The 361096-nt window shown below is 62.1% G+C and carries 330 protein-coding genes and 2 pseudogenes (1 of these 332 cut by a window edge); 168 read left to right on the top strand and 164 right to left on the bottom strand.

Annotation, left to right across the window (positions count from 1 at the left end):
• Positions 1-450: 450 nt before the first annotated feature.
• Positions 451-1671 carry a CaiB/BaiF CoA-transferase family protein gene (locus tag M5C56_RS08280; RefSeq protein ID WP_103496305.1) on the bottom strand — a complete coding sequence of 407 codons (1221 nt, stop codon included), beginning with the start codon at positions 1669-1671 and terminating at the stop codon, positions 451-453.
• Positions 1672-1688: 17 nt separating this feature from the next.
• A complete protein-coding gene (locus M5C56_RS08275) occupies positions 1689-2870 on the bottom strand; it encodes an acyl-CoA dehydrogenase (RefSeq protein WP_103496304.1) in 1182 nt (393 codons plus the stop codon).
• Between the two features lie 158 nt (positions 2871-3028).
• On the opposite strand from M5C56_RS08275, the gene M5C56_RS08270 reads away from it, so the two are divergent.
• From M5C56_RS08270 to M5C56_RS08165, 22 genes and pseudogenes are all read left to right on the top strand, one after another.
• Entirely contained in the window at positions 3029-3949 is a 921-nt protein-coding gene (locus M5C56_RS08270; RefSeq protein ID WP_103496303.1) for a LysR family transcriptional regulator, read from the top strand.
• Positions 3950-4366: 417 nt separating this feature from the next.
• Positions 4367-5488, top strand: coding sequence for a Re/Si-specific NAD(P)(+) transhydrogenase subunit alpha (locus M5C56_RS08265; protein WP_103496302.1), 1122 nt, complete (start codon positions 4367-4369; stop codon positions 5486-5488).
• A gap of 15 nt (positions 5489-5503) precedes the next feature.
• Positions 5504-5827, top strand: a complete 324-nt coding sequence (locus M5C56_RS08260; RefSeq protein ID WP_003187010.1) for an NAD(P) transhydrogenase subunit alpha — start codon at positions 5504-5506, stop codon at positions 5825-5827.
• Positions 5827-7260: an NAD(P)(+) transhydrogenase (Re/Si-specific) subunit beta gene (locus tag M5C56_RS08255; protein ID WP_103496301.1), complete on the top strand. Its 1434-nt coding sequence runs from the start codon at positions 5827-5829 to the stop codon at positions 7258-7260. The genes M5C56_RS08260 and M5C56_RS08255 overlap by 1 nt, the downstream gene beginning before the upstream one ends.
• A gap of 181 nt (positions 7261-7441) precedes the next feature.
• Positions 7442-8935 carry an acetyl-CoA hydrolase/transferase family protein gene (locus tag M5C56_RS08250; protein ID WP_103496300.1) on the top strand — a complete coding sequence of 498 codons (1494 nt, stop codon included), beginning with the start codon at positions 7442-7444 and terminating at the stop codon, positions 8933-8935.
• Positions 8936-9254: 319 nt separating this feature from the next.
• Positions 9255-9470 (top strand): DUF1127 domain-containing protein, encoded by a 216-nt coding sequence (locus tag M5C56_RS08245; protein ID WP_100940038.1) that lies wholly within the window; start codon positions 9255-9257, stop codon positions 9468-9470.
• A 380-nt stretch (positions 9471-9850) separates the two neighbouring features.
• Positions 9851-10168 carry a DUF2388 domain-containing protein gene (locus tag M5C56_RS08240; RefSeq protein ID WP_103496299.1) on the top strand — a complete coding sequence of 106 codons (318 nt, stop codon included), beginning with the start codon at positions 9851-9853 and terminating at the stop codon, positions 10166-10168.
• A 65-nt stretch (positions 10169-10233) separates the two neighbouring features.
• The gene (locus M5C56_RS08235) at positions 10234-10527 is read left to right on the top strand and encodes a DUF2388 domain-containing protein (RefSeq protein ID WP_103496298.1); all 294 of its coding nucleotides are present in this window, start codon (positions 10234-10236) and stop codon (positions 10525-10527) included.
• A 27-nt stretch (positions 10528-10554) separates the two neighbouring features.
• Positions 10555-10875 carry a DUF2388 domain-containing protein gene (locus M5C56_RS08230; RefSeq protein WP_103496297.1) on the top strand — a complete coding sequence of 107 codons (321 nt, stop codon included), beginning with the start codon at positions 10555-10557 and terminating at the stop codon, positions 10873-10875.
• Complete coding sequence (locus M5C56_RS08225; protein ID WP_103496296.1) at positions 10872-12839, top strand: DUF4105 domain-containing protein; 1968 nt, start codon at positions 10872-10874, stop codon at positions 12837-12839. The genes M5C56_RS08230 and M5C56_RS08225 overlap by 4 nt, the downstream gene beginning before the upstream one ends.
• A 500-nt stretch (positions 12840-13339) precedes the next feature.
• On the top strand, positions 13340-14218 hold the full coding sequence (locus tag M5C56_RS08220) for a hypothetical protein (protein WP_247263087.1): 879 nt from the start codon (positions 13340-13342) through the stop codon (positions 14216-14218).
• 59 nt (positions 14219-14277) lie between these two features.
• A pseudogene (locus M5C56_RS08215) lies at positions 14278-14436 on the top strand (IS1380 family transposase); the annotation flags it as partial.
• Positions 14437-14703: 267 nt separating this feature from the next.
• Positions 14704-14997, top strand: coding sequence for a DUF3077 domain-containing protein (locus M5C56_RS08210; RefSeq protein ID WP_103496294.1), 294 nt, complete (start codon positions 14704-14706; stop codon positions 14995-14997).
• 307 nt (positions 14998-15304) lie between these two features.
• Positions 15305-16612 (top strand): CitMHS family transporter, encoded by a 1308-nt coding sequence (locus tag M5C56_RS08205; protein WP_103496293.1) that lies wholly within the window; start codon positions 15305-15307, stop codon positions 16610-16612.
• A gap of 90 nt (positions 16613-16702) precedes the next feature.
• Entirely contained in the window at positions 16703-17470 is a 768-nt protein-coding gene (locus M5C56_RS08200; protein ID WP_103496292.1) for a TerC family protein, read from the top strand.
• Between the two features lie 204 nt (positions 17471-17674).
• A complete protein-coding gene (locus M5C56_RS08195) occupies positions 17675-19333 on the top strand; it encodes a Na/Pi cotransporter family protein (RefSeq protein WP_103496291.1) in 1659 nt (552 codons plus the stop codon).
• Between the two features lie 55 nt (positions 19334-19388).
• Complete coding sequence (locus tag M5C56_RS08190; protein WP_103496290.1) at positions 19389-20765, top strand: pitrilysin family protein; 1377 nt, start codon at positions 19389-19391, stop codon at positions 20763-20765.
• Positions 20766-20937: 172 nt separating this feature from the next.
• Positions 20938-21945 carry a DUF5924 family protein gene (locus tag M5C56_RS08185; RefSeq protein ID WP_103496289.1) on the top strand — a complete coding sequence of 336 codons (1008 nt, stop codon included), beginning with the start codon at positions 20938-20940 and terminating at the stop codon, positions 21943-21945.
• 66 nt (positions 21946-22011) lie between these two features.
• Positions 22012-23157 (top strand): ABC transporter permease, encoded by a 1146-nt coding sequence (locus M5C56_RS08180; protein ID WP_103496288.1) that lies wholly within the window; start codon positions 22012-22014, stop codon positions 23155-23157.
• A complete protein-coding gene (locus tag M5C56_RS08175; RefSeq protein ID WP_103496287.1) occupies positions 23154-23957 on the top strand; it encodes an ABC transporter ATP-binding protein in 804 nt (267 codons plus the stop codon). The genes M5C56_RS08180 and M5C56_RS08175 overlap by 4 nt, the downstream gene beginning before the upstream one ends.
• A 1-nt stretch (position 23958) precedes the next feature.
• On the top strand, positions 23959-24897 hold the full coding sequence (locus M5C56_RS08170) for an MlaD family protein (RefSeq protein WP_103496286.1): 939 nt from the start codon (positions 23959-23961) through the stop codon (positions 24895-24897).
• Positions 24894-25526, top strand: coding sequence for an ABC-type transport auxiliary lipoprotein family protein (locus M5C56_RS08165; RefSeq protein WP_103496285.1), 633 nt, complete (start codon positions 24894-24896; stop codon positions 25524-25526). The genes M5C56_RS08170 and M5C56_RS08165 overlap by 4 nt, the downstream gene beginning before the upstream one ends.
• Here M5C56_RS08165 and M5C56_RS08160 read toward each other — a convergent pair whose 3' ends face one another.
• From M5C56_RS08160 to M5C56_RS08145, 4 genes are all read right to left on the bottom strand, one after another.
• Positions 25527-26756: a spore maturation protein gene (locus tag M5C56_RS08160; protein ID WP_152736521.1), complete on the bottom strand. Its 1230-nt coding sequence runs from the start codon at positions 26754-26756 to the stop codon at positions 25527-25529.
• A 175-nt stretch (positions 26757-26931) separates the two neighbouring features.
• Complete coding sequence (gene gltP / locus M5C56_RS08155) at positions 26932-28263, bottom strand: glutamate/aspartate:proton symporter GltP (protein ID WP_103496283.1); 1332 nt, start codon at positions 28261-28263, stop codon at positions 26932-26934.
• Between the two features lie 528 nt (positions 28264-28791).
• Positions 28792-28956, bottom strand: a complete 165-nt coding sequence (locus M5C56_RS08150; protein ID WP_100940022.1) for a DUF1328 domain-containing protein — start codon at positions 28954-28956, stop codon at positions 28792-28794.
• Positions 28957-29046: 90 nt separating this feature from the next.
• A complete protein-coding gene (locus tag M5C56_RS08145; RefSeq protein WP_103496282.1) occupies positions 29047-29328 on the bottom strand; it encodes a hypothetical protein in 282 nt (93 codons plus the stop codon).
• Positions 29329-29777: 449 nt separating this feature from the next.
• Here M5C56_RS08145 and algB point away from each other — a divergent pair, with 449 nt between their 5' ends.
• A complete protein-coding gene (gene algB, locus M5C56_RS08140; RefSeq protein ID WP_103496281.1) occupies positions 29778-31124 on the top strand; it encodes a sigma-54-dependent response regulator transcription factor AlgB in 1347 nt (448 codons plus the stop codon).
• 10 nt (positions 31125-31134) lie between these two features.
• Positions 31135-32913, top strand: coding sequence for an ATP-binding protein (locus M5C56_RS08135; protein ID WP_103496280.1), 1779 nt, complete (start codon positions 31135-31137; stop codon positions 32911-32913).
• A gap of 12 nt (positions 32914-32925) precedes the next feature.
• On the opposite strand, the gene M5C56_RS08130 is transcribed toward M5C56_RS08135, so the two are convergent.
• The 7 genes from M5C56_RS08130 to M5C56_RS08100 all read right to left on the bottom strand — a co-directional run bounded on the left by M5C56_RS08130 (position 32926) and on the right by M5C56_RS08100 (position 40499).
• A complete protein-coding gene (locus tag M5C56_RS08130) occupies positions 32926-34539 on the bottom strand; it encodes an EAL domain-containing protein (protein WP_103496279.1) in 1614 nt (537 codons plus the stop codon).
• A gap of 76 nt (positions 34540-34615) precedes the next feature.
• Positions 34616-35395, bottom strand: coding sequence for an N-acetylmuramoyl-L-alanine amidase (locus M5C56_RS08125; protein ID WP_103496308.1), 780 nt, complete (start codon positions 35393-35395; stop codon positions 34616-34618).
• A 221-nt stretch (positions 35396-35616) separates the two neighbouring features.
• Positions 35617-37815 carry a GGDEF domain-containing protein gene (locus M5C56_RS08120; RefSeq protein WP_103496278.1) on the bottom strand — a complete coding sequence of 733 codons (2199 nt, stop codon included), beginning with the start codon at positions 37813-37815 and terminating at the stop codon, positions 35617-35619.
• Positions 37816-37832: 17 nt separating this feature from the next.
• Positions 37833-38693 (bottom strand): endonuclease/exonuclease/phosphatase family protein, encoded by an 861-nt coding sequence (locus M5C56_RS08115; protein WP_177103892.1) that lies wholly within the window; start codon positions 38691-38693, stop codon positions 37833-37835.
• Positions 38694-38703: 10 nt separating this feature from the next.
• On the bottom strand, positions 38704-39351 hold the full coding sequence (locus M5C56_RS08110; RefSeq protein ID WP_103496277.1) for a thiol:disulfide interchange protein DsbA/DsbL: 648 nt from the start codon (positions 39349-39351) through the stop codon (positions 38704-38706).
• A 206-nt stretch (positions 39352-39557) separates the two neighbouring features.
• A complete protein-coding gene (locus M5C56_RS08105) occupies positions 39558-40163 on the bottom strand; it encodes a c-type cytochrome (protein WP_103496276.1) in 606 nt (201 codons plus the stop codon).
• A 45-nt stretch (positions 40164-40208) separates the two neighbouring features.
• On the bottom strand, positions 40209-40499 hold the full coding sequence (locus M5C56_RS08100; protein ID WP_103496275.1) for a c-type cytochrome: 291 nt from the start codon (positions 40497-40499) through the stop codon (positions 40209-40211).
• Between the two features lie 189 nt (positions 40500-40688).
• Here M5C56_RS08100 and yihA point away from each other — a divergent pair, with 189 nt between their 5' ends.
• Positions 40689-41333: a ribosome biogenesis GTP-binding protein YihA/YsxC gene (yihA, locus tag M5C56_RS08095; RefSeq protein WP_103496274.1), complete on the top strand. Its 645-nt coding sequence runs from the start codon at positions 40689-40691 to the stop codon at positions 41331-41333.
• 427 nt (positions 41334-41760) lie between these two features.
• On the opposite strand, the gene polA is transcribed toward yihA, so the two are convergent.
• The gene (polA, locus tag M5C56_RS08090; RefSeq protein ID WP_103496273.1) at positions 41761-44580 is read right to left on the bottom strand and encodes a DNA polymerase I; all 2820 of its coding nucleotides are present in this window, start codon (positions 44578-44580) and stop codon (positions 41761-41763) included.
• Between the two features lie 74 nt (positions 44581-44654).
• Between polA and M5C56_RS08085 the strand changes: the two genes are divergently transcribed.
• Positions 44655-44945, top strand: a complete 291-nt coding sequence (locus M5C56_RS08085; protein WP_103496272.1) for a DUF2782 domain-containing protein — start codon at positions 44655-44657, stop codon at positions 44943-44945.
• 56 nt (positions 44946-45001) lie between these two features.
• Positions 45002-45952 (top strand): homoserine kinase, encoded by a 951-nt coding sequence (locus tag M5C56_RS08080; RefSeq protein WP_103496271.1) that lies wholly within the window; start codon positions 45002-45004, stop codon positions 45950-45952.
• A gap of 90 nt (positions 45953-46042) precedes the next feature.
• On the opposite strand, the gene M5C56_RS08075 is transcribed toward M5C56_RS08080, so the two are convergent.
• Positions 46043-46963 (bottom strand): zinc ABC transporter substrate-binding protein, encoded by a 921-nt coding sequence (locus M5C56_RS08075; protein WP_103496270.1) that lies wholly within the window; start codon positions 46961-46963, stop codon positions 46043-46045.
• Between the two features lie 66 nt (positions 46964-47029).
• Here M5C56_RS08075 and zur point away from each other — a divergent pair, with 66 nt between their 5' ends.
• From zur to M5C56_RS08055, 4 genes are read left to right on the top strand one after another with little or no spacing between them, the layout of a single operon-like run.
• Positions 47030-47512, top strand: coding sequence for a zinc uptake transcriptional repressor Zur (gene zur, locus M5C56_RS08070; RefSeq protein WP_103496269.1), 483 nt, complete (start codon positions 47030-47032; stop codon positions 47510-47512).
• Entirely contained in the window at positions 47512-48300 is a 789-nt protein-coding gene (znuC, locus tag M5C56_RS08065; RefSeq protein WP_103496268.1) for a zinc ABC transporter ATP-binding protein ZnuC, read from the top strand. The genes zur and znuC overlap by 1 nt, the downstream gene beginning before the upstream one ends.
• Positions 48293-49081 carry a zinc ABC transporter permease subunit ZnuB gene (znuB, locus tag M5C56_RS08060; RefSeq protein WP_100940005.1) on the top strand — a complete coding sequence of 263 codons (789 nt, stop codon included), beginning with the start codon at positions 48293-48295 and terminating at the stop codon, positions 49079-49081. The genes znuC and znuB overlap by 8 nt, the downstream gene beginning before the upstream one ends.
• Positions 49082-49118: 37 nt before the next feature.
• Entirely contained in the window at positions 49119-49835 is a 717-nt protein-coding gene (locus M5C56_RS08055; RefSeq protein ID WP_103496267.1) for a PA5502 family lipoprotein, read from the top strand.
• Between the two features lie 58 nt (positions 49836-49893).
• Here the strand turns inward: M5C56_RS08055 and M5C56_RS32465 are convergent, their stop codons facing one another.
• Positions 49894-51915, bottom strand: coding sequence for a ricin-type beta-trefoil lectin domain protein (locus M5C56_RS32465; protein ID WP_103496266.1), 2022 nt, complete (start codon positions 51913-51915; stop codon positions 49894-49896).
• A 485-nt stretch (positions 51916-52400) separates the two neighbouring features.
• Here M5C56_RS32465 and M5C56_RS08045 point away from each other — a divergent pair, with 485 nt between their 5' ends.
• From M5C56_RS08045 to M5C56_RS08035, 3 genes are all read left to right on the top strand, one after another.
• Complete coding sequence (locus tag M5C56_RS08045) at positions 52401-53408, top strand: methionine ABC transporter ATP-binding protein (RefSeq protein WP_103496265.1); 1008 nt, start codon at positions 52401-52403, stop codon at positions 53406-53408.
• Complete coding sequence (locus tag M5C56_RS08040; protein WP_103496264.1) at positions 53408-54082, top strand: methionine ABC transporter permease; 675 nt, start codon at positions 53408-53410, stop codon at positions 54080-54082. Before M5C56_RS08045 ends, M5C56_RS08040 begins: the two co-directional genes overlap by 1 nt.
• A 67-nt stretch (positions 54083-54149) precedes the next feature.
• Positions 54150-54923: a MetQ/NlpA family ABC transporter substrate-binding protein gene (locus tag M5C56_RS08035; protein WP_103496263.1), complete on the top strand. Its 774-nt coding sequence runs from the start codon at positions 54150-54152 to the stop codon at positions 54921-54923.
• 134 nt (positions 54924-55057) lie between these two features.
• Here M5C56_RS08035 and M5C56_RS08030 read toward each other — a convergent pair whose 3' ends face one another.
• The gene (locus tag M5C56_RS08030) at positions 55058-55918 is read right to left on the bottom strand and encodes a LysR family transcriptional regulator (protein ID WP_103496262.1); all 861 of its coding nucleotides are present in this window, start codon (positions 55916-55918) and stop codon (positions 55058-55060) included.
• A gap of 105 nt (positions 55919-56023) precedes the next feature.
• Between M5C56_RS08030 and M5C56_RS08025 the strand changes: the two genes are divergently transcribed.
• Positions 56024-56449, top strand: coding sequence for a VOC family protein (locus M5C56_RS08025; protein WP_103496261.1), 426 nt, complete (start codon positions 56024-56026; stop codon positions 56447-56449).
• Positions 56450-56452: 3 nt separating this feature from the next.
• Here M5C56_RS08025 and M5C56_RS08020 read toward each other — a convergent pair whose 3' ends face one another.
• From M5C56_RS08020 to M5C56_RS08000, 5 genes are read right to left on the bottom strand one after another with little or no spacing between them, the layout of a single operon-like run.
• Positions 56453-57088 carry an SCO family protein gene (locus M5C56_RS08020; RefSeq protein WP_103496260.1) on the bottom strand — a complete coding sequence of 212 codons (636 nt, stop codon included), beginning with the start codon at positions 57086-57088 and terminating at the stop codon, positions 56453-56455.
• Positions 57085-57984, bottom strand: coding sequence for a heme o synthase (gene cyoE / locus M5C56_RS08015; protein ID WP_103496259.1), 900 nt, complete (start codon positions 57982-57984; stop codon positions 57085-57087). Before cyoE ends, M5C56_RS08020 begins: the two co-directional genes overlap by 4 nt.
• Positions 57972-59051, bottom strand: coding sequence for a COX15/CtaA family protein (locus M5C56_RS08010; protein ID WP_103496258.1), 1080 nt, complete (start codon positions 59049-59051; stop codon positions 57972-57974). The genes cyoE and M5C56_RS08010 overlap by 13 nt, the downstream gene beginning before the upstream one ends.
• A 10-nt stretch (positions 59052-59061) precedes the next feature.
• Complete coding sequence (locus M5C56_RS08005; protein ID WP_103496257.1) at positions 59062-59655, bottom strand: hypothetical protein; 594 nt, start codon at positions 59653-59655, stop codon at positions 59062-59064.
• A complete protein-coding gene (locus M5C56_RS08000) occupies positions 59621-60367 on the bottom strand; it encodes an SURF1 family protein (protein ID WP_103496256.1) in 747 nt (248 codons plus the stop codon). Before M5C56_RS08000 ends, M5C56_RS08005 begins: the two co-directional genes overlap by 35 nt.
• Positions 60368-60438: 71 nt before the next feature.
• On the opposite strand from M5C56_RS08000, the gene M5C56_RS07995 reads away from it, so the two are divergent.
• Entirely contained in the window at positions 60439-60642 is a 204-nt protein-coding gene (locus M5C56_RS07995) for a twin transmembrane helix small protein (protein ID WP_100939991.1), read from the top strand.
• 20 nt (positions 60643-60662) lie between these two features.
• Here the strand turns inward: M5C56_RS07995 and M5C56_RS07990 are convergent, their stop codons facing one another.
• The 4 genes from M5C56_RS07990 to coxB all read right to left on the bottom strand — a co-directional run bounded on the left by M5C56_RS07990 (position 60663) and on the right by coxB (position 64950).
• Positions 60663-61553 carry a cytochrome c oxidase subunit 3 gene (locus M5C56_RS07990; protein WP_103496255.1) on the bottom strand — a complete coding sequence of 297 codons (891 nt, stop codon included), beginning with the start codon at positions 61551-61553 and terminating at the stop codon, positions 60663-60665.
• Between the two features lie 33 nt (positions 61554-61586).
• Positions 61587-62135, bottom strand: coding sequence for a cytochrome c oxidase assembly protein (locus M5C56_RS07985; RefSeq protein ID WP_103496254.1), 549 nt, complete (start codon positions 62133-62135; stop codon positions 61587-61589).
• Positions 62136-62138: 3 nt separating this feature from the next.
• Positions 62139-63737, bottom strand: a complete 1599-nt coding sequence (gene ctaD, locus M5C56_RS07980) for a cytochrome c oxidase subunit I (protein WP_100939988.1) — start codon at positions 63735-63737, stop codon at positions 62139-62141.
• Positions 63738-63819: 82 nt separating this feature from the next.
• Positions 63820-64950: a cytochrome c oxidase subunit II gene (gene coxB, locus M5C56_RS07975; RefSeq protein WP_103496253.1), complete on the bottom strand. Its 1131-nt coding sequence runs from the start codon at positions 64948-64950 to the stop codon at positions 63820-63822.
• Positions 64951-65322: 372 nt separating this feature from the next.
• Here coxB and M5C56_RS07970 point away from each other — a divergent pair, with 372 nt between their 5' ends.
• Positions 65323-65973, top strand: a complete 651-nt coding sequence (locus M5C56_RS07970; protein WP_103496252.1) for a hypothetical protein — start codon at positions 65323-65325, stop codon at positions 65971-65973.
• Between the two features lie 209 nt (positions 65974-66182).
• Here the strand turns inward: M5C56_RS07970 and M5C56_RS07965 are convergent, their stop codons facing one another.
• From M5C56_RS07965 to M5C56_RS07940, 6 genes are all read right to left on the bottom strand, one after another.
• The gene (locus tag M5C56_RS07965; RefSeq protein WP_103496251.1) at positions 66183-67718 is read right to left on the bottom strand and encodes a SulP family inorganic anion transporter; all 1536 of its coding nucleotides are present in this window, start codon (positions 67716-67718) and stop codon (positions 66183-66185) included.
• A gap of 95 nt (positions 67719-67813) precedes the next feature.
• On the bottom strand, positions 67814-68545 hold the full coding sequence (locus M5C56_RS07960; protein ID WP_103496250.1) for a carbonic anhydrase: 732 nt from the start codon (positions 68543-68545) through the stop codon (positions 67814-67816).
• Positions 68546-68798: 253 nt separating this feature from the next.
• Positions 68799-69857, bottom strand: coding sequence for a PA0069 family radical SAM protein (locus M5C56_RS07955; protein ID WP_103496249.1), 1059 nt, complete (start codon positions 69855-69857; stop codon positions 68799-68801).
• Positions 69858-69936: 79 nt separating this feature from the next.
• Positions 69937-71211, bottom strand: coding sequence for a cytochrome c (locus M5C56_RS07950; protein WP_103496248.1), 1275 nt, complete (start codon positions 71209-71211; stop codon positions 69937-69939).
• A gap of 12 nt (positions 71212-71223) precedes the next feature.
• Positions 71224-73008, bottom strand: coding sequence for a GMC family oxidoreductase (locus tag M5C56_RS07945; protein WP_247263086.1), 1785 nt, complete (start codon positions 73006-73008; stop codon positions 71224-71226).
• Positions 73009-73010: 2 nt separating this feature from the next.
• On the bottom strand, positions 73011-73751 hold the full coding sequence (locus M5C56_RS07940; protein ID WP_103496246.1) for a gluconate 2-dehydrogenase subunit 3 family protein: 741 nt from the start codon (positions 73749-73751) through the stop codon (positions 73011-73013).
• 303 nt (positions 73752-74054) lie between these two features.
• Between M5C56_RS07940 and M5C56_RS07935 the strand changes: the two genes are divergently transcribed.
• Positions 74055-74729, top strand: coding sequence for a dual specificity protein phosphatase family protein (locus M5C56_RS07935; RefSeq protein WP_103496245.1), 675 nt, complete (start codon positions 74055-74057; stop codon positions 74727-74729).
• A gap of 11 nt (positions 74730-74740) precedes the next feature.
• Here M5C56_RS07935 and M5C56_RS07930 read toward each other — a convergent pair whose 3' ends face one another.
• Positions 74741-75028: a YheV family putative zinc ribbon protein gene (locus M5C56_RS07930; RefSeq protein ID WP_100939977.1), complete on the bottom strand. Its 288-nt coding sequence runs from the start codon at positions 75026-75028 to the stop codon at positions 74741-74743.
• Positions 75025-77103 (bottom strand): oligopeptidase A, encoded by a 2079-nt coding sequence (gene prlC / locus M5C56_RS07925; protein WP_247263085.1) that lies wholly within the window; start codon positions 77101-77103, stop codon positions 75025-75027. The genes M5C56_RS07930 and prlC overlap by 4 nt, the downstream gene beginning before the upstream one ends.
• Positions 77104-77165: 62 nt before the next feature.
• Between prlC and M5C56_RS07920 the strand changes: the two genes are divergently transcribed.
• The gene (locus M5C56_RS07920; protein ID WP_103496244.1) at positions 77166-77714 is read left to right on the top strand and encodes a gamma carbonic anhydrase family protein; all 549 of its coding nucleotides are present in this window, start codon (positions 77166-77168) and stop codon (positions 77712-77714) included.
• Between the two features lie 27 nt (positions 77715-77741).
• Positions 77742-78386 (top strand): HAD family hydrolase, encoded by a 645-nt coding sequence (locus tag M5C56_RS07915; protein ID WP_103496243.1) that lies wholly within the window; start codon positions 77742-77744, stop codon positions 78384-78386.
• 119 nt (positions 78387-78505) lie between these two features.
• On the opposite strand, the gene M5C56_RS07910 is transcribed toward M5C56_RS07915, so the two are convergent.
• Positions 78506-79555: an aminopeptidase gene (locus M5C56_RS07910; RefSeq protein ID WP_103496242.1), complete on the bottom strand. Its 1050-nt coding sequence runs from the start codon at positions 79553-79555 to the stop codon at positions 78506-78508.
• A gap of 176 nt (positions 79556-79731) precedes the next feature.
• Between M5C56_RS07910 and M5C56_RS07905 the strand changes: the two genes are divergently transcribed.
• Entirely contained in the window at positions 79732-80148 is a 417-nt protein-coding gene (locus M5C56_RS07905; RefSeq protein ID WP_103496241.1) for a hypothetical protein, read from the top strand.
• Between the two features lie 2 nt (positions 80149-80150).
• On the opposite strand, the gene M5C56_RS07900 is transcribed toward M5C56_RS07905, so the two are convergent.
• On the bottom strand, positions 80151-80384 hold the full coding sequence (locus tag M5C56_RS07900; RefSeq protein ID WP_103496240.1) for a DUF1161 domain-containing protein: 234 nt from the start codon (positions 80382-80384) through the stop codon (positions 80151-80153).
• Positions 80385-80512: 128 nt separating this feature from the next.
• Positions 80513-80944, bottom strand: coding sequence for an OsmC family protein (locus M5C56_RS07895; RefSeq protein WP_103496239.1), 432 nt, complete (start codon positions 80942-80944; stop codon positions 80513-80515).
• 220 nt (positions 80945-81164) lie between these two features.
• Between M5C56_RS07895 and M5C56_RS07890 the strand changes: the two genes are divergently transcribed.
• Positions 81165-82166, top strand: a complete 1002-nt coding sequence (locus M5C56_RS07890) for an LLM class flavin-dependent oxidoreductase (RefSeq protein WP_103496238.1) — start codon at positions 81165-81167, stop codon at positions 82164-82166.
• Between the two features lie 53 nt (positions 82167-82219).
• Here the strand turns inward: M5C56_RS07890 and M5C56_RS07885 are convergent, their stop codons facing one another.
• Together M5C56_RS07885 and M5C56_RS07880 are read right to left on the bottom strand one after the other, a co-directional pair.
• Positions 82220-82450: a DUF1161 domain-containing protein gene (locus M5C56_RS07885; RefSeq protein WP_103496237.1), complete on the bottom strand. Its 231-nt coding sequence runs from the start codon at positions 82448-82450 to the stop codon at positions 82220-82222.
• 134 nt (positions 82451-82584) lie between these two features.
• On the bottom strand, positions 82585-82800 hold the full coding sequence (locus M5C56_RS07880; RefSeq protein WP_100939968.1) for a dodecin: 216 nt from the start codon (positions 82798-82800) through the stop codon (positions 82585-82587).
• Positions 82801-82961: 161 nt separating this feature from the next.
• Here M5C56_RS07880 and M5C56_RS07875 point away from each other — a divergent pair, with 161 nt between their 5' ends.
• On the top strand, positions 82962-83288 hold the full coding sequence (locus M5C56_RS07875; protein WP_103496236.1) for a DUF883 family protein: 327 nt from the start codon (positions 82962-82964) through the stop codon (positions 83286-83288).
• Here the strand turns inward: M5C56_RS07875 and M5C56_RS07870 are convergent.
• On the bottom strand, positions 83285-84178 hold the full coding sequence (locus M5C56_RS07870; protein ID WP_103496235.1) for a LysR family transcriptional regulator: 894 nt from the start codon (positions 84176-84178) through the stop codon (positions 83285-83287). The genes M5C56_RS07875 and M5C56_RS07870 overlap by 4 nt on opposite strands.
• 112 nt (positions 84179-84290) lie before the next feature.
• Between M5C56_RS07870 and trpB the strand changes: the two genes are divergently transcribed.
• From trpB to M5C56_RS07850, 4 genes are all read left to right on the top strand, one after another.
• On the top strand, positions 84291-85511 hold the full coding sequence (gene trpB / locus M5C56_RS07865; RefSeq protein ID WP_100939965.1) for a tryptophan synthase subunit beta: 1221 nt from the start codon (positions 84291-84293) through the stop codon (positions 85509-85511).
• Positions 85511-86317, top strand: coding sequence for a tryptophan synthase subunit alpha (gene trpA, locus M5C56_RS07860; RefSeq protein ID WP_103496234.1), 807 nt, complete (start codon positions 85511-85513; stop codon positions 86315-86317). The genes trpB and trpA overlap by 1 nt, the downstream gene beginning before the upstream one ends.
• Before the next feature lie 192 nt (positions 86318-86509).
• The gene (locus M5C56_RS07855) at positions 86510-86791 is read left to right on the top strand and encodes a hypothetical protein (RefSeq protein ID WP_103496233.1); all 282 of its coding nucleotides are present in this window, start codon (positions 86510-86512) and stop codon (positions 86789-86791) included.
• Between the two features lie 143 nt (positions 86792-86934).
• On the top strand, positions 86935-87375 hold the full coding sequence (locus M5C56_RS07850) for an anti-virulence regulator CigR family protein (RefSeq protein WP_103496232.1): 441 nt from the start codon (positions 86935-86937) through the stop codon (positions 87373-87375).
• 4 nt (positions 87376-87379) lie between these two features.
• Here M5C56_RS07850 and M5C56_RS07845 read toward each other — a convergent pair whose 3' ends face one another.
• On the bottom strand, positions 87380-87706 hold the full coding sequence (locus tag M5C56_RS07845; protein ID WP_103496231.1) for a DOPA 4,5-dioxygenase family protein: 327 nt from the start codon (positions 87704-87706) through the stop codon (positions 87380-87382).
• A 35-nt stretch (positions 87707-87741) separates the two neighbouring features.
• On the bottom strand, positions 87742-88692 hold the full coding sequence (locus tag M5C56_RS07840; RefSeq protein ID WP_103496230.1) for a LysR family transcriptional regulator: 951 nt from the start codon (positions 88690-88692) through the stop codon (positions 87742-87744).
• Positions 88693-88806: 114 nt separating this feature from the next.
• On the opposite strand from M5C56_RS07840, the gene betC reads away from it, so the two are divergent.
• From betC to M5C56_RS07825, 3 genes are all read left to right on the top strand, one after another.
• Positions 88807-90321 carry a choline-sulfatase gene (betC, locus tag M5C56_RS07835; protein WP_103496229.1) on the top strand — a complete coding sequence of 505 codons (1515 nt, stop codon included), beginning with the start codon at positions 88807-88809 and terminating at the stop codon, positions 90319-90321.
• A 19-nt stretch (positions 90322-90340) separates the two neighbouring features.
• Positions 90341-91261 carry a choline ABC transporter substrate-binding protein gene (gene choX / locus M5C56_RS07830; protein WP_103496228.1) on the top strand — a complete coding sequence of 307 codons (921 nt, stop codon included), beginning with the start codon at positions 90341-90343 and terminating at the stop codon, positions 91259-91261.
• A gap of 301 nt (positions 91262-91562) precedes the next feature.
• Positions 91563-93131, top strand: a complete 1569-nt coding sequence (locus M5C56_RS07825) for a SulP family inorganic anion transporter (RefSeq protein ID WP_103496227.1) — start codon at positions 91563-91565, stop codon at positions 93129-93131.
• Between the two features lie 224 nt (positions 93132-93355).
• Here M5C56_RS07825 and aroE read toward each other — a convergent pair whose 3' ends face one another.
• Complete coding sequence (aroE, locus tag M5C56_RS07820) at positions 93356-94177, bottom strand: shikimate dehydrogenase (protein WP_103497202.1); 822 nt, start codon at positions 94175-94177, stop codon at positions 93356-93358.
• Positions 94177-95097, bottom strand: a complete 921-nt coding sequence (gene hemF / locus M5C56_RS07815; protein ID WP_103497201.1) for an oxygen-dependent coproporphyrinogen oxidase — start codon at positions 95095-95097, stop codon at positions 94177-94179. The genes aroE and hemF overlap by 1 nt, the downstream gene beginning before the upstream one ends.
• 179 nt (positions 95098-95276) lie before the next feature.
• Between hemF and M5C56_RS07810 the strand changes: the two genes are divergently transcribed.
• Complete coding sequence (locus M5C56_RS07810) at positions 95277-96254, top strand: quinone oxidoreductase (protein ID WP_103497200.1); 978 nt, start codon at positions 95277-95279, stop codon at positions 96252-96254.
• A 168-nt stretch (positions 96255-96422) separates the two neighbouring features.
• Here M5C56_RS07810 and M5C56_RS07805 read toward each other — a convergent pair whose 3' ends face one another.
• From M5C56_RS07805 to M5C56_RS07795, 3 genes are all read right to left on the bottom strand, one after another.
• On the bottom strand, positions 96423-96980 hold the full coding sequence (locus M5C56_RS07805; RefSeq protein WP_103497199.1) for an L-threonylcarbamoyladenylate synthase: 558 nt from the start codon (positions 96978-96980) through the stop codon (positions 96423-96425).
• Between the two features lie 47 nt (positions 96981-97027).
• Positions 97028-98128 carry a DNA-processing protein DprA gene (dprA, locus tag M5C56_RS07800; RefSeq protein ID WP_103497198.1) on the bottom strand — a complete coding sequence of 367 codons (1101 nt, stop codon included), beginning with the start codon at positions 98126-98128 and terminating at the stop codon, positions 97028-97030.
• A 113-nt stretch (positions 98129-98241) separates the two neighbouring features.
• On the bottom strand, positions 98242-99264 hold the full coding sequence (locus M5C56_RS07795) for a LysM peptidoglycan-binding domain-containing protein (protein WP_103497197.1): 1023 nt from the start codon (positions 99262-99264) through the stop codon (positions 98242-98244).
• A 152-nt stretch (positions 99265-99416) separates the two neighbouring features.
• Between M5C56_RS07795 and def the strand changes: the two genes are divergently transcribed.
• From def to M5C56_RS07770, 5 genes are all read left to right on the top strand, one after another.
• Complete coding sequence (gene def / locus M5C56_RS07790; protein ID WP_103497196.1) at positions 99417-99923, top strand: peptide deformylase; 507 nt, start codon at positions 99417-99419, stop codon at positions 99921-99923.
• 142 nt (positions 99924-100065) lie between these two features.
• Positions 100066-101010 (top strand): methionyl-tRNA formyltransferase, encoded by a 945-nt coding sequence (gene fmt / locus M5C56_RS07785; RefSeq protein WP_103497195.1) that lies wholly within the window; start codon positions 100066-100068, stop codon positions 101008-101010.
• The gene (gene rsmB / locus M5C56_RS07780; protein WP_103497194.1) at positions 101007-102317 is read left to right on the top strand and encodes a 16S rRNA (cytosine(967)-C(5))-methyltransferase RsmB; all 1311 of its coding nucleotides are present in this window, start codon (positions 101007-101009) and stop codon (positions 102315-102317) included. The genes fmt and rsmB overlap by 4 nt, the downstream gene beginning before the upstream one ends.
• 22 nt (positions 102318-102339) lie before the next feature.
• On the top strand, positions 102340-103713 hold the full coding sequence (trkA, locus tag M5C56_RS07775) for a Trk system potassium transporter TrkA (protein ID WP_103497193.1): 1374 nt from the start codon (positions 102340-102342) through the stop codon (positions 103711-103713).
• 18 nt (positions 103714-103731) lie between these two features.
• Positions 103732-104055, top strand: a complete 324-nt coding sequence (locus tag M5C56_RS07770) for a hypothetical protein (protein WP_103497192.1) — start codon at positions 103732-103734, stop codon at positions 104053-104055.
• Here the strand turns inward: M5C56_RS07770 and M5C56_RS07765 are convergent.
• The 3 genes from M5C56_RS07765 to M5C56_RS07755 all read right to left on the bottom strand — a co-directional run bounded on the left by M5C56_RS07765 (position 104042) and on the right by M5C56_RS07755 (position 105851).
• A complete protein-coding gene (locus tag M5C56_RS07765; protein WP_100939945.1) occupies positions 104042-104287 on the bottom strand; it encodes a PilZ domain-containing protein in 246 nt (81 codons plus the stop codon). The two genes, M5C56_RS07770 and M5C56_RS07765, sit on opposite strands and share 14 nt — an antisense overlap.
• A 74-nt stretch (positions 104288-104361) precedes the next feature.
• On the bottom strand, positions 104362-105249 hold the full coding sequence (locus M5C56_RS07760) for a lysophospholipid acyltransferase (RefSeq protein WP_103497191.1): 888 nt from the start codon (positions 105247-105249) through the stop codon (positions 104362-104364).
• Between the two features lie 38 nt (positions 105250-105287).
• Positions 105288-105851 (bottom strand): DNA-3-methyladenine glycosylase I, encoded by a 564-nt coding sequence (locus M5C56_RS07755; protein WP_103497190.1) that lies wholly within the window; start codon positions 105849-105851, stop codon positions 105288-105290.
• Between the two features lie 81 nt (positions 105852-105932).
• Here M5C56_RS07755 and glyQ point away from each other — a divergent pair, with 81 nt between their 5' ends.
• The 4 genes from glyQ to M5C56_RS07735 are packed head-to-tail and all read left to right on the top strand — an operon-like array spanning position 105933 to position 110332.
• Positions 105933-106886: a glycine--tRNA ligase subunit alpha gene (gene glyQ, locus M5C56_RS07750; protein ID WP_053253611.1), complete on the top strand. Its 954-nt coding sequence runs from the start codon at positions 105933-105935 to the stop codon at positions 106884-106886.
• A complete protein-coding gene (glyS, locus tag M5C56_RS07745) occupies positions 106883-108937 on the top strand; it encodes a glycine--tRNA ligase subunit beta (protein WP_103497189.1) in 2055 nt (684 codons plus the stop codon). Before glyQ ends, glyS begins: the two co-directional genes overlap by 4 nt.
• A 9-nt stretch (positions 108938-108946) precedes the next feature.
• Positions 108947-109480, top strand: coding sequence for a D-glycero-beta-D-manno-heptose 1,7-bisphosphate 7-phosphatase (gene gmhB, locus M5C56_RS07740; RefSeq protein WP_103497188.1), 534 nt, complete (start codon positions 108947-108949; stop codon positions 109478-109480).
• Positions 109481-109537: 57 nt separating this feature from the next.
• Entirely contained in the window at positions 109538-110332 is a 795-nt protein-coding gene (locus M5C56_RS07735) for a lysophospholipid acyltransferase family protein (protein WP_178129694.1), read from the top strand.
• Between the two features lie 334 nt (positions 110333-110666).
• On the opposite strand, the gene M5C56_RS07730 is transcribed toward M5C56_RS07735, so the two are convergent.
• Together M5C56_RS07730 and M5C56_RS07725 are read right to left on the bottom strand one after the other, a co-directional pair.
• Positions 110667-112289, bottom strand: coding sequence for an MFS transporter (locus M5C56_RS07730; RefSeq protein WP_103497186.1), 1623 nt, complete (start codon positions 112287-112289; stop codon positions 110667-110669).
• A gap of 101 nt (positions 112290-112390) precedes the next feature.
• Positions 112391-114040 (bottom strand): GMC family oxidoreductase N-terminal domain-containing protein, encoded by a 1650-nt coding sequence (locus M5C56_RS07725; RefSeq protein ID WP_103497185.1) that lies wholly within the window; start codon positions 114038-114040, stop codon positions 112391-112393.
• Between the two features lie 137 nt (positions 114041-114177).
• On the opposite strand from M5C56_RS07725, the gene M5C56_RS07720 reads away from it, so the two are divergent.
• Complete coding sequence (locus M5C56_RS07720) at positions 114178-115065, top strand: LysR family transcriptional regulator (protein WP_103497184.1); 888 nt, start codon at positions 114178-114180, stop codon at positions 115063-115065.
• Between the two features lie 12 nt (positions 115066-115077).
• Here M5C56_RS07720 and M5C56_RS07715 read toward each other — a convergent pair whose 3' ends face one another.
• From M5C56_RS07715 to M5C56_RS07655, 13 genes are all read right to left on the bottom strand, one after another.
• Positions 115078-116349: a TerC family protein gene (locus M5C56_RS07715; protein WP_103497183.1), complete on the bottom strand. Its 1272-nt coding sequence runs from the start codon at positions 116347-116349 to the stop codon at positions 115078-115080.
• A 25-nt stretch (positions 116350-116374) separates the two neighbouring features.
• The gene (locus M5C56_RS07710; protein ID WP_247263084.1) at positions 116375-117613 is read right to left on the bottom strand and encodes a divalent metal cation transporter; all 1239 of its coding nucleotides are present in this window, start codon (positions 117611-117613) and stop codon (positions 116375-116377) included.
• A gap of 71 nt (positions 117614-117684) precedes the next feature.
• Positions 117685-118566: a protease modulator HflC gene (locus M5C56_RS07705; RefSeq protein WP_103497181.1), complete on the bottom strand. Its 882-nt coding sequence runs from the start codon at positions 118564-118566 to the stop codon at positions 117685-117687.
• Positions 118563-119618, bottom strand: a complete 1056-nt coding sequence (gene hflK / locus M5C56_RS07700) for an FtsH protease activity modulator HflK (protein ID WP_177103984.1) — start codon at positions 119616-119618, stop codon at positions 118563-118565. The genes M5C56_RS07705 and hflK overlap by 4 nt, the downstream gene beginning before the upstream one ends.
• Before the next feature lie 187 nt (positions 119619-119805).
• Positions 119806-120873, bottom strand: a complete 1068-nt coding sequence (locus M5C56_RS07695) for a chemotaxis response regulator protein-glutamate methylesterase (protein WP_103497180.1) — start codon at positions 120871-120873, stop codon at positions 119806-119808.
• Positions 120842-121360: a chemotaxis protein CheD gene (locus M5C56_RS07690; protein WP_247263083.1), complete on the bottom strand. Its 519-nt coding sequence runs from the start codon at positions 121358-121360 to the stop codon at positions 120842-120844. Before M5C56_RS07690 ends, M5C56_RS07695 begins: the two co-directional genes overlap by 32 nt.
• Positions 121361-121374: 14 nt before the next feature.
• Positions 121375-122181, bottom strand: a complete 807-nt coding sequence (locus M5C56_RS07685; protein ID WP_103497178.1) for a protein-glutamate O-methyltransferase CheR — start codon at positions 122179-122181, stop codon at positions 121375-121377.
• A gap of 22 nt (positions 122182-122203) precedes the next feature.
• Positions 122204-122737, bottom strand: a complete 534-nt coding sequence (locus M5C56_RS07680) for a chemotaxis protein CheW (RefSeq protein WP_103497177.1) — start codon at positions 122735-122737, stop codon at positions 122204-122206.
• Positions 122738-122778: 41 nt separating this feature from the next.
• On the bottom strand, positions 122779-124440 hold the full coding sequence (locus tag M5C56_RS07675) for a methyl-accepting chemotaxis protein (RefSeq protein ID WP_103497176.1): 1662 nt from the start codon (positions 124438-124440) through the stop codon (positions 122779-122781).
• Positions 124437-126695, bottom strand: coding sequence for a chemotaxis protein CheA (locus tag M5C56_RS07670; RefSeq protein ID WP_103497175.1), 2259 nt, complete (start codon positions 126693-126695; stop codon positions 124437-124439). The genes M5C56_RS07675 and M5C56_RS07670 overlap by 4 nt, the downstream gene beginning before the upstream one ends.
• A gap of 58 nt (positions 126696-126753) precedes the next feature.
• On the bottom strand, positions 126754-127053 hold the full coding sequence (locus M5C56_RS07665) for an STAS domain-containing protein (RefSeq protein ID WP_103497174.1): 300 nt from the start codon (positions 127051-127053) through the stop codon (positions 126754-126756).
• 42 nt (positions 127054-127095) lie between these two features.
• Positions 127096-127464, bottom strand: a complete 369-nt coding sequence (locus M5C56_RS07660; protein WP_040071872.1) for a response regulator — start codon at positions 127462-127464, stop codon at positions 127096-127098.
• Between the two features lie 9 nt (positions 127465-127473).
• Complete coding sequence (locus tag M5C56_RS07655; RefSeq protein WP_103497173.1) at positions 127474-128685, bottom strand: methyl-accepting chemotaxis protein; 1212 nt, start codon at positions 128683-128685, stop codon at positions 127474-127476.
• Positions 128686-129090: 405 nt separating this feature from the next.
• On the opposite strand from M5C56_RS07655, the gene M5C56_RS07650 reads away from it, so the two are divergent.
• Positions 129091-129702: a hypothetical protein gene (locus tag M5C56_RS07650; protein ID WP_103497172.1), complete on the top strand. Its 612-nt coding sequence runs from the start codon at positions 129091-129093 to the stop codon at positions 129700-129702.
• A gap of 166 nt (positions 129703-129868) precedes the next feature.
• Here the strand turns inward: M5C56_RS07650 and gyrB are convergent, their stop codons facing one another.
• The 4 genes from gyrB to dnaA are packed head-to-tail and all read right to left on the bottom strand — an operon-like array spanning position 129869 to position 136092.
• Entirely contained in the window at positions 129869-132286 is a 2418-nt protein-coding gene (gene gyrB, locus M5C56_RS07645; protein ID WP_103497171.1) for a DNA topoisomerase (ATP-hydrolyzing) subunit B, read from the bottom strand.
• A gap of 4 nt (positions 132287-132290) precedes the next feature.
• Positions 132291-133394, bottom strand: coding sequence for a DNA replication/repair protein RecF (gene recF / locus M5C56_RS07640; RefSeq protein WP_100939924.1), 1104 nt, complete (start codon positions 133392-133394; stop codon positions 132291-132293).
• A gap of 35 nt (positions 133395-133429) precedes the next feature.
• Positions 133430-134533, bottom strand: coding sequence for a DNA polymerase III subunit beta (dnaN, locus tag M5C56_RS07635; protein WP_103497170.1), 1104 nt, complete (start codon positions 134531-134533; stop codon positions 133430-133432).
• A gap of 38 nt (positions 134534-134571) precedes the next feature.
• Complete coding sequence (gene dnaA, locus M5C56_RS07630; protein WP_103497169.1) at positions 134572-136092, bottom strand: chromosomal replication initiator protein DnaA; 1521 nt, start codon at positions 136090-136092, stop codon at positions 134572-134574.
• A 566-nt stretch (positions 136093-136658) separates the two neighbouring features.
• Between dnaA and rpmH the strand changes: the two genes are divergently transcribed.
• The 22 genes and pseudogenes from rpmH (at position 136659) to M5C56_RS07520 (ending at position 158082) form a co-directional block, all read left to right on the top strand.
• On the top strand, positions 136659-136793 hold the full coding sequence (gene rpmH / locus M5C56_RS07625) for a 50S ribosomal protein L34 (protein ID WP_003213577.1): 135 nt from the start codon (positions 136659-136661) through the stop codon (positions 136791-136793).
• 13 nt (positions 136794-136806) lie between these two features.
• Positions 136807-137214, top strand: a complete 408-nt coding sequence (gene rnpA / locus M5C56_RS07620) for a ribonuclease P protein component (protein WP_178129707.1) — start codon at positions 136807-136809, stop codon at positions 137212-137214.
• Positions 137207-137452 carry a membrane protein insertion efficiency factor YidD gene (yidD, locus tag M5C56_RS07615; RefSeq protein WP_100939920.1) on the top strand — a complete coding sequence of 82 codons (246 nt, stop codon included), beginning with the start codon at positions 137207-137209 and terminating at the stop codon, positions 137450-137452. The genes rnpA and yidD overlap by 8 nt, the downstream gene beginning before the upstream one ends.
• Positions 137453-137454: 2 nt before the next feature.
• On the top strand, positions 137455-139137 hold the full coding sequence (gene yidC / locus M5C56_RS07610) for a membrane protein insertase YidC (RefSeq protein WP_103497167.1): 1683 nt from the start codon (positions 137455-137457) through the stop codon (positions 139135-139137).
• Positions 139138-139219: 82 nt separating this feature from the next.
• Entirely contained in the window at positions 139220-140590 is a 1371-nt protein-coding gene (gene mnmE / locus M5C56_RS07605) for a tRNA uridine-5-carboxymethylaminomethyl(34) synthesis GTPase MnmE (RefSeq protein WP_103497166.1), read from the top strand.
• A gap of 668 nt (positions 140591-141258) precedes the next feature.
• Complete coding sequence (mnmG, locus tag M5C56_RS07600; RefSeq protein ID WP_100939917.1) at positions 141259-143151, top strand: tRNA uridine-5-carboxymethylaminomethyl(34) synthesis enzyme MnmG; 1893 nt, start codon at positions 141259-141261, stop codon at positions 143149-143151.
• Entirely contained in the window at positions 143148-143792 is a 645-nt protein-coding gene (gene rsmG, locus M5C56_RS07595; protein WP_103497165.1) for a 16S rRNA (guanine(527)-N(7))-methyltransferase RsmG, read from the top strand. Before mnmG ends, rsmG begins: the two co-directional genes overlap by 4 nt.
• 18 nt (positions 143793-143810) lie before the next feature.
• The gene (locus M5C56_RS07590) at positions 143811-144605 is read left to right on the top strand and encodes a ParA family protein (protein ID WP_103497164.1); all 795 of its coding nucleotides are present in this window, start codon (positions 143811-143813) and stop codon (positions 144603-144605) included.
• Positions 144606-144614: 9 nt separating this feature from the next.
• Positions 144615-145487, top strand: a complete 873-nt coding sequence (locus M5C56_RS07585) for a ParB/RepB/Spo0J family partition protein (RefSeq protein ID WP_103497163.1) — start codon at positions 144615-144617, stop codon at positions 145485-145487.
• A gap of 157 nt (positions 145488-145644) precedes the next feature.
• On the top strand, positions 145645-146052 hold the full coding sequence (locus M5C56_RS07580) for a F0F1 ATP synthase subunit I (protein WP_103497162.1): 408 nt from the start codon (positions 145645-145647) through the stop codon (positions 146050-146052).
• Between the two features lie 16 nt (positions 146053-146068).
• Positions 146069-146941 carry a F0F1 ATP synthase subunit A gene (atpB, locus tag M5C56_RS07575; protein ID WP_103497161.1) on the top strand — a complete coding sequence of 291 codons (873 nt, stop codon included), beginning with the start codon at positions 146069-146071 and terminating at the stop codon, positions 146939-146941.
• 133 nt (positions 146942-147074) lie between these two features.
• The gene (atpE, locus tag M5C56_RS07570) at positions 147075-147332 is read left to right on the top strand and encodes a F0F1 ATP synthase subunit C (protein WP_002555987.1); all 258 of its coding nucleotides are present in this window, start codon (positions 147075-147077) and stop codon (positions 147330-147332) included.
• Between the two features lie 58 nt (positions 147333-147390).
• Positions 147391-147861, top strand: coding sequence for a F0F1 ATP synthase subunit B (locus M5C56_RS07565; RefSeq protein WP_103497160.1), 471 nt, complete (start codon positions 147391-147393; stop codon positions 147859-147861).
• 12 nt (positions 147862-147873) lie between these two features.
• Positions 147874-148410 carry a F0F1 ATP synthase subunit delta gene (locus tag M5C56_RS07560; protein ID WP_103497159.1) on the top strand — a complete coding sequence of 179 codons (537 nt, stop codon included), beginning with the start codon at positions 147874-147876 and terminating at the stop codon, positions 148408-148410.
• A gap of 21 nt (positions 148411-148431) precedes the next feature.
• Positions 148432-149976 (top strand): F0F1 ATP synthase subunit alpha, encoded by a 1545-nt coding sequence (atpA, locus tag M5C56_RS07555; protein ID WP_100939909.1) that lies wholly within the window; start codon positions 148432-148434, stop codon positions 149974-149976.
• A gap of 50 nt (positions 149977-150026) precedes the next feature.
• Positions 150027-150887 (top strand): F0F1 ATP synthase subunit gamma, encoded by an 861-nt coding sequence (atpG, locus tag M5C56_RS07550; protein ID WP_040071850.1) that lies wholly within the window; start codon positions 150027-150029, stop codon positions 150885-150887.
• 27 nt (positions 150888-150914) lie between these two features.
• On the top strand, positions 150915-152291 hold the full coding sequence (gene atpD, locus M5C56_RS07545; RefSeq protein WP_100939907.1) for a F0F1 ATP synthase subunit beta: 1377 nt from the start codon (positions 150915-150917) through the stop codon (positions 152289-152291).
• Positions 152292-152336: 45 nt separating this feature from the next.
• The gene (locus M5C56_RS07540) at positions 152337-152762 is read left to right on the top strand and encodes a F0F1 ATP synthase subunit epsilon (RefSeq protein WP_040071848.1); all 426 of its coding nucleotides are present in this window, start codon (positions 152337-152339) and stop codon (positions 152760-152762) included.
• Positions 152763-152874: 112 nt separating this feature from the next.
• On the top strand, positions 152875-154242 hold the full coding sequence (gene glmU / locus M5C56_RS07535; protein ID WP_103497158.1) for a bifunctional UDP-N-acetylglucosamine diphosphorylase/glucosamine-1-phosphate N-acetyltransferase GlmU: 1368 nt from the start codon (positions 152875-152877) through the stop codon (positions 154240-154242).
• Between the two features lie 120 nt (positions 154243-154362).
• The gene (locus M5C56_RS07530; protein ID WP_103497205.1) at positions 154363-155139 is read left to right on the top strand and encodes a DeoR family transcriptional regulator; all 777 of its coding nucleotides are present in this window, start codon (positions 154363-154365) and stop codon (positions 155137-155139) included.
• Between the two features lie 3 nt (positions 155140-155142).
• Positions 155143-156978 (top strand): glutamine--fructose-6-phosphate transaminase (isomerizing), encoded by a 1836-nt coding sequence (gene glmS, locus M5C56_RS07525; protein ID WP_103497157.1) that lies wholly within the window; start codon positions 155143-155145, stop codon positions 156976-156978.
• Positions 156979-157177: 199 nt separating this feature from the next.
• Positions 157178-158082, top strand: a pseudogene (locus M5C56_RS07520) (LysR family transcriptional regulator).
• 18 nt (positions 158083-158100) lie between these two features.
• Here M5C56_RS07520 and M5C56_RS07515 read toward each other — a convergent pair.
• Entirely contained in the window at positions 158101-158850 is a 750-nt protein-coding gene (locus M5C56_RS07515; protein WP_103497156.1) for a glucose 1-dehydrogenase, read from the bottom strand.
• 253 nt (positions 158851-159103) lie between these two features.
• On the opposite strand from M5C56_RS07515, the gene M5C56_RS07510 reads away from it, so the two are divergent.
• The 4 genes from M5C56_RS07510 (at position 159104) to M5C56_RS07495 (ending at position 163719) form a co-directional block, all read left to right on the top strand.
• Positions 159104-159919 carry an alpha/beta fold hydrolase gene (locus M5C56_RS07510; protein ID WP_103497155.1) on the top strand — a complete coding sequence of 272 codons (816 nt, stop codon included), beginning with the start codon at positions 159104-159106 and terminating at the stop codon, positions 159917-159919.
• Positions 159920-159955: 36 nt separating this feature from the next.
• Entirely contained in the window at positions 159956-160858 is a 903-nt protein-coding gene (locus tag M5C56_RS07505) for a LysR family transcriptional regulator (RefSeq protein WP_103497154.1), read from the top strand.
• A 129-nt stretch (positions 160859-160987) separates the two neighbouring features.
• Positions 160988-161617 carry a glutathione S-transferase gene (locus M5C56_RS07500; RefSeq protein WP_103497153.1) on the top strand — a complete coding sequence of 210 codons (630 nt, stop codon included), beginning with the start codon at positions 160988-160990 and terminating at the stop codon, positions 161615-161617.
• Positions 161618-161673: 56 nt separating this feature from the next.
• Positions 161674-163719, top strand: a complete 2046-nt coding sequence (locus M5C56_RS07495; protein WP_103497152.1) for a pyridoxamine 5'-phosphate oxidase family protein — start codon at positions 161674-161676, stop codon at positions 163717-163719.
• 6 nt (positions 163720-163725) lie between these two features.
• On the opposite strand, the gene M5C56_RS07490 is transcribed toward M5C56_RS07495, so the two are convergent.
• The gene (locus M5C56_RS07490; RefSeq protein WP_103497151.1) at positions 163726-165228 is read right to left on the bottom strand and encodes an aldehyde dehydrogenase family protein; all 1503 of its coding nucleotides are present in this window, start codon (positions 165226-165228) and stop codon (positions 163726-163728) included.
• 94 nt (positions 165229-165322) lie between these two features.
• Positions 165323-165946, bottom strand: coding sequence for a LysE family translocator (locus M5C56_RS07485; RefSeq protein ID WP_103497150.1), 624 nt, complete (start codon positions 165944-165946; stop codon positions 165323-165325).
• Positions 165947-166090: 144 nt separating this feature from the next.
• On the opposite strand from M5C56_RS07485, the gene M5C56_RS07480 reads away from it, so the two are divergent.
• On the top strand, positions 166091-166564 hold the full coding sequence (locus M5C56_RS07480) for an Lrp/AsnC family transcriptional regulator (protein WP_100940052.1): 474 nt from the start codon (positions 166091-166093) through the stop codon (positions 166562-166564).
• A gap of 1 nt (position 166565) precedes the next feature.
• Here M5C56_RS07480 and lpdA read toward each other — a convergent pair whose 3' ends face one another.
• Both lpdA and M5C56_RS07470 read right to left on the bottom strand, forming a co-directional pair.
• Entirely contained in the window at positions 166566-167966 is a 1401-nt protein-coding gene (lpdA, locus tag M5C56_RS07475) for a dihydrolipoyl dehydrogenase (protein ID WP_103497149.1), read from the bottom strand.
• Between the two features lie 105 nt (positions 167967-168071).
• Positions 168072-168407, bottom strand: coding sequence for a hypothetical protein (locus tag M5C56_RS07470; protein WP_103497148.1), 336 nt, complete (start codon positions 168405-168407; stop codon positions 168072-168074).
• A gap of 682 nt (positions 168408-169089) precedes the next feature.
• Between M5C56_RS07470 and M5C56_RS07465 the strand changes: the two genes are divergently transcribed.
• From M5C56_RS07465 to cfaB, 4 genes are all read left to right on the top strand, one after another.
• The gene (locus tag M5C56_RS07465) at positions 169090-169341 is read left to right on the top strand and encodes a hypothetical protein (RefSeq protein WP_103497147.1); all 252 of its coding nucleotides are present in this window, start codon (positions 169090-169092) and stop codon (positions 169339-169341) included.
• Between the two features lie 69 nt (positions 169342-169410).
• On the top strand, positions 169411-170256 hold the full coding sequence (locus M5C56_RS07460; RefSeq protein ID WP_103497146.1) for a DUF692 domain-containing protein: 846 nt from the start codon (positions 169411-169413) through the stop codon (positions 170254-170256).
• Complete coding sequence (locus M5C56_RS07455) at positions 170247-171038, top strand: DNA-binding domain-containing protein (protein ID WP_103497145.1); 792 nt, start codon at positions 170247-170249, stop codon at positions 171036-171038. Before M5C56_RS07460 ends, M5C56_RS07455 begins: the two co-directional genes overlap by 10 nt.
• Positions 171039-171166: 128 nt before the next feature.
• Positions 171167-172351 carry a C17 cyclopropane fatty acid synthase CfaB gene (cfaB, locus tag M5C56_RS07450; protein ID WP_103497144.1) on the top strand — a complete coding sequence of 395 codons (1185 nt, stop codon included), beginning with the start codon at positions 171167-171169 and terminating at the stop codon, positions 172349-172351.
• A gap of 47 nt (positions 172352-172398) precedes the next feature.
• On the opposite strand, the gene cls is transcribed toward cfaB, so the two are convergent.
• A complete protein-coding gene (gene cls / locus M5C56_RS07445; RefSeq protein ID WP_103497143.1) occupies positions 172399-173838 on the bottom strand; it encodes a cardiolipin synthase in 1440 nt (479 codons plus the stop codon).
• Positions 173839-173970: 132 nt separating this feature from the next.
• Here cls and M5C56_RS07440 point away from each other — a divergent pair, with 132 nt between their 5' ends.
• The gene (locus M5C56_RS07440) at positions 173971-174486 is read left to right on the top strand and encodes a DUF3617 domain-containing protein (protein WP_103497142.1); all 516 of its coding nucleotides are present in this window, start codon (positions 173971-173973) and stop codon (positions 174484-174486) included.
• Between the two features lie 177 nt (positions 174487-174663).
• Here the strand turns inward: M5C56_RS07440 and thrS are convergent, their stop codons facing one another.
• Genes thrS through folE2 form a run of 8 tightly spaced genes read right to left on the bottom strand, consistent with a single transcriptional unit; the run spans position 174664 to position 182250 of the window.
• On the bottom strand, positions 174664-176556 hold the full coding sequence (gene thrS, locus M5C56_RS07435; protein WP_103497140.1) for a threonine--tRNA ligase: 1893 nt from the start codon (positions 176554-176556) through the stop codon (positions 174664-174666).
• A gap of 36 nt (positions 176557-176592) precedes the next feature.
• Positions 176593-177930, bottom strand: a complete 1338-nt coding sequence (locus tag M5C56_RS07430) for a dihydroorotase (RefSeq protein ID WP_103497139.1) — start codon at positions 177928-177930, stop codon at positions 176593-176595.
• Positions 177931-177932: 2 nt separating this feature from the next.
• Positions 177933-178493, bottom strand: a complete 561-nt coding sequence (locus M5C56_RS07425; RefSeq protein ID WP_103497138.1) for a carbonate dehydratase — start codon at positions 178491-178493, stop codon at positions 177933-177935.
• On the bottom strand, positions 178490-178924 hold the full coding sequence (gene hisI / locus M5C56_RS07420; RefSeq protein ID WP_103497137.1) for a phosphoribosyl-AMP cyclohydrolase: 435 nt from the start codon (positions 178922-178924) through the stop codon (positions 178490-178492). Before hisI ends, M5C56_RS07425 begins: the two co-directional genes overlap by 4 nt.
• A complete protein-coding gene (locus M5C56_RS07415; protein ID WP_103497136.1) occupies positions 178921-179808 on the bottom strand; it encodes a metal ABC transporter substrate-binding protein in 888 nt (295 codons plus the stop codon). The genes hisI and M5C56_RS07415 overlap by 4 nt, the downstream gene beginning before the upstream one ends.
• Before the next feature lie 11 nt (positions 179809-179819).
• Positions 179820-180686, bottom strand: a complete 867-nt coding sequence (locus tag M5C56_RS07410; protein ID WP_103497204.1) for a metal ABC transporter permease — start codon at positions 180684-180686, stop codon at positions 179820-179822.
• Between the two features lie 2 nt (positions 180687-180688).
• Positions 180689-181357, bottom strand: a complete 669-nt coding sequence (locus M5C56_RS07405) for an ATP-binding cassette domain-containing protein (RefSeq protein WP_100939870.1) — start codon at positions 181355-181357, stop codon at positions 180689-180691.
• Entirely contained in the window at positions 181354-182250 is an 897-nt protein-coding gene (gene folE2, locus M5C56_RS07400; protein WP_103497135.1) for a GTP cyclohydrolase FolE2, read from the bottom strand. Before folE2 ends, M5C56_RS07405 begins: the two co-directional genes overlap by 4 nt.
• A 127-nt stretch (positions 182251-182377) precedes the next feature.
• Between folE2 and M5C56_RS07395 the strand changes: the two genes are divergently transcribed.
• Positions 182378-183619: an N-acetylmuramoyl-L-alanine amidase gene (locus M5C56_RS07395; protein ID WP_103497134.1), complete on the top strand. Its 1242-nt coding sequence runs from the start codon at positions 182378-182380 to the stop codon at positions 183617-183619.
• 16 nt (positions 183620-183635) lie between these two features.
• On the opposite strand, the gene M5C56_RS07390 is transcribed toward M5C56_RS07395, so the two are convergent.
• On the bottom strand, positions 183636-184016 hold the full coding sequence (locus M5C56_RS07390; RefSeq protein ID WP_103497203.1) for a glutamine synthetase: 381 nt from the start codon (positions 184014-184016) through the stop codon (positions 183636-183638).
• A 122-nt stretch (positions 184017-184138) separates the two neighbouring features.
• On the opposite strand from M5C56_RS07390, the gene dksA reads away from it, so the two are divergent.
• Genes dksA through M5C56_RS07375 form a run of 3 tightly spaced genes read left to right on the top strand, consistent with a single transcriptional unit; the run spans position 184139 to position 186429 of the window.
• Positions 184139-184543: an RNA polymerase-binding protein DksA gene (gene dksA, locus M5C56_RS07385; protein WP_100939867.1), complete on the top strand. Its 405-nt coding sequence runs from the start codon at positions 184139-184141 to the stop codon at positions 184541-184543.
• Positions 184544-184570: 27 nt separating this feature from the next.
• Entirely contained in the window at positions 184571-185779 is a 1209-nt protein-coding gene (gene zigA / locus M5C56_RS07380; protein ID WP_103497133.1) for a zinc metallochaperone GTPase ZigA, read from the top strand.
• Complete coding sequence (locus M5C56_RS07375; RefSeq protein ID WP_103497132.1) at positions 185779-186429, top strand: DUF1826 domain-containing protein; 651 nt, start codon at positions 185779-185781, stop codon at positions 186427-186429. Before zigA ends, M5C56_RS07375 begins: the two co-directional genes overlap by 1 nt.
• 159 nt (positions 186430-186588) lie before the next feature.
• Here the strand turns inward: M5C56_RS07375 and M5C56_RS07370 are convergent, their stop codons facing one another.
• Entirely contained in the window at positions 186589-186939 is a 351-nt protein-coding gene (locus M5C56_RS07370; protein WP_247263091.1) for an NADH:ubiquinone oxidoreductase, read from the bottom strand.
• A gap of 34 nt (positions 186940-186973) precedes the next feature.
• On the opposite strand from M5C56_RS07370, the gene M5C56_RS07365 reads away from it, so the two are divergent.
• Positions 186974-187954 carry a CobW-like GTP-binding protein gene (locus tag M5C56_RS07365; protein ID WP_103497129.1) on the top strand — a complete coding sequence of 327 codons (981 nt, stop codon included), beginning with the start codon at positions 186974-186976 and terminating at the stop codon, positions 187952-187954.
• A 55-nt stretch (positions 187955-188009) separates the two neighbouring features.
• Here M5C56_RS07365 and M5C56_RS07360 read toward each other — a convergent pair whose 3' ends face one another.
• Positions 188010-188414, bottom strand: coding sequence for a DUF3301 domain-containing protein (locus tag M5C56_RS07360; RefSeq protein WP_100939862.1), 405 nt, complete (start codon positions 188412-188414; stop codon positions 188010-188012).
• 114 nt (positions 188415-188528) lie between these two features.
• On the opposite strand from M5C56_RS07360, the gene pdxY reads away from it, so the two are divergent.
• A complete protein-coding gene (gene pdxY, locus M5C56_RS07355; protein ID WP_103497128.1) occupies positions 188529-189401 on the top strand; it encodes a pyridoxal kinase PdxY in 873 nt (290 codons plus the stop codon).
• 17 nt (positions 189402-189418) lie between these two features.
• Here the strand turns inward: pdxY and M5C56_RS07350 are convergent, their stop codons facing one another.
• Positions 189419-189910: an acyl-CoA thioesterase gene (locus M5C56_RS07350; protein WP_100939860.1), complete on the bottom strand. Its 492-nt coding sequence runs from the start codon at positions 189908-189910 to the stop codon at positions 189419-189421.
• A 278-nt stretch (positions 189911-190188) separates the two neighbouring features.
• Between M5C56_RS07350 and M5C56_RS07345 the strand changes: the two genes are divergently transcribed.
• A complete protein-coding gene (locus M5C56_RS07345) occupies positions 190189-191952 on the top strand; it encodes a cation:proton antiporter (RefSeq protein WP_103497127.1) in 1764 nt (587 codons plus the stop codon).
• Between the two features lie 145 nt (positions 191953-192097).
• Here the strand turns inward: M5C56_RS07345 and M5C56_RS07340 are convergent, their stop codons facing one another.
• From M5C56_RS07340 to uvrD, 4 genes are all read right to left on the bottom strand, one after another.
• Positions 192098-192505, bottom strand: a complete 408-nt coding sequence (locus tag M5C56_RS07340) for an SMI1/KNR4 family protein (RefSeq protein ID WP_103498480.1) — start codon at positions 192503-192505, stop codon at positions 192098-192100.
• Between the two features lie 137 nt (positions 192506-192642).
• Complete coding sequence (locus tag M5C56_RS07335; RefSeq protein WP_103498479.1) at positions 192643-193512, bottom strand: Tim44 domain-containing protein; 870 nt, start codon at positions 193510-193512, stop codon at positions 192643-192645.
• Positions 193513-193703: 191 nt separating this feature from the next.
• Positions 193704-194144, bottom strand: coding sequence for an EamA family transporter (locus M5C56_RS07330; RefSeq protein WP_103498478.1), 441 nt, complete (start codon positions 194142-194144; stop codon positions 193704-193706).
• A gap of 102 nt (positions 194145-194246) precedes the next feature.
• Positions 194247-196430 (bottom strand): DNA helicase II, encoded by a 2184-nt coding sequence (gene uvrD, locus M5C56_RS07325; RefSeq protein ID WP_103498477.1) that lies wholly within the window; start codon positions 196428-196430, stop codon positions 194247-194249.
• Positions 196431-196705: 275 nt separating this feature from the next.
• Between uvrD and M5C56_RS07320 the strand changes: the two genes are divergently transcribed.
• From M5C56_RS07320 to M5C56_RS07310, 3 genes are all read left to right on the top strand, one after another.
• Complete coding sequence (locus M5C56_RS07320) at positions 196706-199573, top strand: GGDEF domain-containing phosphodiesterase (protein ID WP_103498476.1); 2868 nt, start codon at positions 196706-196708, stop codon at positions 199571-199573.
• 144 nt (positions 199574-199717) lie between these two features.
• The gene (gene hexR / locus M5C56_RS07315) at positions 199718-200584 is read left to right on the top strand and encodes a transcriptional regulator HexR (RefSeq protein ID WP_040071809.1); all 867 of its coding nucleotides are present in this window, start codon (positions 199718-199720) and stop codon (positions 200582-200584) included.
• A 94-nt stretch (positions 200585-200678) separates the two neighbouring features.
• Positions 200679-200870, top strand: coding sequence for a hypothetical protein (locus M5C56_RS07310; protein WP_083875491.1), 192 nt, complete (start codon positions 200679-200681; stop codon positions 200868-200870).
• On the opposite strand, the gene M5C56_RS07305 is transcribed toward M5C56_RS07310, so the two are convergent.
• Positions 200812-201774: a LysR family transcriptional regulator gene (locus M5C56_RS07305; RefSeq protein ID WP_103498475.1), complete on the bottom strand. Its 963-nt coding sequence runs from the start codon at positions 201772-201774 to the stop codon at positions 200812-200814. The genes M5C56_RS07310 and M5C56_RS07305 overlap by 59 nt on opposite strands.
• Before the next feature lie 200 nt (positions 201775-201974).
• On the opposite strand from M5C56_RS07305, the gene M5C56_RS07300 reads away from it, so the two are divergent.
• From M5C56_RS07300 to M5C56_RS07270, 7 genes are all read left to right on the top strand, one after another.
• Positions 201975-203390: an acetyl-CoA carboxylase biotin carboxylase subunit gene (locus M5C56_RS07300; RefSeq protein ID WP_103498474.1), complete on the top strand. Its 1416-nt coding sequence runs from the start codon at positions 201975-201977 to the stop codon at positions 203388-203390.
• Positions 203391-203401: 11 nt separating this feature from the next.
• Positions 203402-205216 carry a sodium-extruding oxaloacetate decarboxylase subunit alpha gene (gene oadA, locus M5C56_RS07295; RefSeq protein WP_103498473.1) on the top strand — a complete coding sequence of 605 codons (1815 nt, stop codon included), beginning with the start codon at positions 203402-203404 and terminating at the stop codon, positions 205214-205216.
• 192 nt (positions 205217-205408) lie between these two features.
• The gene (locus M5C56_RS07290; protein ID WP_103498472.1) at positions 205409-205948 is read left to right on the top strand and encodes a hypothetical protein; all 540 of its coding nucleotides are present in this window, start codon (positions 205409-205411) and stop codon (positions 205946-205948) included.
• Positions 205949-206070: 122 nt separating this feature from the next.
• Positions 206071-207807: a type I secretion system permease/ATPase gene (locus M5C56_RS07285; RefSeq protein WP_103498471.1), complete on the top strand. Its 1737-nt coding sequence runs from the start codon at positions 206071-206073 to the stop codon at positions 207805-207807.
• Positions 207804-209132, top strand: coding sequence for an HlyD family type I secretion periplasmic adaptor subunit (locus M5C56_RS07280; protein WP_103498470.1), 1329 nt, complete (start codon positions 207804-207806; stop codon positions 209130-209132). The genes M5C56_RS07285 and M5C56_RS07280 overlap by 4 nt, the downstream gene beginning before the upstream one ends.
• A gap of 17 nt (positions 209133-209149) precedes the next feature.
• Positions 209150-210493 carry a TolC family outer membrane protein gene (locus M5C56_RS07275; RefSeq protein WP_103498469.1) on the top strand — a complete coding sequence of 448 codons (1344 nt, stop codon included), beginning with the start codon at positions 209150-209152 and terminating at the stop codon, positions 210491-210493.
• Positions 210477-210749 (top strand): helix-turn-helix transcriptional regulator, encoded by a 273-nt coding sequence (locus M5C56_RS07270; RefSeq protein ID WP_103498468.1) that lies wholly within the window; start codon positions 210477-210479, stop codon positions 210747-210749. The genes M5C56_RS07275 and M5C56_RS07270 overlap by 17 nt, the downstream gene beginning before the upstream one ends.
• 55 nt (positions 210750-210804) lie before the next feature.
• Here M5C56_RS07270 and M5C56_RS07265 read toward each other — a convergent pair whose 3' ends face one another.
• The 7 genes from M5C56_RS07265 to M5C56_RS07235 all read right to left on the bottom strand — a co-directional run bounded on the left by M5C56_RS07265 (position 210805) and on the right by M5C56_RS07235 (position 218793).
• Complete coding sequence (locus M5C56_RS07265) at positions 210805-213288, bottom strand: autotransporter outer membrane beta-barrel domain-containing protein (protein WP_103498467.1); 2484 nt, start codon at positions 213286-213288, stop codon at positions 210805-210807.
• A gap of 178 nt (positions 213289-213466) precedes the next feature.
• Entirely contained in the window at positions 213467-214042 is a 576-nt protein-coding gene (locus tag M5C56_RS07260) for an autotransporter outer membrane beta-barrel domain-containing protein (protein ID WP_247263090.1), read from the bottom strand.
• Positions 213969-214628, bottom strand: a complete 660-nt coding sequence (locus M5C56_RS07255; protein ID WP_247263092.1) for a hypothetical protein — start codon at positions 214626-214628, stop codon at positions 213969-213971. The genes M5C56_RS07260 and M5C56_RS07255 overlap by 74 nt, the downstream gene beginning before the upstream one ends.
• Before the next feature lie 112 nt (positions 214629-214740).
• On the bottom strand, positions 214741-216357 hold the full coding sequence (locus M5C56_RS32460) for an autotransporter domain-containing protein (RefSeq protein WP_247263081.1): 1617 nt from the start codon (positions 216355-216357) through the stop codon (positions 214741-214743).
• 667 nt (positions 216358-217024) lie between these two features.
• Positions 217025-217696 carry a GNAT family protein gene (locus M5C56_RS07245; protein WP_103499202.1) on the bottom strand — a complete coding sequence of 224 codons (672 nt, stop codon included), beginning with the start codon at positions 217694-217696 and terminating at the stop codon, positions 217025-217027.
• 17 nt (positions 217697-217713) lie between these two features.
• A complete protein-coding gene (locus tag M5C56_RS07240; protein WP_103499203.1) occupies positions 217714-218160 on the bottom strand; it encodes a GNAT family N-acetyltransferase in 447 nt (148 codons plus the stop codon).
• 9 nt (positions 218161-218169) lie between these two features.
• The gene (locus tag M5C56_RS07235; RefSeq protein ID WP_103499204.1) at positions 218170-218793 is read right to left on the bottom strand and encodes an FMN-binding negative transcriptional regulator; all 624 of its coding nucleotides are present in this window, start codon (positions 218791-218793) and stop codon (positions 218170-218172) included.
• Between the two features lie 90 nt (positions 218794-218883).
• Between M5C56_RS07235 and M5C56_RS07230 the strand changes: the two genes are divergently transcribed.
• Positions 218884-220434, top strand: a complete 1551-nt coding sequence (locus tag M5C56_RS07230; RefSeq protein WP_103499205.1) for a PLP-dependent aminotransferase family protein — start codon at positions 218884-218886, stop codon at positions 220432-220434.
• Between the two features lie 86 nt (positions 220435-220520).
• The gene (locus M5C56_RS07225; protein WP_103499206.1) at positions 220521-223871 is read left to right on the top strand and encodes a DUF6543 domain-containing protein; all 3351 of its coding nucleotides are present in this window, start codon (positions 220521-220523) and stop codon (positions 223869-223871) included.
• Between the two features lie 38 nt (positions 223872-223909).
• Here the strand turns inward: M5C56_RS07225 and M5C56_RS07220 are convergent, their stop codons facing one another.
• Entirely contained in the window at positions 223910-225010 is a 1101-nt protein-coding gene (locus M5C56_RS07220) for a polyamine ABC transporter substrate-binding protein (protein ID WP_103499207.1), read from the bottom strand.
• A 12-nt stretch (positions 225011-225022) separates the two neighbouring features.
• Positions 225023-226054, bottom strand: a complete 1032-nt coding sequence (locus tag M5C56_RS07215) for a histone deacetylase family protein (RefSeq protein WP_103499208.1) — start codon at positions 226052-226054, stop codon at positions 225023-225025.
• A 300-nt stretch (positions 226055-226354) separates the two neighbouring features.
• Here M5C56_RS07215 and M5C56_RS07210 point away from each other — a divergent pair, with 300 nt between their 5' ends.
• Positions 226355-228889, top strand: a complete 2535-nt coding sequence (locus M5C56_RS07210; protein WP_103499209.1) for an autotransporter outer membrane beta-barrel domain-containing protein — start codon at positions 226355-226357, stop codon at positions 228887-228889.
• Between the two features lie 15 nt (positions 228890-228904).
• Here M5C56_RS07210 and M5C56_RS07205 read toward each other — a convergent pair whose 3' ends face one another.
• From M5C56_RS07205 to aspA, 5 genes are all read right to left on the bottom strand, one after another.
• Positions 228905-229897 (bottom strand): AraC family transcriptional regulator, encoded by a 993-nt coding sequence (locus M5C56_RS07205; RefSeq protein ID WP_103499210.1) that lies wholly within the window; start codon positions 229895-229897, stop codon positions 228905-228907.
• Between the two features lie 223 nt (positions 229898-230120).
• Positions 230121-230516, bottom strand: a complete 396-nt coding sequence (locus tag M5C56_RS07200; protein WP_103499211.1) for a hypothetical protein — start codon at positions 230514-230516, stop codon at positions 230121-230123.
• Positions 230517-231048: 532 nt separating this feature from the next.
• Entirely contained in the window at positions 231049-232044 is a 996-nt protein-coding gene (locus M5C56_RS07195; protein ID WP_103499212.1) for an asparaginase, read from the bottom strand.
• Positions 232045-232177: 133 nt separating this feature from the next.
• Positions 232178-233623 carry an alanine/glycine:cation symporter family protein gene (locus M5C56_RS07190; protein ID WP_103499213.1) on the bottom strand — a complete coding sequence of 482 codons (1446 nt, stop codon included), beginning with the start codon at positions 233621-233623 and terminating at the stop codon, positions 232178-232180.
• Between the two features lie 395 nt (positions 233624-234018).
• Positions 234019-235443, bottom strand: a complete 1425-nt coding sequence (aspA, locus tag M5C56_RS07185) for an aspartate ammonia-lyase (protein WP_103499214.1) — start codon at positions 235441-235443, stop codon at positions 234019-234021.
• 181 nt (positions 235444-235624) lie between these two features.
• Here aspA and M5C56_RS07180 point away from each other — a divergent pair, with 181 nt between their 5' ends.
• From M5C56_RS07180 to M5C56_RS07160, 5 genes are all read left to right on the top strand, one after another.
• Positions 235625-236542, top strand: a complete 918-nt coding sequence (locus M5C56_RS07180; protein ID WP_103499215.1) for a LysR substrate-binding domain-containing protein — start codon at positions 235625-235627, stop codon at positions 236540-236542.
• Between the two features lie 461 nt (positions 236543-237003).
• Positions 237004-237495 carry a 5-(carboxyamino)imidazole ribonucleotide mutase gene (purE, locus tag M5C56_RS07175; protein ID WP_040071792.1) on the top strand — a complete coding sequence of 164 codons (492 nt, stop codon included), beginning with the start codon at positions 237004-237006 and terminating at the stop codon, positions 237493-237495.
• 11 nt (positions 237496-237506) lie between these two features.
• Complete coding sequence (locus M5C56_RS07170; protein ID WP_103499414.1) at positions 237507-238589, top strand: 5-(carboxyamino)imidazole ribonucleotide synthase; 1083 nt, start codon at positions 237507-237509, stop codon at positions 238587-238589.
• A 106-nt stretch (positions 238590-238695) separates the two neighbouring features.
• The gene (locus M5C56_RS07165; RefSeq protein ID WP_103499413.1) at positions 238696-238941 is read left to right on the top strand and encodes a GlsB/YeaQ/YmgE family stress response membrane protein; all 246 of its coding nucleotides are present in this window, start codon (positions 238696-238698) and stop codon (positions 238939-238941) included.
• 80 nt (positions 238942-239021) lie between these two features.
• A complete protein-coding gene (locus M5C56_RS07160; RefSeq protein ID WP_103499412.1) occupies positions 239022-239558 on the top strand; it encodes a DUF3299 domain-containing protein in 537 nt (178 codons plus the stop codon).
• 136 nt (positions 239559-239694) lie between these two features.
• On the opposite strand, the gene M5C56_RS07155 is transcribed toward M5C56_RS07160, so the two are convergent.
• Positions 239695-240597 carry a D-hexose-6-phosphate mutarotase gene (locus tag M5C56_RS07155; protein ID WP_103499411.1) on the bottom strand — a complete coding sequence of 301 codons (903 nt, stop codon included), beginning with the start codon at positions 240595-240597 and terminating at the stop codon, positions 239695-239697.
• Positions 240598-240648: 51 nt separating this feature from the next.
• The gene (locus M5C56_RS07150) at positions 240649-241047 is read right to left on the bottom strand and encodes an acyl-CoA thioesterase (protein ID WP_040071787.1); all 399 of its coding nucleotides are present in this window, start codon (positions 241045-241047) and stop codon (positions 240649-240651) included.
• A 372-nt stretch (positions 241048-241419) separates the two neighbouring features.
• On the opposite strand from M5C56_RS07150, the gene M5C56_RS07145 reads away from it, so the two are divergent.
• The 10 genes from M5C56_RS07145 to M5C56_RS07100 all read left to right on the top strand — a co-directional run bounded on the left by M5C56_RS07145 (position 241420) and on the right by M5C56_RS07100 (position 252893).
• Positions 241420-242709: an MFS transporter gene (locus tag M5C56_RS07145; RefSeq protein ID WP_103499410.1), complete on the top strand. Its 1290-nt coding sequence runs from the start codon at positions 241420-241422 to the stop codon at positions 242707-242709.
• 258 nt (positions 242710-242967) lie between these two features.
• The gene (locus M5C56_RS07140; RefSeq protein WP_103499409.1) at positions 242968-243957 is read left to right on the top strand and encodes a phosphate ABC transporter substrate-binding protein PstS; all 990 of its coding nucleotides are present in this window, start codon (positions 242968-242970) and stop codon (positions 243955-243957) included.
• 416 nt (positions 243958-244373) lie between these two features.
• Positions 244374-246407, top strand: coding sequence for an ABC transporter permease subunit (locus M5C56_RS07135; protein WP_178129710.1), 2034 nt, complete (start codon positions 244374-244376; stop codon positions 246405-246407).
• A 15-nt stretch (positions 246408-246422) separates the two neighbouring features.
• Positions 246423-248093, top strand: coding sequence for a phosphate ABC transporter permease PstA (pstA, locus tag M5C56_RS07130; protein WP_103499407.1), 1671 nt, complete (start codon positions 246423-246425; stop codon positions 248091-248093).
• A 160-nt stretch (positions 248094-248253) separates the two neighbouring features.
• Complete coding sequence (pstB, locus tag M5C56_RS07125; protein ID WP_103499406.1) at positions 248254-249087, top strand: phosphate ABC transporter ATP-binding protein PstB; 834 nt, start codon at positions 248254-248256, stop codon at positions 249085-249087.
• A gap of 114 nt (positions 249088-249201) precedes the next feature.
• Complete coding sequence (gene phoU, locus M5C56_RS07120) at positions 249202-249963, top strand: phosphate signaling complex protein PhoU (RefSeq protein WP_100939820.1); 762 nt, start codon at positions 249202-249204, stop codon at positions 249961-249963.
• A gap of 160 nt (positions 249964-250123) precedes the next feature.
• The gene (locus tag M5C56_RS07115) at positions 250124-251053 is read left to right on the top strand and encodes a response regulator (RefSeq protein WP_103499405.1); all 930 of its coding nucleotides are present in this window, start codon (positions 250124-250126) and stop codon (positions 251051-251053) included.
• Between the two features lie 247 nt (positions 251054-251300).
• The gene (locus tag M5C56_RS07110; protein ID WP_103499404.1) at positions 251301-251633 is read left to right on the top strand and encodes a type II toxin-antitoxin system RelE/ParE family toxin; all 333 of its coding nucleotides are present in this window, start codon (positions 251301-251303) and stop codon (positions 251631-251633) included.
• Positions 251630-251935, top strand: a complete 306-nt coding sequence (locus M5C56_RS07105) for an XRE family transcriptional regulator (RefSeq protein ID WP_103499403.1) — start codon at positions 251630-251632, stop codon at positions 251933-251935. Before M5C56_RS07110 ends, M5C56_RS07105 begins: the two co-directional genes overlap by 4 nt.
• A 64-nt stretch (positions 251936-251999) precedes the next feature.
• Positions 252000-252893: a peptidoglycan DD-metalloendopeptidase family protein gene (locus tag M5C56_RS07100; RefSeq protein WP_103499402.1), complete on the top strand. Its 894-nt coding sequence runs from the start codon at positions 252000-252002 to the stop codon at positions 252891-252893.
• 6 nt (positions 252894-252899) lie between these two features.
• Here the strand turns inward: M5C56_RS07100 and M5C56_RS07095 are convergent, their stop codons facing one another.
• From M5C56_RS07095 to phoB, 3 genes are all read right to left on the bottom strand, one after another.
• Positions 252900-254243 (bottom strand): hemolysin family protein, encoded by a 1344-nt coding sequence (locus M5C56_RS07095; protein WP_103499401.1) that lies wholly within the window; start codon positions 254241-254243, stop codon positions 252900-252902.
• Between the two features lie 137 nt (positions 254244-254380).
• Complete coding sequence (gene phoR / locus M5C56_RS07090) at positions 254381-255703, bottom strand: phosphate regulon sensor histidine kinase PhoR (protein WP_103499400.1); 1323 nt, start codon at positions 255701-255703, stop codon at positions 254381-254383.
• A gap of 106 nt (positions 255704-255809) precedes the next feature.
• The gene (phoB, locus tag M5C56_RS07085) at positions 255810-256499 is read right to left on the bottom strand and encodes a phosphate regulon transcriptional regulator PhoB (RefSeq protein ID WP_003176964.1); all 690 of its coding nucleotides are present in this window, start codon (positions 256497-256499) and stop codon (positions 255810-255812) included.
• Between the two features lie 154 nt (positions 256500-256653).
• Here phoB and M5C56_RS07080 point away from each other — a divergent pair, with 154 nt between their 5' ends.
• Complete coding sequence (locus M5C56_RS07080) at positions 256654-257031, top strand: hypothetical protein (RefSeq protein WP_103499399.1); 378 nt, start codon at positions 256654-256656, stop codon at positions 257029-257031.
• Positions 257032-257170: 139 nt separating this feature from the next.
• Here the strand turns inward: M5C56_RS07080 and ubiA are convergent, their stop codons facing one another.
• The gene (gene ubiA / locus M5C56_RS07075; protein WP_103499398.1) at positions 257171-258061 is read right to left on the bottom strand and encodes a 4-hydroxybenzoate octaprenyltransferase; all 891 of its coding nucleotides are present in this window, start codon (positions 258059-258061) and stop codon (positions 257171-257173) included.
• Positions 258061-258624, bottom strand: a complete 564-nt coding sequence (locus M5C56_RS07070) for a chorismate lyase (protein ID WP_103499397.1) — start codon at positions 258622-258624, stop codon at positions 258061-258063. Before M5C56_RS07070 ends, ubiA begins: the two co-directional genes overlap by 1 nt.
• 203 nt (positions 258625-258827) lie before the next feature.
• On the opposite strand from M5C56_RS07070, the gene M5C56_RS07065 reads away from it, so the two are divergent.
• The 3 genes from M5C56_RS07065 to M5C56_RS07055 all read left to right on the top strand — a co-directional run bounded on the left by M5C56_RS07065 (position 258828) and on the right by M5C56_RS07055 (position 260651).
• Entirely contained in the window at positions 258828-258995 is a 168-nt protein-coding gene (locus M5C56_RS07065; protein ID WP_103499396.1) for a rubredoxin, read from the top strand.
• Between the two features lie 43 nt (positions 258996-259038).
• Positions 259039-260187: an FAD-dependent oxidoreductase gene (locus tag M5C56_RS07060; protein ID WP_103499395.1), complete on the top strand. Its 1149-nt coding sequence runs from the start codon at positions 259039-259041 to the stop codon at positions 260185-260187.
• A gap of 188 nt (positions 260188-260375) precedes the next feature.
• Positions 260376-260651, top strand: coding sequence for an HU family DNA-binding protein (locus tag M5C56_RS07055; RefSeq protein WP_040071769.1), 276 nt, complete (start codon positions 260376-260378; stop codon positions 260649-260651).
• Positions 260652-260906: 255 nt separating this feature from the next.
• On the opposite strand, the gene M5C56_RS07050 is transcribed toward M5C56_RS07055, so the two are convergent.
• From M5C56_RS07050 to M5C56_RS07035, 4 genes are all read right to left on the bottom strand, one after another.
• Positions 260907-261200, bottom strand: a complete 294-nt coding sequence (locus M5C56_RS07050; RefSeq protein ID WP_103499394.1) for a hypothetical protein — start codon at positions 261198-261200, stop codon at positions 260907-260909.
• A complete protein-coding gene (locus tag M5C56_RS07045; protein WP_103499393.1) occupies positions 261197-261466 on the bottom strand; it encodes a hypothetical protein in 270 nt (89 codons plus the stop codon). Before M5C56_RS07045 ends, M5C56_RS07050 begins: the two co-directional genes overlap by 4 nt.
• On the bottom strand, positions 261463-265905 hold the full coding sequence (locus M5C56_RS07040; RefSeq protein ID WP_247263080.1) for an RHS repeat-associated core domain-containing protein: 4443 nt from the start codon (positions 265903-265905) through the stop codon (positions 261463-261465). The genes M5C56_RS07045 and M5C56_RS07040 overlap by 4 nt, the downstream gene beginning before the upstream one ends.
• Before the next feature lie 262 nt (positions 265906-266167).
• Positions 266168-266506 (bottom strand): hypothetical protein, encoded by a 339-nt coding sequence (locus tag M5C56_RS07035; RefSeq protein ID WP_247263079.1) that lies wholly within the window; start codon positions 266504-266506, stop codon positions 266168-266170.
• 173 nt (positions 266507-266679) lie between these two features.
• Between M5C56_RS07035 and M5C56_RS07030 the strand changes: the two genes are divergently transcribed.
• Positions 266680-267147 carry a helix-turn-helix domain-containing protein gene (locus M5C56_RS07030; RefSeq protein WP_103499391.1) on the top strand — a complete coding sequence of 156 codons (468 nt, stop codon included), beginning with the start codon at positions 266680-266682 and terminating at the stop codon, positions 267145-267147.
• Positions 267148-267341: 194 nt separating this feature from the next.
• Here M5C56_RS07030 and M5C56_RS07025 read toward each other — a convergent pair whose 3' ends face one another.
• From M5C56_RS07025 to tssA, 15 genes are all read right to left on the bottom strand, one after another.
• Complete coding sequence (locus M5C56_RS07025) at positions 267342-267674, bottom strand: hypothetical protein (RefSeq protein ID WP_348648023.1); 333 nt, start codon at positions 267672-267674, stop codon at positions 267342-267344.
• Between the two features lie 337 nt (positions 267675-268011).
• Positions 268012-269160 (bottom strand): ankyrin repeat domain-containing protein, encoded by a 1149-nt coding sequence (locus tag M5C56_RS07020; protein ID WP_103499390.1) that lies wholly within the window; start codon positions 269158-269160, stop codon positions 268012-268014.
• 170 nt (positions 269161-269330) lie between these two features.
• Entirely contained in the window at positions 269331-269678 is a 348-nt protein-coding gene (locus tag M5C56_RS07015; RefSeq protein WP_247263077.1) for a hypothetical protein, read from the bottom strand.
• Between the two features lie 69 nt (positions 269679-269747).
• Positions 269748-270383, bottom strand: coding sequence for a hypothetical protein (locus M5C56_RS07010; protein ID WP_103499389.1), 636 nt, complete (start codon positions 270381-270383; stop codon positions 269748-269750).
• Entirely contained in the window at positions 270380-274798 is a 4419-nt protein-coding gene (locus M5C56_RS07005; protein WP_103499388.1) for an RHS repeat-associated core domain-containing protein, read from the bottom strand. Before M5C56_RS07005 ends, M5C56_RS07010 begins: the two co-directional genes overlap by 4 nt.
• Positions 274799-274810: 12 nt before the next feature.
• Positions 274811-275245: a DcrB-related protein gene (locus M5C56_RS07000; protein ID WP_100939801.1), complete on the bottom strand. Its 435-nt coding sequence runs from the start codon at positions 275243-275245 to the stop codon at positions 274811-274813.
• Between the two features lie 15 nt (positions 275246-275260).
• Positions 275261-277192: a type VI secretion system tip protein VgrG gene (locus tag M5C56_RS06995; protein ID WP_103499387.1), complete on the bottom strand. Its 1932-nt coding sequence runs from the start codon at positions 277190-277192 to the stop codon at positions 275261-275263.
• A 136-nt stretch (positions 277193-277328) separates the two neighbouring features.
• A complete protein-coding gene (gene tssH / locus M5C56_RS06990) occupies positions 277329-280004 on the bottom strand; it encodes a type VI secretion system ATPase TssH (RefSeq protein ID WP_103495525.1) in 2676 nt (891 codons plus the stop codon).
• The gene (tssG, locus tag M5C56_RS06985; protein WP_103495524.1) at positions 279997-281049 is read right to left on the bottom strand and encodes a type VI secretion system baseplate subunit TssG; all 1053 of its coding nucleotides are present in this window, start codon (positions 281047-281049) and stop codon (positions 279997-279999) included. Before tssG ends, tssH begins: the two co-directional genes overlap by 8 nt.
• Positions 281013-282872, bottom strand: a complete 1860-nt coding sequence (gene tssF, locus M5C56_RS06980; RefSeq protein WP_103495523.1) for a type VI secretion system baseplate subunit TssF — start codon at positions 282870-282872, stop codon at positions 281013-281015. The genes tssG and tssF overlap by 37 nt, the downstream gene beginning before the upstream one ends.
• A complete protein-coding gene (gene tssE, locus M5C56_RS06975) occupies positions 282869-283384 on the bottom strand; it encodes a type VI secretion system baseplate subunit TssE (protein WP_103495526.1) in 516 nt (171 codons plus the stop codon). Before tssE ends, tssF begins: the two co-directional genes overlap by 4 nt.
• Positions 283385-283539: 155 nt before the next feature.
• Entirely contained in the window at positions 283540-284028 is a 489-nt protein-coding gene (locus M5C56_RS06970; protein WP_103495522.1) for a type VI secretion system tube protein Hcp, read from the bottom strand.
• An 86-nt stretch (positions 284029-284114) separates the two neighbouring features.
• The gene (gene tssC / locus M5C56_RS06965; RefSeq protein WP_103495521.1) at positions 284115-285608 is read right to left on the bottom strand and encodes a type VI secretion system contractile sheath large subunit; all 1494 of its coding nucleotides are present in this window, start codon (positions 285606-285608) and stop codon (positions 284115-284117) included.
• A 15-nt stretch (positions 285609-285623) separates the two neighbouring features.
• Positions 285624-286139: a type VI secretion system contractile sheath small subunit gene (gene tssB / locus M5C56_RS06960; protein WP_103495520.1), complete on the bottom strand. Its 516-nt coding sequence runs from the start codon at positions 286137-286139 to the stop codon at positions 285624-285626.
• 81 nt (positions 286140-286220) lie between these two features.
• On the bottom strand, positions 286221-287249 hold the full coding sequence (gene tssA, locus M5C56_RS06955) for a type VI secretion system protein TssA (protein WP_247263076.1): 1029 nt from the start codon (positions 287247-287249) through the stop codon (positions 286221-286223).
• 392 nt (positions 287250-287641) lie between these two features.
• On the opposite strand from tssA, the gene tagH reads away from it, so the two are divergent.
• The 13 genes from tagH to M5C56_RS06890 all read left to right on the top strand — a co-directional run bounded on the left by tagH (position 287642) and on the right by M5C56_RS06890 (position 305581).
• Positions 287642-289039, top strand: a complete 1398-nt coding sequence (gene tagH, locus M5C56_RS06950) for a type VI secretion system-associated FHA domain protein TagH (protein WP_103495518.1) — start codon at positions 287642-287644, stop codon at positions 289037-289039.
• A gap of 218 nt (positions 289040-289257) precedes the next feature.
• A complete protein-coding gene (gene tssJ / locus M5C56_RS06945) occupies positions 289258-289767 on the top strand; it encodes a type VI secretion system lipoprotein TssJ (protein WP_103495517.1) in 510 nt (169 codons plus the stop codon).
• Positions 289768-289782: 15 nt separating this feature from the next.
• The gene (gene tssK, locus M5C56_RS06940; protein WP_103495516.1) at positions 289783-291117 is read left to right on the top strand and encodes a type VI secretion system baseplate subunit TssK; all 1335 of its coding nucleotides are present in this window, start codon (positions 289783-289785) and stop codon (positions 291115-291117) included.
• A gap of 6 nt (positions 291118-291123) precedes the next feature.
• Positions 291124-292443 carry a DotU family type VI secretion system protein gene (locus tag M5C56_RS06935; RefSeq protein WP_103495515.1) on the top strand — a complete coding sequence of 440 codons (1320 nt, stop codon included), beginning with the start codon at positions 291124-291126 and terminating at the stop codon, positions 292441-292443.
• Entirely contained in the window at positions 292440-295943 is a 3504-nt protein-coding gene (tssM, locus tag M5C56_RS06930) for a type VI secretion system membrane subunit TssM (protein ID WP_103495514.1), read from the top strand. The genes M5C56_RS06935 and tssM overlap by 4 nt, the downstream gene beginning before the upstream one ends.
• On the top strand, positions 295940-296593 hold the full coding sequence (gene tagF, locus M5C56_RS06925; protein WP_103495513.1) for a type VI secretion system-associated protein TagF: 654 nt from the start codon (positions 295940-295942) through the stop codon (positions 296591-296593). The genes tssM and tagF overlap by 4 nt, the downstream gene beginning before the upstream one ends.
• Entirely contained in the window at positions 296594-297322 is a 729-nt protein-coding gene (locus tag M5C56_RS06920) for a protein phosphatase 2C domain-containing protein (protein WP_103495512.1), read from the top strand.
• A gap of 14 nt (positions 297323-297336) precedes the next feature.
• A complete protein-coding gene (locus M5C56_RS06915) occupies positions 297337-300399 on the top strand; it encodes a serine/threonine-protein kinase (protein WP_103495511.1) in 3063 nt (1020 codons plus the stop codon).
• Positions 300399-301115, top strand: a complete 717-nt coding sequence (locus M5C56_RS06910; protein ID WP_103495510.1) for an ABC transporter ATP-binding protein — start codon at positions 300399-300401, stop codon at positions 301113-301115. Before M5C56_RS06915 ends, M5C56_RS06910 begins: the two co-directional genes overlap by 1 nt.
• On the top strand, positions 301112-302317 hold the full coding sequence (locus tag M5C56_RS06905) for a hypothetical protein (protein WP_103495509.1): 1206 nt from the start codon (positions 301112-301114) through the stop codon (positions 302315-302317). The genes M5C56_RS06910 and M5C56_RS06905 overlap by 4 nt, the downstream gene beginning before the upstream one ends.
• Positions 302310-304037 carry an SUMF1/EgtB/PvdO family nonheme iron enzyme gene (locus tag M5C56_RS06900; RefSeq protein WP_103495508.1) on the top strand — a complete coding sequence of 576 codons (1728 nt, stop codon included), beginning with the start codon at positions 302310-302312 and terminating at the stop codon, positions 304035-304037. Before M5C56_RS06905 ends, M5C56_RS06900 begins: the two co-directional genes overlap by 8 nt.
• Before the next feature lie 84 nt (positions 304038-304121).
• Entirely contained in the window at positions 304122-305063 is a 942-nt protein-coding gene (gene tagQ, locus M5C56_RS06895) for a type VI secretion system-associated lipoprotein TagQ (RefSeq protein ID WP_103495507.1), read from the top strand.
• A gap of 140 nt (positions 305064-305203) precedes the next feature.
• Complete coding sequence (locus M5C56_RS06890; protein WP_103495506.1) at positions 305204-305581, top strand: SCP2 sterol-binding domain-containing protein; 378 nt, start codon at positions 305204-305206, stop codon at positions 305579-305581.
• A gap of 218 nt (positions 305582-305799) precedes the next feature.
• Here M5C56_RS06890 and M5C56_RS06885 read toward each other — a convergent pair whose 3' ends face one another.
• The 6 genes from M5C56_RS06885 to exbB form a co-directional block, all read right to left on the bottom strand.
• A complete protein-coding gene (locus M5C56_RS06885) occupies positions 305800-307200 on the bottom strand; it encodes an aminoacyl-tRNA deacylase and HDOD domain-containing protein (RefSeq protein ID WP_103499763.1) in 1401 nt (466 codons plus the stop codon).
• A gap of 78 nt (positions 307201-307278) precedes the next feature.
• Positions 307279-309354, bottom strand: a complete 2076-nt coding sequence (recG, locus tag M5C56_RS06880; protein WP_103499765.1) for an ATP-dependent DNA helicase RecG — start codon at positions 309352-309354, stop codon at positions 307279-307281.
• Between the two features lie 5 nt (positions 309355-309359).
• Complete coding sequence (locus M5C56_RS06875) at positions 309360-310280, bottom strand: hydrogen peroxide-inducible genes activator (protein ID WP_103499764.1); 921 nt, start codon at positions 310278-310280, stop codon at positions 309360-309362.
• 334 nt (positions 310281-310614) lie between these two features.
• Positions 310615-311364, bottom strand: coding sequence for an energy transducer TonB (locus tag M5C56_RS06870; protein WP_103499216.1), 750 nt, complete (start codon positions 311362-311364; stop codon positions 310615-310617).
• Positions 311361-311786 (bottom strand): TonB system transport protein ExbD, encoded by a 426-nt coding sequence (exbD, locus tag M5C56_RS06865; protein ID WP_100942193.1) that lies wholly within the window; start codon positions 311784-311786, stop codon positions 311361-311363. Before exbD ends, M5C56_RS06870 begins: the two co-directional genes overlap by 4 nt.
• Positions 311787-311792: 6 nt before the next feature.
• Entirely contained in the window at positions 311793-312779 is a 987-nt protein-coding gene (gene exbB / locus M5C56_RS06860; protein WP_103499217.1) for a tonB-system energizer ExbB, read from the bottom strand.
• 192 nt (positions 312780-312971) lie between these two features.
• Here exbB and M5C56_RS06855 point away from each other — a divergent pair, with 192 nt between their 5' ends.
• Entirely contained in the window at positions 312972-313829 is an 858-nt protein-coding gene (locus M5C56_RS06855) for an NAD-dependent epimerase/dehydratase family protein (RefSeq protein ID WP_103499218.1), read from the top strand.
• Between the two features lie 2 nt (positions 313830-313831).
• Here M5C56_RS06855 and M5C56_RS06850 read toward each other — a convergent pair whose 3' ends face one another.
• The 6 genes from M5C56_RS06850 to M5C56_RS06825 all read right to left on the bottom strand — a co-directional run bounded on the left by M5C56_RS06850 (position 313832) and on the right by M5C56_RS06825 (position 319164).
• Entirely contained in the window at positions 313832-314566 is a 735-nt protein-coding gene (locus M5C56_RS06850) for a hypothetical protein (RefSeq protein WP_103499219.1), read from the bottom strand.
• Positions 314567-314652: 86 nt separating this feature from the next.
• A complete protein-coding gene (locus tag M5C56_RS06845; RefSeq protein WP_040071713.1) occupies positions 314653-315033 on the bottom strand; it encodes a RidA family protein in 381 nt (126 codons plus the stop codon).
• 37 nt (positions 315034-315070) lie between these two features.
• On the bottom strand, positions 315071-317176 hold the full coding sequence (gene spoT, locus M5C56_RS06840; protein ID WP_103499220.1) for a bifunctional GTP diphosphokinase/guanosine-3',5'-bis pyrophosphate 3'-pyrophosphohydrolase: 2106 nt from the start codon (positions 317174-317176) through the stop codon (positions 315071-315073).
• Positions 317177-317236: 60 nt separating this feature from the next.
• Complete coding sequence (gene rpoZ, locus M5C56_RS06835) at positions 317237-317500, bottom strand: DNA-directed RNA polymerase subunit omega (RefSeq protein WP_103499221.1); 264 nt, start codon at positions 317498-317500, stop codon at positions 317237-317239.
• Between the two features lie 167 nt (positions 317501-317667).
• Positions 317668-318288 (bottom strand): guanylate kinase, encoded by a 621-nt coding sequence (gene gmk, locus M5C56_RS06830; protein ID WP_103499222.1) that lies wholly within the window; start codon positions 318286-318288, stop codon positions 317668-317670.
• A gap of 12 nt (positions 318289-318300) precedes the next feature.
• Positions 318301-319164 (bottom strand): YicC/YloC family endoribonuclease, encoded by an 864-nt coding sequence (locus tag M5C56_RS06825; protein ID WP_103499223.1) that lies wholly within the window; start codon positions 319162-319164, stop codon positions 318301-318303.
• Positions 319165-319483: 319 nt separating this feature from the next.
• Between M5C56_RS06825 and rph the strand changes: the two genes are divergently transcribed.
• Complete coding sequence (gene rph, locus M5C56_RS06820; protein ID WP_103497884.1) at positions 319484-320206, top strand: ribonuclease PH; 723 nt, start codon at positions 319484-319486, stop codon at positions 320204-320206.
• Positions 320207-320240: 34 nt separating this feature from the next.
• Complete coding sequence (locus tag M5C56_RS06815) at positions 320241-320609, top strand: DUF4870 domain-containing protein (protein ID WP_103497885.1); 369 nt, start codon at positions 320241-320243, stop codon at positions 320607-320609.
• A 221-nt stretch (positions 320610-320830) separates the two neighbouring features.
• Here M5C56_RS06815 and M5C56_RS06810 read toward each other — a convergent pair whose 3' ends face one another.
• Positions 320831-321610 carry an exodeoxyribonuclease III gene (locus M5C56_RS06810; protein ID WP_003176915.1) on the bottom strand — a complete coding sequence of 260 codons (780 nt, stop codon included), beginning with the start codon at positions 321608-321610 and terminating at the stop codon, positions 320831-320833.
• A gap of 83 nt (positions 321611-321693) precedes the next feature.
• Here M5C56_RS06810 and pyrE point away from each other — a divergent pair, with 83 nt between their 5' ends.
• Together pyrE and M5C56_RS06800 are read left to right on the top strand one after the other, a co-directional pair.
• Positions 321694-322335 carry an orotate phosphoribosyltransferase gene (pyrE, locus tag M5C56_RS06805; RefSeq protein WP_103497887.1) on the top strand — a complete coding sequence of 214 codons (642 nt, stop codon included), beginning with the start codon at positions 321694-321696 and terminating at the stop codon, positions 322333-322335.
• 36 nt (positions 322336-322371) lie between these two features.
• Positions 322372-322929, top strand: a complete 558-nt coding sequence (locus M5C56_RS06800) for a DUF4124 domain-containing protein (protein WP_103497918.1) — start codon at positions 322372-322374, stop codon at positions 322927-322929.
• 135 nt (positions 322930-323064) lie between these two features.
• Here M5C56_RS06800 and argB read toward each other — a convergent pair whose 3' ends face one another.
• The 4 genes from argB to coaBC all read right to left on the bottom strand — a co-directional run bounded on the left by argB (position 323065) and on the right by coaBC (position 328369).
• Entirely contained in the window at positions 323065-323970 is a 906-nt protein-coding gene (gene argB / locus M5C56_RS06795) for an acetylglutamate kinase (protein ID WP_103497890.1), read from the bottom strand.
• Between the two features lie 64 nt (positions 323971-324034).
• Positions 324035-325432, bottom strand: a complete 1398-nt coding sequence (locus M5C56_RS06790) for a phosphomannomutase/phosphoglucomutase (RefSeq protein ID WP_247263089.1) — start codon at positions 325430-325432, stop codon at positions 324035-324037.
• Between the two features lie 1267 nt (positions 325433-326699).
• The gene (dut, locus tag M5C56_RS06785; protein WP_100942178.1) at positions 326700-327155 is read right to left on the bottom strand and encodes a dUTP diphosphatase; all 456 of its coding nucleotides are present in this window, start codon (positions 327153-327155) and stop codon (positions 326700-326702) included.
• 5 nt (positions 327156-327160) lie between these two features.
• Positions 327161-328369 carry a bifunctional phosphopantothenoylcysteine decarboxylase/phosphopantothenate--cysteine ligase CoaBC gene (gene coaBC, locus M5C56_RS06780; protein WP_103497893.1) on the bottom strand — a complete coding sequence of 403 codons (1209 nt, stop codon included), beginning with the start codon at positions 328367-328369 and terminating at the stop codon, positions 327161-327163.
• 134 nt (positions 328370-328503) lie between these two features.
• Here coaBC and radC point away from each other — a divergent pair, with 134 nt between their 5' ends.
• Positions 328504-329178 (top strand): DNA repair protein RadC, encoded by a 675-nt coding sequence (radC, locus tag M5C56_RS06775; RefSeq protein WP_100942176.1) that lies wholly within the window; start codon positions 328504-328506, stop codon positions 329176-329178.
• A gap of 62 nt (positions 329179-329240) precedes the next feature.
• Here radC and M5C56_RS06770 read toward each other — a convergent pair whose 3' ends face one another.
• Positions 329241-330830 carry an ABC transporter substrate-binding protein gene (locus M5C56_RS06770; RefSeq protein ID WP_103497894.1) on the bottom strand — a complete coding sequence of 530 codons (1590 nt, stop codon included), beginning with the start codon at positions 330828-330830 and terminating at the stop codon, positions 329241-329243.
• 450 nt (positions 330831-331280) lie between these two features.
• Here M5C56_RS06770 and rpmB point away from each other — a divergent pair, with 450 nt between their 5' ends.
• The 3 genes from rpmB (at position 331281) to M5C56_RS06755 (ending at position 333232) form a co-directional block, all read left to right on the top strand.
• Positions 331281-331514, top strand: coding sequence for a 50S ribosomal protein L28 (gene rpmB, locus M5C56_RS06765; RefSeq protein WP_007921114.1), 234 nt, complete (start codon positions 331281-331283; stop codon positions 331512-331514).
• Positions 331515-331526: 12 nt separating this feature from the next.
• Complete coding sequence (rpmG, locus tag M5C56_RS06760; RefSeq protein WP_003177274.1) at positions 331527-331682, top strand: 50S ribosomal protein L33; 156 nt, start codon at positions 331527-331529, stop codon at positions 331680-331682.
• 161 nt (positions 331683-331843) lie between these two features.
• Complete coding sequence (locus tag M5C56_RS06755) at positions 331844-333232, top strand: hypothetical protein (protein WP_103497896.1); 1389 nt, start codon at positions 331844-331846, stop codon at positions 333230-333232.
• Here M5C56_RS06755 and M5C56_RS06750 read toward each other — a convergent pair whose 3' ends face one another.
• Positions 333233-333595, bottom strand: a complete 363-nt coding sequence (locus M5C56_RS06750; RefSeq protein WP_103497897.1) for a cupin domain-containing protein — start codon at positions 333593-333595, stop codon at positions 333233-333235. It abuts the gene before it with no gap.
• 237 nt (positions 333596-333832) lie between these two features.
• On the opposite strand from M5C56_RS06750, the gene M5C56_RS06745 reads away from it, so the two are divergent.
• Together M5C56_RS06745 and M5C56_RS06740 are read left to right on the top strand one after the other, a co-directional pair.
• Positions 333833-335326 (top strand): aldehyde dehydrogenase, encoded by a 1494-nt coding sequence (locus tag M5C56_RS06745; RefSeq protein WP_103497899.1) that lies wholly within the window; start codon positions 333833-333835, stop codon positions 335324-335326.
• 237 nt (positions 335327-335563) lie between these two features.
• Positions 335564-336715 (top strand): MFS transporter, encoded by a 1152-nt coding sequence (locus M5C56_RS06740; RefSeq protein WP_103497900.1) that lies wholly within the window; start codon positions 335564-335566, stop codon positions 336713-336715.
• Positions 336716-336819: 104 nt separating this feature from the next.
• On the opposite strand, the gene M5C56_RS06735 is transcribed toward M5C56_RS06740, so the two are convergent.
• Positions 336820-338373 (bottom strand): phospholipase D family protein, encoded by a 1554-nt coding sequence (locus M5C56_RS06735; RefSeq protein ID WP_103497901.1) that lies wholly within the window; start codon positions 338371-338373, stop codon positions 336820-336822.
• Between the two features lie 58 nt (positions 338374-338431).
• Entirely contained in the window at positions 338432-339865 is a 1434-nt protein-coding gene (locus M5C56_RS06730; protein ID WP_103497903.1) for a PLP-dependent aminotransferase family protein, read from the bottom strand.
• 182 nt (positions 339866-340047) lie between these two features.
• Here M5C56_RS06730 and M5C56_RS06725 point away from each other — a divergent pair, with 182 nt between their 5' ends.
• Complete coding sequence (locus M5C56_RS06725) at positions 340048-340293, top strand: DUF1127 domain-containing protein (RefSeq protein WP_103497905.1); 246 nt, start codon at positions 340048-340050, stop codon at positions 340291-340293.
• Positions 340294-340463: 170 nt separating this feature from the next.
• Positions 340464-340817 carry a YkgJ family cysteine cluster protein gene (locus M5C56_RS06720; protein ID WP_103497907.1) on the top strand — a complete coding sequence of 118 codons (354 nt, stop codon included), beginning with the start codon at positions 340464-340466 and terminating at the stop codon, positions 340815-340817.
• A 2-nt stretch (positions 340818-340819) separates the two neighbouring features.
• Here M5C56_RS06720 and M5C56_RS06715 read toward each other — a convergent pair whose 3' ends face one another.
• A complete protein-coding gene (locus M5C56_RS06715) occupies positions 340820-341308 on the bottom strand; it encodes an Lrp/AsnC ligand binding domain-containing protein (RefSeq protein ID WP_017125528.1) in 489 nt (162 codons plus the stop codon).
• A 159-nt stretch (positions 341309-341467) separates the two neighbouring features.
• Here M5C56_RS06715 and dadA point away from each other — a divergent pair, with 159 nt between their 5' ends.
• The 6 genes from dadA to M5C56_RS06685 all read left to right on the top strand — a co-directional run bounded on the left by dadA (position 341468) and on the right by M5C56_RS06685 (position 347592).
• Entirely contained in the window at positions 341468-342772 is a 1305-nt protein-coding gene (dadA, locus tag M5C56_RS06710) for a D-amino acid dehydrogenase (RefSeq protein WP_103497908.1), read from the top strand.
• A complete protein-coding gene (locus M5C56_RS06705) occupies positions 342744-343097 on the top strand; it encodes a RidA family protein (protein WP_103497910.1) in 354 nt (117 codons plus the stop codon). The genes dadA and M5C56_RS06705 overlap by 29 nt, the downstream gene beginning before the upstream one ends.
• Positions 343098-343182: 85 nt before the next feature.
• On the top strand, positions 343183-344256 hold the full coding sequence (alr, locus tag M5C56_RS06700) for an alanine racemase (protein WP_103497919.1): 1074 nt from the start codon (positions 343183-343185) through the stop codon (positions 344254-344256).
• A gap of 128 nt (positions 344257-344384) precedes the next feature.
• A complete protein-coding gene (locus M5C56_RS06695) occupies positions 344385-344933 on the top strand; it encodes a cupin domain-containing protein (RefSeq protein ID WP_100942162.1) in 549 nt (182 codons plus the stop codon).
• Between the two features lie 183 nt (positions 344934-345116).
• The gene (locus M5C56_RS06690; RefSeq protein WP_103497912.1) at positions 345117-345536 is read left to right on the top strand and encodes a c-type cytochrome; all 420 of its coding nucleotides are present in this window, start codon (positions 345117-345119) and stop codon (positions 345534-345536) included.
• Positions 345537-345681: 145 nt separating this feature from the next.
• Positions 345682-347592, top strand: coding sequence for an acetyl-CoA hydrolase/transferase C-terminal domain-containing protein (locus tag M5C56_RS06685; protein ID WP_103497913.1), 1911 nt, complete (start codon positions 345682-345684; stop codon positions 347590-347592).
• 30 nt (positions 347593-347622) lie between these two features.
• Here the strand turns inward: M5C56_RS06685 and M5C56_RS06680 are convergent, their stop codons facing one another.
• The 7 genes from M5C56_RS06680 to M5C56_RS06650 form a co-directional block, all read right to left on the bottom strand.
• Positions 347623-348144, bottom strand: coding sequence for a fimbrial protein (locus M5C56_RS06680; protein WP_103497915.1), 522 nt, complete (start codon positions 348142-348144; stop codon positions 347623-347625).
• A 59-nt stretch (positions 348145-348203) separates the two neighbouring features.
• Complete coding sequence (locus M5C56_RS06675) at positions 348204-348737, bottom strand: fimbrial protein (protein WP_103497916.1); 534 nt, start codon at positions 348735-348737, stop codon at positions 348204-348206.
• 76 nt (positions 348738-348813) lie between these two features.
• Positions 348814-349758 carry a fimbrial protein gene (locus M5C56_RS06670; RefSeq protein ID WP_103497920.1) on the bottom strand — a complete coding sequence of 315 codons (945 nt, stop codon included), beginning with the start codon at positions 349756-349758 and terminating at the stop codon, positions 348814-348816.
• A gap of 74 nt (positions 349759-349832) precedes the next feature.
• Positions 349833-352433 carry a fimbria/pilus outer membrane usher protein gene (locus tag M5C56_RS06665; RefSeq protein ID WP_247263075.1) on the bottom strand — a complete coding sequence of 867 codons (2601 nt, stop codon included), beginning with the start codon at positions 352431-352433 and terminating at the stop codon, positions 349833-349835.
• 136 nt (positions 352434-352569) lie between these two features.
• Complete coding sequence (locus M5C56_RS06660) at positions 352570-353355, bottom strand: fimbria/pilus periplasmic chaperone (protein WP_103499762.1); 786 nt, start codon at positions 353353-353355, stop codon at positions 352570-352572.
• A gap of 19 nt (positions 353356-353374) precedes the next feature.
• Positions 353375-354145: a fimbria/pilus periplasmic chaperone gene (locus M5C56_RS06655; RefSeq protein WP_103499761.1), complete on the bottom strand. Its 771-nt coding sequence runs from the start codon at positions 354143-354145 to the stop codon at positions 353375-353377.
• Between the two features lie 61 nt (positions 354146-354206).
• Entirely contained in the window at positions 354207-354770 is a 564-nt protein-coding gene (locus M5C56_RS06650; RefSeq protein ID WP_103499760.1) for a fimbrial protein, read from the bottom strand.
• A 300-nt stretch (positions 354771-355070) separates the two neighbouring features.
• Between M5C56_RS06650 and M5C56_RS06645 the strand changes: the two genes are divergently transcribed.
• On the top strand, positions 355071-355739 hold the full coding sequence (locus M5C56_RS06645; RefSeq protein ID WP_103499759.1) for a response regulator transcription factor: 669 nt from the start codon (positions 355071-355073) through the stop codon (positions 355737-355739).
• Between the two features lie 14 nt (positions 355740-355753).
• Here M5C56_RS06645 and M5C56_RS06640 read toward each other — a convergent pair whose 3' ends face one another.
• Positions 355754-356323 (bottom strand): xanthine phosphoribosyltransferase, encoded by a 570-nt coding sequence (locus tag M5C56_RS06640; protein ID WP_103499758.1) that lies wholly within the window; start codon positions 356321-356323, stop codon positions 355754-355756.
• Positions 356324-356378: 55 nt separating this feature from the next.
• Entirely contained in the window at positions 356379-358388 is a 2010-nt protein-coding gene (gene rep / locus M5C56_RS06635) for a DNA helicase Rep (RefSeq protein ID WP_100942151.1), read from the bottom strand.
• A gap of 266 nt (positions 358389-358654) precedes the next feature.
• Here rep and M5C56_RS06630 point away from each other — a divergent pair, with 266 nt between their 5' ends.
• Positions 358655-360325, top strand: coding sequence for a bifunctional diguanylate cyclase/phosphodiesterase (locus tag M5C56_RS06630; RefSeq protein WP_103499757.1), 1671 nt, complete (start codon positions 358655-358657; stop codon positions 360323-360325).
• 24 nt (positions 360326-360349) lie between these two features.
• On the opposite strand, the gene M5C56_RS06625 is transcribed toward M5C56_RS06630, so the two are convergent.
• Positions 360350-361096, bottom strand: partial view of a NorM family multidrug efflux MATE transporter gene (locus M5C56_RS06625; protein ID WP_152736681.1) — the 3' portion only. It continues 657 nt past the right edge of the window; 747 of the gene's 1404 nt are visible here — the last part of the coding sequence; its start codon lies off the right edge, out of view; it ends in the stop codon at positions 360350-360352.

The following is a 361096-nucleotide window of genomic DNA, read 5'->3' as shown; positions in this document are numbered from 1 at the left end:
GAGAATCGAACCGCTGAAGAGGCGAAAACACACTGCCTTTTCAGCTACTTCCACACTTCGATGAATTGAAGCGAACCGCGCATCAAAACCCTCAAAACCTTTGTAACTCATTGAATCTCAAAGGCTTTTCCGTTTCGACTGCGCCGGAAGTGGGGCGAATTATAGAGCCGTGGAATTTCCCGTCAACGCTTATTTTCACTTTTCTGTCATAAGCGTGGAAAACGGTATGGAAACCCCAGGTTTTGCGGTGTTCGAACTGGCCTCTTCGCGGCGGTGCGGCGATCCGACAAGCCCTGCTCCTACAGTCCTCTGTCGTTCCCCAATTTTGTATACGACGCAAACCTGTAGGAGCAGGGCTTGCCCGCGAAGAGGCCCTTGAGCCTTGCACCACCTATACGGACGCCATCGCCAGAAATGGCGCTTCTATATAGATAGAAGGGAGCAGGGCGCCTAGAGGACGCCCGCTTCACGCAATGCCGCGACCGCCTCCGGCGCCAGGCCCAACACCCGCTGCAACACCTCCAGCGTGTGCTCACCCAACAGAGGAGGGGCGTTGCGATACTCCACCGGCGTCGCGGACAACCGGATCGGACTCGCCACCTGCGGCACCACTCCCGCCAGCGGATGCGGCAACTCTACCGCCAGGCCACGGGCCTGCACCTGGGGATCGGCGAACACCTGCGACAGATCGTTGATCGGCCCGCATGGCACACCCGCCTGCTCCAACTGCGTCACCCACTCAACAGTAGTCTTGAACACCGTCGCCTGGCGAATCAACGGAATCAGCACCGCCCGGTTGGCCACCCGCAGCGTATTGGTCTTAAACCGTGGATCGTCCGCCCACTGCGGCTGACCCGCCACCTCGGCAAACTTGCGGAACTGTCCGTCATTGCCCACCGTCAGGATGAAATCACCATCAGCCGTCGGGAAGTCCTGATACGGCACGATATTCGGATGGGCATTACCCAGACGCTTGGGCGCCACTCCGGTGGTCAGGTAGTTCATGGCCTGGTTCGCCAGGCACGCCACCTGCACATCCAGCAACGCCATATCGATATGCTGGCCGCCGCCACCCTGATCGCGATGGGCCAGGGCCGCCAGAATCGCCACCGTCGAATACAACCCGGTCAGAATATCGGTCAGCGCCACCCCCACCTTCACCGGCCCGGCACCTTCATCCCCCTCGGGCCGACCGGTCAGGCTCATCAACCCACCCAGCCCCTGGATCATGAAGTCATAGCCGGCACGCTTGGCATAGGGTCCGGTCTGACCGAAGCCGGTGATCGAGCAATAGATCAGCTTCGGGTTGAGCGCCTTGAGCGACCCATAATCCAACCCATAAGCCGCCAAGCCACCCACCTTGAAGTTCTCGATCAGGATATCGGACTTGGCCGCCAGCTCCCGCACCAGGTGCTGCCCCTCGGGCTGGGTGAAATCGATGGTCACCGACTGCTTGTTACGGTTGGCCGACAGGTAATAAGCCGCCTCCGTGGTGTTCTCGCCGTAGGCGTCCTTAAGGAAGGGCGGACCCCAGGCGCGGGTATCGTCGCCATTACCCGGCCGCTCGACCTTGATCACCTCCGCCCCAAGGTCCGCCAGAATCTGGCCGGACCAGGGCCCGGCCAATACTCGCGACAAATCCAGCACTCGCAGATGCGATAGCGCGCCCATGAGCCAAGCTCCTTCTATTAATAGAACGCCTGGAGGCCGGTCTGCGCGCGCCCGAGGATCAGCGCATGGACGTCATGGGTCCCTTCATAGGTATTCACCACTTCCAGGTTCACCAGATGACGGGCGATCCCGAACTCGTCGGAGATGCCGTTGCCACCGAGCATGTCACGAGCCATACGGGCGATATCCAGGGACTTGCCGCAGGAATTGCGCTTCATGATCGAAGTGATTTCCACCGCCGCGGTACCTTCATCCTTCATCCGCCCCAGACGCAGGCAGCCCTGGAGGGCGAGGGTGATCTCGGTCTGCATATCGGCCAGCTTCTTCTGGATCAGTTGGGTCGCCGCCAATGGCCGGCCGAACTGTTGACGGTCCAGGGTGTACTGGCGAGCGGTGTGCCAACAGAACTCGGCGGCGCCCAGTGCCCCCCAGGAAATGCCATAACGCGCGGAGTTGAGGCAAGTGAACGGGCCTTTCAAGCCACGCACTTCAGGGAAGATGTTCTCTTCAGGGACAAACACGTTATCCATGACGATCTCACCGGTGATCGATGCCCGCAGGCCGACCTTGCCGTGAATCGCCGGAGCACTCAGCCCCTTCCAGCCTTTCTCGAGCACGAAACCACGGATATCCCCGGCATCGTCTTTGGCCCAGACCACGAATACATCGGCGATCGGGCTGTTGGTGATCCACATCTTGCTGCCGGTCAGGCTGTAGCCGCCGTCGACCTTGCGTGCACGACAGATCATCGCGCCCGGGTCGGAACCATGGTTCGGCTCGGTCAGACCAAAACAGCCAATCCATTCGCCGGAGGCCAGCTTCGGCAGGTACTTCTGCTTTTGTGCCTCGGTGCCGAACTCATTGATCGGCACCATTACCAGGGAAGACTGCACACTCATCATCGAGCGATAGCCCGAATCGACACGCTCGACTTCCCGGGCGATCAGGCCGTAGCTGACATAGTTCAGCCCGCTGCCACCGTACTCCACGGGAATGGTCGCACCCAACAGGCCGACTTCGCCCATTTCACGGAAGATCGCCGGGTCGGTCTTTTCATGACGGAAGGCTTCGAGCACCCGTGGCGCCAACTTGTCCTGGGCGAATTGCTCGGCCGTGTCGCGGATCATGCGCTCTTCTTCAGTGAGCTGTTGATCCAGCAGCAGGGGATCGATCCAGTTGAAGCTTGCCTTGGCGCCCATGGGTGAGTCCTCGTGAAGTCAGTGAAAAAGGTCTGGACTGATCCTAGGCGCCACCCAGCCATCCGGCAAACGAGGATTTCGCATACTGTTGTGCTAATTTCTCACTCCGAGAAGCTTTCAACCGCTATTTAGCATCATCTTTAGTGAGGTTGCCGTACATGCGCCGCAAAATCCCCAGTACCACCGCGCTGATCAGCTTCGAAGCCGCGGCCCGTCACGAGAGTTTTACCAAGGCCGCCCAGGAGCTCTCCCTCACTCAAGGTGCCATTTGCCGACAGATCGCCAGCCTGGAGGAGTTTCTTGGCGTCGAACTGTTCCGACGCTCCCGACGCGGCGTAAAGCTGACCGAAGCAGGGCTTTCCTACAGTCGGCGGGTTGCCACGCAACTGGACGCAGTGGAGCGCGACACGCTGTCGGTCATGGGGCAGCAGGGCGCCAACGTCATCGAACTGGCCGTAGTCCCGACCTTCGGCACCCAATGGCTGCTGCCCAGGCTCAAGGACTTCCAGCAGCAGCACCCGGAAGTCACCGTCAACCTGACCAACCGCACCCGACCGTTTCTTTTCGCCGATACCGACTTCGACGCCGCGATCTACTTCGGCGATGCCGACTGGTCGGGTACCGAGTCCCATCGGCTGATGGGCGAGAACCCCATGCCGGTGTGCAGCCCCAGCCTGCTGGGCAGCCAGCAAAGCCTCAGCGCCACGCGGATCGCCGAACTGCCGCTGCTGCAACAGACCACCCGGCCCTATGCCTGGCGCCAGTGGTTCAACGCCCAGGAGCTGAATGTGCCCCGCGACATGACAGGGCCGCGCTACGAGCTATTCTCCATGTTGGCCCAGGCCGCCATGCACGAGATGGGCGTCGCGCTGATTCCACCCTTCCTGATCCAGCGGGAACTGGAAGAGCGGCGCCTGGTGATCGCCAACCCCAATGCGTTGTCCAGCATCAAGGCGTATTACCTGATGATTCCCGAGCGAAAGGTCGAATCGGCGTCCTTGCGCGCTTTTCGTGACTGGCTGATAAACCAGGCGCACGGCTATAGCCTCCTGTCTTCAAGGCCCACAGCAACTACCTGACCCTGTAGTCAATTACTCTTAACACCTACAGATATAACAATATGTCGCCTTTAGGCAGACTGTACCGATACCCGCAAATTTGGTACGAAAGTGCCTGCCAGCAAGGCTTGTAAGGCCTATTTCCGTCCAATACCGACTCATTCACGCCACCGATTCGAATTTTCTTCAATTCCATCCAGAATCCTTGTGAGCCCCCTGTATTATGGGCTCATGGCGTTTACCTGCGACATTTGGTCACAGCGTGACTTGTAGTTAATCTCGCGTCACCTTTCAGAATATCTTGAAGGGTGTGGTTTTCACCTGCAAAATGCCGCGCCCCGCCGACAAATCCGGCGGGATCGTGCTGATCGGCCGCTCCAGACGCACCATCCGCAGTGCGCTGGCCTCTTATAAAAAAGATCACGCAGGAGATTTGACGTGCACATTGGTGTTCCTCTCGAAACCCAGACGGGTGAAACCCGGGTTGCTGCAACCCCGGAAACCATCAAGAAGCTGATCGGCCAGGGTCATAAGGTCACTGTGCAAAGCGGCGCCGGGCTTAACGCCAGCGTTGTCGACAGTGCCTATGAAGCGGCGGGGGCGGCCATTGGCAACGCCAACGACGCCTTTGGCGCCGAGCTGATCCTCAAGGTGGTGGCGCCCAGCGACAGCGAACTGACGCTGATCAAGCGCGGCACCGTCCTGGTGGGCATGCTCAATCCGTTCAACAACGAAACCCTCGCCAAGCTCGCCGAACACGGCATCACCGCCTTTGCCCTGGAGGCCGCGCCACGCACCTCCCGCGCCCAGAGCCTGGATGTGCTGTCGTCCCAGGCCAACATTGCCGGCTACAAGGCAGTGTTGCTGGCGGCCCATCACTACCCGCGCTTCATGCCAATGCTGATGACCGCGGCGGGTACCGTGAAGGCCGCGCGCGTGCTGATCCTCGGGGCCGGTGTCGCCGGCTTGCAGGCCATCGCCACCGCCAAGCGCCTGGGTGCGGTGATCGAAGCCTCGGATGTGCGCCCTGCAGTGAAGGAACAGATCGAATCCCTCGGCGCCAAGTTCGTCGACGTGCCCTATGAGACCGATGAAGAACGCGAATGCGCGGTCGGCGTCGGCGGTTATGCCCGGCCGATGCCCGCCAGCTGGATGCAGCGCCAGGCCCTGGCGGTGCACGAGCGCGCCAAGCAGGCCGATATCGTCATCACCACCGCGCTGATCCCGGGTCGCAAGGCGCCAGTGCTGCTGAGCGCCGAGACCGTCGCGCAGATGAAGCCCGGCTCGGTGGTCATCGACCTCGCGGCAGCGCAAGGCGGCAACTGCCCGCTAACCGTGGCGGACCAGGTGGTGGTCGAAAATGGCGTGACCATTTGTGGCCCGACCAACCTGGCCGGCGCAGTCGCGGCGGATGCTTCGGCACTCTATGCGCGCAACCTGCTGGACTTCCTCAAGCTGGTCTTCAACAAGGAAGGCCAATTCGAAGTGAACCTCGAAGACGACATCGTCGCCGCGTGCCTGATGTGCCGCGACGGCCAAGTCATCCGCAAAAACGCCTAAGCAGGGATTCAGACGATGGAAGAGCTTATCTCCCCCGGTATCTACAACCTGATCATCTTCGTGCTGGCGATTTATGTCGGTTACCACGTGGTCTGGAACGTTACACCTGCGCTGCACACGCCCTTGATGGCGGTGACCAACGCGATCTCGGCGATCGTCATCGTCGGCGCCATGCTGGCCGCCGCCCTGACCGTGACCCCGCTGGGCAAGACCATGGGCACCCTGGCCGTCGCGCTGGCGGCGGTCAATGTGTTCGGTGGCTTCCTGGTGACCCGCCGCATGCTTGAGATGTTCAAGAAAAAAGCCCCGAAAGCGGTAAAAGAAGAGGCGCCCAAGTAATGAGCATGAATCTCGTCACGACGCTCTACCTGATCGCGTCGATCTGCTTTATCCAGGCCCTCAAGGGCTTGTCGCACCCGACCACGTCAAGGCGCGGCAATCTGTTCGGCATGCTCGGCATGGCCCTGGCGATCCTCACCACCATCGGCCTCATCTATAAGCTGGGTGCCGAGCTTGCCACGGCCGGCATCGGCTACGTCATCGTCGGCCTGCTGATCGGCGGCACCGCCGGTTCGATCATGGCCAAGCGGGTCGAGATGACCAAGATGCCGGAACTGGTCGCCTTCATGCACAGCATGATCGGCCTGGCGGCGGTGTTTATCGCCATCGCCGCGGTGGTCGAGCCGCAATCCCTGGGTATCGTCAAACAGCTGGGGGATTCGATCCCGCCGGGCAATCGCCTGGAGCTGTTCCTCGGTGCCGCGATCGGTGCTATTACCTTCTCCGGTTCCGTGATCGCCTTCGGCAAGCTGTCGGGCAAGTACAAGTTCCGCCTGTTCCAGGGCGCACCGGTACAGTTTGGCGGGCAGCATAAACTGAACCTGCTGCTGGGCCTGGCCACCCTCGGCCTCGGCCTGACCTTTATGCTCACCGGCAACCTCAATGCCTTCGCCCTGATGCTGGCCCTGGCCTTCGTCCTCGGCGTGCTGATCATCATCCCCATCGGCGGCGCCGACATGCCGGTGGTGGTGTCGATGCTCAACAGCTACTCCGGCTGGGCCGCGGCGGGGATCGGCTTCTCGCTGAACAACTCGATGCTGATCATCGCCGGCTCCCTGGTGGGCTCAAGCGGTGCGATCCTCTCGTACATCATGTGCAAGGCGATGAACCGTTCCTTCTTTAATGTACTGCTCGGCGGTTTCGGCAACACGGCCGACGCTGGCCCGGCTGGCGCGAAAGAAGCGCGTCCGGTGAAATCCGGTTCGGCTGACGACGCGACCTTCCTGCTGACCAACGCCGACACCGTGATCATCGTACCGGGTTACGGCTTGGCAGTAGCCCGCGCGCAGCATGCTTTGAAAGAGCTGACCGAGAAGCTGACCCACCGTGGCGTGACCGTGAAGTACGCGATTCACCCGGTGGCTGGTCGCATGCCTGGCCACATGAACGTCCTGCTCGCCGAGGCCGAAGTGCCTTACGACCAGGTGTTCGAGATGGAAGACATCAACTCCGAGTTCGGCCAGGCCGACGTGGTGCTGGTGCTCGGTGCCAACGACGTGGTCAACCCGGCGGCGAAGAACGATCCGAAATCGCCGATTGCCGGCATGCCGATTCTCGAGGCCTTCAAGGCCAAGACCATCATCGTCAACAAGCGCTCCATGGCCAGCGGTTATGCCGGTCTGGACAACGAACTGTTCTACCTCGACAAGACCATGATGGTCTTCGGCGATGCGAAGAAGGTCATCGAGGACATGGTCAAGGCTGTCGAGTAAAAGCTTGCGCTAACGCAATATCAAAAACCCCGGCCTCCCGTAGGCTGGGGTTTTTCTTTGTCCGCAAAAAACCGACCAAAGGCGCTGAATCCTCAATCGGCATTCGACCTTGGTCGCGCGGCGAAACTTTTTGAAACCTCTAGACTGCGCATCTTGCTTCCGTTGCCTGAGATAACACGCCATGTACCGTGATCGTATTCGCTTGCCTTCGTTGTTGGACAAGGTCATGGGCGCAGCCGACGCTGCCGCCCTGATTCAGGACGGCATGACCGTCGGCATGAGCGGCTTCACCCGCGCCGGTGAAGCCAAGGCCGTGCCCCATGCACTGGCCGAGCGCGCCAAGACGTCGCCGCTGAAAATCACCCTGATGACCGGTGCCAGCCTGGGCAACGACCTCGATAAACAGCTCACCGAAGCCGGCGTGCTGTCGCGCCGTATGCCATTCCAGGTGGACAGCACCCTGCGCAAGGCGATCAACGCCGGCGAAGTGATGTTTATCGACCAGCACCTGTCGGAAACCGTCGAGCAACTGCGCAACAAGCAGCTCAAGCTGCCGGACCTGGCGGTGATCGAAGCCGTGGCCATCACCGAAGAGGGGCATATCGTGCCGACCACTTCGGTGGGCAACTCGGCCAGCTTCGCGATCTTTGCCAAGCAGGTGATCGTCGAGATCAACCTGGCGCACAATCCGAACCTGGAAGGCCTGCACGACATCTATATCCCCAGCTACCGACCGACCCGCACGCCGATCCCGCTGGTAAAGGTCGACGACCGCATCGGTAGCACCGCGATCCCGATCGACCCGGCCAAGATCGTTGCCATCGTGATCACCAACCAGCCCGACTCGCCGTCCACCGTCACCCCGCCAGACGACGACACCCAGGCCATTGCCAGTCACCTGATCGCCTTCCTGAAGGAAGAAGTGGCCGACGGGCGCATGACCAACAAGCTCGGCCCGCTGCAGGCCGGGATCGGTAACATCGCCAACGCGGTGATGTGCGGGCTGATCGACTCGCCGTTCGAAGACCTGACCATGTACTCCGAAGTGCTGCAGGACTCGACCTTCGACCTGATCGACGCCGGCAAGCTGTCCTTCGCCTCCGGCAGCTCGATCACCTTGTCGAGCCGGCGCAACAGCGATGTGTTCGGCAACCTGGAACACTATAAAGACAAGCTGGTACTGCGCCCGCAGGAAATCTCCAACCACCCGGAAGTGGTGCGGCGCCTGGGCATCATCGCCATCAACACCGCCCTGGAGTTCGACCTGTACGGCAACGTCAACTCCACCCACGTCTGCGGTACGCGGATGATGAACGGCATCGGCGGCTCCGGCGACTTCGCCCGCAACGCGCACCTGGCGATCTTCGTCACCAAGTCCATTGCCAAGGGCGGGGCCATTTCCAGCGTGGTGCCCATGGTCAGCCACGTCGACCACACCGAGCATGACGTGGATATCCTCGTCACCGAAATCGGCCTGGCCGACCTGCGCGGCCTGGCGCCACGGGAACGGGCGAGGGTGGTGATCGACAACTGTGTGCATCCGGACTACCGCGAAGCCCTGAACAGTTACTTCAATCGTGCCTGTGCCCTGGGCGGTCACACCCCACACATCCTCCGTGAAGCACTGAGTTGGCACATCAACCTGGACGAAACCGGGAAGATGCTGCCGAGCTGATTGATACAGTTGGGCGCTGACGCAAACACAGTTTCGTCAGCCCCTCTGCATTTCTCGGCAATGTGAGAAAAACTGTACTGCTGTACCGGTCATTTCCCACCTTGAATCACCTCGGATCTCCCTCGGCCAGACGAAAATGCACCATTTAGAGGCAGACAGGTACAGTTGCCTCAGTTTCGAGCAGTACAGCACCCTTAAACAGTTAACTGAGCCCTCACAATACAGATGAACTGTATCTACAGAGACTAGGCAAAGAGGAGGATCATTGGCATCAGTTAAACCACTACCTAATCCCGCCACAAGCGGAAGGATGCTAATCATGGAACGTACACTCAGTTCCGACATGTTCTACGAAAACACCGCTACTGACGCTCAAGCTTCGATGCCTCTGCGCGTTCTCGCCAACCTGATGTTGTGGCAGCGCCGCATTGCCAGCCGCCATCAACTGGCTCGCCTGGATTCGCGTCTGCTGGCCGATGCCGGGATCAGCGAAGCACAGCGTTACGAAGAGTTGAGCAAGCCGTTCTGGCGCTAAGCAGCGCTCGCTGGCCCTGACCCACCGGGTCCACCGCCAGCACCCGAATTGAAAAAACAGAGCCCGTCGCGGGAAACCGCGACGGGCTTTGTCGTTTCCGGCAAGTGGATTTCAGGAAAAGGCGCGAGAAAACACCAGACAGGTACAGTTATATAGATATAAAAATATACCAGTACACTTTTGCTCAACCTGAACGAACGCCTCTAAACCGCGGATCAGCCGACGAAACTCGCTTTCAGCAGGCAGGGAACTCTGTCTAATATCGCGGTCTTAGGTAGCCAGCAGCGCGGAATGTGCGTCTGAGGTTTATCGTCCATTGTGTTCGAGTGGCGGCCTTTATCCGCTGCCACTGTTCCTCTTCATCCCCCTGGAGATTCACCATGTCCCGCCTTCGCCTGCTGAGTGCCGCCGCCCTGTTGACCCTGGCCAGCGCCGCCCATGCCAGCAGCTTTATTGTCACCACCGACTCGTTGGTCGGCGCCCTCAAGGCCACTTCCGACGCCTCGTCCGATGCCACCTCGTCGTTGCGCGACAACAAGATCGTGCGTGCGGCCCAGGATGACGCCGCCAGCTTCGTCGCCAGCAATGGCCAGATCCGCAGCGTGAAGCTGGAAAGCGCCTTCGACACCATCCGTCGCCAGGCCCCGCAATTGCAGGCCAGCGATGCACAGTTGGCCCAGGCGATCCTGGCCATCTGAAACCCTGGCGCATGGGCCGTGGATTCCGCTAGCCTGGGCGCTCGCTCAATAAGACATAGAGACCCATGCGCTCACTCACCTTATTGCTCATAGCGCTCGCCTGGATCAGCCAGGCCCAGGCCTTCGACCTGACCACCCAGACCCTGGTCGGCAGCGGTTATGTCACCAGCCAAGTGACCACCGCGCCCTTCGACCGTAAACTGATACTGGCCGCCCAGGATGACGCAGCCGCTTTTGTAGCCAGCGATGGCCAACTGCGCGGCGCGCAACTGGAGTCGGCCCTGGCGTACCTGCGCCGAACCCAGCCAAAACTTCATGCCAGCGACCTTGAACTGGCCCAGGCAATTCTCGTCCAATAGTCACTTTGCATTCCCGGAGACCTTTACATGCGTACCCCCCTGATCGCCGCCGCACTCGGCCTGCTGTTGCTGACCGACGTGGCTTCGGCGCACACCCTGGTGGCTACCAGCAATATGCTTGTACGGGCCACGGGCCGTACCCTCGACTTCACCTCGGACACCACCACCTCGATCCGCGACTCGAAAGTGGTCCGGGAAGCCCACGACGACGCCGCCAGTTTCGTCGCCAGCCAGGGCGATATCCGTGGGGCCCACCTGGAAGCCGCCTTTGCCGCCTTGCGTACTGAAGTGCCAGGCGCCCGTGACGCCAGCGATCAAGACCTCGCCGAAGCCATTCTCGCCCTGTGAGATTACTCACCGGCGGGCTGCTGGCCTGCGCCCTGTTGCTGTTCGGCAACGCGGCCCAGGCCAGCCTGCAATTGCACCTCAAGACCGAAGGTCTGAGCCCGGCCGAGCAACAGGCCAGCCAAGTGTTGATCGATGAGGCCATGGCCCATCTGCCGCCGCGTTTTATCGAACAGCTGGACCGCAGCATTGATTTTGTCTGGTCGACCCAGATGCCGGACAACGCCTACGGCGAGGCCTCATTGGTCTCCGAAGTGGACCTCAATCGCAGGCTGTTGCCCGGCCTGGTGGACGGTTCGGCCGCGACGAAAAAAACCAATCGGTCCCACGGCACCGTGCGCGAGGAAATGCTCGCCACCGTTCTTCACGAACTGACCCATATTTATGACCGCGCCCGCTTGTGGCCCGACGCCGAACGGACGCTGATCCAGCGCTGCACCCAGCGTGACAGCAATACCGGCCTGGTCGGCCTGCCCGATCAATGCCGGGGCCAGACCGGCCGACGCTTTACCCTCAGCGACGACCCGCGCCTGCTCGACCTCGCCGGCTGGCCACAAGTGGTCGGCACCCGTGGCCAGCGGGAACAGCGCAACAGCCAGGTCGTGCGCAGCCCGGATATCTACGAGACCACCAATCCCAAGGAGTTCGTCGCGGTCAATATGGAGTACTTCCTCCTCGACCCGGCCTACGCCTGTCGCCGTCCGGCACTGTATCGCTACTACCAGGAACGCTTCGGTTGGGCGCCACCGGCCAAGGACAGCTGCGACCGGGCGTTCCCGTTCCTCAACGCCGGCAATGACTTCGGCAAGACGCCCCTGGGCAAGATCGACCCCGAGCGGGTCTACGAAGTCGACTACCTGCTGGCCGAAGCCAACCAGAACTGGGTCAGCCGCTGGGGCCACAGCATGCTGCGCCTGGTGATCTGTGCCCCGGGCCGGCCACGGGGGCCGGATTGCCGGCTGGACCTGGACCAGCACCTGGTGCTGTCCTATCGCGCTTTCGTCAACGACGTCCAGCTTTCGACCTGGGGTGGGCTGAACGGGGCCTATCCGTCGCGGCTGTTCGTCTTGCCGCTGTCCCAGGTGATCGACGAATACACCAAGACCGAACTGCGCAGCCTGGCCTCGGTGCCGCTGAAGCTGTCGCGCAAGGAAATCGAGGAAGTGGTCGAGCACGCCGCCGAAATGCACTGGAGCTACGACGGCAACTACTACTTCATCAGCAACAACTGCGCGGTGGAGACCTTGAAGCTGTTGCGCAGCGGCAGCGACAACGCCCAGCTCAAGGGCCTGGACAGCATTGTCCCCAATGGTTTGCTGGAGGTACTCAAGGGCCGTGGCCTGGCCGACACCAGCGTGCTCGACGATCCCCGTGAGGCCTTGCGCCTGGGTTACCGCTTCGACTCCTACCGGGATCGCTACCAGGCCATGTTCGATGTCTTGAGAAAACAGTTGCCGATCAAGCAGGAAACCGTCGAGGACTGGTTGTCGCAGCCCGCCGAAGCGCGCCGCCCATGGTTTGCCCAGGCCAACCTGCGGGCCAGCGCGGCCATGCTGCTGCTGGAGCAGGCGAGCTTCCGGCGACAGTTGCTGCTGGCCCAGGACGAGGTGAAACAGAAGTACCTCGGTGCCCGCGACATCAAGCTCAAGGACAACGACATGGACAAGGCCAACCGTACCTTGCAGGAGATCCTCGCCAACAGCGGTTACCTCAGTCGTCCGGCGGAATTGCTCGGCAGCAGCGGCTATGGTTTGCCACAACCGTCCGAGTGGAAGCGCCTGGAAGCCGAGAGCAGCCAGCGCCAGCAGCAACTGCAGCGCCTGACCGGCGACCTCGACAAGGAGATCCGCAAGTTGCTGGACCCGGCCCGGGAAGCGCAGATCGAGGCCAGCGAAGCCAACCTGAAGATCGTCGGCGAACACCTGCGGGCGCTGCACAAGGCGGCGGGTGGGTTGGAACTGCCTTGAGGGTTAGGCCATCGTTACGCGATCAAACCAATATCGCGGGCTTTGATATCGTTAATGACAGATACCAACAATTCGATACTTATCCCAGCGCCAGCTTCACCTCCTGCTCGTAAAGCCTGACGGAAGGGAACTTGACAGCGTCAGGAGACAGCCTAGGCTCAACAGCATCGCTCTAGGTACGCCCTCCCACTGAAGGCGCATGAAGTAAACCACGAACGTTGAAAGCCCGGTGCGACCCAAGCACTTCCTTTCAATATCTGTGGATGCGGGATGTCTCGGCAAGAGAACGAGAGAGTCAGATCGGGCAGCAGTAATGACTTCCATATTCTGAGAGTTGGAGCTGCCCACAACAGTATTGATCTCATAGAGCGAAACAGGGCTGTTGATATCGCCAACGTAGGTGATATGCCAGTCCTTCTTGCAGAGGCTTGAGTTCAGTCAACGTATAATACGCGTCAAGAAACTCAGTGCCTCAATCGCCTACATTGAGGACACAAAAAATGAAAAAAGAAACTCCGGTTATTGCATCGGCCCAAATGCCATTTTCTATTGAGCATGAAGGTGATCTGCACCTTACACTCTCCCCGGTCTTGTATTTAAAAGCCGGACTGGGAGAACCCTTTGAGTACCGAAAAACAAACAGCACCAGTCTTAGCGGAGGGCGCTATTATACAGATGTCCGCACCAACGATTATGGGCAACAATATGGATACACCACCGCGTCTCATGAGTTACAGTTCAAGAGTTCATCTACTGACTATCACTTCAACGCATTCAAATTCGGAAATCAAGTAACTTACTCAACCACTTCTCCTGGCGCTGCCCTCAGAACTTTTCATTGGATCTTCGAAGATTTCCAAACCAGCATTGGTCTTGAGGTGCATGAACTGGAAACTCATGCGGATCACAAAAAAGAAGAAACCGATACTTGGTGCCGGGTACAGATTAATGATCAGGTCATTCAATATTCTTCTGCTGATACTCTACGCCCCGCCCCTAAAAAAAAGGTCTCACACGTAATTATTAGTGAAAAGGATAAATTCTCCATCCTGTCCAATGTTAATGTTTATTTTTCAGGTTGCGATGTATACAGAGCCCTTCCTTCTGGTCAAGTAATCATGGTTGACCGCCACGGTAATGGCTTCCCCAGTCTGGCCTCCGAATACTACCTCACACCTGGCAAAGGTTATCCTACCCGATTAACAACCCTGACAATCAAAGATGGCTTTTCGGATGCAACCGCTGTCATCGAGTTCGATTACGATGCCTCCAAAAAACAGGTGACCATGACGATAAAATCATTTACGAGCAGACTGTGTGATATCCGAGACGCTTCATACATTATTGATGCTCCCAATGCGATTTGTTTTGCGCTATAGAGCTGCCTGGACTTTTTATGATGTCGGCTGAAAGCCTTATGATTATTGTCTCTTCGGGGGGTGACAGTGGCTTTTGCCGGCATCGCATGTTCGATTGGTGTGATGGCCAGCAGACCGTTTATGTCGTAGGGCCGGCCCGCAATGCGGGCCTGCAACAACTGGCGGCACCGGCCATGCAAGTCGTGACCGGTGCCTACCAGCAAACCGGGCCAGAGCTGACTTGACCCTCCCCCCCTATCTCCATATCCTCGCAGCTGTCACGACACATTCGTGATCGGATTTGACGGTCCGGTTTCTAACGAGATACGACGCACCCCTTGTACCGCCGCGTGGGCACCTCCGTGCCTGTTGCATGGCTTTATGGCGGCTGTGCGTGGGGCATCTTCGGGTGCGCCGGGTTTTCTCGTTTCCGGTCCGTCAACCTACGCACAGTTGCCACCCGTTCGTTTGACGGCGTCTGGTGGTAGCCCAAAACGAGAATCTGAATGATGAAAAAGCCTACCAGCCACAAAGTCCCTTTCGGTCGCTACAACGAAACCAACGCAACACTTTTTAGTGTCAATGCCGACGTCCCCCTGATCCATCTGCTGGAAAACGCATCCATCGCCCTCGACTGCTCTTGCGCACTAAACGAAGAGTTGGCCTATGGGGACAATCCCCATCGTCGCTCCTTGCGATGGACTGCTCTTCAGCTGGACGAAATGGCCAAGGCCCTGATCGACGCCGCAGTGCTCGGGGTGCTTGCTGATCAATCCCCAGTGGTTGAACAAACGCACTGATTACCCGAGAAATCAGGAACAGGTCGTATTACGCCGATACGACCTGCCTGTCGTCCAATTTTCAGCAACGAAAGCTGGCTGAAAGCTTGCCCCTTTAGCATCACCTCACCGCCGGCACCAGACCGGTCGGCCGTGGCGCGTCTTGAACACGCCCCGTGGCCCAATCACAACAACAAGATGGTGATACCGATGTCCGCTAAGACCCGCCTGTTCGCTGCAACTCCGTTCGTCCCTTTCGCGCCGCTCGCCCAGCACTGACCCCAGTCGCTTCGCCCTTCCCCTGCCGCGTTACGCCCGGAGCCTCCCCATGCTGACTTTCCTTGGCTTTGCCATGGTCATTACCTTCATGTACCTGATCATGACCAAGCGCCTGTCCGCGCTGATCGCCCTGATCATCGTCCCCATCGTCTTCGCCCTGTTCGGCGGTTTTGCCGCAGGCATCGGCAAGATGATGATCGACGGCATCACCAAGCTCGCGCCCACCGGCGTGATGCTGATGTTCGCCATCCTGTATTTCGCCCTGATGATCGACTCCGGCCTGTTCGACCCGGCCGTGTGCAAGATCCTCAAGCTGGTCAAGGGCGATCCGCTGAAAGTCTCGGTGGGCACCGCCGTGCTGGCCCTGGTGGTGTCCCTCGATGGGGACGGAGCCACCACCTATATGATCTGCGTCGCCGCCATGCTGCCGCTGTACAGCCGCATCGGCATGAGCCCGCGGATCATGGCCGGGCTGATCATCCTCGCCGGCGGGGTGATGAACATGACCCCCTGGGGCGGACCGACCGCTCGTGCCGCCAGCGCGCTGCACGTCGATCCCTCGGATATCTTCGTGCCGATGATCCCGGCCATGCTCGCCGGGGTCCTGGCGATCCTGGTCATCGCCTATTTTTATGGCCTGCGCGAACGGGCACGCCTGGGCGAGCTGCATGTTGTCGGCGATGAAGTCGACCACAGCGAAATCAGCGTCTCGCAATACCCGGATGCCCGCCGGCCGAAACTGATCCTGTTCAACGGCGCCCTGACCATCGCCCTGATGGGCGCGCTGATCGCCGGCCTGCTGCCGTTGCCGGTGCTGTTCATGGTGGCGTTCAGTATTGCCATGATCGTCAACTACCCGTGCCTGCAACAGCAGAAGGAGCGCATCGCCGCCCACGCCGGCAGTGTGCTGGCAGTGGTCGGGCTGATCTTCGCCGCCGGGATCTTCACCGGTATCCTGTCCGGCACCGGCATGGTCGACGCCATGTCCAAGAGCCTGCTGGCGGTGATCCCGCCGGCGCTCGGCCCTTACCTGGCGCCGATTACCGCGCTGGTGAGCATGCCGTTCACCTTTTTCATGTCCAATGACGCCTTCTACTATGGCGTGCTGCCGGTACTGGCCGAAGCCGCCAGCCACTACGGCATCAGTGCGGTGGAAATGGCCCGTGCCTCGATCGTCGGCCAGCCCGTCCACCTGTTGAGCCCGCTGGTGCCCTCGACCTACCTGCTGGTGGCCCTGGCCGGTATCGAGTTCGGCGATCACCAGCGCTTCACCCTCAAGTGGGCGGTGCTGGTGTGCCTGTGCATATTGCTGGCCGCCTTGTTGCTGGGGACCTTTCCGTTGTACGGCAGTCTATAAGGCAATGATTCACTGTCGTGTCGGCGCACGGACTTCAGAAGCTGAAGCCTGGCGCCGATACGGCTCAAATACTCGTTCAAAGGAATAGATATGGATTGGCTGACCAACCCGGAAATCTGGGTGGCCTTTTTCACCCTGACCGCCCTGGAGATTGTCCTGGGCATCGACAACATCATCATGATCTCGATCCTGGTCAGCCGCATGCCCCGGCACATGCAGCAGCGCACACGGATCTTCGGCCTGGCCCTGGCGATGGTCACGCGGATCCTGCTGTTGCTGTCGATCACCTGGGTCATGCGCCTGACCGACGACCTGTTCGTGGTCTTCGGCCAGGGTATTTCCGGGCGTGACCTGATCCTGTTCTTCGGTGGCCTGTTCCTGCTGTGGAAAAGCTCCCAGGAGATCTACCACGGCATGGAAGGCGAGGAAGAAGCCGGCGAAGGGCCGAAAGGCAAGGGCGGCAACTTCCTCTACACCATCATCCAGATCGCCATTATCGACATCGTGTTCTCCCTCGACTCGGTGATTACCGCCGTGGGCATGGTTTCCCATGTGCCGGTGATGATCGCGGCGATCGTGGTGGCGGTACTGGTGATGATGCTGGCCTCGAAGACCATCGGCGACTTTATCGACAAGCACCCGTCGCTGAAGATGCTCGCGCTGTCGTTCCTGATCGTGGTCGGCACCGTGCTGATCGCCGAAGCCTTCGACGTGCATGTGCCCAAGGGCTATGTCTACTTCGCCATGGCCTTCTCCCTGGCGGTGGAAGCGATCAACATCAAGATGCGTACCGCTATGCAGAAAAAGAAGCAGGAACACGAAGCCGGGGAACGACACAAGGATGTGGCCGGTCAATAACCCTGAACGGTGGGGGCCGGCAACCGGTTCCCACGACGCCTTATGGAAATATGACATTTTTGTTTCAGGTCCGGCGCCGATCATGCGATGCTGGCGCTCGGCCAAATAGCCAACTACAGCTTAAGGACAAGTCGTAGAAAAAAGGCGAACCGTCACAATCCGAACTTGCCCCCATGGGGCACCCGTCATGCCAGGGGGCCGTCCATGCTGACCCTGCTCAATCTGCTTTCCGCCGTGACCCTGCTGATCTGGGGCACGCACATCGTCCGTACCGGCATCCTGCGGGTCTACGGTTCACACCTGCGCCACGTCATCGGCCGCAATATGTCCAGGCGCCCCCTGGCCTTTATCGCCGGGATCCTGGTCACCGCCATGGTCCAGAGCAGCAATGCCACCGCCATGCTGGTCACCTCCTTCGTCGGCCAGGGCCTGATGACGCTGACCCCGGCCCTGGCGGTGATGCTCGGCGCCGACGTCGGTACCGCGCTGATGGCCCGGGTGCTGACCTTCGACCTGTCCTGGCTGTCGCCGCTGCTGATCTTCCTCGGGGTGATCTTTTTCCTCTCGCGCAAGCAGACCCGCGCCGGCCAGCTCGGTCGCGTGGGCATCGGCCTGGGACTGATCATCCTCGCCCTGCAACTGATCGTCGAAGCCGCCGCGCCCATCACCCACGCCCAGGGGGTGAAGGTGATGTTCGCCTCCCTGACCGGCGATATCCTTCTCGATGCCCTGGTCGGCGCGCTGTTCGCGATGGTCTCCTATTCCAGTCTCGCCGCCGTGCTGCTGACCGCGACCCTGGCCGGCGCCGACGTGATCAGCCTGCCGGTGGCCATCGGCCTGGTGATCGGCGCGAACATCGGCAGCGGCGTGCTGGCCTTCCTCGGCACCAGCATGCAGAACGCCGCCGGCCGCCAGGTGGCCCTCGGCAGCCTGCTGTACAAGCTGATCGGCCTGCTGCTGATCATCCCGGCGCTGACCCCGCTGGCACACTGGCTCGACGGCCTCGAGTACAGCCCCCAGGAAATCGTGATCGGCTTCCACCTGCTCTACAACACCGCGCGCTGCGTCTTGCTGCTGCCCAGTGTCGGCCCGATGGCCCGGGTCTGTGCCTGGCTGCTGCCGGAACGGCCCGAGGTCAACGGCAAGGCCAAGCCCCGCCATCTCGACCCCGCGGCCCTCGACACACCGAGCCTGGCGCTGTCCAACGCCGTACGGGAAACCCTGCGCATCGGCGACCTGATCGACAGCATGCTCGACGCCATGCTCAATGTGCTCAACGGCAAGCAGACCGCCGTGGCCATCGAGATACGTCGTCTGTGCGACGACGTCGAGGTGCTTTGCAGCGCGGTCAAACTCTACCTGGCGCAGATGCCTCGGGAAGACCTCGGCGAACAGGACAGCCGGCGCTGGGCGGAAATCATTGAACTGGCGGTCAACCTGAAGCTGGCCGCCGACCTGATCGAGCAGATGCTGCGCAAGGTGCAGCGGCAGAAGACCTCGCAGCGCCGCTCGTTTTCCGAGGACGGCCTGGAGGAGCTCGCCGGGCTGCACCGGCAATTGATCGACAACCTGCGCCTGGGCCTCACGGTGTTCCTCGGTGCCGATCCTCAGACCGCCCGGCAACTGCTGCGGGAAAAGCGTCGTTTCCGCGCCCAGGAACGGCGCCTGGCCCACGCCCACGTCAGTCGCCTGCAGCGCGGCGTGGTGCAGAGCCTGGAAACCAGTTCGCTGCATCTGGAGCTGATTGCCGACATGAAACGCCTGAATTCGTTATTCTGCGGCAGCGCCTATGCGGTGCTGGAAACCACCGAGACCGGTGCCCTGGCCCCAGAAGAACTCGACGACATCAGCCAATCGTCTTGAACGTCCATGGTTGCACCGTTGTCTTTGCGTAGGACCCCGCCTTCGGAAAATGGTTATGCGTTGCCTGCTGTTCGCCTGCCTGCTGCTCAATACCCTGCACGCCGCCGCCCTCGATCGCTTCCAGGTCGAGGGTTATCAATTGCCCAACGGCCTGCAACTGCTGCTCAAACCCGGCAGCGAACGCGGCCACGTGGCGATCCGCCTGGTGGTGGGGGTCGGGTTCGACGATTTCTCCTGTGCCGACAAGGAACTGCCACACCTGCTCGAACACCTGTTGTTCAGTGGCGTCGACGCCAGCGGTGAAGGCGGCCTGGAAGAACGCATGCAGGCCCTGGGTGGCGAATGGAACGCCTACACCAGCAATGCCGACACCACCTTCGTGATCGAGGCCCCGGCCGCCAACCAGCGCAAGATTCTCGACCTGCTGCTGGAGATCCTCACCCGTACCGAGCTCAGCGACAACGCCATTGCCGCCGCCAAGCAGGTGGTGGAGCGCGAGGAGGGCGGCCATTACTCGCACTTGCAGCGCTGGCTGGACCACCAGGACTTCGGTCACAACGCCAGCAACCAGCTGGCGGTGGAGCTGGGACTCAAATGCGCCGAGCGCGCCGATGTCCAGCACCTGACCCGGGAGCAGTTGGAGGCCGTGCGCAAGAACTGGTACGCGCCGAACAATATGACCCTGATCATGGTCGGCGAGCTTGATCGCCTGCTCCCGGCCTACCTGGACCGGGCCTTCGGCGCCCTGGCGCCGATCGAGCCCAATGACCACCAGCCGCTGCCGGAAATCCATGACCAGGCCGCCGCCGCGCAACGCGACCTGCCACGCGGCTGGGTCGGCAACGGAGCGAAAATCCACTGGCTGTTTCCGGAGCCGGCCCTGGAAGGGCTGCCCGACGAAACCTTCGATCTGCTCAAGGACTATCTGGACTGGGCGCTGTATCGGCATTTGCGCCTGGACCACGGCCTGTCCTATGGGCCGTGGAGCGAACGCGAAGTGCTGGGCGGCGTCGGCTTCTTCAGCGTCAACGCCGATGTCGAACGCGATAATCTGGACGACGCCCGACAGGTGCTCGAAGCGCTCAGGGCCCGTCTGCTCAAGGACGGCCTCGACCCGGACACCTTCGCCCGCCTGCAACAAGCCGCCATTGCCCGCCAGGCCTGGGCGGTGCAGGGCAACAGTGCCCTGGCCGACTATTACTGGGGGGCGCTGGGCGACTACGAGGACGGCCATTTTGCCGACCCGGCCCAGGCCCTGCGGGCGGTGACGCTGGCGGATGCCAACCAGGCGCTGCGCCAGTTGTTCAAGCAGCCGGGCTACCTGCGGATCGAAAAACCGCTGCTCAGCGATGAACAGCTGATCGGCCTGGGCGCCGCCCTCGCGGGCTTGCTGCTGATCGGGCTGCTGGGTTGGCGGGCTTATCGACGCTAGACCGCGTTATCGTTCATCGCGAGCAAGCTTGCTCCTACAGGATTTGTGTCGTGCCCGGGCTTTGCGTACGACGCGAGTCCTGTAGGGGCATGGGGCCACCACAAACACGACTAATCGCGCCTGAAACGGTATTGTGTCGTGATCTTTCAACTGCCTGACTGTGAACTGCCGAATGCCGAACTGGACCCTGCATATCCAACGCCTCCTCGCACTGATGAAGCGTTATCCAGGGGTGATTGCGGCTTTCGGCTTCTGCTCCGGTATCGCCAGTTTCATCCTGGTTGATCGCCAGCAGAACTCCGCCAGCTGGATTGCGGTCATTCTGCTGGTGAGCTGGCTCTGGTTGATGCTGGAGAACGTCCTGACGCAGTTCTTCAGTCGCCTGTTCAAACACGATATCCCCGAGCCGCTGCTGCGCTATGCCACGCAGATGATCCACCAGCAAAGCCTGTCCTTTGTCCTGCCGTTCTTTTTCATTACCACCACCTGGAACAGCAGCCAGTTGCTGTTCACCGGGCTGCTCGGCGCGGCGGCGCTGGTCTCGATCATCGATCCGCTGTACTACAACTGGCTCTCGCCGAAACGCTGGCTGCTGCTGGGATTGCATACCCTGACGCTGTTCGCCGCGCTGCTCACCGCGCTGCCGATCATCCTGCACCTGACCACGCCCCAGAGCTACCAGCTGGCCCTGGGCATCGCCATGCTGTTGTCGATCCCGAGCCTGGCGGTGAGCCTGCCGCTGCGCAGCTTGCGCGGCTGGTTGATGCTGATCGGCGTGACCCTGGCGATTGGCGGCGCGGGCTGGTTCCTGCGCTCGTGGGTGCCGCCGGCGACCTTGTGGATGACCGAAGTCGCGGTGACCACCGAGCTACAGGACCGCACCCCGGGTGAGGGCCTGGAGCAAGTCAGCACCCAGCAGGTGCGCAAGGACGGGCTGTATGCCTACACCTCGATCAGTGCGCCGCGCGGGCTGGACGAGCGGATCTACCACGTCTGGCAGTTCAACGGCCGCGAAGTCGACCGCATCGCCCTGGATATCCATGGCGGGCGCAAGGAAGGTTATCGCGCCTGGTCGCACAAGCAGAACTTCCCGGCTGACCCCACCGGTGACTGGCAGGTGCGAGTACTGACCGAGGGCGGCCAGATGCTCGGCGTGCTGCGCTTCAAGGTGAGCGACTAGAGATCAGGGGCCAGATCGTGCTATTACAGAGGCCAGTATCAATGTCTGTTAAGCACGGAGCTTTCAATCATTAGCGCAACGGCCGGCACCGCCCACCTGGATACCTCGAGCAGTCCCGCGCGCCTGAGGATCAGTGGTGACTGGACGCTGGCCCATTACGCCAACCTGAAGCAGCGGGCCGCCCAATTGGTCGGCCAATACGACGCCAGCACCGATATCGACCTCAATGACCTCGGCGCCCTCGACACCGCCGGCGCGTCGTTGCTGGTGGAGCTGCTGGGGGCCGATCGCCTCGGACGTTCGGCCGAACACCCGGACTGCCGCATCAGTGCCGCCGACCGGGCCCTGCTGCACACCGTGTATTGCTCCCTGGCGGATTTCTGCGAACCGGTGCGCGAACCGGAAGAAGCGGCCGGCATCCAGTTGCTCGAACGCATTGGCAAAGCCGTCGATGCCGTCTGGCAAGACACCCTGCAACTGCTCGGGTTTGTCGGCCTGATCCTGGAGACCCTGGCGCGGGGGATTTTCAACCCACGGCGCTGGCGCATGACCGCGACCGTCGCCCATATCGAACAGACCGGCCTCGACGCCGCCCCGATCGTCGCCCTGCTGACCTTCCTGGTGGGCGCCGTGGTGGCCTTTCTCGGCGCCACGGTGCTGAAAAGCTTCGGCGCCAGTATCTTCACCGTCGACCTGGTGGCCTTCTCCTTCCTCCGTGAGTTCGGCGTACTGCTCACCGCCATCCTGATGGCCGGGCGCACCGCCAGCGCCTTTACCGCGCAGATCGGCTCGATGAAGGCCAACGAGGAGATCGACGCCATTCGCACCCTCGGCCTCGATCCCATGGAATTGCTGGTGCTGCCCCGGGTCCTGGCCCTGCTGATCGCCCTGCCGATGCTGACCTTCCTGGCGATGCTCTGCGGGATTGTCGGCGGCGGCGTGGTCTGCGCCTTGTCCCTGGGGATCTCGCCGGCGATGTTCCTGTCCCTGTTGCAGGCCGATATCGGCGTCCAGCATTTCCTCGTCGGCATGGTCAAGGCGCCGATCTTCGCCTTCCTGATCGCCGCCGTCGGTTGCCTGGAAGGTTTCAAGGTCAGCGGCAGTGCCGAGTCGGTCGGCGCCCACACCACCTCCAGCGTGGTCCAGTCGATCTTTATCGTGATCGTGCTGGATGCCGTTGCCGCGTTGTTCTTCATGGAGATGGGCTGGTGAGTCGACCGCCACGGGCGCCGAGCGAGGCGGTGATCGAAGTGCGCGGGCTGTGCAATCGCTTCGGCAGCCAGAGCGTCCACGAAAACCTTGACCTGGACCTCTACCGCGGCGAAATCCTCGCCGTGGTCGGCGGCTCCGGCAGTGGCAAGTCGGTGCTGCTGCGCAGTATCGTCGGCCTGCGCAAACCCAGCGAGGGCAGCGTACGGGTGTTCGGCCAGGACCTGCGCAGCCTCTCGGAACAGGCGCGTTCCCAGGTCGAACGGCGCTTCGGTGTGCTGTTCCAGAAAGGTGCGTTGTTTTCCTCCCTGACGGTCACCGAGAACGTCGCCCTGCCGCTGATCGAACACGCCGGCCTCAGTCGGCGCGATGCCGAACACCTGGCGGCGGTCAAGCTGGCCTTGGCCGGCCTGCCGCTGTCGGCCGCCAACAAATACCCGGCCTCGCTGTCCGGCGGCATGATCAAGCGCGCCGCCTTGGCCCGCGCCTTGGCGCTGGACCCGGACATCCTGTTTCTCGACGAACCCACCGCCGGCCTCGACCCCATCGGCGCGGCGGCCTTCGACCAACTGATCCTGACCCTGCGCGATGCCCTGGGCCTGAGTGTGTTCCTGGTCACCCACGACCTCGACACGCTCTACACCATCACCGACCGGGTCGCGGTGCTGGCGCAGAAACACGTACTGGTGGCCGATGCCATCGACCGGGTCGCCGAAACCGACGACCCGTGGATTCACGAATACTTCCATGGCCCGCGTGGCCGCGCCGCATTTGACGCGGTAACCCCGCACAAGGAGGGATGAGATGGAAACCCGTGCCCATCATGTGATGATCGGCCTGTTCAGTGTGCTGGTGGTCGTGGCCGCGTTGCTGTTCGGCCTGTGGCTGGCCAAGTCCAGTGTCGACACCGCGTTCAAGGACTATGAAGTGGTGTTCAACGAGGCGGTCAGCGGCCTGTCCAAGGGCAGCCCGGTGCAATACAGCGGGATCAAGGTCGGCGACGTGCTGCAACTGAGCCTCGACCCGAAAGACCCGCGCCGGGTGCTGGCACGCATCCGCCTGGCCGGCGACACGCCGATCAAGGAGGATACCCGCGCCAAGCTGGCCCTGACCGGCATCACCGGCACCTCGCTGATCCAGCTCAGCGACGGCACGCCGCAGAGTCCCGAGCTCAAGGGCAAGGATGGCAACCTGCCGCAGATCATCGCCTCGCCGTCGCCGATCTCACGCCTGCTCAACGACAGCAACGACCTGATGAGCGGGATCAACCTGCTGCTGCACAATGCCAACGAAATGTTCTCGCAGAAAAACGTCGCCCAGGTCAGCCAGACCCTGGACAACCTCCAGCAAGCCACCGGGGCGATTGCCGGCCAGCGCGACGATATCCGCCAGACCCTGAAACAGATGACCCTGGTCAGCAAGCAGGTCAGCGCGACCCTGGAACAGACCACCGCGCTGATGCACAACGCCAACGGCCTGCTCGACAACCAGGGCAAGCAGGCCCTTGGCAGCGCCGAACGGGCCATGCAATCCCTGGAGCAGAGCACCGCGACCATCAACACGCTGCTAAGCAAAAACCAGGACTCGGTCAACAGTGGATTACAGGGCTTGAATGAACTGGCCCCGGCGATCCGTGAACTGCGTGACACCCTCAGTTCCCTGCGCGCGATCTCCAAGCGCCTGGATGCCAACCCCAGCGGCTACTTGCTGGGCCGTGACAAGAACAAGGAATTCACCCCATGAGGCATGCCCCTCGTGTATTGAGCCAGCTTACCCTGGTTGTCGGCCTGGCCTTGAGCGGCGCCTGTTCGATCCTGCCCCAGGCGGACCCGGCGGATGTCTATCGCCTGCCGACGGCACAGAACAGTGTTCCGGCGCCCAACAGCCAGCCGGTCAACTGGTCGTTGCGCATTGCCAAGCCGATTGCCAGTGACGCCTTGAACAGCCCGAATATCGCCGTGGTGCCCCAGGGTGACCTGATCAGCCACTACAAGGCCTCACGCTGGAGCGATCCGGCACCGGTGTTGCTGCGCAACCGGATTCTCGACGCCTTCCAGCGCGACGGCCGGGTGCGTCTGCTGAGCACCGACGACAGCAACCTGCAGGCGGATTTCGAGCTGGGCGGCGAGTTGCAGGCCTTCCAGACCGAGTATCGGGGTCAGGGAGCCGAGGTGGTGATCCGCTTCGATGCGCGGCTGGTCCGTGGGATTGACCAGCGGATCCTCGCCAGCCGGCGCTTTGAAGTGCGCCAGCCGATCAATGACAAGCAGGTGCCCGGCGTGGTGGCCGGCTTCGGCCAGGCCGGCGACAAGCTGATGGCGCAGATGATCGGTTGGGCGGTGCAGCAAGGCGAGGATTCAGCCAAACGCTGATCAGCCGAAGAACCAATAGCACACCCCGATCGCCGCCAGCACCCCGGCCAGTTCCGCCAGCAAGGCGCAGCCCACCGCGTGTCGCGCCCGCTGGATATTCACCGCGCCGAAATACACCGCCAGCACATAGAAGGTGGTTTCGGTGCTGCCCTGGATCGTCGCCGCCACCAGCGCCGGGAAGCTGTCCACGCCCTGGGTCTTCATGGTCTCGATCAACATCGCCCGCGCCGCACTGCCGGAGAACGGCTTGACCATCGCTGTCGGCAACGCATCGACAAAGCGCGTATCCCAACCGGCCCACTGCACCAGGTGACGAATGCCGTCGAGGCCGAAGTCCAGCGCCCCGGAAGCCCGCAGCACACCAATCGCGCAGAGCATCGCCACCAGGTACGGCAACAGATTCCTGGCGACATCAAAGCCCTCTTTTGCCCCTTCGACAAAAGCCTCGTAGACCTTCACCTTGCGTAACGCGCCAATGACCAGGAACAGCATGATCAGGCCGAACAGCGTCAGGTTGCCGAGGATCGACGACAGGCTGGCCAACGCCGTGGCCGACAGCCCGGCCAGCACTGCCATGAAGCCGCCGAGCAGCAAAGCGCCGGGAATCAGGTAGGCCAGCACTACCGGGTCCCACAACCGCAGGCGCTGCATCACCGCCACCGAGAGCAGGCCGACCAGGCTTGAGGCGCAGGTGGCCAGCAGGATCGGCAGGAACACCAGGGTCGGGTCCGCCGCGCCTTGCTGGGCGCGGTACATGAAGATGGTCACCGGCAGCAGGGTCAGGGACGAGGCATTGAGCACCAGGAACAGGATCTGCGCGTTGCTCGCCACGGTCTGGCTCGGGTTGAGCTCCTGCAGGGAACGCATGGCCTTGAGGCCGATGGGCGTGGCGGCGTTGTCCAGGCCCAGGGCGTTGGCCGCAAAGTTGAGGGTGATCAGGCCGATGGCCGGATGGCCGCGCGGCACGTCCGGCATCAGGCGGCTGAACAGCGGCCCCAGGGCCTTGGCCAGCCAGTCGACGATCCCGGCCTTTTCGGCGATGCGCAGAAAGCCGAGCCAGAGGGTCAGGGTGCCGAACAGCAGGACCATGACATCCACCGAGAGCTTGGCCATGGCGAAGATGCTTTCCACCATCGCGGCGAAGATCGCGGGGTTGCCACCCACCAGCCATTGCGCCAGCGCCGAGACGGTCGCCACTACGAAAAAGCCAAGCCACAGGCCATTGAGCATCGGGAAAACTCCTTGAAGATGCGGCGAATGATAGCGGTCGGGCCAGAAACAACAAACCCCGGAAAGTCCGGGGTCTATCGATCAGCTTTGGCAGTACGCGGACCTGTAGGAGCAGAGCTTGCTCGCGAAGGGGCCAGCGAGAGCACTAGAGGCTTCGCCAGCAAGCGCCATTCAATCAGCCCTTGGAAGCCTCGCCCGCCGGCAGCGGCGCCTTGCTGCGCCAGTGCGGCAGGGAGTTCCAGTAGCGCTCGCCCTTGGCATCGTCGTACATGCCTTCCCAACGGGAAATCACCAGCACCGCCAGGGCATTGCCGATCACGTTCAGCGCGGTCCGCGCCATGTCCATGACCCGGTCGACACCGGCGATAAAGGCCAGGCCTTCCAGCGGAATACCGACGCTGCCCAGGGTCGCCAGCAACACCACGAAGGACACGCCCGGTACCCCGGCAATGCCCTTGGAGGTGACCATCAGGGTCAGCACCAGCAGCAATTGCTGGCTGATGGACAGGTCGATGCCATAAAGCTGGGCAATGAAGATCGCCGCGATGCTCTGGTACAGGGTCGAGCCGTCGAGGTTGAAGGAGTAACCGGTCGGCACCACAAAACTGCAAATGGCTTTCGGCGCGCCGTAGGCTTCCATCTTCTGGATCACCCGTGGCAACACGGTTTCGGAACTGGCGGTGGAGTAGGCCAGTACCAGTTCGTCCTTGAAGATGCGCATCAGCTTGATCACCGAGAAGCCGAACAAACGGGCCACCAGGCCGAGCACGGCAAAGGCGAAGAACAGGATGGCGGCGTAGACCAGCAGCACCAGCTTGGCCAGCGGCAGCAGGGAGGCGAAGCCGAAGCTGGCGACGGTCACCGCGATCAGGGCAAACACACCGATCGGCGCGTAGTTCATGATCATGTGGGTGACCTTGAACATGCTTTCCGAGACGCCCTGGAACATCTTCACCAGCGGGTCGCGCAACTCGGCCTGCAGGCTCGACAGGCCGAGGCCGAAGAGCACCGAGAAGAAGATGATCGGCAGCATTTCGCCGCGGGCCATGGCGGCAAAGATGTTCGAAGGAATCAGGTTGAGGATGGTTTCGATAAACGCATGCTCATGCTGCACTTCGGCGGCAGTGGCCTTGTACTTGGAGATGTCCACGGTGCCCAGGGTGCTCATGTCGATGCCCGAGCCCGGGTGGAACACGTTGGCCAGCAGCAGGCCGACCACAATGGCGATGGTGGTGACGATCTCGAAGTAGACGATGGTCTTGAGGCCGATGCGCCCCAGCTTCTTGGCATCGCCGACACCGGCAATGCCGACCACCAGCGAGGAAATGACAATCGGGATAACGATCATCTTGATCAGGCGGATAAAGATATCGCCTGCCGGTTGCAGGACGTTGCCGATCCACCAGGCCTTCTCGGCACTGAAATGGTTGAGCAGCGCGCCGACTGCAATCCCCAGTACCAGACCGATAAGGATCTGCCAGGCGAGGCTGAGCTTTGCCTTCTTCATGTCGTTACCCTTGCTTCAAGTGGAGTCGGACAGAAGCCCCTCACCGTTGCACTGATGCAGGTCAGGTGATGGCAACTGTCCCCCATGGAAGGTCATCGCCCACCGGCCTGATGGCTTTTTGGCAGGCGAAAAAAGGCGCAACTATTCCCATGCAAGGGGGGGACGTCTAATGCCGTAAACGCCTACCCCATGCCGAATCGGCATGACCTTTGTTCAGCAATACGACCGTTTTGTCCCCCATCAACAGGACATTTCAGCCGAAAAAAGTGCCGTAGACCGGCCATTTCAAAGCATTTTTTCCTCTACGGCACGGGAATGAAGCGAGGCCAAATAAGTAGAAAACTCCTACAAATTCAATCGTAAACGAGGGGTAATCAGAGGGGTGTTTCTAGACGTACGGTCACATCGGAAAAATGCACCCGCGGAAAAGGCCACTTAATGTCAGAACGACATAGGGTCAAAGCGGCAAACGCGGTCATGCAAAGACAGGAGCGGCCGCCCGTCAGCAGGGCGGCTGTGGCCTCATGGTCAGCCTCGACCACGGCGTCCGAACAGGAAGGAAACCACGAACATCACCAGGAATACGACAAAGAGGATCTTGGCGATACCCGTGGCTGTACCGGCGATGCCACCAAAGCCCAATACCGCGGCGACAATGGCAATGATCAGGAATGTGACTGCCCAGCTCAACATGGTGATTCTCCTCGACTTACAAGTGTTTGGATGCAGCCTTTACTGCTCCGGGTACTGCCCCGGGCTATCATCCGACAGCCCGGTTCTTGCCTAGAACACCCAGCGCTGCTGCAACGGCTCGTCAGGCACCTGGGCTTGATCGACCGACGTCAGGCGGTAGGCGGCGGGGTCGCTGATACTGGTAGCGGTCGCGCTGAAATGGGTTTGTTGCAGGGCATGCCCGGGCAGGCGCTGGACCTGGACACTGGCCTGGTTCCAGCGTTGGAACTGCTGGCCGGCAATCAGCGTGACCAGCAACGCCAACACGGCAAACAATCCTTGCTGCAAGTGCAGTGGCGAGAGATGGAGATGGGCGGCACGTGGGCGATTCATCCTGAAACTCCTCCGACTCAATGATGGGTGTTGCGGGGTCGGCAGAGATGAACCAGACCGACCACCGCGAATGTTCTTGAGAGGAACATTGCAGTCTGCATGCCAGCTTTTTTATTGAAAAAATATCAATAAAATCAATAAGTTATAAAATACACAAGATTGATCGACCAGCATCCTGCACGATGCCCGCCATACGGTCGTGCGTATTGCACGATGAATCCGTAGGAAATAGCCCTACCAAAAGAATAAATAGTAAGAAAATCAGTAGGAATTAGCTGAGAGCCCAACTGTCGGAAGCAAAGAGCCTAAAAAATTCCCCAAATCAGCGGGTTAGCAATCAGGGGCGCAGACCGTTACCCTGCTTGTCATAAGGTCAATCAGAAACAGCTCTCTAACGTGCCGGATATTTCCGGTAGAGACTGAAAACTTTTACTAAAGGAGCATGGGAGATGGAGTCCGCCACGGAACATCAAGGCCGTATTCTGCTGGTGGATGACGAGTCCGCCATCCTTCGCACCTTTCGCTATTGCCTGGAAGACGAGGGCTACAGCGTCGCCACGGCGAACAGCGCGGCCCAGGCCGAGGCCTTGCTGCAGCGCCAGGTTTTCGACCTGTGCTTCCTCGACCTGCGCCTTGGCGAAGACAACGGCCTCGATGTCCTGGCCCAGATGCGCATCCAGGCGCCCTGGATGCGCGTGGTGATAGTCACCGCCCACTCAGCCGTGGACACCGCGGTCGACGCCATCCAGGCCGGTGCCGCCGATTACCTGGTCAAGCCGTGCAGCCCGGACCAACTGCGCCTGGCCACGGCCAAACAGCTGGAAGTGCGGCAACTGTCGGCGCGCCTCGAGGCCCTGGAAGGCGAAGTGCGCAAGCCCAAGGACGGCCTCGACTCCCACAGCCCATCGATGATGGCGGTGCTGGAAACCGCGCGGCAGGTGGCCGGCACCGACGCGAACATCCTGATCCTCGGCGAGTCCGGGACCGGCAAGGGCGAACTGGCCCGGGCCATCCATGGCTGGAGCAAACGCGCGAAGAAATCCTGCGTGACCATCAACTGCCCGTCGCTGACCGCCGAGCTGATGGAAAGCGAGCTGTTCGGCCACAGCCGCGGGGCCTTCACCGGCGCCAGCGAAAGCACCCTGGGCCGGGTCAACCAGGCCGACGGCGGGACGCTGTTTCTCGACGAGATCGGCGATTTCCCCCTGACCCTGCAGCCCAAGCTGCTGCGCTTTATCCAGGACAAGGAATACGAACGGGTCGGCGATCCGGTGACACGACGGGCCGATGTGCGGATTCTCGCCGCGACCAACCTCAACCTCGAAGACATGGTCCGCGACGGGCGTTTTCGCGAGGACCTGCTCTATCGCCTGAACGTCATCACCCTGCACCTGCCGCCCCTGCGCGAGCGCAGTGAAGACATCCTGATGCTCGCCGATCGTTTCCTCGCCCGCTTCGTCAAGGAATACGCGCGACCAGCCCGCGGCTTCGGCGATGAGGCCCGCGAAGCCCTGCTCAACTACCGCTGGCCGGGCAATATCCGTGAGCTGCGCAACGTGGTCGAACGCGCCAGCATCATCTGTCCCCAGGAGCGCGTGGAGATCAGCCACCTGGGCATGGCCGAGCAACCGGCCAACAGCGCACCGCGCATCGGCGCCGCGCTGAGCCTGGACGAACTGGAGAAAGCCCATATCGGCGCGGTACTGGCCAACAGCGATACCCTTGACCAGGCCGCCAAGACACTGGGCATCGACGCCTCGACGCTGTACCGCAAACGCAAACAGTACAACCTGTGAGTAGCCCACCATGAAGCTCACGATGAAGCTGCGCACCCGGCTCTTCCTGAGTATTTCGGCACTGATCACCGTCGCCTTGCTGGGCCTGATGCTCGGCCTGGTCAGCGTGATGCAGATGGCCAAGACCCAGGAGTCGCTGGTCAGCGACAACTTCATCACCCTCGACCTGGGCCTCAAGCTGCGCCAGAGCCTGGGCGACCAGTTGCTTCTGATGCTCGGTGACAAGCCGGACCAGGCCGCGCTCGAGGCCTCGCGCGAACACTATCTGCAACTGCTCCACGAAGGCATCGAGCATGAGCAGAGCAACGACGTGCGCAGCGGCTTCGCCCAGGCCCGTATCGACTACGAACGGTTCTACCAGGCCTTCGCCCGTTCACGGGACGGCAGTGGCAGCATCGAGGAGCTCACCAACACTTTCAATATCCTGCGCAACGGCCTGATCGCCGAGCACAAGCAGGCGCTGGACAACATCAGCGCCACGGAAAACGATGCCCGCGAGCGGGCACTGCTGGTGGCCGGGCTGCTGGGGTTTGTCGGCCTGGCGGTGCTGATCATCGGCTTCATCACCGCCCACGGCATCGCCCGCCGTTTCGGTGCACCGATCGAGGCCCTGGCCGAGGCGGCGGACCATATCGGCCAGGGCAACTTCGACGTCACCCTGCCGATTTCCCCCGCGGTCGAGATGAACCTGCTGACCCGACGTTTCGGCCTTATGGCCGAGGCCCTGCGCCAGCATCAGGCAACCAACATCGACGAATTGCTCGCCGGCCAGCAACGCTTGCAGGCCGTGCTCGACAGCATCGACGACGGGCTGCTGATGATTGACCGTGAAGGCCGCCTGGAGCACCTCAACCCGGTGGCACAACGCCAGTTGGGCTGGGACGGCGATCGCCTCGGCCAAGGCCTTGGCGAGGCGCTGCAGCGGCCCGAACTGGACGAACAACTGCAATTGATCCTGCGCGGTGCCAGCCTGGAACGGGCACCGGAAGACCTCGAGGTCGAGGTCGAAGGGGAGTCCCGCCTGCTGACCTACAGCCTGACCCCGGTCAGTCATACCCAAGGCCATATTCTCGGCGCGGTGATGGTGCTCCACGACGTCACCGAACAGCGGGCCTTCGAGCGGGTGCGCAGCGAGTTCGTCCTGCGCGCCTCCCACGAACTGCGCACGCCGGTCACCGGCATGCACATGGCCTTCGGCCTGTTGCAGGAGCGCGTGCATTTCGACAGCGAATCGCGGGAAGCGGACCTGCTGAACACGGTCAACGAAGAAATGCAGCGGCTGATGCAATTGATCAACGACCTGCTGAATTTCTCCCGTTACCAGAACGGCCTGCAGAAACTGACCCTGCTGCCCTGCGATATCGAGACACTGCTCGAGGCCTGTCGCCTGCGCTTTGCCGAACAGGCCCTGAGCCAGGGCATCGACCTGCAGGTCGAGCTGCAGCCGCCCTTGCCGCGCCTGCCGGCCGATCAACCGCAACTGGAGCGCGTCCTCGACAACCTGCTGGACAACGCCCTGCGCCATACCGCCCGGGGCGGGCAGATTCGCTTGCAGGCCCGGCGCCATGGCGAGCGGGTCATCATCAGCGTCGAGGACAACGGCGAGGGTATTGCCTACGGGCAACAGGGACGCATCTTCGAACCTTTCGTCCAGGTCGGCCGCAAGAAAGGCGGCGCCGGCCTGGGCCTGGCCCTGTGCAAGGAGATCGTGCAACTGCACAGCGGGCGGATGGGCGTGTATTCACGGCCGGGGCAGGGCACGCAGTTCTATATGGCGCTGCCGCTCTAGCGGCCCCGCGACCTAGGCCTCGTCGTCTATTCGTCGCGAAGCCAGGCGTCGGCCGCGAGTGATCAATTCGACGAACTGCACCGCCGTCAGCGCCTGGGCAAACAACCAACCCTGACCGTAATTGACCCCTTCGCTGCTGAGCAGCAGGGCCTGGTGCTCGTACTCGATGCCCTCGGCGATCACCCGCAAGTGCAGCGCATGGGCCATGCGGATGATATGCGGCGCCACGCCACTGCTGGCGGCGTCATGGCCCAGGGCGTCGATAAAGGCCTTGTCGATCTTCAGGCAATCCACCGGCAGCGTTTGCAGATAGGCCAGACTGCAATAGCCGGTGCCGAAGTCGTCGATCAACACCTGGTGGCCGACATCCCGCAGGGCCTGCAAATTGTCCCGTGCCACCACCACGTCGATCAGACCACGCTCGGTGACTTCGAAGGCAATCTGCCGGGCACTGACCCGATGCCTGCGCAACAGGTCGGCAATCACCTCGCCGATACGCGGCACCATCACATCGCAAGCCGCCAGGTTCACCGAGATGTACAGCTGCGGATTGGCCCGCAGCAGGTGACCCAGCTGGTCCAGCAGCCGTTGCAGGACAAAATCGGTGATCTGGCGGATCTGCCCGGTATTTTCCGCCAGGGGAATGAACAGGTCGGGACTGGTCAGCGTGCCGTCCGGCCGGCGCCAGCGGATCAGGGCTTCGGCGCCCACGCACCGACGGCTGCCGAGGTCGAAGATCGGTTGATACAAGACCTGGAACTCGCCGCGCCGCAGCGCGCCTTGCAGTTCGCCGTTGAGCGATTGGCGCTGGCGGGCCAACTGCAAGGTCAGGCCGCCGATGCAGAAGGCAATCACCAGGCTCACCGAGAGCAGCCACCACCACAGCGGGTCGATGACCAGCGGCATGGCCGCGCGCGGCGCGACCATCACCAGCTGGTATTCCGGGGTGCGGGTGGGCATGCGGTAGATCAATTCATTTGGCGTGATCAGCAACGGGTCCTGGCCCTTCACCGGCCAGCCGGGGGGTGGCCAGTCCTGCTCCGGCCCGAGCACCGGAATCGCCCGCCGGCCACGGTCGACCACCACCAGCAGGCTGGCCCTCGGCGGCAGTTCCACCACATCGCTCAAATGGCCACGGGAAGTGGATACCCGGAAGTGACCGCGCCCCAACATCAGGGCGGCCAGGTTGTCATTGGGCTGGGCCGAGGTATTGAGCCAATAGCTGTAGGTCGGCCCGCGGATATCCGGCATCCCCAAGGTCACCTGGGCATCCTGGTTCGGCCAGTTGGAACAGGACCGGGTGGCGTCGACATAGAAGGCTTCGTAGATAAAGCGATAGTTGAAGCTCAGTTGCTGCAGGGTGCCGATCATGGCCGGGCTACAGTCCCGCAGGGGCTGGGCCTCCAATTGATCGAGCCCCTCGCGCAGTTGCCCGAAAAGCTGCTCCAGCCGCTCCAGGAAACGTTGCCCCTGGGCATTCATCTGTTCGCTTTCGTGCTGCCTGGCCTGGTGCATCACCACCCCCAGGCTGCCGGCCAATAACAGGGCGACACTGAACAGAGCCGCCAGCAATGCCAGCAACCAGGGACGATGGAACCAGGAGCGCAACGTCTGGCGAACCGGCATCAGCGAATATCCGAAGACTTACCAATGAGTTATAGCAACAGATTGGCGAATCGGCGCTGACCGTCCGGCGCTGACGTTATTTTGACTGGTTGAGCACCTGGAGGATCGCCGCACTTTGCGCATCCGGCAGGCCGTCGAAACGAGCCGGGCGGAAGTGCATCTGGAACGCCGCCAGGACATGACGCGTGGCAACATCCAGCTCGCCGGTCTGCGGCGTGGCATAGCCCAGGCGCATGAGCTGCTGCTGGAACCAGGTGATGCTCGGCAGTTGCGCGGTGTAGACGGTCTGCTGCCGGGCGACCGCCTGCTCGTCAGGCCATACGCCGAGGCCTTCCGCGGCCAGGCGCTTCCAGGGCAGCAACGGGCCCGGGTCCTGTTTGCGCAACGGCGCGATATCGCTATGGCCGATCACATTGCGTGGTTCGATGTGATTGCGTTTGACGATGTCCTTGAGCAGCACGATCAATGCCTGGATCTGCGCTTCGCTGTAGGGGTACCAGACGCGGCCGGTGGGTGTATCGCGGAAACCCGGATTGACGACTTCAATGCCAATGGAGCTGGAGTTCAGCCAGGTGCGTCCCAGCCACTCGCTTTCCCCGGCGTGCCAGGCGCGCTGGCTCTCATCCACCAGCTTGAAGACCGTGGCGCGGGGGTCGTCGCCGATCAGGTAATGGCTGCTGACCTGGCCATGGGTCAGCAACCGCAGTGAGTTCTCCATGTTTGCCGAGGTGTAGTGCAGGATCACGAACTGCACGCGATTGTCGTAGTTGACCGAAGGGTGGCTGGTGTCCATTCGCGGAGCGCTGGCGCAGCCCGCCAGCAGCAGGATCGAAAGAAGGAGAGGGAACAGTTTCATGGCAGCGGCAACAAATGAAGACAGTAATTTGACAGCATAACGTACTGGCAGGCACAGCAGCGCCAAATACACTGTTACCTGATGCAACCTGGAATACCCTCCTGACCCTGCCCCCACAACTTCGGGCAACGCGGTCACTTGTGGGAGCCGGCTTGCTGGCGATGAGGCCCGCAAGCCTTGTATTGGCCGTGCGCCATCGCCAGCAAGCCGGCCCCTACAACTCAGCCTTGTTCGATGCGGTTACGCCCGGCATTCTTGGCCCGGTAAAGCGCCTCATCGGCCCTTTTCAGCGCATGGTCGCTGCGCTCGCCGGTCTTGAACGCCGACAGCCCGACCGACACGGTGATGGTCACGCGCTCGCCCTTGAAGTGGAACGGACAGGCCTCGATGGCCGCGCGCAGGCTCTCGGTCAATTTGAGCCCCGCGGTGACCGAGGTATCGGGCACCAGCAGGACAAACTCCTCGCCGCCGAAACGGGCAATGAAGTCACCGGGACGCAGGCGCTTGCGCAACTCGCCGGCAATGATCTTCAGCACCTTGTCACCGGCCAGGTGGCCATAGTTGTCGTTGATCCGCTTGAAGTGATCGAGATCGAGCATGGCGATCAGCAGGGTGTTGCCATGCTGCTGCCACTGCGCCATTTCCTGCTCCAGGCGCTCGCTCCAGGCCGCACGATTGGGCAGGCCGGTCAGCGGGTCGACCAGGGCTTTCTGGCGTTGCTCCTCAAGGTGGTCACGATAACCCTGGGCCTCCTGCTCCATATGCGCCACGCGTTCGGCCAGGCTTTGCAGGCGCACGGCAACCTCCTGCTCGCGGATGGCCCGCTGTTGCTGGTGCTGGTCCATGGTGCCCAACAAACCTTCGAGGCGGTTTTCCAGGACATGCTTGAGGCTTTCCAGGTCCGCGGCATCCTGCACGCTGCTTTGCAGGCTATCGACATGCTCGCGCAACTGGCTGTGCAGCTCGTTCGCCGCCGTACGCCCTTCGGCATGCCCGGCACTGGCCGCCTGCAAGTTGCTCTGGAACGACTCCAGGCGTTCGTTGAGTTGCTTGAGGTAGATCTGGAAATCGTGTTGACCGCTGTCGTTGATCGCCAGCATCAACACCGCCAGATCATCGAGGATCGGCAGCAATTCGTACCAGTTCAACCCATGTTCGAGGCGGTGGCGCATGGCTTCGGCATGGGCCTGGTGACGTTCGGGCAGGGTCAGGTCATCGAGCAGGCCCAACAACGTCGACTCGATATGTTCGGCCACCGAGCTGTAGGACGGTTCCGGGGATTCGGGCAAGGCGAACAGCACATCCGGCTCGGGGTACTCCGGGTCGACGGCCGCCAGCGCTTCAGCCATCACCGGGGGCAGCGGCAGGCTGTCGATAAACACCGTAGGCGCGGGATGCGGCGCAGGGGCTGGCGCTTCAGCCGGGGCGGCCGCCTTGACGGCAGGCGTGGGCACCATGTTGGGCTCGACAGCCAGAATCGGCGGTTGCCCGGCCGAGCTCGCCATAGCCACGGATGGCACTTCGGGCACCGCCTCGGCGACAGCGGCAGACGGCTCCGGTTGCACCACCTGCGGCACATAGGCCACCGCATCGACGGGCTTGGCCGCGGGCACCAGCTCGGGCTCAGTAGCGGACGGCGATGCCGGCACAGGCACTTCGAGCTCGGCTGGCGCTGCGGCCTCAACTGGGGCAACAGGGGCCGGGGCGGGCGCCGCTGCCGGCTCGACGGCAGGGGCCGCTACGGGTACAGGTGGTGTGGGTGCGGGTGCATGAACAGCCTCCGGCACTTGAAGCTCGGGGTCACGCGCCACGGGTTCGACCGCGCGGGTCGGAACCTGTTCGGCCCCGGCGGGCTCGGCCGGCGACTGACCCGGGGCGGTTTCTGGCGGACTCTCCTTGCCACCGAACAACCGTTGCAACAGGCCGGGACGCCCTGGCTCGGCCGGCTGCTCAAGCTGCGTCAGTGCCTTGCCTTGCAAACCACTGAGCTCGCTGAGCAGCAACGGGATTTCCCGCGCCTGGCCGGCACGGCCCTCAAGCTGCTTGGCGAAGTTCTTCAGCGGCCGCCGGACTTCACGGGTCAGCGGCAAGGATTGCAGCTGGGTCACCAGCGAGGTCAACGCGGTGCTCACCTGCTCGGCGCGGGTCTCGCGACGCTGTTCGGAGTCGAGCACGGCTTTTTCCAAGCGAGGCAGCAGCGCCGCCAGGCCCGCGTCCATATCGTCACTGCGGATGATATCGCGCATTTCCTTCATGCACTGGTCGACCGCGCGGTCGGTCCCTTCCGCCGCCAGGGTGCTGCGCACCAGCCCACGGCGAAGCAGGTCCAGACGGGCGTCCCAACGACGCTCGAGCTTTTCCTGTTGTTCGATGCTTTTAAGGTATTTCTCTTTCCAGCGTTCGACTTCTTCGCTGCTCATGCCGGCGTCCGCGAGATTTAGCTACTCAAGGCCGGCAACGTATCAGAACCGATGGAGCCTGGCAGGCGAATTTCGACGGCCACCGGCAAATGATCGGAAATAGGTTGGGCCAGCACCTCGACTCGCTCCAGCGTCAGGCTGGGGCTAAGCAGAATGTGGTCCAGGCAACGTTGTGGACGCCAACTGGGAAACGTGGCTTCCACCTGCGGTGCGAGCAAACCGAGGTCGCGTAAAGGCGAGTGTAGCAGCAGGTCGCTGGCCTGGGTGTTCATGTCGCCCATGAGCACCAGGTGCCGAAAACCGCCGATCAGCTCGCGGATATAGGCCAGTTGCCGGGTACGCGCCCGCGCCCCCAGGGCCAGGTGCATCATCACCACCACCAAGGCTTCCGAGCCCTCGCCAAAGCGCACGAGAATGGCTCCGCGCCCGGCCGGCCCCGGCAAGGGATGATCCTCGATCGCCGAGGGCCGCAAACGGCTCAGCACGCCATTGCTGTGCTGGCCCAGGCGCCCGAGGTTGCGATTGAGTTGCTGGTACCAGTAGGGAAAGGCCCCGAGCTGGGCCAGGTGCTCGACCTGATTGATATAGCCTGAACGCAGGCTGCCACCGTCGGCCTCCTGGAGGGCCACCAGGTCGAAATCGGCGAGCAGGCCGCCGATCTTCTGCAGGTTGTCCGCCCGCCCGGTATGGGGCAGCAGGTGTTGCCAACCACGGGTCAGGTAATGTCGATAACGCTGGGTGCTGATGCCCACCTGGATATTGAAACTGAGCAGGCGCAGGCGGTTGTCCGCCGGCAGGCCGGTGCTCTCCAGGTGACGCTCGTTGACCTTGGGCTCATGCAGGCCAACGAGACGCTCCGTCCCCCAGCGCCCGATCACGGCGGCGGCCTTACTTGGCCGCCGTCATGGCGGCCCGCTCCTTGGCGATCAGCTGGTCGGCGACATTCAGTGCGGCTTCTGGACCACCAGCAGTGCCGAGGTCGAAGCGGTACTTGCCGTTGACGATCATGGTCGGTACGCCACTGACTTCATACTTCTTGGCCAGATCACGATACTGGGCCATCTTGCCCTTCACGGCGAAAGAGTTGAAGGTTTCCAGGAACTTGGTCTTGTCTACGCCTTGGGTGGCGACAAAGTCAGCCATGTCGTCAGGCTTGACCAGTTGCTTGTGTTCCTTCTGGATGGCATTGAACACCGCGGCGTGGACCTTATGCTCGACACCCATGGTGTCCAGGGTCACGAAGAGCTGGCCGTGGGCATCCCAGGGGCCTCCGAACAACGCCGGAATACGCACGAAATTCACATCGCTGGGCAGCTTCTCGACCCAAGGGTTGATGGTCGGCTCAAAAGCGTAGCAATGCGGGCAGCCGTACCAGAACAACTCGACCACTTCGATTTTGCCCGGCTCGGCAACCGGTACAGGGTTGCTCAGTTCCACGTAGGTCTTGCCGGCCTCAAGTGGCACATCGGCGGCCTGGGCCGTCATGCCGAACAGGCTGGCGGTGACGAGTGCGGCGCTGAGAATCAGATTACGCATGCTTTGCTCCTGGACATGGAAAGTGGCCCCAGACGCGACCTGTAACTCAGACAGACCGGTGCGGGCTCTAGTTCGATAATTAGTGTAACGGCAGCGGCCACAAAAAAGGGCGGCCAAGGCCACCCTTTTATCGTTGCAGCAGCGGATTAATCGATCATTAACGTTGCCAAAGATGACAATCCCCCGCGAACCTGACCGTCAGAGCCTCAGTGCAGGCCCTGTACGTAGTTGGAAACGGCTTCGATATCCTTGTTGCTCATCTTCGCGGCGATGCTGCGCATGATCATGGTATCGCCGTCGTTGCTGCGGTTGCCTTCGCGGAAGTCGGTCAACTGCTTGGCGATGTATTGCGCATGCTGGCCGCCCAGGTGCGGGAAACCGGCGGCGGCGTTGCCCGCGCCATTGGGCGAGTGGCAACCGATGCAGGAGGGCATGCCCTGGTCCAGCTTGCCGCCGCGGAACAGCTCTTCGCCGCGGGCCACGACCTTGGGATCGGCGGCGCCGACGCTGCCTTGCTGGCTGGAAAAGTAGGCGGCGATATCGGACAGGTCCTGATCGCTCAGGTTGGTCAGCAGGCCGGTCATTTCCAGCACCGTGCGCTTGCCCGACTTGATATCCTGCATCTGCTTGGTCAGGTAGCGCTCGCCCTGGCCGGCGAGTTTCGGAAAGTTGGGGGCCATGCTGTTGCCGTCGGGCCCATGGCAGGCTCCGCAGACAGCGGCCTTGGCCTGACCGGCCTTGGCATCGCCGGCGGCCTGGGCCAGGCCTGTGATCCCCAGGGTCAACAGCAGACTCACGATCAGTTTGTTCATCAGCTAATCCAACTACGGCTAAGGGTTAAGAGTTATGGACCGGGCTTACTCGCTCATCCACTGGATGATGCTTCGGTAATCCTCGGTACTGCAGTCCATGCACAAACCACGCGGCGGCATCGCCTTGAAACCCTGGGTCACGTGTTGCACCAGCGTCTCCATACCTTGCGCCAATCTTGGCTTCCAGGCCGCCTGGTCACCCTTTTGAGGGGCCATCGGCAGCTGTCCGGCATGGCAGGCACCACAAACACGGTTGTACACGGCTTCCGGATCCTGTGTAGCCTGCGCGCTGTAAAGCGGCATCAAGAGCCCGGCGGCCAGCAGCCATTGGGTCATCAATGACCTTCTCAGGGTTGGGAACGTACCGCGTTCTACTGCGCGGTCTAGGTCTATCGCCCCCGTGGGCCTTATCCTATGCAGGGACAAAGCACACACAAAATCTGCGGCATTATATACTGGCGCTACTGAAACGGAAATGACACTGCTGCCGCGTCCATCCCCGGCACCGCCCATATCGGAAATCCCATGCAACTCAAGAACCCCATTCTCGGCCTGTGCCAACAGTCCACCTTCATGCTCAGCGCCGCCAAAGTCGACCAGTGCCCGGACGACGAAGGTTTTGAAGTGGCCTTTGCCGGCCGTTCCAACGCCGGCAAATCCAGCGCCCTCAACACCCTGACCCATGCGAGCCTGGCGCGCACCTCGAAAACCCCGGGTCGCACACAGCTATTGAACTTCTTCAAGCTAGACGATGATCGGCGTCTGGTCGACCTGCCGGGCTACGGATATGCAAAAGTTCCTATTCCGCTGAAGCTGCACTGGCAGCGTCACCTGGAAGCCTACCTGGGTGGCCGGGAGAGTTTGAAGGGTCTGATCCTGATGATGGACATCCGCCATCCGATGACCGACTTCGACCTGTTGATGCTCGATTGGGCGGTGGCCAGCGGCATGCCGATGCACATCCTGCTGACCAAGGCCGACAAGCTGACCTACGGCGCGGCGAAGAACACCTTGCTCAAGGTCCAGGCGGAAATCCGCAAGGGCTGGGGTGACGCCATCAGTATCCAGCTGTTCTCGGCGCCCAAGCGCCAGGGCCTGGAAGAGGCCTACACTGTATTGGCGGACTGGATGGAACTGGCGGACAAGGGCGCAGAAGCGGCGGCGGAATAAGGCTCGCTTTTGAGGCCCGACAGACGGACACCAAACTGGCTGTGGTGCGCTCAGGCAAGGCAAAAGCGCGGCGTGAAAGGCGAAGTTTACTGGCTGTAAATGAGTCTTTCACGCCGCGCTTTTAACGCAGCATGAGCGTGCCACAGCCAGTTTGGGGGCAAAAAAAACCCCGGACTTCGTATGGGGAGGGGAAGTTCGGGGTCCAAGTTCCGAACCGCTAGGGCGGCGTCCGGAATATCTGCCAACACTTAACACAACATAGGAGCATCGAAGGGCTTCACCAGCCATTCAGTAACTCTGAGTGTCGTTTTGCCGATTTAGTTCCGAAAATCTTCAAAAACTATTTGGCATAAGTGCCGCCTATTTCTGAACTAATGGCCTTTCGATGGTGTTTTGCCGCGACGCCATGTCGCGGCAAATGTCGGACTCAGTGCGCCTCATCCCAGTTGTTGCCCACGCCCACATCCACCAGCAACGGCACATCCAGCTGCACCGCGCCGCTCATGTAGGCGCGAATCTTCTCGCTGACCTCTTCCACCAGATCCTCACGCACCTCCAGCACCAGTTCATCGTGCACCTGGAGGATGACCCGGGCATCCAGGCCGGATTCGCAGAGCCAGTTATCCACCGCCACCATGGCCTTCTTGATGATGTCCGCCGCCGTACCCTGCATCGGCGCGTTGATCGCCGTGCGCTCGGCGCCGGCACGCTCCTGGGGCCGGTTGGAGTGGATCTCCGGCAAGTACAGCCGACGCCCGAACAGGGTTTCGACATAACCCTGCTCCGAGGCCTGGCCGCGGGTGCGCTCCATGTATTCGCGAACCCCCGGGTAGCGAGCGAAATACACGTCGATGTAAGCCTTGGCGGTCTTGGTGTCGACGCCGATGTCCTTGCCCAGCTTCTGCGCGCCCATGCCATAGATCAGGCCGAAGTTGATGGCCTTGGCGCTGCGGCGCTGGTCGGACGTCACCGCGCCCAACTCGACCTTGAACACTTCCGCCGCCGTCGCCGTGTGCACGTCGAGGTTGTGGCGGAAGGCATTGAGCAGGCCTTCGTCCTTGGACAGGTGAGCCATGATCCGCAGTTCGATCTGCGAATAGTCTGCTGCCAGCAGCTTGTAGCCCTTCGGCGCGATGAACGCCTGGCGAATGCGCCGGCCCTCGGCGGTGCGCACCGGGATGTTCTGCAGGTTCGGATCGCTGGAGGACAAGCGTCCGGTGGCCGCCACCGCCTGGTGGTAGGAGGTGTGGATACGCCCGGTACGCGGATTGATCTGTTCCGGCAGGCGATCGGTGTAGGTGCTTTTCAGCTTGCTCATGGAGCGGTACTGCATCAGCACCTTGGGCAACGGATAGTCATCCTCGGCCAGCTTGGCCAGTACTTCTTCAGCCGTGGACGCCTGCCCCTTGCCGGTCTTCTTCAGCACCGGCAGGCCGAGTTTCTCGTAGAGGATCGCCCCCAACTGCTTGGGCGAGCCGAGATTGAACTCTTCGCCGGCGATCACGAACGCCTCGCGCTCCAGCTCCACCATCTTCTTGCCCAGCTCGATGCTCTGCACCCCGAGCAACTCGGCATCCACCAGCGCGCCCTGGCGCTCGATCCGCGCCAGCACCGGCACCAGCGGCATTTCGATATCGGTGAGCACACTGAGCAGGCTCGGCGTCGCCGCCAGTTGCTCATGCAAGGCCTGGTGCAGGCGCAAGGTCACGTCGGCGTCTTCGGCGGCATAGGGCCCGGCCTGTTCCAGGGCGATCTGGTCGAAGGTCAGTTGCTTGGCGCCCTTGCCGGCGATGTCCTGGAAGCTGACGGTGTCGTAGTCGAGGTACTTCTTCGCCAGGCTGTCCATATCGTGCCGGGTCGCCGTGGCATTGAGCACGTAGGACTCGAGCATGGTGTCGAAGGCGATGCCGCGCACCGTGATACCGCACGCCGGGTCGCCGCCGATGGCGCAATTGGCGAGGATATTCATGTCGAACTTGGCGTGCTGGCCGACCTTGAGCTTTTCCGGGTCTTCCAGCAGCGGCTTCAAGGCCCGCAACACGCTGTCGCGATCCAGTTGCTGCGGCGCATCGATGTAGGAATGGGTCAGCGGCACATAGGCCGCTTCATTGGCCTGTACGGCGAAGGAAACACCGACCAACTGCGCCTGCTGCGCGTCGAGCCCGGTGGTTTCGGTGTCGAAGGCAAAGAGCTTGGCGCCCTTGAGTTTCTCCAGCCAGGCATCGAAGCGGGCCTGGTCGAGGATGGTTTCGTATTGTGGCTCACTGGGAGCCTCGGCCACTGGCGGGGCAGCGTCCGCCGGCCCGGCGTCGAAGAGCCCGGCGTTGTCCGCCGCAGGCGCCGCCGCAGCGGCCAACTCAATGCGCTTGGCTTCACGCTGCAACTCGTCGATCCAGCTCTTGAATTCCAGCTCGGCATACAGCTCGGCGAGCTTTTCCCGATCCGGCTCGCCCAGGTGCAGGTCGTCCAGGCCGATCTCCAGCGGCACGTCGACCTTGATGGTCGCCAACTGGTAGGACAGGAACGCCATCTCCTTGTGCTCAAGCAACTTGGCCGGCAAGGTCTTGGCCCCGCGAATCGGCAGGTTCGGCACCTGGTCGAGCTGCTCGTAGAGTTCTTTCAAACCACCGTTGACCCCCACCAGCAAGGCCACGGCGGTTTTCTCGCCGACCCCCTTGACTCCGGGAATGTTGTCGGAAGAGTCGCCCATCAACGCCAGCAGATCGATGATCTGCTCGGGAGCGACGCCAAACTTCGCCTTTACGCCCTCCACATCCATCGAGGTTTCGTTCATGGTGTTGACCAGCGTAATGTGCCCGTCGACCAACTGCGCCATGTCCTTGTCACCGGTGGAGATCACCACCGGACGGTCAGCGGCCGCGCTACTGCGGGCCAGGGTGCCGATCACATCGTCGGCTTCCACGCCTTCCACGCACAGCAACGGGAACCCCATGGCACGCACGCTGGCGTGCAACGGCTCGATCTGCACGCGCATATCGTCGGGCATACTCGGGCGGTTGGCCTTGTAGTGGGCATACATTTCATCGCGAAAGGTCCCGCCCTTGGCGTCGAAAACTACCGCGAAGGGGCTTTGCGGATACTGTTTGCGCAGGCTTCTGAGCATGTTCAGCACGCCCTTGACCGCCCCGGTGGGCAACCCCTTGGACGTGGTGAGCGGCGGCATCGCGTGGAAGGCGCGATACAGGTAGGAAGAACCGTCCACCAGGACGAGAGGAGCTTGGTTCATGAGTACGATCAACCTTTTCGGCGGGTGCGGCGCTAGAATAGCCGGACCGTTGACGACAAAGGGACAAGGTTATCATGCGTAAACTCAATCGCCTGTTATTGGGCGGCTTGCTTGCGCTCGCGCCGCTGGCCGTCATGGCCGCGTCGGATGCGCCTTCAGCCGAACCAGAAGTGACGATTCACACGGAAGGTGACAAAACGATCCAGGAATACCGGGTAAATGGCTTTCTGTACGCCATCAAGGTCACCCCCAAAGGTGGCAAGCCCTACTTTCTGGTCCGTGCCGATGGTACTGATGCAAACTATATCCGCTCGGACCAGCCCGATATGCTGATTCCAGCGTGGAAGATCTTCGAGTGGAAGTAAGCCCTTAACTTTAATCGGCGCCGCCTTGAGCGGCGCCCGTACTGGCAGTTTTAACCATGTCTGTGTTCACCCCCCTGGCTCGGCCCGAGCTGGAAACCTTTCTCGCCCCTTATGGGCTCGGTCGTCTGCTCGATTTCCAGGGAATTGCCGCCGGCAGTGAAAACACCAATTTCTTCATCAGCCTGGAGAAGGGTGAATACGTCCTGACCCTGGTTGAACGCGGACCGGTGCAGGAAATGCCGTTCTTCATCGAACTGCTCGACGTGCTGCATGACGCCGACCTGCCGGTCCCCTATGCCTTGCGTACCACCGACGGCCAGGCCCTGCGCGAACTGGCCGGCAAGCCGGCGTTGCTGCAGCCGCGACTGGCCGGCAAGCACATCAAGGTCGCCAACGCCCAGCACTGCGCCCAGGTCGGCGAGCTGCTCGGTCATCTGCACCTGGCGACCCGTGACAGGATCATCGAGCGCAAGACCGATCGCGGCCTGGACTGGATGCTCGAAGAGGGCGAGAAGCTGAAGTCGCACCTGGACGAGGGGGCGCGCGGCTTGCTGCAAGCGGCGCTGGAGGAGATTGGCCGGTACAAGGCGCAGATCCTCGCGCTGCCAAGGGCCAACCTGCACGCCGACCTGTTCCGCGACAATGCGATGTTCGAAGGCACCCACCTGACCGGGTTGATCGACTTCTACAACGCCTGTTCCGGGCCGATGCTCTACGACGTGGCCATTGCCTTGAACGACTGGTGTTCGGATGACGCCGGGGTACTCGACGGGCAACGGGCCCGGGCACTGCTGGGCGCGTATGCCGGTCTGCGGCCGTTTACCGCGAGTGAAGCCGAGTTGTGGCCGGCCATGTTGCGGGTGGGCTGTGTACGTTTCTGGCTGTCGCGGCTGATTGCCGCCGAGTCCTTTGCCGGGCAGGACGTGCTGATCCATGACCCCATGGAGTTCCAGCGCCGCCTGGCCCAGCGCCAGCAGGTCAGCTGCTCGTTGCCGTTCGCAATGTAGGAGCGAGCTTGCTCGCGATGGTAGTCCAGGCGCCGCGGGGCATCAGGTTCCCCGCGTTATCGTTGACGGCCATCGCGAGCAAGCTCGCGCCTACAAGTGCTCCAGGCACCCCGCCAGGTCATTACCCAGCTTCTCCAACACCTGCTCATACCCATGGGCCGACGCCGGCGTGTAGCCACCCAGGGCATCCAGCTCGGCCAGCTTCACCGGCAAGCCGCTCACCAGGGTTTCCGCCAGGCGCGGACGCAACGGCGGCTCACTGAATACACAGGTCTTGCCCACTTCCTGCAAACGCGTGCGCATCGCCGCCACGTGCTGGGCGCCCGGCTGCACTTCGGCGGCCACGCTGAACACGCCGGTGTGCTTGAGCCCATAGGCATCCTCGAAGTAATCGAAGGCCTCATGGAAGACAAAGTACGGCTTGCCCACCACATCCGCCAGACGCGCCTTCAACCGCGCATCCAGGGCATCGAGCCGCGCATCGAAGGCCTTCACGTTGCCTTGATAGCGCTGCGCATTGGCCGGATCGGCCGCACTCAGGTCCGCGGCCATGCGCGCGGCAATCACCCGGGCATTCACTGTCGATAGCCACAGGTGCGCATCCAGCGTGCCCGGGCGATGATCGTGATCATGCTCGTCGGCATCTTCAGCGTGGGAGTGGCTATCTTCGGCGAACCGGCGCAATTTCATCCCCGCCAGGTCCTGCACCGCGACGGTTGGCAGGCTGCGGCCCTTGAGCACCCGGGGCAGGAAGCTTTCCATGTCCGGGCCGATCCAGTAGAGCAAATCCACCGACTGCACCTTGCGTACATCGGAAGGCCGCAACGCGTAGTTGTGCGGCGAAGCGCCCGGCGGCAGCAGTACTTCAGGGGTGTCGACGCCCTCCTGCACGGCGGCGGCAATCAACTGCAGGGGCTTGATGCTGGTCAGTACGCTGACTTGCGCCTGAACCGGGGAAATCACCAACAAACTGGCACTGATCGCGACAAAAAAGGCAAAAAGACGGGGCACGATGAACACTCAAGGCGGCAGGAACAGGTAACATAATAACGTCTCTCACAAACGCCGTCGCCGCTCATGCCCAAAACCCCTCTCGCCAGTCGTCCCCATGATCACTCTCACTGCGTGCACAGCGCGCTGTCCGACGCCGATGCCCTGTGCGCACGCCAGGGCCTGCGCCTGACCGCCCTGCGGCGGCGGGTGCTCGAGCTGGTCTGGCAGAGCCACAAGCCCCTGGGCGCCTATGACATCCTCGCGGTACTGAGCGAGCAGGACGGCCGCCGCGCCGCGCCGCCGACCGTCTACCGCGCCCTGGACTTCCTGCTGGACAACGGCCTGGTCCATCGCATCGCCTCGCTCAACGCCTTTGTCGGCTGCAACCATCCGGAACATGCCCACCAGGGCCAATTCCTGATCTGCCGCCAGTGCCACGCCGCCATCGAGCTGGAACAAAAAGCCATCAGCGACGCCATTATCGGCAGCGCCCGCGACGTCGGTTTCGCCGTCGAGGCCCAGACCGTCGAAGTGATCGGGCTCTGCTCGGGTTGCCAGGGGGCCTGATGAGCACTGCGCTGATTCGCCTCGAGCAGGTGGGCGTGACCTTTGCCGGGCAGAACGTGCTCGACAATATCCACCTGAGCGTCGAGCCCGGGCAGATCGTCACCCTGATCGGCCCCAACGGCGCCGGCAAGACCACCCTGGTGCGCGCCGTGCTCGGGCTGCTCAAGCCGGATCGCGGGACGGTCTGGCGCAAGCCGAAACTGCGGGTCGGCTATATGCCGCAGAAACTCCATGTCGACCCGACCCTGCCGCTGTCGGTGCTGCGCTTCCTGCGCCTGGTGCCGGGCGTCGACCGCGCGCGGGCCATGGCGGCCCTGGGCGAAGTCGGTGCCGAACAGGTGATCGACAGCCCGGTGCAAAGCATCTCCGGCGGCGAAATGCAGCGGGTGCTGCTGGCCCGCGCGCTGTTGCGCGAACCGCAACTGCTGGTGCTCGACGAACCCGTGCAAGGCGTCGATGTCGCCGGCCAGGCCGAGCTCTACAGCCTGATCACCCGCCTGCGCGACCGCCACGGCTGCGGCGTACTGATGGTCTCCCACGACTTGCACCTGGTGATGAGCACCACCGACCAGGTGGTCTGCCTCAATCGCCATGTCTGCTGCTCCGGCCATCCCGAGCAGGTCAGCGGCGACCCGGCCTTCGTCGAGCTGTTCGGGCAGAACGCCCAGAGCCTGGCGATCTATCACCACCACCATGACCACGCCCACGACCTGCATGGCGCCGTGGTCAGCGACGCGGCCCCGGCGGCCCACACCCACGTTCATGGAGAAAGCTGCAAGCATGGCTGATTTCCTGCTCTACGCCCTGCTTGCAGGCTTGGCCCTGGCGCTGGTGGCGGGCCCGTTGGGTTCGTTCGTGGTCTGGCGGCGCATGGCCTATTTCGGCGACACCTTGTCCCACGCAGCCCTGCTCGGCGTGGCCCTGGGCTTTCTGCTGGACGTCAGCCCGACCCTGGCGGTGACCGTCGGCTGCCTGCTGCTGGCGGTGTTGCTGGTGACCTTGCAACAACGCCAGCCCCTGGCCTCCGACACCCTGCTGGGGATTCTTGCACCGAGCACCTTGTCCCTCGGCCTGGTGGTACTAAGCTTCATGCATGAAGTGCGGATCGACCTGATGGGTTACCTGTTCGGCGACCTGCTGGCCATCAGCACCACTGACCTGTACTGGATCCTCGGTGGCAGCGCGGCGGTGCTGGTGCTGTTGATCAGCCTCTGGCGGCCGCTGCTGGCGATCACCGTGCATGAAGAACTCGCCACGGTGGAAGGCTTGCCGGTGGCGTCGTTGCGCATGGCGCTGATGCTGCTGATCGCGGTGGTGATTGCAGTGGCGATGAAGATCGTCGGCGTGCTGCTGATCACCTCTTTGCTGATCATCCCGGCCGCCGCCGCCCAGCGCCACGCCCGTTCGCCGGAGCAGATGGCCCTGGGTGCCAGCCTGCTCGGCATGCTCGCGGTGTGCGGTGGTCTGGCGCTCTCCTGGTTCAAGGACACCCCGGCGGGGCCGTCCATCGTGGTCACGGCCGCCGGCCTGTTTCTGCTGAGTTTTGTCCTGCCACGCAGAGGGGTGTAGACTTGCTCGTTTTTTGCGCAATTAGAGAGTCGCAGGAATGAAGCCGTTCGCCTCCCGTTATCTGCTCCTTGTCGCATTTTCCCTGCTGCTGGGCGCCTGCCAGAGCACCCCGCCGGTGGACACCTCGGTGCCCGACGCCCGGGTCGCGGCCATCGCCGCGCTGGAGCAGAGCATCAGCAGCAATGAACTGGCCACTGCCGAGGACCAATTGGGTGCCTTGCAGACGCAGTCGCCGGACGATCCCCAATGGGTGACCTACCAGCGGCAGCTGGCCGAAGCCTATTTGCAACGCAGCCAGATCGTCCTGCAAAAAGGCGACGTCAACGCCGCCGCCACGGCCCTGAGCCGTGCCCGGGCACTGATGCCCAAGGCACCGGCCCTGACCGGCGGGGTCAACGGTGCGATTGCCCAGGCACGCAAGGCCGAGCTGGAAAAGGCCGAGGCCGCGCTCAAGGCTGCCGAAGCCAAACCAGCAGCACGCTTGATTGATCCGAGCGCCGAGAGCAGCACCATTGCCCTGAACATCCAGGACATTGCGCAACTGCGCAAACAGATGGATGCGCTGGCGGCGGACGTGGTGAATTACCAGTGCACGGTGACCTTCCAGGTGCCGCGCACCCAGGATTACCCGTGGCTGGCGACCTTGCTGGAAAAACGTGTGAAGAAGCTCGATGCCGATTTTGCGCTGACGATCGACAAGCAGATCGACCGGCAGGTGAAGGCCCAGGTGGTCTTGAGCCCACGCAAGCCTTGAAGCCGGCGCCCGCCGCTTGCTCCTCAAGCGGCGGGTGAAACATTATCCGAGCCCGCGATTACAGCCCATCACGCAGTATCTCGATACGCCACCGCTGACGTGCATCGATAGGGTTTCTGTAGGTCGAAACCCAGTCCGGGCTGACCTGCGGCGAAACACCATTTTCGTTGGGCATCACGTCGCCCGCCGAAGGCGCTCCGGGATAACTGGCCCACGGGATATTGAAGCGGTTGAAGGCGTTGACCGGCACATCGTCGAAGGCCATCGAGCCGTCCGGCTTTGCCGAGGGTCGCGTCCCCTGGACAAACAGCCGCCAGTCCAGGTTATAGAGCGAATGAATCCGGTCGGCACGCCACTCCCATTGTTGGCGATTGTCGATACGGCAGGTTTCAGTCGACAGCGCACCCGAGCGCTCCTGCAACGCAAGGCACTTTCCAGACCCACGGTTTACATAACGACTTTCCGAGTCGAGTCCCCATAGATGGCTTTTTTGCTGGGCATTGCACGCGGCAAGCGTCACCGTGCTCCCCGACTCGACCAGGCATCTTCCGGCACCGTCCTGGGAGCGGATAAGCACCGACATCTCGCGAGTCAGGTAAGGACTTGATAAATCCAGGACAAACTCACTGTTATGGGCATAGTTGACCAATTCGCTCCTCTTCTTGATCTGGGTCCGATCCCGCCACCATTCATCCAGTTGGAGGTCATAGCCGGCACCGACTATCACTTTCGCATTGCCGCTGTAACTGCCCGGTAACTCCCAGACACTGTAGGTTTCCAGGCTGGCCTGGCGCATCATCGGCGTCATGCGACTCTCTGTCAGAATCGGCCCGTTGGCGGTGACCCTGTCAATCAACGCACTTCTGAGACGAGGTGCGATGGGGGCCACCCAATGCGCGCCGCGGTTATTTGACGATGCCAACAACGAGTAGTCCTTGAAGCTGGTCGCCAGGGTTTTGCTATTGGTGTGCTCATAACTGGCACCCAGACTGAAAGGGGATTTGGCCACGTAGGTGGCCTTATCCGTCGCTCCGGGTCCGAATTCGGCACCTACCGAGCCACCGATGGTGAAACCACGGGTCTGCGTCTCGTTGTAACTGAACTCCGTTCGGCCATCACTCGGGGGAGCAAATCTCACCAGGCCCGGACCGGCACCGGCGGCCTCGACCACATGGCTTACCCGGTACGTCTGGGGCAGATAGGAGGCCCAGAGATTCCTGACACCGGGTATCGGTGTGAGAATGCCATTTCTCTCCGATTTAATCGTCGTCGGATTACCCTTGATAATAATGAACTTCTTGTCTTGAGCGCGCAGGGCACTTCTGATGATCTCGATATTGGCCAATGTCGAGACTTCACCCCTGCGGCCCGTTTGAGACAAGTTGAATGTCAGGCTCGGCACCGCTGTAAAATCCGAAGAACTTACTTGCACCGGAGCACCGGCAGGTGGATATTCTGCCGATCCCTGTAATGTCGCGACGCCTTCTTCCGCCTCAGTGGCCGTATGCCCATCTTGCCCGGACTGCCACTTCAGCACTTGTTCTTCGAGTGCGGCAATCTGTTCCTGCGTGTTCAAATCATCGAAACCCTGGACCTCTACCTGGGCGTTATTTTTTCGGTAAAACAGCGTATAGCGCGAGGAACCGGCGATACCAAACAAAGCGGCAACCTGCCCCTTCAACTCGGCATTATCACCGTCCATTTTCAGCAAAACAGGTATCTGCTCGGCAAACAGCTGACCCACCTTGGCCTGAACGTCCTCATCTTGCGTAACGGCCGCGATATCCAGATAAGCCAAAGCAATACCTGCCCGCTGCCGCTCTATCTCCTCGGGCTCCAGGGCATCGGCCATCAGGCGTGGCCAGGCCTCAAACGTCTCCGGAAGCACCTGTGCGGAAGGGGGGCCGAACATCAGCAGTTTTTGAGAGGAGATAATATTCTGGGCGCTCGACGAACCCGTCGAACTATCACTGGCGGCTGCGATATTATGAATCGACAGGGCAAGCAAACCCATAACCATGGTCTTGAGTGGTTTCAATGCGATCACCTTATTTATTGTTTCCAAACTTATCGGAAACACGGAAATTCCGTGTCAAACAAATAAAACGACTAAGGCCATCCATTGCTTTCCGGCTAAACACTCAATTCACAAATTTCAATCAAGAAACTTGTAACACCCGAAGATAACACCCCACTTCGGGAGCCGGATTAGTTAAAAGCCTACTTGAACAAAAACAACAAGTCTCGGAAAAAGCCGATTCAAAATATTAACATCCAGAAGCCGAATTGGATCCACTCGCTACTATAAGACCCTGAACTTCACACAAAAGAAACCTCCTACACAACACAGCACAATCGATGTAAACCCGTTACCCGCTGATGGGGAGACTGCCAGCCAATACCGCCACTCGACGGCGCCCGGCGCGACGACCGCCGCTGATCGAGATATGCCCAAATTAAAGGTAGAATGCGAAATAAATGCTAAGACGACCTATACGGACAGGCTAAAATGCCCGCCCGGCTAACCGCTGACCTTTTTCCATTGCGCCCCACAAGGTTCGCTACGTGATCGAGTTTCATAACGTCCATAAAACCTACCGGGTCGCCGGTAAGGATATTCCCGCCCTGCACCCCACCAACCTGCGGGTTGAGAACGGCCAGGTCTTCGGCCTGATCGGTCATTCCGGCGCGGGAAAAAGTACCCTGCTGCGTCTGATCAATCGCCTGGAAGCCCCCAGCGGCGGCCAGATCATCGTCGACGACGAAGAGGTCACGGCGCTCGACGCCAATGGCCTGCGGCGTTTCCGCCAACAGGTCGGGATGATCTTCCAGCACTTCAACCTGCTGGCCTCCAAGACCGTGGCCGACAACGTCGCGCTGCCGCTGACCCTGGCCGGCGAGCTGTCCCGGCGTGAGATCGACCAGCGGGTCGCCGAACTCTTGCAACGGGTCGGCCTGTCCGACCACGCGAAGAAATACCCGGCCCAGTTGTCTGGCGGCCAGAAGCAGCGGGTCGGCATTGCCCGCGCCCTGGCGACCAAGCCGAAGATCCTGCTGTGCGACGAAGCCACCAGCGCCCTCGACCCGCAAACCACCGCGTCGGTCCTGCAACTGCTGGCCGAGATCAATCGCGAGCTGAAGCTGACCATCGTGCTGATCACCCATGAAATGGACGTGATCCGCCGGGTCTGCGACGTGGTCGGGGTGATGGATGCCGGCGTGATCGTCGAACAGGGTCCGGTGGCCGAGGTGTTCCTGCACCCCAAGCACCCGACCACTCGCCGCTTCGTCCAGGAAGACGAACAGATCGACGAAAGCGAGCAGCGTGACGACTTCGCCCATGTGCCGGGCCGTATAGTGCGTCTGACCTTCCAGGGCGAAGCCACCTACGCGCCGCTGCTGGGTACCGTCGCCCGTGAAACCGGCGTGGACTACAGCATCCTTGCCGGGCGCATCGACCGCATCAAGGACACCCCTTATGGGCAACTGACGCTCGCCGTCACCGGCGGCGACATGGAGGCCGCCTTCGCGCGCTTCACCGCCGCCGACGTCCATATGGAGGTACTGCGCTGATGGACCTGTTTCTGAATTTCTTCGCCAACGTCGACTGGGCGGATATCTGGGAAGCCACAGGCGATACCATGCTGATGCTCGGCACCTCGCTGGTGTTCACCATCCTGCTGGGCCTGCCCCTGGGGATCCTGTTGTTCCTCTGCAGCCCGCGTCAGTTGCTGGAGCAGAAGGCTACCTACGCGATCCTGGCCTTCGTGGTGAACGTGGTGCGCTCGCTGCCATTCATCATCCTGCTGATCGTGATGATTCCGTTCACCGTGCTTCTCACCGGCACCTCCCTGGGCGTGGCCGGGGCCATCCCGCCGCTGGTGATCGGCGCCGCGCCGTTCTTCGCGCGGCTGGTGGAAACCGCGCTGCGCGAAGTCGACCGGGGCATTATCGAAGCCACCCAGGCGATGGGCGCGACCACCCGCCAGATCATTCTCAATGCTCTGTTGCCGGAAGCCCGGCCGGGCATTCTCGCGGCGATTACCGTGACCGCCATTACCCTGGTGAGCTATACCGCCATGGCCGGTGTGGTCGGTGCCGGCGGCCTCGGCGACCTGGCGATCCGCTATGGTTACCAGCGTTTCCAGACCGATGTCATGGTGGTCACGGTGATCATGCTGATCGTCCTGGTGCAGGTGCTGCAGAGCATCGGCGACCGGCTGGTGGTGCACTTTTCCCGTAAGTAAAATCCGCCTTTTACACCTGAATAAGCCGGCCCCAGGCCGGCATGCGCCCCTCACATGGAGTCGTTCGATGAAAAAACTGATTGCTGCCTTTGCCGCCGTTGCCGCCCTCTCGGCCCACGCCGCCGAAACCCTGACCGTTGCCGCCTCGCCGGTCCCCCACGCGGAAATCCTCGAGTTCGTCAAACCGGCCCTGGCCAAGGAAGGCGTGGACCTGAAGGTCAAGGTCTTCACCGACTACGTGCAACCGAACGTGCAAGTGGCCGAGAAACGCCTGGACGCCAACTTCTTCCAGCACCAGCCGTACCTGGATGAGTTCAACAAGAGCAAGGGCACCCACCTGGTCAGCGTTGCCGGCGTGCATGTGGAGCCCCTGGGCGCCTACTCCAGCAAGTACAAGAAACTCGCCGACCTGCCAGGCGGCGCCAATGTGGTGATCCCGAACGACGCCACCAACGGCGGCCGCGCCCTGCTGCTGCTGCAGAAAGCCGGCCTGATCAAGCTGAAGGACGCCACCAACATCCTGTCGACGCCCAAAGACATCGTCGAGAACACCAAGGACCTGAAGATCCGCGAACTGGAAGCCGCCACCCTGCCGCGCGTGCTGACCCAGGTCGACCTGGCCCTGATCAACACCAACTACGCCCTGGAAGCCAAGCTGGACCCGGCCAAGGACGCACTGATCATCGAGGGTAGCGACTCGCCGTACGTGAACATCCTGGTGGCCCGCGAGGACGACAAGGATTCGGACGCGATGAAGAAGCTGGTCGCGGCGCTGCACAGCCCTGAAGTGAAAGCCTTCATCCTCGAGAAGTACAAGGGCGCGATCGTACCGGCGTTCTAAGCCACACAGTTAAGACCGAACACCGTTCCTGTAGGAGCAGGGCTTGCCCGCGAAGCTTTTAGTGGCCTTCAGGGCCGCGGGCAAGCCCTGCTCCTACAAGGGTTGGTGCCGTTTGCAAGGAATCGAACAGGCCGTTATACCGGCTGACGCAGACACTCCAGCAGACAATCCAGCGCCGGCTGCCGCTGGGCGCGACGCAACACCGCAATCAACTGCCGCTCGAAAGTCAGCTCGCCCAACCCGATCACCCGCAACTGATCCGCCCGCTGCAACCACAGTCCCGCCCGGGGCACCAGCGACACCCCCAGCCCGCACTCCACCATCCGCGCAATCGCTTCCAGCTCATCCAGCTCCAGCGCATCGCGTACCTGTATCCGCTGTTCCCGCAGAAACTGACTGACCAGCCGCCCGCCAAAGGATGCCCGGTCATACCGTACGAATGGCTGCTCGGCGAGCAATTGCAGCGGGTCATCCCCCGGCAGATGCAGCGACGCGATCAGCACAAAGGGCTCGCTGGCCAGGGGAATCTCCAGCAACTCCTTGGGCAGCTCGAACGGCGGCTTGATCAACAGCGCCAGGTCCAGCTCACCGGCATCCACCTGGCCCAGCAGATTGAGGGAAACGCCCGGCACCAGCTTCAACTCCACCCGTGGCGCCGCCTGGCGAAAGCGCGGCAAGGCCTGGGGCAACAAACCGGTCTGCACCGTGGCAATGGCGCCGATACGCAACTCCCCCTGCCACTCGGCGGCGCTCGTCGACAGGGCCATCTGCCCGTACAAGGCGAGGATCTGCTCGGCCAGGGGCAGCGCATGGCGACCCGCCGCATTCAGCACGGCGGCCCGCCCACTGCGATCGAACAGGCGCACCCCGAGGTTCTGCTCCAGCACGCGCATCTGCGCGCTGACCGCCGACTGGGTCAGCCCCACCTGCTGGCCGGCGGCGACAAAGGTGCCTTCGCGGGCAACGCGGATAAAGGTATTGAGTTCACGAAGCATGGCTTACTCAACAAAAATAGTCGGGCTCGGAAGCAAGAATATGCGCTTTTCAGCAAAATAATCATCGCTACACTGAAAGCTCCTTCCCCCAGCCTGGTATCCGACATGGCGCTTTCACCGTTCCACCTGGCAATCCCGGTCCATGACCTGGCCGCGGCCCGACATTTCTACGGCGATGTTTTTGCCTGCCCGGAAGGACGCAGCAGCGATCACTGGGTGGACTTCGACTTCTTCGGTCATCAGTTGGTGATTCACTACCAGGCCAAGACGGCGGCCCAGGAACAGGCGTTGAGCAACCCGGTGGACGGCCACGACGTGCCGGTACCGCATTTCGGCGTGGTGCTGGAATGGGAAACCTGGGAAGCGCTGGCCGAGCGCCTGAAAGAGAAGGGCACGCGGTTCGTGATCGAACCCTACGTGCGCTTCAAGGGGCAGGTGGGCGAACAGGCAACCATGTTCCTGTTCGACCCGTGCGGCAATGCCCTGGAGTTCAAGGCCTTCAAGGATATCGGGCAGATGTTTGCCAAGTAGCCGCTATTTGCGCGTGAGCAAATCCGGCAACTGCGCCACCAGCTTCTGGTTGTTCAACGGCGCGCGGATAAAGCCGCGCTGAGTACCGTCCGGCCCGACGATCGCCAAGTTGCCGCTATGGTCAACGGTGTAGTTGGGCTTGCTGGTGTCCGCCGGAATAAACGGAATGCTCAGCGCATTGGCGACCTTCTGCAGGTCGTCGATCGAACCCGCGGTCAGCCCACGGAACTCTGGATCGAAGTAACCCAGGTACTGCTTGAGCTGCTGCGGCGTATCGCGGTTCGGGTCGACGCTCACCAGGATCACCTGCAACTGGCCCACCGCGTCCTTGGGCAACTCGCTCTTGATCTGACGCAGTTGGGCAAGGGTGGTCGGGCAGATGTCCGGGCAGAAGGTGTAGCCGAAGAACAGCAGGCTCCACTTGCCCTTGAGCTCGTCGACCTGCACCGGCTGGCCGTTCTGGTCGGTCATCTTCACCCCGGGCAGCGAACGGCTCTGGGGCAGCAGGATGATCCCCGCATCGATCATCGCCGTGGGCTCGCCCTGGCGCTGGTTATGGATCACTTTGTTGACCGTCAGGCCCAGGACCAGGGCCACCACGGCGACAAGAATAAAAACGGTTTTCTGAACTCGAGTCATAGATTCAACAATAGGTAGTGATCGACAAGCAGCGCGATAAACAGCAGGAACAAGTAGTAGATAGAGTACTTGAAGGTGTTGATCGCCGCATGCGGCTGACTGCCACGGTACAGCACCCACGCCCAGTTCAGGAAGCGCGCGCCCAGGAGCGTGGCGCAGACCAGGTAGAGCAGGCCGCTCATGTGGATCACGAACGGCAGCAGGCTGACCGCCAGCAGGACACAGGTGTAGAGCAGGATATGCACCTTGGTGTAATGCTCGCCATGGGTCACCGGCAGCATCGGGATATCCGCCTTGGCGTACTCTTCCTTGCGGTGGATGGCCAGGGTCCAGAAGTGCGGCGGGGTCCAGGCGAAGATGATCAGCACCAGCAACAGCGGTTCGGCGCTGACATGGCCGGTGGCCGCGACCCAGCCGAGCAACGGCGGCGCCGCCCCGGCCAGGCCGCCGATCACGATATTCTGCGGCGTGGCGCGCTTGAGAAAGCCGGTGTAGATCACCGCGTAACCGAGCAGGGACGCCAGGGTCAGCCAGGCCGTCAGCGGGTTGGTGAAACTCAGCAACAAGGCCTGCCCGAGCACCGCGAGGACCAGCGCGAAACTCAGCGCCGCCGCCGGCGATACCCGGCCCTGGGCCAGCGGCCGCTTGTGGGTGCGGGCCATCAGCGCATCGATGCGCCGATCCACCACATGATTGACCACCGCCGCGCCGCCGGCACACAGGGCGATGCCCAGGTTGCCGAACACCAGCACGGTCCAGGGCACGCCGGCACGGGTCGCGAGAAACATGCCCACCAGCGAGGTGATCAGCATCAGCACCACCACCTTGGGTTTGGTCAGCTCCAGGTAGTCGCGCCAGAGCGCCTGGGCCTGGGCCTCACCGATTACAGTCGCCACGGCATTTCTCCCTTGATCGTGATGGGCGCATGGACCGCTTTGATCGGGCTCAGACGCCAGCGTGCCGGCGCTTGCGCGCGCACCCGGACCAGCGCGGTACGCGCGTGGTAGTTGACCAGCACCAGCGTCAGCAACAAGGCCGCGCCGCCGGCATTGTGCGCCACGGCCACCGGCAGCGGCAGATGAAAGTAGACATTGCTCAGGCCCAGGCAGATCTGCGCCGCCAGCGCCAGCAGCAGCAACCCGGCGAGCCGGGTCATGCCCACCGCCCGCAGTTGCCAGGCCAGGCCTAGCAGCACCAGGGTCACCAACAGGGCGCCGATGCGGTGGGTCAGGTGAATGGCCGTGCGCGCATCGCTGTCGAGCTGGCCGCCCAGGTAGTTGGGGCCGATATGCTGGGTCAGGTGGAAACCGTTGGCGAAATCCGCGTTCGGCCACCATTGCCCGTGACAGGTCGGCAGGTCGATACAGGCCACCGCCGCATAATTGGAACTGACCCAGCCGCCGAGGGCGATCTGCAGAATCACCAGCAGCAACCCGGCCGTGGCCCAGCGCTGCAAACGCCGTGGCACCGCCAGCGCCGGCAGCACGCCGGACAGGCGCAAGGTCAGCAGGAACAGCAGGCTCAAGGTGGCAAAACCGCCGAGCAGATGGGCCGTGACCACCTGGGGCCAGAGCTTGAGGGTGACCGTCCACATGCCGAAGGCCGCCTGGGCGAAGACCACTCCCAGCAGGAACAGCGGCAGCTTCAGTGGTTGCCCGTCACGCCGGCGTTCATGCCAGGAGCGTGCGGCCAGCAGCACGATCAGCAGCCCCAGGGTCCCGGCGAAGTAGCGATGGACCATCTCGTTCCAGCCCTTGTGGGCTTGCACCGGGGTATCGGGAAAATGCAATTCGGCATGGGCCAGCTGGGCTTCGCTCTGGGGCACGCTGATAAAGCCGTAGCAGCCCGGCCAGTCGGGACAGCCCAGGCCGGCGTGGGTCAGCCGGGTGTAGGCGCCCAGCAGGACGACAATCAGCGCCAGCAGCGTGGCGAACAGCGCGAGGCGAAATCCAGGTTTGGCCATGACGATGCCCTCATCCGATATTCGACAGTTTCAACAGTTGCACCAGGTCGTTGAGCAGGTCCTTGCCGTTGACCCCCGCGTCATAACGCAGCACCAGGTTGCCGTGGGGATCGACGATCCACAGTTGCGCCGCGCCGTTGCCCTTGGCCTCCCGGTTGTAGGCCGCAAGATCCAGCGGGTAGCGTTGCAACTGCGGGTATTCGCGCTTGAGCTTGGCGTCGTAGAACGTCTCCAGGGGTTGCGCCGTCGCCAGGGCATGGCTGGCCCGGGAAGCATCGCGGCCCAGGGCGATCTGGATCTGCCGCGCCAGGTAGACCAGTTGCTGGCAGTCCGCGGCACAGTCCCCCGGCGCGGTCACCAGCATCTGCCAGCGCTGCTCGTCGGTCTGCACGCCCAGGTCGGCACGGCTTTCGCCATTGCCGATCAACTCGCCGTGATAACTGCGGCTCTCCGGCACCCAGAACTGCAACTTGTACATCCCGGTGGCGAGGACCATCGGGCCGATCACCACCAACAGGATCATGATCAGTTGCCAGCGACCGCGGGCACGCCGTGGCGGGGTCGGGGCTTCAGCTGTGTTCAGTGGATTCATGGCCGCTCCCATGGTGTTTCTCCCTTGCGTTATGCCATCCGAGGTAGAGATAAAGGCCGAACAGCGCCAGTGCCATGGCGAACCACTGCACGGCATAGGCCACATGTTTTTCCGGCCCCATGCCTTCGGAGACCACCGGCCAGCCGGCCTCATAGGCCGCCGGGCCGGACTCCTGGCGCAGTTCGTAGTTGAAACCTGTGCGTCCCAGCTCCGCCCAGAGCTTGTCCGGGTCGATCGCGGTCACCAGCCGTGGCCAGCTCGCATTGGCCGGGTCGCTGCCCAGCTGGAAGGTCGCGCCAGGCGAGACATACACCCAGGCGCCGATTTCCAGCCGCTGCGCAGGGGTGCTGAACACCGGCGGCGTGCGCCGATCCGGCCAGGGCAACCAGCCCCGGTTGACCAGCAACCACAGGCCGCTGGCCTCGTCGTGGAACGGCTGCAACAGCTCGACGCCGACCCGGTCGTCGCGCATGCGGTTATCCAGCAGGTAACTGTGTTCGGCGTCGAACTGCCCGCTCAATCGCACCCGCCGAAAGGCCGGATCGGTCATGGCTTTCAACTGGTCGCTAGCCACCGGTTCGGAAGTGCGACGCTGGGCATGGTTTTCCAGCAGCACGCGTTTCTGCTCGCTGCGACTCAGCTGCCAGAACCCCAGGCAGACCAGCAACGGCAGCAGCACAAGCACCACCAGGGTCGGCGCGATGCCGGGCTGGAAGCGCCTCATGACCGCGCTCCGGCGGCCGTTATTCGACTCGCTATACTCAATTGCATGCGCATCTCCCCCGGAGTCTCACCATGTTGAAAGCGGCGATTGTCCTGATGCTGTTGGCCACGGTGGCCAGCCTGTTCAGCGGCCTGTTCTTCCTGGTGAAGGACGACGCGCACTCCAAGCGCCTGGTCCATGCCCTCACCGTGCGGGTCGGGCTTGCCGTGATCACCCTGGCCTTGATCACCTGGGGCTTTTTCAGCGGCCAACTGGTGTCCTCGGCGCCCTGGTAAAACCCAGGGCCCGGCAAGGCTCAAAGCACGTAGACGAACACGAACAGGCCGATCCAGACCACGTCGACGAAGTGCCAATACCAACTGGCCGCTTCAAAACCGAATTGATGCTCGGCATTGAAGTGCCCGCGCATGACCCGCATCAGCATCACGAACAGGATCAGGGTGCCGATGGTCACGTGGGCACCGTGGAAACCGGTGAGCATGAAGAAGGTCGCGCCGTAGATGCCCGAGCCCAGGGTCAGCCCCAACTCGTGATAGGCATGCATGTATTCCTTGGCCTGGAAGCTCAGGAACGCGATCCCCAGCAGCACGGTGATCGCCAGCCAGATCTTCAGCGCGCCGCGATGGCCGTTCTTCAGGGCATGGTGAGCGATGGTCACGGTGACGCTGGAACTGACCAGCAACACGGTATTGAGCAGCGGCAAGCCCCAGGGACTGATGGTTTCCCTGGGTCCGGGAAAGAGCTTCGGATCGGGGTTGTTCAGCAAGGGCCAGGCATTCTGGAAGTTCGGCCACAACAGGTGGGCGATCCCTTTCGCGCCACCGTCACCGGCCAGCCAGGGCACCGACAGATTGCGCACATAGAACAGCGCGCCGAAGAAGGCGATAAAGAACATCACCTCGGAAAAGATGAACCAGCTCATGCCCCAGCGGAACGAGCGGTCCATCTGCGGGCTGTAGAGCCCGGCGCGACTTTCCTTGATCACCGTGCCGAACCAGCCGAAAAGCATATAGGCCAGCAGCAGTCCGCCGACGAAGAAAATCAGCGGGCCGTGGGAATCCGGGCGCGCCGCCTTCAGGTCGTTGAACCAGGTGCCCAGACCGAACATCGTGGTCAGCATGCCCGCCGTGGCAATGATCGGCCACTTGCTCTGGGCCGGTACGTAGTAATGCTCATGAATCGCCATTTATTGTTCTCCTTATCGGGCACGCCAAATGTCCTAGCCGCCCGTACCCGCCACGGGCGGATTGCGGGCGGTGATGTCGAACAGCGTGTAGCCCAGTGTCAGTTGCTTCACATCCTTGGGCATGTCGCGGTCAACGATGAAACGTACCGGCATCTCGATGCGCTGCCCGGGCTGCAGGGTCTGCTGGGTGAAGCAGAAGCATTCGGTCTTGTGGAAATACACCGCCGCATTCGCCGGGGCGATGCTCGGGATGGCCTGGGCCTTCATCACATGGTCGGTGGGGTTGTAGGCCACGAAGAGCATCTCGTTGACGGCACCGGGGTGCACGGTCAACTGGTTGGCCTTGGGATAGAACTCCCAGACCATGTCGACGGCATTGGTCGAGAGAAACTGCACGCCGATCTTGCGTGACAGGTCGACCACCTGCTCACCTTCATACTGCCCGGCGGTCTTGCCGTTGATCCCGAAGGCCTTGCACATCACGTCGTAGAGCGGCACCAGGGCAAAACCGAAGGCGAACATCGCTACCACCACCAACAACAGGCGTGTGACCAGGCGCTTGAGCGAGATCGAGTCGGCCATGATCTATTTCACTTCCGGCGGCGTGGTGAAGGTGTGGTACGGCGCCGGTGACGGAATGCTCCACTCCAGGCCTTCCGCGCCATCCCAGGGCTTGGCCGGGGCCGGCGGGCCGCTGCGGATGCACTTGATGACGATAAACAGGAACAGCAGCTGGGTGACCCCGAACATGAAGCCACCGATCGAGGAGACCATGTTGAAGTTGGCGAACTGCAGGTTGTAGTCCGGCACCCGCCGTGGCATCCCCGCAAGGCCCACGAAATGCATCGGGAAGAAGGTCAGGTTCATGCCGATGAACGACAGCCAGAAGTGCAGCTTGCCGAGGGTTTCGTCGTACATGTGGCCGGTCCACTTCGGCAGCCAGTAGTAGGTGGACGCGAAGATCCCGAAGATCGCCCCCGGCACCAGCACGTAGTGGAAATGCGCCACCACGAAATAGGTGCCGTGGTACTGGAAGTCCGCCGGCGCCATCGCCAGCATCAGCCCGGAGAAGCCGCCGATGCTGAACAGGATGACAAAGGCCACCGCAAACAGCATGGGCGTCTCGAAGGTCAGCGAACCTTGCCACATGGTGCTGACCCAGTTGAACACCTTCACCCCGGTCGGCACCGCGATCAACATGGTCGCGTACATGTAGAACAGCTCGCCGACCAGGGGAATGCCGACCACGAACATATGGTGGCCCCAGACGATGAACGAGAGGAAGGCGATGCTCGCCGTGGCGTAGACCATCGAGGTGTAGCCGAACAGCGGCTTGCGGGAAAACGCCGGGATGATCGCACTGACCGCGCCGAACGCCGGCAGGATCATGATGTACACCTCGGGATGGCCGAAGAACCAGAACACGTGCTGGAACAGCACCGGATCACCGCCACCGGCGGCGCTGAAGAAGCTGGTGCCGAAATGGATATCCATCAGCATCATGGTCACGACACCCGCCAGCACCGGCATCACCGCGATCAGCAGGAACGCGGTGATCAGCCAGGTCCAGACGAACAGCGGCATCTTCATCAGGGTCATGCCCGGCGCACGCAGGTTGAGAATGGTCGAGATCACGTTGATCGCGCCCATGATCGAACTGATGCCCATCATGTGGATGGCGAAGATAAAGAAGGTCACGCTTTCGGGCGCGTAGGTGGTCGACAGCGGCGCATAGAAGGTCCAGCCGAAGTTCGGCCCGCCGCCGGGCATGAACAGGGTCGAGACCATCAGCGAGAAGGCCGCCGGCAACAGCCAGAAGCTGAAGTTGTTCATCCGCGGCAAGGCCATGTCCGGCGCGCCGATCATCAGCGGGATCATCCAGTTGGCCAGGCCGACGAAGGCCGGCATCACCGCGCCGAAGACCATCACCAGGCCGTGCATGGTGGTCATCTGGTTGAAGAACGCCGGCTCGACAATGTGCAGCCCCGGCTGGAACAACTCGGCGCGGATCACCATGGCGAAGGAGCCGCCGAGCAGGAACATGGCGAAGCTGAACCACAGGTACAGCGTGCCGATATCCTTGTGGTTGGTGGTCAGCACCCAGCGCATCAGGCCCTTGGCGGGACCGTGGGCGGCGTGCTCATCGTGGCCGCCATGGCCATGGTCATCGATCACTGCACTCATGTCCTGTCTCCTGCAAACGGGGGAACGGCTTGGCCCGGGAGCCTCGGCTCCGACCGGTTCAGCGAACACGCAACGGAGCTGTTCATTTGCTGCCCTCCGCCTGCTTCAGTGCCAGGACTTCCTTGGGCGTGACCATGTCGCCCTTGTTGTTGCCCCAGGCATTGCGTTCGTAGGTCACGACGGCGGCGATATCGACTTCCGACAACTGTTTGCCGAAGGCCGCCATGGCCGTGCCCGGCTTGCCGAAGAACACCCGGTGCAGGTGGTCTTCCTTGGGACCGGTGGCGATTTTCGAGCCCTTGAGTGACGGGAACATCGGCGGCAGGCCCTGGCCCTCGGCCTGGTGACAGGCCACGCAGGTGGTGTGGTAGACCTTGTCGCCGCGCTCCTTGAGCTCGTCGAGGGTCCACTCCTTGCTGGTCAGTTCCTTGAGCTTGGCGGACTCGGCCTTGCGATCGGCCAGCCAGCTGTCGTAGTCGGCCTTGGTGCGGACATCGACCACCACCGGCATGAAACCGTGGTCCTTGCCGCACAGTTCGGAACATTGCCCGCGGTAGAGGCCGGGCTTGTCGATCCGGGTCCAGGCTTCGTTGAAGAACCCCGGAATGGCATCGCGCTTGACCGCCAGGGCCGGCACCCACCAGGAATGGATCACGTCGGCGGAGGTCACCAGGAAACGCACCTTGGCGCCCACCGGCAAGACCAGCGGCTGGTCGACTTCCAGCAGGTAGTTTTCGCCCTTGGGCGCCTGGTTATGCATCTGTTCGGCGGGGGTGGACAGGTTGCTGAAGAACTCGACATCCTGGCCCAGGTATTTGTAGTGCCATTTCCACTGATAGCCGGTGATCTGGATATCGACGTCCGACTCACTGGTGTCATACATCTTGATCAGCGTGGCGGTCGCGGGAATCGCCATGACCACCAGGATCAGCAAGGGCACGATGGTCCAGAGGATTTCCACGGTGGTGCTTTCATGGAACTTGGCCGCCACCTGGCCGGTGGAGCGTCGGTGCATGATCATCGACCAGAACATCGCACCGAACACGATGATGCCGATCACCACACAGATCCAGAAAATGGTCATGTGCAGATCGAAGATCTCGTGACTGACTTCCGTCGCTCCTGGCGCCATATTCACGGTCCAGGCGGCATGCGCCTGACTGAATATCGACCACAACAGGAGGCCCATCCAGACTCGTGGATGTCGCATCATTGCGGGTTCCCCTTATCGTTCTTGTTATCCCGCCGGCTTTCACCTGCGGCCAAGGGAATGGTCGTACTGCGTAAGCGGACCATTCGGCCGGGCCTGCAACAGCTGCCGGGCGTCAACAGCTAACTCCCTACGAAATCGAGTATAGACAGCGACCGGGACAGCGCCATGCGATCTGGGAAATGAACTGAAGGCGACTTTGCATCAGGCTGGAGGCCACGAATTACCTGGGGCAGAGCAGAAATGACGGCAAACCGATATAACCCACGCATATAAGCATGAAATAATTATTACAAATGCGTCTGAACATCTTTTATAACCCAGCTACTTTGTACTCTCCCTATTTTCCCTTTGCCGTCCCCCCCTGGAGTTTTCATGAACACCGCCGCATTGCGCGAGCAGATTCAACGTGCCCATCAACACGAGGCCGGTAGTGGCCAGTTGACGCGTCAACTTGAAGTTCAATTGCCGCACCTTCACCCCGCTATTCAACTGCCGGATGTTGACGCCAAAGGTGTGCTGACCCGGTTTGTCAAAGCCTATATCGACCTGGTTCCCGATTTGCTGGATGCGGCCAATGAGGTGGCGCGCGAAGCCGGCATCGAATCGCAGATCAAGCCGGTGCTGACTATCGCCGAGCAGTTTTTCCTGCAACCCCCGGCGATCCTGGAAGGCCATGTCGGGCTCGACGGCCTGCTGGACGAAGCCTATCTGGCGCATCGCCTGGTGGAGGAGGTCAACGACCTGTACATCAAGCATTTCGGCCAGCCGCTGATTCCCTCGGACATTACCGTGGCCAACCTGATCGCCCACCAGTTGATCGGCGAGACATTCGCCAACCAGCTGGATGAAGCAGTGCATCACGCGGTCGATGAAATGCTCAACGAAGAAAGTTTTGCCCTGGAGTCGGTGGAAGCCTATCGCGAGCGCCTGTACAGCCCGGACACCGAGGCGGCGTGGAAGCGCTGGCCGTGCCTGTCGCGCCAATTGGGCGTGGGGCTGGAGCTGGAGCAGCCGGGCGCTTGAACCGACAACGCAATTGATCGCAACCGAACGCGATCCGCTGCCGACGCGCGCTCTTGTAGGAGTCGAGCTTGCTCGCGATCGGCTGCGCAGCAGTCGTAAAACCTGCGCATGCGGTGCATCTGGCACACCGAGTCAGCCGGACTGCGGTCGCTGCGCGCCCGATCGCGAGCAAGCTCGGCTCCTACAGGTTTTGTGGCGTTTTACCCTCGTCAGGCTGCGGCGGAACCGATACCGCTGGTGGTCCGCAACCGCCCTTCCAGGCGCCGTTTCAAGCCATGGGCCTCGATCACCAATCGCGAACCCTTGGCCCGGTTGGCGCGGTCCCACTCCTCCAGCAACTCCAGGCAAGAGTGGTCGATATAGCTCAGGTTGCCCAGCGGCACGTGCACCACCGTGCCCGTGGGAACCGTCGACAGCACCCGGGTCAGCGCAGGCACCTTGAGAAAGGTCGCCGCTCCCAGCAGGCGCAGCTCCATCTCACCCTCGGCAGGCAAGTCCACCAGGCTGATTTTCAGGCGCGAGGCTTTCCAGGCCAGCTTCGCCAGGGTCAGGCCGAAACCGATCAACACACCCGTCAACAGATCAGTGCAGACAATCGCCAGGGCCGTGGCCCCATAGGTCAGCATCGGCATGCGCCCGTAGCGCCCCAGGCCGCGAAAGACCTTGAGGTCCACCAGCTTGATGCCCGTATACACCAGCACACCCGCCAGGCTCGCCACCGGAATGCTTTGCAGCACGCTGGACAACAGCAGCACAAAGGCCAGCAGCCACAAGCCATGGAACATCGTCGACAGGCGGGTCCGGGCACCGGCCTGGACATTCGCCGAACTGCGCACGATCACCCCGGTCATGGGTAGCGCCCCGAGCAAGCCGCAGAGCATGTTGCCCACCCCCTGCGCCGACAGTTCGCGGTCGAAGTCCGAACGCTGGCCGTCGTGCATGCGGTCCACGGCGGCGGCTGAGAGCAGGGTTTCGGCGCTGGCGATAAAGGCCACGGCAAAAGCCGCGATCAGCAGGTTGGGATCGGCCAGGTTGAGCAGGTCGGCGGGCCGCAGCCAGTCGATGGCCTCGGCCAGGTTGGCGGGGACTTCCACGCGCTTGACCGACAGCGCCAGCAGCAGGCTCGCCAGGGTCGCCAGGCCCACGCCAAGCAACGCACCCGGGACAAAGCGCAGGACATGGGGTTTGCGCTTGTCCCAAAGCCACATCACCAGGATGGTTCCCAGGCCCAACGCACCGGCCTGCCAGCCGCTGCCTTCGCCGGAAAACGCCTGGCCCACAGCGGCGGGGAAGCCCAGCAGGTTGTCCAGCCCCGAGGGTAGGGGAGAGCCGTCGAGCATCACATGGACCTGGGACAGCACGATCAACACACCGATCCCGGCAAGCATGCCGTAGACCACCGCCGGGGCGGTCACCCGGAACCAGCAGCCCAGGCGCAGGCGGCCAGCCAGTAATTGCAACACGCCGGCCAGCAACAGGATCGGCCCGAGCATGGCCATGCCGTGCTCGCGCACCAGTTCGAACACCAGCACCGCCAGACCCGCGGCCGGACCGCTGACCTGCAACGGTGAACCCGCCAGCCAGCCCACCACCAATCCACCGATGATGCCGGTAATCAGCCCTTTGGCCGGTGGCATGCCGGACGCGATGGCGATCCCCATGCACAGCGGCAGGGCCACCAGGAATACCACCACGGAAGCCAATAGCTCCCGTGGCAAAACCGCTTTCAGTTGTGCTGCACGCATGATGAATCTCCCGAGGATTTCTTCAGGCATGGCCAAGCCCGACCGCTCGAACGTCGGTCGTGGCTGAACCCAATGGATGGAGGAGGCTTCAGGCGCTAGAAGCGGGCTTTGGGCGTCGCACTCGGGATCGGATGAGTGCCATCGAGGGGCAGGAAGCAGGCCCGATCGGCGTCATACGCTTTGATTTCGCTGGTTTCGATGTTGTAGATCCAACCATGGATAAACAGGTGACCGTTGGCCATGCGCGAGGCTACCGAAGGGTGCGTGCGCAAGTGCTGCAACTGGGCGATAACATTTTCTTCGGTCAGCACCTGCATGCTTTCACTTTCGTTGGCACAGTTGCAGTTTTCATGGACCATGGTCTTCGCCACTTCGGCATGGCGCAGCCAAGCCTTGACCGTGGGCATCTTTTCCAGGCTGTCGGGGTTGAGCACCGCACGCATGGCGCCGCAGTCCGAATGCCCGCAGACGATGATGTGCTGCACGCCGAGGGCCAGCACCGCATACTCGATGGCGGTCGAGACACCGCCGTTCATCTGCCCGTAGGGCGGCACCACGTTGCCGACATTGCGGGTCACGAACAGGTCGCCGGGCGAGCTATGGGTAATGAGTTCAGGCACGATCCGCGAATCCGCGCACGTGATGAACATCGCCCGGGGGCTCTGGGCCGTAGCGAGTTTCTTGAACAACTCTTCCTGCTGCGGAAAAATTTCATGATGAAAATGCAGGAAGCCATCGACGATATGCTGCAACGCCGCATCGGCGGTTTCGGCCCCGGGGAGCCCTGGTGCCGACGCAGCCGACGGCTGTTTATCCTTGTCACTCATGATTCATCCTCTTTTCTGACGGATTGAAGGGGATTTTCCTGATTTGGCTCGCTCGCGCCAGCACCCATCGGATCAATACGCCCGATTCCTTGAACGCACCTGTACACAACAGGCAGCTTCACCCTAGTCGCGAAAACTTAACTCAAGCTGAATCAGAGGCTCTAGGACGGACGTTCCAGAAGCTTCTTACGCGCTTACCCGAGAGTATAGGCGCAGGCCAAACGCCAGCAGACACCTTTGTCCGGATCATGGCTCAGAGTAACGACATTTGCCCTCCGGGAGGACAAAACGCCGTGCAATCGAGGTTGTAACCTTCGCGGCGGTTGAGGCCCAGACGCTTGATGGCCTTGGCAAAACGTTGCGCCAGCAGGTCGGCAAACGGCCCTTCGCCGCGCATCCGAGCACCGAATCGGCTGTCGTAGAGCTCGCCGCCACGGGTCTGGCGAATCAGGCTCAAGACATGGGCTGCCCGTTGCGGATAGTGGGCGGCGAGCCACTCCTCGAACAGCGGCGCTACCTCCAGGGGTAGGCGCAGCATCATGTAGGCGGCGCTCTGGGCACCGGCGTCGCGGGCCTCGGTGAGCAGGCTTTCCAGCTCGCTGTCGTTGATCATCGGAATCATCGGCGAACATAAAACGCCCACCGGGATACCTGCTTCACCCATGACCCGGATCGCCCGCAAGCGCGCCTTGGGCGCCGCCGCACGGGGCTCGAGGATGCGCTTGAGTTCGTCGTCGAGGCTGGTCAGGCTGATCATCACCGCCACCAGGCGCTGCCGTGCCAGTTCCGTGAGCAGGTCGAGGTCGCGCAGGATCAGCGAGCCCTTGGTGACGATGGTCACCGGATGCCGATAACGCAGCAACACCTCGAGGATCCGTCGGGTGAGCTGGTGCTCGCGTTCGATCGGCTGGTAGGGATCGGTGTTGGAGCCCAGGTTGATCGGGGCCACCCGATAGCCCGGCTTGGACAATTGCTGCTCCAGCACGGCGGCGGCGTTGGTCTTGGCGATCAGCCTGGTTTCGAAATCCAGGCCTGGGGACATATCCCAGTAGGCATGACTGGGGCGTGCGTAGCAGTAGATGCAACCGTGCTCGCAGCCGCGATAGGGATTGATGGAGCGGTCGAAGGGCAGGTCCGGCGAGGTGTTGCGGGTGATGATGGATTTCGCCGTCTCGATGCGCACCTCGGTGCCCTGGGTCAACGGGACTTCCTGGTACCAGCCGTCGTCCTCGGCCACCGAACGATGGGACGCGAAGCGGTTGTGCGGGTTGGTCGCGGTGCCACGGCCACGGGGTGGGAGCGGGGTGAACATTGGAAAGGCTCCATTACTGTATTTATATACAGTAATGGAGTCAGGCGAATCTGCCTAGCACCGTCTGGCAGGCGCCAGCCTACGGTTTGGCCGGCATATCCTCCTTGCGCAACGCCGCCACATCGCTGGCCTTTACTGCGCCGCCCTGATTACCCCAACTGCCGCGAATGAAACCGACCACGTCCGCCACTTCCTGGTCCGACAATCGCCAGGCAAACGCCGGCATGGTGAAGTTCGAAGGTGCGGTGTGGGTCGCCGGCAAGGTGCCGCCCTTGAGCACGATATGGATCAACGACGTCGGGTCCGCCGATTGCACCACCGGGTTACCGGCCAACGCCGGGAACACCCGGGTATAGCCGTGACCGTCGGTACGGTGGCAGGCCGCGCAGTTGTCGATATAGACCGACGCCCCCGGCTTGCTGTCATCACCTTTCCACAGGGCTTGTGCGACCTGCGGCTCATAGGCGTGAGGCGCGTCCTGCGGATCCACCGGCGGCAAGCTCTTGAGGTAGCGGGCAATCGCCGTCAGATCGTCATCGCTCATGTATTGCATGCTGTGCACCACCACATCGCTCATGCCGCCGAATACCGCGCTGCGATCGCTGCGACCGGTCTTGAGGAACTGCACCAGCTGCGCTTCGTTCCAACTGCCGAGGCCATCCTTATGGTCGCCGCGCAGGCTTTTCGCGATCCAGCCCTCGAGCGGCGCGCTGCCCGCCAGGAAGGCACTGCCGTCATTCGCGCTCAAGGCTTTTTCCTGCATGGTCAGGGCCCGTGGCGTATGGCAGGCACCGCAATGGCCGAGGCCTTCGACCAGATAGGCGCCACGGCTCACCACCGGGTCAGCGCCGCTGCCGGCCTGGTATTCGGCGACCTTGGGCGCAAACACCCAGCGCCAACCCGCCAACGGCCAGCGCATGCTCAGCGGCCAGGGGATATCGACGGCCTTGTTTTCCTGGGCCACCGGCGCCACGCCCTTCATGAAGTAGGCGTACAGCGCCTGCATATCGCTGTCGCTGACCCGGGCGTAGGACGGATAGGGCATCGCCGGGTAAAGCGTACTGCCGTTCTTGGCGACACCATGGCGGACCGCCTGGTCGAAATCTTCGAAGCTGTAGGCGCCGATCCCACTTTTATCCGGGGTGATATTGGTCGAATAGATCGTGCCGATGGGCGTCTGCATCGGCAGCCCGCCGGCGAACGGCTGGCCGCCCTTGGCCGTGTGACAGGCCACGCAGTCCCCGGCTCGCGCCAGGTATTCTCCCTGCTTGATCAGGGCCGACGGATCGGCCTCGGCGGCGCTGACCGCGCCATTGCCCAACAACGCCAGGGTGGCGATAACCAGTGCTTTCATGTTTATCGCTCCTTATGCCTGGACCAACGGGCCGGGATTTTTCAGGTACTGCTCGCGGATCGCCCGGGCCGACCAGTAGGTCAGCGCCGCCACCAGGCCGGTGGGGTTGTAGCCCAGACCCTGGGGGAAAGCCGAAGCGCCAGGGACAAAGACGTTGTGCACATCCCAGCATTGCAGGTAGCGGTTCAGGGCGCTGGTCTTCGGGTCGGTGCCCATGATCGCGCCACCGTTGAGGTGGGTGGTCTGGTAGGACGACGTGTTGAAGTGCTCACCGACCTGCTTGCCCAGCAGGGCAATGGACTTGGGGTTCATCGCCTCGGCGACCTTGCTCAGTTTGTCGACCATGAAGCGGTTCATCTTGATGTCGTTTTCCTGCCAGTCGAAGGTCATCCGCAACAGCGGCAAGCCGTAGGCATCACGGTAAACCGGGTCGAGATCCAGGTAGTTGCCCCGATAGGACTGGTGCGCACCGTGGGCATCCATCGACACCTGGTGGGTGTAGTAATCGGCCGTGGCACGTTTCCAGGCACTGCCCCAGGCTGGTGTGCCCGGCGGGTTCGAAGTCCCGGCAATCGGCCGGCTGCCGGCCTGGTTGACCCACATCGGCGACCCGCCGACAAAGCCATGGGGACCGTGGTCGAAGTTATCGGCGTTGAAATCGTCGATCGCCACACCGTTGCCGCCGGCACCGATAAAGTTGTTGGTGTACACGTCCTTGTCGAAGAAGGCCTTCACGGTGGCCATGTTCTGGTAGGCGAAGTTCTTGCCCACCACGCCTTCGCCGGTGATCGGGTCGTAGGGCTTGCCGATGCCGGACAGCAGCATCAGCCGCACGTTATGGAACTGGAAGGCGCCGAGAATCACCAGGTCGGCCTCTTGCTCCACCTCGCGGCCCTGGGCGTCGATATAGGTCACGCCGGTGGCCTTGCTTTTGGTGCTGTCGAGATTGACCCGCAGCACGTGGGAATTGGGCCGCAGTTCGAAGTTCGGCACCTGGCGCAACGCCGGCAGGATGTTCACGTTCGGCGAGGCCTTGGAATACATGTAGCAGACATAACCGCTGCAGAAGCCGCAGAAATTGCACGGGCCCATCTGCGCCCCGTAAGGGTTGGTGTAGGGCCCTGAAGTATTTGCCGATGGCAGATTGTAGGGCTTGTAGCCGACCTCGCTGGCGGCTTTCTGGAACAGCTGCGCGGAGTAGGTGTTCTTCTGCGACTCCAGCGGAAAGGGATTGGAGCGATCCGGCGCGTAAGGGTTGCCGCCCTTGCCCTGGCCGACCAACTGGCCCTTGACGGTCCAGGCCTGCCCCGAGGTGCCAAAGACCTTTTCGGCATGGTCGAAGAACGGTTCCAGCTCTTCGTAGCTGACGCCGAAATCCTGGATGGTCATGTCCTTGGGAATGAAGTGTTTGCCGTAGCGCTCTTCGTAGTGACTGCGGATGCGCAGCTCGATGGGATCGACCCGAAAGTGCACGCCAGACCAGTGCAGCCCCGCACCACCCACGCCATTGCCCGGCAGGAACGCGCCGAGCTGGCGGTTCGGCAGGGCGACGTCATTGACGCTATGGCGAATGGTGACGGTTTCCTTGGAGATATCCTGGAAGAGTTTCTTGCGCACGCTGTAGGTGAGCTCGTCGATCACCTGTGGGTAATTGCCGTCTGGGTAGGTGTCCTGCATGGGACCGCGTTCCAGGGCCACGACATTGAGCCCGGCTTCGGTCAGTTCCTTGGCCATGATCGCCCCGGTCCAGCCGAAACCGACGATTACCGCGTCGACCTTCTTCATTTGAATCGCCATGCTCATGCCCTCTCGCCGCGAATGGATACAGCCGGGAAGGGGTATTGCTCGTTGCGTTCAACCCAATCCATAAAATCGGCGCGGGCGCCGGGAAAGCCGATCATGGTCCAGCCGACCAGACCTTTGTTGCCGCCATGGATCGGGTCGCTGAAGAAACCTTCCTTGGTGTTTTGCAGCAGGAAGCTGAAGAAAATCTTCGGCGGGACACTGTCGAAATCGGCGTCTCCGACCTCCAGTCGCTTGAGCAAGGCATCCTGGGTAGCGCTGTCTTGCGCGACAAAGGTTGAACCCTGCAGCTTCTTGCACCAGGCCTCCGTAGCAGCGATGCCCAGCCGATAGATCTCGCGGGGCACCAGTTTGCTTTGCCAACCCATCTCCGGCGGCGCATCGGTGGCGAAGGGCCCCTGCATAAACCACAAGGCGCCACTGGCGTAAGGGGTGTTCATTTGCCGGTCGATAAATTCCGGCACACCGGCTTCCAGGGCACCCGGCCCCTGGGCGTCGGCCGGAATCAATCGGGCCACGGCGGCATTGAGAAAAGCCCATTCCTCGGCGGTGAAAAAGCTCGGCTCGTAATGCCCGCTGTTGACCGGAGCCTTGTCGGCGGCCGCTGGCGTCACTTGCGAGGCGGCTTGCAGGACACTGCTGCCCAACGCGCTGCTCGCCACGGTGACCACCGGGATCAAGGTCAGGGTTTTGCGCAGGAACTCACGCCGCGGGTTATCTCGATCTTGATCAGACATGGCGTTACCTCACTCATCTTGCACGCACGGATTAATCGGTCACTTCAATTGAGCAACCTGTCTTTTTCGGGCAGCGGTCTCTATCGAGACACCTCGGATTGAGAACACACTGGCAACCTTTAGTTACAAATGATAGCAGCCTAAGCATCAAGATAAATCGATTCAGCTAAAAATCTCGACCTTTTCCGGCCTTCATTCCGCCTCTCTCACAAATCTTTGACGCTCGACTCACGGGCTTTTGATCCGTAAAAATCAATGCTATAGGGCAATATCGAGTTTTCTTTTTCCGGGCGCCGTCCATCTATGTCGATCGTTCGCTGGTTTTCCCTCCTTGGCCTGATGCTGATCAGCGGCCTGGTGCTGCTCGCCGCCCAGGCCGGCGACAACAGCAACCAACGCCCGCCGCAATGGGCCACATCGGTGGGCAACCAGTACAACCTCAACCAGATGACCCCGACGCTCTATCGCAGCACCTTGCCCGACAGCAATGCCGTGCCGATCCTGGCCAGGCTGAACATCACCACGGTCATCAACTTCCAGCCGGAGGCCGACTCCAGCTGGCTGTCGGCCCCGAACATCAAGCAGGTGCATCTGCCCTACCGGATCGGCCATGTCGATGACGCCGACGTGTTGACCGTCTTGCGCGCGATCAAGGACGCCGAGGACCGGGGTTCGGTGCTGATCCACGACCGGAAGGGCACGGAACGCGCCGGCCTGATGGCGGCGATGTACCGCGTGGTGGTGCAGGGCTGGAGCAAGGAGGAAGCCCTGAGCGAAATGATGATGGGCGGATTCGGCGACAGCACGCACTTCAAGGACAGCATCCGCTACATGATGCAGGCGCCGGTCGACAAGCTACGCGAAGCCCTCGCCAGCGGCGCGTGCAGCACCAGTCCCTACGCCACCTGCGCGGTGCAGAGCTGGCTCAAGTCTGTGAGTGCCGAGGATGAGCCGGGCGTAACCCGGCTCAGCAAATAGCCCCTGGGCGGCTATTGGCCGTCGGGCTTTTTCAACTTGGGATTGGGGAAAAACTGCACGGTCTGGACCTTGTTGTCCTGCGGCGCCTTGACCGGTGCGGTATTGACCCGCGTACCCAGCTCCTTGGGCACCGACAAGCCCTGTTCATTCAGGGTATCGGCATAACCGCAAGCCACGCACTCACGGTGCGGAACGTCGTCTTCGCTCCACATCATCAGCTTGTCCTGCTCGCTGCACGCCGGGCAGACCGCCCCGGCGATAAAGCGCTTCTTGGTCTTGATCACGGGTGCCTCGCTCATGCCGCGGCATCCTCGCTCAGGCCGCTATGACGCAAGAGTGCGTCAATCGACGGCTCGCGGCCACGGAAGTCGACGAACAGCACCATCGGCGCCTGGGAGCCACCGCGGGCCAGGATCGCTTCACGGAAGGCACGACCGGTCTGTTCGTTCAGCACACCCTCTTCCTCGAACTTGGAGAAGGCGTCGGCCGACAGCACTTCCGCCCATTTGTAGCTGTAGTAGCCCGCCGCGTAACCGCCGGCGAAAATGTGCGCAAAGCTGTTGGGGAAGCGGTTGTAGGCCGGCGGACGCATCACCGAGACCTCGTCGCGCACGCCTTCGAGGACCTGTGCCACGCTGCGGCCGTCGCCGTGGGTGGCATGCAGTTCGAAGTCGAACAGCGAGAATTCCAGCTGGCGCACCATCATCAGCCCGGACTGGAAGTTCTTCGCCGCGAGCATTTTTTCCAGCAGATCCTGGGGCAACGGTTCGCCGCTTTCGTAGTGACCGGAGATCAACGCCAGGCCTTCAGGCTCCCAGCACCAGTTTTCCATGAACTGGCTCGGCAGCTCCACGGCATCCCAGGCCACGCCATTGATACCGGACACGCCGGCATGGTCGATACGGGTCAGCAGGTGATGCAGCCCATGGCCGAACTCGTGGAACAGGGTGGTGACTTCGTCATGGGTCAGCAGGGCCGGCTTGCCGCTGTCGGCCGGGGCGAAGTTGCACACCAGGTTGGCCACCGGGCTTTGCAGGACGCCATCAACCGTACGCCGACGATCACGGGCACCGTCCATCCAGGCCCCGCCACGCTTGTTGGCGCGGGCATAGAGGTCAAAGAAGAAACGCCCGACGTGCTGGCCGTTTTCCTTGATTTCGAACAGGCGGACATCCGGGTGCCAGGTGTCGAAACCGCTCTGCTCGGCAATCTCGATGCCGTACAGGCGCTGGACAATGGCGAACAGCCCGCCGAGCACCTTGTCGATCGGGAAGTAGGCGCGCAGGGCTTCCTGGGAAACGCTGTAGCGTTGCTCACGCAGCTTCTCGCCGTAGTAACCGCTGTCCCAGCTTTGCAGCTCGGCACAGCCTTGTTCGGCGGCGTAGGCCTTGAGTTGTTGCAGGTCCTGGGCGGCAAACGGCTTGCTGCGCTTGGCCAGGTCGCGCAGGAAGGTCAGCACCTGGTCGCTGGAGTCGGCCATCTTGGTCGCCAGGCTCAATTCCGAGAAGCTGGCGAAACCCAACAATTGCGCCAGTTCCTGGCGCAGGTCGAGGATTTCTTCCATCACCGGACCGTTGTCGTACTGGCCGGCATTCGGGCCCTGGTCCGAGGCCCGGGTGCAGTAGGCGGCGTACACCTCTTCGCGCAGGGCGCGGTCCTGGGCGTAGGTCATCACCGCGTAGTAGCTCGGGAATTCCAGGGTGATCAACCAGCCGTCCAGGCCCTTGGCCTGGGCCGCGGCGGCCATTTGCGCCTTGGAGGAGTCGCTCAGGCCGGCAAGACCGGCCTCGTCGGTGACGTGCCGGGTCCAGGCCTGGGTCGCGTCGAGCAACTGGTTGGAGAAGCGGCTGCCCAGTTCGGACAGCTTGCTCTGCACCTCCGCATAGCGCTTTTGCTGCTCGGGCGGCAGGTCGATACCCGACAGGCGGAAGTCGCGCAGGGAGTGTTCGAGAATGGTTTTCTGGCCGACGTCGAAGCTGGCGGCCTGCGGGCTGTTCGCCAGGGCTTCGAACGCCTGGAACAGTTCGCGGTTCTGGCCCAGCTCCGTGGAGTAGGCGCTCAAGGCCGGCAGGCAGGCCTCGTAGGCTTCGCGCAATTCAGCGCTGTTGCACACCGCATTCAGGTGGCTGACCGGACTCCAGGCGGCGCCCAGACGATCGTTGAGTTCATCCATCGCCAGGATCAGCCCGGCCCAGGTAGGCTGTTGGCCTTGGGTGGCGAGGATTTCGGCGATGGCCGCGCGGTTGTCCGCCAGGATCTGTTCGATGGCCGGCAGCACGTGTTCGGCGCGGATCGCCGAGAACGGCGGCAGGTCGTAGGACTGCAGAAGAGGGTTGTTCACGCTCACGGTTGGCACCTTGGCTGGAAGAAACATGGGCCCATCTTAATTACAATCGACGTCGACCGCAGCTATCAACCAAAGAGAGAGCGCCTATCGTGTCCCTTCGCACCTATCAGAATCTCACGCCGGCACTCGGTGAACGGGCCTTTGTCGACCGTTCGGCGGTGGTGATCGGCGACGTCGAAATCGGCGCCGACAGCTCCATCTGGCCGTTGACCGTGATCCGCGGCGACATGCACCGCATCCGCATCGGCCAACGCACCAGCGTGCAGGACGGCTGCGTGTTACATATCACCCACGCCGGGCCTTTCAACCCCGAGGGTTTCCCGCTGCTGATCGGCGACGACGTGACCATCGCCCACAAGGTCATGCTGCATGGCTGCACGGTGGGCAGCCGGATTCTGATCGGCATGGGCAGCATCGTCATGGATGGCGCGCTGATCGAGGACGAGGTGATCGTCGGCGCCGGCAGCCTGGTGCCGCCGGGCAAGGTCCTGGAAAGCGGCTTTCTCTATGTCGGCAGCCCGGTCAAGCAGGCGCGCGCGCTGACGGACAAGGAACGGGCGTTTTTCACCTACAGCGCGGCGAACTACGTGAAGCTCAAGGACCTGCACATGGCCGAAGGTTATCACCAGGCCGTTTGATTATTTTTTGTACAGCCAGGACATTCCATGCATTACCAGACGATTCTCTTCGACCTCGACGGCACCCTGACCGACCCGCGCGAGGGCATCACCCGTTCGATCCAGTACGCGCTGGGCAAACTGGGGATCGACGAGCCGGACCTCGGCAAGCTCGAACACTTTATCGGCCCGCCGTTGTTGCAGGCGTTCATGCAGTTCTACGGGTTTGACGAGGCCAAGGCCTGGGAGGCGGTGAACTTCTACCGGGAACGCTTCAAGGTGACCGGGCTGTATGAGAACCGGGTGTTCGAAGGGGTCATGCCGTTGCTGGAGCTGCTGGGCGGGCAGGGGCGCACCTTGTATATCGCCACGTCCAAGCCCTGGGTGTTTGCCCGGGAGATTGCCCGGCATTTCGATTTTGCCCGGCACTTCAAGATGATCTACGGCAGCGAGCTGGATGGCACGCGGACCGACAAGGTCGAGCTGATTGCCCACCTGATCGCCGAAGAAGGGTTGGAACCGAGCGATACGCTGATGATCGGCGACCGCAAGCACGACCTGATCGGCGCGCAACGCAATGGTCTGGATGCGGCGGCGGTGGGGTATGGGTTCGGCAGTTTCGAGGAGTTGAGTGCGCAGCAGCCGGCTTATCATTTCCAGACGCTGGCGCAGTTGCATCGGGCGTTTGTGTAAGACGTGAAACCGTGTCGCCTGCATCGCGAGCAAGCTTGCTCCTACAAGATATCGGTCGTCCGCAACTTATTGGCACGACACAAACATTGTAGGAGCAAGCTTGCTCGCGATGGCGCCCTTCAGCCAGGCATCAGCTTGCGCAACGCCGCCGTACGCTCGCCAACCGGCAAGCCCCCCAGCTTTTCCACAGCCTTGAAGAACACCGGCCAGTCGCCATTCACCTGCTTGAACAACGCCGCAAACGCCGGCACCCACTGGTCATACAGCCCGAAGGGCAGCAGCTTGGCGTTATTCAGCGGCCCGTTGATCCAGGCGTCATAACGCTTGTCACCCGCCCACTGACTCGCCTGCATCTGGTGGTACTCGTCCCGCAAGCGCTGGAACTCCTGCGCCTTGCGCTCACGCATCTGCTCGACCGGCAAGGCCTGCGCATACAACTGCTGCAAGCGCGCCCGGGTCTTCAGCACCAGCTCGATAAACTGATCCTTCTGCGCTACATCGTTGACCTTGGCCGGCGGCAAGCCTCGCGCCGCCCGCCATTGCCGCGTGCCTTCCTGCTCGACGAAGTTGGCATAGGACTCATTGAACTCGGTGTCGTCCTTTACATAAAAACGCTGGTGCGCCAGTTCATGAAAGATCAGCGTCGCCAGGCGCTCGTCGCCCCAGGTCAGCATCGAACTGATAATCGGATCGTCGAACCAGCCCAGCGTCGAGTAGGCCTCGACCCCGCCGATATACACGTCCATGCCCTGCTGCTTCTGCAGCGCCGCCTCACCCCGCGCCGCGCCCTGGTTGTAATAGCCGCGATAGGCCACGCAACCGGCAATCGGGAAACAATGCTGCTGCGGGGTCAGGGAAAATTCCGGCGTGGCAAAGACATTCCAGACCACATAAGGGCGTTTGATATCCGCATACAAGCGGTAACTGCGGTTGTCCGGCAGGTGCAGATGCTCGCTGGCAAAGGCCCGCGCCTGCTGGGACTGGGCCAGGTGTTCGCGCAGTTTCGGGTCCCGGGCCGGATCGGCAATCACCTCGGCCACCGGCTCCCGGGCGTGCAACAGGCTCAACTGGCCACCGGCCAGCTGGCTATAATAATTGAGACTGCTGCAACCACCGAGCAACAGCAGCAAGGCGCCTATCGAACCGCGTACCACGGGCCTGAACATCATGGGAATCACCTGCAGGGAGCAGACACAAGACTAGCGCGCGGGCTGAAGGCTTTTCCATGAAGATTATCGAGGTTGAGGTGTTCACCGCAGGGAGGCCCCACCACAAGCTTCACGCCCGGGCGTCCCGATACCCCTGAACGCAGGTATGCTGATCTCCTGAACAGAGTGGAAACATCATGCGCAAACATCTCCCCGTACTCTTCGCCCTGGCCAGCCTGGGCGGCTGTATCAGTCCGTTACCGGCGGTGAATCCGCAAATGGCCTGGGTCGACCTGGACACCCACACCGGTACGGTGATCATGGCCGAAAGCCTGGACAAGCAGCGTCTGCGCGACGGACGCTTTTTCCAGGTCACGCCGGGCAGCCATGACCTCCTGGCTCGTTTCGATTACGAGGTCTATATCGGCGGCATGGCGATGAACACCGACCCGCCGAACCGGCTGTGCTACCTGAGCGTGCACTACGACCACTTCGAAGCCGGCCGGCGCTACCGCCTGGAGGGTATAGCCCTGGGCTTCAACGCCAGCGCGCGGCTGTACAACGACAAGGGTGAAGTCGTGGCGGAGCAGAACAATGTGTTCTGCATTCCGTAGCTTCAGCGGTCGTTCTTCTGGTAGATGATTTTCTTGCTGCCGCCTTCACAACTGCCCACGACCATGTTCTGGTCGTGGACTTCATCCCTGGCAACGATCTCCAGGGTGTAGGAACTGACGCCGGCCGCCTGGATCTTGGTTTCGATCTCGGACTTGAGCTCTTCACACGGCTTGGTCGCGGCCAGGGCCGAGGTGGCCAGCACGCAACAGAAAATCCCCAGGGCAATACGTTTCATGGTCGAACTCCTTGACTACGGCAGCGCGTCGCCAGGGCGTACGCGCAAACTGCCACAGTTCATTCGACCACACTTGCGCCAGCCAAGTTCTGAGCCACCTCACATCCCTGGGTCTTGCCAGTGCGCAATCAGTGCACCAAGGTCCCGGTGAGGCTGATCTTCGCGTTCAACACCTTGGACACCGGACAACCTTCCTTGGCCTTTTTGCTCAGCTCATCGAACTGCTGCTGGCTGGCGCCGGGGATTTTCGCCTTGAGAATCAGGTGCACCGCGGTGATCGCAAAACCACCGTCAACCTGGTCCAGGGTCACTTCGGCCTGGGTGTCGATACTGTCGGCCTTGAGCCCGGCCTCGCCGAGAATCATCGAAAAGGCCATGGAGAAACACCCCGCGTGGGCGGCACCGATCAGTTCTTCCGGGTTGGTGCCCTTGCCGCCTTCGAAACGTGCCTTGAAACCGTAAGGCGCTTCACGCAACACCCCGGTTTCCGTGGAAATGGAACCAATACCGGTTTTCAGGTCGCCTGCCCAATGAGCCGATGCTTTCTTCGTGATACTCATAGCTGCCTCCTCAAAAGCCGGCGCGAAGGGTTCACGCCGGGGTCAAGGTTCTGAGGATAGACGCTGGATTAAAGTTCACCCCGTAAGACTCATCTGAAAAAAATGCAGGTTAAAAACAGCTCTCCTCTTGAAACTCGGGTATATGCCCACATTCCCTGGAGACCGGCAGGTTTTTCGACAGCAGACGAAGCCTGCGTACCCTCACAGGAGTAGCAGGCTCATGAAGCGACTGTCCGACGTCAAGTTTTCCACCCTCGACCTGGTGCCCGTGCGCCAGGACGGCAGCCCGGGCCAATCCCTGCGCAATTCGCTGGATCTGGCCCGTCATGTGGAGAAGTTCGGCTACCACCGCTTCTGGGTCGCCGAGCACCACAACATGGACGGGATCGCCAGTTCGGCGACGTCCGTGCTGCTGGGTTACCTGGCGGGCGGCACCTCGACCATTCGCGTCGGTTCCGGCGGCGTGATGCTGCCCAACCATGCGCCCCTGGTGATCGCCGAACAGTTCGGCACCCTGGAAAGTCTCTATCCCGGCCGTATCGACCTGGGCCTGGGCCGCGCCCCGGGTTCCGACCAGATGACCGCCCGGGCCCTGCGCCGCGAGCGTTCGGGCAGCGCCGACGACTTCCCCGAAGATGTCACTGAGCTGATGGGCTACCTCGGCCCGCGCACACCGGAACAACGGGTGATCGCCATGCCGGGCACCGGTACCCAGGTGCCGGTCTGGCTGCTGGGTTCGAGCCTGTTCAGCGCACAGCTGGCCGGGGAGCGGGGTTTGCCCTACGCTTTCGCCTCACATTTCGCACCGCGCTACATGCATGAGGCGATTCGCGTCTACCGCAATCACTTCAAGCCTTCGGCGGTGCTCGACAAACCCTACGTGATGCTCGGCGTACCGCTGGTGGCCGCGGATACCGATGAAAAGGCCGACTACCTGGCGACCTCGGTGTACCAGCGCATCCTTGCGCTGATGCGTGGCCAGAGCCTGGTGCAACGGCCGCCGGTGCAGACCATGGATGGCCTGTGGCTGCCCCACGAAAGAGAAGCGGTGGCGAGTTTCCTCGGCCTGGCGATGGTCGGCAGCCCCGAGAAGATCCGCGCCAAGCTGGAAGTCCTGATCGAGCAGACCCAGGCCGATGAGCTGATCTTCACCTGCGACCTGTATGAACATGCCGATCGACTGCATTCCTACGAGTTGCTGGCGCAGGTCATGAAGGGCTGACGGCCAGCCACAAAAAAGCCGGCGCCAGCGCCGGCTTTGATATCCACTTACGCTTATTTGCGCTTGTAGACGATTTCCTTCTTACCCGCATCGCAGGTGCCAATGGTCTTGCCATCGGTACCGCTATTGCCGGCTTTATCGACGATCTGCAGCGAATAACCATGAACGCCCTTGGCTTCAAGCTTGTCCTTGATGTCCTTCTCCACCACGTCGCATGGCTTGCCCGCCGCAAGGGCGGTTCCCGCCACACTCAACAACGCTACCGCCAGCACAAGCTTCTTCATCGATCATATTCCCTGGTCAGATCAAAAAAAGTGCGTCGGCTTTTGGGCGACGCACCTCGGGCTATTTAGCACCCTCTGTATAGCAATCAATATGGCAGTCGGCCAGCCTATAAGTTCAAAAGGCCAGTATTTGTTCAGCTATTGGCGATTCTGAAGCCGACTTTCAGGGTGACCTGGAAGTGCGCGGCCTTGTTGTCCTTGATATGCCCACGGGTATCAAGCACCTCGAACCACTCCAGATGCTTGATGCTTTTACCGGCTTCGGCCAGGGCATTGTTGATGGCGTCTTCGATACTGGTGGGGGAAGAACCTACCAGTTCGATTTTCTTGTAGGTGTGGTGGTCGCTCATGCTGTTCTCCTAAGTCCCGGGGGCTGTCCAGAGAGCCTAGCAGTGATTTTTCCCACAGCTCGGATCGATAGATCCTGAGATGCGATGCAGATTTTCTGCACTTTCACCGCGCGCTGGAGTCCCAATCTGCACACGCCACTCAACTGCGGGAGAACGCCGATATGGCCAGCAACGCACTACGCAAAGCCTCATTGCAAAGCATGGAAGCCGAAATCGAGAGCCTGCTCAAGTCCCTCGAAAGCCTCAAGGACGACGCCTCGGACGAGTCGCGCAAAACCCTCAAGGCCCTCAAGAGCAATGCCGAGAACGCACTCAAGCATTCACGTCACCTGCTCAGCGATGCCTATGAAGAGGTCAAGGTCAGAACCCGCGAAACCGGGATTGCGACCCGTGATTATGCCCAGGAACATCCGTGGACAACCGCCGGTGTCGCGGTGGGTGCGCTGGGGCTTTTGGCCGCTTACCTGTTGTGCAAACGCGGCGATTAAGCCCTGTGTTCCAACTCGGTCTTGAGCCATTGGGCCAACTGCTGGGCGCGTCCGTCCGTGGCGCGCCGGGGTAGCCACAAGGCCAGCCGCCCCGGGGTTTCATTGAAGCCCCAGGGCGCCACCAGCCGACCGCCACGCAAATCGTCCGCTACCAGCGGCTGCGGCGCGATCGCCACCCCCAAACCGGCCACCGCCGCTTCGAGCAGGTAGTACAGATGCTCGAAACCCTGTCCGTACTTCAACTGCGCCGCATCGATACCGTTCTGCCGCGCCCAGCTGGGCCAGGCCTGGGGTCGTGAGGTGGTGTGCAACAGCGCTTCACCCACCAGGCCACGGGCCGGGGCCCGCAGCAATGACTCGTAACGGGCAAAATGCGGACTCATGACCGGGCCGATGCGCTCGCTCGCCAGTTCTATAACCTGCATATCCGCCGGCCACGGCGGCTCGGCGAACAGCAGCAGGGCATCGAGCCCCGGCTTGCGCGGATCGAGATCGCCTTCACCCGCCGACAGGTGCAGGCGCAGGTCGGGCAAATCGGCATTCAGCCGCCCCAGTCGCGGAATAAACCAGCGCGCCAGCAGGCTCCCGGAACAGCCCAGCACAAAGGGCGCGTCCGCCGTGCTCTGGGTCAACTCGGCGCAGACCGCCCGCAGCCGCTCGAACGCCTCGAAACTGGCGTCGCGCAGGCGAACGCCCGCATCTGTGAGTTTCAGGCCGCGACCTTCCTTGGCGAACAGGCTCAGGCCCAGATGCTCCTCAAGCACTTTCAACTGCCGGCTGACCGCTCCATGGGTCACATGCAGCTGTTCGGCGGCCTGACTGACGCTGTTCAAGCGGGCGGTGGCCTCGAAGGCGCGCAAGGCATTGAGCGGGGGAAGGTCGCGGCTCATGGTATCTGTGAGTTTTCCTGACAGGTTGCGGCGATCTTATCGGTTTTCATCCGCGCCTGTCATGGTTAGAGTGAACCCCATCAAACATTCAATCGCCCACCTGGAGCCTCCCATGACCCAGTCCAACCTGCGCAACGGCCCCGACGCCAACGGCCTGTTCGGCGCATTCGGCGGCCGCTACGTGGCCGAAACCCTGATGCCGCTGATCCTCGACCTGAACCGCGAATACGAAGCCGCCAAGATCGATCCTGCGTTCATCGAGGAACTGGCCTACTTCCAGCGCGACTACGTCGGTCGTCCGAGCCCGCTGTACTTCGCCGAACGCCTGACCGAACACTGCGGCGGCGCGAAGATCTACCTCAAGCGCGAAGAGCTGAACCACACCGGCGCCCACAAGATCAACAACTGCATCGGCCAGATCCTGCTGGCGCGGCGCATGGGCAAGAAACGCATCATCGCCGAGACCGGCGCCGGCATGCACGGCGTGGCCACCGCCACCGTCGCCGCGCGCTTCGGCCTGGACTGCGTGATCTACATGGGCACCACCGACATCGAGCGCCAGCAGGCCAACGTGTTCCGCATGAAGCTGCTGGGCGCCGAAGTGATCCCGGTGGTCGCCGGCACCGGCACCCTGAAGGACGCGATGAACGAAGCCCTGCGCGACTGGGTGACCAACGTCGACAGCACCTTCTACCTGATCGGCACCGTCGCCGGCCCGCACCCGTATCCGGCCATGGTCCGCGACTTCCAGGCGGTGATCGGCAAGGAAACCCGCGACCAGTTGCAAGCCCAGGAAGGGCGCCTGCCCGACAGCCTGGTGGCGTGCATCGGTGGCGGCTCCAACGCCATGGGCCTGTTCCACCCGTTCCTCGATGACACCAGCGTCGAAATCATCGGCGTCGAAGCGGCCGGCCACGGTATCGAAACCGGCAAGCACGCCGCCAGCCTGAACGGCGGCGTCCCGGGCGTGCTGCACGGCAACCGGACCTTCCTGCTGCAGGACGACGACGGCCAGATCATCGATGCCCACTCGATTTCCGCCGGCCTCGACTACCCCGGCATCGGCCCGGAACACGCCTGGTTGCACGATATCGGTCGCGTCCAGTACACCTCGATCACCGATCACGAAGCCCTGGCCGCGTTCCACCAGTGCTGCCGTCTCGAAGGCATTATCCCGGCCCTGGAAAGTGCCCATGCCCTGGCCGAAGTGTTCAAGCGTGCGCCGACCCTGCCCAAGGATCACCTGATGGTGGTCAACCTGTCCGGTCGCGGTGACAAGGACATGCAAACCGTCATGCACCACATGCAACAGTCCCAGCAGGAGAAACACTGATGAGCCGCCTGCAAACCCGCTTTGCCGAGCTGAAAGAACAGAACCGCGCCGCCCTGGTGACCTTTATCACCGCCGGCGACCCGGGTTATGACACCTCCCTGGCGATCCTCAAGGGCCTGCCCAAGGCCGGTGCCGATGTGATCGAGCTGGGCATGCCCTTCACCGATCCGATGGCCGACGGCCCGGCGATCCAGCTGGCGAACATCCGTGCCCTGGGCGCCAAGCAGAACCTGGCAAAAACCCTGCAGATGGTTCGCGAGTTCCGCGCCGAGAACAACGACACCCCGTTGGTGCTGATGGGTTACTTCAACCCGATCCACCACTACGGCGTACCGCGTTTTATCGCCGATGCCAAGGCCGCCGGTGTCGACGGCCTGATCGTGGTCGACCTGCCGCCGGAACATAACGGCGAACTGTGCGACCCGGCCCAGGCCGCCGGCCTGGACTTTATCCGCCTGACCACGCCGACCACCGACGACGTGCGCCTGCCCACCGTGCTCAACGGCAGCTCCGGCTTCGTCTACTACGTGTCGGTTGCCGGTGTGACCGGTGCCGGCTCGGCGACCCTGGAACACGTCGAAGAAGCGGTGGCCCGCCTGCGTCGTCACACCGACCTGCCGATCAGCATCGGTTTCGGTATCCGCACCCCGGAGCAGGCCGCGGCCATCGCCCGGTTGGCGGATGGTGTGGTGGTCGGCTCGGCGCTGATCGATCACATCGCCAACGCCAGCAGCGATGAGCAGGCCATCGATGGCGTGCTGAGCCTCTGCGCGGCCCTCGCCGAAGGCGTACGTACCGCGCGCTGAACCACGCGGCACGGCACAGAGGGATCCAGGGCCACCACCTTGGGTCCCTTTTTCATGGGCACCAACCTGAGCGTTTATTGACAGAACTGCGCTGTCAAAGGGGTAATCATTACATGCTCTTTCCGGGAAATACTGGCAAGAGACGGCCGCGCAGGAGCGCTGGATCGTTACCCATGAACATGGATGCCCCCTATGACCCTCGCTGTCGCCTGTACCTTCCTCGATCACCTGTCCGTCACTGAAATCCCGCGCCCAAAGCGGCTCGGGTCGGTCACTTCGCTTCCACGCCAAACGCCGCCACCGCGACAAGACCTGTCCAGCCTGTTCGCGTTCGAAGCCCTGGCGCCCAGTGCCACGAGCCTGGCCTCCGATCCCGCAAGAACCGCCGGCGAGCCGGCAAACGACGCCTCCTTGCGCGAACGCCTCGAAGCCCTGCGACACGGCATGAGCGAACAGCATGATCGCTGGCGATAACGTCGGTGCCGGCCAAAGGTAAAGTTCCTGATACAAAGGAATCTAAACGCCACCATGCGGACTAATAAAGTATGACCCGGGGGTTTGAAGCCAAATCTTCACCCCTATTCGATGTATTGCCCGTGTGGTGAGGAATGCCCCCGATGAAAATGCCCAAACGCCTGATGGCCGGTCTTGGTCTGCTGGTACTGAGCGCCAGTCCGCTGCTGCATGCCGAGGATCAATGGCACGGCGAAGACCATGATCACGGTGGCTATGACCAACGGGGTCCCGACAGAGGCCCGGACAGGGGACATGACGAGCGCAATATGCACCGTCCGCCCCAGGACTTCGGCCCGGTCCGGCAGATCATTCATGATGACCGTGAACACTTCGGCCGTGGCGCGCCACCGCCACCGGGCTACCGTCTGGAACGTGGCCGGCCGCTGCCACGGGGCTACGAAGGCGAGCGCCTGGACGACCGGGCACTGAGCCGCCTGCCGAGGTATGAGGGTTACGAGTGGCGGCGCATGGGCAATGACGTGGTCCTGATTACCATCGGCACCGGGGTTGTCTACGAGATTCTCGACGGCGTGCTGAACTGACCGCCTAGAACAGCGACAGATCCAATGGCCTGACCGCCCCCATCCAGATCCCATGATCGCGATGGTCGGCCAGGTCATCGCCGGTCAGGGGATGGATGAACACCACCAGGCCCTTGCGGTGCAACGCCAGCCACGGCAAGACCACGCCGATATATTGCGCTTCGAACGCCAGTTGGCAGCTCCAGTCCGGATGAGGCCCCACCGGGCGCTCGTGCATCCGCCCCATCTGCAGTGGAAAGGTCGTCGCCGCCAGCTCACATAGCTCACGGGCCTGCTCCAGTGTCGAAGCATCGAAATAGATGTGGGCGTGATAACCCTTGATACGTTGCATGCCGCTCTCGTTCAGCGTCGGTTAATGGCCTAACGCTACACCGCAATCGAGGGCAAGCCCAGCCCCACCAGCGATTGCGCACTGTCGGCCTGCTCGGCCATCAACCAGTCGAAGAAACGCTGGATCAGCGCGCCACGCCGTTTACGCTGGGGCAAGACCACGTAATAGCCAAAAGTGGAAATCGCCGTCTGGCTGATCGGCCGGCATAACAATCCCTGCTCCAACAGATTATCCACCAGGTGACGCCAGCCGATGGCCACGCCCTGGCCGCCGATCGCCGCCTGGATCAGCAAGGTGTAGTTGTCGAAGCGCAATTGCCCCGGCGCCGGTGCCGTGGTCAGTCCCAGTTCGCGAAAAACCCCGCTCCAGTCGAACCAGTGGCTGCTGTTTTCGCCCTTGAGGTGCAGCAACGGAAACTCCAGCAAGGCCTCGGTGGGCAGCGGCAGCTCGCGGCCCTTGAGCAATTGCGGGCTGCACACCGGAAACACTTCCTCGCTGAACAGCCAATGACTCTCGCCCTGCTTGAAACGGCCCTTGCCGAACAACACCGCCACATCGATATCAGTGCGCAACATGTTGTGGCTACGCTCACTGGTCACCAGGCTGACATCGACCTGCGGATTGGCCGCATGAAAACGGTGCAGGCGCGGCATCAACCAATAGGCGGCAAAAGCAAAGTCGGTAGCGACCTGCAGCACCTCGTGCTGACGCTGGGCGGTGACCGCGCTCAAGCCACTGTCGATGCTCTGCAAACCGGCCTGCACCTGCTCGAACAGAATCGAGCCGGCTTCGGTCAACTCGATGCCCCGGTAGATGCGGTCGAACAGGCGGGTGGTCAACTGGTCTTCCAGGCGCTTGATCTGCTGGCTGATGGCCGGCTGAGTCGTGCCCAGCTCCACCGCCGCGGCGGTAAAGCTGTGATGACGGGCCGCCGCTTCAAAGGCCCGGAGCAGATCGAGGGACAGGTCACCCAGCGCTTCATACATAAGCTGTACTTATCCTAGTCATTGTTTGGTAGGGGCTTTACCACAGATTCCGTGGGCCACATGCTGGATCACAGCACTATCGCATAACAATTCACTATGGAATGCCGCGATTACATGAAGCGCAAGAACATTCTCTTCATCATGGCCGATCAAATGGCCGCGCCCCTGTTGCCGCTCTACGGTGCATCGCCCATCAAGCTTCCGAACCTGAGCCGCCTGGCCGCCGAAGGCGTGGTCTTCGATGCCGCCTACTGCAACAGCCCGCTCTGCGCGCCGTCACGTTTTACCCTGGTCAGTGGCCAGTTGCCGAGCAAGATCGGTGCCTACGACAACGCCGCCGATTTCCCCGCCGACGTACCGACCTATGCCCACTATCTGCGGCGCATGGGCTATCGCACCGCGCTGTCGGGCAAGATGCACTTCTGCGGGCCGGACCAGTTGCATGGCTACGAAGAGCGCCTGACCAGCGATATCTACCCGGCGGACTATGGCTGGGCGGTGAACTGGGACGAGCCCGACGTGCGGCCGACCTGGTACCACAACATGTCCTCGGTGCTGCAGGCCGGTCCCTGCGTGCGCACCAACCAGCTGGACTTCGATGAAGAGGTGGTCTTCAAGGCGCAGCAATACCTGTTCGACCATGTGCGCGAAGACGGCAACCAGCCGTTCTGCCTGACCGTGTCCATGACCCACCCCCACGATCCCTACACCATTCCCAAGGCCTTCTGGGACCTGTATCGCGACGAAGATATCCCGTTGCCGCAGACCCCGGCCCAGGACAGCCTCGATCCGCATTCCCAGCGTCTGCTCAAGGTCTACGACCTGTGGGACAAGCCGCTGCCTGTGGATAAGATCCGCGATGCCCGTCGTGCCTACTTCGGCGCATGCAGCTATATCGACAGCAACGTCGGCAAACTCCTGCAAACCCTGGAGGAAACCGGGCTGGCCGAGGACACGGTGATCGTGTTCTCCGGCGACCACGGCGACATGCTCGGCGAGCGTGGCCTCTGGTACAAAATGCACTGGTTCGAAATGTCCGCGCGGGTGCCGCTGCTGATCAGCGCCCCGGGTCAGTTCGCCGCCGGACGCGTCAGCGCCGCGGTCTCCACCGCCGACCTGCTGCCGACCCTGGTGGAACTGGCCGGCGGCACGCTGCAGGCCGAGCTGCCGCTGGACGGGCGCTCGCTGGTCCCGCACCTGAAAGGCGAGGGCGGCCACGACGAAGTGTTCGGCGAATACATGGCCGAAGGCACCATCAGCCCGCTGATGATGATTCGTCGCGGCGCCTACAAATTCATCTACAGCGAAGACGACCCCTGTCTGCTCTTCGATATCCACCATGACCCACGCGAGGAGGAAGAACTTAGCCAATCAGCGCCGCACCAAGCACTCTTCAACGACTTCCTGGCCGAAGCCCGGGCGAAATGGAACATCCCGGCGATCCACCAACAGGTGCTCGCCAGTCAGCGCCGACGGCGTTTCGTCGCCAGCGCATTGACCCAAGGAAAGCTGAAGAGCTGGGATCACCAGCCACTGGTGGACGCCAGTCAGCAATACATGCGCAACCATATCGACCTCGACGATCTGGAACGCAAAGCGCGTTATCCACAACCCTGCCAAAATCAATAACGAACGTAAGGGGAAGGCGATGAAGAAGTTATCCACAGCACTGACGGTAGGCCTCCTGGCCATGAGCAGCCTGAGTGCCTATGCCGAGCAGAGCTGCGACACGGTGAAAATGGCCGATCCGGGCTGGAGCGATATTGCCGCGACCAACGCCATCACCAGCCTGCTGCTGGATGGCCTGGGCTACAAGGCCAAGGTCGACACCCTGGCGGTGCCGATCACCTATGGCGGTCTCAAGGACGGCCAGGTGGATGCGTTCCTCGGCAACTGGATGCCGGCGCAGCAGGGTTTCTACGACAAGTTCGTGGCCAACGGCGATGTCACGCAACTGGCGAAGAACCTCGACGGCACCGAATTCACCCTGGCGGTCCCGGATTATGTCTGGGACGCGGGTGTGCATAACTTTGCCGACCTGAACAAGTTCGCCGACAAGTTCGACAAGAAGCTCTATGGCATCGGCTCCGGGGCCCCGGCCAATATCTCGCTGGGGGAGATCATCAAGAAGAACGAGTTCGACCTCGGCCAGTGGAAACTGGTGGAGTCCAGCGAGCAGGCGATGCTGGCTGAAGTGGCCCGTTCGGTGAAGAAGCAGAAGTTCGTGGTGTTCCTCGGCTGGACCCCGCACCCGATGAACGTGCAGATGAAGATGCACTATCTCAAGGGCGGCGAGAAATACTTCGGTGATACCGGTAGCGTCTATACCGTGACCCGCAAGGGTTATGCACAGGCCTGCCCGAACGTCGGCAAGTTGCTGAGCAACCTGAGCTTCACCCAGGACATGGAAAACAGCATCATGGCCGAAGTGGTGAACAAGAAGCTGACCAATGCCGACGCGGCCAAGGCCTGGATCAAGGCCAATCCGGCGGTGCTGGACAAGTGGCTGGACGGGGTCAAGACCGTGGATGGCCAGGATGGGTTGTCGGCGGTGAAGGCCAAGCTCTAACGGCCAACACACAATCCGACGTGTAGGAGCCGGCTTGCTGGCGATGGCGGCCTTGAGGGCTGTGCAACGTTCAAGGGCCTCTTCGCGAGCAAGCTCTGCTCCTACAGTTAGGCGGCGAGCACAGGCATTGTGCACGGCACAAAATCTGTAGGAGCCTGGCTTGCCAGCGAAGAGGCCCGTAAGCCTTGCATCGACCGTCTGGTCCATCGCCAGCAAGCCGGCTCCTGCAGGTCGGTGTTTCACCGCGAAAATCCCAGATATACCCCTCACCCTGACGCCGACTCATCCGACCGAGAGACCCATGGGCTGGACCAACCGCCACAAACTCCTGCCATTTCTCAGCTGGTTGCCCCGGCAAACCCGCGCCAGCGTCAGCCGTGACCTGATCGTCGGCCTGAGCGGCGCCATCCTGGCCCTGCCGCAATCGGTCGCCTACGCGCTGATCGCCGGCCTGCCACCCGAATACGGCCTCTACGCGGCCATCGTCCCGGTACTGATCGCCTGTCTCTGGGGCTCGTCCTGGCACCTGATCTGCGGGCCTACGGCCGCCATTTCGATTGTCCTGTTCGCCAGTGTCAGCCCCCTCGCGGTACCCGGCAGCCAGGACTACGTGACCCTGATCCTGTTGCTGACCTGCATCGCCGGGATCTTCCAGTGGCTGCTGGGCATGCTGCGCTTCGGCGCCTTGGTGAACTTCGTCTCGCATTCGGTGGTGCTGGGTTTCACCCTGGGCGCCGCCGTGGTCATCGCCCTCGGGCAGTTGCCGAACCTGCTGGGGCTCGATATCCCCAACCAGGCCACCGCCCTGAACAGCCTGCTGCAACTGAGCCAGCACCTCGGCGAACTGGACAAACCCTCGCTGCTGCTGGGGCTGGGCACCCTGATCCTCGGCTTTACCCTCAAATCCCTGCTGCCACGCTGGCCGACCCTGCTGATCACCCTGGTCCTGGCCAGCACGCTGGTCTGGCTGTGCCCGGGCCTGTTCGGGCATGTGCAACTGGTCAAGGGTTTTATCGGCCGGTTGCCGCCGTTCAGCGCCTTGCCGCTGGACCTGGAGACCATCCTGCGCCTGCTGCCCAGTGCCGTCGCGGTGGGCATGCTCGGGCTGGTGACCAGCCTGTCGATTGCCCGCTCGTTGTCCGCACGTTCGCAACAATTGCTCGATGCCAACCAGGAGGTCCGCGCCCAGGGCCTGTCGAACATGATCGGCAGCCTGTTTTCCGGCTACCTGTCCGCTGGCTCGTTCACCCGCGCCGCGCTGAGTTACGAGGCCGGGGCCTGCTCACCGCTGGCCGGGGTGTTTTCTGCGCTCTGGGTAGCGCTGTTTGCCGTGACCGGCTCGGCGCTCATTGCACACATCCCGATCCCGGCGATGGCCGGCAGTATCCTGCTGATCAGTTGGGGATTAGTGGACCGGCGGGGGATTCGGGCACTGTTCCGGGTCAGTCACGCCGAGTTCGCGGTGATGGCCCTGACCTGCGTGGCGACCTTGCTGCTGGAGTTGCAGACGGCAATTTACGCCGGGGTGCTGGCCTCGCTGTTTTTCTACCTCAAGCGCACCTCGCAGCCACGGGTGCAGCATTGGCGCGATGGCGACGAGGATGTGTTGCGGGTGGGGGGGTCGATCTTTTTCGGTGCCAGCCATTACCTGCAAGTGCAGTTGCAACGGTTGCACGGGGTGAAGGTGGTGATCGAGGCGCAGCAGATCAACTTTATCGACTACTCGGGGGTTGAGATGCTGCATCAGGAAGCCCGGCGGTTGATACGCGAAGGCCGTAGCCTGACCCTGAGACGGGCGCGGGCGCCGGTGGTGGAGGAGTTGGTGAAGCTGGAGGGTGTGGATAAGTGCCCGATCCTGTTTGAGGATTGATCGCCCGACGCGATCTTGTGGTCATCGCGGTCCCTTGCGGGAGCCTGGCTTGTCGGGACGCCGCATCGCAGCGAATGGGCCCTCAAGATCGCCAAAAGCTTCGCGGGCAAGCCCTGCTCCTACAGTATGTCGTCGTTCAGAGAGCGGGTGCACGCCACCAATTTGTAGGAGCAGGGCTTGCCCGCGAAGAGGCCCTGACAAACGACACAAGACTCAAGGGCCTCCTACAAAGCCAGCAACCGCCGCAATTCCGCCAGCACCGGCGCGGTATCAGGGCGCACGCCGCGCCACAGCAGGAAAGCTTCCGCCGCCTGCTCAGCCAACATGCCCAGGCCATCCATCGACACCGCCGCGCCATTCTCGCTCGCCCAGCGACAGAACGCCGTCGGCTCCTTGCTGTACATCATGTCGTAGCAGAAGGTCTTGCCCGGCTCGATCAGGCTCGGCGCAATCGGCGGCACATCCCCCGACAGGCTCGCTGAAGTGGCGTTGATGATCAGGTCCACCGGCTCCCGCAGCCAGTCAAACCCACTGGCGGACACCGGCCCCAGGTCGGCGAACAGCTCGGCCAGCAACTCGGCCTTCTCCACGGTCCGATTGGCGATGATCACCGAAGCCGGCTGCTCCGCCAGCAACGGTTCCAGCGCCCCACGTACCGCACCACCGGCACCCAGCAGCAGGATACGCTTGCCCTTCAGGCTGAATCCGGCATTCACCGTCAGATCGCGCACCAGCCCGGCGCCGTCGGTGTTATCGCCCAACAAACTGCCATCAGCCAGCTTGCTCAGGGTATTCACCGCCCCGGCCCGCTGCGCCCGGGCCGTCAGGCTGTTGGCCAGGCGATAGGCCTCCTCCTTGAACGGCACCGTCACATTGGCCCCGCGCCCTGCTTGGAAAAACGCCCGGGCACAGCCGGAAAAATCGTCAAGGGGCGCCAGCAGGGTGCTGTAAACCAACTGCTGGGCCGTCTGCTCGGCGAACAGACGGTGAATCAACGGCGACTTGCTATGGCCGATGGGATTGCCGAAGACGGCATAACGATCCATCAGACAGCCCCCTCCGCCAGCCAGTCGCGGTCCTGCAGGAAGTATTCGGTCAACCGCGCCTCTTCACTGCCCGGCTCGGCCTTCCAGTCGTAGCCCCAGCGCACTTGCGGCGGCAACGACATCAGGATCGACTCGGTGCGACCGCCCGATTGCAGGCCGAACAGGGTCCCACGGTCGTACACCAGGTTGAACTCCACGTAACGACCACGACGAAACTCCTGGAACTCGCGCTGCTGTTCGGTCCAGGCCTGGGCCTTGCGCCGCTGCACAATCGGCAGGTAAGCCTCGATATAGGCATCGCCGATCGCCCGCATGAAGGCAAAGCTGGTGTCGAAGTCCCACTCGTTCAGGTCATCGAAGAACAGGCCGCCGATACCGCGCGGCTCGTTGCGGTGCTTGATGTGGAAATAGCTGTCGCACCAGGCCTTGTAACGTGGGTAGACATCGGCGCCAAACGGCGCACAGGCGCGCTCGGCCACCCGGTGCCAGTGCACGCAGTCTTCTTCATTGCCGTAGTAGGGCGTCAGGTCGAAACCACCGCCGAACCACCAGACCGGTTCCTCGCCTTCCTTCTCGGCGATGAAAAACCGCACATTGGCGTGGGACGTCGGCACGTGGGGGTTATGCGGGTGAATCACCAGGGACACGCCCAGGGCCTCAAAACCACGCCCGGCCAGTTCCGGCCGATGGGCACTGGCCGACGGCGGCAGGCCGTTGCCGAAGACGTGGGAGAAGTTCACGCCGCCTTTCTCGATGACCTGGCCGTTGCCGATCACCCGGGTCCGACCGCCACCACCAGCGGGGCGGGTCCAGGCGTCTTCAACGAAACGCGCGCCACCGTCTTCGGCCTCCAGGGCGGCACAGATACGGTCTTGCAGGTCGAGCAGATAGGCTTTCACGGCCTCGGTGCGGGTAGTCATGGCTTCACCTTGATCGGGCAAAGCTACTCGGCACATCGGACGGCCGGTAGCAAAGAGGCGCGTAGCATAGCACCGCGTTTGTACTCATCGCAGTTGACGAAGGTCAAGCGAAGGAGTCCGATAGGGCCCTTGCATCGCGCTGCACGGCGCCCCTTTGTGAAATGTCCAAGGAGAGAAAGATGGCCAAACGTATCCTGTTTCGCGCCCATGGCGGCCCGGAAGTCCTTGAGTATGTCGACTACACCCCCGCCGAGCCGGGCCCGCAGCAGGTGCGGGTACGCAACCACGCCATCGGCCTGAACTTTATCGACACCTATCTGCGTAGCGGGCTGTATGCACCACCAGCCATGCCGTCGGGCCTGGGGGCCGAGGGGGCGGGCGTGGTCGAGGCGGTCGGCAGCGAGGTCAGCCAGTTCAAGGTCGGTGATCGCGTGGCCTATGGCAGCGGTCCACTGGGCGCCTACAGCGAAGTGCATGTGCTGCCGGAAGCCAACCTGGTCCATCTGCCGGACAGCATCAGCTTCGAACAGGCCGCCGCGGTGATGCTCAAGGGTCTGACGGTGCAGTACCTGTTGCGCCAGACCTATGAGTTGAAGGGCGGTGAAACCGTGCTGTTCCATGCGGCGGCCGGCGGTGTCGGCTTGCTTGCCTGCCAGTGGGCCAAGGCCCTGGGCGTGAAGCTGATCGGTACCGTCAGTTCGCCGGAAAAGGCGGCGTTGGCCAAGTCCCTCGGCGCCTGGGAAACCATCGACTACAGCCATGAAGATGTGGCCAAGCGGGTGCTGGAACTGACCGATGGCAAGAAAGTGCCGGTGGTGTATGACGGCGTGGGCAAGGACACCTGGCTGACTTCGCTGGACAGCCTGTCGCCCCGTGGGCTGATGGTCAGCTTCGGCAATGCCTCGGGCGCGGTGGATGGGGTCAATCTGGGGATTCTGGCGGCCAAGGGCTCGCTGTATGTGACCCGGCCGACACTGGCGACCTACGCCAACAACGCGGAAAACCTGCAGGTCATGGCGAAGGATCTGTTCGGGATGATCACCAGCGGCAAGCTGAAGATCGAGATCGGCGCGCGGTACAGCCTGGCGGAAGCGGCCAAGGCCCACACCGAACTGGCGGCACGGCGGACTACCGGGTCGACGGTGCTTTTGCCTTGATCGGGGTGGATGGCCGCTGCTGACGCAGCGGTTCGCCAGCAAGCTGGCTCCTACAGTATTTGTATCGTGGCACCTTTTTGTGATCGACACCGTCCCTGTAGGAGCCAGCTTGCTGGCGATGAACGATAACGCGGTCCCCTTGTGGGAGCTGTGCTTGTCGGGCCGAACTTACGCCGGACGCACCACCTTGCCGGTCGCCAGGTCGCGGATCAGGCTCGGGTTCTTGCGCCCGCCCAGGTTACCGCCCAGCACCAGGTCGATCTGCCCCCGGAAATACTGCTCCACGCGAATCCGCGTGCGCGCCGCCGGCCGCCCCTGGGGATTGGCCGAAGTGGAAATCAGCGGCCCCACCAACGAACACAGATCCCGTACCAACGGATGATCGCTGACCCGCAGGGCCACGGTGTCATGCACACCGGTGACCCACTCCGGCAGCAAGTCCTGATGCGGCACCAGCCAGGTATTGGGCCCCGGCCAGGTACTGGCCATGCGGTCGATCCAGTCTTCCGGGAAATCCTCGAAGAGAAAATCGAACTGGCGGATATTGTCGGCGATCAGGATCAAACCCTTGTCCACCGAACGATTCTTGATCGCCAGCAAGCGGTCCACCGCCTCTTCGTTCCAGGGATCGCAACCCAAACCCCAGACCGCCTCGGTTGGATAGGCAATCACCGCTCCTGCGCGAATTTCTCGTGCGGCTTCTTGCACACGCCAACTCTTGACCATTACTCGTTCTCCGGATTCAAAGCTGCTCGCAGTTTACTCAGGTAAACCTACCTCGCGCGAGCTAACCAGCGTCCGTTTTCATTGGCAACCCGGCCTTCAAGCTCCAGTTCGGTCAGCGCCGCCAAGACTCGCGGTAATGCCCAGCCACAGGCGTTGGCCAGGGCCTCACTGCTTTGCGGTGCGGCATGCAGCAAGCCTAGCAGCGGATGCTCGGGCACGGCGGGAATCGCGCTGGCGGTCACTCGTTGCCAACCGCGCAGGGGTTCGAGGATATGTTCGACGGTTTCCACCAGTACCGCACCGTCGCGGATCAACTGATGACAGCCCTTGGCACCGGGGTGATGGATCGAGCCGGGAATCGCATACACCTCGCGCCCCTGTTCCGCCGCCAGCCGGGCGGTGATCAGCGAGCCGCTGCCGACACTGGCCTCCACCACCAGCACCCCCAGGGACAAGCCGCTGATAATCCGATTGCGCCGGGGGAAGTTGCTCGGATGGGGCGGCGCCTCCAGTGGCAACTCGGAAACCACGGCGCTGCCATGGGCAATCATCGCTTCCGCCAACCGCCGATGACGCTGTGGATAAAGATTTTCCAGACCGGTGCCGAGTACGCCGATCGTTCGCCCGCCGACGTCCAGGGCCGCCTGATGGGCCGCCCCGTCGATCCCCAGCGCCAGCCCGCTGGTGATGACAAAACCGGCACCGGCCAGGCTCCGGGAAAAGGCCGCCGCCGTATCCATGCCCGGCTTGGAAGCACGCCGACTGCCAACCAACGCCAACTGCGGTTGTTCCAGAATGGCAGGATCGCCGGCCACGAACAGCAGCGGCGGGGCGTCGTCCAGTTCGGCGAGAAGGGCGGGGTAATCGGCCTGGTCCCACATCACCAGATGACAAGCCGGGCGCTCTAGCCAGCGCAATCCAGCGCTGGCAGCGTCCCGCACTTCAGGACTGCGGCGCGCCTCGGCACAGGCCGCCGGCAAGCCCAGCGCACGCCAGGCAGCGGCGGGTGCACCGAGGGCCGCCGAGGCCGAACCGAAGGCTTGAATCAGGGTTCGAAAGCGCCGCGGACCGAGTTCCGGCAGACGATGCAGACGCAGGCGGGCTTCCAGCTCCGCCGGGGACAGGGAGGTACAGTTGGACAACGACATCGGATCATCCTTGATCTGTGGCGGTCCTGGAACAGCTGGAACAAGCTGTGGATAACTCTGTGGGTAACCTGTTTAGCCTGCTAACGGAATCGGCCCTGCGTTATCGTCCGGCGCTACGGGTTGCGCACCTTGTCCATGACTGTCAGGGACCGCGTGGCAGTGAGTACTAAACCATAGCTGAGCTTTTCGTAGGTGCGGAACACCATCAGCAGGCCCGAACGCTCGTCGGGGACCTTCACCCGCTGCCCGGTGACCTGGTCGTGCACGGTCTCGCCGGTCTTCATCACCGCTAGAACGTTGCCTTCGACCAGGCCATCGCGTCGACCTTTATCGATCGTGACCACGTCCATGACGCCGATCTGTGTAACACCCCGTGGCACATCTATGATCGTGCCGCGGATCTGCGCTTGCGGCGCGCTGGGCATGAACGTCGAATTGACCGGGCGCTCTTCGCTGACGAACAGGCGGTCCCCCAGGCGAACTTCCTGGGTGGTGCGGCGCAGGTTCAGGGTGCCGATATCGCCTTCGGTCGCCACCAGCTCGCCGGTGCCGACGTCGTCGGCGTTGATCCCCAGGAACTCCTTGGTCTGCGCGTCGGTATAGACCTTGCCCTGGCGGAACAGGCCATACACCGAGTGCGCCGGGTCGAACACGCCACGGGCGTAGATCCGGTCGCCCATGCCGCTGAGCACCCGCTCATTGTTGCCGGCCAGGATATACGGGGCTTTCTGGAAGTCATTGGGGCTGTCGACAATGCGGTTGCTCAACAGGAACGCATTGATCTTTTCCAGCGGAATGCTCGGAATCGCCTCGGCCACCGGCGAGCGGCGCACCTGCGGCGACAGTTTCACGGTCCCCCGCGACACACCGCGATCCACGACCAATCGTGGCTGACCGTCGACGAATTGCAGCGTCAGCGTATCGCCGGGGTAGATCAGGTCCGGATTCGCCACCTGGGGATTCGCGTGCCAGATTTCCGGCCACTTCCACGGCTCACTGAGAAACTTGCCGGAAATGTCCCAAAGTGTGTCACCGCGCACCACCGTATAGCGCTGTGGATAACCGTCCTTGAGTTGCACTTGCGCCTGCACGACGCCGGTGACAGCCAGCAACAGGGCGAGTAGTGTTTTCCTCATGCAGTGAATCCCTTTATTATGTGCCTTCGCGTGAAACGCCAGAGCCCCCGCGGCTCGCTCCCAAGGAGAACGTTTTACAACGGTAGCCGATCCCACCGGGATATTTCGGCAACCGTCTCTGACTTTACCTCACAAGTGCAGCAAATACGCCTATGGCCATTTTAAACATCCTCGAATTTCCAGACCCGCGCCTGCGCACCATCGCCAAACCCGTGGCCGTGGTGGACGACCAGGTGCGGCAGCTGATCGATGACATGTTTGAAACAATGTATGAAGCCCCGGGTATCGGCCTGGCGGCGACCCAGGTCAATGTGCACCAGCGCATCGTGGTCATGGACCTGAGTGAAGATCGTAGCGAACCCCGGGTGTTCATCAACCCCGAGTTCGAAACCCTGACCACCGACGTCGACCAGTACCAGGAAGGCTGCCTGTCGGTGCCGGGTTTCTATGAGAACGTCGATCGCCCGACCCAACTGCGGGTCAAGGCCCTGGACCGCGACGGCAAGCCGTTCGAGCTGGAGGCCGAGGGCCTGCTGGCGGTGTGCATCCAGCATGAGTGCGATCACCTGAACGGCAAGCTGTTCGTCGATTACCTGTCTACGCTCAAGCGCGACCGGATCAAGAAGAAACTGGAAAAGCTGCACCGCCAGAACGCCTGATCCGCCCCTTCCTGTATCTCCTGTAGGAGCGAGCTCGCTCGCGATGGACGTCAACGATAACGCGGGGTACCTGATACCCCGCGCTGCCCCGGCCACCCTCGCGAGCAAGCTCGCTCCTACAGTATCCAAGCGAGCCCTTTTTATGTCTGAGCCACTGCGCATCGTCTTCGCCGGCACCCCCGAATTCGCCGCTGAACACCTCAAGGCCCTGCTCGACAGCCCTTACGAGATCGTTGCGGTCTACACCCAGCCGGATCGTCCGGCGGGCCGTGGGCAGAAGCTGATGCCAAGCCCGGTCAAGCAACTCGCCCTGGAGCACGGCATTGTCGTCCTGCAACCGCCGACCCTGCGCAGTGCCGAAGCCCAGGCCGAACTGGCAGCGCTCAAGCCGGACCTGCTGGTGGTGGTCGCCTACGGCCTGATCCTGCCGCAGGTGGTGCTGGATATCCCGCGCCTGGGCTGCATCAACAGCCACGCCTCGCTGTTGCCGCGCTGGCGCGGTGCCGCGCCGATCCAGCGCGCCGTGGAAGCCGGCGATAGCGAAAGCGGCGTAACCGTGATGCGCATGGAAGCCGGGCTCGACACCGGGCCGATGCTGCTCAAGAGCGTCACCCCGATCAGCGCCGAAGACACCGGCGGCACCTTGCACGACCGCCTGGCCGAACTCGGCCCGCCCGCCGTGCTGCAGGCCATCGCCGGTCTCGCCGCCGGGACCCTCGAAGGTGAAGTCCAGGACGACAGCCTTGCCACCTACGCCCACAAGCTGAACAAGGACGAGGCGCGCATCGACTGGAATCGTCCGGCGGTGGAGCTGGAGCGACTGATCCGCGCCTTCAACCCCTGGCCGATCAGCCACAGCACCCTCAGTGGCGAAGCCCTGAAAGTCCTCGCCGCCAGCGTCGCCGAAGGCCAGGGCGCGCCGGGTGAAATCCTCGCCGCCAGCAAGGACGGCCTGATCGTCGCCACCGGCACCGGTGCCCTGTGCCTGACCCGCCTGCAACTGCCCGGCGGCAAGGCGCTGAACTTCAGCGACCTGTTCAACAGCCGCCGCGAGAAATTCGCCCTCGGTACGGTGCTCGGCCAATGAACCCGCGTCTGGCCGCCGCCAAGGCACTCACCGCCGTCCTCAACGGCAAGGCTTCGCTCAACAGCTCGCTGCCGCTGCAACTGGACAAGGTCGAGGCCCGTGATCGCGGCCTGACCCAGGACCTGGCCTTCGGCACCGCGCGCTGGCAGCCACGCCTCTCGGCACTGGCGGCCAAGCTGCTGCAAAAACCCTTCAAGGCCGCCGACGCCGACGTCGAAGCCTTGCTGCTGGTCGGTCTCTATCAACTGCTCTACACCCGCGTGCCGGCCCATGCCGCCATCGGCGAAACCGTCGGTTGCGCCGACAAGCTGAAAAAGCCCTGGGCCAAGGCCTTGATCAATGCCGTGCTGCGCCGCGCCCAGCGGGAAGGCGAGGCGCTGCTGGCCGAGCTGGAACATGACCCGGTGGTCCGTACCGCCCACCCGCGCTGGCTGCAAAAATCCCTCAAGGCCTTCTGGCCGGAACAGTGGGAAGCCATCTGCGCGGCGAACAACGCCCATCCGCCGATGATCCTGCGGGTCAATCGCCGCCATCACTCGCGCGATGCCTACCTCAAGCTGCTGGGCGACGCCGGGGTCATCGCCCACGCGTGCGTCTACAGCCCGGACGGCATCGTGCTGGAAGAGGCCTGTGACGTACGCAACCTGCCCGGCTTCAATGAAGGCTGGATCAGCGTCCAGGACGAAGCCGCGCAACTGGCCGCCGACCTGCTGGACCTGGCCCCCGGCCAACGGGTGCTCGACGCCTGCTGCGCCCCCGGCGGCAAGACCTGCCATATCCTCGAAGTCCAGCCACAACTGGCCGGCGTGGTCGCCGTGGACCTGGAGGCCAAGCGCCTGGTGCGGGTACGCGAGAACCTCGCGCGCCTCGGCCTGGACGCCGAACTGATCGCCGCCGACGGCCGTGATGTCGCCACCTGGTGGGACGGCAAGCCGTTCCAGCGCATCCTGCTGGATGCCCCGTGCTCGGCCACCGGCGTGATCCGCCGCCATCCGGACATCAAGCTGACCCGCCAACCCGACGACATCGCCGCCCTGGCCGCCTTGCAAGGCGAGCTGCTGGACGCGATGTGGACGACCCTGGAAGTCGGCGGCATCCTGCTCTACGCCACCTGCTCGACCCTGCCGACCGAGAACACCGAAGTGATCGAGGCCTTCCTCGCCCGCACCTCAGGTGCCCGCGAACTGGATATCGCCGGGGACTTCGGCCTCAAGCAGCCCCACGGTCGCCAGTTGCTGGCCCAGCAAGGCGGGCACGACGGTTTCTACTACGCCAAGCTGATCAAGATCGCCGCCGCGCGCGGCTGAGCCGGGACAACGGAGCGACCCGATGAAAATCATCATCCTCGGTGCCGGCCAGGTCGGCGGCACCCTGGCCGAACACCTGGCCAGCGAAGCCAACGACATCACCGTGGTCGACACCGACGGCGAGCGCCTGCGCGACCTCGGCGACCGCCTGGACATCCGCACCGTGCAGGGCCGCGCCTCGTTTCCGACCATCCTGCGCCAGGCCGGCGCGGATGACGCCGACATGCTGGTGGCGGTGACCAACAGCGACGAAACCAATATGGTCGCCTGCCAGGTCGCCCACACCCTGTTCCACACCCCGACCAAGATCGCCCGGGTCCGCGAGGCGGCCTACCTGACCCGCGCCGGGCTGTTCGACAACGACGCGATTCCGGTGGATGTGCTGATCAGCCCGGAGCAGGTGGTCACCCACTACATCAAGCGCCTGATCGAACACCCGGGGGCCTTGCAGGTGATCGACTTCGCCGAAGGCAAGGCCCAGTTGGTGGCGGTCAAGGCCTACTACGGCGGGCCGCTGGTGGGGCAACAACTGCGCCAGTTGCGCGAACGCATGCCCAACGTCGACACCCGGGTGGCGGCGATCTTCCGCCGCGACCGGCCGATCATGCCCCGTGGCGACACGGTGATCGAAGCCGACGACGAAGTGTTTTTCATCGCCGCCAAGGCCCATATCCGCGCCGTGATGGGCGAAATGCGCCGTCTCGACGAGCGCTACAAGCGCATTGTTATCGCTGGCGGCGGGCAGATCGGCGAACGGCTGGCCGAAGCCATCGAAAGCCGTTACCAGGTCAAGATCATCGAGAAAAACCCGGCCCGTTGCCGCCACCTCTCGGACAGCCTGGACAGCACCGTGGTGCTGCAAGGCAGCGCCTCGGACCGCGACCTGCTGCTGGAAGAGAACATTGCCGACACCGATGTGTTCCTGGCCCTGACCAACGACGATGAGGCCAACATCATGTCGTCGCTGCTGGCCAAGCGTCTGGGGGCGAAGAAGGTCATGACTCTGATCAACAACCCGGCCTATGTCGACCTGGTCCAGGGCGGCGAGATCGATATCGCCATCAGCCCGCAACTGGCGACCATCGGCACGTTACTGGCCCATGTGCGCCGGGGCGATATCGTCAGCGTGCACTCGCTACGGCGAGGGGCGGCGGAGGCCATCGAGGCGATTGCCCATGGCGACGCGAAGTCGAGCAAGGTGGTGGGTCGGGCCATCGCCGATATCGCCTTGCCGCCAGGGGCGACCATCGGTGCGATCATTCGCGACGAAGAGGTACTGATCGCCCACGATGCGACGGTGATCCAGGCCGGCGACCATGTCATCCTGTTCCTTGTGGATAAAAAACAGATCCGCGATGTGGAAAAGCTGTTTCATGTCGGCCTGAGCTTTTTCTGACCCATACCGAGGATCACCATGCTCGAATCACTGGAAAAAATGCTCGCCAAGGGTGTGGATAACTCGCTGCTGCGCTTCGGCCTCGGCAAGGGTTACCTGGACCTTGGGGAAAACACCAAGGCCGCCGAACACCTGCAACGCTGCGTCGGTTTCGACCCGAAATACTCCGCCGCCTGGAAACTGCTGGGCAAGGCGCATCAGGCCGCGGGCGACAATGCCGCCGCCAGAGAGGCGTGGGAACAGGGACTGGAAGCTGCCCGCGCCCATGGCGACAAGCAGGCGGAAAAGGAAATGACGGTGTTTCTGAAAAAACTCGAAAAAGCCGCGCTCAAAGATCAATAAAGCGCAGGCCGATACCGTCGGCGTCGACCCGGACCACTTCCATCCGAATCCGCGGCGCCACCGCCGGCAGACCCTGCACCTGGCCATAGACCACCGCGCCGGTGGTCAGGCGCGACAAGCTCGGGTGCGTCACATACACACCTTTACTGGATAGATTGCGCGTGTGCCCCAGGCACTCGCCGATGCTGGGGTGTTGGATCTTGATGCGTAGAGAATTCTTGTTATTGGACATCTACTGCGTCCTGAAAATACATCTGTGGATAAATCCCCGTCGCTGACTTATCCACAGATCATGCCAATCCTGTTTCAATACCAGCGCTTCTCACCCGCCGGACGTCGGCGAAAGCGCTTCATGCTCCACATGTACTGGTCCGGATAAGCCCGCACATAACGCGCCACCACCTGGCTCATGGCGGCCACGGAGGTCTCTGTATCGGTGCTGTACATGGCTTCGGGCGCAGCTTCGAGGATCACCTTGAAACCCGAACCGTCAGGCAAGCGCAGCGCGTGGAGGAACACCCCCACCGCCTTGCCGCCGGCAAGCATATTGGGCACGAACTTGCTGGTCAGCGCCGTGGTGCCAAGGAAAGGCACGAATACCCCGGCGGATTCGGCCGGTTCCGGGTCAGCGGGAATGCCCACCGCACCACCTTTGCGCACTTCCTTGATCACGCTGAGGATGCCTTCCTTGGTGGAGGCGGCCACCCGGTTGCCCAACTGCACCCGCTGCTTGCGCAACAGTTCGTCCACCGCCTTGAGCTTGGGCGGACGGTAGAAAATGATCGGCTTGCACTGGCTGCAATAGAAGTGATTGAGCACTTCCCAGTTGCCCAGGTGGCTGGTGATGCCGACCACGCCCTTGCCCGAGGCCAGGGCCTCCTTGAGGATGTCCAGGCCTTCGACTTCACGGACCCGCTCCATCGAGCGATGGGCCGGCCAGATCCAGGCACAGGCGCTTTCGGTAAAGGACTTGCCGATGCCCATCAGGCTGCGACCGACCAACTGCTCGCGGGCCACCGGGTCGAGCTCCGGAAAACATTTCGCCAGGTTGATCCGCACCACGTCGCGGGAACGATTGGGCAGCTTCCACATCATCCAGCCGATGGCCGCACCCACCCGTTGCACAGCGCACCAGGGCAACAGGGCAAACAACCGCAACGCCCCCACCAGCATGGCGCCTTTAAACTTGTCCACAGGCCACTCCTGTCGTGATCGAGCTTGTTATCAGCCGGCTATTGTAACCGTGGCGTGGCCAATGTGGCGTAGCGATCACAATCGGTGGTGTGGTCCATGACCATGCCCGAGGCCTGCATGAAGGCGTAGCAGATGGTCGGGCCGACAAATTTGAAGCCGAGTTTCTTCAAGGCCTTGCTCATGGCCTCGGCCTCGGGCGTGACGGCCGGGACCTCGCCGCGCACCTGGAAATGATTGACTTTCTGCACCCCGCCGACAAAGGACCAGAGCAGCGCCACCGGGTCCTCCAGCGTCAGCCAGACCTGCGCATTGCGCCGCGCGGCATTGAGTTTCAGGCGGTTGCGGATGATCCCCGGATCGAGCATCAATTGCTCGATATCGGCGTCGCCCATGGCCGCGACTTTGTGCACATCGAAACCGAACAGCACCTTCCGATAGTGCTCGCGTTTCTTCAGGATGGTGATCCACGACAAACCGGCCTGGAACCCTTCGAGCAAAAGCAACTCGAACAGACGCTGCCCATCGCGCAGCGGCACGCCCCACTCCTGATCGTGATAGGCCATGTACAAAGGATCGTCGTTGCACCAAAAGCAGCGTGGCATAAGGCTCCAGGGGGCGTGCGCGTGGCCGAATCGGGTATACTCCCGCCTTTTGAATCGCAGCCCAAGTAACAGGTGAATTTCGTGAGCCAGCCTACGCCAGCCGTGCGTACCTTCCAAGACTTGATCCTCGCCCTCCAGCAATACTGGGCCGAGCAAGGTTGTGTGGTACTTCAGCCCTACGATATGGAAGTAGGCGCCGGCACCTTTCATACCGCCACGTTCCTGCGCGCCATCGGCCCGGAAACCTGGAACGCCGCCTACGTACAGCCCAGCCGCCGCCCGACTGACGGCCGCTACGGCGAAAACCCGAACCGCTTGCAGCACTACTACCAGTTCCAGGTGGTCCTCAAGCCGAACCCGGACAACTTCCAGGAACTGTACCTGGGCTCGCTCAAGCACGTGGGCCTCGACCCGCTGGTGCACGACATCCGTTTCGTCGAGGACAACTGGGAATCGCCGACCCTCGGCGCCTGGGGCCTGGGCTGGGAAGTCTGGCTCAACGGCATGGAAGTCACCCAGTTCACCTACTTCCAGCAGGCCGGCGGCATCGAGTGCTACCCGGTCACCGGTGAGATCACCTATGGTCTGGAACGCCTGGCGATGTACCTGCAGGGCGTCGATTCGGTCTACGACCTGGTCTGGGCCGACGGCCCGTTCGGCAAGGTGACCTATGGCGACGTGTTCCACCAGAACGAAGTGGAGCAGTCGACCTACAACTTCGAACACGCCAACGTCGAGAAGCTGTTCGAACTGTTCGATTTCTATGAAAGCGAAGCCAAGCGCCTGATCGAGCTGGACCAGCCGCTGCCGTTGCCGAGCTATGAAATGGTCCTCAAGGCCTCGCACACCTTCAACCTGCTGGATGCACGCCGGGCGATCTCGGTCACCGCGCGTCAGCAGTACATTCTGCGGGTCCGTACCCTGGCCCGTTCCGTGGCGCAGGCCTACCTGATGGCCCGGGCCAAACTGGGCTTCCCGATGGCGACCCCGGATTTGCGTGACGAAGTGTTGGCTAAGTTGGAGGCAGCACAATGAGTGCTCAAGATTTTCTGGTTGAACTGGGCACGGAAGAGCTGCCACCCAAGGCCCTCAATACCCTGGCCGAGGCCTTTCTCGCCGGTATCGAAAAGGGCCTGCAAAGCGCTGGCCTGAGCTTCGAAAGCAAGCAGGTCTATGCCGCGCCACGCCGCCTGGCGGTACTGCTGACCCAGCTGCAAACCCAGCAGCCGGACCGCAGCATCAACCTCGACGGGCCGCCACGCCAGGCCGCCTTCGACGCCGAAGGCAACCCGACCCAGGCCGCCCTGGGTTTTGCCAAGAAATGCGGCGTGGAACTGAGCGAAATCGACCAGAGCGGGCCGAAGCTGCGCTACACCCAGAGCATCCAGGGCAAGCCGACCGCCAGCCTGCTGCCGACCATCGTCGAGGATTCGCTGAATGACCTGCCGATTCCCAAGCGCATGCGCTGGGCCGCGCGCAAGGAAGAGTTCGTGCGTCCGACCCAATGGCTGGTGATGCTGCTCGGTGACCAGGTCATCGACTGCACCATCCTCGCCCAGAAAGCCGGTCGCGACTCCCGTGGTCACCGCTTCCATCACCCGCAAAGCGTGCGCATCACCTCGCCGGCCAACTACCTGAGCGACCTGCGCGCCGCTTATGTACTGGCCGACGCCAGCGAGCGTCGCGAGCTGATCAGCCAACGCACCACCGAGCTGGCGACCCAGCAGGAAGGCACGGCGATCATGCCGGCGGACCTGCTCGACGAAGTCAGCGCCCTGGTCGAATGGCCGGTTCCGCTGGTGTGCTCGTTCGAGGAACGCTTCCTCGACGTGCCGCAAGAAGCCCTGATCACCACCATGCAGGACAACCAGAAGTACTTCTGCCTGCTGGACGTCGACGGCAAGCTGCTGCCGCGCTTCATCACCGTCGCCAACATCGAGAGCAAGGACCCGCAACAGATCATCGCCGGTAACGAGAAAGTCGTTCGCCCGCGCCTGACCGACGCCGAGTTCTTCTTCAAGCAGGACAAGAAGCAGAAGCTCGAGCAGTTCAACCTGCGTCTGCAGAACGTGGTGTTCCAGGAAAAACTGGGCAGCGTCTACGACAAGGCCGAACGTGTCTCCAAGCTGGCCGCTTTCATCGCCCCACGTATCGGCGGCGACGCCCAGCGCGCGGCCCGTGCCGGCCTGCTGTCGAAATGCGACCTGGCCACCGAGATGGTCGGCGAGTTCCCGGAGATGCAAGGTGTCGCCGGTTACTACTACGCCCTCAATGACGGCGAGCCGCAAGACGTGGCCCTGGCCCTGAACGAACAGTACATGCCGCGCGGTGCTGGCGCCGAACTGCCGGGCACCCTGACCGGTGCGGCGGTGGCGATTGCCGACAAGCTCGACACCCTGGTCGGGATCTTCGGCATCGGCATGCTGCCCACCGGTAGCAAGGACCCCTATGCCCTGCGTCGCGCCGCCCTCGGCGTGCTGCGCATCCTGATCGACAAGAAGCTGGACCTCGACCTGATCGAGACCGTGGAATTCGCGGTCAAGGCCTTCGGTGCCCGGGTCAAGGCCGCCGGCCTGGCCGACCTGGTGCTGGAGTTCATCTTCGACCGTCTGCGCGCCCGTTACGAAGACGAAGGCGTGGACGTGGCGACCTACCTGTCGGTCCGTGCCCTCAAGCCGGGTTCGGCGCTGGACTTCGACCAACGCGTGCAAGCTGTGCAGAAATTCCGCCAGTTGCCGGAAGCGGCTGCCCTGGCAGCGGTGAACAAACGTGTATCGAACCTGCTGAGCAAGGCCGAAGGCAGCATCCCGAGCACCGTGGAAGCCAAGTACTTCGACAACGCCAACGAGTTCTCGCTGTACTCGGCGATCCAACAGGCGGACCAGGCGGTGCAACCGATGGCTGCGGCACGCCAGTACAACGAATCCCTGGCACGCCTGGCCGCCCTGCGCGAGCCGGTGGATGCGTTCTTCGAAGCGGTGATGGTCAATGCCGAGGACGCCAAGGTCCGCGCCAACCGTTATGCGCTGCTGGCGCGTCTGCGAGGCCTGTTCCTGGGTGTCGCCGATATTTCGCTGCTGGGCTGAGGGCACGTCTTGAAGCTGCTGATTCTCGATCGGGACGGGGTGATCAACCAGGACTCCGACGCCTACATCAAGTCGGTGGAGGAATGGATTCCGCTCCCCGGCGCGATCGAAGCCATTGCGCAGTTGAGCAGGGCCGGCTGGACGGTGGCGGTGGCCACCAACCAGTCCGGCATTGCTCGCGGCTACTACGACATTGCCACCCTGGAAGCCATGCACGAGCACCTGCGTTCGTTGGTGGCGCAACAGGGGGGTGAACTCGGGCTGGTGGTGTATTGCCCGCACGGGCCGGATGAGGGTTGCGCCTGTCGCAAACCCAAGCCCGGCATGTTGCGTACCATCGCCGAGCATTACGGGGTGTCGTTGGCTAGTCTATGGTTTGTCGGCGACACCCTCGGTGACTTGGAGGCGGCGCGGGCCGTCGACTGTCAGCCTGTTTTGGTAAAAACCGGTAAAGGCGAAAAGACACTGGGTAAAACCCTGCCGGTGGGCACCCTGGTTTTTGACGATCTGGCGGCGGTTGCCGCAGAACTTATCCACAACTGAAGCTCTTCTGACCTCCTGACCAAGGACTGTTCGGGAAGCGCTTTTTATAGGCGGGCAATGCCCGCAACGGTAAATGCCGCTATGTCGATCCTGCAGGCCATCAGAACCTTTTTCTTTTACCTGCTGCTGGGCACCAGTTCGCTGTTGTGGTGCTCCCTGAGCTTTTTTATCGCGCCGTTCCTGCCGTTCAAGGCACGTTATCGCTTTATCAATGTGTACTGGTGCCGTTGTGCCCTGTGGCTGACCAAGGTCTTCCTCGGCATCACGGTCGATATCAAAGGTGCGGAGAATGTGCCCGAGCGCCCTTGCGTGATTCTGTCGAATCACCAGAGCACTTGGGAAACCTTCTTCCTCTCGGCCTATTTCTCGCCATTGAGCCAGGTGCTCAAGCGTGAGTTGCTGTATGTGCCGTTCTTCGGCTGGGCCATGGCCATGCTGCGGCCGATCGCCATTGACCGGGACAACCCGAAGGCGGCGCTCAAGCATGTGGCGAAAAAGGGCGACGAGTTGCTCAAGGACAATGTCTGGGTGCTGATCTTCCCGGAAGGCACGCGTGTGCCGTTCGGAACGGTCGGCAAGTTCTCCCGGGGCGGTACGGCACTGGCGGTAAACGCCGATCTGCCGGTGCTGCCGATTGCCCACAACGCCGGCAAGTTCTGGCCGAAGACCGGCTGGCTGAAGAAACCCGGCACCATCACGGTGGTGATCGGCAAGCCTATGATGGCCGAGGGCAGCGGGCCACGGGCGATTGCCGAGCTCAATGACAGGGTCCAGGCCTGGAACGAGCAGACCCAGCGGGACATGGGCTCATTGCCGCCGGCGCCGGCGGTAGAGACGCCTGTCGCCATTTGATGGGACTGTGGATAACTTGTGCACAAGATTTTGATTTCTTTCAGAAATACGATGTAAGCATATGATTTTATTGCTTATTTCTCTGTATGACTTTCTGCTGTAAATCGTGCATAAGTTTTTTCGGGCGATAAAAAAACCGGCTTTGATGCCGGTTTTTCAAACTGAAATAGGGTCCACCGCTCGACGCTCGATTAGCGACGAAGAGGCCTTTGAGATCGCCACAACCCTGTAGGAGCCTGGCTTGCCAGCGAAGGGGCCCGCAAGGACGCTAAAAGCTTCGCGGGCAAGCCCTGCTCCTACAGGTTTCGTGGTGTCTGCAAAGTCGTCGGCAACCTCAGACCTTGTCCAGATCCACGCCCTTGGTTTCCTTCAGGCAGAACAACCCCACCACCAGGCTGACTCCGGTGACCAGCACCGGGTACCACAGCCCATAGAAGATATCCCCGGTGTAGACCACCAGCGCAAAGGACACCGTGGGCAGGAACCCGCCGAACCAGCCGTTGCCGATATGGTAGGGCAGCGACATGGAGGTGTAGCGGATGCGCGTCGGGAACAGCTCGACCATCACCGCCGCCAGCGGGCCATAGGTCATGGTGGCAATCAGAATCAGCAAGACGATCAGCAGCACCACCATCGGCTCATTCACTGACGCGCTATCGGCCTTGGCCGGATAACCCGCCGTGGTGATTGCCGAACGCATCGCCGCTTCGTCGTACCCGCTGATCTTCTGTTCTCCCACCGAGACCATCACATTCGTCCCCGGTGCCGCGGCTTGCGAGCTGTAGGGCAAGCCCTGCTTGACCAGGAAGGTCTTGACCTTGTCGCACGGGCTGTCGAAACGCGCCTTGCCCACCGGGTCGAACTGGAAGGTGCAGCTCGCCGGATCGGCCAGCACCACGATCGGTGCCTGGCGGCTGGCCGCGTCGATCTGCGGATTGGCGTAATGGCTCAAGGCTTTGAACAGCGGGAAATAACACACGGTCGCCAGCAACAGGCCGAACATCAGGATCGGCTTGCGACCGATCTTGTCCGACAGCCAGCCGAACAGCACAAAGAACGGCGCACCGATCACCACGCTGATGATCAGCAGGGTATTGGCCTGGGTCGGGTCCATCTTGAGCATCTGGGTCATGAAGAACAGCACGTAGAACTGCGCGGTGTAGAAGGTCACCGCCTGCCCGGCGTTGATGCTGAAGAGGGCGGTCAGGACGATCTTCAGATTCTGCCAGGAGCCGAAGGATTCACGGATCGGCGAGCGGCTGACCTTGCCCTGGGCCTTCATTTTCACGAAGGCCGGCGACTCATGCATGCTCAGGCGGATCCAGGTGGAAATCGCCAGCAGGAAGATCGACAGCAGGAACGGCAGGCGCCAGCCCCAGACTTCGAACTGATCGCCGCTGATATAACGGCTGGCGAGCACCACCAGCAGGGACAGCAGCAGGCCCAGGGTCGCGGTGGATTGAATCCAGCCGGTATACGAACCGCGTTTGCCGGTCGGCGCGTGCTCGGCCACATAAGTCGCGGCGCCACCGTATTCACCGCCGAGCGCCAGGCCCTGGAGCATGCGCAGCAGGACCAGGATGATCGGCGCGGCGATGCCGATGCTGGTGTAGGTCGGCAACAGGCCGACGGCAAAGGTGGAAAGGCCCATCAGGATGATGGTCATGAGGAAGGTGTATTTGCGCCCGATCATATCCCCCAGGCGCCCGAATACCAGGGCGCCGAAAGGCCGGACCAGGAAGCCCGCGGCAAAGGCCATGAGGGCGAAGATAAACGCCGTGGTGTCGTTGACCCCTGCAAAGAACTGCTTGCTGATCACCGCCGCCAGGGCGCCATAGAGAAAAAAGTCATACCACTCGAAAACCGTCCCGAGGGATGACGCAAAAATGATCTTTCGTTCTTCCCGGCCGGTGTTCGCGATAACGCGCACGGGCTGTTGCTCGATGTAGTCCGACATTTGCCATGTCCTCGGCCCTGGGGGCCACAGTGATTATTGTTGTTGTTCCACTGTGGATTCCGGCTGACCGCCACCGGAATCCGCTTTTTGCTGTATGGATGCTAGGTGCCCGCCGGGATCTGCGCTGCTTGAATATCAGAAATGGCCGAGACATCCGCCAGAATCATCTGCGCCGCCTTCTCGGCAATCATCACCGTCGGCGAACAGGTATTGCCGGAGACGATATTCGGGATGATCGACGCATCGGCAACCCGCAACCCCGGCACGCCGTGCACCCGCAGCCGGGCATCCACCACATCCAGTGCGCCATTGCCCATCCGGCAGGTGCCCACCGGGTGAAAGATCGTCGTACCGATCCGCGCGGCCGCCTCATGCAACTGTTCTTCGGTTTGCAGCGCCGCCCCGGGCAGGTATTCCTCGGGTTTGAAGCGCCGCAGGGCAGGGGAGTCGACAATGCGCCGGGTCAGCCGGATCGCCTCGGCCGCGACTTTCAGATCCTCGGGATCGCTCAGGTAATTCGGATCGATCAATGGCGCCACATCGGGATCAGCCGAACGAATATCGATCCGCCCCCGGCTCAAGGGGCGCAGGTTGCATACCGAAGCGGTGAAGGCCGGGAACCGATGCAGCGGTTCGCCGAAGCGCTCCAGCGACAAGGGCTGCACGTGGTACTGCAAATTGGCCGAGGCCCGCTCCGGCGAGGACTTCACGAACGCCCCCAACTGGCTGGGAGCCATGGCCAACGGACCACTGCGGTCGTAGATATAACGCAGGCCCATGCCGACTTTGCCCCACAGGCTATTGGCGACCTGATTGAGGGTGCGGGCATTGCTGAGTTTGTAGATCAGGCGCAGTTGCAGATGATCCTGCAGATTGCCGCCGACCCCCGGCAGTTCGTGGCGCACTGCGATGCCGAGGTTTTCCAGCAAGGGCCGCGGGCCGATGCCCGAACGCTGGAGAATGCCGGGAGAACCGACCGAACCGGCGCACAGGACAATCTCGCGCCGAACATTGAACACATGTTCCTCACCCTGCCAACGCGCGACGACGGCACAGGCGCGGCCGTTTTCCAGGTTCACCCGGTCAACCTGGACACCGGTCAGGATCGTCAGGTTGGGACGCTTGAGGATTGGCCGCAAAAAAGCTTTCGACGAATTCCAGCGCACACCGGAACGCTGGTTGACCTGAAAGTATCCACAGCCCTGATTATCGCCAGCATTGAAATCGCTGACGCTGGCAATGCCGTTTTCTGCGGCGGCATCGCGGAAGGCATCGAGGATAGGCCAGGAATAGCGCTGCTGTTCGACCCGCCACTCGCCCTGGTCGCTGTGGAATTCGCTGGCACCGCCAAAATGGTTTTCGCTGCGCTTGAACAACGGCAGGACATCGTTCCAGGCCCAGCCCGGATTACCTTGCGCGGCCCAGCGATCATAGTCGCCGGCCTGGCCACGCATATAGATCATGCCATTGATCGACGAGCTGCCGCCCAGCACCTTGCCGCGCGGGTAGCCGAGGCTGCGACCTTGCAGGCCGGGTTGCGCTTCGGTCTTGAAGCACCAGTCGGTACGGGGATTGCCGATGCAGTAGAGATACCCCACCGGCACATGAATCCAGGGGTAGTTATCCTGGCCGCCGGCTTCGAGCAGCAGGACATTTTTCTGCGGGTCGGCGGACAGCCGATTGGCCAGCACACAGCCAGCGGGCCCGGCACCGACTATCACGTAGTCATAGGGCAGGTGGGCGGATGACATAGGCAACCTCGCCTTTTTTATTGTTCTTGTCTCCCTTCATGTTATTGATTAGTTTCGAGATGAAAACCTTCGTTTTTGCGCAAGTACTGTGCGTTTTCAAGCAAGGCCGTGAACCCCGTGATTCACAAGGAAGCCCCATGTTCGACTGGAACGACCTGCGTTTTTTTCTCGAGCTGCAGCGCAGCGGACGTCTGCTGACCGCGGCCAAGCGCCTGAACACCACCCACAGCACCGTGGCCCGGCATATCGAGACCATCGAGCAGAGCCTGGGCACCGCACTGTTTGTCCAGCATGCCCAGGGCTACGAACTGACGCCCTCGGGCCAGGCCTTGCTCAAGCATGCCGAGGCCATGGAAAACGTTGCCTTGCTGGCCCAGGAGGAAATCACCCAGGCCATCGCGCCCCTGGGCAAGATTCGCCTGGGAGTGACCGAAGGGATCGGCATCATGTTTCTCACCCCGCGCATGGGCAGCCTGTACGAACGTTATCCGGGACTGGAAGTGGAACTGGTGGCAGTGCCGCGTTTCGTCAGCATCCTCAACCGCGAGGCGGAAATCAGCATCCACCTTGACCGACCGAATGCCGACCTGTTGATCACTCGCAAACTGACCGACTATCGCCTGGCGCTGTATGCCAGCCCGGACTACCTGGCCCGGGCGCCGGCCTTGCAGCACCGGGATGATCTGTCGCAGCACAACTGGATCGGCTATGTCGACGACCTGCTGTTCAGCGAGGAGCTGCTGTTCCTCAACAACTTCTGCCGCACACCGAATGTGATTTTTCGCAGCACCAGCGTCATAGCCCAGCAACAGGCGGCGCGGGCCGGGCTGGGCATTGCGGTGCTGCCCAACTACATGGCCAAGGGCGACCCGCAGCTGGTGCGCGTGCTCCCGGAGGAGACCATCCAGCGCAGCTACTGGATCAGCACCCGACGGGAATTGCATAAGTCCGTGCGCTTGCGGGTGGTGTGGGATTTTCTGCTGGCGTTGTGTGCGAGTGAGCAGGGTGTGTTGCTGGCACCGTGAAAATATCGACCCTCAGCTTTTCTTGAAACACTCCATCTGCGAAAAGCTCCCCCCATTGATGCGAATGGAGGTGGCATCGTCATTGGTGATTTCCTGGGGCGGCGTAAAGCCGAGCATCGAAGAGGCCCGGGTCGCGTTGATCCACTCCAGCCGGCCCTTGATCAGCGCGCCGTCGAGCGATCCGGCGCTGCTGTGGATACGCACGGTGTCCTTGCCATGCTGGTAGAAGAAGACGAACGGCCCGTTCAAACCAGGGCACTCGTAGCTGCTCAACAGCCTGGGCGTCGGCATATAGCCGCTGTTGATGATGCCGACATAGATCACCGAATAACCGATATACGCCAGCAGCGGAACCGCCGCCAACGCCCCGGCCCAGTACCATCGGCGCTTGCGGCTGGATTCGCCTGGCAAAGGCTCGACAGGAAAGTTATCCACAGGCGGCAAAGGCACCTCGGGAGGGAGTAACTCGGCGGCCATGGGTTCACGAACCCCGGGGATATCCTCTGCCGCCGCGACCACCCGAACCACACTGGCCGCCAACGGCTCGGCGAGCACAGGCTCATCCATGGGGGCATGGCGCAAAACCGGCTCGGGCCTGGGCAGCAAACGCAGGTTGCGCTGGATGATCCGGCTCTCCACCAACACAAAAATCGCACAGGCCAGCGGCATCGCCAACACCAGGCCCGGCGCCTGGGTCGCCACCCAATCGGCGATCAGCGGGTCGGACATGCCGATATCCCCGGCCACCCAGCCCAACAAGGCGCCGCCCGCCGGGATCAACCAGGGATAACGCTTGAACAACCCGGTCACAAACAAACTGCCGTACATCAACATCGGGATGCTCAGCAGCAACCCCAGCACCAGAATCCCGATGTTGTCCTGGGCGACGGCGGCCAGGGCCACCACATTGTCCAGGCTCATGGTCAGGTCGGCAAAGACGATAAGCCCGACCACCGACCAGAGCGTCGACCCCGAACGCTGTGGCAAGTGTTCGGCGTCTTCTTCCCCCACCAACAACTTGATGGCAATGACTACCAGCGCGACCATGCCTGCCAGTTTCAGGCAAGGCACCTTGAGCAACAGGCTGATCACCGAGGTGAACAGGATCCGCAACCCGACCGCCACGCCCATCCCGGCGAATAGCGCCTGGCGCATCTGCCGGGCCGGCAGGTGGCGGCAGGCCAGGGCGATGACCACGGCGTTATCGCCGCTCAGCAGCAGGTCGAGCAGGAACACCTGCAACGTCAGGTTGATCCCCTGCATACCGGTATCCAAGCCGATCATCTTGCCGCTCCCGCAACCATCGTCATCAATTCAACAAACCTCCTACACCACAGAACAGACCTGCCAGGGAGGCAAATCCGAATACCAGGCCCACCACCCACGCATACCAGCCCTGTAACCTGAACGCGCCGGCCAACTGCGTACGGGCCAGCCAATAGAGCAGGCCGAGTACCGCCGGCAGCAACAATGCGTTGACCACCCCGGTGAAGATCGACAGTTCGACCAGATTGACCCCGGAACCCACCAGCACCCCGGCCCCCAGCAACATGGCACCGAATGCCGCGTAGAACCAGGGGGCGTCGGCGGGACGCTGCTCCAGGGAATGCCGTCGGCCAGTGGCCTCGCCGACGCCCCAGGCCACGGTCAGGCAAACCACGATGGTGGCCACCAGCGCGCCCCCGGCCAGCCCCATTGCAAAAACCCCGCGCCCGACAGTCTGGCCCAGGGAAGCGGTAAAGGCATCGGCCAGTTGCGGCACGCTGGTCAAGGTGAAGGACGCGTCGGAGCGGTTGAAACACGCCGCCGCGGCAATCACCACGGCAGCCGTGAGAATCTGGCAGAGGGTCGCGCCGAGAAAGGTTTCGATGCGCGCCGCTTTCAGGTGCCGGGCGCCCAGGCCTTTGTCGATCAGCGCCGACTGTTGGTAGAACACCGTCCACGGCATGACGCTGGTACCCAGGTTGGCGGCCACCAGGTAAAGGTAGGAACTGTCGTGAAATGGCATCTGGTACCACTGCGCCGCGATTTGCCGAGGGTCAGGGTGAGCGTTCCAGGCCACGGCGATAAAGGCTACGCCGAACAGGCCCAGGCAAATCGCAATACGTTCGACACCCTGGTAGGAGCCGGTACAGACCATCGCGAAAATCAGCACCACCAACACGCCGATGGTTTCCCATAGCGGTACGCCGAACAGCTCGCCGACCCCGGCCAGTCCGCTCAATTCGGTGACCAGGGCACCGAAACAACTGAGCACCAGCGTTGCCAGGGACAACAACGCAATGCCACGACCGAACCGCAGGCGCACCAGTTCACCGAAGCCCTTGCCCGTTCCCAGCCCCAGGCGGATCGAGAGTTCCTGGGCGGTATACAGCAACGGAATAATGAGGAACTGCAGCAACAGCAGCCGATAGCCCCATTGCGCACCGCTCTGCGCGGCGGTGATCACGCTGCCGGCCTCGGTGTCCGCCAGCATCACCACCAGCCCCGGGCCGACGGCGGCGGCCATCAAGCGCAGCCGGCTCGAGCGGATTGAAATGCTTGGCATCATGTCTGTTCCCGGCTCATGGCGTGCGTCCGTAGATGGCAAAAAAACCGTTCATCAACCCTCGATGGGTGTCAGGGTCGGCTATTCACCTGCGGGCCGCTTTTGAAATCCTTGAGGAACGCCGTATCCGGTGACAGCACCAGCGTCGGCGCGGACTCGGACAAGGACTGCCGATAGGTCTGCAGACTGCGGTAGAGCTTGTAGAACTCGGGGTCCTTGTTGAACGCCTGGGACGAGATCTGGTTCGCCAGGGCATCGGCTTCACCATGGGTGATGCGGCTTTGCCGTTGCGCCTCGGAGATCAGCACCGCCCGTTCACGCTCGGCATTGGCCTGGATCTGTTGCGCCCACTCGAAGCCCTGGGCGCGAAGCTCCTTGGCCTCGCGCTGACGCTCGGACTTCATCCGGTCATAGATCGCCTGGCTGGTTTCGAACGGCAGGTCGGCGCGATGAAAACGCACTTCGGTGACCTCGATGCCCAGGGGCCTGGCCTTCTCCACCACCTCGCTCTGGATATGCTCGACAATCTTCGGCCGCTCGGCGGACAACAGCGACTTGAGCATCACCTGCCCCAGCTCGCGGCGCAGCGACGAGCTGACCAACTGGGCCAGTTGCGCATTGGCCTGGTCCACCGTACGCAGGGCCTGATAGAAACGCAGCGGGTCGACGATGCGATAACGCGCATAGGTTTCCACCTCCAGGCGTTTCTGGTCACCGAGGATCACCTGCTCGGAAGGCGGTGCCAGGGTCAGGATGCGGGTGTCGTAATAGATCACGGTGTCGATCAGCGGCACCTTGAGTTTCAGCCCCGGCGTACGCACCGGCGCGGTCGGCGCGCCGAGCCGGACCACCAGGGCCTGCTGGGCTTCATCGACGGTATACAGCGAGGCGCCGAGGGTCCACAGGACAACCAGTGCGAGGATCACCAGGGCCATACGAATCCGCGGTTTCATCGGGTCTGCTCCTTGGCCGGGCGCTTGTCCTGTTCCGACAGCGGCATATAGGGCACCACGCCCGAGACACCTTTGCCGGACGTATCGATGATCACCTTGGAGGCTTTTTTCAGCACTTCATCGGTGCTTTCCATATACAGGCGCCAGCTGGTCACCTCCTTGGCCTGTGCATAACTTTCGTACACCGCCAGGAAGCTTTTCGCGTCGCCTTCGGCCAGATTGACCGCCTGGGCCTTGTAGGCCTCGGCTTCCTGGTTGATATGGGACGCTTCGCCCCTGGCCCGCGGAAGAATGTCGTTGGCGTAGGACTCGGCCTCGTTGCGCGCGCGCTCCTGGTCGGCCCGGGCCCGCTGCACATCGTTGAACGCATCGATCACCGCCGGTGGCGGATCGACGCGCTGCAACTGGATCTGGGTGATCAGCACGCCGGCTTTTTCATCGTCGAGCAAGCCTTGCAACAAGGTCTTGGTTTCCTCGGCGATCTCCTGGCGCTTGTCCGACAGGGCCGCCTGGATCGGCGTACGCCCGATCACTTCACGCAGGGCACTCTCGGCGGCCAGCTTGATGGCGAATTCGGGCTTGTCCATGCTGAACAGAAACTGCCCGGCGTCCTTGATCCGCCAGAACACCGCGCAATCGGCCTCGACGATATTCTCGTCGCCGGTCAGCATCTGCTTGTCGCGGGACAGGCTGCTGTCGTTCAGGCCGAGCGCGGGAGCGTGGCCCAATTGCAGCTGGTTGACCGTGGTGACCTTGGGCAGCAACACCGTTTCGATAGGGAAGGGCAGGTGGTAATGCAAACCCGCCTCGGTGGTGTCGACCCATTTGCCGAAGCGCAGGACGATACCTTGCTCGTCGGGCTGGACCTTGTAGATGCCACCGACGATCCAGACAAACGCCAGCAACCCGACCACCAGTGCCAGACCTTTGCCTTGCAGTCCCGTGAGGGCAACGAAACGATTGGCTTTGAGGCCCATCGCGCGGGCTTGCTCGCCCAATGAGGCGGAAGACTTTTCCGGTTCCAGGGGAGTCAAGGGCTGCGGGTCGGACATGGTCTTATCCTGGAGGCGGCTGGCCGGGGAAACGGATCAAAGATTCTATTACTAAATATTGCGCAACATCATACAGCCGAGTCCTGAATGACTCCTGACTTGGCGCAATGATTGAAGCGCCTGGATTGCAAATGTGCTGATTGGGAAATATTCCCAGGAGAAGAGCTGGAACCGGAGTGAACCCAGGCTACTTGCCCAGCACCGCCAGATGCATGTCTTGCAAGGACAGGACACGTTTGGCGGCACCCAGCTTGATGGCTTCCCTGGGCATGCCGAACACCACGCAACTGGCCTCGTCCTGGGCCACGGTCGCGGCACCGGCATCGGCCATTTCCTTGAGGCCACGGGCACCATCGTCGCCCATGCCGGTCATGATGATGCCGGTGGCGTTCTTCCCGGCGAACTTGGCTACCGAGCGAAACAGCACATCCACCGACGGCCGATGGCGATTGACCAGCGGGCCGTCCGCCACCTGCACGTGGTAGTAGGCGCCGTTACGCACCAGCATCATGTGCTTGCCGCCCGGGGCGATCAGCGCCAGGCCGGGCAACACCCGATCATTGTTCTGCGCCTCGCGGACTTCAATCTGCGACAGTCCGTTGAGGCGCTGGGCAAAGGAGGCGGTGAATTTCTCCGGCATATGCTGAACGATGACGATCCCCGGGCAGACTCTGGGCAGCACGGTGAGCAGCGCCTCCAGTGCCTGGGTCCCACCCGTGGACGTGCCGATGGCGACAATGCGCTCGGTGGTCTGGGCCATCGCCTGGCTGCCGGCCGCCGACAACATCGCATCGGCGCTCAGCTTGCTGGCCACCTCAAGTCGTGGCGCCGCCGCGCGCGGGGCGAGGTTCCTGACATTGGCACCGGCCGCGCCACGAACGGCGCCGAGCAGATGGGCGGCGGACTCCAACAGGAAGTTCTTAACGCCGCCTTGTGGCTTGGTGATGATATCCACAGCCCCGGCCGCAAGCGCCTGCAAGGTGGTCTCGGCGCCGCGTTCGGTCAGCGAGGAGCAGATGACCACCGGGGTGGGGCGCTCGGCCATGATCTTTTTCAGAAAGGTGATGCCGTCCATGCGGGGCATTTCCACATCCAGCACAATCACGTCCGGCCAGGCCTTGGCCATTTTATCCATGGCGAAGATCGGGTCGGCGGCGACCGTCACTTCGATATCCGGGGCCTGGCCGAGAATCGCCATCAGCACCTGCCGAACCACGGCGGAATCATCGACCAGCAAAACGCTTATTTTTTTCATGACTGCCTTCCAGCGTTTGCAAAGAGAGATGCCGCACCCAGACAGCACCGCTCCAGGTATCGAAGACCAGGCTGCGGTGCCCGGTTCCTCCCAGGTCCATGGCACTGGGTGACAAGCGCAGGCGCTCGGCGATTTGGGTGACGGCCGCGCAGTTCAGGCCGGCGATATCACCGGCGGCATAGTCACGCGACTGTTGCGGAAACATCTCACCACCACCGAACAACTTCAGCTGATACTCGCGGGCCTCGCTCCGATAGCCCTGAATGTGCAGCATCAACCATTCGAAAGCTTCGTCGACATAACTACCGTCGAGGACCTCGCCGCGCTGTCGGCGGCCGGGCAGCAGGCAATGGGATATCCCGCCGAGCTTACGCACCGGATGCCAGAGGATCATGGAAACACACGACCCCAACAGGGTGTGGATACGGGTAGGGCTGTTGCGAAAGCACAGACTTCCGGGAGCCAGGTAGATTTCTTCGACGTCCATGGCAATAGCGGCCTTCATGGCTTTTGATAGATGGAGGGAGCCACCAGCTTGAACGCGTCACTGACGCCGTGCAGGCTTTCCGAATGGCTGATGATGAAATAACCGCCGCGCCGCAGAAACGGCAAGAGACGGTTGACCACTTTGCGCTTGGTCTCCTGATCGAAGTAGATCATTACGTTACGCAGGAAAATGACCTCGAACTCCCCCAGTTGCGGCAGGGTGTCGTTCAGATTGACCTGGATAAAGCTCACCCGCTGACGCAGGCTCTTGTCGATCAGGAAGGTGCCGCTCTGCTGACCAATGCCTTTGAGGCAATAGCGGCTCAGCAACGCGGACGGCAGGTTGCTCGCCCGCTCCATCGGGTAGTGCCCGCTGCGGGCCTTGGCCAATACCTGGGTGCTGATATCCGAGCCGATCACCTCCCACGGCGTACTGCCCAGGCCCTCGGCCAGGGTCATGGCCAGGCTGTAGGGTTCTTCGCCCGAGGAGCTGGCCGCGCTCCACACCCGGAAGGTCTTTCCCGGCGCGGCGCGGGGCAATACCTGTTGGCGCAGGAAGTCGAAGTGCTTGGGTTCGCGGAAGAAGTAGGTCTCGTTGGTGGTCAACAGGTCGAGGGCCACCTGCAGCTCACCAGCGTTCTCCTTGCCCATGATCAGTTTGAAATAGGCATCATAACTGTCCAGTTCGTGATGCTTGAGGCGCTTGAACAGACGCCCGGCGACCAGGGCCTTTTTCGCGGCCGACAAGCTGATCCCCGCCGCCCCGTAGAGCCAGGTCTGGAACTGGGTGAATTCTCGATCCTCGAGCTTGATGCCGTTCAACCTGACGCTCCTTCTTCACCACTCACGGCACCGGGTGTATGTGGCTACCACCGGCCTCCGCCAACTGCGACATCTCATCCACCGACAACACCCGGTCAACGTCCAGGACGATGACGAACTTGCCTTCGACCTTGGCCATGCCACTGATGAAATCGGCGCGAATGCGCGCACCGAAGCTCGGCGGCGGTTCGACCTCGGCCGCCGGAATTTCCAGCACCTCGGACACCGTGTCGACCAGCAAGCCGATATCCTGGGCCCGGCCGTCATCATCGCTGGCTTCGATAATCACCACGCAACTGCGCCGGGTCACGCTCGAACACTGCTGCCCGAAGCGCGCGCCCAGGTCAACCACCGGCACCACGGCACCCCGCAGGTTGATCACGCCACGGACGAAGGCGGGCATCATCGGCACTGGCGTGACATGGCCGTACTCGATGATTTCCTTGATTCCCAGGATGCCGATGGCGAACATCTCGCCGGCCAGCAGGAACGTCAGGTACTGCGCCTCCTGCGTTGGCACCGCCACCGCCTGGCGGGTAGTCATTAATGCACCCATGTTGCTCTCCTGCATGAAAAGGGTCCGCGTCCAGGCGTCGCTCAGAACCGGGTGAACTCGCTTTCGTCGGGGCCGACGGCCTGGGCGAAACTCTTGTGCAGGGCCGGTTGCGGTGCCCGTACGACCGATCGTGCCATGCCACCGGCCGCGCGCGATTTGCCTTGCGCAACGTTCACGCTCGCATTGGCCGCCTCCAGCGTGAAAAAGCTCATCGCCTGCTGCAACTGTTCAGCCTGGCTGCTCATCTCTTCGGCCGTGGCGGCCAGCTCTTCGCTGCTTGACGCATTTTGCTGAGTGACCTGGTTGAGCTGGTTCATCGCGGTATTGATCTGCGCCACGCCGGCAGCCTGTTCTTCGGAGGCGGCGGTAATTTCCTGGACCAGATCGGAGGTCTTGTTGATCGACGGCACCATCTCGTTCAACAAATGCCCGGCCCGTTCGGCCATTTCGACACTGCTGGTGGACAGCTCGCCGATCTCCTGCGCGGCCACCTGGCTGCGTTCGGCCAATTTGCGTACTTCCGCCGCCACCACCGCGAAGCCCTTGCCATGTTCTCCCGCCCGCGCCGCTTCAATGGCCGCGTTCAAGGCCAGCAGGTTGGTCTGGTAGGCAATGTCGTCGATGATGCTGATGCGCTGGGCGATTTTCTTCATCGCCTGGACGGTCTGCTGCACGGAGTCGCCGCCATCGGTGGCTTCCTTGGCCGCCTTGCTCGCCATGCCGTCGGTAACCTTGGCGTTCTCGGTGTTCTGGTTGATGCTGGCGCTCATCTGCTCGACGGAGGCACTGGTCTCCTCGACACTGGCCGCCTGCTCGCTGGTGGCCTGGCTCATGGACTGCGCGGTGGCGCTGACTTCCTCGGACGCGCTGGCCAGGTTGTCGGCGGCGGTGCGCACTTCGCCGATAATCTGCGAGAGCTTGCCGACCATGGTCTGCATCGCCGTAAGCACCTGACCGGTCTCGTCCTTGGAACCCGATGCAATGGTTACCGCCAGATTACCCTCGGCCAACTGGCCGGCAACACCGGCAGCGGCTTTTAGCGGGGTGGCAATGATCCGCGAAATGAACAACGCCAGGGCAATGCCAATGAGCAAGGCCACGATCACCGCGGCCATGATCGACATCCGTCCGTTGGCGTAGATCTCGTTACCCCGTTGATTGGCGGCCGTCGCCCCGGTGTCGTTGAGTTCGATTATTTTCAGCAGATCGGCGGATATCAATTCGAAGGTTCGCTTCGAGTCCCCCCTGAGAACAGCCATGGCTTGCTCGCGCCCACCCTCCTGACGGGACTCGGCGAGCATCTTCTTGCTGCTGGCCAGGTAGGTCTCCCAGTCGTTCTTGAACGTATCGAACAGCGCTTGTTCCGCGGGGCCGGAAATCAGGCCGTCCTTCTCATAGCGGACAATGCGGGTGTCGACCTCCTTGCGGGCATCGGTAGTCTCTTGTTCATACTGAGCTCGCTCCGTCGAATCTTCGGCCAGCAGATAACGAATCTCCTTGATCCGATAGTTGGCGACAAAAAACCGAATGCCCGAGGACAGCCGCACGGAGGGCAGCCAGTTGTCGCGCATGTCAGTGGCGGTCTGGTTGACCTGGCCCAGTTGAATGACAGCAAATGCTCCCATCAGCGCCATCAGGACCAACACCAGCAGAAACGAAGCGATGAGCTTGGTTGCTATTCTCAGATCGTAGAACCATTTCATTGAAGGGCCCCTCCATGTGCGGTGTGGTTGGCTGAGTTGCCAGATTTGCTATCGGTCAAGGAATAAGCAGCGGCTTGCCGGGTTTCACGCTGGACCAGCTCCCCCAGCAACGCCGGAACATCGAGAATCAGAGCGACCTCGCCGCTGCCCAGAATGGTGGAGCCACTGATGCCACGCAGTGCATTGAACAGCTTGCCGAGGGGTTTGATGACGGTCTGGAATTCCCCCAGCAGCTCATCGACCACCAGTCCGGCCTTTTGCTCGGCACAACGGACCACCACCACGTTCTCGCGGCGAAGACTGAGCCCGGCATGATCGAAGTGGTCGCGTAAGCGCACCAGCGGCAGGACTTCCCCGCGCAGGTCCAGGTAGTTGTTACCCGCCAGATTCTGACGCTGCCCGGCACTCAACTCGATGCACTCCTGGACCATTTCCAGCGGCACCACGTAGTGGATCTGGCCGATGCCCACGAGGAATCCGTTGATGATCGCCAGGGTCAGCGGCAGGCGGATACGAATGACCGTGCCTTGTCCGGGTTGGCTATCCAGATCCACCGTGCCACGCAAGAGGGTGATGTTGCGCTTGACCACATCCATGCCCACGCCGCGCCCGGACAGGTTGGTCACCGCTTCGGCGGTGGAAAACCCTGCTTCGAAAATCAGATTGTAGATTTCCTGGTCCGTCAGGTTCGCCCCGACAGGGACCAGGCCGCGCTCGACGGCTTTTTGCAGAATCCGGTCGCGGTTCAGCCCGGCGCCGTCGTCGGCGATTTCCAGGACAATGCTGCCCGAATCGTGAAAGGCGTTGAGCTGCAACCGGCCCTTGGCGGGCTTGCCGGCGGCCTCGCGCAGCGACGGGGATTCGATGCCGTGATCCATCGCATTACGCAGCAGGTGCATCAGCGGATCGCCGATTTTTTCCACCACGGTCTTGTCCAGCTCGGTATCGGCACCGCTGATCAGCAGTTCGATGTCCTTGCCCAGTTCCTGGCTGACATCCCGGACCACACGACGGAAACGGTTGAAGGTGTCGCCGATGGGGATCATCCGCAGGTGCAACGCGCCGTCGAGGATTTCCTCCACCAGTCCCGACACCACCGAAGTGGATTCCTGCAACGGCCCGTTCGAGCTGCCGCGCGCCAACAGGTTGGCCCCGGCGCTGGCGATGACCAGTTCGCCCACCAGATTGATCAGCTCGTCCAGCTTGTCGGCATTGACCCGGACAAAGCGAGCCTCGACCACCGTAGCCTGGGGGGGCTGCTCGCGCTGCCGGCCCTGTTTTTCCAGTGCGGACTGCACCACGGCCGGTTCGACCACCCGTTGTTCAATCAGGATTTCCCCCAGTGGCATGGCCGCTGTCCCGGCCGCCTCGGCATGCTCGCGCTGGGCGCGCAAACCGTCTTCCAGTTCCTTGGCCGTCAGTGCGCCACATCGGGTCAGGATTTCCCCCAGTCGAGCCGGTTCTTCAGGCAGTGCGTTGATAAGTCGCAGGTACTCTTCCATTCGACTGTGGGGCGCCAGGATATGGATCTGGCAGTCGTCACGCACGAAATCGAAGGCCTCGGCGATGGTTTCACGGCTGGCATCGGAATCCAGGTCGATCTCGAAGCCCAGGTGACAGCTCTCGGCATCGAACTGCTCCAGGGCGGGCAGGGTATCGGCGAGAGTGACGATATGGACGATCTCGCCCAGGGTATTCAGGTAGCGAAGAAAGGACAGCGGGTCCATGCCATTGCGAAACACATCCGCGCCGAAACGCAGGGAAATGTGCCAATAGCCGGAGCTGACCGAGTCCTGGCCGGGTACCGGCTGGGCCACCGGGATATCGATCAATGCCGGCACCACAGACGCCGCCCGGACGGCCTGGTAGTTCTGCAATCCCTGGCGCAGCGCCACCTCACGCTCCTGGGCGCTGTCGCTCATCGCCTCACCCGCGCCGGCCACGACCTCAACCAGCTCCAGCATATGGTCGGCACTTCTGAGCAGCAGGGCGATCAACTCGCCATCGACCTGGATGGCCCCGTCGCGCAAGCGATCGAGCACGTCTTCGACGATATGGGTAAACCCGACGATGGGGCTCAAGCCGAACAGTCCGGCGGACCCCTTGATGGTATGCGCCGCACGGAAGATCGCGCCGATGGCATCGTTGTCATCGGGTTCGGACTCCAGCTGCAACAACGATGACTCCATGTCCTGAAGCAGCTCGCGTGCTTCGACGATGAAAGTCTGCTGTGCCTGGTCGAGATTGATCGTCACGATAGAGTCCTTTTTATCGCCCCGGGGTCAGAGAACCGCGGAAGCTTGTAGCCCTGGATCACGGCTGCCCCAGCGTCCCGCCCAGGTCGCAGAGTTCGAATACCTCAAGCACTGCCGGGCTGTGTCCGCTCAGTTGCAGCGCAACGCCCGTACGCAAGGTTTCACGCTTGGCGAGCATCAACAGTTGCAGGCCCGCGCCATCGATTTCAGTGACCTGCGAGAGGTCGATCTCCAGGGGGCTGCCCAGCGTCAGGAATGGCGCCAGTTCCCCATAGAGTTCTGCGGCGGTATAGATGGTCATCTCGCCTTCGATCCCCAGGTGTGGAGTCGAAGTATCTGCTTGGCAAATGATCGGCATACGCGAATCTCCCTGTTTGCCCGGTCCTGGTAGTGCCCGGGCTCAGGGCAGGATCAGCTTGGATACGGCGGCGAGCATCTGCGCCGGCTGGAACGGCTTGACCACCCAGGCCCGTGCCCCCGCAGCCTGTCCCTCCTGCTTCTTGCTTTCCTGGGATTCGGTGGTGAGCATGATGATCGGGGTGAATTTGTAGCTGGGCAGCTTTTTCACCTCCTTGACGAAGGTGATGCCGTCCATGTTCGGCATGTTCACATCGCTGATGATCAGGTGAATTTTCTGCCCGGTCAGCTTGCCCAGGGCGTCCTTGCCGTCACTGGCTTCGATTACGTCGTATCCCGCGCTTTTGAGCGCGATGCTGACTACCTGACGAACACTGCTTGAATCGTCGACCACCATTACATTTTTTGCCATGACCGGCTCCTAAAAGAAGGTGATTTCCTGGGTACTCGTGGGTTTATTGACGTTGACCTTGCCCGTGCGGTGATTGCGCCGCTGTTCATCGGTGGCGTAGGTCAGCTCCATTTCCGCCAGCCAGGCGGGAGCATCGACCACCACCGTGGAACCCGGCACCTGGGCTTCGCGCAAGTGACGGAGCAGGGCTTCCATGTTGTTGCGGACCTGGGCGAGGATCTGGCTGACCCGGTCCTGGAATTGCAGGTTGACCAGCACTTCGGTGACCTCGTCGCGAATCCCCAGGCCTTCGCGTTGCAGCAGGGCCGCGGATTCGGAGAGTTGGCCGGTGATGCTCTTGAAGCGTTCCAGGACGCCCTGGATGCTGGCTTCCGACTCGGCCACCGAATCCTTGTCGTGATCGGTACTGCTGGCCGCGGCCTCCACCAGTTGGGTGATGGCGCCGTTGATGATGTCGACCTTGGCGGACATTTTCTGCCCGGTTTCGCTGGATTGGCTGGATAGGGTCCGCACCGCATCGGCCACCACGGCAAAGCCACGCCCGGCTTCCCCGGCGCGGGCGGCTTCAATGGCGGCGTTGAGCGCCAGCAGGTTGGTCTGCTGGGCGATGGCCGCCACTTCACCGGCCATGGCCCGCAGTTCGCCGGTGTAGCCGGTGAGGTTGCGGACCTGTACCAGCATCTCGTCGCGACTTTTCTGAATGGTTTTGAGCGACTCGATCACATGCAGCAACTCGGCATCGCTCTGGGCCAGGACCTCCAATGCACTGCCCTGGTTGTGGTCGGCCAGATCGCCCGCCGTCGCCTGGGAGTTATCAACGGTCTGTTGCAGATGTTCGGCGATGGCGCTGAAACGGCTGGTCAGTTCAATGATGGCGGTTTCGGTCTCGGTGCGAGAGCTCTCGATTTGCCGGGACCAGATGGGAATGGCTTCGAGGCAGACGGCCTCCAGGCCACCGGTTGGCGCCGTGTCGATGGTGCTCTGAACGGCTTGGGCGTCACTCAGTAGCCGGGCTGACAATTGCCGGTAATGACGCTGGTTCAAAAGTCCGGCGAGCCCCCCCACCACCAGCAGGCATGCCGACCAGGCCAGGTTGGCAGGGCGCCAGTCGCTCAATAGCAACACGCACACACCAAGGGCGGCGGGGATAAGGGGTATCCAGAAAAATGCGCTCGCCTGAGGAGCAGGCCGCGGTAGCTGCAGGTTGCCGGATGACGACATAGGTTCCTCCCTGAATCAGTTGAACAAAGCTCCACTGCACAACAAGGTTATCCGCCAACGGCCCGCTCCCTTGAGGGTGGTGCGGGGTCAGTCGTCGGATAGTGGTAAAACAGTTCAGTTTCCGGGTGAGGCACAATGCCACCTATGGGCATAGATCCTAGAGTGTAGACGGGCTTGTTGAATACAGAAGGGGGATTTTGCTTTTAAATCGTGAAGGGAGAATGCTATGAAATGCACACGTGTAGCCTCGATGGAGGGCCTTCAAGCTAATATTTTGCCCCGTCATCGAAAACCTCCCAGAAAAAGCGGACTAAGCTGAGGAGCACTCTTCGGCATTTCTCAAGGTTACGTAGCATTCTGGGCGACGAGAGCTGTTACTTACCGATTGAACGGGAGCACACCTCAATGAATGAAATCATCAAGTCGCTCAGCCACACTTACCCTAGTTTCACCGCGCTCATAACGGATGCCGCTTTCTTTATCTGCCTACTGTTAGCCCTTCTGCTGTGCTATGGGATGGGAGTACCGGGGCCCAATGGAAGCCCGTGGATAGCCGCCAACGCCTATATCCGCATCAACCGCTGCCTATTTCTACTGATAGGTCTTGTTGTTGGCTGTATTGCCGCCATCCTCTCGGCGCCCTTCAACGGGGTTGATGGCGCCGTCTATTCGTCGATTAGCGGCTCATTAGGCCTACTTTTTACCGGGTACACCGTCAGCAAGCTTGAGCCAATTGCACGAAGCGCACTATTGATACCAATTCCAGGCGCTCCTCCCCAGTTAGACAAAGTGGTACTTAGTTACGGCGCGTTGGCCCTAATCGGCGCAGCTCTGAGCGGAGTATTGGTCGTCACCAACCGAACAGAATGGATAGCCCAGGCGGCTCGCTGCAACCCGGAGCTTTATGGTTATGCGCTGTCCGATAAAGTACGAGACCATTTAACCCCTGATCCAGCAATCTGCACACGGTTAAACATCAGCGCTCCCGAACAGACGAAGCCGCCGACAGCAAAATAAGCCAGCTACTGCCACCGTATCGAGACGCTCTTTCGGCCAACCTTATCGCACGCCAAAAAAAGCCCGCTCGCGCGGGCCTCCTTTGAGCATGGTCAGCCAACCCCGAGGGGTTGGCCGATCCCTTTATTTGTGAAAATGCGCAACTATTCTGTGAACCTACACACCATCAGAAATCCAGGTTCGACACCGCCAACGCATTGCTCTCGATAAAGTCACGACGTGGCTCTACCGCATCCCCCATCAGCGTGTTGAAGATCTGGTCCGCACCGACGGCGTCTTCGATCGTCACTTTCAGCATCCGGCGAACCGCTGGGTCCATGGTGGTTTCCCACAACTGGTCCGGGTTCATTTCACCCAGCCCTTTGTATCGCTGGATGGTGTGGCGCTTGGTGCTTTCGGCCATCAACCAGTCCAGGGCTTCCTTGAACTCGGTCACGGCTTTCTTGCGTTCGCCACGCTGGATGTAGGCGCCGTCATCGAGCAAGGTGCTCAACTGCGCGCCTAGGGTCACAACGGTCTTGTAGTCGTTGCTGCCAAAGAAGTCGCGGTTGAAGGTGACGTAGTTGGACAGGCCGTGGGAGATCAGTTCGACCTCCGGCAGCCAGACGTTACGTTCACGGTCTTCACGCAGGCTGGCTTTGTAGACCAGGCCGGACTTCTCGTTCAGACGCAGACGGACTTCGTACTTGGCCAACCATTCCTGCATCGCGGCGTGATCGCCCAACTGCTCCAGGCTCACCGCCGGCAGGTAGATGAAGTGCTCGGTCAGTTCCTGTGGGTACAGGCGCGACAGACGCTTGAGGGTCTTCATCACCATGCGGAAGTCATTCACCAGACGTTCCAGCGCTTCACCGGAAATACCCGGTGCGTCTTCGTTCAGGTGCAGGCTCGCATCTTCCAGGGCCGACTGCGTCATGTACTCTTCCATGGCGTCGTCGTCTTTGATGTATTGCTCTTGCTTGCCTTTCTTGACCTTGTACAACGGCGGCTGGGCGATGTAGATGTAGCCACGCTCGATCAGCTCCGGCAACTGACGGAAGAAGAAGGTCAGCAGCAGGGTACGGATGTGCGAACCGTCGACGTCGGCATCGGTCATGATGATGATGTTGTGGTAACGCAGCTTCTCGATGTTGTACTCGTCGCGGCCGATACCGCAACCCAACGCAGTGATCAGCGTGCCCACTTCCTGGGACGAGATCATCTTGTCGAAACGGGCTTTTTCCACGTTGAGGATCTTGCCCTTCAACGGCAGGATCGCCTGGGTGCGACGGTTACGACCCTGCTTGGCGGAACCGCCAGCAGAGTCACCTTCCACCAGGTAGAGTTCGGAAAGGGCAGGGTCTTTTTCCTGGCAGTCCGCCAGTTTGCCCGGCAGGCCGGCAATATCCAGCGCACCTTTACGACGGGTCATCTCACGGGCTTTACGCGCCGCTTCACGGGCACGGGCGGCATCGATCATCTTGCCGACCACCAGCTTGGCTTCGTTCGGGTTTTCCAGCAGGAAGTCCGAGAAGTACTTGCCCATTTCCTGCTCGACCGCGGTCTTCACTTCGGAAGAGACCAGCTTGTCCTTGGTCTGGGAGCTGAACTTCGGATCCGGTACCTTGACCGAAATGATCGCGGTCAGGCCTTCGCGGGCATCGTCACCGGTGGTAGCGACCTTGTGCTTCTTCGCCAGGCCTTCCGCTTCGATGTAGGTGTTCAGGTTACGCGTCAGTGCGGAACGGAAACCCACCAGGTGAGTACCGCCATCGCGCTGCGGAATGTTGTTGGTGAAGCACAACAGGTTCTCGTTGAAGCTGTCGTTCCACTGCAGGGCGATTTCCACGCCGATGCCGTCTTCACGCTGGACGTTGAAGTGGAACACCTGGTTGACCGGGGTCTTGTTGGTGTTCAGGTATTCAACGAACGCCCGCAGGCCACCTTCGTACTTGAACAGCTCTTCCTTGCCGCTGCGCTCGTCCTTGAGGACGATGCCGACACCGGAGTTGAGGAAGGACAGTTCACGAATCCGCTTGGCCAGGATGTCCCAGCTGAAGTGGATGTTCTTGAAGGTTTCGGCGGAGGCCTTGAAGTGAATCTCGGTACCGGTGGTTTCGCTGTCGCCGACGGTTCGCATCGGTTCCTGTGGCACACCGTGGACGTAGGTCTGTTCCCAGATCTTGCCGCTGCGACGCACGGTCAGTACCAGCAATTCGGAGAGGGCGTTCACTACCGACACACCCACGCCGTGCAAACCGCCGGAGACTTTATAGGAGTTGTCGTCGAACTTACCGCCGGCGTGCAGCACGGTCATGATGACCTCGGCCGCGGAAACGCCTTCTTCTTTATGCACGTCTACCGGAATGCCGCGACCGTTGTCGCGTACGGTGATGGACTCATCCGGGTGGATGATGATGCTGATTTCGTCGCAATGGCCGGCGAGGGCTTCGTCGATGGAGTTGTCGACCACCTCGAACACCATGTGGTGCAGACCGCTACCATCATCGGTGTCGCCAATGTACATACCGGGACGTTTGCGTACGGCATCCAAACCTTTCAGCACCTTGATGCTGGTCGAGTCGTACGTATTTTCTTCGCTCATGCCTTCACTCCCGATGGTCGTGGGTCTGGGTGATACAGCCTTGTTCCACGTGGAACAAAGCGACTGGCGTTTCCGTCTGCCAGCCTTCCCTCAATAATTCGTGGTCTACACAGGTGATAAACACCTGGCAGCGTAAGTCTTCCAGCAAGCGACAGAGTGCACGACGGTGTTGCTCGTCCAGCTCGGACGGCAGGTCATCCACCAGATAAATACACTGACCGCGCCGGGCCTGACTGACCAGGTGCCCCTGAGCAATGCGCAAGGCACAGACCACCAGTTTCTGCTGACCCCGGGACAATATGTCCGCGGCATTGTGTGCGCCCAATCGAAGACGCAAATCAGCTCGCTGTGGTCCGGCTTGGGTGTGACCCATTTGCTGGTCCCGGTGCAGGGAAGAGGCGAGCACGGCGCTCAGTTCCTTCTCTTTGTCCCAACCACGGTAATAGCTCAGCGTTAAGCCCTCGAGTTCGACTAGCTCGCTCAAGGTTTGCTCAAAGACTGGTTTCAAGACTTTGATGTAAGCGCGGCGGTATTCATCGATTTCGGCGCTGGCCAGGCACAGTTCCCGGTCCCAGGCCGCTTGCGAAGCGGCGTCAAGTGTACCATGCCGCAGCCATGAGTTCCGCTGCCGCAGGGCCTTCTGCAAGCGCTGCCAGGTCGACATGAAACGAGGTTCCACGTGGAACACACCCCAGTCGAGGAACTGGCGGCGGATCTTCGGGGCCCCTTCAAGCAGGCGGAAGCTGTCCGGGTTGATCAGTTGCAGTGGCAGGATTTCCGCCAGTTGCGCCGCGCTCTTGGCGTTCTGCCCATCGATGCGGATCTGGAATTCGCCCTGGCGATCCCGTGATATCCCCAACGCGCTGTGCCCGCCCTCGGCCAACTCCACCTGACCGAAGACCGTGCAGGCGAGTTGTTCGTACTGGATCACCGGTAGCAGACGGGTACTGCGAAACGAGCGCGCGAGCCCGAGCAGATGCAGCGCTTCGAGCACGCTGGTTTTTCCGCTGCCGTTGGCGCCGTAAAGGATATTGATACGCGGGGAGGGGGAGAAGGTCACCGGCTGCAGGTTACGCACCGCGGTGACCGAAACACGACTGAGGGACATCTAGCGTTGGCTGGACATGGGCAGGCGCGACACCGTTACAGGCGCATCGGCATGACGACGTAGGCGGAGTCGTCGTTGTCGGACTCCTGCACCAGCGCGCTGCTGTTGGAGTCGGACAGGATCAGACGCACCTGCTCGGTGGTCATCACGCCCAGCACGTCCAGCAGGTAGCTGACGTTGAAGCCGATCTCCAGCGAACCGCCGTTGTAGTCGACGCTGATTTCTTCTTCCGCTTCTTCCTGCTCAGGGTTGTTGGCCTGGATCTTCAACTGACCGCTGGCCAGTTGCAGACGGATACCACGGTACTTCTCGTTGGACAGGATCGCGGTACGGCTGAAGGCTTCACGCAGTGCCTGGCGATCACCGAGGACCAGCTTGTCGCCGCCTTTTGGCAGAACACGCTCGTAGTCCGGGAACTTGCCGTCCACCAGTTTGGAGGTGAAGGTGAATTCGCCTGTGGTTGCACGGATGTGGTGCTGACCGAGAACGATGCTCACGTTGCCTTCCGGCTCGGTCAGCAGGCGGGCCAATTCTAGGATGCCTTTACGCGGCACGATCACCTGGTGGCGATCCGGCTGACCGATATCGGCCTGCATCGAGCACATGGCAAGACGGTGACCGTCGGTGGCCACGGCACGGATAATACCGGCCGATACTTCCAACAGCATACCGTTGAGGTAGTAACGCACGTCCTGTTGGGCCATGGCGAAGCTGGTGCGTTCGATCAAGCGACGCAGCTTGCTCTGGGCGAGCTGGCAAGTCAGCGAGCCCGGGCCTTCTTCCACTGTCGGGAAATCGTTCGCCGGCAGGGTGGACAGGGTGAAGCGGCTACGGCCGGCTTTCACCACCAGCTTCTGCTCGTCGACCTTGATGTCGATCAGGGCGTCGTTGGGCAGGCTCTTGCAGATGTCCATCAGCTTGCGCGCTGGCACGGTAATTTCACCCGGTTCCGCTGGCTCTTCGAGTTGGACGCGACCGACCAGCTCGACTTCCAGGTCGGTACCGGTCAGCGACAGTTGCTGGCCTTGGACGACCAGCAACACATTGGAGAGCACCGGCAAGGTCTGGCGGCGCTCGACGACGCCTGCGACCAGTTGCAGGGGTTTCAACAGGGCTTCGCGTTGAATAGTGAAATGCATGGTCTAGTCCCTTGCCTTAATAAGCTGCGCTGGTGTCATCAAGTGGTCAGTGTTCGCAGCAGGTTCTTGTAGTCCTCGCGGATGTCCGCGTCGGATTCCTTAAGTTCGTTGATCTTGCGGCATGCATGCAAGACCGTAGTATGGTCGCGCCCGCCGAAGACATCACCAATTTCAGGCAAGCTGTGGTTGGTGAGTTCCTTGGACAAGGCCATGGCGACCTGGCGTGGACGTGCCACCGAGCGCGAACGGCGCTTGGACAGCAGGTCGGAAATCTTGATCTTGTAGTATTCGGCCACCGTGCGCTGAATGTTATCCACAGACACCAGCTTGTCTTGCAGCGCCAGCAGGTCTTTCAGCGATTCGCGGATCAGCTCGATGGTGATGTCGCGGCCCATGAAGTGCGAGTGAGCGATCACCCGCTTCAGCGCGCCTTCGAGTTCACGGACGTTGGAACGAATACGTTGGGCAATGAAGAACGCCGCGTCATGGGGCAGGTCGACTTTCGCCTGGTCGGCCTTCTTCATCAGGATCGCGACCCGGGTCTCCAGCTCCGGCGGCTCTACCGCTACGGTCAGGCCCCAGCCGAAGCGCGACTTCAGGCGCTCTTCCAGGCCTTCGATCTCTTTCGGATAACGGTCGCTGGTCAGGATCACCTGCTGACCGCCTTCAAGCAAGGCGTTGAAGGTGTGGAAAAACTCTTCCTGGGACCGTTCCTTGCGGGCGAAGAATTGAATGTCGTCGATCAGCAAGGCATCCACCGAACGGTAGAAGCGCTTGAACTCGTTGATGGCGTTGAGCTGCAGAGCCTTGACCATGTCCGCGACGAAACGCTCCGAATGCAGGTAGACCACCTTGGCATTCGGGTTCTTCTTTAATAGGTGGTTACCCACAGCGTGCATCAAGTGGGTCTTACCCAGGCCGACGCCGCCATAAAGGAAGAGCGGGTTGTAGCCGTGCTTGGGGTTATCCGCCACCTGCCAGGCCGCGGCCCGGGCCAATTGGTTGGACTTACCCTCGACGAAGTTCTCAAAGGTAAAGGTGCGGTTCAGGTAGCTGGTGTGCTTGAGCGCGCCTTCTACCTGGACAGTGCGCTGTTCGGCACGCACCGGGGCCTGTTGCGAACTGGCGCCGGCCATCGGATCGAAGCTGTCGCGGGACGGTTCCTGGCTGACCTCGACCGCGGTCTTCGGGGTCGGTGCTGGCTGCGCGGTCGGCGTGGCAGTCACCACAACGGGCGCCGGAGCACTGGCGGCCATGGCCTGGGAAGCCGCGGCGGCCAACGGGGCATTGGGCGCGGCACGCGGAGCGGAACTGCGCTTGCTGCCTATTAATAAGGAAAGCGCAGGCGCCAGGCCGTTGCCATGCTCGTTCAACAGTTCGAGCAAACGTCCCAGGTACTTTTCGTTGACCCAGTCGAGCACAAAACGGTTCGGTGCATAGACACGCAACTCGTCGCCTTCGGCTTCGACCTGTAGTGGACGGATCCAGGTGTTGAATTGCTGGGCAGGCAGCTCATCACGCAGAAGCTCCACGCACTGCTGCCAAAGTTCCACTGACACGGATATCCCCTAAGTTGAAAGCCGGTGAGGCAAAAACAAGCGGCCATTGTACCGGCAGGCCGAGCACTTATCCACATGTAGGTTGCAGGGACAACCTGAAGAATCAACCGCTTATCGGTGGACAAAGCGACCAATGGTATGTGCATAAGCTCTGTGGATAACCGCCCCTGAGGGCGTTGCACAAGTGGGGGCGAAAGTCTGTGGGTAACTGGCCTGTGGATAACATGGCATTCCACACACAGCTTATCCGACAGCGCGGCACAGGCGGAGCACCGCTTACCCACCCAGTTGTCATCCTCTGTACAGTAGGTGTTTCATGGCCTCAAGGTACTTATCCACAGATAATGTCTTCCTAAGCTTCTATAAGCTTTACAGAAAAGCTTTAAATAATTCCCTTCTTTATTCTTATATCTAGGTCATGGTGGGTGCCAGGCAGATCGGGCCGAATATCTATATGAAGTAAAAGCTGGTTGGAAATTGACCTGCGGGCTTGCTTTCTCTAGAATCCCCGGTCTCTTAAAACGGGGGCCATTCCGGCCCGTTGTGACGAACCAGGTAGCAACGCCATGAAACGTACTTTCCAACCCAGCACTATCAAACGCGCCCGCACCCACGGCTTCCGTGCTCGCATGGCTACCAAAAACGGTCGTGCCGTCCTGTCGCGTCGCCGCGCCAAAGGCCGTGCTCGTCTGGCAGTTTGATAATCCGGCGCGGGTGGTGAGTCAGGACTTCAGTCGGGAAAAGCGTCTGCTTACTCCTCGGCATTTCAAGGCAGTCTTTGACTCCCCCACCGGCAAGGTTCCGGGGAAAAATCTCCTGCTCCTTGCGCGCAACAACGATCTGGATCATCCCCGTCTGGGGCTGGTTATCGGTAAAAAGAGCGTCAAGCTCTCCGTTGAGCGCAATCGCCTGAAACGTCTGATGCGCGAGTCGTTCCGACTGCACCAGGATTCACTGGTCGGCTGGGACATAGTTATCGTCGCGCGCAAAGGTCTGGGCGATATCGAAAACCCTGAATTGATCCAGCATTTCGGCAAACTCTGGAAACGCTTGGCCCGTACGGCGCCAGCGGTACCGGTAGTCAAAACCGAAACTGTGGGGGTAGACAGCCCAGATGCGTAAACTGGCCCTCGTTCCGATCCAGTTTTATCGCTATGCCATCAGTCCCTTGATGGCCAATCACTGTCGTTTCTACCCCAGTTGTTCTTGCTACGCGTATGAAGCCATCGAAACACATGGACTCCTGCGCGGTGGCTGGCTGACCGTTCGTCGCTTAGGTCGCTGTCATCCGTGGAATGCCGGTGGTTATGACCCGGTTCCACCAATCCCTACCTCCCGTTCTTCTTCGATGGCCGAGTAATCATGGATATCAAACGCACGATCCTGATCGTCGCCCTGGCAATCGTGACCTATGTCGGGGTCCTCAAATGGAACCAGGACTACGGTCAAGCTGCCCTGCCGACCCAGAATGTCGCTTCCAGCACCACCGTTCCCGGCTTGCCGGATTCGGTATCTGGCAACAAAACAAGCGCCAGTGATGACATTCCACGTGCAGCCAATGACACCAGTGCACCTGTTGAAGCACCGGTGGCTGCCAGCAACGACCTCATCCATATCAAAACGGATGTGCTCGACCTGGCTATCGATCCAAAAGGTGGGGATGTTGCCCAGCTGAAGCTGCCGCTTTATCCACGTCGTCAGGACCATCCGGAAATTCCTTTCCAGTTGTTCGACAACGGTGGCGAGCGTACCTACCTGGCACAGAGCGGCCTGATTGGCGCCAACGGCCCGGATGCAAGTTCGGCCGGTCGCCCGCTGTACGCTTCGGCACAGAAAAGTTATCAACTGGCTGACGGTCAGGACCAACTGTCCGTCGACCTGAAATTCAGCGAGAACGGTGTCAATTACATCAAGCGTTTCACCCTGAAACGCGGCCTGTATGACGTAACCGTGTCTTATCTGATCGACAACGAAAGCGCCCAGCCCTGGTCGGGTGCGATGTTTGCCCAGCTGAAACGTGACAACAGCGCCGATCCTTCCTCCAGCACCGCCACCGGCACCGCGACCTACCTGGGCGCCGCCCTGTGGACAAGTTCGGAGCCGTACAAAAAAGTGTCGATGAAAGATATCGACAAGGGCCAGCTGAAGGAAACCGTTCAAGGTGGCTGGGTTGCCTGGCTGCAACACTACTTCGTGACCGCCTGGATTCCGGCCAAGGGCGACAGCAATGTCGTGACCACCCGCAAGGATAGCCAAGGCAACTACATCATTGGCTACACCGGTCCTTCGCTGACCCTGGCCCCAGGCCAGAAAACCGAGACCAGCGCCATTCTGTACGCCGGCCCGAAAAGCCAGGCCGTGCTGAAACAGTTGTCCCCAGGCCTGGAATTGACGGTCGACTACGGCATCCTGTGGTTTATCGCCCAACCGATCTTCTGGTTGCTGCAACATATCCACAGCCTGCTGGGTAACTGGGGTTTCTCGATTATCGTTCTGACCATGCTGATCAAGGGTCTGTTCTTCCCATTGTCGGCGGCCAGCTACAAATCGATGGCGCGCATGCGTGCCGTGGCACCGAAACTGGCGGCACTGAAAGAGCAGCATGGCGACGACCGGCAGAAAATGTCGCAAGCCATGATGGAGCTGTACAAGAAAGAGAAGATCAATCCACTGGGCGGCTGCCTGCCGATCCTGGTGCAGATGCCGGTTTTCCTTTCCCTGTACTGGGTGTTGCTGGAAAGCGTTGAAATGCGCCAGGCACCGTTCATCCTGTGGATTACCGACCTGTCGATCAAGGATCCGTTCTTCATCCTGCCGATCATCATGGGCGCAACCATGTTTATCCAGCAGCGTCTGAACCCGACTCCGCCGGATCCGATGCAGGCCAAGGTGATGAAGCTGATGCCGATCATCTTCACCTTCTTCTTCCTGTGGTTCCCTGCAGGTCTGGTGCTGTACTGGGTTGTGAACAACTGCCTGTCCATCACCCAACAGTGGTACATCACACGTAAGATCGAAGCGGCTACCAAGAAAGCCACTGCGTAACCTACTCTGTGGATAACCACTCAAAACGCCCCCTAGTGGGGCGTTTTGCTATCTGCCATTTCCTAGTGTCGAGACCTGCGTCATGAGCATTCCTCGGGAAACCATCGCTGCCGTTGCCACTGCCCAGGGCCGTGGCGGGGTCGGTATTGTCCGAATTTCCGGGCCTTTGGCGCACACCGCGGCGCTGGCCATCGCCGGTCGCGAGTTGAAACCGCGCTATGCCCACTACGGCCCGTTCCTGGATGGCAGCGGTGATGTGCTCGATGAAGGCATCGCGCTGTATTTCCCGGGTCCGAACTCCTTTACCGGTGAAGATGTGCTCGAGCTGCAGGGCCACGGTGGTCCGGTGGTCCTGGATATGCTGCTGCAACGTTGCCTGCAGCTGGGCTGTCGGTTGGCCCGGCCAGGTGAATTCAGCGAGCGGGCCTTTCTCAATGACAAACTCGACCTGGCCCAGGCCGAGGCGATTGCCGATCTGATCGAGGCCAGTTCCGCACAGGCAGCCCGCAATGCCCTGCGTTCATTGCAAGGCGCCTTTTCCATGCGTGTGCATAACCTCACCGAGCAACTGATCGGCCTGCGGATCTATGTGGAAGCGGCCATCGACTTTCCCGAGGAAGAAATCGACTTCCTTGCCGACGGTCATGTGCTGGCCTTGCTCGATGCGGTGCGCAACGAGTTATCCACAGTGATGCGTGAAGCCGGGCAGGGTGCCTTGTTGCGCGACGGCATGACGGTGGTGATTGCCGGCCGGCCGAATGCCGGCAAGTCCAGCCTGCTCAATGCCCTGGCCGGACGCGAGGCGGCGATCGTCACCGAGATTGCCGGCACCACCCGCGATGTTCTGCGTGAACATATCCACATCGACGGCATGCCCCTGCACGTGGTGGATACCGCTGGTTTGCGGGATACCGACGACCAAGTGGAAAAAATTGGCGTGGAACGTGCGCTCAAGGCCATTGGCGAGGCCGATCGGGTGTTGCTGGTGGTAGATGCAACGGCGCCGGAGGCTGTGGATCCTTTTGCCTTGTGGCCGGAATTCCTCGAACAGCGGCCTGATCCGGCCAAGGTGACCTTGATCCGCAACAAGGCTGACCTGAGTGGCGAGGCCATGGCGATGGAAGTCAGCGAAGATGGCCATGTCACCATCAGCTTGAGCGCCAAGGTCGGTGGCGAGGGGTTGGAGCTGTTGCGCGAGCACCTCAAGGCCTGCATGGGTTATGAACAGACCTCCGAAAGCAGCTTCAGCGCCCGTCGCCGCCATCTGGAAGCCCTGCGGCATGCCAGCGCGGCCCTGGAGCACGGTCATGCACAGTTGACCTTGGCGGGTGCTGGCGAGCTGTTGGCCGAGGATCTGCGTCACGCTCAGCAGTTCCTCGGCGAGATTACTGGCGCATTCAGCTCGGATGACCTGTTGGGGCGGATCTTTTCCAGCTTCTGCATCGGTAAATAGTCTTACCTGCAGCAACCGTATCCCTTGTAGGAACAGGGCTTGCCCGCGAAAGCGTTCCTGAGATCGCTAAAAGCTTCGCTGGCAAGCCATGCTCCTACAGGTTTCGTTGTGTTCCCAAGATCGAATGCCGCTACGTCAGGTATTGCGGCGCCCTAAGATCGCTCTCACTCCTACATTTCTTTGCTGGCCGGATGATTCCAGATCGTTCCGGCGGCTTTTGGCTGCCTGGGATTTACCCCATCAGACGTTTTTCTGTGGATTAAGCCCTGTGAATAACCCTGCCTCAGCTCGGTTGATAACAGGGCCTGAAAACTGAGGATGAACCCGTCTGTGGATAACTACCTGTTTAATCCACAGGCTCAGGCCGGTTATCCCAAACCCTCGTGGCCAGATGACCACAGACTTTTGAATCTCTGTACACATTGATAAATAAGGCCTGTAGCACCTTATCCACAGAAATGGTGCCCGCTAAGAATAAACATAAAAACAAAGATCTTATAAATTTCTTTCTTTTTAATTTCTATTATCCGCCAGTCATCCACAGCTGGTTAAATTTTGTGCAAAGGGTTCTTTAGGAGGGGGGAAGTCCCTATACTTGACGACCTGGCTCAAAAAAGTGGGCCGACCCTATTCCTAATTACCTACTTGAAGCAGGCACGAGGTGCGTGGTGGATTTCCCTTCCCGTTTTGAAGTGATCGTCATCGGCGGCGGTCATGCCGGTACCGAGGCAGCACTGGCGTCCGCACGCATGGGGGCAAAAACCCTGCTGCTGACGCATAACGTGGAAACCCTCGGTGCCATGAGCTGCAACCCTGCGATCGGCGGGATTGGAAAAAGCCATCTGGTCAAGGAAATCGATGCCCTCGGCGGCGCGATGGCCATCGCCACCGATAAGGGCGGTATCCAGTTCCGTGTCTTGAACAGCCGCAAAGGCCCAGCCGTGCGCGCTACCCGCGCCCAGGCCGACCGCGTCCTGTACAAAGCGGCTGTACGCGAGATCCTGGAGAACCAGCCGAACCTGTGGATATTTCAACAGGCCGCTGACGACCTGATCGTCGAGCAGGACCAGGTTCGTGGTGTTGTCACCCAGATGGGCCTGCGTTTCTTCGCCGAATCCGTGGTTTTGACCACCGGGACCTTCCTCGGTGGACTTATCCACATCGGCATGCAGAACTATTCCGGCGGCCGTGCCGGCGACCCACCGTCGATTGCCCTGGCCCAACGTCTGCGGGAACTGCCATTGCGTGTCGGCCGCCTGAAAACCGGTACGCCACCGCGCATTGACGGTCGTTCCGTGGATTTCTCGGTGATGTCCGAACAACCTGGGGATACACCGATCCCGGTGATGTCGTTCATGGGCTCGAAAGAGCAGCACCCACGGCAGGTCAGTTGCTGGATTACCCACACCAACGCCCGCACCCATGAAATCATTGCTGCGAACCTCGATCGTTCGCCGATGTATTCCGGGGTGATCGAAGGCATCGGTCCGCGTTATTGCCCGTCCATCGAAGACAAGATCCATCGCTTTGCCGACAAGGAAAGCCATCAGGTCTTTATCGAACCCGAAGGCCTGACCACCCATGAGCTGTACCCGAACGGGATATCCACATCCCTGCCGTTCGACGTGCAGTTGCAGATCGTCCAATCGATCCGCGGCATGGAAAACGCCCATATCGTGCGTCCCGGTTATGCCATCGAATACGACTACTTCGATCCCCGTGACCTGAAGTACAGCCTGGAAACCAAGGTGATCGGCGGTCTGTTCTTCGCCGGGCAGATCAACGGCACCACCGGTTACGAAGAAGCCGGCGCCCAAGGTTTGCTCGCTGGGGCCAACGCCGCACTGCGCGCCCAGGGCAAGGACAGCTGGTGCCCGCGTCGCGACGAGGCGTATATCGGAGTGTTGGTCGACGACCTGATTACACTGGGTACCCAGGAACCGTATCGGATGTTTACCTCCCGCGCCGAATACCGGCTGATCCTGCGCGAAGACAACGCCGACCTGCGCCTGACCGAAAAAGGTCGCGAACTGGGTCTGGTGGATGACGTGCGCTGGGCGGCTTTCTGCAAGAAACGCGAAAGCATCGAGCTGGAAGAACAGCGCCTGAAAAGCACCTGGGTCCGCCCGGGCACCGAGCAGGGTGATGCCATTGCCGAGAAGTTCGGCACGCCGCTGACCCACGAATACAATTTGCTGAACCTGCTGAGCCGTCCGGAAATCGACTACGCTGGTCTGGTCGCCGTGACCGGGCAGGGCGCCGAGGATCCGCAAGTCGCCGAGCAGGTCGAGATCAAGACCAAATACGCCGGTTATATCGATCGCCAGCAGGACGAAATCGCTCGTCTGCGCGCCAGTGAAGACACCAAGCTGCCTGTGGATATCGAGTACACCGGTATTTCCGGGCTGTCCAAGGAGATCCAGAGCAAGCTCAGCGCAACCCGTCCGGAGACCCTGGGCCAGGCTTCGCGAATCCCCGGTGTGACGCCGGCGGCGATTTCCCTGTTGATGATTCACCTGAAAAAACGCGGCGCCGGCCGTCAGTTGGAGCAAAGCGCTTGAGTTCGTTGGTTACTTCGCAACACGCAGAAGAGTTATCCACAGGTGCCCGCCAGCTCGGCATCGAGTTGAGTGAAACCCAGCACGCCTTGCTGCTGGGTTATCTGGCCCTGTTGATCAAATGGAACCAGGCCTACAACCTCACCGCCGTTCGCGATCCTGACGAAATGGTCTCGCGCCATCTGCTCGACAGCCTGAGCGTGATGTCCTTCGTCGAAAACGGCCGCTGGCTCGATGTCGGCAGCGGCGGCGGGATGCCGGGGATACCCCTGGCGATCCTGTTTCCCGATTCACAAGTGACCTGCCTGGACAGCAACGGCAAGAAAACCCGTTTCCTGACCCAGGTCAAACTCGAACTCAAACTGGATAACCTGCAAGTTATCCACAGCCGGGTCGAAGCCTTCCAGCCGCCGCAGCCGTTCAACGGGATCATTTCCCGGGCCTTCAGCAGCATGGAGAACTTCACCGGCTGGACTCGCCACCTCGGCGACGCTGATACACGCTGGCTGGCAATGAAGGGCGTCCATCCCGCCGATGAGCTGGTAGCATTGCCGGCAGACTTCCACCTCGATAGCGAACACGCCTTGGCCGTACCCGGTTGCCAAGGCCAACGCCATCTGCTGATACTGCGCCGCACGGCATGATTGGGAACACAAGCAAGAATGGCTAAGGTATTCGCGATAGCGAACCAGAAAGGTGGCGTGGGCAAGACCACCACCTGCATCAACCTCGCAGCATCCCTGGTCGCCACCAAGCGTCGGGTGCTGCTGATCGACCTCGATCCACAGGGCAACGCCACCATGGGTAGCGGTGTGGATAAGCACGGCCTGGAAAACTCCATCTACGATGTGCTGATCGGCGAATGCGACCTGGCCCAGGCCATGCACTTCTCCGAGCACGGCGGTTATCAACTGCTGCCGGCCAACCGCGACCTGACGGCGGCCGAAGTGGTGCTGCTGGAAATGCAGATGAAGGAAAGCCGTCTGCGCAACGCCCTGGCGCCGATTCGCGAGAATTACGACTTCATCCTCATCGACTGCCCGCCGTCGCTGTCGATGCTGACCCTCAATGCGCTGGTGGCCGCCGATGGGGTAATTATCCCCATGCAGTGCGAATACTTTGCCCTGGAAGGACTCAGCGACCTTGTGGATAACATCAAGCGCATCGCCGAGTTGCTCAATCCGGAGCTGAAAGTCGAAGGCTTGCTGCGGACCATGTACGACCCGCGTCTGAGTTTGATGAACGACGTTTCCGCACAGCTCAAGGAACATTTCGGTGATCAGCTGTACGACACCGTGATCCCGCGCAACATCCGTCTGGCCGAAGCTCCCAGCTACGGCATGCCAGCGCTGGCATACGACAAACAATCCCGTGGCGCCGTGGCCTACCTGGCCCTGGCGGGCGAGATGGTTCGTCGTCAACGCCGCCCTTCACGCACCGCAGCTCCGGCAACTTAAGGAATCCCCATGGCCGTCAAGAAACGAGGTCTCGGACGTGGACTGGATGCACTGCTGAGTGGTCCGACTGTCAGTTCGCTGGAAGAACAGGCCGTCCAGGCCGATCAACGGGAGTTGCAGCACCTGCCGCTGGACCTGATCCAGCGCGGCAAGTACCAGCCGCGCCGCGACATGGACCCCCAGGCACTGGAAGAACTGGCGCAGTCGATCAAGGCCCAGGGCGTGATGCAGCCGATCGTGGTACGCCCCGTCGGCGGCGGTCGCTTTGAAATCATTGCCGGCGAACGCCGCTGGCGCGCCAGCCAGCAGGCCGGGCAGGAAACTATTCCGGCCATGGTCCGCGATGTGCCGGACGAAACCGCCATCGCCATGGCGCTGATCGAGAACATCCAGCGCGAAGACCTCAACCCGATCGAGGAAGCCGTGGCCCTGCAGCGCTTGCAGCAGGAATTCCAGCTGACCCAGCAACAGGTTGCCGAAGCCGTGGGCAAGTCCCGCGTAACCGTGGCCAACTTGCTGCGCCTGATCGCGTTGCCGGAAGTGATCAAGACCATGTTGTCCCACGGCGACCTGGAAATGGGTCATGCCCGGGCCTTGCTCGGTTTGCCGGATGACCGGCAGGTCGAAGGGGCGCGACATGTTGTCGCACGGGGGCTCACGGTGCGCCAAACCGAGGCACTGGTTCGCCAGTGGCTGAGCGGCAAACAGGAGCCTGTCGAGCCCGCCAAGGTCGACCCGGACATCAGTCGCCTGGAACAGCGCCTGGCAGAGCGGCTGGGCTCTTCGGTGCAGATTCGCCATGGCCAGAAAGGAAAAGGCCAACTGGTGATTCGCTATAACTCCCTGGATGAACTACAAGGGGTACTCGCCCATATCCGCTAAATCTGCTGAAACATTTCCTCATGTAGCGAGCAGTCGGAAATCACTACCCGACAGTTGAATAGGGGCTGAACCGCCCCTATACTCTGCGCGCATTTTGTCGGCACAATTTATGCCAAGTTATTGATGGTTGGCAGCCGACCCTTGAGGAGCGTGAGTGATGGAAACCCGCAGGCCAAACAGGTTGCCGTTCCATCGCTTGGCGGTATTTCCGGTTTTGTTGGCCCAGTTTGTCGTTTTGCTGGTGGCCGCTGTGGCGCTTTGGCAATGGCGCGGTGTCGTTGCCGGATACTCAGGACTCTGCGGAGGCCTGATAGCCTTGCTCCCCAATGTGTATTTTGCTCACAGGGCCTTTCGGTTTTCCGGCGCCCGAGCAGCCCAGTCCATCGTCCGGTCTTTTTATGCCGGCGAGGCGGGTAAATTGATTTTGACGGCAGTGCTGTTTGCACTGACGTTCGCAGGTGTGAAGCCATTGGCGCCGATAGCAGTCTTCGGTGTCTTCGTGCTGACCCAGTCGGTCAGCTGGTTCGCACCCGTGCTAATGAAAACAAGACTTTCGAGACCTTAGGGCGTTTGAGGCAACCATGTCAGCAGAAACAACCGCTTCGGGCTATATCCAGCACCACCTGCAGAACCTGACCTTCGGTCAGCTCCCTACTGGCGGCTGGGGCTTTGCCCATTCCGCAGCAGAGGCCAAGGCCATGGGCTTCTGGGCATTCCACCTGGATACTCTGGGCTGGTCTGTCGCACTGGGCCTGATCTTCATCCTTCTTTTCCGCATGGCGGCGAAGAAAGCCACCTCCGGTCAACCCGGCGCACTGCAGAACTTCGTCGAAGTCCTGGTCGAGTTCGTCGACGGCAGCGTGAAGGACAGCTTCCACGGCCGTAGCCCGGTGATTGCACCGCTGGCCCTGACCATCTTCGTCTGGGTGTTCCTGATGAACGCCGTCGACCTGATCCCGGTCGACTGGATTCCACACCTGGCGATGCTGATCACCGGTGACGAGCACATCCCGTTCCGCGCCGTGTCGACCACCGACCCGAACGCGACCCTGGGCATGGCCTTCTCGGTCTTCGCACTGATCATTTTCTACAGCATCAAGATCAAGGGCCTCGGCGGTTTCATCGGCGAACTGACCCTGCACCCGTTCGGCAGCAAGAACATCTTCGTTCAAGCCCTGCTGATCCCGGTGAACTTCCTGCTGGAATTCGTCACCCTGATCGCCAAGCCGATCTCCCTGGCCCTGCGACTGTTCGGCAACATGTATGCCGGCGAGCTGGTGTTCATCCTGATCGCCGTGATGTTCGGCAGCGGCCTGCTCTGGCTCAGCGGCCTGGGCGTGGTGCTGCAATGGGCGTGGGCGGTGTTCCACATCCTGATCATCACCCTGCAGGCGTTCATCTTCATGATGCTGACCATCGTCTACCTGTCGATGGCACACGAAGAAAACCATTAAGAGCCGTCCCGGCGGCTCTGATGTTCCCGGCGCCTCGGCGCGGGGTGGCCCCGCAAGGGGCCGCGAAACGATTTGTTTTACCGCTTTAAATTAAAAAAACCTAAACCATACGACGTAAAAGTCGGGAGGAAAGATGGAAACTGTAGTTGGTCTAACCGCTATCGCTGTTGCACTGTTGATCGGCCTGGGCGCACTGGGTACCGCAATTGGTTTCGGCCTGCTGGGCGGCAAGTTCCTGGAAGGCGCCGCGCGTCAGCCAGAAATGGTCCCAATGCTGCAAGTCAAAATGTTCATCGTTGCCGGTCTGCTCGACGCCGTGACCATGATCGGTGTCGGTATTGCTCTGTTCTTCACCTTCGCGAACCCCTTCGTCGGTCAACTCGCTGGCTGATCACTCGGATGTTTCGAGTTGATTGGTGTGATGGACAACGAACGAGCGAGGTGTTGGCGTGAACATTAATGCGACCCTGATTGGCCAGTCCGTTGCGTTCCTCATTTTTGTACTGTTTTGCATGAAGTTCGTGTGGCCTCCGGTCATTGCGGCACTGCACGAACGTCAGAAGAAGATCGCGGATGGACTGGACGCTGCCAGCCGAGCAGCTCGCGACCTGGAGTTGGCCCAAGAGAAAGCGGGTCATCAACTGCGCGATGCGAAAGCTCAGGCAGCCGAAATCATTGAGCAAGCCAAGAAACGCGGTAACCAGATCGTCGACGAGGCCCGTGAACAGGCTCGCGTCGAAGCTGACCGTGTGAAGGCTCAGGCTCAGGCCGAGATCGAACAGGAACTCAACAGTGTCAAAGACGCGCTGCGCACCCAATTGGGTAGCCTGGTCGTCGAAGGTGCTGGGAAGATTCTGGGCCAGACAATCGATCAAAACGCGCACGCAGAGCTGGTTAAACAACTGGCTACTGAAATCTAAGCGAGGGCGATCATGGCAGAACTGACCACGTTGGCCCGACCTTACGCTAAGGCGGCCTTCGAGCACGCTCAGGCCCACCAGCAACTGGCCAATTGGTCAGCCATGCTCGGCCTGGCAGCAGCGGTGTCGGAAGACGACACCATGCAGCGCGTGCTCAAGGCCCCGCGACTGACGAGCGCAGAAAAGGCCACCACGTTCATTGACGTGTGTGGCGACAAGTTCGATGTCAAGGCACAGAATTTCATCCATGTCGTTGCTGAAAACGACCGTCTCCTGCTGTTGCCGGAGATCGCCGCTCTGTTCGACCTGTACAAGGCCGAACAAGAGAAATCGGTAGACGTGGAAGTCACCAGTGCTTTTGCATTGAACCAAGAACAGCAAGACAAACTCGCCAAGGTTCTCAGTGCACGACTCAATCGGGAAGTGCGCCTGCAAGTTGCGGAGGACGCCGCCCTGATTGGTGGTGTCGTGATCCGCGCCGGCGACCTGGTTATCGATGGCTCGGTTCGCGGCAAACTCGCGAACCTGGCCGAAGCATTGAAATCTTGAGTTTGAAGGGGCAGCAGAGCAATGCAGCAACTCAATCCTTCCGAAATAAGTGAAATTATCAAGGGCCGCATCGACAAGCTCGATGTGACCTCCCAAGCCCGTAACGAAGGCACTGTCGTCAGCGTGTCTGACGGTATCGTGCGGATTCACGGTCTGGCCGACGTCATGTACGGCGAGATGATCGAGTTTCCGGGCGGCGTCTACGGTATGGCCCTCAACCTCGAGCAAGACTCCGTAGGTGCCGTGGTACTGGGCGCTTACACCAGTCTGGCTGAAGGCATGAGCGCCAAGTGCACCGGCCGCATCCTCGAAGTTCCGGTCGGTAAGGAACTGCTGGGTCGCGTTGTCGACGCACTGGGTAACCCAGTTGATGGCAAAGGTCCGCTGAACAACACCGAGACCGACGCGGTCGAGAAAGTTGCTCCAGGCGTGATCTGGCGTAAGTCGGTAGACCAGCCTGTACAGACTGGCTACAAGGCTGTCGATGCCATGATCCCGGTCGGCCGTGGCCAGCGTGAGCTGATCATCGGTGACCGTCAGATCGGTAAAACCGCTCTGGCGATCGACGCGATCATCAACCAGAAAGACAGCGGCATTTTCTGCGTCTACGTGGCTATCGGTCAGAAACAATCGACCATCGCCAACGTGGTTCGCAAGCTGGAAGAAAACGGCGCCCTGGCCAACACGATCATCGTGGCGGCCAGTGCTTCGGAATCTCCTGCGCTGCAGTTCCTGGCACCGTACTCCGGTTGCACCATGGGCGAATACTTCCGCGACCGCGGTGAAGACGCGCTGATCGTTTATGACGATCTGTCCAAGCAAGCAGTGGCCTACCGCCAGATTTCCCTGCTGCTGCGCCGTCCACCAGGCCGTGAAGCCTACCCAGGCGACGTGTTCTATCTCCACTCCCGTCTGCTGGAGCGCGCATCCCGCGTTTCGGAAGAGTACGTCGAGAAGTTCACCAAGGGCGCAGTGACTGGCAAGACCGGTTCCTTGACCGCGCTGCCGATCATCGAAACCCAGGCTGGCGACGTTTCCGCGTTCGTTCCGACCAACGTGATTTCCATCACCGACGGTCAGATCTTCCTGGAATCGGCCATGTTCAACTCCGGGATCCGTCCTGCTGTGAACGCCGGTGTTTCGGTATCCCGCGTAGGTGGTGCCGCTCAGACCAAGATCATCAAGAAGCTGTCCGGTGGTATCCGTACCGCCCTGGCTCAGTACCGTGAACTGGCGGCATTCGCCCAGTTCGCTTCTGACCTGGACGAAGCGACCCGCAAGCAACTTGAACACGGTCAGCGCGTTACCGAGCTGATGAAGCAGAAGCAATACGCGCCAATGTCGATTGCCGACATGTCGCTGTCGCTGTATGCCGCTGAGCGTGGGTTCCTGACTGACGTCGAAATCGCCAAGGTCGGTAGCTTCGAACAAGCGCTGATTGCTTACTTCAACCGCGATCATGCCGACTTGTTGGCCAAGATCAACGTGAAGGGTGACTTCAATGACGAGATCGACGCTGGCCTGAAGGCTGGTATCGAGAAGTTCAAGGCCACCCAAACCTGGTAAGCCGCAGCGGGAGCCGCAAGGCTCCCGCTTGCTAACCTGATAGGTGTTACATGGCAGGCGCAAAAGAGATTCGCAGTAAGATTGCGAGCATCAAAAGCACGCAAAAGATTACCAGCGCCATGGAAAAAGTGGCGGTCAGCAAAATGCGCAAGGCACAAATGCGCATGGCTGCTAGCCGTCCTTATGCGGAGCGTATCCGCCAGGTAATTGGGCATCTGGCCAACGCCAACCCGGAATACCGCCACCCGTTCATGATCGACCGCGCCGTCAAGCGCGTCGGCTATGTCGTGGTGAGCAGTGACCGTGGTCTGTGCGGCGGCTTGAACACCAACCTGTTCAAGGCCCTGGTCAAGGACATGGCGGTAAACCGCGAAAACGGCGTCGAGATTGATCTGTGTGTGGTCGGTAGCAAGGGTGCGGCATTCTTCCGCAACTTCGGCGGTAACGTCGTCGCCGCTATCAGCCACCTGGGTGAAGAGCCGTCGATCAACGATCTGATCGGCAGCGTCAAGGTGATGCTGGATGCCTACCTGGACGGCCGTATTGACCGCCTGTCCGTGGTGTCCAACAAGTTCATCAACACCATGACCCAGCAGCCTACAGTGGAGCAGTTGATTCCTCTGGTGGCGACCCCGGATCAAGAACTCAAGCACCACTGGGACTATCTCTACGAACCGGACGCCAAAGAGCTGCTTGACGGCCTGATGGTGCGTTACGTGGAGTCGCAGGTCTACCAGGCGGTGGTCGAGAACAACGCGGCTGAACAAGCGGCGCGGATGATCGCGATGAAGAACGCTACCGACAACGCCGGTGATTTGATCAGCGATTTGCAGCTGATCTACAACAAGGCGCGTCAGGCTGCGATCACCCAAGAGATCTCGGAAATCGTCGGCGGCGCTGCCGCGGTTTAACGGTTCAAATATTCAGAGGATCCAGCTATGAGTAGCGGACGTATCGTTCAAATCATCGGCGCCGTTATCGACGTGGAATTTCCACGCGACAGCGTACCGAGCATCTACAACGCGCTGAAAGTACAAGGCGCGGAAACCACCCTGGAAGTCCAGCAGCAGCTGGGCGACGGCGTGGTGCGTACCATTGCGATGGGTTCCACCGAAGGCCTGAAGCGCGGTCTGGACGTTGTCGACTCTGGCGCTGCCATCTCCGTACCGGTCGGTAAAGCGACCCTGGGCCGGATCATGGACGTCCTCGGCAACCCGATCGACGAAGCTGGCCCGATCGACACCGAAGAGCGCTGGGGCATTCACCGTCCTGCGCCTTCCTTCGCGGAACAAGCAGGCGGCAACGACCTGCTGGAAACCGGCATCAAGGTTATCGACCTGGTTTGCCCGTTCGCCAAGGGCGGTAAAGTCGGTCTGTTCGGTGGTGCCGGTGTCGGCAAGACCGTAAACATGATGGAACTGATCCGTAACATCGCCATCGAGCACAGCGGTTATTCCGTGTTCGCCGGTGTGGGTGAGCGTACCCGTGAGGGTAACGACTTCTACCACGAGATGAAGGACTCCAACGTTCTGGACAAAGTGGCACTGGTTTACGGTCAGATGAACGAGCCGCCGGGCAACCGTCTGCGCGTCGCGCTGACCGGCCTGACCATGGCCGAGAAGTTCCGTGACGAAGGTAACGACGTTCTGCTGTTCGTCGACAACATCTACCGTTACACCCTGGCCGGTACCGAAGTATCCGCACTGCTGGGCCGTATGCCTTCGGCAGTAGGTTACCAGCCGACCCTGGCTGAAGAGATGGGCGTGCTGCAAGAGCGCATCACTTCGACCAAGAACGGTTCGATTACCTCGATCCAGGCCGTCTACGTTCCCGCGGATGACTTGACCGACCCGTCGCCGGCGACCACCTTCGCCCACTTGGACGCCACCGTCGTACTGTCCCGTGACATCGCCTCCCTGGGTATCTACCCAGCGGTCGATCCACTGGACTCGACTTCGCGCCAGCTGGACCCGAACGTGATCGGCAACGAGCACTACGAAACCGCTCGCGGCGTTCAGTACGTGCTACAGCGTTACAAAGAGCTGAAGGACATCATCGCGATCCTGGGTATGGACGAACTGTCGGAGACCGACAAGCAGTTGGTATCCCGCGCTCGTAAGATCCAGCGCTTCCTGTCGCAGCCGTTCTTCGTGGCTGAAGTCTTCACCGGTGCCTCGGGTAAATACGTTTCCCTGAAAGACACCATTGCTGGCTTCAAAGGCATCCTCAACGGTGACTACGACCACCTGCCAGAACAAGCGTTCTACATGGTTGGCGGCATCGAAGAAGCGATCGAGAAAGCCAAGAAACTGTAATCCCGGCGCCCGGCAACGGGCGCTAATTTAGGTTGAGGCAATCAGATGGCTATGACAGTCCATTGCGATATCGTCAGTGCGGAAGGGGAGATCTTCTCCGGCCTGGTCGAGATGGTGATTGCGCACGGTGCACTGGGTGATCTTGGTATCGCCTTGGGTCACGCGCCGCTGATCACTAATCTGAAACCGGGTCCGATCCGCCTGATCAAGCAAGGCGGGGAAGCCGAGGTGTTCTACATCTCCGGTGGTTTCCTCGAGGTTCAGCCGAACATGGTCAAGGTGCTTGCCGATACCGTGCAACGCGCTGCCGACCTGGATGAAGCCTCCGCTCAGGAAGCCGTCAAGGCTGCCGAGAAGGCCCTGCATGAACGTGGCGCGGAGTTCGATTACGGTTCCGCCGCCGCACGTCTGGCCGAGGCGTCAGCTCAGCTGCGCACCGTCCAGCAGATCCGCAAGAAGTTCGGCGGTTAAGCCAGGGCTTGTTGTGTGATTGATTAAAAAGGGTAGCCTCGGCTACCCTTTTTTCTTTTTCGCGTTTATCACGTGGTCACAGTCGCTGACCACCCAGGATTGGTAGCCAGTCATGTCTCTCGAAATCGTTATCCTCGCCGCGGGTCAGGGCACCCGTATGCGTTCTTCGCTGCCTAAAGTGCTGCACCCGGTCGCGGGCAATTCGATGTTGGGACATGTTATCCACAGCGCCCGACAACTTGATCCACAGCGTATCCATGTGGTGATCGGCCATGGCGCCGACCTGGTGCGCGAGCGCCTGGCCGCCGATGACCTGAATTTTGTCCTCCAGGACCGGCAGCTCGGCACCGGCCATGCCGTGGCCCAGGCGGTGCCGTTTATCAGCGCCGACACTGTGCTGATCCTCTACGGCGACGTGCCCTTGATCGAAGTCGAGACCTTGCGCCGTCTGTTGGAACAGGCCGGCCCCGAGCAGCTTGGGCTCTTGACGGTCGAGCTGGACAACCCGACCGGTTATGGCCGGATCGTGCGCGATGCCGCCGGCAAGGTCGCCGCCATCGTCGAGCAGAAGGACGCCAGCGCGGAGGAACTGGCCATCACCGAAGGCAACACCGGGATTCTCGCCGTGCCGGCCAAGCGTCTGGGTGAGTGGATGAGCCGCCTGTCGAACAACAATGCCCAGGGCGAGTACTACCTGACCGACGTGATTGCCATGGCGGTGGGTGATGGCCTGGTGGTCGCCACCGAGCAACCCCAGAATGCGATGGAAGTGCAGGGCGCCAACGACCGCCAGCAGTTGGCCGAGTTGGAACGTAACTACCAGCTGCGCGCGGGACGGCGGCTGATGGCCCAGGGCGTGACCCTGCGCGATCCGTCGCGCTTCGATGTGCGCGGCGAGGTGACGGTCGGGCGTGATGTGCTGATCGATATCAATGTGATTCTCGAAGGGCGGGTGGTGATCGAGGACGATGTGGTTATCGGCCCGAACTGCGTGATCAGGAACAGCACCCTGCGCAAGGGCGTGACCATCAAGGCCAACAGCCATATCGACGGTGCGATCATGGGCGAGGGCAGCGATGCCGGTCCGTTCGCGCGCCTGCGTCCGGGGAGCGTGCTCGACGCCCGGGCCCATGTGGGTAACTTTGTCGAACTGAAGAATGCGCACCTGGGTGAAGACGCCAAGTGCGGGCACCTGACCTACCTCGGGGATGCCGAAGTCGGTGCGCGGACCAATATCGGCGCCGGCACCATCACCTGTAACTATGATGGCGCGAACAAGCACAAGACAGTGTTGGGCGAGGATGTCTTCATCGGATCCAACAACTCGCTGGTGGCACCTGTGGATATCTCTTCCGGCGCGAGCACGGCGGCGGGCTCGACTATCAACCAGAATGTCGGTGAAGGGCAGTTGGGCGTGGCCCGTTCCCGCCAGCGCAATATCGATGGCTGGAAGCGTCCGGTGAAGATCAACAAGCCCTGAGTTATCCACAGCGCCGGCGCAAGTTGATTTACCCACAGGCAATGATCATTTCACTTGACTAAGTTTCGATTCGAAGGTCTTATTGTCCCCGTTATCTTTCGAATCGAAACTTAAGTGACTATATCGAAACGCAACACCCCACAACGTCGCCACAATATCTTGGCCATGCTCAATGATCAGGGCGAAGTCAGTGTGGATGAATTGGCCAGGCGCTTCGAAACCTCCGAGGTGACGATTCGCAAGGACCTTGCGGCCCTGGAGAGCCACGGCCTGTTGATGCGCCGCTACGGCGGTGCGATCACCATTCCCCACGAACTATTCAGCGACCCGGCCCAGGCAATTTCCCGCTATAAGCAGGCGATTGCCCGCACTGCCGTGGGACGTATCCGTGAGCACGCGCGTATCATCATCGACAGCGGCAGCACCACCGCCGCGATGCTCCCGCAGCTGGGCCAGCAACCTGGCCTGGTGGTGATGACCAACTCCCTGCATGTCGCCCGTGCTCTCAGTGAACTGGAACACGAGCCGGTGCTGCTGATGACTGGCGGCACCTGGGACCCGCATTCCGAGTCTTTCCAGGGCCAGGTCGCCGAGCGCGTCCTGCGCTCCTACGACTTCGACCAACTGTTCATCGGCGCCGACGGCATCGATCTGGAGCGTGGCACCACCACCTTCCATGAACTGCTGGGGTTGAGCCGGGTGATGGCGGAAGTCGCCCGGGAAGTGGTGGTGATGGTCGAGTCCGACAAGATCGGCCGCAAAATACCCAATCTGGAGCTGCCCTGGAGCAGTATCCATACCCTTATTACCGATGATCGTTTGCCCAAAGAGGTACGCGAACAGATTCAGGCCCGTGGCATCACTGTCATTTGCGCGGTTGCCAGTCAGGAGAAATAGAGCATGTGTGGAATTGTCGGTGCAGTTGCTGAACGTAATATCACGGCCATCCTGGTCGAAGGCCTGAAGCGTCTGGAATACCGCGGCTACGACAGCGCCGGTGTCGCCGTTTTCAGCCATAACGGCACGCTGGAGCGCACCCGTCGCACCGGTAAGGTCAGCGAGTTGGAGCAAGCCTTGGCCGGCGCTCCCATGCCTGGTCGCCTGGGCATCGCCCACACCCGCTGGGCGACCCATGGCGCGCCGTGCGAACACAATGCCCACCCGCATTTCTCCGGCTCCGATATTGCCGTGGTGCACAACGGCATCATCGAGAACCACGAAGCCCTGCGTGAACAGCTCAAGGGCCTGGGTTACGTCTTTACCTCGGAAACCGACACCGAAGTCATCGCCCACCTGCTGAACCACAAGTTCAAGGACCTCGGCGACCTGACCAAGGCCTTGAAAGCCACGGTCAAGGAACTGCATGGCGCCTATGGCCTGGCGGTGATCAACGCACAGCAACCGGATCGCCTGCTGGCCGCCCGCAGTGGTAGCCCATTGGTGATCGGCCTGGGCCTGGGGGAAAACTTCCTCGCTTCCGACCAACTGGCACTGCGTCAGGTCACTGACCGCTTCATGTACCTGGAAGAGGGCGATATCGCCGAGATCCATCGCGACAGCGTGCAGATCTGGGACATCGACGGCCGTCAGGTCGAGCGCGAAGCCGTGCAGTACCGCGATGGCGCGGAAGCGGCCGAGAAGGGCGCGTTCCGCCACTTCATGCTCAAGGAAATCCACGAGCAACCGACCGTGGTCCAGCGCACCCTGGAAAACCGTCTCGGTCCGAACCAGGTCTTGGTACAGGCGTTCGGCCCCCAGGCGGCGGAGTTGTTCGCCAAAGTGCGCAATGTGCAGATCGTCGCCTGCGGCACCAGCTATCACGCCGGCATGGTTGCGCGGTACTGGCTCGAAGGTCTGGCGGGTATCCCGTGCCAGGTCGAAGTTGCCAGCGAGTTCCGCTACCGCAAGGTGGTGGTGCAGCCGGACACCTTGTTCGTCTCCATCTCCCAGTCCGGCGAAACCGCCGACACCCTGGCGGCCTTGCGCAATGCCAAGGAGCTGGGCTTCCTCGGCAGCCTGGCGATCTGCAACGTCAGCATCAGCTCGCTGGTGCGCGAATCGGACCTGACCCTGTTGACCCAGGCCGGTCGTGAAATCGGCGTGGCTTCGACCAAGGCCTTCACCACCCAACTGGTGAGCCTGCTGCTGCTGACCATGGCCCTGGGCCAGGTCCGTGGCACCTTGGCACCGGCTGTCGAAGCGGAACTGGTGGAAGAGCTGCGTCGCCTGCCGACTCGCCTGGGCGAGACCCTGGCCATGGACACCAAGGTCGAGAAAATCGCCGAGCTGTTCGCCGACAAGCACCACACCCTGTTTCTCGGCCGTGGCGCACAGTACCCGGTGGCAATGGAAGGCTCGCTCAAGCTCAAGGAAATCTCCTATATCCACGCCGAAGCCTATCCGGCGGGTGAGCTGAAGCACGGGCCGTTGGCCCTGGTGGACAACGACATGCCGATCGTGACCGTGGCGCCGAACAACGAATTGTTGGAGAAGCTCAAATCCAACCTGCAGGAAGTGCGCGCCCGCGGTGGTCAACTGATCGTCTTCGCCGACGAACACGCCGGGATGGTCAATGGTGAAGGCACCCACGTCATCACGATGCCGCATATCCACGACACCCTGGCGCCGATCCTCTACACCATCCCGCTGCAACTGCTGTCGTACTACGTGGCGGTGCTCAAGGGCACGGACGTCGACCAGCCGCGTAACCTGGCGAAGTCGGTGACGGTGGAGTAAGGCTGCGGGTTTGGCTGTTCTGTATAAAGCCGCCGATCAAGGCGGCTTTTTTTTCCCCGCGATTTATCACTGTGTCGTTCTCGTTGAAGTGCGCGGCCTTTCTTCCGAGGTCTGACGGCCGACAGAAAAATTTTGCACGCTCCCAGGCAATACCTGCAGACTGCTCGAAGTGACGTGAATCATTCCGGGGAAGAATAAGATGGATCGGTTGGCTGCGATGGAAACCTTCGTCTACGTCGTGGAGACAGGGTCCTTTTCCGCGGCAGGCAGACGTCTGAACGTCGGACAGCCTGCTGTTTCAAAAAGCATCGCGCAGCTTGAAGAGCACCTGGGGGTTCGCTTGCTGACCCGTTCGACGCGAGGGTTATCTCCGACCGAGGCCGGCACGCTCTTTTTTGAACGGGCGAAGAGGGTCATCGAGGAGGCCAATGAAGCCGAATTCGCCGCGCGCGGGGCGGGTGCCGGATTGACCGGGACATTACGCATTTCCACGACAGTGACCTTTTCCAGATTGCATATTCTTCCCCATTTGGGGGGATTCCTGGAGATGCACCCTCTGCTTGACGTTGACGTGCTGCTTGACGATCGATCGGTGAACCTTGTTGAAGAGGGGATCGATATCGCCTTGCGCATGGGCAACCTCAGCGATTCGAGTTTGACGGCCAGAAGGATTGCCCGATGCCGACGGTTGGTAATGGCTACGCCCGGTTATTTCAAACGACGCGGTGTGCCCGAGTCGCCCGCGGATTTGGCGGACCATGAAGCGGTGATCTATACCCTGGGCGGAGGGGGGCATCGTGGTTATTCAAAAAAGGCACGACCGAGGAGTCAGTCACCCTCAACGGCCGTGTACGAGTCACCGCTGCCGAGGGTATTCGGACAACGGTATTGTCAGGCTACGGCCTGACACTCTCCTCTGAGTGGATGTTCGCCCCTGAGCTGGCCAGCGGAGAGGTCGTGCCCGTTCTTCAGGACTGGGAGCTTCCCGAAATGGACCTTTGGGCCATCTTCCCGACCGGGCGCATGGCAAGTGCCAAGGCCCGTGCGTTTGTGGCCTATGTAGAACAGTTGATGGGAAACGTCACCTCAGTGGCAGTCATCTGATCCAGGGCGATGCCGGTCTCAGACTTGAGCCATGCCACCGTCGACGCACAGGTCAATGCCCGCAACGAAACTGCTGTCGTCCGAGGCCAGGAACAGCGCGGCTGAAGCAATTTCTTCCGGGCGGCCAAGGCGCCCCAGCGGAACGGCTTTGGCGAACGATGCTTTCAACTGATCGACCTGCTCCTGGGTGGACGCCTGGCTTTCCATGATCGGCGTATCAACCGGGCCCGGGCTCAGGCTGTTGACCCGAATGCCACGGTCTTGCAGCTCCAGTGTCCAGGTCCGTGCGAACGAGCGGACGGCCGCTTTGGTCGCGCTGTAGGTGCCGTAGCCGGGAATGCCTTTGGTGGCGGCGATTGAAGCGGTCAGGATGATCGAGCCGCCATCACGTATCAAGGGAAGTGCTTTTTGTACGGTGAACAACAGGCCCTTGACGTTGATATCGAACGTCCCGTCATAGTGTTCGACGCTGACGTCATTGAGGTAGGTGGGGTCCACGATGCCCGAGTTGGCGACGAGCACGTCAATGCAGCCTTTCTCGCGTTCAACGACCTCGTAGAGTCGGTTTAAATCTTCGGAGCTGGAGACGTCGCCCTGCACGGCTGTCACGTTGCGACCGATCAATGCGACGGCCTTGTCCAATTCGGCTTGGCGCCGGCCGGTGATAAAGACATAAGCACCTTCTTCAACGAAACGCTGGGCGGTCGCAAGACCGATGCCGCTGCTGCCACCGGTGATAACTGCAATCTTGCCTTGAAGCTTGTTCATGGTAATGCCCTCAGGAAGGTAGAACTGAGGGAGGGCCCAGGGTGGCCACTCGCCTCGTGGTGAGGGCCCAAGTGTCTGCTCCATGATTTAAACCGGGAACGCCGGTCACGGGCATAAAACCTATGCCTCATATGAATGAGCGCCCATACCTCTGGACATTTGAACGCGTGCAGGCAACGCTGTCCGATCTCTTGATTCCGAGTGCAGGGGGCCTGGGCACTCGTTGTTTCATCCATTAGCGAAGGATAATTCAATGCCGTTTGTGACGATCGATGGACAACCGCTGCACTTCCTCGACCAGGGCGCGGGCGAGGTGGTGGTGCTGGGCTCCAGCTACCTGTGGGACAGCGGCATGTGGGCACCGCAGATCGCGGCACTCTCGCAACACTACCGAGTGATCGTGCCCGAACTCTGGGGCCATGGGCAGTCCGGACAGCTGCCGGAGAACACTCGTAGCCTCGACGATCTGGCGAATCAGGTGCTGGCCTTGCTGGATCACTTGGAAGTTCAGCGTTTCACCCTGGTCGGCCTGTCGGTCGGCGGCATGTGGGGCGCGCGCCTGGCCCTGGCAGCACCCGAGCGCGTCCGTGGCCTGGTGTTGATGGATACCTATGCTGGCGAAGAACCTGCACCGACCCAGCAATATTATTTCTCGATGCTGAAGATGATCGAGGACGCCGGCAGTATTCCGCCGCCTTTACTCGATGCAATCACGCCGATTTTCTTCAAGGCAGGTGTCGACCCGCAGCTGCCGTACTATCAGGCGTTTCGCGCGTCCCTGACGACCTATTCGAGCGAGCGCCTGCGCGACAGCATCGTCCCATTGGGACGGCTGATCTTCGGACGCGAAGATCGTCTGGCCGAGCTGGCGACGCTGGATGCCAGTCGCACCCTGGTGATGTGCGGCGAGCAGGACAAGCCACGGCCACCGAGCGAGGCTCGGGAGATGGCCGAGTTGATCGGTTGCCAGTACATCGGGATACCGGAGGCCGGGCATATCTCCAGCATCGAAAACCCGACATTTGTGAACGATGCGCTGTTGGCATTCCTATCCGAGCTGCCTGCATAGTCAGCGCGATCCTCCGGAGTAGCGAGTAGCCAACCCATGGACAGATTCCAGGAAATGCAGGTGTTTATTGCCGTCGCCCAGGAGCAAGGCTTCGCGGCGGCGGCGCGGCGTCTGAGCCTCTCGGCACCGAGCGTTACCCGGGCGGTGGCGGCGCTGGAAAAACGCATCGGCGCCCAGTTGCTCGTGCGTACCACGCGCAACGTGCACCTGACCGAACCCGGGCAGCGTTATCTGGAAGACTGCCGACGCATCCTCGCCGCCATGGAGGAAGCCGAGGCCTCGGCCGCCGACAGTCACGCCCGCCCCAGCGGCCAACTGACCATGACCGCCCCGGTGCTGTTCGGCGAGTTGTATGTCACGCCGGTGATGGTGCGTTATCTGGAGCAGTATCCGGCGGTGGATATCAACGCGCTGCTGCTGGACCGCGTGGTCCCCATGGTCGAGGATGGGATCGATGTCGCGGTGCGGATTGGCGAGTTGCCCGACAGCGGTTACCACGCCATCAGGGTAGGGCAGGTCCGCCGGGTGGTCTGCGCTTCACCGGCCTATCTGGATAAACAGGGTCGTCCCCAACATCCGGACGAGTTACGTCAGGCGCAGATCGTCATGGCCGCCTCGGCTTCGCAGGTCAGGAGTTGGCAATTCCTCGAGGGCGACAAACCCTTGAGCATTCGCCTGGAACCACGATTGGCACTGACGGCGAATCGGGCGGCGATCCACGCGGCCTGCCTGGGCCTTGGCCTGACTCGGGTGCTGTCTTATCAAGTCGCCGACAAGCTGGCGGCCGGTGATCTGGAAATTGTGCTGGAAGATTTCGAGTTTCCGCCGCTGCCAATCCATGTGGTGTATCAAGGAGGCCGCACGGTTTCCGTACGGGTGCGCAGTTTTGTCGATTTCGTGGTCGCGGCCCTACGCGAACACCCGAACCTGAAAGGCTGATCGGTATTTCATTTTTTGAAAGAATGGATTGCCGTTTCTGGTGATTCTGTTGTTTTCGCTGAAGGAGCAAGATCACTCCATCAGCGCGAACCATCCCGGGTTGCGCTTCTGCCCCCGTGGAGTCCCGCCATGTCCCAGACCCCCATCAAGCTCTACAACTTTTCCCGCTCCGGCCACGCCCATCGCGCCGAACTGATGTTGTCCCTGCTCGGCCTGCCGGTGGAACTGATTCATGTGGACCTGCCCAGCGGTGCCCATAAGACCCCGGAATACCTGGCCCTGAATGCCTTCGGCCAGGTGCCGGTCATTGATGATCAAGGCCTGGTCCTCGCTGACTCCGCAGCGATTCTGGTGTACCTGGCGCTCAAGTATGGGCAAGGCCGCTGGTTGCCTACCGACCCGGTTGGCGCCGCCCATGTGCAACGCTGGCTGTCGGTAGCGGCGGGGCCGATTGCCTTCGGTCCGGCCCGGGCCAGGTTGATCACGGTCTTCGGTGCACCCTTTGACGCCGAGGACGCGATCAGTCGTTCCCATGCCTTGCTCAAGGTCGTCGAGCATGAACTGAACCAGTCGTCCTATCTGGTGGGTGACACACCGACCATCGCCGATGTCGCCGGCTACAGCTATATCGCCCATGCGCCGGAAGGCAATGTCTCGCTGGCGGACTACCCCAATGTACGGGCCTGGTTGGCGCGGATCGAAGCCTTGCCGGGCTTTGTGCCGATGCCGCGTGCCGTCGCCGGATTGCAGACCGCCTGAGATCGATGAAACCTCCCGGCCACTTCGGCCGAGAGGGTTTCCCGTGGAGAGTCGCGATGAACACATCCAGCGCATCACCCTGGCACGTCGGTGAACTGCAGATGCAGACCCAGGTCGGTGTCGCCGAACGGATGGCTGAACTCGGTCCGAGGGTGATCCGTGACTACATGCCGGACCAGCATCGTGACTTTTATCGCCAGTTGCCGTTCCTGCTGTTCGGCACCGTCGACGATCAGGGCAATCCCTGGGCGAGCCTGTTTGAGGGCGAGCCGGGCTTTGCCTTTTCTCCCGATCCCAAGTTGTTGCAGGTGGCGAGTTTTCCACAGGTTGCGGACCCGACCTATTCAGCCCTGCGAGCCGGCGCGGCCATCGGCTTGCTGGGAATGGAGCTGCATACCCGGCGACGCAACCGTATCAATGGGCGTGTGGCGGCGCTGACTGGAAAAAACCTGAGCGTGTCTGTGGAACATGCCTTCGGCAACTGTCCGCAGTACATCCAGTTGCGTCAGTTCGAACGAGTGCCCGCGCCGGACCCGGCCACGCAAGTGGTTCATCGCTCGCAAGGCCTGGACGCCGAGGCCGTGGCAATGATCCATGCCGCCGATACGTTCTTTGTCGCCAGTTATGTGGATATCGACGGCGCTCGCTCCGTGGATGTCTCCCATCGCGGCGGGCAAAGCGGCTTTGTCCGGGTCGAGGGCGACTGCCTGACCATCCCGGACTTCGCCGGTAACCTGCACTTCAACACCCTGGGCAATCTGCTGATCAATCCCCATGCGGGCCTGTTGTTTATCGATTTCAATACGGGTGACCTGCTGCAGCTCAGTGGGCGCACCGAAGTTATCCTCGACGGGCCGCTGGTGAAAGCCTTTCAGGGCGCCGAGCGTTTGTGGACGTTCCACGTGGAACATTGTGTGCGGCGTCCGGCGGCTTCGACCTTGCGCTGGAAGTTCGAGGGCTTTTCACCCAACAGCCTGATGACCGGCAATTGGGATCAGGCGGCTGCGCGCTTGCAAGCCGAAGCACTGGGCAACGCTTGGCGGCCTTTGCGGATCAGCCGGGTTGTCGAGGAAAGCAGCAACATTCGTTCGTTGTACCTGGAACCGACGGACGGGGCGGGGTTGCCGGTGTTTCAGGCCGGGCAGCATCTGCCGCTGCGTTTCGATCTGGGCGGGCAGACGCAGATTCGTACCTACAGTCTGTCGGGCGCTCCTTCGGATGCGTTCTGCCGAATCAGCGTCAAACGCGACGGGCGGGTGTCGTCCCATGTGCATGACCAGCTCAAGGTCGGTGATGTTCTTGAGGCGCGCGCGCCGCAGGGCCATTTCACTGTGGCGACCCATGAGCAGCGTCCGCTGGTATTACTGGCGGCGGGGGTAGGGATTACACCCCTGCTATCGATGTTGCGGGAGGTGGTGTATCAGGGCAAGCGTACCCGGCGGATGCGGCCCACGGTTTTGTTCCACAGTGCCCGGTCGTTGGCGGAGCTGCCGTTTCGGGCCGAGCTGGATAAACTGATGGAACGTGCGGGCGATACGGTTCAGGTGGTGCGCCTGCTGAGTCAACCGGAGCCTGAGGCAGTGCCGGGTGAGGATTATCATCTGCAAGGCCGACTGGATGTCGAGGTGTTGAAGGCCGTGCTGATGGTCGACGACTATGATTCAGTGGATTTTGTCCTGTGCGGCCCGGGTGGTTTTACCCAGGGGCTGTACGATCAACTGCGGGATATGGATATCCGCGATGAGCGTATTCATGCGGAGACTTTTGGCCCGTCGACATTGCGCCGTCGCCAGGATCCGGGGGTAGCGCAAATCGAGCAGCCGCCGGCGGCTACGCAGTCGGTGCCGGTGGTGTTCTATCGTTCGGGCAAGGAGGCGCGTTGGCGACCGGAAGGTGAGAGCCTGCTGGTCTTGGCGGAAAGCCGTGGCTTGCAGCCGGAGTTCAGTTGCCGGGGCGGGTCCTGTGGAACCTGTAGCACGCGCGTGATCAGCGGGCAGGTACATTATCCACAGCCGCCCGCGGAGTTGCCGGGCGAGGGGCAGGTGCTGATTTGTTGCGCGATTCCGGCGCAAAGCACGGAACCGCTGGTGTTGGATCTGTAACGGCTTTCAGCGTCGCAGGCTGGTATCGATCTGGCTCATCCGACTGCGCAAGGTAAACACTCCATCCCCGGAGAGGATCGCCCCACGGGCAAACAAGCGCCCGTTCTCCCAGTTCGAAAGCCCCAGTTCCGGCTTGTTCAGCGCGTACTGGCCATCGACCCAGCGAGTGAAGCCATCGCCGACAAAGGGGGCGTTGATGCTGTTGTAGAAGTAATCGTGGGCGCCACGGTCGGCGCTGATCAGCGATACGGTGAACTGCGGGCTGTAGCGATTGAACAGGGCAACCGCCTGATCCAGGTCGTCGACGATTTTCAGGCTGACTTCCGGCGTCTCTTCCCACTCCCATTCGCGGCCCAGCTGGTCTTCGGGCAACGACTCGGTTTGTGCTTCTTCCTCATACCCTTCGGCACGCTGGACCTGCACCCGCGCGTGCAACCACTCGGCCGGCAGCACGCTTTCATCGCCGCTGACGATATGCAGCTTGCAGCGCTGGCCGCGTGCTTCGCCGGCAGCCTTCAGCGCCTCAAGGAACAACGGCACCAGTTCGGCTGCGCGCTGGCGATGAATCACACAGACATTAAGCGTGTTGCAGACCTTGCGATCCAGGGAGTTGCGCACCACTTCGGCAAAGCGCTTGGCGTCCGCGTCCTGATGGGCCACCAGCCAGGCGCCGCCGGTGCCGTGCAGACTGACCACAGTGCCGGCCTGCTGGGCGATTCCGCCAAGCTGCTTTACGGCATGGCCCGAACCCCGGGCCACCGCCAGGGACAGGCGGCGGTCGGCGAACATCGCCCAGCCTGCTGCCCGATCGCTGCTTTCCACCAGGGACACCGCACCCGCCGGTAAACCGGCTTCGTGCAGCGCTGGATTGAGTGCATGGCGAACAATTGCCTGGGCCGTGCCGAGGGCATCGCTGCCGATCCGCAGCACGGCGGTATTACCCGTACGCAGAACGCCGGCAGCATCGGCAAACACATTCGGCCGACCTTCAAAGACAAATGCCACCACGCCCAGGGGCGCGACGACTTGCTCAACCTTCCAACCTTCATGTTCCACGGACTCACGGACCCGACCGCGAATCAGCGGCGCATCACGCCAGGCCCGTAGCCCGGCAATCATGTCGCGACGCATGGCCTCGCTTGCCAGCAGACGGGTGGTGGAGCGCCCACGGGCCTTGGCCTGGGCGATATCGGCCTGGTTCGCGGCCTCGATCAATGCCCAGGAAGCCGGTGCTTCCAGATGCTGGGCAAACAGGTCGAAGAACTGGCTGATGGCCTCGTCCGAGACTTGGGCCAGTGCGGTGAACGCAGTTTGTGCAGTGTCGATGGCCTGGGTCGCGATCTGTTGCACGGCATGGGGAATCAGCAGCAGTTCGCCGCTGGCCTGGTCCACCAGCAGATGATCGCCCGGCTGGAAACGCTCGGCCAATTCCGGCGGCACCGGGGAAACCCGGTTACCCGCGTAGAGAATTGGCGTGCCGGCGATAAGACGATCGAGCGTGCTGGTCATGGTTGGAACACTTGTCCGTGGGAGTAGGAGGCAAAATGTATAAGAAAAACGCCGTCGGCTCACCTGCTAACGGCGTTTCTTTTGCACAACGGCCTCAGGCTTGCTGGATAAACGCCAATCGGACGGCAAAACCGATCAACAGGCCGCCGAACAGCCATTGCTGCAGGCGTTGCGCCCGTGGGCTCTTGTCCAGCCATTGGCCGATCCAGGCACCGGCCAGGGCGTAACAGCTATCGAATAGCAGCCCGACCGCCACCAGGGTTACGCCGAGTCCGAGGAACTGCGCGGCCACCGGGCCGGCATGAGCGTCGATAAATTGCGGTAGCAGCACCGAACAGAACAGCAACGCCTTGGGGTTCAGCAGATTGGTGAGCAGTCCTTGTTGCAGGGCGCCGCGCCAGCTCAAGGTTTGTTGGGTACCCTGGTGATCCGCGTTCAGCAACGCCAGCGACCCGGGCCGCAGCATGCGCAGGCCGATCCACAACAGATAGGCGGCACCTGCCAGGCGTACGATATCGAAGGTCCACGGTGCTGCCTTGAACAGCGCCGCGAGGCCCAGGGCCGCCAGCGCCACATGGCAGGCGCGGGCGATGCCCAGGCCGAGGGCGGTGGTCAGGGCCTGGCTGCGGCCATGGCGGGCGCCGGTTTGCAGCAGGAGGATCATGTCGGGGCCGGGAAGCAGATAAACCATCGCCAGTGCGAACAGGTAGAGGAGCATCGTGCTGTTTCTCCAAGAGGGGATAACCGGAGAAAATTCTATGCCGGAAGGCCAGGGCAGGTGCTTGCGTATTCAACCCGTGAAAGGCTTAGACTTGGTACTTTCTGCCAATACAGTCGAAGCGGATAGTCGGATATGCCAAAAATAAAACTCGATGCCTACGACCGTAAAATCCTCGCGGCTTTGCAGCAGGACGGACGCCTGAGCAATGTCGAGCTGGCCGCACAGATCGGTCTCTCGGCGTCACCGTGCCTGCGTCGGGTTCGCATGCTCGAGGAGGCGGGGGTGATTCGTGGCTACCAGGTGAACCTGGACCGCGATGAAGTCGGGCTGGGTCTGACGGTGTTCGTCGGGGTCAAGGTCGAGCGGCACCACGAGGCCGAAGCCGAGGCCTTTCGCCTGGCGGTCATGGCCTTGCCCCAGGTGATCTCGGCATTCCTGGTGTCCGGCGAGTCGGACTTCCTGCTGCAAGTGGTGGTGCCCGACCTGCGGGCTTATGAACGCTTCCTCAATGGTCAACTGCTGCGCCTGCCCGGTGTACGTGATATCCGCAGCAACTTTGCGATCCAGGCGGTGAAGGCGCCCGGACCGCTGCCGTTGGATCATCTGCCCGATTGACTCAGATCTGCGTGGCCAGGCCTTCGACGTTCATCGCCGCCTGGCGCAGGGCTTCCGAGCGGGTCGGGTGCGGATGGCAGGTAAGGGCGATATCTTCGGCCGAGGCGGAAAACTCCATGGCCACGCAGTATTCGCCGATCATCTCGCTGACACTCGGGCCCACCAGATGCACGCCAAGGATCTCATCGGTGTGCTCGTCGGCCAGGACCTTGGCGAAACCCTCGGTCTCGTGGTTGATCTTGGCCCGGCTATTGGCGCTGAAGGGGAATTTCCCGACCTTGTAGGCGCGGCCCTCGGCCTTGAGCTGTTCTTCGGTCTTGCCGACACTGGCCAGTTCCGGCCGGGTGTAGATCACACTGGGGATCAGCGCGTAATTGACCTCGCCGGCCTTGCCGACGATCTGCTCGATGCAGGCCATGGCCTCGTCTTCGGCCTTGTGGGCGAGCATCGGGCCACTGGTGACGTCGCCAATCACCCAGACGCCCGCGGCTTCGGTGCGGTGGCCCTGGTTGGTCAGCATGCCGCGCTTGTCGGTGGACAGCCCCACGTTTTCCAGCCCAAGCCCTTGGGTGAAGGGGCGACGGCCGATGGCCACCAGCACGTAATCGGCCTCGATCAACTGCGCTTCGCCACCGGCCGCCGGTTCCACGCGCAACTGTACGCCGGTCGCGGAGCGGGTGGCGCTGGTGACCTTGGCGCCGAGCAGGAAGTTGATGCCTTGTTTGCTCAACGAGCGCTGCAAGGTCTTGCCGGCTTCCAGGTCGACGCCGGGGCAGATCCGGTCCAGGTATTCCACCACCGTGACCTGGCTACCGAGCCGCCGCCACACCGAGCCCAGTTCCAGGCCGATAACCCCGGCGCCGATCACCACCAGATGTTTGGGCACCTCCGGCAACGACAGCGCGCCGGTGGAGTCGAGGATGTGTTGGTTGTCGATTTCGACACCCGGCAGCGGCATCGGCTCGGAGCCGGTGGCGATCACGATATCCTTGGCCTGTAAGGTGGTTTCACTGCCGTCGGCGGCACTGACCAGCACCTTGCCAGGGCCGGCGATCCGCCCCCAGCCCTTGATCCACTCGACCTTGTTCTTGCGAAACAGGTATTCGATACCCTGGGTCAGCCCGGCCACGCTCTGATCTTTCTGTTTCATCATCTGCGCGAGGTTGAGGCTGGGCGTGACCTCGATCCCGAGGTTGGCGAACTCGCTGCCCACGGCCGCCTCATAGAGCTCGGACGCGTGGAGCAGGGCCTTGGACGGCATGCAGCCGACGTTCAGGCAGGTTCCGCCGAGGGTCGCGCGGCCCTCCACGCAGGCGACCTTCAAACCCAGCTGGCCGGCGCGAATGGCGGCGTTGTAGCCCCCGGGCCCGCCTCCGATGATGATGACGTCGTAGCTGCTCATGACTGTTCTCCTGGGAGACACCGCGTTGAGGAAGAAGGACAAAGGCAGGTGTCATAAAATATTATGATCATAATATTGTCCTTGTACGCAACATTGGTCAAGGCATTACCTGGAGGGCTTGCTGCCGCTGGTTCGAGCCGGATCTTCCAGAAAGGTGGTGTAGGGGTACGTCGACTCGGCGTGAAAATTGATCCTCCGGCCACGGACGGTGGTCAGTTGCGAGTCGGCCTTTATGCAGAGTGTCTGACCGCTTTTGAAGGTGAGCCGGTGAATCTGTTGATTGTCTTCGCGGCTGATCTCATGGCTGATCAAGTCCAGCAGGTTGCTCAGGCCCAGGGGCGAACCGGGTTGATTGATGGTCAGGCAACTGGAAGTCTCCGCACTCGGGGTCATCCCCAGCGGGCGTTGAAAATAATGGTATTCACTCAAGGTGTGGCTCATGGCGGCTCCGTCGCTCAAGTGTGCGCGCCGAGTGTTGGGCATGTTATTAGTCGGCAGCGCGCACAAAGGGTGTCAAGTGTTTTAAGGGTGAGGCATATAGTTATAAGTTATCTGGCCTCGTGGCGTTGGTGAGCGTACGAGGGGCAATAAGGGTTTTGGGTATCGGGCCTTCTATTCAAGGGGTTAGGCGTGGAGCGGAACCCTTGGCGAACGCTTTTCAATACGGAAAGTTACGAAATTTTTTAATGAACCGATAGGGCTATTTAAAGTCAGAAGGATGTTAGTCATTGCCAGGATACCAATCAAGTCACGCAGATGTTGAATTTTGTTACACGAGTAGCCGGTTAACCGGCGGTAATTTTTCTGGTTGTTTCGAACAGTGGGATTGCAGATAAATTAATGTCAGTGTTTTCCGTGTTGTTAGGTTAATTGATATACGGGTTACACTGTTCGGGTAATACTTTAATTATTACTTGTTAGGGAATTTCTGTTATGTAGTAACGCAATACTTATGCAGGTCATCCCTGGCAGGAGCGGCCGGTCGATGAGGGCGTCGAGGATTATTTTCAAAAAAATTTGCAAGGGGCTGTAACGGCTGGCGGCGACCGCTCTCTACTGCCATGTCGAGACTGAACATTCCGTTCGGACCGATACCCCTAACGCATTTTCGAGGATAAAAACCATGTCGATCAAAACCGCCGCTGCTGGTGCCGCTCTCGCTCTCGCTGCCGCCACGATGTTCGCCGGTGTCGTCACCCAGGCGTCGGCCGCCGATGCCCAGGTTCACTGCTATGGTGTCAACGCCTGCAAAGGCCAGAACGACTGCAAGACCAAGGATCACGCTTGCAAAGGCATGGGTTCCTGCAAAGGCCAGGGCTTCAAGGCCATGACCAAGTCGGCCTGTGAAAAAGCCGGTGGCAAAATCGGCGAATAAACGACGCCCGAGTGCTCCCGCAGCGGTCGGCCCTGATGCCGCTGCGGACACTTCAGCGAGGAGTCCAGTATGTCCGTTTCCCGTCCCTGCCTGGGTTATGGCCTGGGGTTGCGCAGTCACTATCACCAGGAAATCCTCGAGCAGTTGCCCGCGGTGGACTGGTTCGAGATCGTTTCCGAGAATTACCTGGTCCAGGGCGGCAAGGCGCTGTACTACCTGGATGCCATCGCCGAGCGCTATCCGCTGGTGATGCATGGCGTGTCGCTGTCCATCGGCGGGCCCCATGAGCTGGATATGAACTACCTCAAACAACTCAAGCAGCTGGCCGGGCGGGTCAATCCCGCGTGGATTTCCGACCATCTGTGCTGGAGCCGCGGCAACGCCCATCAGTTGCATGACCTGCTGCCGCTGCCCTACACCGAAGAAAGCCTGTACTACGTCGCGGCCCGGGTCCGTCAGGTGCAGGACGTGCTGCAGCAGCCGCTGGTGCTGGAGAATGTCTCCAGTTATGTGCGAGCTGCTTCCGATGAATTTTCCGAGTGGGAGTTTCTCGAAGCCCTCAGTCGCCTGAGCGACTGCGAGCTGTTGCTGGACGTGAACAATGTCTATGTCAGCGGGCGCAATCACGGTTTCGATCCCTGGACTTTTATCCACAGCCTGCCGGCAGGCAAGATCCGCCAATTGCACCTGGCCGGGCATGAGGACTATGGCGACTACGTGATCGATACCCATGATCACCCGGTCTGCGATCCGGTCTGGGAGCTCTATCAGCGGACCCTCGAACACCTGGGCCCGGTGGCGACCCTGCTGGAGCGCGACGATCATTTCCCGCCACTGGGTGAACTGGTGGACGAGCTGGACAAGGCCCGTGAGTTGGGCGCTACCGCCCTGGCCCGGAGGTCGTTATGCGCCTGAATGACTGGCAGCTGGCTTTTGAACGTTACCTGCTCGGGGAAAACGCCGTGGCCAGTGACGCCTTGGGCGCCAGCCTGATCGGCGGGCCGAGCCTGGATGTCGAAACCGGCCTGGCGATTTACCACAACGCCTACCGCGCCCGTTTGCAGGAAACCCTGCGCAGCGACTTTCCCACGGTGTGGAACTGGCTGGGTGACGAGGAGTTCGATGCGCTGACCGCGGCCTATTTGCGCGAATGCCCATCGTCCCATTACAGCCTGCGCTGGCTCGGTGCCGGCTTCGAGGCGTTTGTCCTGCGTCATCTGGTGCCGGAGCAGAGCGCGCCCCTGGCGGAACTGATTCGCCTGGAGTGGGCCTTTACCCTGGCCTTCGATGCTGTGCCGGGCGAGCCCCTGACCCTCGCGGCCATGGCCGGCCTGCCGGCCGAGGCCTGGCCGTCGTTGCAACTGGAGTTGTTGCCCAGCGTGCAATGGCTCAGTGGCCGGTTCAACAGCCTGGCGATGTGGCGGGCGGTGAAGGCCGAAACGGAGTTTCCCGACAGCCTCGAACTGGAACAACCCCAGGTCTGCCTGGTCTGGCGTGCCGACCTGGTCTGCCACTATCGCAGCCTGGAACCGGCGGAAGTTCAGGCCTTGGACGGCATGGTGAATGCCGGTTGGAGTTTCGCCGAATTGTGCGCCGAGCTGGCGGCCAGCCTGGGAGAGGGGGCGCCTTTGCAGGCGGTCAGCTGGCTCAAGCAATGGGTGAGCGACGGCCTGGTTGCTCAACGACACAGGCTTTGACGCTGCCATTCTTCCCGTGAAACGGTGTCGGGCAAAACCCATAGTTCGAGTCTATTATCTCGATAGGCTGACAGATCCCGTGAATGCGCTACCCTTAATTCAGACGTCTGAAACAAGGGGGATAACTCATGCTCGCGCAACTTCCACCGGCCTTACAGAATCTTCAGCTACCGCTTCGCCTGAGACTCTGGGACGGCCACGAAATCAATCTCGGGCCGACGCCCAGTGTCACCATCGTTGTGAAGGACCCACAACTGGTCGCGCAATTCACCCATCCCACGCTGGATTTGCTGGGCAGTGCCTTCGTTGAAGGCAAGCTGGAACTCGAAGGACCGATCAGCGAAGTCGTGCGGGTCTGCGACGAGTTGAGCCAGGCGCTGCTGGAGGATGAAGGGGACAACCCGCCACCGCGCCTGGCCCACGACAAGGCCACCGACGCCGCTTCCATCTCCTACCACTACGACCTCTCCAACGCCTTCTACCAGCTCTGGCTGGACCGCGAGATGGTCTATTCCTGCGCTTATTTCGAAAGCGCCGACGCGACCCTCGAAGAAGCCCAGCAAGCCAAGTTCCGCCACCTGTGCCGCAAGCTGCGCCTGCAACCGGGCGAGTACCTGCTGGATGTCGGCTGCGGTTGGGGCGGGCTGGCGCGTTATGCGGCGCGGGAGTTCGGGGTCAAGGTGTTCGGGATCACCCTGAGCAAGGAACAGTTGGCATTGGCGAGGGAGCGGGTGGCCGCCGAAGGTCTGCAGGACAAGGTCGACCTGCAACTGCTCGATTACCGTGACCTGCCCCAGGACGGTCGTTTCGACAAGGTGGTCAGCGTCGGTATGTTCGAACATGTCGGCCACGCCAACCTCAAGCAGTATTGCGAGGTCCTGTTCGGCGCCGTGCGCGAAGGCGGCCTGGTGATGAACCATGGCATTACCGCCAAGCACACCGACGGACGCCCGGTGGGACGCGGTGCCGGCGACTTTATCGATCGTTATGTGTTCCCCAATGGCGAGTTGCCACATCTGTCGATGATCTCTGCTGAAATCAGCGAGGCCGGTCTGGAAGTGGTCGACGTGGAGAGCCTGCGCCTGCACTACGCGCGGACCCTGGAGCAGTGGAGCCAGCGCCTGGAAAACAATCTGGAGGCGGCGGGGCGCGAGGTGCCGGAGCAAGCCCTGCGGATCTGGCGGCTGTACCTGGCCGGTTGCGCTTACGCCTTTGAAAAGGGCTGGATCAACCTGCACCAGATCCTGGCGGTGAAAGCCTTCTCCGACGGCAGCCACAACCTGCCCTGGACCCGCGACGATCTTTATCGCTGACCCCCGCGCGGGCGCGGCCTTAGGCGGCGCCTGCGCCGAGGTTCTCTCTAGAGGATCGGCGAGATCAAGCGTGCGACCCGCATGCCGAGCTGTTGCAGGCGATGGGTTTTGCGGCTTTCGTCCTTGGCCACTTCATGGGCCAGGGCAAAGTCCTGCTCGAGCATCTGTTCCACTTTCCGGGCGAAGGCTTCGTCCACGGTCAGTAACATCACTTCGAAATTCAGCCGGAACGAGCGGTTGTCCAGGTTCGCACTGCCGATGGCGCTGATTTCGTTGTCCACCAGCACCACCTTCTGATGCAGGAAACCGGGGCGGTAGCGGAACACCCGCACGCCAGCGCGCACGGCTTCGAAAGCGTAGAGGCTGGAGGCGGCGTAGACGATGCGGTGGTCCGGGCGTGACGGCAGCAGCAGGCGCACATCCACGCCGCGCAGCACCGCCAGGCGCAAGGCGGCGAACACCGCTTCGTCGGGGATGAAGTAGGGGCTGGTGATCCAGACCCGTTCCCGGGCCGCATGAATGGCTTCGACGAAGAACAGCGAACAGGTCTCCACCGGGTCGGCCGGGCCGCTGGCGAGCAACTGGCAGAGCACACCGCCGTCCGGGTAGGACTCCGGCAGGATCAGCGGCGGGAGTTTGCGCGAGGCCCAGAACCAGTCTTCGGCGAATGACTCCTGCAAGCAGGCAACCACCGGTCCGCTCACCTGCACATGGGTGTCGCGCCAGGGCGACAGCGGTGGTTTGGCCCCCATGTACTCGTCGCCGACGTTATGCCCGCCAACAAAACCGACCAGCCCGTCGACCACCACCACCTTGCGATGATTGCGGAAATTCACCTGGAAACGGTTCAACCAACCGCTGCGGGTGGCGAACGCGCGGATCTGCACACCGCCCTCGCGCAGGGCCTCGATGTAGGTGTGGGGCAGGGCATGGCTGCCGATACGGTCGTAGAGCACGTAGACCGCCACCCCTTCGGCGGCCTTTTCCAGGAGCTTTTTCTGCAACCGTCGGCCTAGCTGGTCGTCATGGATAATGAAAAATTGCACCAGCACTGCTTCGTGGGCCTGGTCGATGGCCTGGAAAATCGCCTCGAAGGTCGCGTCGCCGTTGATCAGCAGTTGCACCTGGTTGTTCGCCAGGCATGGCATGCGCCCCAGTTTCGGCATCGCCCGCAGCGAGGCATAGGCCTGGGAACTGCGCGCGGCCAGGGCCTCTTCGACCCAGGGGCGCCAGTTCAGATCGGCGATGGCCTTGCGCATTTCCACGTTGGCCTGGCGCCGGGCCTTGATGTAGGCGTCGAAGCTGCTGCGGCCGAAGACCAGGTAGGGAATCAGCGTCAGGTACGGGATGAACATCAGCGACAGGGCCCAGGCAATCGCGCCCTGGGCGGTGCGCACGGTCAATACGGCATGGATGGCGGCGATCAGGCCAAGGGAATGGATCAGGGCAATCAGGTAGGCGAAAAGGTGTGGGCCAAAAAAATCCATGGGCGCTCCTGCTCAGGCGTCTTCAATCTCTAACAGACCATGTTCCGGGGTTATTGTCGCTATTTAATTCTTGACGCAACCCTCGCATGATTCTGACGTCCAAGATGGACCCCATTCTCTAGGAGCTACTTGATGAACCTTCGTCTGCCGGGCCTGGCCCTTGTCCTTGGCTCAATGATTCCCGTTGCCCAGGCGCAGGTGCTGCAACCGGGCTTGTGGGAGCTGACCTCCAGCAATGTGCAGGTCGAGAACCAACAGCTGGATGTCGGCATGCTGATGGGTATGCTGAAACAGAACACCACCCCGGAGCAGCGCGCGGCGCTGGAGAAGCAGGGGGTCAACCTGGGCGGCGAGGGCGTGCGGGTGTGCCTGACCCCGCAACAGGTGGCGTCCGAGTCGATTCCGCTGACCGATCCGCAATCGGGTTGCCAGCAGCAGGTCACCGAGCGCAACGGCCCGGATTGGAAATTCCGTTTCAGTTGTCCGAAGGCCCAGGGTAGCGGCGTGGCGCATTTTGTCAGTGACCGCGAGTTCAGCACCAAGGTCAGCGGGACTTTCAATGCCACCGGCATCCAGCAGAACGGCAGCATGGAAACCCGGGCGGTGTGGATGGGGCAGGATTGCGGGCTGGTGAAACCGCGTACCTGATAAGGGGGCAGGGCTCGTTTAGTGGGTACTCAGCGGAACCTGTAGGAGCAGGGCTTGCCCGCGAAGGCGTCCTCAAGACCGCCAAAAGCTTCGCGGGCAAGCCCTGCTCCTACAGTCTTCTGTCGTTCGCTTATTTTGTGTACGACACCACACAGTTGCTACAGCAAGGCGGTGTGTTCATGAGGTCAGCCGCTGAAACGCCGCCTCCAGACTCATGACCCCCAGGTCTTCACCCTGCCGACTGCGCAGGCTGATTTGGCCCGCGGCCTTTTCCTTCTCGCCCACCACCAGCAGGTACGGCACTTTCTGCAGGCTGTGCTCGCGGATCTTGTAGCCGACCTTCTCGTTGCGCAGGTCCGCGCTGGCCCTCAGGCCGCGGATCTTCAAACCCTCGGCGACATCCCGGGCATATTCGGCCTGGCCCTCGCTGATGTTCAGCACCACCGCCTGCAACGGCGCCAGCCAGACCGGCAGCGCGCCGCTGTAATGCTCGATCAGAATGCCGATAAATCGCTCCAGTGAACCGAACAGCGCCCGGTGCAGCATCACCGGCCGTTGGCGCTCGCCACTTTCGCTGATATAGCCAATGTCGAAGCGTTCCGGCAGGTTGAGATCGACCTGCAAGGTGCCGCACTGCCAGTCGCGACCGATGGCATCACGCAGCACGAACTCCAGCTTCGGCCCATAGAACGCTCCTTCGCCGGGATTGATCCGGTATTCGATGCCCATCTGCCCGAGGGCACCGATCAGCGCGCCTTCCAATTGGTCCCAGGTGTCGTCGCTGCCGATCCGGTTGGCCGGGCGCGTGGAGAGCTTCACCACGATATCGTCGAAGCCGAACTCGCTGTAGATATCGAACACCAGGGCAATCGCCGTCTCGCATTCGGCCTGCATCTGCGCCGGGGTGCAGAAGATATGTGCATCGTCCTGGGTGAAATGGCGTACCCGCAACAGGCCGTGCAAGGCCCCGGACGGCTCGTAGCGATGGACCTTGCCGAACTCGGCGATGCGCAGCGGCAGGTCGCGATAGCTCTTGAGCCCGTGGCCGAAGATCGACACCGCGCCGGGGCAGTTCATCGGCTTGAGGGCGAACACCCGCTCGTCTTCGGTGGTGGTGGTGAACATATGGTCGCGGTAGTTCTGCCAATGCCCGGAGGTTTCCCACAGTCCGCGATCCATTACATCCGGGGTATTCACCTCGATATAGCCGGCCTGTTCCTGGCGCTTGCGCATATAGCCGATCAGTTGCTGGAACAGGGTCCAGCCCTTGGCGTGCCAGAACACCGAGCCCGGCGCGCAGTCATCGAAATGGAACAGGTCCAGTTGCGCGCCGAGCTTGCGGTGATCGCGCTTGCCGGCTTCTTCGAGACGGGTGAGGTAGGCCTTGAGGTCCTTGGCATTGGCCCAGCAGGTGCCGTAGATCCGTTGCAGCGGTGCGTTGTTGGCATCGCCGCGCCAATAGGCGCCCGCCACCTTGGTCAGCTTGAAGGCTTGCAACAGCCCGGTCGACGGTACATGGGGACCGCGACACAGGTCTTCGAAATCGTCCTGGCGATACAGCGACAGCACTTCACCTTCCGGGATCGCGCGAATCAACTCGGCCTTGTAGTGTTCGCCGCGTTCTTCGAAGCTGGCGATGGCTTCATCGCGCGGTAACTCACGGCGGCGCACCGAATGATTGGTTGCGGCCAGGGCCTGCATGCGCGCTTCGATCAGTTCCAGGTCCTTGGGCGTGAAGGCGCGCTCATAGGCGAAATCGTAGAAGAAGCCGTCTTCGATCACTGGCCCGATGGTGACCTGGGCCGAGGGGTACAACTGTTTCACCGCCATGGCCAGCAGGTGCGCGCAGGAGTGGCGCAGAATCTCCAGGCCCTCGGTGTCCCGTGGGGTGACGATGCTCACGGCCGCGTCCTGTTCGATCAAGGTGCCGCAGTCCACGAGGACGCCGTCGACCCGACCGGCCACAGCCGCCTTGGCCAGGCCGCTGCCGATGCTGGCGGCCACTTCGAACACCGTCAGCGGTTGGTCGTACTCGCGTTGCGAGCCGTCGGGGAGGGTAATGCGGATCATCGGTGCTGTCCTTGGTCGGTCGGGCGCTGGAACGGATTAACGGAGAAAGCGCAGGGGCTGGCCCTGGCAGGTGTCGTGGATTTTCCCGGCATGCCAGGCCACCTGGCCGGACACCACCGTGGTGCTGACCCAATGGCGAAAGCGCCGCTCGACGAAGGGCGTCCAGCCACATTGCGAGAGGAGCGGCTCGGCGCTCACCGGCCGCGACAGCGGTTCACGGTTTATCAGCACCAGGTCGGCCCAGTAGCCTTCGCGCAGGTAGCCGCGGTCGGGAATGGCGAACAGGTCGGCGACCCGATGGCTGGTCTTTTCCACCAGGGTGGTCAACGGCAGGACCCGCGCGGCCACCAGCTCCATCAGGGCCGGCAGCGCATGCTGGACCAGCGGCAAGCCGGACGGTGCCTCGCTGTAGGGCCGTTGTTTTTCTTCCCAGGTGTGCGGCGCGTGATCGCTGCCGATCACATCCAGGCGGTTGCTCAGCAAGGCTTCGCGCAGGGCATCGCGATCCGACTGGTGCTTGATGGCCGGATTGCATTTGATCAGGTTGCCCAGGCGCGGATAGTCGCGTTCGTCGAACAGCAAGTGATGCAGGCAGACCTCGGCGCTGATGTGTTTTTCACTCAGCGGCTTGTTCTCGAACAGCGAAAGTTCGCGCTCGGTGGTCAGGTGCAGGACATGCAGGCGCGTGCCATGGCGTCGGGCCAGGTCCACCGCCATTGACGATGAGCGATAGCAGGCCTCGGCATTGCGGATCAACGGGTGCGCGTCGGCGGGAATGGCACCGCCGAACAGCTCCCGCAGGTTTTCCTCACGGGCCTTGATGGTCGGCGTGTGTTCGCAGTGGGCGAGGAGGATCGTCGGCACTTCGGCGAACAGTCTCTCCAGTACTCGCGGATCGTCCACCAGCATATTGCCGGTGGACGCGCCCATGAACACCTTGACCCCGGCCACGCCGGTCGGATCGAGGGCGGCGATGGTGTCGAGGTTGTCGTTGCTGACCCCGAAGTGAAAGCCGTAGTTGGCCACCGAGTGCTGTGCGGCCTTGCGTTGCTTGTCGGCCAGGGCTTCGAGGGTCAGGGTCGCCGGCTGGGTGTTGGGCATGTCCATATAGCTGGTGATACCGCCGACCACCGCTGCCCGCGACTCGCTGTAGAGAGTGCCCTTGGCCGGCGCGCCGGGATCGCGGAAATGCACCTGGTCGTCGATCATCCCTGGGAGCAGCCATTGGCCCGCGGCGTCGATTTCCAGGTCGGCGCTGGCGTTGTGGATCTGGGTGGCGAGGGTCTCGATCCGGCCATTGATGACCCGGATATCGGCGTCGAATTCACGCCCCTCGTTCACCACGCGGGCGTTGCGGATCAGCAGGCTGCTCATGTTCAGAACTCGTTTTGCAGGGCCTTGTAGCCGCGCACCAGATCAACGTTGGTCCGTGCCACGTCTTCGGAAAACTCCGAGGCGCTGACGCTTACCGGCGGGAATTGCGACAGGTCGGTGCCCGGGCCGATGCGGGTGGTGGAGGGCACGTAGAAGTCCGGCGGCAGGTCGCGACCATCCACCACAGAGTTGTGCCGGACCACGCTGCCGTCACCCACCACGCAGTTGAACAGTACGCTGTTGAAGCCGATAAACACCCGGTCGCCGACGGTGCAGGGACCATGGACGATGGAGCGGTGGGCGATGGAGGTGAACTCGCCGATGGTCACCGCCGCGCCGGATTTGGAGTGGATCACCACGCCGTCCTGGATATTCGAATTGGCGCCGATGACGATGGGGTCCATCTCGCCTTGGGCGTTGACTTCGTCGGCGCGGATCACCGCGTAGGGGCCGACAAAGACGTTTTCACCGATCACCACCTTGCCGCAGATGATTGCCGTCTTGTCCACGTAAGCGGACTCGGCGATCACGGGCAGGTGGCCGGAAGGATTCTTGCGGATCATGAAGCGTTCTCCTGAGGGGCGCTGATGACGTGCACCTCGCCGTCACGAATCGCGTTGTAGAAACAATTGGGACGCCCGGTGTGGCAGGCCGGGCCTTGCTGGTCGACCCGCAGCAGCACCGCGTCGCCATCGCAATCCAGGCGTGCCTCGATCAGGTGCTGGCGGTGCCCGGAGGTTTCGCCCTTGCGCCACAGGCACTGGCGTGAGCGCGACCAGTAGCAGACCTGGCGGCTCTCGAGGGTTTCGCCGAGGGCCCGGCGGTTCATCCAGGCCAGCATCAGCACTTCGCCGCTGTCGTGTTGCTGGGTGATGGCGGCGATCAGTCCGTCCTCGTTCCACGGCAGTGCATCGAGCACCGCCGCGAGAGGCCAGCGGCTACCCAGGGCGGCGCTCTCCAGATCGAGCATCGACAAGGGCGGCCGCGCGGTCATTTGCTCAGTGCCGCGTGCAGGGTGTTCATGTTGTATTCGAACAGGCCGGTAAAGGTGCTGGCCGGACCTTCGGCGGCGAGGGCGTCGGAATACAGGGTGCCGCCGATCTGCGCGCCGCTTTCGTCGGCAATCTGCTGCAGCAGGCGGGCGTCCTTGATGTTTTCCATGAACACGGCCTTGACCTTGTCCTTGCGGATCTGGGTGATCAGCGCAGCAACTTCGGCGGCGGACGGCTCACGTTCGGTGGACAGGCCCTGTGGCGCCATGAACTGGATGCCGTAGGCCTGGCCCAGGTAACCGAAGGCGTCATGGGAGGTGACGATGCGACGGTTGCCGGCCGGCAGGTTGCCGAGCTTGACCTTGGCTTCGGCCAACAGGCTGTGGATCACTTTCAGGTAGGCCTGGCTGTTGCGGGTGTAGTCGTCCTTGTTCGCCGGGTCGACCTTGATCAGTGCCTTGGTGATGTTGTTCACATAGATTTCGGCGTTGGCCAGGTTGTGCCAGGCGTGCGGGTCGGGAATGGTTTCGCCGTCGTCGACCATGGTGTGGGAGATCACGCCCTTGCTGGCGGTGACCACCGGTGCCTTGGTCTCGGTGCTGGTCACCAGGCGGTCGAGCCACGGCTCGAAGCCCAGGCCGTTCTTGACGATCAGCTTGGCGTTGAGCAGGGCCTTGGCGTCATCCGGCGTCGGTTCGTAGGTGTGGGCATCGGCGTCCGGGCCGACCATGCCGATGACCGCGATATGGTCGCCGCCGATCTGCTGGGTGATATCTCGCAGGATACTGAAGCTGGCGACCACCGGGAGTTTGTCTGCGGCCTGGGCGGTGGACAGGTTCAGCGACAGGGCCAGCACGGAGCTGAACAGGACGAGTAGAGCGCGCATCGGGTGACACCTCATTGGGATGTAAGCAAGGGCGGGCGGCGCAGCAAACCGTGCACCGGACCGAAGACCACGGACAGCAGATAAAAGCCGCCTGCCACCAGCACAATGGCCGGGCCGCTGGGCAGCGAGTAGTAGAACGACAGCAGCAAACCGAGGGTGACCGAGACACAGCCGATCACTGCCGCAATCAGCATCAGCACCGGCAGGTTGCGGCTCCAGAAGCGCGAGGCGATCGCCGGCAACATCATCAGGCCGACCACCATCAGCGCGCCGATGGCCTGGAAACCGATCACCAGGTTCAGCACCACCAGGGTCAGGAACACCCCGTGGGCGAGGGGGCCGAGTCGGCTGACGGTTTGCAGGAACAGCGGGTCGAGGGTGTCCAGCAGCAGCGGGCGATAGATCAGCGCCATCACTATCAGGCTGATGCTGCAGACCCAGAGCATGCCGGTCAGGGTCGGACCGTCGACTGCCAGGGCCGAGCCGAACAGCAGGTGCAGCAGGTCCAGGCGTTTGCCGGCGATGCCGAGGATCAGCACGCCGCTGGCCAGGGAGATCGGGTAGATCGCCGCCAGGCTGGCGTCTTCGCGCAGGCCAGTGCGGCGGGTGATCCAGGCCGAGAGCCCGGCCATGCCCATGCCGGCGCCAAGGCCGCCGAGGGTCAGGGCCGGCAGGCTCAGGCCGGCGATCCAGAAGCCGATGGCGGCGCCCGGCAGAATGCCGTGGGCGACCGCGTCACCGATCAGGCTCATGCGCCGCAAAATCAGGAACACCCCAAGTGGCGCGGTACTGCAGGCCAGGACCAGCCCACCGATCAACGCTCGGCGCATGAACACGAAATCCTGGAACGGTTGCAACAGGTGGCTGGCGAACATCAACATCAGGCTACCTGCGTAATGGGTTGTTGGCGGATCAGCTCGGTGCTGGGCGCCAGGACGCAACCGCTGCTCTTGATCTGCAAGGCGTTGGGGATGTGCTGGCGCACGGCGGCGAGGTCATGGCAGACCACCACCAGGGTGCGACCTTCGGCGTGCCAGGCGTGGATATGTTTCCACAGCAGCGCCTGGCCATCTTCGTCGAGGGCGGCGTGGGGTTCGTCGAGCAACAGGACCGGCGCCGAGGCCAGGCTCATGCGGGCTAGCAGGGCGCGCTGCAATTCACCGCCGGACAAGGCCATCAGCGGGCGATGTTCCAGGCCGCCGAGGTGCCAGTCTTCGAGCACGGCTTGCAGGCGTTCGCTGCGCTGTTGCGGGGTTTGCTTGATGCCCCAGAACCCGGCGGCCACCAGCTCTTGCAGGCTGATGGGGAATTGCCGGTCCAGATGCTGTTGCTGCGGCAGGAACGACAGGCTGCCGCGCCGTGGAACATCCAGATGCACTTTGCCGGACAGCGGTTTTTGCAGCCCGGCGATGACTTTCAACAGACTGCTTTTTCCGGTGCCGTTGGCACCGATCACAGCGGTCAGGCTGCCGGCGGCGAGTTCGAAATCCACGGCAGGAGTGAGGGGCTGGCCCGGGGCGCCCCAGCGCAGGCCTTGGCAACGGATCATGCCTGCCTCCAATTCCAGCGGCTCTCAGCCACGGCGTCATGGGCATGCAGGCTTTCGGCGTGAACCACCCGCAAGTGGAAGCCGTTGACCGCGTCCGAGCGCTTGAGCGCCAGGTTGAGGCGGCGCGCCGCGTCTTCGCAGAACATCAGGTTCTGGCCATTGGCGAGGGCGAAGGCTTGTTCGTCCGCGCGTTTCACCGCGGTCTGCACGGCAGTGCCGAGGGCGGCCTCGGCGTCGTCGATCAGGGCCTCGAAGGGAAACCGATACGTTTTTTCATCTAAATGAATATGCAATTGTGCAATGCTGCGCTGACTGTGAGGTGTGGCGACGACGCCTTGCGGTCCGCCGAGCCAGCTGAGGACGTCACTGTGCTCCAGGGGCTTGTCGGCGAAGTCGTTGATGAATTGCTGTTGGATCAACTGCCGGGCGAGGGCGGCCGAGCACGGGCAGGTTGAGGAGTAGGCCACGTCAATTTTTAGTTCCACGTGGAACACTCCGTTTTTCAGTTCGGCCAAGACACTGACTGGATAGGTTTTCCAGCCGGCCAGCGGACTGACCAACGCCGGGCGTTTGAGCAGCAGATCGCTATGGATGCGTAGATAGGCGTTGCTGGAAAGTCCGTCGTGGCTGTCGAGAAATTGCTGCAATACTTCTCGTATCAGCGCGGGCGTCAGGTCTTCCTGTTCCAGTTGTTCCAGGGCCAGGTACAGACGTGACATATGAATGCCCCGCGCTTCGCCATCGTCGAGGCTGACACCCGCATCGGCTTTGGCGCTGAGGCGGTGGCCGTCAATCGAGACGGGCAGGGCAATGCCGCACATGCCCACCCACTCGAGGGGCAAGGCTTGCCGGGATGACTGCGCGGCGATATCCGGCAGCGTCAACGCATTCATGAGCAGGTCCATCGTCGGAGTTAAAATGACATGTTATATTATAACTATTCAGTCGACGATGCCTTTTTTGCTGGGGCTTTACACAGCGACAACGAGTACGGACGCTCCCTTATCCGCGGTACCTGTTATGCATAGACGTCAGTTGCTCAACTTTTTATTGGCCGGTGCGGTGGTTTTGCCGTTCGGTGTGTCGGCGGCGCAGATCCAGAATGCGCGGCTGTGGCGCGACGGCAACAAGCTGCGGCTGGTGTTGGACCTCAGTGGTCCGATTCAATACAAGACTTTTTCCCTGACCTCGCCCGAGCGGCTGATCATCGACCTGAGCGGCGCCAAGCTGACGGGCGATTTCCGACAGCTGGCGCTGGGCAATACGGTGATCCGTTCGATCCGCTCCGGGCATTTCGGCCAGGGCGATACGCGGATCGTCCTCGACCTGGCCAACCCGGTTCAGCTCAACAGTTTCCTGTTGCCGCCCGAGGGTACGCAGGGCCATCGCCTGGTGCTCGACCTGACCAGCAATGGCAGCGCCGGGGTGCCGGCGGCAGCCCTGGCGGCGGCACCGGCGGTCGTCGCGCCGCCGCCTGTGCGGCATGAAGAGGCGAGCGGCAACACCCATCGCAAGCGCGACATCATGGTGGTGGTCGACCCTGGCCATGGCGGCAAGGATCCGGGGGCGGTGGGTTCCAAGGGCGAGCGCGAGAAAGACGTGGTGTTGTCCATTGGCCGACTGTTGGCCAAGCGTCTCAAGCGTGAGAAGGGCTTCGATGTGCGCCTGGTGCGCAACGACGACTTCTTTGTGCCCCTGCGCAAGCGGGTGGAGTTCTCCCGCAAGAACAACGCCGACATGTTTATCTCGGTGCATGCCGATGCCGCGCCGCGGATTACGGCTTCGGGAGCTTCGGTGTTTGCCCTGTCGGAAGGCGGGGCGACGTCGACCACGGCGCGGTTTATGGCCCAGCGCGAAAACGGTGCCGACCTGTTGGGCGCGCAGAGTCTGCTCAATCTCAAGGACAAGGACCCGATGCTGGCCGGGGTGATTCTCGATATGTCGATGAACGCCACCATCGCTTCCAGCCTGCAGCTGGGGCACAGCGTGTTGGGCAGCCTGGAAGGCATCACCACCCTGCACCAGAAGCGTGTGGAACAGGCGGGGTTCGCGGTGCTGAAGTCGCCGGACGTGCCGTCGATCCTGGTGGAGACCGGTTTTATCTCCAATGCCCGCGACAGCCAGCGGTTGGTCACGGCGCGGCACCAGCAGGCGATTGCCGATGGGTTGTTCGAGGGTTTGAAGCGTTACTTCGAGAAGAACCCGCCGGCGGACAGCTATATCGCCTGGCAACAGCAGCAGGTGCAGGAAGGGTTGGTGTAGAGCGGCCCAGGGGTGCCTAGCACCCCACCATCCGGTCACAGACAAACTTCTTGCTCAACCCGCCTGAACTGGAAAAACGGTTCTGGGTGGTCCAGCCCACTCGCCGGCTGTAACCGACCCAGGCTTCACCGTCCGAAGCTATCCCGGTGAAGAACGTCAACTGCCCATAGCGGCTGCTGGTCTGCGCCCAGTAGCGCTTGCCGATCACTTCAAAGCCCTGCAAATAAATCGTCTTGCCCTCGGTCGCCACGCCATAGGCGTTGCCCAGCCCATCCTTGCACGCCAGCAGGTTGGCGCTGCGGGTGCAGTTCGTCTGGGTTGGGGCCGGCACTTGGGCCTCGGCGTTCGCCGCCACCAACAACAGGACCGGCAACAGATAGTTCAGGACAGGACGCATCGGCATTCTCGGCAACGGGATCGATACCAGCATTGCGCTCTTCGTCGCGGCGATCAAGCGGGGGATTGGATTATTTGCATTGTTATAATATAACATTAAATAAATCCCGGACCCGACCTGCCATGACCGAACACGAACTGCTCGCCCAGCCCGAGGCGGACTACATGAACGATGCCCAGCAGGGTTTTTTCCGCGAGCTGCTGCGCGGCCAGCGCCTTGAGCTGCAGGAACGCATCAGCGGTGAGTTCGACCAGTTGCGCGAGCAAGAGACCAGCAGCGACCCGGCGGATATCGGCAGTGCCGAGGAAACCCGGCAATGGCAACTGCGGGTGCTGGAGCGCGAGAAGAAGCTCCTGGACAAGATCGATGAATCCCTTGAGCGCCTGGCCCGCGGCGAATACGGCTGGTGCCGCGAAACCGGCGAACCGATCGGCCTCAAGCGCCTGCTGCTGCGGCCCACCGCGACCCTGTGCATTGAAGCCAAAGAACGTGAAGAGCTGCGCGAACGCCATAAACGGGCGCTTTGACCCGGCCGACCTGATGAGGAAAACCCCATGACCCAACGTCTACCCGTGACCGTGCTGTCCGGCTTTCTCGGTGCCGGTAAAAGTACCCTGCTCAACTACGTGCTGCGCAATCGCGAAAACCTGCGGGTGGCCGTGATCGTCAACGACATGAGCGAAATCAATATCGACGGCAGCGAAGTGCAGCGCGATGTCAGCCTCAATCGCGCCGAGGAAAAGCTCGTCGAGATGAGCAACGGCTGCATCTGCTGCACCTTGCGCGAAGACCTGCTGGAGGAAGTCGGCAAGCTGGCCCGCGACGGTCGTTTCGATTACCTGCTGATCGAATCCACCGGCATCTCCGAGCCGCTGCCGGTGGCCGAGACCTTTACCTTTCGTGATGAAAGCGGCCAGAGCCTGGCGGATGTCGCCCGGCTCGACACCATGGTCACGGTGGTCGACGGCATGAATTTCCTGCTCGATTACCAGGCTGCCGAAAGCCTCGCCTCCCGCGGTGAGACCCTGGGCGAAGAGGACGAGCGCTCGATCACCGACCTGCTGATCGAGCAGATCGAGTTTGCCGACGTGATCCTGATCAGCAAGATCGACTTGATCAGCAGCAGCGAACGTCTGGAGTTGATGGCGATTCTGCAGCGCCTGAACGCCCAGGCGGAAATCATTCCCATGGTGATGGGCGAGATCCCCCTGGCGAAGATCCTCAACACCGGCCGTTTCGACTTCGAGCGCGCGGCCCAGGCGCCGGGCTGGTTGCAGGAACTGCGCGGCGAGCATGTGCCGGAAACCGAGGAGTACGGCATTGCTTCCACGGCGTACCGGGCACGGCGGCCGTTTCATCCCGAGCGCTTTTTCGACTTTATCAACCGGCCCTGGGTGAACGGCAAGCTGCTGCGCTCCAAGGGCTTTTTCTGGCTGGCCAGCAAGTACCAGGAGGCCGGCAGCTGGTCCCAGGCCGGTGGCCTGATGCGCCATGGTTTTGCCGGGCGCTGGTGGCGCTTCGTGCCGAAACCGCAGTGGCCGCAGGATCAGGAAAGCGTCACGGCGATCATGCAGCACTGGACGCCGGAAACCGGCGATTGCCGCCAGGAACTGGTGTTTATCGGGCAGAACATCGACTTCGCGCAGCTGACCGCGCGGTTGGATAACTGCCTGTTGAACGATGAGGAAATGGCCCTTGGGGTCGAGGGTTGGAGCGTGCTGCCCGATCCGTTCGGCGCCTGGCATGAAGAGGAGGCCGCCTGATGCTGGCGCCACGTTGGAAGGCCTTGCCGACGATTCGGCAGGTGCAGGGCGAAGCGCCGACGGTGCTGGGCGAGATTCTCGACGAGGGGGTCAACCTGGCGGTCTGGCAGCGCCGGTTGCCGGGGCATATTGCCGATTTCGCGACCCTGTTGTTGTCGTTGAACGAGCCGTTGGCCGAATCCCTGAGCCTGGAGATGCCGGATGACGAGGCACGGCCGAATCTGCAAGGCCTGGCCTCGGGGTTTAGTGACCTGGAGGGTTATGAGGGGTTCTTGAGCGATGTGTCCTGGCTGGTCAGTGCTTATGCCTGCCTGCTCGGCGCGCGGCGGATCGGTCTGCGTTTGCGGGTGCTGGACAAGGCCATGTGCCCGCGTTTTCATGTCGATCATGTGCCGGTGCGCTTGATCACCACCTATGCGGGGGTGGGCAGCCAGTGGCTGGCGGAAGGGGCGATCGATCGTCGGCTGCTGGGCAATGCGGCGGCGGAGCCTGGTGAGCCGGCGCTGATCCAGCAGGTGGACAGCGGCGCGGTGGCGTTGCTCAAGGGCGAGCGCTGGCACGGGAATGAAGGTTTTGGCCTGGTGCACCGTTCGCCGCCGGTGCCGGAGGGTGGGAGGCGGTTGATCCTGACCTTGGATTGGTTGGCCTGATCCGGACTCTCAGAAGTTACTCATTCTGGTAAACACCGCCAAACCCTTGTGGGAGCGGAGCTTGCCCGCGAAGAACGATGACGCGGTGTATCTGAAAAAACGCGGCGCTCCCTTCGCGGGCAAGCTCCGCTCCCACATTGGGATCTGTGACTGTCGTGGTTATGGGGTTTGCCAGTGGCCCTGGCTTTGGCCCTCACAAAACGGCTTGAGATACGCCGCATCCGTCGCCACGCCGTAATAGTGGATATTCTGCCGATAAGGCATATTGGCCACTTGCGCGTTGCCGCACACGCCGAAGGAACCGCCCGGGCACTGTTCGACGTACTCGACCTCGACCTTCTGCCCCGGCAGGTTCGGCTGGCAGAAGCCGTCGCTGAACAGCTTGGCCGGGATATTGATGTTTTCCTGGCAGACTTTGACGTCCAGCCGCTGCCCATGGCTATGCACCATGCAGGCCTGGGCCAGCACCTGGCCCGAGCCGAACAGCAACGCCAGGCAGATCAGGCGCATCATTCTTTCATCTCTTTCAGATCATCGGCCCTATATGTTGCAGAACATTCCCACCCATGTCATCGCCGGCCCGCTGGGCGCGGGCAAGACCAGCCTGATTCGGCAACTGCTGGCGCAAAAGCCGGAAGGCGAGCGTTGGGCGGTGCTGATCAACGAGTTCGGTCAGATCGGCCTGGACGCCGCACTGCTGACCCAAGGTGACGATGGTATCGCACTGGGGGAAGTGGCAGGCGGCTGTGTCTGCTGCGTCAACGGCGCGCCGTTCCAGGTTGGATTGACCCGACTGTTGCGCAAGGCACGACCGGATCGGTTGTTGATCGAGCCCTCCGGGTTGGGGCATCCGGTGCAGATTCTCAGGCAACTGGCCGAGGCGCCCTGGCTGGGCGTCCTGGCGTTGCAACCTTGTGTGCTGGTGCTGGACGCCCGGGCCCTGGCGGCGGGCAAGCCGTTGCCGGACTCCCAGCAGGAAGCGCTGGGGCTGGCGGGGTTACGGGTGTTGAACAAGTCCGAAGGATTGGACGCGGTTGAACGGCAGCGGGTGCTGGCCCGCTTGCCTGAAGGACCTGTGCACTGGACGGAGCAGGGCGTGTTGGGGTTGGCCGAGTTGCTCGCCCTGGATAACGGTCATCGCGAGCAGGCTCACACCTACGCTGGTATCGCGCCCTCCGCAGGCGCACCGGTCAACGCCCCACTGGCGGCGATCTGGACCGACCCGGCCCAACCGATCTGCCTGGATCATGCCCAGGACGGCAACTGGAGTATCGGCTGGCGCTGGCACCCGAGCCAGCGCTTCGATACGGAAAAGCTCCAGCGCTGGTTGTCCGGGCTGGATTGGTTGCGGGCCAAACTGGTTATCCACAGCCCGGACGGCTGGGTTTTCGCCAACGCTGTGGATAACTCGGCGGTGCAGTGGCAGCCCAGCGAGTGGCGGCGGGATTCGCGTATTGAGCTGATTTTCGCTGAAAAGCAGGCTATCGAGCCGTTAAAGACGGGAATGGTGCATTGTCGTTTGTAGGGCGAGCGGCATTGCATCTTGCATCGCACTCACTGGCAAACCACCGCCGGGCCGTTCAACGACGCAAATTGTTATGGTCCTTGGCGTGATCCTGGCGCCATTGGCTCAATTCGATCACTTCGGCGCTGCGCACTTCCGGTTTGGCTTCGAACGGGTAGGGTGCCAGCTCGATATGGGCGCTGTGGGCGCCGAACTGGGTGATGGTCCCGGCGTGGCGCTGCTCACCGGTGACGGTGAACTCGAAATTGTAGATCCGCGCCAGACGCCGCCGACCATGGGCGTCACGGACAAAACCGATGCGTTTGAGGGCGACGGCGCCATCGAGCAGCTCGATGTCGAGCTTGGCGCAGTGCTGCTTGACCCGCTCCAGCGCCCGCTCGCGCAGGCCATGGTTGTGCCAGAGCCAGGCAGCGCCGGTCGCCAGCAACATCAGCACGAACATATTTCCGAGGGTCAGCATGAACGCCACTCCAACAAAGTCAGCTCAGCTTAACTGGCTCCCCGGCCTGTCGTACAGGCTCCGTTTAGTCGCATACTCAGCGGCTTGAATCCATTGGCCTTTCTGGAATACGGAATGAAACGCACTCCCCATTTGCTCGCCATTCAATCCCACGTGGTTTTCGGCCATGCCGGCAACAGTGCGGCGGTTTTCCCCATGCAGCGCGTCGGGGTCAATGTCTGGCCGCTGAACACCGTGCAGTTCTCCAACCACACCCAATACGGGCAGTGGGCGGGCGAAGTGCTGGCGCCGCAGCGGATTTCCGAGCTGGTCGAGGGGATCGCCGCCATCGGTGAACTGGGTAACTGCGATGCCGTGTTGTCCGGCTACCTTGGCAGTGCGGCCCAGGGCCGGGCGATCCTCGCCGGTGTGGCGCGGATCAAGGCGATCAACCCCAATGCCCTGTATCTCTGCGACCCGGTGATGGGCCATCCGGAGAAAGGCTGCAGCGTGCCGACCGAGGTCAGTGATTTCCTGCTGGAAGAAGCGGCGGCCATGGCCGATTTCCTCTGCCCCAATCAGCTTGAGCTCGATAGCTTCTGCGGGCGTACGCCGAGTTCCCTGTTCGATTGCCTGGCCATGGCCCGCAGCCTGCTGGCGCGGGGACCGAAGGCGGTGCTGGTCAAGCACCTGGCCTATCCGGGCAAGCTGGCCGACAGTTTCGAGATGCTCCTGGTCACTGCCGAGGGCAGCTGGCACCTGCGACGGCCCTTGCTGGCCTTCCCGAAGCAGCCGGTGGGCGTCGGCGACCTGACCTCGGGGCTTTTCCTGGCGCGGGTGCTGCTGGGCGACAGCCTGGTGGCGGCGTTCGAGTTCGCCGCCTCGGCGGTGCATGAGGTGTTGCTGGAAACCCAGGCCTGCGCCAGCTACGAGCTTGAGCTGGTGCGGGCCCAGGACCGCATCGTGCATCCGCGGGTGCGGTTCGAGGCGGAGTCGATCAGCCTGTAGGCCCTGTCTTCAGGGTTTCAGTCGCCTTCACCGTCGGCCTTGATTTCCTGGTAGCGCTTTTCCAGCTCCTGGCGAATCTGCCGACGCTGTTGCGCCTGCACGTAGCGACGCTTGTCCTCGCTGCTTTGCGGCTGCAACGGCGGCACGGCGGCCGGCTTGCGCTGGTCGTCGACCGCGACCATGGTGAAGAAGCAGCTATTGGTGTGGCGCACCGAACGCTCGCGGATATTCTCCGTCACCACCTTGATGCCCACCTCCATGGAGGTGTTGCCGGTGTAGTTGACCGAGGCCAGGAAGGTCACCAGTTCGCCGACATGGATCGGCTCGCGGAAAATCACCTGGTCCACCGACAGGGTCACCACATAACGCCCGGCATAACGGCTGGCGCAGGCGTAGGCCACTTCATCCAGGTACTTGAGCAAGGTGCCGCCGTGGACATTGCCAGAAAAGTTGGCCATGTCCGGGGTCATCAAAACAGTCATCGACAGCTGGGCATTTCCGGGTTCCATAGCACGCTCACGGTTGGGTAGGCAGGGATTGGCTCAGGCACCTCTACGGGCGCTTCCTTCATTTTCACAGACACTCGATAACGGGACGCCGTTGATGGGGGCATCGTCACGCTTCAAGGGATCTGTTTCTACATATTGCACCGGCTTTTTGTCGGAAGTCGCGGTGTTAACCTTCAGAAAGCCATGCCATAGAAAGTTCTCACACCAGGAACGGTGATTGCTGACGGCTCAAAAGGCTGTCCCATGGCCGCTTTCCCAACAGCAAGGAGCGCCACGTCATGCATGCCATCAGCTTTATCCAGGACCTGGCCGTGATCATGCTGGTGGCCGGTGTGGTGACCATCCTCTTCCACCGTTTCAAGCAACCGGTGGTGCTCGGCTATATCGTCGCCGGTTTTATCATCGGGCCGCACACGCCGCCGTTCGGCCTGATCCACGACGAAGACACCATCAAGACCCTGGCCGAGCTGGGGGTGATTTTCCTGATGTTCTGCCTGGGCCTGGAGTTCAGCCTGGGCAAGCTGTTCAAGGTCGGGGCCACGGCGTTTATCGCGGCGTTCCTGGAAATCGTGCTGATGATCTGGATCGGCTACGAAATCGGCCGCTGGTTCGACTGGAACACCATGGATTCGCTGTTCCTCGGCGCGATCCTGGCGATTTCCTCGACCACCATCATCGTCAAGGCGCTCAACGACCTGAAGATGAAGAACCAGCGCTTCGCCCAGCTGATCTTCGGCGTACTGATCGTCGAGGACATCCTCGGCATCGGCATCATCGCCTTGCTGTCGAGCATCGCGGTCAGCGGCACCGTAAGCTCGGGCGAGGTGTTCTCCACCGTGGGCAAGCTGTCGCTGTTCATGATCGTCGCCCTGGTGGTCGGCATCCTGCTGGTGCCGCGGCTGTTGGCTTACGTCGCCCGCTTCGAAAGCAACGAGATGCTGCTGATCACCGTGCTCGGCCTGTGTTTCGGTTTCTGCCTGTTGGTGGTCAAGCTGGAATACAGCATGGTCCTGGGGGCGTTCCTGATCGGTGCGATCATGGCCGAATCCCGTCAGCTGCTGAAAATTGAGCGCCTGATCGAACCGGTTCGCGACCTGTTCAGTGCGATTTTCTTTGTCGCCATCGGCTTGATGATCGACCCGGCGATCCTCCTCGATTACGCCTGGCCGATTGCCGTGATCACCGTCGCGGTGGTGCTGGGCAAGATGCTCTCCTGCGGACTGGGGGCGTTTATTGCCGGCAACGATGGCCGGACGTCGTTGCGGGTGGGGATGGGGCTGTCGCAGATCGGCGAGTTCTCTTTCATTATCGCGGCGCTGGGGATGACCTTGCAGGTCACCAGTGACTTTCTCTATCCGGTCGCGGTGGCGGTCTCGGTGATCACCACGCTGCTCACGCCCTATCTGATCCGCGCGGCGGACCCACTGTCGCTCAAGCTGGCGGCGGTGATGCCGCGACGCCTGGCACGGGTGTTCAGCCTCTACGGTGAATGGTTGCGCAGCATCCAGCCCCAGGGCGAGGGCGCGCTGCTGGCATCGATGATCCGGCGGATTCTGTTGCAGGTGGGGGTCAACCTGGCGCTGGTGATGGCGATCTTCTTTGCCGGGGGCTTCTTCGCGGCGCCGATTGCCGATTATCTGGCCGACTGGATCAATGAGCCGAGTTGGCACAACGGCCTGATCTGGGGTGGGGCGCTGCTGTTGTCGCTACCCTTCCTGATTGCGGCGTACCGCAAGCTCAAGGCGCTGTCGATGCTGCTGGCGGAGATGGGCGTGAAAGCCGAGGTGGCGGGACGGCACACCCAGCGGGTCAGAAGGGTGATCGCCGAGGTGATTCCGCTGCTGTCGCTGCTGGTGATTTTCCTGCTGCTGTCGGCGCTGTCGGCGAGCATTCTGCCCACCAGCGAGTTGCTGGTGCTGATCGCGGTGGTTGCGGCGGCGGTCGCGGCGGTGTTGTGGCGCTGGTTTGTGCGTGTGCATACGCGGATGCAGGTCGCCTTGCTGGAGACGCTGGAGCACAAGAGCGATTCGGCGGGGCACTGAGGTTCAGGCGCCGAACCCTTGTAGGAGCAGGGCTTGCCCGCGAAGGCGCCCTTGAGGCCGCCAAAAGCTTCGCGGGCAAGCCCTGCTCCTACAGGTCCGAGTCAACCCAAGGTAGCGTGATTGGAGCAGCATCGGACAGGGTCAATCAGCTTTCCAGCCACACATCCCGCGCCCAGTGCCATACCGATTCCCAGGACTCTTCGGTGATCAGCTCTTCTTCGCCGGACCACAGCACCACGGTGCCGTCTTCCTCGACGCAGTAGTAGTTGTCACCGTCCTGGCAGATCGGGATCAGGTCCCGTGGCACACCAGAATCCCAGGCATTGGCGGCTACATCGGGCAGGTAGGTGTGCGACTGCGGATCAGTCACCGTCACCGGTTCCAGGCTGCCAAACACCACGTCACTGACGGTCAGCAGGAATTCCTTGAAAACGAAGGGGATGTTGATGAACAACTCCTCTTCGACTTCGACCAACTGATCCTCGTCGGGCAACTCCAAAGGCACCGGTACGGGTTCGTTGGCTTCACGCAATTGTTCAATGACTTCTTCCACGGCCTCAATCCTCTTGCTTTATGGCGCGGTTCGTATCACGGGTCTTATACAGTAGCTTGCAAAAAGTACAATTGTGAAATGCAAAACCCCGGACGAGTCCGGGGTTTTTGTAGCTTTTTTCAACCGCGAGCCGTGGATCAGCCGTTCTGGCGGATACCGGCCACCAGCCAAGGCTGGTTGTCGCCTTGTGGACGCTCCATGTTCCAGCTTTCGCTGAAGGCTTCGCCCTGGTCGAAGCGCGAGTTCTTCGACACGCCGCTGAAGGTGAGGGTGGCGATGGTCTTGTCGGCGCGATCGTCCAGGCCGTCCAGCTGCACATGCAGGTTTTCGATATAGGTAGACTGGAAACCGTCGCCTTCGTTCGCCCGTTCCTGTTTCAGGAACTGCAGCATCTGCGGGGTGACGAATTCGGCGATCTTGTCCATCTCGTTGGCATCCCAGTGCTGCTGCAGCGCCTGGAAGTGGCTGCGGGCGGCTTCCAGGAAGCGCTCTTCGTTGAACCAGGCCGGTGCGTTGATCACGCGGCGTGGGGCGACGGGGGCGGAACCACCGAAGATCGCGTTCTGCGGCTGAGCCGGTTGCTCGAACACTTCACGCTGGAACGGCGCGCCGGCCGGGGCCATGTGCTCCTGCTGCTTGCGTCGACGGGCGGCAATGAAGCGGAAGATCACGAAAGCGATGACCGCCATGATCAGGATGTCGAAGAACTGCATGCCCTGGAAGCCGCCGCCCATGAACATGGAGGCGAGCAGGCCACCGGCGGCGATGCCGGCCAGAGGGCCGAGCCAGCGCGAAGCACCGCCGGCTTTGGCAGCAGCGCCCGCGGCACCGGCAGCACCGGCGGTTGCGGCAGCAGCGCCGGCACCCGCGGCTGGGGCCATTTGGCTGGTTTGATGGCTGGGTGCCGAACCCATGCTTTTGCCACCGCCGAAGCGCTTGGCGTTCGCGTCGAGGCTCATCGTCAGACCGATGCAGAGCGCCAAGACGATACTGAGAAAACGTTGCATAAGGGTATTCCCGTTTGTGGAGTGCACGCGCGCCATACTGCACAGGTGAAATGTTACTGGCTAGCGCGAGAGTGTTTCCGGCTTTTGCCTGATCCTCTCATGCCCCACCTGAAGGTTTCATGAAAGGCCATTGCGCCGATACCGTTTGTTTCGTAAGGCGAGTCGATAAACGTTGTGTGAAATGCCCCCGACTAACGTCGGAAAGCCAGCATGACCACGCCGGCGGTAATCAGGCCAATACCGCCCCATTGACGCAGGTCGAGCTTCTCGCCCAGCAGCAGCACGCTGATGACGGCGACGAACACCACGCTGAGCTTGTCCACCGGGGCCACCAGCGAGGCCGGGCCGACCTTCAGCGCGCGGAAGTAGCACAACCACGAGGCACCGGTCGCCAGGCCCGATAACAGCAGGAACAGATAGCTCTTGGCGGAAATCGAACTCAATGACTGATATTGGCCCGTTGCGTACAAAATCAAGGCCAGGCTGACCAATACCACGACGGTTCGCAGCAGGGTGGCGAAGTCCGAATTGACGTTGTCGATGCCGATCTTGGCGAAGATCGCCGTCAGGGCGGCGAAAGTCGCCGACAGCAGGGCCCAGAATGTCCACGAAGAAAAAAAGCCTGAACCCATGGTTATCGCGACCTCGGTTGAGTAATTAGACCGGCATGGCGTACTGTCGAGGTGGGCGGACAGCGTTTCCACACTGGGTGCGGAAACGCTTGAAGGTCGTGATCAGACCGCTTCCAGCTTGGCGTAGCCGAGCATCAGCCACTTGCTGCCTTCGCTGAAGTTCACCTGGACCCGGGCCTGGGCGCCGGCGCCTTCGAAGTTGAGGATCACGCCGTCGCCGAAGATGCTGTGGCGTACGGTCTGGCCGAGGCTGAAACCGGTGTCCGGGATGTCGCTGCCACCGAACAGGCTGCTGCCGGCCTGGGCCTGGGCGCCGCCGAACGGTCGGCTGACGCTGTTGGACAGGCGCACTTCCTGGATCAGACCTTTCGGCACTTCGCGCACGAAACGCGAGACCTTGTTGTAGGTCTCGCTGCCGTACAGGCGTCGGGTCTCGGCGTAGGTCAGCACCAGGTTCTGCATCGCCCGGGTAATGCCGACGTAGGCCAGCCGGCGTTCTTCCTCAAGGCGGCCGGGTTCTTCCAGGCTCATCTTGTGGGGGAACAGGCCTTCTTCCATGCCTACCAGGAACACGTAGGGGAATTCCAGGCCCTTGGCGCTGTGCAGGGTCATCAACTGAATGCTGTCTTCGTGCTCGTCGGCCTGGGTGTCGCCGGCTTCCAGCGACGCGTGGCCGAGGAAGGCGGCCAGCGGCGTGAGCTCGGCGTCTTCTTCGGCGGCCTCGAAGTTGCGGGCGGCGCTGACCAGTTCCTCAAGGTTTTCCACCCGGGCCTGGCCTTTCTCGCCCTTTTCCGCTTCGTGGTAGGCGATCAGCCCGGACTGCTCGATGACCACCTGGGTCATCAGGTGCAGCGGCATTTCCCGGGTTTTCGCCGCGAGGTCCTCGATCAGCTCGACAAACACCCCCAGGGCACCGGCGGCCCGTCCGGCCAGGCCCTTGTTGGCGACCAGCTGGCGCATGGCTTCCCACATCGACAGCTCGCTGTGGCGGGCGTGTTCGCGGATGGCCTCGACGGTTTTCTCGCCGATCCCACGGGCCGGGACGTTGATCACCCGCTCCAGCGCCGCGTCGTTGCCACGCCCTTCCAGCAGCCTCAGGTAGGCCATGGCGTTCTTGATTTCAGCCCGTTCGAAGAAGCGCTGGCCGCCGTAGATGCGGTACGGAATACGTTCGCGCAGCAAGGCTTCTTCGAGCACCCGGGATTGGGCGTTGGAGCGGTAGAGAATGGCGATATCGCTGCGGGCCAGGCCGGTTTTCAGGGCGCTTTCGATGGTTTCCACCACGTAGCGCGCTTCGTCGTGCTCGTTGAAGGCGGCGTAGAGGTTGATCGCCTCGCCGTCGCCGCCATCGGTCCACAGCTCCTTGCCCAGACGCCCGGTGTTATGGGCGATCAGGGCGTTGGCGGCCTTGAGGATGCCGGCCGTGGAGCGGTAGTTCTGCTCCAGGCGGATGGTTACCGCGTCCGCGAAGTCGGCGGAATACTGGTGGATATTCTCGATTTTCGCGCCGCGCCAGCCGTAGATCGACTGGTCGTCGTCGCCGACCACCATCAGGCTGTCGCCGCCCTGGGCCAGCAAACGCAGCCAGGCGTACTGCACGGCGTTGGTGTCCTGGAATTCGTCCACCAGGATGTGCCGGAAGCGCTTCTGGTAGTGCGCCAGCAGGCCCGGATGGTCGCGCCACAGGTCCAGGGCGCGCAGCAGCAGCTCGGAGAAGTCGATGACCCCGGCGCGGGCACAGGCGGCCTCGTAGGCTTCATAGATGCTGCGCATGGTCGCCAGGAACAGGTCGCCACTGGCCTGGATATGCTGTGGGCGCAGGCCCTCGTCCTTCTGGCCGTTGATAAACCACTGGGCCTGGCGGGCGGGCCAGCGCTGTTCGTCGAGGCCGAGGTCGCGGATCACCCGCTTGACCAGCCGTTGCTGGTCGTCGCTGTCGAGGATCTGGAAGGTCTGGCTCAGGCCGGCTTCCTGCCAGTGCGCCCGCAACAGGCGGTGTGCCAGGCCGTGGAAGGTGCCGACCCACATGCCGGCCGGGCTGATGCCCAGCAACTGCTCGATGCGATGGCGCATTTCGGCAGCGGCCTTGTTGGTGAAGGTCACCGACAGGATCGAATGGGACGAGGCATTTTCGACCTGGATCAACCAGGCGATACGGTGCACCAGCACCCGGGTTTTACCCGAGCCGGCACCGGCCAGGACCAACTGACGGCCAACGGGGGCGGCTACGGCCTGGCGTTGGGCATCGTTGAGGGAGTTCAGCAGAAAGGAGAGATCATCGCGCATCGACGCATTCTAGGGTGCCGGGCCTGGGCGGGCAAACCCTAATGCTGAGCGGCGGCTCTTATACCGGGGCACGCCCCGCGACAGATAAAAAAAACGGCTGTGACGACCGGTCAGTCATCGGCTACAGGCGGCAGTGTGTCTTGCTCTGGGCCTCGGTAAGGGGTCTGGCCACCGATCAATTCATTACATTTTATGACCTGAGGCAGTTTGGTCCTGCCGGATGCTTGTGTATGCTCCTGCCACGTTTATGGCTAACCATTATAAGAATACTGCCCATGACCCAGAGCTTTGACGCGCTGAGCCCCTCGATGGAGGCTGGGCGGGTTATCCGCAAGCAATTCGCCACTGAGCTGACAGTCGAGCGTACGCGCCTGCTGTACCAGGGGTCGTTGCTGCCGACTTTATTCATGTTGTTGAACGGTCTGGTCTGCGCCTGGTTGCTCTGGAGCCCGCAGCGCTACCTGCTGGTCAGCGTCTGGCTGGTGTGGTTGATGGCCCTGGTGGCCTTGCGCGTGATCCAGGTGGCGGCGTTCGACTCGGCGATGCCCAGCCGCCAGGCCCAGCCAATCTGGCGCCGTACCTTCCTGTTGGGCTCGGCGGTCAGCGGCCTGACCCTGGCCTGCGCCGGCATCGCCCTGGTGCCCACCGACAGTTTTCTCGAGCAGGCCTGGGTCTTCGGCCTGATCGGCGCAGCGACCCTCTCCGCCAGCGTGGCCTACGCCGTGAGTATCCCGGCGTTCCTGACCTTTACCTTGCCCTGCCTGTTGCCGGCCATCGTCTATCTGTTCTGGGGGGGAACCGAGGAGCAACAAGGCTGGGCCTGGCTCGGGCTGATCCTGCTGGTGTCGCTGAGCGTGGTGGCCTTGCAGGTCAATCGGCTGATCCGCCGCGGCCTGTTGCGGCGTTTCCAGAACCAGGCGCTGATCGAGAGCCTGCAACAGGCGCACACCCGCAGCGAACAACTCAATCTTGAACTGGCGCGGGAAATCGATCAGCGTCGTCGTGCCGAACAGGAACTGCGCGACGCCCAGGTCGGCCTGGAAAGCCGGGTGGTCCAGCGCAGCCTGGAGCTGGATGTGGCGAACAAGGCCCTGAGCAAAAGCGAAACGCGCCTGGCCCTGGCGTTGCAGGCCAGCGCCCTCGGGCTGTGGGACTGGAACCTGCAGACCGATGAAGTGCATCACACCCAGATCAAGGAGCTGTTCGGCCTCGACCCGGAATACGTGACCGCCGTGCTCAGCCACCTCAAGCCGCGCCTGCACCCCGAGGACGTGCCGGCGCTCAAGCGTGCGCTGGTGGAGCACCTGAAGGGGCGCAGCGAGGATTACCTGATCGAGTACCGGGTACGGCATGGCGATGGTCACTGGGTCTGGATCGAAGACCGCGGTCGCGCGGTCGAGCACACCGCCAGCGGTCGAGTGTTGCGCATGGTCGGCACCCGTCGCGATATCAGTGCGCACAAGGAGCAGGAAGCCCAGCGCCAATTGGCCGCGACGGTGTTCGAGGCGGCCAGCGAAGGTATTGTGATTTTCGACCCCAATTACGTCCTGCTGGCGATCAACCAGGCCTTCAGCCGGGTAACCGGTTACCTGCTCGAGGACATGCTCGGGCGCAATGTGGTCGACCTGCCGGGCAGTCGTGATGCCCGGCGTCACTATTCGACCATCCGCCAGGCCCTGGAACAGCACGGCAGCTGGCAGGGCGAACTGGTGGAGGCGCGCAAGAACGGCGAGCTGTACCCGCAATGGCTGCAACTGAATGTGGTGCGCGATACCCGGGGCAATGTCAGCCATATCGTCGGCTTCTTCGCCGATCTGTCGGCTCGCCGCGAATCCGAAGAGCGCATGCGCTACCTGACCCACTACGACGAACTGACGGGGTTGGCGAATCGTTCGTTGTTTCGCGAGCGTCTGTACGAGGCTCACCAGCAAGTGCGCCAGGGTGGCCGCAGCCTGGCGTTGCTGCACATCAATCTGGACCGTTTCAAATTGCTCAACGACAGCCTCGGCCATGAAATCGCCGACCAGTTGCTGCAGCAGATGGCCCGGCGCCTGGTCAACGCCTTGCCTGAAGCCAACACCATTGCCCGTTTGTCCGGGGATGAGTTCGCGGTGCTGTTCGATGCCTACGGCAACCTCTCCAGCCTGGCCCGGGTGGCGACGCGCCTGCTCGGCAAGTTGCGGGTGCCGGTGACTATCGACGAGCATGAGCTGGTGGTCAGCGCGTCCATGGGCATCAGCCTGTTGCCGGATAATGCCCGGGAAATACCGGTGCTGCTCAGCCAGTCAAACATCGCCATGCAACATGCCAAGCACCTGGGCGGGAACAACTTCCAGTTCTACACCGAGAGCCTGCAGGCCAGCACCCTGGAGCGCTTGCAGCTGGAGAACCAGCTGCGCAAGGCCATCGAAGAGCGGCAATTGCGCGTCTTCTACCAACCCAAGCTGTGCCTGGCCACCGGGCGGATGAACGCCGCCGAGGCGCTGGTGCGTTGGGAGCATCCGACCCTGGGCCAGGTGCCGCCGGCGGACTTTATCGGCCTGGCCGAGGAAACCGGGTTGATCGGGCCGATCGGTGAGTTCGTCTTGCGCCAGGCCTGCTGGCAGGCGTGCGAATGGCAGCGCGAGGGGCTGGCGCCGATCCGGGTGTCGGTAAACCTGTCGGTGCATCAGTTGCGCCAGGGCAAGCTGGTCAGCCTGGTGCGCCAGGTGCTGGAGGAAACCGGCCTGGCCCCGGAACTGCTGGAGCTTGAGCTGACCGAAAGCCAGCTGCTCGACAGCGTCGAACACATCATCGCCACCTTCCAGCAACTGCGCGACCTGGGGGTGAAACTGGCCATCGATGACTTCGGCACCGGCTATTCGTCCTTGAGTTACCTCAAGCGCTTCCCGGTGGACTACGTGAAGATCGACCAGAGCTTTATTCGCGGCCTGGGGGACGGCAGTGAAGATGCGGCGATCACCCGGGCGATCATCGCCATGGCCCACAGCCTGGAACTGAAGGTGGTGGCCGAGGGTGTGGAAAACCAGGAGCAACTGGATTTCCTCAAGGCCCAGGGCTGCGATGAAGTGCAGGGCTATCTGATCAGCCGGCCGGTGGCGGCGCAGGAATTGATGCGACTGCTACGCCATGGCTTTCCCTAGGCGTCGAGAGTGGCTACATGCTCCCCGCACTACGCTAGCGGGGAGGCGGGTTACGTAATGGAGCGGGCAATTCGCGAATTCTTGTAGTATAACTACAAGACTGCTACATCCCAGGCGTTCGCCCATAACAATGAGTCCAGACCTTTGAATCTGTTGCAACACATCGCCCAGTCTCGCAACCTGCTGCGCAAGTCGGAGCTCAAGGTCGCCGATCACGTCCTGCTCGATCCAGCGGCGGTGATGCACAGTTCCATGGCTGACCTGGCCCACAGCGTGGGCATCAGCGAACCGACCATTGTGCGTTTCTGCCGGGCCATCGGTTGCTCGGGTTTCCAGGACCTGAAACTGAAGCTGGCCCAGAGCCTGGCGGCCGGCGCCAGCTTCGGGCAGTTCGCGATTCACGAAGACGATTCGGTGGCGGACTACAGCCTGAAGATCTTCGACACCACCCTGCACACCCTGATGGACGTGCGCGAAAAGCTCGATCCGGCCGCGTTGCAACGTGCCGTGACCGCCATGTCGGCGGCGCAGCGGGTGGAGTTCTATGGTTTCGGCGCTTCCGGTGCGGTGGCGGCGGATGCCCAGCACAAGTTTTTCCGGTTGCTGCTGACGGCGGCGGCGTATTCCGACCCGCATATGCAGGCGATGTCGGCGGTGACCCTCAAGCCTACCGACGTGGCGATCTGCATTTCCCAGTCGGGCCGTTCCAAGGATCTGCTGATTACCGCCAACCTGGTGCGTGAAAGCGGCGCGACCCTGATCACCCTGTGCCCGAGCCAGACCCCGCTGGCCGAGCTGTCGACGGTGAACCTGGCCATCGACGTGCACGAAGACACCGAGATCTATACCCCGCTGACCTCGCGTATCGCCCACCTGGTGGTGATCGACGTGCTGGCCATGGGCGTGGCCATGGCCCGTGGGCCGAGCCTGGTCAACCACCTCAAGAGCGTCAAACGCAGCTTGCGCAGCCTGCGCCTGTCGCCCAAGTCGGTGAAGGCCCTCGACGACTGACCGATGATTTCATCAGTCTGTCACCCACCTGCCGCCAAACCGTAACGCCGGACGTCCATCTTGAAGCTCCCGTACCCACCCTGGGAGACTCGAAATGGCCCGGCACCACGAAGAGCAAAGCAGCGTCAAAACCCGTCGGCAGCAGGAAGATCAGCGCCGCATGGAATTTCGTCGCGCAATCGAAGACCGCACCGAACTGCGCCAATTGCAACAGGAAATCGCCGCACTCAATTACTGGCAGGCAGACTCGGCATCCGACCGTCGAAGCGCTCAACCAGCCCGCTGATTTGTAACCGTTCACTGCGAATAAACCCCAGGAACGCATGGGCGACCGGTGACAGGCGTTTGTCCTTGGCCTGAACCAGGCACCAACTGCGATAGAGCGGCAGTTCTTCCACCGGCAGTTCTCGGAGCACGCCGGTCGCCAGTTCCAGGCTCAGGGCATGGCGCGTCAACAGGGCCAGGCCCAGCCCCGCCACCACACACTCGCGCTGGGCTTCGCCCGAGGTCACTTCCAGCGTCTGCGAGAAGTGCACGCGTTTCTCCTTGAAATACTCCTCGCAGGCGATCCGCGTCCCCGATCCCGCTTCGCGGATCAACAACGTATACGGCTCCAGGTCCTGCAAGCGCAGCGGGCCGCCGTGGCACAGCGGGTGATCGGGCGGCGCCACCGCGACAATCGGGTTGTTCAGGAACGGCAGGAATTCGAGCCCCATGTCCTGGGGCACCATCGACATGATCAGCAGATCGTCACGGTTGTCCGAAAGGCGCCGCAGCGCCTGCGCGCGGTTGACCACCGTCAGGTGCAGATTGACCTCGGGATGCTGGCGCTTGAACGCGGCAAACAGGTGCGGGACGAAATACTTGGCGCTGGATTCCACCGCCAGTTTCAACTGCCCTTGCAGCGAGCCCTGCATGTCCGAGAGCTGCATATCGAGGTTTTCCAGCCGACCGAAAATGTCCCGGCTGGCCCGCTGTAACGCTTCAGCCGCCTCGGTCATGTAGAGCTTTTTGCCGACGTAGTCGAATAAAGGCTGGCCGATCAGCTCTTCCAGCTGGCGAATTTGTAGGCTTACGGCCGGTTGTGTGAGAGACATTTCATCAGCTGCGCGGCTGTAGGAACGCAGATCGCAGACCTCATTGAAAATCTTGAGCTGGCGTAATGTCATACGCATCAAGGACTTACGCATTTTATAAACACTCATGAAAGCCGCGAATCGCTCAACTATAAGCTTTTACTTATGAGCGACCCAATAATTATTGATTTTGGTTTATCACTGGGTAGGTCTAGTGTGGACTGCGCGACTGGCTTGAAACATTTAGTCACGCGCCGACCCGTTTTCCGGTTGCACCCAAGGGTTGTTTGTTCCAGCGGCTTAGGAATTTCCAAGTGATAAAAAAGATCCTGATCGCCAACCGTGGTGAAATTGCCGTACGAATCGTGCGTGCCTGCGCCGAGATGGGCATTCGCTCGGTCGCGATCTATTCCGACGCCGATCGCCATGCCCTGCATGTGAAGCGCGCGGATGAGGCCCACAGCATCGGTGCCGAACCCCTGGCCGGCTACCTGAACCCGCGCAAGCTGGTGAACCTGGCGGTGGAAACCGGTTGTGACGCGCTGCACCCCGGTTACGGCTTCCTGTCGGAAAATGCCGAACTGGCGGATATCTGCGCCGAACGTGGAATCAAATTCATCGGCCCGTCGGCGGAAGTGATCCGCCGCATGGGCGACAAGACCGAAGCCCGGCGCAGCATGATCAAGGCCGGCGTGCCGGTCACCCCGGGCACCGAAGGCAACGTCGCGGACATCGCCGAAGCTCTCACCGAAGGCGACCGCATTGGTTACCCGGTGATGCTCAAGGCCACCTCCGGTGGCGGCGGTCGCGGTATCCGTCGCTGCAACAGCCGCGAAGAACTGGAACAAGCCTTCCCTCGCGTAATTTCCGAAGCCACCAAGGCGTTCGGGTCGGCGGAAGTGTTCCTGGAAAAATGCATCGTCAATCCCAAGCACATCGAAGCGCAGATTCTCGGCGACAGCTTCGGCAACGTGGTGCACCTGTTCGAGCGTGACTGCTCGATCCAGCGCCGCAACCAGAAGCTGATCGAAATCGCCCCCAGTCCCCAGCTGACCCCGGAACAGCGCGCCTATATCGGCGACCTGTCGGTGCGCGCGGCCAAGGCGGTGGGCTACGAGAACGCCGGTACCGTGGAGTTCCTGCTCGCCGAGGGCGAGGTGTACTTCATGGAAATGAACACCCGGGTGCAGGTGGAACACACCATCACCGAAGAAATCACCGGCATCGACATTGTCCGTGAACAGATCCGCATCGCCTCCGGCCTGCCGTTGTCGGTCAAGCAGGAAGACATCATCCATCGCGGTTTTGCCCTGCAGTTCCGGATCAACGCCGAAGACCCGAAGAACAACTTCCTGCCCAGCTTCGGCAAGATCACCCGTTACTACGCTCCCGGCGGTCCCGGCGTGCGCACCGACACGGCGATCTACACCGGCTACACCATTCCGCCGTTCTACGACTCCATGTGCCTGAAACTGGTGGTCTGGGCGTTGACCTGGGAAGAAGCGATGGACCGTGGCCTGCGGGCCCTGGACGACATGCGCCTGCAGGGGGTGAAGACCACTGCGGCCTACTACCAGGAAATCCTGCGTAACCCGGAATTCCGTAGCGGCCAGTTCAATACCAGTTTCGTGGAAAGCCACCCTGAGCTGACCAACTACTCGATCAAGCGCAAACCCGAAGAGCTGGCCCTGGCCATCGCCGCCGCCATCGCCGCCCACGCAGGCCTGTGAGGACTATTCCAATGACTTCTTCCAAAAAAATCCACGTTACCGACACAATCCTGCGCGACGCCCACCAATCGCTGCTCGCCACCCGCATGCGCACCGAAGACATGCTGCCGATCTGCGAGAAGCTCGACAAGGTCGGCTACTGGTCCCTGGAAGTCTGGGGCGGCGCGACCTTCGACGCCTGCGTGCGCTTTCTGAAAGAAGACCCGTGGGAGCGCCTGCGCCAACTGCGCGCGGCCTTGCCCAACACCCGCCTGCAAATGCTCCTGCGCGGCCAGAACCTGCTGGGCTACCGCCATTACAGCGACGACGTGGTCCGGGCCTTCGTTGCCAAGGCGGCGGTCAACGGTATCGATGTGTTCCGCATCTTCGACGCCATGAACGACGTGCGTAACCTGCGGGTCGCCATCGAAGCGGTGAAGGCGGCGGGCAAGCATGCCCAGGGCACCATCGCCTACACCACCAGCCCGGTGCATACCATCGAGGCATTCGTGGCCCAGGCCAAGCAGATGGAAGCCATGGGTTGCGACTCGGTGGCGATCAAGGACATGGCCGGCCTGCTGACCCCTTACGCCACGGGCGAACTGGTCAAGGCGCTGAAGAGCGAACAATCGCTGCCCGTATTTATCCACTCCCACGACACCGCCGGCCTGGCCGCGATGTGCCAGCTCAAGGCGGTGGAAAACGGTGCCGACCATATCGACACCGCGATCTCCAGCTTCGCCTGGGGCACCAGCCATCCGGGCACCGAGTCGATGGTCGCGGCCCTTAAAGGCAGCGAATTCGACACCGGCCTGGATCTGGAACTGCTGCAGGAAATCGGTTTGTACTTCTACGCCGTGCGCAAGAAGTACCACCAGTTCGAAAGCGAATTCACCGCCGTCGACACCCGCGTGCAGGTCAACCAGGTGCCGGGCGGGATGATCTCCAACCTCGCCAACCAGCTGAAAGAGCAGGGCGCCTTGAACCGCATGGGCGAAGTGCTGGCGGAAATTCCGCGAGTGCGTGAAGACCTCGGCTTCCCGCCGCTGGTGACCCCGACCTCGCAGATCGTCGGCACCCAGGCGTTCTTCAACGTCCTCGCCGGCGAGCGCTACAAGACCATCACCAACGAAGTGAAGCTGTACCTGCAAGGCGGTTATGGCAAGGCACCGGGCGTCGTCAATGAGAAGCTGCGGCGCCAGGCCATCGGCAGCGAAGAAGTGATCGACGTGCGCCCGGCCGACCTGCTCAAGCCGGAAATGGTCAAGTTGCGTGGTGAGATCGGCGCCCTGGCCAAGTCGGAAGAAGACGTGCTGACTTACGCCATGTTCCCGGATATCGGGCGCAAATTCCTCGAAGAGCGTGAGGCCGGCACCCTGGTTCCTGAGGTGTTGTTGCCGATCCCCGAGGCCGGTGGCGTGCGTTCGGCGGGCGGTGAGGGCGTGCCGACCGAGTTCGTGATCGATGTGCACGGCGAAACCTACCGTGTGGACATCACTGGTGTCGGCGTCAAGGCCGAAGGCAAGCGGCACTTCTACCTGTCCATCGACGGCATGCCGGAAGAAGTGGTGTTCGAACCGCTCAACGAGTTTGTCGGCGGTGGCAGCAGCAAGCGCAAGCAGGCCAGCGCGCCGGGCCATGTCAGCACCACCATGCCGGGCAATATCGTCGATGTGCTGGTCAAGGAAGGCGACACCGTGAAAGCCGGCCAGGCCGTACTGATCACCGAGGCCATGAAAATGGAAACCGAAGTGCAGGCCGCCGTGGCGGGCAAGGTCACAGCCATCCATGTGGCCAAGGGCGACCGGGTCAATCCGGGCGAGATCCTGATCGAGATCGAAGGCTGATCGAAGGCCTTCGACTACCAACGTTTTTCCTCGGGGGAGCATGTGCTCCCCTTTTTTTTACGCTGGATTTGCCATGGAAGAGTGGTGATATCTATTTATATAACCCTCACTTCATAAGTTTCATTAAATAGACGACGAGCACGCCTGATGGGTATCGGGCGCTCATTAACTCGTCGTTATATGGAGTGATTTATGTCAGTGGAAACCAACGGTGCAAACGATTGGATGTTCTCGCCTTTCGAGAACAAGTTGCCATGGATAGTATCTGAGCGCGGGCAACCGGCTGCTACCAATCCTAATTTCAGTAGCACAAATGCCACTTTTGATTTTGTTGGCTGGAGCGCAAAAGTTACCAAGGTTTCAGAAAATTTGCAGCGAGATCTTATGGAAATCCAGGCGCTGCTTGACGTGGTTTTAAATTATAGGCCAGCGCAACATAGGGGGCTCATAGACGACCAGGACCTCAGCCATTTTGAGTTTGGCAAGCCTGAAGACGGTTTAGATGAGGTGCAGCCGCAACATCGAGGGTTTATTGGCGAGGAGAGCCCCGGCAGGGACGCGTTTGACAGGCTTGAAGCAGATTCTGGCCAGGGAGAAAGTAATTTCTCAGCGTTTAATGAGTATGAATTCGTTTTCAATCAGCCTGATGCCTATAGCGACTTTGCCGACAGCTATTACGACGGTCCTGTTGATAAGGGCCCGCTCCCTGATATTTTGGATATGGCGGCGTAATAGCCCTCTCGCCGGTTTATAAATAGCCCGGTCAGTTTATTCGTTTGAACTCACCAAGAGCAGTGCCCTAGGCGCTGCTCTTCTGATGTTTTACGCACGCGAAATACTACTCAAGGAAGTCAATGAAACCCTTGGCGACAACACCTACGGCACCGTTGATAGAAGTGCTCGGGGAATATAAGAGTATTCTGATCAGCGTGGGCTGTTTTACCGCCTTGATCAATGTGCTGATGCTGGCCCCCTCGATATATATGCTGCAGGTTTATGATCGGGTCCTGACTTCGCAAAACCAGACCACGCTGGTTATGTTGACGTTGATGATCGTGGGATTCTTCGTTTTTATCGGGCTGCTGGAGACCGTTCGCAACTTTGTCGTCAGCCGTGTCGCCGGGCATCTCGATCAGCGTTTCAACCTGCGTGTCTACCAGGCTGCTTTCGAGCGCAATCTGGTCCGCGGTGACGGGCATGGCGCGCAGGCCCTCGGCGATCTGAACCATATTCGCCAGTTCCTGACCGGCCCGGCCTTGTTCGCTTTTTTCGATGCGCCCTGGTTTCCGATCTACCTGGCAGTGATGTTTATGTTCAGCTTCTGGCTGGGTGTCTTCGCCTGTGTGGGAGCTGTGCTGCTGGTGAGCATGGCGCTGCTCAATGAGTGGCTGACCAGGAAGCCGCTGGCTGAAGCCGGCCGCCATTCACAAGAGGCCAGTCGCCTGGCCACCAGCCATTTGCGCAATGCCGAGACCATTCAGGCCATGGGCATGCTGGGTGTGTTACGCCAACGCTGGTTCGAGCCCTACGCCCATTTTCTTTCGCAACAGAGCCGGGCCGGCGATACGGGCGCGGTCATGACCCATCTGAGCAAAGGCTTTCGCCAGTGCCTGCAATCCCTGGTGCTGGGGCTCGGTGCGCTGCTGGTGATTATTGGTGATATGAGCGCCGGGATGATGATTGCCGGTTCCATCCTGATGGGAAGGGTTTTGCTGCCCATCGACCAGTTGATTGCCACCTCCAGGCATTGGAACGCGGCCAGGTCGGCCTATCAGCGTCTCGACGCGCTGCTCAATGAGTTTCCCGAATCGACGGGAGCGATGGCCTTGCCCGCTCCCAAGGGGCAACTGGCGTTCGAGCAGGTGAGTGCCGGGCCTCCCGGCCAGCAGCGCACGACCTTGCATCAAGTGAGTTTCCAGCTGGCGGCCGGTGAAGTGCTGGGGGTGCTGGGGGCCTCCGGCGCGGGCAAGTCGAGCCTGATTCGCGTGCTGCTGGGCATCTGGCCGGTCCAGGGCGGGGTGGTGAGGCTGGACGGTGCCGATATCCATCGTTGGGACCGCAATGAACTGGGTCCCCATATTGGCTACCTGCCGCAGAACATCGAGTTGTTCAGCGGTTCCGTGGCTGAAAATATCGCCCGTTTCGGCGCGCCGAACCCGGACAAGGTTGTCGAGGCGGCCCGGCAGGCGGGTGTTCATGAGCTGATCCTGCGTCTGCCGCAAGGTTATGACTCGGTGCTGGGGGACGCCGGCGCCGGCCTTTCCGGAGGCCAGAAGCAGCGCGTGGCCTTGGCCCGGGCGCTCTATGACCGGCCTCGCCTGGTGGTGCTGGATGAGCCGAACTCCAACCTTGATACCGAGGGTGAAGCGGCCCTCACCCGAGCCATTACCCAACTGAAGGCTCAGGGCAGCACGGTGATTCTGGTGACCCACCGTAGCCAGGTTCTGGTCCAGGCCGATCAGTTGATGGTGCTGGAAGAGGGGAAAGTGCGGGCTTTCGGTCCGCGTTCGGAGGTGCTCGACAGTTTATCGAGAACCCGGGAGTCGGCTTCGAAAGCTGCCATTCAATCGCCAAGGAAAACAGGCGCATGAGTTCAGAGAGCATCACGCCACATCACCCTGCGCTCACTTCGTGTCCGCAGCGCGGGGCCGCGTTTTTCGTCAGATTGGGCTGGGCACTGGTGGTGTTCGGTGCCGGAGGTTTCTTCAGCTGGGCGGCCCTGGCACCGCTGGATCAAGGCGTCAGTGTGCCGAGCACGGTTGTCGTGTCCGGCAAGCGCAAGGCCGTCCAGTCCCTGGGCGGGGGAGCCGTCAGTGGGATTCTGGTCAGAGAAGGAGAGAAGGTCGAGAAGGGGCAGGTGCTGTTTCGCCTGGATCGCACACAACTGTCGGCCACTGTCCAATCCTTGCAGGCCCAGTACCGCCAAGCCCTGGCCACCCAGGCCCGCTGGCAGAGCGAGCGGGACAATTTGACGAAAATTCAGTTTCCAGTCGAGTTGAGTACCGATGCCGATCCATTGTTGGCGGTTGTGTTGGAAGGGCAGCGCCAGCTTTTCAATAGTCGGCGCGAAGCCTTTTCTCGCGAGCAGGCGGGCATCCGTGCCCGCATCGACGGGGCGACGGCCCAACTGTCCGGCCTGCGCCAAGCCCGCAATGATCTGAATGCCCAAGCCGGATCATTGCGCCGGCAACTGGAGAAACTGCGCCCTCTGGCGGATGAGGGACATATTGCGAGTAATCGTCTGCTGGAGCAGGAGCGCCAGTTGTCCCAGGTTCAGCAGCAGATCGCGCGGAACAAGGGGGAAATCGGCTTTCTCGAACAGGAAATACTCGAGTCGCAGCTCAAGCTGTCCCGGCATGTCGAGCAGTATCAGACCGAAGTCCGTGGTGAGTTGGCCGAGGTGCGGCTCAAGTGTCTGACCCTGGAACAACAGCTGGCGTCGGCGAGTTTTGACTTGCAGCACACCGAGGTCAACGCGCCGGCGCAAGGGATTGCCGTCAACTTGAGCGTGCATACCGAGGGCGCCGTGGTCCGTGCCGGCGACACCCTGCTGGAGATCGTGCCCCAAGGCCAGCATCTGGAGGTGGAGGGGCGCTTGCCGGTCAGCCTGGTGGACAAGGTCAGTCCGGCCCTGCCGGTGGACATCCTGTTCACGGCGTTCAATCAGAGCGTGACGCCCCGTGTCGCGGGTGAGGTCAGCCTGGTGTCGGCCGACCAGTTGCTCGACGAAAAAACCGGCGCCCCCTACTACGTGATACGCAGCTCGGTCAGTGAAGCCTCTCTGGAACAGCTCAATGGACTGGTGATCAAGCCCGGCATGCCGGCCGAGATGTTCGTCCGTACCGGGGAGCGCTCGCTCCTCAACTACCTGTTCAAACCGCTGCTGGATCGCGTGAGCGCCTCGTTGACCGAATAGGAAGAGGGTCTGCCGTCATGAAAATAGTTTTGATACCTGTTGCGCTGTTCGCGTTGATCGCCAGCCTCGAGAGCCATGCCCTGGGACCCTTTCAAGTGTATGAGTCGGCTTTGCTGCATGACCCGGTGTTCCAGGGGGCCATGAAGGCGCGCGATGCAGGGCGGGAAAGCGATGCCATTGGCCGGGCGGGGCTGCTGCCTCGGCTGTCCTACAGCCACAACCTGGGGCGTAATGAATCCAGGATCACCCAGCTCAGGGAGGCGGGCAGCAGCCATGACCAGCGCCGCTACCGCAGTGCCACCTCGGCACTGACCCTGCAGCAACCGCTGCTCGATTACGAAGCCTATGCGGCTTATCGCAAAGGCGTCGCCCAGTCGCTGTTTGCCGATGAGGTGTTTCGCAGCAAAAGCCAGGAGCTGCTGCTGCGGGTACTCAGTGCCTACACCCGGGCCTTGTTGGCCCAGGATCAGATCGAAATTGCCCAGGCCCGAAAAAAGGCCTTTGAGCAGCAGTTCCAGCGCAATACCCACCTGTTTCACCAGGGAGAGGGCGCGCGTACCGATATTCTCGAAGCCGAATCGCGTTTCGAGCTGGCAACGGCGCAACAGATCGAGGCCCATGACGAACAGGAGGCCGCCTTGCGGGAGTTGGGAGCCTTGATGGGCAAACCAGGGATCGCCATCAATGATCTGGCGCCGCTGTCCGCGACTTTCCAGGCCTTTCCCATGGAGCCGGCGACCTTTGATCATTGGCATCGCATGGCGCTGGTCCAGAACCCGTTGCTGGCTTCTCAACGCCAGGCGGTCGAGGTGGCGAGGTTCGAGGTGGAGCGCAGCCGTGCCGGACACCTGCCCAAGGTCACGGCCTACGCCAGCCTGCGTAAATCGGAGTCCGATAGCAGCAGCACTTATGACCAGCGCAACAGCACCAATAGCATTGGCGTCGAGTTGAGCGTGCCGTTGTTTGCGGGGGGCGGCGTTTCGGCCTCCGTGCGCAAGGCCAGCCGGACCCTTGAGCAAACGGAGTACGAACTGGAGGCCAAGACCCGTGAGACGTTGATCGAGTTGCGCCGCCAGTTCAGCGCTTGTTTGTCCGGGGAGAGCAAATTACGCGCTTATCAGAAGGCCCTGGCTTCAGCGGAGTCGCTGGTGGATTCGACGCAAAAGAGCCTGCTGGGGGGCGAGCGGGTCAACCTCGATCTGCTGAATGCCGAACAACAACGGTTCAGTACCCGTAGCGAGCTGGCCAAGGCCCGTTACGACTATCTGATGGCATGGGTGAAGTTGCGTTTCCACGCCGGCATCCTGAATGAGGGCGATCTGGCCAGGATCGATGAGGTCTTTGTTGGCGATATCGGTTGATGAGCCACTGATTCAAGCCATTCAAGACGAGCTTACCCAGGGCGTGATCGGTATCGGCGCGGCGGTCAGGCGCTTGCGTGTCGAGGTCACCGGCTTGCACCAGACTCAATTTGCTCGGATGTGCAGGATTTCGGTACGGACCCTTGTTCATATCGAGCACGAGGAGGGCAATCCGACGCTCAAGTCGTTGAACTCGGTGTTCAAACCCTTCGGGTTGCAGATGGGCGTGGTGCGACTTCGCAAGACTTCAGGCTGACGGGTTCGCGCCACCTTTTGCACGGCGGACGACTGGCCGAACAGCCCAAGCCCGGTTAAAAGGCCAGCGCCCACTGCCCCATGACGCCATGCTTGCGGCTGTTGCCGCCGACTTCCCCGCTGTAGCCGACGCCGAGGTTCTGGCGGGGCGATAACTTCAGGTCGAGGCCGGCCTCCAGCACCAGGCTGTCGCGGTCCAATGCACTGCTTTTGATCTTGAACGAATCGTCGTTCAGTGCCATCAGGTTCTGTTCAGTCTGGTGGGTGGTGCGGCCATACAGATGTTTCCAGCCGGCGCTCAGGTGTGGGGTCAGGCGCATGCCACTGTCCAGTGTGTACTGATTGGCCAGGCGGGCACCGAAGGTGCTGCTGAGATTGTCCTGGGTCTGTGCCTTGACGTTCAGGGCCGTGTCACCGCCTTTTTCCTTGAAACCCTCGTGGTGGTAGCGCTGATAACCGATATTGACGAACGGCTCCGCGTGCAGGTTGCCGCTACCCAGGTTGTAGCCGAGTTCGGCGAACGCTTGTTGGCTGTCGGCACGGTGGTTGCCTTTGAGGCGATCACTGAGGCCGGCGAAGTCCACGTTGCGCCGGGTTCTGCCCTCGTGGATGCTGTGTACCGCGCCGAGACGCAGCGCCAGGGGGCCGCTTTGGCGCAGGGCATAAGCACCCAGGTGCCAGCTATCGAGGTCACCCCCGAAGTCGGTGCCCTTGAGGCGGGTCTGTGATTTGCCGCCCAGCACCCCCAGGCGCCATTCCGAATCGAGCGCCCAATCGGCACCGAGGAGAAGGCCCCTGGTGTTCTGCTGCAGCACCTGGCTGCTCTGGCTGCGCTCGAACTTTCCGGAGTTGCCCAGGCCCTGGACCCAGAGTCGGCCATTGGCACCGTTACGACTCGAATCGCCGGTGGCGAGGGCGGTCGAACTCAGGGTCTGTCGATTGGCGGGGTCGCCCAGTTGCCGCATGGCCGAGAGCATGCTGCTGCTCACTTGGCTGGCACCACTCAAGGTTGCGTTACCCAGGTTGGCAGTGTGGCTGCTGGCGAGTTGCTCCAAGGCGCGTGTCAGCGTGGCTTCATTACTGGTGGTCAGGGCGGCGCCCACGGCCGGGACATCGTCCATCTCCTCGACATCAGCCATCGCCAGCTCAAGATCGCTGTCCATGTCGTCGTCCAGGCTCCTGCGCTTTCGTATGATGGATTTGTTCATGCCGTCCGAGAAAAATTCCTCGCGGCTGACGGCTTGGCCCTTGATCCCGGTGGTTACTTTCCCAAAACGTGTCAGGGGTTCCAGGTGTCTGGCAACGCTCTTGGCATTATCGGATTGCGCAAGACTCTCAAGGGCGACATCGTTACGCCGGTAGCTCAGTCCAACCTCCGTTTTGCCATAGCGGACCTCCGGGGTCATCAGCGCCAGGTCAGTGGTGACCTGGCCGAAGGTACCCTCCACGTTGCCCGCTCGCAGAAGAGTGTGCTGGCTGTTCACGGGCGCACGGCCTCCCGTCGCGTTTACCAGCAATGTGGCCCCACCCAAATTCGCTGTTCCCCCGACCTGGACGGTGGCGCTGCCACCATTGGCGTCGACCCCGTAGATCAACTTCGAACCTCGGCTCAAGGTGAGGTCCTGACCGATACTGGCAGCGCCCGATGCCCGATTGACCCGCAACGTACCCTTTACCAGCAAGCTATGGGTGTAACCCTGGCCGGTATACTCACCCTTGACCAGGGTCTGCCCGGTGATCGCACCCTGGTTGATCAGCTTCGCGCCCCAGGCAATCTCGGCGCCGTCACTGAAGTCGCCGCGGCTGAGCAGCGTCCAGGTCCCTGAATCGACATGGAGCTTTTCGAACCTGAGGGTGTCTCTGAGGGTTCCGCTCCCGGCGCCATTGAGAACCACCCGGTCGTAACCTTGACCGCCGTCGATAAATCCGCCGATTCGGGAGCCGCTGTGGAGGGACAGCACATCGTCGCCACCGCCGAGGTCAATCGTGGGACCGCCTCCGGAACCGATGATTGAACCGCTGTTGACGACGACGTCATTGAAGTTGCCTTCGAACTTTATGCCTCGGGCACCCTGGATGGTTCCCGAGTTTGTCACATGGGTCGTACCGCCGCCCTTTGCCAGAATGCCGTAGCCCTTGCCGCTGATCAGTGCCGACGAGCCGTTTGTAACGCTACCGTTGCCGATCACCAGGCCTGAGCCGAGCGGGTGGGTGCTTTCAATGGTCCCGGCGTTCGAGATACGGGCGACCTTGCCGATGCGGATGCCGTCATTGAGAGGGCTGCCCTTCTCTCCGAGACTACCGGTGATACGTCCCTTATTGTCCACGTTGCCATTGCCTTGGGCATAGACGCCGGCCCCGTCTCGACCGACGATTGTTCCCGCATTGAACAGCAAGAGATCCTCTTGGCTGGTAAGGCCATGGGAGTTATTGGAAATGATGCCCCTGTTGACGATGTCGGAGGCTTGAGTGTGTTGTGTCGCCGTTATGCCGAGGGCGAGCGTCACGGCGATGCTTAAACGAGGCTGAGTAAATTGCATTCCTTGTCACCTCAAGTTCAATTGAGATGAGAATGTAATTATTCGTTTCCCTGGCGGATGTCGGGCCTTGGGCTCCTGCTGTGCGAGACACGTCCTTGTTTGAGCGATGTTTGGTCCTGGGCAGGATTGACACCTTCCCGCGGCCCGGCCTGACCCGGCCGGGTGGCGGGAACCTTGTTTAAAAGGTCAGCCTCCATTGACCCATGACCCCATGATTACGCTGGTTGCTGCTGACTTCCCCGGTGTAGCCGACGCCGAGGTTCTGGCTGGGCGACAGCTTCAGGTCCAGGCCCGCTTCCAGCAGCAGGCTGTCGCGGTCCAGGGCGGCGCCTTTGACCTTGAAGCTGCGATCGTTCACCGTGAATTTCTGCTGGGTCGTGCTGCCAACGTCGCCATGCAGATGCTTCCAGCCAGCACTCAGGTGTGGGGTCAGGCTCATTTTATTGTCGAAGGGGGTGACGCTACTCGCGCGCAAGCCGAGGGTGCTGCTGAGGTTGCCGTGGGTCTGACTGCCGACGGCCAGGGCCGCTTCGCCGCCGCGCTCGGTGAAGCGGTCGTGGTGATAACGTTCGTAACCGAGGCCGGTGAAGGGTTCGACACGCAGGTCGGCGCCACCGAAGCTGTAGCCGACTTCGGCGAAAGCTTGTTGGCTGTTGGCGTCGTAGTCGCCTTTGAAACGATCACGGTAGCCATTGAACGCCACGTTGCGTCCGGTCTTGCCGGAATGGCTGCTGTACACCGCGCCGAGCCGCAGGGCCAGCGGGCCGCTTTGGCGCAGGGCGTAGACACTTGCCGACGTTGTAAATCTCCGCATCCCCGATGATCCGTATGCCATCGCCGTCGGCATCCAGGGTGCGTGCATCACCGGTGATGCTGGCGGAGTTGGTGACCTTGCCATTGCCCGTGGAATGGAATCCCGCGCCATTGAATCCGCTCACCTGGCCGCGGTTGGTGAGTTCTCCCGCGCGTCGGGTGCTGACGCCGTGACGCCCGCCCGAGAGGGTGCCGACATTGATCAGGGTGATATCGGAGGGGCCCAGGTCTATGCCGTCATGATGTTCACTGCTGATTTTCCCGTCGTTGACGATGCGTCCCTCAACGCGTCCGATGACCTTGATGGCGCTTCCGGTGATCGCTTGAATGTTGCCATCACGTTGATTGGTGTAGTCGATTGACGACTCGCTCAGCAAGACCGTATGGCCTTTCTTGGCGTGCAGGTGGCTGACATTCCCCTGCTGTTGAGGGGCTGAGGGCGTGGGGCTGGCGTGTGTGTCGCGCAAGACGACAGTCGTGAGTGCCAGCGTGACCGCGAGTGCTAGGCGATGAGGGGTGGGGGGCATTGGATTTCCGGCCTCGGATTGATTCGGGGCCGGAAATGTATCTATGTATTTAATCGATAAATGTCGGCCTTTTTACCTCCGACAGGCGGGATAAGTCCTTAGGTTCAAGGGATTAAAAACTCATCTTCCACTGCCCCATGACGCCATGGGTCCGGCTGCTATTGCCTACTTCACCGTTGTAGGCCACGCCGATGGAATGCCTGGCCGACAGGTTCAGATCCAGCCCGGCTTCGACCACCAGGGTGTCACGGTCCCGGGTGATCCCCTTGGTGTTGAAGACGTCGCCGGTCACCTGATTGGACTGGGTGCTGGTGCTCTCGACCGGACCGTACAGGTGTTTCCAGCCCGCGCTCAGGCGCGGGGCCAGGCTCATCTTGTTGTCCATGTGCTTGATGCTGGCGGTGCGCAGGCCCAGGGTGGTGTTGAAGTTGCTCTGGGTCTGGGCATCGGCCTTCAGCGCGGCTTCACCGCCTTTTTCCGTATAGCCCTGGCGCGAGTAGCGCTGGTAGCCGAGGCTGGCAAAAGGTTCGGCGCTCAGGCTGCCGCTGCCCAGGTTGTAGCCGAGTTCAGCGAAGGCCTGCTGGCTGTTGGCGTTGTAGTTGCCGGTGAGACGGTCCTTGTAGCCGCTGAACTCCACGTTGCGTTCGGTCTTGCCATAGTGCTGGCTGTGGACCGCGCCCAGGCGCAGGGCCACGGGCCCGCTCTGGTGCAGGGCGTAGGTGCCGACATGCCAGCTGTCCAGGCCGCCTTCGAAGCGGTTGGCTTTATGCTTGGATTGCGACTTGCCGCCCAGCAGGCCCATGCGCCATTCATTGTCCAGGGCCCAGTCGACGCCCACCACCAGGCCTCGGGTGTCCTGTTCGAAGGCCTTCTGGCCTGCCGGTTGATCGAAGGCGCTGGCGTTGTTCAGGGCGTCTACCCACACACGACTTTCATTGGGCTTGATTTCCGAACGCCCCGACAGCGAGACCTGGCCGGGCGCGCCGTTTTGTCCGGCGAGCAGGCGCTGGGTGGGGTCATTGCCGAGCTGGCGCATGGCCGCGAGGGCGCTGTTGCCCACCTGGCTGGCACCGCTGAGGGTGGCTGCACCCAGGCTGGCATTGCCGGCGCCGGAAAGCTGCATGCGGGCGTCTCTTTTTGCCGCCGTGCCCAGTTTGTTCAGGGCCGTGCGCAGTGGGGAATCGACCGGCCTGGGGAATGGTTGGCCGACATTGCCGCCTTGTCCGCCCGTTGGGTCATCTGCCTGAGTCTGTCTTGGGTCTTTATTTTGAAGGGCTGCGATCTTGTCGTCGTGTTCCTTGTCCCGTTGCTCAAGTTTGGTGATTCTATTCAGCGTCTCGGGGTCTAATACGCCGTCCCTGCCGTCTACACCATCTCTGCCGTTCGTGCCGTTCACGCCATCCCTGCCAGGAGTCCCGGGAGCGCCGTCGGCCCCATCCTTGCCATCTTTGCCGTCCACGCCATCTCTGCCGTTCGTGCCGTCCACGCCATCCCTGCCGTTCGTGCCGTCGGCCCCATCCTTGCCGTCTTTGCCATCCACGCCATCTCTGCCGTTCGTGCCGTCCACGCCATCCCTGCCGGGAGTGCCGTCGGCCCCATCCTTGCCGTCTTTGCCGTCCACGCCATCTCTGCCGTTCGTGCCGTTCACGCCATCCCTGCCGGGAGCGCCGTCGGCCCCATCCTTGCCGTCTTTGCCGTCCACGCCATCTCTGCCGTTCGTGCCGTTCACACCATCCCTGCCGGGAGTACCTCGCAGGTTCTGGGTTAGAAGGGGAGGATTCGGGTTAGGCAATGGGGGGACGGCGCATGGCGGGCATGGTGGCGGGAGGGGCGACACGTATATCCCAACAGCAGAGCCGTCGGGCTGGATGTATGCCTCAAAGGGGGCCGTATTCCCGTTGTTAGGTTTGACCCAAAAAACGCCGGGAGCGGTGGGGTTTGGGTCGACGACCGTATAGGTATTGGACCTTAGACCTTGTGGGTACTGAGGGACTGGTGGCTGTTGACCGGAACCAATGGGAGCCTCCCACACAGTGCCGCCCTCTGGGGTCGTTCCGAGATAGGTAGCATTCGGGTCGATAGGTCGGCTGAGTATTGGCGTCTGCGGATAGGCTAGTACCTGCTGACTGGCAATAACACTGGATGCCAGTGCGACCGATATGGTGAGTCGATTAAGGGGTGTTGGCATGGAATTTCGACCTCCTGGAAAATTGAGGCCGAAATGTATCTATCCATGTAATCGATAAATGTCGGGATTTTTACCCGTCTTTTGCAAGATATGTCACCGGTTTGGTGACGATTCGAGGTGTGTTTTATGACCCTGTGGTCTTACGGTGGCTGACGCGTCAGCCACCGTATTTTCAGGTCGAGGGGCGCTGCGCTTTCAGGCTGTCCGGTTAACCCCGGCACTCGACCAGGGACTTGATTTGCCCGACCTCGGTCAGGTTCTCTTCCGACAACCAGCGCTCGAACCCGGCATTCACCGTCGGCCATTCCGAATCGATAATGCTGTACCACGCCGTATCGCGGTTCCTGCCCTTGACCACCATATGCTGGCGGAACACGCCTTCGAAGCTGAAGCCCAAACGCTCGGCCGCCGTACGCGAGCGGGCGTTGTCGTTGTTGCACTTCCATTCCAGGCGCCGGTAACCCATGGCGAAGGCTTCCTTGGCCAGCAGATAGACCGCCTCGGTGCTCTTGGGCGAACGCTGCATCGGCGCGCCAAAGGTGACGTGGCCGATTTCGATACGTCCCTGGGCCGGGACGATTGACATCAGGCTGAGAATGCCCTGGACCTCACCGCTGGCCTTGTCGACCACGCTGAAGAAATACGGATCGCTATTGGCCGCATGGTTGTTCAGCCAGTCATTGAAGGCGCTGCGCTCCGGGAATGGACCGTAAGGCAGATAATCCCAGAGCTTGGGATCGGCGCCGGGGCCCGTCAGGGCCTGCCAGAGATCGTCGCCATGGCGGGCCGGATCGAGTTTTTCCAGGACGATAAAACGCCCCTCCAGACGCTGGGCCGAAGGTGCCGGCGCGCCTTTCCAGTTTGCTAGGGATATCGACATGAGGCTTTCCTTGAGGCTTACAACGCTTGGCGAAATTGAATGAAACCGGGGCGCTCGGCAATCCGTTCATACAGCTGGATGGCCGTGGCGTTGGTCTCGTGGGTCAGCCAGTGGACTTTATTGCACCCGGCCTCGGCCGCCGTGGCATAGACATGCTCGATCAGCAGCCGTCCCAACCCGGTTCCGCGCTGGCCGGGCGCCACGAACAGGTCCTGCAGGTAGCAGGAATTCTGCACGCTCCAGTTCGACCGATGGTAGATGAAATGCACCAGGCCCACGGCCTTGCCGTCCTGCCAGGCGAGGGCGGCGTTGGTGGTTTCGGCCGGGTCGAGAAAACGTTGCCAGGTCGACTGGTAGATCGCGTCCGGCAGCTCGGTTTCATAGAACTTCAGATAGGCCTGCCACAGCGGGCGCCAAACGGCCTGGTCGGCGGCGCTGACCGGGCGGATCTCGATGGAACTCATGGTGACTCCTTAGCACATCAATTGGGCGAGGGCTTGGTCCTGGCTGTCGGCGCTGGCCGCCAGCCCTTGTTGCACGCCGGCTTGGTCGGCGGCGCTGCGGTTCTGGCTGAGCTTGCGTTTGCCTTCCAGGCGCTGGATCGGTATGGCAAAACCGACAATGGCCTTGAGCATGCTCTCGATGTACGGCGCGGGGGCGTCGGCAACTTTCCACGGCTTGTCCCGGCCCGCTTCATGGCGGTCGGTCAGGGCGCTGACCAGGTTGAGCAGGCGATCAGCGTCATCGAATACTTCGGCCTGGCCGTAGGCGTGCACGGCCACGTAATTCCAGGTCGGCACGACCTTGCCGTGCTCTGCCTTGGCGGGATAGAAGGACGGGCTGACATAGGCATCGGCCCCCGGGAAGATCACCAGCACTTCACCGCCCTCCGCCAGTTCCTGCCACTGCGGATTGGCCCGGGCCAGATGGCCATAGAGCGTGCCATTGGGACCTTGCTCGGGGCGCAGCAACAGCGGCACATGGATGGCTTGCAGGCCGAGCTTGCCATGGGTGACCAGTGTCGCCAGGCGAGTGCCCTGGATATGTTGCTGCAGGGTGAGCAGGTCTTGTTCGGAAAAGGCGCTGGGTGTGTACATGGAAATTTTCCTTGGCGAATACCTGCATCCTAGGCAGGCTATTGGTTGGTTGTAAGAGCCATTGTCGGCGATTTTCATAGGTCCAATGCCATGCCCAGTCCATCGTTGCCCCTGCCGTTCGACCCCGCCGGGATCTACCTCGATCCGGCCAAGGGACTCAGTCGCCAGCTCTATCAGGCCTTGCGCCTGCGGGTGCTGGACGGGCGCCTGGCGAGTGGCAGCCGTCTGCCGGCCAGCCGCGACCTGGCCAGCGCCCTGGCGATTTCCCGCAACAGCGTGGTGCGGGCCTATGACCAGCTCTACGCCGAGGGCTTTATCGAGGGCCGGATCGGCGATGGCACCTACGTGGCGCAGTTGCCGGAAAAAGCCCTGCCGATCAAAAAGTTGTCCACAAAACTATCCACAGGGTTTTCAACAGGCTTACCCACAGGGTTATCCACAAAATCGACCGAAACCGCTGGGGTTACATCCAGTAAAGTTATCCACAATCTGGCCATGGAGCGCATCGAGAGCAACCCGATGCACAAGCCACCGAGCGGTCCGCCGCGGGCTTTTCGGGTGGGTGTGCCGGCGTTCGACCTGTTTCCCTTTGGCGTCTGGGCCAAGCTGCAGGCGGCTTTCTGGCGTAAACCGGATTTGCAGTTGCTGTGTTACGGCGAGGCGGCGGGGGAGGCGCGCTTGCGCGGCCTGATCGCGGCTTACTTGCGCAGCTCTCGGGGCCTGTCCTGCACGCCTGAGCAAATTGTGATCACCAGTGGCGCGCAGCAGGGCATTAGCCTTTGTGCACAGTTGCTGGTGGACCCCGGCGATGGCGTCGCGGTGGAGAATCCCGGGTACCGCGCGGCCCGTTTGGCCTTCGCGGTGGCGGGGGCCACGCTGCATGGCGTGACGGTGGACCATGAGGGGCTCGATTGCGTCGAACTCGCGCAATTGCCGGACTGTCGGCTGGCCTATGTGACCCCCTCCCATCAATACCCCACCGGGGTGATCATGAGCCTGGCCCGGCGCCTGGAGCTGCTGGCCTGGGCCGAGCGCACTGGCGGCTGGATCGTCGAGGACGACTACGACGGCGAGTACCGCTACAGCGGCGCGCCGCTGGCACCCTTGGCGGCGCTGGATCGGCAGGGGCGGGTGCTGTATGTCGGGACCTTCGGCAAGATCGCCTTTCCGGCGTTGCGCCTCGGCTACCTGGTGCTGCCGCCGACGCTGGTCGAGGCCTTTGCCCAGCGCCGCGCCCTGGATATGCGGCACTCGGAGGTCAGCACCCAGGCGGTGATGGCCGAGTTCATGGCCGCCGGGCACTTCCAGCGGCATATCCGCCGCATGCGCCGGGCCGCGCTGAGTCGGCGCAACGCCTTGTTGGCCCATTGGCCGGCGAATATCCCGGGCTGTGGCGACTTGCCGGCGGTTGCGGCGGGCTTGCACCTGACGGTGCCGGTGGAGAGTCTGTCCCGGGAGCGGGAGTTGATCGCGCAAGCCGAGAGCGTCGGTGTCGAAATCAGCCCCTTGAGCAGCTACTGGATCACTCAGCCCGAACCGCCCGAAGACCGGCGTGCTGGTTTGGTACTGGGCTTCGCGGCGGTGCCGGAGGCGGATATCGAGTCGGCGCTGGCGCGCTTGCGCACGGTCTGGAAGGTCTAGCCGCGCAGGGTATTAACCGGCTACCGCATACCCTCGCGCGGTCGATGTTTATTTATTCCCGGAACCCGCCACCAGGATAAATCGACATGACTTCCCCCCTTGCTCGCGCGACCTTGAGCGAAAGCGAACAGGCTGAGAGGGTCTATACCCTCAGTGATTATTTTGCCCAGCGCCCGACCCTGGAAAGCGTGGCGCCCGGCCTGGTCCGCGACATGCTGGAAGATCACTACCCGGCGCAGGGCGAGCGGCTTATCCATGCCGCGCTGATCGAGCCGGAACCGTGCGGCAATCAGGTGGAATACCGGGTCCTGACCCTGGCGCACTTGTTGATCGAGCGCTTGCTGGGCGAAGAAAAGCGGATATGTCCGGCCGGCAGCTATGTGACGCTCTACCCGGGCGCGGAGCATCCGGAGCAGTTGTCCCTGAGCGTTGAGATGCTCGATACGCTGCTGGACGAGTGGGCTCCGTTGTTGCTGGAGGCGTACAAACAGGGTCTGGTGGACTTCTGGAACTCGCCACTGGCGGGGGATATCGCCCCCTGGCAGCGCCTTTCCGAATTCTTCGCGGCGCAATTGCGCCTGGCGTGCGCGGCGCTGTCGGGCGATGAATTGGCCGGTGTGAGTGCAGTGCTCGACTATCCCGACCTGAAGGCGCGCGAGGCCAAGTTCGGCAGTGATTGCGCACAGGCCTATATCCCTATTATCGATAGCCGCATCAAGGGTCCCGAGCCCTTGCGCATCCAGGCACTGGTTATCAGCCATTGGGTCGGCGAACGCCAGATCGTCTTGCTTTACAGCCTGTTCGGCGGGATCGAAACCTTCGATTCCACCCGAGCGCTTGAAGAGTCCCTGAGCGTGACATTGAGCGGCGAGGACTCGGGTTTCAGGAGTTACTCGCCGGACCATCATATCTTCGATGCCCTGACCGTGAGCCTGCTGGTACGCCAGTTGGAGGCCATCGATGCGATCAAGCCAAGTGACTATCGCGACCCGGAGGCCCTTGAGCAACACCTGCGTGAGTTGACTGGTTTGCAGGCCTTGTTCGGTGCCTTTCGTTCCGGTCACGAGGCGAAATTGGCGAGCCTGGATGACTTGCTCCCCGAGGCGTTGCGCAAGGCGTCGGCGGCGGATCGCACGCGTTATGGTCGTTACGTGGCGGCGCTTGCGACGGTGCATCGGGGTCATGCCGGCAAGGCGTTTCTCGATGGCATTCCCGATATCCGGACCTTTGCCGGCCAGTCGTTGCGGGCGAGTTTGCAGGCGAAATATCCAGCGGCCGCGAGCGTGTCGGTCAGCGATATCAGCGTGACCCTGACGCGTATCGCCAACAGCCCCTCCGAAATGGTCGACAGTGCGCTTGACGCTCGCTATGAGTCACAGGCCCAGGATTATGTCGCCATGGCGCTGAAGAACCTTGAGGCCTTCCCTCTTGGCGCATTGGCGCAGGTTCATTACCAGGGTCGGACAGCGCCTCCCTGGATGAGCTATGACGCGCTGCGCACGGCGGTGAGCGACGCCGATATCGGCAGGACCTACCCCGAGTTGCTCAGGCAGAAATTGCAGCGCGATCAGGCCGAACGAGCCCGGCAAGAAGGGCTGTTTACCGACTACCTGCGGGTCCTGCTGCCGATGTGGGCGCTGGAGCTGCGGCTCGAGCGGAAACTGACGGAGACCGCCCGTCTTTATGTCGAGGCGGTGGTGACCCGGGACGTTGGCGTCCGTGAGGTGCTGGGGCAGCCCATCGTGGTCAGGCCCCTGGCCTTTTTGGCGCATCCCGGTGCCACGGCGGACCGGGTGCGCAATATGTTTGTGATTGGCCCGCAGGCGACGGCCCAGGGCCCGCAGGTGCTGTGCCGCCCCGGCGCCAGGGTGCTCTTGCTTGAGTTTCCATCCTGGGCCGGCTTGTTGACGGCCATCCAGCGGGAGGGACCTTTGCAGCAGTCGGTCCTCGACGGCCTGGACAGCGCAAGGCGTTCAACCTATGAGGATGGCGGATTCAAGGAGCCGCACCTGACCCGGGTGACCAACTCCGATTGGAATATCCCGGACACTCCTGAGCCGGCTGCGCTGGACACCACGCCGCTGTCCGGGTCGTTTTGCGCGGCACTGTTCGCCGCCAGCGTCGAGGCGTTGATCGCGCAGGCCGAGGCGGACTCGGTGTCCAATGCCGAGGATCGCTGGAACCGTTTCGTCGATCTGGGTTGGGCCTTGTTCGGCCTGCTACAGCCCTTGTTGCCTGGGCCCCTGGCGGGTTTCGGCTGGCTTGTGCAATTGCTCTCCAGCCTCAAGGCCTTGGCCGATCCCCATGCGTCCCATCCCTGGGTGGCGTTCTCCGATGTCTTGCTGAACCTGGCGGTCGTGCTGGTGTATCACCGTCGGCCGCTGATCGGGCAAGCCGGGGGCGTGCGCCCCAGGCCGGTCCTCAGTAACGCGGTGATCAAGGAACCTGCCGTCAGCGCGGCGAACCAACTGGTCTTTGCCTGGACCCGCCCGGACCGACTCTTCACGGCTTCCGAGCTGGTCCGGCTCGAGAAGTTCAAGCTGTCGCTGTCCGAGGCGCCCGGCACTTTGCTGGAGTCGGGCGACTGGAAAGGTCTGTATCGGCGCGACAAGCTTTTCTATGCCCGGGTCGACGATGCCTGGTTTCGGGTGTCGCGCAAACTCGATGGGGTGGTGATCATTGATGACCGCCACCCGGCGCGACAGGGTCCCTGGTTGAGGCGCGACAGCTCGGGGCTTTGGCAGTTGGATCGCGGCCTGCGCCTGCTGGGCGGCGTGGGCGAATTGAGTGTACGTGCCGCGAAGAAGCTCAAGTCGCTGGAGAAGAAGGCCCGTGATCTGTTGGAGAGCGTGCCGACGCTGCTGGCGGACGCCGAACGCAGTGCGAGCCTGGTGCAGGTCCCGCGTGATATCGAGGACATGCTCGGGATGAAGGCGCAGCCATTTTCAGCGCTCGGCAGGGAACTGCGGGATTTGACCCAGGGGCTTTCACAGTCTCCGCGGTTTTTGATTGCCGACCTGGAGCAGGCCGCGAGCACCTTGAACAAAAAGGGGCTGAGTCTGCGGGTCAACCTGACCAAGAAGCGCTTGCCGAGCGCCGCCGCCGTTGAGTTCCTGGCGCAGGAAGAGCAGATCACGGTCCACAAGCTGGGTGAGCGCCGGGATATCTCCGGCGGCAAGGGCAACGACTTCCTCGATGAGTACGAGATTCGCGACCGGCAGGGCAGGCCGCTGTGGTACGCGCATTTCCATTACCTGAGCGCGACCACGCCGGCGGCCCGTTTTTCCAAGGCTCACCTCAAGACCCGCGAGCAACGGTTTAAAGGGCTCAGTTTTCAGCGGGCCCAGGAGAGCGCCGGAAGCAAAGTCGATGCTATCTGGCGTGGAGACATCGGCCCCAAGCTGGCAGCGGCGTTGTTCCTGCCACCGAGTGCCTGAAGATCGCCCCCGCCCCCTGTAGGGGGCGGGGGCAACACTCAGATCCCGGACTTGATCTTGGTCCAGGCCCGCGTGCGGGCCCGTTCGGCCTTCTGGTCCAGGGGCTGCAAGGTGTAGAGGGTCTTCATCGCCGCTTCGGTCGGGTACAGGTTGGCGTTGTGGCGGATCGCCGGATCCACCATTTCGGTGGCGTCCTTGTTCGGGTTCGGATACCCGACAAAGTCGCTGATCGGCGCGATCACCTGGGGTTGCAGCAGGTAGTTGATAAAGGTGTAGGCGTCCTGGGTATCTTTCGCCCCTTTGGGGATAGCCAGCATATCGAACCAGATCGGCGCGCCTTCCTTGGGCAGGCGCATGTCCACCACCACGCCGTTCTTGGCGTCCTTGGCGCGGTTGGCGGCCTGGGAGAAGCTGCCGGAATAGCCGACGGCCACACAGATGTCACCGTTGGCAATATCCGCCATGTACTTGGACGAGTGGAAATAGGTGATGTACGGACGGATCTTCAGCAGCAGCGCCTCGGCTTTTTCATAGTCCTTGGGGTTGTTGCTGTTGGGGTTCAGGCCCAGGTGCTGCAAGGCCAGCGGCAGGATCTCCGACGGTGAGTCGAGCAGGGCGACGCCGCACTGCTTGAGCTTGCTGATGTTCTCTTCCTTGAAGATCAGGTCCCAGCTGTCCACCGGCGCGTTGTCGCCCAGCGCCGCCTTGACCTTGGCCGGGTTGAAGCCGATCAGGATGGTGCCGTACATGTAGGGCACGGCGAACTTGTTGCCCGGGTCGTTGGCCTCGATCAGCTTCATCAGCTTGGGATCGAGGTGGTTCCAGTTCGGGATCTTGCTGCGGTCCAGGGGCTGGAACACGCCGGCCTCGATCTGCTTGGCGAGGAACACGTTGGACGGCACCACCACGTCATAACCGGAGTTGCCGGTGAGCAGCTTGGCTTCCAGGGCTTCGTTGGTGTCGAAGATGTCGTAGACCAGCTTGACCTGGGTGTTCTGGGCCTTGAAGTCGTCCAGGGCCTTGGGGGTGATGTAGTCGAACCAGTTGTAGACCCGCAGGGTGCGCTCCTCGGCATGGACGGCGGTGCTGAGCACGGTGGCGCAAAGGGCTGGGGCAATAAGACGCTTGAGCTTGTTCATTCTTCTAATTCCTCATTGAGCGTATTGGAAACCTTCGAGTACGTTCACGGCATTGATGCCGATTTCTTCTACCGCGTAGCCGCCTTCCATCACGAACAGCGTCGGCTTGCCCAGGCGGGCGATGCGTTCACCCATGCGCAGGTAGTCCGGGCTGTCGAGCTTGAACTGGGAAATCGGATCGTCCTTGAAGGTGTCCACGCCCAGGGAAACCACCAGCACATCGGGTGCGTAGCGTTCGATCTCGCCGCAGGCCTGTTCCAGCGCCGCGCTCCATTGGTCCCAGGCCGTGCCGGCGGCCAGCGGATAGTTGAAGTTGAAACCTTCGCCGGCGCCTTCGCCGAGCTCGTCGGCATAACCGAGGAAGAATGGGAACTCGGCTTCCGGATGGCCGTGGAGCGAGGTGAAGAGCACATCGCTGCGCTCATAGAAAATCGATTGGGTGCCGTTGCCGTGGTGGTAGTCGACGTCGAGGATCGCGACCTTCCGATGGCCTTGATCGAGGAAGGCCTGGGCGGCGATGGCGGCGTTGTTCAGGTAGCAGTAACCGCCCATCAGGTCGCTGGCGGCGTGATGTCCCGGTGGTCGGCAAAGGGCGAAGGCGCTGCGGGCGCCGCGCTGGATCTCGGCCTGGGCGGTGAGGGCGACCTGGGCCGCGCTATAGGCTGCCTGCCAGGTGCCGGCGGTGATCGGCGCGCCGCCGTCGAAGCTGTAGTAGCCGAGTTCGCCGTGCAGGTTTTTCGGGATCACCCGGCGCAAGGTGCGGGCCGGCCAGGTGAAGGGCAGCAGATCGCCGTCATGGCCTAGTGCGGCCCAGCGCTCCCAGGCGCCCTGGAAGAAATTCAGGTAGGCCTCGTCGTGCACGCGGCGGATCGGCTCCAGGCCGAAATCCTCCGGTTCGCGCACCGGGCCGAGGGCCTGATGCTGCACGCGGGCCAGCACATGGTCGGCCCGCGAAGGCATTTCAAAGCAGGGCATCAATTGCCCGTCGATCAGCTCGCAGCGGCCGTGGTGCAGGTGGTGATCGTCGGAATAGACCGTCAGCATTTATTGTTCTCCGATAGCGTGGGCTTGGCGTCATTCTTGATGCCCGGCGCCTTTGCGAGAACGGTGGGAGCGGCCAAAAGGGGATCGATATGGCCAAAATATATGTCCTGATTTCGCCCCTGAACGGAGCGAAGGGCGACGCCGTGGCCTGAAAAGGCGCACGCACGGGGGTTAGTTGTCACGGATTTTTTCGGACAGCCTTGCAGAGGCAACCTGCCGCCGCGATCCGCTTTGCCCGACAGTGGTCCTTGATAGGGATGGATACATTCTCGCCTCCGATAACTCCAGGTAGGGAATGACATGCCGCCGATACAACACCCCCTTGGCTGGGCCGTTGCGCTAGCCCTTTGCACTGCCTTCGCGCCACCCCTGCTGGCTTCCAGCCGGGTGAGCCGGGGCGACACGCTGTATGTGGAGCATCTGGGCGATGCCTCGTCGATCATGGCGTCTAGCGCCGATGGGCTTTTTACCTGGCGCAATATCTCCCTGCGCAACGATGGGGTGGTGAAAGGCCTGAGTGGTTCGGGTGTCCGTGCCTACGGTAACGGCACGGTGTTGAACTGGGGGCGTATCTCCGGCCATCGTGCCGACGGTGTGTATCTCACGGAATACAACGGGGTCAGGATCGACGGGCTGGCGCGGATAGAAAACTACGGCGTTATCGAGGCCGATGTGCCTAAGGGTGTCGGCACCTCTTCAGGGATCTCGATAGGCCGCGGCCTGGTGGTCAACGCCGAGGATGCACTGATCCAGGGGCCCAGCTTTGGCATCCTGGGCCAGGGCAAAGGTCCGATCAATGTGGTGAACCGCGGCACTATTCGTGGGCACCGGGGGATCAAGTTCAACGGCAATCACGATGACAGCGTGACCAACCATGGCTTGATCGAAACCACCTACATACAAAACCAGGACCCCCATGGCTCGACCGCAAGCGCCTATATGAAAGGTGCCTACCGCGCCGGCACGGCGATAGACCTGGGGGGCGGCAACGATACCTTGGCGCTGTACAGCGGCTCCCAGGTGTTCGGGGCCATCGACGGTGGTAGCGGGTCGGACCTGTTGCTTCTCGAGGGCGGCAGCGGCATGTTGGGGAACACGCGCAATTTTGAATCACTGTCGGTCAACCAGGGCACCTGGACCTTGACCGGCCCGGCGGATTTCAGCGCCCAGGCCCGTGTCGGCAACGGCGCGGAGTTGATCAATAACGGTGGGATCACCGGCGCCACCTGGGTTGATCAGTTTGGTGTCTATTCCGGCAGCGGTAGTACCGACAGCCTGGTGGTCCATGGGACGATGTTCGCCAACTCCCAGTCGGGTGCACCTATCGTCACGCGTGATCTCACGATGGGCCCTTCTTCGATGCTGGTGTATGGCATTGACCGCGATGGCGGCAGCTCGACCATCGACGTTGGTGGCACGGCCTATCTGCAAGGGGCGACGCTGGTCCTGCGGCCCACCGCCGACAGTGTGCCGTCGGCCAGTGCGCATACGGTCCTGCGGGCCGGCCAAGTTGAAGGCGCCTTTCACAAGGTGGTCAGCGATCTGGCCTTCATGACCTACCGGCTGTCCTATACCCCCACGGATGTCGGGCTGATTTATAGCCGCAACTATGTGCCCCTGGAACAGATCGCCGAATCCGGGAACGCCAAGCGCCTGGCCGCGAGCCTCGGGCAGACCGCGTATTTTGCCCCGGCCCCTGCGCCCGACGGGCAGCATGTCGATGACACCACGGCTGCGACGCCTGTCGCGGTCGGGCAGGCTTCGCAGCCCCCGGCCCTGGTCTCCAGCCTGATCACGAGTAACGCCGCGACGGCGAGAATCGCCATGAGTCAGCTTTCGGGCAGCCACAATGCCAACCTGGGCAATGCGACCCTGGGCGGGGTCGGCCAGGTCGGTGGCGGCATGCTCTCGGCGATGCGTCAGTGGAGCGACGACCGTCGTTTGCCCGGCTTCGAGACCTCCTCCGGCAGACCTGCGACGCTGGCGTTCGATGCGGATAGCCGTGGCGCAAAGGGCCGGGTGTGGGTTCACGGCCTGGGTAACGCGGGTAAATTCGAGAGCAGCCAGCAGAACGATCAGGCCATGCAGCGCAAGACCCAAGGCTTGCTGATCGGCAGCGACTGGGCACGGGCCGCCGATTGGCGCTTCGGGGTGGTGGGCGGTCAATCGCAGACGCGCCTGGATGGCAGCCATTTCAAGGGTACGATCGACAGCTGGCATCTGGGGGCGTACGCGCTGCATCAGAGCGGTCCCTGGGCGACCCGTCTCGGTGCCGTTCATAGTCGCCATGATGGCAACACCCGGCGTGATGTAGCTTTCGGTGGTTTCAGTGAGCGCCTATCGGGCAGGCACCAGGCCAGCAGCCAGCAGGTGTTCAGCGAGATCGGCTACGCCCTGGGCTTTGGCAACCTGAGTGTGGAGCCCTTTGCCGGCCTCGACTATCAGCGCTATCACCGTCGCGGCTACACGGAAAAAGGCGGCGATGCGGCCTTGAGCGTCAAGGCCCACTCCCAAGGCAATCTGCGCAGTACCCTGGGTGCGCGGTTTGCCCAGCAGCACCAGCTGGATCGCGGCATGAGCCTGGCGCCGCGCCTCAGCGCCGGCTGGAAACACCGGTATGGTGGCCTCACCCATGCCGTCATGCAGTCGTCCGTGTTGGGCGGCGATGCGTTCGAGATCCGCAGCGCCACGCTGGATCGCGACAGCCTGGTGGTGGACGCGGGACTGGATTGGCGCTTCTCCGAGAACCATGCCCTGGGCGTCGGTTATACCGGGGAAATCGCCGACAATCGCCAACTGCACGGTGTTCAGGGTGAATGGACCTTGCGCTTCTGAGCCGCTGTTCGCGTCTTACGGGCGGAACTGACTCGGGCTGACCCCGCTCCAGCGCACGAAGGCGTGGCGGAAGCTGGCGGTTTCGCTGAAGCCCAGCTCATCGGCGATGCGGTGAATCGGTAGCCGGGCTTCCCCGAGCAGTTGTTTGGCGCGTTCGAAGCGCAGTTCGTCGAGCAGTTCCTGATAGCTGCAGCCGAGGTCATTGAGGTGTCGGCGCAGGGTGCGGGCCGAACACTTCATCTGCTCGGCCAGGCCCTCCAGGCCCGGCGCGGTGTGCAGTTGCGCGGCGAGCAACTGGCGGATGCGCCCCAGCCAGGCCTGGCGGCCGGTGAACTCGAGGTTGTGCTTGCGGCAACGCTCGGCCATGGCCTGGTGGGTAATGGCGTCCGCCAGGGGCAAGGGTTGTTCCAGCCAGTGCCGGTCGAAGGCGAACGCGTTGCTGTCGGCCGAGAATTGCCGCGGGCAGTCGAAGCTGTCGCTGTAGTTGGCCTGATAGTCCGGTGCTTCGTGCTCGAAGCGCGCCGCCAGCAAGGGCAGTGGGTGTCCCAGCAGGTCGTCGCAGATGACTTTCAGCGAGACCAGGCATAGCTCGGTATTGAACACCGCCAACTGCGGGTTTTCCCGATAGTCCGCGGCGGTGAACCAGATGCGCTTACCGTCGGCTTCCAGGCTCAGTTCGAAGAGTGTTCCCAATAGCGCCGGATAACGCAGGGCCAGGCGCAAAGCGTCACCGAAGGTGGCACTGGTGAGCAGGGCATAGCCGAGCATGCCGTAGGCCGACACATGCATGCGCCGGCCCAGTTCCAGGCCGATTTCCCGGCGCAGGGCCACGGCATTGGCGCACACCTGCATCTCCTGGTTGGTGGTGATGCGGGTGTCGGCGCGGCTCAGGTCGGCGGCGCTGATGCCGCTGCCGGCCAGCAGCGCATCGCTGGCAAAACCCTTGTCGCGGAAGGCGTTGAGCACTAGGGAGACGGCGTTGAGGGTGGTGAGGTGGGAGTGGAGCATGCTCGATTCCATCCATGGGAGGTATGGGAATCGAGCAAGTTGTGTGCCGACGGCTGACGGATGGGGACAGCACGGATTTTGTGGTGTGGTGCCATCTGATGTGGGAGCGGAGCTTGCCCGCGAAGAACGTTAACGCGGTGTCTCTGAAAAACCGCGGCGTCTTCTTCGCGGGCAAGCTCCGCTCCCACACAGGCTCCGTTCCCACAAAAGCTAGGGGGGCGTTTCAGGTCGGTGTCGGTTGCGACCCCGCCAACAACGCATCGACTACCGCCCGGGCCATTTCCACCGAATGGATCATCGACCAGATCAGCCCGCGTTCGACGCCGCTGCCGTATTCGGTGATTTCATCGGAGACCTCTTCGGCGCAGCGCAGCATCAATGACACATGGATCAGCGCCTGCTCGGCGCTGATGCCTTCCTGCACGTTGAACAGCGAGAGGTGACGGCCGTCGTTGACGCAGCCGGGGCGGGCGGCGGTTTCTTTCAGGGCGGCGAGCAACGGCGGTTCGTGGCGTTGGCTGTTGAGGACCTGCAAGAGGTCGGCATTGGCTTTCTTGAGAATGGCGGTGATCCGGGCGCGGGCGGTCCTGCTGGGCGGATCGGGGACGATTTTATCCATGCGATGACTCCTATTGATGTCATGGAGCCGACACTGTTCGCGACTAAACGAAGGGGGTGGCGGCTGTACGCAGGTTAGTCGACCGGCCAATAGGAAACCGGCGCACCCGAGGGTGCCCTACGCACAGCCACCATAAACCTGGGGGCATAAAAAACGCCGGCCATAAGGTATGGGGGCGCTGTGCGCCTATTGAGCTCGGGCGACTAAACCCGTTCACTGCAATTGGGCAGTGACAAACGGAGACTAGTCACGTGGCTGGACAGGCGCAAGGCGTTGGGATTTTCTAGGAAATGTCGCTCAAGAAAAAGCGATTTGTCTGGTGCTGAGGTTGTTCTGCCCAGGTTTTTTCAATCCCGGTGAGTGAATGGGTTGGCCTCAACACTGCCGTCTTGGGGCCGAACACGGACCTTGTAGGAGCAGGGCTTGCCCGCGAAGGGGCCCTTGAGGACGCCAAAAGCTTCGCGGGCAAGCCCTGCTCCTACAGGTTCCTTGTGTTCTTGAGATCAAGCAGGACCCCAGTCAGCGAGGTGGTTCAGCTCAACTCGCCACACAGGTCCAGCTCGACCAAGCGCCGCACTTCAGCCTGCTCCAGACCCGCCCCCAACAACGCATGCAGCTTGCCGAACACCGCCTCACGGGTCATGCCGCCGCCGGACAGCACGCCGACACCACGCAAACGGCTACCCGCCTCATACACATCCAGCTTGACGCCGCCTTCATGGCACTGGGTGATCGCGACCACCACGATCCCCAGTTTCTGCGCGCGCTGGAGGCTGGCGAGGAACGCCGGGTTATCGCTCGGCCCGGTACCGCTGCCGAAGCACTCCAGCACCAGTGCCTGGATACCGCTGTCGATCAGGCCATCCAACTGCGCGGCGGCGATGCCCGGAACCAGCGGCAACACACCGACCGTCGTCAGTTGTCGGGCCTGACCGTAGCCCAGTTGCACCGGCAAGGTCTGCGCCTTGGCCACGCCGCCCGTGCGCTTCAGCGCCGCAAACGGATGCCGGCCAAAGCTGCGAATCTTCGCGCAACGGGTCGGCGAAAGCATTTCGCCGTGGAAATGCAGGTGCACCCCCGGCGCCAAGCCCTGGCCCAACGCGACCAGCGCACCGCAGACGTTCTCCCAGGCATCGCTGTCCGGCACGCCCGCCGGCAGCATCGAACCGGTAAACACCACCGGTGCCGGCAACCCCAGCAGTTGGAAGCTCATCGCCGCCGCGCTGTACGCCAGGGTGTCGGTGCCATGCAGGATCAGCACGCTGTCGCACTGTTGCACCTGCACCGCATCGACCACCGCATCCCGCAGGCGCAGCCAGTACTCGGGGGTCATGTTGGCGCTGTCGATCAGCGGGGCCATTTCACGGAAACACCAGTTCGGCACTTTCAGGTCGCTGAGCTGTTCGCGCATCCGCGCTTCGAAACCGGACGCCGGGGCCAGGCCGCTGGCGCTGGCCTGCATGCCGATGGTGCCGCCGGTATAGAGGACCATGACGCGTTGTGCGGCAGGATAAGAGACGGAAGTCATTGCGGGTTCTCCTGGACGAATGCACCGTGCGCCGCAGCATGCCTGCGTGCGCAAGGTGTGTCACGTCAGGTGGCAGGACGCCACCTGGTAAGGTCTGTCGCGTCGGGCGGCAGGGCGCCGCCCGCGGGAGCGATCAGCGTTGCGTGGCAGGCACGCCCTGGACAGCGTCTTGCTCGCGTGGCGCGGCTTGGCCCGGGGTTGGCCAGGCTGCCAGGTCCAGGTCCAGATCGGCGAACTTGCTCGAATCGAACACCGGCTGGCTGACGCCGGCACGGCGCTGTGCGTCGTAGTCGCGCATCACCCGCAGGCCGACCTTGAACAGCATGGCCAGGGCGATCAGGTTGACGAACGCCAGGCAGGTCATGGTGATGTCGGCGAAGGCGAACACGGTCGACAGGTTCTGCACCGAACCCCATACGATCAGGGCCAGCACCAGGGCGCGGTACACCATCAACACGATGCGGTTGCGGGTCAGGAACTGCAGGCTGGTTTCACCCAGGTAGTAGTTGTAGAGGATGCAGGTGAAGACGAACAGCGACAGGGCGACGCTGACGAACAGGCGGCCCCAGTCACCGACCACGGCGGCCAGGGAGTTCTGGGTCAGGACGATACCGTCACCTTCGAAGCCTGGGGTGTAGAAACCCGATAGCAGGATCAGCAGGGCGGTACAGGTGCAGATCACGAAGGTGTCGAGGAACACGCTGAACGCCTGGACCACGCCTTGGGCGCCCGGGTGCTTCACAGCGGCCACGGCGGCGACGTTTGGCGCGCTGCCCAGACCGGCTTCGTTGGCGAACACGCCACGTTTCACACCCATGACGATGGCGCTGCCGAGCAGGCCGCCGAACGCAGGGTCAAGGCCGAAGGCGCTCTTGAAGATGGTTTCCAGCATGGCCGGCACGTGTTCGATCTGGCTGAAGATCACGTACAGGGTGACGCCGATGTAGGCCAGGGTCTTGACCGGAACCAGCAGGTCGGAAACCGAGGCGATGCGCTTGATGCCGCCGACGAAGACGATCGCCAGCAGGACCGCCAGGGCGATGCCGGTGTGGTTCGGCGAGAAGCCGAAGGCGTTCTGCAGCGAGTGGGTCACGGTGTACGACTGCAGGCCGTTGAAGGCGAAGCCGTAGGTGACCAGCAGCAGGATGGAGAACACCACCGCCATGCCTTTGAGCTTCAGGCCGTGCTGGATGTAGTAAGCCGGGCCGCCGCGGTACAGGCCGTCGCCATCGGCACGCTTGTAGACCTGGGCCAGGGTGCATTCGAAGAAGCTGCTGGACATGCCCACCAGTGCGGTGACCCACATCCAGAACACGGCACCCGGGCCACCCAGGGTCACGGCGATGCCGACACCGGCGATGTTACCGGCGCCGACGCGGCCGGCGAGGCTCAGCATCAGGGCCTGGAACGAGCTCAGTTGGCCAGCTTGACCACGAAGGGACTCTTTGAAGACGGTGAACATGTGGCGGAAATGGCGGAACTGGACGAATCGCGAACGAATCGTGAAGTAGCTACCGAGCCCGACAATGAGCACGATCAGTAATTTCCCTGAGAGGAAGTCGTTGATGACCTCAAGCATGGAATGGTTCCTCGCTGTTTTTTGATGCAAAGGCGGCTCGTTCGAAATATCGCGTTACACCCGATGTCACTGGGCAGTGTGGGCTGGCGATCTTTCATCCCGAGCTTGCGCGGGTTGTTTTTAGTGTTGTTTCGCGTGTTTCAGTGCCGCTGTACCGCGGATCGCTTACGCGAAGAGGGGCGGCACTATACCTATGAGCACCGCAGTCGTCTGTACTCGTTTGTAGTACAAACGACGAAGCGCAGGGTATTTCTGGTGAAGGCAGGGGCCGGGATAGAGCCTTCGTCCTACTTTCGGTTGTAAAAAAAAGGGCCTGAAGAGTGACCTTCAGGCCCTCAAAAGGTGAGAGGTGTCTAGTCCCTCGACCTGGTGAGCGTGTTGCAGTCCGGTGAAGTTCAGCCCTTCAGGGGCACCAGACGCGGAGCAATCATGTTTTCCGGGCGCAGGATGTCGGCGAGCATGGCGTCGTCGAGCAGGCCTTCTTCGCGCACCAGTTCCAGTACGCCACGGCCACTTTCCAGGGCGATGCGGGCGATCCGGGTGGCGTTTTCATAGCCGATGTAGGGGTTCAGCGCGGTGACCAGGCCGATGGAGTGTTCCACCAGTTCGCGGCAGCGCGCTTCGTTGGCGGTGATGCCGACGATGCAGTGTTCGCGCAGCATGTCCATGGCGCGTTGCAGCAGGCGGATCGAGTCGAAGATCTTGAAGGCGATCAGCGGTTCCATCACGTTCAGTTGCAGTTGGCCGCCTTCGGCCGCGATGGTCAGGGCCAGGTCGTTGCCGATGATCTGGAACGCCACCTGGTTGACCGCTTCCGGGATCACCGGGTTGACCTTGCCGGGCATGATCGAGCTGCCGGGCTGACGCGCTGGCAGGTTGATTTCGTTGATGCCGGTGCGCGGGCCGCTGGACAGCAGGCGCAGGTCGTTGCAGATCTTCGACAGCTTGACCGCGGTGCGCTTGAGCATGCCGGAGAACAGCACGAAGGCGCCCATGTCGGAGGTGGCTTCGATCAGGTCGGCGGCCGGTACCAGCGGTTGGCCGCTGATCAGGGCCAGGCGGTCGACCGCCAGTTGCTGGTAGCGCGGGTCGGCGTTGATGCCGGTGCCGATGGCGGTACCGCCCAGGTTCACTTCGGTCAGCAGTTCCGGAGCCAGGGTCTTCAGGCGGGCCAGGTCTTCGCTCAGGGTGGTGGCGAAGGCGCGGAATTCCTGGCCGAGGGTCATCGGCACGGCGTCTTGCAACTGGGTGCGGCCCATTTTCAGGACGTGGCTGAACTCCTGACCCTTGGCGGCGAAGGCCTGGATCAGGCTGTCGAGGCTGGCGAGCAGGGCGTCGTGGCCCAGCAGCAGACCCAGGCGGATGGCCGTCGGGTAGGCGTCGTTGGTCGACTGCGCCATGTTCACGTCGTTGTTTGGGTGCAGGTACTGGTATTCGCCTTTGCTGTGGCCCATGGCCTCCAGCGCGATGTTGGCGATGACTTCGTTGGCATTCATATTGGTCGAAGTGCCAGCGCCGCCTTGAATCATGTCGACCACGAACTGCTCGTGGAAGTCGCCGCGCACCAGACGGGCACAGGCTTCGCTGATGGCCGCGTGTTTGGCTTCGGTCAGGTGACCGAGCTCGCGGTTGGCGTCAGCGGCAGCTTGTTTGACCATGGCCAGGGCCACGACCAGCTTCGGGTAGTGCGAGATCGGGACGCCGGAGAGACGGAAGTTGTTCACCGCTCGCAGGGTCTGGATGCCGTAATACGCGTCGGCGGGTACTTCGAGTACGCCAAGCAGGTCTTTTTCTGTGCGGAAAGATGCAGCGGAGGACATGATAGAAATCATCTCGATAAGAACCCGGTCGGTGCCGGAACGTTGGCAATGCTAGGCTTGAGGGAATTTTTGGGCCAATGCTGTTCAGCACTGGCCTATGCACAAACGGCATAATGTGGATGTGACGCGTTGTGTATGACGAGCGTGTGAACCAAAATGGTGCGCATGGTGGGAGGCGCCGATGAATCTCGAAAGCAAATGGTTGGAAGATTTCAGTGCCCTGGCGGCGACCCGCAGCTTTTCCCAGGCGGCCGAGCGGCGCTTTGTCACGCAGCCGGCGTTCAGCCGACGGATCCGCAGCCTGGAGTCGGCGCTGGGGCTGACCCTGGTCAACCGCTCGCGCACGCCGATCGAGCTGACGGCGGCGGGGCAGTTGTTCCTGGTGACGGCGCGCACGGTGGTCGAGCAACTGGGCGAGGTGGTGCGCCATCTGCATCACCTGGAGGGCGGGCAGGGCGAAGTCATGCAGGTGGCAGCGGCGCATTCCCTGGCGCTGGGCTTCTTTCCGCGCTGGATCGCGCAGTTGCGTAATGAAGGGTTGAATATCGCCACGCGGCTGGTGGCGACCAACGTCGGCGACGCGGTGCATGCGTTGCGCGAGGGTGGCTGTGACTTGATGCTGGCGTTCTATGACCCGGATGCGGCGTTGCAGATGGATGCGGAGATCTTTCCGTCGATGCACCTGGGGCAGACCGAGATGTTGCCGGTCTGTGCGACGGGGCCGGATGGCCAGCCGCTGTTCGACCTGGAGGGCGAGGTGAGCGTGCCGTTGCTGGCGTATAGCGCGGGGGCGTTCCTCGGACGCTCGGTGAACCTGTTGCTGCGCCAGCGCAATCTGCGTTTCACCACTATCTATGAAACCGCGATGGCTGACAGTTTGAAGAGCATGGCGCTGGAAGGGCTGGGCATTGCCTGGGTGCCGCATCTCAGTGTCCGGGCCGAGTTGGCGCGGGGCGAACTGGTGGTGTGTGGCGGCCCGCAATGGCATGTGCCGCTGGAAATCCGCCTGTATCGCTGTGCGCTGGTGCGCAAGGCCAATGTGCGTTTGTTGTGGCGCAAGCTCGAAGGCGCGGCGGCACAGACGCCGGGCCCGACCTGAACACCGCACCACCTGTAGGAGCCGGCTTGCCGGCGATGGGGCCCTTGAGTCTTGCGGCGCCAGGACTGACGCTTTCGCGGCGGTGCGGCGATCCGACAAGCCCTGCTCCTACAGTGTTGTGTCGTGTACAAGATCGGTGAACGACGACGTACTGTAGGAGCAGGGCTTGCCCGCGAAGAGGCCCTCGAGACCGCCAAAAGCTTCGCTGGCAAGCCAGGCTCCTACAGGTGATGCGGTGTTTTTGGATTGACCTGAAAGTCAGGTAAACCGGCCTTCAGCGGCTAAAATCCAGCAAACGACAGATGGTCGGTAAAGGTGCGTTTAACGCACTTTTTTCGGTATACTGCGCGGCCTTCGGCCGGCTTGCCCGGCCCCGATTCGTATGACAAGCCACGCCGGTCTCCCGCGTGGCTTGTTGTTTTTTGACGCGCCCGCGGGCGCCCAAGAGAAGAGGCACGACGATGAGTGCACTGGTTGGCGTGATCATGGGCTCCAAGTCCGATTGGTCCACCCTTAGCCACACCGCCGATATGCTGGAAAAGCTCGGCATCCCCTACGAGGTGAAAGTGGTCTCCGCCCACCGCACCCCGGACCTGCTCTTCCAGTACGCCGAAGAGGCCGAGTCCCGCGGGATCGAGGTGATCATCGCCGGTGCCGGCGGTGCGGCGCACCTGCCCGGCATGTGCGCGGCCAAGACCCACCTGCCGGTGCTGGGCGTGCCGGTGCAGTCGGCGATGCTCTCGGGCGTCGACTCGCTGCTGTCGATCGTGCAGATGCCGGCCGGTATTCCGGTCGCCACCCTGGCCATCGGCAAGGCCGGCGCGATCAATGCCGCGCTGCTCTCGGCGAGTATCCTGGGCGCCAAGCACCCGCATTTCCACACCGTGCTGAAGAAATTCCGTGCAGAACAGACAGACAGCGTGCTGGACAATCCAGACCCACGCGTCGCCTGAGGTTGATGACGATGAAGATCGGTGTAATCGGTGGCGGCCAGTTGGGCCGCATGTTGGCGCTGGCGGGTACGCCGCTGGGGATGAACTTCGCTTTCCTGGACCCGGCGCCGGACGCCTGTGCAGCCGCCCTCGGCGAGCATCTGCGCGCCGATTACGGCGATCAGGATCACTTGCGCCAGTTGGCCGACGAAGTGGACGTGGTGACCTTCGAGTTCGAAAGCGTCCCGGCGGAAACCGTGGCCTTCCTGTCGCAGTTCGTGCCGGTCTATCCGAGCGCCGAAGCCCTGCGCATCGCCCGTGATCGCTGGTTCGAAAAGAGCATGTTCAAGGACCTGGGGATTCCCACCCCGGCCTTCGCCGATATCCAGTCCCAGGCGGACCTGGATGCCGCCGTCGCCAGCATCGGCCTGCCGGCCGTGCTGAAAACCCGCACCCTGGGCTATGACGGCAAGGGCCAGAAAGTCCTGCGCAGCGCGGCCGATGTGGTCGGCACCTTCGCCGAACTGGGCAGCGTCGCCTGCCTGCTGGAAGGCTTTGTGCCCTTCACCGGGGAAGTCTCGCTGATCGCCGTGCGCGGCCGTGATGGCGAAACCTGCTTCTATCCGCTGGTGCACAACACCCACGACAACGGCATCCTGCGCCTGTCCGTGGCCAGCACCGACCATCCGCTGCAAGCCCTGGCCGAAGAGTATGCCGGCCGGGTGCTCAAGCAGTTGAATTATGTCGGTGTGCTGGCGTTCGAGTTCTTTGAAGTCGACGGTGGCCTCAAGGCCAACGAAATCGCGCCACGGGTGCACAACTCCGGGCACTGGACCACCGAAGGCGCCGAGTGCAGCCAGTTCGAAAACCACCTGCGGGCGATTGCCGGGCTGCCGCTGGGTTCGACCGCGAAGGTCGGCGAAAGCGCGATGCTCAACTTTATCGGCGCCGTGCCGCCGGTGGAGCAGGTGATTGCCATCGCCGATTGCCATCTGCATCACTATGGCAAGGCGTTCAAGGCCGGCCGCAAGGTCGGTCACGCGACGCTGCGTTGCGCGGACAAGGCCACGCTGCAGGAGCAGATCCTGCGGGTCGAGGCGTTGATCGCCGAATAAAGATAGTCAGTGCCGGCGGGAACCTACGGTTGCCGCCGGCCTCTGATGGCAGGATGTCAAAGTGCTGACTAGGCTTTGACTGTGCACACTCACCGAGGGAAATGCCATGCACATTATCTGGACAATTTTTATCGGCCTCATCGTTGGCCTGGTGGCGCGTTTCCTCAAGCCAGGTGACGACAGCATGGGTTGGATCATGACCATCCTGCTGGGTATCGGTGGTTCGCTGGCGGCGACCTATGGTGGTCAGGCGCTGGGGATCTATCACGCGGGTCAGAGTGCCGGCTTTATCGGTGCGGTTGTGGGCGCGATTGTCTTGCTGGTGATCTACAACCTGATCAGAAGAAACTGATCCAGGCGATCAAACCCTCTCTGCCGCCATGGCGGAGAGGGCTAGAATGTGCGACATCCTCTCTGTTTTCGAGTCTCCCCATGCGCCGTCTTCTTTTGACCCTTGTTTTCCTGGGCAGTGGCCTGGCCCATGCCGGTGAACTTCCGGAAACCGACTGGCTGGAACTGATGCCCAAGTCGGACCAGAAAGCCCTTGAGCAAATGCCGGAAATCACCCACAACACGCCCGAGGGCGACGGTACCTTTACTGCCAAGGGGGGGTTGAAGCAGAGCAAGGGCCTGCCGGCGGTGATGTATTCGACCAAGACCGTGGCGGCGATGGACGGCAAGGACATCCGCATCGGTGGGTATCCGGTGCCGCTGGAGACCGACGCCAAGGGCCGCAGCACGTTGTTTTTCCTGGTGCCATACCCGGGCGCCTGCATCCACGTGCCGCCACCGCCGCCCAATCAACTGGTGCTGGTGCGGTATCCCAAGGGGTTGAAGCTGGATGATATCTACACGCCGCTGTGGGTGACCGGCACGCTGAAGATCGAGAAGGTCAGCAATGACCTGGCCGACGCGGCGTATGCGCTGGATGCGGGGAAGGTGAGGGCGGTGAAGGAGTCGGATCTGTAAGGCGCGAGATCTTTATCGCCTGTCAGATCGCTTTCGCGGGCAAGCCCTGCTCCTACAGTACGGCGTCGTTCACCGATCTTGTGCACGACACAACACTGTAGGAGCAGGGCTTGCCCGCGAAGGCCGCGACGCGGTCTCAAGCCAGGCGCTGACTACCGATAGTCACACCCAGCGTATGACTAGCCCCCGGCGCCAGCGTCACCACATCATCCATCACGTTCGCCGTCTCGATGCAAAGCATCTTCTGCCAGCCATCGTCGGCCATATCGGTAAGCTGACTGGCCCGGCCGATCCACGGATTCCAGATCACCGCCGTGCGCGAGCCGCTGCTGGTCAGCTGGATACGTCGCTGCCAGTCCGAGTCGACAATACTCAGCTGCGACGGCGCATCCTGGTAGATACGGTCGGTCTCGCCGCTAAAGTGCAAGCTGCCCATCTGCGTCGTCGACTGCCAGTCCTTCAGCGTGTCGATATAGCTCAGGCCGTCAACCCCTTCAACCTGCACATTACGGACATCGCTGACGGCGAAATAGGTGTGCAGCGCCTGGCTGATGCTGACCGGATGATCGTCCTGGTTCTCGCTGATCAGCTCGACCTGCAAGGTCTCGCCCAGGCGAATACGCAGGGTCAGACCAACCTTGTGCGGCCAACCCGGCAGGCCGCCTTCGGGCAGCGGCAGGCTGAACGTCACGTTCACCGCCTCGCCTTCCGCTTCGATGCCCTCGAGCGTCCAGTTCATCGTCCGCACAAAACCGTGGGCCGTGGCGGCCTCGCTGCTCTGGCGCATGGCCTGGACACTGTCCGGATTACGCGAAAAGTTGCCGAACCACGGCCAGCACACCGGCACCCCAGCGCGAATGCCCTGGCCTTGCTTGAACACGGCCTCGTTGTTGAGCCAGATCAGCGGCGGTTGCCCGGCCAACTGGTAACTGAGGATCTGCGCGCCTTGTTGCGCCACCAGCAATTCGGCCTGGCCGTGGCTGATCCGCCAGCCGTTCAGCTCATCCAGTTTTACTGCTTCAACATGGGGCGTGGTCATGGTGTTCTCGCAAGACAGGGAGTTGTAACGGGCCGCGCGCGGGCGGCCGGATTAACGCCGTGGCACGGAGCGGGTGCGCCCGCTGCCGTCGATGGCCACGAACACAAACGCCGCTTCGGTGACCTTGCGCCATTCGCTGGTCAGCGGATCGTCGCTCCACACCTCGACCATCATCCGCATCGAGCTGCGGCCGATTTCTTCGGTATGGGTATAAAAGGACAATTGCGCGCCGACGGCGACCGGGACCAGGAACGCCATGCGGTCGATGGACACCGTGGCCACCCGGCCGCCGGCCACTTTACTGGCCATGGCGGTGCCGGCCAGGTCCATCTGGCTGACCAGCCAGCCGCCATAAATGTCGCCGAAACCGTTGGCTTCACGCGGGAGCGCGGTGATTTGCAGGGCGAGATCGCCTTGCGGGATTGGATCTTCTTGTTCGAGTTCGATCATGCCGGGGTGCCTCTGACCCGTAACGCTACGTTGGTACTGCAGGTGAATAGCCGTCTTCAAGAAAAACGATTCAGCCCGAACATACTACGTTCGTTACGTTTCTCGTAAGCCGCACTAAGGGAAACTCTGCGAAAGCGGCTGGTTCGGCCCAACGGCGTTTTCGCACAATACCCCTCTAGCCTGCGGGTTTTACCCGGCGCAGGGCACGAGTATATCGGTCGGTAGACCGCGAGACGACCTCCCGGTTCTCATTTTTGCCGACGAATGCGCCGATCCATGTGCTTTTACGAACAATTTGCTATCGTGCCAGACCTGCTCCCAGCCTGAGTCGAGCCTTGCGTGGCTCATAGACGTGCCCAATAAGAGAAGCCCATGACCACCGCGTCCACCCCGATTGCGCAACCCGCGCGCCCGCTGACCCGTAACGACTACAAGACTTTATCGCTGTCTGCCCTGGGCGGTGCGCTGGAGTTCTACGACTTTATCATTTTCGTGTTTTTTGCCGCAGTGGTCGGCAAGTTGTTTTTCCCGGCGGACATGCCCGAGTGGCTGCGCCTGATGCAGACCTTCGGGATTTTCGCCGCCGGCTACCTGGCCCGGCCACTGGGCGGCATCGTGATGGCGCACTTCGGCGACCTGCTGGGGCGCAAGAAGATGTTCACCCTGAGTATTTTCCTGATGGCGGTGCCGACCCTGATCATGGGTTTGCTGCCGACCTATGGGCAGATCGGCATCTGGGCGCCGATCCTGCTGTTGCTGATGCGGGTGATCCAGGGTGCGGCCATCGGTGGTGAAGTACCGGGGGCCTGGGTGTTCGTCGCCGAACACGTGCCGGAGCGCAAGATCGGCTTTGCCTGCGGCACCCTGACTTCGGGCCTGACCGCCGGCATCCTGCTCGGTTCGTTGGTGGCGACCCTGATCAACAGCCTTTATACCCCGCTGGAAGTGGCGGATTACGCCTGGCGGATCCCGTTCCTGCTGGGCGGTGTGTTCGGCCTGTTCTCGGTCTACCTGCGCCGCTGGTTGCACGAGACCCCGGTATTTGCCGAACTGCAGAAACGCAAGGCGCTGTCCGACGGCATCCCGCTGGGCGCGGTGCTGCGTGATCATCGCGGCGCGATCCTGATCTCGATGCTGTTGACCTGGGTGCTGTCCGCTGGCGTGGTGGTGGTAATCCTGATGACCCCGACCGTGCTGCAAACGGCCTTTCACTTTTCCCCGACCATTTCGCTGGAAGCCAACAGCCTGGCGACGATCTGCCTGACCCTGGGTTGCATCCTTTCCGGTGCGCTGGCCGACCGTTTTGGTGCCGGGCGGGTCTTCGTATTCGGCAGCCTGGGGTTGATGGTGACGTTCTGGACCTTCTATAGCACCGTGCCGACTCATCCCGAGTGGCTGTTCCCGCTGTATGCCCTGAGCGGTCTGTTCGTCGGCACCATCGGTGCGACGCCTTACGTGATGGTCAAGGCGTTCCCGGCGGTGGTGCGCTTCAGTGGCCTGTCGTTCTCCTACAACCTGGCCTACGCGATCTTCGGCGGCCTGACCCCGATGATCGTCACCCTGCTGCTCAAGGAAAGCCCGATGGGCCCTGCTTATTATGTGGCGATCATTTGCGGCATCGGTGTGCTAGTGGGCGGGTATCTGTGGTCGAAGGGGCGTTAAGCTGCGACGGTGGAAATGGGAGTCCCTCTATATAAAGGAAGAGGGTTTCAAATTGTTTCAGTCTTGACATGATTCAGTGCCGCGCGACGGCGGCGTAGTCCAGTAAAGGCGGGCGTTTGCCCGCTTTTGCGTTCAAAAAACCAGCGTTTTGCGCATGATGGCCATTCATCTAACTGTCATATACCAGTCATAGAGTGTTCATCCGGCCTACTGATACTTGGCCCCGATCTGATAAACCCTCTCTGCTAGGAGCAAGGCATGAAACTGAAGCGTTTGATGGCGGCAATGACTTTTGTCGCTGCTGGCGTTGCAACTGCCCACGCGGTCGCCGCTGGTGTGGACCCGGCCATTCCGTCTTATACAAAAGCCACGGGCGTATCGGGTAACCTGTCCAGTGTTGGTTCCGACACCTTGGCCAACCTCATGACCCTGTGGGCCGAGGGCTACAAGAAAGAATACCCGAACGTGAACATTCAGATTCAGGCCGCCGGTTCCGCTACCGCGCCGCCCGCCCTGACTGAAGGCACTTCGAACCTGGGCCCGATGAGCCGCAAGATGAAGGACACCGAACTGGCGGCCTTCGAGCAGAAGTACGGCTACAAGCCGACCGCTATCCCGGTCGCCGTGGATGCCCTGGCCGTGTTCGTGCACAAGGACAACCCGATCAAGCACCTGACCATGGAACAAGTCGACGCGATCTTCTCCTCGACTCGTCTGTGCGGCGCCAAAGCCGAAGTCAAGACCTGGGCTGACCTGGGTGTGACCGGTGACCTGGCCAACAAGCCAGTGCAACTGTTCGGCCGTAACTCGGTATCCGGCACCTACGGCTACTTCAAGGAAGAAGCCCTGTGCAAAGGCGACTACAAGCCTAACGTGAACGAACAACCGGGTTCGGCTTCCGTTGTGCAGTCCATCAGCTCCTCGCTGAACGGTATCGGCTACTCGGGTATCGGCTACAAGACCGCCAGCGTGAAAACCGTTGCCCTGTCGAAGAAAGGCAGCACCGAGTTCATCGAAGACAGCGAAGAAAACGCCCTGAACGGCAAATACCCACTGTCGCGTTTCCTCTACGTCTACGTCAACAAGGCCCCGGGCAAGCCTCTGGCACCGCTGGAAGCCGAGTTCGTGAAACTGGTTCTGTCCAAGCAGGGTCAGGAAGTGGTTGTGAAAGACGGCTACATCCCACTGCCCGCCAAAGTTGCCGCCAAGGCACTGGCTGACCTGGGCCTGAGCGAAGGCAAGCAGTAAGCCTTCGGCCGGGACGCCAGTCCCGGCAGCAACACCAAGGCGCGGTCTGATCCCAATCGACCGCGCCCTTCATTCCGAAACCGCTGCCAGCCTTGCTGGGCGGCGGCTTCAGTGCGTCACCGCATTGTCATCTTTCTGTCATACAGGACCGCTAGGGTGTGCGCATGAACGATCTGGCCAATTCCACCATGACTACGACTTCACCCCCCAAGCGCATTGATTTCAATACGCCTGAGCTGCAACGCAAGCGCCGAATCCGCGCGCTGAAGGATCGCCTGACCCGTTGGTATGTGTTCATTGGCGGCCTCGCCGTCCTCGGGGCGATCACCCTGATCTTCTTCTTTCTCGGTTATGTGGTCCTGCCCCTGTTCCAGGGCGCCTCGCTGACCGCCGAGAAAAGCATTACCCCCGCCTGGATCCAGGACGCCGGCAAACCCCTGATGATCTCCCTGGAAGAGCAGAACCAGGTCGGCATGCGGGTTTCCGACAAAGGCCAGGTGCTGTTCTTCAATGTCCAGGACGCCAGCGAACTGTCGCGGGTCGACCTGCCGATTCCGGCCGGCACCACGGTCACCTCTATCAGTAAGGACCAGCCGGGTATCCCGCTGGTGATTGTCGGCCTGTCCAATGGCCAGGCGCTGGTGTTCCGTCACACCTATAAAGTGACGTATCCGGACGGCAAGAAAACCATTTCCCCCGCGGTCGAGTACCCCTACGGCGAGGCACCGATCATTCTTGATGACCAGGGCCGTGCCCTTGAGCATGTGAACCTGAACGCCGCCGACACCACGTTGGTCGTGGCCGGCTCCACCGGCGCGCAACTGCACGTGCTGGCGCTGACCAAAGAAGAAAACATGATGACCGGCGAGGTCACCAGCGAGCAGAAGAGCATCGAGCTGCCGCAGATGACCGAGCCGGTGAAGGCGATCTATATCGATCCGCGCCAGCAGTGGCTGTATGTGATCAACGGGCGCGCCCAGGCCGATGTGTTCAGCCTGCGCGACAAGAGTCTGAACGGTCGTTACAAACTGCTGGAAAGCGCCAATGCCGAAGTGACCGCCAGTACCCAACTGGTGGGCGGTATCTCGCTGATCATTGGTGACTCCACCGGCGGCCTGGCCCAGTGGTTCATGGCCCGCGATCCGGATGGTGAACTGCGCCTGAAAAATATCCGCGGTTTCCAGATGGGCACCGCGCCGATCGTCGAAATCACCGCCGAAGAGCGTCGCAAGGGCTTTGTCGCCATGGACGCCTCCGGCAAGCTCGGCATTTTCCACAGCACCGCGCACCGGACCCTGCTGGTCAACCAGGTGGTCGACGGCCAGGGCCTGTTCGGTCTGTCGCCGCGGGCCAACCGGGTGATCGTCGAGCAAGGTGGCAAGATCCAGCCTTTGGTCCTCAATAACCCGCACCCGGAAGTGTCCTGGAGCGCGCTGTGGAGCAAGGTCTGGTACGAGAACTACGACGAACCCAAGTACGTCTGGCAATCGACCGCCGCCAACACCGACTTCGAACCCAAGCTGAGCCTGTCGCCGCTGACCTTCGGTACCCTGAAGGCCGCGTTCTACGCCATGCTCCTGGCCGCACCGCTGGCCGTCGCCGCTGCGATCTACACCGCCTACTTCATGGCCCCGGGCATGCGCCGCAAGGTCAAGCCGGTGATCGAATTGATGGAAGCGATGCCGACGGTGATCCTCGGCTTCTTCGCCGGCCTGTTCCTGGCACCTTATGTAGAAGGGCATCTGCCGGGGATCTTCAGCCTGCTGATGCTCCTGCCGATCGGCATCCTGGTGGCCGGCTTCGCCTGGAGCCGCCTGCCCGATTCGCTGCGCCTGCGGGTGCCGGACGGCTGGGAAAGCGCGATCCTGATTCCGGTGATCCTGTTCGTCGGCTGGCTCTCGCTGTTTATGAGCCCGCATCTGGAGAACTGGTTCTTCGGCGGCGACATGCGCATGTGGATCTCCCACGACCTGGGCATCACCTACGACCAGCGCAACGCCCTGGTGGTCGGCCTGGCCATGGGCTTCGCGGTGATCCCGAACATCTACTCCATCGCCGAAGACGCCGTGTTCAGTGTGCCGCGCGGCCTGACCCTGGGCTCGCTGGCCCTGGGCGCCACGCCGTGGCAGACCATGACGCGGGTGGTGATCCTCACCGCCAGCCCGGGGATCTTCTCGGCGCTGATGATCGGTATGGGCCGCGCCGTCGGCGAGACCATGATCGTGCTGATGGCCACCGGCAACACCCCGGTCATGGAGATGAACCTGTTCGAGGGCCTGCGCACCCTGGCGGCCAACGTCGCGGTGGAGATGCCGGAGTCGGAAGTCGGCGGTAGCCACTACCGCGTGCTGTTCCTCTCGGCGCTGGTGCTGCTGCTGTTCACGTTCATCATGAACACCCTCGCGGAACTGATTCGTCAGCGTCTGCGCAAGAAATACTCGTCGCTTTAAGAAAGGTAGAAGTCTGTGAAACAGAACTCCCTGAACAGCTGGTTCAAGAGCGGCGCCCCCGGCGTCTGGATCAGCGGTGGTGCGGTATCCATCGCGGTCATCATGACCATCGGCCTGCTGGCCGTGATCGCTGTGCGCGGCCTGGGCCACTTCTGGCCGGCCGACCTGGTGCATGCCCAGTACAACGTGCCGGGCCAGGCCAACCAGCTCGTGGTCGGCGAAGTGGTACAGAAGGAAGAGGTGCCGCGCGCGCGCCTGAAGACCGCCGGCTTGCCGGTACCGGACGAAGGCCCCGAGTTCATGACCCGGGAGCTGATCAAGGTCGGTAACCGCGACCTGAACGGCAACGACTTCACCTGGATCGTCGGCGAATGGTTGCAGGACCAGACCTACCCGGCCGAACTGATGACCATCGAGCGTCGTGAGTGGGGCAATTTCTACGGCACCCTGGTCAACGTCAAGGAGAACGGCAAGGTGATCGCCGAAGGCGAAGCCGCCTGGCCCGAGTTGCAGGCCCGTGTCCAGCGCGTGAACGGGTTGGCGGCGCAGATCAAGACACTCGAGAAGAGCGACATCGGCGCCATCAACGCCGGCCTCGAGCGGATTCGTCTGCATGGCCGCAAGCTGGAACTGGAAGGCCGGCTCGATGCCACCGCGCAAGCCGACATGGCGACCGAACGTGCCGAACTGAATGCCCGTTACCAGGACATCGAAGCGCACCTGAGCGATCTGCACACCCAGTTCAACCGCGACAGCCTGACGGCCCGCGATGCCAACGGCAAGGAACTGGAAATCAGCATCGGCAAAGTGGTCCACGCCTATCAGCCGAACGCCATGGGCAAGCTGACCAAGCTGGGCTTCTACTTCAGCAAGGTCTGGGAGTTCCTCAGCGACGATCCGCGTGAAGCCAACACCGAAGGCGGGATCTTCCCGGCGATCTTCGGCACCGTGATGATGACCCTGATCATGGCGATGATCGTGACCCCGTTCGGCGTGCTGGCGGCGGTCTACCTGCGTGAATACGCCAAGCAGAACGCGCTGACCCGGATCATCCGCATCGCGGTGAACAACCTGGCCGGTGTCCCGGCGATCGTCTACGGCGTGTTCGGCCTGGGCTTCTTCGTCTACGTGCTGGGCGGCTCGCTGGACCGGCTGTTCTTCCCCGAAGCCCTGCCGGCACCGACCTTCGGTACCCCGGGCCTGCTCTGGGCCTCCCTGACCCTGGCGCTGCTGGCGGTGCCGGTGGTGATTGTGGCGACGGAGGAAGGCCTGGCGCGGATTCCCCGCACCGTGCGCGAAGGTTCGCTGGCCCTGGGGGCGACCAAGGCCGAGACCTTGTGGAAGATCGTCCTGCCGATGGCCAGTCCGGCGATGATGACCGGGATGATCCTCGCCGTGGCCCGCGCCGCCGGCGAAGTGGCCCCGCTGATGCTGGTGGGGGTGGTGAAACTGGCGCCGTCGCTGCCGGTGGACGGCAACTACCCGTACCTGCACCTGGACCAGAAGATCATGCACCTGGGCTTCCACATCTACGACGTCGGCTTCCAGAGCCCGAACGTCGAGGCCGCTCGTCCGTTGGTCTACGCTACGGCGTTGTTGCTGGTGCTGGTGATCGCCACCTTGAACCTGTCGGCCGTATGGATTCGCAACCACCTGCGCGAGAAGTACAAGGCGCTGGATAGCTGATTGCCGTCCCTGTGGGGGCGTGGCTTGCCCGCGAAGCTTTTGGCGGTCTTGAGGCCCCCTTCGCGGGCAAGCCACGCTCCTACAGAACGGCGTTACCGTTGACCCAGGCATTGTGTCGACGGCTCATTGAACCGAATTTGTTAGCGCAGGGAGTTACCCCATGCAGCATGAACCCCAAACCCACGGCATCAACATGTCCGCCCTGGGCCGTAGCAAGCAGAGCCTGGACCTGGCGAGCGAAACCGTTGCCATCGAAGTCCCGAAACTGAGCCTGTACTACGGCGAGAAGCAGGCGTTGTACGACGTCAGCATGAATATCCCCAAGCAGCGCGTGACCGCCTTTATCGGCCCGTCCGGTTGCGGCAAGTCGACGCTGCTGCGCACCTTCAACCGTATGAACGACCTGGTGGACGGTTGCCGCGTAGAGGGTGAAATCAACCTCTACGGCAACAACATCTACCGCAAGGGCGAGGACGTCGCCGAGCTGCGCCGCAAGGTCGGCATGGTGTTCCAGAAACCCAACCCGTTCCCCAAGACCATCTACGAAAACGTGGTCTACGGCTTGCGTATCCAAGGCATCAACAAGAAGCGTATTCTCGATGAAGCCGTGGAATGGGCCCTCAAGGGCGCGGCGCTGTGGGAAGAGGTCAAGGATCGTCTGCACGACTCGGCCCTGGGCCTGTCCGGCGGTCAGCAACAGCGTCTGGTGATTGCCCGGACCATCGCGGTCGAACCGGAAGTGTTGTTGCTCGACGAACCGTGCTCGGCACTCGATCCGATCTCGACCCTCAAGGTCGAAGAGCTGATCTACGAGTTGAAATCTAAATTCACTATTGTGATCGTCACCCACAACATGCAGCAGGCCGCTCGGGTTTCCGACTACACCGCGTTCATGTACATGGGCAAGCTGGTGGAGTTCGGTGACACCGACACCCTGTTCACCAACCCGGCGAAGAAACAGACAGAAGACTACATCACCGGTCGTTATGGCTAGGTGAGGAAGCTGCAAGTCGTCAGCGACAAGCGGCAAGCACGGGCAGCCTGAGCATATTCATAATTCGGCTTGAAGCTTACAGCTTGAAGCTTGCAGCTTTCGCGGAGCGACACAATGATTGATAAAGACGGTCTTACCCATCACATTTCCGCGCAGTTCAACGCGGAACTGGAAGAAGTACGCAGCCACCTCCTGGCCATGGGCGGTCTGGTCGAGAAGCAGGTCAACGACGCGGTCACCGCGTTGATCGAAGCCGATTCGGGCCTGGCCCAGCAAGTGCGCGAAATCGACGACCAGATCAACCAGATGGAACGCAATATCGACGAGGAATGCCTGCGCATTCTCGCCCGTCGCCAGCCGGCGGCCTCTGACCTGCGCCTGATCATCAGCATCTCCAAGTCGGTAATCGACCTGGAGCGCATCGGTGACGAAGCGACCAAGATCGCCCGTCGCGCCATCCAGCTGTGCGAGGAGGGCGAGGCGCCGCGTGGTTATGTCGAAGTGCGTCATATCGGCGACCAGGTGCGCAACATGGTCCGTGACTCGCTGGACGCCTTTGCCCGCTTCGACGCCGAGCTGGCGTTGTCGGTGGCGCAATACGACAAGATCATCGACCGCGAGTACAAGACGGCCCTGCGCGAGCTGGCAACCTACATGATGGAAGATCCGCGCTCGATCAGCCGGGTACTGAGCATCATCTGGGTACTGCGTTCCCTGGAGCGCATCGGCGATCATGCACGGAACATCTCCGAACTGGTGATCTACCTGGTGCGCGGCACCGACGTCCGGCACATGGGCCTCAAGCGCATGCGTCAGGAAGTTGAGGGCACCTTGTCCGAAACTGCTAATGTTCCCGGCGAAGCTGACGATAAGTAAGATTGCCTGAGAAAAACGCCCGGCCTAAGGTCGGGCGTTTTTGTTTGTGGCGTACGAATTTTTACGAGCACCCGCGAACGAAAAGTCCCGGTGTGACCAATCGCTGTTGGCAAATAGCCATTAGTCAGTATGCTAGCCGGGATTTTCAGAGGAATGGTCAATGAGTAAAGTCAGTGTTTTGGTGGTGGATGACGCGTCGTTCATCCGCGATCTGGTGAAGAAATGCCTGCGCAACTACTTCCCGGGCATCCGGATCGAAGACGCTGTCAACGGGCGCAAGGCCCAGGCGGTACTGGCTCGCGAAGCGTTCGACCTGGTGTTGTGCGACTGGGAAATGCCGGAAATGTCCGGTCTGGAGTTGCTGACCTGGTGCCGCCAGCAGGACAACCTCAAGACGATGCCGTTTGTCATGGTGACCAGCCGTGGCGACAAGGAAAACGTGGTTCAGGCGATCCAGGCCGGTGTTTCCGGTTATGTGAGCAAGCCGTTTACCAACGAACAGCTGCTGACCAAGGTCAAGCAGGCGTTGCACAAGGTCGGCAAGCTCGACACCTTGATGAACAGCGCGCCGACCAAGGCCAACTCGGCTTTTGCCAATGACTCCCTGAGCGCCCTGACCGGCGGTCGTGCCGAAGTGGTCAGCCCGGCGGCGGCGCAAGCCCCTGCGGCGGCCCCGTCCAAAGGCCTGCTCAACAGCCCGCCGGTGCGTCCGGCCACTGCGGCATCGCCAGCGGGCGCCGCCGCAGCCTCGGGCGGTCGTGGCCAGGGCCAGTTGCGTCTGTCCAGTGGCACCCAGCAGTGCGTGATCAAGGCACTGAGCATCAAGGAAGCCTTGCTGGTGGTACGGCGTACCGAGATCCTCCCGCAGGTGCTGGAAAACGCCGTGCTGGACCTGGAGCAGGGCGATAACGCCGAGATCGCCCGTTTGAACGGCTATCTGCATGCCATCGTCGCCCATGAGCCGAAGCCGGACAGCGAATGGCTGCAACTGACCTTCCGTTTTGTCGACCAGGACGCCCAGAAGCTGGACTATATCTCCCGCCTGATCGCCCGTGGCACCGCCCTGAAGCACTTCGTTCCCGGGGCTTGATACCCGCCTGACGGCGTGGTGGCTTTGCACACCGCGCCGTTTGCCTGACCTTCCTCCGATACTGACGCCTGCCCTCGGAACGCCTTTCGTCCGAATCCTTTCGCTCAGGTTGTTTTATATCTGTTTCGATATAATCTATTTAAGAGTCATGTGGGTGGTCGCCTTTGCGCCAAGCTTTGAAACAACCTCGCACCACGGATATCCCGTTCATTGATTAGTCTTTTCCTGTCAGCAACAGGAGAAGTCGATGCCAAGGCACAAGGATGTGGTGTTTGTAGGGAGCTCACTCAGGGATCTCAAGGCGTTCCCGCTGGATGCGCGAAGAGCCGTCGGTTTTCAGCTGGATCTTCTGCAGCAGGGTGAAGCGCCCTGCGACTGGAAGCCCATGAAGACGGTAGGCAAGGGTGTCTATGAGATCAGGGTGAGTGAAGAGAGTGGCGCATTTCGGGTGTTCTATGTGGTCAACCGGGCCGATGCCCTGTATGTCCTTCACGCCTTCAGAAAGACCACCCAGAAAACGGAAACCCGGGATATTGAGCTGGCGCGGGCCAGACTGCAGGAGATAGGAGCAACGCTATGACCAACGCCATCAAGACTGAACGTTTCGCCTCTGTCTGGGATGCCCTTGAGGACACTCCTCGGGAGGCCGCCAACATGCGCCTGCGCTCCAAGCTGATGATGGAGCTGATCAGCCGGGTCAACGCTTGGGAGGTGTCGCAAAAGGACGCAGCCAAGCGCCTGGGGATCACCCAGCCGAGGCTGAATGACCTGCTGAACGGCAAGATCGACAAGTTCTCCCTGGATGCGCTGGTGAACCTGTCCGAGCCGGCTCAATTGAACGTCGACCTGTGCTTTGGCCCCGGGGCCATCCAGCTGGCGTGATTCACACAAATGCCCTGGCCACCTGCTAGTCTGGTCGCCATGTTTTATTCGGCGACTCTCGCTTATGTTCCTGCGCCTGCTGCTTTCCTGTGGTCTGTTGATGGCCGCCACCTCGGCTGCGGCCATGACCATCTACAAGTACACCGATGCCAATGGGGTGGTCTCCTACAGTGACCGCCCGGCGCCGGGCGCCCAGGTATTCGTGTTTCGTGATCGGATGGTCGAGCACCTGGAGCATCAGGTGCGCCTGGATATCCGCAAGCAGAAGGGCGGTGATGAGGTCTACGTGCGCAACGACCTCTATGCCCCAGTGGAGATCGAGCTGGGTTTCGGGGCCCTGAAGAACGTCAGCGGTGCGCCGCAGTCGATCCGCAAGGTCCTGCCGGCCCGCAGCAACCAGCGCCTGGCGCTGCTCACGGCGATTCAGGCCGGCGAGCCGATGCGCTACGTCCCCAGGTTCCAATACTTCCTGGGCGACCCTTCCGGGCAGGCTCAGGGCTACCGTTACCCCTTTCCCTGGCGTGGCGGGCCGTTTCGCCTGACCCAGGGACCGAATGGGCAATACAGCCACTTCGGCACCAAGAGCCGTTACGCGATGGACATCGCCATGCCGGTAGGCACGCCGATCATCGCGGCGCGGGGCGGGGTAGTGATCAAGACCGAGAACGACCAGAGCGGCGGCGGCAAGAACCCTTCGGGCAACTTCGTGCGGGTGCTGCACGACGACGGCACCATGGGCGTGTACCTGCACCTCAAGCAAGGCTCGGTGAGCGTGCGCGAAGGCCAGCGGGTGGAAGTGGGCAGCCCGCTGGCGCTGTCGGGCAACACCGGCAACAGCACCGGGCCGCACCTGCACTTCGTGGTGCAGCGCAATACCGGGATGGGGCTGGTGTCGATTCCCTATCAGTTCAGCCAGCCGCTGGAGATGCTGCCGAATTTTGCCCTGAGGGGGAAATGACCCCTATCAGTCGAGCTTGAGGACCTTGGCCAGGATGATCTTCGGCCCTTTCATCTTCTTGATGATGATGCGCAGGCCTTCGACTTCCAGCACTTCTTCCTCTTCCGGAACCCGCTTCAGGGAGTCATAGACCAGCCCGGCGAGGGTCTCCGCCTCGATATGGTCCAGGTCGATGCCCAGCAGGCGTTCGACCTTGAACAACGGCGTATCGCCCCGCACCAGCAACTTGCCCGGCTGATAGGCGAGGATGCCGCGCTCGGTCTTGCGGTGTTCGTCCTGGATATCGCCCACCAGCACTTCGAGCACGTCTTCCATGGTCAGGTAGCCGATCACCTTGCCGTCGGCTTCTTCCACCAGGGCGAAGTGCGAGCCGCCCTGGCGGAACTGTTCCAGCAGGCGCGACAACGGCATATGCCGCGATACCCGCTCCAGTGGCCGGGTCAGCTCGGCGAGGTTGAACGACTCGGGAATATGGTCCAGGGCCGCCAGTTCCAGCAGCAGGTCCTTGATGTGCAGCAGGCCGACGAACACGTTGCGTTCGGCGTCGTACACCGGATAACGGCTGAACTTGTGGCGACGGAACAGCGCGAGGATTTCCTTGAGCGGCGCATTGCAGTCCAGGGTCACCAGGTCTTCACGGGAGTTGGCCCAGTCGACCACTTCCAGTTCGCCCATTTCCACTGCCGAGGCCAGCACGCGCATGCCCTGGTCGCTGGGGTCCTGGCCACGGCTGGAGTGCAGGATCAGCTTGAGTTCTTCACGGCTGTAATGGTGCTCGTGATGGGGGCCGGGCTCGCCCTGGCCGGCGATCCGCAGGATGGCGTTGGCGCTGGCGTTGAGCAGGTAGATGGCCGGGTACATCGCCCAGTAGAACAGGTACAGCGGCACCGCCGTCCACAGCGACAGCAGCTCGGGCTTGCGAATCGCCCAGGATTTGGGCGCCAGCTCACCGACCACGATGTGCAGGTAGGAAATGATGAAAAAGGCGGTAAAGAACGACACGCCCTTGATCACTTCGGCGGAGTTCACACCGACGGCACTCAGCAGCGGCTCCATCAGGTGGGCGAAGGCCGGTTCACCGACCCAGCCCAGGCCCAGGGAGGCGAGGGTGATACCCAACTGGCAGGCGGACAGATAGGCGTCCAGCTGGCTGTGCACGGTGCGCAGGATCTGCCCGCGCCAGCCGTTCTGGTGGGCGATGGCCTCGACCCGGGTCGAGCGCAGCTTGACCATGGCGAATTCCGCCGCAACGAAGAAACCGTTGAGCAATACCAGGATCAGAGCGAAAAGAATCATGCCGAAGTCGGCGAAGAGCGAAGCGAGGGTCAAGCTACTAGGGGAAGGGTCCATGATGGGGTTTTACGGGTTCCGTATTTCAATTTGAAGTAGGTGGGTGGAGGCCTGAAAGGCAGGCACAAGTCAACCAATGTAGCGGCAGATGCGCCCGTTGCCTAGTGGCCTGGCCCGGCCGGTGTCCCGGCAAGGCGTCAGGCGGGCAGGTTGCGGGTGCTGGTGCGCGTCACCTGGACCGGGGCGAAATGGCAGGTGAAGGTGCTGCCATGGCCCAATACGCTGCTGATTTCCAGGCGGGCGCGGTGGCGCAGCAACACGTGTTTGACGATGGCCAGGCCCAGGCCGGTGCCGCCGGTGTTGGAGTTGCGGCTGGAGTCGACCCGGTAGAAGCGTTCGGTCAGGCGTGGCAGGTGCTTGTTGTCGATACCGATGCCCGAATCCTGCACGCTCAGGTGCGCGCCGTGCTCGTCGCCCCACCAGCGAATGCGGATATTGCCTTCGGCCGGGGTGTATTTGACGGCGTTGAACACCAGGTTGGAGAACGCGCTGCGCAGTTCCGCCTCGCTGCCCTTGAGGCGGATGGCGCCATCGGCTTCCAGGGTGATGGTCTGGTTGCGTTGCCCGGACAGGGCCTGGGCATCGTTCTTGATCGACTGCAACAGCGTGTCGATGCGCACCGGCTGGTTGTCCGACGGGTAGTCGGTGGCTTCCAGCTTGGCCAGCAACAGCAGGTCGTTGAGCAGGGTCTGCATGCGGCTGCCTTGCTGCTGCATCTGCTGCAGGGCGCGAACCCAGCGTGGGTTCACCTCCTGGACGTTGTCGAGCAGGGTTTCCAGGTAGCCGGAGATCACCGTCAGTGGCGTGCGCAGCTCATGGGAGACGTTGGCGACGAAGTCCTTGCGCATCTGTTCCAGCTGATGGATGCGGGTCACGTCGCGCACCAGCATCAGGTGCTCGTTGTTGCCGTAGCGGGTGATATAGAGCTGGATACGCAGGCGGTCATTGGTCGGCGAGGGAATTTCCAGCGGCTCGGCGTAGCTTTCCTGTTCGAAGTATTCCTTGAAGCGCGGATGGCGCACCAGGTTGGTCACCGGCTGGCCGCTGTCCTGGGGCGTCTTGAGGCCCAGCAGGGTTTCCGCCGCGCGGTTCCACCATTCCAGGTTGCCGTCGCTGTCGAGCATGATCACCGCGTCCTTGAGGGCGGCGGTGGATTCCTGGACCCGGTCGATCACCGCTTGCAGGCGCCCGCGCACGCGCTGGTCGCGACGTTGCAGGTGATAGATGCTGTCGAATACGTCGCCCCACAGGCCATAGCCGTCCGGCGGTGATTCTTCGGGTTTGTGATGGCGCAGCCATTGATGCAGGCGCAGCAGTTGCTTGAGGGTCCAGCCCAGGTAAAGCCCCAGGCCCACGGCCAGGCTCCAGCCGTAATACCCGCTGGCCAGCCCTGCCACCAGGCAGCCGGTGACCAGCAACAACAAATGGCGGATCAGGGTGCCATGCCAGTTTTGATTCACTTCAACATGCGTCCTTGGAGGCGAAGCCGTTCGAGCGACAAGCTTCAACGCTGCCAGTTTGAAGCGGCTCGGTTACCGATGTATTGCGGGTTGTTTGCAGCGGTTCTCAACCCTTGGTCGAGAAACGATAGCCGGTGCCGCGCACGGTTTGTACCAGATTTTCGTAGGCATCGCCCAAGGCTTTGCGCAGACGGCGGATATGCACGTCGACGGTTCGCTCCTCGACATAGACATTGCCGCCCCAGACCTGGTCCAGCAACTGGCCACGGGTGTAGGCACGTTCCTGGTGGGTCATGAAGAACTGCAACAGGCGGTATTCGGTAGGCCCCATTTCCGCCGGTTTGCCGTCGATGGTCACCCGGTGGCTGATGGGGTCGAGCAGCAGGCCGCCGACTTCGATGGGGGCTTCGCCGTCGGTCGGGCCGGCCCGGCGCAGCACTGCCTTGAGGCGCGCCACCAGCTCCCGTGGAGAGAATGGCTTGGTGATGTAGTCATCGGCGCCGACTTCAAGACCCTGGATCTTGTTGTCTTCTTCACCCTTGGCGGTGAGCATGATGATCGGGATGTCACCGGTCAGCTCGTCGCGCTTGAGGCGCCGGGCCAGCTCGATGCCCGAGGTGCCGGGCAGCATCCAGTCGAGCAGGATCAGGTCGGGTTTGCGGTCGACGATGATCGCGTGGGCCTGCTGGGAGTTTTCCGCTTCCAGGCAGTCATAGCCGGCCATTTCCAACGCAACGGCGATCATCTCGCGGATGGGCGCTTCGTCGTCGACGATCAGAATGCTCCTGCCAACCATATCCCTTCACCCTCTTGTCATTTAACTGTCTTGCGCCGCATTAGATAACGAAATTATTGCAGACATGTGACAGCTTTTTTCCGCACGCCGCAATGGTCATATTCATGGGCTACGCTGGGGGTTCGAATCCTACAACCACAAAAGGAAGGTTCTTATGACTTACTCTTCGTTTTCGTTGAAAGCCCTGATGGTAACGGCGGCGTTAACGCTGCCGACCCTGGTTTTCGCGGCTGAGCCGGCCATGATGAAAAACGGCATGATGGTCGATAGCAAGGGGATGACGTTGTACACCTTTGATAAGGATGCCAACGGCAAATCCATGTGCAATGGCGATTGCGCCAAGAACTGGCCGCCGATGATGGCTCCTGCGGATGCCAAGGCTGAGGCTGGCTGGACAATGATCAAGCGCGATGACGGCACGATGCAGTGGGCGCATAACGGCAAACCGATGTACACCTACAAGATGGACGCCAAGCCTGGAGACGCCATGGGTGATGGCAAAGGCGGTATGTGGCACATGGCCAAGCACTGATTCACCGCAATACCTTGTAGGAGCAGGGCTTGCCCGCGAAGAGGCCCTTGAGACCGCTAAAAGCTTCGCTGGCAAGCCAGGCTCCTACAGGTTCCGTTGTGTCCTCTGGAACGGGTGCCTGGCTGGCGAGCGGGGTTGCTCAGCGCGCCGCGTAATCCAGCACCACACCCAGGAAAATCGCCAATCCCGCCCAGTGGTTGTGCAGGAACATCTTGAAGCAGAGCTGCGGGTCCTTGCCTCGGGTGACCCGGAATTCCCAGACAAAACATGCCGCGGCCGCTAAAAGCCCGATATGGAACCAGCCCCCCAGCTCGAACCGCGCCCCGGCCAGCAGCAGGCAGCCGAGCATCAGGCCCTGCAAGGTCAGGATGATCACCCGATCGGCCTCGCCGAACAGAATGGCAGTGGATTTCACGCCGATCTTCAGGTCGTCCTCACGGTCGGTCATGGCGTAATAGGTGTCGAATGCCACCGTCCACAGCACATTGGCGATATACAGCAACCAGGCCGTGGCGGGCAGGCTGCCGGTCTCGGCGGTGAAGGCCATCAGGATGCCCCAGGAATACGCCGCCCCCAGCACCACTTGCGGGTAATAGGTGTAGCGCTTCATGAACGGGTAGCAGGCCGCTACCGCCAGGGCACCGAAGGACAACCACACCGTGGTCGCATTGGTGCACAGCACCAGCAGGAAACTGATTCCCATCAGCAGGGCGAACACCACGAGGGCTTCCTTGCCGCTGATCCGCCCTGCCGCGATGGGCCGCTGCTCGGTGCGTTTGACGTGGCCGTCGACCTTGCGGTCGGCGAAGTCATTGATGGCGCAGCCGCCGGCGCGGGTCAGGATCACGCCGAGGGTGAAGATCAGCAGGTTGCCCAGCGACGGTACACCCTTGGCCGCGATCCACAGGGCGCTGAGGGTCGGCCACAGCAGAAGGTAAATGCCGATGGGCTTGTCCATGCGGGTCAGCTGGAGAAAGTCCCAGGCCCGTGGGTGCAGGCGGTTCATGGATTTGAGCAGGTTCAGGTACATCAGCAGTTCTCCCCACAGGTACTGACGGCGTGCCACAGGCTCGGCAGGAAAATCTCCGCCACCAGCAGGCTCAGCGGCCCGCGATTGAAACGTGAGCGGCGGCCCCAGAGATGATCGGCGCGATGCTCCGGCGGCAGCCAGGGCGCCGGGTAATGGCAGACTTCGATGGCCTGGCGTTCGAACGCCTGATCGCAGAACAGCAGTTCACCCAGTGAACGGCTACCCAACTCGTCCATATTCAGGCCGCCTTCGCGCAAGGCACTCTGCGCCGCGACGCTACGGGCGAACACCCAGGGCTGGCCGTGACCGCGCAAATACACCTCGCGCACCCAACCCAGGCTTTCACCCGGCAACTCCAGCGAGGCGCACTCGTCGTCGCGCAGCGGTTGCCAGCCTTCGAACAGTGGCGTGACACTGAAAGCGTTATCGGAAAGTGCTGTAAGACGACGAGTAAGAGACCCTTCGTCAAATAACCAGTCGAGGGTTGGTGCGTCTGGCGGGGTGGTCAGCCGGCTCTGGGTGAGCCAGGCGGGAGACGCTGGAACGGGGGCTTTGTGCGGCACGATGGGCAGTTGATTGGCAGCCAGTGAGGCGCCGAGCTTATCACAGGCGGTTCGGCCGTTTAGAGCGCCAGGCTGATCAACGCTGTCGATCGTGCTTGCATCGGCGGCCTTCGATCAGTACAAAACGCCCTGAGCCGGACGGCAACGCTGTGCCTATCGACTGTCCGTGCCGTTAAAAGCCTGGGAACCGAGGAAGTAACGAGATGAAGAAGTGGCAATGTGTGGTTTGCGGGCTGATCTATAACGAAGCCGACGGTTGGCCGGATGATGGCATCCTCCCCGGGACCCGCTGGGAAGATGTCCCCGCTGACTGGCTGTGTCCGGACTGCGGCGTCGGCAAGACGGATTTCGAAATGATCGAAATCGCCTGATCGATCAATTTTTAAACAGATGTCTATGGACTTGGAGAAAGGAATGAGCGCACCTGTCGTGATCGTCGGTACCGGGCTGGCCGGTTACAACCTGGCCCGGGAGTTTCGCAAGCTCGACAGCGAAACCCCGCTGCTGCTGATCACCGCCGACGACGGGCGTTCCTACTCCAAGCCCATGCTCTCCACCGGCTTCGGCAAGAACAAGGACGCCGATGGCCTGAGCATGGCCGAACCCGGGACCATGGCCGAGCAGCTCAAGGCCGAGATCCGCACCCACACCCGCATCAGCGGCATCGACCCGGGCCACAAACGCCTGTGGATCGGCGAGGAAGCGGTGAGCTACCGTGACCTGATCCTGGCCTGGGGCGCGGAAACCGTGCGGGTGCCGGTGGAAGGCGATGCCCCCGAGGCGATCTTCCCGATCAACGACCTGGAAGACTACGCGCGTTTCCGTGTGGCGGCGGCGGGCAAGCAGCGTGTGCTGCTGCTGGGCGCCGGGTTGATCGGCTGTGAGTTCGCCAATGACCTGATCCTTGGTGGTTACCAGGTGGAACTGGTTGCGCCGTGCGAACAGGTCATGCCGACGTTGCTGCACCCGGCGGCCGCCGCCGCTGTGCAGGCGGGCCTGGAAAGCCTTGGTGCGCGTTTTCACCTGGGCCCGGTGCTGACCCGCCTGCAACGCAGCGGCGATCACCTGGAGGCGCATCTGTCGGACGGCGCCACCGTGGCCTGCGACGTGGTGGTCTCGGCCATCGGCCTGCGTCCGCGCATCGACCTGGCCGCCGCCGCCGGCCTGCAGGTCAATCGCGGGGTGGTGGTTGATCGCCACCTGAAAACCTCCCACGCCAATATCTACGCCCTGGGCGACTGCGCCGAGGTCGATGGCTTGAACCTGCTGTACGTCATGCCGCTGATGAGCTGCGCCCGGGCGCTGGCCCAGACCCTGGCCGGCAATGCCACCGCGGTGAGCTACGGCGCCATGCCGATCACCGTGAAGACGCCGGTGTGCCCGCTGGTGGTGTCGCCACCGCCCCGTGGCAGCGAAGGCGTGTGGACGGTCGAAGGGCAGGGCGCCGACATCAAGGCCCTGTGCCGCGACACCGGCGGTCGGCTGCTGGGTTATGCCCTGACGGGCGCGGCGGTGATGGAAAAACTGGCCCTGAACAAGGAGCTTCCGCCGTTGCTGGCGTAAATACCGGTCCTTCTGTCGTAAACACCCGCTTCTTGCCCCTACAAAGGTCGTAACGAGACTGGCGCGGGACCTTGCCTCGTGCCATCCTCACTCCCGTCTGCCGCAGAGTAGAGCCTGCGGCGCCTTGGGCGCTGTTCCGGAAGAACAGCACGGACATAACAACAAAAAACCGTCAAAGAGGCTTCATTATGCGTAAACCAGAACTCGCCGCTGCAATTGCTGAAAAAGCGGACCTCACGAAAGAACAGGCCAGCCGCGTGCTCAACGCCGTCCTCGAAGAAATCACCGGCGCGCTGCACCGCAAAGACAGCGTCACCCTGGTAGGTTTCGGCACCTTTCTGCAGCGCCATCGCGGTGCCCGTACCGGCAAGAACCCGCAAACCGGCGAGCCGGTGAAGATCAAGGCCAGCAATACCGTCGCATTCAAACCGGGCAAGTCGCTCAAAGATAGCGTCAACCCGTAAGCGTCAGGTACCACTCCCGGAGCAACGGGAGGGCTGTAGAAAAAATGGGCACGCCGATCGGATCGGGTGCCCATTTTTCATTCTGGCGGTGCTGTCGCAAGGCCCCCACTGTTCAGTGTCGAATCAACAATCTGCAGACGACCGGATAGCCATGTGGGAGCGGAGCTTCAGGTACGTGTTCCGCCATCAGAATATCGTCGTGCCCAGCCTTTGTGTGCTGGCTTGTCGGGATGTCGCATCGCGGCGATGGCGGTTTCAGGGTTTCGGCAGGGCTGCCAGGCAAGCGGCGGCCGCATCGACCACCCCTTCCAACTGACTCTCCTCGGTGTAGGAGAAGTTGCCGTATTGGGCCATGGCCCGGCAGGTCGAGAGCTGTTCCAGGGCTTCGCGAACATCGCCGGCGGCTCTGAGTTCAGCCGCCTTGTCGATGAAAAACTGAGCGGACTCGTTGCGGCTTTTCTGCAATTGCGCGATCAGCGTGCCTAGGGCGGTGGACAACTGTCGTACCTGGTCGTCGAGGTCATCCTCCTCGTAGAGGGCGACCATCATGGGCGTTTCTGGCGCATGAGCAGTTTTTCGAAGTGAGTAATGAGATCGGTCCATTGTGGATAGGTCATGCCGTCGATGAAAAAGTCTCCCAGCCATTTGGGATGACAACGCATTGTCAGGTTCTTGATCGCTTCGTTGCGCTGACTGTCGTTGCTAGCCGGGTCCAGCACGATGTCTACCAGTGCCTGGATCTCATCGGCTTCGTCTTCATAACCCGAGCGTCTCAGCAGGTCGCAGAGGGTGTCGTTGCATTCTTTGAGGTTCATAGTCGTTCCGTTGCTCCTGAATATCGTCCGCCGGCCGTAACGACTTGCCATCCGCCGCCGACCTTGTCCGCGCCCCATTGTGGTTGGGGAGCCACCCGGCCTTCCAGCAGGACCTGGTCGCGGGTCAGGGCGACCTGGCCTTCGTGTACCGCGCTGTTGCTGTTGGGCAGTGCCAGGTTCGCGCGTCTGTCCGCTGCGGTCGCGCCCGCCGAGCCACGGGTGACGTAGATTTGCGAAGCAGTGCCGGGTTTGTGCTCGGTGATGGTGAACACATCACCTTTCTTTCCTCGAGTGGCGTAGATCTGCCCCTGGAAGCTGTCGACGGTTTCACGCTGGATTTTTTGGTTCAGCCCCCGGCTTTTCAACAGCTTGCGCGCGGAGTTACGGGTAATCGGCACTTTGCCCGAAGGACCACAGCTTAGTCCAAGGGGGTCGACCCAGGTCAGTGGGTTCGGCGCATAGGCATACAGGTTGAGGCCACCGGCCAGGCCGATCGGGTCGGGGGTGGTAAAGCGCCCGATATCCGGGTCGTAGAAGCGGAAGGTGTTGTAGTGCAAGCCGGTTTCGCGGTCCAGGTACTGTCCCTGGAAGCGCAGGTTCTGCTCCTCCAGGTAATGAGGCTCGCGTGTTTCGCTGACGGTATTGCCCCAGATCCGGTAGCGCGCCCGCCAGACCACATGGCCGTCGCTTTCCGTCAGTTGTTCGGGCAAGCCGCTCTGGTCGTTGTGGTAATAGCGGATTTTCTGCAAGGCGCCGCTGCCGTCGACCCGGGCCAGCGGCTCGTGGCCATCGTCCGCGTAGAGGTAGAGGCTGCTCAGGCCGTGTCGGTGTTCCTGCAGCAGGCGCAGACCATCCCAGGTGAATCGGGTCTCGCCCAGGGGGTAACCGTGGCTGTCGTGCTCGCTCTTGGCGATACGCCGGCCCAGCGGATCGTAGCTCATGCGCACCACGGTTTCCCGCGCACCGTCCTGGTTGCGCACCTCGATCAGACGGTGCTCAGCATCGTAGGCGAAGCGCTGGACCCGATGGCTGCCGCTACGCTTCTCGATCATCCGGCCGAAGGCGTCGTAGCGATAGCGCTTGTCCTGGTAGGTCAGCAGCTTGTTGTGCAGCACCCGGCCGCCTGTGGGGCCGTCCAGCAGATTGGCGGCGGCGTCGTAGGCGAAGGTCTCGCTCTGGCCCTGGACGCTGTCCTGGCTGGCGACGATGCGACCGCTGGCGTCGTGGTGCATCAACTGTCGATGGGTGCCGCCATGTTGCTGGTCGAGGCGGCCGACCAGGTGATCGGCGGGATCGTAGTCGAAATGTTGCTGCGCCGGCGCGGGCAACGCCGAAGGTTGGCTGATCGGGCGGCGCAGGCGCGAACGCAGACGTCCGGCGCGATCGTATTCGCTGCGGGTATCGAGTTGACCTTGGGTGCGCAGCACCTCGCGGTGCAGGCGGTCACGCTCGAAGTCGCTGATGACCCGACCGTCCAGATTGATCTGGTGCAGATGACCACTGCCGTAATACAGCCGATTGAGCCAGCGACCATCCGGCAACTGCGTCTGGATCAGATTGCCCAATTCGTCGTAGTGATGCTGGAGGCTGCCCGCCGTGCTTTGTTCTTCCAGCAACTGGCCAAGGGCGTCGTAGGCGAAGCCCAGGCTCTGTGCCTGGCCGTCATTGTCGGTAAAGGTGACCGCCGTCAGTTGATCCAGCGCGTCGTAGCTGTATTCGGTGCGGCCGTCGTCGGTGATTTTCGCTGTCAGGCGTCCGGCAGCGTCGCGTTCGAGGTGATGGACAATCGGTGCGACCGGCGTTGCGGGGACTACCGCCAGGCCGCTGCCATGGGGCGCGGGCAGGGTATCGACGCGAGTGACATCGTTCCGGGCGTTGTAGGTGTAACGGCGGGCGCTACCGTCCAGGTCCTGCTGTTCCACCAGGCGGTCGCTGGCATCCCAGGCGAAGCGATAGCTTTCGCCGTTCTCATTGCTCAGCGCCTGCAAGCGTCCATAGGCGTCGTAGCTGAACTGCACCTGCCGACCGCTGGCATCGATGCGCTGGCGCACCTGGCCGCGACGGTCGTAGTGGTAGGCGATGGTCTGTCCGGCGGGGTCGGTGTAGCCGATCAACTGGCCGTCGGCATTGCGCTGGTACTGGTGCGTGCGGCCGTCCGGCAAGTGGCTGTTCAGCAAGCGGCCCTGGGGGTCGTAGTCGTACTGGGTGCGTTCGCCCAGGGCATCGGTGATCGTGCGCAGCAGACCGCGCTCGTCGTAACCCAGGCGTGTCGGGTAGCCGGAGCAGTCGATATGTTCGAGCAGTTGACCGAGGGGGCTCCAGCGCAGGGTTTTGCTTTTGCCGCTGGCGTCGATGATCTCGACGGTCTGGCCCTGGGCGTCGACGCGATAGCGGGTAACGTGACCCAGTGGATTGGTTTCCTGGATGCAGTTGCCACGGTTGTCGTAGCGGAACTGCCAGCTGTTACCCGCCGCGTCGGTTTCCACCAGCGGCAAGGCCCAGTGCTCCAGCCAAAGGGTCGATTCGCTGCGGCCCAGTGGGTCCTGGGTGGTGCACAGGTTGCCAGCTTCGTCGTAGCTGAATTGGTATTGGCCGCCCTGGGGATCGATGGCGCCGAGCAACTGGCGTTCGTCACTCCACTGGAACTGCCAGGTCTGGCCGAGGTTGTCGGTGTATTCGGTGATCTGGTGTTGCGGGTTCCAGCGCCGGGTGCTGGTGCGCTTGAGGTTGTCGGTGACGCGGGTGGTCCCGGCGTCCAGGTCGTAGTCGAAGGCATATTCATCGCCTTCGTCGGTCCAGTGACGTACCACCCGCCATTCGCGGCCGTCGATCTGTGCCCATTGGTAGAAGCAGCGCAGGCCGACGGACAGTTGGTGCTCCACCAGCCGCTGGCCGTCATCGTAGGCGAAGCGCCGTTGCGCATGGCCGGTGGCATCCAGTACTTGCGCCAGGTCGCCGCGCAGGTCGTAGGTGTAACTGACCAGAAGCTCGTTCGAATGATCCGGGTACAGGCGCTCGATCCGGCTGACCCGGTTCGGCCATGTGTCGCTGTAGATCAGTTGGGCCTGGACGAGATCGAAGGTGTCGCGTAGACGCAACAGTCGCCCTGACTCGTCGTAGTCGAGATAGAGGCGGTTGTCGTTGCGGTCGCCCAGTTGAGTCAGGCGCAAGTGAGCGGGCTCGCCGGGCTGGGCTTCGAAGAGACGATAGAGACCGTCGTCGCTTTCGATCAATAATTGACCATTGCCATGCCGGCGGACGCTCAAGCCTTCACCGGCACTGAACACCGCGCTGCCCAGGGGGATCGAGCCCATGTCGATACGCCGGGCCTGTTCGTCGGTGTAGATCAGCCGTTCGCCGCCCTCGGGGTGTGCTTCGACCTGCACGCTGACTTCATAAGGCACGCTCCAACCTGCGCCGAACAGGCCGTTGCGACGCTCGTCGCGGCTGTTGTAGAAGCGTTGCCAGTCGAGGCGTAGCAGCCCCGGCAGGGCGAAATCCAGGTCGTCCAGGCCACCCAGTACCTTGGCGCCGGTGGCGGCGTGCACCGGGTTCGGCGAACCGGCGATGGCGTTGGTCAGCGCGCCGATGGCCTGGCTGGTGACAAAGGAATTGACCCCGGCCAACAGCATGCACGGCAGGTTGCTGAGAAATTTGCCCTTGCTGCCCTTGAGCATCATCAGCGCGGTGATGGCCAGGCCGACGCCCGGAGTCTTGCCGCTACGGATCTCACGCACCACCACCGAACCGCCGCCGATGGTGACGTTGGGTGAGATCAAGCCGGACGAAACGACGGTAGCGTCACAGGTACTGCGGTCGCCACTGCGCACGGCGGGCTGACCGTTGATGCTGACCTTTTCCGACCCTTCGGCGAGAAACTGCGACGGCATCGGCGGATGCTTCATGCAGGTCACCAGATCCAGCGGCTTGGGCACGGCGCCGGGAGCGGGCGTTGCCACCGTGGGTCGCCACATCTGGGCAAAGAAGCCCTTGGCGATATCCAGGTAGCTGGCTTCCGGGGCCGGCTCATCGCTGTCTGGCGTGCCGGCCGCTTCGACGTGGGACGGCACCGCACCGGCGGCGCGGGCGGCGGGAATCGAGTTGATCAGGGTATTGGTCGAGCCGGTGAGGATGGTGGCCTGCACCGTGGGCGGAAAGAGGCTGTTGCCGATGCCCTCGCACATCTTGCTCAGGCCCTTGTCGGCGCCGGTCTTGCTCATCGCCACGCCGACAATGACCCCGACCACGGCGCCCAGCACACAGGCCCCGAGGCCGCCGGTGGCGACGGTGATCCCGGTGGCGGCAACCACGGCTGCGGTGGCCAGTGCGCCGATGGCGACGTTGGCCGCGACCTCGAGCACGCCGCCGAGAATATCGGCCATCATCGAGGTATGGGACAACGCGTCGCCCAGGCGGGCAGCCCAGAGCGGGTCAGACATGAAAGGTCATCAAGACAGGTGGTCCATCATCAGGTCAAGAGCGGTGCGGAGTATGAATGATCTGATGTTGGTGGGAAATTATTCCTACTGCGATTGCGGGGGTGGATCACAGTTGTCGAGCAAATAGCGGGCGCACGCCTCCAAGAACATCGCGCCCCTTGTAGGAGCAGGGCTTGCCCGCGAAGAGGCCAGCAAGCCTTGCATCGTCTGTCCGACCGCCATCGCCAGCAAGCCGGCCGCTACAGGGGGGCCTGTATTTATTTCAGCCCGCGTTCACCTGAAGCAGCTGCAACGGAGCGTGCCTCTCGCCGGCCTCGATGAGCAGCCCATCGACCTTCTTCAGCGCCGTCAACAAGCTCCCCACGCTGCGGGCATTGAGCCGCACGCCATCGGTGAAGGCCTTGTTGATCGAGACCATGACACTGGAAACGCTCTCGTCCGCCTGCGCCTCCAGCAAGTTGTCCCGCAGGTGAGTGATCAGCTCCTTGAAATGTGGATCGTCCAGGGAAAGGGGGGCTTCCAGATCGTGCTTCTTCAGGGTGCTGATCAGCAACCCCAAGGCCACGCTGGCCCGCATCAACGCTCTTTCTCGTGCATCCATTCGCTGTCTCCTGTGTCGAGGTCCGGCTCTAGTGACGACTCAAGGATAGACCACGCTGGGGATGGTGCTTTTGACGGGGCGGGTGAGCGACGACTGGTCTGGGTAGTAGCACTCTGCACCAGAGCGTTTCATTGTTTTTCCGTTGGGGCCGCGCGGGGTTTCGATCATTTAGGATGATGGTTTGGATATTTGAAAAATATCTGATTCTCGTAGAGGGTATTTCCGCCATGTTTGAAAAGCTGAACGATCAGGTAGCAAGCTCTGCTCGGTTGTTATCCGCATGCCGTGAGAAAATCAAGGATGACAGCGATCTTAAAGATCGAATGGCGTTGATTGATGAGTTTTACTCACATGCGGACAGTGAAGATCATGCGGCTGCGCGCTTTGCGGAGTTGGTGGTTGATCGTGTGTATGAATATGAGACCGAAACGGTTCTGGTCCCTTATTCTTCTCAGTCGCAAGCGTTGGCATTTCTGATGGATGAAAGAGGGATTAAGCAAAAGGATCTTTCTGCCATTGCGACTCAAAGTGCGATTTCTGAGATTTTGAACGATAAAAGAAAAATGACTGTTGCTCAGGTGAAGAAATTTTCCGAGTTTTTTAAAGTCCCTGCTGAATTTTTTATGCAGGGTGTTGTTTAGTTTGAGCGAGGTGTTATCCCGATAACGCGCTGAGAAATGACAGGCTGATTGTTACCGGGATTTTCAGAGGATGCGGATAAGGCTCTGCTTACCGCCTGGGAAATTTATGAAGGCGACGCAGGATTAGGTGAGGACGAACCTTCCAGCAACGCATCCACCACCGCCCGAGCGACTTCCACCGAATGCAGCATGCCCTAGAACAGCGCCCGTTCGACGGGGTTGGTATGCAGGCTGATTTCGCCGCCATTGAGTTCAGCCGTTTCGAGCAGTCGCGACACGTAGGTCAGCGCATCCTGGGCGTTGATGCTTGGTTGGATGGAAAACAGCGTGGGCTTGCAGGGATCTTCGGGGATGACGGGTTTGGAGGAAGTGAAGGCGAGGGTACTGAGCAATCCTGGCGTGTTTGCCGGATCCAACTCAGCCTTGCCGGAAGGGACGTCAGAGGTTTTACGTAGATATACCGCCTTTTCGACCGCGCTAGGTGCTTTGCGAGTGAGAGGCAGATTGGGGGTAATGTTATTTGTCATTGTTAGGCTCCTTAAGCAGCCGCTTTCGCGACGCAGTGTGCCTATTCACAATCGGGCTGCGAACCCCGTATCGCTGAGTTTTCAGCGACAGGAAAACTGTAGCTTATTACTGGCGGTGCGGGCGATATCCCTCATGCGCCGAAGTGCGTGGGAAATATGAGGTTTTTTGGTGGGATGCTTCATTTGCTAGCAACGGGTGGGAGAGCATGGTGTCGGATTGGTAAATTTGTGGGTTTTCAGAAATAAGTACGCGACGGAGTTCAACGGCTAGACTGCATAAAAACGCAATATCTTTCAGAGTCTCGGTCGCATACTGATCTTATAGTTACTAAAAATATCAATCAGTAATGGTGGCTGGAATGGCTAGCTTAGCCCAGCTTGCTGCGCGCCTGCTGTCTGCCAATGCGGCGAGCGCAGCTTCATCAGGTGCCCCTTTTTTGGTGAATTTCAACGGCGCCAGCACGTACAGCATGACTTTGTCCTCATCGGGTATTGGTTCGTTCGAGGAGTCTTTGTTCCAAACTTTATCAACAGTGACCAATGCATCAATCTCTGCTGGCCACCCTAGGTCCGAATAGGCGGGGTCGGTTCGCCGAATGAGCTGCCCTTCTTTCAATGAGCCGTTTTCAAGCGTTTCATTTGCCAGTCGAGACAACATTTGAGTAGGAAATGCCCACGTGCTGTCGGTGTTGAAGCCAGAGCGGGTCAACGGCCAATCCCCGGGCAAACAGAAAAAAAGCTCTGTCCTGGGGGACTGGTTGAACAGTCCGACAGTAAACAACAGCTTGAATTTATTTTTTCCGTCGATGCAGCTGATACGCAGATCAACGTTTTTTATAGCCGTTACGGGGCTTACTTGAGCGGGCAGAACCCAGCCGGCGGTGTTGTGAACAAAACTGACAATGGCGCCACCATATTCGCTCTCAGGCTCGCGGATAACGTCCATCACGCTCACGGCGCCGTTATCTTTCAGGATCGATGCAATGTCTGGAAGATCCCAGCTATTGGCGATGTCCAGAGGCGTGGTGTTGAGCCTGCCGTGGAGCCGGTTGGTAGCGGCACCGCGCTTAACCAGAAACTCGACCACTGCCTGATGCCCGGAAACAATAGCCTCTATGAGGGGTGTTGTGACACTTGTCGGCCAACCGTCGATTCTCGCTCCCTCGTCGAGCAGCCATTTGCATGCTTCCAAATGGCCGTTACGCGCCGCACCGGATAGCGGTGTGGTATCGCCTGAGCTGGTAGCAGGGGTATCCAGGGCGATACCCATGGTGACCAATAACTCACAGATGTCTATGTGGCCGCTTTCTGCCGCCAAATGCAGCAGGGTTTCGTGTCCCGGTAGCCCATACAAAGGGAGACCAAGCAGGTCTGGATGCTTTTCCAGTGTCGCTTTGACCGCAGATGTTTTGCCTGCCTCTATGGCGGCATGCAGCTTGGAGATGACCGCTATATTGTTTTCATAAATCTTTTCCGAGTCATCCATTTAGAATGTCCCTCCCGTCATTTGCATGCCCATTCTTTTCAGTGCGCTCTCAATGCTTGCGGTTCCGCCGCTGTCAGCCTTCTGAAGAATCTCGAAAACTTTTTTCGCACTCGCAACAGAGTGGTTGCCCCCACCATTCTGTGCCCATGTGAAGTTTCTCGGGTCATCGTTCAACCCGATTTTATGTCTTGCGATACGGGTGTTCTGATAATTCCACCGATCTCGTCCCCAAATTTCCTATCACGCTCTGATAGTGAGTTTTTGGAAAGAAATGATGAGTTCAGCAGTTGACTGGGGTAGGTCGGGGATTGGCTGATGCAAAAGTCCATGGCGTCACATTTGAAAATCTTCATACCGGCATAATAGTCGTCGGCTTTCGACAAGTGCTGGACGTAAATTTCGCCATGTTTTTCTTTGGCAATAAGTAGGCTTAGCCTGTTTTTGCTAGCTTTCAGATCAAAGCATGAAGAAGTAATACTTTTTAATTCTAATGATAACTTTTTTCTAATTCTTTTCACGCTTCTATGCTCATGGTGTTAACTTTTAACTTGGTAGATTGAAAACTGCATTATATTGGGCCCTTTTCCTTACTCCGGGTAGATCTTGATTTTTTTGCTGTCGACTAGCTCATAAATTGTTGGGTGTTTATCATGGTCGACGACTTCGTATTCCCTTTGTATGTAAATGTCTGTCCAGATTTTTTGGGTGATGGATCGTATTTCCTCATGAAGCAAGCCATACGTAGTTTCTATATACTGACCCTGTGTATAAAGGGAGTGGCGAGATACCACGTGCTCGTCAGCGAGGCTTGTGAGTGTGACGCAAATCAGGTCGGCCTCACGACTACCGTCTAACTCACTATCAAAGGAATATTCGATAATTTGCTCATCTTTATGTAGGAAAAACGATCTATAAACTATCCATCGTCCTTTCTTAGGTAGATACTTGGCGTATTTTAGCTCGCAGATAATTTTCCCGTTACTATCTAGGAAGTAGCATTGTCGGTTGTCGCCGGGCTCTGATGGCTTTTTTAAAAAACGGCCCGGCTTACTTCCTTGCAACTCACAAGCGTACGGTCCTGTCGAGTAGGCAGACATAACACCCATTCCCCAGACGGTTGTTTGAGTAGTATTTTCTACCCAGTCGAGGAACTCGGGATATTTATGCCTATTGTCGGCCAGTAACTGGGTTAGGTAATCTTTCAATTTTTTAGCCTCACTCATCTTATGCGCGGAAAGGTTTTCCCGCCGTTCAGCTCCATATTGAGCTTGCTTAACCCAGCTTCAAAATCGGCCTTTGTTTTGGCGCCTTTGAGTGTTTCCCAGACGTGTTGCTTATACGCTTTACCATGCACACCTTCGCCGCCATGGGCTGTTGCTTTGGTGCCTGGTAGGCGCGACTGCGAATTTTTGGGGAGCCACACGCCATTTTTGGGGCTATTGATATCAATACCGAAATTATCCATGCGGCGTCTGAGCCAGCGCATCCGCACATCCTTCGTATTGGACATCACCACGTGGTGAGCACGGTAATTGGAGTTAGGGGCGGGCCCCAGATTGTTTCCGAGCTTTTTCGCATCGGAAGAACAGCTTAAGCCTAGTGGATCAATCCAGCTGAACGGTTCGGATGCGTACTGGTACAGGTTGATTCCGCCAGCGAGTCCTATCGGGTCCGGCGTCGTAAACCGCCCCACATCCGGATCATAAAACCTGAACGTGTTGTAGTGCAGCCCGGTCTCGCGGTCCAGGTACTGACCCTGGAACCGCAGGTTCTGTTCCTCGATGTAATACGGCTCGCGTATCTCCTCAAGGGTGTTGCCCCAGACCCGATACCGGGCCTGCCATACCGTGGCGCCGTCGGCCTCTGTCAGTTGCTCGGGCAATCCGCTCAGGTCGTTGTGGTAGTAACGGACCTTCTGCAATGCGCCATTGCCATCGACCCGGGCCAGCGGTTCATAGCCGTTATCGGCATACAGATACAGGCTGGTCTGGCTATTGCGATGTTCCTGCAACAAGCGCAGGCCATCCCAGGTAAAGTGCGTTTCGCCCAGCGGATAGCCGTTGTTGTCGTGCTCGGTCTTGCCGATACGCCGCCCCAGCGGATCGTAGGTCATACGCACAACGGTTTCCCGCGCACCGTCCTGGTTGCGCACCTCGATCAGCCGGTGCTCGGCGTCATAAGCAAAGCGCTGCACCCGATGACTACCGCTGCGCTTCTCGATCATCCGCCCAAACCCATCGTAGCGATAACGCTTGTCCTGATAGGTCAGCAGCTTGTTGTGCACCACCAGCCCGGCACTGGCGGACGGGCCGTCCAGCAGGTTGGCGGCGGCGTCGTAGGCGAAGGTTTCGCTTTGGCCCTGCACGCTGTCCTGGCTGGCGATGATCCGGCCCGTCGCGTCGTAATGCAGCAACTGGCGTTGGTCGCCCCGTGGCTGGCGGTCGAGGCGGCCGATCAGATTATCGCTGGGGTCGTAGTCGAAATGCTTCTGCGCTGGCGCCGGCAATGCTGATGGCTGGTTGGAAGGGCGGCGCAAGCGTGAACGCAGGCGCCCAACACGGTCGTACTCACTGCGGGTGCTGAGCTGGCCCTGGGTACGCAACACCTCGCGGTGCAGACGGTCACGCTCGAAATCGCTGATAACCCGGCCGTCCAGATTGATCTGGTGCAGATGCCCGCTGCCGTAATACAGCCGGTTGAGCCAACGCCCATCCGGCAGCTGCGTCTGGATCAGATTGCTCAGCTCATCGTAGTGATGCCGCAAGCTACCCGCCGCGCCCTGTTCTTCCAGCAACTGGCCCAGGACGTCATAGGCAAAGCCGAGCTTTTGTTCATTACCGTCGTTGTCGGTAAAGGTGATGGCGGTGAGTTGGTCCTGCGGGTTGTAGGCGTACTCGGTACGCCCATCGTCGGTGACCTTGGCGATCAGCCGCCCCACCGCATCACGTTCCAACTGATGAACGATGGGCGCCACAGGCTGCGTCGGTACCAGCGCCAGTCCAGTGCCAAACGCTGCCGGAACGTATTCCACACGAATCGCGTTATCCAGCACGTCATAGGCATAACAGCGAGCGCTGCCGTCGAGATCGCGTTGTTCGGTCAGGCGGTCGCCGGCATCCCAGGCAAAGCGATAGCTCTCGCCATTTTCGTTGGTCAGCGCCTGCAAACGCCCATAGGTGTCATAGCTGAACTGCACCTGCCGGCCATGGGCGTCGATGCGTTGGCGCACCTGGCCGCGTCGGTCGTATTGATAACCCGTGCTGTGCCCGGCCGGATCGACATAGCCGGTAAGTTGGCCGCTACTGTCGCGCAGGTACTGTTCGACACGACCATCCGGCAACTGGCTCTGCAACAGATGACCCTGGGCATCGTGCTGGTAGGTCACGCGTTCGCCGAGGGCATCGGTGACTGTTTGCAGGTGACCACGCCGATCGTAACTGAAGGTGGTCGGGGTTCCCGAGCAGTCCACATGGCGAATCAACTGCCCGAGGTCGTTCCACTGCAAGGTTTTGCTTTTACCCGTGGCGTCGATGATCTCGACCACCTGGCCCTGGGCATCGAAACGGTATTGGGTGATCTGCCCCAGCGGATCGGTCTCGTGGGTGCAGTTGCCGCGCGGGTCGTAGCGATATTGCCAGCTGTTGCCCGCCGCATCGGTCTCCACCAGCGGCAGCGACCAATGCTCCAGCCACAAGGTCGATTCGCTACGGCCCAATGGGTCGACGGTGGCACTGAGGTTGCCGGCTTCGTCGTAGCTGAACTGATGCTGCCCGCCCTGGGGATCGGTGGCGCCGAGCAGCTGGCGCTCGTCGTTCCACTCGAAGTGCCAGGTGTGGCCGAGGTTGTCGGTGTACTCGGTGATCTGGTGCTGCGGGTTCCAACGACGGCTACTCACACGCTTCAAGCCGTCGGTGACACGGGTGATGCCGTTGCTCAGGTCGTAGTCGAATACATAATCGTCGCCGTCATCGGTCCAGTGCCGAATCACTCTCCACTCAAGATTCTCGACTTGCGCCCACTGATAGAAACAGCGCAGCCCGGTGGGCAACTGATGCTCGACCATCCGCCGCCCGTTGTCGTAGGCAAAGCGCCGTTGCACTTGACCAAGGTTGTCGCGCACTTCGGCCAGATCGCCGTTGCTGTCGTAGTCGTAGCTGACCAGAACTTCGCGCTGTTGATCGGCGTACAGGCGTTCGATCTGGCCGACCCGCCGAGGCCATTGAGCGCTGTAGATCAGCGCCACTTGCACCAGATCGAAAGTATCGCGCAGCCGAACCAGCCGCCCCGACTCGTCGTAGTCGAGATAGATCCGGTTGTCGTTGCGGTCACCCAACTGGCTCAGGCGCAAGGTCGAAGGATCGGCCAGGGTCGGTTCGAACAGGCGATACAAACCGTCATCGCTTTCGATCAGCAGTTGTCCATTACCGTTGCGCCGCACCGCCAGTCCGTCCCCCGGACTGAACACCGCGCCGCCCAACGGGATCGAGCCCATATCGATACGTCGCGCCTGTTCATCGGTATAGATCAGCCGCTCGCCGCCTTCGGGATGCACCTCGATACGTACGCCGACTTCATAGGGCAGGCTCCAGCCTGTACCGAGCAATGTGTCGCGACGCTCATCACGACTGTTGTAGAAACGCTGCCAGTCGATGGGCAGGATGCCGGGCAGGACAAAGTCCAGCTCGTCCTCGCTGCCCAGCACCTTGGCGCCCGTCGCGGCATGCACCGGGTTCGGCGAGCCGGCGATGGCATTGGTCAGCGCACCGATGGCCTGGCTGGTGACAAAGGAGTTCACCCCGGCCAACAACATGCACGGCAGATTACTGAGGAACTTGCCCTTGCTGCCTTTGAGCATCATCAATGCGGTGATCGCCAGGCCGACGCCGGGTGTCTTGCCGCTGCGAATCTCACGCACCACTACCGAGCCGCCGCCGATGGTGACGTTGGGCGAGATCAGTCCCGACGAAACCACGGTGGCCTCGCAGGTACTGCGGTCCCCACTGCGAACGGCGGGCTGCCCGTTGATGCTGACCTTTTCCGAACCTTCGGCAAGAAACTGCGGCGGCATCGGCGGATGCTTCATGCAGGTCACCAGGTCCAGCGGTTTGGGCACCGCACCGGGTGCCGGAGTCGCCACCGTGGGCCGCCACATCTGCGAGAAAAAGCCCTTGGCCATATCGAGAAAGCCCGGTCCCTCGGCCTTTTCACCTTCGGCGGGAGCCGCTTCTTCGCTCTCGGGCGTACCCGCCGGAGCCACATGGGACGGCACCGCGCCGGCCGCACGAGCAGCGGGAATCGAGTTGATCAGGGTGTCGGTGGAACCAGTGAGAATGGTGGCCTGCACCGTGGGCGGAAAGAGCGCGTTGCCGATGCCCTCGCACATCTTGCTCAGGCCCTTGTCGGCCCCGGTCTTGCTCATCGCCACGCCGACGATCACCCCGACCACCGCACCCAGCACACAGGCTCCAAGCCCGCCAGTGGCCACCGTAATCCCGGTCGCGGCAACCACCGCTGCCGTCGCCAGCGCGCCGATGGCCACATTGGCCGCCACCTCCAGCACACCGCCGAGAATATCGGCCATCATCGAGGTATGGGACAGTCCATCGCCCAGCCGGGCGGCCCACAGTGCGTCAGACATGCACGGCTTCCGTCACACCACCCGGTCGAATTGCAGGGACTGCTTGATCGTCGCCCAATGCGCCGCTTCGGCATCCCCCAACTTGTCAGCCTTGACGTAACTCAGGGCGAGCATCTTGCGGGTGCCCGGCAACACCAGCGCGAGCTGGTACTGGAAGACCTTCTCCGCACCCTTGCTGAACTGGCTGCGCAGCTCGATGCCATCCACCGACTGATCGGCGCCCAGGCGCACGGCCTGGCCCGGTTGGTAGCGCAGTTCCTGGACCTGTTGCTCCAGGCGCTTGAGCTGGGCGTCGAAGTTGCTTTGCAGGGTTTCACCCTCGGCCAGCTGGCTGCGACTGACGATCAGCGAAGTCCCCAGCTCCGGAAACTTGAGGATATTGATCGAGGCGTCCAGCAGCTCGCTCTCGGGCAGGGCGAACTGGAATTCATTGAGGCGGTAGGTCATGGCTCGCGAATCTCGTTATTTGGGCTTGGGGAACATCGCGTTGACGCTGGCGTCGATGCTGCCTTTGACGCCTTGGCCTTCGGGCGACGCGCCGGGGCCGCCGCCGTTGTTCAGATGCAGGGTGCCGCCGGTGTTGAACTCGGCATCGCCCGAGGCATGGAAGCTGATCTGCACGCCGCTCAGGTTGATCTGTCCGCTGGCGTTCAGCTCCAGCACGCTTTCGCCGCAGACCAGGCGCAGGTTTTCGCCGACCTCGATGACATAGCTCTGGCTGATGCTGTCGGTCTTCTTGCGGCCGACCACCAGGATGTCGTCGTCCTTGACCGCGCGCAGGCGCACCGAGCCGATAGTCACCGTCTCGTCGCGCCCCACGCTCTTGTTGCGGTCGTGGCCCACCGCATGGCTCTCGTCGACCTCGACCACGATGTCCTGGTTGCGCTCGGCATGGATGTACAGCTGCTCGGCGCCTTTCTTGTCTTCCATGCGGATTTCGTTGAAGTTGGCCGGGCTGCCGCCCTTGCTCGAACGGCTTTTCATGCCGCTCTGGGTGGCGTTGGCGGGCAGGTCGTAGGGCACCGTCTGTTCGGCGTTGTAGACCCGGCCGGTGATGATCGGCCGGTCGGGGTCGCCTTCGAGGAAGCTGACGATGACTTCCTGGCCGATTCGCGGAATCTGCATCGAGCCCCAGTTCTTGCCGGCCCAGGCCTGGGACACGCGAATCCAGCAGGAGCTGTTTTCGTTGGATTGGTCGTGGCGGTCCCAGTGGAAGTGCACCTTGACCCGGCCGAACTGGTCGGTCCAGATTTCCTCGCCGGCCGGGCCCACCACCACGGCGGTCTGCGGGCCTTTGACGGTGGGCCGCGCGGTGTTCGCCAGGGGGCGGAAGCTCTGTTGCGCGTCGATGCAGCTCAGGCTGCTTTCGAACTGCGCACCGGCCCCTGTCGCGCCGGACTCCAGGTTTTCCTGGGCGATGTAGTAACGGGCGCCGACGATCAGGTACTCGCGATTCTGGTCCTGGCGGCCGAAGCCGGTGAGGCTGAACAAGTGCCCGGAGCCCAGGCCGCGGGCGTTGCCGTTGAGTTCGACCCGTTCATGCAGACTCTGGATCGCTTCGATACGGGTGCGTGCGTAGTGCTCGCCGTCCTGGCTCTGCACGTAGGTGCCGGGGTAGTCGTACAGCGGATAGTCGCCGGCGGTGTGCGGGCGCGGCATGGCCGAGCGCACGTCGATCCGTGCGCTGGGGCGCTGGAAGTCGTAGTCGTTGAGTTCCAGGGAGCCGGGCTGGACTTCCTGGGCCAGGTGCCAGCCGTTGAGGTGGTCGCGCTCGCGATGCTGGCCGTCCGGCGGGTAGTAGGGCAGCGATTCGTAGCCCGGGGCGCTGTGGTGGGCGCCGTAGGCGTCGGCCAGGACCAGCACATGGCGGTCCTTTTCATGGCGGAAGTAGTAGTAGATACCTTCCTGTTCCATCAGCCGGCTGACGAAGTCGAAGCTGCTTTCGCGGTACTGGACGCAGTATTCCCACTCGCGATAGGGCTGGCTGAGGGCGTCTTCGAAGTCTGAGAAGCCGAGGTCGCGGAACACCTGCTTGATGATCTGCGGGATGCTCTGGTGCTGGAAGATCCGGCAGTCGGAGGTGCGGGTCAGCAGCCAGAGCCAGGGGCGCAGGGTCACCGAGTAGCTGGCGAACTGGCCCTGGCTGACGTTCTGGCTGCAGCGGGCGACGATGCCGTGGAAGTGGCGCAGGCCGCCCTGGACCTGTAGCGACAGGCTCATGGGCTTGCCCAGCAACTGGTTGAGGTCCAGGGCGCCGTCGTTGGAGGTCAGGTGCAATTCGTAGTCGAACAGCCGCCCCAGCTCCTCGCCGCCGCCGAAGTCCTTGAGCAACAGGACATCCGGCCCGAGGGGGCTGTTGATCTGGGCCAGGCGGGTGGCTTGGGTGAATAGCATGGGTTATCTCTGGGTATTGTGGTGTTCGGGCAGGCCTCTTCGCGGGCAAGCCCTGCTCCTACAGTTCATCGTCGAACACAAAATCCGTGTACGACACAACACTGTAGGAGCAGGGCTTGCCCGCGAAAGCGTCAGTTCAGGCGCTAGTATCGCTGAACTGGTAATGCAGCTCGTTATCCCGCTCGCTGATCCGCACCCCCGCCAGCGCCTTGCCTTCGAGCATGCGCGTGAGGAATTCGCGGCTCATGTCCGGCAGCAAACTGTTGGTCAGGATGGTGTCGATCATCCGGCCGCCGCTCTCCGTCTCGGTGCAGCGCGAAACGATCAGGTCGACCACCCCGTCGTCGAAATCGAAGGCCACCTTGTGGGTGCTTTCCACGCGTTTCTTGATCCGTCCCAACTGCAAGCGGGTGATCGCCTTGAGCATGGTGTCGCTCAGCGGATAGTACGGAATGGTCACCAAGCGCCCCAGCAACGCCGGCGGGAAAATCTCCAGCAGCGGCTGGCGCAGCGCCTTGGCGATCTCCTCCGGGTCCGGCACGTTGTCGGCGTCCTTGCACAGATGCGAGATCAGTTCGGTACCGGCGTTGGTGGTGAGCAGGATCAGGGTGTTCTTGAAGTCGATCACCCGGCCTTCGCCGTCCTCCATCACGCCCTTGTCGAAAACCTGGAAAAAGATCTCGTGCACGTCCGGGTGGGCCTTTTCCACCTCGTCCAGCAACACCACGCTGTAAGGCTTGCGCCGCACGGCTTCGGTCAGCACGCCACCTTCGCCGTAACCGACATAGCCGGGCGGGGCGCCCTTGAGCGTCGAGACGGTATGGGCTTCCTGGAACTCGCTCATATTGATGGTGATGACGTTCTGCTCGCCGCCGTACATGGCTTCGGCCAGGGCCAGGGCGGTTTCGGTCTTGCCGACGCCCGAGGTGCCGGCGAGCATGAACACGCCGATCGGCTTGCTCGGGTTGTCGAGGCCGGCGCGGGAGGTCTGGATGCGCTTGGCGATCATCCGCAGGGCATGGTCCTGGCCGATGATGCGCTTCTGCAGATGCTGGTCGAGGTTGAGCACGGTTTCCAGTTCGTTGCGGGCCATGCGGCCCACCGGAATGCCGGTCCAGTCGGCGACCACCGAGGCCACCGCCTGGTAGTCCACGGTCGGCAGGATCAGCGGGGTTTCGCCTTGCAGGGCGCTGAGGCGCTGTTGCAGGTCGACCAGTTTTTCCCGCAGCGCGTGGCCCAGCTCGATATCGCTGTCCACCACGCCGGCGCTTGCGCGCAGCTCGGCGCGGGTGGCGAGCAGTTCGTCCACCAGGGCTTTCTCATCGGCCCAGCGCACTTCCAGCTCGGCCAGGCGCTCGCGTTCGGCGTTCAACAGGTTCTCGCTGTTGCTGCGGCGGGCGGCGGTATCGACGCCGATGGCATGTTCGCGGGCAATGATCTGCAACTCGATTTCCAGCGCTTCGATACGTCGACGGCTGTCATCCACTTCAGCGGGCACCGCATGCAGGCTGATGGCAACCCGGGCACAGGCGGTGTCCAGCAGGCTGACGGATTTGTCCGGCAACTGGCGCGCCGGGATATAGCGGTGCGACAGCTTCACCGAAGCTTCCAGCGCTTCGTCGAGGATCTGCACCTGATGGTGTTTTTCCATGGTCGAGGCAACGCCGCGCATCATCAGCAGGGCCTTGTCTTCCGACGGCTCGGCGACCTGCACCACCTGGAAACGGCGGGTCAGGGCCGGGTCTTTCTCGATGTGTTTCTTGTACTCGGCCCAGGTGGTCGCGGCCACGGTGCGCAAGGTGCCACGGGCCAGTGCCGGTTTCAGCAGGTTGGCCGCGTCGCCGGTGCCGGCGGCGCCACCGGCACCCACCAGGGTGTGGGCTTCGTCGATAAACAGGATGATCGGCTTGGGCGAGGCCTGGACGTCTTCGATGACCTGGCGCAGGCGCTGTTCGAACTCGCCTTTCATGCTTGCGCCGGCCTGCAGCAGGCCGACATCGAGGCTGCGCAGCTCCACATCTTTCAAGGCCGGCGGCACGTCACCGGCGACGATGCGCAGGGCGAAGCCTTCGACCACGGCGGTCTTGCCGACGCCGGCTTCGCCCGTGAGGATCGGGTTGTTCTGGCGGCGGCGCATGAGGATATCCACCAGTTGGCGGATCTCTTCATCGCGACCGACGATGGGGTCGAGCTTGCCGCTGCGGGCCTGTTCGGTCAGGTCCACGGTGAAACGCTTGAGGGCTTCCTGCTTGCCCATGGCGCTGGGGGCCATGGCGCCGCTGGCTTCGCCCGGCACCGCCCCGGCGGTGAAGCCGTCGCTGGCACCCAGGTGATTTTCCGGCGAGTCGCCGACGTACTCGTCAAAGCGTTCGCTCAGGGCTTCGACCTTGATCTTGTCGAACTCCGACGACAGCGCCAGCAAGGCATGGCGCAGGCTCGGGGTCTTGAGGATGCCGAGTATCAGGTAGCCGGTGCGTACCTGGCTTTCGCCGAACATCAGGCTGCCATAGACCCAGCCGCGCTCCACCGCTTCTTCGACGTGGGACGAGAGGTCGGTGATCGAGGTCGAGCCGCGCGGCAGGCGGTCCAGGGCGTCGGTCAGGTCGCGGGCCAGGCGCGCCGGTTCGATGTTGAACTGGCGGATCAGGCGGTGCAGGTCCGAGTCCTGCAATTGCAGCAACTGGTGCAGCCAGTGGCTCAGCTCCACATACGGATTGCCCCGCAGTTTGCAGAACACCGTGGCGGCTTCGATGGCCTTGTAGGCGACGCTGTTGAGTTTGCCGAATAACGCGGCGCGGCTGATTTCACCCATGGTCCGGGCTCCTTGAATGGTGGGCCGAGGTGGCCTGATCGGCGTAGTGCCGGGCCAGGATCAGGTCCTTGGCGTCTTCTTGGGGTTGGCCGAGCCAGGTGTTGAAACCCAGGCGGAATTGGCCGTTGAGTTGCAGCGTGGGCACTTGCGGCTGTTCCAGGACCAGGTTCAGGTCCCAGTCCAGCTCGTGCCCCAGGTATTCGGCGACCCAGGCCACCAGGTGGCGGAAGGGTTCACCGTCGGGCAGCAGGCCCATGTAGTCGGCCAGCTTGAGCGGGCCGACGCGGATGCGGAATTTGTGCTGGCGATCCCAGACATGCTGGCCCAGGCAGAAGTCGACGCCCAGCTGGTGCGCGCTGACGCCGACACGGCTGCGCTCCGGCAGGTGCAGCCATTGGCCGACGTACTCCTCGATCTGCACCGGCAGCCCGAAATACTCCTGGAGGATGGCGCGCAGGCCGTCGGGGTAGCGGGTCTGGGCGGCGAGGTGGCCGCTGAAGTGCAGCTTGGCGGTGTCCGGGATCAGTCCCTGTTTCAGCAGGCTGGGCATGCCCCGGCCACTGAGGGCGGCCAGGCGCGCGGACCAGTAGTCGTCGTCCGGACGGTCATGGCTGACGGTCGGCCGCGCTTCGGCCCAGGCCCGGTAGAACAGGCTCAGCAGGCGATGGTGGAACACATCGAGGAAGCGCTTGCTGGTGCTGTCGGCATTGTTGCGCTGGCGCTCGCGCATGTACTCGGTCAGGTGCAGCGGCAACGGGCCGTTGGGGCCGCCGAGGCCGAAGAAGAACTGCTCCAACCGCGCCGGCGTCGTTTCACTGGCCGGGGTCATGGACGCCAGGGTCGCCGGGGCGAAGGCGCAGTCGAGCTGCTGGCCGAGGCGCAGCGGGTCGTCGGACAGGCGCTGGGAATGGCCGAAGCGCGGCAGGTGCGGCGATTCGCACTCGATACGCCGCAATGCCTGGAAGAAGTCGTATTCCCAGGGTTCGGCCTGCATCGCCGTGAGCGTGCTCACAGGGTCGGACGGCGTCCGGGCTTGGCTTTCCATCGCATGATCTCGCCGCGTTCGGTGGTACGGATCACCGTCTCGGTAAAACTGTTGATCGACACGTAGCGTGCCAGGAAGCGTTCGAACACCGCGCCGAGGAGGAACACCCCGGTGCCGCGAAACGCGTTTTCATCGAATTCCAGGGTGATCTCCAGGCCACGGCCGAAGACGATCGGCCCGGGCATCGGCAGGCGCCGGGTACAGGGTTTGCTGCTGACCTCGCGCAGGCCCTCGATCTGCAATTGCAGGGCGGCGTCGTTGCTTTCGCCATACAGGCGCAGCAATTCGCGCAGGGCGGCGGCACCCTGGCCGGCTTCGCTCAGCGACAGGTAGTTCAGCGACAGCTGGCTGATCAGGCGCCAGGCCTGGTTGTCGTGGGCATGGCTGGCCCGTGGCCGACTCGGCCCGGCCAGGCAGCGGATCGCCGAGACCGGGGCGCTGTCGGCCAGGGTGAAGTCGCTCTTGCCGCTGCCGACGTTCATGAACAGCGGCAGGTCGCGGTTGGTGCACAGGGCGCTGACGCCCAGCTGGCGCAGGTCGTGACCGTAAGGTGCCTGGCGGTTGTCCACCAGGCTGATGAAGGTTTCACTGCCGACGTAGGTCGAGCGGGTGCCTTTGCGCCGTTGTTCGCTGGACAGCACCCGGGGTTCGCGACGCAGGGTGTAGTAGGCCTGGTCGCGGCCATAGCGGGATGGATCACGCACGGCATAGAACGGCAGGAACGGCTGGTCGGGCCCGGTGCCGTGGCCGGTGACGCCGGTCAGCGAGTGGATCTCGAAGTCCATGGGCCGGGTGCGGTCGGCGATCACATGGTGTTCGTTGACCCGCTCGGACAGGTGGATACGGTCCACCCGACGTGGGAACAGGTTGATCGCCGGGGTGCAGAAGGGCACGAACTGCGCGGCGCCGACGCTGCTTTCCAGGCTCGGGTCAAAGCGCTCGAAGAGCACGATCAGTTCCAGTTCCTGGCCGGCGCAACGCTTGACCGCGCGGCCCAGTTCGGCGAATTCGACGAACAGGTAGCGCTGGGGCAGGGCGAAGTATTCCTGCAGCAGCCGATAGCCCTGGAAGGCTTGGGCCACCACCGGCATCGCCGCTTCGCGGTCGTCGAAGCCGCAGGCGCGCAGGGCATCGGCGGGCAGGCGTTCGACCCAGTCGCCACCGGGGGCACGGGCGAACACCGCGCAGGCATTGCCCAGCAGTTGTTCGTAGAGGCGAAACGGTTGCTCGTCGGCACCGTTGAGGTAGAGCGGCAGGCTGTCCAGGTCGAGCTGGTTGAACGGCAGTTCGGCGCCGCTGCGCAGGGTCAGGCGCAGGCCGGCCTTGGCCTTCGGCTCGCTGGCGGCCAGGCGCCCGAGCACCGCCGACGGGTTGCCGAAGTACTCGGCGTGGCTGACCTGCAACGGCCACAGCGTCACCGCGTGGGCGCTGCGGTACTCGCAGGAGGTCTGGGTGTCCTTGCCCAAGGTGGCGCGCAACACGCTGTCCCGGGGCAGGGTGAAACCGCCGGCCAGGGAGCCTTCGTCCGGATCGGTCTGCAACTGCACCACGGTCATCGACGGTGTCGGCGCCAGGTAGTGCGGGTAGGCGATTTCCAGCAGGTTGTGGGTGAAGGTCGGGTATTCGGCATTGAGCTTGAGCTGCACCCGCGCGGTGAGGTAGGCGAAACCTTCCAGCAGGCGCTCGACGTAGGGGTCGGCGCAATCGAGCCCGGACAGCGTCAGGCGTCCGGCGATCTTCGGGTATTCCTTGGCGAACTCGGCGGCGCTTTCGCGCACGTGTTGCAGCTCCTGGTTGTACAGGTCGAGCAGGCGCGGGTTCATGAGCGTCTCCGTTGCTCGGCGGGGACCACGCGGACATGGCCGGATTCCAGGTCGAGGTCGGTGCGCAGCAGCAGCGGCAATGAGGCCGGCAATGCCCAGAGATCGCCTTCGATCTCGAAGCTCAGGGCGTTGTGGTTCATCTCGCCGTGGGCGACCTGGGCCCGGACCCGCAGCGTATGGCTGAGGATGCGCGGTTCGAAGGTGGTGATGGCGGTGTGGATCAGGCCCTCGAGGGCGGCCACATCGATGCTCGACGCGCTGTTGCCCGCCAGCGCCGGCAGGCCGTAGTTGATCACCGAAGTGCCGGCCGGGGTGTGCAGGGTGGCGTCGGCGTCGAGCAGGCTGGTGCTGTTGAGCAGCCAGGTCAGGTCACGCAGCACCGAGGCCTTGAGTTGGCTCAGGGACAGCACGCGTTTGTCGCTGCCTTCCTGGAGAGTGCCCGGTTCGTCGTCGGTCAGGCGGTCGAGCAGCGACGGTTGCAGGCGTTCGCGCAGGGTGAGGTCGCTCGGCACGTTGCTCATCGCGCGACGTCACAGGGGCTGGACACTGCGCGGCGGCAGCGCCACTGAACGGGAAACGAAGGCTTGGCCATGCTCGGACACCGGGAATGAATCGAATTCGGGGTAACACCGCACGCCCCCGACGCTGAGCGCCAGGGGCGCAGGGTTCAGAGCTTGATGTTCGAGCGGATGTTCCAGCCGAACTTGACCGGGCCGCCTTGCTTGGAGCCGTCGGCTTTCTGCTCCTGGTACTCGACCTTGACCTGGGCGAAGTTCAGGGTGACGTTTTCGGTCAGGCGATCATCGCTGCCCGAACCGCCGGTGCTCAGGGACGTGACCAGCACTTCTTCCAGGTCGATCTTCATGTACTCGACCTGGCTTTCGCCGCCGGCCTTGCGCACCACCAGGGTGACCTTGTCGATGTGCTTGCCGCTGGCGCAATGCATCATCAGGTTCGGCGAAGCCTTGTCGACGTACTTGGTCAACGACAGGTCCTGGATATTGACCTTGCCGGCACCGCCGCCACCGCCCATGTGCATGTTGCCGGACTGGGACATGCCCCAGCTCCAGTTGAGGACGTCGATTTCCTCTTTGTGGGCCTTGTCCTGGGACTCGCCCTTGATGTCGCCGATCTTGATGAAGATATCAACAGCCATGTTTTCTCCAGTGTGGTCTTCACCACGATGTGATTAGCCAGGACCCGCCGCGTGGGGGCGGGTGCGCTGTGGTTGCGGGTTTGGGCTTACGCCCCTTTTGCCGACGGCAGTTTCGAGACCAGGCGCAACGAAACGGTCAGGCCTTCGAGCTGGTAGTGCGGGCGCAGGAAGAACTTGGAGGTGTAGTAACCCGGGTTGCCCTCGACGTCCTCGACCACCACTTCCGCCGCCGCCAGTGGGTGCTGGGCCTTGGTGGTTTCGGTGGAGTGGGCCGGATCGCCGTCCACGTAGTTGAGGATCCAGTCCTGCAACCAGCGCTGCATCTCGTCCTTCTCTTTGAACGAGCCGATCTTGTCGCGCACGATGCACTTGAGGTAATGGGCGAAGCGGCAGGTGGCGAACAGGTACGGCAGGCGCGCGGCCAGGTTGGCGTTGGCGGTGGCGTCCGGGTCGTCGTATTCGGCCGGTTTCTGCAGCGACTGGGCGCCGATGAACGCGGCGAAGTCGGTGTTCTTCTTGTGCAGCAGCGGCATGAAGCCGTTTTTCGCCAACTCGGCTTCGCGACGGTCGGAAATCGCGATTTCGGTCGGGCACTTCATGTCCACGCCACCGTCATCGGTGGGGAAGGTGTGGGCCGGCAGGTTCTGCACTTCGCCGCCGGATTCGACGCCGCGAATCCGCGAGCACCAGCCGTAGTGCTTGAACGAACGGTTGATGTTCGCCGCCATGGCGTAGGCCGCGTTGGCCCAGGTGTACTTGGCGCTGTCGGCGCCGTCGGTGTCTTCTTCGAAGGCGAAGGCTTCCACCGGGTCGGTCTTGGCACCATAGGGCAGGCGTGCCAGGAAGCGCGGCATGGTCAGGCCGATGTAGCGCGAGTCTTCCGATTCACGCAGCGAACGCCAGCCGGCATATTCCGGGGTGGTGAAGATCTTGGTCAGGTCGCGGGGGTTCGACAGTTCCTGCCACGAGCCCATGCCCATCACGGTCGGCGAAGCGGCGGCAATGAACGGCGCGTGCATCGCCGCGCAGACCTTGGACAGCTCGCCCAACAGCTCGACATCCGGTGGCGACTGGTCGAAGTAGTAGTCGCCCACCAGGCAGCCATAGGGCTCGCCGCCGAACTGGCCGTATTCCTCTTCGTACATCTTCTTGAAGATCGGGCTCTGGTCCCAGGCCGTGCCCTTGAATTTCTTCAGGGTCTTGTGCAGCTCCGGCTTGGCGATGTTCAGCACGCGGATCTTCAGCTGTTCGTCGCTTTCGGTGTTGTTGACCAGGTAGTGCAGGCCGCGCCAGGCGCTTTCCAGCTGCTGGAACTCAGGGTGATGGATCACCTGGTTGACCTGCGCGGTGAGCTTGGCATCGATGGCGGCGATGATCGATTCGATGGACTTGATGGCGTCGTTGGACACCAGATCGGTCTGCGCCAGGGCCTGTTCGGCCAGGGTGCGCACGGCGCCTTCGACGGCTTCGCGGGCACGTTCGGTCTTGGGTTTGAATTCCTGCATCAGCAGGTTGGCGAATTCGCTGGGCTCGGTGGTGGTGCCGGGCAACGCCTGATTGTCTTGCTGCAACTGGGTCATGATCGTTCGTCCTGATTAAGCGCTGGGCTCGGAGTCCTGGGGCTTTGGCGCACTCGCCAGGGCCTGGAGCAACGCCGGATCCTTGATGGCCTTCATGATGATTTCTTCGGCGCCGGTCTTGCCGTCCATGTAGGTCAGCAGGTTGGCCAGTTGAGTGCGGGCTTCGAGCAGCTTGTTCAGGGCATCGACCTTGCGCGCGACGTTGGCCGGGCTGAAGTCCTCCAGGCTTTCGAAGGTGATGTCCAGGCTCAGGTTGCCTTCGCCGGTCAATTCGTTCGGCACGTGGAACGCCACCCGTGGCTGCATGGCCTTGAGGCGCGAGTCGAAATTGTCGACGTCGATTTCCAGGAACTTGCGGTCGGCCACCGCAGGCAGCGGTTCGGCGGGCTTGCCGGCGAGGTCGGCCATCACGCCCATGACGAAGGGCAACTGGACCTTTTTCTCGGCGCCGTAGAGTTCTACGTCGTACTCGATCTGGACCCGTGGCGCGCGGTTGCGCGCAATGAATTTCTGAGAGCTGGTGTTCGCCACGTTGTTGCTCCTGGTCGCTCAAGCGACGGTGTTGGCGTTATCGGTGGTTGCCGTTAACTAAGCGGCGTGGTCTCGGCGGGCTCAGTCGCCCTCGGGGCCCCGCAGGTTTTCAAATTGGGACAGGCCGTCGGGAATCAGGTTGCGCACGATGGTCGCGAAGTCGGCATGCACCAGGTTTTTCGCCCGGTTCAACAGCACTGGCAGCGGGCTGGAGGGCTCGTGGCGGGCGTAGTAGTTCAGCAGACGCTCGAGGCTGCGCAGGACATCGTCGCGGTTGCCGATCTCGCCCGGCGGCGCGGCGCGCGAGGCGATCGGGGCGGCGCTGTCTTCGCCATGCACGGCGGGGGCCGGCTCGGATGCGTTCGCGGTCGACTCGCCGGTGTCAGTGCCGGGCGCGTATTCGGCGAGGATCTGCAAGGCCAGCTTGAGCGGCTGGCGCAGGGCGCTGAGATCCACGCCTTCGGCCGAACCGACCTGGTCGCTGACGAAACGCTCGATGGCGTCGACGGCGCCGCGGGCTTCGTTGAGCGCGGTGCGTACGGCGGCAAGCTGCTCGGGGTCGCTGTCGCGCAGGGCGCCGGACAGTTCGTCGGCGTTCAGGCTTTCGTCGGAGAAGCCTTGCAGGCCGCTGGCGTTCAGCGCGGCGCGCAGGGTCACGGTGCCGAAGGCCCGGGAGCGGGTCAGCACGCTTTCGCGCAACAGGCGGATATTGGTTTCGCAGGCCAGCCCCGAGAGCGCGTTGATCCGCACCGTGGGGTCGTTGTCGTCATCGGCATCGAGCAGCGGATAGAGTTCGGCCCAGTACTGCTGGAGCATCTGGCTGACCAGGGCCAGGGCATTGGCGAGTCCCGGAAAACCGTCGAGGGCCAGGGCGCTTTGCACGAGAAAATGGCTGATGCGCAGGTCTTTGCTGCGTTGCAGGAGCGCCGTGCTCGACTGCTCGATGGCGCGCCACGCCGGCGGTTCGGCCGCTTGCACCGAGTCGCCCATGATGCGCTCGGGTTTACCTTGGGCATCACGCTCCAACTGCAAGAATTGCGCGTCATATTCCAGGTCCTCGCCACAAGGCGAGTTCGCTGAAACAGCGGCGAGCAACAACGGCACATCCACCAAATTCGATCTCCTTATCGGCCTGCTGGATAGTCAGGCATTTGTTCCGAAAGTTCCTTCGGAAAACTCTCATATTTCTTGCTGGAATATACGCAGTGATATCATTGAGCTATCACTCGTAAACAAGAAGTTGTGCATTTTTGGTGTAGTAGTTATAGCTTGTCAAGGTAAGCTATCGGCCCTTTGTTACCGTTGTGACACACTCGTCAAGGCTGCCGACTGCTGGGTCAGAGTGTGTGCGTTTTTAATAATTTTGTAGGTAGAATTCGCTAGAATCGGCGAACTGGCTGAAAACGATAGGTTTTTTAGCGGATTTTCGTGGCCGTGGCGGGGCTCGGCGCAAGGTGTTTGTGCCGGGTGGCTCGTGCGTGGATGTACTGCAAGGAGGCGCAATGTCGCTGTGTTTGACTATCACTAGTTATCACAAGATTACCCCTGGTCAATGTCCGGAGAAATCCATGGATACCGGGGTGATGGCGATTGGCCGTAGTTCCGAGAATGACTGGGTTCTTCCCGATCCGGAGCGGCTGGTGTCCTCGAAACATTGCGTTATTCAATACAAGGATGGTCGTTACTATCTGACGGACACCAGTACCAATGGCGTGGAGTTAGTTCAGGCCGGTATTCGTTTGCGTCGAGGTAACAGCGAACCGTTGCAGGACGGCGAGATCATCCGCATCGGTGAATACGAGATCCGTGCGCGTATCGATTTCAACCTGCAGCTGGCGCAGGACAGCCTGCCGGGGGGCGATTCGTCCAACAGTTTCGAAGCGTTGATGGGGCGTGCGGTCGCTGTTCCGGTCGCCTCGCCGGTGAGCACCCCGGCCGCGCATTTCCAGGGCGGTTCGGCGATGGATACGCTGCCGGACCTGTTTGATTTCCTGGCGCCGTCGAGCATTCCTCCCGCGACCCAGTCGGACCATGTGCCGGCGCAGCAGCATGACTTTCGACCGCCCACGCCGGTGATCAGCCCGGCACCCGTGGTGGTGCCGAAAGCGCCGGGCGCCGGGGTGATTCCCGAAGACTGGGACTTGTTTGGCGACACGCCCAAGGCGCCGGCCAGCGCGCCGATTGCGGCGCCTGTTCCTGTGGCGATTGCCGAGGCTGTCGTCGCGCCGACACCGATTCCCATGCCCACGCCGACAGTGGCCCCGGTCAGCCAGCCGGCACCCGTGGCGGTGTCGAGCGGTGCGCCCCAAGCCGATTTGCTGCAAGCCTTCCTGCGTGGCGCCGGCCTCGATCAGTTGCGTATCGACACCGCCCAGGTGGAGGCGCAGATGGAAGCCATCGGCCGCAGCTACCGGCTGATGGTCGAAGGCCTGATCGATGTGCTGCGGGCCCGCAGCAGTCTCAAGGGCGAGTTCCGCATGCAGCAGACGCTGATCCGCCCGGTGGAAAACAACCCGCTGAAATTCGCCCCGAATGCCGATGAAGCGCTGCTCCTGCTGCTGCGTCATGGCAACCAGGCGTTTATGGCGCCGGACCAGGCGGTCAGCGACAGTTTCGACGATCTGCGGGCGCACCAGATGGCGGTGATGGCGGGTGTCGAGGCGGCGATCAAGCATCTGCTCAAGCGTTTTGAACCGTCGGCGCTGGAGACCCGCATGGGCAAGCCCGGTGGGTTGTCGAACCTGTTCAGCGGTTCGCGCCAGGCCCAGTACTGGCAGCAGTTCACCGAGCTGTACACGAATATTTCCCGTGAGGCCGAGGAGGATTTCCAGGATTTGTTTGGGCGGGAGTTCAGTCGGGCTTACGAGGAGCACAGTGCGCGGTTGCGCAAGCGTTTGTAGTTGCGGGGTTGTCTGAGCGGTGGGTGGCGATCTTGAGGGCCTCTTCGCGGGCAAGCCCTGCTCCTACAGTGTTGTGTCGTACACAGATTTTGTGTTCGGCGGTGAGCTGTAGGAGCAGGGCTTGCCCGCGAAGAGGCCAGTACAGGCACCCCAGCTCTAGAAGGTTGTCTGCAAAACAGGATTTAACGGAAAGTTCATAACGTCATTGAGGACGCAGGATGATTCACCGAGTTTTACTGGCCGCAGCCCTCACGCTGCTGCTCGGCGCATGTGCCAAGGACGCGGCTGCCCCAGCGCCTGCTGACGCCCCCGTGGCCGACAGCGCTACCGCTTCCCTGCATTTCCACGCCATTGGCGGGCTCAACCCCGGCGCCGACGGCGTGCCCGCACCCGTGCGCGTGCGGATTTTCGAGTTGAAGAACAGTGCCAACTTCAACCGCGCCGACTACTTCGCCCTGGCCGACCGCGCCCAGGCGACCCTCGGCGCCGACCTGATCGACCAGGATGAAGTCCTGGTCCAGCCCGGCGAGCAACTGGATATCGAACGAGCCCTCAACCCCGCGACCCGCCAGGTCGGCCTGGTGGTGGGCTATCGCGAAGTCGACCAGGCGCTCTGGCGCACGCTGCTGGTCATCACGCCCAAGCAGCTCAACGACTATCAGATCAGCCTCGATGTGCGCGCCGTACGCAGCGCCATTGTCGTGACCCCAACCCGCACCGCCCCCTAGGCAAACGGAGAAGCCATGTCCTGGAACAATCGAGTGGTCTGGTCGGAAGGCATGTTCATCGGAACGCAGCACTTCCAGCAGCATGACCGCTATCTGGAGAACCTGATCGACGCGCGCAGCCGGCCCTTGGCCGTCGGCGCCTGGGGTTTTTCCGAGCTGCTGATCGACCAGGGCCTGCTGGCCCAGGGCAAGCTGGCCATCGTCTCGGCCCGGGGCCTGCTGCCGGATGGCACGCCGTTCAACATCCCTCACGATGACCTGGCACCGAGCCCGCTGACCATCGACGAAAGCCTGCGCGACGGCCTGGTCTACCTGGCCTTGCCGCTCAAGCGCGCCGGCTCGCGGGACACCGTCGACGAAGGCGAGGCGCTGGGTGGGGCGCGTTACCTGAGCCAGGTCCGCGAAGTCCGTGACGATAACGCGCCGTTCGAGAACCGCGCGCCGGTGGCCTTGGGGTCGCGGGCCTTGCGCCTGCTGACCGCCGAGGATGGCCTGGGCGACTACGCGGCCATCGGTCTGGTGCGGGTCAAGGAAAAGCGCGCCGACCGCGCCCTGGTCCTCGACGACGGTTATGTACCGCCGGTACTCGATGTGGCGGCGAGCAAACCGCTGACGGCGTTCCGCAGCGAGCTGCTGGGCCTGCTGCACCAGCGCGGCGAAGCCCTGGCCGGGCGCGTGGTGGCCTCGGGCGCCGGCGGTGCCTCGGAGATTGCCGATTTCATGCTGCTGCAACTGGTCAACCGCGCCCAGCCATTGATCAGCCATTTGAACCAGATCAGCCCCTTGCACCCGGAGCGCCTGTACAGCGAACTGGTCAGCCTGGCCGGCGAGTTTGCCACCTTCTCCAGCGGCGGTCGGCGCCCGGCGGCGTTCCCGGCGTATCAACACGACGCCCTGGCGCTGAGTTTCGCGCCGGTCATGCAGGCCCTGCGCGAAGCCCTGTCGATGCTGATCGACAGCAAGGCGACACCGATTCCGATTGTCGAGAAAGCCTACGGTATTCACGTGGCGATGCTGGCGGACCGTGGCCTGATCGACAGCGCCAGTTTCATCCTTGTGGTGCGTGCCGATATCCCCAGCGAAACCCTGCGCGGGCGCTTCGCCCAGCAGAGCAAGGTCGGTTCGGTGGAGCACATCCGCGATCTGGTCAACCTGCAACTGCCGGGCATCGGCCTGCTGCCGCTGCCGGTGGCGCCACGACAGATTCCGTTCCATGCCGGGTCGACCTACTACGAACTCGACCGCGGCAGTGAGCACTGGAAGCAACTGGTGAATTCCGGCGGCTTCGCCTTCCATGTCGCCGGTGATTTTCCCGGCTTGAACCTGGCCTTCTGGGCAATCCGAGGATAAGCCGCGATGAATGCCAATGATGATCTGTCGGGCCAGCCCTTGCCTGCCAACGACCGTACCCAGTTTATGCCGCGTCCCGGTGGCCGGGCGCCGGAGCCTGCCCGCGCCGAACCGGCGGCACCGCTGTCGGTGCCGGCCGCGCCGCTGCCGATCGGCCAGTCCCAAGGCCTGAACCCGCTGGAGAGCGCTGCCGGTCCTTTGCTGGCGCTGTTGACGCGTCTGCGCAACACCATCGCCCATCCGGCGCCGGCCAGCCTGCGGGCGCAATTGCTGGCTTATCTGCGCCAGTTCGAAGAGCGTGCCGAAGGTGCCGGTATGGCCCGCAACGAGGTGCTGCTGGCGCGTTACGCGCTGTGCACCGCCCTCGACGAAGCGGTGCTGAGCACGCCTTGGGGCAGTGCCGGCGACTGGGGCAAGCAGAGTCTGCTGATCACCGTGCACAACGAAGCCTGGGGTGGCGAGAAGGTTTTCCAGTTGCTCGACCATTGCCTGCAAAGTCCGCGCGAACGCCTGTATCTGCTGGAGCTGTTGTACCTGTGCATCTGCCTCGGATTCGAAGGCCGCTACCGGGTGATGATCGACGGTCGCAGCCAGCTCGATGCCCTGCGCGAGCGCACCAGCGCGGCGATCCGCAGTGCCCGTGGCGAATATGAGCGCGAGCTGTCGCCGCATTGGCGCGGCCTGACGGTGGTGCGGGATCGCCTGAGCCAGTTCATGCCGCCCTGGGTCGGTATCGCCGTCGGCCTGGCGCTGTTGCTGGTCCTGCTGTTCGGCCTGCGCCTGAAGCTGGCCGCCGACGCCGAGCCGGTGTTTCGCAATATCCATGCCCTGGGCGAGATCCCGGTGCAGACCATCGACCGTCCGGTGATCCAGCCCAAGGTGGTGGAACGGCCACGCCTGGCCGGTTTCCTCGCCGATGACATCAAGGCCGGCAAGGTCGCCGTGGAAGACAAGGTCGACCGCTCGGTGGTGACGATTCGCGGCGACGAACTCTTTGCTTCGGCCAGTTCCAGCATTGTCGACGACTACCAGCCGCTGATGCTGCGCATCGCCGATGCCATTCGCAACGTGAAAGGCCAGGTGCGGATCACCGGGCACAGCGACAACCGGCCCATCGCCACCCTGCGTTTCCCGTCCAACTGGGCATTGTCCCAGGCCCGGGCCGAGCAGGTGCTGCAGATCCTCGCGGCGAAAACCGGCACGCCTGCACGCTTCAGCGCCGAAGGGCGTAGCGACACCGAGCCGCTGGCTTCGAACGCCACGGCCGAGGGCCGGGCGAAGAATCGTCGGGTGGAAATCACAGTCTTGGCGGAGGGCGTCGAGTGAAGGCGTTTTTCAGTTTTGTCGTTCGCTGGGTGATTCCGCTGTTGGGGCTGATCGCCCTGAGCCTGATCATCTGGTTTGTCGGTCCGCTGCTGGAAGTGCTGGTGCCGGAAGGTCGGCGCTGGACGCTGATCATCCTGATCTTCGCGGTGTGGATCGCTTACCGCGTGTTCCGTCTGATCCAGGCCCGGCGCCAGGCCGCCAAGGTCATGCAGAGCCTGGCCGCGGAGACCCCGCCGGACCCCGCCAGTGTTGCCACCGCCGAAGAGCTGGCGACCCTGCGCCAGCGCATGGCCGAGGCCCTGGCGCTGCTCAAGAAAGCCAAGCTCGGCGGTGACGAACGTCGCAACCTCTACGAGCTGCCGTGGTACGTGATCATCGGCCCGCCGGGTTCGGGCAAGACCACCGCGCTGGTCAACTCCGGGCTGCATTTCCCCCTGGCCGCGCAGTTCGGCGCCGGGGCCATTCGCGGTGTCGGCGGTACGCGCAACTGCGACTGGTGGTTCACCGACGAAGCCGTGCTGCTGGACACCGCCGGCCGCTACACCACCCAGGATAGCCATGCCCAGGTGGACAAGGCGGCCTGGCTGGGTTTCCTCGATCTGCTGAAAACCCAGCGTCCGCGGCGGCCCATCGACGGCGCCTTTATCGCCATCAGCCTGTCGGACCTGCTGCTCAGCACCGACGCCGAGCGCGCCGCCCATGCCACGGCGATCCGCGCCCGTATCCAGGAGTTGTACACCCAGCTCGGTGTACGTTTCCCGATCTACCTGATGCTGACCAAGCTCGACCTGGTGCCAGGGTTCATGGAGTTCTTCGATGCCCTGAGCAAGGAAGAGCGGGCCCAGGTCTGGGGCATGACCTTCGACCTGGACGACGGCAAGAACGCCGCCGGTCCGCTGGCGAGTTTTCAAAAAGAGTTTGCCGGGCTCGAGCAGCGCCTCAATGCGCGGCTGGTGGAGCGTCTGCAACAGGAACGCGACCCGGCGCGGCGCGACCTGATCTACGGTTTCCCCCAGCAGTTCGGCGCGTTGAAGACCTGTCTGCAGGATTTCCTCGACGGCGTGTTCAAGCCCAATGCCTATGAAGATCGCGCCTTGCTGCGCGGCGTGTACTTCACCAGCGGCACCCAGGAAGGCAGCCCCATCGACCGCCTGATCGGCGCCATGGCCCAGAGCATGAACCTCGACCGCCAACAGCTGGCGCGCCAGAGCGGCAGCGGGCGCAGCTACTTTATCGAGAAGCTGTTCACCGCCGTGGCCTTCGCCGAGCGCGGGCTGGTGGGGGTCAACCCCAAGGTCGAACAGCGGCGCAAATGGTTGGCCCGTGGGGTGCTGGCGACCACGGTTGCGGTGGTGCTGGTGGTCGGTACGCTGTGGTGGGTGAGTTTCCGCGCCAACGAGGCCTATATCGCCCAGGTCGACCAGAAGGTCGCGCCCCTGGGCCAGAGCGTGCAGGAACTCAGCCCGGCGCAACGCGATGTGCTGGCGGTGCTGCCGTTGCTCAATGCGGTCAAGCACCTGGCCGGCGATGCGCCAAACTGGGCCGAAGGCCTGGGCCTGTACCAGGGCGACATGCTCGAAGCCGAGTCCGCCAGCGTCTATCGCAAGTTGCTGATCGCGGTGTTCGCACCGCGCCTGCTGACCCGGGTCGAAGAACAACTGCACGGCGGCGGCAATTCGGACTTCCTCTACGAAGGCCTGAAAGCCTACCTGATGCTGGCCGACAACGAGCATTACGACCCGCAGTTCATCAAGGCCTGGATCGCCCTCGACTGGGACCGCAGCCTGCCACGGGATCTGCCGCCGGAGCAGCGCGTCGCTCTCGGTGAGCATCTGCAAGCCTTGTTCGAACGCCGTCCACCGAATGCCCGGCTGGACGAACGGCTGATCGACGACCTACGCCGCCAACTGCAACAACTGCCAGTGGCGCAACGGGTCTATGACCGGGTCAAACGCCAGAAGCTGCCGGAAGGTGTGCCGGATTTCCGTCTGAACGAGGCCGCCGGGCGGGATGCGGCGCTGGTGTTCAGTCGCAAGAGCGGCAAGCCCCTGGGCGATCCCCTGAGCGGCTTCTTCACTGCCAAGGGTTATCGCCAGGCCTTTCTGCTGACCAGCCTGAACCAGGCCAATACCGTTGCCGAAGAGCAATGGGTGCTGGGCCGCGACCCGGCCGAACAGCAGAATGTCGCCAGCCTCGCGGCGGATGTGCGGCGCCTGTATTTCCAGGACTATCTGCGCCAGTGGGATGCCTTGCTCGCCGATATCGACTTCGTGCCCATCACCAGCGTGGCCCAGGCCTCGGATGTGCTGCGGGTGATTTCCGGTCCGACCTCGCCGCTGAAAAAGCTGCTGGTGGCGGTGGCCAAGGAAACGGATCTGCAACAGGACGAGCGTCTGCTGGCGGCCCAGGGCAAGCCGGTCGCGGGCAATGTCGATCAACTCAAGCAGCGCCTCGGTTCCCTGCTCGGTCAGGAACAGGCGACGGGCAATGCTGCGCCGGTGGAGACGCAAGACCCGGTGAGTGCGCACTTCGCCGAACTCAATGCCCTGGTCAACAAGGGTGAAGGCGAGCCGGCGGCCATCGATGCCTTGCTGGCGGACCTGAATGCGCTCTACGTGCAGGTCAGCGCCATGTCCGGTGCCAGTGGCGATGCCCTGCTCGGTGAGGCTAAGAACCAGGCCTCGGCTGCCGCCACGCGGGTCAGCCTGAATGCCGAACGCCAGCCACCGCTGGTGCAGGGTCTGGTCAAGTCGGTGGTTACTTCCACCACCAACAGCATGATGGGCGGGGTGCGCAATCAACTGAACGCGGCCTGGACCAGCGAAGTGGTCAACGTCTACCGACAATCCCTCAGCGGCCGTTATCCGCTGACTCCCGGCAGTGCCCGGGATGCGACGCTGGAGGACTTCGGCCTGTTCTTCGGGGTTGGCGGGGTGATGGACAATTACTTCCGCAAGTACCTGCAACCCTATGTCGACACCTCGGCGACCCCTTGGCGGTGGCAGCCGGGGGCGGCGCAGAAACTCGGGATTGCCCCTGGTGTATTGCAGACCTTTCAACGCGCGGCAGCGATTCGCGATGCGTTTTTCCGCTCGGGCGGTACCCAGCCGACCGTACGTTTCGAACTCAAGCCAGTGGCGATGGATGCGTCCATCACCCAGTTCCAGCTTGAACTCGACGGCCAGCAGGTCGGTTATGACCATGGCCCGAGCCGGCCGGTGGCGATGCAATGGCCGAACCCTGGCAGCGTCGGCGTGGTGCGCCTGTCGATCACGCCGCCGTCGGCCAGCGGGCGCTCCGGGATCACCCTCGACGGGCCCTGGGCCTGGTTCCGCCTGCTGGAGCAATCGGACCTGGTGGCCGGCAACGCGCCGGATCGTTTCAACCTGCGCTTGCGGGTGGACGGCGCCAGCATCTCCTACGAGTTGCGCGCCAGCAGTGCCTTCAATCCCTTCAAGAGTCGCGTGCTCAATGGCTTCAGCCTGCCGGAGCGGTTATGACGACGGTGGGTTTCTACGGCAAGCTGGCCAGTCGCGGCGATTTTGTCAGTCGCGGTTTGCCGCAGAGCTTTATCCAGCCCTGGGATACCTGGCTGGCTTCGGGCTTGCTCGCCAGCCAGCAGCAACTCGGTGCTGACTGGCTGGGTGTGTACCTGGTCAGCCCGCTCTGGCGTTTTGTGCTGGCGCCGGGCGTCTGCGGGCCGGACGCGGTGGCCGGGGTGTTGATGCCGAGCATCGACCGGGTCGGCCGTTATTTTCCACTGACCGTGGCCGTGGCCCTCGATTCCGAGCACGCCCTGGCGGCGGTGGTCGGCGGCGCGGATGCCTGGTTCGAACGGGCCGAAGCCCTGTTGCTGGCGACACTGGAGGAAGACGCCGGTTTCGAGGCTTTCGACCAGGGTGTCCAGGACCTGGGTGGCCTACCGTTCGCCAACAAGGCACCGAGCAGCGAGTTCGCCGGCCTGCAACGCTTTGCCGCGCTCGACGCAGCGAGCCGCGCCAGCGCCCTGGCCGAACAGGCCTGTGTCGGCAGCAGCCTCTGGTGGGGACGTGGTTCGCAGCGGATCGAGGCCGGCCTGATGCGCTGCGCGGGCCTGCCGGCGACCGCCGATTTCGGCAGTTTCCTTTTGGGCAGGGGGGCGTCGATCTAAATGGCACAGACACCTGCAATCACTTACCAGTCGGCCAGCTACAGTCATGTCGGCATGGTCCGCCAGATCAACGAAGACGCCTTCCTGGAGCTGCCCGGCGCCGGGCTCTGGGTAGTGGCCGACGGCATGGGCGGGCACGCGGCGGGGGACTACGTCAGCAGCCTGATCGTCGACACCCTGCGGCGCATCCCGCCCTCGGACGCCCTGGGGCTCTACACCTCGGCCTTGCGTTCGCGCCTGGCCGAGGTCAATGCCGCCGTGCGCGAGGAAACCGCTCACCGTGGCGTGGCGATGATGGGCAGCACCGTGGTGTTGTTGGCGGTACGTGGGGCCGAAGGCGTGTGCCTGTGGGCCGGCGACAGTCGCCTGTATCGCCTGCGTGACGGCCAGTTGGAGAGCATTTCCCGCGATCACAGCTATGTCCAGGACCTGCAGGACAGCGGCCTGCTCAGCGAGGCCGAGGCGCGGGTGCACCCACGAGCAAACATCGTCACCCGGGCGATTGGCGTGGAGGCGCAAGTGGAGTTGTCGATGGTGCCGTTCCAGGTACTGCCCGGCGACACCTACCTGCTGTGCAGCGACGGCTTGAACAAGACCGCCGAAGACGCCGAGATCCGCGACGTGCTGGCCCATGCCGACCCCTATGACGTGGTCCGCAGCCTGGTGCACCTGGGCCTGACCCGGGGCGCCCCCGACAACATCACGGCGATTGTCGTCAAAGCCACCTGAAGACCCCCGACACCATGGACATTCTGATTCCCGGATTCGATATAGGCGAGGAGATTGGCGAAGGCGCCATGGCAACCGTCTATCTGGCGACCCAACGGTCGCTGGAGCGCAAGGTGGCGCTGAAAGTGATGGCGGCCGCCCTGGCCGCCGACCCGACCTTCTGCGAGCGTTTCCTGCGCGAAGGCCGGACCCTGGCGCGGCTGTCGCATCCGAACACCGTGACCATCCACGATATCGGCAATGTCGGCGAGCTGTATTACATGGCCATGGAATACCTGCCCAACGGCACGCTCAAGGAGCGGATCGCGGCGGGGCTGAGCCCTGAGCAGGGTTTGGCATATGTCCGCCAGATTGCCTCGGCCCTGGGGTATGCCCATGCCCAGGGGCTGGTGCACCGCGATGTGAAGCCGGCCAACATCCTCTTTCGCGCCGACGGTACCGCGGTGCTCTCGGACTTCGGCATCGCCAAGTCGCTGGATGATCGCACCCAGTTCACCCAGGCCGGGTTTGCCGTGGGTACGCCGAGCTATATGAGCCCGGAACAGGCCCGGGGCCAGGACCTCGACGGGCGTTCCGACCTGTATGCGCTGGGGGTGGTGCTCTATGAAATCCTGGTCGGCAAGTTGCCCTATATCGGCACCGATGCACTGTCCACGGCCTTGGCGCACCTGACCGAGCCGCTGCCGGAGTTGCCGCTGCAGCATGGGCGCTACCAGGAAGTCCTGCGCCAGCTGTTGGCCAAGGACCCGGCGGAGCGTTTCGCGGATGCGGCGGCCCTGCTGCGGGCGCTGGATAACCTCCCGGCGGAAAATCTTGATGCCACTCTGCTCCAGCCGTTGGCGATTGTGCCGCCGACTCCGACTGCACCACCCGCCAGCGACCTGGCTGGACTGACACCGGTGTCGATCGAGATTCCCACTGCGCCCCCGACACCTGCGCCGCCACCAAGACCCGCGGCTACGCCGGTGCTCGACCGTTCCGCCGAGTCCGGACAACGGCGTGGCCCGGTGCTGACGCTGGTCGCCGTGGCGGTAGCCGCCGCCCTTGGTTTGGCGGGCGTCGGTTACTGGTGGTTGGGGCGTGACAGCCATCCCGCGACGCCGAGCACAGCGGCGCAGCCACCGGCAAAAACACCGTCGGTGCTGAATCCGCCACCGGCTTCCAACCCGCCGCCGACCCAGCCACCTGGCGTGACCCAAGCCGTGGCGGCGGATCTCGACGGCGGCCAGCGCCCCTTGTTGATGGCCGGCAAGAAGACCCTGTTCCAGCGGGTCCTGAGCAAGCCCGGGGCGAGTTTTGCCAGCGAGCCGGGGGCCAAGCCGGACAAGCCGCTGCCGGCGTTCTCGGTGCTCTATGTCTACCAGCGCAAGACTGTCGACGGCAGCGCCTGGCTGCGGGTCGGTGCCGCCACTGACGGTCGCAGCGAAGGCTGGTTGCCCCAGGATGCGGTCAGCGACTGGAAGCAGAGCCTGGTGCTGAAATTTACCGAGCGTTCCGGGCGTTCGCCGGTGATGTTCCTGCGCGACGCCGCCGATATCGACAAGCTGCTGGCCAATCCTTCGGCGGCGAAGAACCTGTTGCTCAATGCACAGAAAAATCCCCAGGATGACCAGCGCGTCCTGGCCCTGGAGCCGGCCGCCAGCGCGGTGCCGCAGAACCAGTTCTACCTGCTGCCGATTTTCGATTCCCGCGAAAGCCTGGATGAAAACGGCCAGCCGGTGCAGTTGCTCAATGTCGCCTCCATCGACCCCGGCAGCACGCCGAAAGCCGTCGGCAACGGTACCGTGCCGGCCGTCGCGGCCGACACCTTCCGCACCGCCATCGTGCTGGTGGTGGACACCACGGAGTCGATGCAACCCTATATCGATCAGGTCCGCGACGTGGTCCACGAGCTGCAAAGCCAGATTGCCCAGCGTGGCGAGCTGGACAGCGTGAGCTTCGGCCTGATCGGCTTTCGCAACAATATCCAGAAGACCCCGGGCCTGCAGTACCTGACCAAGACCCTGGTGACCCTCGACCAGGGCCGCGACCCGGAGCGCTTCCTGGAGTTGGCGCGGGATGTGAAAGCGTCGACGATCTCCAGTCACTCGTTCAACGAGGACTCCTTCGCCGGGGTCATGCAGGCGGTCGACGGCATGGACTGGTCGGGCTACGGCGGCCGGCTGATCCTGCTGGTCACCGACGCCGGTTCGTTGCGCAAGAACGATCCCTACAGCAGCACCAAAATGAACGAAGCGGAGATCCGCCAGGCCGCGCTCGGCAAGCAGATCAAGATCTATGCGCTGCATCTGCGCAGCGATGCCGGGAAAAAGAACCATGCCTTCGCCGAGCAGCAGTACCGCACCCTGACCGCCGACGCCAACCCGCAGATCGGCGATTTGTATATCCCGGTCCAGGGCGGCGACGTGCACAAGCTGGGCGAGCGGGTCGGCGAGATCGGTTCGGTGTTCGCCAACCTGGTGCACCAGGTGCGCAGCAACCAGACCCAGGCCGTGCCGCTGCTGGCCGCTTCGCCGAGCCTGGCGGACAAGACGGCGGCCATCGGTTATGCCATGCACATGGATTTCCTCGGCCACAAGGCCGCCAGCCAGGCACCGCAACTGGTCAGCGCCTGGACCGCCGACCGCGACCTGACCAATCCGGCGCTACCGGCGTTCCAGGTCTGCGTGATGCTGACCAAACTGCAACTCAACGAGCTGCAACAGTCGCTGAAACTGATCGTCGACGCGGCGCGCAAGACCCAGACCTCGCCCAAGGATTTCTTCCAGGAAATCGCCAGTGCCAGTGCTTACATGAGCCGCGATCCGCAGGCCCTGCGCAAGGGCGGCAACCTGGCCGACGGCGGCCTGCTCGGCGAGTACCTGGAAGGCCTGCCGTACCGCAGCAAGTCGCTGAACATGACCCAGGACCTGTGGCTGTCGCTGAGCGTGGCCGAACAGGAAGACTTTATCGACGAACTGGACTCGAAGATCCGCCTCTACGAAACCTTCCACAACGATGTGGCCAATTGGGTCCGGTTCGGCGATGCCGAGCCGGGTGATGCGCTGTACCGCGTACCGTTGTCGACGTTGCCGTGATGATCAGTCTGCGAGAAGTGCGCAAGACGCGGGGCGAAGGCGCCCAGCGTTACAGCCTGGAGGTGCCGCGCCTGAGCCTGGCGCCCGGCGCGCAGTGGGCGGTGGTCGGGCCCAGCGGTTGCGGCAAGAGCACCTTGCTCGACCTGCTGGCGCTGGTGTTGGCGCCGGACCGGGCGGGGTTGTTTGCCTTCGACGATTCGGCGGGTGCGCAGGATATTGCCGCGCTCTGGCGTCAGGGCCAGCACGATCGCCTGGCGGACCTGCGCAGCCGAAAGCTCGGCTATGTGCTGCAGACCGGCGGCCTGCTGGGGTTTCTCGATGTGCGCGGGAATATCGCCTTGTCGCGTCGGCTTCTGGGGATGAAGGAGGACGGCAGTGTCCAGCGGCTCGCCGAGCAACTGGAAATCGCCGATCAACTGGACAAGAAGCCCCAGGCGCTTTCAGTAGGCCAGCGCCAGCGGGTCAGTTGTGCCCGGGCCTTGGCCCATGGCCCACGGCTGCTGTTGGCCGATGAGCCGACGGCAGCCCTCGATCCGCTGAATGCCGGACGGGTCATGCAGTTGTTGCTGAACCAGGCTCGGGAGCAGGGCGCCTGTTGCGTTATCGCGACCCATGACGAAGCCCTGGTGCGCGACCTCGGCGTGCCGGTATTGCGGATTGCCTGCCAGCGCGATGGCGACGGTGGTGTGACGGCGATCCTGGAGCAGACGCCATGACCCGCGCCGCCCTGATCGCCGGCCTGGCCTGGCAGGACTATCGCACCGACTGGCGGCTGTCGGCCTGTGCGGTGCTGGCCCTGGTGGCGGTGATCGCGCCGTTGCTGGTGCTGTTCGGTCTCAAGTTCGGCCTGGTCAGCAGCCTCACCGAACGCCTGGAGCGCGACCCGACGGTGCGCGAGATCATTCCCCTCGGCGGCGGGCGTTTCAGTGCGGCGTTTATCGCCGGGCTGGGGCAGCGTGAAGACGTCGCCTTTGCCTTGCCGCGAACCCGGCAGATCGCCGCGACCGCCGATCTTTCGACCAGCGGCCAGGGGCCGGTGGTCAATGTGGAAATGCTGCCCACCGCCGAGGGCGATCCCTTGCTCGGCGCCTTGCCCGCGCCGGTCGGCCTGGCGGCGATGCTGCTCAGCCAGACGGCGGCGGAGAAGCTCGGGGTGAAGGCCGGCGACTGGTTGCAGGTGTCTTTCGGCCGGCAGGTGGCCGGTCGCCTGGAAAGCCGCCACACACAGATTCAGGTGCAGGCGGTGTTGCCGCTGGAGGCTTTCGAGCGTGATGCATTGTTCGCCCCGCTGGGTCTGCTGGAGGCCGCCGAGGACTATCGCGACGGCCTTGGCGTGCCGGTGCTTGGCTGGGCCGGCGAGCCGGCGGGCACCGCCGCGCAGCGGGTCTATCCGGGGTTTCGCCTGTATGCCCGCGGGCTGGCCGATGTCGAGCCGCTGCGACGTTATTTCGCCGAGCGCAACCTGCTGGTCTCGACCCAGGCCCAGACCATCGCCCAGGTGCAATCCCTGAGCCGCAACCTCGGCATCGTGTTCTGGGTCATCGCTGCATTGGCCCTGGCCGGTGCCTTCGCGGCGCTCTTCGCCGGCGCCCTGGCGGCGGTCGAGCGCAAGCGCCGCGAGCTGTCGGTGTTGCGTCTGCTCGGGCTCGGCACCCGCGCACTGCTGCTGTTCGTGGTGCTGCAAGCGCTGTACAGCGGCCTGTTTGCGGTACTGCTCAGTGACGTGCTCTACGGCGTGGCGGAGTGGGGCCTGAACCTTTTGTTCGTACAGGCGGCCGGCGAGTACGCCAGCCGCCTGTTGTTGCCGCACTACCTGCTGGCACTTTTCAGCGTGTTGGCGGTCTGTGCTCTGGCTGCCGCCCTGGGGGGCTGGCGCGTGGCGCGGATAGAAGCTTCGGAAGGAATCAGAGATGTATAAGTTGCGCGGCGCGGCCCTGGCGGTTCTCATCGCTTCCCTGTGCCTGGGGGCCTGGGCGCGGGCCGATGAGGACAGCGAAAAACTCGACAACCCCAAGCCCCTGGCCGATGACATCAGCCTGCCGCTGCCCTGCGAGGGCGAGATGGTGTTTCGCGCGGTCTATGTATTGGCGCGCGGCACCCTCGATGACCGTGAGATCAGCCTCGGCTATCCCTTCAGCGAGGATGAACCGGGCTACAAGCAGTCGTTTATTTCCGGCTATCGCCGCGACTTTATCAACGGTCAGTTCACCCTCAAGGACCTGCCCGGCGCCTGGCAGAAATCCATTGCCCCGACCCTGCCGAAGACCGACGCCGACTCGCCGCTCAAGCCGATGTTCTATTTCATCGGCAAGTACCCGGTCACGGCGCGCCAGTACGCCCTGGTGATGGCCCAGGCACAAGCCCTGGCCAGCGGCGAGCCGGCACCGGTCTGCGATGCGCCGAGCGGCGTGGCCGGGCGCCTGCCCAAGGTCAAGGTCTCACGTTTTGACGCCGAGCGTTTCTCGGCGGTCTACAGCGCCTGGTTGATGAAGTATCACCGCGACCTGCTGCCGGTCAGCGGCCGTGGCTCGTCGGCTGACGACGGTGGCCTGGGCTTTGTCCGCCTGCCCACCGAAGTCGAGTGGGAGTTCGCTGCCCGTGGCGCCCAGGCGGTCAGTCGCCAGGACCTGGAAGGCCGCCTGTTTCCACGACGGGCGCCGGGGAGCGACAGCGACGGGCCGCTGTCCGACTACGCGGTGTTCAATCAGGTGGCCGGCGGCACCGGCCAGGCGGCGCGGCTGATGCCGATCGGCACCAAGCTGCCCAATCCCATCGGTATGTTCGACGTGATCGGCAACGCCGCGCAGATGGTCCAGGAATCCTTCCAGCTGGTGCATGCCGGACGCCGCCAGGGCACCTACGGCGGTTTTGTGGTCAAGGGCGGTAACTACCTGGAAGGCGAGGGCACGTTGTTTACCGGCATGCGCCGCGAGTACCCGCTGTTCGCCGCCGACGGCACCGAGCAGAGCAACGAGACCACCGGTTTCCGCGTGGCCGTCGGCGCGCTCTCGGCGCCGCGCTCGCGCTACAAGGAGCTGTTCAGCCAATGGCAGCAGGAAGGCCGGCTGGCGTCCCTGACCGACGCCATCGACGACGCCCAGGACCCGACCAAACGCCTGGACGGGATCATTTCCGCCAGCACCGACCCGAAGCTGCAAGCCGAGCTGGGGCTGGTCAACGAAGAACTCAAGCGCAACGTCTCGTTGATCGCCCGCCAGCGGGAAGAGGCGGCCGGCAACCTGATCCAGTCGGCGGCCCTGGTGGCCGAGACGGTCAATAACTACAACATTCGCCTGACCAACCTGAAGAAGAGCCGCCAGCAGGCCGTCGATGCCAAGGACGAGGCCGCCGCCAAGCTGTTCGCCGGGGCCATCGAGAACGGCACCAGCGCCCTGGACGGCGCGGTGGCGATCTATATCGACAACCTGGCAACGGCCACGCGCTACACCGATGCGGTGATCCAGGCGCAGTTCCAGCGGGTCAAGGAAGAACTCAATCGCAAACCCGTGCTCGGCCATAGCCTGGTCGCACGGGCCACCTTGTTCGTTCGTCATGTCGGGGATTACCGCAAGCAACAGCGGGCCGATCCGGCGGCGATCTTGAAAGCGTTACTCGCGTCGACCGCCCAGCAGCCATGAGCGGTCGGTCTCCGGCGAGTGTAGAGGGGACTCGGACGGCAGGGTGCCGTACCGGGCAAGTCAAACCAAAAAAGGGAAATAAACATGATCTTCTCCAGCAAACCCCTTGTTTCGACCTCCAAGTGCCGTGCCGCGTTGTGGGTTGCCGCCGGATTCAGCACCGTGCTGATGGGCGGTTGCGCCACTTCACCGACCTCGAAAGTCGGCGCGACCACCAAGGTCGAGTTCTACCCGACCTGCTACGAGCCGGTGCAGCACCTGCGTGCGACTGACTCGGACATGACCAAGTCGATCGCCACCGGCGCGGTGATCGGTGCGTTGGGCGGTGCCGCTCTCGGCGCGCTGACCGGCGACGACTCGGCCAAGCGTGGCCGCAATGCCGCCATCGGCGCGGCTGGCGGTGCCCTCGCGGGCGGCGCGGCGGGTTACTACACCGAGAAGCAGAAGCAGATCACCGATGACAACCAGCGCATCGGCTCCTATGCCCAGGACATCAACAAAAGTGCCGCCGACATGGACCGCAACACGGCCTATGCCAAGGCGTCGCAGAGCTGCTACCAGCGTGAGTTCGCCAACCTGGTGTCGGCACGCAAGGCCAAGACCGTCGGCGACGCCGAAGGTCGCAAGCGCCTGGCGGAAATCGTTTCGGGCCTGAAAGAGTCCAATGACCTGATCGTCGCCGTGAACGGGCGTTCGGCCGAAGACCTGAACAACTACACCCAGGCCTATGAGCAGGATCTACGTCAGGTCGGCGTGCAGCGTACCGACGTGGTCACCGTGGCGACCGCCGACAGCAACCCGGTCGTGCCGACCACCACCAAGGGCAAGAAGGTGAAAGTGGCGAAGAAGGCGGCGCTGCCGGTCGTGCCTAAGGAAGCAGTGGCCACCGAGAAGACCCTCCAGGACGCCAACGCCAAGAAAGCTGTCAGCCAGGACGTGGCCACCAGCGGTCAGTCCCAGGTCAACAGCATGTGCAAGAACCCGGACCTGGGCGACTGGGCACCGGTACCTTGCCCGAATGCCTAAGCTACGGATCGTCTGACAATTTGTCGGTATAAGCGTTAAACGCCTGCCGATCTCCCGGGTAAAACGGGAGATCGGTGGCGTTCTTCAGGTAAAGCGCTACACTGCGCCGGCCGTTAATCTTTTCTGCCGAGGCTGTGTGCATGAAATTTCGCTTTCTTCTCTGGGCACTGGGTCTGTTGATGGCCCGGGCCAGCCGTAAAAACCCCGCCTTCCAGCAGCAACTGGCCGACAAGGCCCTGGTGTTCCAGCTGCAGACACTGGACGGCAAGGTCGCCCGCCACTTTATCGTCAAGGATCAGCGCATCAGCAGCCGCTCCGGGACTTATCCGGAGCCTGCGTTTGCGATTGCCTTCAAGGATGCCGCCTATGGCTTCGCCACGCTGCAGGCGAAGAACAAGCAACTGGCGTTCATGACGGGGATTCAGGACAAGTCGATCCAGATCAAGGGCAATCCGGCGTTGGTGATGTGGTTCCAGGGCTTGATGAAGTACCTCAAGCCGCGGAAGAAGAAAGCCTGAGTCGGCTCTGATTTTCACCACATGGCTGGAAATCGGCGCCGAATTGTAGGGGTAGGGCTTGTCGGGACGCTGCACCGCCGCGAAGCTTTTGGCGGCCTCAAGGGCCTCTTCGCTGGCAAGCCAGGCTCCTACAGTTCCGTGTCGTTCGCACAATTTGTGATCGGCGCTGAAACTGTAGGAGCAAGCTTGCTCGCGATAGCGGTGTTCCAGACGCCGCTTCAGCCCTGGCTGAACTGCGAAGCCAGTTCGCGCAACAGCACTTCGGCTTCCAGTACCTTGTTCACCACATCGTCGGCCTTGTCGCGGGACAGCCCCAGGCGTTCCAGCAAGGCATCCGGAATCTCTTCATCCGGGCCCGAGCCGATATTGCGACTGCGCAACAGGCGCACGGCCAGGCACACCAGGTTCGGATAGGCGGCATAGTCGCCGTCGTAGCTCGGATCGTGCTGGAAGCGCAGCGCGGTGGACAGCTCCTCCGGCATATCCCAGTAGCGCATCAGCCAGGCACCGATCTGCTCGCGGCTGATACCCAGCAAATGCTGCTCGATATAGCTGTGGCACAGGTGCGGATTGACCTCCAGGTGCCGGCAGATCAGCGAGAAATGCGGCGGGAAGACGTGGGCCAGCAGCAGGTAGCCGAAGTTGTGCAGCAAGCCGGCCAGGTAGGTCAGGCCCGCTTCCGGGCGCTGGGCGCGGGGCATGGCGCGGGTCAGGCCTTCGATCACCGCGGCGGTGTAGATCGATTGCTGCCAGTAAGGCGTGCTGTGTTGCGGGTGGTCCTTGGGCAGGCTCAGGGTCTTGCCCAGGGCCAGGCCCAGCGCCAGGTTGATCACCAGGTCGAAACCGAGCACGCGGACAATCGCATCTTCCACCGAGCGGATCTTGCCCGGCGAGGCGTAGTAGGGCGAAGCCGCCCAACTCACGACCTGGGCCGCCAGCGACGGGTCGGTTTCGACCACGCCGGTGATGTCGTCGATGGTCGCGTCGGGGTCGACCCGCAGCTTGATGATCTTTTGTGCGGTTTCCGCCAGGGGCGGAATCTCGATGGTCGCTTCCAGGCGCTGCTGGATCCGCCGCGCGGTGAAGGCTTGCACGGCCTGGGTGATTTCCTCGCGGTCATCATGAGGACGGTCGAGGTTGGGACGGATACTGGATACGGCTTCGCCGAAACTGGCGGCGCTGGCCTTGCTCAGCATGCCCTTGAAGTCGTCGCTGGAAATTTCCAGCAGCAGGCCGGCTTCACCGGAGTCGATCAGCAGGCTCGGTACACGCAGCAGTTGCTCTTCGTACAGGCACGGTGAACTGGTCAGCCCGGGCAAGCCCGGCAGCAGGTGCAGGCTGTGTTTGCCGAGCATGCGTTCCATGCGTTCGGTGGGCACCGCCGTCAGGCGCCGGCCGGTCAATTCGGTCAGGCGGTTGAGGTCGAGCAGTTGGTCCTGGGGAAACAGGACCATCAGTGCACCGACTGCATCGTCGAGCAGCACGGCCTGGACTTTGCGCGCGGCCGGCAGACCAGGGTGGTCCAGGACTTCGCTATAGCGGATGGCGAGCTTGTCGAGCAGCAGCCGGACCACAGACGGGGTGTGCGGGGTTGCATCGATGAGGGCAACTTCTGTCATGGTCTGTATCCGGGTTCCTACAATTTTCCCAGTATAACCAGCTTGGCCGTCCTAATGGTCTATAAACTGTGAGGTCTATCACACTTGGCCGTATTGCTGGCCATGGCGCAGCCAGCGGTCGAGCAGCGGGCTGACATGCTGCGGCCAGCGTGCCATCAGGGCTTGCGCGGCATCGCGGACCGCCGGCAACAGATCGGCGTCGCGCATCAGGTCGGCGACCTTGAATTGCAGGAGCCCGGTCTGGCGGGTGCCGAGCATTTCCCCGGGGCCGCGCAGCTCCAGATCCTTCTCGGCGATGATGAAGCCGTCGTTGGTCTCGCGCATGATGCCCAGGCGTTGGCGACCGATCTGTGACAGTGGCGGATGGTAGAGCAGCACGCAGTGGCTGGCGGCGCTGCCCCGGCCGACCCGGCCACGCAGCTGGTGCAGTTGCGCCAGGCCCAGGCGCTCGGGGTTCTCGATGATCATCAAGCTGGCATTGGGCACGTCGACGCCGACTTCGATCACCGTGGTTGCCACCAGCAGTTGCAGGGCGCCGGCCTTGAATTCAGCCATCACCGCCGCCTTTTCCGCCGGTTTCATACGTCCGTGGATCAAGCCGACGCGCAGTTCGCCGAGGGCTGCGGTGAGCTCTTCGAAGGTGGTTTCGGCGGCCTGGCAGGTGAGTTCCTCGGATTCCTCGATCAGTGTGCAGACCCAATAAGCCTGGCGGCCTTCGGCACAGGCGGCACGCACCCGTTCCACCACTTCGAAGCGCCGGCTGTCGGTCACCAGCACGGTGTTCACCGGCGTGCGGCCTGGCGGCAGTTCGTCGAGGATCGAGGTGTCGAGGTCGGCATAGGCGCTCATGGCCAAGGTCCGCGGGATCGGCGTGGCGGTCATGATCAACTGGTGCGGGCACATCCGTCCGCCGACGCCTTTCTGGCGCAGGGCCAGGCGTTGCTGGACGCCGAAGCGGTGCTGTTCGTCGATGATCACCAGGGCCAGGTTCTTGAACTGCACTTCGTCCTGGAACAGCGCGTGGGTGCCGACCACCATCGGCGTGCCGCCGGCGATCTGCTCCAGGGCGGCGACCCGGGCCTTGCCCTTGAGCTTGCCGGCCAGCCAGGCGGTTTCGATGCCCAGCGGTGCCAGCCAGCGCTGGAAGTTGATGAAGTGTTGTTCGGCCAGGATCTCGGTCGGTGCCATCAATGCCACCTGGTAGCCGGCTTCCAGGGCCTGCAAGGCGGCGAGGGCGGCGACCACGGTCTTGCCGGCGCCGACGTCGCCCTGGATCAGCCGCAGCATCGGCTCCGGCTGGCTGAGGTCATAGGCCACTTCGTTGCCGACCCGTTGCTGGGCGCCGGTCGGCGGGAAGCCGAGGTTGGCGAGAAACTGCCCGGGCAGCCGTTGCGCTTTCGGCAGGGCCGGTGCGCGCAGGGCCTTCAGGCTTTCGCGCAGGCGTTGCTGGGACAGCTGATGCGTCAGCAGTTCCTCGAAGGCCAGGCGGTGCTGGGCCCAGTGATGACCAAGGGCGAGTTCGTCGACATCGGCATCGGCGGGTGGTTGGTGCAGATAGCGGATGGCTTCGTCCAGTGGTGCCAACTGGTAGTCGCGGGCCAGTTCCTGGGGCAGCCAGTCCGGCAGGCTGCGCGGGCCGAGCATCGCCAGGCTTTGCTGGCAGAGTTGGCGCAGGCGTTGCTGGGTCAGGCCTTCGGTCAGCGGGTAGATCGGCGTCAGGGTGGTGTCCACCGGCGGCGGTTCGTCGCCGCTGATGGCACGGTATTCAGGGTGGTAGATTTCCAGGCCGGAGGCACCGGGGCGGGCTTCGCCGTAGCAGCGCACATGGGTGCCGCGCTTGAGGCCGTCCTTTTGCGCGGTGCTGAAATGGTAGAAGCGCAGGCTCAGGCTACCGGTGCCGTCGTTGAGGCGCACCAACAGGCTGCGGCGCTTGCCCATGACCACATCGGCGCCGCTGACCACGCCCTCGATCACCGCGTCCTGGCCCGGACGCAGGGCGCCGATGGGCACCACGCGGGTGCGGTCCTGGTAGCGCAGGGGCAAGTGGAAGAGCACGTCCTGGAGATTCTCCAGGCCGACCTTGGCCAGCTTTTCGGCCATGGCCTCACCGACACCCTTGAGTGCCGTGACCGACACTTGCGACAGTTCAGCCACGTCGATCAGCTCGCTGCGGGAGGCTTGGCCACCGAGCACAGGCGGATCGAGTCGGCGAGGATTTCAATCGCCTTGGGCCGCGGGAAGCTGGCGCGCCAGGCGATGGCCACGGTGCGGAACGGCACCGGCGGCGTCAGCGGACGTACTTCGATCACGCCGGGAGCGTAGTGATGGCTGTCCACGGCCGACAGCGGCAGGACCGAAATGCCCAGGCCGGAAGCGACCATATGGCGGATGGTTTCCAGCGAGCTGGACTCGACCGTGGTGTGCCGGGCCGCGTCGCCGCCCTTGGCCAGGGTCGGGCAGGCTTCGAGGACCTGGTCGCGGAAGCAGTGGCCTTCGCCCAGCAGCAACAGGCTCTTGTCGTTGAGCAGGGCGCTGTCGATGGTTTCCTTCTTGGTCCAGGGGTGCGAGGCCGGCATCAGGACGTAGAACGGTTCGTCGTAGAGCGGCAGGGTCAGCACGTCGGCTTCATTGAACGGCAGGGCGATGATCACCGCGTCCAGTTCGCCGTTGCGCAGCTTGTCGCGCAGCACGTGGGTGAAGTTTTCTTCGATATACAACGGCATCTGCGGGGCGACCCGGTGCAGTTGCGGGATCAGGTGCGGGAACAGGTAGGGACCGACGGTGTAGATCGCGCCGACTTTCAGCGGTGCGGTCAACTGGTTCTTCCCGGCCTGGGCCAGCTCGCGGATGCCCTGGGCCTGCTCGAGGACCTTCTGCGCCTGGGCAACGATGGTTTCGCCGACAGGGGTCAGGCGCACGGCGCTCTTGCTGCGCTCGAAAATCAGCACACCGAGTTCGTCCTCCAGCTTTTTCACACCGACCGACAGGGTCGGCTGGCTGACATGACAACGCTCGGCCGCGTGGCCGAAGTGTTGTTCCTGGGCGAGGGTGACGATATAGCGTAGTTCTGTAAGAGTCATAGCGAGCGTCCATGAGGTTGCCGGGCCAAGCATAACGGCTGCAATCGATAGACGCACGTTATCAGACGCAGGAAGAACGACGATTGTCGTTCAGGGCGGTTTTAGTGGGTTTTTGTTCGGGCGGTAGGACGTGAACTTGTGTGAGGGCGTAGCGGAGATTTTGTGGGAGCGAAGCTTTTGGCGACCTTGAGGGCCTCTTCGCTGGCAAGCCAGGCTCCTACAGTTCTGGGTCGTTCGCACAATTTGTGATCGGCGCCGGACTGTAGGAGCAGGGCTTGCCCGCGAAGCTTTTGGCGGCCTCAAGGGCCTCTTCGCTGGCAAGCTCCTGCGGTGTCTAGCGGTTGCGCTTGTCGATGGAGTAGACGAACGGCGCGACGATCTCGATGCTGCCGTTGGTCAGCATATCGGCCGGCGGCTTGGGCAGCGGTTGGGCGCGACGGATCATTTCCAGGGTGGCCCGGTCCAGATCGGCATTGCCGGAACGACCCACCAGTTCATACGAGAGCACCTTGCCTTCGGCATCGACCACGAAGCGCAGGCGGTTCAGACCTTCCTTGCCCCGTGACTGTGCAGCCGGCGGGTACTTCTTGTACTTGCTCAGGTGAGCCAGCAAGGTGCCTTCCCAACTGGCTTTCGCCGCGATCTGCTGGGGCGAAGGGCCCGGCGCCGGTGCCGCGGATTTCTCCGCTGGCGTGTTGGTCGGCGGCGTATCGGAAGGTTTGTCTTCCGTCGGCTTTTCCTTCACCGGCTCGGGCTTCGCCTGGGGCTTGGGCGGCTGCGGCTTGGGTTTCGGCTTGACCGGCTTGGGCACCGAGATCGTCGGCTTCGGCGCTTCGGCCAGCTTGGGCAACGGTAGCTCTTCCACCGGCGCGGGCGGCTGTGGTGGCGTGATGACCTTGGGCGGTGCCGGTGGCGGTGGAGCCGGGGGCAGTGGCGCCAGTTCGACCATCATCGCCTGGGGCGGCAGCTCGATGGGCTTGGACACCGACCAGTTGAGGGTGGCGATGATCGCCACCGCATGAATGCCCAGCACCAGGCCCAGGCTGGCGCCATAACGCGTCAGCTTTTGGCGCGTATTGATCATTTCTTGGCTGCCGTCTCGAGTCCGACCAGGCCGACCTTCAGGTAACCGGCGGCGCGCAGGGCATCCATCACGCGCATCAGGTCGCCATAGTCCACGCCTTTATCGGCCTGGAAGAAAATGGTCGTGTCCTTCTTGCCGTGGGTCCGGGCGTCGAGGGTCGGGCCCAGGGCCTCGGCCTTGACTTCGTCTTCACCGAGGAACAGGCGCTGGTCGGACTTGACGCTGAGGAACACCGGCTTTTCCGGTCGCGGTGCCGGTTTGGCGGTGGACGCGGGCAGGTCGACCTTGATATCCACGGTGGCCAGGGGGGCGGCCACCATAAAGATGATCAGCAGTACCAGCATCACGTCGATAAACGGCGTGACGTTGATTTCGTGGTTTTCGGCGAGATCATCGCCGCCTTCGTTCAAATGCAGGCCCATGGCTGATTACCCCACTTTCACCATGTGCGGCGCGTGTGCGGGGCGCTCGGACGGCTGGTGGTCGAGGTCACGGCTGACCAGCAGCAGGACCTGGGCGGAGGCGTCGGAGACCTGGGCCTTGTAGCCGGCGATGGAGCGGGCGAAGACGTTGTAGATCACCACGGCCGGGATCGCTGCGACCAGGCCGAAGGCAGTGGCCAGCAGGGCTTCGGCGATACCCGGCGCGACCACGGCAAGGTTGGTGGTCTGGGTTTTCGCGATGCCGATAAAGCTGTTCATGATGCCCCACACGGTGCCGAACAGGCCGACGAAGGGCGCGGTGGAACCGATGGTGGCGAGCACGCCGGTGCCGCTGCTCATGGTGCGACCGCAGGCGGCGACCAGGCGTTCGAGGCGGAAGCTCACGCGCTCCTTGATGCCTTCTCTTTCGCGGCTGTTGACCGACAGGTGCATTTCTTCCAGGGCGTCGTGGACCAGCAGGTGAGCGAGGCTGCCCTCCTGGTTGGCGGTCTCGCTGGCTTCCTTGAGGGTGCGGGCCTTTTTCAGGGCGAGCATCTCACGGCGCAGGCGACGCTTGGCGCCCAGCAGTTCGAAGCCTTTGGCAACCCAGATGGTCCAGGTGATGATCGAGGCGATGGCCAGGCCGATCATCACGATCTTGACGATGATATCGGCGTTCTTGTACATGCCCCAGGGTGACAGGTCGTGGGCCATGCCCAGGCTGTTGTCCTCGGCAGGCAGCGCGTCGACATCGCCGGCGGGTGCGGCATTCTCGGTCTGGACTGGAACGGTGGCGGTCGGTGCGACGACAGGCACGGCATGATCGGCCGGGGCCGGAGCGACCGTCGCCGCAGGGGCATGGGGCGGGGCTTCGTCGGCGAAGGTCAGGGTCGGCGCCAGCAACAGGCTGAGCAGCAAAGCCGACGTCGAGCGCCAGGCGCGCGAAGGGCTATGGGGCTGGGGTGACGAAGCGGGGCGTTTATTGCGTGTCATGCTGGCCGGACCTGAGAGAAGATATGAAGAGGGTCTTGTCCTTCCAGGCCTCGTGGGGCCGAGAACATTTGGACGTGCATTATTGCAATTAATTCTTGTTAACAAAAGTAATAGCTTCTCTTTTTTTCTTCCATTGCTAACCGCTGGTCAATTTTCAGCACTCATTTGTGGCTTTTTTCCTGGAGATCCGTGATGTCTGCTCCTTCTGTTCTGATTGCCGGTTGCGGCGATGTCGGTAGTCGCCTGGCGACGCAGTTGCTCGCCCAGGGTTGGCACGTCCATGGCCTGCGCCGCTCGATCGCGCGTTTGCCGGAGGGTGTCGTCGGGGTGGCGGGCGACCTGTTCGCCGAGCAGCGGCCTGACCGCTGGCCGAGTGGCCCGCTGGATTACCTGGTGTATTGCGCCGCGGCGACCGATCACGACGAGGCGGGTTATCAAGCAGCCTACGTCGATGGGTTGCGGCATGTATTGAGCTGGCTCAGGCAATCGGGCCAGCAGCCGCGGCGCCTGCTGTTCGTCTCCAGCAGCAGCGTGTATGTGCAGCAGAGCGGTGAGTGGGTCGACGAGACTGCGCCGACCGAAGCCGAAGGTTATTCCGGGCGCTTGATGCTGGAGGCCGAGCAGGTGGCGCTGGACAGCGGCATTCCGGCGACACGGGTGCGCCTGACCGGTATCTACGGTCCGGGTCGCGAGTGGTTGTTGACCCAGGTCCGGCGCGGTTATCGGGTGGCGGTGGAGCCGCCTTTATATGGCAATCGGATTCATGCCGACGACGCGGCCGGACTGTTGGCGTTTCTGCTGGAGGCTGATCGGGCCGGGAAGGTGTTGGAGGATTGTTATATCGGTGTCGATGATGCGCCGGCGCCCTTGGCCGAGGTGGTGGGCTGGTTGCGCGAATACCTGGGGGTGACCGAGTGGGCCGAGGACGCCAGCGTTCGCCGCACCGGCAGCAAGCGCTGTAGCAATGCCCGGGCGCGGGCCCTGGGTTGGGCACCGCGTTATCCGAGTTTCCGCGAGGGTTATGCGGCGATTCTTGAGGGGCGTTGCTGAGGTTACTTCTCCAGCAACCACTGGCGAGGACCGGGGTTGAGCTGCGGCTGTTCATCGGCCTGTGCCGAGTTCAACGCCTGGAAGATTTCCAGTTGCTTGCCCTTGCGCACGAAGATCCAGGCGGCGCCCTTGCCGCCTTGCTGCAACCAGATGCTGTCGTTCTCGCCGCTCATGGAGGCGCAATCGCCGGCCAGGCACAGCGCGTAGCGATCGGCACCGGGCAAGCCTTCCAGGCGTCCGTCCGGCAGGAATTTCACCTGGCCGCCTTCGCCCGGGCCACTGCTGATCTTCCAGTCGCCACCCATGTAGGCCGCGTACAAGGCCTGCTCGAAGCTGGCGCCCACCGGCGCGTTGGCCGGCAGTTCGGTCTGGGCCCTCACGAATGGCTGTTCAGGCTCCGAATCGCTGGCACTCTGGATCAGCTCCTTGCCGTCACGCGCCAGCGCAGTCCCGGCGCTGCCATAGAAGTCGACATGCCACTGCTTGCCGTCCGCGCGCACATGGCCCTCGGGGCGCTCGAAACCGTTGCTGTAGCGGGCCTGGCCGTTACGGGTGTCGATGCTCCATTCCAGGTTCGGCCCGTAGGTTTCCAGGGCTTCGCGCAAGCTGCCCTTTTTGACGGCGGCATCGATGGCGGCCTGGTTGATCCAGGTGCCGCTGATGTCGTATTTGGCAGGGTCGCTGGCGCAACCGCCGAGCAGGAGGGCAAACACCGAGAAGGCAAGCGCTTTGCGCATGGTGGAATCCTTTGCAGACGAAGCTGGCGCAGCGGGAGGGCTGCACCAGGCAGTGCGGGGTTGTTCGAGGGCGGCGTGGCTGGCAGTTACTCGAGGACCAGGATCGCGTCCATCTCGACCTGCGAGCCGCGTGGCAGTGCGGCAACGCCGATGGCGGCGCGGGCCGGGTAAGGCTGCTGGAAGTACTTGCCCATGATCTCGTTGACCTTGGCGAAGTGGCTCAGGTCGGTGAGGAAGATGTTCAGCTTGACGATGTCCTTGAACGAACCGCCGGCGGCTTCGGCCACGGCCTTCAGGTTTTCGAAGACCTGTACGGTCTGGGCTTCGAAGCCTTCCACCAGTTCCATGGTTTTCGGGTCCAGGGGAATCTGGCCGGACATGTAGACGGTGTTCCCGGCCTTGATCGCCTGGGAGTAGGTGCCGATGGCGGCCGGTGCCTTGTCGCTGCTGATAACGGTCTTGCTCATGAACGGGTTCCTTGTAATGGGCGGCTACGTTGGGGAGCTATGCGCGCATGCGGGTGATGCGGATCACCCCGGTCAGGGCGCGCAGTTTCTTGATCACGCGGGCCAGGTGCACGCGGTCGTGTACGCTGACCACCAGTTGGACCACGCTGATGCGACCATCGCGTTCGTCCATGCTGATTTTCTCGATATTGCCGTCGGCGGCATTGACGCTGCTGGCCAGCAGGGCGATCAGGCCGCGCTGGTGTTCCAGCTCGACGCGCAGCTCGACGTTGAATTCGCCGGTGACATCCTTGGCCCAAGAGAGCTGGATGCATTTTTCCGGATTGTGGCGGATTTCGCTGATATTGCGGCAGTTGTCCAGGTGCACCACCATGCCTTTGCCAGCGGACAGGTGGCCGACAATCGGGTCGCCCGGGATCGGCGTGCAGCACTTGGCGTAGCTGAGTACCAGGCCTTCGGTGCCACGGATCGCCAGCGGCCCTTCGGGGCTGGGCAATTGTTCGCCTTCGCCGAGCAGGCGACGGGCTACCACATAGGCCATGCGGTTGCCCAGGCCGATGTCTTCCAACAGGTCTTCGATCAGTTCCAGGCGGTATTCGTGGAGCATGGCCTGCACGCGCTCGCCGGAAATCTTGTCCAGGGCGCTGTCGAAACCGTTGAGCACCTTGTTCAGCAAGCGCTCGCCCAAGCTGATGGATTCGGAGCGGCGTTGCAGCTTCAGGGCATGGCGGATATGGGTGCGGGCCTTGCCGGTGACGACAAAGTTGAGCCAGGCCGGGTTCGGGCGCGCGCCGGGGGCGCTGACGATCTCCACCGTGGAGCCGCTTTGCAGCGGTTCGGACAGCGGTGCGAGACGGCGATTGATCCGACAGGCAATGCAGCTGTTGCCGACATCGGTGTGCACCGCGTAGGCAAAGTCCACCGCCGTGGAGCCTTTTGGCAGCTCCATGATCCGGCCCTTGGGCGTGAACACGTAGACCTCGTCCGGGAACAGGTCGATCTTCACGCTTTCGATGAATTCCAGGGAGTTGCCGGCCCGTTGCTGCATTTCCAGCACGCCCTTGACCCACTGGCGGGCCCGGGCATGGGTGCCCTTGGGCTGCTCGTCGCCGCTGGACTTGTACAGCCAGTGGGCGGCGATGCCATTGTTGGCCATCTCTTCCATCTCGCGGGTGCGAATCTGGATCTCGATCGGGACGCCGTGCATGCCGAACAGGGTGGTATGCAGCGACTGGTAGCCGTTGGCCTTGGGAATCGCGATGTAGTCCTTGAAGCGGCCGGGCAGGGGTTTGTACAAATTATGCACAGCGCCGAGGACCCGATAGCAGGTGTCGACCTTGTCGACGATGATCCGGAACGCATAGACGTCCATGATCTCGTTGAAGGCCCGGCGCTTGCCGCGCATTTTGGTGTAGATACCGTACAGGTGCTTCTGCCGTCCGCTGACCTCGCCCTGGATACCGTCGACGGCCAGGCAGTGGCTCAGGGACTCTTCGATCTTGTTGACGATTTCCTTGCGGTTGCCCCGGGCGCGCTTGACCGCCTGGTAGATCCGCGCGGAACGCATCGGGTGCATGGCCTTGAAGCCGAGGTCTTCGAATTCGATGCGGATCGCATGCATGCCCAGGCGGTTGGCGATGGGGGCATAGATCTCGAGGGTTTCCTTGGCGATGCGCCGGCGCTTTTCGCCGGACAGCACTTCAAGGGTGCGCATGTTGTGCAGGCGGTCGGCGAGCTTGACCAGGATCACGCGAATATCGCGGGCCATGGCCATGGCCATCTTCTGGAAGTTTTCCGCCTGGGCTTCGGCCTTGGTCTCGAAATTCATCTGGGTCAGTTTGCTGACCCCGTCGACCAGTTCGGCCACGGTTTCACCGAACTGCGCTTGCAGCGCTTCCTTGGCGATCCCGGTGTCTTCGATCACGTCATGGAGCATGGCCGCCATCAGGCTCTGATGGTCCATGTGCATGTCGGCAAGAATATTGGCCACCGCCAGCGGATGCGTGACGTAGGCTTCGCCGCTGCGACGGCGTTGACCGTCATGGGCTTGTTCGGCGTAGAAGTACGCCCGGCGGACCAGGTTGACCTGGTCGGCGCCGAGGTAGGTCGATAAGCGATCGGCGAGGGCGTCTATGCTCGGCATGAGGTTTCCCCCGGCCGAAGCCTTGTACCCTGCGCCGTGCTACGTCGACCAGGCATAGGCTTAGACGGCCTCGTTGGACTCGTCCTCGAAGGCGGCGAAGACCGGGTCTTCATGGACGATATCCTGTTCAGCGATGAACGCGTCCGTCACGTAGCCTTCGGCGATTTCCCGCAGGGCCATTACGGTTGGTTTGTCATTTTCCCACGCCAGCTTCGGCTCTTTGCCGCCGGTCGCCAGTTGACGAGCGCGCTTGGTGGAGAGCATGACCAGCTCAAAACGGTTAGCCACATGTTCTAGGCAGTCTTCAACGGTTACGCGGGCCATGGTGTTCCTCGTAGCAAATGCGGTAATCACGCTACCCGGATGGGCGAGCGGACTGAACAGTTTAAAAAATCACCAGCGTTTAGGGAAGCGCTGATTTTCCCGGTCGCTTCACCAACGCGCTACGAGTACCAATGTAAAGCCCTCGCGGCGCTTTTGGGAAGTGTTGCTTATGCCAGTAATTCACTCAAGAGCTGAGTGAAATGTTGCTGTTGGGGCAGCTGTTGCAAGCGATTGGCGCGGAAAATCGCCTTCAGATCGTCCAGTGCGTGGGCAAAATCGTCGTTGATGATCAGGAAATCGTATTCGACGTAGTGGCTCATTTCGCTGACCGCTTCGCGCATCCGCCCTTCGATGATCGCGTCGCTGTCCTGGCCACGGTTGGTCAGGCGCTGGCGCAGGGCCTGCTGGCTCGGCGGCAGGATAAAGATCGAGCGGGCCGCGGGCATTTGCCGACGTACTTGTTCGGCGCCCTGCCAGTCGATCTCCAGGATCAGGTCGTGGCCTTCGTCCAGGGTCTGTTGCAGGTGGCTCTGGGAGGTGCCGTAGAGGTTGCCGAAAACTTCCGCCTGCTCGAGGAAATCACCGTGCTCGACCATCCGCACGAACTCGGCGCGGTCGACGAAGTGGTAGTTCACGCCGTTGGCTTCGCCCGGGCGCATGGCGCGGGTGGTGTGCGAGACCGAGACGCGGATCTGCGGCTCGGCATCGATCAGGGCCTTGACCAGGCTGGTCTTGCCTGCGCCCGACGGTGCGGAAATGATGTAGAGGGTGCCAGTGCTGTGGGTCATGTCGGGTTAGCCTTACTCGATGTTCTGTACTTGTTCGCGCATTTGCTCGATCAACACCTTGAGGTTGACCGCCGCCTGGGTGCTGCGCGGGTCGAAGGCCTTGGAGCCGAGGGTGTTGGCTTCGCGGTTGAGTTCCTGCATCAGGAAGTCCAGGCGTCGGCCGGCCGCGCCGCCGGACTTGAGCACCCGGCGGACTTCGATGATATGGGTGGCGAGGCGGTCGAGTTCTTCGGCCACGTCGCTTTTCTGTGCCAGCAGGACCATTTCCTGCTCCAGGCGGGTCGGATCCAGCTCGGCTTTCATGTCGGCGAAGCGGTCGAGGACTTTCTGGCGCTGGGTGGCGAGCATCTGCGGAACCTGTTCGCGCAGGGTCGCGACATCGCCTTCGATGGCGTCCAGGCGCTCGACGATCAAGCGGGCCAGCTCCGCGCCTTCGCGCTGGCGGCCGTTCTTGAGTTCCTCGAGGCCTTGGGTGAACAGGGCCAGGGCTTCGTTGTTCAGGGCCTGCGGGTCGCTGGCGTCGGCCACCAGCACGCCGGGCCAGGCAAGCACTTCCAGCGGGTTCAGCGCGGCGGGCTGCTTGATCAGGCCGGCGACGGTTTCGGCGGCGGCGATCAGTTGGGTGGCGCGCTCGCGGTCGATCTGCAGGGCCTTGCCGGTGGTTTCCTCGGTAAAGCGCAGGGTGCATTCCAGCTTGCCCCGGGACAGGCCCTGGCGCAGGGCTTCGCGAACCGCGCCTTCGAGGTCGCGGAAGGATTCCGGCAAACGCAGGTGGGGTTCCAGGTAGCGGCTGTTGACCGAGCGCAGCTCCCAGCTCAGGGTGCCCTGGCTGACGGCGCTTTCGACGCGGGCGAAGGCGGTCATGCTGTGGACCATGGAAGTACCTCGCGATTCAGGTTCGCCGCCGTTTGGGCGGGCCGGACCGATGAATGAATTAAAGCCGACAGGCAGCAAAGGCGCAGGATTGTAGCGCAGTGCGGCCGCTGCCCCCAAACCCCCCGTAGGAGCGAGCTTGCTCGCGATGGTAGTCCAGGCACCGCGGGGTATCAGGTTTCCCGCGTTATCGTTGACGTCCATCGCGAGCAAGCTCGCTCCTACAGGGTCGGCGGGTGGCATGAGGTATTTAGAGGTGCCCAGCACAGTCCCTGGCCTCTATAATGCCCAGTAGATTTCCGTCCTCGTACAGGTATTCCCAATGAAACGTCCAAGTGGTCGCGCCGCCGATCAGCTTCGCTCGATCCGCATCACCCGCAACTACACCAAACACGCCGAGGGGTCTGTACTGGTCGAGTTTGGTGATACCAAAGTGATTTGCACGGTCAGCGTCGAGAACGGTGTGCCGCGTTTCCTCAAGGGCCAGGGCCAGGGTTGGCTGACCGCCGAGTACGGCATGCTGCCGCGCGCCACCGGCGAGCGTAACCAGCGTGAGGCCAGCCGCGGCAAGCAAGGCGGCCGGACCCTGGAGATCCAGCGCCTGATCGGCCGTTCGCTGCGCGCCGCGCTGGATATGTCCAAGCTGGGCGATGTGACCCTGTATGTCGACTGCGATGTGATCCAGGCCGACGGCGGCACCCGCACCGCGTCCATCACCGGTGCCATGGTCGCGCTGGTCGACGCTTTGGCAGTGATCAAGAAGCGTGGCGGCCTGAAGGGCGGTAGCCCGCTCAAGCAGATGATCGCCGCGGTATCGGTGGGCATGTACCAGGGCGAGCCGGTGCTCGACCTGGACTACCTGGAAGACTCGGCCGCCGAGACCGACCTGAACGTGGTCATGACCAGTACCGGTGGTTTCATCGAAGTCCAGGGCACTGCCGAAGGCGCGCCGTTCCAGCCTGAAGACCTGAACGCGATGCTGGCATTGGCACAGAAAGGCATGAACGAAATCTTCGAATTGCAGAACGCCACCTTGGCCGACTGAGGATTCGAACCGTTACCAGCATAAGGAGAGCGCCATGAGTGACGAGCAACTACCCGTACCGACACCGAGCCAGGAAGTCAGGCAATGGGCGATGTTCTGTCATTTGTCGGCGTTTCTCGGCTACTGGTTTCCGTTCGGCAGCCTGATCGGGCCGCTGATCCTGTGGCAGATGAAGCGCGAGCAGGATCCGTTTATCGACGCCCAGGGCAAGGAAGCGCTGAACTTCCAGATCACCGTGGCGATTGCGGCGATGGTCTGCATCCCGCTGATGTTCGTGCTGATCGGTATTCCGCTGTTCGGTTTGCTGGTGATCGCGGCGGTGGTGTTGACCATCATTGCCGGGGTCAAGGCCAATGAAGGCGTGGCTTACCGCTATCCCTTCACCTGGCGGCCGATCAAGTAGGTCCTGGTGCTGTTCCTGCGAGGTTTGCGGCGTTTTTGAGGGCCTGTTCGCGGGCAAGCCCTGCTCCTACAGTATTGTGTCGTACACAGATTTTGTGCTCGACGGCGAACTGTAGGAGCAGGGCTTGCCCGCGAATAGGCCGCACAGGCACCGCCATATCCAGCGGCGACACGCAAAAAAGCCGACGTAAAGTCGGCTTTTTTGTCACTGCGAAAAGACCCTTAGATGGTCAGGGTCCAGTCGTAGTCGACGATCAGCGGCGCGTGCTGCGAGAAACGCGGCTGGCGCGGCAGGCGTGCGCTACGGACAAAACGGCGCAGGCCCGGGGTCAGCAGCTGATAGTCGAAACGCCAGCCGAGGTTGAGCATCTCGGCCTGTTCGTTATCCGGCCACCAGCTGTACTGGTCGCCTTCGCGGCTGACTTCGCGCAGGGCATCGACATAGCCCATGTTGCCGACAATCTCGTCCATCCAGGCCCGTTCCGGCGCCAGGAAGCCCGGGGATTGCTGGCTGTCGCGCCAGTTCTTGATATCCAGCTTCTGTTGCGCGACGTACAGCGAGCCACAGTAGATGTATTCGCGACGTTTGCGCCGCTGCTTGTCCAGATAGCGGGCGAAGTCGTCCATAAGCTTGAACTTCTGGTTCAAGTCTTCATCGCCGTTCTGCCCCGAGGGAAGCAGCAAGGTCGCGATGCTGACCTTGTCGAAATCGGCTTGCAGGTAGCGCCCGTAGCGGTCTGCCGTCTCGAAACCGAGACCGCTGATGACAGCCTTCGGTTGCAACCGCGAATACAGAGCCACGCCACCCTGGGCGGGGACTTCGGCATCGCAGGCATAAAGGAAGTAGCCATCCAGTTGGAAGGCTGGGTCGTCCAGTTCAAAGGCGGAGGCGCGGGTGTCCTGCAGGCAGATGACGTCGGCATTCTGAGCTTGCAGCCAACTGAGCAAACCACGCTCGACTGCGGCCTGAATACCATTGACGTTCACACTGATGATCCGCATAAATGGCCCCAAAAATCACGTGCGTGTATGATACCCCAAGGTCTACCTAATTAGCTAAATCCGTGGTATTTGGGGCTTTTTTCATGCAGGCGTATCAACGCGACTTCATTCGTTTTGCCATCGATCGCGGGGTTTTGCGCTTCGGTGAGTTCACCCTGAAGTCGGGACGTACCAGTCCTTACTTCTTCAATGCCGGTCTGTTCAACAGCGGTTCGGCCCTGGCCCAGTTGGGGCGTTTCTATGCGTCGGCGATCGTCGAGAGCGGCATTGCGTTCGACGTGCTGTTCGGCCCGGCCTACAAGGGTATCCCCTTGGCGGCGGCCACCGCCGTGGCCCTGGCCGAGCATCACGGGCGTGATCTGCCCTGGTGTTTCAACCGCAAGGAAGCCAAGGCCCACGGCGAAGGCGGCAGCCTGGTCGGCGCGCCGCTGGCCGGCGATGTGCTGATCATCGACGACGTGATCACCGCTGGCACCGCGATCCGCGAGGTGATGCAGATCATCCAGGCCCAGGGCGCCAAGCCTGCCGGCGTGCTGATCGCACTCAACCGCCAGGAACGCGGCAATGGCGAGCTGTCGGCGATCCAGGAAGTCGAGCGTGACTTCGCGATCCCGGTGGTCAGCATTGTCTCCCTGACCCAGGTCCTGCAGTTCCTGGCCAACGATGAGCAGCTCAAGCAGCATTTGCCTGCGGTTGAGGCTTATCGCGCGCAATACGGAATCTGACCTCCCTTGCGCCGTGGGTATCGGTGGTTGCCCCTGATGCTCTGTGTGTCCTTTGCCGTTCAGGCCGAGGACGCATCCGGCGTGCTGCTGTATCGCTATGTCGATGGCAAGGGCGTCACGGTGCTCGACCGCCAGGTTCCCCCGGAGTACGCGGGCAAGGGTTATCAGGTGCTGAACTCGCGCGGTCGGGTGGTGCAGACGATTGCGCCGGCGCCGACGGCCGAGGAGTTGGCGCGCTTGCAGGCGCAGAAAGCCCAGGCCGATGCCAATGCGCAGCTGTTGCAGCGTTATTCCAGCGTCGGCGAGGTCGACAAGGCCCAGGCTCGGAAACTCGCTGAGCTGGACGCGATGATTGCGAGTATCCAGACCAACCTCAACGCCTTGTTGGCGCAGCAGGCCAGTTTGCAAGGCCAGGCGGCGGAGCAGGAGCGGGCGGGGCACGAGGTGTCGCCGCAATTGCTCGGGCAACTCGCGGGGCTACGGGATGAGCAGGCGCGGATGAGGGCCGATATTGCCCGCTACCAGGCGGCACGGGTCCAGGCGCAGCAGGACTTCGCGGTGGATCGGGCGCGGGTGGAGCAGCTGACGCACTGAGGTGTGGTCGGCACGAGCCTGTAAATACTGCCTTGACCCTCGCTCGTAGCGACGGCCGACGCGATCCCTGTAGGAGCCTGGCTTGCCAGGCTCCTACAGGGGGTATTGCGTTTTCGTGTCCGTGCTTCGGCTTGATCAGTGACGCTTGCGATTGCTGATCAGGGTGCCCATGCCGGTATCGGTGAAGATCTCCAGCAGCACCGCGTTCGGCACGCGACCGTCGATGATCAGCGAGCTGCCAACCCCGCCCTGTACCGCTTCCAGTGCGCAACGGATCTTCGGCAGCATGCCGCCATAGATGGTGCCGTCGGCGATCAGTCCATCCACCTGGGTGGTGCTCAGGCCGGTCAGGACCTTGCCTTCCTTGTCCATCAGGCCGGCAATGTTGGTCAGCAGCATCAGCTTCTCGGCTTTCAGGGCCTCGGCGATCTTGCCCGCCACCAGGTCGGCGTTGATGTTGTAGGACTCGCCATTGGCACCCACGCCGATCGGTGCGATCACCGGGATGAAATCACCCTTGACCAGCAGGTTCAGCAGATCGGTGTTGATCCCGACCACTTCGCCGACCTGGCCGATGTCGATGATTTCCGGCTGGGTCATTTCCGGGGTCTGGCGGGTCACGGTGAGCTTTTTCGCGCGGATCAGCTCGGCGTCCTTGCCGGTCAGGCCGATGGCGCTGCCGCCGTGACGGTTGATCAGGTTGACGATGCTCTTGTTTACCTGGCCGCCGAGAACCATTTCCACCACGTCCATGGTCTGGGCGTCGGTCACGCGCATGCCGTCGATAAAGTGGCTCTCGATGGACAGGCGCTTGAGCAGGTCACCGATCTGCGGGCCACCCCCGTGGACCACCACCGGGTTGATCCCCACCGCTTTCATCAACACGATGTCGCGGGCAAAACCGGTTTTCAGCTCTTCGCTTTCCATGGCGTTGCCGCCGTACTTGATCACCAGTGTCTTGCCGACGTATCGGCGGATGTAAGGCAACGCTTCGGAAAGAACCTTGGCGGTATTGGCAGCGGCATCGCGTTCGAGGGTCATTCAGGGCTCCGGTGGAACAAGTGGTCGGACGGTGCAAAGACTACGCTTTTACACCTTCCAGAGGTCAGAACGGTAGTGGGAGATCAGGCGCAACACGTTTCAATTGGGCGTGGAACACGTCCTTGATGCGCTGCAATTCGGCTTCGCTGTCGGCTTCGAAGCGCAGGACCAGCACCGGGGTGGTGTTGGAGGCGCGGACCAGGCCCCAGCCCTGGGGATAGTCGACCCGCACACCGTCGATGGTGGTCAGGTTGGCATCGCCCCAGTCGGCGTCGCGTTGCAGTGCATCAATGATGCTGAATTTGCTCTCGTCGGTCACATTGATATTGATTTCCGGCGTGGAAATATCGTTCGGGAAGGTCGCGAACAGCTCCTCGGCGCTGGATTTCTCCTGGCTGAGGATCTCCAGCAGGCGCGCGGCGCTGTAGATACCGTCGTCAAAACCGAACCAGCGTTCCTTGAAGAAGATATGGCCGCTCATTTCGCCGGCGAGCAGGGCGCCGCTTTCCTTCATTTTTTTCTTGATCAACGAGTGACCGGTTTTCCACATCACCGGGCGACCACCGTATTCGCGGATCAGGGGCGTCAGGCGGCGGGTGCACTTGACGTCGAAGATGATGTCCGCGCCAGGGTTGCGCGCCACCACGTCCTTGGCGAACAGCATCAGCAGGCGGTCGGGGAAGACGATGCTGCCGGTGTTGGTCACCACGCCGACGCGGTCGCCGTCGCCGTCGAAGGCCAGGCCCAGGTCGGCATGGCTTTCCTTGACCTTGGCGATCAGGTCCACCAGGTTCTCGGGCTTGCCCGGGTCCGGGTGGTGGTTGGGGAAGTGGCCGTCGACCTCTTCGAACAACGAGATCACTTCACAGCCCAGGGCTTCGATCAGCCTGGGGGCGATGACCCCGGCGGCGCCGTTGCCGCAGTCGACCACCACCTTGAGTTTCCGCGCCAGCACGATGTCGTTGCGGATCTGCTCGAAGTACGGGATGAGGATGTCGACTTTCTCGACGCTGCCCTTGCCGCTGCTCAGGTCGTTGTTCTTGAGGCGGGTGTGCAGGGCCTGGATCTGCTCGTTGGCCAGGGTGTCGCCAGCGATGACGATTTTGAAACCGTTGTAGTTCGACGGGTTGTGGCTACCGGTGAGCATCACCCCGGACTTGCCGGCCAGCACGTTGGCGGCGTAGTACAACGCCGGGGTCGGCACCAGGCCGACATCGCTGACGTGGCAGCCGCTGTCGTGCAGGCCCTGGATCAACTGCTGGACCAGCTCCGGCCCGGACAGGCGACCGTCACGGCCGACCGACACGTTGGGCTCGCCCTGGGCCAGGCTCTGGGCGCCGATGGCGCGGCCGATCCAGTAGGCGGTTTCGCCGTTCAGGGTCTCCGGGACCGTGCCACGGATGTCGTAGGCGCGGAAGATGCTGTCAGGGAAGCTCGGGATGGCAGGTGCGGTGCTGTTCATGGTGTGGGTGGGCTCCGTTCCCAGGAAATCCTGGTGTTCGTCGAGAATATCGATATCGAGAATGTCGGTGTCTTGGAACAGCGGATCGGCCGAGACGGTACTTGGCGTCGTGGACTGGATCGGCGCGGGGGCGCTGCGGATCGCGGTGCCTGGATCACTGCCGACAGGCTCGGGATGACCATTGCGCAAGGAAAAGCGCGCCAGTTCCTGGGCCAGCCCATTGAGGGCCGGCAGGCTCAAGCTGAAGGCTTTGACGGCTTTGCCGCCGGAGAGTTCGCGAAACAGTTGCTCCAGCTGTCGGGCATCGCCGTCGAGACGGTTCTGCAGGCGTTTGTACGGCAGGTAGGTGCCCAGCAGGGCGCCGCCGAGGGCGAGCAGGGCGGCGAGGGCTGTCAGGGCGTAGGCGCTCAGGGGATAGGACAGTTTGAGCGAGGGGCCTGGGCTGAATTTCAGCGTCCAGTTGGGGTTGCCGGTACCAAAGGCAACGCTTTCGTCGGTTGCCGCCGTTCCGCGCTGGTCCAGCACCTGTTCCGGGCTGCCGAGGACGCTTTGCGTCAGGCGCAGTTCGCCGGTCTCCGGGTGGAATGTGCTGAGGGATTGGAGCAGGCGTTGCAGGTCGAAGACCAGCAGCAGGGTGCCGCTGCTTTGGGTGGCGGCGGGTGCCTTGAGTGAGGCCACGCTGTAGACCAGCCAGCGCTGGCCGATCTTGTAGGCTTCCGGTGCGGGTCGGGTGCCGCGCTCGGCGCGGGTGATCAGGTCCAGCGCCGAGAAATTCAGCGGCGCGGCGCGGTCATTGCTCGGTTGGGCCTGGCCGGGCAGGTAGAGTTGCGCGTCCACCAGGCCGCTGGCGAAGCGCAAGCCGGCTTCCGCGGCCTTGACCTGGTCGGCGTTCTGGCTTTGCAGGGCCTTGAGCAGCGAAGGATCAAGGGCCGTCGCCTCGGTCTGGGCGATCAGGTCGCTGCTGGCCTGGCTCAGGCCCGCGGCCGCGACGGCACCCGGGGTCTGCACCAGGCTGCCGCGCAGCGCCTGGTTCCAGGGCGCGACTACGCCAAGCCACAGGAGCGCGGCGGCCAGGGCCAACCCGCCCAAGGCAATCTGCAATCCCGGTAACAGGGGGCTGGTGGCGTCGCCTGGAGGCGCATGGCCGTTGCTTTCATGACCGCCGGCGGTCTTTGCACTGCGCTTGAAGCCTTTCAAATACTGCCTCCGAGAGGGTCATCCTGAAATTCAACGCGCACCGTTCGGACCGGGCCTGGACCAGCTTAGGTCAATGGCTGCCCGAATGCCCGAAGCCGCCGGCACCGCGTTGGCTTTCGTCAAAGGTTTCAACCAGTTCGAAGTGCGCCTGGACCACCGGCACCAGCACCAGTTGGGCAATCCGCTCGCCGACGACGATGTTGAAGGCGGTCTGGCCGCGGTTCCAGCAGGACACCATCAGTTCGCCCTGGTAGTCGGAGTCGATCAGGCCCACCAGGTTGCCCAGCACGATGCCGTGTTTGTGGCCCAGGCCGGAGCGCGGCAGGATCAGGGCGGCGAGGCCCGGATCGCCGATGTACACCGACAGGCCGGTGGGGATCAGCAAGGTCTGGCCCGGTTCCAGTACGGTGTCCTGCTGGAGCATGGCGCGCAGGTCGAGACCGGCGGAGCCGGGCGTGGCGTACTGCGGCAGCGGGAATTCGCCGCCGATGCGTGGGTCGAGGATCTTGGCTTGCAAAGCGTGCATGAAAATTAAACCTGGTTCAGTCGTTCGGCGATAAAGGAAACCAGCTGGCGGGCAATCTTGCCCTTGCTGGTCTGGGCAAACAGCGTCGCGTGGAGCTCGCGGTCGATCACGCTGCAGGCGTTTTCCTCGCTGTTGAAGCCAATGCTGGGGTTGGCCACGTCATTGGCGACGATCAGGTCGAGGTTCTTGTCCTTGAGCTTGCGCGCGGCGTAGTCGAGCAGATGTTCGGTTTCGGCGGCGAAACCGACACTGAACGGACGGTCGACGCGGCTGGCGATGGTGGCCAGGATGTCCGGGTTACGCACCATCTGCAGCAGCAGGCCGTCGCCGTTCGTAGGGTCTTTCTTGAGTTTTTGCGGGGCAACGACTTCCGGGCGGTAGTCCGCGACCGCTGCCGAGGCGATAAACAGGTCGCAAGGCATGGCCGCTTCGCAGGCGGCGAGCATGTCGCGGGCGCTGACCACGTCGATGCGGGTCACCCGGTCCGGGGTCGGCAGGTGCACGGGGCCGGTGATCAGGGTCACCCGGGCACCGGCTTCCACCGCGGCTTCGGCCAGGGCGAAGCCCATTTTCCCGGAGCTGTGGTTGGTGATGTAGCGCACCGGATCGATGTTTTCCTGGGTCGGGCCGGCGGTGATCAGCACGTGTTTGCCGGTCATGGCCAGGTGCTGGAAGCAATCGGCGGCGCATTGCGCCAGGTCCGTGGCTTCGAGCATGCGCCCCAGGCCGACGTCGCCGCAGGCCTGGCTGCCGGAGGCCGGGCCGAAGACTTTCAGGCCGCGGCTTTGCAGCAATTGGGTGTTGGCCTGGGTGGCCGGGTCGCGCCACATGGCCTGGTTCATCGCCGGGGCGATGGCCACGGTGGCGTCGGTGGCGAGCACCAGGGTGGTCAGCAGGTCGTTGGCGATACCCTGGGCCAGGCGCGCGATCAGGTCGGCGGTGGCCGGGGCGATCAGCACCAGGTCGGCCCATTTCGCCAGCTCGATATGACCCATGGCGGCTTCGGCGGCCGGGTCGAGCAGGTCCAGGTGCACCGGATGCCCGGACAGCGCCTGCATGGTCAGGGGGGTGATGAACTCGCTGCCGCCACGGGTCATGACCACGCGCACTTCGGCGCCCTGGTCGAGGAGTCGGCGAACCAGCTCGGCGCTCTTGTAGGCAGCAATGCCGCCGCCGACGCCGAGAACGATGCGTTTCCGATACAGCCGCTGCATAGACCTGCCTTTTAGTCCGGTGATGGCGACCCCCTGACGACGCCTCCCCAGGCCAGATCAGGGGTAAAAATGATGGGCTAAGATAACACAGCGACCGCCAGGGAACAGCGGCGCCACAAGGACAGGGAGGTGGAATGAGTATTCGTGATTGGCCGGCGGCGGAGCGGCCCCGGGAGAAATTGCTGGAGCAGGGGGCGGCGAGCCTGTCGGACGCCGAGTTGCTGGCGATCTTTCTGCGTACCGGGGTTTCCGGGAAGAGCGCGGTGGACCTGGCCCGGCACCTGTTGAGTCGGTTCGGCAGCCTGCGCAATCTGCTGGAGTCCGACCAGCAGGCGTTTGGTCGCCAGTTGGGCCTGGGGCCGGCCAAATTTGCACAATTGCAGGCAGTGCTGGAGATGGCCCGACGGCATCTGGCCGAGCGCCTGCGCCGCGACTCGGTGCTGGAAAGCCCGCGGGCGGTCCGCGATTACCTCAAGGCGATGCTGCGTCATGAGCCCCATGAGGTGTTCGCCTGCCTGTTTCTCGACAGCAAGCACCGGGTGTTGGCGTTCGAGCCGCTGTTTCACGGCTCCATCGACAACACCAGTGTCTATCCTCGGCAGGTGGTCAAGCGGGCGCTGGCGCACAATGCGGCGGCGTTGATCCTGTGTCACAACCACCCTTCGGGGGTTGCCGAGCCCAGCCAGGCTGATCACGTGCTGACCAAGCGACTGAAAACGGCGCTGGAATATGTCGATGTGCGGGTGCTCGATCACTTTATCGTCGGCGAGGGCGAGCCCTTGTCGATGATGGAGCGTGGCTGGATGTAACGGTCCGGGAACGATCCCCTGCAGGAGCCGGCAAGCCGGCTCCTGCAGAGGGTGTGCCGGTTTCAAGGCTTGAGGCTGACCTTGGAAAAATCCTGCCGCCCGAACGGACTCACTTCATAGCCCTGGACGTTCTTGCGCAGCAAGGCGAAGGCCGTAGGATGCGCCAGCGGCACCCACAGCGCCTGTTGCTGGATCTGCGCCTGGGCCTGCTCGTACAGCTTGCTGCGCACCCCTTGCTCGCTGGTGGTCTTGCCGGCACTGATCAGCTTGTCCAGGCCCGCATCGCAGTAGCGGGCGAAGTTGGTGCCCGATTTCACCGCCGCACAGGAGAATTGTGGGGTCAGGAAGTTGTCCGGGTCGCCGTTGTCGCCAGCCCAGCCCATGAACAACAGGTCGTGCTCACCGGCCTTGGCCCGGCGGATCAGTTCGCCCCATTCGATCACGCGGATCTGCGCCTGGATGCCGACTTCGGCGAGATCGGCTTGCAACAGCTGGGCACCGAGGCTCGGGTTGGGATTGAGCAGGCTGCCCGACGGACGTGTCCAGATGGTGGTCTGGAAACCGTCCTTGAACCCGGCCTTGGCCAGCAGGGCCTTGGCTTTTTCCGGGTCATGGGCGTAGCCGGGCAGGTCCTTGGCGTAACTCCAGGTGTTGGGCGGGTACGGCCCGTTGGCGGCCTCGGCAGTTTCTTCGAACACGGCCTTGAGGTAGCTGGTCTTGTCGACGGCGAGGTTGATCGCCTGGCGTACCTCCGGTTTGTCCAGGGGGGGATGCTGGCTGTTGATGGCTACGAAAGCGGTCATGAAGGCCGCGGTTCTTTCCACCTTGAGCGTCGGCTCTTTACTGGCAGCCGTGACATCCAGGGGCTTGGGCGAGAGCGCGATCTGGCATTCGTTGCGCCGCAGCTTCTGCAGGCGGACGTTGGCATCGGGGGTAATGGCGAAGACCAGGTTGTCGACCGCCGGCTTGCCGGCGAAGTAGTCCGGGTTGGCGCTGTAGCGGATCGAGGCATCTTTCTGGAACCGGCCGAACACGAACGGGCCGGTGCCGACGGGCTGGCTGTTGAGTTTTTCCGGGGTGCCCGCGGCCATCAGCTTGTCGGCGTATTCCGCCGGATAGATCGAGGCGAAGCCCATGCTCAGGGCCGCGAGGAAGGTCGAGTCGGGGTGGTCGAGGGTGAAGCGCACGGTCAGCGGATCAACCGCCTCGATTCGTTTGATCAGGCTCGGCAGTTGCAGCGACTGGGCGTGGGGGAAGCCGCTCTGGGCGATCTGGTGCCATGGGTTGGCCGGGTCGAGCATGCGTTCGAAGCTGAAGCGCACGTCGGCGGCGCTCAGGTCGCGGGTCGGCTTGAAGTAGTCGGTGTGATGGAATTTCACCCCCGGATGCAGCCTGAACTCGTAGACCAGGCCGTCGTCGGACACGGTCCAGCTGTCAGCGAGGCTGGGCACCAGCTTGCCGCTGTCGGCGTCGAAGTCCACCAGGCGGTTCATCAGCACGTCGGCCGAGGCATTGGTGGTGCTCAGCGAGTTATACTGCACCACGTCGAACCCGTCGGGGCTGGCTTCGGTGCAGACGCTCAGGGTGGTGGCGGCCTGGGCCGATACCCCGAGGAAGGGGACGAGCAATAGCGGTAGGGCAGCGAGACGCATATTCAGTATCCTTTGCAGGTCGTTGTCCCATCTGCGAGTGCAGTCTGGAAAAGTCCTACCCTAGAGGTATGGACGGTAATTGACTATCCCGTTTTTAGCGGATTTTTCAGTTTGCCTGCTTCCCCCGATATTTTCACCGCACGGTTTGCCGGGCCTTTTGCGCCGCTGGCCGGTGTTGTGCGACGAGCGGCCTTTCAGGGCGCCAGCCCAGGTTGCTGGCGTCCTGGCCGGTCATTGACGGTGCGCCGTCGAGGTTTTAATCGCACTTGATGTTGTTGCACTTGAGTCTTTCTGGTATAAAGCAGCGCTCTTTTCTAGGGGCCCGGTTCCTTCGCTTGTAGGTGTAGCCGGTAAGACCCTTAAAGAAACGCGGCGCCTGGCGCCAAATGACTGAGAGATTAAGCGGCCAACCCATGCCGGGTTGGGCATGTGGTTTTAGAGGGCTGAGGCATGTCTAGAGTCTGTCAAGTTACCGGTAAGGGTCCGGTGACTGGGAATAACATTTCCCACGCAAACAACAAAACCCGTCGTCGTTTCCTGCCGAACCTGCAGCATCACCGCTTCTGGGTCGAGTCCGAGAAGCGTTTTGTGCGTCTGCGCGTATCCGCCAAGGGCATGCGTATCATCGACAAGCGCGGCATTGATGTCGTGCTGGCCGAACTTCGTCGCGATGGCAAGGTATAAGGGAGCTAAATCATGCGTGAATTGATTCGTTTGATCTCGAGCGCCGGTACTGGTCATTTCTACACGACTGACAAGAACAAGCGCACTACTCCGGACAAAATCGAGATCAAGAAATATGATCCGGTTGTTCGTAAGCACGTGATCTACAAGGAAGGCAAAATCAAGTAATTGATTTTGTTTTTCGAGAAAAACCCCGACTGGTTCGGGGTTTTTTTTCGCCTTTTTTCGGCCGGCTCCTGCCTATTGCATGGCTGATTCCTACATTTTTCCCGTTGCGCCTTTCCTAGACTGGGGTGAACACCGAAAGGATGCGGATGTGGAGAACGCTCATGATGATTGCGAGGATGTTTGGAATTCTGCTGCTGGTGGTCCTGGCAGCGGGGAGTATTGCGGTTTCGGCGGCTCAGTCGGCCAAGGCCGAAACCAGTACCGATGCCTACGTACGCAGGATGATCGAGGCCACTCGGATCGGCTGGTCCGCATTGGCCGCGTTCAATGAAATCACCCGTGTGTTTGCGGATGTCCAGTTGTTGACCAGCGACGGGCAGCGGGCCTGGCTGATGAACGCGCAGGGGGGGAGCGAGATCGATATGGAGGCGGTCAGGACGCTTGGGGTTTCCTACGAATACAAATCCTTCGACAAGATCCTCTGGCGGGGGCGTCCGTCTGTCTTTATCGGTCTGGGAAAGGAACTGCCGGCGGACGAACTGCAGCGGCTGGAAGATCCGCGAGCGATTCCCGATGTGTTCAGTCTGGCAACCCACGAAGCCTTTCATTTTTACGCCGAGGACGAAAAGAGCTGGGCATTCTCCCCGGGATCGGATCGCAGCACTTTGTACCCTGCCGCCGCCGAGCCGCGCATGCATCGCAACCAGTTGATCCGTCACCTGCTGGCGGCGGCTCAGGGGCGGGCCGATGCTTTGCGGCGGGCCAGTTATTGGTATCGCCAATGGTCAAGCGGGTATGCCGACGAGTTGAAGCACATTCATGGCACTGATCGTTCCGAAGGTAGTGCGCGTTATGTGGAGGCGATTGTTCGGCCGCTGGTGCTGGGCGCGCGTCCACTCTCCCATGAGTGGTCGGTACTCATGCTTGAGGAACTGAGCCTGCTGGCGCGAGATGATTATCTGGCTGCCGATCATGAAAGCTATGCGTTGGGTGCTTTAGCCGGCTATCTGCTTGAGCAGCAGGGTGTGGACTGGCTGCCGCGCGTCGCCCGGGGAGAAACGCCCGTAGCGATGCTGCTGGATTCGGTGCCGCCTCTGGATACTCCCCCTGACGAGTTGATGGGGCGACGTATTCGGGAGGTCATTGCCGAGTCCAATCGACAGACAGCGCAAGTTTTCGATTCGTTCCTGCCGCGTTTCAACGACCCGGCAGGGAAGCGTTTGCTGGTGCCGAACCAGGTTATGCAAGGGAGCTTCAATCCCACGCATTCCTACCGTCTGGCTACACAGCCCGAGAAAATTGAAGTCGGGATTGATGCCGCCTTCGTCTTGAGCGATGGCCGCATTGACCTCAGGGCAGCGACGGTCGCTACCCATGTGAGCGAGGATTGTGGTCAGTTGGATCTTTACTGGATCTTGGCCCTGACCAGGGACGAGTTCGAGAAAACCGCTGACAGTCGGATGCGTTTCGAGCGCGATGACATCAAGGTGGATATTCCCTACCCGGCCCAGCCTGCCCAGGATCCGCGTATCTGGTGCGTCCAGGTCTGATCAGGCTTTCTGCTCGAACACCACATAGATCTTGCGGCAGTGCTCCAGCACCTCCCAGGTGCCCTTGAAGCCCGCCGGGATCACGAAACGATCGCCGGCGCGCAGGGTCTTGGCGTTGCCGTCCGCGTCGCGCAGCACCGAGACGCCCTGGACGATTTCGCAGTATTCATGTTCGGTGTAGTTCACCGTCCATTGGCCCACCGCGCCCTCCCAGACGCCGGCATTCATCTGCCCGCAGGGGCTGCCATAGTGGTTGTAGATGGTTTGCTCGGGATCGCCCTTGAACACTTTCTCCTCTGCCGGGCGAAAGCGTTCCGGTACGGTGGTGGCTTCGCTGAAATCGACGATGTCCTGGATACTCATGGTGCTCTTCCTCTGCGGTGACGGGCCTTGGGTCGCAAGCACCGAGTCTATGTTTATTAAAACGAACATGGCAACGGCGTTTGACGAGTCTTTGTCAAATATATTGAAACTTCAGGTGCCGCTGGTTTAGGGTGGTGGGTGCCATGGGCCTGAATCGAGGCTCGTTGGGCAGAATTCCGAACGGTGCTGGCGCAAGAGCGCACGGTTCCAGTATTTCAATAAGAGGAGGACACTCGAATGATCACCCTGACTCGTGCTGACTGGGAACAACGTGCCCGTGAGCTGAAGATTGAAGGCCGTGCCTACATCAATGGTGAATACACCGCGGCGGTCTCGAATGAGACCTTCGAGTGCATCAGCCCGGTCGATGGCCGCCTGCTGACCAGCGTCGCCAGTTGCGATGCGGCCGATGCCCAGCGTGCGGTCGAGAGTGCCCGCGCGACGTTCAACTCCGGTGTCTGGTCGCGCCTGGCCCCGGCCAAGCGCAAGTCGGCGATGATTCGTTTTGCCGCGTTGCTGAAGGTCAATGCCGAGGAGCTGGCCTTGCTGGAAACCCTCGACATGGGCAAGCCGATCAGCGACTCCCTGCATATCGACGTACCCGGCGCGGCCCAGGCCCTGAGCTGGAGCGGCGAGGCCATCGACAAGATCTATGACGAAGTGGCTGCTACTCCCCACGATCAGTTGGGTCTGGTGACCCGTGAGCCGGTGGGCGTGGTCGCGGCCATCGTGCCGTGGAACTTCCCGTTGATGATGGCTTGCTGGAAGCTCGGGCCGGCGTTGTCCACCGGTAACTCGGTGATTCTCAAACCTTCGGAAAAGTCCCCGCTGACCGCGATCCGCATTGCCGCCCTGGCGGTTGAAGCCGGTATTCCGGCGGGTGTGCTGAACGTGCTGCCGGGTTACGGTCATACCGTCGGCAAGGCCCTGGCCCTGCACCAGGATGTCGACACCCTGGTGTTCACCGGTTCGACCAAGATCGCCAAGCAACTGCTGATCTACTCCGGCGAGTCCAACATGAAGCGCGTCTGGCTCGAAGCCGGCGGCAAGAGCCCGAACATCGTCTTTGCCGATGCTCCGGACCTGCAGGCCGCCGCCGAATCCGCGGCCAGCGCCATTGCCTTCAACCAGGGCGAAGTCTGCACCGCCGGTTCGCGCCTGCTGGTGGAGCGTTCGATCAAGGACCGCTTCCTGCCGCTGGTGATCGAAGCGCTGAAGGCCTGGAAGCCGGGCAACCCGCTGGACCCGGAGACCAATGTCGGTGCCCTGGTGGATACCCAGCAGATGAACACCGTGCTGTCGTATATCGAATCGGGTCATGCCGATGGCGCCAAGCTGGTGGCCGGTGGCAAGCGGACCCTGCAGGAAACCGGTGGTACCTACGTCGAACCGACCATCTTTGATGGCGTGAGCAACGCGATGAAGATCGCCCAGGAAGAAATCTTCGGCCCGGTGCTGTCGGTGATTGCCTTCGACAGCGTGGAAGAGGCGATCAGCATTGCCAACGACACGCCCTATGGCCTGGCGGCGGCGGTCTGGACCGCGAACATCTCCAAGGCGCACCTGACCGCCAAGGCCCTGCGGGCCGGCAGCGTGTGGGTGAACCAGTACGATGGCGGCGACATGACCGCACCGTTCGGCGGCTTCAAGCAGTCGGGTAACGGCCGTGACAAGTCGCTGCATGCGTTCGACAAGTACACCGAGCTGAAGGCGACCTGGATCAAGTTGTAACGCCTCGGCTCTTGAGACCGCAGCGAAACTTGTGGGAGCCGGCTTGCTGGCGATGGCGTCTGTAAGGGCAATGCAAGGTCTGCGGGCCTCATCGCTGGCAAGCCAACTCCTACAGGTCGGGGGTTGATCAGAATTTTGTGTCTGTGATCGGGTATCCCCAATAAACACAGCCGGACTCTCCGCAAGGAAGTCCGGCTGTGTCGTCTTGAACAGAAACTATCCACAGGAGCGTGGAACATGCGTTGGGCGACTTATTTCGCCGTGCTGGCTTCGGTACTCAGTGTCGGGCTGGCACTGGGCGTGAGCATGCCGTTGGTGTCCCTGCGGCTGGAAAGCTGGGGTTATGGCTCTTTTGCCATTGGCGTGATGGCGGCGATGCCGGCCATCGGGGTCTTGCTCGGTGCCAGTATCTCCAGCCATCTGGCGGCGCGTTTTGGCACTGCCCGGTTGATGGCCCTCTGCCTATGGGCGGGAGCCCTGTCTATCGGTTTGCTGGCGCTGCTGCCCAGCTACCCGGTGTGGCTGGTGCTGCGCCTGATGATCGGGGTGATCCTGACCATCGTCTTCATCCTCGGCGAAAGCTGGATCAATCAACTGGTGGTCGAACAATGGCGCGGACGCCTGGTGGCGCTTTATGGCAGCACCTATGCGCTGAGCCAACTGTCCGGCCCGCTGCTGCTGGCCGCTGTGGGCACGGAAGGTGATTACGGCTTCTGGGTTGGCGTGGGCTTGCTGGTGGTCGCGCCATTCCTGTTGCTGGGGCGCAGCGGTGCGCCAACCACGGAGTCCAATCGCGTCACCCTGGCGGACTTGCTGGGCTTCTGCCGGGGTTTGCCGGCCATTGCCTGGGCCATTTCGCTGTTTGCTGCTTTCGAGGCGATGATTCTGACCTTGTTGCCGGTGTACTGCCTGCGCCAAGGCTTCACGGCGGATATCGCCTTGGCGATGGTCAGCACCGTGGTGGTGGGCGATGCCTTGTTGCAGTTGCCGATTGGCGCCTTGGCCGATCGGCTGTCCCGGCGCGCGTTGTTCATCGGTTGCGCCCTGGCGCTGATGTTGTCGAGCCTGGCGGTGCCTCTGCTGCTCGACACCTTGCTGATCTGGCCGCTGTGGGTGCTGTTCGGTGCCAGCGCGGGCGGGCTGTTCACCTTGTCGTTGATCCTGATCGGCGAGCGTTATCGCGACGACGCGCTGGTGCGGGCCAACGCCCATGTGGCGCAGTTGTGGGGCATCGGCTGCCTGATCGGGCCGTTGGTGGCGGGTGCGGGCAGCCAGTGGATCAGCGGGCATGCCTTGCCGTTGTTCATGGCGGCCGGGGCCTTGGGCCTGCTGGTGTTGCTGTTGCGCCAAGGGGCCTTCGGCACGGCACAGTCGGCCACCTCCCTGTAGGAGCAAGCTTGCTCGCGATGACGGGCTTCCGGGCACCGCCGAAACATCAGCCTGCCGGCTGATCGCGAGCAAGCTTGCTCCCACAGGTCAGGCCTCGTGAACCTTCAGAGCATGCGCTCCAATCCGATATGGTTGGCGAACCAGGCGTTGAACCGACGCCACCAGTTGCCCGGCTCGTGGTGCAGCTCGTGGAGCTGCCCGTGGTCCTCGGTGACCCAGACAATCTGTCCCTGCTCCAGGCGCGGCTGGTAGCTCAGGGCCGGGGCCATGCCGCGCAAGGCCAGGGCCCGAACGTGTTCCGCCAGCTCCGGACTGTCCACCAGGACGCCGACTTCGGTGTTCCACAGTACCGAGCGCGGGTCAAAGTTGAATGAACCGATAAAGGATTTCTGCCGGTCGAAAATCATCGCCTTGCTGTGCAGGCTGGAGTCCGAGCCTTTGTAGGACGCGCTATGAAACAGGTGCGGCCCGCTGCCGCCACGCTCCCCGGGCTGGCGCCGCAGTTCGAAGAGTTTCACGCCGTGTTCCAGCAACGCCTTGCGGTAAGGCGCGTAACCGCCGTGCACGGCAGGCACGTCGGTGGCCTCCAGCGAATTGGTCAGCAGGCTGACCGAGACCCCGGCATCGGCGCGCCCGGCCAGATAGACCAGCCCCGGTTGACCAGGCACGAAGTAGGCGGAAATCATCATCAGTTCGGTATGGACGTTCTTCAGTTCCGGCGCCAACTGTGTGGCCAGCAACAAGCGTGGATCAGGCTCGTCCCTGGCCAGAACCTTGCTCGGTGCGTCCCACAGCGCCTCGCTCCAGGCCCAGATCAGCTCACGGCGCCAGATATCCATGTGCGGCTCGCTCTTGTAGGCCCGAAGCTTCAGGTACAGGGCGGTATTGTGCTGGCGATAGCTGCCCAGCGAGTCCTTGAGCTGTTGTCGGGCCTTGGCCAGTTCCACCGCGGACGGTGGGTTTGAGAGGAAGTCGCCAATGGGCGCGCTCAGGGCGCTGTTCCAGTACTGGTCGAAGCTGTGTCCGAGTTGTTCGGCCACGGGGCCGAAGCCGAGCAGGTCGATGTCGGTGAAGTTCAGGTCCGGCTGGGCGCCGAAATATTCGTCCCCGAGGTTGCGGCCGCCGACGATGGCCGCGCTGTTGTCGGCCAGCCACAGCTTGTTGTGCATCCGCCGATGTTGTTGCGACAGGTTGAACAAACGGCCCAGGGTACGCGTGGCACCGGTGCTGCGGCCCAGGTTCAGCGGATTGAACAGGCGAATCTGGATATTCGGATGGGCGGCGAGGGTGCCGATGACCGAGTCGAGCCCGTCGCTGGTGGTGTCGTCCAGCAGGATGCGCACCCGTACGCCGCGATCGGCGGCCTCGAGCAGTTCATCCACCAGCATGCGGGTGCTCAGGCCGTCATGGACGATGTAGTACTGCAAATCCAGGCTGACCTGGGCATTGCGGATCAATTCGGCCCGGGCCCTGAACGCCTCGCTGCCGTTGGGCAGCAGGCGAAAGCCCGAGCGCCCCTGCCAGGGTGCGGCCTGTTCCTGGATCGAACGACCGAAGCTCGATTCGCTCGCCGCCAGGGCCTGGCTGGGAAGCCGTGGAGCATCCAGGGTCGCGCATCCGCTCAACAGCAGGGCAATGAGCAGCAAGCAGGCTTTCAATGGTCATCGCCCCGGGTCGGTAGGTGTCGGCATATGGACGCTATCCGGCGGGTAAAGGTCAATCGATACTGCTCTCGTTTTGTGCCAGTAATTTGATCGCGGCCGCGCCGACCTTGCGCACAGCCTCTTCGATCAGTGGCGTCGGCTTGGCAGCGTAGTTCATGCGCAGGCAGTTACGGTATTTGCCCGAGGCGGAAAAGATGCTGCCCACCGCGATCTGCACGCCCTGGTCCTGCAGCGCCCGGTTCAGGCGCAGGGCATCGAACCCTTCGGGCAGTTCGACCCAGAGCATGAAGCTGCCCTGGGGGCGACTGGCGCGGGTACCGGCGGGAAAATAACGGCTGATCCAGTCGATCATCAGGTCGCGGTTGCGCTGGTATTGGCTGCGCATGCGTCGCAGATGCGGCTCGAAGTGCCCGTTTCTGAGGAAGTCGGCGATGGCCAGCTGTGGCTGCGGGGCCGTGGAGCCGGTGCTGATGTACTTCATGTGCAGCACCCGTTCGAGGTAACGACCGGGTGCGACCCAACCGATGCGCAGGCCCGGGGCGAGGGTCTTGGAGAAGGAGCTGCAGAGCAGCACGCGACCGTCTTCATCGAAGGACTTGATGGTGCGCGGACGGGGGTAGGTGTAGGCCAGTTCGCCATACACATCGTCTTCGATAATCGCCACGTCGAAGCGCTGGGCCAGGGTCAGCAGGGCGCGCTTGCGCGACTCCGGCATGATGTAGCCCAGCGGGTTGTTGCAGTTGGGGGTCAACTGTATGGCCTTGATCGGCCACTGTTCGAGGGCCAGTTCGAGGGCGTCGAGGCTGATGCCGGTGATCGGGTCGGTGGGGATTTCCAGGGCCTTCATACCCAAGCCCTTGAGGGTCTGCATGGCGCCGTGGAAGCTGGGTGAGTCCACCGCGACGATGTCCCCCGGCTCGCAGATGGAGCGGATGCTGGTGGACAGGGCCTCGTGGCAGCCGGTGGTGATCACCAGATCTTGGGGGCCGAGCTGGCAGCCGGAGTCGAGCAGCAGGCGCGCCACCTGTTCGCGCAGCCCGAAGTTGCCGTGGATATTGTCGTAGGACAGGCCGGGCATGTCCTGGCGGCGGCTGATCTGCGCCAGGCTGCGCAGCAGCGGTTTCAGGGTCGGGCTGTCGATGTCGGGCATGCCGCGGCCCAACTGTACGGTGTCCTCGCGAGGGACGGCGCGAATCAGTTCCAGCACCTGTTCCCATTGCGAGATATCAACAGGGCGTTGTGCCGGTCGGCCGATGACCGGCAACGCCGGTAGTTCGCGGCCTACGGGTACGAAGTAGCCGGACTTGGGTTTTGGTTGGGCCAGCCCGCTGTCTTCCAGGACGCGGTAGGCCTGCTGCACCGTACTCAAACTGACACCGTGCTCCACGCTCAGCGCCCGTACAGAAGGCAGGCGGTCTCCGGGGCGATAGAAACCCTGTTCTATGCGGGTTCCAAGCAATTCGGCAAGGTTGACGTAGAGGGTCATGGCGCAGTTCTCGGCGACGGTGGAAAGCGTTGGACGGTACAGATAGGAAGAAAATACAGGATTCAGTCGCGCTTTGGCGAGATCTGTATTGAATTAATAAAAAATGATTGAATCTGTAATGGTTTTGGCCGCTCACCCATTCTATGTACTCATGGCAATCGAGTAACAAAGGAGCAGAGGTAATGAACGGCATGAGCGATGTGCGTCTGGTGTTGCGCAGTCAGGAACTGGTGATCGAGCACGAGCGGGTAGTCATGGCGTCTTCCGCCCGTGGCGGCGCTCCGGCCTTCGGTGCCATGGGTCTGTTCTGGCATCGTCTGCGTACCCGCAAGACCTTGCTTGCACTTACTCCCGAGGAACTGAGCGATATCGGATTGAGCCCGGAGCAGGCCCGGAAAGAAGGTTTGAAACCGTTCTGGCGTTCTTGACGCGAAACTTGTGGGAGCCCGGCTTGCCCGCGGGCGCATGACTCAAGGGCCTGATCGCCGGCAAGCCGGCTCCTACAGGGGACCGCGTTCCTTCAGATGAGCAGGTTTGCTGCCGGGAGTGGTTTTTTCAGGCAAAATACGCGCTTGTTCTTCTTTCCGGTCGTCGTTCGATGAGTTGCAACAGTCAGAAAATCCGCTTTCTGCGTCAGCAAATTCCGTCGTTCGACTGCGTGCCGGGCTGTCACGACTGCTGCGGGCCGGTGACCACTTCGTCCGAGGAGATGGCCCGCCTGCCGCGCAAGACCGCCGCCGAGCAGGAAGCGGCGCTGGACGAGCTCAATTGCGTGCACCTGGGGCCGAACGGCTGCACGGTGTATGACGAGCGTCCGCTGATCTGTCGCTTGTTCGGGACCACACCCACGTTGCCTTGCCCCAATGGCCGACGTCCCGTGGAGATGATTCATCCACGGGCCGAGCAGCAGGTGCACGAATACATTGCTACCACGCGTCAGGTACTGGTCTAGGCTCAATCCGGAATCGGCAGGTTCAGGCTCTCCTTCACTTCTTCCATCACGATATAGCTCTTGGATTCCCGAACGTGGGGCAGTTTGAGCAGGATGTCGCCGAGCAGCTTGCGGTAGGAAGCCATCTCGGAAATCCGTGCTTTCACCAGGTAGTCGAAATCCCCCGAGACCAGGTGGCATTCCAGTACATGGGGCAATTTCAGCACGGCACGTCGGAATTCTTCGAAGGTGTCGCCCGACTTGTAGTCGAGGCTGATCTCGACGAACACCAGCAGGCTGCCCTTGAGGTGCTGCGGGTTCAACCGGGCGTTGTAGCCCATGATGATGCCTTCGCGCTCCAGCCGGCGAACCCGCTCGGTGCAGGGCGTGGTGGACAGTCCGACCTTTTCGCCAAGCTCAGTGAACGAGATGCGCCCGTCGGCCTGCAGGATGCGCAGGATATTGCGGTCGATCTTGTCCAGCTCGCGCTTGGTCTGATGGTTGGTTCTCATTAGGGAATGCCCCTCCGTCAAAAGCGATAGTGCCGAGAATTCTCGCCAAATATAGGCACTTATATAGTGAAAAGCACTGGCTATTGTTTTTTACACTGCGCGCATCTTGGCTTTGAACATTAAACATCGGCGCCTGGCCGCGGATTGAGGAATAGACACATGCGAGTTCTGGTATTGGGTAGCGGCGTCATTGGTACCACCAGTGCTTATTATCTGGCGCGGGCCGGTTTCGAAGTGGTGGTGGTCGACCGTCAGCCGGCCGCGGCCATGGAGACCAGTTTCGCCAACGCCGGCCAGGTCTCGCCCGGTTATGCCTCGCCCTGGGCCGCCCCGGGCGTGCCGCTGAAGGCCATCAAGTGGCTGCTGCAGCGTCACGCACCGCTGGCGATCAAGGCCACCGCCGATATCGACCAGTACCTGTGGATGGCGCAGATGCTGCGCAACTGCACCGCCAGTCGTTATGCGGTGAACAAGGAGCGCATGGTCCGCCTGTCCGAATACAGCCGTGACTGCCTCGACGAACTGCGCGCCGAAACCGGGATTGCCTACGAAGGCCGGAGCCTGGGGACCACCCAGTTGTTCCGCACCCAGGCGCAACTCGATGGCGCGGCAAAGGACATCGCGGTACTGAAAGAGTCCGGCGTCCCTTACGAATTGCTCGACCGCGCCGGCATTGCCCGGGTCGAACCGGCCCTGGCCAGCGTCACCGATATCCTCGCCGGCGCCCTGCGCCTGCCGAACGACCAGACCGGCGACTGCCAGATGTTCACCAGCCGCCTGGCCGAAATGGCCATCAAGCTCGGTGTGGAATTCCGCTTCGGCCAGGACATTCAACGGCTCGACCATGCGGGTGACCGCATCAACGGCGTGTGGATCGACGGCAAGCTGGAAACCGCCGACCGCTACGTACTGGCGCTGGGCAGTTATTCGCCGCAGTTGCTCAAGCCGCTGGGGATCAAGGCACCGGTCTACCCCCTCAAGGGCTATTCGCTGACCGTGCCGATCACCAACCCGGCCATGGCCCCGACTTCGACTATCCTTGATGAAACCTACAAGGTCGCGATCACTCGTTTCGACAACCGCATCCGCGTCGGTGGCATGGCGGAAATCGCCGGTTTTGACCTGTCGCTGAATCCGAAACGGCGCGAAACGCTGGAGATGATCGTCGGCGATCTTTATCCTCAGGGCGGCGACCTCGAGCAAGCCAGTTTCTGGACCGGTTTGCGTCCGACCACTCCCGACGGTACGCCGATCGTGGGGGCGACCTCATTCCGCAATCTGTTCCTGAACACCGGTCACGGTACGCTCGGCTGGACCATGGCTTGTGGCTCCGGTCGCCTGTTGGCTGACCTGATGGCGAAGAAAAAGCCGCAGATCAGTGCCGAAGGCCTCGATATTTCCCGTTACGGCAAAACGCCCCAGGAGACTGCAAAACATGGCAATCCAGCGCCAGCTCACCAATGAACGTCTGAGCCAGATCGTTGTTCACAGCGGTACCGTGTATCTGGCGGGGCAGGTTGGCGACAACATGAGCGCCGGGATTGAAACCCAGACCCGTGAAGCCCTCGGCAATATCGAGCGTTTGCTGGATCTGGCGGGTACCGACAAGAGCAGGTTGCTGTCGGTGACGATCTACCTGAAAGACATCGATGCCGACTTCGCCGGGATGAATTCGGTCTGGGACAAGTGGCTGCCCAAAGGCGTCGCGCCGGCCCGTGCCACGGTTGAGTCGAAGCTGTGCGAACCGGAAATCCTGGTCGAGCTGTCGGTCGTGGCCGCTCTGCCTTAAGTACGATCCCTCTCCCGGTGTGATGGCGGTCTCACTGCTTTTCGCACCGGTTTTTTCCCCGTTGACCGTCCAGAAGTTTGCCGCCATGCGTCCTGCCCGTGCCCTGATCGACCTCCAAGCCCTGCGTCACAACTACCAATTGGCCCGCGAAGTCTCGGGTGCCCGAACCCTCGCGGTGATCAAGGCCGATGCCTATGGTCATGGCGCGCTGCGCTGTGCCCAGACCCTGGAAGCCGAGGCCGATGGTTTTGCCGTGGCCTGTATCGAGGAGGCCCTCGAGTTACGGGCCGGGGGTATTCGCGCGCCGATCCTGTTGCTGGAGGGCTTTTTCGAGGCCGACGAACTGCCACTGATCGTCGAGCACGACTTCTGGTGCGTGGTGCATGCGCTCTGGCAGCTGGAGGCCATCGAGCAGGCGGTGTTGGCCAAGCCGATCAATGTCTGGCTCAAACTCGACTCGGGCATGCACCGGGTGGGGCTGGAACCGGCCGATTATCAGGCGGCTTACCAGCGCCTGCAGGCCAGCGGCAAAGTGGCGAAAATCGTCCTGATGAGCCACTTCGCCCGCGCCGATGAGCTGGGCAGCCAGCGCAGCGCCGAACAGGTGGCGACCTTCGAGGCCGCGCGCCAGGGTTTGTCGGCTGAGGTCAGCCTGCGCAACTCTCCGGCGGTGCTCGGGTGGCCGCAGATTTCCAGCGACTGGGTACGTCCCGGCATCCTGCTGTTCGGCTCGACGCCTTTCGAAGAAGAAAACCCTGTCGCCGCGCGTTTGCAGCCGGTCATGACCCTGGAGTCGAAAGTCATCAGCGTGCGCGAGCTGCCGGCGGGTGAGCCGGTGGGCTACGGCGGCCTGTTCGTGACGTCCAGGCCGACGCGGGTTGGCGTGGTTGCGATGGGTTATGCCGATGGCTATCCGCGTCACGCACCGACCGGCACGCCGGTGCTGGTGGCGGGCCAGCCGAGCCAACTGCTGGGCCGGGTGTCGATGGACATGCTGTGCATCGATCTGACCGACGTGCCCCAGGCCGGGTTGGGCTCGACGGTGGAGTTGTGGGGCAAGAACATCCTGGCCAGTGAGGTCGCGGCCCGGGCCGAGACCATTCCTTATCAGATCTTCTGCAACCTGCGCCGGGTGCCACTGCTCTACACCGGGAGCTAACGGGCAACCCGCCGCGCCACAGATCGTCCCGCCGACCAGGATTCGGCCCTGAGTGTTGTAAATACTGAACGCTATGCCATGATATCGCTCAATTACAACATCGCCTGAATCCCTGGGAGGCTGCCGTATTGGACGTCGGTGAACGACTGCAATCCATCCGTAAACTGAAAGGTCTGTCTCAGCGTGAACTCGCCAAACGCGCGGGCGTCACCAATAGCACCATTTCAATGATTGAGAAAAACAGTGTCAGCCCCTCGATCAGTTCGCTGAGGAAGGTGCTTGGCGGCATTCCCATGTCCATGGTCGAGTTCTTTTCCGAAGAAATCCTCCAGGAAAAACCGACCCAGATCGTCTACAAGGCCAACGAGCTGATCGATATCTCCGATGGTGCCGTGACCATGAAGCTGGTCGGTCGTGCTCATCCCAGCCGTGCTATCGCTTTTCTCAATGAGATCTATCCTCCAGGTGCCGATACCGGAGAGGAAATGCTCACCCATGAAGGCGAAGAGACTGGCATTTTGCTGGAAGGCCGACTGGAATTGGTGGTGGGTGCAGAAACTTTCGTCCTCGAAGCGGGCGACAGCTACTATTTTGAAAGCACCAAGCCGCACCGCTTCCGCAACCCGTTCGATACCCCCGCGCGACTAATCAGCGCAGCGACACCGGCGAATTTTTAACAGAGAGGCGTCAGGTCAGGGATTTCAAGGCGCCCGGTAGTATTGATTGGCCACTTGCTAATACCCTTGTGACTATTAGGGTTGTTTCGCAGTGGCTATCGAACCGTTATACTCACGCCGCCTGCGAAACCGTGGTTGCGGGCGTGATTAGCCACCATTGAGGGTGTACGCGTGAATCCAATTATGAAAATGCTGGCCGTACCAGCAACCGTAGTCGCCCTGTGGGCCATCAGCGCTCAGGCTTCGACCATCAATGACGACATTGCCAAGCGCCTGGAGCCGGTGGGCAAGGTGTGTGTCCAGGGCGAAGAGTGTAAAGGCATGGAAGTGGCGGCTACCGTGGGCGGTGGCGGTGGTGCCAAGACGCCGGATGAAGTGATTGCCAAACATTGCAACGCCTGCCACGGCACCGGCTTGCTGGGTTCGCCGAAAATCGGCGACGCCGCAGCCTGGAAAGATCGCGCCGATCACCAAGGCGGCCTCAGTGGCCTGCTGGCCAAGGCCATCACCGGCCTTAATGCGATGCCGCCAAAAGGCACCTGCGCCGATTGCTCCGATGACGAGCTCAAAGGTGCGATCGAGAAAATGTCCGGGTTGAAATAAGACCGATCGTCTCTGAAAAAGCCGCTTACGAGCGGCTTTTTTGCATCTGCTGAAAACCCGATCCTGTGTCTGTGGGCTGTCATTTTCAGCAGATTCCCGGCAAGCTCGGTCGAACCTCAATTCACGGAAAGGCGAGGAGGATCCGATGGTGCAATCCTGTTCTATCGAACGTGCGGTCGATGAGGTGCTGGCACGGCTGCCGGCGCATATCCACATGGCCAGCCCCTTGGGCCTGGGCAAACCCAACCGGTTTATCAACGCGCTCTACCAGCGCATCAGGCAATTGCCGGAGCGGCGGCTGACGATCTATACGGCCTTGAGTCTCGGTCGCCCATCCCTGGGCGACGGCTTGCAGCGGCGTTTCCTCGAACCCTTTGTCGAACGGATATTTGGTGACTATCCCGAACTGGATTTCCTCGCCGACCTGCGCCGGGACAGCCTGCCGCCGAATATCCACGTCCAGCAGTTCTTCATGCAGCCCGGCAGCCTGTTGCACAGCACGCAGGCCCAGCAAGACTACGTCAGCAGCAACTACAGCCATGCCGCCCGCGATATCAACGCCGCCGGCCTGAACCTGATCGCGCAACTGGTGGCCGAGGCGCCGGAACATCCCGGGCATCTGAGCCTGAGCTGCAATCCGGACATTACCCTCGACCTGCTGCCGATGATCGCCCGCCGCCGCGCCGCCGGGGAAACCATCCTGGTGCTGGCGCAGGTTCACAGCGATCTGCCGTATATGCCCGGGGATTCCGAACTCAGCCGTGATGCCTTCGACCTGCTGATCGACGAGCCGGAACGCAGCACCCTGTTCTCCACCCCGAATATGCCGGTGGACACCCAGGACCACTTTATCGGTCTGCACGCCAGCACCCTGGTGCGCGATGGTGGCACCTTGCAGATCGGCATCGGCTCCATGGGCGATGCCTTGACCGGTGCCTTGCTGGCCCGTCAGGCGGACAACGAGGGTTACCAGGCCTTGCTGGCGGATATCGACCTGTCCCCCTGGAAAGCGCTGCTCGACAAGGAGGGCGGCATCGAGTCGTTTGCCAAGGGGCTTTACGGTTGCAGCGAGATGTTCGTCAATGGCCTGCTGGTGCTGGTGGACGCGGGTATCGTGCGGCGCAAGGTCTACGCCGACCTTGAGCAGCAACGCCAGGCCAATGCCGGCGTCGTGCAAGCCGGTGGGGTCATGGTGCATGGCGGCTTCTTTCTCGGCCCGCGCAGTTTTTATCAGCGCCTGCACGAGCTGTCCCGGGACAAGCTGGGCGAGTTCAACATGACCGCCATCAGCTATATCAACGAGCTGTTTGGCCAGGAAGAACTCAAGCGCTTGCAGCGTCTCGACGCACGCTTTATCAACAGCGCCTTTACCATGACGTTGCTGGGCGCGGGGGTGGCGGATCAGCTCGAAGACGGTCGAGTGCTCAGCGGTGTCGGCGGGCAGTACAACTTCGTGGCCCAGGGCCATGCGCTGGAGGGCGCGCGCTCGATCCTGATCCTGCGCAGCTGGCGCGAGTCGGGCGGCGAGGTCAGTTCGAACATCGTCTGGGAGTATGGGCATTGCACCATCCCCCGGCATCTGCGGGATATCGTGGTGACCGAGTACGGCATTGCCGATCTACGCGGCAAGACCGACGTCCAGGTCATCGAGGCGTTGCTGAATATCGCCGATTCGCGCTTTCAGTCGGAGCTGATCGAGCAGGCGCAAAAAGTCGGCAAGCTGCCGGGGAATTTCCGTCTCGATTCGCGGTTTGCCGATAACAGCCCGCAACGTTTGCAGGCGATTCGCGCGCGTCACCCGCAGTTGTTCCCGGAGTATCCGCTGGGCTGTGATTTCAGCGTGGAGGAGCGGGATCTGCTGCGGGCGCTGAACTGGCTCAAGAGCAAATTCAAGCTCACCGAGGCACTTGAGTTGGGCAAGGCGACGCTGGACGCGCCCGAGCCGTCGGCGTTCCCGGCACATCTGGAGCGCATGGGGCTGGCGCAGCCCCAGGGCCTGCGTGACGAGTTGTACCAGCGCCTGTTGCTGGCGGGACTGCAGGCCACTGCCGGCTAGCGGACAGGGCCTTGGCGCAGGGCGCATGCCTCAGTTGTAGGTGACGTCCACCGTCGCCAGGCTTTCCAGCTTGCCTTCGCTGACCGCGCCGGACTTCCAGTAGGCCGCCCCCAGTGGTAGCACCGCCTGGCCGCCGCTCGGCGTCAGGGTGCGGGTATTGTCGTTGCCGTCGGCGCGGATGGTCTGTCGCACGCCCCCCAGCTGCGAGTACAGCCACAGCGTCAGGCCGCTGACATCGCCGGTGTTGGCGAAGCGGGCGCCATCCGAGGAGGCCGGCGTGCCATGGAACGTGAAGGTGACGCTGGTGATATCGGCGTCGCAGCGGACGCTCAGCTCGAAGGGCTTGTGGCCCGCGGAGTCGACGCCCGCGAAGTCATCGATCTTGACCGGTGGCAGGGATATGGCGCGTTCGATGTCATCGGCAATCAGGTTGCAGGTGCCGCCCTCGACAGTGCCTTCGAAGCGCAGATTGCCCGGGTTCAGGGTTTCCGTGGCCGAAGCCGGGGCGATGGTCGCGAGCGCCAGCGCCAGGGGTATCAGGTAGGTCTTCATCGGGTGTTGTCCGTTCTGGCGGGCCGACGGAAGGTGGCGGCCTGGTAAGGCTTGTGGCGTCAGTTATAGGTAATGGTCACGGAGGCCGTGGTGATCAGTGTGCCTTTGGAGACGCCGAAGAGGACGGTCTTTATGTAGTGCGCGCCCATGGGCAGTACCGCACGGCCGGCGGTTGTTGAAATGGTTCGCGAGCGAGCGGTAGGGTTGCCGTTGGCAGGGAAGTTGTAGGCAGTTCCCCCGATGCGCGATTGAATCACGGTAGCGATGCCGCGGGCGGTGCCGGTATTGGCGAAGCGTTCAGGCGCTAAGGCGTCCGATGTGCCGTTAAAGGTGAAGGTTACACTTCTGATATCCGAGTCGCAGTTGGCGGTCAGGTCGAATGTCTTGAGCCCGGCCCAAGTGGCGCTATCGAAATCGCTGACCTTGACCGGAGGCAGCTCGATCAAGCGGCTGACATCGCCGGTGGCCAGGTGGCAGGTGCCACCCTGGATATCACCTGTGAACCGCAGACTGCCGGTCTGGACAGCTTGAGCCGTGCCGGTGATCGTTGCAGCGGCAACCAGTAGGGGCAATACGAAAAGAGGTTTTTTCATTACAGGTATCCTTGTCAGGTAAAGCGTTGATTGACGCATTGCATTCGACGAGCGCTGCCGCGAGCGGTCTGTTGGCTCAGTTGTAGGTGATGTTGACGGTGACGGTGCTCACCAGCGTGCCTTTGGTCAGGGTGCCGGTGGTCTTGTGGTACTCCGCGCCCATGCGCAGCACGGCCCGGTTGCCTGAAACCGCGACGGTGCGAGTACTGTTGTTGCTTACCGTCTGGCCCGGTGTATGCAGCCATAGCGCAACACCGCGAGCCGAACCGGTGCTATTGGCAAAGAGCGCGGAGTTTCCGGGATCCGGCGTGCCGGTGAATCTGAAGGTGACGTTCGAGGCATTGCTGCAGTTGGCGGTCAGGTCGAAACTCTTGGTGCCGATCGAGATGCCGGTGAAGTTCGAGATCCGCACGGGGTCCAGTGCGATCACGCGGCTGACGTCGCCAGCGGCGAGGTCACAAGTGGCGGTGGGGGTGACGAAGCTGACGGGGTTGTTCAGTAGAACCGTGTGGATGGTGCGCCCATCCCAGCTGTTCACCATGAGGTTTGCGCCGGGGACCGTACCGTTTGATACGTTCCCTATTTTGTAGAACTGGGCCTCCATCGTGACGATGGTGTGCTCATAGCTTGTATAGGTCAGTGAAGTCGAGCTGCTGTGGAGGGGCAGCAAGTAGGGGCTCCCCCACCTGAGCGTCGCATAGACCCGTATGCCAATCCCTGGAACATTGGTTCGATAGACACCTCCCACACCAGGAAGCGTCACCAAATCGGCGGTTGTATATCGCCCGGTTGTTTGCTGCATGATGGGAGGGCTGCAGGTGCTGACGCCGCTGGGGTATGTACCACCAAAGGTGGCTTTTGCTATCAGGGCTCCCACTGCCAGACTTGACGGCACGCTGATAGTGGCTGGAAAAGTCGCGCCGTTGCGCGGGTTGTTTGGGTAATAGTTGCACGCCGCTTGAGCCGCCACCGGCAGTGAAAGGATCAGCAATGCGCAAACTGACTGGAGGGGGCGTTTCATTTTCTTTCTCGCGTGAAGTAGGGGCTGGAATCTGTCGGCAGGGGCGTTTGCGGAGCAGGTATGGGCGACCATGATCAAGCCTCATCCGCAGCGGTATCCGACGGACCCGACCGAGGCGTATCGGTCATGGCGGCCCGGCATTCACCATCCATCTGACGTAAACCGTTCGAGTCGGCGAGCGTGCCCAGGTCATAGGTGATCCGGCAGACGTCCGTGCTGGCCGAGCCCCACTTGACCGTCAGTTGGCCGCTATCGCGCGGTACCCGGACAAACGCCTTGCTGCTCTGCCCGACCACGCCTGTGCTGACGCCGCTTTCATCGAACACATCGGCACCGAAGGGCAACGGGCTGCCATCCTCGCGCAGGGCATTGATGATCAAGGCCCGCCCGCTGCTGGTCTCGTACTTCATCACCACCACGGAACCGGCCCGGGGCGCGACGTTGTGCGAGGCGGACTTGAGCTCCACGTCGTGGGACATGTCCCTGGGGTCCAGCTCGACCACGTTCTGGCGGTACGACGTGAGGTGTGGCACCACCGCGTAGCCGTTATCGTCCACCTGTGCGTTGTTGCCGCCGACCCAGGCGCCCTTGGCTCCGGGCGCGTTGACCAGGCCGAAGGTGTCGCCCAGTTCCGGGGTCAGGGTCAGGCCGTCGGCATGGGCCACCAGTCCGCCGGACAGGCCTAGCGATTGCGAGTGGTAGCCGTTGCCCTGGCTGTAGCTGGTGGAGGCCTGGGCGTAGCGGCTGCGGTACTGCAGGTCGGCGTTGAAACTGTTGCCGATGCCATTGTCGGCGTGGCTGGCCGAAGCGCCGTAGTTGATCTCGTTGCGTTCGCCCCAGGTGCCGCTGAGGCCAGTGCGGATGCTGTTTTGCCGGTCGCCGTGGGTCAGCGTGCTCGACAGGTTGGGCGCACGGTTCGAGTAGCCCAGCGGCAGGCTGACGGTGAGGTCGATCTGGTTGCTGCTGCGCTCGGTCAGCAGGTCGCGGGTGCGCTGGGCACTGAGGGTGTAGTTCAGGCGTTGCCAGTTGCTGCTGTAGCCGGCGCTGAAGCTCAGGCTGCCGCCCTTGCGGTTCCAGTAGTTCTGCGACGAGCCGGTAAGGAACAGCGAACCCCGCTCCAGGCTCTGGTTGATGCTGATATCCAGGCGTTCGCGTACCCGGCTGATATTGTCCTGGTTGCCGCCGTCGCGGGCCAGTTCGCGCAGTCGCGCGGTATCCCGCGCGGTGAGGAAACCGTCGGTGGAGTAACGGAAGGCCCCGAGGGCGAAGTTGGTCCCGGTGTCGGCGAAGTTCTTGTTGTAGCGGGCCTGCAGACTCTGACCCCGGCGGTTGCCATTCCCCGGCAGCTCGGCATGGGAGGTGGTCAGATCCAGCGAAATCGCTCCCACCGGGGTGTTGAGGGCGGTGCCGAGGATTTGCGAGTTATAGCCTTCCGAGGCCAGGGCCCCGGCATAGCCGGTCAGCAGGTTGTTGAGGCCGTACTGGAAAGTGCCCTGGCTCAGCCAGGGATTGCTGTTGACGCCGAGCTCGGCCATTTCGCCCACGCTCAACGAGTAGCGGCTGTAACCCGGTCGGAGCAGTTTCACATCGGAAGCGAAAGGCACGATGAATTGCCGCTGGCGCCCGTCAGCCTCGGTGACGGTGACTTCCAGGTCGCCGCCGTAGCCGGTGGGGAACAGGTCATCGAGCACGAACGGCCCGGGGGCCACCGTGGTTTCGTCGAGCAGGATGCCGCGCTGGCGTACGCTGACCCGGGCGTTGGTCTCGGCCACGCCACGGACGATGGGCGCATAGCCGGTCTGCGAGTCGGGCAGCATGCGATCGTCGGTGGCCAGGCTGGCGCCGCGCATGCGCAGGCTGTCGAACAACTCGCCGGTGGTGTAGATCTCGCCGGTCATGAATTGCGATTGCAGCCCGGGCAGTTCCCGTTGCACATAGGTGGCGCTGCTCTGGTAGCTGCTGCCGGCATCGTTGCTGCTGTAGGCGCCGTTGTGCCGCAGGTGCCAACCCTCCAGATTGAGACCGGTGTTCAGCCGCAGGGAGTTGGAGAACGATGAGCGGCCCTGGTTGTTGTTCATGAAGCCGTTGGCGTCGTAGCGGACGAACGCCGCGTTCACGCCGGTGTCCCAGTGCTCGGGACTGACATAACCGCGTGCCTTGCGTGACAGGTAGATCTGCGGGACTTGCAGGTCCAGGCGGCTTTCGCCGGCATCGAAGCGGGCGCTGGCGCCGGGTAGATAGGTACTGATATCGCCGCAGGCCGGTGTACTCGGTAACGGCGGCGGAACGGTTTCGCCAGCGTCGGCGGCCTTTTGTGCCACCCCGTCGAGGTCGATCCCGAGCCTGATCAGCAGGGCGCGATCCAGGCACAGCTGCGCGTTTTTCTGGCCCTCGACACCGGCGAAAGTCAGTTCGTCGCGGCCGATCCAGCCGCCGTTGACGCTGATATCGGCACGATAATGTCCCGGCAGGACCACATTGCCTTCGTTGAAGCGCGAGATGTCGATCTGCCCGCCACCTCCCGGAAAGAAGGCCGGGTTGAACTCCACCTGCTCGACCTCGTCGGCGGCCAGGACGCTGCCGGCGGCCAGCAGCAGGAGGCTGTGAATGACGTGGGCCAGGCGGCTGCGCGCAGGGTGCGATCCGCCGGCTACAGGTTGTGTCTTCGATCTCATCACTAACGTTCCAAACCTTGTGTATTGCCGGATTCGGGCAAGCCGTTCCCTGCCGTCGCGCGTTGTGGATCGCGACGGGGCCGGAGGTGTCGTTACGGGTGGGCGTTCGAGGGACGCCGGTTTTGGATTCAGCCCGTCAAAGCATGACCTGGGCCTTGTGCGTGTGGCGGGCGCCGTAGTCGTCGATGACCTGGAATTCGACCTGGGCGCCGGCACTCGGCGTCGACTTCAGGCTGGGCAGGGGGAAACGGTTGCTGGCCTGCGGATTGACCATGTTCGCGACTGCCGTCTCACCGACCGGCTTGGCATGGCGTTGGCCCGCCGCCAGCAGCTCCACCGAATCGAAGTTCAGGTGGTAGGGCGTCGGGTTATGCACTTCCAGGACCGGCCCCTGTTCGGTTTTCACCAGCGTCCAGCGCAGTTTTTCGGTGGCCTGTACCGCCTCGTACGGCAGGCCCTGCGGTCGAAAGAACAGCTTGATGCGGGTCTTGAACGCCAGTTGCAGCTGGTTGCTCTGCTCCGAATCTGGGGCCTTGGGCGGGACTTCCAGCATGTTCAGCCAGAACAGGCTCTCGCGATCCTTGGGCAGCGGTTCACCGGTGTAGGTCAGGCGCACGACCTGCTGCTTGTCCGGCTCCATCCGAAAGATCGGTGGCGTGGCGACAAACGGAACCTTGGCCCGTTCCGGCGTCACCTCCTCATCGCCGCTGTCCAGCCAGACCTGCACCAGCGCCGGTTTCTGGTTCTTGTTCTCGAACCTTATGCTCATCTCCTTCTGGTTCGCCGGATACACCACGCGGGTGCCGGTGATAACGACGCTGGCCTGCACCGTGAAGCAGGTGATCAACGTCAGGGTCGCCAGGACGAGCCGGGCGGCGAGGCGAGTGAAACGGGCGGTGTGCTGGGATCTGAGGGTGTTCATGGGCAATCGTCGGTCCGGTTCAAGAGGGGATGTCGGCGGTATGGCTGACCCGTGCGCCGAAATCGCTGATGGCGCTGAACTCGACCTTCAGTGCTCCCGGGGGCGGGGTCCGCAGGGCGGGCAGGGCGAAGCGCTTGATATCGCCGGCCGGCAGCAACAGGCTGTCGTTGGCCTCCTTGTTCGGGGCTTTCGGATAACGTTCGTTGCCACCTTTGCCCACCAGTTCGACCGAGCCCAGGGAGACGTGATAAGGCGTCGGGTTGACGACTTCCAGGGCGTGACCGCCTTCGTGGCGCACCAGCTTCCAGCTCAGCTTCGGTGCTGCGGCGGCCTTCGAATAGGGCAGCCCCTCGGGTCGGAAGAACACCCGCAGACGGGAACGAAACGACAGCTCCAGCAGGTTCTTGTCCTTGGCGTCGGCTGCGGTCGGCTGCACTTCCAGCACATTCAGCCAGAACAGGCTTTCGCGGTCCGTGGGCAACGGCTCGCCGGTATAACGCAGGCGCGGGGCCTGCTGCTTTTTCGGTTCGATGCGCAGCATCGGCGGTAGCGCGGTGAAGGGTGCCTTCGCGGTTGCGGGTGTCGCACGTTTGTCGCCGTCGTCGAGCCAGAGCTGGACCAGGGCGGGGCGTTCGCCCTTGTTCTCCAGTCTGACCACGACTTCCTGTTGTTCGGCGGGATAGATCACGCGCGCGCCATGGATGATCACGGCGGCAAACGAGGACGTAGCGTGCAGCGATGCCGTCAGAAGGGCACAGATGACCATGCCCGAACGAGTCAGGTTGTTCATTGGCGAAGCTCTCGTGTTGAAGGCTGGACCCACGACAGGGCGCAGGTCCATTGGATGATGCTTAGTCGGCGTACTCGACCATGAAGCCGACCCGGGTGGCGACCTCGCCTTCGCCCGCGGCGCCGGTGGCGTAGTACTGGGCGGCCAGGGGAATGAGTGCCTGGTTGTTGGCGATGACCACGCCTTCGGATTTTTCGCTGTAGACGTGGATCGGTGTGCCGTCGCGCTTGGTCACCTCGACCTGGACGTTGCTGGCGGCGTTCGCGGTTGCATCGATGTTCAGGCGGCCGGTGGCGACATCGATCGCCGGGCTGCTCGGATCGAATGCGACCATGGCGGTGCGGCCGTTGGTACAGGCCGTTTCGCCTGGAGCGCCCACGCGAATCGTGAAGCCGGTGAGGTTCCGACGATCGCCGGCGTTTGTCAGGAGAGAGGCGGGCACACCACCCAGGTCGACGTTCTTGACCACGGTACCGCCGCCTGGCGCTTCGCCTTCAATGGTGCAGGTCACGTCGGTCACCAAGCCGTTGAAGTTGATGATGCCGTCGTTGGCTGCGGAAGCCGGCAGGGCGATCAGGGCGGCGAGCGCAAGGGAAACGGCGGCAGAGACTTGAGAGATTTTCATCGGATTACCTTGAATGGTTTCAGTTGATGTCTCTTCCGATAGGCTGGCAGGGAAGGTACTAGCCTGTCGGATGAGGGTTATCACTCTCGTGCAAACCAAACTTCCGACATATCGAGATAACTCGAACCTGGGCAGTTTCGTGATTTCTCGAATGGTTTGTCGTTTGTGCTCCCGGTGCTGGCTGCTATAAGTCTGAAAGTTCTGTAGGTCTTAGCCGGGCCCCTCCCGTTGCCGGCCTGGCTTTCATCGTTCAGGAGGTTTGATCCCATGAGTTACGTAGTTCCTGGTCCCCGCACCGTCATGCTGCTGGATGACCATGAGGTGATAAGGGTGGGCACGGCCTTGTGGTTATCCAAGGAGTCCGATCTCGAGATCATCGGTTCCTTTTCCACGAGTGGGGAACTGTTCGCCGCGCTGGCCCAGCGACGGCCCGATATCGTCGTCGTCGATTTCATGCTCGGGCCGCTGGAGATCGATGGTGTCAACCTGATCCGCGCGCTGCGGGTGCGTTATCCCGAGTGCCGGACCCTGGTGCTGTCGGCGCAATATACGCCGGCGACGGTGTCGCTGGCGCTGCAGGCGGGAAGCTGGGGCTTCTTCGGCAAGTCCCAGCGCCTGGACGAACTGGCGGCCGCCATCCGTACCGTGGCCCGCGGCAAGATCTACCTGCACCCGGCCATGGCCCGGGAGGTGGGGGTGTCGGAGGCGGCGTTGTGCAAGGTGTCGGTCGCCGCCGAGCGCACGTGCGGCTGTGCGCACGATGAGATTCTTTCGCCGCGGGAGCGGGAAGTGTTGCGCTGCTTCCTGGATGGCATGTCGGTGAACGGGATTGCCGCCAAGTTCTCCCGCAGCGCCAATACCATCAGCACGCAGAAACAGTCGGCCTACCGCAAGCTGGGGATCAAGACCGACAGCGAACTGTTCAAGTTATCCGGTTCGCTGCGGGACTCGAGCGCGATAGGCCTCTGATTTCCGGGCTCGGCTCAGAGAAAGCTGACGACCCCACCGGCCAGGGACTTGACCCGGGCCAGGGATTCCACGCGATAACCCTGGGCATCCAGCTCGGCGCGGCCGCCCTGGAAGGATTTCTCGATGACGATGCCCAGGCCGGCCACGGTCGCGCCGGCCTGCTTGATGATCGAGATCAGCGCCTGGGACGCTTTGCCGTTGGCCAGGAAGTCATCGATGATCAGCACACGGTCGCTGCTGGTCAGATGGCGCGGGGAAATCGCCACGGTGTTTTCCACCTGCTTGGTGAAGGAATACACCGTTGCCGACAGCAGGTTTTCCGTCAGGGTCAGGGACTGGTGCTTGCGGGCGAAAATCACCGGCACGCCGAGGTTCAGCCCGGTCATGATCGCCGGGGCAATCCCCGAGGCCTCGATGGTGACGATCTTGGTAATGCCCGAGTCGGCGAACAGCGCGGCGAATTCGTCACCGATCAGTTTCATCAACTGCGGGTCGATCTGGTGGTTCAGGAAGGCGTCGACCTTCAGGACCTGATCGGAAAGCACGATGCCTTCTTCGCGAATTTTCTTGTGCAGTGCTTCCACGGAACGTCCTCGAATAGCGCTTTTGCGCTGAAGATAGATTAAAAAATGCTCAATTCTAGCGCTTTAACATCGCGCGTATATCCGCCAACGCCGAATTGCCGCGTACGGCTTTCACTTCGGTCGGCGTGTCGTCGTTGCCTTCCCAGGCTAGGTCGTCCGGTGGCAACTCATCGAGGAAACGGCTCGGCGCGCAGTCGATGACCTCGCCGTACTGCTTGCGCTTGGCGGCAAAGGTGAAGGCCAGGGTCTGACGGGCACGAGTAATGCCGACGTAGGCCAGGCGCCGTTCTTCCTCGATGGTGTCGGCTTCGATGCTGGAGCGATGTGGGAGAATTTCCTCCTCCATGCCCATGATGAACACGTAGGGGAATTCCAGCCCCTTGGATGCATGCAGGGTCATCATCTGCACGCCCTCGGCGCCGTCCTCTTCTTCCTGCTGGCGCTCGAGCATGTCCCGCAGCACCAGCTTGCCGATGGCATCCTCGACGGTCATATCGCCGTCTTCGTCTTTTTCCAGAGTGTTCTTCAGCGCTTCGATCAGGAACCAGACGTTGCCCATCCGGTAGTCCGCGGCCTTGTCGCTGGAGCTGTTGGTGCGCAGCCAGTTCTCGTAGTCGATGTCCATGACCATGCTGCGCAGGGCGGCAATCGGGTCTTCGCCGGCGCACTGCTCGCGCACCCGGTCCATAAAGCGCTTGAAGCGCGCCAGGCGGTCGGTGAAGCGGCTGTCCAGGTGTTCGCCCAGGCCGATTTCGTCGGTGGCGGCGTACATCGAAATCTTGCGTTCGGTGGCGTAGTTGCCGAGTTTTTCCAGGGTGGTCGAACCGATCTCCCGGCGTGGGACGTTGATCACCCGCAGGAAGGCGTTGTCGTCGTCCGGGTTCACGATCAGGCGGAAGTAGGCCATCAGGTCCTTGACTTCCTGGCGGCCGAAAAAGCTGTTGCCCCCCGACAGGCGATAGGGAATCTGGTGATGTTGCAGCTTCAGCTCGATCAGCTTGGCCTGGTAGTTGCCCCGGTAGAGGATGGCGAAATCGCTATAGGGCCGGTCGGTGCGCAGGTGCAGGCTGAGGATTTCCATGGCCACGCGTTCGGCCTCGGCGTCCTCGTTGCGGCAACGGATCACGCGGATCTCGTCGCCGTGGCCCATTTCGCTCCACAACTGCTTCTCGAATTCGTGGGGGTTGTTCGAGATCAGCACGTTGGCGCAGCGCAGGATACGGCTGGTGGAGCGGTAGTTCTGCTCCAGCATCACCACTTTCAGGGACGGGTAGTCGTCCTTGAGCAGCATCAGGTTTTCCGGCCGCGCGCCGCGCCAGGCATAGATCGACTGGTCGTCGTCGCCGACCACGGTGAACTGGTTGCGTGTGCCGATGAGCATTTTCACCAGCAGGTACTGGCTGGCGTTGGTGTCCTGGTATTCATCCACCAGCAGGTAGCGGACCTTGTTCTGCCACTTTTCGAGGATGTCGGCATGTTCCTCGAACAGCTTCACCGGCAGCAGGATCAGGTCGTCGAAGTCCACCGCGTTGAACGCCTTGAGCGTGCGTTGGTAGTGGGTGTAGACGATGGCCGCGGTCTGTTCCTTGGGATTGCGTGCATTCTCCAGGGCCTGGGGCGGCAGGATCAGGTCGTTTTTCCAGGAGCCGATCATGTTCTTGATCTCGTCGACGCCGTCGTCGCCCGAGTATTCCTTCTGCATGATGTCGGTCATCAGGGCCTTGACGTCGGCCTCGTCGAAGATCGAGAAACCCGGCTTGTAGCCCAGCCGCGCATGCTCCTTGCGGATGATGTTCAGCCCCAGGTTGTGAAAGGTCGACACCGTCAGGCCACGGCCTTCGCCGCCCTTGAGCAGGGTGCCGACGCGTTCCTTCATTTCCCGCGCGGCCTTGTTGGTGAAGGTCATGGCGACGATGTACTGGGCGCGGATGCCGCAGTTCTGGATCAGATGGGCGATCTTGCGGGTGATCACGCTGGTCTTGCCGGAGCCGGCGCCGGCGAGCACCAAAAGAGGGCCGCCGACGTAGTTCACGGCTTCTTGCTGCCGGGGATTGAGTCGGGACATGACGGAGTCAGGAGTCTGTTGCGAAAAGGGCGGGCATTTTAACAGGCTGGAGGGATTCTGCCGCGACTCTCCGACACTGTGACGTGCCGCGCTATCTAAATTTGCCGGTTTTGTTACTTTCACGCAGGATGCGCGGCGGAATTACAGCTATTGTTCACCTTTGTGTTACACAACGAAGCACTTGATAATCACTCGTATTTAAAGTCGCCCCGAAGCGTGTCGCAATGTTGATCGTCAACGTTATTTGCAGAGTCTAGGGAGTCAGCTTGTCTACGCCTGTGGAACCCTTGCGTTTGCTGCTACTGGCCGATGAGCCGGAGTGGGCTGCCTTGTTGCGCGAGTGTCTGGCTCCGTTGGGAGATTCGGCCGTGCTGATCCATGCGCCATCCTGGGAGGTGGTCAGCCGCCTGTTCGAGGCTGACCGCACGGCGCTGTTGTTGACGGTGCCGAACCTGCAGCCGGCGCCGGGACGCTGCCACCTGCCGACCATCCTGTTGCTGGACGAAGAACCCTTGATCGCGCCGTTGGGTGTCAGTGACTGGCTGGTTCGCCAGGGCCTCGATGCGCCGACCTTGCGCCGCTGCCTGCGCCATGTGCGGGAACGGGGCGTGCTGGAAAACACCTTGCAACGCCTGGCCGAGCAGGATCCGCTGACCGGTATCGCCAATCGCCAGGGGTTCCAGACCCTGCTGGCGGCGCGGTTGGCCGAGAATGAGGGGCGCGGCCTGGCCCTCGGGCACCTGGACCTGGACAATTTCCGCCATGCCAACGACGCCCTGGGTCACCAGGCCGGCGACCGGCTCATCCTGCAGGTGGTCGCGCGGCTCAAGAGCCAGCTCGAGGCCGGTGACCAACTGGCGCGCCTGGGCAGCGATGAATTCGCCCTGCTGATCGACACCCGTCGCGCGCCCCAACGGGCCGGGAGGGTGGCCGAACGGATTGTCGAGGCCATGGCCGAACCTTACTGGGTCGACGGCGAGAGCCTGCTGATCGGTTGCAGCCTGGGCATCGCCCATACCCGTGCCAACGCCGGGGCCGACCCGTTGATGTGGCATGCGCATATCGCCATGCAGCAGGCCAAGAGCACCCAGGGCTGCACCTTTCATATCTTCAATGAACGGATCAATCGCAACGCCCGCAGCCTCGCCGACCTGGAAAGCGAACTGCGCCGGGCCCTGCGCCGCGATGAACTGGAATTGCACTACCAGCCGCGCCTCGATCTGGGCAGCGGCAAGATCGTCGGGCTCGAAGCCCTGGTACGCTGGCGCCATGGCGAGCGCGGGTTGTTGCCGCCCAGCGAGTTCGTGCCCCTGGCCGAACAAAGCGGCCTGATCGTGCCGTTGGGCTACTGGGTGATTTCCCGGGCGCTGCGGGATATGCAGGCCCTGCGCGAGCGCGGCCTGGCGCCGTTGCACATGGCGGTCAACCTGTCGTTCCGGCAGTTTCAGGACAGCCAGTTGCTGCCGACCTTGAGCCGGCTGATTAACGAGCGCGGTGTCGAGGCGCAATGGCTGGAATTTGAACTCACCGAAACCGCGGTGATGCGCCGCAGCGACCTGGTCAAGCAGACCATGGATGCCCTGAGGCAGCTGGGGGTGCGTTTTTCCCTGGACGACTTCGGCACCGGGTTTTCCTCCTTCGTGCACCTCAACAGCCTGCCGATTGCCTTGCTCAAGGTGGACATGAGTTTTGTCGGCGGCATGGAGCAGCGCGAAGAAAACCGCAAGTTGGTGCATGCCATGGTCAACCTGGCCCACAACCTTCATCTGGAAGTGGTGGCCGAAGGGGTGGAAACGCCAGGGCAACTGGCTTTGCTGCGTGAGTTCGGCTGCGACCAGGTCCAGGGTTACCTGATCAGCAAGCCGTTGCCGCTGGCTGAACTGGTGGAATACCTGACCTTTGACGCCGCCCAGCCGGCGGTGCAGGAAGTGGTTTGACGCCGCTGGAGGCAGCCTGTCGACTCAGGCTGCATCCATGACGCCAGGCTGTGGGCTTTGCGCCGTATGGCGTCCGAGCATCCGCTTCATCCGCCATTCAAATGCCAGTGTCAGGCTCACCGCCGAGCAGGCCAGGCCCAGCGCCAGGCCCCACCAGACACCGGTCGGTCCGCCGTTGAAGTCGAACGCCAGCAACCACGCCGCCGGAGCGCCGATCAGCCAGTAGCAGGCAAGACCGACGAGGAAGGTGGTCTTGGCGTCTTTCAGGCCCCGGATCGCGCCCATGGCAATGGTCTGGGTGCCGTCGAACAGCTCGAACCAGGCGGCCACCGCCAGCAGCCTGACGGCCAGTTCGATGACCGGTTGGAACGCCGGGTCGTTGCGATCCAGGAACAGCCCGACCAATTGATTCGGTGCCAGCCAGAACAGCGCGGCAAAGGCCAGCATGGCGGCCGCGCCGAAGGCGATACCGACCCGGCCGGCCAGGCGTGCGTCCAGCAATTGCCCGGCGCCATAGTGCAGGCCGATGCGCAGGGTGATGGCGTAGGAAATCCCCGCCGGCACCATAAAGGCCGCCGAAACGATCTGCAGGGCTATCTGGTGCGCCGCCAGTTGCGTGCTGCCCATGGTGCCCATGCACAGCGCGGCAAAGGCGAACAACCCGACTTCCACGGCATAGGTGCCGCCAATCGGCAGGCCCAGGCGCCAGAGCTCGCGCAGATACTGCCAGTTGGGTCGCGACAGGCCCCGCAGCAAAGGGTAGTTGCGGTA

Origin of the sequence: Pseudomonas sp. MWU13-2862 (genome assembly GCF_023242495.1) — a bacterium.
Taxonomy (GTDB): domain Bacteria; phylum Pseudomonadota; class Gammaproteobacteria; order Pseudomonadales; family Pseudomonadaceae; genus Aquipseudomonas; species Aquipseudomonas gingeri_D.
This window is presented reverse-complemented; position numbering and strand designations above follow the sequence as displayed.

Excerpts from the sequence above, each read along its gene's own strand:
- M5C56_RS08280 (WP_103496305.1), bottom strand. The coding sequence starts at position 1,671 with ATGGGCGCGCTATCGCATCTGCGAGTGCTGGATTTGTCGCGAGTATTG.
- M5C56_RS08275 (WP_103496304.1), bottom strand. The coding sequence starts at position 2,870 with ATGGGCGCCAAGGCAAGCTTCAACTGGATCGATCCCCTGCTGCTGGAT.
- M5C56_RS08270 (WP_103496303.1), top strand. The coding sequence starts at position 3,029 with ATGCGCCGCAAAATCCCCAGTACCACCGCGCTGATCAGCTTCGAAGCC.
- M5C56_RS08260 (WP_003187010.1), top strand. The coding sequence starts at position 5,504 with ATGGAAGAGCTTATCTCCCCCGGTATCTACAACCTGATCATCTTCGTG.
- M5C56_RS08255 (WP_103496301.1), top strand. The coding sequence starts at position 5,827 with ATGAGCATGAATCTCGTCACGACGCTCTACCTGATCGCGTCGATCTGC.
- M5C56_RS08250 (WP_103496300.1), top strand. The coding sequence starts at position 7,442 with ATGTACCGTGATCGTATTCGCTTGCCTTCGTTGTTGGACAAGGTCATG.
- M5C56_RS08245 (WP_100940038.1), top strand. The coding sequence starts at position 9,255 with ATGGAACGTACACTCAGTTCCGACATGTTCTACGAAAACACCGCTACT.
- M5C56_RS08240 (WP_103496299.1), top strand. The coding sequence starts at position 9,851 with ATGTCCCGCCTTCGCCTGCTGAGTGCCGCCGCCCTGTTGACCCTGGCC.
- M5C56_RS08235 (WP_103496298.1), top strand. The coding sequence starts at position 10,234 with ATGCGCTCACTCACCTTATTGCTCATAGCGCTCGCCTGGATCAGCCAG.
- M5C56_RS08230 (WP_103496297.1), top strand. The coding sequence starts at position 10,555 with ATGCGTACCCCCCTGATCGCCGCCGCACTCGGCCTGCTGTTGCTGACC.
- M5C56_RS08220 (WP_247263087.1), top strand. The coding sequence starts at position 13,340 with ATGAAAAAAGAAACTCCGGTTATTGCATCGGCCCAAATGCCATTTTCT.
- M5C56_RS08210 (WP_103496294.1), top strand. The coding sequence starts at position 14,704 with ATGATGAAAAAGCCTACCAGCCACAAAGTCCCTTTCGGTCGCTACAAC.
- M5C56_RS08205 (WP_103496293.1), top strand. The coding sequence starts at position 15,305 with ATGCTGACTTTCCTTGGCTTTGCCATGGTCATTACCTTCATGTACCTG.
- M5C56_RS08200 (WP_103496292.1), top strand. The coding sequence starts at position 16,703 with ATGGATTGGCTGACCAACCCGGAAATCTGGGTGGCCTTTTTCACCCTG.
- M5C56_RS08195 (WP_103496291.1), top strand. The coding sequence starts at position 17,675 with ATGCTGACCCTGCTCAATCTGCTTTCCGCCGTGACCCTGCTGATCTGG.
- M5C56_RS08190 (WP_103496290.1), top strand. The coding sequence starts at position 19,389 with ATGCGTTGCCTGCTGTTCGCCTGCCTGCTGCTCAATACCCTGCACGCC.
- M5C56_RS08185 (WP_103496289.1), top strand. The coding sequence starts at position 20,938 with ATGCCGAACTGGACCCTGCATATCCAACGCCTCCTCGCACTGATGAAG.
- M5C56_RS08170 (WP_103496286.1), top strand. The coding sequence starts at position 23,959 with ATGGAAACCCGTGCCCATCATGTGATGATCGGCCTGTTCAGTGTGCTG.
- M5C56_RS08165 (WP_103496285.1), top strand. The coding sequence starts at position 24,894 with ATGAGGCATGCCCCTCGTGTATTGAGCCAGCTTACCCTGGTTGTCGGC.
- M5C56_RS08160 (WP_152736521.1), bottom strand. The coding sequence starts at position 26,756 with ATGCTCAATGGCCTGTGGCTTGGCTTTTTCGTAGTGGCGACCGTCTCG.
- gltP (WP_103496283.1), bottom strand. The coding sequence starts at position 28,263 with ATGAAGAAGGCAAAGCTCAGCCTCGCCTGGCAGATCCTTATCGGTCTG.
- M5C56_RS08150 (WP_100940022.1), bottom strand. The coding sequence starts at position 28,956 with ATGTTGAGCTGGGCAGTCACATTCCTGATCATTGCCATTGTCGCCGCG.
- M5C56_RS08145 (WP_103496282.1), bottom strand. The coding sequence starts at position 29,328 with ATGAATCGCCCACGTGCCGCCCATCTCCATCTCTCGCCACTGCACTTG.
- algB (WP_103496281.1), top strand. The coding sequence starts at position 29,778 with ATGGAGTCCGCCACGGAACATCAAGGCCGTATTCTGCTGGTGGATGAC.
- M5C56_RS08135 (WP_103496280.1), top strand. The coding sequence starts at position 31,135 with ATGAAGCTCACGATGAAGCTGCGCACCCGGCTCTTCCTGAGTATTTCG.
- M5C56_RS08130 (WP_103496279.1), bottom strand. The coding sequence starts at position 34,539 with ATGCCGGTTCGCCAGACGTTGCGCTCCTGGTTCCATCGTCCCTGGTTG.
- M5C56_RS08125 (WP_103496308.1), bottom strand. The coding sequence starts at position 35,395 with ATGAAACTGTTCCCTCTCCTTCTTTCGATCCTGCTGCTGGCGGGCTGC.
- M5C56_RS08120 (WP_103496278.1), bottom strand. The coding sequence starts at position 37,815 with ATGAGCAGCGAAGAAGTCGAACGCTGGAAAGAGAAATACCTTAAAAGC.
- M5C56_RS08110 (WP_103496277.1), bottom strand. The coding sequence starts at position 39,351 with ATGCGTAATCTGATTCTCAGCGCCGCACTCGTCACCGCCAGCCTGTTC.
- M5C56_RS08105 (WP_103496276.1), bottom strand. The coding sequence starts at position 40,163 with ATGAACAAACTGATCGTGAGTCTGCTGTTGACCCTGGGGATCACAGGC.
- M5C56_RS08100 (WP_103496275.1), bottom strand. The coding sequence starts at position 40,499 with ATGACCCAATGGCTGCTGGCCGCCGGGCTCTTGATGCCGCTTTACAGC.
- yihA (WP_103496274.1), top strand. The coding sequence starts at position 40,689 with ATGCAACTCAAGAACCCCATTCTCGGCCTGTGCCAACAGTCCACCTTC.
- polA (WP_103496273.1), bottom strand. The coding sequence starts at position 44,580 with ATGAACCAAGCTCCTCTCGTCCTGGTGGACGGTTCTTCCTACCTGTAT.
- M5C56_RS08085 (WP_103496272.1), top strand. The coding sequence starts at position 44,655 with ATGCGTAAACTCAATCGCCTGTTATTGGGCGGCTTGCTTGCGCTCGCG.
- M5C56_RS08080 (WP_103496271.1), top strand. The coding sequence starts at position 45,002 with ATGTCTGTGTTCACCCCCCTGGCTCGGCCCGAGCTGGAAACCTTTCTC.
- zur (WP_103496269.1), top strand. The coding sequence starts at position 47,030 with ATGCCCAAAACCCCTCTCGCCAGTCGTCCCCATGATCACTCTCACTGC.
- znuC (WP_103496268.1), top strand. The coding sequence starts at position 47,512 with ATGAGCACTGCGCTGATTCGCCTCGAGCAGGTGGGCGTGACCTTTGCC.
- znuB (WP_100940005.1), top strand. The coding sequence starts at position 48,293 with ATGGCTGATTTCCTGCTCTACGCCCTGCTTGCAGGCTTGGCCCTGGCG.
- M5C56_RS08055 (WP_103496267.1), top strand. The coding sequence starts at position 49,119 with ATGAAGCCGTTCGCCTCCCGTTATCTGCTCCTTGTCGCATTTTCCCTG.
- M5C56_RS08040 (WP_103496264.1), top strand. The coding sequence starts at position 53,408 with ATGGACCTGTTTCTGAATTTCTTCGCCAACGTCGACTGGGCGGATATC.
- M5C56_RS08035 (WP_103496263.1), top strand. The coding sequence starts at position 54,150 with ATGAAAAAACTGATTGCTGCCTTTGCCGCCGTTGCCGCCCTCTCGGCC.
- M5C56_RS08030 (WP_103496262.1), bottom strand. The coding sequence starts at position 55,918 with ATGCTTCGTGAACTCAATACCTTTATCCGCGTTGCCCGCGAAGGCACC.
- M5C56_RS08025 (WP_103496261.1), top strand. The coding sequence starts at position 56,024 with ATGGCGCTTTCACCGTTCCACCTGGCAATCCCGGTCCATGACCTGGCC.
- M5C56_RS08020 (WP_103496260.1), bottom strand. The coding sequence starts at position 57,088 with ATGACTCGAGTTCAGAAAACCGTTTTTATTCTTGTCGCCGTGGTGGCC.
- M5C56_RS08010 (WP_103496258.1), bottom strand. The coding sequence starts at position 59,051 with ATGGCCAAACCTGGATTTCGCCTCGCGCTGTTCGCCACGCTGCTGGCG.
- M5C56_RS08005 (WP_103496257.1), bottom strand. The coding sequence starts at position 59,655 with ATGGGAGCGGCCATGAATCCACTGAACACAGCTGAAGCCCCGACCCCG.
- M5C56_RS08000 (WP_103496256.1), bottom strand. The coding sequence starts at position 60,367 with ATGAGGCGCTTCCAGCCCGGCATCGCGCCGACCCTGGTGGTGCTTGTG.
- M5C56_RS07995 (WP_100939991.1), top strand. The coding sequence starts at position 60,439 with ATGTTGAAAGCGGCGATTGTCCTGATGCTGTTGGCCACGGTGGCCAGC.
- M5C56_RS07990 (WP_103496255.1), bottom strand. The coding sequence starts at position 61,553 with ATGGCGATTCATGAGCATTACTACGTACCGGCCCAGAGCAAGTGGCCG.
- M5C56_RS07985 (WP_103496254.1), bottom strand. The coding sequence starts at position 62,135 with ATGGCCGACTCGATCTCGCTCAAGCGCCTGGTCACACGCCTGTTGTTG.
- ctaD (WP_100939988.1), bottom strand. The coding sequence starts at position 63,737 with ATGAGTGCAGTGATCGATGACCATGGCCATGGCGGCCACGATGAGCAC.
- coxB (WP_103496253.1), bottom strand. The coding sequence starts at position 64,950 with ATGATGCGACATCCACGAGTCTGGATGGGCCTCCTGTTGTGGTCGATA.
- M5C56_RS07970 (WP_103496252.1), top strand. The coding sequence starts at position 65,323 with ATGAACACCGCCGCATTGCGCGAGCAGATTCAACGTGCCCATCAACAC.
- M5C56_RS07965 (WP_103496251.1), bottom strand. The coding sequence starts at position 67,718 with ATGCGTGCAGCACAACTGAAAGCGGTTTTGCCACGGGAGCTATTGGCT.
- M5C56_RS07960 (WP_103496250.1), bottom strand. The coding sequence starts at position 68,545 with ATGAGTGACAAGGATAAACAGCCGTCGGCTGCGTCGGCACCAGGGCTC.
- M5C56_RS07955 (WP_103496249.1), bottom strand. The coding sequence starts at position 69,857 with ATGTTCACCCCGCTCCCACCCCGTGGCCGTGGCACCGCGACCAACCCG.
- M5C56_RS07950 (WP_103496248.1), bottom strand. The coding sequence starts at position 71,211 with ATGAAAGCACTGGTTATCGCCACCCTGGCGTTGTTGGGCAATGGCGCG.
- M5C56_RS07945 (WP_247263086.1), bottom strand. The coding sequence starts at position 73,008 with ATGGCGATTCAAATGAAGAAGGTCGACGCGGTAATCGTCGGTTTCGGC.
- M5C56_RS07940 (WP_103496246.1), bottom strand. The coding sequence starts at position 73,751 with ATGTCTGATCAAGATCGAGATAACCCGCGGCGTGAGTTCCTGCGCAAA.
- M5C56_RS07935 (WP_103496245.1), top strand. The coding sequence starts at position 74,055 with ATGTCGATCGTTCGCTGGTTTTCCCTCCTTGGCCTGATGCTGATCAGC.
- M5C56_RS07930 (WP_100939977.1), bottom strand. The coding sequence starts at position 75,028 with ATGAGCGAGGCACCCGTGATCAAGACCAAGAAGCGCTTTATCGCCGGG.
- prlC (WP_247263085.1), bottom strand. The coding sequence starts at position 77,103 with ATGTTTCTTCCAGCCAAGGTGCCAACCGTGAGCGTGAACAACCCTCTT.
- M5C56_RS07915 (WP_103496243.1), top strand. The coding sequence starts at position 77,742 with ATGCATTACCAGACGATTCTCTTCGACCTCGACGGCACCCTGACCGAC.
- M5C56_RS07910 (WP_103496242.1), bottom strand. The coding sequence starts at position 79,555 with ATGATGTTCAGGCCCGTGGTACGCGGTTCGATAGGCGCCTTGCTGCTG.
- M5C56_RS07905 (WP_103496241.1), top strand. The coding sequence starts at position 79,732 with ATGCGCAAACATCTCCCCGTACTCTTCGCCCTGGCCAGCCTGGGCGGC.
- M5C56_RS07900 (WP_103496240.1), bottom strand. The coding sequence starts at position 80,384 with ATGAAACGTATTGCCCTGGGGATTTTCTGTTGCGTGCTGGCCACCTCG.
- M5C56_RS07895 (WP_103496239.1), bottom strand. The coding sequence starts at position 80,944 with ATGAGTATCACGAAGAAAGCATCGGCTCATTGGGCAGGCGACCTGAAA.
- M5C56_RS07890 (WP_103496238.1), top strand. The coding sequence starts at position 81,165 with ATGAAGCGACTGTCCGACGTCAAGTTTTCCACCCTCGACCTGGTGCCC.
- M5C56_RS07885 (WP_103496237.1), bottom strand. The coding sequence starts at position 82,450 with ATGAAGAAGCTTGTGCTGGCGGTAGCGTTGTTGAGTGTGGCGGGAACC.
- M5C56_RS07880 (WP_100939968.1), bottom strand. The coding sequence starts at position 82,800 with ATGAGCGACCACCACACCTACAAGAAAATCGAACTGGTAGGTTCTTCC.
- M5C56_RS07875 (WP_103496236.1), top strand. The coding sequence starts at position 82,962 with ATGGCCAGCAACGCACTACGCAAAGCCTCATTGCAAAGCATGGAAGCC.
- M5C56_RS07870 (WP_103496235.1), bottom strand. The coding sequence starts at position 84,178 with ATGAGCCGCGACCTTCCCCCGCTCAATGCCTTGCGCGCCTTCGAGGCC.
- trpB (WP_100939965.1), top strand. The coding sequence starts at position 84,291 with ATGACCCAGTCCAACCTGCGCAACGGCCCCGACGCCAACGGCCTGTTC.
- trpA (WP_103496234.1), top strand. The coding sequence starts at position 85,511 with ATGAGCCGCCTGCAAACCCGCTTTGCCGAGCTGAAAGAACAGAACCGC.
- M5C56_RS07855 (WP_103496233.1), top strand. The coding sequence starts at position 86,510 with ATGACCCTCGCTGTCGCCTGTACCTTCCTCGATCACCTGTCCGTCACT.
- M5C56_RS07850 (WP_103496232.1), top strand. The coding sequence starts at position 86,935 with ATGAAAATGCCCAAACGCCTGATGGCCGGTCTTGGTCTGCTGGTACTG.
- M5C56_RS07845 (WP_103496231.1), bottom strand. The coding sequence starts at position 87,706 with ATGCAACGTATCAAGGGTTATCACGCCCACATCTATTTCGATGCTTCG.
- M5C56_RS07840 (WP_103496230.1), bottom strand. The coding sequence starts at position 88,692 with ATGTATGAAGCGCTGGGTGACCTGTCCCTCGATCTGCTCCGGGCCTTT.
- betC (WP_103496229.1), top strand. The coding sequence starts at position 88,807 with ATGAAGCGCAAGAACATTCTCTTCATCATGGCCGATCAAATGGCCGCG.
- choX (WP_103496228.1), top strand. The coding sequence starts at position 90,341 with ATGAAGAAGTTATCCACAGCACTGACGGTAGGCCTCCTGGCCATGAGC.
- M5C56_RS07825 (WP_103496227.1), top strand. The coding sequence starts at position 91,563 with ATGGGCTGGACCAACCGCCACAAACTCCTGCCATTTCTCAGCTGGTTG.
- aroE (WP_103497202.1), bottom strand. The coding sequence starts at position 94,177 with ATGGATCGTTATGCCGTCTTCGGCAATCCCATCGGCCATAGCAAGTCG.
- hemF (WP_103497201.1), bottom strand. The coding sequence starts at position 95,097 with ATGACTACCCGCACCGAGGCCGTGAAAGCCTATCTGCTCGACCTGCAA.
- M5C56_RS07810 (WP_103497200.1), top strand. The coding sequence starts at position 95,277 with ATGGCCAAACGTATCCTGTTTCGCGCCCATGGCGGCCCGGAAGTCCTT.
- M5C56_RS07805 (WP_103497199.1), bottom strand. The coding sequence starts at position 96,980 with ATGGTCAAGAGTTGGCGTGTGCAAGAAGCCGCACGAGAAATTCGCGCA.
- dprA (WP_103497198.1), bottom strand. The coding sequence starts at position 98,128 with ATGTCGTTGTCCAACTGTACCTCCCTGTCCCCGGCGGAGCTGGAAGCC.
- M5C56_RS07795 (WP_103497197.1), bottom strand. The coding sequence starts at position 99,264 with ATGAGGAAAACACTACTCGCCCTGTTGCTGGCTGTCACCGGCGTCGTG.
- def (WP_103497196.1), top strand. The coding sequence starts at position 99,417 with ATGGCCATTTTAAACATCCTCGAATTTCCAGACCCGCGCCTGCGCACC.
- fmt (WP_103497195.1), top strand. The coding sequence starts at position 100,066 with ATGTCTGAGCCACTGCGCATCGTCTTCGCCGGCACCCCCGAATTCGCC.
- rsmB (WP_103497194.1), top strand. The coding sequence starts at position 101,007 with ATGAACCCGCGTCTGGCCGCCGCCAAGGCACTCACCGCCGTCCTCAAC.
- trkA (WP_103497193.1), top strand. The coding sequence starts at position 102,340 with ATGAAAATCATCATCCTCGGTGCCGGCCAGGTCGGCGGCACCCTGGCC.
- M5C56_RS07770 (WP_103497192.1), top strand. The coding sequence starts at position 103,732 with ATGCTCGAATCACTGGAAAAAATGCTCGCCAAGGGTGTGGATAACTCG.
- M5C56_RS07765 (WP_100939945.1), bottom strand. The coding sequence starts at position 104,287 with ATGTCCAATAACAAGAATTCTCTACGCATCAAGATCCAACACCCCAGC.
- M5C56_RS07755 (WP_103497190.1), bottom strand. The coding sequence starts at position 105,851 with ATGCCACGCTGCTTTTGGTGCAACGACGATCCTTTGTACATGGCCTAT.
- glyS (WP_103497189.1), top strand. The coding sequence starts at position 106,883 with ATGAGTGCTCAAGATTTTCTGGTTGAACTGGGCACGGAAGAGCTGCCA.
- M5C56_RS07735 (WP_178129694.1), top strand. The coding sequence starts at position 109,538 with ATGCCCGCAACGGTAAATGCCGCTATGTCGATCCTGCAGGCCATCAGA.
- M5C56_RS07730 (WP_103497186.1), bottom strand. The coding sequence starts at position 112,289 with ATGTCGGACTACATCGAGCAACAGCCCGTGCGCGTTATCGCGAACACC.
- M5C56_RS07725 (WP_103497185.1), bottom strand. The coding sequence starts at position 114,040 with ATGTCATCCGCCCACCTGCCCTATGACTACGTGATAGTCGGTGCCGGG.
- M5C56_RS07720 (WP_103497184.1), top strand. The coding sequence starts at position 114,178 with ATGTTCGACTGGAACGACCTGCGTTTTTTTCTCGAGCTGCAGCGCAGC.
- M5C56_RS07715 (WP_103497183.1), bottom strand. The coding sequence starts at position 116,349 with ATGATCGGCTTGGATACCGGTATGCAGGGGATCAACCTGACGTTGCAG.
- M5C56_RS07710 (WP_247263084.1), bottom strand. The coding sequence starts at position 117,613 with ATGCCAAGCATTTCAATCCGCTCGAGCCGGCTGCGCTTGATGGCCGCC.
- M5C56_RS07705 (WP_103497181.1), bottom strand. The coding sequence starts at position 118,566 with ATGAAACCGCGGATTCGTATGGCCCTGGTGATCCTCGCACTGGTTGTC.
- hflK (WP_177103984.1), bottom strand. The coding sequence starts at position 119,618 with ATGTCCGACCCGCAGCCCTTGACTCCCCTGGAACCGGAAAAGTCTTCC.
- M5C56_RS07695 (WP_103497180.1), bottom strand. The coding sequence starts at position 120,873 with ATGAAAAAAATAAGCGTTTTGCTGGTCGATGATTCCGCCGTGGTTCGG.
- M5C56_RS07690 (WP_247263083.1), bottom strand. The coding sequence starts at position 121,360 with ATGGACGTCGAAGAAATCTACCTGGCTCCCGGAAGTCTGTGCTTTCGC.
- M5C56_RS07680 (WP_103497177.1), bottom strand. The coding sequence starts at position 122,737 with ATGGGTGCATTAATGACTACCCGCCAGGCGGTGGCGGTGCCAACGCAG.
- M5C56_RS07675 (WP_103497176.1), bottom strand. The coding sequence starts at position 124,440 with ATGAAATGGTTCTACGATCTGAGAATAGCAACCAAGCTCATCGCTTCG.
- M5C56_RS07665 (WP_103497174.1), bottom strand. The coding sequence starts at position 127,053 with ATGCCGATCATTTGCCAAGCAGATACTTCGACTCCACACCTGGGGATC.
- M5C56_RS07660 (WP_040071872.1), bottom strand. The coding sequence starts at position 127,464 with ATGGCAAAAAATGTAATGGTGGTCGACGATTCAAGCAGTGTTCGTCAG.
- M5C56_RS07655 (WP_103497173.1), bottom strand. The coding sequence starts at position 128,685 with ATGTCGTCATCCGGCAACCTGCAGCTACCGCGGCCTGCTCCTCAGGCG.
- M5C56_RS07650 (WP_103497172.1), top strand. The coding sequence starts at position 129,091 with ATGAATGAAATCATCAAGTCGCTCAGCCACACTTACCCTAGTTTCACC.
- gyrB (WP_103497171.1), bottom strand. The coding sequence starts at position 132,286 with ATGAGCGAAGAAAATACGTACGACTCGACCAGCATCAAGGTGCTGAAA.
- recF (WP_100939924.1), bottom strand. The coding sequence starts at position 133,394 with ATGTCCCTCAGTCGTGTTTCGGTCACCGCGGTGCGTAACCTGCAGCCG.
- dnaN (WP_103497170.1), bottom strand. The coding sequence starts at position 134,533 with ATGCATTTCACTATTCAACGCGAAGCCCTGTTGAAACCCCTGCAACTG.
- rpmH (WP_003213577.1), top strand. The coding sequence starts at position 136,659 with ATGAAACGTACTTTCCAACCCAGCACTATCAAACGCGCCCGCACCCAC.
- yidD (WP_100939920.1), top strand. The coding sequence starts at position 137,207 with ATGCGTAAACTGGCCCTCGTTCCGATCCAGTTTTATCGCTATGCCATC.
- yidC (WP_103497167.1), top strand. The coding sequence starts at position 137,455 with ATGGATATCAAACGCACGATCCTGATCGTCGCCCTGGCAATCGTGACC.
- mnmE (WP_103497166.1), top strand. The coding sequence starts at position 139,220 with ATGAGCATTCCTCGGGAAACCATCGCTGCCGTTGCCACTGCCCAGGGC.
- M5C56_RS07590 (WP_103497164.1), top strand. The coding sequence starts at position 143,811 with ATGGCTAAGGTATTCGCGATAGCGAACCAGAAAGGTGGCGTGGGCAAG.
- M5C56_RS07585 (WP_103497163.1), top strand. The coding sequence starts at position 144,615 with ATGGCCGTCAAGAAACGAGGTCTCGGACGTGGACTGGATGCACTGCTG.
- M5C56_RS07580 (WP_103497162.1), top strand. The coding sequence starts at position 145,645 with ATGGAAACCCGCAGGCCAAACAGGTTGCCGTTCCATCGCTTGGCGGTA.
- atpB (WP_103497161.1), top strand. The coding sequence starts at position 146,069 with ATGTCAGCAGAAACAACCGCTTCGGGCTATATCCAGCACCACCTGCAG.
- atpE (WP_002555987.1), top strand. The coding sequence starts at position 147,075 with ATGGAAACTGTAGTTGGTCTAACCGCTATCGCTGTTGCACTGTTGATC.
- M5C56_RS07560 (WP_103497159.1), top strand. The coding sequence starts at position 147,874 with ATGGCAGAACTGACCACGTTGGCCCGACCTTACGCTAAGGCGGCCTTC.
- atpA (WP_100939909.1), top strand. The coding sequence starts at position 148,432 with ATGCAGCAACTCAATCCTTCCGAAATAAGTGAAATTATCAAGGGCCGC.
- atpG (WP_040071850.1), top strand. The coding sequence starts at position 150,027 with ATGGCAGGCGCAAAAGAGATTCGCAGTAAGATTGCGAGCATCAAAAGC.
- atpD (WP_100939907.1), top strand. The coding sequence starts at position 150,915 with ATGAGTAGCGGACGTATCGTTCAAATCATCGGCGCCGTTATCGACGTG.
- M5C56_RS07540 (WP_040071848.1), top strand. The coding sequence starts at position 152,337 with ATGGCTATGACAGTCCATTGCGATATCGTCAGTGCGGAAGGGGAGATC.
- glmU (WP_103497158.1), top strand. The coding sequence starts at position 152,875 with ATGTCTCTCGAAATCGTTATCCTCGCCGCGGGTCAGGGCACCCGTATG.
- glmS (WP_103497157.1), top strand. The coding sequence starts at position 155,143 with ATGTGTGGAATTGTCGGTGCAGTTGCTGAACGTAATATCACGGCCATC.
- M5C56_RS07515 (WP_103497156.1), bottom strand. The coding sequence starts at position 158,850 with ATGAACAAGCTTCAAGGCAAGATTGCAGTTATCACCGGTGGCAGCAGC.
- M5C56_RS07510 (WP_103497155.1), top strand. The coding sequence starts at position 159,104 with ATGCCGTTTGTGACGATCGATGGACAACCGCTGCACTTCCTCGACCAG.
- M5C56_RS07505 (WP_103497154.1), top strand. The coding sequence starts at position 159,956 with ATGGACAGATTCCAGGAAATGCAGGTGTTTATTGCCGTCGCCCAGGAG.
- M5C56_RS07500 (WP_103497153.1), top strand. The coding sequence starts at position 160,988 with ATGTCCCAGACCCCCATCAAGCTCTACAACTTTTCCCGCTCCGGCCAC.
- M5C56_RS07495 (WP_103497152.1), top strand. The coding sequence starts at position 161,674 with ATGAACACATCCAGCGCATCACCCTGGCACGTCGGTGAACTGCAGATG.
- M5C56_RS07490 (WP_103497151.1), bottom strand. The coding sequence starts at position 165,228 with ATGACCAGCACGCTCGATCGTCTTATCGCCGGCACGCCAATTCTCTAC.
- M5C56_RS07485 (WP_103497150.1), bottom strand. The coding sequence starts at position 165,946 with ATGCTCCTCTACCTGTTCGCACTGGCGATGGTTTATCTGCTTCCCGGC.
- lpdA (WP_103497149.1), bottom strand. The coding sequence starts at position 167,966 with ATGAGCAGCTACGACGTCATCATCATCGGAGGCGGGCCCGGGGGCTAC.
- M5C56_RS07470 (WP_103497148.1), bottom strand. The coding sequence starts at position 168,407 with ATGAGCCACACCTTGAGTGAATACCATTATTTTCAACGCCCGCTGGGG.
- M5C56_RS07465 (WP_103497147.1), top strand. The coding sequence starts at position 169,090 with ATGTCGATCAAAACCGCCGCTGCTGGTGCCGCTCTCGCTCTCGCTGCC.
- M5C56_RS07460 (WP_103497146.1), top strand. The coding sequence starts at position 169,411 with ATGTCCGTTTCCCGTCCCTGCCTGGGTTATGGCCTGGGGTTGCGCAGT.
- M5C56_RS07455 (WP_103497145.1), top strand. The coding sequence starts at position 170,247 with ATGCGCCTGAATGACTGGCAGCTGGCTTTTGAACGTTACCTGCTCGGG.
- cfaB (WP_103497144.1), top strand. The coding sequence starts at position 171,167 with ATGCTCGCGCAACTTCCACCGGCCTTACAGAATCTTCAGCTACCGCTT.
- cls (WP_103497143.1), bottom strand. The coding sequence starts at position 173,838 with ATGGATTTTTTTGGCCCACACCTTTTCGCCTACCTGATTGCCCTGATC.
- M5C56_RS07440 (WP_103497142.1), top strand. The coding sequence starts at position 173,971 with ATGAACCTTCGTCTGCCGGGCCTGGCCCTTGTCCTTGGCTCAATGATT.
- thrS (WP_103497140.1), bottom strand. The coding sequence starts at position 176,556 with ATGATCCGCATTACCCTCCCCGACGGCTCGCAACGCGAGTACGACCAA.
- M5C56_RS07430 (WP_103497139.1), bottom strand. The coding sequence starts at position 177,930 with ATGAGCAGCCTGCTGATCCGCAACGCCCGCGTGGTGAACGAGGGGCGT.
- M5C56_RS07425 (WP_103497138.1), bottom strand. The coding sequence starts at position 178,493 with ATGATCCGCAAGAATCCTTCCGGCCACCTGCCCGTGATCGCCGAGTCC.
- hisI (WP_103497137.1), bottom strand. The coding sequence starts at position 178,924 with ATGACCGCGCGGCCGCCCTTGTCGATGCTCGATCTGGAGAGCGCCGCC.
- M5C56_RS07415 (WP_103497136.1), bottom strand. The coding sequence starts at position 179,808 with ATGCGCGCTCTACTCGTCCTGTTCAGCTCCGTGCTGGCCCTGTCGCTG.
- M5C56_RS07405 (WP_100939870.1), bottom strand. The coding sequence starts at position 181,357 with ATGATCCGTTGCCAAGGCCTGCGCTGGGGCGCCCCGGGCCAGCCCCTC.
- folE2 (WP_103497135.1), bottom strand. The coding sequence starts at position 182,250 with ATGAATGCGTTGACGCTGCCGGATATCGCCGCGCAGTCATCCCGGCAA.
- M5C56_RS07395 (WP_103497134.1), top strand. The coding sequence starts at position 182,378 with ATGCATAGACGTCAGTTGCTCAACTTTTTATTGGCCGGTGCGGTGGTT.
- M5C56_RS07390 (WP_103497203.1), bottom strand. The coding sequence starts at position 184,016 with ATGCGTCCTGTCCTGAACTATCTGTTGCCGGTCCTGTTGTTGGTGGCG.
- dksA (WP_100939867.1), top strand. The coding sequence starts at position 184,139 with ATGACCGAACACGAACTGCTCGCCCAGCCCGAGGCGGACTACATGAAC.
- zigA (WP_103497133.1), top strand. The coding sequence starts at position 184,571 with ATGACCCAACGTCTACCCGTGACCGTGCTGTCCGGCTTTCTCGGTGCC.
- M5C56_RS07375 (WP_103497132.1), top strand. The coding sequence starts at position 185,779 with ATGCTGGCGCCACGTTGGAAGGCCTTGCCGACGATTCGGCAGGTGCAG.
- M5C56_RS07370 (WP_247263091.1), bottom strand. The coding sequence starts at position 186,939 with ATGCGCCTGATCTGCCTGGCGTTGCTGTTCGGCTCGGGCCAGGTGCTG.
- M5C56_RS07365 (WP_103497129.1), top strand. The coding sequence starts at position 186,974 with ATGTTGCAGAACATTCCCACCCATGTCATCGCCGGCCCGCTGGGCGCG.
- M5C56_RS07360 (WP_100939862.1), bottom strand. The coding sequence starts at position 188,414 with ATGCTGACCCTCGGAAATATGTTCGTGCTGATGTTGCTGGCGACCGGC.
- pdxY (WP_103497128.1), top strand. The coding sequence starts at position 188,529 with ATGAAACGCACTCCCCATTTGCTCGCCATTCAATCCCACGTGGTTTTC.
- M5C56_RS07350 (WP_100939860.1), bottom strand. The coding sequence starts at position 189,910 with ATGGAACCCGGAAATGCCCAGCTGTCGATGACTGTTTTGATGACCCCG.
- M5C56_RS07345 (WP_103497127.1), top strand. The coding sequence starts at position 190,189 with ATGCATGCCATCAGCTTTATCCAGGACCTGGCCGTGATCATGCTGGTG.
- M5C56_RS07335 (WP_103498479.1), bottom strand. The coding sequence starts at position 193,512 with ATGCAACGTTTTCTCAGTATCGTCTTGGCGCTCTGCATCGGTCTGACG.
- M5C56_RS07330 (WP_103498478.1), bottom strand. The coding sequence starts at position 194,144 with ATGGGTTCAGGCTTTTTTTCTTCGTGGACATTCTGGGCCCTGCTGTCG.
- uvrD (WP_103498477.1), bottom strand. The coding sequence starts at position 196,430 with ATGCGCGATGATCTCTCCTTTCTGCTGAACTCCCTCAACGATGCCCAA.
- M5C56_RS07320 (WP_103498476.1), top strand. The coding sequence starts at position 196,706 with ATGACCCAGAGCTTTGACGCGCTGAGCCCCTCGATGGAGGCTGGGCGG.
- M5C56_RS07310 (WP_083875491.1), top strand. The coding sequence starts at position 200,679 with ATGGCCCGGCACCACGAAGAGCAAAGCAGCGTCAAAACCCGTCGGCAG.
- M5C56_RS07305 (WP_103498475.1), bottom strand. The coding sequence starts at position 201,774 with ATGCGTAAGTCCTTGATGCGTATGACATTACGCCAGCTCAAGATTTTC.
- oadA (WP_103498473.1), top strand. The coding sequence starts at position 203,402 with ATGACTTCTTCCAAAAAAATCCACGTTACCGACACAATCCTGCGCGAC.
- M5C56_RS07290 (WP_103498472.1), top strand. The coding sequence starts at position 205,409 with ATGTCAGTGGAAACCAACGGTGCAAACGATTGGATGTTCTCGCCTTTC.
- M5C56_RS07285 (WP_103498471.1), top strand. The coding sequence starts at position 206,071 with ATGAAACCCTTGGCGACAACACCTACGGCACCGTTGATAGAAGTGCTC.
- M5C56_RS07280 (WP_103498470.1), top strand. The coding sequence starts at position 207,804 with ATGAGTTCAGAGAGCATCACGCCACATCACCCTGCGCTCACTTCGTGT.
- M5C56_RS07275 (WP_103498469.1), top strand. The coding sequence starts at position 209,150 with ATGAAAATAGTTTTGATACCTGTTGCGCTGTTCGCGTTGATCGCCAGC.
- M5C56_RS07265 (WP_103498467.1), bottom strand. The coding sequence starts at position 213,288 with ATGCAATTTACTCAGCCTCGTTTAAGCATCGCCGTGACGCTCGCCCTC.
- M5C56_RS07255 (WP_247263092.1), bottom strand. The coding sequence starts at position 214,628 with ATGCCCCCCACCCCTCATCGCCTAGCACTCGCGGTCACGCTGGCACTC.
- M5C56_RS07245 (WP_103499202.1), bottom strand. The coding sequence starts at position 217,696 with ATGTCGATATCCCTAGCAAACTGGAAAGGCGCGCCGGCACCTTCGGCC.
- M5C56_RS07240 (WP_103499203.1), bottom strand. The coding sequence starts at position 218,160 with ATGAGTTCCATCGAGATCCGCCCGGTCAGCGCCGCCGACCAGGCCGTT.
- M5C56_RS07235 (WP_103499204.1), bottom strand. The coding sequence starts at position 218,793 with ATGTACACACCCAGCGCCTTTTCCGAACAAGACCTGCTCACCCTGCAG.
- M5C56_RS07230 (WP_103499205.1), top strand. The coding sequence starts at position 218,884 with ATGCCCAGTCCATCGTTGCCCCTGCCGTTCGACCCCGCCGGGATCTAC.
- M5C56_RS07225 (WP_103499206.1), top strand. The coding sequence starts at position 220,521 with ATGACTTCCCCCCTTGCTCGCGCGACCTTGAGCGAAAGCGAACAGGCT.
- M5C56_RS07220 (WP_103499207.1), bottom strand. The coding sequence starts at position 225,010 with ATGAACAAGCTCAAGCGTCTTATTGCCCCAGCCCTTTGCGCCACCGTG.
- M5C56_RS07215 (WP_103499208.1), bottom strand. The coding sequence starts at position 226,054 with ATGCTGACGGTCTATTCCGACGATCACCACCTGCACCACGGCCGCTGC.
- M5C56_RS07210 (WP_103499209.1), top strand. The coding sequence starts at position 226,355 with ATGCCGCCGATACAACACCCCCTTGGCTGGGCCGTTGCGCTAGCCCTT.
- M5C56_RS07205 (WP_103499210.1), bottom strand. The coding sequence starts at position 229,897 with ATGCTCCACTCCCACCTCACCACCCTCAACGCCGTCTCCCTAGTGCTC.
- M5C56_RS07200 (WP_103499211.1), bottom strand. The coding sequence starts at position 230,516 with ATGGATAAAATCGTCCCCGATCCGCCCAGCAGGACCGCCCGCGCCCGG.
- M5C56_RS07195 (WP_103499212.1), bottom strand. The coding sequence starts at position 232,044 with ATGACTTCCGTCTCTTATCCTGCCGCACAACGCGTCATGGTCCTCTAT.
- M5C56_RS07190 (WP_103499213.1), bottom strand. The coding sequence starts at position 233,623 with ATGCTTGAGGTCATCAACGACTTCCTCTCAGGGAAATTACTGATCGTG.
- aspA (WP_103499214.1), bottom strand. The coding sequence starts at position 235,443 with ATGTCCTCCGCTGCATCTTTCCGCACAGAAAAAGACCTGCTTGGCGTA.
- M5C56_RS07180 (WP_103499215.1), top strand. The coding sequence starts at position 235,625 with ATGAATCTCGAAAGCAAATGGTTGGAAGATTTCAGTGCCCTGGCGGCG.
- purE (WP_040071792.1), top strand. The coding sequence starts at position 237,004 with ATGAGTGCACTGGTTGGCGTGATCATGGGCTCCAAGTCCGATTGGTCC.
- M5C56_RS07170 (WP_103499414.1), top strand. The coding sequence starts at position 237,507 with ATGAAGATCGGTGTAATCGGTGGCGGCCAGTTGGGCCGCATGTTGGCG.
- M5C56_RS07165 (WP_103499413.1), top strand. The coding sequence starts at position 238,696 with ATGCACATTATCTGGACAATTTTTATCGGCCTCATCGTTGGCCTGGTG.
- M5C56_RS07160 (WP_103499412.1), top strand. The coding sequence starts at position 239,022 with ATGCGCCGTCTTCTTTTGACCCTTGTTTTCCTGGGCAGTGGCCTGGCC.
- M5C56_RS07155 (WP_103499411.1), bottom strand. The coding sequence starts at position 240,597 with ATGACCACGCCCCATGTTGAAGCAGTAAAACTGGATGAGCTGAACGGC.
- M5C56_RS07150 (WP_040071787.1), bottom strand. The coding sequence starts at position 241,047 with ATGATCGAACTCGAACAAGAAGATCCAATCCCGCAAGGCGATCTCGCC.
- M5C56_RS07145 (WP_103499410.1), top strand. The coding sequence starts at position 241,420 with ATGACCACCGCGTCCACCCCGATTGCGCAACCCGCGCGCCCGCTGACC.
- M5C56_RS07140 (WP_103499409.1), top strand. The coding sequence starts at position 242,968 with ATGAAACTGAAGCGTTTGATGGCGGCAATGACTTTTGTCGCTGCTGGC.
- pstB (WP_103499406.1), top strand. The coding sequence starts at position 248,254 with ATGCAGCATGAACCCCAAACCCACGGCATCAACATGTCCGCCCTGGGC.
- phoU (WP_100939820.1), top strand. The coding sequence starts at position 249,202 with ATGATTGATAAAGACGGTCTTACCCATCACATTTCCGCGCAGTTCAAC.
- M5C56_RS07115 (WP_103499405.1), top strand. The coding sequence starts at position 250,124 with ATGAGTAAAGTCAGTGTTTTGGTGGTGGATGACGCGTCGTTCATCCGC.
- M5C56_RS07110 (WP_103499404.1), top strand. The coding sequence starts at position 251,301 with ATGCCAAGGCACAAGGATGTGGTGTTTGTAGGGAGCTCACTCAGGGAT.
- M5C56_RS07105 (WP_103499403.1), top strand. The coding sequence starts at position 251,630 with ATGACCAACGCCATCAAGACTGAACGTTTCGCCTCTGTCTGGGATGCC.
- M5C56_RS07100 (WP_103499402.1), top strand. The coding sequence starts at position 252,000 with ATGTTCCTGCGCCTGCTGCTTTCCTGTGGTCTGTTGATGGCCGCCACC.
- M5C56_RS07095 (WP_103499401.1), bottom strand. The coding sequence starts at position 254,243 with ATGGACCCTTCCCCTAGTAGCTTGACCCTCGCTTCGCTCTTCGCCGAC.
- phoB (WP_003176964.1), bottom strand. The coding sequence starts at position 256,499 with ATGGTTGGCAGGAGCATTCTGATCGTCGACGACGAAGCGCCCATCCGC.
- M5C56_RS07080 (WP_103499399.1), top strand. The coding sequence starts at position 256,654 with ATGACTTACTCTTCGTTTTCGTTGAAAGCCCTGATGGTAACGGCGGCG.
- ubiA (WP_103499398.1), bottom strand. The coding sequence starts at position 258,061 with ATGTACCTGAACCTGCTCAAATCCATGAACCGCCTGCACCCACGGGCC.
- M5C56_RS07065 (WP_103499396.1), top strand. The coding sequence starts at position 258,828 with ATGAAGAAGTGGCAATGTGTGGTTTGCGGGCTGATCTATAACGAAGCC.
- M5C56_RS07060 (WP_103499395.1), top strand. The coding sequence starts at position 259,039 with ATGAGCGCACCTGTCGTGATCGTCGGTACCGGGCTGGCCGGTTACAAC.
- M5C56_RS07055 (WP_040071769.1), top strand. The coding sequence starts at position 260,376 with ATGCGTAAACCAGAACTCGCCGCTGCAATTGCTGAAAAAGCGGACCTC.
- M5C56_RS07050 (WP_103499394.1), bottom strand. The coding sequence starts at position 261,200 with ATGATGGTCGCCCTCTACGAGGAGGATGACCTCGACGACCAGGTACGA.
- M5C56_RS07045 (WP_103499393.1), bottom strand. The coding sequence starts at position 261,466 with ATGAACCTCAAAGAATGCAACGACACCCTCTGCGACCTGCTGAGACGC.
- M5C56_RS07040 (WP_247263080.1), bottom strand. The coding sequence starts at position 265,905 with ATGTCTGACCCGCTCTGGGCTGCCCGCCTGGGCGACGCGTTGTCCCAT.
- M5C56_RS07035 (WP_247263079.1), bottom strand. The coding sequence starts at position 266,506 with ATGGATGCACGAGAAAGAGCGTTGATGCGGGCCAGCGTGGCCTTGGGG.
- M5C56_RS07030 (WP_103499391.1), top strand. The coding sequence starts at position 266,680 with ATGATGGTTTGGATATTTGAAAAATATCTGATTCTCGTAGAGGGTATT.
- M5C56_RS07025 (WP_348648023.1), bottom strand. The coding sequence starts at position 267,674 with ATGACAAATAACATTACCCCCAATCTGCCTCTCACTCGCAAAGCACCT.
- M5C56_RS07020 (WP_103499390.1), bottom strand. The coding sequence starts at position 269,160 with ATGGATGACTCGGAAAAGATTTATGAAAACAATATAGCGGTCATCTCC.
- M5C56_RS07010 (WP_103499389.1), bottom strand. The coding sequence starts at position 270,383 with ATGAGTGAGGCTAAAAAATTGAAAGATTACCTAACCCAGTTACTGGCC.
- M5C56_RS07005 (WP_103499388.1), bottom strand. The coding sequence starts at position 274,798 with ATGTCTGACGCACTGTGGGCCGCCCGGCTGGGCGATGGACTGTCCCAT.
- M5C56_RS07000 (WP_100939801.1), bottom strand. The coding sequence starts at position 275,245 with ATGACCTACCGCCTCAATGAATTCCAGTTCGCCCTGCCCGAGAGCGAG.
- M5C56_RS06995 (WP_103499387.1), bottom strand. The coding sequence starts at position 277,192 with ATGCTATTCACCCAAGCCACCCGCCTGGCCCAGATCAACAGCCCCCTC.
- tssH (WP_103495525.1), bottom strand. The coding sequence starts at position 280,004 with ATGGGTGAAATCAGCCGCGCCGCGTTATTCGGCAAACTCAACAGCGTC.
- tssG (WP_103495524.1), bottom strand. The coding sequence starts at position 281,049 with ATGGAAAGCCAAGCCCGGACGCCGTCCGACCCTGTGAGCACGCTCACG.
- tssF (WP_103495523.1), bottom strand. The coding sequence starts at position 282,872 with ATGAACCCGCGCCTGCTCGACCTGTACAACCAGGAGCTGCAACACGTG.
- M5C56_RS06970 (WP_103495522.1), bottom strand. The coding sequence starts at position 284,028 with ATGGCTGTTGATATCTTCATCAAGATCGGCGACATCAAGGGCGAGTCC.
- tssC (WP_103495521.1), bottom strand. The coding sequence starts at position 285,608 with ATGACCCAGTTGCAGCAAGACAATCAGGCGTTGCCCGGCACCACCACC.
- tagH (WP_103495518.1), top strand. The coding sequence starts at position 287,642 with ATGTCGCTGTGTTTGACTATCACTAGTTATCACAAGATTACCCCTGGT.
- tssJ (WP_103495517.1), top strand. The coding sequence starts at position 289,258 with ATGATTCACCGAGTTTTACTGGCCGCAGCCCTCACGCTGCTGCTCGGC.
- tssK (WP_103495516.1), top strand. The coding sequence starts at position 289,783 with ATGTCCTGGAACAATCGAGTGGTCTGGTCGGAAGGCATGTTCATCGGA.
- M5C56_RS06935 (WP_103495515.1), top strand. The coding sequence starts at position 291,124 with ATGAATGCCAATGATGATCTGTCGGGCCAGCCCTTGCCTGCCAACGAC.
- tagF (WP_103495513.1), top strand. The coding sequence starts at position 295,940 with ATGACGACGGTGGGTTTCTACGGCAAGCTGGCCAGTCGCGGCGATTTT.
- M5C56_RS06920 (WP_103495512.1), top strand. The coding sequence starts at position 296,594 with ATGGCACAGACACCTGCAATCACTTACCAGTCGGCCAGCTACAGTCAT.
- M5C56_RS06915 (WP_103495511.1), top strand. The coding sequence starts at position 297,337 with ATGGACATTCTGATTCCCGGATTCGATATAGGCGAGGAGATTGGCGAA.
- M5C56_RS06910 (WP_103495510.1), top strand. The coding sequence starts at position 300,399 with ATGATCAGTCTGCGAGAAGTGCGCAAGACGCGGGGCGAAGGCGCCCAG.
- M5C56_RS06905 (WP_103495509.1), top strand. The coding sequence starts at position 301,112 with ATGACCCGCGCCGCCCTGATCGCCGGCCTGGCCTGGCAGGACTATCGC.
- M5C56_RS06900 (WP_103495508.1), top strand. The coding sequence starts at position 302,310 with ATGTATAAGTTGCGCGGCGCGGCCCTGGCGGTTCTCATCGCTTCCCTG.
- tagQ (WP_103495507.1), top strand. The coding sequence starts at position 304,122 with ATGATCTTCTCCAGCAAACCCCTTGTTTCGACCTCCAAGTGCCGTGCC.
- M5C56_RS06890 (WP_103495506.1), top strand. The coding sequence starts at position 305,204 with ATGAAATTTCGCTTTCTTCTCTGGGCACTGGGTCTGTTGATGGCCCGG.
- M5C56_RS06885 (WP_103499763.1), bottom strand. The coding sequence starts at position 307,200 with ATGACAGAAGTTGCCCTCATCGATGCAACCCCGCACACCCCGTCTGTG.
- M5C56_RS06875 (WP_103499764.1), bottom strand. The coding sequence starts at position 310,280 with ATGACTCTTACAGAACTACGCTATATCGTCACCCTCGCCCAGGAACAA.
- M5C56_RS06870 (WP_103499216.1), bottom strand. The coding sequence starts at position 311,364 with ATGATCAATACGCGCCAAAAGCTGACGCGTTATGGCGCCAGCCTGGGC.
- exbD (WP_100942193.1), bottom strand. The coding sequence starts at position 311,786 with ATGGGCCTGCATTTGAACGAAGGCGGCGATGATCTCGCCGAAAACCAC.
- exbB (WP_103499217.1), bottom strand. The coding sequence starts at position 312,779 with ATGACACGCAATAAACGCCCCGCTTCGTCACCCCAGCCCCATAGCCCT.
- M5C56_RS06855 (WP_103499218.1), top strand. The coding sequence starts at position 312,972 with ATGTCTGCTCCTTCTGTTCTGATTGCCGGTTGCGGCGATGTCGGTAGT.
- M5C56_RS06850 (WP_103499219.1), bottom strand. The coding sequence starts at position 314,566 with ATGCGCAAAGCGCTTGCCTTCTCGGTGTTTGCCCTCCTGCTCGGCGGT.
- M5C56_RS06845 (WP_040071713.1), bottom strand. The coding sequence starts at position 315,033 with ATGAGCAAGACCGTTATCAGCAGCGACAAGGCACCGGCCGCCATCGGC.
- spoT (WP_103499220.1), bottom strand. The coding sequence starts at position 317,176 with ATGCCGAGCATAGACGCCCTCGCCGATCGCTTATCGACCTACCTCGGC.
- rpoZ (WP_103499221.1), bottom strand. The coding sequence starts at position 317,500 with ATGGCCCGCGTAACCGTTGAAGACTGCCTAGAACATGTGGCTAACCGT.
- gmk (WP_103499222.1), bottom strand. The coding sequence starts at position 318,288 with ATGACCCACAGCACTGGCACCCTCTACATCATTTCCGCACCGTCGGGC.
- M5C56_RS06825 (WP_103499223.1), bottom strand. The coding sequence starts at position 319,164 with ATGGTCCACAGCATGACCGCCTTCGCCCGCGTCGAAAGCGCCGTCAGC.
- rph (WP_103497884.1), top strand. The coding sequence starts at position 319,484 with ATGAAACGTCCAAGTGGTCGCGCCGCCGATCAGCTTCGCTCGATCCGC.
- M5C56_RS06815 (WP_103497885.1), top strand. The coding sequence starts at position 320,241 with ATGAGTGACGAGCAACTACCCGTACCGACACCGAGCCAGGAAGTCAGG.
- M5C56_RS06810 (WP_003176915.1), bottom strand. The coding sequence starts at position 321,610 with ATGCGGATCATCAGTGTGAACGTCAATGGTATTCAGGCCGCAGTCGAG.
- pyrE (WP_103497887.1), top strand. The coding sequence starts at position 321,694 with ATGCAGGCGTATCAACGCGACTTCATTCGTTTTGCCATCGATCGCGGG.
- M5C56_RS06800 (WP_103497918.1), top strand. The coding sequence starts at position 322,372 with ATGCTCTGTGTGTCCTTTGCCGTTCAGGCCGAGGACGCATCCGGCGTG.
- argB (WP_103497890.1), bottom strand. The coding sequence starts at position 323,970 with ATGACCCTCGAACGCGATGCCGCTGCCAATACCGCCAAGGTTCTTTCC.
- M5C56_RS06790 (WP_247263089.1), bottom strand. The coding sequence starts at position 325,432 with ATGAACAGCACCGCACCTGCCATCCCGAGCTTCCCTGACAGCATCTTC.
- dut (WP_100942178.1), bottom strand. The coding sequence starts at position 327,155 with ATGCACGCTTTGCAAGCCAAGATCCTCGACCCACGCATCGGCGGCGAA.
- coaBC (WP_103497893.1), bottom strand. The coding sequence starts at position 328,369 with ATGCAGCGGCTGTATCGGAAACGCATCGTTCTCGGCGTCGGCGGCGGC.
- radC (WP_100942176.1), top strand. The coding sequence starts at position 328,504 with ATGAGTATTCGTGATTGGCCGGCGGCGGAGCGGCCCCGGGAGAAATTG.
- M5C56_RS06770 (WP_103497894.1), bottom strand. The coding sequence starts at position 330,830 with ATGCGTCTCGCTGCCCTACCGCTATTGCTCGTCCCCTTCCTCGGGGTA.
- rpmB (WP_007921114.1), top strand. The coding sequence starts at position 331,281 with ATGTCTAGAGTCTGTCAAGTTACCGGTAAGGGTCCGGTGACTGGGAAT.
- rpmG (WP_003177274.1), top strand. The coding sequence starts at position 331,527 with ATGCGTGAATTGATTCGTTTGATCTCGAGCGCCGGTACTGGTCATTTC.
- M5C56_RS06755 (WP_103497896.1), top strand. The coding sequence starts at position 331,844 with ATGATGATTGCGAGGATGTTTGGAATTCTGCTGCTGGTGGTCCTGGCA.
- M5C56_RS06750 (WP_103497897.1), bottom strand. The coding sequence starts at position 333,595 with ATGAGTATCCAGGACATCGTCGATTTCAGCGAAGCCACCACCGTACCG.
- M5C56_RS06745 (WP_103497899.1), top strand. The coding sequence starts at position 333,833 with ATGATCACCCTGACTCGTGCTGACTGGGAACAACGTGCCCGTGAGCTG.
- M5C56_RS06740 (WP_103497900.1), top strand. The coding sequence starts at position 335,564 with ATGCGTTGGGCGACTTATTTCGCCGTGCTGGCTTCGGTACTCAGTGTC.
- M5C56_RS06730 (WP_103497903.1), bottom strand. The coding sequence starts at position 339,865 with ATGACCCTCTACGTCAACCTTGCCGAATTGCTTGGAACCCGCATAGAA.
- M5C56_RS06725 (WP_103497905.1), top strand. The coding sequence starts at position 340,048 with ATGAACGGCATGAGCGATGTGCGTCTGGTGTTGCGCAGTCAGGAACTG.
- M5C56_RS06720 (WP_103497907.1), top strand. The coding sequence starts at position 340,464 with ATGAGTTGCAACAGTCAGAAAATCCGCTTTCTGCGTCAGCAAATTCCG.
- M5C56_RS06715 (WP_017125528.1), bottom strand. The coding sequence starts at position 341,308 with ATGAGAACCAACCATCAGACCAAGCGCGAGCTGGACAAGATCGACCGC.
- dadA (WP_103497908.1), top strand. The coding sequence starts at position 341,468 with ATGCGAGTTCTGGTATTGGGTAGCGGCGTCATTGGTACCACCAGTGCT.
- M5C56_RS06705 (WP_103497910.1), top strand. The coding sequence starts at position 342,744 with ATGGCAATCCAGCGCCAGCTCACCAATGAACGTCTGAGCCAGATCGTT.
- alr (WP_103497919.1), top strand. The coding sequence starts at position 343,183 with ATGCGTCCTGCCCGTGCCCTGATCGACCTCCAAGCCCTGCGTCACAAC.
- M5C56_RS06690 (WP_103497912.1), top strand. The coding sequence starts at position 345,117 with ATGAAAATGCTGGCCGTACCAGCAACCGTAGTCGCCCTGTGGGCCATC.
- M5C56_RS06685 (WP_103497913.1), top strand. The coding sequence starts at position 345,682 with ATGGTGCAATCCTGTTCTATCGAACGTGCGGTCGATGAGGTGCTGGCA.
- M5C56_RS06680 (WP_103497915.1), bottom strand. The coding sequence starts at position 348,144 with ATGAAGACCTACCTGATACCCCTGGCGCTGGCGCTCGCGACCATCGCC.
- M5C56_RS06675 (WP_103497916.1), bottom strand. The coding sequence starts at position 348,737 with ATGAAAAAACCTCTTTTCGTATTGCCCCTACTGGTTGCCGCTGCAACG.
- M5C56_RS06670 (WP_103497920.1), bottom strand. The coding sequence starts at position 349,758 with ATGAAACGCCCCCTCCAGTCAGTTTGCGCATTGCTGATCCTTTCACTG.
- M5C56_RS06665 (WP_247263075.1), bottom strand. The coding sequence starts at position 352,433 with ATGAGATCGAAGACACAACCTGTAGCCGGCGGATCGCACCCTGCGCGC.
- M5C56_RS06660 (WP_103499762.1), bottom strand. The coding sequence starts at position 353,355 with ATGAACACCCTCAGATCCCAGCACACCGCCCGTTTCACTCGCCTCGCC.
- M5C56_RS06655 (WP_103499761.1), bottom strand. The coding sequence starts at position 354,145 with ATGAACAACCTGACTCGTTCGGGCATGGTCATCTGTGCCCTTCTGACG.
- M5C56_RS06650 (WP_103499760.1), bottom strand. The coding sequence starts at position 354,770 with ATGAAAATCTCTCAAGTCTCTGCCGCCGTTTCCCTTGCGCTCGCCGCC.
- M5C56_RS06645 (WP_103499759.1), top strand. The coding sequence starts at position 355,071 with ATGCTGCTGGATGACCATGAGGTGATAAGGGTGGGCACGGCCTTGTGG.
- rep (WP_100942151.1), bottom strand. The coding sequence starts at position 358,388 with ATGTCCCGACTCAATCCCCGGCAGCAAGAAGCCGTGAACTACGTCGGC.